This window comes from Streptomyces sp. NPDC002742 (assembly GCF_042888885.1).
Taxonomy (GTDB): domain Bacteria; phylum Actinomycetota; class Actinomycetes; order Streptomycetales; family Streptomycetaceae; genus Streptomyces.
This window is the reverse complement of record NZ_JBIAQF010000005.1, coordinates 1-455,394: the sequence shown is the minus strand read 5'-3', so window position 1 is coordinate 455,394 and position 455,394 is coordinate 1. Positions and strand designations below refer to the sequence as shown.

The window sequence follows — 455,394 nt, the reverse complement described above, 5'->3', positions numbered from 1 at the left end:
TCCGAATGACGCTATTCCATCGGCCGCGTCGTACGACTGCGAGCTCGCGAAATACGTCAAGGACGTGCCGGGCGACACGTCGGACAACATGCTCGCCGCCTACAACGCGGGCGCGTACCGTGTCATAAAGGCGGGTGGGGTTCCGCCTATTCGCGAGACCCAGAACTACGTCAAGGTGATCCGCACTCTGGCCAAGAGCTTTGCCGCGCCGGTGACCCGCGTGGACCCCTCGAGGCAGGCCGCGGCGGCGATCACATACGCGCAGAACAAGCTCGGAACGCCCTATCTGTGGGGCGGCAACGGCACCGCTGACCAGGGCGGACGATTCGACTGCTCGGGTCTGACCAAGGCCTCGTACGACAGTGTCGGGGTGAGTCTGCCGCGGGTCGCCAACGACCAGTACAACGCGGGGCCGCACCCCGGGCGGGAGGAACTCCTGCCCGGGGACCTGGTGTTCTTCTCGGACGACCTCACCAACTCCCGGGCCATCCGGCACGTGGGTATCTATGTGGGCGGCGGATACATGATCGACGCCCCCCGGTCTGGAGCCGTCATCCGTTTCGACCCCGTCGACACGCCCGACTACTTCGGGGCCACCCGGGTGACCGCGGACGGCGCGAAAGCATTGCCCACTTCGGTATGAATCCGCCCTCTGATCTGCGGCGATGTATCTCTCTTCGATAACGTGTGCGTGATCGTTCCGTGGAGGGTGGAACGTAATGGAGGGGACCGTGCGTTCCTTTTGACGTAGAGAACTGATCTACAACCACGGGGGTGGATCGAGCGGCGCGCGAATGGGCGCGGCCGCGGGAAAGACGACGAAGGGGCCGCAGTGCCATGGCTGGACTCGCCGAATCCGGTTCGAACCCCGACGTCGACCTGCTGTACGACATCAATGGCCTGGCCAAGCACGCGCCGCACTGGTTCGACCGGATCATGGAGTTCGTCGGCGAGTGGGGTCTGCTCCTCGCGATGGTCCTGCTGGTCCTGTGGTGCTGGTCGACCGTGCGGCGGCGCGGCGGGGCCGACGCGGCGTCGTCCGTGGCCGGACTCGTCTGGGCGCCGCTCGCGGCCGGTGTCGCTCTTCTCGTGAACGTTCCGATAAGGGACTTCGTGCAGCGTCCGCGCCCCTTCGTCGACCACTCGGGTGTCGACGTCCTCGTGAGCGGCAAGACCGGCTTCTCCTTCGTCAGCGACCACGCGACGATCACCATGGCGATGGGCGTCGGACTCTTCGTCGCCAACCGGAGGTTCGGGCTCGTGGGGATAGGGCTCGCGCTGTTCGAAGGCTTCTGCCGGGTCTACATGGGCGTGCACTACCCGACGGACGTCATCGGCGGGTTCGCCCTCGGCACGGCCGTCGTCCTGCTGCTGTCGCCGCTCGCCATGGCCCTGTTGACCCCGGTCATGAAAGCCGTGGAGACGGCACCGCGCGCGGGACGGCTGGTCCGCGCGCGGTCCGCCGCACCCGCCGGGCAGGAGACCCTGATCCCGGGGGCGTGCGCCGAGCACACGGAGGAACGGGACCTCGCCGCGTAGGGCCCGAACCGCCTGGTGCCGGTGCCGACGCGACCGGGCACCTCGGACGCCGACGCCGACGGCGACGGCGATGCCGACGGCGGCCGGGGCGACTCGGGTTACAGCGCCTGCGGGAACGAGAAGAAGCGGTTCGGGTCGTACTGGTGCTTCAGCGCCGTGAGACGGGTGGCCGCGTCGCCGTAGTACGCCTTGCGCCAGTCGGTCAGCGTCGCGTCGGTGTAGTTCTGGTAGGCCGCACCCGAGGCGTACCGGGCCATCGCGTTGTGGGCGCCGGTCAGCCAGGACTGGGCGGTGGCGCCGGAGGTGCCCGCCCGCCAGGAGACGATGTACTGCGCGAGCATGCGCGAGCGGCGATGTACGAACGCGGTGGACGTGGGCGCGACGCGGTTGACGGCGCCGCCGAGCGCGGTGAGCGCGATGCTGCCCGTGCCGCCCCGGACCGCTGAGATCTGGTTCAGGAGTGTCTGGACGCCTGCCGCCGAGATCGAGCGGTCGAAGAAGTCCGAGCGTGCTCCGTACGTCTCGCGGCCGAGGGCGCCCTGCGGGCTGCGGCCCGGCGTCGAACCCGGCAGGTGGCACTGGGCGTCGGCGGAGAACGACGAGCAGCCCGCGTACACCTCCATCGACTCCTCGTACGAGCGCCTCTTGAGGGAGACGCTGCGCGCGGGGGAGCCGATCCGCTCGGCCAGCCGGTCCACGGCGTTCTGGAGTTCGCCGTAGGTGCCGAGCGAGAAGGCGGCTATGGAGACGGTGGGCGTGCCGCCGGCCGCGTTGGCCAGGTGGCAGGACGACCAGATCTCGTCGGGCTGGCTCGGACCCCACTCCTGCCAGGCCTTCACCACGGCGGCGGCCTTGGCCCACGGCCAGGTCATGTACGCCGAGACACCCTGCGGTGCCGGGTGGGTCCTGAAGCGGAGCTCGGTGACGACGCCGAAGTTGCCGTTGCCGGCACCGCGCAGGGCCCAGAACAGGTCCTTGTTCTCGGTGGCGTTCGCGGTGAGCTGCTTGCCGTCGGCGGTGATCAGCGTCGCCTGGGTGAGGCTGTCGCAGGTCAGTCCGTACGCCCGTGACACGACCCCGTGGCCGCCGCCCAGGGTCAGCCCGGAGACACCCACGGTGGGGCAGGAACCCGCGGGGATGGTGACGCCCTTCGCGGCCAGGGCGCGGTAGACGTCGATCAGTTTGGAACCGGCGCCGACGACCGCCTCGTTGGCCGAGGCGCGGATCTTGTTGAGCTTGGAGACGTCGATGATCAGACGGCCGTCGCCGGAGGACCAACCCGCGTAGGAGTGGCCGCCGTTGCGGATCGACACCTTCACGCCGTGGGCACGGGCGTAGTCCATCGTCGTGCGGATGTCGTCGGCGTGCGCGACATAGGCGACGGCCGCGGGCTTCAGGTTGTCGAAGCGCGTGTTGTACAGCTGGTGGGCGGCAGGCCAGCTGTGGTCGCCGGGGCGGAGCAGGGCGCCGTCGAGCTGATGGGACAGTGCCAGCCAGTTGGCGGCCGCGCGACTGCTCGCGGTCGCCGTGCGGATGCCGGTGGTCGCGGTGCTCGCGGCGTCCGTGCTGCTGGCCGTCGCGGCGGCTTTGCCGTCGCCGCTGTCACTGCCGTTGCAGGCGGACGTCGCCGCCGCCGCGAGGACGGCGGTGGCTCCGCCGATGAACGAACGCCGTTGCATGTGCGCCTCCCGTGGGTTCCGTGGAACGAGACGGGCCCACGGGCCCGGGGGTTCCGCGTGCGCATGTCGCAGAACCGCTACAGCACACCGCATCCCAGCACGCCCGCTCCTGGGCGGGCGCGGCGGGGTGGGGTATGGGGTGGGGAGGGCGGGGGAGGCGGCCGTGGCGCTGCTCCGCCGGGCTAGACGGTCACCGTCATGGTGTGGGCCGCCCCGTCCGTGCGGGCCTGGCTTCTGGCGCGGCGGGCCGGGCCTCGCCAGCCGCAGGTGCAGCGGGCCAGGCAGAAGGGGCCTTGCTCGACCGTGGTGGTGCGGTGGTCGGGGAGAGGGGCCGTCTCGTCCAGATGCTCCACACCCACAACGTTACCCAAGCCAAGTGAACGGATTCCTCTCGCGTGACGGGCGTCCGTACCCGTCGTTAACCGGAAGGACGGGAAGGCCCGGGACGGACCGGCTGGGGGTCGGTGGACGATGGTGGCGCAGCAGCAGGGACGGGCGGCGGTCGTGGCCGCGTTCGTCGCGGCGGGGCTCGTGGTCTGTGGCACCGGATGTTCGGGCGGCGGGGCGACCGCGGCGGGCGTCCGTGCCCGGCCCGGCACCGTCGAGACACTGCGTCAGGCCGTGGCCGCGCTGGAGCGCGCCGGCAGTTCGAAGGCCAGTACGTCGATGGAGATGGCCACCGGTGGGACCCGGGTCACCATCCGCGGGCAGGGCGTGTACGACTTCAGGAAGCAGACGGGGCGGCTGAAGGTGGTGCTGCCGCAGGACCCCGCGGGCGCGGCCGAGCACCGGCCGATCACCGAACTCCTCGCCCCGGGCGCTCTGTTCATGAAGAACCGGGGCGCCGGAGTGCCCGCCGACAAATGGGTCCGCGTCGCGACGGCCGGTCTCACGGACGGGAACCTGGTCACGGGCGGTGCCACCGACCCGTACGCCGCGGCCGAGCTGCTGCGCGGCGCGCGGGCGGTGACGTATGTGGGGAAGACCGAGGTCGCCGGGATCCCGGTACGGCACTATCGCGGGACCGCCGACCTCGACGTCGCCGCGAGGGACGCCTCGGAGGGGCAGCGGCCGGCGCTGAGGGCGGCAGCGAGAGGGTTCGCCACCGCCGAGGTGCCCTTCGACGCCTACCTCGACGACCAGGGGCGACTGCGCAAGGTCCGGCACCGGTTCAGCTTCGTCAACGGTCAGCGGAAGGGCACCGTCGCCGTCGCCTCGACGATTCTGCTGTACGACTTCGGCAGCCCCGCCGCCGTTCGACTGCCGGATTCCTCGGACATCTTCGCCGGGAAGATCGCGGAGTAGTGGATTCCGGAGGGATGGGCAAGAGCATCCGGAGCGGTAGCTTCACAGGAGGGCCGGAAATGGCCCTTCCGTGCCATGCGCGTTGTGTAGGCCGCTCCCTACTCTAGGAAGTCGGTGACGGCAGGAAGAGGTGACGCGCGTGGCTCCGGTCGGCGGTACGGCAGTTCAGGACCACGTGGCCCTCGCCGAGATCGAGCTGTGCGGCGAGCTGATCATCGCGGCCTCGACGGCCCACGAGGACCGGCTCAGCCTGGAGAGCATCGACGCGGTGCTGAATGTGGCCGAAGAGCGTGCCCATGACCAGCGGAGCGCGGAGGACTAGTCCTTTCGGGAGCCGCTGTCTCCCGCCCCTCGCGACTCCCAGGTGCGGAGGACCGGTCCCGCCGGGGGGTGTGGAGGACCGGTCCCGTCGGGGGGCTCCGGAGGGCCGGTGCCTCCGGGAGGTCCTGTGTCTCGTGATCCCGCGACCGTCAGGTGCGGAGCAGGCGGCCGATCGCCTTCGTCGCTTCCTCGACCTTCGCGTCGATCTCGTCGCCGCCCTTGAGGGCCGCGTCCGCGACGCAGTGGCGCAGGTGCTCCTCCAGGAGCTGGAGGGCGAAGGACTGGAGGGCCTTCGTGGAGGCGGACACCTGGGTGAGTATGTCGATGCAGTAGACGTCCTCGTCGACCATCCGCTGGAGGCCGCGGATCTGCCCCTCGATGCGGCGCAGCCGCTTGAGGTGCTCGTCCTTCTGCTCGTGGTAGCCGTGGATGCCGCGGTCGTGGTCGGTCACGATCTCCTGCGCGTCGCCGGAGGGCGCCGTCGCGCCGGCCTCTGTGGTCGTCATCGCGTCCTCCTGCTGGATCCGATCGGCGATCCTGTCTGAAACGCCACTTACATATACCCCTGGTGGGTATATGGTATCGAACTTTGCTGGGTATGGAGCCCTTGCCCGGCGGCGGTACCGGACCCCGTGCTGATCACTGTGCCCGATGGGCGACACTGGGGGACGGCCCATTAGCCGTGGCCGGATGATGCGCCTAGCATCAGCCTGACCGAAACCGAAGCATCCCGAGGACCCCAACGTGCGCTTTCGTCTGACCCCCAGGGAGACGAGCTTCTACGACATGTTCTCCGCATCCGCGGACAACATCGTCACGGGCTCGAAACTCCTGATGGAACTGCTCGGGGCGGACGCTTCCGCTCGGGCCGAGATCGCAGAGCGTATGAGGGCCGCGGAACACGCTGGTGACGACGCGACACACGCGATCTTCCACCAGCTGAACTCCTCCTTCATCACGCCCTTCGACCGCGAGGACATCTACAACCTCGCCTCCTCCCTCGACGACATCATGGACTTCATGGAGGAGGCCGTCGACCTGGTCGTCCTCTACAACGTCGAGGAACTGCCCAAGGGCGTCGAGCAGCAGATCGAGGTGCTGGCCCGGGCCGCGGAGCTGACCGCCGAGGCGATGCCCAACCTGCGGACCATGGACAACCTCACGGAGTACTGGATCGAGGTCAACCGTCTGGAGAACCAGGCGGACCAGATCCACCGCAAGCTGCTGGCCCACCTCTTCAGCGGCAAGTACGACGCCATCGAGGTGCTGAAGCTCAAGCAGATCGTCGATGTGCTGGAGGAAGCGGCCGACGCGTTCGAGCACGTGGCGAACACGGTGGAGACCATCGCCGTCAAGGAGTCCTGACCCGTTCATGGACACCTTTGCTTTGATCGTGACCATTGGGGTCGCGCTCGGTTTCACGTACACCAACGGCTTCCACGACTCGGCGAACGCCATCGCCACCTCCGTGTCCACGCGCGCCCTGACGCCGCGGGCCGCGCTCGCCATGGCGGCGGTGATGAACCTCGCCGGCGCGTTCCTCGGCAGCGGGGTCGCCAAGACCGTCAGTGAGGGGCTGATCCAGACGCCCGAGGGCTCGAAGGGGATGGGCATCCTCTTCGCGGCGCTCATCGGCGCGATCACCTGGAACCTGATCACCTGGTACTTCGGTCTGCCGTCCTCGTCCTCGCACGCACTGTTCGGCGGCATGGTCGGCGCGGCGCTGGCCGGTGGCACGACGGTCTACTGGAGCGGCCTGCTCGACAAGGTCATCATCCCGATGTTCGTCTCGCCGATCGTCGGTCTGCTCGTCGGTTATCTCGTGATGACCGTGATCATGTGGATGTTCCGGCGGTCCAACCCGCACAAGACCAAGCGCGGATTCCGGATCGCGCAGACGGTGTCGGCGGCCGGCATGGCGCTCGGACACGGTCTTCAGGACGCCCAGAAGACGATGGGCATCGTGGTGATGGCGCTCGTCATCGCCGACGTCCAGGGGCCGAACGACCCGATCCCGGTCTGGGTGAAGATCGTCTGCGCGGCGATGCTGTCGCTGGGGACGTACGCGGGTGGCTGGCGCATCATGCGGACGCTCGGGCGGAAGATCATCGAACTCGATCCGCCGCAGGGCTTCGCCGCCGAGACGACCGGTGCGTCGATCATGTTCACCACGGCCTACCTCTTCAAGGCGCCGATCTCCACGACCCACGTCATCACCTCGGCGATCATGGGTGTCGGGGCGACGAAGCGGGTGAACGCGGTGCGGTGGGGCGTCGCCAAGAACATCGTCCTCGGCTGGTTCATCACCATGCCGGCGGCGGCGATCGTGGCGGCGTGCAGCTTCTGGGTCGTGAACCTGGTGTTCCTGTAGGAGCGGGTTCGCTTCCGCGGCGCCTGGTTTTGTCGGGGCCGGTCCTCCGAGAGGGCCGGCCCTTGGTGTTTCCCTGTTTCCGCTCCGCGGGGTGGCGGGCCTGGCTGCACCCGGCCTGTGGGGCGGTGGGCGCCGGCTGTATCCGGCCAGCGCGGGCAGGCGGGTTTTCGGCGGGTTCGGCCCCGAGGGTTTCGCCCCCTCCGCCCCTTCCCTTCCCGACCCCGGGGGCTGCGCCCCCAGACCCCCCTCGGCCTGAACGGCCTCGTCCTCAAGCGCCGGACGGGCTGGATGGTGCCGGGCGCGTGAGATCGCGGGGGCGTACGGCTGCGAGTGGGGGCAGCCCCTGGGCGGATGGCTTCGGGGGTGTCTGCCCCGCCTTCCGGGGACAGGGAACACCGAACGGCACCGCCCCGGAGGCCAGGGGCAGGGAACGGAACGGGTTCGCCCCCGGCCTCCGGGGGCGAGGGGAACGGAACGGGTCCGCCCCTGGAAGCCGGGGGTGGGGGAAACGAACGGGCCCGCCCCCGGGAGCCAGGGGCGGGCCCTTCTCGTCCTCGCGGTGGCACCGCCATGCAGCACCGCGAGGGGTTTTCCGGAGGCGGTCCGGTCAGCCGAAGCGACCGGAGATGTAGTCCTCCGTGGCCTGGACGGACGGGTTGGAGAAGATCCGCTCCGTGTCGTCTATCTCGATGAGGCGGCCGGGCTGGCCGACCGCGGAGAGGTTGAAGAACGCGGTGCGGTCGGAGACGCGGGCGGCCTGCTGCATGTTGTGCGTCACGATGACGATCGTGAAGCGCTCCTTCAGCTCGCCGATCAGGTCCTCGATGGCGAGGGTGGAGATCGGGTCCAGGGCCGAGCAGGGCTCGTCCATGAGGAGGACCTGCGGCTCCACCGCGATCGCCCGCGCGATGCAGAGACGCTGCTGCTGACCGCCGGACAGGCCGGAGCCGGGCTTGTTCAGCCGGTCCTTGACCTCGTTCCAGAGGTTCGCGCCCTTGAGGGACCGCTCGACGACGTCGCTGAGCTCGGACTTCTTGTAGGAGCCGTTCAGCTTCAGGCCCGCCGCCACGTTGTCGAAGATCGACATCGTGGGGAACGGGTTGGGGCGCTGGAAGACCATGCCGATGGTGCGGCGCACGGCGACGGGGTCGATCCCGTTCCCGTAGAGGTCCTCGTCGTCGAGGAGCACCTTGCCCTCGACGCGGCCACCGGGGGTGACCTCGTGCATGCGGTTCAGGGTGCGCAGGAAGGTCGACTTGCCGCAGCCGGAGGGGCCGATGAAGGCCGTCACGGAGCGGGGCTCGACCGTCATCGAGATGTCTTCGATCGCCTTGTGGGCGCTGTAGTAGGCGGTGAGACCGCTTACGTCGATTCGCTTGGCCATGTCAGTCACTGCTTCTTTCGCAAAGGATCGGGTCGCTGATCGGCCGCGTCAGCGGCCCGTCTTGGGGGCCTTCCAGCGTGCGATGGCGCGCGCCCCCATGTTGAGAATCATGACGAACAGGATGAGCACCAGTGCCGCTGCCCAGGCCCGGTCGGTGGCCACATCGGTTCCGGCGCTGTACTGACGGTAGATGTACAGCGGGAGCGAGGCCTGCGGGCCGTCGAACGGGTTGTTGTTGATGAAGTTCGTACCCCACACCAACAGCAGCACAGGAGCGGTCTCGCCGGCGATACGGGCGACCGCGAGCATCACACCCGTGGTGATACCGCCGATGGACGTCGGCAGAACCACCTTGATGATGGTGCGCCACTTCGGGATGCCGAGGGCGAGGGAGGCCTCGCGCAGCTCGTTCGGGACGAGCTTGAGCATCTCCTCGGTGGAGCGGACCACCACGGGCATCATCAGGATCGCCAGGGCCATCGCGCCGGCGAAGCCGGAGTAGCCCATGCCCAGGATCAGGATCCAGAAGCTGAGAACGAACAGACCGGCGACGATCGACGGGATGCCCGTCATGACGTCGACGAAGAAGGTGACCGCGCTCGCGAGCTTGCCGCGTCCGTACTCGACGAGGTAGATCGCGGTGAGGACACCGATCGGCACGGCGATCAGGGTCGCGATGCCCACCTGCTCCAGGGTGCCGAGGAGCGCGTGGTAGATACCGCCACCGGGCTCGTTGTCGGCGACGACACCCATGGAGTGGGTCAGGAAGTACATGTCGAAGGCCTTGGCGCCACGCTTGACGGTCTCCCAGATCAGGGAGGCCAGCGGGATGACGGCGATGACGAAGCAGGCCCACACCACGGTGGTGGCGATGCGGTCCTTGGCCTGGCGGCGGCCCTCGACGCGGGCGGCGATGACGTACGTACCGAGGACGAAGAGGATCGCGGCGATCAGGCCCCACTGGACCTTGCTGTCCAGGCCGGCGCCCAGGCCGATGCCCACGGCCACGGCGACGGCACCCGCGGCGATGGCCCAGGAGGACCACTTGGGGAGGGTGTTGCCGCGCAGCGTGCTGACGTGCTTTCGGGTGACGGGTGCGTTGCTCATGCGTTGGCCCCCGAGTACTCCTTGCGGCGGTTGATGATGTAGCGCGCCGCGCCGTTGACCAGCAGCGTGATGACGAACAGGACGAGACCCGAGGCGATCAGGGCGTCCTGGCCGAACACGGTGGCCTCGTTGAACTTGCTCGCGATGTTCTGCGCGAACGTGCCGCCGCCCGGGTCGAGCAGGCTGGCCTGGATGTCGAAGTTCGGGGAGAGCACGGTGGCGACGGCCATCGTCTCGCCGAGCGCGCGGCCGAGGCCGAGCATCGAGGCGGAGATCACGCCGGAGCGGCCGAAGGGCAGCACCGACATGCGGATGACCTCCCAGCGCGTGGCGCCGAGGGCCAGCGCGGCTTCCTGGTGCATCTGCGGCGCCTGGCGGAAGACCTCACGGCTCACGTTGGTGACGATCGGAAGGATCATGATCGCGAGCAGGAGGCCGACGGTGAGCATCGAGCGGGGCGCTCCGCCCTGCCAGGCGAAGATGCCGGTCCAGCCGAAGTAGTGGTCGAGCCAGCCGAACAGGCCGTTCAGGTGCGGCACGAGGACGATGGCGCCCCAGAGGCCGTACACGATGGACGGGACGGCGGCGAGCAGGTCGATCACGTACGCGATGGGTCCGCCGAGCTTGCGCGGCGCGTAGTGCGTGATGAACAGCGCGATTCCGACCGCGACCGGGACCGCGAGGGCCATGGCGATGATCGCGGAGACCACCGTGCCGAAGGCCAGCACCGCGATGCCGAAGACCGGCGGAATGGTGTTGGTGTTCCACTCGAACGTCGTGAGGAAGTTGCCCTCGTTCTTGCTGAGCGCGAGGGAGGCGCGGTAGGTGAGGAAGACCGCGATGGCGGCCATGATCACCAGGAGGAGGATGCCGGAACCGCGGGACAGCGCGAGGAACACGCGGTCGCCGGGGCGGGTGGCGCCGCGGGCGGCGCGCTTCCGCGTGGCACCCGAAGATCGTGGGGTGGGGGGAGGTGCGTCAGTGTTTGTCGTTATGTCCATCGTGAGTCTCCGGTCTGCGGAGCCGGATCGAGTGGCGGCTCCAGGCGGCGGTGCACCGGACGGTGCGGCCCGCCTCGGCGAGGCGGGCCGCACTCTTGGGTCAGCCCAGGTTCGAGATGGTGGAACGAACCTTGGTGATGATCTCGGCGGGGATCGGGGCGTACTGGGCGGCCGTCAGCTGGTTCTGGCCGTCCTCGCTCGCGATGTAGGTCAGGAAGGACTTGGTGGCGGCCAGGGTGTCGGCCTTGTTGCCCTTCTCGCAGAGGATCTCGTAGGTGACCAGCGTGAGCGGGTACGCGCCCTCGGCGGTCGGCTTGTAGTTGAGCTTCAGGGCCAGGTCGTTGCCGGTGCCGACGACCTTGGCGGTGGAGATCGCCTTGGTGGCGTTCTCGACGGTGGCCTTGACCGGGGCGGCGGCGTCCGTCTTGAGGTCGACGGCCTTGATGCCGTCAGCGGCGTAGGAGAGCTCGAAGTACGAGATCGCGCCGGGGGTCTGCTTCACCTGCTGGGCGAGGCCGGCGGAACCCTGGGCGGACTGGCCGCCCTGCGCCTGCCACGCCTTGCCGCCGGAGTACTTCCAGTCCGCCGGGGCGGTGGCGATGAGGTACTTGGTGAAGTTGTCCGTGGTGCCGGACTCGTCCGAGCGGTGGAACGCCTGGATCTTGGTGCTGGGGAGCGTCGCGGAGGGGTTCAGCTTCTTGATGGCCGCGTCGTCCCACGTCTTGATCTTGCCGTCGAAGATCTTGGCGATCGTCGAGGCGTCCAGAACCAGGTTGTCGACACCGGGGACGTTGTAGCCGACCGCGATGGGGCCACCGACCATGGGCAGGTCGATCGCGGCGTTGCCGCCACAGGCCTTCTTGGCGGCCGCGGCGTCCTCGGGCTTCAGGGCGGAGTCCGAACCGGCGAACGCGGTCTGACCCTGGGTGAACGCCGTGACACCGGCGCCCGAGCCGGTCGGGTTGTAGTTGATCTGAACGTCCTTGCAGGCGGCCGTGTAGGCCTTCACCCAGGCGTCGATCGCGTTCTTCTGAGCGGAGGAACCGGAGGCCTGCAGCTGGCCCTTGGCGTTGTCGCACTTGATGGAGCCGGTGTTGCCGGCCGAGGCCGAGCTGCTGCTGCCGCTGGACGCGCCGGTGTCGTCAGAGCCGCACGCCGTGAGGGCCAGGGCGCCGGAGACGGCGAGAGCACCGAGGGTGAGGGCACGCCGGTTCATGCGCTGAAGCTTCACTTCGGGAGTTCCTTCCAGGAGCCGCCGTCTGAGTGGCGGCGTGCGATGTCTGCGTACTGCGGTCAGTAGCGATGAGGAGGGTTCGCCCTGGGGCGTCCTTCGCACCGTGTAAGGCCGAAATTAAGCAGATCAGGTGAAGGCGCCGAAGGTCGTAAGTGAACGGAGGGTGAACCCCTGAAGGCGGTGCGGTGAGGTCACGGAACGCTCACGTCGAGGACACGGCTGTGTCCCGGCAGAGGGGTCCAAAAGGGAAACTCCAGGTAATCGAACGGGTGCGTTCGCGTTCTGCGGTACCCATGTTCCCGTCATGCCTCATTCGCCTCAGTTTCCTCCTGAGCACCAGCGAAGGGCGCGCTCGTCACGGTGAGTGTCCGTCCGCGGCTGGAACCCGCCGCTCCGCACGCGGCGACGTGCCGCTCCGGATGCCGGGCGGCGCCCTCCTGTACAGGGCCCTCCTGTACAGGGGAACACGTCAGGCGAGACGCAGCGCGTCCAGCAGCGCGTCCACCAGATCGCGGTCGCGGGGCTGGGTGAGGCGATGGCGGGCGGCGGTGGGCGAGAGCCACAGGACGCGGTCGACCTCGTCGTTCGGGGCGAAGCGGCCGGCGGCGGCCTCGGCGGCCCAGTAGCGGACCTCCTTGGGGCGGCCGGCGACGAGATAGCGGAGCGTGGGGAGGACGGCGCCGGGGACGGCGTCGTAGCCCGTCTCCTCCTCCACGAACTTCGATCACGGTCAACAACGTTGCAGGTCAGAGCGTATTCGGGAGCAACACGGCAACATGGAAACCATGGGACGTGCATCTGTGGTCCAGGCGGCGGGCTGCGTGCTGTGGCGCCGTTCGTCTGCTCGTCAGCTGGAACTGGCGTTGGTCTACAGGCCTAGGTGGGCTGACTGGTCCTGGCCCAAGGGAAAGCTGAAGCGGGGAGAGACGCACGAAGAGGCGGCTCATCGTGAAGTGCTGGAAGAGACTGGTCATACGTGCCGTTTGGGGTCGGCGCTCCCTACCGCCTTCTACGTCGACCATCAGAGCCGACTCAAGGAAGTCCGCTACTGGGTAGCTGAGGCGACTGGTGGAGCCTTCGCACCCAACGACGAAGTCAGCGATCTTGTCTGGCTCACGCCGGACGAGGCCCGTGAGCGAGTCACACACGAGAGGGACCGGGACCTGGTCTCAGCCGCGCTCATCGCCATCGTCACGGACGAAGACACGAGGGGGCTGTGATGGGGGAGCAACAGGAACGGCGCTGGGACGGGCCGTCGGCTGTCAGTGAGCACTTTCAGCGTTGCTGCTCCAGGGTGAGGATGGCGGCGGCGATTGACGTCATTCGATTCGGGCTGCATCGCGCCCTGCGGAAGATCCGCCATGACTTCAGTCGTGCGATGCCGCGCTCGACCGGTGCCCGTGCTGCGGACAACGCGCGGTTGACCGTTCGCTGGGTTGGTGTGAGGTCGCGACCGGGCGGGCGTCTGAAGGGTGTCGTCAGCCACGGGCTGGCTCCCATGTAGGCACGGTCGGCGAGGACCGGGACGCCTTGGCGTTCGCAGGTCCGGATGATCCGGTGGGCGCGGGCTGCGGTCAGGTCGTGCGCGCGGCCGGGCGGTGCGGGCGAGATCCACAGCAGTCGCCCCTCCGGGTCGGTCACCACCTGCACGTTCACGCCGTGTCGGCGGTGTTTGGCGGAGTAGTCGGCCCGGCCGTCGCCCAGAGGCGGTCACACTCCGCGAGAGTGCCGTCGAGCAGGACGTAGTCGGGATCGGTCTCGCGCAGCACCTTGAGCAGGCCCGGCGCGCGGTCGGCGAGCAGGCTCATGACCGCGGTGGTGTAGGCGTGAGCGGTGCCCACCGAGATGCCGGAGCCGACGGCGATCTGGGCGAGCGTGTCGTGCTTACGCAGGTACGTCAGACCGACGAGCGCACGTTGGTGCGGCGGGAGTTTGCATCGTCGGTCACCTTCGCGGGTGACGATGAGCATCGTGCCCCATTCGACCAGTGCGTGGGGCAGGTCGAGTGCGGCAGGACAGGGAACCAACGCGGCTCCTGTGCTGGTGGGGTGAGACTTCGAACACCTCCCTCAACGGCATGGGAGCCTCGTGCGTTGCGCATCCCGGTGGCATCCCCGATCGGTGGCCGCGCTGAAAGGCTCACTGACATCAAGTCGCTCCGAAAATTGACCGCTTCACGCTGGCGCAGGCATGACGATCACCGTCCGAGTGGTGAAGACTGGACAGATGCGTCACGATCCCGGCGGACTCCTGTTCATAGCGCTCGGTCTCGTACTTGTCGCCGCCGGCTTCGTCTGGCGGGGACGTGTCCTGCGCCCCCTCTCGGTGAAACGGGCCCAGGCGGCCGTGATCCGGGACCGTTCCAGAAACCTGCTGCGTTCGTCGGACATGGCGATCGCCGAAGCGCGCCGCCGGGCCGCGGGGGGCGAACCGGCCATCGTCACGGTCGGGGACGTGACCAGGGTGGCGTGCCAGCACTACGGACACCTCTTCGTGGAGCGCGAAGAAGCAGCTGCCGCACTCCGCCAGCGCTATGAGGCCGCCGACTGCCGGGTGGACTGTATGACCGACGCTTTCAACTGACTGCCTCCTCAGCGAGTGCTTGAGGCCAGGGGCGCCAAAGCCGTCACCTGATCGGTGGTCACGCTGAAAGGGCTCAATGAGTGCAAGGCCGGCTAGCGAGAGCGCCCGATCCTGGACCTAGGCGGCGTCGGGCTTTGGCGGCGATTCTTGGCCTTGATCATGAGGAGTAGTCTTCTTCTCCTTGCGCCAAGAGACTTGTAGAAGGTCGGGATCAAACGGGGCTTTGTCGCTCCGCTCCTTCGGTACTGGGAGAACTACAACCGAGACGAGAACTTGAGAAATGACTTCCTTTTTCTCGCCCAGTTCCATCTTTTCCCACTTCTTTCGACTCCAGTCGCGTAGTAGATTCCTCTTGGACTCTGCTCGGTGGTGTTCTTGTTCCTCTTCCTGAAGTGTATTGATGTTCCTATTGAAGCGTGTGAGCATGTCGTGTACGTCGCCCCATTCGACGTCTCCGTCTGCGACAGAATCCTTGATTTTCTTGCGCTGAGCGACTAGGCCGTCAAGCTTTTCTTGGCCCCTCCATGGCGCAGTTCGGGGCTTGGTTCCTGAAAAGTGCTTGTCCAGATAAGACAAAACCAGTTCCTCAAGGAACTCGTCTACTGGCGCGACTCGTCGGCCTACGCCCTTGCAATTGGCGTCACCACACCGGTAATAGTCGCCGTACTTGGCGTTCTTTCCGCCCGCCTTATTGCCGCTGAGCTTCGAGTAGCACACCTCGTCAAGGTCATTGATCCGACCGCAACGAAGAATCCCTGAGAAGAGGTATTTTCCTACGCGGGTGTTCTCTCCCCTTGGCGCCCCGGAAGTGGCGGGGTTCACCATCCCTCGGTGAAGGCGGTTCGCGTTAACCCCGGCCATAATCTGCTTCCAGGTCTCATAGCTCACCTGGTCAACGTCGGGCTCTGCGTACTCCCACTTGCCTAGCGTGGGTTCGCCTGTGTCAAGGTTCTTGACGATTTCCCCGCCAAGGATCCGGCCGCCCCACCATGCGGGATTCGTGACGGCACCCTTCACGCCCTGCTCGGACCACTTGCCACCCCGAGCGGTGAGGATTGGGTTCCCGTCCTTGTCCTTTTGCTGGTTGATCCAACCCGTGATGTGACGCCAAGAACGGCCGTCGGCACGCTTCCTGACCATCTGCATCAGGTACGACCACTCTGCGGGGTTCCTCTTCTCGTTGCTCAGGCGGCCCTCTCGCTTCTCCGGTCCAAGCCAGCCGAACCGGCGGGGACCACCGGGAATGGCTCCTTCTTCGGCCCGGTCTTTGGCGTTGCGCGTTGTCCTCTTCCGGATTTTGCGCACCTCGGCCTCGCCCGTTCCGGAGGTCACCAGGTCGGCGATGATCGTTCCGTCATCGTCGGCGAGGTTCAGGTGCGTCTTGTCTTCGATGAACGTTCCTGTCCCGTTCATGACCAGAGCGTCTTGCAGGGCGATGAAGTCGCGCGGGAGTCGCCAGACTCGCTCTCGCTCGACCGCGACACAGCCCATGAGCGGGATGCCGGTCTCTTCCTCGTAGCCGTGGGTGATGTCCTTGACCATCTGGAGAAAGGCGGGCCGGATGATTTCACGCTTGGCGGCCGTGAGGTTGTTGTCCTCGTAGCACACGACGACGGCGCAGTTGTGCAGGGCTGCGTTCCGCGCGTTGTTCTTGTGCTGGCGGCCGACCCCGATGGCGTCACCCTTCAGACGGTCGGCAGAGATGCGCGCCATGGAGGCGATGGGCGTTCTCCCGTCCAGCCACTTCTCGACCGTGCCGCCCTGGTCCAGGTGGGCTTGCAGCTCAGGAGCGACGTAGGACCGAGAGAACGTCTTCGACTGACGTGCAGGGTTCCTGGTATCGATCACCCAACGCAGCGTAGTGCACCGTGATAGCCGATGCTACGATTCGTCGTACTTGGGCCGGTGGACCAGGCAGATCTCCAGTCCGGAGTCGACCGGGGAGCAGCGCCACAGGACGCAGCCCGCCGCCTGGATGGTGTCGTCGGCCATGGGGCCTCCCTCACGGGGTGCGTACGGCTTCCTTCTGCCAGGCCTGCTGGAAGGCGAACCGTGCCGCCTCCACCTCGTGCCGCTGGTCGGCGTGCAGCACACCGAGCGCGTACGCCGTGGCGGGCGCGATGCGCGGGGTGCGGGCCGCCGACGCCGCGGCGGACGCCGCCTCCGACGCGTCCCGGTGCCGGTTGAGCGCCTTGCCCGCGCCGAGCAGGCGTACGTCGACGGGGCACTCCCCCTCGTGCAGCACCTCACTGGCGTAGCGGTGCAGCCGCAGCAGCAGCCGGACCTGGTGCCATGGCGCGTCCTGCGGCTGGGGAGCGGTGTCGGCCGAGAGGCCGTGCACGAGGGCCTCCGCGTTGTAGGGGTGGCCCGCGACGACCAGCGGCAGCGCGCTGACCGCGTCGGTCAGCCGCTCTCGGGCCGCGGCGGCCGGCGGACGCAGATCGGCCGTGTCCGCCCCCGGGGCCAGCGGGACCTCACTGGCGAGCACCGCGACGCTGTCGGCGACGGCGTGGAAGCGGGAGGAACCGAGCGCCTGGAGGGCCGCCGAGTGGGCGCGGGTCCGCGCGAGCGTCAGCTGGCGGTCGAGGAGCGCGCCCGCCTTCGCGGCGCCGACCGTCAGATTGCCCGTCCTGGGGGCCGCGGCCGGGGCCCGTCCGGCCTGGGCGGGCACCGCGGCCGTGCCCGACAGCCGGTTCAGCGCGCCGAGGAGCCGTTCCAGGCGGGCGGCGTAGGCGTGTTCGCGGGCCAAGGTGCCCGACAGCCAGGCCAGTTCGGGGCGCATTCCCTCCGACCAGTCCGCGTCGAGGAGCGGCCGGAAGGTGTGCAGGCTGCCGCTGATGCGGCGGGCGGAGCGGCGCAGGGAGCGCGCCGCGTCGCCGGACTCCCCGGCACCGCCCGCCGCGGTGGCACCGGTCTCCCGGTGCTGGCGCAGCGAGCGGAGGAACTCCGTTGCCTGGGCCCGCAGATAGCCCGCCAGGGCGTCACCGATCGGGGCACCTCCCTCGTCGAGGGGGGCCGCGGCCCTGGGGGCCGTCCCGGCCACGGAGCTGGTGGGGGGATCAAGGTGCTGCTGTGCCACGCCGGCGCCTCCGGGCGTCTATGAGCATCTCCTGGACGTTCCGCAGGGGCTGGCCCTCCGCGTCGGTCGCGTGGCGGATCCACTCGCCGTCGGGGCCGAGGTGCCAGGAGGCCGTGGTGTCGGACATGCCGGTCTCCAGCAGCCGGTTGAGGGCTGCGCGGTGAGCCGGGTCGGTGACCCTGACCAGGGCCTCGATCCGTCGGTCGAGGTTGCGGTGCATCATGTCGGCGCTGCCGATCCACACCTCGGGTTCGCCTCCGTTGCCGAAGGTGAAGACCCGGGAGTGCTCCAGGAAGCGGCCGAGGACGGAACGGACCCGTATGTTGTCGGACAGGCCCGTGACGCCGGGGCGGACGGCGCAGATCCCGCGCACCCATATGTCGACCGGCACACCGGCCTGGGACGCGCGGTACAACGAGTCGATGAGCGCTTCGTCCACCATCGAGTTGACCTTGATGCGGACGAAGGCCGGACGCCCGGCGTTGTGGTGCTGTACTTCCTTGTTGATCCGCGCGATCAGGCCGTCGCGCAGGGACTTGGGCGCGACGAGCAGACGGCGGTAGGTCTCGCGGCGCGAGTAGCCCGAGAGCCGGTTGAAGAGGTCGGAGAGGTCCGCGCCGACCTGCGGGTCGGCGGTGAGCAGTCCGAGGTCCTCGTACAGCCGGGCGGTCTTCGGGTGGTAGTTGCCGGTGCCGACGTGGGAGTAGCGGCGCAGGGTGTCGCCCTCCTGCCGGACCACCAGCGACAGCTTGCAGTGCGTCTTCAGACCGACGAGGCCGTACACCACATGGCAGCCGGACTCCTCCAGCTTCCGGGCCCACTTGATGTTCGCCTGCTCGTCGAAGCGGGCCTTGATCTCGACCAGGACGAGGACCTGCTTGCCGGATTCGGCCGCGTCTATCAGCGCGTCCACGATCGGCGAGTCGCCGGAGGTCCGGTAGAGCGTCTGCTTGATGGCGAGCACGTCCGGGTCGGCCGCGGCCTGCTCCAGGAAGGCCTGCACCGAGGTGGAGAACGAGTCGTACGGGTGGTGCAGCAGGACGTCGCGCTCGCGCAGCGCGGCGAAGATGTCCGGCGGGGACGCCGACTCGACCTCCGCGAGGTCGCGGTGGGTGCCCGCGATGAACTTGGCGTACTTCAGCTCGGGCCGGTCCAGGGCGCCGATGCCGAAGAGGCCCGTGAGGTCCAGGGGACCCGGCAGCGGGTACACCTCGGCCTCGGAGATCTTCAGCTCGCGGACGAGGAGATCGAGGACGTACCGGTCGATGGACTCCTCGACCTCCAGGCGCACCGGCGGCCCGAAGCGGCGCCGCATGAGCTCCTTCTCCAGGGCCTGGAGCAGGTTCTCGGCGTCGTCCTCCTCGACCTCCAGGTCCTCGTTCCGGGTGAGCCGGAAGGTGTGGTGCTCCAGCACCTCCATGCCCGGGAAGAGCTCCTCCAGGTGGGCCGCTATGACGTCCTCGATGGGGACGTAGCGGTTCGGGGAGGCCTCCAGGAAGCGGGAGAGCAGCGGCGGGACCTTGACGCGCGCGAAGTGGCGGTGGCCGCTGACCGGGTTCCGTACGACGACGGCGAGGTTCAGGGACAGGCCCGAGATGTACGGGAAGGGGTGCGCGGGGTCGACCGCCAGCGGGGTCAGGACCGGGAAGATCTGGTGCCGGAAGAGAGTGAACAGGCGCGCCTGCTCCTTCTCGGTGAGCTCGCTCCAGCGGACCAGGTGGATGCCCTCCTCCGCGAGCGCGGGGGCGACGTCCTCCTGGTAGCAGGCGGCGTGCCGGGCCATGAGTTCGCGGGAGCGGGCCCAGATCATCTCCAGGACCTCGCGGGGCTGGAGGCCCGACGCGGACTTGGTGGCGACACCGGTGGCGATGCGGCGCTTCAGGCCGGCCACCCGGACCATGAAGAACTCGTCCAGGTTGCTGGCGAAGATCGCCAGGAAGTTCGCGCGCTCCAGAAGGGGCGTGTTCGGGTCCTCCGCGAGTTCCAGAACGCGCTCGTTGAACGCCAGCCAGCTGCGTTCACGGTCCAGGAACCGGCCTTGCGGCAGCATGATCCCGTCCTGCACCAGGTCCTCGTACTCGTCGAGGTCGGCGTCGAGGTCTGGCTCCAGGTCGGAGACGTTGGCCGCGACGGTGTGCGGACGATGCGCGGCGATGGAGCCGACGGAGGGCTGCGGGTGCTGCACGGGTGCCTGGGCGCTTCGCTGGTTCATGAACCCATTCTTCCGTGCCGAGGGCGAGACCGGCGCGTCGGAGAGGGCGGGCACCAGCGCGCCGATGCGGAAATCCCCGTTCCGCATGGCTGGCGTACGCTCACTCCCCGTAGACGGTGAGGACTCGTTCTCCGGCGAGGGAGAAGGCTCGGGCACGGCAGGCTGCATTCCTCGAGCGTCGCAAGGTCACCTGAATCGATGGTTACGGCGACATGACGTGCGGGCTATCGGGGGGCGGCTCCCGGACGTCTGCACGCCCGGGAGCCGTGTACACACCGCCCTCGACAGGTGCCTGCCCGCTGGGGATACCGCGGGTTACGGAGTGCGGCGGCGCAGCAGGGCGAAGGCGGCGGCCGTCGCGAGCCCCGCGACGGCCAGCAGGAGGCCGCTCTCCACCAGCTGGAGGGGCCAGAAATGGGACTCGGGCTGATAGGTGGCCCAGAAATCGGTCAGCCCGGTCCTCTTCACGCACTCCCCGATGCTGGTGGAACTGCCGGAGCCGACGCAGGCCAGGTCGTTGCCCAGACGTTCGCCGTGGCGCGTGACGGCACCGTGCTCGAGGGCCAGGGAGCCGGTCGGGAGGTGGAGGGCCGTCCGCCCGGTGACCGTCACGGCGGGCCACAGGCTCATCCGGAACTGGTCCAGCACGCTGTGCAGGACGAATGCCGAGGCGACAGCGGCTCCGGCGGCGGGCAGGGCTCTGCGCAGGGCCAGGCCCGCGAGCGCGCCGAGGGCGAGACCGGCGAGGGCGTACGCGACGGCGACCGGGCCGGTGGAGATGAAGACGTTGGTGTTGAACCAGCCGCCGATCAGGTCCCCGTCCTCGGCGCGGCGGGCCCAGGCGCTGAGCAGGACCGCCAGCGCGGTGCCCGCCGTGAGCAGGACCGCCGGTACGGTGAGTTTGGCGACCAGCCAGCGCACCGGGGTGACGGACTGGGTCCAGGCGAGCTGTGCGGTGCCGCTCTCCAGCTCGCGGCCGATCAGGGCGGCAGCCGCCCAGGCCGCGACCGGGTACAGCAGATACGTGACGCCGGTGGCGACCAGGTCGAGGCCATACGTGTGGATCTCGTCCACGGTCGTCGTCTGGAGGCGCGCGCAGTCCGCCGCGACGGCGCCCGGCGAGCCGCAGTTGCCGACGGCCGCGCGGACGTCGGGGCCGATGACGTGCATCCAGGTCAGGACCGCTGCGGCGGCGAGCAGGACGGCGCCCCAGGCGTACAGGGCCGTGCGGTGCAGGCGCAGCACGGTCCAGGTCAGGCCGGACGGGCGACGCGGGGTCGGGGCGCTCATGAGGTGGACGTCCTCCTCAGGACGCCGAAGGCGAGAGCTACGAGGACCGCGGTGGCGCCCAGCAGGACGCCGGTCTCCAGGAGCTGGCGGGGCCAGTAGTCGGGGGAGGGGAGGTACTCGCGGGTGAAGCGGACGACATCGTGCCGGGCGAGACACGCGCGGCTCTCGTAGCAGCCCGGGTCGGGGATCTCCGCACCCGTGGAGGTGATCGCCCGGCTTCGGACGGACAGCTCGGGCTGTTGGTGACTGCCTTGGAAAGGCCAGGAGTTGGCACGGAAAGCGATGACCGCGCTCTGCGCGAGACCGGCGACGGCGAGGGCGGGCAGGGTGCGGCGCAGCACGAGACCGGCGAGAACACCGACCGCCAGACCGAAGAGCGGTGCCGCGACGGTGGCCGGGCCGACGGAGAAGTACAGCGCGCGCGGTCCGATACCGGCCAGCAGGAGGTTGCTGTGGGCGGACCACAGCAACCGGTACAGGACGACCAGCAGGCCCGTGCCCACGGTGATGAGCAGCGCGGGCACCGCCAGTTTGGCGGCGAGCCAGCGGGCCGGAGTGACGGACTGGGTCCAGGCGAGCCGCGCGGTGCCGCTCTCCAGCTCACGGGCGATCAGCGAGCCGCCGGCGAAGACGGCGACGGCGAACGAGCCGATGTTCAGCAGGGAGGCCGGGTCCTGGAAGAGGTCGTTGTAGGCGGTCGAGAAGGGGGAGCCGACGATGCCGACGAAGCCGACGGTCCAGGCGTCCTCCTGCACGCCCGCGTAGCCGAAGGTGTCGAGCAGGTGCTGTGTGTGCGTGGCACCCGGGCCGTACAGCCACAGCAGCAGGCCGGTGGTGAACACCACGTAGGCGGTCCAGATCCACAGTGCGGTGCGGTGCAGCCGCAGGACCGTCCAGACCAGGCCGCGGGGCCGGGGCAGGGCGCGGGCCAGGGGGGACGTCAGGGTGGTGGCGCTCATCGGGTCACCGTCTCGGGGGTCGCGGTCGTGCCGGGCGCGAGCAGCGCCGGGGCGGAGGGGGAGCGCAGATGGGCGAGGATCAGTTCCTCCAGCGAGGGCCGCCCGGTCTGCCATCGGTCGTCCACCGGCCCGTCGTTGCGTATCAGGGCGGTGAGACCGCGGCCGGCGGCGCGGGACTCGACGACGAGGTGCGGGGCGAGGTCGGCGGGGGTGCCGCGGCCGGTCACCACGGTGTGCGCGAGGAGCAGGTCGTCCAGGCCGCCGCCGAGCCGGATGCGTCCGCCGCCCAGGAGCAGCAGGTGATCGCAGGCGTCGGCGAGTTCGGCGACGATGTGCGAGGAGATCAGCACCGTGGTACCGCGCTCGGCGGCGTCCGCCATCAGGGTGCCCAGCAGTTCGTGGCGGGCCAGCGGGTCCAGGTCGGCCATCGGCTCGTCCAGCAGCATCAGGTCGGGCCGCTTGCCCAGCGCGAGGGCGAGTGCCACGCGGGTCCGCTGGCCGCCGGACAGCCTGCGGACCTTGGTCCCCGGGTCGAGCGAGCCCTGTTCCACGATCGCGGCGGCGTACGGGGCGTCCCAGCGGGCCGGGTTGAGTTCGGCGCCCAGGCGCAGAGTCTCGGCGATCGTCAGGTTGGGGTACAGGGGCTTGCTCTGGGAGAGATACGCGATGTCCTCGCGTGCCCCGGCCGGGCTGGTGCCGAACACGGTGAGCGTGCCGGCGGCGGGCCGCAGCAGTCCGGCCGCCGTCGCCAGCAGCGTGGACTTGCCCGCGCCGTTGGGGCCGACGAGGGCGCTGACCCGTCCGGCCGGGAGGCGGAAGGAGCAGTCGTCCAGGGCCGCGGCGGAGCGTCGGCCGTAGCGCACGGTGAGACCGTGCGCCTCGACGGCGACGGCGGATCGGGTGGTGCTGGTGGAACTCACTGGTCCCCCTTCGGGAAGTGTGCGTCCAGTACGGAGCCGAACAGAGCGGCCACGTCTTCGCGGTCTAGGCCCGCCGTGCGGGCGCTCAGGGCCCAGGCGTCGAGTTCCTCGCGCAGGGGCGAGTCCGCCGGGGCGGCGCCGAGCGTTCTGCGGACGAAGGTGCCGAGGCCGCGCCTGGCCTCGACCAGGCCCTCGCGCTCCAGCTCGCGGTAGGCCTTCAGGACGGTGTTCGGATTGATGGCGGTGGCTTCCACGACCTCGCGGGCCGTGGGGAGTTTGTCGCCCGGTTCCAGGAGACCGAGGCGCAGTGCCTGCTTCGTCTGCTGGACGATCTGGACGTAGGTGGCGACGCCGCTGCGCCGGTCGATGCGGTACGCGACCACTCGGACAACCACCCTTTCACTAATTGAGTAGTGAAAGGGTGGTGGAAGAAGTGGGTCGCCGTCAAGTCGCGGACAAGCGGAGGGTGTTGCTCCGGCGGAGGATCCGGCCGCCTGCCAGGCACGCCAGGGTGTTCGGAAGCGGCGTCCGGAAATTTCATCGCCGATGTGTGAACCGATCGGCGGGGCTCGTCCGATGAGGGGATGTGAGGGAAACGAGAAGCGACGGAGAGCTGCTGCGGGCCATCGCAGCGGACGGGGACCGCCGCGCCTTCGAAGAGCTGTACCGGCGGTACGCGCCATGGCTGACCGCGCGGCTGCGCGGCCGGTGCGCCGACGCCGGGATCGTGGACGACATCGTCCAGGAGACATTCCTCGCGGTCTGGCGCGGCACCGCCCGCTACCGCGAGGAGGGCGACCCGGCCGGCTGGCTGTGGCGCATCGGCTCACGGCGGCTGGTCGACACGATGCGCGGCGACGGCGCGCGCGGCCGGCTCCGGCACGCGCTGGCCCGGCTCCGGCACCGCGACGAGGCATCGGCGGAGGAGCGTGTGCTGGCAGGCGTCGAACACGGCGACCTGGCGGGCGCGCTGATCAGACTCTCGCCCGAACTCCGGGCCGTTCTCCAGGCCACGGTGATCGACGGGCTCAGCACCAGGGAAGCGGCCGTCCTGCTCGGTATTCCGCCGGGCACGGTCAAGACGCGGGCACTGCGTGCGCGCAAGCAGTTGCGGGAGGCGTTGGCATGAGCGACGACCGTCGCACTAGCGATGGCACCGACATGAGCGGTGACAGCCGTATGACCTGGCACGTGCCGGAGGAAGACCTCCGGGCCTATGCGCAGGGCGAGTTGGCACCGCCCCGCCTGTGGTCCGCCGACACCCACCTCGCCGCGTGCGCGAGGTGCCGGGAGACGCTGGCCGCCGTCAGCGACCCGATCGCACTCGACGCCGGGTGGGAGCGGCTCGACGCCGAGCTCGACGCCCCACGACCGGGCCCGGTCGAGTGGCTGCTCGTCCGGCTCGGCGTCGCCGACCACACGGCACGGCTGCTGACCGCCGCCCCCGCCCTGCGCCGTTCCTGGCTGGGCGCGATCGTCGCCCTTCTTGTCATGACCGTGGCCGCGGCCGACGCGGTGCGGGCCGGGGCCACGCCCACCCTCTTCCTGGCCCTCGCGCCGCTGCTCCCGCTCGCCGGGGTCGCCGTGTCCTACGGTCCGGCGCTCGACCCGACGTACGAGATGGCGGTCGTCTCCCCCCTGCACGGCTTCCGGCTCCTGATGATCCGCACCGTCGCGGTACTCACCGTGGGCCTGGGGCTCAACGGCCTGGCCACCCTCGCCCTCCCTTCCTACGGACTGCGCGCCCTGACCTGGCTGCTGCCCGCCCTCGCCCTCACCGCGACCGGACTCGCGCTCACCTCCCGGCTCGGCCCCGTGCTCGCCCCCTCCCTGGTCGGCGGCGGCTGGGTCGCCCTGCTGGCCGTGGCGCGGGCGACCACGGAGTCCGACGCCACGCTCGCCCCGTTCACGGCGGCAGGGCAGGGCGTCTCCGGGGCCGTCGCGGTACTGGCCGCCGGACTCCTCTACCTCGCGCGGGACCGGTTCGACGCGTCCCGCCTCCCGCTCACCGACTTCACCGACAGGAACGCCGCATGATCCCCACCGTCTCAGCCTCCGGCCTGACCCTCCGCTTCGGCGGGACGCTCGCGCTCGACGACGTCTCCGTCCGTCTCGGAACGGGAGTCACCGGACTCCTCGGGCCCAACGGAGCCGGAAAGACCACCCTGTTGCGGGTGCTCGCCACCGCCGTGCCCGCAGACCGGGGCTCCTTCACGGTCCTCGGACACGACCCGGGCACCACCGCGGGACGCCTGGACGTGCGCCGCGCGCTGGGCTACCTCCCGCAGACCCCGGGGTTCCACCAGGACTTCTCGGCCTTCGAGTTCGTCGACTACGTGGCGATCCTCAAGGAGCTGACCGACCGCGCCGCCCGGCACCGCGAGGTGCGCCGGGTGCTGGAAGCCGTCAGCCTGTCCGACGTGCGCGGCAAGCGCATCAAACGGCTGTCCGGCGGTATGCGCCAGCGGGTCGCGCTGGCCGCCGCACTCGTCGGCGACCCCGGCTTCCTCGTCCTCGACGAGCCGACCGTCGGCCTCGACCCCGAACAGCGCATGCGCTTCCGGGAGCTGATCGCCCAAGCGGGAGAAGGACGCACCGTCCTGCTCTCCACACACCAGACCGAGGACGTGGCGATGCTCTGCCACCGGGTGATCGTCATGGCCGGCGGCCGCATCCGCTTCGAGGGCACCCCGGCCGAGCTGACCGACCGGGCGGCGGGCCGGGTGTGGAGCAGCACGGAGCGCGACCCGGCCGCCCGAGCCGGATGGCGTACGGGCACGGGAGCCTTCCGCAACGTCGGTGATCCGCCCGAGGGCGCCGAACTCCTCGAACCAACACTGGAGGACGGCTACTTGCTCACTCTCGACGGTGAGATCTCGGAGGTGGCGGCATGAGCGCCATCACGGGCACGATCCCGCAGGCGGCTCCCACGGGGGTGGAGCCGCCTGCCCGGGGCAGAGAATCCCGGGCCGCCGCGATCCTGACCCTCGCCCGCTTCGAAGCACGCGAACTGCTGCTCCAGATCCCGGTCCTGGTCTTCCTCGCGCTGTACGTCGGCTACGCCGGCTGGAGGTTGTTCATCGGGGGCGACGGCATGGACGACTTCCCGGTCCTCCAGGACGCCGACAGGGCCACCCAGCCGACCCCCATGCTGCTGGCCGTCGCCGTGTTCATCTGCGTCAACCGCGCCGTGCTGCGGTCCCGCCGGCAGTCCACCGACCAGCACTTCGACATCCTGCCCATGGATCACTGGCGGCGTACGGTGGCGCACGCGCTGTCCGTCCTGCCCCTCGGCGCCATCACGGCGCTCGTCGTCGGCTTCCAGTACACCTGGGCGGCACTGAAGCCGGGCGCCGTCGGTCACGGCTCACCCGCCGAACTGGTCGTGGGCCCGCTGATGGTCCTGCTCGCCGGTGTCCTGGGCGTCCTGCTCGCCCGGGTGATACCGGTCGGGTTCGTCGCCCCGCCCTTCGTGATCGGCGCGTTCGTCCTCACCACCCTGGTCTCCGCGGCCACCCAGGGAAAGCACTGGGTGAGCTGGCTCGGACCGGTCGTCGTGGAAGAGGGTGCCGACCCCTTCCCCTCCGAACTGCTGGGCCGCCCGGCCGCCTGGCACGCGCTCTATCTGACCGGCCTCGCGGTCCTGCTGCTGTGCCTCGCCGTGCTGATCAGCGGTGGCCGGACCCGGCTGGTCAAGTCGGTGGCCGCGGTCGCCCTCGCCGCGACGGCCGTCGGCGTGGCCGGACAGTCCCCCGCCGAACCGGCCTCGCTGATCGCGGCCCGAGCCAAGGCGTCCGAGACCCCGCAGAAGGTGCAGACCTGCGTCCGGCACGGACGGTCCACATACTGCGCCTTCCCGGAGTGGGCCGACCGCACCGCCGACTGGGCGGACGCCGTCGACCGCGTCCAGTCCCGCGCGGGCGGTTCGGCCGGGGGCGAGCGGCTGACCGTGCGCCAGCGGATCGACGCCCGCTACGGCCTTCAGAGCGATGCCGCGATTCCCCCGTCCACCACGCCGGGCACCGTGACGGTCGGCACGCGCTGGGGCGGCAACCGCCTTCCCGAGTTCGCGGTCGGTGTCGCCTCGGTCCTGGTCGCGGGCGACGAGGACGCCGCCGGCAAGATGTGCGACGCCCGCGTGGTGACCACGATGTGGCTGGCACTGAGCACACAGCCGGACCCGGTCAAGTCCCTCCGCAACGTCCGGCTCGACGACAGCATCAAGGGTTCAGCCATCGCGCTGGCCCCCACGGACCCCATCTCCATGTCCGCTCAACAGACCACCGTGGTGCGCGAGTTGCTTCAGAAGCCGCACTACAGCGTCGCCGCCAAGGTGAAGGCCCACTGGACGGAGCTGACGTCGGCGAAGACGTCCACGGCACGGGTGGCCGAGCTGCTCGGCGTGCCGGCCGGTGGCGAGGGGACGCACGCGGACTCGGGGAGTGGCTCGTGCGAGGAGTAGCGAAGACGCTGGGAGAGACTTCTGCGGGCCCGTCCGCGGAAGCCGCCGGGCCCCCTCCCACGCACATCGTGGCCCGCGCCCTGCTCCGCCCTGTCTGGCGCAGTCTGCCGAGATGGGCCCTGATGACAGGCGCCGTCCTCGGACTGCTGCCGGCCGCCGCCTCTCGGACGGTCTCCGGTCCACCGGATCCATGGCTGTGTCTGAACCTGTTGCGAGCCTCCGCCCTCGCCTTCGCCCTGGGGCTGGCGTTCCTGCTCGACGATCCGGCCCGGCACACCACGGCCACGGTGCCGGTCAGGCGCCCGGTGCGGACCGGGCTGCGGCTGGCGCTCGTCGTGCCGTCCATGGCGGCGTGCTGGGCAGCCGCACTGTTCCTCGAACCAGCCAAGGGCCGCCCCCCGGTGGGCGCGATCACCTTGGAGGCAGCCGCTGTCATGGTGGTCGCGCTGGCCTCCGCGCTCGTCGCCGTGCGGCACTCGGACGCGGGCGAGCCGGGGATCGCGATATCCGCCGGAATCCTGGGCGCGTTCTTCGGCGCCGCGCTGCTGCTCCCCGAACGCTGGGAGCTCTTCGTCGGACCGTCCGACCCGCACTGGGAAGACGCGCACCGGCGCTGGGCGGGCGTCCTGGTGGTGGCGGCGCTGGTGGGAGCCTGCTCCCTGGCCGAACCCCTGCGGCGACGCCGGACAACCGTCCTCGCCCACCGCTGACTTCGGCCCGCGGAGCGGTGCTCGCGCAGCGAGGGCTCAGGATTCCGTTCGGTACATCAGGTCCGTCTCGTGGGTGACGAAGCCGAGACGCTCGTAGACGGTGACCGCCGCCTTGTTGTCGGCATCGACGTAGAGCATCGCGGTGGGCAGGGTCTGCGCGGCGAGGTGGCGCAGGCCGATCGTGGTCAGCGCCTTGCCGAGACCGCCGCCCTGGGCGCCGGGACGCACACCGAGGACGTACACCTCGCCCAGCCCCTCCTCGGCGTGGACCTTGGTCCAGTGGAAGCCGACGAGTTCGTCACCGCGGAAGGCCAGGAAGAAGCCGGCCGGGTCGAACCACGGCTCGGCGGTCCGGTCGTCCAGGTCGCGCTGGGTGAGGGAGCCCTGCTCGGGGTGGTGGGCGAAGGCGGCGGCGTTCACGGCGAGCCAGGCCGCGTCGTCCTGGCCCGGCACGAAGGTCCGGACGGTCACTCCCTCCGGCAGCTTCGGCTCGGGCAGGTCGAGGTTCTCCAACGGGCGGCGCATCTGCCGCAGTTCGCGGAAGAGGGTGAGGCCGAGGACCTGTGCGAGATGGCGGGCGGCGGAGTGCCCGCCGTGAGCCCACACCCGCAGCCGCTTCCCGGACTCGTTGAGCATCGCCGAGCCGAGCGCCCGTCCGTGCCCGTGACCCCGGTGCGCCGGGTGGACGACCAGCTCGGCGGCCGGGGCCTCGACCGGGTCGGTGTCCTCCAGTTGTGCGTAGCCGATCAGTTCGTCGCCGAGGGTCAGCAGCAGATGCCGGACGCCCGCACGGCTCCCGCCCTTCAGCTGAAGCCGCCCCTGCTCGGACACCGCCTGCTGACCGTCGGCCCGAGCGGCCTCCGAGAGCAGCCGGAGCACGTCCTCGGCCTGATCCGGGGAGAGTACGGAGTAGGCCTCGATGGAGCGGGAGAGGGCGAAGGGTGCCGCGTCGTCGCTGGTCATGGATACGAGGGTACGGCTCGGCGAAGGGGGGACAAGGAGTTGGGCGACGTGGACATGGATCGTGGCGGGCAGCGGCGAGCCGGTGAGGAGGGAGCGTGCCTCGGTCGACCGCGGGAGGACCCGAAGGGGGCTCCGGTGAGGTGCCCGACGGGCGGTCGCGACGTGGACGTCGGTCTTCGGTGAGGTGATGGCAATCAGTCCGTAACCATGAACCCCCTTTTGCGCTACGCGCGTTGATTCTAAAGTGCGTGCAAAGCAGCGCCGTCACTCAGCTCGCGCACGGTTTACGCAGTACGTACGACCGCAGGGGCCCGCGCAGCACGCATCAGGTGCCGGGCCCGGCAGTCAGCCCGGCACGCACTACCCGCGGGTCCCGCACGGCGCACGTCACCGGCGGGGTCCCGGCAGCTCGGACAGCACGCACCGCCCGCGGGTCCCGCACAGCACGCGTCCTCCGCGGGTATGGGCGGCCCGCACAGCACGCACCACCTGCTCGGCTCACGCACGGCGCACGTACGGCACACCGCTTTCGCATCTCACCGTTCTCCAGGGGGAACCATGCCGCCCACGATCCGGTACAGACGCACTCACCGCCTCCTCGCGGCCGCCGCCGGTCTCGCCACCGTCGGCGCACTGGCCGCGGCGATGCCCGCGAGCGCGCACCAGGACAAGGGGACACCGCTGCACCACCACGGCAGCGGCCGCTACCAGGACGTCCAGTTGCTGTCCTTCAACGATCTGCACGGCAACCTGGAGCCGCCGGCCGGTTCCTCCGGCCGGGTCACGGAGCTGGAGGCGGACGGCACGACGAAGACCATCGACGCGGGTGGTGTCGAGTACCTGGCCACGCATCTGCGCGACGCCCGCAAGGGCAACAAGTACTCGATCACGGCCGCCGCCGGTGACATGGTCGGTGCCTCCCCGCTGATCTCCGGCCTCTTCCACGACGAGCCGACGATCGAGGCGCTCAACGGCCTCGACCTCGATGTCACTTCGGTCGGCAACCACGAGTTCGACGAGGGGGCCAAGGAGCTGGCCCGGCTCCAGAAGGGCGGCTGCCACCCGACGGACGGCTGCAACGGCGGCAAGAAGTTCACCGGCGCGGACTTCCCCTACCTCGCGGCGAACGTCACCGACGAGAAGACCGGGAAGCCGATCCTCAAGCCCTACTGGGTGTGGAAGAAGAACGGCGTCAAGATCGGCTTCATCGGCGTCACGCTGGAGGGCACGCCGAACATCGTCTCCGCCGACGGCGTCAAGGGACTGAAGTTCGGCGACGAGGTCGAGACGATCAACAAGTACGCCAAGGAGCTCCAGCACCAGGGCGTGAAGTCGATCGTCGCGCTGATCCACGAGGGCGGAGCGCCCGCGTCGACGGCGTACAACTACGACTGCGACAGCCCCGGCGCCGGTGACGGCATCTCCGGGCCGATCGTCGACATCGCCAAGAACGTCACGCCGGCCGTGGACGCGCTGATCACCGGCCACACCCACCAGGCGTACGCGTGCACCATTCCCGACCCGGCGGGCAGGCCCCGCATGGTCACCTCCGCCTCCTCCTTCGGGCGGCTCTACACGGACACGACGCTGACGTACGACCGCTGGACCGGCGACATCGCCCGTACGGCGGTGAAGTCCGCGAACCACGTGGTGACGCGTGATGTGCCCAAGGCCGCCGACATGACGGCGCTGATCACCAAGTGGAAGGCGCTCTCCGCGCCGGTCGCCTCGCGTCCCCTCGGCTACATCGCGGGCGACATCGGCAACACCGGCACCGAGTCCCCGGCCGGCGACCTGATCGCCGACGCTCAGCTCGCGTACGCCAAGTCCGTCGACCCCGGGGCCGACCTCGCGGTGATGAACCCGGGCGGCATCCGCGCCGGACTCACCTACACCGCGACCGGCGGCGAGGGCGACGGGGTGGTCACCTACGGGGAGGCGTACACGGTCCAGCCCTTCGCCAACACCGTGAACCTGGTCGACCTCACCGGCGCCCAGGTGATCACCGCACTCCAGCAGCAGGTCAGCGGTGCCAACGAGGCCGCTCCGAAGATCCTCCAGATCTCCAGGGGCCTCACCTACACGCTCGACCTGACCAAGACCGGCGCGGCGCGTGTCGTCGCCGGTTCGGTCAAGCTCGACGGCACGGCGATCGACCCGGCCGCCACCTACCGCGTCGCGATGAACTCCTTCCTCGCGGGCGGCGGCGACGGCTTCGCGGAACTCGGCAAGGGCACGAACGTCCGCGTCGGCGGCGACGACCTGGCGGCCCTGGGTTCCTACCTGACGGCCAACTCCTCGGCCGCGACGCCGTACCCGGTCCCGGCGGCGGACCGGATCACGGTCGTCCAGTAGACAGTCCAGGCTCCGTGCGCGGGAAATGAACGAGCCCCCATCCGAAGTCGGATGGGGGCTCGTTCGCTCGCGCAGAGCCTACGAAGGCTCGCCCTGCAACCGCATCGCTCGTCCGCTCAGTCGCTCAGTCGCTCAGTCGGTCAGTCGCTCAGGGCATGTCGGGCGGGGCCGTCGGAGCCCCCGGCAGCCGCACGGCCGCGATCGTGCCGCCGCCTTCCGCGGGGTGCAGCGACACCTCGCCGCCGCACTGCTGGACCGTGCGGGCCACGATGGACAGGCCGAGGCCCGAACCCGGCAGGGCCCGCGCGTCCGGGGAGCGCCAGAAGCGGTCGAAGACGTGCGGGAGTTCCTCGGTGGGGATGCCGGGACCGTGGTCGCGCACGGTCAGTTCGCCGTCCTTCAGCCGGACGTCGACCGTGCCGCCCTCGGGGCTGAACTTCACCGCGTTGTCGAGGACGTTCACGATCGCCCGCTCCAGCGCGGAGGGTTCCGCGCGGACGAACCAGGGCTCCAGATCGGCCGTGATCGTCAGCTCCGGTCCGCGCAGCCGGGCCCTGCGCAGGGCCGCTTCCACGGTGTCCTGGAGCGCCACGACCTCCACCCGGTCGGCCGGGTGCCCCGCGTCGGATCGCGACAGCGTCTGCAGGTCGCCGATCAACGCCGCCAGCTCGGTCATCTGCGCCGTCACCGAGGTGAGCAGCGCCTTGCGGTCCGCCGGGGGGATCGGACGGCCGATCTCCTCGCTGCGGGTGAGGAGTTCGATGTTCGTACGCAGGGAGGTCAGCGGCGTCCGCAGCTCGTGCCCGGCGTCGGCGATGAGCTGCTGCTGCAGCTCGCGGGAGCTCGCGAGGGAGGCGGTCATCGAGTTGAAGGAGCGGGAGAGCCGGGCGATCTCGTCGTCGCTCTCCTCGTCCACGGGGATGCGGATGGTCAGGTCCTCGGTACGGGCGACGTGTTCCACGGCGTCGGTGAGCTTGTCGACCGGGCGAAGGCCGGCGCGGGCGACCCAGAGCCCCGCCGCTCCGGCGCCGACCACTCCGATGCCGCCGACGAGGAGGAGTACCAGGGCCAGTTCGTTGAGTGTGGAGTCGGTGCCCTTGAGGGGGACCGCGTACATGGTCGCGGCGTCCGGGACGATCGACGTCGTGCCGTTCTGGTCGCCGATGGTCAGGGGGACCGTCAGAACCCGTACGGGGTTGCCCTTGGTGTCGCTGCCGTCGCGGAAGGTGCCGTGGCCCGCGACCGGGTTCTTGGCGAAGTCGGTGTCGCTGTCGGTGACCTCGATCTTGCCCGGTGAGACGGGGGCGACACAGGACTGACCGTTCGCCGTGACCACCTGGAGGTAGGACTCGAACTGCGCCCGGAACCCCCTGGCGTCGGGCGGCACCTGGCCGGACGGATTGTTCTGGGAACTGTTGTTGCAGTTGGCGATGGTGCTGACGAGTTTCCCGCCCTGCGGACGGGTCGCCGACGACTGCAGTTCGTTGTCCAGCTCCCCGTACAGCTTCCCGCGCACGATGAACCAGCACGTCACCGCCACCGCCGCCACCGCGAACGCCACAGCCGCCGCCACCAGCAGGGCCAGCCGTGACCGCAGGGGCAGCGACCTGAATCTGCGCATCACTCCGCGCCACCGGACCGCAGTACGTACCCCACGCCCCGCACCGTGTGGACCAGGCGCGGCTCGCCGCCCGCCTCCGTCTTGCGGCGCAGGTACATGACGTAGACGTCGAGGGAGTTCGACGAAGGCTCGAAGTCGAAGCCCCAGACGGCCTTCAGGATCTGTTCGCGGGTGAGGACCTGGCGCGGGTGGGCCAGGAACATCTCCAGCAGGGTGTACTCGGTGCGGGTGAGCTCCACCGGGCGCCCCGCCCGGGTGACCTCGCGCGTCGACAGGTCCATGCGCAGGTCGCCGAAGGTCAGCGCGTCGTCCTCGACGACCGCGCCCGCGGACGCCGCGTACGAGCTGCGCCGCAGCAACGCCCGGATGCGGGCGAAGAGTTCGTCGAGCTCGAAGGGCTTGACGAGGTAGTCGTCCGCCCCGGCGTCCAGCCCCGTGACACGGTCACCGACCGTGTCACGGGCCGTCAGCATGAGGATCGGTGTGGTCGTGCCGGCGCCGCGCATCCGGCGGGCCGCGGTGAGGCCGTCCATGCGGGGCATCTGGATGTCGAGGACGACCAGGTCGGGCTGGTAGGCCGTCGCCTTCTCCAGGGCGTCCGCGCCGTCCACCGCGACCTCGGTGTCGTACCCCTCGAAGGCGAGGCTGCGCTTGAGTGCGTCGCGTACGGCCGGCTCGTCGTCGACGATCAGGATGCGCTGGGTGTCACGGTCGCCTTCGGCGGAGCTCATGGGCGTCGGGTTCCTCGGGTGGGATGGGTCGGGATCGGGTGCTTTCAGCCTCGCACGTTCCTGGCTGTCCCGGAATGGATCAGCTTCGTACGGTACGGCGGTGGCCGGAGGTCCGGTGCGGTGCGGGCCGGGAGACGGCGGGCGCCAGTTCCGGGGCGCGCCGTACGGGCGGGTGCAGCTCGCGGGCGACCGTCAGGGCGAGGCCGAGTCCGGCCGGGTCGTCGCCGGGGGCGGTGTGCGGGACGCGCTTGATCGTCATGGCGACCTCCGGGGTCAGCTGTCGGAGCCGCCGGCCCGCAGCGTGGCCAGGTCGGACTTGACGGTGTTGATCGGGATGGCGAAGCCGAGGCCGACGCTGCCCGCGCTCGACGAGGACGACGAGGAGTCCGAAGCGGCCGAGTACATCGCGGAGTTGATGCCGACGATGTTGCCGTTCATGTCGATGAGGGCGCCGCCGGAGTTGCCCGGGTTGAGCGAGGCGTCGGTCTGCAGGGCCTTGTACGTCGTCGTGGAGGAGCCGGTGTCGCCGTTGAACTGGCGGCCGCCGAACTCGAACGGCCACTGGCCGCTGCCGCCGCCCTGCTGTTGCTGCCGGCCCTGGCTCTCGTCGGTGGAGACGGTCACGTCACGGTCGAGGGCGGAGACGATGCCGCTGGTGACGGTGCCGGTCAGGCCCTCGGGGGAGCCGATCGCGACGACCTGGTCACCGACCTGGATGCCGTCGGAGTCGCCGAGCGTGGCGGGCTTCAGACCGGACGGCGCGTTCTCCAGCTTGATCAGCGCGAGGTCCTTCTTGCTGTCGGTGCCGACGACCTTCGCGGTGTACGACTTGCCGTCGCTCAGCTGGACCTTGATCTCGGAGGCGCCCGAGATGACGTGGTTGTTGGTGACGATCTCGCCGCCGGTCGTGATGATCACGCCGGAGCCGGTGGACGAGCCCGCGTTCGAGGTAGCGCCGATCTCGACGATGCTCGGGCTGACCGCCTTGGCGACGCCGGAGACCGTGCCCCGCTGGCTGGTGGGCACCACGCTGGTGCTGGTGCTGCTGCTGGAGGCGACGGTGTCGTTGCCGGTCAGCTCCTGGAAGGCGTACGCGGTGCCGCCGCCGATCGCCGCGGCGACGATGGCCACGGCGGCGAGCAGGGCGAACGGACCCTTGGCGCGTCGCCTGCCGGTGGCGGCCGCGGGGGGCTCCGGGTGGCTGGGAGCCGCCGTGGCGAACGCCGCGGTGGAGCCGACGGGGTCGGGCTCGGGGTAACCGGCGTACGGGCCGGCGCCGTGGCCGCCGTTCCCGCCGCCGCCTCCGTGGCCGGAGCCCGGCCACACGGTGGTGCCCGGCTCGACGTGGACCGGCGCGGCCGGGTCGTACGCCGGCGGTGGGGGCCACTCGGGGTTCGCGGGGGAGGAGTGATGCGACTGCTGCTCGGGGTACGCGGACCCGTGGTCGTCGCCCTGGGGGTACTCGCCGCTGCGGCGGAAGCTGTCGGTCATGAAAAAAGACTGTCCCTCGATCATGAGAGCTCCCTGAGTGGTCCCTGAGAAGCCCGACAGAACCTCGTATGCCCGATATAAAGAAGCTCCCTGCGGGCTCCCTGAGCGCTCTCTGTGCGTTCCTGGTGCGTTCCCGGTGTGCTCGAAAGCGTCCCCGGGGTGCGCGCGAAGGCCGGTGGCCGCGGGCCACCTCGGCAAACAGAGATCCCCGCGCCCCCTCAAGGGGCGCGGGGATCTCCGCTGTCGTTGTGCGGTGCGTGGTCCGTGGTGCCCGCAGACACTGTGCGCTCTGCGCGGTGAGTGGTGAGTGGTGAGTGGGGCGGCGGGGGCGGGCCGCCGGGCCTACTCGCAGCCGCAGGAGTGGCGTACCACCAGGCGCGAGGGGAACAGCTTCAGCCGCTCGCGGCGTGACCCGGGCACCCTCAGCCCGTCGTCCAGTACGAGGTCGACGGCCGCGCGGGCCATCGCGGAGCGGTCCGATGCGATCGTTGTCAGAGGAGGGTCGGTCAGGGCCGCTTCCTTGACGTCGTCGAACCCGGCGACCGCGAGCTGGCCCGGGACGTCGATGCGCAGCTCGCGCGCGGCGCGCAGGACACCGATGGCCTGGTCGTCCGTGGAGCAGAAGATGGCCGGCGGCCGGTGCGGTCCGGCGAGCAGTTCCAGGCCGACCTGGTAGGCGTCGTAGCGGTTGTACGGGGCCTCGAAGACGCGTCCCTCGGTCGGCTTGCCGGCCTCCTGCATGGCGCGCCGCCAGCCCTCGACGTGGTCGGAGACGGGGTCGCCGACGGCCGGCGTCTCGGCCGTACCGCCGAGACAGGCCACGTACTCGTACCCGTGTTCGAGGAGGTGTCGGGTGGCGAGCTGCGCGCCGCCTATGTCGTCGGTGACGACGGCCACGTCGTCGATCGCCTCGGGGCGTTCGTGGAGGAGCACCACACGGGCGTCCCACGCGTCGATCTCGGCGGCCGCGTGGTCGTTCAGCGCGTGGCTGACGAGGATCAGTCCGGAGACCCGCATGCCGAGGAAGGCGCGCAGATAGTGGACCTCGCGCTCGGCGATGTAGTCGGAATTGCCGACCAGGACCATTTTTCCGCGCTCGGCGGCGGCCTGTTCGACCGCGTGCGCCATCTCCCCGAAGAAGGGCTGGCGCGCGTCAGGCACGATCAGTCCTATGAGCTCGGTCTTCCGCGAGGCCATGGCCTGGGCGACCCGGTCGGGCCGGTACCCCAGCTCCTTGATCGCGGCGAGAACGCGCTCGCGCGTGGCCGGGGCGACCGGCCTCGGTCCGTTGTTGATGACATAGCTGACGACGGCGGTGGACGTACCCGCCAGTCGCGCTACATCATCCCTAGTCACCTTGGCCACGCGCGGAGTCTACGCGGATGGACCTACCTCTGGGCAGGGCGTACGGCGGCTTCCTGCGGCGCCCCGGCGGCCTCCGCGGTGGCGGCGCCGTCCAGGTGCGCCGTCTCGTCCGCATCATCCGGCTTTGGCTGGGCCGCCTTGGCCTTCGCCTCGTCCGCGGCGCGGTCCACCTTCTCCGGGGTAACGAATCGATAACCGACGTTCCGGACGGTTCCGATCAGCGACTCGTGCTCGGGTCCGAGCTTCGCGCGCAGTCGCCGTACGTGGACGTCGACCGTCCGCGTGCCGCCGAAGTAGTCGTAGCCCCAGACCTCCTGGAGCAGCTGGGCGCGGGTGAAGACGCGGCCCGGGTGCTGCGCGAGGTACTTCAGGAGCTCGAACTCCTTGAAGGTCAGGTCGAGGACCCGGCCCTTGAGCTTGGCGCTGTACGTCGCCTCGTCCACGGAGAGGTCGCCGTTGCGGATCTCCATCGGGGAGTCGTCGTTGACGATCTGCTGGCGGCCCATCGCGAGCCGCAGGCGTGCCTCCACCTCGGCCGGACCGGCCGTGTCGAGGAGGACGTCGTCGATGCCCCAGTCGGCGGTGACGGCCGCGAGGCCGCCCTCCGTCACGACGAGGATGAGCGGACAGCCGGGTCCCGTGGAGCGCAGCAGCTGGCACAGGCTGCGGACCTGCGGGAGATCACGTCGTCCGTCGATCAGGATGACGTCGGCACCTGGGGTGTCGACGAGAGCTGGGCCTTCCGCCGGAGCCACGCGCACGTTGTGCAGCAGCAGGCCGAGAGCGGGAAGCACCTCCGTCGACGGCTGAAGGGCGTTCGTGAGGAGCAACAGAGAACTCATCGGGCCTCACCCACCTGGGTCGTCCTGCGTTCGTGCACGGTTCGCTCGCCCATAACGTCTGGTTCCTCCTCGGTCCCTGCGAGGACGTTTGCGGCACTGCTCTGTACGTGCGGTTCCCGCGCCCCTGGGATCCGCTGTGCGTCCGGGGCCCGTACACCTGCGGTTTCCCGCTTCGTATACAACGCTTCCGAAAGCACAAAAGGACCCGGGGGCTACTCTGCCCGAGTCCTCATGCCCAGCAGAATAGCCCACATGAGCTCAGGTCCGGCAGGTCAAGTGACGCGATCTTTCAAGAGTCCACACCTTGAGACAACGTCGCACGTCCCTTTGCGGAAGTTTCTGCGCACGGTCGACGGGGTGACGATCGACGCCGCCTACGACCCCGGAACGGAGTCGTCCGGTGACCTTGCGTTCATCGTCGCACACGGATTCACGGGTGATTTCGACCGTCCGCACGTCCGCCGCGCGGCGGACGCCCTCGCCCGGAGCGGGGCGGTGGTCACCTTCTCCTTCCGTGGTCACGGGGGATCGGGCGGCCGTTCGACGGTCGGCGACCGTGAGGTCCACGATCTGGCCGCGGCGGTCGCCTGGGCGCGTGAACTCGGGCACACCCGGATCGTGACGGTCGGCTTCTCGATGGGCGGCTCGGTGGTGCTGCGGCACGCGGCGCTCTACGGGGAGAAGGGCCAGGGGCCCGGTGGTGAGCCGGTGCCCGGCCGGGAGCACGAGGGGCGCACGGAGGCTCGTACGGACGCGGTGGTTTCGGTGAGCGCTCCGGCCCGTTGGTACTACCGGGGCACGGCCCCTATGCGGCGGGTGCACTGGCTGGTAACCCGCCCGGAGGGCCGGATCGTGGGCCGGTTCGGCCTTCGGACCCGGATCCACCACCGCGACTGGGACCCGGTGCCGGCGTCCCCGGTCGAGTGCGTTCCGCACATCGCGCCGACGCCGCTCCTCATCGTCCACGGCGACAGGGACGGCTATTTCCCCCTCGACCACCCGCGCACGCTGGCCGAGGCTTCCGGCGGCCACGCCGAACTGTGGCTGGAGCACGGCATGGGGCACGCCGAGAACGCCGCCGCCGACGACCTGCTCACCCGTATCGGGGACTGGGCCGTCACCCACGCGGGCTAGCCTGACGGGGTTCACGCAAACAGACGCGCGGACACCACACACCAGATCGCTGATTGAGGAACGAGATGGCAAAGGGCACGGTGCGTTACTGGGCCGCCGCCAAGGCCGCGGCAGGCGTCGGCGATGAGCCGTACGACGCGGGCACGCTCGCCGAGGCACTCGACGCGGCCCGCGAACGACACCCCGGCGAACTCGTCCGCGTCCTGCGGCGATGCTCGTTCCTGATCGACGGTGATCCCGTGGGGACCCGCGGGCATGAGACGGTACGGCTGGCCGAGGGCGGCACGGTCGAGGTGCTCCCGCCGTTCGCAGGAGGGTGAGCGAGACGATGAGCAACCAGCCGTACGAGGGTCGCCGTGAGGGGTTCGACCCGTATCAGCAACCGCAGCAACCGCAGCACCAGGAGCCTCAGCAGCAGCCGGAGTGGCCGCAGCACACCCAGCAGTGGGAGGGGCGGACCTGGGAGACGCAGGCGCAGCCGCCGGTTGCCGCCCCCGACACCTCGTATCCGCCTCCGCAGGGGTACCAGACCTACGGCGAGCCCCAGGGGTACGGCGGTGCGGTAGGAGTGCCCCTGCCCCCCGAGGCTCCGGCGCAGCCGTGGACCCCGGGGCACGCGCCGGACGCCGGGGAGGCACCCGACGCCGGCGGTCCGGCCGACCCGTCCCGCCCCGGCGGGACGCTCCCCGAGAGCGTGGGCGATGCCGGCGCCGGGTACGGGCCGGCGACCGTCATCGGGCAGAGCCGGATCACCGACGCCCAGCGCGCCCGCGCCGAGGGACGGTCGCCGATCATCGAGCCGGGGATGCAGCCGGCCGCGCTGACGGCGCTGCTGGCCCTGCTGCTCTCCGGGGCGGCGGCGATCGGGGAGTACGCGCTCGTCGTCCCCCTCGTCCTGCTCCAGGCCGTCACGGCGGCGGGCTGGTTCCGGCTGAACGGGATGTGGCCCGCCCGGCAGGGCATCGCGCTGGCGTTCCTGGGCGCGGTGACCGCCGACGTGGCACTGCTCGCGGCCGGCCGGGAGAACGCGCCCGCCGCGATCCTCGGCACCCTCGGCGTGTGGGTCCTGCTGACCCTCGTGCTGCAGCTGCGCAGTCACGCCGATCCGGACACCCGGATGTACGGCCTGATGGCGACCGTGGTCTCCGCCGCGCTGTCGATCATCGCGGCCGGGCATCTGGCGGCCGAACCGGACGCCGTGACGGTGGGCGCCGCCGCGGTCGCCGTGGCGATCCTGGCCCGCGCGCTGCCGCTGCCCACGGCGGCCTCCGCGGTCGTCGCGCTGCTGGCCGCCGCGGGCGCCGGTATCGCGGTCGGCGGGATGACGGACCTGGGCACGCGGGGCGCCTTCCTGGGCCTCGGCGCGGGTGCCTGCGCGCTGATCGGGCACCGGGTGGCGAGCTACGACTACCCCTCCCGGTTCGTCCACTTCACCGCGGGCGTGGCACTGCCGCTGGCCGCCGCCGCCCCGGCGGTCTACCTGCTGGGCCGCACGCTGGGCTGATCCACCGATCCCGTCGGTCGGATCCGGTCGTTCTCGATCAGGTCAGGTCGTCAAGTCGCGCGGAATCGTCACAGGTGATCGACAACTACCTTCAAGGGCCCCCGATTCGGGGGCCCTTCGGGGTTAGGCTCACGCTCGGCGGCCACTCGGCCGTTCATACGGGGCCGTCCCAGGTGGGGGAACATCGAGCATGCGCGCACTGCGAATAAGCCTGATTCTGTTAGTCGTTCTCGGCGGTCTGTTCGTGCTCGCCGACCGGGTCGCGGTCGGGTTCGCGGAGGACGAGGCGGCCGGCCGGATCAAGAGCACCGAGGGCCTCGCGACCACCCCCGACGTGTCCATCGGTGGTTTTCCCTTCCTCACCCAGGTCGTCGGCGGCGAGCTCGACGACGTGAAGATCGGGATCAAGAGCTACGAGGCGTCGACGGGCGGCACGGGCTCCTCCGCCGGCACCATCCGCATCGACGACCTCAACGCCGAGATGCGAGGCGTCGCCTTCAACGGTGGCTACAGCTCCGCCACGGCCGGCAGCGCCACCGGCAGCGCGTCGATCTCGTACGCCGAACTGCTCAAGGCCGCCAAGTCCAAGTCCGAGCCCGCGCGGGTCGCGCCCGGCTTCACCGCCGAGGTCGTCAGTCTCTCCGACGGCGGCAACGGCAAGATCAAGGTCATGGTCTCGGTGACCGGTCCCGTCAAGGTGCCCCCGGTCTCGGTGCTCAGCTCCGTCACCGTCTCCGGCGACACCGTGAAGGTGCACGCCGACTCGCTGCCCAAGGTGGGCGTGCAGCTCGCCGAGGGCCGGATCCGCTCGGTCACCGACTTCCAGCAGAAGATCGAACAGCTGCCCGGCGGCATCAAGCTCGACAGCGTCCAGGCGGGCCCGGGCGGTGTCGAGATCACGGTGAAGGGTTCGGACGTCAGGCTGGTCGGGTAAAAGGCAGTCCGCCGGGCCGGGTCCGCGGAAGTTCTGCCGGGCCGGGTCCGCGGAAGTTCTGCCCTGCCGGGCCGGCAGAAGGTCCTGCCGGCCCGGCCGGGCGGGTGGGGCCCGACGCCTTGGCGTCGGGCCCCACCCGCGTCAGTGAGTTGTTCCGGACCGGTCCGGCAGGAAGATTCTTCCGGAAGTGTCCGTTGGTAGGCCTCTGCCGGAGGGGCGGCTGTCCGAAAGGCGAGACGGCCCTGTCCGCACCGCAGATGTGCCGTCGAAATGATGACCGATACGGCCCCCCGGAATCCTTGCGGGCCGGGGTTCGACGGCGTTCGTGTATCACCATGCGGACGATCGCGTCTCATCATCCGACACGCCGGTGACATGCCCGCCTGTCCGTCCCTACGATCGGACCCATGAAGCGACAGGCGGACCTCACGAAGCGGCGGGCAGTAGACCTGTGCCGCGTCGCCGCCATGCTCTGTCGCACCTTCTGAGCGGAAGCTTTCCGTCTTCCGCGAGCCGGGCCCCTGGACCTCTCTTGGCCGGGCCACCATTGCGCCGCGCGGCCCTCACCGGCATGCAGCACCGCGCAGCCTCTCCAACGCACCACCCCGCCGCAACTGCCCCGGAGGAGAACGAGCATGAGCCGCAGTGACGTCCTGGTAGACGCCGATTGGGTCCAGGACCACCTGGACGACCCGAACGTGGCCGTCGTCGAGGTCGACGAGGACACGTCGGCGTACGAGAAGAACCACATCAAGAACGCCATCCGGATCGACTGGACCAAGGACCTCCAGGACCCGGTCCGCCGTGACTTCATCGACCAGGAGGGCTTCGAGAAGCTCCTCTCCTCGAAGGGCATCGGCAACGACACGCTGGTCGTCCTCTACGGCGGCAACAACAACTGGTTCGCGTCCTACGCCTACTGGTACTTCAAGCTCTACGGCCACGAGAACGTGAAGCTGCTCGACGGCGGCCGCAAGAAGTGGGAGCTCGACTCCCGCGACCTGGTCGACGGCTCGCAGCTCCCCGAGCGCACCGCCACCGCGTACAAGGCCAAGGCCCAGGACACCTCGATCCGCGCCTTCCGTGACGACGTCGTCGCCGCGATCGGTTCGCAGAACCTGGTCGACGTCCGGTCGCCCGACGAGTTCAGCGGCAAGCTGCTCGCCCCGGCCCACCTGCCGCAGGAGCAGTCGCAGCGTCCGGGCCACGTCCCGAGCGCCCGCAACATCCCGTGGTCGAAGAACGCCAACGACGACGGCACCTTCAAGTCGGACGACGAGCTCAAGGAGCTCTACGCCGGCGAGCAGGTCGACCTCGCCAAGGACACGATCGCCTACTGCCGCATCGGTGAGCGTTCCGCGCTCACCTGGTTCGTGCTGCACGAGCTCCTCGGTGTGCAGAACGTCAAGAACTACGACGGCTCCTGGACCGAGTACGGCTCCCTCGTCGGCGTGCCGATCGAGCTCGGCGCCAACAAGTAACCCTCAAGGCCTGAAGGACGGAATCGAAATATGTGTGGAGCGAAGGCCGGCGGCCCCGACGCCTCGACGATCAAGCCCGGTGAGACCACGATCCAGGGTCAGGTGACCCGCGACGGCCAGCCGGTGACGGGCTACGTCCGGCTGCTGGACTCGACCGGCGAGTTCACGGCGGAGGTCCCCACCTCCGCGACGGGTCAGTTCCGTTTCTACGCGGCCGAGGGCACCTGGACCGTTCGCGCGCTGGTCCCCGGTGGCACCGCCGACCGCACGGTCGTCGCCCAGACGGGCGGCCTCGCCGAGGTCGCGATCGCCGTCTGAACGGCGGACCGCCGTCCCTGACGGCAGTCGACTGAACGGCCGAAGGGCCGCACCCCCGGGGGTTGGACGCTTACCGGATCGGGGTGCGGCCCTTCGGCTTGCCCTGCTGGGCGGCCCGCGGCCTGCGGGCGCCGCCGACACTGAGCCGGACGGGTTGTCCGGGCCTACGCTGGGGGTATGTACGCGCGCAGGCGTCATCTGTACTTCGCCATGATGGGGACGTGCATCGTGCTGTTCGTCCTCGCCTGGGGAGTCGTACGGCTGTGGTCCGTTCCCGCGGCCGTCGGGATGTGTGTGGTGGCCATGGTGATTCCGCCGGTGGCCGCGATGGTGGCCAACCGGCGGGGGCCCGAGGACCGATGGTGGGACGACCCGTCCGGGGACCCGAAGTCCGACGAGTGGTGGGACGAGCTGGACGGCAAGAAGAAGAAACAGCAGTGAAAGCGGCAGAGGCAGAGCGGCAGAGGTAGCGCGGCAGCGGTGAGAACCGCGGCGGTGAAACGGCGGCAGCGGTAGGAGCGGAAAAGCGTCTATGTCGCGTACGAGGTTGTCCACCGTGGTGCTCGACGCGCCCGACGCCCATGAACTGGCCGACTTCTACCGGAGGCTGCTCGGATACGAGGTGCGCGCCGAGGAGCCCGAGTGGGTGCTCATCGGCCCGCCGTTCGGCGGGATCGCGCTCGCCTTCGAGACCGAGCCGCTCTACACACCGCCGGTATGGCCCGCGGGCCCCGGTGACCAGCGGATGATGCTGCATCTCGACATCGAGGTCGACGACCTGGCCGAGGAGACCGTCCGCGCCGTGGAGCAGGGCGCCCGGCTCGCCGACCATCAGCCCCAGGAGGACGTACGGGTGCTGTTCGACCCGGCGGGCCACCCCTTCTGTCTCTGGGTGGACACGCGCGGCCGGCGCAGACGCGGTCAGTAGACCAGCGCCTGCGTCCCGTCCGCCACGGCCTCCTGGACGAACACCTGCGCACCCGCGATCCGTACGCCCTCCAGGACGTCCTTCTCCGTGATGTCGCGCCGGGCCGCGCACTGGGTGCACAGGGTGATGCGGCCGGCCGCCAGGATCGAGTCGATCAGATCGGGCAGCGGTGCCGCGTGCGGCAGCTCGAACTCGGCTGCACGGCCCGGCAGCGCGAACCACGCGGACTCGCCGGTCAGCCAGAGGGAGACCTCCACACCGCTGGCCACGGCCACCGCCGCGACGGTGAACGCCTGTGAGCAGCGCTCCGGGGCATCGGCCCCCGCCGTCACCTTGATCACGAGCTTGTTCGCCATGGCCGCCATGGTATGCCGAATCGTGATCAACGTCCGTGCAACCCCATGCGCGGGCCATGGGTCTCCTGTGCGCGCGGATACGGAATCCACGCTTCACGTTCGTGGGGGGACGTCTTGGTAGCACCCGAAGGATCCGAAACACCGGAAAGACCGAGCGTGCCCGAGGTTGCGCCGATTGCTGATCCCGGTACGGCACCTCGCGATGCCGTACAACCCGCGGAGCCCGTGCCGGCCGAGGAATCCCCGGCACCGGCGCCGGGCCCGGCGCCGGCCGCGGCAACGGCGGAGCCGGAGCAACCTGCGGCGTCCGCCGAGCAGTTGGCTCCCGTGATGTCCGAGTCCGCTGAGGCGGAATCCTCCGCCGAGCCGGATGACGCTCCGTCAGTGCCGCGGGCCCGTCGGCGCGGTCGTACGACTCTGCTCATCGCCACGGCCGCCGTGCTCGGTCTCGTCGCCGGCACCTGCGCCGGATATCTGATCCAGGCCGACCGCGTGCCCACCAAGCTGCCCTCGCTGTCGCAGCCGGTGGTGGCCCAGGCCAAGGGTGACGGTCCCGAGCCGCTGTCCGCAGCCCAGGACCACCGGGTGAAGACGAACGGCGACCTGCGCAAGCTGCTGCTTCCCCGGCCGAAGGGTACGAAGGTGCCCGACTGGGCGCCGGAGCAGGACGGCTGGTTGGACATGGCCGCCTATGCGCACTCGTTGGAGGACTCGGACGTCGCGTTCGGCCGTCTGGCCAAGGCGGAGTTCCGCCGGGCCGCCGGGGTCAGCTGGACCGTGGGCAGCAACGGCAACACCCAGATCCGGCTGGTGCAGTACCGCCAGGAGGAGAACCTCAGCGCCGCGGATCGGGCGAGTGACTGGTACGTGTACGGCTCCAGCGGCGAGTGGCCCCTCCCGGGTGCGAGCGACGGCATGGTCTACCTCTTCAAGCCGGAGAGGGAGGCCGGTTACCTGCCGCTCTACAAGGCTCAGGCGACGGCCTCGCGCGGTGACATCGCCATGGAGATCTGGATCTACGACTCCAAGCCGATCCCGAAGTCGAAGATCATGGACCTGGCCAAGCGGCAGTTGGAGCGGCTGTGAACGAGCAATCCCCGAACCCGGAGACCGCGGAAGCCGTGAAGCCCGGGGAGCCCGCTTCGGCGCCGGCCACGTCGGAGCCGACGGTCCCTGAGCCGACGGTCCCTGCGCCGGCCGACCCCGAAGCGCCGGAAGCGACCCTGCCGGAGTCCGTCGTACCGCAGGCGGTCGCCTCCGAATCCGCTGTGGTCACCGCCGAACCCGCTGTGGTCGCCGCCGGACCGGCTTCCGGAAAGAAGCCCGTCCGGCGTGGCCGTATCGCCGCCATCGCCGGTTCCGTGCTGCTCGTCGGCGCCGTCGTCGCGGGTGGCGCCTGCACCGTGGTGACCGTCCAGGACGCCGACCGTGACGCGGGCGCGCCGACCTGGAAGTTCCCGAAGGCCACGAGCGGCGAGGCCAAGAAGACGAAGGTGGCGCCGTCCTCGCTCGCCGCCATGCTCGTGCCGTACGAGGACACCTGGAGCCGGGGTCCGGACATCTCCCGGTTCGGGTCCGACGCCGCGCTCAGCGGGGGTGAGGCCACCGCCCTGCGCAAGGAGGCGGTCCGCGGCCTGCCCCGCTCCCAGCGGCGGCGGATCGAGAAGGAGATCGACAAGCAGCACACCAAGGGCATGGCCATGCGCAGCTACCTCGACAGCCGCTTCCCCGGCGAAGGCGTCGTCACCGTCAGCATCCAACTGGCGCAGATCGAGGACAAGCAGGCCGTGCGGAACATGTCGACGTTCCAGAACGGGCTGTTCGACGCCCTCAAGGTCTTCCGCTCCGGACCGAAGATCGAGGGCCACAAGAACGCCAAGTGCTTCCTGTCGCCCAAGGAGAAGGAGGAGAAGCTCGACATGATGATCTGCTCCGCCTATCAGGGTGACGTGCTGGTCAGCGCCATCGCGTACGCGGCCAAGCCGATGACCACCGACGGGGTCGCGTACCTGCTCCGTGAGCAGCTCGACCGTATCCAGGAGCCGGGAGAGGCGGTATGACCGAGCAGACGACACCGGCCGAGGACACGACACAGGCCGAGGACACGACACAGGTCAAGCAGGGGGCGCCCGCCGGGCGGGACGAACCGCGCGCCGCCGAGCCGCAGGCCCCCGAACCGCAGCCGGAGCAGTCGGCCGTTGTGGCGGAAGCCGGGACGGACATCGGGACGGAAGCCGGGACGGAGACCGGGGCCGAGGCCGCGATGCCGCCGTCGCCGGTCGTGCCACCCATGGCCGACGAGCCCGAGGTGCCGCTGGCCAAGGTCAAGAAGGACCGTCGGGTGCTGCGCGCCGTCCTGCGCTGGACCGCCGCCACCGTGGTCTTCGCGGCGGTCGGCTCGTCCGTCGCGTACGGCATCACCACGATGGAGCGCACCGACGTACCCGGTCTGGAGACGAAGGCCGACGGGCGCTGGGACTACCCGGCCATCGTCAGGCCACCGCTGCCGTCCGGCAGCCCGGGGCCGTTCGCCAAGTCCAACAAGGGCGGAGTCCACTCCGCCGACCTGCGCAAGCTCCTGCTCCCCGCCCCGAAGGGCGCCGAAGCGGACCCGGCGCTGCGCGGCGAGGACGGCTGGCTGGCGACGAAGTCCTTCTTGGCGCAGTACGCGAAGAAGACGGACCGGGACACCGTCGGCCAGTTGCTGACCGACTACGCCCTGCGGCACATCACCGCACGCGGCTGGACCACCGCCGACGGCACGCACACGCGGATCTATCTGCTCCAGTTCGACACCGCCGCCGTAGCGGAGGACCTGGTCACCAACAAGGTGGCGTACTACGACTCCCCGCAGTACGCCCTGCGCGGGGCCGAACTGACGGAGCGGGACGAGGCGTTCCCGGAGGGGGCCGCGGTCGACCAGATCACCCGGAACGCGTACACGGAGAGCAAGCCGTACGGCGCCGAACAGGTCCGTGAGGCGTACCTGTCGGCCGGTGACGTCATCGCCCTCGTCGTGCAGTCCCGCAAGGGCGCCGCCCGGGAGATCCCCTTCCAGCAGACGGTGGCCCTGCAGAGCCAGCTCCTCGGCTGAGGGCCGCGGCCCGCCAGGGCCGACCTGAAAGAGAGTGCCGGGCCCCAGCCGCGTAAGCTGGGGCCCGGCCTTTGTGTACCTCCCCAGTCCCGGCTGCGCCCGGGCGGGGACCCCGTTCCGCTCACCGAGGAGCACCCCGTGGAGATCTTCTTCGAAACCCTGCTGGCCTTGGTCTGCGTCGGCGTGCTCGCCTTCGCCGGACTGACCGTGAAGAAGCTGTACCAGGGCCAGCGCTGACCCCCATCAAGGAACTGCTCAGCTCATGATCGAGATCCCGTCGGACCTCCACAAGGACCTGGTCCCCCTTGTCTTCCTGCTCGGCGACTGGGCCGGAGTCGGTGTGTACGACTTCCCCGGCTCGGAGAAGTGCAACTTCGGGCAGGAGGTCAGCTTCACGCACGACGGGCGGGACTTCCTGGAGTACCGCTCGCACAGCTGGGTGCTCGACGCGGACGGCGAGAAGGTCCGGCCGCTGGAGTCGGAGGCGGGCTTCTGGCGCGTCGACGCCGACCGCAAGGTCGAGGTCGTGATGACCCGCGACGACGGTGTCGTCGAGATCTGGTACGGAGAGCTGGCCGACAAGAAGCCGCAGATCGACCTGGTCACCGACGCCGTGGCCCGTACGGCCGCGTCCGGTCCCTACAGCGGTGGCAAGCGCCTCTACGGCTATGTGAACAGCGACCTCATGTGGGTCGGTGAGAAGCAGACCCCCGAGGTCGAGCTGCGCCCCTACATGTCCGGGCACCTGAAGAAGGTCGTCACCCCCGAGGACGTCGAGCGCTGGGCGAAGGACCTGCCCGACGACATGCCGGACGACGGGATCGCCTTCTTCAAGTAGACCGCCCGCCGTTCCCGTGCCGCCGTGCGGTTCCCGGGCCACCGTGCCTTTCGTGAGCCGCCGTGCAGTTCATCAGGTCGGCTCGGACGGGAATGGTCCTAGACTTCCAGTGTGGTGAGCATCGACTGGAAGAGCGACCTCAGGCAGCGCGGCTACCGGCTGACGCCGCAGCGCCAGCTTGTCCTCGAAGCAGTGGACACCCTGGAGCACGCGACCCCCGACGACATCCTCGTGGAAGTGAGGAAGACGGCGTCGGGGGTCAACATTTCCACCGTCTACCGGACCCTGGAGCTCCTGGAGGAGCTCGGGCTGGTCAGCCACGCCCATCTGGGGCACGGCGCGCCGACGTACCACCTGGCCGACCGGCACCATCACATCCACCTCGTCTGCCGCGACTGCACGAACGTCATCGAGGCCGATGTCTCCGTCGCCGCCGAGTTCACCGCGAAGCTGCGGGACGCCTTCGGCTTCGAGACGGACATGAAGCACTTCGCCATCTTCGGACGCTGCAAGGACTGCCAGGCCCGGCAGAAGTGAACCCGGAACGGCCTTGTGCGAACACCGGTGGTCATCTGGGATCCACTGTGGCGATCATGCGGTCGACGTCGCAGAAATAAAATCGGCGACCGCGCGGTCGTAGTGTGTATGTCCATGAAGAGCTCCCTCCTGTCCCTGCCCGGCGCCGTTCCAGCCGAGGGCGTGGACGAAGGCGTCGCCGCCCACTACGGCGACCTGTTCCGTGAGCAGCGCGCCCTTGCCGACGGCATCGGCTTCGTGGACCTCTCGCACCGCGGAGTCGTCACCGTCACCGGCGACGACCGGCTGACCTGGCTGCACCTGCTGCTGACCCAGCACGTGACCGACCTGCCGGCGGGCCGCGCCACCGAGGCGCTGATCCTCTCCGCGAACGGCCACATCGAGCACGCGCTGTACCTCGTGGACGACGGCACGACGGTGTGGATGCACACGGAACCCGACACCCAGGAGGCGCTGATCGCCTACCTGGAGTCGATGAAGTTCTTCTACCGCGTCGAAGTCGCCGACCGCACCGCCGACTTCGCGGTGGTCGAGCTCCCGGCCGGTTCGATCGCCGAGGTCCCCGAGGGAGTCGTCGTCCGCGAGACGCCGTACGGCCGTGATCTCTTCCTCCCGCGCGCGGACCTGGAGTCGTACGCCGGGAAGGCCGGCCCCGCGGCCGGACTGCTCGCCCACGAGGCCCTGCGCGTCGAGCAGCACCGGCCCCGCCTCGGCTTCGAGACAGACCACCGCACCATCCCGCACGAACTGGGCTGGATCGGCAGCGCGGTGCACCTCCAGAAGGGCTGCTACCGCGGCCAGGAGACGGTCGCCCGCGTGCAGAACCTGGGCAAGCCCCCGCGCCGCCTGGTCTTCCTCCACCTCGACGGCAGCGAGGTCCTTCTGCCTCCGCACGGTACCGAGCTGCGCCTCGCGACCGAGGACCCCGACGGCCGCAAGATCGGCTTCATCACCACATCCGTACGCCACTACGAACTGGGCCCGATCGCCCTGGCACTCGTGAAGCGCAACGTCCCGCTGGACGCCCCGTTGATGGCGGACACGACGGCTGCGGCGCAGGAGGTCGTGGTCGAGCCGTAGGGCTCAGGTCCGCTGGAGCTCACGTTCCCCGGGCGGGCTCACATCTCCAGGAGGACGGTGAACGGACCGTCGTTCGTCAGGGAGACGCGCATCCGGGCGCCGAAACGGCCCGTGGCCACCGTCGCGCCCAGAGCCCGGAGTTGGGCGACGACCTCGTCGACGAGCGGCTCGGCCACCTCGCCGGGGGCGGCGGCGTTCCAGGTGGGGCGGCGGCCCTTGCGGGCGTCGCCGTACAGCGTGAACTGACTGACGACGAGCAGCGGCGCGTCGATGTCGGAGCAGGACCGCTCGTCGGCCAGCATCCGAACGGACCAGAGTTTGCGGGCGAGTTGGGCCGCCTTCTCCTTGGTGTCCTCGTGGGTGACCCCGACGAGGACGCACAGTCCCTCGCCGCTGATCTCGCCGACCGTCTCACCGTCCACGACGACGCTCGCGCCGTCCACCCTCTGCACCACCGCACGCATGCGGACCATGATGCCGTGTCACGGCGCCGCCGCGCGCGGCGGGCCTTGGCACGCGTTGCGGGCCCTTCGCGTGATTTTCAGCGGTAACCAACCCGCCATCTGGGGCTGATCGGGTCACTCGGTCACATAGCGACCATCTGGGGTGGCACCATGCGGGGTGTTGCGGTGCACCCGCTGGGTGGACCGCGCCGGTCGAGGGGACGGTAGAGGCACATGAGCACATCGAGTACCGGGCAGCAGTCCGGGGCCGTGTCATTGACCCGCACGAGCGCACGGGCGGAAAGGATGACGGCCCGGCCGCCGGTGCAGCGCACCGACAGCGGCCCGTCGGCGGGCGACGCGGCCCGGCCCGGCATCGCCGTGCTCCGGCTGCCCGAACTGCGGACGCTGCGCCGGGACGCCCAGCGGGACGAGGCCGACCTCAGCTATGTCCGGCGGCTGCTCCAGGGGCGTATCGACATCCTGCGCGCGGAACTCGCGCGCCGCGGGGAGCGCCGGATGCCCGGCACGGCCTCCGGACACCGGTCGCCCGTGGACCGGGAGAGGCCGTCCGTCGTCGAGCGGCTCTCGGAGATCCTGACGGACGCGCCAGCCCGGTACCGATCCTCGGCCCGTCACGTGACGGTGGGCACGCCGCACGGCGAGCAGTACCGGGTGCTCGCCGCCGACATGCTCGCGGAGGTGGAGCTGTCGGACCTGGACGCCCGGACGGACGACGAGCTGGTCGCGGGACTCGGCCGCCTCGTCCGCTATGAGCAGCGGGTCTCCCGGCAGCGCCAGCAGCTCCAGCGAACGGCCGACGACTGCAGCGCCGAGATCGCCCGCAGGTACCGTGAAGGCGAAGCACAAGTAGACGACCTGCTCATGTGACGTGGCGGCCCCGGCGATCCCGGGGCCGAGGGGTGCGCCGGAATCCAGGGGCGCGCTTCCGCTCCGCGCGGGCGGGGGCGCGGTCCGGGACACGACCCGGCCGATGCCTTCCGAGCGGGTCCCGTTCGGAAGGCCACCGCCGATGTCCATAGCTCCCAGCACGCCCGAAGGTTCGCCCACCCCTGACGCCGCCCCGGGTATACCGGGCGCAAGCGGTATACCCGGCACCACGAGCACGTCTGGCGACCCCGGCACCATGGCCGCTCCCGCCACCGCCGGCACTCCTGCCACCTCCGGAGCCTCCAGCACCTCCGGAGCCTCCAGCACCTCCGGCGCATCCGGAGCCTCCAGCGCCTCCAGCACCTCCGGCGCATCCGGAGCCTCCAGCGCCTCCAGCACCTCCGGCGCATCCGGAGCCTCCAGCGCCTCCGGAGCCCCCAGCACCTCCGGTTCCTCCGGCACATCCGGAGCCCCCAGCCCTTCCGGCTCCTCTGCCACCTCCGGCTCCTCTGCCACCCCAGCCATCTCTGCCACCCCCGGTGCACCCGGCCCGCACCCGGTCCTCGCCGAGGTCGTGCGTTCCGGCTTCGTCGAGGGCCACCACCGCGGCAGCCTGGTGCTGCTGGCCACGGACGGGACGGTCGAGCTGGCACTGGGCGAGGTGACGGCGCCGGTCTTCCCCCGCTCGTCGAACAAGCCCATGCAGGCCGCGGGCATCCTGCGCGCGGGCCTGGATCTGGCCGGGGAACGCCTCGCCCTCGCCGCCGCGAGCCACTCCGGCGAGATCTTCCACCGTGATCTGGTCCAGAAGATGCTCGTCGAGCACGGACTGTCCGCCGGGCAGCTCCAGTGCCCGGCGGACCTGCCGCTGGACCCCGTCGAGGCCGAGACCTATCTCGCCTCCGGTGCCGTCCGCGACCGGGTCACCATGAACTGCTCCGGCAAGCACACGGCGATGCTGGCGGTGTGCGCGCGGCGCGGCTGGCCCACCGAGTCGTACCTCGATCCCGGGCACCCGCTTCAGCGGCTGATCCACTCCGTGGTCGAGGAGAACGCCGGGGAGAGCGTCAGCGCGGTCGGCACGGACGGCTGCGGGGCGCCCCTGATGGCCATCACCCTCACCGGCCTGGCCCGCGCCTTCCGCTCCTTCGTCCTCGCGGCCCCCGGCTCCGCCGAGCGCCGTGTCGCCGACGCCATGCGCACCCACCCCGAGTACGTCGCCGGCACCCGGCGCCCCGACACCTGGCTGATGCGCGAGATCCCGGGAGCCCTCTCCAAGATGGGCGCCGAGGCCGTCCAGGCGGTCGCGCTGCCCGACGGCCGTGCCCTCGCCTTCAAGATCGACGACGGTGGGGGCCGGGCGCTGGGCCCCGTCCTCGCCCGCGCGCTGGGTCTGCTGGGCGTGGACGCGCCGGTGGTGACGAGGATCGGTGCCGCACCCCTGCTCGGCGGTGGCCGCGAGGTGGGGGAGATCCGAGCGGCTTTCTGAGGTCCGAGGCGCGCGGGCGGAACCCGGGTACGGAGGCGCCCGGCGTCCATCGTGCCGGGGCGGCGCGAGGACGCTTGGGGGCTGAGGGGCGAGGGCGAGGGGGAGTGGCGAGGGGGTCCGGGGTGCCCAGTGCCCCGGGCTCGGGCGAGTCCGCGCCGTCGTCGTCTCTCGATCGAGCCGAAGAAGCTCCGCGAGGGGAGCGCGCTGCCCCAGGCCCCCAGGTGCGACCGCACTGCGCGGCGCAAGGCCGCTACCGGGTACGGCGGAGGCGGAGGCGGGGGAGGGGGCGGGGACGGCCGGGAGAGGCCGCGCGGAAATCCGGGCGACACTCCGTCGGCGTCCGCCTAGCGTGGCCTCATGATCCCGCACGACGCCATCGATGCCATCGACACCATCGACGTACGACCGATCAGCGCTTCCGACATCCCGGACTGGCTGCGCGCGCTGAAAACGGGGTTCCTGCGGCCGCCGGCCGTCTCGGAGCAGGAGGCCGAGGCGCGGGCGCCCGTGCTCGTTCCCCCGAGGACGGTGGGCGCGTTCGACGGTTCCCGCTGTGTGGCGACGTTCAGGTCGTTCCCGCAGGAGCTCACCGTGGTCGGCGGAGCGGCCGTCCCCGCGGACGCGATCTCCAACGTCACCGTCTCCCCCACGCACCGCCGCCGGGGCCTCCTCACCCGCATGATGAAGGCCGACCTGGCGGCGGCGAGGAAGCGGGGCGATGTCGTCGCGACGCTCATCGCCGCCGAGTACCCGATCTACGGCCGCTACGGCTTCGGCCCCGTCACGACGAACACCGAGTGGACCGTCGACGTACCGCGCACCGGGCTGGACCCCCGCCGGTCGGGCCCGGCCGACGGCGGCCGTATCGACCTCGTGGACGCCGAGGACGTCCGCAAGGCGGGCCCCGAGCTGCACGAACGGTTCCGGCGCGGCCGACCCGGCGCGGTGAGCCGCGACACCCGCTGGTGGGAGATCGAAACCGGCCTGCTGCGCTTCGGCGACGAGCCCCGGAAGGAACCGTTCTACGCCGCGTACCGCTCGGCGTCCGGCGAGATCGAGGGCCTGGTCTCCTACGAGTCGGACGACAACTGGAGCGATGCCAACCAGCCCCAGAACACGGCGCAGGTGAACTGGCTGCTCGCGGTGACACCGGCGGCCGAGCGCGCCCTGTGGCAGTACCTCTGCTCGATCGACTGGATCACCCGGGTCAAGACCGGCCGACGCGCCCCCGACGACCTGCTGCCGCACTTCCTGCCGGACCCGCGTGCCGCCCGGATCGCCACCCAGTCGGACTGGCTCTGGGTGCGGATCCTGGATGTCGTACGGGCTCTGGAGGCGCGGACGTACGGGGCCGCCGGGACGCTCGTGCTGGACGTGACGGACGAGAGCGGGCCGGACGGCGGTCGCTATCGGCTGCGGGCCGCGCCGGACGGTACGGCGACCTGCGCACCGACCACCGAGGATGCCCAGCTGTCCCTCTCCATCGCCGACCTGGCGACGCTGTGGCTCGGTGACGAGTCCGCGGTGCGACTGGTGGCGCTGGGCCGGGTCCGGGAACGGCAGGAGGGCGCCGCCTCCGTGGCCGACGCCCTGCTGCGGACGTCCGGGCGACCGTGGTGTCCGGACATCTTCTGAACTGCTGCTGCCGGTTGGGGAGGTTCTCCTTCCACGCGGGTGCCGACGGCGACTGCTGATCCGTTGATCCGTAGCGATTCAGTTGTGGTTGTGGTGGTGCGGGTTGGTGCGGTGGTGCTGGCTGACCGAGCTCCCGGCTCCCCTCCGGAGGGGAGCACGGTCAGCCGGACTGGCGGACGGCGGCGTCCGGTCAGCCGGACTGGGCGAGCAGCATCACGAGGATCACGGCCCCGATGCCGCTGACAGTGGTGTTCCGGGCCTTGAGCCCGACGGTGAGCGCGACGAACGCGATGATGCCCATCGGCCCGTACTCCCACTGGATGAGGTTCTCGAATCCGATGGCCAGGGCGGCGACGGCGAGGGCGACGAGCGGCATGACGGTCCCTCCTTGGGGACGGGGGCGGAACCCCGCTGAGGACCGTCCGCCCCGACCACCCGGCATGGAGATGCGGCTTCGGCGGCCAACCCTCCGGAAGCTTGACCATGTTGTGCAAGTTGGTGACCAACTCATCCTTACTTATCTCCGTGTTGGGACGACTCATAACCACCTATCCGGTAACTGCCCAAAGATGGCGGGAAGTTGTAGTGTTCTGGCTGTGGAGCCGGAGCATGCCGCCGTCAACGGACGGAACAGGTCACCACGGCCGCCGAGGTCACACCGCGAGGTGGCCGACGAGCTGCGCAGCCGGATCAGGTCCGGTCAGCTGCGGGCCGGCCAGCGCATGCCGACCCAGGCCGAGCTGGCCGACGAGTTCGGCGTCGAGCGCGGCGCTGTGCGCCAGGCGCTGCGCATCCTGCAGACGGAGCAGTTGCTCGTCAATGCGTCCAAGGGAAGCCCGGCGACGGTCGCGGACCACCCCGAAAGGGCTCCGGCCGGGCCTGAAGCCCGGCCTCAGTCGACCATGGTGGCGCTCGCTCCACGGATCACGGCGGCCTTCGCGGCCCCGCACGTGGAGATCGACGCCCTGTGCCTGACCGCCGTGTCACTCACCCTCGCCATGGGTGAGCCGTTGCGCGAGATTCACGCGGGGCGCATAGAACCGGCCAAGGTCGACGTCCGCGTGCTGCTTCCCAGCCGGGACATCGACCTCGCGTTCCCCGCGCCGGTCGACGACCTGGACGACGACCGTCCGCGGCGTCACTGGCTCGCCCAGCGGAACGCCCAGGTCCGGGTGTTGCGGCACAGTCTGCTGGCGCTGCGGGCCACGCACGGCATCGACGTGCTGGTCACCTTCCGTGCGCTGCCCTTCACCCCGCCCGTGAAGTTGTACCTGCTCAACGAGGCGGAGGCGCTCTTCGCGTACTACACCCTCACGCGGCGGGGTGAGGAGATCGACCACGAGTACCTGGAGATGTACGACGCCGAGGGCACGCAGTCGATGCTGTTTCCCTTCGGCCAGGGAGCGGGACCGCGGGACACCACGTTCGTGGAGCAGTCCCATCTCTGGTTCAACGCGCTGTGGGAGACCATCAGTTCCGAACTGCTCTTCACGAACTGATGGCGGGCCCCGCGACCAGCAGGGCCAGCACGACAGCCCCGATGGAGCTGCACGTGGGGTTCTTCGCCTTGATTCCTATGGTGAGCAACAGCAGTCCGACGATGCCCGTCGGTCCGTACCGCCATTGAACGAGCTGCTCGAAACCGACGACGAAGACGGCGGAGAGGAGGGTGACGGCGGGCATGGTGGTTCCTCCTGCTTCTTCAGTGACCTGCTCGGGGTGGTGGCTGCCGCGGATGGGCGAGGGGAGGCAAAACTTCCGCCATCTTGGCCAAGTTGGTAACCAACTCTGACTAAGTTGTCCCCACTTGGTGAGTGTCCATAAACAACTTTCGAATAACTCCCCGTAGATGGGGGAGAGTTGTACCGTTTGGTCGTGACTCAGGAGAACGTTGTGGTGAGTGACAGCAGCAGAAGGCTTTCGCCCCAGGAGATCGCCGACATCCTGCGGGAGCGCATCCGCTCCGGCGCGCTGAAGGCGGGCGACCGTCTGCCCACCCAGGCGGAGCTGGCCGACGAGTTCGGCGTCGAGCGCGGCACGGTCCGGCTCGCTCTGCGCGAGCTCCAGGAGGGCGGCCTGCTCAGCAACGTCAGCAAGGGCAGTCCGCCACGGATCGCCGAGGTCGCCCCCACCCGCAACGGACCGCAGCCCACGATGGTGGGTCTTGCCCGGCGTCTCGCCGAGGCGTTCGCCGCACCCCATGTGCGGATCGACGCGGCGTGTCTCACCGCGGAGACGCTGATGGTGGCGCTCAGTGAACCGATCCGCCAGATCCACGACGGCAGGATCCACCCGGAACGCATCGACGTACGGATCATGCTGCCCAGCCGGGAGATCAACCTGGCCTTCCCGATCTCCGTCGACGGCCCGAGCGACGACGATCCGGTCCACAAGCGCTGGCTGGAGCAGCGCAACGCCCAGGGGCACGTCCTGCGCCACAACCTCCAGGCCCTTCGCACCTCCCACGGCATCGACGTCCGGGTGACCTTCCGGGCGCTCCCTTTCACGCCGCCGGTGAAGCTCTACCTGCTCAACGAGTCGGAGGCGCTGATCGCCTACTACATGATCACCAGGCGTGAGGAGACGACCGCGGACGACGGAGTCCTGGACATGTACGACACCATCGGCTCCGCGTCGCTCCTCTTCTCCTTCGAGAAGCGGGCGGGCGGGCGGGACACCGCGTTCGTGGACGAATCCCAGAAGTGGTTCGACGCCCTCTGGGAAACCATCACCACGGACCTGAAACTCTCCTTGTGACTTCTGATACGGCGCAGACTGATGCGGTGGCGACACAGACGGCGAACCTGCGGGACACGATCACCCAAGCACGCTTCGTGCTCTTCGACTTCGACGGGCCGGTCTGCCGGCTGTTCGCGGGACACTCGGCGGAGACGGTGGCCAGGGATCTGGTCGAGTGGCTCGAACTGCAGGGGATGCGTGGGCTGCTGACCCCGGACGAACGCGTACACCCCGACCCGATGGTGGTTCTGCACGCGGTCGACCGGCGGCGTCCGCAGAGTGACCTGGTGGCCGAGCTGGAGGCATGGTTCACCCAGCAGGAACTCAAGGCGGTGGCCAAGGCCTGGCCCACCCCGTACGCCGACGCGGTGATACGGACCTGGAGCGCCGTCGGCGCGCGGCTGGCGATCACCACCAACAACTCCCCGGGCGCGGCGGCTCGTTACCTGGAGACGCGCGGCCTGGCCGAATGCTTCACGCCCAACATCTACGGCCGCACCCAGGATCTGCACCATCTCAAGCCCGATCCGCACTGCCTCAACCGGGCACTGAACGCGCTCGGCGCGGATCCCTCGAAGGCGCTCATGATCGGCGACGCCCCCTCGGACCTGTACGCGGCCGAGCGCGCCGGGGTTCCGTTCCTTGGCTACGCGCGTAACGAGCGCATCGAGAAGCGGCTGCGGGACGCCGGAGCCGAGCACGTGGTGGGGTCGCTGAAGACCGTGTTGCGGGTGCTGTGGGCGGAGTTCTGAAGGTGCGGGGCGAGCCGCAGGGAGAGCGGTGCCGTCCGAGGTCGCCACGGCCGAGTTCACAGCGTTGTATTCGTACCGCGTGATGATGGTGTTCGCCTTGTCCAGGGGTACCCGGCCGTGAGAGCCGGGTGCCTCACCGTCGGGCATGTTCCGGAGGTGGTGCGGGATCCAGTGCGAGCACCCCGGGAGTGTGAACCGCGAGTGAGCCCGCGCAGCGGCGACGCGGGTTGAAGGTGCTGGTCAAACCTGTTCCGCGGGAGCGGGCGGTCATGTGCTCACCTAGCGGATCAGGGCGATGGGCAGGAACTCTTCTGGGATCATGCCCATTCACGGAGGGACAGCGGAGTACCGTTCTCCCCTCTTTTCTCATTGGTTGCGGTCACGCGAGAGAACGGTCAATGTCACTCGAATCGGCTTCCAGGACTCGGCGGCGAGCCGCTGAGCTGAGTGGCGACGCGGGAGTTCTCGAAGGGCCACTCCAGGGCTACCACCATGAGACGTATGTCTTTCCCCTGCCGGGTGAAGCCGGAAAGGCCGAGCCGGGCCGCTGGAAGTGCCGTGAGCCGCGCCCCGGACTGCTGTGGTTCGACCGGCGCTGTTTCGCTTCCGAGGAGCAGGTGCTCCGGGCCCTGGTGGGCCGGATCGAGGGCATCCCCGACCTCATTCAGGCGGGCCCTGCCGGTCTTCAACGGTTCATCGAGGGAAAGACGCTGGGAGCGCTGTACGGATCCGGCACCGGGATCCCTCCGCACCTCTTCGGGCAAGTCGTTTCCCTCTTCGGGCAGTTGGCCCGCGTCAGACCCGATTCCCTCGCCGCGGAACGGACGTGCAAATCCGCGGACCGGGCGCCCGAGGGCGACACCGGGGGCTTTCTGGAGCGGCTCATCCTGTTCACCGAAGAGCAGGTGTACCAGCGGAATCAGGTCGACTTCGGTGACCTGTTCAACGGGCTGGGGCTGGGCGAGGCCTCCTTCGCGAATCTCCGGAGGCATGTGTCGGGACTGACCGAGCGCCCGTTCTGTCTGCTGCACGCCGATCTCCACCGCGAGAACTTCGTGGTCGATGCCGAGCAGCGGCTCTGGACGATCGACTGGGAGCTGGCGATGTTCGGTGATCCGCTCTACGACCTGGCCACGCACCTCTATCTGATGCGGTATCCGAAGGATCAGGAAGACCTGATGGTCGAGCGGTGGTGTGTGGCCGTCGAGGGCGGTGTCACCCCTGGCGGTTCGGCCGGGTGGAAGGACGATCTGCCCAAGCTGCTCGCCTACAAGCGTGCCCAGTCCGTCTTCACCGACGTCATCCGGATGGCCCTGTCTCTCATGGAGCAGCCCACGGTCGACGAGGGTCGCTTCGTGCACGCGGGCGGAAGGATCCAGAAGGTGCTGAGCGCCGCGACGGAACCGCTGGGGATCGAAGTGCCGACCGTGGAGGACGTCAAGGTCTTGCTCGAAAAGTGGTACTACCCTGCGCAGGGACGGCGAGTCGAGGATTCGGCCGGCCTCCGATCCGTCGGCTGAGACCGTCGCGCCTGGACGTGACCCACTCGCGCCCGCCGCCCTGGTGATCCCCGCCCGTCCTCCCCCCCCGGTCTATGCCCCGCACGCGGGGATGCTGGCGATGCGCCATGTCGAGGAGGTGACACTGAAGGCCGGCGGAGCCGTCCTGCGCTACGGCGCGTTCTACGGTCCCGGCGCCACCGACGACCAGGTCGAGCTGGTGCGCAAGCGGCAGTTCCCGCTGGTCGGGCGGGCCACCGGACACAGCTCGTGGATCCATCTCGACGACGCGGCGAGCGCCACCGTCCTGGCTGTGGAGCAGAGGGCGACGGGCGTGTTCAACATCGTCGACGACGACCCGGCCCCGGCCTCCGAGTGGCTGCCCCACCTGGCCTCGTGCGCGGGAGCGAAACGGCCGGTGCGGATTCCCGTGTGGCTGGCGCGGCTGCTGGCCGGGGACCAGGCCGTGGTGATGATGACCGAGGGGCGCGGTTTCTCCAACGCCAAGGCCAAACGGGACCTCGGCTGGCTGCCGCGCCACCCGTCGTGGCGCCAGGGCTTCGCGGAGGCACTGGCGTGACCGGGACCGTGAGCGGGATCGTCGTGCGGCGAGTGGCGTGACACACTTTTGCAAGCAGGTGCTTGCAATAGTTAGCGAGGGTGCGGCAAAGTGGAGGCATGGCATCGCTCAACGTCGGCAACCTCGGTGAGTATCTGCGGGAACAGCGGCGCACCGCGCAGCTGTCGCTGCGGCAGCTCGCCGACGCCGCCGGGGTGTCCAATCCGTATCTGAGCCAGATCGAACGCGGGCTGCGCAAGCCGAGCGCGGAGGTGCTCCAGCAGGTCGCCAAGGCCCTGCGGATCTCCGCGGAGACGCTGTACGTGCGAGCCGGCATCCTCGACGCCGAGCGGGACCGGGACGAGGTGGAGACGCGTGCGGTCATCCTCGCCGATCCCACGCTGAACGAGCGGCAGAAGCAGGTGCTGCTCCAGATCTACGAGTCCTTCCGCAAGGAGAACGGATTCGAGGTCGCGCCGGCGGACGAGACCGCTCGCGGCGTCGAGGCGCCCGGCAGCGGCGCCGACGCACCCGAGGCTCAGGACATACCGGACGCCCAGCCTTCACCGGACACCGCCGTCCGCGGCCCCCGCACGGCCGACGGCAGCGATGCCGATCCGCAGCAGAGCGCGAGTTGACCGCATGCGGATCACCAAAACCCTCAGCTGAATGCGATTACGGGAGGACCATCGTCATGGCCATCACCGACGACATCCGCAAGGCCGCCACGGACCCGACCCCGCTCTACTTCCTCGCCGGCACCGCCGACCTGGCCGTTCAGCAGGCGAAGAAGGTCCCCGGCATCGTGGAGCAGATCCGCGCCGAGGCCCCGGCGCGGATCGACACCGTGAAGAACATCGACCCCAACGCCGTCCAGGAGAAGGCCACCGCCCGCGCCAAGGAGGCGCAGGAAACCCTTCAGACCAAGGTGACGGAGCTCCTCAGCACCCTGGACACCGACCTGAAGAAGCTCGGTGAGTCCGCCCAGGACTTCGCCCTGCGCGGTGTCGGCGTCGCCGCCGAGTACGCCGTCAAGGCCCGGGAGACGTACGAGAAGGTCGCCGAGCACGGCGAGCAGACCGTACGGACCTGGCGCGGCGAGGCCGCCGAGGAGATCGAGGACTTCGCCATCGCCGTCGAGCCGAAGGCAGAGCCGGTCGAGGTCAAGGAAGAGGAGAAGCCCGCGGCCGACGCCGAGGACACTCCCTCCAAGAAGGGTCCGGCGAAGAAGGCCCCGGTGCGCAAGCCGGTCGCCAAGAAGACGACTCCGCCCGCGAAGTAGGCGAGCGGCGGCAACACGACTTCGCCTCACGCGGACGGGCCGGGCACTCTCTGAGTTCCCGGCCCGTTCTCCGGGTACGGTGGCCGTAGAGACGACTCGAACCGGGCGGTGGGCATTGTGCTGATGACGGCATTCGGCGGTCTGATGTGGCTGATCTTCACAGCCATGCTGGTGCTCGCCGTGGTGGCGCTGGTGATGGCCGCGATCGCCCGCGAGGACGCCTACCGAGCCGCCGACAAGCAGAACAAGGTGTTCTGGCTGATCATCCTCGGCATCACCGTGGCGGTGAACCTGCTGGTGCCGATGCTCTTCCTCCAGCTCGCGGGTCTGGTCGCCACGATCGTCTTCTTCGTCGACGTCCGCCCCGCGCTGCGCCAGGTCTCCGGCGGCGGCCGAGGCCGTCGCGGCGGAAGCAGCAGCGACGGCCCTTACGGCCCCTACAACGGCGGCCGGTAGATCGCACGGCTCGACACGGCGGCCGGTAGAGCGCATTTCGCGCTCCGGCGCTCCGGCGGCACGTTGCGCCTGCGGTCTGCGGTCTGCGGTCTGCGGTCTGCGGTCTGCGGTCTGCGGTCAGCGGGAGATATCCCGCGACGCGGCGGCGGACGCTACGGCGTCCTGTCCAGGAGCAGTACCGCCACGTCGTCCGCCAGCTCCCCTCCGTTGAGTTCGCGCGCCTCGTTCACCGCCGCGCGGAGCAGCTCCTCGCCCTGGAGCCCCTGGGCGAGCTGCCGGCGGACCATCTCCACCATGCCGTCCAGGCCCAGGCGTTCGTTGCCCACGCCGGTGTGGCCCTCGATCAGACCGTCGGTGTAGAGCATCAGGCTCCACGCGGCACCCAGTTCCACCTGCATGCGCGGCCAGCGGGCGTTCGGGAGCAGGCCGAGCGCGGGACCGTTGTTCTCGTACGGCAGCAGTTGGGCGGGCCGGCCCGGACGGGCGATCAGCGGCGACGGATGACCGGCGAGGCAGAGCCCGGCGCGGCGGCCGTCCGGCGCGATGTCCACGGTGCACAGCGTCGCGAAGATCTCGTCGTTCTCGCGCTCGTGCTCCAGGACCTGCTGCAGCGTGGACAGGAGCTCGTCACCGCACAGGCCCGCGAACGTCAGCGCGCGCCAGGCGATGCGCAGTTCCACACCGAGCGCCGCCTCGTCGGGCCCGTGCCCGCACACGTCACCGATCATCGCGTGCACCGTGCCGTCGGCCGTGCGCACGGTGTCGTAGAAGTCGCCGCCGAGCAGCGCGCGGGAGCGGCCCGGACGGTAGCGCGCCGCGAAGCGCAGCGGGGAGCCCTCCAGCAGCGGGGTCGGCAGCAGACCGCGTTCCAGGCGGGCGTTCTCCTGGGCCCGCAGCTTGGACTCGGTGAGCCGTCGCTCGGCCTTGTCGGAACGCTTCCTCTCCACCGCGTAGCGGATCGCCCGGCTCAGCAGCCGGCTGTCCAGCTCGTCCCGGAAGAGGTAGTCCTGGGCGCCGACACGCACCGCCTCGGTGCCCCGCTCTGCGTCACCGGACGCGGTGAGCGCGAGGACGGCGTGGCCGGGCGCGAGCCGCAGTACGTGCTTGAGCGTCGCCAGCTCGTCGGCGCTGTCCGCCGCCCGGCCCGGCGAGGGCAGCGCGAGGTCGAGCAGGATGCAGTGGACGTCGTCGGTGAGCAGCCGCTCGGCCTCGGTGAGGTTGCGCGCGGTACGGATCCTGATCGGCTTCCCGGCCGCGTCGAGCATTTCGGGCACGCCGAGCGAACCCGCCGGGTCGTCTTCGATGACCAGGAGAGTCAGCTGGGTGGCGGCGGCGATCGGGGTCGTGGTGAAGGCTTCCGGTGCTGTCCCGGCGGGGCCGCCGGTGGTGTCGCCGGATGGGCCGCCGGGTGAGAACACGGCTTGAGCCTGACCACTCTCCACGGCCGGGATCGCTCTCTGCCGCGGTACGGGTACGGGCATCGTCTGGGTTCCTTCCCTCCCCCCGAGGGCGTGGTGGGCGAAGGACCTCGACCCACCGACGGGGACCATAGCGCCCGCCGGTGCCGCAGCGGAATGGCGGACGGCGCGGCGCCCGGCAAAGGGCCACCGTCATATGCCGCATCCTGTAACGCACTTGGACAGGACGCGGTTTCGCCAGGGATGACGAAGGTCACGTCCCCGTGGTTGCGCGGACGGGGCAACCGTGCTGTGCGTCACGTGCGGTGCGTCACGCGTGCCCTGTCACGTGTGCCCCGTCAGGCGTGACGCCACCGCGAACCGCGGGGCGTCACGCCTGACAGGGCGCCGTGCGCGGAGTTTTACGCGGTGTCCTGCGCGTCCGGCCGTACGACGCCCAGGATCTGCATCGAACCCGCCCCCGTGATCGTCACCGTGCGTCCGGGGCGCGGGGCGTGCACGATCGCGCCGTCCCCTATGTACATCCCGACGTGGCTGGCGTCGTCGAAGTAGATGATCAGGTCGCCGGGGCGCATGTCCTTGACGTCGACGTGCTTGAGCTGCTTCCACTGCTCCTGCGAGGTGCGGGGGATGGGGTGACCGGCGGCCGCCCAGGCCTGTGAGGTGAGCCCCGAGCAGTCGAACGTCTTCGGACCCTCGGCGCCCCATTCGTACGGCTTGCCGATCTGGTCGGTCGCGTACTTCACGGCCTTCCTGCCCTGCTCGGACGCCTCGCTCTTGATGTCGGCGAGGACTCCGGAGCTCAGCCAGGTCGACTGCGCCCGGTACGCGGCCTCCTCCTCCAGCTTCGCCAGCCGCTCCTTCTCCTTCTTCTCCAGCCGGGACTCCAGCTTCTCGGCCTCGGAGATCCGCTGGTTGATCTTCTTCTTGGCCTCGGCCCTGGCCTCGCGGTCGGCCTCCAGCTTCCGCCACTGCGCGGAGGCGTCCTTCGCGTACTGCTGCAGGTCCTGCTGGGTGCGCGCCATCTCGTCCAGCAGCCCCTCGGTGGCGTGCTCGCCCTGGCGCACCACTCCGGCGCCGTCGAGGAACTGCTGCGGGTCGTCGCTCAGCCACAGCCGCGCCTCGGGCGGCAGCCCGCCGCCCCGGTACTGGGCACGGGCAGCGGCGCCCGCGCGGTCCTTCAACGCGTCGAGCTTCTCCCGGCCCTTGACGATCTCCTGGGCCAGACCGACGATCTCGGCGGACTGCTTCGCGGCCTTCTCCTCGGCGGCGTTGTACGCGTCCGTGGCGACCGCCGCGTCGTGGTAAAGCTTGTCGAGTTTCTTGCGGACCGCTTCAAGGTCCTTGTTGCTCACGGGAGTCGGGGTCGCCGTGGGGGTTCTCGTCGGCGCCGGTTTCGGTGCCGGGCTCGCGTAGGCCGTGCCTGGTGACGCCAGTGCCACGCAGGCACATGCGCAGACCAGGACCATGGCCGCCGTGGTCAGGCTCCGCTTGCCGGATCCCATTACTCCGCCCCCAACCTGATTTACCGTCAGTAACATACGGAATGCCTGGGGGATCGTGCCATGTCGGCGCGCAATGCGACAGAGCCGGGCAAGAATCCCTTCCTCTCGCATGCGAGGCGGGCGCGAACTACCTTCCCCCTGGCCCGCTTCGGCATGACGATCTCATCCCCCTGCGTGTGTGACGTGCGACTCACCGAGATCGTTCCCCGCAGGTCACGAACTGGCCGCCTCCCGGCCGCCTGGGCCGATCGGTTCGACGTGATCGGATCGTGCGGCGCCGTCAGCCGCGGGGCGCCAACGCCTCCCAGCGCACCGTCACTTCGCCTTGGCGCCAGCGGGTGATCCCGTCCGTGACCGGCCAGTCGGCCGTCAGGTCGCGGACCGTGCGTATCCAGCGCTGCCTCGCGCCGTACGCGGCGTACGGCGCGGCGGCCGCCCAGGCGCGGTCGAAGTCACGGAGGAAGGTGTGCACGGGCTCGCCCGGCACATTGCGGTGGATGAGGGCCTTCGGAAGCCGCTCGGCCAGATCGGACGGCCGGTCGAGTGAGCCGAGCCGGGTGGCGAAGGTGACCGTGCGCGGGCCTTCCGGGCCGAGGGCGACCCAGACGTGCCGACGGCCGATCTCGTCGCAGGTGCCCTCGACGAGCAGCCCGCCCCGGGAGCCGTGGTCCGCCGGCGCGAGCCGCGCGCGGAGCCGCCGCCAGACCTCGGCGACCTGCTCCTCGTCGTACTGGCGCAGCACGTTCGCCGCCCGGATGAGGTGGGGCCGGCCGGGCACCGGGACCTCGAAGCCGCCGTGCCGGAAGGCCAGGCCCTCGCGTTCGTACGGGAGGGCGGCGGCGACCCGGGCCGGTTCTATCTCGATGCCGAAGACGTGGGTGCGGGGTGCGGCGGTGCGCAGGCGGGTCAGCAGTTCGACCGCCGTCCAGGGCGCGGCACCGTAGCCGAGGTCGACGGCCACCGGCTCCGGTGTCCTGTGGAGTTCGGCGCCGTGCACCGCCGCGATCCAGCGGTCCATGCGGCGCAGGCGGTTGGGATTCGTCGTCCCGCGCGTCACCGTACCCACGACGGGGGTGCTCCCGCTCGAGCGAAGCCGAGAGTGGAGGAGGGACGCTGCGCGGGTTGTCATGCGTACGAGAGTAGGCGGACCCGGCGGAGGCCGGGTGACCCTGTGGACAACCCTGGACACCCCCGCGTCCGACCCCGGATCCGCTGTGGAAAACCCCGAGGGAGGCCCGGGAGGGACCCGCGGAGGCCGGGCGGGCAGGGAGGCAGACGCCCACCGAGGTCGAACGGTTGAGCGATCGATGGTAATGATTCGGCAAAGAGGAAATGGGGCGGACACCTCCGGCGTTCCACCTCCTGGAGGGCGTGACACGTCCTCCGACCGGCATGCCCGCAGCGAGGAGGAACGCCACGTGAGCCAGTACGTCAGCAGGCTCGGGCGTCGCTCCCCGGCGGCACCCTCACGGCTCAGGCTGCACCGCAGGCCCCGTCGCGTGGCGATGCTCTCGGTGCACACCTCGCCCCTGCACCAGCCCGGTACGGGCGACGCGGGAGGGATGAACGTATACATCGTCGAGCTGGCCCAGCGGCTCGCGGCGATCAACATCGAGGTCGAGATCTTCACGCGGGCCACCACCGCGGCACTGCCGCCGAGCGTCGAGCTCGCTCCCGGTGTCCTCGTCCGGCACGTCGACGCGGGGCCCTACGAAGGTCTCGCCAAGGAAGACCTTCCCGCCCAGCTGTGCGCGTTCACCCATGGCGTCATGCAGGCCTGGGCCGGTCACCGCCCGGGCTACTACGACCTCGTGCACTCGCACTACTGGCTCTCCGGCCACGTCGGCTGGCTGGCCGCCGAGCGCTGGGGCGCACCCCTGGTGCACGCGATGCACACCATGGCCAAGGTCAAGAACGCGGCGCTGGCCGAGGGCGACACTCCCGAACCCGCCGCCCGCGTCATCGGCGAGACCCAGATCGTGCGCGCCGCCGACCGCCTCATCGCGAACACCGCGGAGGAGGCCGACGAGCTCGTACGCCACTACGGGGCGCAGGCCGGCAAGGTCGCCGTCGTCCACCCGGGCGTCAACCTCGACCGCTTCCGGCCCGCCGACGGCCGCGCCGCCGCCCGCGCCCGGCTCGGCCTCCCGCAGGACGCCCTGATCCCCCTCTTCGCGGGCCGTATACAGCCCCTGAAGGCCCCCGACGTGCTGCTGCGCGCGGTCGCCGTGCTGCTCGACGAGCGGCCGGAGCTGCGCTCCAGGATCGTCGTCCCCGTGGTGGGCGGTCCGAGCGGCAGCGGGCTCGCCAAGCCCGAAGGGCTCCAGAAGCTGGCCGCGCGGCTGGGCATCGCCGATGTCGTGCGGTTCCGGCCGCCCGTCGGGCAGGACCAGCTCGCGGACTGGTTCCGGGCGGCTTCGGTGCTGGTCATGCCTTCGTACAACGAGTCCTTCGGGCTGGTCGCCATCGAGGCGCAGGCTGCCGGTACGCCGGTGCTGGCGGCGGAGGTCGGCGGCCTGCCGGTGGCCGTGCGCCACCAGGAGACCGGCTTCCTCGTCCCCGGCCACCATCCCGCCGACTACGCGCGCGTGCTGTGCGAATTCGCCGACGACGAGACGCTCGTGGCCCGCATGGGTGCCGCCGCTGCACGGCACGCGGAGCGCTTCGGCTGGGACACCGCGGCGGCGGCGACGGCGGACGTGTACGCGGCGGCGACGCAGGACCACCGACGCCGGGTGCGGGCGCACCACGCCTGACGCCGTCCGTCCCCTCGCGTCACCCCCGAGGCGGGTCGACTGATGCGAGGGTGCCTCGGCACTCGGGTCGGGACGGACCGCGCACACTGCGGAGCGAGAACCGGGCACGCATTGCCCCTCCCGGAACGAACCTACGCCTGCACCCCGTGCGGAGCCGTGTCCCCCAGGGAACCCGGGGGCGAGAACTCCGCGCGCGTGATGCTCGTCCGGGCTGGTCACGACCCGGTTGGTGCCGATCGTGCAAGAGCTGCCGGACCGCAGGTCCGCAGCCATCGTGAGCCGGGAATCCGCGTCCTTCAGGAAGGGGGGAGTCAAGTACGCTCGCCTCATGGCTGACGCAGCGTCGATCATCGAGCGGGTCCTCACGGAGGCGGAGCTCGAGTGGGAGAGCCCCGGGACGGGCTCGTACGTCGTGAAGCTGCCCGGTACCCGCAAGCTCTCGACGACGGTCTCGCTGATCGTCGGCAAGCACTCGCTGTCGCTGAACGCGTTCGTGATCCGCCACCCCGACGAGAATCACGAAGCGGTCCATCGCTGGCTCCTGGAGCGCAATCTCAAGCTCTACGGAGTCGCCTACGCGGTCGACTCCCTCGGTGACGTCTACCTGGTCGGCAAACTGCCGCTGACCGCCGTCACTCCGGAGGAGGTGGACCGTCTCCTCGGGTCCGTCCTCGAAGCGGCCGACGGCTCCTTCAACACGCTCCTGGAGCTCGGTTTCGCCTCCGCGATCCGCAAGGAGTACGCCTGGCGGGTGTCCCGCGGCGAGTCGACGCGCAATCTGGACGCGTTCACGCATCTGACCAAGCGCCCCGTCGACTGACCCTCGCCACCCAGCAATTCGGTAGTGCGATTAGCTTTTGCGTGCCCCCTTCCGCGCCCGGGATCCTCGTGGCATGCTCACCGCCGACGCAGGGCTGAACAACGTTCACATCCATGAAATGTCGCATGAGGGCCGCACGAGGTCGCACCAGAGCCACATGGAAGGGCGGACGGGCATGACCGACAGGAACGGGTACGCGGGGATCACCAGACGGGCGCTGCTCGGCAGCGCCACGGCCGTGGCGGCCGGTGCCGTGACTGGCGCGGTGGCCACGACGGCGGCCGCCTCGCCCGGGGGTACGACGGCAGCGCCGTCACCCGTACGGGGGGCGGCCGTCGCGACATCCGGGGGCGCGCCGGGAACGCTCGTCCGGCAGGGTGAAGTCCCCGCGCTCTGGCGGGAGTTCACCCGTTCCCCGTTCACCCACCCGCAGATCCCGTACGTCGGCCGGTCCGGCGTGCGCCGCGGGGCCGCGCGCTTCCCCCGCCGCCCCGTCGTGGCCGACATCCGTGACCACGGCGCCGTCGCCGACGACGGAACGACGGACTGCGCTCCCGCGATCAACCGTGCCGTCGCCGCTGCCGGAAGGGCCGGCGGTGGCACGGTCACCATCCCTGCCGGGACGTTCCGCATCGACGACCTGATCCGTATCGGTCACTCGAACGTGGTCCTCCGGGGCGCCGGAAGCGGCCGTACGACGCTGTACGCGACCAAGAACCTCACCGAACTCATCGGTGTCTACGGATCCCGTTACGGCGGCGACAAGTCGTCCTGGTCCTGGGCCGGCGGGCTCATCTGGCTCGCCCCCACGGCCCGTTGGGACTCCCTCGTCGCCGCCATCCGGGCGAAGGCATGGCCCTTCGAGGGCTGGACCGGCAACGGACGCGACGCCTGGCGGACCCTCACGACCGTCGAGCCCGCATGCCAGGGATCCTGGACGGTCACCGTCGCGGACGCCTCGAAACTGCGCCCCGGCGATCTCGTCCTTCTCCGCCTCGCCGACGACGCCGACCACACCCTCCTGGAGCACATGTCGGGCGGCGGACCAGGCCCGGAGGCGTACTACTGGGACGACAAGACCAAGCTGACCTCGTACGTCCCGTACGAGTGGCCCGTCCGCGTCGCGCGCGTGCGCGGCCGCCGGGTGACCCTCGAACGCCCCCTCCCGCTCGACGTACGCCCGGAGTGGGACCCGCGGCTGACCACGCACGTCGAGGAGTTGACGGGCTCGGGGGTGGAGGGGCTGACCCTGGAGGCGGTGGAGACACCGCAGTCCCCGCACCTCCTCGACAAGGGCTACAACGGCGTCGTCCTCCAGTGCGCCTACGACTGCTGGGTGGACGACGTCACGGTCCGCCACGTCGACAACGGGTTCGGTCTCGTCGCCGCCTCCGCCTGCACCCTGCGCCGCACGTCGGTCGCCGGACGCGGCTCGCACCACCCGTACTTCTGCCGGGAGGGCTCGCACGACAACCTGATCGAGGACTTCACCGTCGAGGAGCGCACCGTCCCCGCGCCTGCCGGAACCCAGCTGCACGGCATCAACGTCGAGGGCCTGTCCTCGTACAACGTCTGGTCGCGCGGCGACATGCGGATGGGCACGTTCGACTCCCACCGCGGACTGCCCTTCGCGAACGTACGCACCGACATCACCGTGTACAACGACGGCCGGCACGGCGGCGACGCCTCCGCCGGCCCCCTGTTCGGCGCGCGCTTCACCCACTGGAACATCCGGGTCACCAACGGCCGGGCCGGCCTGATGAAGATCGACGGCCTCGCCCCCCGCAGCGCCACCGTCGGCGTCAACGAGGTCACGGAGTTCGACCAGATCGACGTACCCGACTTCACCGGGGACCTGCGTTCCCGACTGGAGCTGTACGGGACGACGGACGTCGTACGGCCGCGCAATCTGTACGAGGCACAGCGCGACCTGTAGACCCCGCCCAGGACTGCGGTCACCGATCCCGGACGGCTCATGACCGTGCGTACCGCCCCGGGGTCACTCCCACCAGCCGCCGGAAGTGGCGGGTGAGATGGGACTGGTCGTAGAAGCCGGTCGCGGCGGCCACCTCGCCCGGTGGCCGTCCGTCGAGGAGCAGCCGGCGGGCGCGGTCCACGCGGCGGGACATCAGGTACTGGTGCGGGGCGATGCCGAACGCGCCGCTGAACGCCCGGACCAGGTGCGCGGGGTGGGCGTGCACGAGCCGTGCGGCCTCGTCGAGGGCGATCCCCTCGACGAGCCGTTGGTCGAGGAGTTCGCGCAGCCGGTGGGCGAGCGGCCGGTCGGCGGGCGAGGGCTCCGTGGCCGACCGGGGGCGCAGCAGACCGCGCAGCCGGTCCGCGATCAGAGTCAGCCTGCTGTCGGCCTCCAGCTCGTCCCCGGGGTGCGCGAGCGCCGTGTGCAACTGGCCGACCCGGCGCCGCAGTACGGGATCCGCCAGGTCGGGGCCGTCCACCGCCGGCCCGATGAGATCGTCGGCCAGGCGCGAGCCGTCGAGGTAGAGGACCCGTTTGCGGAAGCCGTGCTCGGTGGCGGGAGCGCCGTTGTGCGGGATGTGCGGCGGCAGCAGCGACACCGTGTCGTGCGGAGTGCCGTGCTCATGCCGGTCGAGGTCGTAGCGGACGGCGCCGTCGTCGACGATCAGCAGGGTCCAGGCCTCGTGCACGTGCATCGGGTACGCGTACTCGGTGTAGTGCGCGTGGAAGACCTCGACGATGCCCGGGACGCTCGGGCGCCAGGCGGACATCTCGCGCTGGGGGGCCATGCAAAGAACGTACAAGACGACGGCGGGCGCCGGTCGGCATTGTCAGTGCATGAGCAGCGTGAACAGCATGAACGTCTCCGACGACGCACCCGTCCGCTTCGACACGAAGATCGCCGTCGTCCTGCGCGACGACCTGGAGCCCTGGCAGCGGCTCAACGTGACCGCCTTCCTCGTCAGTGGCCTGGGCACGGCCGTCCCCGAGGTGATCGGTGAGCCCTACGAGGATGCCGACGCGGTCGCCTACCTGCCGATGTTCCGCCAGCCCGTCATGGTCTTCGAGGCGTCCAAGGAGACACTGACCGCCGCCCACGGCCGCGCGCTCTCCCGCGCACTGCCGCGGGCTCTCTTCACGTCCGACCTGTTCGCCACGGGCAACGACCGGGACAACCGCGCGGCCGTACGGGCGGTACGGACCGGTGACCTGGACCTGGTCGGTCTCGCGGTCCATGGGCCGCGGAACGCGGTGGACAAGGTGGTGAAGGGGGCGCGGATGCATCCGTGAGGCCGGGGCTCACGAGGGTCCGCGGACACCCCCCCGCCCGGCCCGGGGCTCGGTTCTCAGGCCGGGGCGGACTCCGTGCGGGGTGCCGGGGCGGCCTCGACCGCGGGGCCGCAGCCCACGGCGGCGGGGCCGACCTCGACGACCATCTCGTCCGCGAGGGAAGTCCGAAGGGGTTCACGCACCGACTCGTGCGCGGGCTCCCGAACCGACTCCTCCGCCGGGAGCCGCCGCATGAGCAGCCCGTACCCGAGCCCCGCCGCCGTGCCGACCACCGCGCACAGCCCCCAGAGCCAGGCCGCGCCGAAGCGGTCGATGACGATGCCGGACATCACCGGGGCGACGAGCGAGGCGAGCGCCCACGAGAGCGTGTACATGCCCTGGTAGCGGCCACGGCCGTGGACGGGGGACAGGCGCACGACGAGACCCGTCTGCGTCGGGGCGTTGACGATCTCGGCCAGGGTCCACACGCAGACGGTGAGCGTGAAGACCCCGACCGACCCGGCGAAGGCGGTGAGCCCGAACCCGTACCCGGCGAGCAGCGACGAGATCACGAGCAGCCGCTTGGGGTCCCGGTGCTCGATGAAACGGGTGACCGGGATCTGGAGCGCGACGATCAGTACGCCGTTGACCGCGATGGCCGTGCCGTAGTCGGCCGGGGTGAATCCGGCCCTGCCCATGGCCACCGGAAGTCCGACGGACCCCTGCTGGAAGACGAGGGCGACGAGGAAAGACAGCCCGACGACGCTCATGAACCGTCCGTCGCGAAGTACGGTCCCGAGCCCGACCGCGGGTGCCGTCTCCTTCGCGACCTGCACGGGCCTGGACTCCGGGAGCTTCGCGAAGACGACGAGCGCGCAGACGAGGGTCATGCCGGCCTCGATGAGGAAGCCCGCGAGGTAGCTGAACTCGGCGATGAAGCCGGCCCCCATCGAGGAGACGGCGAAGCCGAGGTTGATGGCCCAGTAGTTGAGGGAGAAGGCGCGGACGCGGTCCTCCGGCCGGACGATGTCGGCCATCATCGCCTGCACGGCGGGCCGCGAGGCGTTGCTGGCCATGCCGACCAGGAAGGCGACGGCGGCGATGGCCACCGGGTCGTGCATGAAGCCGAGCAGCGCGACCGAGGCGGCCGTCGACACCTGCGCGACGAGCAGGGTGGGCCGCCGGCCGAACCGGTCGGTCATCACTCCGGCGGCGAGCGAGGAGACCACGCCGCCGAGGCCGTGCAGGGACGCGACCAGACCGGCGTACGAGGCGGAGTAGCCGCGGTCGAGGGTCAGATACAGCGCCATGAAGGTGGCGACGAAGGCCCCGAGCCGGTTGATGAGTGTGCTGGTCCACAGCCACCAGAACTCGCGGGGGAGCCCTGAGACGGTCTCGCGGACGGCACGTCTCATGACGGCGGCTGGCATGGATCCCCCACGGATGTAAGCGGCTCGGGCGGTGAGCACAACTTACGAGCGGGTTGCCTCGGAGGGCCACTCAATTAACAGATGCCGTCAACTGACGGACGTCCAAGAGGGGCGGGAGCGGCCAGGCGGGGGTTCCCGTGTCCGACTGATGGCCGAGGGCGCGAGCGGTCGCGGGGTTCGATTACGCTCGGAGTCATGGCCGACGCACCGTACAAGCTGATCCTCCTCCGCCACGGCGAGAGCGAATGGAACGCGAAGAACCTGTTCACCGGTTGGGTGGACGTCAACCTCAACGAGAAGGGCGAGAAGGAGGCAGTACGCGGCGGTGAGCTGCTCAAGGACGCCGGTCTGCTGCCCGACGTGGTCCACACCTCGCTCCAGAAGCGCGCGATCCGTACCGCGCAGCTGGCCCTGGAGTCCGCGGACCGCCACTGGATCCCGGTCCACCGCAGCTGGCGCCTGAACGAGCGTCACTACGGCGCCCTCCAGGGCAAGGACAAGGCCCAGACGCTCGCCGAGTTCGGCGAGGAGCAGTTCATGCTCTGGCGCCGCTCGTACGACACCCCGCCGCCGGCGCTCGACCGCGACTCCGAGTACTCCCAGTTCGACGACCCGCGCTACGCGGCGCTGCCGCCGGAGCTGCGCCCGCAGACGGAGTGCCTCAAGGACGTCGTCGTCCGCATGCTCCCGTACTGGTTCGACGGCATCGTCCCCGACCTGCTGACCGGCCGCACGGTCCTGGTCGCGGCTCACGGCAACAGCCTCCGCGCCCTGGTCAAGCACCTCGACGGCATCTCGGACGCCGACATCGCGGGCCTGAACATCCCCACCGGCATCCCCCTCTCCTACGAGCTGGACGCCGACTTCAAGCCCCTCAACCCGGGCGGCACCTACCTCGACCCGGACGCTGCCGCGGCTGCGATCGAGGCGGTCAAGAACCAGGGCAAAAAGAAGTAACTTTCGCGATCATGCCCCTGACCTGCAATTACAGTGCAGGTCAGGGGCCTTCGGTCGTTCTGGGTCCTTGCTGGGCCCTCAAGCGCCGCGTCCAGCCCTCCGCGAGGGCTGGACGGCTTGAGCTCAGCAGCAGCGGACCAAACGCTCAAGCTTGGCTGCGTAGCCGGCATCCCGAAGCCGTCTGCGAATCTTGTCCAGGGTGGGCGTGTCGAGTCAGCGCGTGCCCAAGGCCGCAAGTCATGGGCGGCCTGGGATGGTGCCGGCCATCCCGCCCCCACCTGTGGCGACGCCGCCGCGCGGCTTGGGTGCGGAGAAGGGCGGCACGTCCTGTCGGCACGTTGTTCCGGCTGGCGGGAGGGTGCCGTCGATGAGGTAGCGGCTCTCGTGCGTGTTGACGCAACTGCTGGGGTTGAGCAGTGCCGTGTGCCCGTGCCCGCTGTTGGTGAGCAGGCGGGCGTCGGCCAGTTCTCGGGTCATGGCCTTCGCGGCCGAGTAGGGAGTGGAGGGGTCGTAGGCGGTGCCGACCACCAGGACGGGATGCGCTGTCGGCTTGTTCCACGGTCCGCGATAGGGGTTGGCGGCGACTCCCGGCCAGTCGGTACACACCGCGGTGGCCCAGGTCCAGTGGCGTCCGGTGTCGCCCGCACGGGCGGCGCTGGCCTCCTCCAGGACGTGGTATGCAGCGGGGTCACGCGGGTTGGGGCTGTCGCCGCAGAACACCGCACCGGCCTGTTCCTCGCCCAGGTACGGATTCGGATCCGGGACCGCCGGGGCGGGTGGGAGCGGGAACGGCTCCGGGGCGCGGCCCTGCCACAGGCTCTGCAGTTTGACGGCGAGGTTCGTCCATCCTGGGTGGACGACGTAGAAGCTGCTCACCATGTCACTGACCGTGAGGGCGTAGGTCCACTCGCCCACGGGATGCTCCCGGAGACGCTTCATCAACTGGTGGTACTTGTCCCGGGTCGCTTTCGGGCTGCCGGCGGAGAAGGCGCAGCGGGCGGTGGTGGTGGACCCGCACAGGGTGAGGAACTGGTCCAGGGTCTCTGCCGCGGTGCGGTCCGCGCCCAGGCGCAGCATCGCCGTGGACCGGGGGGCCTTGTCGGACCCGTGGTTCGTCCAGGCCTGCGGATCCCAGTCGCTGTCGAGGACCATGGCGCGGACGTTGCCGGGGAAGAGGTTGGCGTAGGTGGCACCCAGGAACGTGCCGTAGGAGATCCCGTAGTAGGTGAGCTGTGGGTCACCCACCGCCTGCCGGAGATGGTCGAGGTCGCGAGCGGTGTCGGCGGTCGACACATGGCGCAGGAGCTCGGGGTCGCGCTGCTGACAGCGCCGGCCCAGATCCTTGTACGCGGCGAAGTAGGCCGTCCGCTCCTGTTCGCCGACCGGGAAGCCTGCCGGTTTGCTCGCATTCCAGGCGGCGGCTTCCTCGGGGCTCGCGAAGCAGTTCACCGCGGTGCTGTTGCCGATCCCGCGGGGGTCCCAGCTGACGATGTCGAACCGCTCCCGTACCTCCCGCGGGAAGGACTCGTAGTTCTGCGGCATCTGCACTGATCCGGGCCCGCCGGGGCCGCCGGGGTTGAAGAACAGGGTGCCGATGCGCCGTCCGGGACCGGTTGCCTTCCGTTTGACGACTGCCAGTTCGATGGTGCGGCCGCGGGGGGTGCGGTAGTCCAGCGGCACCTTCGCGGTCGCGCAGTCGAACGGGCTGCCCTGAACGCAGGGTCTCCAGTCCAGTTTCGGGGCGGGCACCGAAGGTGTCGGAGCACCGCCGGCGACGGCGGGGTTCGTCCCTATGAACACCGTCGAGCAGGCCACCACCGCGGCGACGACCGCGGCGCAACTCCGACGGCCCGCTGTCGATCCAGATATGTGCATGTCTTGTCCTTTCACGACTGCGCGCGACGCGCCCATGCGCTGGACGTCGGCACGCATATGTGTCAAACAACACCGTGGTCAGGCAAAACGCGCGAGCCATCCGCAGCCGAACGGGAGCCCGCGCACGATAGCGATCCGGCCGGCGCCCCTCTCGGACGCGCCGAACGGCCCGATTTCGGGATCCGCCGGACAGGCCCTGGCGATAGCGACAGATCGGGCCCCGAGTCGAGCCGGGTCGGATCCTGGAACCTCTGTGGAACCTCCGAGGCCAACCGTCAGCGACCGACAGCGACAACCAACGACCGCCCGACGGCAGGTCAGTTGAGGTGATTACCTCGTTGACCAGCCCCAAAAACCGGGCGGTCGAAACCCAGGGCAAGAAGAAGTAACGCGACACCAGCGAGCCCCCGACCTGCCGTTTCTTGGCGGGGCGGGGGCTTTTTGGTGGGGCTGGGCAGTCTCTGGGCCGTCAGGTGCGACGACGCCAGCGGCGGATGCGGATGTCGAAGACGATCAGCAGCGCCACGGGGAAGGCGATCTCGGTCGGGGCGTTGGCCCAGAGGGCGAGCGCACCGCCGGCTGTGCCGATGAGAGCGATCGGCGCGTCACGAGGACAGATGTCGACGGTGACACCTGTGCGTGGGACCATGTGGCCTCCATCTGTGGTCGGTTCCTTGCTAGGGCTTCCGAGCGCGGAAATGGAAACGAATGCCGCCCCTGCACGGGCGGCATTCGCGTGTGATGAGACTTTCGCATAGCGCGGCTTCGCAGACAAACGTGCAGCTAGAAGTGGGCTTCTACTCTCACAGTAGAAAAGTGGAAGATTGCCTGTATCACGGGTGAGGCATTCCATGAGATGAATGAGTCGTTCCATCGGCTGAACGATGAAAATTGCTCCCTAGCAAGCAGGTTGCCCCTGGTCGGGACGGTTCTGTGCTTCCGAGATGCAAGCCTTCACATGCTTGTTTTTAAGGCATCAGCAAGCTTCCTGCCTAGGCAGGAAGCTTGCTTTCTAGGCAGGAAGTAAGCGGCGTGCTCATTTCTAGACCTTGCTCTCCATGAGGCTGCTCAGTTCGGTGGCCTCCAGGCTTCGTATGCGTGCTCGATTGCCTTTCGGGTGCGCTCTCGGCTGGACGGCATGAGGTGCGCGTACACGCGGAGTGTCAGACCCGGGTCTGAGTGGCCCAGGTACTCGGCGAGGGCCTTGATGTTCTCTCCGGCATCCAGGAGCACCGACGCGTAGAAGTGGCGGAGCGCGTGCATGCCGTTCTCGCGGGACTCGGCGTGCGGCTGTCCACGTTCGGGGGCCGGGATCACTCCGGCGCCGGCCAGCGGCCGCTTTCAGGCCTCCTCGTTGAGCGACGTGTGCCAGACATGACCCCCGCGCGGTCCGGTGAAGATCAGCCGCTTGGCCACTGGAGGACCGTCCGCGACCTTCCACGGCAACATGATCTCGACCGGCGGGAACTCCTTCATGTACGCCCGAAGAGCCTCGGCGACCGGCCCGGGGAGCGGCACGTCCCGGAGCTTGCCGCCCTTCGGCGGGGCGAACACGGCCTTGCTGCGGCTCAGCTTGAGCTGCTGGACCACGTGAAGCGTGTCCGACTCCAAGTCGATCGCGTCGACGGCGACGCCGAGGATTTCGCCTTGGCGGAGCCCGCAGCCACCGCCCAGACCGACCATCGCTCGGAAGCGCTCAGGCATGGCGGCGCGAACAGCGAAGACCCGTTCCGGTGTCCACGGCTTGACGCGCTTGGTGTCGACAACCGGCGGCCGGACCGAGCGAGCCGCACACGGATTGCGGGGAAGATGCCCGTCATCCACGGCAGCGCTCAACGCAGCGCGCACGTTGGAGTAGATCGTCCGGGCGTACGAGCCCCGGACGCCGTTCTTCTGAAGCTGCCGCACCCAGTCGCGGATGTGGGCGGGTTGGAACGACCCGAGGGGGCGCGTACCCAGGTACGGGAAGGCGTGGAGTCGAAGCTGCGACTCCATCGAGGCCTGCGTGTTCGGGTCAGCGCCCTGGGTCTCCACCCAGCGTTCGGCGTACTGCTGGAAGGTGATCCGGGCCGCGCGAGGGTCGATGTACTGCCCGCGCGCCATGTCCGCCTCGATGTGGGCGAGCCACTGATCGGCAAGCCGCTTCTGCCGGTCGGGGAAGCTCTTGGCCTTCTCCGTGCCGTCCGGGCCGATGTAGCGCGCCCGGTAGCGAAGCCCGGAGCCGTAGCGATCGCTCTTGACCTTGCGGACCTTGCGGACCTTGCGGACCTTGCCGTCCAGACCCGGGCGCCGATACTGCTCAGCAGCAGGTGAGCCTCGGAATATGCCTCCAGATCACATCAGCTTCCCAAGCCGTGAGTCCGGCCACGCGTACGACCGCCGAACGTGGTGCGAGCACGTCTGACGTGTATGCCGCACACCCCTCACAGGACCCCAGCAGACCCCAGGACAGACGCCGAGTTAGGCTCGCGGCCCTTGGCAGAGATCTGCCATCTACCTTGGGGGTTCGTGGGTATGCCCGTTCTTGTCTCCGTACCGCGCAGAGTGACGAGCGTGGCGTTCGCGGCCGTACTGCTCGCGGGGGGATCGGTTGCCTGCGGAGGGGGCGCCAAGAGCGATTCCGCGGTCGCAGCACCACCCAAGGTGACTCCCGCGGCGGCTGTGGCGAACGCGGGGAAAAACGCCGAAGACATCACGTCGCTCCGCTATCGGATCAGCGGGACCGTACCGGGGAAAGGCCGTCTGGAGGCCGAGGCCTCCATGAACACGCAACCGCTGGCCATGAGTATGAAGATGACCGCTGCGGCCGTCCGGGGCGGGAACGCCCGATTGGAGATCCGGTTCGTCGACAAGGTGATGTACGTCGGCGGGAGTGCGATACGTCCCGAGAAGCTGAACGGCAAGAGCTGGCTCAGCGCTGAGCCGGCCGTGTGGGGACGCGGCGGAGTGGACAACCAGTCCTACGGCGTACTGCCCAGTCAGCTGCAGGTGAGCCCAACCGCGCAGTCCACGCTTCTGACCGGGTCCAAGGACCTGCGGCTGATCGGGACCGAGCCAGTCGACGGTGCAAAGACCACGCACTACAAAGGGACGGTTAACAGAAAGGGCTTGACCGGAGGGCGCCTCGATCAGTTCATACAGCTGGAAGTCTCCGACCCGCTCACCATGGACCTGTGGATAGACGGCGACCACCGCACCAAACAGTTCCGTATGCGGGCCGAGCACAATGACGACCTGGTCGGCACCGGAGACGGGCCGCTCGACCTGACCATCACCTTCCTCGACATCAATCAGCCCGTGGCCATCGAAGCGCCACCGACGAAGGACACCACCCCACTCGCGGCCACCGACGCGCAGGAAGGCTGAGCGGCGCGTGGACCGAGGAAAGCCCCCTGAGACGCTGGCCCGTCTCGGTTTCCGTCTCTTTCAGCCCCGTTCACGACCGTTCAGGCGAGACCCACAACCCTCCTGGCGTAGACGGCCGATCGGCCATGAACCCAGGTGAACGCTCCCGCACACACCCCGCCGTCCCACCAGCACAGTTGGAAAGCGTGCGTCCGCCCCCGCGATAGGGGGTGCGCGGCCGACGCTGGCAGGTCATCTCGTGGCCATCGACGAAGCCCGGCCGTCGGTTAGGTCCCGGACGAGTCTCCGGGCCGCCCCCAGACAGGCCGGGGATGAAGCCATCCCTTCAGAGCTGGAACCCCCGGAAGCCGACCGCGCGCTTGAGACCATAGGCGCAAGCACTGACAACGCACCTGTCGGCGAAGAACCGTTGAGCGGGTGAGTGTCTAACTGCGTGACAACGCAGACGCACAACGGCGGACGCCCACGAACGTCTGCGGACCTCAGAGCAGGTCCAAGGCCCACCGGCTCAAGGCCCAGCTCCCACCCAAGTTGCTTCGGGACGAAGAAGTCTCGTCACCAAGGAGCGGTGGGAGGGGGGCAGTGCGCCGGCGCGACTGGAGTCCCGAGGCGAACCCGGGGACCTTTCAATTCCCGCCCCCCTTGGCCGCCGTGCCCGTCAACGGGGACATCGAACCGGCCCATCGCCAGAAGCTAACATCCACCACTGACAACGTCTTGGCGTCGGCCAGAGCCACCCGCCCAGTCGTGCCAGAACCGTGCCCGCGCCTCCGTCGTCGGTGCCGGGGTTACCGGCCAGCGTCTGGTGCCGGGAGGCGCTGAGACCTGTCTTCGTCCCGTACATCACCGCGACGTAGCCGTTCGCCGAGACGGCCAGGTCACCGTAGCCGTCCCCGTTGAAGTCGGCCGACTTGCCGGTCGCCGGTGCCTTGGAACTCGGCACGGCACCAGCGGGAGCGCCCGTGCCCAGCACGGCCGTGCCCACCGACACGGCCGTCACGGTGGCCAGCACAGCCAGTCATCGAACTCCGCGCATACGTCAGCCCATTCGTCCCGCATCAGCCCATGGACATCTGTCGTTCAGATCAGCGCTACGCCCCAGGAGACCGCCGGAGGGGGCGAACGGATGTACGGCAGGGTGGCATCGGTGGCCTGATGGCGGGTCTGTAGACGATGCGGGTGGGCGAGACCATGATCAGGCTGTGATCGAATCTTCGGGAGTCGCAAGAGTGAGCAGGGCTCTCGACTGGGCAGGGCTGATCCCGTCCGCCCTCCTGCTTGCGACGGGTATCAATGACTACCGAGACGGCGGATCCGTCGGATGGCCGATCGGCGGAGCGCTCCTGGTCCTGGTCAGCCTCTGGAGGGTCTGTCGCGGGTCGGCTCGTCGGAGTGGCAAGCCGACCGCTTCGCTGTAGACGCGCAGCAGCTACGGACCCAATGATGCCTCCGCCCCTGCCCCTGCCCCTGCCTCTGCCGTGCCCGATCGGCCGTACCTGACGGGGAACCACGGTGATTGACGGACAGCACACCTGGAAACGGCCCCTGACCGATTCACTTGAGTTCTAGGAGTCGTTCACGGAGTCGTTCACCCGCGGTGGGTGGGGAATCCGGAAATCGGTATGCCTGTGGCATGTCCATGCGAAAGAGTGTGCGCATGATCCGACCCGCGCGCGCGTTGCTCCCTCTTCTCCTGCTGCCAGTTCTCCTCACAGGATGCGACGCGAACACGAACGGCGGGACAGCCGCCGACAACGCTGACCTGGACGCCGCCGCGCGCGTCTGGGACGTCGAGCCGGAACTCGTCTATGTCACCAAGGTCTCCGGCTACACCGTGTTCCAGCAGTCGGTCGGCGAATACCACGACGAGTTCGCCGCCGCGTATCGGGCCGAGAAGGGTGCCACCAAGTTCGGCCTCTTCGTCGGTCGCGGCACGATGACAGCGGAGAACTGCTCCAAGCAGCCGCTGGGCGAGGTGTCGGACAAGCGGGTCACCTGTGAGCGCGACGGCGACGCCTGGTACCGAAAGGCAGGTGAGAGCCACGAGTACGCGGTGCCGAAGGATGGCGTGGTGGTTCGTCTGATCGCCGACATCGACAAGGTCGACCGCGCCACTCTGCGTAAAGCGGCCGAGGCGGCTCACCGCCCGGACGACGCCGAACTGGCCGCACTGCTGCCGGCCACCGACGGCGCGGACACCTGAGCCGCATCGGGGGACCTGTGCCCACTGCGCGCCGGTTCCAGCGGGTCGCAGTGGGGAACCACGGGGAACGTCCAGCCTGGGCTGTGCTCTGCCCAGGTCTCGGCATGCCTCAGGCGGCCGTTGGCGAGAAGAGCAGACTGTGCACATGCAGCTCCCTGCCGAAGCCGTTGCGTCCACCGCGCTGATCGAGGTCGTGAGGATCTCCGCCCTGCCGACCAAGAAGGGTGCCCCCTATCCCGGCAGGGCGGTCGCCCACTGGACCGGGAGCGAGGCCGTCGGAGCCCTGACTTTGATCGAGAACCTGTCCGGCAGCGAACAGCAGCGCTGCGGCTTCTCACCGGGCTGGAGTGTCCGAGCGTACGAGGACTCTCTCGACCTGGCACTGTTCGAGGCGGCGTTCTGTTTCAGTTGCCACGAGGTCCGCATGCACGGAACGGCAGTGCCGGCCGCGCTGACCACGCAGTTCTTCGACGTGGACGCCCCGTCGGCCCAGGCCCTCCTGCGCCTCTTTCGCGCTGCCACCACATAGTCGGCCGGCCAGGGAGCACTGGTGACCGGCGAGTCGAGAGAGCGTTGCGGTATCTCCGTGGGTCAGTTGTGGATCCGGCACCACGATCGACCGCTGACCCCTACCTCTGGTTGCCCGGTACCTCCCCGCGTTCGCCGAGTGCTCACGTATGTGGTCCGCCTTTGGGGTGTGGCGACGAGACGGTCCTGACGTTCGGCGGTGGCAGTGGAAGCGGCAGTGGCGTCGGCGTCGGCGGCGAATCGGCGACGCCCCGCCGACGGCTGCCCGAGGCACGATACGAACGGCTGCGAGCCGCGCCGGATGAGACCGCGGCCTGTGCGGTGTCGGCCGCATCCGGGGGTCCGCCGCCTCGGGTGGTCGGCGGATCCGTTGGCCGGCCGACCGCCACGAGTCGTCTCCGCATCCCTGGTGACCATCCCAGGCACTCCCTGTTTTCGCAGGTCAACAGGGGTGGGACGGTTCCACCGTTGCAGGTGTGGCGGCAGCCGTTGTCGTGGATCACCGGCGTCCTCGAAGCTCTGGGTGTCGCACCGGCCGAGGCGGAATCACCGCCCGGGGCGAAGACACCTGGCCCTCCTGCCCGATCGGGCAGTCGGGTCGGCCTGTCCTCGAATCGGACGCGGACCAGGTGGCGACAAGTCGGCTGACAAGTCGGCAGGCGCGTTCGGCACAGAAGCCGGAACCGGCCGAGAGCAACCACACACGGACCAGAGAAGGAAGACGCACATGAACAGGAAGTTCCCCACGCACCGTCGCCCGGGCCGCCGCGCGGCCGTCGTCGCCGGCCTCGTCCTGGCTGTCGGACTCGGTGTGTCGACGCAGGTGTCGGCACAGGCGTCCGTCCACACTCCCGCGAAGGCGTCCATCACCGCGGCGAAGTCGGTCAGCGGCACGAACGGCCAAGCGGTGACCCGGGTCGCCGACTTCTACGGCGCGTACGTCGACGCGAAGGGCGACTACGCCGATCCGGACGGCACACTGGCCGCGGCGCTCCGTGCGCACTACCTGACACCCGGCTTCGCCAAGCGGCTGGCGGCCTGGGAGAAGAAGAACGGGGCGGACGGCGTCCTGCGTGCCCAGAACGTCCCGGCGCGGTGGACGGTGACCGACAACGGCGCCGTGGGCAACGGCCATGAGGTCATCGTCACCCTGACCTTCGGCAGCGGGGCGACGGCGCAGAAGACCAAGCTCTTCGTGCTGTTGGAGCGGTACGACCACATCGTCGACGTCGCCACCACGAGCGCCCGCTGACGGCAAAGCCGCTCCGTGAGCTGAATGGCGGTCCGGAGGAGTGGGGGGTGGTCGGCGGACGCCGGCCACCGGTGAGGGGGAAGGGGGTCCTAGCCGCCCGTTCCGGAGGCGGGGCCGGGGAGCGTGGTGCGGAGCCAGTCGGCCAGTGCGGAGAAGTCGTGGTCGGTCAGGCCCACTGACGGGCTGACTCGGTGAAGCAGGAAGTGGGCCTCGTGCTGCGCGGCCACCCAGAGCCGATCCACGGGGCCGATTTCGTCGTCCACCCAGATGAACGGGCGGCCGTCGGCCCACTCCACGAGGGTGCGGGTCTTCCAGTGGAGGCCGCGCGGACCCTCGTCGGGGGAGACCTCGGGCCACTCGACCACCGGCAGCCAGGGCAGTCCGATCCGTGGGCCGACGGATTCGTTCGCCTCGTCCGTCCACGTCGTGGCCCACACCAGGTCGCACCCCAGCGCCATCAGACGCGGGCCCATGGTCGCGTCGAGCCGCCCGAGCAGTGGATTTCCCTGATCAGGGAGCACCTTGGAGTCGGAGTCGGAGCTCCGGTGGCGGGCGGACGACGGGCCGAACGGGACGAGGGGGCCGTCGACGTCGAGGAAGAGGATCGGGCGCTCCACCTTGTGTTCTCGCGTCTCCGCCCGCGCTCCCGCGGCGTGGAGAGCCGCGACCGCCGCCTCGGCGTCCCGCTGGGGCAGGCCCTGAAGGATCACGACCGGAGCCCGGTCCGCGAGAACCTTGCTGCGCCACAGGCTCAGTCCGGTCAGGCGGCGTACGACGTGAGCGGTGTCCAGTCCGCCGGGGCCGGGGCCGGTGAGCAGCACGTCATGGGGTACGTCGTCGCAGACCAGTAAGAAGTACTCCGTCATCGCTCTTCCCACCCTCTCCGGTGCGAAGAATACGAGCCCGGCATTCGTCGTGTCGCCTCGATTCGGGTGCCGGGCAGTCGGTGGCCGGTGGCTCCGTCCGTGGGTGTGCTCGTGGTCGGACGCTAGGTGGTGAAGTGGTGAAGTGGTGAAGTGTGGTGGTGGTCTGACTTGGGCGTTTGCCCACTCGGCTGACCCGGGCGTACGCCCGTCGCCCGCCCGGTGGGAGGGCGGCTGCGGAAACGACGGGGACGCGTGACGTGTCGTCCCCGATCGGGCAGGAAGGTGTCCTGCCCGATCGGCGACCGGGTCGGCCGAGGGCGATGAGTCAGTCGGTCAGGTGCAGGGCGGTACGCGCGTCCGGGCCGTGCCAGCCGGCCGCGGTCCGCCATACGACGTGCACACCGAAGGCCTCTCGAACCGCGTCGAGAGCCCAGTCCTCCGTGGGCGGCTCGGACAGGACCAGGTACCGGGTGTCCGCGGAGAGGGTTTCCACCCGGTCGAGTTCCATGAGGCGGACGGCTCCCGCACGCAGGTGCGTGTAGTCGCAACGGCCGGCGCCGAGCACCTCGTAGCGGACGATGCCGTCCGGGCCCTCCAGGATCGCGTCGCAGGCGCGTGAGTCCGAAGGGCGTAGTCCCGCTCGCAGCAGTGCGGCCCTCAGCTCGAAACGGACGGCCTCGTGCGTGTTGCAGTCCCTGTCGGTCTGCGCCTCGGCGTCCAGTCGGTGCGCGAGTGCCTCGCTCCACGCCGCCCGTCCCTCGGACGGGGCGTGGTCGGATTCCAGGAGAGGGGCGGTGTTCATAGGGTCGTCGTCCTTCTGTTCGTGTGACGTGCGCGGTTCGGTCGGCGAAGCCGTGATCGCCTCGGGTGGTGCGGTTGCGGCTTCGTAGGCGGTGGCCGCTTCGGGTTCGGGTGCCGTGGCGGGCTCGGACGCGGTGTCGGGCTCGGGGCGGAACTCCGGTACGGGCCGCAGCTCTGGCCCCCGGTCTGGCCGCCGGTCTGGCCCCCGCTCCGGCTCCAGTCCCGGATTCGGTTCGGGGGCGATTCGACGGCGGAGTTCGTCCTGAGCCCGGTCGAGAGCGTCGGTCCAGTGACGGAACGCCGGATCGTCCGTCAGGGCGGCTCGCAGGCCGGGAGCGTCCGAGGCGACCGCTTGGCGTGTGCGCTGGGCGAGGTCCGCCAGATCGTTCAGGCGGTCGCGGTCGGCGGAACCCAACAGGCGCCATACGCTCAGCCAGTCGACCCGGTCGCGGCGCAGACACCGGCTGGCCATGCCCCTCAGTTCGGAGAGGAGAGCCGTCGTCTCCGGCGCAGTCGCGCCGTCGCCGTCGGCTATGTCCCGCAGGACGCCGAGCGCGGCCTCGTAACGGGGCGCCATCCGGGCTGAGACGGGTCTGCGGCCGAAGTCGCCGGCCGAGACCAGGCTCAGGCGGCCTTCGTTCCGGGTCACCCAGCCGTCCAGCAGGGAGCCCGTGGTCGGGGTGGGTTCGCCGTGGCGGGGGACGAGGAGGACTGTTCGCTCCGTGGCAGGCGCGAGGACCTTCACCTTCCAGTGCGATCCGGGGCCGGGGCCGAGCACCCGCACCTCGACGGACGCGCCGACCGGCAGTTCATCGGCCGGGGCATCATCGGGACCGGAGCCGTCGGGACCGGAGCCGTCGGGATCGGAGCCGTCGGCGCCGGGCGTTCTTTCCGACGGTGCTGTCGTGGGCATCAGGTGCGAGAGAGCCGAGGTGACCTCACCGTCCGCGTCGTCGACCGTGGTGCCGAGTTCGACCGGCAGCGGTGTCGTGTGGAGGACCGTCAGTGTCTGGGTGCTGCGGGTCAGGGCGACGTACAGCTGACGCAGTCCTGCGGGGCCCCGGTCGGCGATGGTCGCCGGCTCCAGGACCAGCACATGGTCGAACTCCATGCCCTTGGCCTGGGCGGCGGGGAGTACGGACACGGTCCGGAGCATCTCCTCGGTCACGCCGTCCGCGAGGTCGACGCGTCGGCGGACCTCCTCCAGCCAGTCCGAGTCGTCGGGAACGACGACCGCGATCGACCTCGGGGACCGCCCGTCATCGGTTCCCACGAGTCGTGCCGTACGGTTCGCCGCGTCGTCCAGCAGTTCCCAGGGAGTTGTGGATACGAGCCGCACCGCATCGTCGCCGGCCCGTCGCACGGCCGTCGGGTAGGGCAGGGAGGGTGCGACGGCCCGCGCCAGAGGCGCCACGAACTCCATGATCTCCGCGGGCACGCGGTAGCTGGTGTTCAGCTCGGCCACCCGCCAGTCGCCCTGGGCGGACAGGATGCCGCCCAACCGGTCCCAGGCGGTGTAGGAATGCGGTCCGGTGGCCTGGGCCAGGTCTCCGAGCACGGTCATCGAGCCGGTCGGACACCGTCTCCGCAGGGACCTCGCCTGCATCGGGGTGAGGTCCTGCGCCTCGTCGACCACGATGTGCCGGTACCTCTGCGGGCTCTCGCCTGCGATGAGGAAACGCAACTCCTCAAGACACACCAAGTCGTCGATGGTCCAGGGCTCTTCGGCGGCGCTCTGGGCCTTCGGCCTCTGGACAGAAGCCTGTTCGCCGTCGTCGAGGATCCCGGAGGCACACTCACCCAGTCTGGTGGGCGAGTTGAGCAGACCGCGCAGTGCTTCCTCGGGGCTCAGTGCGGGCCAGACCCGGTCGACGAGGGTCGTGACCTGCCGATTGCGCTCCAGATCGCGGCGTACGGTCGCGTCCCTGCTGCGGCTCGGGGCGACCCGGACGAGTTCCCCCAGCAGTCGGTCCACCAGCAGCGTTCGGAACCGGTCCCTGCGCGCCCGGTAGCCTTCGGGTCCCTCCCGGGCGTCCTGGAGAAGACCGAGCACCTCCGAGCGCGGCAGACGCAGGGAAGTGCCGCCCACGACGACCACGAAGGCCGGTTCGTCCTGGGCGTGGGAGGGGGCGGAGACGACGGTGTCGACGGCTTCGGGCCGGCACTCGCCCTCCACACGCCTGCGCAGTACGGCCGCCATCCGCTCGTCGGACTTCACCAGCCGTGCCGCGGTGGAGTCCGCGCCCTGGATCCGCCCTTCCCAGAGGCGGGCCAGTTGTACGGCGGTGACGTTGCGGGTGCCGAGGGTCGGCAGTACGCGCCCCACGTATTCCAGGAAGTTCTGATGCGGCCCGACGACCAGGATGTCCTGTGCGCGGAAGTGGTCGTTGTTGACGAGCCAGGTCACTCGATGCAGACCGACCGCTGACTTTCCGGTGCCGGGTCCGCCCTGGATGACGAGGATGTCCGCGGGTGAACCGGTGACCAGCGCCATCTGGTCGCGTCTGATCGTCTCCACGATGTCGCGCATCCGGCCGCTGCGGGACCTGCGCAACTCCCGCAGGAGGAACTCGTCGACCGGTTGCGGTCTTTGACGCCGTCGGCCGACGGCAGGCCGTGGCGACGGGACGGTACGCGGCCGTCCGATGTCGTCTCCGGTGGGCGGGGCGGTGGTGCTTTCCGGTTTCTCCGGGGTTTCCTCCGCATCGAGGGCTTCAAGAGCCTCGGGCGCTTCAGAGGCTTCGAGCGGGGCGGGCTCCTCCTCGAAAGCCGGTGGCGAGGCGGTCTCCTGCCCGGCTCCCGGCGAGCCGGTGTGCGGTCCCGCGACTGGGGCGATCTCGTCCAGGAAGTCCTCGACCGTACGCTCGGCGCAGCGTAACCGGCGCCGCAGCAGCACTTCACCCGGCGTCTCCGGGCGGGCGTTGTGCCAGCTCACGGCGATCGGGTTCGTCCAGGAGACCACCACCTGATCGCGGGTCTCGGTGTCGAAGACATGGCGTCGCCCGACGTAGAACGTCTCCGGCTCGGCGTCGACCGGTTCCTGGATGTCGACGCGGCTGATGACCAGGGCCTCGCCCCCGAGACCGCCGTACTCCTCCGCCGTGCTCTCGGCCTTCTTGCGGACCGCTATGCCGTCCTTGCCGCTCGCGGAAGCCGTGGCCGCCGACGGCGACGTCATCTCCGCGAGCCGGGCCTCGTAGCAGTCGTAGGCGCGGTCGACGGCCTTCTGCTCGATGGCGATGACCGCGTCCCGTGGTGTCGTGCTCACGTGTGTCCCCTCCTGGCAACGCCCCTCGCGCTGCCGCGGGCCAAGGCCCGCCTCCCCTGTCCCAGAGGTAGCAGAGTTCGACGGTCAGACCACGGTCAATCGGACAACAGCCCCATAATCGCGGCGACTTCGGTCAGCTCCGAGCACATCCGGTCCTCTGGCGGACCCGATGAGGAACACACGGTGTTCCGGGTGCGGCTCGGTGGTCCCTCCGTGTCGGAGACCGCTTACACGGAAGGCGCGCACTACGGCCAACTCGTCGAGGATTCAGACGAGGTCAGGAGTTTCGCGCTGGCCTACGATCGGCTGCGGGCGGCGGCCCTGCCCCCGCTCATGTCGCTCGACATGATCCGGTCCACGATGGAGGGCAACTACCGTGGAGCGAATGTCCCGTCCCGATCTGAACGGCGTCGCCTGGCGCAAGAGCAGCTACAGCAATCAGGCGGGGGGCGACTGCGTGGAGGTGGCCGACCGGTTCCGAGGGGCCGTCGTCCCGGTCCGTGACAGCAAGGTCCCGTACGGTCCGGCGTTGTGCTTCGAAGCCGCCTCCTGGGCCGCCTTCATAGGCGAGTTGAAGGACGGGCGCCACCGTCCCTGAGGCGGCCGGGCCCTGGCCGCCGTCCGTCTTCCGGGTTCACCGGGCCCTTGTCCGCGAGGGTCCGGCGGGCCGCTGACCTCCTGAAAGAACCGGGGGAAAGAACTACCCGCCCACCCACCCTCCCCGCCGGGAAGCCCGCGTCACTCGTCCGGGTGACCGGCTTGCAGGGGTGGGATGCGGACCGTTACGTTCGCCGCGACAACCGAAAAAAGTACGGCCCCCGGCCGGGACTGCAATCCCGAACGAGGGCCTGACCAACCAGGAAGCAGAACCTTCCCGATGGCTGACCCGCAGTCTAACGCGCGCCTGCGCGCCGACGCCGGAGCTCCGACCTCCGGCGTGATCCACGTACGAACCCGCCTCACGGCCGACTTCACCGTGCTCTCCAACGCCCTCGCCCAGCGACGCGGCAGCGCGATCACGGTCGGCGTCGCTGCGTACATCTCCTCACTGCCCGACGGCTCCCCCGTGAGCATCGCCGCCCTGTGCGGGCACTTCACGGAGGGCGAGATCCTGATCTCGCGGGCCCTCAGAGAACTCGAAGACGCCGGGTACCTGGAGCGCCGCCGCGAACGACTGTCCACCGGGCAGATCCGGACGCGGACGTTTTTCTACGATCTGCCCGGCGGTGATCCGTCGCCCGACGAGCCCCCCGAGCGACCGAAGCCGCGCCGCCCCCGTGAACAGCCCGCCGTAGCAACGGCCATGGCCGCGCCCGCGAACGTGACCGGGACCGTGCGGGAACCGGTGCACGCGTCCCCGCCGCGGGCCGAGGCGGAGACGCCGGCCCCGATCCCGCTCGCCGACGCCGACCCGCAGGCCGTCGCCGTACTCGCCGCTCTGCGCCGGGTCGATCCTCGACTGATCCTCTCCGGGCAGGAGGCGGCACGACTCGCACCGGCCGTCGGGCAGTGGCTCGCGGCGGGCGTGGGAGCAACCCAGATCACCGAGTTGCTCACCGCGAGGCTTCCCGACCGTTTCCTCGTTCGTCCGGCGGGCATTCTCGCCTTCCGCCTGCGCGAGACACCGCTGCCCGCGCCACCGCGCCCGCCGGGGCACTTCGTGGAACGCCCGGTCGTTCTGCCCTTCCAGACCTGCAACGGCTGCGAGCGTGCCTTTCGCGCACCGGAGCCCGGACACTGCCGGGACTGTCGCTCCACGAACGTTCTTCGCGCGGCGGGCTGACGGGGTGGTCGGATGTCGGTCCACCCGCAGGTGGAAGCCTTGATGTGGAACGGTGCGAAACCCGGCGTCAACGATGCGAAACCCGGCGTCAAGAGGAGGTGGGGCATGGTCGACAGGTTCACGGACGGACTTCTGACGCCCACGGAGACCGCCTCCCATCTCGAGATTCCGCAGTCGACCCTCACCTCGTGGCTGAAGGGCAAGGCCGCCGGAACTCCCCTCGTCCACCAGGTGGAGCCGGTACGCAAGGGGCAGCCTTCGATTCCCTTCATCGCGGTGGCCGAGGCTCACGTCCTTCGGTCCCTGCGCTCCCTGGGGCTTCGCATGAGCGAGATCAGGGAGGCCGCCGCCGCCGTACGGGATGCCTTCGACACCCCGTACGGTCTTGTCTCCCAGCGGATCGCGACGGACGGCGTGGACATCTTCATCGAGCACGGCTGGGGAGATCTCCGCAGAGCCCGTGACGGGCAGGTCCCCATCCAGGAAGTCGTCTGCGACTATCTCCGCTACCTGACCTGGGAACCGGGCGACGACTTTCCCTCCAGCCTGCGGCTGAGGCAGTACCCGGACTCCGTCCCCGTCGTGATCGATCCGAGGTTCGGTCACGGCCTCCCCGTGGTGGCCGCCAACCGCGTCTCGGTCCAGGCCATCATCGATCTGTGGGAGGCCGGGGAGTCCGTCCAGGACATCGCGTACGACTACGACATGACACCCGAGCAGGTGGACGCACTCTGCCGAGCAGTGGTGCACCTTGCCGCCTGAGTTCTTCCTCGACCGGAATCTCGGCCGCCGTGTCGCCGAGGGACTGAGAGCCTGCGGGTGGACGGTTCACCGCATCGGAGACGTCTTCCCGGATGACGGGCAGAGCACCCCGGACGAAGAGTGGATCACTCACGGCCTCGACCGGTCCTGGGTCCCGCTCTCGAAGGACGGTCGGATCAAGCCCCGGGACCTGGAGATCCGGCCTGTCCTGGAGCGCGAGGCGGTCTTGTTCTACCTCGACAACCAGCAACTGCGCAGCGGCGAGATGGTCGAGCGGCTCGTCGTCTGCCGGGATGTCATCCACCGGGCCGTCGAGAAAGGCGGTCCGGCGGCCTACGCGGTGCGGCACGACCGCATCGAGCGCACGTGGCCGTCCTGACGGGCGGACCGCGAGCCGGCCGAAGTGATGGACGGAGGGCGAAGGGCCCGGCGGAAGTGAAGGTCCTCGGCAAGGGCGAGGGGCCCCGTCCTGCGACGGGGCCCCTCTGGACGTACGTAAGCGATCAGCCGCACTGGCAGGGATTGCCCGACTGGCAGCCGCAGCCGCAGCCGGAGCCGCAGCCGCAGGCGCCGAACAAAGGGAGACTTTTGATCTCGGCGGGCTGTTGGGTGTCGCGGTCCTGGGTCGGGTCGGGCGTGCTGGGGGATTCGGCCATGGGTCCCTCCTTCAGACACGGAGGCGTCCGGCGCACACCGCGCCGTACAGCCCCTGTCGCCCATGACATGCCCAGTGGGGCGGGCGCATCAACGGCGCACTGAGGCGTCTCACGCTCCCAGGGCGCGAATCCCACGCGGGGCGGGCCAGGATCAGGACACGCCTCCCGCTCCCGCGAGACGGAGAGCCGGGTCCCCGACCATCCCCAGACCGTGAGCGACTGGGCCCGCTGCCCGCTGCCCGCTGCCCGCTGCCTGCTGCCTGCTGTCCGCTGTCCGCTGTCCGCTGTCCGCTGCCCGTTGTCCTCTGCCCGTTGTCCTCTGCCCCGCCCGTCGGCGAGAGTTCGGTTCGTGGTTCGCCCGCCGGGAAGAGCGGGCGGGCCCGGCCGTCCCCGACTGGGAACCGCTGGGCCCGCGGGCTTCGTGCCTCCGGGGAGGGCCGTGGCCGCCGGGGAGAGGCGGGCCGGCCGTAACCCCTTGGTCCGTCCGGGCGCGCCGGGTCCGTCAGGAGACCCCGGCGCGCCCGGAGGAGTGAGGAGCCGGGCTCGTGGTCCCGGCTCGTATGGCGAGAGCCGGGCTCGTGGTCCCGGCCCGTCGACCGACGGCATCAGGTCGGAGAGGCTATGCGCCCTCCACCCCCGTGGCCGGCTGGATGTCCGGCTGGAGTTCGTCGGCGTGCTCGCCGGTGACCAGGTAGACCACGCGCTTGGCGACCGAGACGGCGTGGTCGGCGAAGCGCTCGTAGTAGCGGCCGAGGAGGGTGACGTCGACCGCGGTCTCGATGCCGTGCTGCCACTTGTCGTCCAGCAGGTGCTGGAAGAGCGTGCGGTGCAGCAGGTCCATCTCGTCGTCGTCCTGCTCCAGCTGCATCGCCAGGTCGACGTCCTTGGTGATGATGACCTCGGCGGCCTTGGCCATCAGGCGCTGGGCGAGCTGGCCCATCTCCAGGATCGTGGCGTGCAGGTCGTGCGGGATGGCGCGGTCGGGGAAGCGCAGCCGGGCCAGCTTGGCCACGTGCTGGGCCAGGTCGCCGGAGCGCTCCAGGTCGGCCGACATCCGCAGGGAGGTGACGACGATACGGAGGTCCGTGGCCACCGGCTGCTGGCGGGCCAGCAGGGCTATCGCGCGGGCCTCCAGCTCGTGCTGGAGATCGTCGACCCGCTGGTCGGCAGCGATCACGCTCTCGGCCAGCTTCAGGTCGGAATCGAGGATGGCCGTCGTGGCGCGCCCGATCGCCGACCCGACGAGCCGGGCCATCTCGACCAGGCCGTCGCCGATCGAGTCAAGTTCCTCGTGATACGCGTCACGCATGTGGTTGTCCCTCTCGTACGTCAGCTTTGGGGGGTCCGGGGCCCGGGACCGTGTCGTTCCGGCCGCCACTCGGCCACCGGAGGGACCCGAGAACCCCACGCTCCCACGTTCGGACCCGTACGCGTCCGTTTCCGGCACCCCAAGTGAATCAGTACTGGCTCCTGGGTGAACTCTGGGCGACGAGTGTTCGAGCTCGCACTCGGATGGCTGTGGCCAGGAGCGACGGCATGCCTAACCTGGGTGCATGGACGTGAACGCGGCGGTCGCCGCAGCGGCAGCGATCGCCGGAGTACTCACCGGTGTCATCGCCATGCTGGCGTTCCGCTGGAGCGAGCGCGACCAGAAACGCCCGACCCGTAGCTCTCTGCACACGGACGCGGTCCTTCCGCCCGGTGTGGACACCGTGCTGTCGGTGCTCAGCTCCTCCGCGGTCGTACTCGACGAAGCGGACGCCGTGGTCAAGGCCAGCTCGGCGGCTTACGCCCTCGGACTGGTGCGCGGCGGCAAGCTGGCCGTCGAACCGATGCTCCACATGGCGCGTGACACCCGTCGTGACGGGGAGATACGTCAGGTGGAGCTGGACCTGCCGAGAAGGGGCACGGGGAGGGGTGAGGCCCTCGCCGTTTCGGCGCGCGTGGCCCCCCTGGGATCGCGACTCGTCCTCCTCCTCGTGGAGGACCTGACGGAGGCGCGCCGCATCGAAGCCGTACGGCGGGACTTCGTCGCGAACGTGAGCCATGAGCTCAAGACTCCCGTCGGAGCGCTCTCCCTGCTCTCCGAGGCCGTCATGGACGCCTCGGACGACCCGGAGGCCGTCGAGCGCTTCGCCGGACGCATGCAGATAGAGGCCACCAGGCTCACCAACCTCGTCCAGGAGCTCATCGACCTGTCGAGGGTGCAGAACGACGACCCCCTGGAGGACGCGGAGCCGGTCCGTGTCGACGAACTGGTCGCCGAGGCGATCGACCGCTGCCGCCACCAGGCCGGCACGAAGCAGATCACGATGGCCGCGGGCGGCACCGCCGACCTGAGCCTGTGGGGGAACCGGGGCCAGCTCGCCGCGGCCCTCGGCAACCTCGTCGAGAACGCCGTCAACTACTCGCCCGCCCGCACCCGCGTCGGGATATCCGCCCGCCGGGTGACGGCACCCGGTGGGGAACACATCGAGATCGCCGTGACCGACCAGGGCATCGGCATCTCGGACAAGGACAAGGAGCGCATCTTCGAGCGCTTCTACCGTGTCGATCCGGCCCGCTCCCGCGCCACCGGCGGTACGGGTCTCGGGCTGGCGATCGTCAAGCACGTGGCCGCCTCGCACGGCGGGGAGGTCACGGTGTGGAGCTCCGAGGGTCAGGGCTCCACGTTCACCCTGAGGCTGCCGGAGGCGACCGCGGCCCGCGAGCGCGTGACCGATCACCACCACCACATGCCCGGACTCGACGAAGAGGACGAGAACGGGCAGCCCGACGGGACGACCACCGTCACATCCCCGTATGAACCGCTTCCTGCCCCGGAGGTCCTTCCGTGACCCGTGTGCTCGTCGTCGAGGACGAGGAGTCCTTCTCCGACGCCCTGTCGTACATGCTCCGCAAGGAGGGCTTCGAAGTCGCCATCGCGACCACCGGGCCCGACGGACTCGACGAGTTCGAGCGCAATGGCGCCGACCTCGTCCTCCTCGACCTGATGCTGCCGGGCCTGCCCGGTACCGAGGTCTGCCGCCAGCTGCGTGGCCGCTCCAACGTCCCGGTGATCATGGTCACCGCCAAGGACAGCGAGATCGACAAGGTGGTCGGGCTCGAAATAGGAGCCGACGACTATGTCACCAAGCCCTTCTCCTCCCGGGAGCTGGTCGCCCGTATCCGGGCCGTCCTGCGCCGCCGCGGGGAGCCGGAGGAGGTCGCCCCGGCCGCCCTTGAGGCCGGTCCCGTCCGGATGGACGTCGACCGTCACGTGGTCACCGTCTCGGGGGGCAAGGTCGACCTCCCGCTGAAGGAGTTCGACCTCCTGGAGATGCTGCTGCGCAACGCGGGCCGCGTGCTGACCCGCATGCAGCTCATCGACCGGGTCTGGGGTGCCGACTACGTCGGTGACACCAAGACCCTCGACGTCCACGTCAAGCGCCTGCGCGCGAAGATCGAGCCGGACCCGGGCGCCCCCCGGTACCTGGTGACGGTGCGCGGTCTCGGCTACAAGTTCGAGCCGTAGACCGGCCCCACCTCCGGCCCCACCTCCGGGCGCGTGCCCGGAGTACGGCGCGGAGCGTGAGCTGAGAGCCACGACGAAGGGCGGGACCCCTGGCCAGGGGTCCCGCCCTTCGTCGCACGGCTCGTCGCACTGTCGTGCGGCGGGGTCACTTCACTGCGAGGCGGACGCCGAGGGGGTGGCGTTGGCCGTCGCGCTCGACGACGTGGACGCGGACGGGGAGCCCGTGGCCGATCCGGACGGCGAGGAGGCCGGGGTGGCCGGAGTGGCGGAAGCGGTGGGCGCGGCCGGGATGTCGCTCGGGCCCCACTTGGAGAAGTAGCTCTCGGCCGGCACGACGAAGGCGCTCAGGCTCACGTCACCCGTCTTGCTGAACGCGAAGGTGACCTTCTGCACGCTGCCGTTCAGAACGGTCTGGGAGGGGCTGGACAGCGCCGCGGAGGCGTTGCCCTTGCCGCCGAGGACGATCGAGCCGCCGGCCGGGACGGTCAGCGCGCCCTTGCCGCCGACGGGCGTGATCTTGGCGGTGCCCTCGCCCTCGACGTTGATCGAGTCCAGGGTCTGCGCGGTGGTGCCGTTGTTGAACAGCGTCGCGGAGATCACCGCCGGACCGGTGGCCTTCACGTCGGGCTGGGTGATGACGAGCGCGTTCTGGACCTTGATGTCACCCACGGAGGTGGCCGCGTTGTCCGGCTTGACCTCCAACGTCTGGGCGTCACTGCCTGCACCGCACGCGGCGAGTGAGGCGATCGAGAACGCGATGACGGCGGCGGCGAGAGTGCCGCGTCGAAGGCTGCTGCTCACGGCGGCGGCAACTCCTTGAACGTGGGCGAAGCAGGGCGACCTCTGTGTAAAGCCGCCCTAAGGGTCTGTCAGCGGCCTTAGGTTACCGATCCGTTCCCGCGCGACCGCACCCGACCCTCCCCAAGCCGCCGACTTTGCTCGCCCGAGGGGAAAACGGGGGCGCGCTCCCGGTGGGGCGCCCTCCCCGTGGAGCGGTCCCGAGGGGCATGCTCCCGCGGGCTCCGTTGCGCCGGGTGTGCGCCCCGCTGTTCACGCTCCGCTCCTGCGGCGTGTCGGCTACTTTGATCGCGCCCTCGTCCGTCATTCACATAAGGTCCGCCGACTTAGGCTTGCGCATTTCGTGGAATGAATGCCCGGCTCTCCGGAAAATGGATCACAGGGGCCATCGGGGGTCGATGAGTAGGTGATCATCGAACGTCTTGATCAATTCCGGATTCGTCTCGTACCCGGCTTCGCCCATCGAACGGAGTAGCGGAAGTCGCGCTCTTGGAGCCGGACAAAACGGGATGTTCAGACCCTGGTGGCGAGCCCCGGGTGTCTGTGACGTACGCGTTTCGCGCCGCATGGACAGCGGCTCCGACCTGCGAATACCCTCTTCCGCTCGCCCCTCGCAGCACGTTCCTGTTGCGGTTGTCAAGCCCCGAGATATGCCCTGACCTGCGAAAACGCCATTCAGAAGACGCCGTTTCCGTGTTACTCTGGATAGCCACGGAAGGGGTACCTGTCACATGACGTTCAAGGTTGGCGACACCGTGGTCTATCCCCATCACGGGGCCGCGCTGATCGAGGCCATCGAAACTCGCCAGATCAAAGGCGTGGACAAGACCTACTTGGTGCTGAAGGTCGCCCAGGGTGACCTGACGGTACGTGTGCCAGCGGACAATGCGGAGTTCGTCGGCGTACGTGATGTGGTCGGTCAGGATGGACTGGACCGGGTCTTCGAGGTGCTGCGCGCGCCGTACGCCGAGGAGCCCACGAACTGGTCGCGTCGCTACAAGGCAAATCTGGAGAAGCTCGCCTCCGGCGATGTCATCAAGGTCGCGGAAGTCGTGCGTGACCTGTGGCGTCGTGAGCGCGAGCGCGGACTCTCCGCAGGTGAGAAGCGCATGCTCGCCAAGGCGCGCCAGATTCTGGTGAGCGAGCTCGCCCTCGCGGAGAACACCAACGAGGACAAGGCCGAGGCCCTGCTCGACGAGGTTCTCGCGTCCTGACGCCGGCTCAGTCGCCGAGACGCCGGTCGTCTTGACGTACGCCAAAGCCCGCGCAGCAGCGCAATGAAATGCCGCGGTGCCCGATGACGCAATTGCTGTCGCCGGGCGCTGCGGCATGTTCGTACCCGCGCCCATTCGGTAAAACCGGACGTTCACCCGGCATCGGCTTTTCCGCGGTATACCGGCGTATCCGATACTTGGAGTGCCGACCCGGGCCCTCGACTCGACCGGATGTCACGGAAGGGTCCGGTCAAGGCGTCGCGCCCGGCGCTCCCCCAGCTCTCCGAGCAGGGGGTACCCCCAGGCCATACCCATCCCGGTCGAGCACACAAACCTGACAGGAACCGATGTCTGACGTTTCGCTCCCTTCGCCGCCGGAAGCCCGTACCGCCGCCGTGATTCCGGCCGCCGGACGAGGTGTGCGCCTCGGTCCGGGCGCCCCCAAAGCGCTCCGCGCGCTGAACGGCACGCCCATGCTCATCCACGCCGTCCGCGCGATGGCCGCGTCCCGCGCCGTGTCCCTGGTCGTCGTCGTGGCTCCGCCGGACGGCGCGGCCGAGGTGAAGACGCTGCTCGACGCGCACGCGCTGCCCGACCGCACCGACTTCCTGGTCGTCCCGGGCGGTGACAGCCGCCAGGAGTCCGTGAAGTACGGGCTCGACGCGCTGCCGCCCGGCATCGACATCGTCCTCGTGCACGACGCGGCGCGGCCGCTCGTCCCCGTCGACACCGTGGACGCCGTCATCGAGGCCGTACGTGACGGCGCTCCCGCCGTCGTACCGGCGCTGCCGCTCGCCGACACCGTCAAGGAGGTCGAGCCCGCGGCCGTCGCCGGGGAGCCCGAGCCGGTCGTGGCCACTCCCGAGCGGGCGCGGCTGCGTGCCGTGCAGACCCCCCAGGGCTTCGACCGGGAGACGCTTCTGCGGGCCCACGAGAGCGTCACCGACAACGTGACCGACGACGCGAGCATGGTCGAGCAGCTGGGCGTGCGGGTCGTGGTGGTGCCCGGCCACGAGGAGGCGTTCAAGGTGACGCGCCCGCTGGACCTGGTGCTGGCGGAGGCGGTCCTCGCGCGGCGGAGGCTGAACGATGGGTTCTGAGACATCGGAACGGACGGCCGGGCAGGGCGCCATGGCCCGAAGCGGTCCGGTTCCCGTACTCCCGCTCGTCGGGATCGGCACCGACATCCACGCCTTCGAGGAAGGCCGGGAGCTGTGGTGTGCCGGCCTGAAGTGGGAGGGGGAGGGGCCCGGCCTCGCCGGGCACTCCGACGCGGACGTCGTCGCGCACGCCGCGTGCAACGCGCTCTTCTCGGCGGCGGGCCTCGGTGACCTCGGGGCCCACTTCGGCACCGGGCGCCCGGAATGGTCCGGGGCGTCGGGGGTCGTGCTGCTGACGGAGGCGGCGCGGATCGTCCGCGAGGCGGGCTTCGTCGTCGGCAACGTCGCGGTCCAGGTCGTCGGACCCCGCCCGAAGATCGGCAAGCGGCGGGACGAGGCCCAGAAGATCCTGTCGGACGCGGTGGGGGCACCGGTGTCGGTGTCGGGCGCCACGACGGACGGGCTCGGATTCCCGGGCCGTGACGAGGGACTGATGGCGGTCGCCACGGCACTGGTCGTCCGGGCGGGCTGAGACGGGGGAGGACTCCGTTCGCCCGAAAGGCCCGCCCCGTACGCCGGACGGTTCGGGCCGGGCGAACGGGGCGGGCGGTCCCCCGTATGTCACGAATACGTGGCCTTGCGGGGGAAGGGTCGCGGGGCACTACCCGGGGCCCACTACCCTGGGGTTGTGACCATTCGCCTGTACGACACCAGCGCCCGGCAGATCCGTGATTTCACCCCGCTAGTGCCGGGTTGCGTCTCGATCTACCTGTGTGGCGCGACCGTGCAGGCCGCACCGCACATCGGGCACATCCGCTCGGGCCTCAACTTCGACATCATGCGCCGCTGGTTCGAGTACCGCGGCTATGACGTGACGTTCATCAGGAACGTCACGGACATCGACGACAAGATCATCGCCAAGTCGGCCGACCAGGGCCGCCCCTGGTGGTCCATCGGCTACGAGAACGAGCGCGCCTTCAACGACGGTTACGACGCGCTCGGCTGCCTGCCGCCCACGTACGAACCCCGTGCCACCGGCCACATCCCCGAGATGATCGAGATGATGCGCGGGCTCATCGAGCGCGGGCACGCGTACGCGTCCGACGGGAACGTCTACTTCGACGTGCGGTCGTACGACGGCTATCTCCAGCTCTCCAACCAGGAGCTCGACAACCTCCAGCAGCCCTCCGGGGTGGGCGAGACCGGCAAGCGCGACCCGCGTGACTTCGCCATGTGGAAGTCCGTGAAGCCGGGCGAGCCGAGCTGGGAGACGCCGTGGGGGCGGGGCCGTCCGGGCTGGCACCTGGAGTGCTCGGCCATGGCCCACAAGTACCTGGGCAGCGCCTTCGACATCCACGGCGGCGGGCTCGACCTGATCTTCCCGCACCACGAGAACGAGATCGCCCAGGCCAAGGGCTTCGGGGACGAGTTCGCGAAGTACTGGGTGCACAACGCCTGGGTCACCAAGGCCGGCGAGAAGATGTCGAAGTCCCTCGGGAACTCGGTGCTCGTCTCCAAGATGGTCAAGGAGTGGCGTCCCATCGTGCTGCGCTACTACCTCGGCACCCCGCACTACCGCTCGATGATCGAGTACAGCGAAGAGGCCCTGCGCGAGGCCGAGTCGGCGTTCGCGCGCATCGAGGGCTTCGTGCAGCGGGTGGTCGAGAAGGCGGGGGGCGTCGTCGAGCCGTCCGCCGAGGTGCCGCCGGCCTTCGCCGAGGCGATGGACGACGACCTGGGTGTCCCGCAGGCGCTCGCCATCGTGCACACGACGGTCCGCCAGGGGAACTCCGCCCTGGCCGCCGACGACAAGGAAGCCGCCGTCGCCCGCCTCGCCGAGGTACGGGCCATGCTCGGCGTCCTCGGACTCGACCCGCTCGACCCGCAGTGGGCCGACGAGAGCGACCGCGGCGACGACCTCCACGGCGTCGTCGACACCCTCGTCCGGATGGTTCTCGACCAGCGCGAGGCCGCCCGTACCCGCAAGGACTGGGCCACCGCGGACGCCATCCGCGACCAGCTCAACCAGTCCGGCCTGGTCATCGAGGACGGCCCGCAGGGGCCGCGCTGGACGCTCGGACCGCGCTAGAGCACCCGCTCCGGCGGCCCGGCCGACCCCCTGTCGGCCTTGATCGATTGTGCCGCCCGGACCTCCGGGCGGCACACTTCATATACGTACGCACGCACGCCTCACACAGACAGGTAGGTCATGGCTGCTAACAACCGCCGCATGTCCGGCAAGAAGGGCGCGCAGGTCGGCAGTGGCGGCCAGCGACGCCGGGGCCTGGAAGGCAAGGGCCCGACCCCGCCCGCCGAGATGCGCAAGGGCCACAAGAAGAACCGCATCGCGGGCGCCAAGGCGAAGCAGATCGTCCGTCGTCCCTCCCCCCGCGGAGGCCGCGGTGGCAAGGGCACGTCGGAGATGGTCGTCGGGCGCAACTCCGTCGTCGAGGCGCTGCGCGAGGGCGTGCCGGCGACGATGCTGTTCGTGCAGCAGTTCATCGACAACGACGAGCGGGTCCGCGAGGCGCTCCAGCTCGTCGGTGAGCGCGGCGGCATCCACCTGATGGAGGCCCCGCGCCCCGAGCTCGACCGCATGACCAACGGGCTCAACCACCAGGGTCTCGTCCTCCAGGTTCCGCCGTACGAGTACGCGCACCCCGAGGACCTCGCCGCCGCCGCGTACGACGAGGGCCAGGACCCGCTGATCGTCGCCCTCGACGGCGTGACCGACCCCCGTAACCTCGGTGCGGTCGTCCGTTCCGCCTCCGCCTTCGGCGGCCACGGCGTGGTCGTGCCCGAGCGCCGTGCGGCCGGCATGACCGCCGGTGCCTGGAAGACGTCGGCCGGTGCCGCCGCCCGTACGCCCGTCGCGCGCGCCGCCAACCTGACGCGCGCCCTCGAGTCGTACAAGAAGGCCGGCCTCGTGGTGGTCGGACTCGCCGCGGACGGCGAGGTCGAGGTCGGTGACCTGGAGGCGCTGGGCGGCCCCGTCGTCATCGTCGTCGGCAGTGAGGGCAAGGGTCTGTCCCGACTCGTCGGCGAGACCTGCGACTTCCGGGTGCGGATTCCGATGCCCGGCGGCGCGGAGTCGCTGAACGCCGGTGTGGCGGCGGGAGTCGTGCTGTACGAGGCGGCACGCCGACGCGCCTGAACGGACGTCCGGTCGGTCACCCTCGTGGGTCAATCGGGATGTTCTGAACGATCTTGACGCGGTCCGGACAGTTCGGCGCGGTCAAAGCAGTGTCCTAACCACACGTCACTCGGTTAGATGAGTGTGGACACCAGAACACCCCGCACACCCACGGGGGACCGCTCGTCGGGATTCGACGACGTTCCCGCGCTGAGCATGGTGAAGGTGCCGAGCGATCCGGCGCAGGTCATCGTCAATCATGCGAGCTTCCGCGTCCAGCTGGCGGGCGCCTCGCGGGGCCAGTCCCCGCGCGTCGCACGGCACTTGGGCTCTCCCGGCGACGCGGCGCGGATCCCCGGTGCCGTGTCGGCCCGAGCGGGCGGGGCCGGTCCGGTCGGCGGGGCCCGCCGCCGCGCACCCGTCGTCTGGAGCGGGAAGTCCGCGCCGGACGACACCGGCGCCCACCGCCTGCTCCAGGCCGTGCGGAGCGCGGGCCAGACCCACGGCTCAACCGGGCCGACGGCCGACGCCGGTTCGACCCAGGTCATCCCGCGCATCGGCGAACAGCCGGGCTACGCAGGCGATCTGACCGGCGACACGGTCGAGACGCCCCGCGTCGGCAGCCCGCGTACTCCCGTCGGCGAAGAGCAGCGGCTACTGCCGCGGATGCGCAGCGTGGGCAGCGCCTACGACGAACGGGCCTACGACGAACAGGCCTACGCGGACGCCGACTTCGGGGACTACGGCTTCGAGGGCGACGACTTCGACGAGACGGCGGCCGACGCCCCCGCCAGGCGACGCGGCTCCGACCCGGTCCGGCAGGCCTATCACCCCGGCCGCCGGATGAACCTCGGCGTCGTGCTGCTCCCGCTGCGCGTCTTCCTCGGATTCATCTCCGTCTACGCCGGCATGGGCAAGCTCTGCGACCCCGTCTACTTCGACGGCGGCAAGCGCGGCTCCATGACGAAGTGGCTCAACACGCTGCACCCGTGGGAAGTAGCCGAGCCGCTGCGGCAGTTCGCGCTCCAGCACCCCGTCGGCTCCGGGCTCGTCATCGCCTTCTTCCAGGTCATCGTCGGCGTCGTGACCGTCCTCGGGCTGTGGCAGCGGGTGGCCGCGGGCGTCGGTGCGATGCTGTCGGCGGCGCTCATCGTCACGGTCAGCTGGAAGACGGTTCCCGCGTACGACGCGCCCGACATCATCTACCTCGCCGCCTGGTCCCCGCTGATCATCGCGGGCGCCCCGGTCTACTCCGCAGACGGGCGGCTGGCCAGTGAGGCCTGGCGGACACTCGGGCCGCGCGCCGACATCTGGGACCTGCGCGCACGGGTGCTGCGCCGCGGCGCGCTCCTCATGGCCGTCGTCGTCGGCCTGACGCTGCTCATCGGTTCGCTTCTCGGCGGCGCCGTCCGCGACTCCGGCCGGATCGTCGTCCCCGGGCCCGGCGAGGCCCCGCGCAACGAACTGCCCGGCTCCCCGCTCCCCGAGACGCCCGGCAAGCGGCATCAGAAGGCCACCCCGTCGGCCTCGGTGGCGCCCAGCCGGAGCAGCTCCGCGCCCCCGTCGACGGCGGCCAGTACGCCGGGTGCCGCCCAGGAGACCGGCAGGGCCGGCGGTGGGCAGCCCAGCCAGACCCACGGCAGCGGTCAGGCCCCGCCCCAGCGGTCCTCGCCGGTCGGCCAGGCGCCGAGCACCAGCGCGGGTCCCACCAGCAGCGGCGGCACCTCGACCGGCGGCAGCGGTGGCAGCGGCGGTGGCGCCGGCACCGGCACCGGCGGTACGGGCACCGGGAGCGGCACCTCCACCGGCGGCGGGAGTTCGTCCACCGGCCAGCCGGGCCTGGTGGGTGGCCTGCTGGGCTGACGCCCCCGCCGCATCGCGACGACGACAGGGCCCCGCACGCGGATGTGCGGGGCCCTGTCGTCGCATCGCGCGTGTGCGGCTTGGAGGCGGCGGGAAGCCGCCCTGGCGTGGTGTGCGAAGCCCTGCCGTGGTGCCGTCGCGCCGTGTGCGCGGCTCTGTCGTGATGCCGTGGCGTCGCGCGCGCGGCCCTGTCCGTAGTGCCGTCGCGTTGCCCGCGTTGCCCGCGTTGCGGACGTGGTCCCGTCGCCGCGCCCGTACGGCTCTCGTAAAGCCGGGAGGGACCGGGAGGCCGGTCTCCAACGGCCAGGGCCGGTCTCCAAGGGCTCAGGGCCGTCTCTAACGGCCCAGGGCCGCGAGCTCCTTCGCCGCCTCCGTGAGGTCCTTGGCGGTGTCGATGGCGCGCCAGTAGGCACCCTGCGGGATCGGGAAGCCGGACAGCCGGCGTTCGCGGGCAAGGCGGGGGAAGGTGGTGCGCTCGTGGTCGCCGCGCTCGGGGAGCATGTCGGTGAACTCGGGGGAGAAGACGTAGACGCCCGCGTTGATCTCGAACGTGGAGGGCGGGGCCTCGATGAAGTCCGTGATGTGACCGAAGCCGTCGGTCTTGACCGCGCCCCAAGGGATGCGGGGGCGGGCCAGCGCGAGAGTCGCGACCGCGTCGCGCTCGGCGTGGAAGTCCGCCATGTCGCGCAGCGAGAAACGGGTCCAGATGTCACCGTTCGTCGCGTACCAGGGCAGGTCCGGGTGCGGGAGGTGCGCCGCGGCGTACTTGAGGCCGCCGCCGCGGCCGAGGGGCTCCGTCTCGACGACCGTCGTGACGTTGAGCGGAAGGTCGGCCGAGTCCAGCCACTTCTGCAGGACGTCGGCGAGGTGACCGCAGGAGACGACGACGTCGGTCACGCCCTCCTCGGCGAGCCAGGTCAGCTGGTGGCCGATGATCGGCGTCCCGGTGCCGGGGATCTCGACCATCGGCTTGGGCCGGTCGTCGGTGTAGGGGCGCAGCCGGGAACCCTGGCCGCCGGCCAGGACGACGGCTTGAACGGGGCGCGACGCGGCGTTCGGATCGGTCATGCCCGAACTGTACGTGGCGCCCCGCACGCGGCTTCCTGCGGCAACCGTTCCTTAATCAGCTGTTACCGGGCGGTCCGGAATCGGCTGATTCGCGACGCTGTGGACCGGAAGACGCGCGATGCCGTGGGCGGCCGTGGTGGAGCGGGTCGAAGGCGCCGCCCATGACGCCGGACGTGAAAGGGGAGTGCCCCTCGGAGGGAGTTCTGGTCTCCGAGGGGTGCCGCGCCGGGGACGGGGGCGGTGACCTCAGAAATGGGTGGCCGCGACCCCCGAGGCGAACGCCGTGTCACAGACGGGCCGGGCGAAGGACTGGGCGCGGGTCGGTCCGTACGTACGGACCGCGGCGCGGCCCAGGGCGCGGGCGATGGAGGCGCAGTGCTTCGCGAGCGACGGACGGCCGTTCACCGCCTCCTGGAGGTGGGTGAGAGCCACGCCCGGGTTCTGCTCCTGGAGCTCCAGGAGCAGCTTGTCGCGCAGGACGTCCTGCGGGACGCGGGAGACGGCTCGGGTCGAGACGTCTTCGGAGGACGCGGTGAGCACCGAGCTCGAGGAATTCCCCGACCAGTTGACTCGGGTGACCGCGAGAGTCCCGGAGAGCACCAGGACGACAGGCAGAACGAGGGCGAGGGTGCGGCCGATCCGGCGGGCGGGGCCACGGCCACGCCGGGTCCGTTGGTTAGTGGTGGAGTGCTTCACGCGAGTGAGGGTAGCGCGGGGTGATGATTTGGCGACATTTAGTCACCGGTTCGGGGGACGGGGAAGTGGTGTTTTCTGGGCGCCGCGTTGACGTACGCATATCGAAATGCCCGGTCTGTCGCGGTATTTGTCGACAACGAAGAGGGCCCCGCAGCCTGCTGCGGGGCCCTCTTCGTCAACTTGGGTTGATTCAACCCTTACGGGGTGTGCGTTTCCGCCCGGATGACGCGGACGTCAGTCGGACAGGCGCTCGCCCGTCGAGGTGGAGAACACGTGGATCTCGCCCGGACGCGGCACGACGTGCAGCGTGGCGCCCTTGTCCGGGACCGAGCGGCCGCTGACGCGGACGACGAGGTCCGTCAACTTGTCGTCGACCTTCGCGGAGCCGTAGACGTAGCCGTCGGCGCCGAGCTCCTCGACGACGTTCACCGAGACGGCGAGACCGGCCGGGGCGTCCTCGGTGTCCTTCGACAGCGACTTGGCGGCCTCGCCGTTGTGCTCGACGACATCGAAGTGCTCGGGGCGCACGCCGACGGTGACCGTGCGGTCGCCCTTGTCGGCGGCGGCCGAGAGGGCCTCGCGGTTGACCGGGACGACGCTGTTGCCGAACTTCACGCCACCGTCGGTGATCGGGACCTCGACGAGGTTCATCGCCGGGGAGCCGATGAAGCCGGCGACGAAGAGGTTGGCCGGGCGGTCGTACATGTTGCGCGGCGAGTCGACCTGCTGGAGCAGGCCGTCCTTCAGCACGGCCACGCGGTCGCCCATGGTCATGGCCTCGACCTGGTCGTGGGTGACGTACACCGTGGTGATGCCGAGGCGGCGCTGGAGCGAGGCGATCTGCGTACGGGTGGAGACGCGGAGCTTGGCGTCGAGGTTCGACAGCGGCTCGTCCATGAGGAAGACCTGGGGCTCACGCACGATGGCGCGGCCCATGGCGACACGCTGGCGCTGACCGCCCGAGAGGGCCTTCGGCTTGCGGCCGAGGTACTCGGTGAGGTCGAGGATCTTCGCCGCGTCCTCGACCTTCTGGCGGATGTCGGCCTTGTTGACGCCGGCGATCTTGAGCGCGAAGCCCATGTTGTCGGCGACGGTCATGTGCGGGTAGAGCGCGTAGTTCTGGAACACCATCGCGATGTCCCGGTCCTTGGGCGGCAGGTGCGTGACGTCGCGGTCACCGATGCGGATGGCGCCGGCGTTCACGTCCTCGAGCCCCGCGAGCATGCGGAGCGAGGTGGACTTGCCGCAGCCGGAGGGACCGACGAGGACGAGGAACTCGCCGTCCTCGATGTCGATCTCCAGAGCATCGACGGCGGGCTTCTCGGAACCCGGGTAGATCCGGGTCGCCTTGTCGAACGAGACAGTGGCCATGGTGATGGGCCCCCTTCACCGGCAGGAACGTGCCGGACGATCCGTTGTAAAGGTGGTGATCCACTACGGAAACGCCCATAGTGGTGTAGTCCACATGAGTGAACCGGGTCAGGACGCTACCTGGCGTTCATGTGTTCTGTCAGCACCCGGGCACCGGTGAAGTTCGCGGAAACTCTCGACAGGGCTCCGTCGTGACGTGGGTACACTGCACGGGCACGCCCGCCCCGCGCGCGCGGCACGCCTCCTTAGCTCAGATGGCCAGAGCAACGCACTTGTAATGCGTAGGTCGTCGGTTCGAATCCGACAGGGGGCTCTGTGGAAGCCTCAGGACTCACTCGCCGTGACCTGGGGCTTTTGCTTTTCCGTGATCTCTTCGTGGTCTAAACCACTAGCCTTGTCGATCTTGAAAGTGTGTCGATGGGGCCCAAATGGGGCCCGCGCGGGGGGCGAGACTGGCTTCAGGCCCCGTCAGGCCGCCTCTTCGCCCTGGTCCTTGGACTTCTTCTTCGCCTTCTTCTTGGCCTTCTTCGCGTCCTTCTTCTCCTTCTCCCGGTATGCGGTGAGGAGGTCAAGGGACGCGGACGCAGTCGCGGCGTGCATCTCGGGCAGCACCGTCTGGTAGGTATCGGTCGTCATCCGCATTGAGGAGTGCCCGAGCATTGCCTGTACGGCCTTCGGGGCGACGCCGGCAGCAAGCGCCAGGCTTGCCGCCTCGTGGCGGCCGTCGTGCAGCCGGATCGGCGGCAGTCCGGACAACTGCACCAGTCGGTCCCACCGGTCAGAGAAGAACTGCGGGTGGTACACGGAGCCGTCTTCCTTGGTGAAGACCCGGTTTCCGGAGTTCTTCGCTGCTTTCTCGGCCTCCCACTCGGCGCGCTCGGCGCTCTGCTTCTTCTGCCACGCCTTGAGCAGCATCACCGAGTCTCGGTTCAGCTTGATGTCGCGGACGCTGTCGGCCTTCGGGTCGTCCTCGTGGACCTCGTACGAGATCGACACCAGCTGTTCGCTGATGTGGATGACCTCTTCGTTCAGGTCGATCTCGTCCCAGGTGAGCGCGGCCAGCTCGCCGCGGCGTAGGCCGTGGAAGAGCACCAGGTGCCAGGCGTGGAAATGCCGGTCGCCGACGATGAAGTCCAGGAACTCTGCCGTCTGCTTCAGGGGCCACACCATGACCGGGGACGGCTTCTCGCCAGTCCGCTTCCAGCGGGCCACCCGCGGGGCGGTCCACGCGAGGGCGCGCGGCTTGGTGACCTTCGGCAGGGTGAGGAACTGGGCGTAGTTCTTGGCAATCAGCTCTTCTTTGACGGCGGCGCCCAGAGCGGAGGACAGCGTTGCCTTGATGCTGAGCATCGTGGCCGGGCCGGTGCGCCGCTGCATCTTCTTGCGGGCGGCCTCGTAGTCGTTTCGGGCCTCTGTCCACATTCCTCGCAGGAGGGCTCGCTCTGACTTCTCGTCCGGTGTGGAGCGCGGAGCGTTGCGCCATGCCTGCGACCTGACGTCGGTCTTCGTGCGTAGCTCGTCGACGCGGGCGCGGTGCTCAGCGCGGCGCTCGTTGTCGGCAATGATCCAGTCGAAGATGCCCTGGCAGTGGCGGGCCCGTAGGTCGCGCATCTTCAGAGCGCCGAGGTGGGGGACTAAGTACAGCTCGATGTCCCGCGCGTACTCGTGGGCGGTGGTCCGCTTCAGCTCGGTCTTCTTGCTCTTGATCCAGCGCAGCAGGAACTCCGCGACGGTTTCGTCGGACAGCACGTTCACGCCGGCCTTGGAGGCCCGCCACACCTCCTCGCACTTGGCTGCGGCCTCTTCCTGGGTGCGAAAGCTGCCCTCGCGGGCGCGCTTGCGGTGGCCGTCACCGTCTCGCTCCAGGTCGATTTGGTAATACCACGAGCCGTGAGTGCGCTCTGTGAGTTTGGGGCAGTTCCGCTCCAGGTGGCCGATCTTCCGGGTGCCGTCGTCGTTGAAAATGGGCTTGCCGTCGTCGTCGAACAACGGACCTTTACAGGCGCACCTTTTATACGTCTTTTCCTCGAACACCGTGCCCTGGACCCTTCGCTAGGACGTCACTGTCGGTGCTCATTCTTCCCTAGTGGCCCCTTCGAGGGCTGATTGTTTTGCTTGCTCCGTGTATGGTGAGCGCGGGTTGGCGCGCGGGGAGAAACGCGACAACGAGATGGCAAGGACAGGCATTACGACGGTCCCTGATCAGCGCGGGATGAGCCTTGACGAGGTCTTGGCGCTACCTGCAACAGTCAACGTCGTGACCGCTGCCCGTGCGCTGGGTATCGGCCACAACAAGGCGTACGACTTGATCAAGTCCGGGCAGTTCCCCGTAAGGGTTCTGCCGATAGGCAACACGGTGCGAATCCCCACAGCAGCCCTGTGGGAGGCGCTGGGGGTCAGCTCGCTGCGGGGAGCCCTCGGCGGGCCGTCGAGTTGAAGGTGAGAACGGTGGCATGCCGCGGTTGTACGGGTTCGACAACCAGGCCCTGACGCGCGTTCGCGCGGATGAGCGCCAAGTCGTACGCGAGGCTGTGAGCCGCATCCGGGCCGGGCAATCGCAGGCTGAGGCCGCAGCGTGGATGAACGCTGAGGGACACCGCGGAACCATGGGCGGCGCGTGGACCAGCATGACGCTGGGCCGACTCCTGGACAACCCGGCGATCGCCGGACTGGAGCGCGCCCCTGAAGGTGGAGAGCTGGTCGAGACAGGCCGCGAGGCGCTGATCACCCCGGAGGAGTTCCGGGAGTTGCAGAAGCGCCCTGGCCGGCGTGGCAGCGTTCGCTCAGGCGAGAGCCGCGAGCCGGACAACGAATACCTACTGGCAAGCGGCGTCGCGGTGTGCGGCGAGTGCTCCACGCCGATGACGGGAGGGCGTACCAGCGCGGGCACGCCCTCCTACCGCTGTCAGACCAGCCGCGGAGGGTGCGGCAAAGTCCGCATAACCGCATCCCTGTTGGAAGACCACGTGGCCGAGCATCTTCTGGGTGAGCTGGCCCGCCCCGGATCGCGCGCTGTTCTGGAACAGGCCAGAGAGAGCGCCGAGGCTGAGGCGAAACAGCTGCGCGGGCGACAGGTCGCCCTGGAGGAATCCCGCGCCGAACTGGCCGCACCGTACGCGGCCCATGACCTCTCGCGGGACGCGTTCGTTGCGGCGGACAAACGCATCACCGAGGATCTGAAGGTAGTGCGATCCCGGCTGCGCTTTGTCGAGCAGGCCGCCAATGTGCCGTTGGGCGGGGTGGAGGACTTGGCACGCTGGTGGGAGCACGCGCCGTACAGCTCCAAACGGGCGCTGGTGCTGCTGCTGTTGGAAAAGATCGTTGTGCGTCCGGCGCGTGCCCGAGGGGTGCGCGACGTTGACGACCGGGTTGAGCTGAACTGGCGCGCTGCCGAAGCTGCTTGAGGCTGGACCGGCACCGCGCCGGGCGCTACGGCTTTACGTCGTGATCGGGTGAGGTCGGCCACCAGTAGATGACCTCGTTCATCGTCTCCACGTCGAGAGTCTTGCGCAGATCGCTCATCTGCTCGTTGGCCCAACTTGTGCTGATCCCGCACGCCTTCGCGGCCTGTTTCTGATTCTTGCCCAGGCACAGTTGGCGAAGGACGGCCCGCTGGGTGGGATTGGTATTCAGTGTTCCATCAGGATTGGCGCTGCCCCGGCCGCCGAGCCATGGGTCGGCGCCCTGCCAGAACAGGTCGAACACGGCGGCGATGAAGCCGCACACCAGATGGTCACGGACCAGGACCGCTTCTTCCGACGCGTCTACCTCGCTGTTGTGAACAGGGATGAACGCGGCCTGGGTGTCGTACATGACGATGCGTGGAAACGGCGTGTTGAGGGTGCGGATTTCTCCGCCGGCGGCAGCCATCTCGTGGGCCCAGTCGCCGACGTTGGCGACTCGGCGGACGGAGCTGTGGTAAAGCGTGCGGAGTGCCAGGCCGCGCGCGAGGGCTTGCGGGTCGCGGGTCCTGGAACGAGTTAGGTCGTCGGCTGTTCGCTGGCCGGGCTGGGCAGTTCGGACCACACTGCGAGCGGCGGCCGCCTGCTCGGAGATGCGTGTGTTGATGAGTTTCTTGCCGGTCAGGAGCTCCACCGAGCCGGTCGCGCGAGCTGCGTCGTAGTGATCGCGAAGCTGCAGCAGAAAGTCAGGCAAGGCGCCGACGTAGGCGGTTACTGAAGTCAGTTGCTGGTGTACCAGGTTGACCATATGCGCGTAGGTGTGGCGTGGCTCGACAGCGGCATATACGTCTGCCTCGTACGGGTGCGCGACGGCCAGGCCTACGTCGACAAGTTCTTCCAGGCCGACGGTTGTTGGAGCCAGCTTGTCTCCCGCGAGGATGCGTAAGTAAGTGTCTACGGCCTGAGGAGACAGATCAGGCAGCTTCGGTACTTGTGGCACCTTTCGAACCCCTGACAATGTCCAGTGGGCGAAACCCTGGGTATGGAAGGCTTGATGATCGCACAAAACCGCTACAGGGTGTTCGAATAAGGCGCACTAAATCAACGCGCGTCACCTTTTCGGGCAGGCCATCTGAAGGCTGTGGGACGCACGCCTGCCTGTCGACTCGGATACGAAGGGGAACCTTGCATGGTCGTTCGTCGTATTTTGCGGCTCGTGGCTTCTGGCGCGCTCGTGGCGATTGCTGGCCTGATCGTGGTCTCGATAGCCGAGGCGCCTGCTCAGGTGCGGGTGGTGGCCGAGGGCTCGGCTGATCTTCCGGTGGTAGCGGATCAGGGTCAAGGGGAGAGTGATGCCCTGAATCAGCTCGGAGATAGCTCCTGGTAAGAGGCCGAGGGTAGGCCGGTCAGGCATCTGGGAAGACGGGCCCAGGTCTCTGGTGCGGGGGTCTCTAGTTCTCTTTTGGGGGAAGTGCGGGAATCGGCGAGGGGTGGTGCACGCGAACCGATCGCGTGTGGTGAAAAGAAGGGCGCTCGCCGCCCAGTAGGGGAGGAAGTCACAGTGGCTGTCGATCCGGCACGCATCCGTCGGCGCATGCAAGAGGCCGAGGGATCGAACCGCCGCAGCCTGGGGGTGCGAGAGGCGCGGGTGGCGCTACGGGCGCTGGCCGTGGTCTTGGACGGGGGGCCGCACGAGAAACCAGGCCACGCAGGGGCGGCGCTGGAGCAGGCAAGCTGACCTGAACCCCCATACGTACAGAGGCGGGCGCATCCTTTGGCGCTCGCCTCTACGCATGCTCTGACCTGCGGTAATCGCCCCAAAAATACTTGCCACCACCGCTTGTGCAGCTACAATAAGAGCAGGAGGGGGAGAGGGACCCGCCCCACCCCACCAGGCCTCTTGGAGTGAAGCCGTGACGATCCAGTCCCTGCCCATCAGCGAGATTCACCGCAACGAGCGTCAGCCGCGCGAATACTTCGACCCCGCCGCTCTGCAGGAGCTCGCGGACAGCATCAAGCGGTTTGGCCTCATGCAGCCCATCGAGGTTCGCCCCATGCAGCCCTCCGAGGCCCGGGCGGACGGCGAAGTCCACGTCTACGAGATCGTCGCGGGCGAGCGTCGCTGGCGCGCCCACCAGCTCGCCGAGCTGACGCACATCAACTGCATCGTCTCCGCCGACGACCTGACCGGCCTGGAGCGTTTCAAGAGGTCGGTCGCCGAGAACCTCAACCGCGCCGATATGACGCCGATGGAGGAAGCCAGGGCGTTCCGACGGATCCTCGACGAAGGGGACGGTGTCGAGGCCGGCGTGGTCGCCAAGGAGTTCGGGAAGTCCACGCAGTACGTGAACCTGCGCCTGGCGCTGCTCGCCCTGACCGACGAAGTCCAGCAGCACGTCAACTCGGGCGCGATAGGCACCCAGGCCGCCGTGCAGATCGCGGCCCTGACGCCCGGCAACCAGGCGGCGGTCATGAAGAAGTGGGCCAAGGGTGCCTTCGCGGGCGACAACGAACTGGTGCACTTCGCCTACGCGTTGAAGCAGCAGCAGGGCCAGACCATCGCACTCCTTGTGGAGGACATGACCCCCGAGCAGCGCGAGGAACGGCAGCGCGAGCGCGTCACAGCGCGGAGGAACATCGACAAGATCGAGCAGGTGCTCGGCCTGCTGGAAGACCTCGGCAAGGCTGACCCGATGAAGCTCGCTCTGGCCCTGGAGGGCGAGGTCGGCAAGCGTATGGCGCAGATGGACCGCGTTGCCGACGCGGTAGCCAAGGCTCGGTGGAACCTGCGGCAGGTCAAGGCGCATGCCGAGGCCCGCGAGATCGCCCGCCTGAACCCCGACGCCGAGCACAAGAGCCTCGCGGCGCCGGTCGGGCCGGAGGCGCCGGTGGAGCCGCAGGTCCCGGTCGGGCCGGAGGCTTCGATCAGGCCGAAGCGAGCGGCCTCGGCCAAGCGGAAGGCTCCGGCCAAGCGTGCGGCTTCGACTGCGGTTTGACTGACTCGGCCCGCCCTGCCCGGGGCGGGCCGAGCTTGGCCCCAATTACCGAAGGGAACCCCTGTGAGCGATGCAACCGGCCGCCCTGACTGGACGAGCATGAAACCTGCCGACTTCGGCGCCCGTGCCAAGGAGGGCCAGGATGCGCTGTTCCTCGTCGACGAACCAGACGCCTGTGGCACCGACACCCTGGACGGTTACGGCTTCGGGGCTGTCCTGTGGGTCGACCGGCCTAGCTCCGCCCCGACCGACACCGACCCTCTCGTTGACTAACCGCACCCCGACTGTTGGCCGGCTGGAGCGTAACGACGACCGCAAGGTCACCTGTCTCGATCCCACAAGAGATGTGCCACAACACTCGAACGTGGTACGTTCTGTGCGCTGATCGGGAACGGCTGCAGTCGCGGGACCGGCCCGTCAGTAACGCCGTGGCATGCGGCATCCCCTCACGGTGTCTGGCGGGTGGCAACCCCCCCGCGCCCTGCCCGCCAGACACCGGCTCCGCCCATGCGGAGCCGCAAGGGATGCCGCCCCACGCACCCGCGAAATGGACCCGCTCAGCCACCCGGCCGGGCGGGTCCCCGCGTACCCAGGAGAAGACACATGACTGCGACCTACCGTGCCGACCATGCAGACGACCCCGAGCGGTACGAGCGGCTCATGCGCGAACGCTACGGACCGCTGGACAAGGTCATGGCCGAACGAAGCGGGCCCGGTTCGTCTGCCCGGAGACCGCCGATGGACCGGGCTACCCCCGACCCGGCGGCTGCGGAACACGTCGCTGAGCTCGAAAAGGCAATCTCGCAAGGCCCTGTCGGCCGACTCGGGCCCGCTGCACCCATAGAACAGCGCACCCCGCCAGTTCCCGGGATGACGTGGTGCAACGCGTGCGACGGCTGGTGCACGCAGCAAGGCATCTGCGGCTGCAACGACCGATAGGCGAGAAGCGTTGCGCTACTTCCACGATGGCGTCACCGGGCTTGAGTCCGGTGACCTCATCGCTCCATATGCTCCGAACACAGTCGAGGAACGCGATGTCCTCGACGCGGCCGAGCCGACAGTGCAGCGCCTGGTAGGCGAGCACGCCGAAGCCCTGGCCGCTGCCTACAGAGAACGCAACCACCTCGCCGCGTGGCTCGCTGCCCTCCATCCAAGCGTCATTGCGCCCGCACCCGACGCCGGTGACGGCTGGCATCGGCTGTTCCTGCGTGCCGGGGGCTGGCAGTTCACCTGGCCCGTCGCGCCCGCGGACCTGATGCTCTTCGACCACGTTCAGCGTGTCCCCGCCGGCGACGCCCGCGCTCGTTGGGACGGGCACACCACTGCGCAGAAGTACCTGCGCATTCGCACCCACGCAGCAGTGCTGTGCTTGTCCGACAGCACCAGCACTTGACGTGTGACCAGCGTCGTCGCGGCCCGCGCCAACAGCGGCTCGTGGCAACGCTGTTGCTTCTGCAGACACTCGGCAGCACCGCTACGGTTGGCAGCACAAGCCACCAACGAGACGGCCCCCGGCGGTGAGGACACACCAACCCGGGGGCCTGAGCAGCAGGAGAGTGAACCTCCCATGCCTGATCCGTACCGTACAGCGCCTGCGGCACCCGGCCGCACCAGGCCGACCAGAGTGCTGGTCACCGCCGTATTCCTCGCCGCGGTCGCCGCGTTCGAGTCTGTGGGCTTCCGCATGTCGTACGAGGCACTGCACCGCGTCGCAATCAGCAACGCCGTTCCTCAGCACAGCGCGTGGATGTTCCCTGTCCTCGTCGACGGCGGCATCGTCCTTGGCTCGGTCGGCGTCGTCCGAGCCCTGGCGGGCAACCGCTCCACCAGGCCGTACTGGACGGTCGCGATCGGGTTCACTCTCGTCAGTTGGGGCTTCAACGTCTCCAACGCCCCACGCACCGCTGGGGGGTGGGCGGTGGCCACCGTCGCACCGCTCGCCCAGATGATCGCCCTGGAGATGGGTATGCAAGAGCTGCGCGCACTGCTGCAGCAGCCCGTGACCGCACCACAGCATGCGCCAGCGTCTGCCCCGGCGGCACCGCCAGCAGCAGCACCGGAGGAAGATCTGGCAGTCCAAGAGAACAGCACTGGCCAGCAGCCGGAACAGCAGGTCGACGCCGAGCAGCAGCACCAGCCCGAGCCCGACCAGCAGGACGAGCCCACTGGCGACAGCGGGCAGCAGCGCCAGCAGCGGCATCGGCCCGCGCTGCAGCCGGACACCAGCAGACCATGGGCGGTGCTGTACGAGGAGTGCAGCACCGAGGAGCAGCGGATCGCCCTGACCCGCGAGGCGCTGCCGGAGCGGGCCAAGCTGACAGCGCCCCAGTGGGCCGTCGACATAGGCAAGGGCGAGACGCGGGCCCGGGACCTTTTGCGTGCGGCCCGCAAGCCTGCCGCTGACACGCAGCTGGAGCTGCTGGGCGCCTGATCCTCTAGTGTGGGCGGGCGTAGGGCGCGGGGGCACGCTCCTACACGAAGGACTCCTGCTGTGAGTGCTGCGCCCGCCCGCATCCCCGAGTCGCTGCTGCCGCTGGCCGTGCCGATCGGCGATCTGACCGAGTACTACCGCAACCCGCGCACCGGCGACGTCGATGCCATCGCCGAATCGCTCCGCGTCAACGGCCAGTACAAGGCCATCGTCATCAACCGCGGCACCCACACCGGCCGTCCAAACGAGATCCTGGCAGGCAACCACACCTGGGCCGCAGCCAAGCAGCTCGGCTGGCAGCAGATCGCGGCGACGTTCATCGACGTGACCGACGAGGACGCCGCCCGCATCGTCGTCGTCGATAACCGCACCTCCGACCTCGCCGGGTACGACAGTGATCTGCTGGCCGACATCCTGGAAGAGCTGCCCGACCTCGACGGCACCGGCTACGACCAGAATGCCCTGGACAAGCTGCTCGACAGCCGGGCCCTGCCCGACACGATCGACCTGCCCTCCGACGGCGCGGGAACCGGGTCCATGGCCAAGCTGGAGTACCTGCAGTGGGGCTACCTGCAGTGGTCCACCATCCGCGTGCAGATCACCGCAGCCGAGGTGGAAACCCTCAACGCCATCTACGAGCGGTACCTCACCGAGTCCCGCTCTGACCTCGGCTTCGGCTGGCACCTGCTGCAGGAGGCCCACACCGAGACCGCCGAGGCTCCGGCCGTCGGTGTGGAAGCGGCCTCGGGCCAGGACAGCCCCGCGGACGGCGCCGGCGGAGCCAGCGACGAGGGCCGGGAGGACGAGGACGCATGAGTGCCCCCACCACGACGTTCTACGAGGCGTACCCGCTCAAGAACCTGCGCCCCGCCGACTACAACCCGCGCCACCTGTCCGAGGAAGCCTTCGAGCGGCTGAGGGCATCTATCCGTCGGCACGGCATCGTAAAGCCGGTCATCCTCAACGCTGACGGGACGCTGGTCGCAGGCCACCAGAGAACCAAAGCAATGACCGCGCTCGGAATGACGCACACCCCTGCCGTCATGCTCGGCACCAAGGTCCGCCTGAGTGACGAGATCCAGTTCAACCTCCTGCACAACAGGGTGGAGACCGAGGCGAGCGTTGTGTACGCCCAGCCCGGGTCCTTCGGCGAGTGGTCATGGATCCCGTGGCAGACGATCGAGGTCGCCGAGTCCCGCAACAAGCCGTTCCAGCAGGCGATCTCGTTCATGACCGGCGGACACGGAGCGTGGGGCAGCGTCGTCATCGACGACCAAGGCCGCATTGCCCTCAACGCCGAGTACGCGGTCGTCGCCGCGAAGAACCACTTCGACGTCCTCGCCTGGACCTGCCCATCCCTGGACGCCGCCCAGCTGGTCGCCGACCTCACCGGCGAGTACGGCGTGTATGACTGGACCGGCCTGGAAGAGCAGGCGCCGGTCTACAACCAGCACATCGTGCAGCCCAAGCGGCTGCGCCAATACACCTCGCTGCGCAAGCAGGGGAAGCTGGCGTACAAGAGTGAGGTGTGGGAGAAGCTGGTACTCCCGCGGCTGCGGAAGCGCCCCGACATGCGAGTGGTCGACTTCGGCGCCGGCCACGGCGACTACGCCAAGAAGCTGCGCCCCGAGGGCTACCTCATCGACGACTACGAGCCCTACAGAACCACCCCCGGGAAGTACGCCGTCGACATCAAGGGCGTCGTGTCGATGGTCCGCACCATCGAGACGGGGCTGCGCGAGCACGGCCTGTACGACGTGGTCGTCCTCGACTCGGTCATCAACGCCACCACGTCGCTGGACTACCAGCACTGGGTCCTCACTGCGGTAAATGCGCTGTGCGCGGCCGACGGCACGGTGTGCATCGGCACCCGCAACCTGCTGGCCGAGCAGGCATTCGAGAAGTCGCAGCACTCCACGAGCAGGGAATCCTCACGTCTGACGTTCCTCGACTCCGAGCACGTCGACATGCGGTTCATGCAGGGCAAGTGGATGAGGATCCGTTTCCACACCCCTGAGTCGCTGGCCGAACTCCTGCAGGCGTACTTCGGGGAAGTGACCGTCGCCGGCCGCTCCAACGCAACGCTGCGCGCCGTGTGCAGAAACCCCATCAGGCTTTCCGACCTCGATTATGAGAAAGCCCTCGATGAAGAATTCAATATGCCCTATCCGAACGAATTCAGGCATGGTCGCCATAAGCGGCTCGTGGAAAATTTGGTAAAATTGGTTAAAGAAAGGGAAGTTCCCTAGGTCTCATGCAGAGGGGGGATCCGAGTAATGCAAAAGCCGCCCGTGAGGGTCGGATTAACCACAACCGCGCCATACCTGATCATGTGGTTGGTTGGGGTTCGTAACGTCAACCTCGAAAAGCACTGCCTGGAGTCGTTCGGGGTGCCAGACCGCTACCCGGTCAACCCGCGGGCGCCCCGCCAAAGCGTCACACTGCCGGCGGAGAACCCGCCCCTTGCCTGGTATACGTGTGCCCTCCCTCATCCCTGGGATTGGTCGAGCAACGCGCACCTGGCTTTCGAGTATGCCGAGGGAAACCAATGGGAAGGTCCCGCCCTCGTGCGCGGTCTTCAGGTGACTCTCGAAAACGCCCGCCCTATCTTCGGATGGGGCGAGCAGTCGATACCCGGCTTCGCTGAGAGGCGCGGCCAGTACCTGTACCGAACATGCCGAAACTGGCAGTTCGCCTGGTGGCTGCGCTCGAACCGCGACGCGCCAGACGTTCCGCCCATGCCGCCCGAGCCGCCCGCCGACCACCCGGACCAGCTCACACTCATGTGACGCCCGGAGGCGGGGCGGCAGTGCGCCGCCCCGCTTCCGCGCCCAACTCGCGCGTGAAGGTCGCGACGGCCTGTCCGTCGGTGCCATACGGAATCATGTGGGTGGGGCGCGGGGGCGCAACCGGAAGGATCGCCGCCCCGTGGGACGCCCCGATAAGGCCACCCGCGCCGCCATAACGCAGCGTCGCGCGGACGCCATCGACCTACGCCTTGCCGGCGTGGACTGGCTCACCGTGGGCCGCAAGCTCGCCGCAGACCCCGGCATCAACTCCGACCGGATTGCCTACCCCCAGGGCTACGGCATCGAACGGTACAAAAAGGGTCAAGAGCCGCCCGGTGATGAACAGCTGATAAACGCCGCCTGTAAGGACGTACGGCAGGCTCTGAAGGAGCGCACCACCGAGCAGGACGAGAAGGCCGACGAGCTGCGCGCGGTGGAGAACCTGCGCCTGGACCGCTTGTTCTTCGTCGCCTACCGGCAGGCCGTCAAGGACGGTGACCTGCCTGCCATCGACCGCGCCCTGCGCATCATGGAGCGCCGCGCTCGCATGAACGGCCTCGACAAGCCAGCCAAGACTGAGATCGTCACGCCTCCCAGCTCGGACAGCGAGCTCACCGTCATCGCACTCGACGAGCTCGAAGCCCTCATCGGTATATCGGAGGAGGCCGCGAGTGGCTCGGACGAGTAGTAGCGAGCGTGAAGCCAAGGCGCTGGCCGCCTATCGCAGCAGACCGCCGGCGGTGCGCCGCGCCCTGGCGGCGAAAGCCTCCCCCGAACTGCGTGCCCAACTCGCCCGCATCGAACGCTCCATCGCCATGGATGCGTCGCCGGGGGCGCTCGCTGCAGTCCTCACGGAACGCCGTGAGATGCAGGCTCGCCACCTCCACCTCATAGACCAGGCGTGGATCGACATGGCCGAGGGCCGGGCCGACCGCGTCATGATCACGATGCCGCCGCGTCACGGCAAGTCGCGCCGGGCCTCTCGCTGGGCACCCCTGTGGTACCTGCGCCAGCACCCTGACCGTCGCGTCATGATCGCCTCCTACTCAGGAGACCTCGCCGAGGAACACTCCCGGTGGATCCGCGACGCCATCGAGACATGGGGCGACGAACTCGGCATCCACCTCAACCCGTCCAGCCGCGCGGCAATGCGCTTCGACATCCAAGGCCACCAAGGCGGCCTCGTCGCCGCGGGCATCGGCGGCAGCCTCACCGGTAAGGGCGCCACCATCGCCCTCGTCGACGACCCCGTACAGGACATGGCCTCCGCCGACTCCCCGAACATGCGCCGCAAAACGTGGGAATGGTGGCAGTCGGTGCTCCAGACCCGCCTGGAGCCCGACGGCGCGATCTGCGTCATCCAGACCCGCTGGAACGAAGACGATCTCGCCGGCCGGATCCTCGCCGACGCACAGGCCAACGAGTGGCACGTCATCGACCTGCCCGCGCTCGCCGACTCACCCAACGATCCCCTTGGCCGCGAGTTGGACGAGCCGCTGTGGCCCGAACGCTTCGGCGCCGATCATCATGCCGTCACCCGCCGCCGTGTGGGAGAACGCGTGTGGGCAGCCCTCTACCAGCAAAAGCCGCGCCCCCCAGAGGGCGGCGTATGGCAGCGCGCCTGGATCACGGACCACCGCATCACCACCGTCGAGTTCGGTGGCCTCGATATGGCCCGCATCATCGTCGCCGTCGACCCCGCTGGCGGAGAGTCCGCCGTGGGTGACGAGACCGGGATCATCGGAGCCGCCCGCGGCTTCGACGGCCACCTGTACGTCCTCGAGGACCGTTCCGCATCCATGGGCGCCAACGACTGGGGCCTCACAGCGTGCCGCCTCGCGATGTCCCTCACGGCCGACGCCATCGTGGTGGAGTCCAACTACGGCGGCGACATGGCCCGGCAAGTCCTCTCCCAAGCCTGGGAACAGCTGCGCCGCGACGGCACCACCGGCGGACAGCTGATGCCCCGCGTCCTCGAAGTCACCGCCAAGGTCGGCAAACGCCTACGCGCCGAACCTATCGCCCAGCTGTACGAGCAAGGCCTCATCCACCATGTTGGCGCCCACGTCGCCCTGGAGGACCAGATGGTCACCTGGGTCGTTGGAATGGACTCCCCTGACCGGATGGACGCCGCCGTCCACGGACTGACCGAACTCGCTGACCCTGACCAGCTCGCCGCTGTCGCCGGACACATCCACGACGACCGCCTCGGCGGACGCCGATGACCCCCGGAAACGGCCCCATAAAGCCCAACGGCCCTTCCAGGTGCGGCTGTTACCCTCTTGGCCCATGTTGACCAGGGGGAAAGTCGCCGCCGCAGCAGTCGTGTGCGCGGCCGTCGTCGCCGGCGCGGTCCTGCTGTGGCCCACCTCGGATGAGGCGCCCGCAACGCCCACCTCGGATCAGATCAAAGCCTCCGCGCAGGCCCGCCTGGACGCCTCGCTCAAGGCAGGTCGCGCCGCCAGGGCGAACATCCGGGCCGTGGGCAAGACGCCGAACGGCAAGCAGTGCCAGGCCGCGTGGGACAACCTGTTGGACTCAGAGCAGCGTGACCAGAGGTATGCGATGTGGATGCTCGGGTGCGCCGACACGGCCACTCCGTAGCAGCACGGCTCGCGGTGCACGATGCTCGTGATCGGCTGGACGAAACTCCCAACCGGTGGGGCAGGGTGCCGTAGTAACCTGCGCCCATTGCTCAAACTAGGACGCTGGGGGACAGCACGTGACCGATCGGACCATCGCGCCGGAGGGAATGCCACGGCCTAGCGGCGAGCACGGCCAAGCTCTTCTCGACCTGGTCTGGCAGTACTTCGCCGACTCGCTTTGCTGGCCGACCTTCGACTACGTCGATCGGAAGCTTTATGCGTCCGGTCTGAAGTTCGAGGAGGCCGTGCAACAGTTGTGCCCTGCGCTGCTACGGGGTGTGGACGCTGGCCTGTGGCGGCTTCCGCAGAGTGCGACAGAGCTGTCTCTAACGGTTGCTGGCGCTGCGAACTGCACCAGAAGCGCGTTTCTTATCGACATCTTCCTCACCATGGTGCGCAGAGCAGCATCGATCGAGCCCCATTTTGTGCCCGAGGAGCCTGGTGTGCTGCCCGAGTTGCGGCCCAACGACGTGGAAGATCTGATGCCGGCCCAGGTCGAGTTGCCGAGCATTGTCAATCGGGACTTGGTGGCCAAGCAGGTTTTGTTCACCAGCTACGCGCTCGGGCGGTACGAGCCCTGCTTTCGCGGGGGCAATCACGCTACGGACACCTACGACTGGAAGCTGGCCTTCGATCGGGACATTCGACCGTTCGCTGACGTGCGACAGGTAGATGAGTACTGGCGCATCCGTGAGCAGGTGCTGGGGCCGACGCGGGTTGAGGCCGACAACACGCTCTTCCATAAAAGCCCGGTTCCTGATGTCGCTCCGATGCCGAAGGCCATACCGGACGTCCTGGTCGCGGACGTGGACGCGGCGGAGGCCATGCACGTCACCTGCATGCTGCATCCGCTGATCGCGGATGTCGTGGCCGAGCGGTTCAGCAGCGGCTTCTTCGTCGATGCGGTGGCTCGCGCGTTCCAGGCGGTGGAGCATCGAGTGCAGACGCTGGTCGGTGTCAGCGAGATCGGTGAGAGGCTCATGGGTATTGCCTTTGGTGCTAAGCCGGGTCCTCCGCAACTCACGGTGACCCGGTCCACGGGCAGTTCGCTGGAGAGCGAGCAGAACGGCATGCAGTTCCTCTTCAAGGGCGCGACGGCCGCGCTGCGCAACCCTCGAATGCACGGGCCGGACGCGAAGGATGCCCGTGATGAGGCCGAGGAGATGCTGGTGTTCGCCAGTTTCCTCATGCGGCGTCTCGATATCGAGGACGACAAGCGCAAGGCCGCCGCGGCGGGTCCGTGATCGCACGCCGCATCTAAGCTGGATGCGGGCGCGGGGCCCGGTCGCCTGGAGGGGCACCCGTGAGGCACCTGCGTGAACTGCTCATCGACGCCTGGTCGTGGCTCAACTACAAGCAGGCGATGGCTCACCCCAGCAGGCCGGGCCCCCATGCGTTCCCCGAGCTGAACAACTCGTGGGTACCCGCCGAGGACCTGCGCCGCTTGGCGGCCTACAAGTTCTTGGCCGCCTACGACTCCAACCAGGCCGGGCAGCTCGCCTCCGTCACCGGTGATGACCATCACGGCGTGGAGCGCCGCGAGTTGGGCGATCCGTCCAAGCTGATCGACACCACCCTCAGTTATCTGCTGGGCGCGGAGCAGACCATCGTGGTGCCCGGAGCCGAGCGACCCGACCAGGCAGGCGAGCAGCCGACCCCGGAGGCCAAAGCGGCTGCTGACCTGCAGGACAAGCTGCGCTCCTGGGCGGACAAGGAGTTGCTGCCGCTGCGCATCCAGCAGGCCGAACGGTGCGCGGTGCGTAGCGGCGACGGCGTCTACACCCTGGCGTGGGAGCCGTCCAAGCGGCGCGTGCTGCTGCGCACATACGACCCGGGCTGGTACTTCCCCGAGTGGGACGAGGGTGAGCAGGACGCCCAGGAGTACCCGCAGCGGGTGCACTTCGCGTGGGAGCTGTCCGCCGACCCGGTGCGCGGCCTCAAGGACCGCGTGCGGCGCATCACCTACGAGCTCGGCCCGATTGGGCCCGCCACAGCGCCTGGCCAGACCAGTGACGGCCGTGCAATCCGCGAGCAGGTAGCCGGCGCGGACGGCGACCCTGCGCTGATTGTCGGAGACACCCTCGACGCGCTCACCGGCACAGTGACCCGCACCTACCCGTGGGCGCCGGGCAAACCGTCGTCGACGACGTGCTATCTGACCGACGCCGAATGGCTGCTGGAAGACCTTGGCTCCGCGCACGACGTGTTCAGTCTGCCCGTCAACAAGGCCGCCTACAGGGTGCGCTCCGACGGACAAGTCCTCGACCGGCTCGACCTGATGGTGGACTTCATCCCGGTCGTGCACGTCCCCAACTCGATCCCCGACGTCGGCGAACACTGGGGCAAGCCCACGCTGGCGACCGTTCTGCAGCTGATGGACGAGCTGCAGGCCACCGACACCGACAGCGCGTCCGCGTCGTCGACCACGGGCACACCGATCGTGGCTCTCGCCGGGGCACGGTTGCCCATTGACCGCTCCACCGGCCAGCCGCTGCCGGTGCGCGTGGAGGCAGGGACGGTGTGGCAGCTGTCCGACAACGGCCGCATGGACGCCCTGGACACCTCGGCACAGCTCGCCGAGCTCCGCCAGCGCGTTGACCACCTGCTTGACCGGCTGGCCTCCAACACTCGGCTGACCACGGCCGGGCTTGGCACCCTCGATGTGGCCAAGGTGCCATCCGGGTACGCTCTGCAGCTCGCGCTCGGCCCGCTCGACTCCCTCGTCGGCGGGATGCGCCTGGCCCGCGATCACAAGTACCAGCTGCTGCTACGCCTGGTGCAGCGCCTGCACCAGGCCGGGCAGGAGTGGCCCGCCGGCGAGTCGCTGCCTGCCCGACTGGCGTGGGGTGCGCACACCCCCACCGACCGGACGACCGTCCTCAACGACGTCACCGCAGGCTACGCGGCGAACGTGTTCTCCCTGGAGACCGCGGTCCGCATGCTGCAGGAGGCCGGTTATCCGATCGAGGACGTCGCCGAGGAAATCGAACGCATCCAGAAGCGGGCCTTCGACCAGGCCGCCCGACTCGCCGATGCGACCGGCGACAACTCGGTCGTACGCAAATACCTGGGTCTGTCAGAGGCGGATCCGATACCCACAGTGCCGCTCGCTGCCCCGGCAGCACCTGACCTCTCGCAGTGAACGTTGAGCTTCTCACCGAACATTGAGTGCTGAACTGCGGTCGCGGGCCAGCTTGACCCCGGCTACGGTCGATATTGGACGGCCATGATCCGCTAATGGTCTGGAGGATCACATGGTCGGGGAGACCCTTGGCAAGATCGGCTTCTGGCTCGTACGGAAAGCCTGGTGGGTCCTCTGCGTGATCGTCGTGCTGTTCATCATCAACTTGATCTGGGGACCTGGCTGGCCCGACACCTGGGAGATCCTGGTCGGACGCAAGACCGCCGTAGGCGCTCCGCTTCCCGGATTGTCATGGCCGCTCTCCATCGTCGGATGGGCCGTCGTACCAGCCTTCATCGGTGGAGTAGCGGCTTTCGTCATCGCAGAACAGGCTGGCAAGCGTCGGTCGGGAAAGCCAGCACGTGAAGAGGCCCTCAACATGCGACGGGGTGGGCCGCAATGAATCCCTTCGACGAGATCCGGCCCCTCAAGGTCCTGGCGCTGGGTCCGACCAAAGCCTTTGTCGATCTCATCGTTGCCGTCCACGACGACGATGAGATTGCAGCTGAGCAGTGTTGGCACGAGACCGTCGACCACTTCCTCAGCGTGCCCCCCGACATAGATCAGGTGCCCAGGAAGCATCGCCGAGCATGGGCGGAGGACTGGGCGATGTGGACCATGTGGGCCCCCGCCAAGTTGAGACTCGCCTGGTGCACATGTTGCAAGCGGCGGCGCGGCAGTTCAAGGTGAGTGACATCCTGGGAGGCATGGTGGACAAGACCGCCGAGCAGATGGCGCAAGAGCTGATCACCGAGTCCGCCCCGGTGGCAGTCGACCGGGACGCCTTGAGCCGATTCGCCGCAGACGTTGCGCGTTCCGCCGCAGAGGCACCACCGACTGCACAGGCGGTCAACACCCTCGTCGAGAAGTACAACGCGTCCCTCTCATATGTGCCCGGTACCCCGTGCTGGATCGAACTGGTGGCCGAGGGCCAGCAGGCTGCGTTGGAGTTGTACCGCGACCTCTTCGGCTGGCAGGGCGAGGTCGATCCCACCGAGGCCGACGGCTACGCCATGTGCACGCTCAACGGCAAGCGAGTGGCGGGCATTGCCTCTCCGCCCGATGAGGGAGGTGTGTCTACGCTGCCAACCCCCTGGATCACCTACCTATCGACCAACGACGCAGACGCCACCATGAAGGCGATCGAACAGGCGGGTGGCACGGTGATTCTTCCCGTCATCGACGTCAGCACCGACGGCCGGATGCTGATCGCCTCGGACCCGACGGGGGCGGTATTCGGCGTCTGGCAGCCGCTGGACTTCCTCGGCGCCGAGGTGGTCAACCAGTCCGGCGCGCTGACTTGGAGCGAGCTGCACACCAGTGACATCGAGGCCGCCAAGGCCTTCTACAGCGCCGTCTTCGGCGTCGAGTTCACTCCAGAGGCGGATGGCCAGGACTACTGGACCATCAACGCTGGCGGTAGGACCGTGGGCGGCGCAACAACACTAGAGAACGACCCACTCGCTATGCCTCCGCAGTGGCTCCCGCACTTCGAGGTGGACGATATCGACCAGGTGGTCGACCTGCTAGTGAAACGGGGCGGCACGGTGTTGATGTCGCCAGTCGACACGGCGGTCGGCCGAGTGTCTATGGTCCAGGACCCGCAGGGAGCCACCTTCGCGGTGATCAAGACTGAGCCCGCGTCGTAGAGCCCGGAGGTGACATCCCACATCGTCGGGTGGGCACGCCGCAGGTCAGAACCCTGTTCAGTCCTCGGCGGGCGTACTGACGGGCGAGCCAGCACACGGTAGGAGATGCGACGCCTCCTCTTCCGCCGCTCCGCGCAACGCTCTGGCCAGAGTCCTTAACCATCGGCGAGAAGGGAAGCCGGTCACCAGCCTTCGCTGAGAATCGCTCAGCCTTCGTTGCGAGGGGTCAGCACCCGCGCAGAGTGTGCCGAGGGCGCCCTCTCCACTACATTCGAATGTATGAGCGATAGATCGTATGGCGGCGAGATGGCTCCCGTACCGAGCGACCCAGGCGCGGGGTCGTCTGGTGATGCGGTGGAGGCACGGCCGTGGCGAGAGGGGGACGGTCCCAAGCCGCAGGTGCGGACCTGGCCGCCCACCGATCCGCCCGCTCTGTGGGTGCGTGTCTCGGGCGGGTGGCGGCATGCGTCGGTCACGGCCCGGCTGGACTGGCCGGATGGACGTACGGCGTATCAGGTGCTGCTGGACTCCGACGGGTCGACGTCGGTGTCACATCGCTCGTTCTGGTGGCCCCAGACCGGGCTCAGGGTGGCGCATCGCAGCGCGGAGGAGCCGACGTCGGAGGCGGGTCTGGGCGGCGGTCTGCCGACACCGCCACGCCGGAGGGCAAGGGCGATCCGATCCGGCGGGGCCCGCGTGCATGCCCGGTGACGTGTCCAGGGCTGTGGCTACACTGATCGACGGCGCGGGGGCGCTGCTGCTGGAGGACTGGATCCCGCATGGACAGGCTGCTGCCCAACCCCCGTACGCCCGTCGGCTACCGGCGTGACGGCCGCCCCATCTACCCGATCATGGGCGCAGACCCCACGGATCCGTCCAATCAGCTGCTGCCGACCGCCCCGAACACCGATCCGACTGCGCCGCCAGCGTCCGGACAGCCGGTCGACCAGGACGCGCTGAACCGGCTCCTGGCCCGCGAGAAGCAGCAAGGCGAACGCGCTGCGATCCGCAAGCTCGTCGAACAGTTGGGGTTCGCCAAGACTGACGACCTGACCACGTTCGTGCAGCAGCAGCGCGACGCGCAGGCCGCGCAGCTCTCCGAAATCGAGCGCCGCGAGCAGGCGGCCGCCGAGGCCTCCGCCGCAGCTGCCGCACGCGAGGCCCAGGCCATTGTCCGTGAACGCGCCGCGGTTCGCCGCTCCGTCCTGGTGGCGCTCGGCGCGACCGGCGACGACTTGAAGGACGCGGAACGGCTCCTGGTCGTCGAGGACGACGCCGGCGAGGACACCATCGCCGAGGCCGCTGAAGCCCTGAAGGTGCGCAGGCCCGAGCTGTTCGCCGTCACCGCCCCGGCGCCGCCCGCCGCGCCTGGCGGTTCTCCTGCGGGCGGGCCGCCGCCGCGCGGCGGCACGATGCCCAAGCCTGGCCAGCACGGGGCGGACATGGCCCGCCAGCGCGGCTTCGCGACGGGCAACTGACTTCCCACCGGTGGGCTAAGGCCGGACCTGCGGGGACCACGCCCCCTTCCTCCCGTGGACGACGCCACCAACCGGTGAGTGGACGATCACCCGCTTCGTCGCGTCCGGAGGACTCATGACCGTTCAGCCGGTCTCTTTCACCCAGAACCTGACAGCCGACCGCTCCTGGCTTGCCAGCCTCCACGGCACCGGTGAGATCGACTCCATCACCCTCGACATGTCCACCTTCACGTCCGGCACCCACTACGTGCCCTCGACGGATACGAACATCCCCTACAGCCGGTTCCTGTCCGGCATTCCCGTCGGCAAGATCACCGCCTCGGGCCTGTTCGGCCTCTACTCCACGGGTGCCTCCGACGGGCGGCAGAACCTGGCCGGCTTCGTGTTCGCCGAGGTGCTGTTCGCGCCGTCGCAGACGAAGGTCCCTGCCGCGCTGCTGTGGCACGGCTCGGTGAAGACCGCGAAGCTCCCGGTCGCCGTTGCAGCGGTCGCCCCGTCCGCCATCTGCCAGATCCGGTTCGCGTGAAGGAGCCTCGTCGATGACTGTTCAGGACCTCATCAAGGACGTCACCACGGCGGACCTGACCACGTTCGCCCGCTACATCCCCACCCCCGCCGACTTCCTGCTCACGCAGACCGTGTTCGCCAAGGTGTCGATCCAGGACGTCATGTGGCGGATCAAGCAGACAGGCCGCTACGTCAACGCGGCGAAGTACCGCAGTTTCGACGCGAGCGTGCCGTTCGCTGACCGGCAGGCGTGGCAGACGTCCACGCAGGGCATGCTGCCGTCCCTGGGGCAGAAGCTCATGGTCGGCGAAGTCGAGCTGCTGCTGCAGGAGGCCTCCCGCGGCGCGGACGCGTCCCGCCTGGAGCAGCTGCTGTACGACGACGTGGAACGGCACGTCGAGGCCATCAACTCCCGTCTGGAGCTGGCAGCTGGCGATGTCCTCACCGACGGCAAGTTCTCCCTCTCGGCAGAGAACGGGCTCACCCTCGACGTCGACTTCGGGGTGCCTGCGGCGAACATGCCGACTGTTCCGAAGCTGTGGTCCGACCCGACCGCGGATGCAATAGCGGACGAGCTTGGCTGGATCTCCTACCTCGACAGCATCAGCGCGCCCATGCCCGAGATGGTCATCACCTCGAGGCGCGCATTTTCCTACCTGGCGGCCAACAACGCCTACCGGGCCGCCTACTACGGGTCGGTGAACCCGTCGACGACGCCGACCGCATCACTGACGCCGCAGCAGATCAACGTGGTCCGCGACAACTACGGTCTGCCGCCGATCACCCTGTACAGGGCGCAGGTTCGCGTGGACGGAGTGTCCACGAAGTGCCTGCCGGATGACCGGTGGGTGATGCTGCCGCCGGACCGGGCGAAGTGGGGGCAGACCCTGTACGGCACCACCGCGGAGTCGCTTGTGCTGTCTCGGGGTGGCAACCCGCAGATCACCCGTGAGGACGCTCCCGGCCTGATCGTCACCCGCGGCGGCAAGGATGACCCGGTGCAGATCTGGACCAAGGGCGCGGCCGTGGCCATGCCGGTGCTGTACGGACCGGACTGCCACATCACCGCGAAGGTGCTGTGACATGGGGCAGCGACTGGTAGCGGCGGTGCACGTGCGACACCCGAAGACGAACGACTGGCTGATCCTGCAGCCTGGCGACGAGCCGGACGAGGACCTGGCCGAGGTCATCACCAACCCAGGGGCGTGGGAGCCGGACGAAGAGGACGGCGGGGACGCTGACCCGCCCGCCAGCAACCCCGGCCCCGACTCCGCCTCGAACCTGCATCCCGAGCCGCAGCCGGAGGTGGAGGTGGAGCAAACCAAGCCAGCCCGAGCCCGGACCCGCAAGCAGGCTGGCGAGTAACCCAACCAGGCCCGGCCCGGCACCCCACAGCGGGCGCCGGGCCGCGCCGCATACTCGGAAGGGACACCCCCGTGGACCCTGCAGTCCGCGCCTGGCTCTTGGCGCAGCTCGGCCCTGGCACCGACACCGCTGACCTGCAGACCCGCTACGCACGGCTCGGCACGGCCCGCGCTGTTGCCCTGGAAGTGCTGTCGGAGCGGCGCGCCAAGCTGTTGGCAGATCCTCTCCAGCTGACCGTCAACGGTGTCGTCACGATGGACCAGAGCAACAACCTCACCGGCCTTGAGCGGCAGATCGCCTTCGTCGAGGCCGCGGCCGCGCCAGATGAAGCGGCGGGCGGGGACGCTCTCGTCGTCGCCCCGCTGCAGCGCGCCCATCGCTGGCGGCGGTAGTGGCGTACGAGTTCCCGCCGTTGACCCCCGGTGACGCGGCCACGGTAGCGGCGCGGGTCGCCGCGGTGCTGGACGATGCCTGGCAGCGCCTGGCAGCCCAGCAGACTGCAGTGCTGGCAGCAATTGGTGACGGTGACCGCTCCCGGATGGTCGCCGACCGGCTCGCCCAATTCCAGGCTGCGATCGTCGACTTCCGGCAACGCGTAGATGCGGAGGCCCGAGCGTTCGTCGCCCGGCAGCTGCCGCACCTGTACGAACAGGGCGCGCAGCGTGCCGCCGAATCGCTTGGCGGACGGTTCACATGGACGCTGATCCACACCGATGCCTTGCAGTCGCTGGCCGCCGACTCCTACGCCGACTTCCTCCGCCGCTCCCAGGAGGAGCAGCGGATGGCGGGTGCGTTCTACCGAGCCGTACGGGACGCCGCGCGGCGTGAGGTGCCGCTGCTCGCGGCGGGGAACACCACGGCTATGCAGGCCGCGAAGGCGCTCGCCGATCGACTCGCCGCCGAGCACCAACTCCGTTACGTCATCTACCGCAACGGTGCCCGATACCCGGTGCAGGCGTGGGCGGAGGCCGCGACGCTCACCAAGAGCGCGGTGGCTTACAACGCCGGCACCCTGAACCGGGCCCGCGAGGCGGGCGTCCGACACGTCGAGGTCTTCGACGGCATCGATTGCGGCTGGACCACTCATCAGGACACCGATAAGGCCAGCCGCACAGTGCGGACCGTCGAGGACGCTGCGGAGTGGCCGATCTCCCATCCGCGTTGTCGGCGAGCCTTCGGGCCCCGCCCGGATCTCTAGTGAGCAGCTCGGGCTGCGGACGGGTGAGCGTTACAGGTTCCCCGGCTTCCCTTCCTGCCTCGATGGTTGAAATGCCCTCGGTTCGCCTCGACAGCTGGATTCCAAGCAGCTTCCCCCGAGGGCACCTTGCTGTCTCATGTCTTAAGTGCCGCAACTTCCTGTGCGCGAACGGCCAGGTTCTTGACCGCGCGGGACTTCGCGTGGGGGGCCAGCCGTTTTCTCATGGTTGCGAAGTGATCGTCACCGCGCGCGGATGAGACGAGTTCGTACTCGTCGAGGAATCGCGCCCATGAATCGCACGCGGCATCAAGATGCCCGTAGTCCTGCTGGCGCTGTGCGAGGACCGCATAGGCGTGAACCCGGCCTTGACGTTCTTGAGGCGGCTGGACCTTGATCGACTGCTTCATCACCTTGATGCTGCCGGGCAGGTCACGCTCCTCGTACAGCACATGTGAGACGTGGAACAGGTAGGCGGTCTGGTCGTAACCGCCAATCGCATCCCGTCGGTTATCCGCTTTCGACAACGCGTCTTCCGCCTCTCGGAGACGCGCGTGCGCCTGGCGCCGATCACCAACCATGGACGACGCGTGCGCCTGCTGGCCGCGAAGGAACGCTACGAGGCGTGGGCCAGCAGAGGGTGCGGCCTCAGCCGCTGAATCGGCGAGTTCCAGACTCTTGTGCCCGTAGCCAAGATTCGATGCCTGCAACGACATCCCGCGCAGTGTGCGGCAGTAGGTCACGTGGTCCTGGGCTTCCTGAGCCAGGTTCAGGGCCTTGAGGTAGTACGTCTGCCCCAGTCCGTGAGCCTTCTCGTACATGGCCATCCACCCGGTCAGGTACGTCAGATCAGAGGCAGCAGCCAGCATGCTCGCGTGAACCTTCTCGCTGGCCTGCGCTCGTAGCCAGGGACCCACCGTATTCACCAGGAACGCGGCTGCCATCGGCCTGGCATGGCCGGCGCCGAACTCGTCGAGGATGTCTGCGATCCGCTCGGTCATGGCGCGCACCGATTGGACTTGGGAGTTCCCGATCCGAGTCGTTGCCTTGCCCGGACTGACGGCGTCATCGGCTGCGCTCGCTGCTGCCTCCGTGAACATCGGCACTGTGAGCGCCACCGAGAACAGGGTGGTGGCCAGCAAGCTGCGTCGGGTTGGATCCATGTCTGCCCTTCCGAGGTCCATCAACTCTTCGAGAGTGTCGGGGCCTTCGGACGGCAGGATGGACCGGGCGGACATCAGGCCCGCTTCGTTGTGAGTGACCGGTCGGCCGAGTCGCTCGGACAAAGCTTCTACGATTAGTGCCCTGACCTCGGGCTTTGGCTCGACTCCGGCGATCCACTGGGATGCGTTCGGTTGTGCGTAATGCAGGTCCAGGCCGCGCTGTTGGCCTAAGCGATTCACTGCTCGCGCAAGCTGTCCTTGCTGCATCTGTGCCTGTTTCAGCAGGTCAGCGAGGCGTTTGTTCGGCGTGCGCGGTGATCGAGCCATGGTTCACTCCCGACAGCTTCAACGTGCATGGCGTTTATGTCGTCACCCGTCTCCAACGGTACCTGCGGAGGGTGATTGCGCGGTTACCTCTTCCCAGACATCGATTGATCTCGGCCTTGGGAGACCAGGTGAGCAGCGCGAGCACCAACAGACGTGACGGCGAGAGTCCGGAGTGCAGCAACACAGCTGAGCCGGGCTCTCGCCCTCTGGACACCGCACTGCTCAGCGGCCGCAGGAGAGTATCCGACGGCGTGATCGAGGTGGCTTCCGCCGCGAATGCAGATAGGCAGGTGCTGCGTTCGCCCGCCTCCGAGGCAGACGGCGGACCTGAGGATCGGGGCCTGGCCCTGGATCTCATGCGCTGTATGTGGCGTGCGCGGGAGGCTGACGCATCCGTGCCGCGGACCGATGCCGCAGCAGATGTCGTGGCATCCATGTTCGAGGAGAACACCCACGTTCTGCGCCAGATCATGAAGCAATACGGCTGGCCCGGGTACAAGCTCGTCGGCGAGCGGGCCGCGCAGGCCGCTTGGCATATTGCGCACTACTGTCCGGACATCGGTTTCCAGGCCGAGGCATTGCAGCTGCTGGGGGAAGCGGTTCGCGCGGGAGATGCCGACCCTCAGCATTACGCGCTCCTGGCTGACCGGCTCTGTGCCGTGCGTAGTCAACCGCAGCGTTTTGGTACGCAGTACGTTCCCGACGGCGCAGGCGGGCTTGCGCTATACCCGGTGGTCGAGCCCCGCCGGCTGGACGACCGGCGGTTCGCCTGGGGTCTGGAGCCGCACGCCGAGTGGGACGCCCGGGTCAGAGGCGATGCGGCGCTGGTCGGATTCATCGGGCCGCGCCGCCCCTGACGCACCCTCCCTGATACCGGCCGCTGGGTCACAGCCGTTCCCCCTGGCTCCCCCAAAGAACCAGACAAGTCGGCTGTGCCCCAGCGGCCTTCCACCCCCCTGCATTGAGGACCTCCCTCCATGTCCCTCTTACACACGTCAGGCCGGGGCGTCGTCCTGGCTGAGACAACCCTTAGCTCCTTACGGGGGTACCGCAATGCCCCCAAGTGACATGACCCTGATCGATCAGCCGGAGGCCCGTGACTACGGGCTGCGCACCGCCCTGGAGGACCTGCAGCTCGGCCGGTGGCGCTCAATGCGGGACCTGCTCTGGGCCACCGGTGCCGACCGGGCCCTGCGTACTTCCCGCAGCCAGATCCTGGCCGTCGGCGCCGCGAACAGTGACGCGGTCACGGCCTGGTGGAAGGAAGAGCCCGACAACTCGGATGCGCTGATGATGTGGGCCCGGGTGCAGACGCAGCGTGCCCTCAAGGCAAGTCGCGGCACGGCGACGACGCGGGTCTTGCTGAAGAGCATCGGCGACGCCCGCCGGGCATGCCGGAACGCTGCCCAGACTCTGCCGAACGACCCCGTGCCATGGGTGTGCCGTCTGGCTCTGGCTCAACTGGACGTCGACCGCAGGTACATGCATCGCCCCGAGCACTGGGGTGACCCGCCGGATGCCCTGCTGCCGCCGGGACCGTGGCCGCTGCTGTGGGAGGTCGTCCACCGTGATCCCGACAATCGCGAGGGCTACCATCGCATGCTCCAGTGCTTCCAGGCCCGCGGGCAGGGCGCCTTGGATTTCGCGCGGTGGACGGCGCTGAAGTCGCACGAGGGTTCCGCTCTGCTGGTCCTGCCGTTGTACGCGTTCGTCGAGTCCTACCGGCAGCAGCTTGGCCAGGGTGGGATGTTCCGGCCGCTCGGGTTCTGGACCAGTGACCAGGTCCGCTACTACGCGGACCGCGCGCTGGAGGGCTGGTTCGACCGCATCGTTCCCGAGCCCGATGCCGTCCCCGAGACGTGCTCCGTGCTCGACCTCAATCACTTGGCCTACGTGCTGACCGCCAGCGGGAAGCCAGGGGCTGGCCCTGTGTTCAAGGCAATCGGCCCCTACGCCACCTCAGCGCCGTGGGCCCAGCTGAGCGAGGGGCGGCGCTGGTGGGAGCACGAGTTCACCAACGCCCGCGACTACGCCCTGAAACAGGCCTACCGCAGATGAACAGCCGGGCGCCCCCGCTATGCGGTGACCGCTTCGGCGCCTCCCCGAACCTTCCCCTAACGATCATGAGGATTCCTTCGATGTCTCCGAGAACAGCGTCTCACCGCCACCGCGTGCTCGACGACGATGCGGTCCTGGCCCAGCACGGCTACCCGCAAGAACTGGCCCGCAGAATGGGCACGTTCGGCAACTTCGCCATCTCTATCTCTGTCATCTGCGTGCTGGCCGGATGCATGAGCCTGTTCGGCTTCGGCCTGGCGGCCGGCGGGCCCGCGGTCATGCTGTGGAGCTGGGTCGCGGTCGGCGCGATGGTGCTGCTCTTAGGTCTGTCCCTGGCCGACGTCACTTCCGCCTATCCCACCTCCGGCGGCCTGTACTTCATGGCCGACCGGCTGGGTGGGCCTCTCGCGGGCTGGTTCACGGGCTGGCTCAACCTGATGGGCCTGCTCGGAGCGATAGCCGGGATCGACTACGGAGCTGCCACGTTCGCCGCGGCGTTCGCCAGCCTGCAGTGGGGTGTGGAGCCGACCGACAGCCTCAAGATGATCATATTCGCGGTGATCCTGCTGCTCCATGGCGGCCTGAACGCGCTCGGGGTCCGCGTGGTCAACGTGCTCAACTCCATCTCGGTGTGGTGGCAGATGGGCGGCGTCACGCTGATCGTCGGCGCGTTGTTCCTGGCCCCGGCCGGGCATCAGTCGCCCGAGTGGGTCTTTACTCACTTCAACAACGACACCGGGATCTCCAGCCCGCTTTTGGTGTGCCTCATCGGCTCCCTGCTGGCCGGGTATACCTTCTGCGGCTACGACGCTTCGTCGCACCTGTCCGAGGAGACCCGCCAGGCGCAGTACGCCGCCCCGCGGGGGATCATCCGCTCCATCTACGTCTCGTGGATCGCCGGATTCATCCTGTTGGCCGGGCTCCTGTTCTCCATCCAGGACTACAAGGGCACCCAGTCCAGTGCGACCGGGGTGCCGCCCGCGCAGATCTTCATCGACGTCCTCGGCGTTCCGGGAGCGAAACTCCTGCTGCTCGTCGTCATCGTGGCGATGCTCTTTTGCGGCAACGCGGAGGTCGCTGCGACCGCCCGCATGGTCTTCGCGTTCTCCCGGGACGGCGCGCTCCCGTTCTCCGCGACCTGGCGGCAGGTCAGCAGCCGGACACAGACCCCGGTGAACGGCGTGTGGCTGGCGGTCGGCGTGGCATTCCTCCTGGCCCTGCCGGCTCTGTACTCGCCCGTCGCATACGGCGCGGTCACCGCGATCAACGCGGTCGGGATGACGCCCGCCTACGCCATCCCCGTCTTCCTCGCGCTGCGCGCCGGCAACCGCTACCAGCCCGGCCCGTGGACCCTGGGCCGGTGGCGACGGCCGATCGGCTGGATCGCCGTGACGTACGCGGCGTTCATCACCTTCGTGTTCTGCCTTCCCCAGACCTCGCCGCTGACCGTTCAGTCGATGAACTACGCCGGAATTACCCTGCTGGTCGTCCTGGGCCTGGCCTGGCTGATGTGGCTCACCCGTGGCCGTCATAACTACCGCCTCCCCGCCTCCCGGAACACCGGCCACCACACCGTCCTGTCCCAGGACGTGGTGTGATGGCCGACCCGATCGTCCAGTCCACTGCGCGCTCCGGGAGCCTTTCTCTCGCCGACCTCCGGGACGCTGTGAGGCGCGAGGACATCACCACGGTGCTGCTCGCCGTCCCGGACATGATGGGCAGGCTGAAGGGCAAGCGCCTGAGGGCGGCCCGATTCCTGGAGACGATGGAATCCCAGGAGATGTGCGCGTACGTCCTGGCCACCGACGTCGACATGACCCCCCTGACGGGCTTCGAACTGACCGACTGGGAAGAGGGATACGGCGACATCCGGGTCCTGCCCAACATGGACACCATCCGACGTCTGCCCTACCCCGGCACCGTCCTCATCCACGCCGACGCCGCCCACGCCGACGGCACGTTCGTCGACGTCGCGCCCCGCCGCATGCTGCGCACCCAGCTCGCCCGCATCGCCAGGCTGGGAATGAACGTGCGGGTGGGCCTTGAGAGCGAGTTCGTGCTCTACCGGGGCGGCCAGCGGCACGCGCAGGCGGCGGGGTACCGGGGGCTGAAGCCCGTCGGGCTCCACAACGGGGACTACTCCCTGGACCACCCGCCGGAACTGATGCAGTTCTTCCTCGACCTCGAGGACGCGCTCAGCACCGCCGGTACCCCGGTCGAGGCCGTCAAGACGGAGGGCGCCCGAGGCCAGATCGAGGTGACGTTCCCCTACGGCGAAGCCCTGCGGGCCTGCGACGCATACACCGCCTACAAGCACATCGTGAAGCACCTCACCGAGCAGCACCGCATGACGCCCACCTTCATGGCGGTCCCCGAGACCGGCGTGGGCAGCGGACTGCATATCCATCTGTCCCTCTGGTTCGACGACCGCAACGCCTTCGCCTGCCAGTCCGGCCAGGACCTGCCGGAGACGATGCAGCAGGCCATCGCCGGACTCGTCACCGCGATGCCGCATCTGGGACCGCTGTACGCGCCCACGGTCAACTCCTACAGCCGCTTCCTTCCGCATTCGTTCGCCCCCACCCGATTCTCCTGGGGCTACGACAACCGCGGATGCGCCGTCCGCGTCACCGGCCACGGTGAGGGCGCACACCTGGAGATCCGTCTTCCGCCGGCCAACGCCAACCCCTATCTCGCGCTCTCAGCCTCCCTCGCAGCCATCCACCACGGGCTCACCAACCAGCTCAAGCCCCCGCCACCGTGCGAGGGCGAACCCTACGAGGATTCCGACGCGCTTCCGGTGCCAGGCAGTCTCGCCGAAGCCGTGGCCGACTTCGACGCGAGCTCGCTCGCGCAGGAAGCGTTCGGTGGCGCCGTGGTACGGCACTACGCCCACGCCGCAAGAACAGAGGTCTACGCGCACCGCGGACAGGTCGGTGACGTCGAACTGGAGCGGGGGTTCCTGCGTGACTGATGTCCGCTCGCCCATCGCCCCGATCCCGAGCAAGCCCGTCAGTCTCAGGAGCATCAGCCGCATGGACCGCATCGAAGCGGCCGTGCTGGCCCTCCTGTTCGACCTGACGCAGCAAGCCGCCCGCTTCGGCGCAGGCACGAACCCGTGGGCGCAGCTCGCTGCGTACGACGTCGACGACTTCGCGCTCTTCGCCCGGAACGAGGAGTCGCGGAAGGGTCCCGGACACAGCCAACGGGCTCGCGCGCATCGGCAGGCTCCTTCCATGACGACCTGACCCAGGAGACACCGTGCATATCCCACCGCTTGACCCTGACGAGTTCACCGACCCGGTCGCTGTGATCACCGGAGGTTGGTCCAAGGAGCGCGACCGCGCCCTGCTGTCCGGCTCCACCGTCGCCGACACCCTGACAGACATGGGCATCAAGACGCGTTGCCTCGATCTCGTCAACGCTCGGGACGACCTGATCGACGGCCTGGACGGCGTGGCGACGGCCTTCCTTGCGATCGCCGGCCGTGGAGCGGAAGACGGTCGCCTGCAGGGGCTGCTGGAGACGCTCGGCGTCCACTACACCGGGTCCGGTGTGCTGGCCTCCGCCGTCGGCATGAACAAGATCCACGCGAAGACCCTCGTTACGGCCGCCGGGGTGCGTGTCCCCCAGGGAACCAGAATCGATCCCACGTTCAGCGCCGAGGACGAAGCCTTACGCGTCAGTCAGCTGTTATGCCTGCCGGTGATCGTCAAGCCGGTTGATGAGGGCGGCTCAATTGGGGTGCGGGTGGCCACCACCGGGGAGGCACTCGCTGCTGCGGTCTTGGACGCCGGTACCGGGGAACTGATGGCCGAGGTGTTCCACCCGGGGCGTTCCGTGAGCGTCGGCGTGCTGGAAGGTCCGCCCGGTGTGCTGCACGCGCTGCCGCCGCTGGAGGCCGAGACGCCGAATGGCGTCTACTCGTACGCGGCGAAGCGCGGTACGTCCGCATGCGACTACTACTGTCCGGCCAGGGTCAGCCCCGAGACGCTTCAGTCTCTGCAGCGTCAGGCGGTGGCCGCCCATCGCGCCCTGTGCTGCCACTCCTACTCGCGCTCGGACTTCATCGTCACCGCTGCTGGCGAAGCCATCTGGCTGGAGGTCAACACGCTGCCGGGACTGTCCCGCACGGGGAACCTGGCCCGTATGGCGCTCGCCGACGGCATTACCTACGAGCAGTTGCTCACTCACATCCTGCGCGGCGCGCGCATCGACCGCCGCGCGCACGCGTAGAAGACGAGGCTCCTGCTGTGACGATGACGGTCCACCACGTCCTGCGCGCCGTCGAGAACCTGCGCGGCGTCGCCGTGTACACCCCCCTGGTCAGTTCGGCGACCGTCAACGAGCGGCTTGGCCGCACGGTGTGGGTGAAGGCGGAAAACCAGCAGATGACGGGGAGTTTCAAGATACGCGGTGCGTACAGCGCCCTGGTCATGATGGGTTCCGGCCAGCGGAGCCGGGGGGTCATCTGTGCGTCCTCCGGCAACCACGCCCTGGCCATTGCCCAGGCCGCTCACATGTTTGAGGTCCCGGCCATCGTGGTCGTCCCGGAGGACATTCCTGCCGTGAAGCGGCAGACAATCGAAGCCCTCGGGGCCCGCATCATCACCTACGACCGCCGCACCGGTCGCCGCGACGCCCTGGTCCACACCTTCGCCCACCGGCATGGCATGACCATCGTGCCCTCCGCGGATGACCCATGGGTCATCGCCGGAGCCGGGACGGTCGCCTGGGAAATGATTCAGGAAGTGCCCGACCTGGCGGCGATCCTCGTGCCTGTGGGCGGGGGCGGACTCGCGGCGGGTTCCGCGCTCGCCGCGACCGGCCACACGCAGCTTCGGGTGTTTGGAGTTGAACCGGCCGTCGCCGACGACACCCGCCGCTCTTTCCGAGTCGGGGAGCGCATCTCCATTCCGTCGCCGGTCACCATCGCCGACGGGCTGGGGCACGCCCAGCCCGCCGCCCTCCCCTTCGACATCAACAGGCGTCTCCTCGCCGACGTCGTTACCGTTTCCGAGGAGGCGATTTCGGAGGCGATGGCGTATCTGTGGCGCCACTACAGGCTTGCCGCCGAACCCTCCGGGGCGGTGGCCCTCGCTGGACTTCTCCACGCCTGCGACCGACTCCCCGACGGTCCGGTGGGCGTGGTCCTGTCCGGTGGGAACGTCGACTGGAGCGTCTACCGCCAACTGCTGGACACCGCCATGCCCCGAATGGAGAACCATGCCCCCGCTGTGCTGCACTGACCACCCCGAACCAGGTGTCATCCACGCCCCGGTACCGGTCGTCACCCAGTACGCAACCGCCGATTTGATCGACGCGATCGCCTACGGCGGTCACGATCCGAGAAACGACCCGAACTGGGAGGCCACCGGGGCGCCTTCCCAGTCGGTCTACGCCCGCTGGTGCCGGCACATGTGTGGGATCGCCTGCCTGGAAATGGTGCTCCTGCACCGCGACGGACATGCCCCCAGCCCATTCGAGCTGCTGGCAGGTGCACGCCACTACGGGGCCTACGTCCGGCAGGACAATCACATCAAGGGGCTGATCTACAAGCCGTTCGTCGACTACGCGCGCGACACGCACGGTCTGGACGGCGAGGTACACCCCAGTTTTGACATGCCCGGTCTGGTCGAACAACTCGATGCTGGAAGGCTGGTGATCGCCTCGGTGTCCAAGGAGATCCGCCGCCCCGACCAGGCCCCCGAGCGGCGCGGCGGCCACCTGGTCCTGCTCATCGGTCGCAGCCAGGGCCTGATCGTCTTCCGCAACCCGAGCGGGCACACCCCGCAGGCCCGCGCCGCGGTGATGGACATGGGGGAGTTCGAGCCGTTCTTCGGAGGCCGGGGTATCTCTCTCGATCTACGCCGCACCGTACGACCCAAGCTTGCCCAGGCCGCGGCCGCGCGCCCGGTAGCGTCCCGACCCACCACCTGATCACGGAGAGTCCCCATGCATCCCCTGTCCTTGGCCGCGATCGCCGAGGTTGTCGGCGGACGCCTCGCGGATGTCCTCGACCCGCAGGCCCTCGTCACCGAACCCGCGGTCTTCGACTCCCGCGAAGCGAAACCGGGATCGCTGTTCATCGCGCTCGCCGGCGAGCATGCCGACGGCCACACCTTCGCGGAGGCCGCCGTCAACAAGGGCGCCACCGCGGCCCTGGCCCTGCGCCCGGTCGGGGTCCCCGCAATCGTCGTCGACGATGTCCTCGGCGCGTTCGGTCGCCTTGGCCGCTTCCTCGTCCATAACACCCTCGACCCAGCATCCCGGATCGTGGCGATCACTGGCTCAGCCGGGAAGACGAGCACGAAAGACTTCATCGCTCAAGTCCTGCCCGGCAACGTGGTCGCCACTCCGCAGTCGTTCAACAACGAGATCGGTCTCCCGCTGACCATCACCATGGCCGACGCCTCCACCGACTACCTCGTGTTGGAGATGGGCGCCCGCCGCATCGGGCATATCCGTGACCTCACTCGGATCGCGCAGCCCGACATCAGCGTCGTCACCAACGTCGGAACCGCCCACGTGGGGGAGTTCGGCGGCCGCGAGAACATCGCCCAGGCCAAGGGCGAGATCGTCGAAGCCCTCCCGCCGGGCGGGGCCGCCGTCCTCAATGCTGACGACGCCCTCGTCCTCGGCATGGCGCACCGCACCCGCGGGCGCGTTGTGACGTACGGCCTGGGCGAGCAGGCCACTGTGCGCGCTGCCGATGTCGTCCTCGACACGCACGGGCAGCCCTCCTACATGCTGCACACGCCCGAGGGCAGCGCCCGAGTCCACCTGCAGCTCGTCGGCGAAGTACAGGTCCACAACAGCCTGGCCGCGGCCGCTGTCGGCCGTGAAGCGGGACTCGACGTCGCTCAGATCGCGGAGCTCCTGTCCGCGGCGACGCCCCAGTCGCGCTGGCGGATGGAGACCGCCACCCGGGCCGACGGCGTCACCATCATCAACGACGCCTACAACGCCAACCCGCACTCGATGCGCTCCTCCCTCGACGCGCTCGCCGCCATGACTGGTGGCCGCGACCAGCGTTCGATCGCCGTCCTGGGCCGTATGAACGAGCTCGGCGACGACGCGCGCACCGCGCATGAGGACATCGGACGGCACGCTGCCGCCCTGGGCCTGGACCAGCTCATCGTGGTGGGAGGAGACGAGGCCGGATGGATCCAGCAGGCCGCCAGCAGCGCCGGGGCCCAGGCCGTTCACCTGCCCGACCAGGACACCGCCCTCGAACTGCTGCGCTCCATCCTCCGGTCCGGCGACGTCGTCCTGGTCAAGGCGAGCCGTGGTGTCCAGCTGCAGCAGCTCGCCGACGCGCTGCTGCAACCGGACACTGCAACGGGTGCTTAGACCGTCGCGGCGACCATTTCGGCCAACGCGGCCCGCAGCACCCGGCCCGACTCGACCAGGTCGCCACTGCCCATGAGCACCACCAGATCGCCCGGCCGCGCCTCGCTCGCGGCGCACACCACCGCGTCTGCCCGCTTCGTCTCGACGAACCGGGCAACGCCCCCGACCCGCTCGATGAAGCCGGCCAGAACCCTCAGCGCGCCCTCGTGCACTCGGGCGTTGCCCGTCAGCACCACTTGGTCGCATCCCGCCAGCGCCGTTCCGAACTCAGCGCCGAACGCGTCGAGACGGGACTGGTCCGAGGGCTGGAACACCGTGATCACCCGCTGGCCGGGATCGTCGAGAAGGGTGCACGCGGCCGCGAGGTCTGCGCGCACCTCGTCGGGGTGATGGGCGTAGGAGTCGAAGACCCGCACCCCGGCCACCTCCCCGGCCGGGGTCATCCGCCGCCGCACGCCATCGAAGTACCGCAGCTGCTCGACCGCGAGATCGCAGTCCTGCCCGAGCGTGTGCAGGGCGGCGATCGTTGCGGCGGCGTTCAGCAGCTGGTGAACGCCCGGAACGCGCAGCGCCATGTCGAACTCCAGGCCGCCCGGCCCGTGCAGGACCGCCGTGCTGCGCCCGCCCGCACTGGCCAGGTCCGTCAGCCGCCAGTCCGCAGACGACGAGAGACCGAAGGTCACCAGCCTGGGGCCGTCCCCCGCCATCACCAGGCGGGATACGAGCTCGCGGCAGCCGGGCGAGTCGGCACTGATTACCAGCGTGCCGCCCGGCCGCATCCCGAGGCGCACGCACTCCTCGTACGCGTCGACGTGATCGAGTTCCGAGGCGTAATTCTCCGGGTGATCGTGCGTGATGTTCGTGATCACGGCCACCTGCAGACTCACGCCTATGTGGGTGCGGTCCGACTCGTCGACCTCCGCGACGAACAAGGGCCCCTCCCCCGCGTGGCCGCCGCTGGCCGGACCGTCGAGGTCGGCGCCCACCACGTGCGACGGACTCTGACCCATGCGCCTCAGAGCGAATGCCGCCATACCTGCCGTGGAGGACTTGCCGTGCGTTCCCAGCACACCGACCGCCGTGCGGTCGGCCATCAGTGCATTCAGCACCGCGGAGCGGTGTACCACCGGGATGCCCCGCCGCTGCGCCTCCCCGATCTCCGGATTCTCCTCACCCACGGCATGGGTGAACACGACCGCGGTCGCGTCCGCCGGCACGTGCCCGGCGGCATGCCCAGCGTGCACCCGCACACCCAGCCGGGTCAGCTCCTCCAGTCCTTCCGACGACCTGACATCGCTGCCAGACACGGTGAATCCGCGCTCGGCACACACCTGCGCCACGGGCAGCATGCCCGTGCCGCCGATGCCGACCCAGTGCGCCCGGCGCAGGTCGACCGGATCTCCAGCCGACACGCTCGGTGTGATCTTGGGGACTGCGGTCTCCGCCATGAAACAGCCTCCTCGGGTGCGGCTCGCGCCGCATCAACTAGCAGTCAGCGTCGCCCTGTTGGGCGACACGCAGCCACCGTCCCGCCCAGCACCGAAGACCGTCTACGACCTGCGGTGTTGCGAATGCGTTCGCAACACCGCCACACACCGCTTGCTCCCTCTGGCCCTCGGGTCGGTGCCGCATGAAGCCGCCGAACTACCCACTCGCGCTTGCCCTGGCAACGGCAGGCTGGACCAACAGCGAGACGGCCCGACGCATTAACGCCCGCGCCGAACATGAAGGACACCGCAGTGTCGCCGTCGACCGATCCCGCGTCGGCCGATGGATATACCGTGGCGAGAAACCTCGCCCTCCCGTCCCCGGCCTCCTCGCTGCACTCCTGACCGAACACCTGGGTCAGCCCTACTCTCCCGAGTCGCTCGGTATCGCCCCAATCCGCCGCGTGAGTGTTCCTTTGGATCAAGCCGAGCACCGGGCCCTCACAGCAAACGCCGCAGCCGCGAACATGCCAGTTGAGGACTACGCGTGCTCACTGCTCCGTTCTGCCTTGGCCGCGCAGAAAGACACTCGATGACGCTTCCGAACCCTTGCTGACCGTGGTCGACTGCAGGCGCTCTCTCAGCCGTAATCCGTGTGTCACGATCGTCCGCGACCTCCTCACGTTCGCCAGCACAGTCGAAGCCATCGGCGAATCCGGGGGTACGCCCGTCAGGTCCCGGAAACGGTCCCAACAGGAAACGGCCCAGGGGTCGGCCCGCCGCATCGGGATTCCACACCGAACCCGTCATAACGGGAGCTGTCCGCGACCCTCTCTACGCTCGAACGTATGAGCACTCCGCCGCCCTCCGAAGGGCTTACGCTTGCGCCCGTCGCCACCATCGTCGAGACCCGCATCCTTGTGGACACGGTCGAGATCTTCCGCCCGGGACCGCAAATCCTGAACCCGGACACCGGCGTTTACGAGCCCGGCCCGGACATAGTCCTTTACCAGGGGTCCGGGGCGGTCTTCTCCCAAGGCGGGCCCGGCCTGGTCCTGTCCCTGGAAGGGCAGGCGTACGCCGACGACACCCGCAACCGCTACCGGCTACTGACCCCGCTGGGCGCGCCGCTCGGCTCACGGGACGACCATGTACGGGTCACCGTCGCCACCCAGGACCCTGGCTTACTCAACCGGACGTGGCGGGTCCTAGACATCTCCGACGCGAACTCCCTCGCGGTCGTCCGTACGACGTGGCTGGACGAGTCCACGCAGACGACGGGAGCGTGAGCAGTGGTGGATATTGCGCAGGCCCGCTATGACCTTGAGGCGCTGCTGACTGACACGGTGCGGATCTCCCGCACGGCCGGTCAGCCCGCCCTCGATCCGGTGACGGGGGAGCCCGGCGAGACCCCGACGAGTGTCGTGTACGAGGGGACGGGCGCGGTGCTTTCCTCGCACGGGCAGATCGTGGTTGCCCAAATCCTCGGCTTCGACTGGCTGTCGGAGGGCGCGGCCTGGTACCGGCTAGTGACTCCGACGTCGGCGCCGGTGGCCATGCCCGGCGACCTGGTGGAGGTCATCACTGAGGGGGCGGACGGCCGGACGGGCCGCACCTGGCTGGCCGAGGACGCCACCGAGGCCTCTACGGTGGAGATCTGCCGCACCACCCGGCTCACGGAGCGGATCACCTTCGCACCGTCCGCGATCTGAGGGGGCTGTCCGCGCCGGTCCGTAGGCTGATCTGTATGGATGATCAGCTGCGTCAGGTACGGATCACCGCCGACCAGGCCGCCGGAACGGTGGCTCTCGACGGCCGCGATATCTCCTCCAAGGTCAACGGCTACCAGCTTCGCCAGTACGCCGGGGAGCCGGCGGAGTTGTTGCTGTCCCTGTCACCGCTCGTCAAGGACGAGTTCGACGGACTGGCCCGTGTCGTCGTCGGTGTGCTCCCTGACCCGGGCCCGGCCGCCGCAGGGTTCCTTTCGGCGATCGATGCGGGCGAGCTTGAGCGGCATGCGCTGTCCCGGCACGACCTGATGGACGGCGGACCCAACGAGCTGACCCGGGCCATGCTGCGTCTCCTGCAGGAGTGGGCGTCGGGCAAGTGGCAGCCGGAGGTGACCGATGCCGTCCCCCAGTAGCCCGCACTTCGGCGCGCGTCCCGGCGCGGGCGCCTACAGCAACGCGGCTGAGGTGGCCGCAGCCCTGCAGGGGCGTGCCGAAAGGGTGCTGCCGGAGGCGGTGTCGGTGGTGCGGCACTACGCGATGCTGCTGGAGACCCAGATCAAAGCGAACGCGAGCGGTCGGCCGGGTCCGAATGTGATCACGGGTGACTACCGGCGGTCGTGGACGCACGAGGTGCACGTGAGCGGCGACGTGGTGACTGGGGTTGTTGGCACCAACAAGCCGCAGGCGCGCCGCCTGGAGTATGGATTCATTGGGCCGGACAGTCTGGGCCGCATCTACGACCAGCCGCCTTACCCTCACGTCGGCCCGGCCGTGGAGACGGTTCGCCCCCTGTTCGTTGAAGCCCTGGGCCAGATCGCCGACGGGCAGTGAGGAGGATCAGCAGATGAGCGTGTCGGGGCGGCAGGTGGCGCTCGCCGTGCAGACGATGCTGCAGACGGCTACTGGCCGCTCGTGCGGGTATGGGACTGCTCCCACTTCGACGTCGCAGCCGACGGGGAACACCATCCCGTACAGCGTGCTGTACGAGCTGGGGCAGACCTCCGGCATCGGCCCGTCACTCGGGGACTCCGATGCCGATGCCCGAGTGCTGCTGCAGGTGTCATCGGTTGGCACAACCGCCGAGCAGGCGTCACTGCAGGCAGACAAGGTGCGCCAGGCGTTCCTGGCGCGGGTGCCCGGCAGCGGACTGTTCCTTAACCCGATCAGTGTCGTGGGTGCGACGGTGATCGGCCGGGAGCTGGACCGCGAGGACGGGACCAGTGTCGTCAGCTCCACCTACACTTACGTGCAGCGATTCGTCCTGACGGTCTCGACGCCGAACAGCTGATCGGATCGCACCTCACCGCGGAGGCCCTCTCGCGGACGTCCGGCCACACGGCACGGGCTGACCCCCTGGCTCGCATTTGCGACCTGTTGGGGACGGGCCTCCGTGCATCCGGGGCCGGGGTCCCCGGAGAGCGAGAATTCCCCTTGGGTACCACCCAGCAGCGGTTCATGCGCCGTGGCATCACGAAGATCTACTTCCTGAAGACGATCGCCGCCGCTACGAACGTGCCGATCCGCCCCGAGCTGACGGGCACCAACTCCACTGACCTGTCGGGTGCGATCGCCGACATCGCCGGATGGTCGCTGGCCAACTCCCCGATCGACACCCCGGACATGGGCTCGACCCTCACCACGAACATCCCGGGCGAGGACAAGGCCGACTCTTCCAGCCTCACCTTCTACGAGGACCAGGCGGCGGAGACCATCGAGACCCTTCTGTCGAAGGGCGCCGAGGGCTTCGTCGTCATCCTGCGCAAGGGCGACATCCCGGCGAGCAAGTCCATGGACGTCTTCCCGGTCCGCGTCGCGGGCCGCGCCCCCGCCTACTCGACGGGCTCGGACCCGGCGAAGTTCACCGCCACCTTCGCCATCTCCGGGACGCCGACACTCGACGCCGCCGTTCCGGCTTCCAACTGACCTGGGGGGATGCTGCATGACTACTGTCGTACCGTCGGCCGTCGCTGTCGCCAAGGACGCGCACTGGGCCGCGAAGATGGCCCGGCTGCGGGCCCGGAAGCTGCCCGAGCGCACTCTGTCGTTCTGCGACGACGAAGAGGCAAAGACGGCTGTCACTGATGCGGCCCTGGCGCTCGCGAAAGCTCGCGCCGCGGCGATCACCGAATGCGCTGAGCAGGGAATCCGCGAGGACCAGCGCGACGCGTGGGTGGCCTCCAACCCGCAAGTCCTCGCCGCTGACGGGGTCCTGGACCAGGCGCAGGAGGCACTGGCGGAAGCGACGCTGACTCTGACCTTCCGGGCACTGCCCCGGCCGGTGTGGGAGCAACTGCTGCGCGAGCACGCTCCGAGCGAGGCACAGGCCGACCAGGGCATGGAATACAACGTCGAGTCCTTCCCGGCCGCCGTCATCTCCGCCTGTCACATCGAGCGCGACGAGGCAGGCGAAGAGGTGGAGGGCATGAGCGTTGCCGACGCTCAGGAGCTGCTGGACACCTGGGCGGATGCAGAAGCGAAGGCACTGTTCACCGCAGCCCTGCTCATCAACCAGACACTGCGCGCGGACCTGGGAAAAGGCTGATCTCCGAACCGGGCTTCCGGGCGGAGATGGAACTGTGCCACACCTATGGAATGCCGCACAGTCAGTTCACGGGGGCCGGTGACGGGCGTTGGACGGCGCTGGACCGGGCGAAGGCGCTGGCGTGGCTCGTATACACGCGGGCGGTGTGCTCCGGGTGCGGCACCAGGGCGGGTGAATGGCGGCCGGAACTGGGTGGGGACCGGTTCGCCTATGTCGCCGATGCGAGCACGTGTCCGGGGTGTGAGCTGCTGGCGATGGAGCGGGAGCAGGTACCGGACGGTCCGGAAGGACGCGGGGTCAAGATCGGGCTCAAGCCCAGGCGGGAGCAGTAGGTGAGCGGCAGCGCCTACAACCTGTACGTCAACCTGCAGGCGCAGACGGGCGGGCTGACGGGCGGTCTGAGGCAGTCCGCGACGCAGCTGCGCCAGTTCGACGGGCAGCTGCAGCAGGTCAACCTGACGCTGATGGAGACCGGGTCGGCCACGCAGCGACTGGCCCGGCTGCAGGCGTCCGCGTCGGCTGACGCAGTCCTGGGCCAGGCGCGTGTCACCGCGGCCCTGGAACGCACCGCGGCCGCGCAAAAGGCTGCCGCCGCAGCCGCCGAACGATCCGGTCGCGTCCAAGCCTTGTCCGCGAACCTCGCCGCGAAGGCGGAGAGAGAGCGGGCCGCGGCGGTCGCGGCCGGCGAGCGAACGCTGCGCGCTCAAGCGGTCGCACAGACCATGGCGGCCCGCGCCCAGGCCGCAACCGGGCGGGGCGCGGTCGCTACACAGGCCACCGCGAACGCCGCGGCCGCGGCGGCGACACGGGCCGCGCAGGCGCAGAGCGTGCAGGAGGAACGGGCGGTCGCCGCGCAGTCCGCTGCCTCCCGCGCAGCCGGGGTATCGACGCGGGCGACGCAGGCCCGCCAGGCGGCAGATGCTCGGGCCGTGCAGACGCTGGCCGCCCGTAACGAGGCGGAGGCTGCCGCGTCGGCGCGCGCTGCGGCCAACGCTGCTGCCGTGCGCCAGGCGGAGGCCGCCGCGCTCGCGGAGACCCGCGCGGCCACGCAGGCCCGGGTCGGCGGCTACCTGCGCACCGGACTGGTGCTGTCGGCGGTCCTCGGCGCCGGGGTTGTGGGGGCCGTGGCGCTGGAGAAGCACATGGCGAACGTCATGACGATTTCCCAGCAGATCAACGCGACGACGGTCAGCGGGTTCACCGACAAGATCGTGGATCTGTCGAAGGACATGACGCAGTCCGCGAACCAGCTCGCCGAGGGCCTGTACCAGGTTGTCTCGACGGGTTTCGACGGCTCGGATGCGATGACGATCCTCGGGGTGGCCGCGAAGGGTGCCAGCGCGGGCCTGACGACAACGGAGATCTCTGCGCGGGCCCTGCTGGGTGTGCTGAAGGCGTACGGACTGACAGCCGGGGATGCCAGCGGCGTCATGGACGTGATGTTCCAGACCGTCAACAAGGGCGTCATCAGCTTCGAGGAGTTGGCGCTGCACCTGGGCGACATCGTGCCGATGGCTGCTGCTGCCGGCATCAGCTTCGAGGACCTGGCCTCCGCGTACGCCGCGGTGACCCTCGCGGGCGTTCCTGCGGCGGAGTCGGCGACCGGCCTGAACATGCTGATGACCAGGCTGATGCAGCCGACCCGAGAGCTGAGCGACTTGATGCGCAAGCTCGGCTACGAGTCGGCGGCCTCGGCGGTGCAGCAGGACGGCCTGTACGTCGTCGTGAACAAGGTGGCCAAGGCCACGCACGGCTCCGCTGAGGCGATCACCACCTTGTTCCACGATGTGCGGGCCTCCCGCGCGATGCTGGCCCTGGCCGCCAACGACGGCAAGAACTACGCCGACACCTACCAGGCCATCGCCAACGAGGTGGAGCGGGCCGGGGCTGCGCACAAGGCGTTCGAGATGCAGATCAACACCACCGCTGGCCAGTGGCAGATGTTCGTCAACCGCAGCAAGGCCCTGGGTATCGACCTCGGGCGGGCGCTGCTGCCGGTACTGCAGAGTGTTGGCAACGCCCTGTCGGTGTTCGCTGGCACGATTGCGGACGCGCCGGGCCCGCTGAAGTCGGTCGGCGCTGGCCTGTTGGTGATATCGGCGACCGGGGCGCTCGCCCTGGCCATGATCACGCGGATCACGGCGCAGTGGCAGACATTCCGGCTTGCTCAGGCTGAAGCCTCGGCGGGCGGCGCGGTCATGCCGGCGGTCCTCAAGGGCGCGGGCCTGGCGGTGTCGGGTCTGACGGCGCTGCTGGCGGTGGGAGTGCTCGCCTACTCGGCGTACTCCGCTTCCAAGGAACAGGCCAAGGCGGCAACCGACGACCTCGTGCAGGCTCTGCGCTCCGAGAGGGAGGAGGGGGATCAAGGAGCGGGTCTGCGGGCCCTGACCGAGTCGCTGACCAACTCCGACGATGCCACAAAGCTCAAGAAGGCTGGCATCGACATGGCTTCCGCCTTGGACGCCATCACCTCTGGCGGCCGGAAGCTTGCAGATCTGAAGAAGGAGATCTGGCGGAACGCTTCCTTCTCCACGGTGGACGTGTCGGGTCAGGTGAGCACGACCCTGACCTCCGAGGGGCGAGGCGCGATGGACGCCCTCGACAAGCAGCACCGCATCTGGTCCGGCGCGGTGAAGAAGGAGGCCGAACTCGCTGCCGCGATGGAGATCGTCAACGCCAAGGTGCAGCAGGCGAAGGTCGGCGCGGCGAAGGCATGGACGCTCGATGCTCTGGTGCCCACTGGCAAGGATGGGCTGCCGCAATACACCGATGAGATGAAGGCGATGGCGCAGGCCCTCGGCTCCATCGTCGACCCGGCGAAGGCATGGCAGGCGGCGCAGGACAAGGTGGCCAAGTCCAACAAGAACGCCACCGCGACCCTGCAGGACTATCTGAGAGAGCTGCGCAGCCAGTTGAAGGCGCAGCGCAGTTTCCAGGGCAACCTCAGCAAGCTGGCCGTGGCCGGGTACGGCGACCTCACCGACCACTTCGCCAAACTCGGCGTGTCGTCGGCGCCGATCCTCGACGAGCTCGTGAAGCAGCTCGGCAAGGGCAAGACGAAGGTCGCCGACGAGCTGGAATCGATCATCACCGAGTCGGCGTCCCGCGCGCAGCCCGCGTTCCAGGCAGGACTGGCGCAGCTGCCTGCGATCGCAGCCCGCTACGGCAAGAAGATCGCCAAGCAGTTCGCCGACGCCGCCGAGACCAACGACGCCCGCAAGTTTGGGCGAGTCATGCAGGCGATGGCCGTCTCCGACATGAGCCGCGCCGTGAAAGCGGGCAGCACGGCCGCCCGGACGCAGCTGCGGCGCGGCATGAGCCTGCTGGCACAGGTGGCCGCTGAAAAGGGCGCGGACGCTGCGACCGCACTGCAACAAGCCCTGCTGTCCGGGGACGTGACCACCGCTATGGACCAGATCCGAGCGATCTGGGGGGCGGACCCGCCGATCAGCGAGAAGGACCTGCAGAGCGTTGTGTCCGCGTTCCACACGGCGGGCGGCAAAGCCAAGGGCGAGTGGTCGGCGATGCTGGATCTGATCCAGCAGGTCGCCAAGACGAAAGGCACTGCAGCCGCCTCAGCCCTGACCTCCGCTCTGCTGTCCGGGGACATGGCAGCCGTCCAGGCGCAGTTGGATGCGATCGGCGCGAGCGTGCGGGAGATCCCCGGCACCAAGAACATCTCCGTCAGCGTGGACCCGCCCGCGCCGGTGTCAGTGACCGTGATCCCGCGTATTGGGGCCGGGCCCCTCGCGAACAAGCCGATTCCACAGGCCGATGGCTCCATGCTGTCGTTCTACGCTGGCGGCGGCTTGCGAGAACGGCATGTGGCGCAGGTCGCCCCGCGGGGAGCGTGGCGGGTGTGGGCCGAGCCGGAGACCGGCGGGGAGGCGTACATCCCCCTGGCCACGTCCAAGCGGGCCCGCTCCAAGCAGATCCTCGACCAGGTGGCCCACCGGTTTGGGGCGACCGTCCAGTACCACTCCGACGGCGGCCTCTCGAACTGGTCGTACACACCGGCGGGCGGCATGGACGGCGTGATCTCCCTGTCGTCGATCGCGTCGGACTCGATGAACAAGAACGGCACCGCCCTCGACCTGGGCAAGTTCTCCAAGAACCTGCACAAGTCGGTGGTGGAGGCGCAGCGGTGGCGTAAGGACCTGTCAACGGTTGCCCGCCGCGCCGGCCAGGACGTCGCCGATGCGCTGGAGGCGATGGGCTCCGAGGGCATCAGCCTGACGCACAAGATGGCTACCGGCAGCTCGAAGTACCTCAAGAGCATGTCGGCCGAGTTGAAGAAGCTAGCCGAGGCAGCGAAAGCCTCCCTGTCTGACTACACCAGCCAGCTCGGCGGGGCGACGAAGCAGACGTCCGAGTTCCAGAAGAACCTGGCCAAGCTGGCGGCCGAGGGCTATGGGGACCTGGCGGCCAGGCTGGCTGCGCAGGGCGACCAGGCCGCGCAGGACCTTGCGGCGCAGGCAGTCAAGAGCAAGAAGGGCGCTGCGAAGGCCGACAAGGCGTCGAAGGCCGCGTCGGCGACGCTGTCTGACGAGGACCTGGCCGACCTGCTGACGATCATCGCCGCGGTCAAGACGAACAAGACGGGCATCCACCAGGTCGCCGACGCCACCAAGCTCGGCGAGGACCGCATCATCGAGGTCGCCAACGCGGGCAAGTCCCAGCTGCAGAAAGCCCTCGGTTCTCGGGCTGGCCGACTGCTTGCCGACCTGGGGCGGGCCAACAAGGGACTCTCGTACGCGTCGGGTGGCGTGCTGACGCCAGGCCTGTACGCGACGAGCAACGGCCTGGTGCGGTTCGCCGAGCCCTCCACTGGCGGCGAGGCGTACATCCCGCTCGGGCAGAACAGGCGGCAGCCGGCGACGCAGGTACTCGAGGACGTCGCCCACCGCTTCGGCTACACGCTGACCGCTCAGGGGGTGACCGGGCCCACGCGTGTGGACGCCCATCCGTCCGGCGGGGTGCAGGTCGTGGTGGTGAAGGAGACGAGCAGGCCACTCATCGGACACATGCCGGTGACGGTCACCGCCGGTACGGACGGCCGCGGGGCGGCGCAGGAGATGGGCGCGGAGGTGATGCGCCGTCTTCGGGCCGCGCAGCGGGGAGGCAAGCTGTGACGGCTCTCGGCGACTACCAGCTCGATGTCGGCGGCCTGGTGATCGGGACGGGCACGCTGCTGCCCGCCGGGGAGGTCACTGGCCTGGGTGCTCCCGACCGGCGCACATCCGACGTCGACAACCCCAGCGACGACGGCGGGTTCCCGGGCGTGGACCTGTTCGGCTCGCGCACCGTGTCCATCGAGGCCGGTATCCGCACTCCTGACGATCCGGGCGCGGCCCTCGATCTCCTTGCCCAACTGCAGCAGGTCACCGGAGCCGACAGCATCCGCAAGACGGCGGGGTCGCTGGCCGTACTGCGGGCCAAGTGGCCTGGCCGGGACGTGAAACGCCTGTACGGCAGGTGGCGGCGTGTGGAGGCCGTGTCGATGTCACAGGCCCTGTATGGGTGGATACCGCTCACGCTGGAGTTCGCGGCGACCGATCCGCGCTGGCATGCCGACGCCGCGCAGGGCCTGGTGCTGCCGCTGGACATCTCGAACGACTCGCAGGGGTTCACGGCCCCCGTGGAGGCCCCGATCACCACCGGGGTTTCTGACCCGTCGGAGCGGCCCGGCTGGGTGACCAACGGTGGCGACGTGGCCGCCTGGCCGCAAGTGCGCATCGACGGGCCGGTCACCAATCCGAAGGTGTGGGTGGTGGAGACCGGCCGCTACCTGCAGTTGCAGACGAGTCTCGCCGCGGGGGAGTGGATCGACATCGACACCCGGCCGGGAACCCGCTGGGTGCTGCGCAACGGGTCCGGCAACGCGGCGCCGGCGCTGACCTCGGGGTCCCGCCTGGACCTGTTCCTGATCCCACCGAAGACGAGCGAGATCCGGTGGACCGCCACCGACTACACGAACACCTGCCGCATGACCCTGTCGTGGCGCGACGCCTACACCGCCCTGTGAGGACACCGAGATGACGCTGATTCAGCCCCCGATGATGATCAACGGCGGCAAGCATCCCGCCCGCACCATGCGCATGATGATCCGCGACCTGTCGCGCGGGTCGCAGGGCGTGACCGAGTACAACGACCTGAAAGTCGCGCAGCAGACGACCCCGGGCGCCGGGGTCCAGGTCGGCGACGGCTCCGGGGTGGTGCGCGGCGCCTCCTGGGGGCAGGGCTCCTACACCCAGTACAACGTGGGAACAGCGCCCGTGAACATCGCCCCGACCGGAGCGCAGGGCCGCACCGACATGGTGGTGCTGCGGGTCCTGGACCCCGAGTACGAGGGCAGCCTGGACCCGACCAAGGACGACATCGGCTTCTTCTATGTCGTCTCCAACGTGTCGTCCACGGCGACGCAGCCGCCGGCGGGGATGACCGCGATCCCGCTCGCACGGATCGCCCTTCCCCCGAACTGCGCCACCGTCACCAACGCGATGGTCACCGACCTGCGGACGATCGCCAACCCCCGCCGAACCAGGAAGCTGCAGACCGCCTTCCCCGGTGCGACGCTGAACCGGCTCGTGTACCAGGACAACCAGTGGCACACCTGGCCGACGGCGGCCCGCTGGACCATCGACGTGCCGCCGTGGGCCGTCACCGCGAAGATCGTGACCACCATCGCCGGACTGCGTCTGGACAGCGCAGACGTCTTCGCTCACATGCACCAGGTGTTCGGGGCCACGCAGGGGCAAGACACGGTCATCGACGACGACCAGGGCGCCAATACCCGCCGCAACACCGTCGTGCTCGCCGACAGCCTCACCATCCCCGCGGCGATGCGCGGCACTACCCAGGTCCTGTCGCTGCAGACCTTCATGTCCAAGGCCGAGACCGGGAATCTTGGTGTGGACGGCGGCACCTCCCTCATCACGGACGTGGAGTTCGAAGAGGGCGTGATCTGACGGTGCACTCCTACCGCTACCTGACCTGCGATGCGGTCAGCGGGAGCGTCCTGGCGTGGGATCTGCCGCTGAGCGATGTCACCTACGGTCCGGAACTGAACGGGCCCGGTGGGCTGCAGGCCACGCTGGAGCCGCATCTGGCGCATGTCCTGGGCAGCATGGTCGACCCCGGCAACACGCTGATCTTCGCCGAACGGGACTCCAAGCTGATGTGGGGCGGCCTGATCTGGCGGGCCGAGCCGGAGGGTGGCAAGTATCCGATCGAGGCTGCCGGGTTCGGCTCCTACCTGGCCAAGCGCCATGACCTGCACGGCAACCTCGACGGTCGCGGCCCCTACACGTACGGCGATCCGTGCAAGGTGATCAGGGACGTCTGGGCCTACTGCCAGGAGCAGCCGGACGGCAGCCTGGGTGTGGTCGTCGACTCCGTCACCTCGAAGGCGACGATCGGCACCCCGGAGGAGCCGTACGCGTCCACCTGGTGGGAGTCCCGCGCGTTGGCCGACATCGTCGCCGACGCCATTGCTGTGTTCGGTGGCCCAGAGTGGACCGAGCAGGTTGCGTGGGTGGGTGGACAGCCCGAGCGGCGCGTCCGTCTCGGCTGGCCCCGCCTGGGCACCCGCCGCACGGACGTGTCGTTCACCAGCGGTGTGAACATCGCCGACCTGATACCGGTCACCTACGACGGCGACGCGTACGCGCAAGTCGTCGTCGCTCTCGGATCGGGGGAGGGCCAGGCCAGGCGCCGCGCCACCGATGCCGTACGGGACGGTCGGCTGCGCCTAGAGGACGTACTCGATCTGCCCACCGTCAAAGGACAGGACCAGCTCGCGGCGAAGGCCCGCGCGGGACGGATCGCCCGTCAGAACCGCGGCTCGATCGAACAAGTCGACATCATCGACCACCCCGCCGCCCGCTTCGGCTCGTTCCAGGTCGGCGACGACGTGTGGACGCAGGTCCACGACGAGTGGACCGACTACGACGGTTGGGCGCGGGTGACCGGATGGACGCTCACGCCGGCGCAGGGGGACCAGCAGGAGCGGATGACCGTGGGTCTCGCGCCCGCCGACTCCTTCATCTACGGAGGCTGAACCCCTTTGGCAGACACGCTCGCCGTCCTCGCGGCGAGGATCGCCACCCTGGAGCGTCTGGTGCGTGACCTGTCGCGTACGAGCCGCCTGGCGAACTCCTCGATCGAGAACGGCTCCATCGCGGTCTACGACGACGGCGGCCTGCTGCGCGGCAGCATCGGCATACAGCCGGACGGCACCGTGGCGTTGGCCGCTGTCAACGGACCCACCCCGCCCGTCCCCACCGCCCCCACCACCGCCTCCGTCCGAGGGGGCGTCGCCGTCTCCTGGGACGGGAAGTTCACCAACGGCAGCCAGGCCCCGGCCGACTTCGCCAGTGTGGAGGTCCACTTCTCCACCAGTGCAGACTTCCCCGACGGCGGCTCCTTGTTCGCCGCGTTCTACTCGGCGCAGGGCCAGACGATGACCGTGCCCGCAGGCGGTCCGGTGTGGGTGCGCCTTGTGTGCGTATCGACGTCCGGCAAGGCCTCCGAACCGTCCGCCGCGGCGGGCCCGGCCGGTCCGTCCCCAGTGGTCGCGCAGGAGGTGCTGGCCGGCGTCATCACCGAACTGTCGCTGGCCGACGGAGCAGTCACGCGGGCCAAGATCGAGGCGGAGGCGGTAGATGGTACTGCTCTGGCTGACGGCGCGGTCACCACGCCGAAGCTGGTCGCAGGCGAGATCGACGGCCTCGTGCTCGCCGCCGGGACGGTCACCGCCGACCGGCTCGTCGCCGCAAGCATCACCGCCGCCCAGATCAAGGCCTTGAGCGTCACCGGCGACCGGCTCGTCGCCAACACGGTCACCGCCGACCAGCTGGCCGTCGGGACGATCACCGCAGCGTCGGGTGTGATCTCCTCGATCGACGCCACCGTGATCACTGTCGGGAAGATCAAGGCGACGCAGATCGATGCGACGAACCTGGTGATCTCGGGGGCCAACGTCAACGGCACGGTCACCGCCGCCACCACGGCGACCACCGCCACGACCGCAGGCGCCGCCACCACGGTCACCGGCTCGATCGGCTCCGAAGTGCTCCTGCCGCCCACCCAGATGGGCACTGGGCAGATCCCACAGACCACCACCATCAACGGCGGGTCGATCGTCACCGGCACCCTGGATGCTGCCGCTATCAAGGCCGGGACGATCACCGTGGACCGGCTGGCGGTCGGCCTGGCTGGCCAGGTGGGGCAGAAGTGGTACGACTTCGGCGACGCGGCGTCCAAGTGGCAGAACCTGGGCGGCACGATGACCACAGTCGCCGTCCCGGACTCGCAGTCCGGCGGCAACGTCATGCGGTGCGTCGGCTACGTGCAGGGCGCCTACCGGCCCGATGTGAAGATCCCCTTCGACCCGTCGGTGACGTACCGGGTCGGTTTGCGCATACGGCAGACCGTCGCCAACTCGACTCCCGGGCAAAGCCAGACGCTGTACGCGGGAGTGGCCGGCCTGGCGGGCGACGGCGTGACCTTCGTCAACAACGTCGGGGACAACTCGAAGTCCAGCCAGTTCTACGTGGCGGTCGACAGCGAGGACCTCGTCGTCGGCGCGGACTGGGTCACGTACAACGGCTATCTCAAGGGCACCTCTGCCGCCCCGGTCAGGACAACGGCCCCGAACGCCAATGCGCCTGCCCAACTGCACTCAAAAGTCCGCTACATCACGCCGTTTCTGTACGCCAACTACCAGGGCGGAACCGGCACGGTCGAGATCGACATGTATGCCATCGAGGTCGTCGAGTCCGGCGGGATCACCGCGAGCAACATCAAGGCCGGGGCCATCGACGGCCAGACGATCACCGGAGCAACACTGCAGACCGCCAACAGCGGCAACCGGATCGTCCTCGACGAGGAGACGATCGGCGGGGTACCCACAGGCGTTATCCGGTTCAAGAGCGGCCAGAGCGGCGACACGGACGGTCTGATCACGTCCGAGGTCAACGATGCAGCCACCCAGCTGGCCATCACCGCCCCCAAATCGTCGCTCGTGACCAGCTCGGCGCCGCCGGCCAGCCTGCTGCTGGGCACGGACGCGATGGGCAAGCAGATCATCGAGTTCGACGCGGAGAAGGTCTACCTGACCTCCCCCACCTACGTGGCACTGCCTCTGTGGGACTACCTCGGGCAAGGCGTCATCTTCAACCTGGTCAAGGACTGGACGACCCCGGCACTGGCCACCGGGTACACCGGTAACGGCAACTCCAACGGCACGGTGCAGTACAGGGTGATCAATGTGCTGGGCACGAACTTCGTGCAGTGGCGCGGCGGCCTCAGCATCACCTACAGCAGCGGCGCCATCGCCAACAGCGGCGCCCCGTTCTCCTCCGCTCTGCCGACGGCCGCCCGTCCGTCCTCGAAGTGCTCGCTCTCGGCGGCGTGCTCCGCCGCAGGCTCCAGCACGCTGGCGCTCAAGGTCGACTTCAACACTGACGGCTCGGTCAGCATCATCGGCACGAATACCACCACGATCAATCCGCCGTGGGTGTCGTTCAGCGGCCTCATGTACAGCCTGTGACGAGGGAGAAGACCACACGATGGCACGCCAAGTGACGATTGTCGGTCCGGACGCCTCCGGTTACTCGTGGACGTGCGGCCAGTGCGGCACGACCGGGGCCGCAGCCGAGAGCGACGCGGCGATGGCCGACTTCAACACCCACTGGGACAATGCGGTGATCCCGCCGGTCGACCCGTGGCTCCAGCAGATCCTGGACACCGGCCAAGCCCTGGCGGACTCCTCGCCCGTCCCCCCGCTGGCCGCAGCGTGGGAGCAGGCTGTCTCGTCGATGCCGTCGGCGGTGGCTGTGGCGTGGCGTAACCCAGGGAACATCCATCCTGCAGGCTGACGGGCTGTCTTGTCGCAGCCGTAGACTCCTGGGAGGCGCGGGGCACGCCGAGTTGAGGAGTGCGCGGTGACACAGCCGCCGAGTGCCGAGCCCACCCTGTGGGAGCTGCACCGCGCCATGGCGCAGTTGCGTGAGGACCAGCGCGGCGGGATCGCCCAACTTCGTGTTGACCTGCGTGCAGACCTTGCCGCACTGGCCGGGCGCCTCGACCAGGTCGTCACAGAAGACGTCTACCGGGCCGACCAGCGGACCGTGCTCCAGCGTCTGGAGACCCTGGAGCGCGATCTCACCGCCGCGCAGCGGCAGCGCGAAGAGGACCAGGCTCAGCAGACCACAAACCGCCGCCTGATCATCTCCGCGTTCGTCGCCCCGCTGGTGGTCTACGCACTCCAGCTGTGGCAGGCGTCGCGCGGTGCCAGCCCGTAGGAGGCGGGCCGCACGACGAAGAACAACATCATCGAATCAGGCGCGGGGGAGAAGGCAGTACGCGCCCGATGACAGTAAGAGGAATCGACGTCGCCTCGTACCAGGCGACCGACTATGGCACTCGCGGATTCGACTTCGCGTTCATCAAGATCACCGAGGGCACCACCTACACGAATCCGAAGTGGGTCGCGGAGCGCAAGACCGCCCGTGATGCCGACCTGGTCACCGGCTTCTACCACTTCATCCGGCCTGGCGACGTGACCAAGCAGGCCGACTACTTCCTGTCGAAGATCACACTCCGCACCGGCGACATTCTCGCCCTCGACTGGGAAGACCCGGGGGTGAGTTGCGCCCAGAAGGACGCCTGGATCAGGTACGTCCAGAAGAAGGCGCCCAGCCACCGGGTGATCCTCTACTGCAACTACGACTTCTGGACCAACCGCGAGACGACCTCGTTCGCGGGCGACGGCCTGTGGATCGCCCACTACAACGGCAAGCCCGGCAACCCCGGCATCAAGGCGTCGTGGCGCTTCCACCAGTACACCAGCACCCCGATCGACACGAACGTTGGCAACTTCACGGACAAGGCCGCACTCCGTGCCTGGGCCGGGTCATCGTCCGGCGGGACCGGATCGACGCCCAAGCCGAAACCGTCCAAGCCCGCGTACGTTCCGCCGGCGTTCCCGGCCCGGCTCGCGCCTGGCAAGAGCAGCCCGTCGGCGAAGCCGCTGCAGAAGGCACTGCGCGCCGCCGGGTTCCTGCCCATCAAGGAAGCGGACCTGTCGGACACGTACGGCCCGCGCACACAGGCCGGTGTGGGCCGCTTCTTCGACGCGCACCCGCAGTTCCGCGCCAAGGGCAAGCCGCACGACGTGGCGATCGGGCCGCACGGCTGGGCGTTCCTCTTCGCCCTCGCCTACGGCCGTAAGTGAGAACCCGGTGGATGCCGCAGACGTCATTCGGCGGTTCACGTTCCATCCGGCCGAGACCGCCGAGCGTCGCCAGGCCCACGAGGACATTCGGTCCGGGTGCCTGGAGCTGGCGCTGATGCTGCACGCGGAGCTGCCCGCTGGCGCGGAGAAGCAGGCGGCGATGTTCCGTCTCGAAGAGGCCATGTTCTGGGCGACCGCTGCGCTCGCCCGCCAATCAAGGGAGTGAGAGTGCTCTACAACTATCTGCTGTCGGTGGTGCGGACCTTTGGCCCGGTCGTCGCCGGTTGGCTGATCACCCAGGCGCTGCGCCTGGGCGTGCACCTGGACGGTCCCGAGCTGGTGTCGCTGATGACAGCAGGGTTCGCCATGGCCTACTACACGGTGTTCCGTCTGGCGGAGCTGCACCTCAGCCGCCGCTTCGGGTGGATGCTGGGCTGGGCGGCGCCGCCCGACTACCAGAACCCTCAGGGCTGACCCAGCCCGAGAAACGACCAAGGCTCCCACTGCCCAGTGGGAGCCTTGACCTCTTGGAGGGCTCAAGCCTAACAGCGGCTGAAGACGGGGTCCCTGAGCGCGCCAGTTAGAATCTAAGGGCAGTCCAGTGAGGAGAGGAGCCCGGTGGTGGCGAAGAAGCCGTTCCTGGTCGGCAGGCAGGAGTTCGCCGCCCTGTACGGGGTGCAGCCGACGCAGGTCACGCAGTGGGTGGCGCGAGGTGTTTTGGACTACGACTGTGCGGTGATCGTGTCGGGGTCGCCGTATTGGCTGCTGTCGTTCGTGCGCGGGTTCGGGCAGATGACGCCGCGGCCCAAGGCGCTGAACGAGACGGAGCTGCAGCGGCTCGTGGCCGAGCAGGAGCCCGGGGAGTGGGCGCGCAGCGTGGAGGGTCTGCCTCCGCTGCTGGGTCTGCAGGAGGCGACGGCGCTCTTCGGCCTGTCCAGTCAGCAGAACCTGTCGGCGGTGGTGAGGCAGGGCCGGTTCGCGCCGGCGGATTACCAGCTGTCGGGTTCGCCGCTGTGGCTCCTTGACACACTGATCAAGGCCGCGCCGGAGATCCAGGCGAGGTCCCGCACTGTGGTGTGGGCGGTCGTGCCGCAGGTCGAGGCGGCGCTACGGCAGGGCCGTTACCACGGCCCCGGTTCTGTGATTGCCCCGCGTGGACGTGCCGCAAATGCCGTCTGACCTGCGAAAGTAGCTCGACTCCCCTCCTGGATGGAGCTAGAATAAGAGCGGCGCCATCGAGTGATGGCGCCGCTCTTAATCTTTGGGGGAGCGATGCAAGGCGTTGCGCCTGTGGCCCGGTCGCCGACCGCCGGGTGCGAGTTTCGGGGCGGCATCCTGGTTGATCGCGCCGGATCCTTCGTGAAAGATGTGCCACACCATTGGAATGGTGCTATGGCTCATGGGGGGTCTCGTGCCCGTTCATCAGCAGCAACTGCCCGGCCTGGACGACATCCAGTCCGTCAAGCAGCCCGACGTCGAACCCGGCCAGTCCATCCAGCAGCGGTTCGAGGCGTTCCACGCCCTCAACCCGTGGGTGCTGCGGCACCTGGAAGCACTGACCACCGACTGCATCGCCAAAGGCTTCCGCCGAGTCGGCATCGGGATGCTCTTCGAGCTCCTGCGCTGGCGCTACGGACAGGCCACCCAAGGCGACGCCTTCCGCCTGAACAACAACTTCCGCAGCCGGTACGTGCGGCTCCTGATCGAACGCCACACCGAGTGGGCGCGGCTGTTCGAGACGAGGGCCCTGCGCGCCGCATGAGACCACCAACCTCTTGGAGCAGCCCAGATGGGCATCAAACTGAAGACCCGCAAGCCGACCGGCATCGTGCCGTGGCCCCTCCTCCTCCTGGAGGGGGAGGAGGGGGCCGGGAAGACCTACTCGGCCGCAGAGTTCTCCGCCTCCGACCGCATCGGCCAGATGTACTGGATCGACCTGGCGGAGGGCAGCGCCGACGAGTACGCGGCGATCCCCGGCGCCGACTACGCGATCATCGACCACGACGGCACCTACCGCGACATCCTGGAGCAAATCCGGGCCGTGTACCTCGAAGCCCGCAGGGCCGCCGCCGCCGGCGAGCCGCCCGTGGTGCTGTCCGTCGACTCGGGCACCGCGCTGTGGCGGATGCTCAAGACCTGGACCCACGAACGGGCACGGCGCGGGAACCGCAACGCGAAGGCCCTGCAGGAGGACCCGGACGCCGCGATCGACGTCGGCATGAACCTGTGGAACGACGCCACCGAGCGGTGGCTGGACATCATCCATCTGCTGCAGACGTTCCCCGGCATCGCCATCATCACAGCCCGGGGCAAGCAGATCACCGCCATCGACGACAACGGCAAGCCCGTCACGGACGGACGCGGCCGCGCCCTGAAGGAGTGGAAGGTCCAGGCACAGAAGGACCTGGCGTTCGACGCCTCCGTGTGGGTGCGGATGCGCCGGGGACAGGCCCCGCAGGTCATCAAGGCCCGCTCGCTGCGCCTGCGCGTCGAGGACGGCAAGCCGCTGGACCTGCCCGACTTCACCATCGAGAACCTGGTCTTCACCCGGCTCGGCTGCTCGGTGGAGTCGCAGCCCCGCCAGATGCCCGCTCTGGTCGGCGACCGCGTGCAGGCGTGGCTGGACGAACACGACGTGGTGGAACTGCGTGACGTCGAGAGGCTCCGCGAGCTGTGGTGGGAGGCGGCCGGGGACGACACGGGCCTGATCCGCGCTGAGGTCGTCTCGATCCGCGCCGCGATCGAGCGGAAGGTCGCAGAGGTCGAGAACCCGCCCACGGAGATGGGCCACGGCCCGGCCAGCGACGCCGACCGGCTGCGGGCCGTCGTCGAGCGCAGGGCCGAGGAGGGCGACGACGAGCCTGCCGATGAGGCCGAGCCGGACAAGCGCCCCGTCCGCAAGGCCCCCGCCAAGCGCGCCCCCGCCAAGCGTGCCACCGCCAAGACGACCAGCGCCCAACGCTGACCTGCCCCGCGGGCCGGACCCCAACGGCCTGGCCCGCGCCACATCCCTTGGAGTACCTGATGACTGCTCAGCCTGTGGAATCCATACCGTCGCTGTGGACGGCCGCACACGACGTCGACGCCAGACGGCCGCGTTCTCTGCAACGGCAGCTCGGCGCTTCGGACACGGTGTGCGAGCGCCGCGCCGCCTACATCGTCGCCGGGACTGCCCCGACCAACGACTCCGACAAGCGTGCCGCCATTCTGGGCACGTACATCCATGAGGGCCTGCTCGGCGCGGCGCGCAGCGAGTACGGCTGGCTGGTGGAGCGCGCCGTCGCCGACGATACGATCAAAGGCCATATAGACGTCGTACAGCTCGACGAGGCGACCGCAGCCTGCCTCCCCGTCCGCCACCGTCCGAAGGTTGCAGCCGTCGGCGGGGTGACGGTCGAGGACATCAAGACGAAGTCGACGTTTCTGTGGGACAAGGTGCGCCGCTACGGGCCCAGCGAGGCCGAGCTGCGGCAGGTGTACCTGTACGCCGACCTGCTGCGTACGGCTGGCTTCGAAGACGTGCGCGGGCAGCGGTACCTGGCCAAGTTCGGCCCGTTGGAGGTGGCACGGATCCGCTTCCGATTCGTCAACCGCGACAACGGCGAAGAGCACATCGAGGAGTTCGACTTCGACCCGACGGAGGCCACCCGCGCCCGCTGGTGGGTGCAGCGCGTACGGGAGCTGCGCACCCCCGAGGAGGGGCGCCGGGACTTCGACGGGCCCGGCCTGGACGCCATCTGTGACCACTGCCCGTTCATGACGGCCTGCTGGGGTCTGCCCGAGCAGCCCGGCACGCCCGTGCAGACCATCCTCATCCGCAACGACGCCGACCGTACTCAGACGCTCGCCGACTACGTGCACGGTCACACGCTGGAGACCGAGGGCAAGCGGATCAAGAAGCTCGCCCGCGCGAAGATCGACACCTCCCCGGCGGGCGCATACGGCGCCAACGAGCTGGCGTGGGGCGGCGGGAATCCAACGTGGGCCATCGACGTGGAAGCCATGGTCGACCTCCTCGAAGATGCCGGCATCCCGGTGCCGATGGTGCCCGACGAGGGGCGGATGGTCGCCACCTTAAAGGAAGCGGGCCTGGCTGTTCCGGAGAAGCGGACCGCCAAGACCACGCCCAGGACCATCATCGTGCGGCCCTTCAAGGCCTGATCGGACCGCCGCCGCGCGCCCCGTCGGGCCGCGCGGCGGCATGGCCGTGGAGGGAATCTTCCGTTGTCCATTCACCTGATGGTCGTTGCCGCCTACCTGCCTGAGGACGTGGTGACCCAGGGGCAGAAGCTGGCCCTGATGAAGATCTGCGACTCGGCCGACGATGAGACACGGCTGTCCAGGCCGGGCTTACGCAGACTGCGGGCGTGGGTCGGCGTCGGTGAGAAGCGGTGCACGACCATCGTCACCGAGCTGGTCGCCAAGGGCCTCATAGAGCGCGTGGAGACAGGCAAGGCGGGCCGCCGCGCGGTGTATCGGGTGTTCCCGATGGGCGTGCCGCCGATCCCGTCCAATGACGACTTGGACGCCCGCTTCGCGGCGGCCGACGCGGCGCCGAAGAACCCGCGCAAGGCTCGCACCGGGATTCGCCGAGCGGCGCCGTCCAAGCCCGCGATGACGCACGAGGACATCGACGCGCGGGCGTTGGCCGCAGGCGAAGGTGTGAAGGGGGCAGGGTTCCACGGGTGGAACCCTGATGGGGGCGAGGGCAGGGTTCCACCCGTGGAACCCAGTGGGTTGCACCCATGGAACCCAGTGGGTTCCACCGGTGGAACCCCTTCTCTTCCTTCTTCTTCCTTTGTCCTTCCTTCCCCCCCTACCCCCGCGGCTGTCGCCGCAGGGGAGCGCGGTGGCTGCCCCAAGCATCCTGTCGCTGCTGCGAATTGCCGTGCCTGCGGCACGAACCCTCGCGCCGCTCGCGCGGCGCAGGAGCGTGAGCGGGCGGAGGCAGATCGGGAGACGGAGCAAGGGTGGCTGCGTGGGTTCCAGGCGGACCTCGACGAGGCGCGGCGGGTGAGGCAGGAACGGCCCGAGGACGTCGAGGCAGCCCGGCTGTTGGCCCGTCAGTTGGCCCGCCAGGGGAGGGAGAAGACCCGCAACGGGAACGCGTCCGAAAAAAATCAATCTTGACCCCCATCTGAATGCAGCTAGAATAAGAGGAGTGGGAGAGGGATTGGCCCTCTCCTTCCGATACCGCAAGGAGAACCGCGTGAGCGAGCAGTCGACTGCAGAGGTAGTAACCGCCACCGTTCCGGACGGGAGTTGGAAGCTTCAGGTCACGTACGAAGAAGGCAAGACCATCGCCGAGGTCTCGTCGTTCGGCGTGCCGCTGAGCATTACGACCCTGACCGCTGGGGGCGTCGTCACCGTCGAGGACCCGGCCACTGGCCCGACCGTCCACCGATTCGCCGACACCAGCGAGGCGTACGACGCGACCCAATGTCGCGCCGACATCCGCGACGGTGACGTCCTGGTCGTCGAGCCCGAGCAGGTCATCGGGATTCTCGATGAGGCCTGGCCGTTCGCCGTCACCCAAGCACACGGCGAGTTTCACGCCCTGAAGATCCCCGCCAGTGAGCACAAGGACGGCCGCTACACGGCCAGCGCCGACCTCGCCGGGCGGATTGCCGCCGAGCTTGGTTTCCCTCTCGCCGTCCAGCCCGCTCGTACGGCCTGACCGGCCGACGCCAGCCCAGCCACTCGCCCGGCAGATTTGCCGCACCACCACACCCACATCGCCTCTTGGAGGGACCGAATGGGACACCTGCCCACCCTGCGCCCCGAACACCCGAAGGGTCTCGTCCTTGACTCCGCCCAGCAAGTCACCCCCGTCCTGATCGCCCTCGCCCGCGCCTGGCGCGAGGACCCCGTCGGTACCGGTGCCCTGTTCGCGGACATCGCCGACCGCGACGACCAAGCCCGCGCCGAAGCGCACCTGGACGGCCTCGGCTTCGGAGAGCACGCCAGAGACCAACTCGCGGACCAGCTGCTCGCCGAGCTCGGCGGTGCCAAGTTCCACCTCGGCCGCACGCGCGACCGCCACGCCGTCCATCAGGCCCGCCGGATCGCCGAGGAAGCCCGGCGCGTGGCCGACATCCTCGATGCGCACGCCAACTGGATCACGATCGAGGTCGAGGAGGTCGAGGAGGCCGAGCGGCTGCGCGCTGCCCAAGTCGCAGCCGAATCGGAGTACCTGCGGGCCTGGTTCAGCTGGGCCGACGCCCGCCCGGTCATGGTGGCGGTTGCCGTCCCGGTCCGCTGCGGGCACTGCACCTGCTGGCCGTCCCATGTGAACGGTCTTGCGTGCCACATGGGTTGCGGAGCTCAGGCGACGCCAAAACCGTGAGGCGTTGAGAACGGGGTGGCGGAATACGTTCCGCCACCCTGTTTCGAAATGTGCCACAACTCTGTACCGTTCGAACCACCTCTTGGAGATCGCATGAATATCGCGCCCCTTCCCGACCACGGTCGTGTCAGCCGCCCCGAGTGGCAGGCACTGTGGCAGCAGTACGAGCCGGTCACCACACCGCTACGCGTGGTCGGACTTGCCTGCGACATCGAGACCTGCGGCGGCCAGACCGTCATCAACGTCGACCTGCCCGACGGCACGTACCTGGTCATCGCCGACGACGACGCGCTCCCCGACCGCCTGGAGCAGGTCACCGGCTGGCGCATCACGCGCAGCCACCGCGACAACCCCAACTTCGACGCCCTCGTCTTCGACTCCACCGACGGCGGCGAACACGAGGGGCTCCACGCCGACATCATCTCGCTGCTCGCCGCGGTGGCCCTCTACCTGAAGTCCCTGCCCGACGTGGACACGCAGACGGCCGGAACCAAGATCGGCGAAATCCTGATGGCCTCCGCCCACCGGTTCGCCGTCGCCGTCACCGGCGTCAACTCCCAGCACGCCTCCCAAAGCCAGGTCATCAGCGGCCCCTTCGCCAGCCACTCCGAGACGGTCAAGCAGTACGGCTGGCAGACCCACCTCCTCGAGGAAGGCGACTGGAAGAAGGTCCACGAACAGGGCGGCACCGAATGGCCCCTGACGGTATGGCAGCGCCGTGACGCGGTGCTGCTCGTCTTCGTCACCCGCCTGCTCCTCGTCTGACTCCACCCGCCCGACCTGCCCGGCCCCGCAAGATGCGGGGCCGGGCCGCCCGACTTCTTGGAGCCCACACCTTGTTGACCACTCTTCCCCGCGACATCGAACCGACGTTCAACGACCTGCTCGCCGGGGCCGGCGGGTCCTCCTCCGGCCTGGTGGAGGCCGGATGGCGCGGCAAACTCGCCATGAACCACTGGCAGACCGCCATGGACTCCCACGCCGCCAACCACCCCACCATCGAACACCTGACCGCCGACGTCACCGGCTACCCGATGAGGTTCCTGCCCCCCGCCCTGCTGCTGTGGGCATCGATCATCTGCACCGAGGTCAGTCCGGCCGGCGGCCTTATTCACCCCACCGATCAGCTCGACCTGTTCGACGTCCTCGAACACCTCGACGACGACGAGGCGGAGGACTGGAAGGCGCTTACTCCGGAAGCGTTCGAGAGGACCCGGGCTACAGCCTGGTGCGTCGTGCGGGCCTGCGAGGCCAAGCGGTTCCCGTACGTCGTGATCGAAAACGTCGTCGAATTCGCCCTGTACTGGATCAACTTCAAGTCCTGGGTCAAGGCCATGAGGGAGCAGGGCTACGAGGCACCGCAGATCCTTAGCGCCACCTCCGCACACATCGGCGACGATGACAACCTGCGCGCCCCGCAGTGGCGGGACCGCATTTACATCGTCTTCCGCCTCAAGGGCATGCCCAAGCCAGACCTGCAGCCCCGCCCACTGGCGTTCTGCTTCGAGTGCGGCAAAGACGTCCACGCGAAGCAGGTGTTTTTCGACCTCAGCGTTCGTGTCGGCAAGTACAGGCGCGACTACAGCTACCGCTGCCCCAACAGGCGCTGCCGTCACGCCGAGGTCGAGCCGTACGTGCGCCCGGCCGCTTCCGTCATCAACTGGGACGACCTCGGCCAGCGCATCGGCGACCGCAAGAAACCGTTGGTGGAAACCACTATGGACCGCATCCGCGCTGGCCTGGCCAAATTCCCCCATCAGCCGTCCTCCATCACCGTCAACCACGGCAAGGACGGCACTGACCGGGCATACGCGGTGGCCGAGCGGCCGTTTTCCACCCGCACCATCAAGCAGGGCGACGCGCTGCTCGTGCCGACCGGCGGCAGCTGGAACACCGCGTGCAGCGACATCGCCGAGCCGATGCGTGCTCGGCTGACCCGCGAGAGCGAGGCCCTGGTCACGGTCGACCCAGAGCCGTTCGTGATCACTTACCGGCAGAACGCCAACCCGGCGCTGGCCACCGAGCCGATCACCAGCGTGACCGCCCAGGGCAACCATCACGGCCTGGTCGTCCCCGGCGGGGCCGTCCCGCCAGGGCTGCGCAACACCCTCGTCATCCCCTACCGCAAGGCCACCGTCAAGACGACCGCCGAGCCCGTTCACACGCTGTCCACCCGCGACTCGGCCGCACTCCTGAACACCGCGCCCGCGGTGGAGGGCTGCTACTTCCGGATGCTCAAACCCCGCGAGCAGCTGGAAGCCCAGCGGTTCCACAAGCGGTTCATCTGCATCGGCACCCAGGCCGAGCAGACCATGCAGGCCGGGAACGCCGTGTCAGTCAACGTGGCCCGGCATATCGGCGAGTGCATCAAAGCGGGCCTGTGACTGGCGGGTGGGCCCTTCGCGCGCCCTGCCACCTCCGTGACGGTTTCACCGTCACGGAGGACGACTGGAAAACGAGAGCCGACCTCAAACGACTGTGCGGGCCCCAGCTCCCCACCTGCGGGCCGTGCCCGTTCCGGGCCCTGTGCATCGCCACCGTCAAACCGGCCCAGGCCAAGTTCGACGGCATCGCCGGCGGACGCCTGTGGTGCAACGGCGACGTCATCGACGCCCTCGACGACGTCAGCGACGAGGAGCTGGCCGAGCCGAAACTGCGCGCCTCCTGCGGCACCGAGGCCGGAGCCAAGGACCACACCCGCCACGGCGAAAGTCCCTGCCTCTCCTGCCGCCAAGCGGTCCGCGAGATGACCGCGCGCCGCAAGGAGGAGGCGGAGGCCAACGCCAGAGCCAAGGCCAACGGGCCCGGGCAACTGCAGTTCGAATTCGCCACCACTTGACCCCTCGCCTGCCCGCCCTGGATCGGGGCGGGCAGGCCCGACCATCCCGCATTGGAGAGGACCATGCCCCATCCCGCCACCCCGCGCCCCCTGCGCCAGAGCCTGCAGCCCATGATCGCCGGTGCCGTCCTGGCCAGCTCCCACCCCGGCCTGACCGCCGACAGCATCGAGATTGACCACCTCGGCGTCGCCACCGGCGACGACCCACTCGGCCTGCGCGTGTTCCTGTACTACCCCGGCGACGGCATGTTCCAGCAGTGGGTGCACGCCATCGGCGCCACCGAGTTCGGCGCCCCCCGGCCCACCAGCCGCCCCGGCGAGCTGTCCCACACCGCCACCGGACACGTCGGCCACACCCCCGTCGAGGTCACCTGTCTGATGCAGCGCGACGAGTGGGTGTGGCGCACCAGCACCGAAGGCGACGTCCACAAACGGGACCATGCCAAGGACGGTTCCTGGGCCGTCTGCGGCGACCTGATTGTGGGCGTCGTCGATCCCGGCAACTCACAGCAGCCGCAACCGCATTGCCTCGGGTGCGGGAAACCCGACACCGTCCCGGCAGCCGCGCGGTGATCCGAACCAAGAGCCGCGCCTGCACCGGCAAGCGCCGCCACGAAACCCGCAAAGAAGCTATGGAGCACTGCGACCGGCTGATAGTCAAGGGCGCCGTGCGCTTGGCCGCCTACTCGTGTCGCAACCGCACCTGCGGCGGCTGGCACGTCGGCCATCTGCCCAAGCCCCGCACCTGACAGACCCCCGAACCGGGCCGCGCCCACGGTGATCACCCCTGCGGGCGCGGCCCCACCACTACTCGTGAAGGAGCACAGGCCACCATGGACACTCCCAGCTGCACCCAGCCCGTCCTACTGCGCGACGCCAACGGTGACTTCAGCCAGGTCGCGCCAGCGAGGAGCGACATTGCCGCGGCCACAGACGGCCGCGAGATGTACGGCGTCTGCTGCGCCCTCGCTGAAGCTGCGCGACAGGCCCTCATCCGGTTGTACGGGCATCCGAGCCCGCAGCTCCTGTGGGCGCTGGCCGCACCCGACCCGGCCGAAGGTCCTCAGCACCCGGCACGCAACTTCTCACTGCGATTCATCACCGCCTACGTCAATGGCGACCTGTTGACCTGCCAGGCCCTTCACCAGGCGGCGGCATCCGCGGGTTCCCAAGGTTACGAGCACTTCCTGAAGGCGCTGATCGCCGGCGTCTCCGACCTGACCCGAGTTGCCCTGGAGGAGCGGACTGCCAACAGCGAGACGCCCGCCCAGCACCCGTACTAGCCCCGGCAGCTGGCCCGCGCCCGCAGCGGCCCCCTCGCGGGCGCGGCTTCCATCAACCATGCAAGGAACGGCCCTGACCAGGTGAAACGCGAAAAAGTTTCTTGCCCCACATCAGAAGTGCACGTAGAATAAGAGGAACAGGAAGAGGGGTCGCCCGGTGTCGAAGACGCCAAGAAAGTGCGCCGCGCGGGACGCGGCTGCAAGGTGCAGGGCCGGGCGGTGCTTCGCAACGACGATCGGCCTCTTGGAGGAGCCCGTGATCACCCTGCTGGACCAGTTCGCCACCAACCTCGGCAAAGCCGAAGATGCTGTCCCCGCCCTCGTCGGCGACAGCCTGTACGTCCGCTACGCCAACGACCCGGCCATCCTGAAGATCACCTCTCGGCCCGGGTGCGACGAGGTCAAGATCACTTTCCAGGTCATCCACCCCGAGCGCGGTCCGATCGACGCAACCAGCTTTGTCCTGACCCGCGCGCAGGACTTTACGTTCGCCCTGGAGCAGCTGGAGTCGTACCAGGAGATCTGGTTCGCCTGACCTTGCCCTGCGCCAGCCGCCCACCTGATGGCGGGCGGCTGGCGCTGTCCCTGCAGGACCACGGCCTCTTGGAGGAAGCCATGAACAGCATCGGACGCACCGACCTTCTCGCAGCTCCCTACACCCTCATGACCGGCCAGGTGACCGAACGTTTCGCCGATGTCCTTGAAGGCCCGCACCTGCAGGCCCTGCTTGCGGAGCGTTTCGGCCTCACCGCTGACGCTGCAGGTCAGGCCGCGATCACCGTCGGCCAGGTTTTGACCGTGACCTGGCATGCGGCGGGGTACGGGCAGGAGTTCCGTACGTGGATCGGCTGCATGCCCGACGTGCTCCTGAAGTGCTTCGTGGAGATGGCCGCCCGTGCCGAGCGGGACGAGTTCGCCGCCAGCCACGCGGTGCACATCGGCCGCCAGGTTTTCACCGAACTCGCCCTGCGGCTCCGTCCGTTCTGACCCGCCCGGGGGTCACTGCGATGGCGGCCCTCTTCACCGACTGGGAGATAGCCATGAACAAAACCATTCGCGGCGTTCGCCTCGACGTCGACGGCACCCTCGCCGACGTGCAACTGCCCGCCGGCGACGGCCTGGCGGGGGAGCTGTGCAGGCACATCGGCGGACGGGCTGAGATCGCTCACTACGCCCGCCCCGACGGCACGCGCCGCCTGGCGGTGATCGTCAACGCCGACGAAGCCGTCGGGGGGCTGGAGAACCTGTACGCGACGTCGCTGGTCAGTGGCATCTACGTCAGACAGCTGCCGTACTGTCTGCGCGGGCCGCTTGTCCTGCTGGGGGCGCTGGACGACTCGCGTCACTACACCGACATTCCCGAGAAGCTGCACGCGATCCTGCCGAAGGTCATGGATGCCCTCAAGGTGCGCTACGGCACCACCACCTGACTGACGCGGCCGAGTCCACCGGGGTCCGGCCGGACTGATGTGCCACACCATTCGAACGCCCGTGCCACATCGTCACCCCGGCCGGGCCCCGCACTGCGGGCGCCCGGCCCCTTTCATACCCAAAGGAGCAACACCGTGCCCGACGCCAATCAGCCACATCAGCCCGCCCGCATGATCGAGACCCGGGTCTGCATCGACGACACGCTCGGCCCCTACGACGCCAAGCTCGACCCTGCGGACCGGTGGAACGGCGCGCTCTCCCCGTACTTCACCCTCGACACCGTTCGCCAGCTCGCGGCCCGCACCCAGGAGATGGCCGAGGAGCAGGGTCACGACAGGGTCGACACCATCCACGTAGTCGACGGCGACGCTGGCCGCGAGGGCGAGCCCCGCACGGTCGTCGTCTCGATCCGTCGGTGCTACGTCGACGAATATTGCGAGTCGGACACCGAGATCATCCAGCCCAGCGATGAGGGCCTGTACGGCGTCGGCAGCTGGGAGTGGACCTGGCAATACGTGACCTGGTCGTGTGCCTGCGGCTCCAACACGCCATGGCACGAGGCCTGCTGCAAGGACTGCGGCTTGCCTCGCCCGGAAGTTGCCACCGCACAGGCGGACGGCGCCCTTGGCGCTGTCTCACCCCGCCCAGATGTGCCACACCATTCAATCGAAGAAGGGGATCGGAGTCGCCGTGCCGTAACGAGTACCCGCCTCGACTATCTCGCGGCGAACGGAACCAACGGCAAAGAGCAGCGGATCTTCCTGGCTGACGCCAATGGCCTCAGCGTCAAGGGCAAACCTGGCGCCGTCGAGTTCGAAGAGGTCTACCTGGCCGAGGGCCTCGACGCCCCCGACGCCGACGGCTGGCAGCTGCAGGACGACGTGGAGTTGGGGCTCACTAGCGGTGACGAGCCTGATCACGGTCACCTGTTCTACGACGTTCCGGTGGACGCCGTTCGCCAGCTCATCGATGAGCACGGCGGCGAGGACGCCGGCCAGGATCCCATCGCCTGACATGTCCCTGAGCGCCCCGTCGCCCTGCCGATTTCTGGCCCGGGTGGCGGGGCGCCCTCATGCCCGCACCCCGAAGGAGTAAATCGTGGAGCAGCTCGACCTGTTCGCGGCCGCCGAGGAAACCCCGGTTCCGGCGACCTTCGTTGCCCGTCCCAAGTCGCCTCGCCCGGTCGTAGTCCCCTCGGCGCCTCGACTGCCGTCCGTGCCCAGCCGGGTCGTCGCAGCCGACGACGACACCGGCGCCCTGTTCGCCGATTCTTGCGTCGAACTGCCGTCCGTCCAGACCCTCATTCCCTCACTGCGCCGATTCGCGCCGCTGCTGGTCGGTAACCCGCGCGATACCGGACAGCGCCTTGGCGAAGCTGTCGCGGACACCTGGCACGCCTCCAATTGGAGTGGCTACCGCATTGACATCCCCGTCAGCATCGTCGGCGCCCTGGCGCTGTTCCCCGTCAAGGGCCACAACGAGGACGTCGCCCGCATCATCAGTAACTGCAGCGACTGGGAGCTTTTGCAGGGATACCGTGAAATTTACGGGCGTACATGGCTCCACCGCCCTGACCTTGGAGTCCGCATGGCCCCGTTGATGCGCTGGCTGACCGAGGACGGTGTGGAGGAGAAGGCGTACGCGGTGCGCCGGGTGACCGAGACGGCGCTGCGTTACGGCATTCTGCAGCTGACCGGCGACCCCGACCCTTCCAACCGCTCGGACACCGACGTGATGTCCTGGACGATCACCTCGCTGCGCTCGCAGGGCGCCCGCCAGGGCCTGGGCGAGTACCACACTCCCTCCGAGGTGTGTGACCTGATGGCCGCTGTGACCTGCACCGAGGCGCCCGAGAAGGGCGCCCGGTTCCACGAGCCGGCTGGCGGCACGGGCGGCATGTTCCGTGCCCTGGCGCAGCGACTGCGCCACCTGCTGGCGGACCCGGCCGACTATGAGTGGGCGCTGAACGAACTTGAACCGCTCGCTGCAGCTGGCGCGGCCGTCAATGCGATCGTGTGGGGCCTGGGCCCGAACGTGGTGATCGCTTGCGGCGACACCCTCGCGCATGGCGATCTGCAGGAGCAGGCCCGGCGGGAGCGGAGGGGCCAGTTCGAGGAGCGGGACGAGATCCTCGGCCGCATCGCGGTCGCCCAAGCGGTACTTGAAGCGATAACGCTCACTGATCGGCTCTTTGGCTTAAAGGCTGTCTGACCTGGGATCTTCCTGGAAAAATTCTTGCCCCGCAATCCAATTGCCATTAAAATAAGAGCCCAGGAGGGGTGTGGTCCCACTCCCCGCCACCAGAAAGGAACCGAATGTACGAGACCGGCCAGCGCATCGCCCTTGAAGCCACCACCGACCCTGACACTGACCTCCGCCCTGGCGACGAGGGCACCATCCGCTCCTACAACCCCACCCTCAGACGACTCGGAGTCGACTGGGACAGCGGCTCCAGTCTCTCGATGCTCCTCGACGACGGCGACCGCATCCGCCTCCTCCTTTGATCGCCAGGCCCCGCCCACCGGGCGGGGCCTTCGAACAGCGCCGACTGACCACTTGGAGAAGCCGTGCAACCCGTAGCCCCGACCTTCGACGTTCAGCTCGAACTTCCGGCCCTCGAAGCCACTGCCCGCAAGTGGGCCACCCGCACGCGCGCGCTCGTCAACCGTGCCGTCTGCGACGACCAGGAGCACGCCCTGACCGTCGCCGCAATCCAATTCGACTCCGCCGCTCAATTCCTCGGCCACGGAGACGTCGACAAGGCCCGCGACGCCCTACGCATCGCTGCCAACTACGCCGGCAGTGAGGAAGCCAGCGCCCCCCGCATCGCCGAGGCCGCCAGCACCCTCCTGGCCGCCATCCCGACCTGACCCCCTCCCCCCCCCGCCCACAAGGGGCGGGACCCAAACCACACCAACGACCTCTTGGAGAAGAACGTCGTGCAACTCGCTCCCTCAGCCCTCCACTCCACCGCCGAAACCCTCACCGGCTCCCTCGGTGCTGACAACTGGCAGGTCAATGAGCTGATCATCGACGGCATCGTGAGCCTCGACGGCCCCCACGACCGACGGATCGGCATGCGCCTTCTCGGCGACGGCAGCAGCATCCAACTATGGGCCACCGGCGGCGCCGAGCCAGCTGACCACGAGCCCATCGAGGGCATCGCCCCGCTGCCGTGCAACCACCGCTGGCACACTCCCGTTCATATAGGCCGCCTCGACGCGGACAAGGACCCCGCGGCCGTTCTCTACGCCGCGATCAGTGACCGGCTGTTGCCTGCCTTCGACGCCAAGCCGCTCTACGTCGGCCACCGGCCGTGGGAAGAGGCCTTCGACAGCGCACTATCCCAAGTGCTGGACGAGTCGCCGGGGACGACAGGAACCTCCCTGCGCGACTGCGGACCGGAAGCCCACGTGCGGCCCCACGATGCCGGTCCCGACCTGGAGCATTCAGCCGACGCCGAGCCTGTGCCTGCGCCCGAGGGCACGCCTGAGCCCGAACCGAAAGCCCCCGCCCCGCAGACCGAGGCCAAACCCCAGCCCGAGTCGGAGCCCGCCGGGAAGCGGGTCCGCCGTCCCAAGGCCGCCTCCCCGGCCGCCAGCAGCGACGCCAAGCCGAGCACCACCCGAAAGCGCACGACCGCCAAGCCCGCCACCCCAGCCACTGACAGCGAGCCCAAGCCCCGACCGGCCCGCAAGCGCGCCAGCAAGCCCCCCGCTTCCTGACCGCAACCCAAAGGGCCGCCCACCCATCGGTGGGCGGCCCTACCCATACCCCGACCAGCAACCTGAAAGGGACACACCGCCCATGCCCACGAGCTTCCACCGCCAGCCTGAGCAACACCCTCACACCGTCTACGCCACCGCGCGAGCCGCCCTTGAGTTCCTGGGGGACCAGTGGGGTGCCCTGCCAGGCCCCTGCGGGGCGACCGGACACCTGCACAACGCCGACCACATCCCGTTCACGGTCGGTGTCTGCGAGGCCGGACACCTCTACCTCCGCAACGACGCCCAAGGAGACAGCGTCCACCTGCCCTTCACCTCCACCGACGACCCCACCGCAATCGGCCAGGCCATCGCCAAGGTCATCGGCGACCTGTACTGACTGCCCCCCCGCCCTGCGAAACCCCTCGACCCCAGTCACGTTCCGGGCCGCCCACCACCAGGTGGACGGCCCGCTCCATGCGCGGAGGACAACACATGGCCACCGAGGCCGACGCCAACCAGCCCGAACCCGCATCCACCAACTGCCCCGACTGCGCGGTCAGCCCCGGCAAACTCCACGACGACCGCTGTGACGTCGCACGCTGCGCCATCACCGGCTACCAGCGCCTCGGCTGTACTCACTACGGAACCGCGTGCAACACCCGCTGGACCGGCGAGTGGCCTGGCAGCGCCGAGTGCATCGAATACGGCTTCCTCATCGACCTCGGTCCCGGCGACGAATCCATGCCCGACCTCAACCGCCTCTACATCGAATGCGACTGGGACGTCGACCGGCAGCGCATGGTCCGTCGCTCCAGCTGACAACCCCAGAGCAGGAAGGAAGACCTCGCATGCCCGTCATTCCGCTCGACGGCATCCCGCAGAAGCACATCCCCATCGTCCGCACCGCCACCAAGCAGGGCCTGATAGAGCTGCTGCGCGCCGGCGCCTTCCAAGAAGGGCTGACAGGAAATCAGTATCCCTACCCTCTCAATATCGCCGAGGCGTACAGCACCTTCGGCGGACGCTGCTGGATCCTCGCCCGCCAGATACTCCTGACCGACCACGAAGGCCGCAGCATCCACAACGTGCGCCACGTTTTCACCACCAGCCCGGGACAGGCCTGGTGGTCCTTGCCTGTCCGCCCAGGAGAGCGCGCCTATGAGTTCGAGTTCGCGACCGGTGGGCCCATCGCCGGTAGCGGACGCCCTTACCCGCACCCCGTCCTCCCACGCGAGATCGCCGCCCTCGAAGCCGAACGGTGCGGCCCGTACCGCGACGCGTTCGGCCTATGCACCGGCTGCGGCTTACGCGGCCGCGTCGAGCGTCGCTGCACGGCCGACGACCCGCACCGCTCCCGAGAGTCCCTGCGTTCCCCGTATGCCCAGCCCTGGAAGTGGGTTCCCTGCCCGCACGAGTGCGGCTACGTCGGCCAACCTGAGATCCGGCCGAGCATCTTGTACAGACTGGTCCCACAGATAAGCCCAGGCAGATAGCCTGTGCAGCAGCAGCCCGGACAGGGCTTGCGCTGACGGCCAGAGGCCCTACCCCCGAGCGGGGCAGGGCCTTTTTGCATCGGAAGGCAGATGCGTCGGAGACGCTTTTGCCTACAGGCGCTGAGCTGGAGGCCAACCCGGCCGAGGCCCGAGCCGTCCACCAACTGGGCGTTGCTGGGGCCAAGATGGGGCCGGAAGGAGAGTGAAACCTCGTGAAGGATCACCGTTCCCCGGGAACCTGTTGGCCCGCTGACCTGCACAGATGGTGAAGGCAGGGGTATCCGGGGAACGGTGGGGCAACGATCTGGCGAGCTTGTAATGCGTAGGTCGTCGGTTCGAATCCGACAGGGGGCTCTGTGGAAGCCTCAGGACTCACTCGCCGTGACCTGGGGCTTTTGCTTTTTTTGGGATGTGGACGGTTCCTGACCTCAGCCAGTCGGACCGCTTGTGGTCTCGGTTCTGGTCTCAGTTGGGTGCTGGGAGCCAGTAACGGCGCTTCCCATGCCATCACCTCCATGGAAGGGTTGACGCGCCTTGCGTTCAACCGATCTTGGTGAGGGCGACCACATGGGAAGCGCTGCGGTGGAGAAGAGCCTGCTGTCGGCCTGATGTGGGTGACAGCAGGGTGGTCAGGACTACCTCAATTGATCGCGGATCTTCAGCACCAGCAGGGTGACGGCGATGAACGTGCCTCCCGCGCACTGGGCCGCAACGAGGGCGGCAGCATGAAGTAGCGCGGCTACCACGCCTGCTGCAAAGCCTGTTAAGAGCCCGACCAGCACAGCGATGATGACTACAAGCACTCGGTGTGAGAGCTCATCAGAGGGGGGCGTGGGAGGCGTGGTCACCTGGCACCTCGCCCTGAGCGGGTTATCTCCGCACACCCAAGGCCCCCTCCGCCGTGGCTCTGGCGGGTGACGCGTCGCACGTTAATATCTGTCATGAGGCTTCCTAGTTCAGTTGTGTGGACGACGGTGCTTCGTGAGGGGGGAGTGCTCGAACGATGCTTGCCGGCTAGTCGAGCACTCCCTTTCTCGTCGAGGCGATCTCCCGCAGTAATGGCTAGAAAAGCTCTTGCCGCTTCGCGGGCTCACAGTAGGCTTCGGGACATTTCATGATTCCCTGCTGTCTTTCGCGTTGAGGTGCCGTGATTTGACTCCTTGGCAGTGATTGCGGCTGCCGCCATACTGGCGGCAGGAGCCTGCGAGTACTGAGGATGCCATGGTGCAGAATTTGGGGGAGCGGTGACCGTTTCGGATCCGATGATCGTATGGCGCAAAAGTTCCGCCAGCGGCCCAGGAGGCGATAATTGTGTCGAGGTTTCCTTAGGTGAATGCGTTCTTGTAAGGGACTCTAAAGCCTCCAGTACCGTGCGTCTTTCTGTCAGCCCATCCGCCTGGAATTCTTTTTTGTCCTCGGTTAAGCGGACCCTTTAATGGTTCCCGCTCGTGAGGTGTCGGTTGGGGAGATGAGCGCTATCCTGCTGTATCGCCCCTTCGCCATTCACTGATGGTTTTTGCGTACTCGTTTTCGACCTCCCAAAAAGCCTCAAGATAGTCCTCTACGCTGCGCTGTACGCCGACGATTGCCTTATTGTTGAGGATGACGCTCCCGTCAGGATTTTCGAGGTACACCACCCTTTCCTGCTCGGCCTTGGGGAACTCGAAAATCACATAGGGTGAGCGCAAGAGCGGATATAGTCCGCGCTCGAAGGGCACTACTCCTACGCTCACATGATCGAGCGAGTTGGCCGACTCCAGGTGATCGAGTTGGGCCTCCATCACCTCGGGGTGCCCCACGACTCGCCGCAGGGCTGCCTCGTCGATCAGGAAGCGGAGCTCCGTTTCTGACGATTCGTCGAGCATGCGCTCCTGGCGCTTCATGCGAAGATCCAGAAGCTCGTCTTTCTCTGGCACCACAGACTGCTGGAGGAGGGCGCGCGCGTACCCTTCGGTCTGAAGCAGGCCGGGGATGAAAAGGGCCTCGAAGTTGCGGATTACTGCTGCGGACGCTTCATAGCCAAGGTAGGACTGAAATCCCTCTGACAGAAGAGACCGGTATTCATACCACCACGGCTGCAGTCGGGCCCCATCTGCAGCCTGAAACAACTTATCTGAATCCTCTTTGGAGAGGTTGTAATAGCTCACCAAAGCCCTGAGGTCAGTGGTGGAGATCTTCACCCTCCCCGACTCCAGTCGCATGACTTTCGACAGGGACCACTTCGTCTCTCTCTGGACGTCCATTTGTGAGTACCCCGCCTTCTTGCGTGCGGCTTGAAGCTGCGCACTCAGAAGTTGACGGGAGAACATGGGGTCGACATCGGGCATAGCGATCTCCTTTAGTGCCACAGGTCAGTTGGCAGCCCGTCACCCTGACCGTAGTTAAGAGGACCAGGGTCATAAGGCTACGCGGATTTGTGCTACCTGTCACTATGCCGCACGGCTCTTTGAAGGGATGCCAACTTGAGGGGAGAGTGTCGGGGCAGGAGTGAAAAAACGAAACTTCTGAGGGGTTTCACGAATGAGTGATGCGCAAATTCACTCGTGTGGGTGACGGTGTGATGATGGCGCTGAAGGGTCAGCCCTTAAAGATCGCGACCGATTCTCTGATCGACTTAGGGAGAATTCTCAACATCACCGCTCGACGTCAGCGGCACGCAGTACCCATGATTCTCCTGCCGTCTTGATGGGACGATGCATCTGTGGCCGTGCTTCTGTCGGCGGCGAGGGAAGCAGACTCGTCCTCAGCGTGGACGGGGCCGCCTCACCGCCTGAACACCCTCGGATCCGGTGGCAACTCGCAACGCTGGCGAGATTCGGGTTGGAATCCCGCCAGCGACTCCGTTGAGATCCCGGATCAGGTATCAGCGGATGCGACGGCGACGGCTTGCCCGAGCCTTGTGAGTGCTCGCTGCGCCAGTTTCTGCCCCAGATGCTGCTTCCTCAGGTGGCAGGAAGGTGTCTCCCATGCGGCGCATGGCGTCCTTCGAGAGGTGGGACCGCCCCTTCACGTACCGCCGCGTCTGGCTGATCTGCGTGTGCCGAAGGATCTCCTGGGGGCCGGTTGCAGGATGCTTTGCAGCCACGAGGGCAGAGGGGCCACCACGGGCCCGCACAGGGCTTCGTAGGCTCCGGCCGGGGGGTGCTGCCGACGGCGACGACGTAGCCGCCCCATGCCCGGGTGTCGACCGAATCGGCAACGGTGCCATGGGTGTTGGACATTCGGATGCCGGGCGGGGTGGTGAAGTACAGGTGGGTTCCACCGCTTGCGGTCCGGACCCGGTAGGTGTCGGGGACGGCGTGCCCGGCGCGCTCGCAGAGCGCCCCGAAGGTTGCCGCGCCGTCAGGCGCGTCCGAACTGCCCTTGTGCTCTGGCGTGTCCAGGTCGACGACCAGCAGCCAGGAAGGGCCGGTGGCGATACCGACGTTGAACGGCGCCCGCGACCAGGCGGCGCGGATGCGGTCCGGGTCGGTCGTGGCCTGCTGCTCCCACTTCCGGTGCCCGTTCTCGCACAGCCCGGTGCCGCTGCACGCCCGCTCGCCGTGCAGCGCAGGGACCTTGGGCGGTAGGGCTTCGCGGAGGCGGAGGTGATGGGTGGACCAGTCGATCTCCTCGGCCGCGCGGATCTCCTCCACGGTGGCCTTGCCGCCGCCCTTGCCGTACGCGGCGACGTACGGGCCATCCCGCCATACGCCGTGTCGTCATCCCCGGACGTAGCCGCGATGACGCGGGTGGGCAGGCTGAGGGAAGGTCCAGCCTCCGAGTTCGAAGTAGCGGTGCATGAGCACTGCGAGACTGAACTGTTCCCAGCACAGGCGGATGTCCTTGCGGACGTCGGAGCCGGCCACGTTCTCCATCACGTACGGCTGGCCCGTCGCCTCCAGAGCAGCCCGGGTCGGGGCGATCAGCCGGGGATACGTGCGGCCGATCGCCGCGTTGCGCGCAGCGTTCGTGCCCTTGGTCGGTGCTCCCTCGCCCTGGCACGGGGGTGAGGCGTGGATGAAGTCGAATTCGTGGCCGTGCGCGCGGATGTACTTGATGGCGTCGCCCTGGTGGAAGGCGTCACCGCAGTAGTCCGGCTGCGCCTGGATGTCGAAGCCGCTCGCCCACCAGCCGGGCCTTCATCGTCCTCAGCTGCGGGAGGCCCTCCGCCGCCCAGGCGCGCTGTGCGGCCGGACCTCGACGTCGGTGTCACGGTGCAGCAGTCCGTTCACGAAGCTGCGGCTGTGCCCCAGTTCGTCGGCGATCGCCTGGATGGAAGCACCGGCGGCGTACCGCTCGGCGGCGATCTCCGCCTACCGCTCGCGCTCGGCTCCGAGGACGTACCTGCCGTTGTTCGGGTACGGGATGCTCTCCAACCGAGGCTCCCGGGGCTCGTGTTCGGCTCGTACGGCAATGTTCGCAGAGTGCGTTGCGTTACAGAACAGCGACCATACGGTGCAGGGTACAGGGCGGCTTCCGTCGGGATTTGCTTCGTTGGGAGGTCGACCTTGACGCAAAGCCAGCTGGTGTCACTCAGGTCCCGTCGATAGCGTTGGCACACTCATGAGAACCCTCGCCCCACCGGGAGCCGTCCGTGAACCGCCGCCCCACCCTGCTCGCAGCCGCCGCGCTGACCGCTGTCGCGGCCCTGTCGCTGTCCGCTTGCGGAGGCGGCGGCGACAGCTCCAAGGGCAATGACAAGATCGCAGGGGCGGACACCGGTAACGATTCGTCGGCAGCGGCCTCGCCGACTGCGAGCGTGTCGGACTCGGCTGAGCGCCCGAAGATCGAGTTGCCCTCGGACATCACGTACACCTTCGAGTGGTCCAAGACGGGCGACGCGGACAAGGACGCGGTCATGTCCGACAGCGAGCAGTCCATCAAGGCGGTGGACATGGCCATCGCCAACCAGAACGCGCTCGACAAGGGATACCTCTTCTACTACGAGGGGGAGGCGGCCGCCGGGACACAGGAGTTCATCCAGAACTACGTGGACCACAAGGCCCGGACCACCGGCGCCTACCGCTTCTACGACCCCGTCGTGACGGTCGACAAGGACGGAACCGCGACCCTTGGCTACTGCGAGGACCAGGGCAAGGCGTTCATCAAGTACCTCAAGAGCGGCGAGGTCAAGAAGACCCCGGTCACCAAGAAGAGTTACGTGGTCTATAACACGTCCCTCAAGAAGAACAAGCAAGGTGTCTGGGTGATCCAGAAGATCATCTCTCAGAGCGGGAGCGCCAAGTGCCTGCCCTGAAGCCCCAGTCGACGAAGTTCGCCTTCCTCGTACTCGGGCTGCTCATGCTCGCACCGGGGCAGGCGTTCGCGGACGACACGTTCGACAATCAGACGCAGAACCCGCCTGGAACGAAGGCGAAGGGCGACGCCACCGATGACGGGACACTCTCAGCCACGGCCGGCGCCGTTGTCTACGACCGGTCGAAGAACGGCACCGGCGCGTCCGCTGGCGCGGTGACCTCGACCACCTCCTGGACCCCGCCCGCCTGCTACTACGCACCCAAGTACACCCCGGCCAAGCTGAAGGAGTACCTGCAGTCGATCTGGGAGCAGGAGTCGACGGGGTACCAGTGGGACCGGGAGCAGCGCAACAAGTACGAGAACGGCGGCAAGACCGCCAGCACGTACAAGGACTTCAACAAGGCCAAGACCGGCAAGGGTTATTGGTGGGACACGTACGTCACCCCGGGACGTGAGGGCGACCCGGGTGCACTCGACTGCGACAAGCCCATCTTCTGGGTGGACAAGGGCGAGGCCCCGCCGGCGGACATCCCCCAGGCGATCACGCCGCAGATGCTCGCGCAGCTCGCATACGCCGAGATCCGCGTCCCCTCGACCAAGGTCCAGCTCGCTCCGGAGGGCACCACGAAGGTGAACCTGCCGACGTGGGCGTGGCTGGACGCGGAGAAGTTCAAGCCGGTGTCGGTCACCGCGTCCGTCCCGCTGCTCGGCATCGAGGCGACGACCACCGCCGAGCCGGTGTCGCTGAAGATCGAGCCGGGCACGGCCGACGCCACGACCTTTCCGGCGTCCGGCGCGTGCGAGATCAACAACGGCCGGATCGGTGAGGTGTACGCGAAGGGGAAGGCGGACGAGACTCCGCCGTGCGGTGTGACGTACCTGCGCTCCTCGGGAGACGGTTCGTACAAGCTCAAGGCCACCATCACCTGGAAGATCCACTGGACCGGTACGGCTGTGAACGGCGAACAGTCCCTGCCGGATGGCACGTTCGGCGCTGAGCAGGACGTCGTTGTGCAGGAGATCCAGGCCGTCAACCGGTAGCCAGACACACGGGGGGTAAGTGCACATGTCGTTCCTGAGGTTCTTCTCCGACGACGTGAAGGAGATGGCCCGCACCCTGGAGAGCAGCGGCGGCCGCATGAAGGACGCGTCGAAGGAGATGTCGTGGGTGGACTCCCGCCAGGTCGGCCACACCGGCCTCCAGTCCGCGTGCGACGACTTCGCCGACTCCTGGGACTACGGCTTCGGTCAGCTCTCCAAGCTGACCAAGGGGGTTTCCAAGTTCGCCAACAAGGCTTCTGAGGAGTTCCTCAAACTGGACCAGAAGCTGTACGACGAATTGAAGAAGAAGGCCGCGGAGAAGAAGAAGTGAGCCTGGCCCGCAGCTTTCAGCTGCCTGCGGCCGAGCGGCCGCCGGAACCCTTCAGGTGGCCGCTCGCGGGGGCCACTCCACTCCTGCTGTGGCTAGGCGTGCGAGATGCCTGGTGCGCCTGCGGCGAGTCACGGCAAGACCCACGAGGTAAAGCGCGAAGAATATGAGCCAGATGCCTCCCGCGATGAGTACCCGTTCAACGGTGTAGCCGGGGAAGGCGAGAAAGATGGCCATGACGACCGGAAGGAGGAGGACATTACTCAGGACTCGCGGGTTATACCTGCCGGACGCATCGACGATCATCTGGGAATACAGCAGATCCACTTCAGGCAGAGCACTTGGGTCCGGGGTCAGTCCGCGGCCCGGCCTCATCCCTGGAAGCGCGCCACCGCGTAGCAGGCCGGGGTGATCAGCCATGGTGGAAGCGACTCGCTCGCGGGCGTCGGGAGCGCGCTGGAAGAGGAAATAGGGATTGTTCAAGGCGGCACCACCCGGCATATGTCCCATGTAGCGATAGCCGACCCTCTCCGCAACATACGCGAAGGCCGCAAACTTTTTCATGCCCGGAAAGTAGGGCCTTACCGCAAACTCGCCCTTCTCTTCCGACATGGCCTTCGTCAACTCGTTCAGCAGATGCTGTTCGTCCACGACTGCCTCCTCCTTCGGCCACCAGGAGACGAGGCTACCCGCGGTGGCGTGCATACACCCCGGATAACCTACCGCCTCAACGAGAACGACTTCCGCAAAGGAAGGGATATATCACGCATGGGCGACACGAAGCCGCAAGGAGAAGCCCGATGAGCTCCGACATATATCCGAACCTGGGGTTCGATCCAGCACCGGGCGATCTTGAGTCCGTGAGGGACCTTGCGAAGGCTGTCGGCCGCGTCACTCAGGGCAGCAGCACCGCTCAGACGGAACTGCACAAGATGGGCACCTCCGACGGTGTCTGGGCCGGCAAGTCCGCCGACGCCTTCAAGGACACCTTCTCCGAAGTCCCTCCATACCTGAAGAAGGCCCTGGACTCCCTGGACACGGCACAACGGGCCCTCGCCTCCTGGGAGACACAGCTGGACGGCTTCCAAGCCAGGGCCAGGAGGCTGGAGCAGGAGGCAGCCGAAGCAGCCCGGCGAGTCAACTCCGCCCAGACCTCGGTGGACGAACTGCCCTCCTCCACATCCGGGATGTCGGACAAGGAAAAGGAAAAGCACGAGAAGGACGCCAAGAGCAAGAAGGAATCCCTGGACTCCGCGAACAGCGAGCTCTCCGCGATCCGCAGCCGAGCCCACTCGCTCCACACCGAGCACGAACAGGCCGCAACCGCCATCGCGCGTCAGGTCAAGGGAGCGGCCGACGACGCCCCTCCGGAGCCAGGCTGGTTCGACGAGGCGCTGAACGCCGTCGGCGACCTGCTCGAAGACGCCTGGGACACCATCACGGACCCGAACTTCTGGAAGATGATCGGCGACATCCTGGCAGACGTCGCCATGGTGGTCGGTGTCCTCGCGCTCTTCTTCTCCGGCCTCGGCGTGGCAGCCTTCATCATCGCCGGGCTCGCGCTGGCCTTCCATCTCGCCGCCATGGCCGGTGGCGCAGACGTGACCTGGGAAACACTCGCCTGGGACGCCGTCGGCGTGGTCGCCGGCGGTCTCAGCCTGGCCGGTGGGCGCCTCGTCCAATCCGGCCGCGCTCTGGTCATGGCCGGTCGCGAACTCCGCCTCTCCTCCGGCGTCATGAACGCGCTCAGCAAGGTCAGGCCCGGCAGCCTCCTGAGCGGGCTGAGAGGGATACCCAGCGGGGTCGCCAACTCCGCCCGGGGCCTGGCCATGGCAGGCAAGGGATGGTCCTTCGTCGCGTCGGGGGTTGCGATCGACAAGTCCGCCACCTGGGCCGGCGCCGCCCTGGCGATCGGCTCCAACATGCACAATGGCACCTGGGACCAGGGTCGTTGGACCGACGGAGAGTTCAAGACCGGCGACATTCCGGTGGTCGGGCCGTTCATGGACTACTTCGGTCCGGTCGACGAGGACAAGACCGTGGCCCCAGGCACCTTCCCGTCCACGTTTGACGCACCCACCGCTCTCACCTCCTCCGGCAGCACCTTCACCCAGCATCTCGATCCGTCGCAGATGGGCACGGCCGCATGAGCGTCACCGGACAGGGTGTGACCGGCGATATCGCGAGAAGCGACACAGCACCGTTCCGTTACGCCTTTCACCACCAGGTCCCCGACGAGTTCGTCCGGCTTCCCGAGCCGACGGCCTCCGATGGCTGGCGGCAGGCCATGGCACAGCTGATGCCCGAGTCGGACGAAGAACAGCAGGATGCCGCCAGCGACCGTCTGCGCCGCCAACTGCCGCTCCTGAGCGCCAGGGAGAACGTGGTCCTCACCGCCATGTGCGTAGGCACCGAGGAGGTGGACGGGGACGAGCGCCTGTCCATGGGCCTGCTCGCCGTCACGGTACGGCCGAGTGAACACTCCCCTGCCACCCGGCTCTTCACCGCCGAAGGGATCTACCAGGCCACCGCCCAGAAGCTCTTCTCCGGCGTGGCCGAGGAGAGACTTGAGAAGATTGCCTTCCCGCTCGGCGAAGGACTCCAGGGCCCCCAGGACATGGTGTTGGCGGCCAAACTCCCGTGCGGGCCCGCGGTCATGTCGACATCCCTGCGCACACTCCACCTACCTGCCCTGGATGTCGGACTAGCGATGCCTCCGCTTCCGATGGCCGCGCTGCAACTGGTCGTACCCGCACCGCACGGCTACTGCGTATACGTCACCATCTCCACCCCCTCCGTCTTCCTCCTTGACTCCTACAGCGCTCGTCTCGCGCATATCGGCCGAACTCTCACGTTCGACGATCTCGCTACCGCATATCAGACACAGCAGCCATAGATCGTGTGGGCACTCGGCGACCCTGGTGCAAACGGAAGAGAAGGGGCAAGGCCTCCGCTGTGAGTACTGTTTCCGGCCGTGCACTGACGAGGGGCGCTCGGCCCAACATCACGATGCCGTAGGAGGATGGAGAAGAAGCGGGTGAGCGCCGTCATGGACGCCGGGGCGCGGCAGAGGCGTGCCAGCTACCGCATCCCGCCGCTGGCGATCGGCATCGGCTGCTACGTGCTCGCCGTGATCGCCGCGATGTTCCAGTTCGCGGACGACATCGGCACCGGCCTGGAAATCCTCCTGTGGATCGCCCACGGCGTGCTCCTCGCCGGTCTGATCCGTTGGCTGAGGGCCAGCGGGGAGTCCAGCCTGTCGGCGGCGCTGCTCATCGCGCTCGCCTCCGCGTCGTCCGTGCACGTCGCCGATGTGGCCCGCGACGATTTCACCCTTCACCAGCGGGGCGAGAAGGTCACGGTCACGGTGGTGGAGAAAAGGACCGACCCGCCGCGGGGTCGTGAATCCCGCAACTCGTACTACGTGCTGGAGCGACACGACGGCACCAGGGTCCCGGGACCCGCCATGGAGACACCATCCGATCGCTACGAGGTCGGTGAGGTCGTGACGGTCATCGCAGACCCCGAGGGCGAACTTCGCCCTCAGACCCCGGGTCAGGCGGATGCCACGGGCGACGCGCTCGGTTCCGGAGCGTTCGCCCTCGTTGCGCTCGGCTCCGTCGGCTGGATGACATGGCAGGGGTCGGACGCTGCCAAACGGCGAGCCGAAATGAAGAGCAAGGCACCTTCCTGGTCGCAGAAGATGTTCAAGACCGTCACGCGCAACCACAGCACCCGGGAGGAACAGGAGCAGAAGCTGCGCGAAGCCCTGCGCGCCCTCCCCACCGACCAGCGCGTAGGTCGTCGGTTCGAATCCGACAGGGGGCTCAGCGTTAAGCCCAGCTCAGATCTTGTCTGAGCTGGGCTTTCGCGTTCAGTGGATGCGACGGCGGGCGCGGGAGCGGGCTGCGCGGCGGTCCGCGGTCTCAGTTCTGGTGAAGCCCGGACACCTTGTCATGCGGCCGATTCAGGCCTTGTGGGCTCAGGTGCTCAGGTCCTGACCGTCAGGTACTGCCAGCCGCCCCACGTGCTCACGTTGGTGGTGTCCTTCGAGCTGTGGACGTATTCCGAGCGCACCCGGAATTTCTGGTTGACCGCGTGGGAGAGGCTCAGCTGCGCCGCCACGGCGCTCTTGGAGCCGAGCGTGAAGCAGCCCGAGGTGCTGAGCGTGTGCCAGGCGCCGCTGTAGTACTGCTGGACCTGGAAGTGCACGCACTGGCCGGACTTGTTCGGCGTCACGGTCGTGGTCACCGTCGGCTGCACCGTGTGGTGGTAGACGCGGTAGGTGGTGCCGCTGTACGTGGTGGTCGTGTAATAGCCGCTCAGGGCCTGCGCGACCTTCACCTGGTCGCTCACGGCGCGGGTGGCCGTGGCCGGGGCGTAGCGGTAGTCGCCCGTGTAGGACGCGGTGAACGTCGTGTTGCTGACGAGCTTGTACGTGGCCGTCAGGTTGCCCTTGCTGTCCACGGTGCCGGTCTTGACCAGCGTCTTCTTGCCGCCGGCGGGCGTGGCGTAGAGCGAGACCGTACGGCCGTTGTACGTGGTGCCGAGGTGGGCGGTCACGGTGGCCGTCGCGCCGTACGCGTAGGTCGAGGCGTCGGCGGTCACGGACAGGCTCGTCGTGGCGCGCGAGACCTGGACGGTCGCGGAGGCGGTGGCCGCCCGGTGGTCGGTGTCGCCGGCGTAGCTGACCGTGTAGGCGTTGGCGCCGCCGATGGAGGGAGCGTCCTTGACGGTGATCGTGCCGTCGGCGGCCACGGGGGCCGTCCACGTCACGGGCGTCGTGGTGTGCGCCGCGTCCGTGCGGGTCACGGTGACCGTCTCGCCTCTGTCGTACGGGCCGTCGCCCAGCACGGCGCCGAAGCTCAGCGCGGCGCCGCGCGTGGCGGTCGCGGGGGCCTTCAGCGTGAGGGCCGGGGCGTAGGGGGAGATGGTGGTGCTCACGTCGTTCGAGTCCGGCTGGTGCGTGATGTCACCCCCGAACGACAGGCGGTAGGTGAACCATCCGGCTGTCCCCGGGTCGTCGGCGACCGTGAACCGGCCGGTGGCCGGGTCGAGCGGGGCCGCGGGGAGCTGGGTCGACTGGTGGGTGTCCTCGTTCGTCCGCGTCACCTGGACGGTGTCGCCCTGGGCGAAGGGGCCGCGGGTCAGATCGGTCATGACCGTGCCGGTGAAGGCCACCTTGTGCGGCGTCGCCGAGCTGAACTCCGGGTACGGGATGGAGGTTCCGACCCTGGACACCCACACCTTCAGTGAGGTGGTCGCGGGCCGGTGCGTCGCGTCGCCGGCGTAGGACACCTCGTAGGTGTACCCGCCCTCGTCCTGGCGGGTGTCGGTGATGCCGAACGAGCCGTCCGCGCCGACCGTGGCGTCGGGCAGATCGGTGCCGTCGCGGGTGACCTTCAGCGTGGCGCCGGCCGGCACGAAGCCGTGGCCGCCCACCGTTCCGTTCACCGTGAACCGCTGGGCGGGGATCGCGTACGGCGACGGGGCGTTCAGGGAGAGCGTGGTGTCCGTGAGCTTGGCGTCTCCGAGGACGTCGAGGGCGTAGGACCCGTTGCCCTGGGTGACGGCGTAGAGCGTGCGGCCGTCGGCGCCCCAGGCGAGGCCGTCGGGGGCGACGGTGCCGGCCGGGAAGGCGACGTGGTTCTCGGCGATCTGGTCGGCCGCGTAGAGGTAGGCGCCCGCGCCCGGGCCCGCGGTGGCGCCGAGGGCGATCGTGCCGTCGGAGTCGATGGCGACGGAGTCGGGGGAGGAGCTGACGCCGCCGGTGTAGTACCCGTAGGGCTTGGCGGTGCTGAGGTCCGCCGTGCTGTACACGTACACGGCGGTCGACTGCGGAACGAGCAGTTTCGTGCCGTCCGGGGTGACCTGGACGGGGCCCGTCGCGGCGCCGCCGAGGCCCATGTCGACCTTGAGGGAGGGGGTCCCCGAGGAGACGTCGTAGGTGGCGATGTGGGTCATGGAGGAGTGGGCGTCCTGCGCCGCGTTCACCGCGAGCACCCCGCCGCCCGTGCTGAGGAGGGGTGCGGCCGACCAGTGCGGCATGACGGGCTGCGGGGTCGGCGCGGGGTCGGCGGCGGAGGGGTCCAGCGAGCCGACGGTGCCCTTGCCGTCGTCGGCCGTGTAGCTGTACCAGACCTTGCCGCCGGCCTGGGCGACGGCGACCGGAGCGCTGGCGGTGCCGGTGCCGAAGCGGCCGGTCTCGGTGAGCGTCGCCGTGTCGACGGCGGCGATCGCGTCGCCGTCGGTCAGGGCCGCGTACAGCGTCTTGCCGTCGGCGGACAGCGCGAGGCCGTCAGCGCCCTGCTCGCCGTCGATGGTGGTGACGGGGTTGCCGGACAGGTCCGTCACCACGATGCCGGTTGTGCCGGCGCCCTGGCTGAAGAAGAGGTGCTGGTGAGCGCCGTCGACCACCATGTGGGCGTAGTGCGACAGCGACAGCGGCAGCGCGGCCGCGCTGCCGCCGTCGGCCCAAGCGGCTGGACCGGTGAGGCCGACGGTGGCGGTCGTCAGACCTGCGACGACGGATATCGCCGCCGCGAGCGAGACCTGCTTGAGGCGCATGGGACTCCTGGAGAGCGCGGACAGGCAGCCGTACGACCACGCCTGTCGCTGACAGAACGGCCGACAGGTGGGTGCCGGACACGCGTGAGACCGCTGACCTCTCCTTTTGGTTGTACCGCTGCGTCGTCAGGCTCGGGGCCAGCTAGTCGTTCAGGTGGGCGAGGAGAAGGCCGGGATCCTTGGCGGTGACGTAGGCGGCGCTCAGCACGTAGACGGTGTCGCCGCGCAGGGCGATGGACGTGGGGTTCTGCAGGCCGTCGGCCGCGGTCAGCACGACGGAGTGGCTGCCGTCGGGCTGGACGAGCGCGACCTCACCGGGGCCGTTGAGCGCGGCCAGCAGCCGGTCGCCGTGGCCGGTGAAGGCGAAGTCGTCGATCCCCGGCAGGCCGGTGGCCTCGGTCCGGACCGAACCGGCGCGCCCGTCTCGGAGAATGGGGATGCGCAGGATGGTGCCCTTGTCGAGGTTGGTGGCCCAGACAGCACCGTTGTGGATCTTCAGGCCGTTGGCGCCGAGGAAGCCGGTGGAGGCCAGTTCGGGGGCGGTGGACCAGGCAGTGGGGGCGCCGCCGGTGGTGGGCAGACTCCAGATGGTGCCCAGCACGGAGTCGGTGACGTAAAGGGTGCGGGTGCGGGGGTCCAGCGCCAGGCCGTTGGGCAGGCCGTCGGCGGGCAGCGCGGCGATCCGCTGGGGTTCGCCGCCGGGGCGCAGGCGCCACACGCCGGTGAGGTCGGGGGTGCCGGTGGCGTAGAGGAAGTACAGGGTTCCGTCGTGGGCACGGACGATGCCGACGGTCAGCGGGAAGCCCAGGACCGGGGTGTGGACACCGCCGTCGGCGGGCTTGGGCAGGGTGGCCAGGATCCGGATGTTGCCCTTGGGGGAGACCTCGGCGATCTGGCGGCCCTCGGCGAAGGTGACGTACGCGGCGCCGCCCGGTGCCAGGGCGACGTTCTCCGGCGTCTGGCCCTTGGCCAGGTCGAAGTGCACGGCGATCCGCGGGTTGCTCAGCGGGGCGGAGACGGCCGACGCCGCGGCCGGGCTGAGCGCTGCGGCAGCGGCCGCGACAAGGACGGCCGCCGATACGGCGGGCGCGGAGATCTTCTTGAACATGGTTCCTTCAACGGTTTTCGGGCGTGCGTCGGCAACACGCCGACGCACGCGTGGTGACAGGTGGATTCCGCCCGGGACCCTGCGGCCCCGGGGGCTGATACCGGGCATGGCTGGTCGTCGGCCGTGCCCGGGTGGGACGGGTGCTCGCACGTGCCGGCCGAGCGCCCGGTGGCGTCGCGTGAGGTCAGCCGACGTCGGCCCGTGGCGCCGGTTCGGCCGGGACGGTGTCCTGGGTGATGACCTGGGCGAGCAGGGCCAGCGCGGCCCGTGAGGGCGAGCCCGCCTCTGTGGTGGCGACCACGGTGTTGGGGCCCGGCCCATGGCTCAGGGTCTGCTGAACGACCGTCAGCGGGCCGACCAGCGGGTGCCGCATCTCATAGGCGGCGACGGCACACGCCTTGACCCGATGGTCGGCCCACATCGAGGCGAACTCACCGCTCTTTGCGCTCAGTTCACCCAGCAGCGCGTGCAACGCCGTGTCCTGCGGATGCTGGGCCGCCACCAGGCGCAGATTCCCCACGACCGCCCTGGCCTTGCTCGGCCAGTCCGCGTACAGGTCGCGGGTATGACAGTCGAGGAACACCAGTCTGGCCATGTTGGGACGCCTCGCCGACAGGTCCGGGGTGGCAGGGTCCAGGTGCCCGGCGAACAGCGCGTGACCCAGGCGATTCCACGCCAGCACGTCGCTGCGCCGGCCGAGCACGATCGCGGGAACGTCCGCCAGCACGTCCAGCAACTGAGCCGTCGCCTCCGTCACACGCTCCGGCGCGGGCCGCCGACCCCGGGTACGAGGCCTGTCCACCCGGGCCAGGTCGTGCAGGTACCGCCGCTCGGACTCGTCCAGCCGCAGCGCCCCGGCGATCGCGTCCAGCACCTCGGGCGACGCGCTCAGTGACTGCCCCTGCTCAAGCCGGGTGTAGTAAGAGGCGCTCACACCCGCCAGCAGCGCCAACTCCTCGCGCCGAAGCCCCGGCACACGCCGACGCTCCCCGTAGGTGGGCATCCCGACATCCTCGGGACGCAGCTGGGAGCGCCGAGCCTGCAGGAAGTCCCCGAGCTGCGATTTTCCGGTCATGGATCCGAGTATGGGCCGACTCGAAACGCACAGCCTGCCCCAGTTGTGGATAGGCACCAGCCGGTCTGGCTCCCCGACAGGACTGCTGATGACGTGGGCGTCGCCGGCCCGGCACCACCCCGCACGCAGCCAGGAGGACGCCTTGAGCAGTCCTGGCGACTCCTCCGCCTCGACCCGGTACTGGGCACCACCCGCGGCGACCTCGACGCACTCCGCGACTACATGGCGAACAGCGTCGAAACCACCCTGCTCTCCCTCGCCCGATGGATCGCCGCGCCCACGGGACCCCGTGTTCGATGACCTACTGGCGGACGCTCTCAGTTCGAGGAAGGTCAGCGGTGGAAGCCGGCCTCGGGTCCGACCCGGCGCACGACGGGCGGGCCGCCACGATTCCCAACGGGGCCGTCGTGCGGGTCGGCCCGGGTCACCCGTACCGGATCCCGGGAATCACCGGGCCTCAGCCACGCTTTCCGAGGGCCTCCAGCGCCTCGTCGGTGAGCCGGTACACCGTCCACTCGTCCTGCGGGCGCGCGCCCAGCGACTCGTAGAAGTCGATCGAGGGCCTGTTCCAGTTCAGGACCGACCACTCCAGACGCTGGTAGCCGCGCTCCCGGCAGATCCGCGCGAGCTCGGTGAGCAGTGCCTTGCCGTGACCGGCGCCGCGCGCCGTCGGGCGTACGTACAGGTCCTCCAGGTAGATGCCGTGGACGCCGCGCCAGGTCGAGAAGTTCAGGAACCAGAGCGAGAAGCCGACCGGCTCACCCGTGGCGTCGTCCTGCGCGATGTGCGCGTACGCGGCCGGATTCCTTCCGAACAGGGCCTCGCGCAGCTGCTCCGGCGTCGCCCGAGCCTCCTCCAGGGCTTTCTCGTACTCGGCGAGTTCACGGACCAGGCTGTGGATGACGGGGATGTCGTCGGGGGTCGCGGTGCGGATCATGGGCCGAGACTAGCTCCGGAGGCTCCGCCGGAGGGCTCCGCCGGAAGTTCCCGTGACGCAAGTTCCCGTGACACGGGAGAGCCGTCCGGAATGTCGATCGCGCGGGGGACACCGGCGGCATGGGTGAATCGGACCATGCGCATCGACCGGGTCTTCCACAGGGTGTGGATGTACGTGCGCCGTGCGCCGGGCACGTACATCTGGCTGACCATTCTTTTCATCACGACGGTCGCCCTGCACCACATGTCTCCGGATTTCGAAGAGGACTTCCTGCGGCAGCGCTCGACGAACATCCATGAGCTGTCGAACAACCCGGTGCGGGTGCTGTTCGCCAGCGCGATGTGGATCGACGGCGGCCACTGGGTGCCGTACGCCGTGCTCTACACCGTCTTCCAGGCGCCGACCGAACACTGGCTGGGAACCGCGCGCTGGCTCGGCGTCAACGCGGCCGCGCATGTCCTGTCGACGCTGGTCAGCGAGGGTGCGTTGCTCTGGGCGATCAAGCACGGCGTGGCACCGCACTCCACGGTCGACACGCTCGACGTCGGGGTGAGCTACGCCCTGGCGGGTGTGGTCGGCGTGCTCACCTACCGGATCGCGACGCCCTGGCGGTACGCGTATCTGGTGGTCGTTCTGGCGGTGTACGGGATTCCCTTCATGACCGAGCGCGCCTTCACCGATCTCGGGCATTTCACCTCCGTTCTGATCGGCCTCGCGTGTTATCCGCTGTCCAGAGGGCGCGGAAAAGCATGGAATCCGAAGGAGACAGTGGCGGCTCTCCGGCGTTAGCGTCCCGCCATGAGCAGCTCGGCGAGCAGAACCGTGAACGGCGGCATCTCCTTCTGGTACGCGGACGACGGCCTCCCCGCACCCCGGGAGCCGTTGCCCGGCGACGCGTCCGCCGACGTCGTCGTGGTCGGCGGCGGCTACACGGGACTGTGGACCGCGTACTACCTGAAGAAGGCGGCCCCCTTCCTGCGCGTCACCGTCCTGGAGCAGAAGTTCTGCGGCTACGGCGCCTCGGGGCGCAACGGCGGCTGGCTCTACAACGGCATCGCGGGCCGCGACCGCTACGCGAAGCTGCACGGCCGGGAGGCGGCCGTACGCCTCCAGCAGGCCATGAACGACACCGTGCGCGAGGTCGTCGCGGTGGCCGCCGAAGAGGGCATCGAGGCCGACATCCACCAGGGTGGCGTCCTCGAAGTGGCCTACACGCCGGCCCAGTCGGCCCGGCTCAAGGCCTTCCACGCGCACGAGCTGGCGTACGGCGAGAAGGACCGCGAGCTGTACGGCGCGAAGGAGACCGCCGAGCGGATCCGGGTCGCGGACGCGGTGGGCTCGGCCTGGACCCCGCACGGGGCCCGGCTGCACCCGGTGAAACTGGTCAAGGGCCTGGCCGCGGCCGTCGAGGCGCTCGGCGTCACCATCCACGAGCAGACGCCGGTGACAGAGATCCGCCCGAAGCACGCGGTGACCCCGTACGGCACCGTCCGCGCCCCCTACATCCTGCGCTGCACCGAGGGCTTCACCGCGAACCTCAAGGGCCAGAAGCGCACCTGGCTGCCCATGAACTCCTCCATGATCGCGACGGAGCCGCTGACCGCCGGCCAGTGGGCCGAGATCGGCTGGGAGGGGCGCGAGACGCTCGGCGACATGGCCCACGCGTACATGTACGCCCAGCGCACCGCCGACGGCCGGATCGCGCTCGGCGGCCGCGGGGTCCCGTACCGCTTCGGCTCGCGCACCGACAACGACGGCCGCACCCAGCGGTCCACCATCGACGCCCTGTACGAGATCCTCGTCCGCTTCTTCCCGTCGCTCACCGGCGTCCAGGTGGCCCACGCCTGGTCGGGCGTCCTCGGCGTCCCGCGCGACTGGTGCGCCACGGTCACCCTGGACCGCTCGACGGGCCTCGGCTGGGCCGGCGGCTACGTCGGCTCCGGCGTCGCCACCACCAACCTGGCCGCACGCACCCTGCGCGACCTCGTGCGGCAGGACTCCGGCCAGGCGGGCGCGACCGACCTGACCACTCTGCCCTGGGTGAACCACCGGGTCCGCAAGTGGGAACCGGAGCCCTTCCGCTGGCTCGGCGTCCACGGCATGTACGCGACCTACCGCACGGCCGACCGTCGCGAACTGACCACCCACAGCCCGGAGTCGTCCCGGCTGGCCCGGCTCGCGGACCGGGTCTCGGGACGCCACTGACCCGCTCGGACGGCTCGTGGCGCCGGTTCCGCCGACCGGTTCCGCCGACCGGTCCCGTCGGTCGGTGAGGGAGCCCGCCGGGGACCGGAGCCGCAGTCGTCAGCCCACGGATTCCGGGACCGCCGCGCCCGTGGCCGAGCGGTTCGGGGCCTTGGCCGTGACCATGAGACCCGCCACCAGGCCGGCCAGCAGCAGGATGCCGGTCGCCCACCAGATGGCCACGGTGTAGCCGTGGACGACACCCTCCCGGACGATCAGCGCCTTCTGGGCGGGGTTGTGGAGATGGGCGGCGATGTACGCCGTGCTGGTGGTGGTGGCGATGGTGTTCAGCAGCGCCGTGCCGATCGAACCGCCCACCTGCTGCGAGGTGTTGACCGTCGCGGAGGTCACGCCCGCGTCCTGCGGAGCGACCCCGGCGGTCGCTGTGGCGAAGACCGGCATGAAGACCAGGCCCATGCCGAGACCCATCAGAAGCAGTCCGGGCAGCAACTGGCCCGCGTAGTCGGAGTCGACCGTGAGCTGCGTGAAGATCACCATGCCGCCGGCGGCGAGGACCGCACCCGGGACCATCAGCGTGCGCGGCGCCACACGGGGCAGCAGCCGCGCCGAGATCTGTGTCGAACCGATGATGATCGCGACGGTCAGCGGCAGGAACGCGAGACCGGTCTTCACCGGCGAGTACCCGAGGATGACCTGGAGGTAGTAGGTCATGAACAGGAACATGCCGAACAGGGCGATGACGGCGAGCCCCATCGTCAGGAAGCAGCCGGCGCGGTTGCGGTCCTTGACGATGTGCAGCGGCAGGAGCGGGCTCGGCGCCCTGTTCTGCCACCACACGAACGCGACCAGCAGCGCCACTCCGCCCGCGATGAGGCCCAGCACCAGCGGGTCCGTCCAGCCGCGCGAGTTCGCCTCGCTGACCCCGTAGACGATCGCCACCAGTCCGCCGCAGCCCAGCACCGCGCCGGGCACGTCGAGGTGGACGTTCTTGAAGCCCGGCCGGTCGCGCAGCAGTCCGAACGCGCCGATGACCGCGATGACCGCGATGGGGATGTTGACGTACAGGCACCAGCGCCAGTTCAGGTACTCCGTCAGCAGGCCGCCCACGATGAAGCCGATCGCCGCACCCGAGCCCGCCAGCGCTCCGTAGACACCGAAGGCCTTACCGCGCTCCCTCGGATCGGTGAACGTCGTGGTCAGCAGGGACAGCGCGGACGGCGCGAGCAGGGCGGCGAAGGCACCCTGGAGGGCACGGGCGCCGAAGAGCATGCCGGACGTGGTGGCCGCGCCGCCGATCCCGGACGCGACGGCGAAGCCGATCAGCCCGATGACGAACGTGCGTTTGCGGCCGACCAGGTCGGCGATCCGGCCGCCGAGCAGCAGCAGCCCGCCGAAGGCCAGCGTGTAGGCGGTGATGACCCACTGCCGGTTGCCGTCGGACATGCCGAGATCGTGCTGCGCGGAAGGGAGGGCGATGTTCACGATGGTCGCGTCCAGCACGACCATCAGCTGGGCCAGCGCGATGACCACCAGTGCCCACCAGCGGTGGGGGTCGGGACCCACGGGCGCTTCTGGTTCACCTGTCCGGGTGACACTCATTGGCTCAGAAGACCATGAAACAGGATGAGTCGCATCTTTGGGCGACTCGGCTTCGCGGGACGCGTTCCACGGGCTCGCGGTCATGGTTCCAGCACCACCTTTCCGATCGTGGCCCTGTCCTCCAGGGCCCGGTGCGCCGAGGCCGCCTCGGCGAGGGGGAAGCGGGTGACGGCCGGGACGAGCCGCCCGGCCGCGGCCTCGGCCAGGGCCCGCAGTTCCAGGGTCCGTACGGGGTCCGGTCCGCCGGCCCTCCGCATCATCACGGGACCGGCCACCTGCTCGGACACCCCTTCCACGAGGTAGGGGGAGCCGCCGCGGATGCCCGTGCCGGACCAGCCGAACACGATGTGCCGGCCGCCGGGGCCGAGCAGTCCGACGGCGTCCCGGGCGACGTCGCCGCCGACACCGTCGAGCACGGCCGTCGCCGCCCGCCCGCCGAGGTGCGCTCGGACCTTCTCCGGCCAGCCGGGGTCGGTGTAGTCGACGGCCGGATCGGCGCCGTTCGCACGGGCCCGCGCCACCTTCTCCGGGCCGCCCGCGAGGCCGACCACGGTCGCGCCCGCGTGGTGCGCGTACTGCACGAGGAGCGTGCCGATGCCTCCCGCCGCCGCGGGCACCACGATCACGGAGGACGGGCCGAACTCGGCGAACTGCACGATCCCCATGGCCGTACGGCCGGTCCCGATCATGGCGACGGCCTGGGCGAAGTCGAGGTTCGCGGGAATGTCGTGAAGGCGCTCGACGTCCGTGACGGCCAGCTCGGCGTAGCCTCCGGGGGCGAAGCCGAGGTGGGCGACGACACGTCTGCCGAGCCACAGCGCGGCGACGCCCTCGCCGAGGGACTCGACGGTTCCGGCGACCTCGCGGCCGGGGACGGTCGGCAGGGTGGGCGAGGGGGCCGGGCCGCCCCGCATCCCCTCGCGCAGGGCGGTGTCCAGGAGATGGACGCCCGCGGCGGCCACGGCGATACGGACCTGGCCGGGGCCCGGCTCGGGGTCCTCGGTCCGCTCGTGGACGAGATTCCCGGCGGGACCGAAGGCGTGCAGGCGGATCGCGTACATCGGGTACTCCTCAAGATCTACGAGGTCGGCGCGGCCCGCGAGGTCCACTGGTCGGCGGGACACCGCAGGCCCGAGAGGCCCGAGAGGCCCGAGCGGGCGCTTCGCGAGGTCGCTGGAGTAACCACTGTCCAACCTCAAGCTCGCTTGAGGTCAAGGCGCTCCCGGATGCGCAGGGCCAGTGCCACGGCCTCCATCGCGCTGTTGAAGGACACCTCCGAGAGCACCCCGGGGGCGGCGACCTGGTCGCCCACGAGATAGACACCGTCGCCGCGGTCGATGCGCGGACGGTCCCGCCAGCTGGTGCCGGGCGGGTCGACCGCGCCCGTGCGGCCGTTCGCGACGCTCGCGCGCCGCCAGGTGACCCGCTCGCGCCAGCCCTCGAAGGCCAGGTCGAGCAACCGCTCGGCGCGGGCGACGCCGTGTGCCCCGCTCTCGCCCGGGGCGATCGGGATCTGCCCCTGGAGGAGCTGCTCCCCTGCCGGGGCGAGAGTGCGGTCCCGGGCGGTGAACCGCTCGATCCAGCCCGGCGCGTCCAGGTCGCAGACCGCGAACGCGTCGCCGCGCCGGCTCCGCAGCGCCAGGTCGACGAGGGCGGTACGGCCGCTCGTCCAGGTCAGCGACGCGTCCTTGAGGAGGCGGCGGGCGGCGTCGAGGGAGGTGGCGACGATGACCGGACCCCGGTCCGCGGGGACGGCGTCCACCCGGGACAGCGTCTCCATCCGCACGCCGAGGTTCCAGGCCCGCCCGGCCATCCGGTCGATGACGTTCGCCCAGCCGCCCCGGGGGCAGTTCGCCTCCGTCGGCAGTCTCATGGTCCGGCGCAGCCGCTCCTGCACGAACGCCGCGGACAGCGAACCGGGATCGTGATGGAAGAGGGCCAGTGCGGAGTAGTGCGCGGCGGCCCGCGCGCCCTCCGCTCCGGCCTGCCCGGTCGCCCAGGTCATGAAGTCGACGTCGACGGGAGCCTGCTGGCAGGAGCGGCGCAGCAGCTTGAGCATCGCGAAGGGCGGGGTGCGGCGCAGCGCGCCCTTGTGGCGCAGCCGCAGCCGGGCGGCCTCCAGGGGCGGGATCGGGGCGAGCACCCCGATCAGGTCGCGCTGCTTGAGCCAGGTCCAGTGCGGCCCGGCGCTGTAGAGGGCGTGCGGTCCCTCGTTCGTCCGGTACGGACCCTCGGCGGTCCGAGCCCGCCCGCCGAGGGTGTGGTGCGCTTCGTACACGGTGACCTCGGCACCCGCCTCGGCGGCGGTGATGGCGGCGGTGAGTCCGGCGAAGCCGCCGCCGATGACGGTGATGCGATGCATGGCTGGAGCTCTCCTCTGCTCGGGGTCCTGTGCTTCGGGGCCTGTACCTAGGACGGACCGAGGGCCCCGGAATGTGACATGCGGGGAGTTCTCGCAGGCCGGCGCCGATTGTCAGTGGGGGCGGGCAGGATGGGGGCATGGCGAGGAGAGCGGCGGGCGGGCGCGGCGGCGCGGGCGCGAAGGCGTCGGGGACGGGGCCGAGGGCGGCGCGTCGGCCGGAGGTGCGGCTGCCCGTCCTGGAGCCGCACGACGGCGCGGAGCTGGAGCCGGACGGCGACTACGACGGACTGGATTTCCGGGACGCGGACTTCGCCGGACAGGACGGCGGGGGAGCCCGCTTCATGGACTGCGCGCTGACGGGCTGCGCGCTGGACGAGACGCGGCTGCACCACGCGCGCGTGCTGGACTCGGTCCTGACGGGCATACGGGGCGTGGGCACCGATCTCGCCGAGTCGACGCTGCGTGACGTCGAGCTGATCGACGCCCGCCTCGGCGGAGTGCAGCTGCACGGCTCGGTCCTGGAGCGGGTGGTCGTGCGCGGTGGGAAGATCGACTATCTGAATCTGCGCAGGGCAAGACTGAAGGACGTCGTCTTCGAGAGCTGTGTCCTGGTAGAGCCGGACTTCGGGGGCGCCCGCCTGGAGCGGGTGGAGTTCGTGGACTGCGCCCTGAAGGGGGCGGACCTCACCGAGGCCACCCTCGTGGACGTGGACCTGCGCGCGGCGGCGGAGCTGGACATCGCGCGGGGCGTGGACCGGCTCGCGGGCGCGGTCATCAGCCCGGCCCAGCTCCTGGACCTGGCGCCGGTGCTGGCGGCGGCGCTCGGCGTCAGGGTGGAGGGCTAGGGCTAGGGCTAGGGCTCGTCGGGCCGGCCCGACGGACGCGCGGGCTCAGAGGCGCGGGCTCAGGGGCGCACGGGCTCAGGGGCGCACGGGCTCAGGGGCGCGGGTTCTATGCGCAGCACAACGGACCGTGCCCCCGGCGGTTCACCGTCCTTCACGGGCGAAGGGACCGGGGCGGTCGCCCACCGGCGGCCGACCCAAACGGCTGCCCGGCTCTAGGAGACGCGCGGGAAGCGGGCCTGCAGCGTCCAGATCGCCGGGTTCTCGGCGAGGTCGTCGTGCAGGTCGGTGAGGTCCGCGAGCAGGTCGTGCAGGAAGTCACGGGCCTCGCGGCGGAGCTCGGTGTGGGAGAAGGTCAGCGGCTCCTCGTCGCCCGGCATCCAGTCGGCCTCGATGTCCACCCAGCCGAAGCGGCGCTCGAAGAGCATGCGGTCGGTCGACTCGGTGAAGTCCAGTTCCGCCCGCTGGGGGCGGGAGGCCCGGCTGCCGAGAGGGTCGCGGTCGAGCTGCTCCACGATGTCGCACAGCGCCCACGCGAAGTCGAGCACCGGCACCCAGCCCCAGCCCGTGGCCACCTCGCGGTCCGTCTTGGTGTCGGCGAGGTAGACGTCGCCGCAGAACAGGTCGTGCCGCAGCGCGTGGACGTCCGCGCGGCGGTAGTCGGTCTGCGGGGGGTCAGGGAAGCGGTTGGAGAGGGCGTAGCCGATGTCGAGCACGAGGTGATGGTGTCACGTCGGGGGTGCCCCTTCCCGCCCGGCGGTTTCCGGCCGCTTACGGGTACCGGGCCCGGCGGTCAGGGCTGCTCCGGAGGGTGCGGCCCAGTGGCTCAGGCAGCCCGGGGACGCGGGGCCGCGCTGCCACCGGGCCGACGTCCCGGGGCGGCGGTTTCCGGACGGTTTCGGGGGTGCCCGGCCGGTGGGGGAGGGCTGTCCCGCCTGCGGCGGCGGGACAGCCCTTAGGATCGCGGATGTGCCCCGATCTTCCGTCACCGTCCCCTTTGCCCTGGCCCTCACGCTCGTCGCGGGCCTCACCGCCTGCGGCGGGGACGACGTGCACGGGAAGCCCGGCGCGGCCGGTGTCGGCGATCCGTACTTCCCGAAGATGGGCAACGGCGGGTACGACGTCACGCACTACGGACTGACCCTCTCCTACGACCCGGGGGACAAGCGGCTGAAGGGTACGGCCGAGATCACCGCGCGGGCCCTGACGGACCTCAGCGCCTTCCGTCTCGACCTGTCGGGGCTGAACGTCTCCGACGTCACCGTCGAGGGCCGGAGCGCCCGCTGGAGCCGGGCGGGCCAGGAGCTGACCGTGCGCCCGCGCGCCGACCTCGACAAGGGGGAGACGTTCCGCACGACGGTCCGCTACTCCGGCACCCCCAGGACGATCACCGACCCCGACAACTCCGAGGAGGGCTGGCTGCGCACGGCCGACGGCGCCCTCGCGCTCGGGGAGCCCACGGGGTCGATGGCCTGGTTCCCCGGCAACCACCACCCCGTCGACAAGGCGGCGTACGACATCGGCATCACCGTCCCGGAAGGCCTCCAGGCCGTCTCCAACGGCGAGTTGACGAGCGAGACGACCGCGAAGGGCCGTACGACCTACGCGTGGCACACGGCCGAACCGATGGCGAGCTACGTGGCGACGCTCGCGATCGGCCGGTACGACATCACCCGCTCGACGGCGAAGAACGGACTGCCGGTCTACGTGGCGGTGGACCCGACCCAGAAGCAGGCGAGCGAGAAGGTGCTGGGGCAGATCCCCGAGGTCGTGGACTGGGAGGAGTACAACTTCGGCCCGTACCCCTTCTCCTCCACCGGGGCGATCGTGGACCGCCCCGACGACGCGGGCTACGCCCTGGAGACCCAGACCCGCCCCGTCTTCCCCGGCGCCACCGACACCAAGACCCTGGTCCACGAACTGGCCCACCAGTGGTTCGGCGACTCGGTCACCCCGAAGTCCTGGCGGGACATGTGGCTCAACGAGGGCTTCGCCACTTACGCGGAGTGGCTGTGGCAGGAGGACCACGGCGGCAACTCGGCCGAGAAGATCTTCGACTCCCTCTACAAGGGCGAGTATTACGAACCGGTCGACAGCAGCGAGGTCTGGGCCTTCCCGCCCGCCGACCCGCCCGGTGCCGCGCAGATCTCCGACCCGCCGGTCTACTACCGGGGGGCGATGGTCCTGCAGAAGATCCGCCAACTGGTCGGCGACGACACCTTCTACGACATCGTCCAGGGCTGGGCCGCCGCGCACCGCCACGCGAACGCGGACACGGCCGATTTCACGGCGTACGTCGAGAAGGCCGCGCCGGACAAGGATTTCAGCGGGATCTGGAAGAACTGGCTGTACGGAAAGGGCAAGCCGGCCCACCCCTGAGACGGGAGGGGCCCCGGACGGCGTCCGGGGCCCCTCCCGTCAAGCGGGTACTCAGGATCAGACGCTGACGCCGAAGTCCTGCGCGATACCCGCCAGGCCCGAGGCGTAGCCCTGGCCGACCGCGCGGAACTTCCACTCCGCGCCGTTGCGGTAGAGCTCGCCGAAGACCATGGCGGTCTCGGTGGCCGCGTCCTCGGAGAGGTCGTAGCGGGCGATCTCGGCGCCGCCGGCCTGGTTCACGATGCGGATGTAGGCGTTGCGGACCTGGCCGAAGTTCTGCGTCCGGGTCTCCGCGTCGTAGATGGAGACCGGGAAGACGATCTTCTCGACGTCGGCGGGGAGGCCCGCCAGGTTGACGTTGATCGCCTCGTCGTCGCCGGCGCCCTCGCCCGTCCGGTTGTCACCGGTGTGGACGATGGTCTGGTCCGGGGTCTGCTTGTTGTTGAAGAAGACGAAGTGGGCGTCCGAGTAGACCTTGCCCTGGGGGTTGACCGCGATGGCCGAGGCGTCGAGGTCGAACTCGGTGCCCGTGGTGGTGCGGACATCCCAGCCAAGGCCCACGGTGACGGCGGTCAGGCCCGGAGCCTCCTTGGTGAGCGAGACGTTGCCACCCTTGGACAGGCTTACAGCCATTGTTGGGAGTCCCTTCCCTCGTGACGTACGGGCTTCGTACTGGGGACGAAGCTACCGTCACCTCTATGAACGCCAAGGGGGGTACCCGAGGTTCCGCCTGTCTTTACCTTTTTTACCCAGAACCCACTCTTCACTCCGAGAGACGACGAAAACCGGGTGACGCGGACCGGCCGGGCACGCGACCATGAACACATGTCCGGTCCCTATGTCATCCGCGGCTCCGTCTCCCTGCCCGAGGCCGAGCTCATATGGCGTTTCTCGCGCTCCGGCGGGCCGGGCGGGCAGCACGTCAACACCAGCGACACGCAGGTCGAACTCCGCTTCGACCTCGCGAACACCGAGGCGCTGCCGCCCGTGTGGAAGGACCGCGCCCTCGCGAAGCTGGAGGGACGGCTCGTCGACGGGGTCATCAGCGTCCGCTCCTCCGAACACCGCTCCCAGTGGCGCAACCGCGAGACGGCGGCAGTTCGCCTGGCCTCCCTGCTCGCCGAGGCCACCGCGCCGCCGCCCAAGCCGCGCCGCGCCACCCGCATTCCCCGGGGCATCAACGAACGCCGCCTGCGCGAGAAGAAGCAGCGCTCCGACACCAAGCGCGGTCGCACCGGCCGCGACTGGGGCTGACCCCGGTCCCACTCCCGCCCGGCCGTCATAGCGGCCGGGCTGTCGCGTCTTGGCCCGTCGCCCGGCGGGTCGTTCAGGAGGACGCTTCGGCCGCCTCAGCCCAGTTGCCGGTAGCGGCCCTTGAAGTACGTGAGGGGGCCGCCGTCCGCGCTCGGTACGTGGGCCGTCAGGACGCGGCCGATGACCAGGGTGTGGTCGCCCGCCGGAATCCGCTGCTCGGTGCGGCACTCCAGGGTCGCCAGGGCGCCGCCCACCAGGAGCGCCCCGGAGGCCTCGCCGCGGACGTACGGGATGTCCTCGAAGAGGAGCCGGTCGCTGATGCGGCCCTTCATGGAGAAGCGGCCCGCGATGTGGCGCTGGTTCTCCGAGAGCACGGAGACGCCCCACAGAGGCCGTTCGTCGAGCAGGTCGTCCATCCGGGAGCCCTCGCGCAGGCTGACCAGGACGAGCGGCGGGTCCAGGGAGACGGACATGAACGCGGTCGCGGTCATGCCGACGTCCTCGCCGCCCGGTCCGCCCGGGGCCAGCTCGGGCTCGTGCGCGGTCACCAGGACCACACCCGCGGCCAGCCGGGTCATGGCGGCGCGGAACTCGTCGTTGCTCACCCCCTCAGCATGCACGGACGGGGTGACGGGAAGGGCGGGCGAAGTCGTGAGCACGCCGAAACGCTAGTGTCCGCTCCGGGGGCGGCGCATCGGACCTCGGCCCGAACCTGGACCTAGGTCCCGGGACGGAGAGACGCCCGAAACGGAGCCGGGAACGGAGCAGGAGGCGGCGCGGGGAACGGAACCGGGGCGGGGTGGACCGAAGCGGAGACGGGAACGGCCGTACTCTCGTCCGTACTCATTCGGTGGGCGCAAGAGTGCACAGGTTCTGCACAGTCGTCCAATAATGCATTCGGTAAACGCACACTGAAATGCAGAAACTCCACTCAATTGCTCAGGTTCTGTTGTGACTTGAGTCACAGGAGCCATATTTTGTTGACCCTGTGTACCGAGTGGGGAGCGCGCTGTGATTCAGTGGCGGGGGCGTTACGCAGGAACCTACCGAGCGGTACGGCGTGAAGCGGCTCACGGGAAGCGCCGAGCAGTCAGCACGGAATTCGAAGAGCACCTAGTACGCCGAGAGAACCCTGGAGTTGCTGCGAGGTCTCGAGGGGAGGGCGAATGGAGACCGAGTCGGAGCCCTACGTCCGTCTTGCGACCCTGCGGCAACTGCACCAGGTGATGGCGGACATGAACACCGCCCGCAGCCTGGCCGACACGCTGCAGACCGTCGCCGACGGCGTGGTCACCGGGCTCGGCTACGAGCTGGCCTGCGTCAACCTCGTACGCCCCGACGGCGACCTCGTCGTCGCCGCTCTCGCCGGGAACTCCGCCGCCGAAGCCCTCATCACCGGCCGCGTCGGCTCCCGTGCCTCCTGGGACCGCCGGCTGACCATGGGCGAGTCCTGGGGCGACCTGCGGTTCATACCGCACACCGAGGGCTGGGTCCTCGACGAGGACGACGTGCCGCAGTGGTACACCGACGGTCCCGCGCCCCGCTTCGAGGACGAGTGGCACCCCTCCGACCGCCTCTTCGCGCCGATGTACACCCCGAGCGTCTCCGGCGGCAGCAACAGCGGCGGCCACGGCGAGCTGATCGGCGTCCTGTCCGTGGACCGGCCGCGCAACGGCCGCAGGCCGGGCGCCTGGGGCCGCGAGGCGCTGCAGATGTACGCCTTCCAGGCCGCCATCGCGATTAGCAACGCGCGTCTACGTGCGAATATGCAGCGCGCCCTGGTCCGTCTGGAGCGCGAACAGCAGGCCCTGCGCGCCAGCGAGGAGTCCTTCCGGCAGGCCTTCGAGTACGCCCCCTCCGGCATGGCGATCGCCGAGATGGGCGGCGACCAGCACGGCCGCATCCTGCGCACCAACGACGCCCTGTGCCGGCTCCTCGGCCGGCCCGCCTCCGCGATGCGCCGCTACTCCTTCTCCGACCTCGTGCACCCCGAGGACATCGGCACCCTGCTGCGGACCTCCGCCGAGGGCGGCCGGGCCGAGCTGCGGCTCGGGCGCCGCGACGGCACCTACGTCTGGGTCCATCTGCGCAACTCCGTCGTCGCGGACGCCGCCGACGGTCCCCGCTTCCTGCTCACCCACGTCGAGGACATAGAGGACCGCAAACGCCGTGAGCTCCAGCTCGCGCACCGCGCCTCGCACGACGCCCTCACCGGCCTGCCCAACTCCGCCGAGCTGCGCTCCCGGCTCGGCGCCCGCCTCTGCCGGCCCCCGCAGGCGCTGCCGCCCGGCGCGGTCGCCTCGCTGGACGCGGCGTACGGGCACGGGGACTTCGCGGACGTGTCGTCCGGCGAGTACGACGACAACGGCCACCCCGGCTACGACGGGAACGGGCACGGCTTCGACTTCCGTGCCGGCGCCGAGGCGTTCGACGCCTTCGACCACCACGTGCACACCATCGCCCCGGAGGGCGATACGGACGACGGCGCCAAGGGGCTCGCGGTGCTCTTCTGCGACCTCGACGGCTTCAAGTCGATCAACGACCGGTTCGGGCACAACGCGGGTGACGAGGTTCTCATCGAGGTCGCCCGCCGTCTCACCCACGGGGTCCGGGACGGCGACACGGTGGCCCGGCTCGGCGGCGACGAGTTCGTGGTGCTCGCCGACGGCCTCGGCCGGGCGGACGCGCAGGACCTCGCCGTACGCCTGCGGAACGCGATCATCCCTCCCATCAGGGTCGATGGACGGGCTGTTCGCGTGGGCGCGAGTTTCGGCATCGGATGGGCGCACTGCGGCATGACGGCGGACGAGGTGTTGAAATCCGCTGACGAACGGATGTACGTCGAGAAACGTTCGCGTCCCAAACAGCACAGGCGTGCGGGATAAGACACAGGTCAGTAGGTTGATGCGGTGGATGCCCCCCGTTCGGCCCAGCGAAACCGGGTAGGCTCGCCAATCATTCGTGTACCGCATCAGAACCGCACCCGCTGAGGAGACCAAGGGATGACGCCCGGCAACAACGGCGCGAGCACGCCCGAGGACGACGACCCGTTCGGCTATCTCTACGCCGACGGTCAGGCCAACGGAGCCACGCCGCCCTCTGGAGGCGGCGGCTACGGCTACCCGGGCTCGGTCAACCGGGTGCGGGCGGTCGGCGAGCGCAAGTACGGCCAGCAGACCGCTCAGGGCACCTACGGCCAGCAGACCGCCCCCACGGCCCCGTACGGCCAGGTGCCGCAGCAGGGCGGCTACGGCCAGCCGAACACGCACTACGGAGCACCCGAGACCGTTCCCGGCGGCGCGCAGACGGCGCGGACGCCGATGCCCGGTCACGGTGACGGCGGTGGCCGCGGCCGTGGCCCCAACACCAAGGGCCTCCTCATCGGCGCGATCGCCGTGGTCGCGGCCGTCGTGATCGGCATCGCCGTCGCCATGACCGGCGGCGGGGACGACGACAAGGGTGGCGACCAGGCGGGCTCGACCCCGTCGGCCTCCCAGAGCGCGTCCCCGAGCGAGACGACGACGAAGGCGCCCGGCGCCACCGTGGAGCTCCCCAAGATCGACGCGAAGGCGCTGAACCTGGGCACCGGTTCCGGTGTGACGACGGCGTCCGACGTCCCGGGCGCCAAGGCCGACGGCGGTGTCTACGTCACGGGGTTCAACAACGTCGGCGCGTCCATCACCTGGAGCGTCAGCGGTATCAGCAAGGCCGGCAAGTACACGCTGTCCGTCAACTACGGCGTGCCCGGCAAGGACGCCAACGCCACGCTCACCGTGAACGGCACGGCCCAGGACCGCCCGCTCAACCTGAAGAACTTCGCCAAGGCCCCCGAGGGCGACTACGCGAAGGGGTGGACCAACACGTGGGCGGACATCACCCTCAACAAGGGCACCAACACCATTCAGATCTCCTGCGGGCAGGGCAACCAGTGCGACGCGAACTTCGACCAGCTCTGGTTGGAAGAGGGCTGGAAGTAGGCGGGCCGGCAGCGGCCGGCTGAGGGGCTGAGGGGCGTCACGACAGCGAGGCTGCCGTGACGCCCCTCGGTCATTGAGGCCGGGCGATTCCCCTTCAGTGCTGAAGTGCTGAAGTGCTGAAGTGCTTCAGTCCGGACGATCCGGTCCGGACACGTCTCGCGGGGCGGAGTCACGCCGCCGTCGTGTCCGCCGTCACCGTGATCCGGTCGAGCAGGCTCTCGTACAGCGTGCGGTCGAACTCGCCGGCCGTGGGCGCCGCCACGGTCGCCGCCGACAGGGCGACGGCACGGGCCAGGCGGGCCGGCCAGGGAAGCTTCTCGACCAGGCCCGACAACAGGCCCGCGACGGCCGAGTCGCCCGCGCCGGTCGGGTTGCCGTGGGCGCGTACGGGTGGGGTGGCGCGCCAGTGGCCTTCGGGGGTGTGGGCGAGCAGGCCGTCCGCGCCGAGGGAGGCCACCACCGCGTGGGCGCCGCGCCTGCGGGCGTTGCGGGTGGCCTGGAGCGGCTCGTGGGAGCCGGTGAGTTCGGCGAGTTCGTCGGCGTTCGGCTTGACGATGTCGGGGCGGGCCGCGACCCCTCGGCGCAGCGGCTCACCACTGGTGTCCAGCAGCACCGGCACGGCCAAGGCGCGGGCGGTGCGGACGAGTTGGGCGTAGGCGCCGACCGGGACTCCCGGTGGCAGGCTGCCGCACAGGGCCACCGCCGAGGCGGAACGCAGCAGATGCTCGTACGTCTCCTGGAAGGCCGACCACTCGGCGGGGGTTATCGCCGGACCCGGTTCGTTGAGCTGGGTCGTGTCACCGGTCGTCGTGTCGACCACGGCTATGGTGCGGCGCGTCGACCCCTCCACCGGGACGAGGGCGTCCACCACCCCGGCGGTCCCGGCCAGTTGGTCCCGCACGGTGCGTCCGGTCGCGCCGCCCGTGAAACCGGTGACCGTCACCTCGTGGCCGAGCGCGGCGAGCACCCGCCCCACGTTCAGGCCCTTGCCGCCCGGCCGTTCGGTCACCTCGGACACCCGGTGCGAGCTGTGCGGACGCAACGCCCGCACGCGATAGGTGATGTCGAGAGCGGTGTTCAGTGTGACCGTGAGGATCACCTGGGCCGACCTCCCCCGAAGAGTTCTGTGACATGGGCGCCTGTCGGACGCCCGCCGGTGGTTCCGGAGGCTCGATCATGCCAAACACAACGGCGGTCGGCCCAGTCCCCCCGGGCCAACCGCCGCAAGCAACAAAGGTGTGAATCACCCCAGTCGGGGATCGACCACCCATTCTCCGCCGCGCATCACGCCCTTGAGCGCGAAGTCGGCGTCGAGAACCACGAGGTCCGCGTCCTTGCCCGGCTCCAGGGAGCCCACCCGGTCGTACGCGCCGAGCAGGCGGGCGGGGTTGGCGGAGATGGCCGCCACGACGTCCTCGACCGGCAGTCTGTCGACCGTGACGGCGCGCTGGAAGGCGCGGTCGAGGGTGAGGGTGGAGCCCGCGATCGAACCGCCCTCCACCAGGCGGGCGACGCCGTCCGCGACCTCGACCTCCAGCGGGCCGAGCATGTAGCGGCCGTCGCCGAAGCCGGCCGCGTCCATCGCGTCGGTGATGAACGCGACCCGACCGGAGCCCGCGTGGTGGAACGCCAGCTCCAGCGAGGCGGGGTGCAGATGCGTACCGTCGTTGATCAGCTCGACGGTGATCCGCTCGTCCTCCAGGAGGGCGGCGATGGGGCCCGGCGCGCGGTGTCCGAGCGCCGGCATCGCGTTGAACAGGTGCGTCGCCACGGTCGCGCCCGCGTCGATGGCCGCCTTCGTCTGCTCGTACGACGCGTCGGTGTGCCCGATCGCGGCGATCACCCCGTGTTCGGCGAGCAGGCGTACGGAGTCGAGGCCGCCCGGCAGTTCGGGGGCGAGCGTGACCATGCTGGCCCGGCCGCGCGCCGCGTCGATCAGCTTGCGGACCTCCGCGGGGTCCGGGTCGCGCAGCAGTTCCTCGGAGTGCGCGCCCTTGCGGCACGGCGAGATGAACGGCCCCTCGAAGTGGATGCCCGCGAGGTCGCCCTGTTCGGCCAGTTCGGAGAGCATCCCGGCGCGCTCGGCGAGACCGTGCATGTCACCGGTGACGGTCGAGGCGACGAGGGTCGTGGTGCCGTGCAGCCGGTGGGTGTGGATGCCCCGCAGGACCTCCTCGGCCGTTCCCGAGGTGAAGGAGGCGCCGCCACCGCCGTGGTTGTGGATGTCGACGAAGCCGGGGACCACCCAGTGGCCGGACAGGTCGGTCACGGGCGTGTCCGCGGGGGCTCCCCCAAGGACTCCGGCGCGTCGCGCAGAGGGGTCACCCGCGTCGGCGATCCGCGGACCGTCGATGATCACGCGGCCGTCGTGCACGATCCCGGTGGGCAGTACCACCCGGGCGCCGGCGAGAACCTTGCTAGGGGCCATCGGGTGGTTACCTCCGGGGAGTCGTGGGAGTGGTGTTCAGGAGGTCCCGGGCGAGGAGCCCGGCACCGAGACAGCCGGCGGTGTCCCCGAGGGCCGCGGGGACGATCGACGGAAGCTTCTGGAAGGTGACGCGTCGCTCGACCGCGGCCCGCAGGGGTGTGAACAAGGTTTCCCCCGCCTCGGCGAGCCCGCCACCGATGATCAGCGTGCGCGGGTCCAGGAGGGTGAGCGCGGTGACCAGGCCGTCGGCGAGCGCGTCGACGGCCTCCTGCCACACGGCCCGCGCCCTCGGGTCACCGGACTCGACGGCCTTGGCGCAGTCCGCCGCGTCCGCCTCCGGGTCGCCGGACGCCTCGGCCCAGGCCTGGCTGACGGCCGCCGCGGAGGCGAACCGTTCCAGACAGCCGCGCTGTCCGCAGGGACACGGGGCCCCGCCGGGCCGTACGACGATGTGGCCGATCTCTCCCGCGAAGCCGTGCGCGCCCTCCTCGACGCCGCCGTCGATGCCGATGGCGCCCGCGATGCCGGTGCCCAGCGGGACGAAGAGGAAGCGGTCCGCTCCCTGCCCCGCGCCGATCCGGCCCTCCGCGAGCCCGCCGGTGCGCACGTCGTGCCCGAGCGCGACGGGTATGCCGCCGAGCCGGTCGCCGAGCAGCCGGCGCAGCGGGACATCGCGCCAGCCGAGGTTGGCGGCGTAGACGGCGATGCCGTTCTTGGCGTCGACGATGCCGGGGACGGCGACGCCGGCGGCCAGGGCGCTCTCGCCGAGGTGCTCCTCGCCGTGGGCGCGCAGTTCGGCGGCGAAGTCGAGGATCTCCTCGACGACGGCGTCGGGCCCGCGCTCACGGCCGGTCGCCCGGCGGGCCTGGTACAGCAGCGCGGGGTGCCCGGGGCTGCGCGGCGGCGGCACGTCGGGGCGGCCCGAGGAAGGCTCGGTGTCCACCCCGACCAGGGCGGCCTTCATCCCGGTGCCGCCCACATCGAGGGCGATGACATGTCTCACGGGGGACAGTGTCGCCCTTTACCCCCAGAGAGGTCTAGTCCACTCACGTGGTGTGGACCTTATGTCCGCATTCCGAGACGGATACGGCAGGCGCAGGTCCGGTCCCCGTTCCGGTGGCCGCCCCCGGCGCTTGTCGGTGCCGGGGACTACCGTGCTGTCCATGGAAGAGCTGCCCGCGCGCGAACGGAGCATTCTCGCCCTGGAGCGCCGCGGCTTCCCCGGACCCGGCGCCAAGGAGCGCGCCATACGCGAGCAACTGGGCCTCGCTCCGGTCCGCTACTACCAGCTGCTCAACGCGCTGCTGAACGACCCGAGGGCCCTGGCGCACGACCCGGTGACGGTGAACAGACTGCGCCGGGTGCGGGAGTCGCGCCGGGACGAGCGGTGAGATCGGGGCATTCCGGCCGGCGGGTCCCCCGCTCGGCCATGAGTCAGGGGTGCGCCCGCCCCCACCCGGATAGGGTCGACCCATGGGCAGCCACCCCGAATCCAAGGACTCCTTGCCGGCCCCGGTGACCCCCGCCGGGCGCGAGGCTCTGGAAGCGATCCTCACCCGCCCCACCCGGACGGTCGTCGCACTCGACTTCGACGGAACCCTCGCCCCCATCGTCCCCGACCCCGACCGGGCCCGCGCGCACCCGGGCGCGGTCCCCGCCCTCGCGGCACTCGCCCCCAAGGTCGCCTCCGTCGCCGTGGTGACCGGTCGCCCGGCCGGTGTGGCCGTGCGGCACGGCGGCTTCGCGGGCGTCCCCGGACTGGAGCACCTCGTCGTCCTCGGCCACTACGGCGCCGAGCGCTGGGACGCGGTGAGCGGCACGGTCACCGCCCCCGCCCCGCACCCCGGTGTGGCCGCCGTCCGCGCCGAACTGCCCGGGTTCCTCGACCGCATCGGCGCCTGGCAGGGCACCTGGATCGAGGAGAAGGGCCGTGCGGTCGCCGTGCACACGCGCCGCGCCGAGGACCCCCAGGCGGCCTTCGAGGCGCTCCGGGAGCCGCTGGCCGAACTGGCAGGCCGGCACGGCCTGATCGTCGAGCCGGGCCGCATGGTCCTGGAGCTGCGTCCGCCGGGCGTGGACAAGGGCGTCGCCCTCATGGAGTACGTCCGGGAGACCGGCGCCGAGGCGGTCCTCTACGCGGGTGACGACCTGGGCGACCTGCCCGCCTTCGCCGCCGTCGAAAAGCTCCGCTCCGACGGGGTCCCCGGGCTCCTGGTGTGCAGCGGCAGCTCCGAGGTCGCCGAACTCGCCGAACGGGCCGACCTGGTGGTCGACGGGCCCGCCGGGGTCGTCCGCCTCCTCGCGGCGCTGGCGGCCCACCTCACCTGATCCGGCCGGCGTCCCCTGCGCCGGGGCGGACCGGCCGCAAGCTGGTTCGCCCCCTCCGCCCCTGCCCTTCCCGTGCCCTTCCCGTACCCGGGGCTCCGCCCCGGACCCCGCTCCTCAAACGCCGGAGGGGCTGGATGGCGCCTCCAGCTCGCGCAGCTGGTCCAGGAACCACTGGGCCGGGGGCAGGGCGGTGGCCGCGGCGGCCAGCCGCTTGGTGCGCTCGGCGCGTTCGCCCGGCTGCATGGTCAGTGCCTCGTGCAGCGCCCGCGCCGTACCGATGACGTCGTACGGGTTCACGGAGATCGCGTCCTCGCCCAGTTCCTCGTACGCCCCGGCCTCCCGCGAGAGCACCAGCGCGCAGCCCTCGTCGGAGACGACAGGGACCTCCTTGGCGACGAGGTTCATGCCGTCCCGGATGGGGTTGACGAGGGCGACGTCGGCCAGTCGGTACGCGGCGAGCGAGCGCGCGAAGTCGTCCTTGACGTGCAGCACCACAGGGGTCCAACCCGGCGTCCCGTAACGGGAGTTGATCTCGTCGGCGACCCGCTGCACCTCGGCCGTGTAGTCCCGGTACACCGCGAGGTCCTGCCGCGAGGGATAGGCGAACGCCACGTGGACGACCCGCTCGCGCCACTCCGGGTGCTCGTCGAGGAGCTGCCGGTACGCCAGCATCCCCCGCACGATGTTCTTGGACAGTTCGGTCCGGTCGACACGCACGACGGTCCTGCGGCCCTCGCCGATCTCCTCGCGCAGCGCGGCCATCCGCTCCTCGACGTCCGCCCGGTGCGAGCGCTCGCGCAGGAACTCGGCGTCCGCGCCGAGGCCGTGCACACCGACGCGGGTCCGGCGGGGCGGGCCGCCGTCCAGGTGCTCGACCGCGGGCGCCGCGTCCGAGGGCGGGGTCACGCGGTAGCGCTCGGGGTCGGTCTCGGCCGCGCACCGCATGAACGCGCTCGCCCACCGCCAGGTCAGGAACGCCACCCGGTCCGCGCCGAGCATGCCGTCCAGCAGCTCGGCGCGGATGTCGTCGGGCAGCATCCGGAAGTAGTCCTCGGGCGCCCACGGAGTGTGGGAGAAGTGGCCGATGCGCAGGTCGGGGCGCAGCTCGCGGAGCATCCCCGGCACCAGGCACAGGTGGTAGTCCTGGACCAGCACGGAGGCGCCGTCGGCGGCCTCCTCGGCCAGCGCCTCGGCGAAGGCGCGGTTGTAGGTGCGGTACGAGTCCCACTGGCGCCGGAACTCCGCGTCGAAGACCGGCTCCAGCGGGGTCTGGTACAGCATGTGGTGGACGAACCAGAGCACGGAGTTGGCGATGCCGTTGTACGCGGCGGCGTGCACCTCGGCGTCGATGGCGAGCATTCGTACGCCGTCCTCGCCGACTCCGCGCCGTACGGCCTCCCGGTCGCCGTCGCCGAGGGCGGAGCACACCCATAGGGCGCCCGCGTCCGGCCCGATCGCCGAGAGGCCCGAGACGAGACCGCCGCCGCCGCGCCGGGCGTGCAGCGAGTCGTCCTCCCGTACCTCGTAGGTGATCGGGCCGCGGTTGGACGCGACCAGAATCCGGTGGGCACCGTGCGTTGAAGCCATGCCTCGAAACCTAGCCCCGTGTCGAAACGCTCAAACGTTCCCTTCGGCCGTATGCGAAGCACGGCCGGTCGGGCTGGTCTACGCGGCCCTGCGCCGCTGGTACTCGGAGATTTCGGTCATCGGTGGCCTTTCCTCCGTGTCGACCGAGTACGTGCGCGGCTGGAAACCGTCCCGGCCGCGCTCGAACTGGGTGAGGGCGGGGCGGATCAGATGGCCGCGGGCCAGCCGGAGCTGGGCGGTGCGGTAGATCGCGGCGGCCATCCGGCCCAGCGCCTGGCCGTCCTGGTGGCGGTGTTTGCGCACCCCGACGTCGACCTGGGCGAGGGCGTCCAGGCCCACCAGGTGCAGGGCGTCGACGAGCATGCCCAGTTCGACGCCGTAGCCGACGGGGAACGGGAGCTGTTCGAGCAGCGAGCGGCGGGCCGCGTACTCGCCGCCGAGCGGCTGGACGAAGCCCGCGAGCTGCGGCCAGTGCATGTTCAGCAGGGGGCGGGCCATCAGCTCGGTGACCCGGCCGCCCTGGCCGGTGGCGCCGCCGAGTGGACGGTCGTACATGGCCTTGACCAGATCGACGCCGGGTTCGGTGAGCAGCGGGCCCACGATCCCGGAGACGAAGTCGGAAGAGAACTCCTTGAGGTCCGCGTCGATGAAACAGACGATGTCCCCGCTCGTCACGAGCAGCGACCTCCACAGCACCTCGCCCTTGCCGGGCACGGCCGGGATCCGCGGGAGGATGTCGTCGCGGTGCACGACGCGCGCGCCCGCGGCGGCGGCGACCGCGGAGGTGCGGTCCGTGGAGCCCGAGTCGACGACGACGATCTCGTCGACGAGGGGCACCTGCTGCATCAGGTCGTGGCGGATGATCGCGACGATCTCGCCGACCGTCTCCTCCTCGTTGAGCGCGGGCAGTACGACGCTGACCGTCGAACCGCTGACGCGTTTCGCGGCCATGAGCCTGTGGAGCGGGCGGTCGGTCACGGACCAGGAGCGTGTGCTCAGCCAGCTTTCGACGTCTTTCAGCACGGTCTGCGGCTCCTCACTGTCTGATCACACGCTCTCATCGGCGTGCCCGCTGCGGCCAGCGGCAGATCGATTGCCGTCGTCTCGCGGTTCGGACGACTATCTCAACTGTCCTGGCCTTCGGTTACAGTCTTGAACAACGCGGATGACCATCGCATGTCCTGGATCATCGGCATGTATCGCGTTCAACAGTTCAACAATCAAATACCGCTCATCCAGAGGGGCAGAGGGATACGGCCCGATGAAGCCCCGGCAACCCTCCAGCCGGTCTCGTACCGATCGATGTCGATCGCGTCGCGAGGCTCCCGGCTAGGGAAGGTGCCAAATCCGTCTCACGGCGAAGTGCGTCGTGAGGAAGATGAGGAAAGGGCCTCGCCTCCATGGCTGCGCAGACAGATGCAAGTACCACGAACTCCGCCGACGCGGTGGATCTCGGCCCGGCCGCGGCGCTTTCCTGCCGCGAGTGCGGACACCGCGTCCCACTCGGCCCGGTCTTCGCCTGCGAGGAGTGTTTCGGCCCGCTGGAGATCGCCTACGACTTCTCGGCCTACGAGACCGAAGAGCTCCGTAAGCGCATCGAAGCGGGACCCGCGAACATCTGGCGCTACGCGCCCCTCCTGCCCGTCCCCGCGGACGTGGCGGACAAGCCGAACATCAATCCCGGCTGGACCAAGCTCGTCCAGGCCGACAACCTGGCCCGCGAGCTCGGTGTCGAGGCCGGAAAGCTCTTCGTCAAGGACGACTCCGGCAACCCGACGCACTCCTTCAAGGACCGCGTCGTCGCCCAGGCCATCGAAGCCGCCCGCGCCTTCGGCTTCACCACCCTCTCCTGCTCCTCGACCGGCAACCTCGCCGGCGCCGTGGGCGCCGCGGCGGCCCGCGCCGGCTTCCGCTCCTGCGTGTTCATCCCGCACGACCTGGAGCAGGGCAAGGTCGTCATGGCCGCGGTCTACGGCGGCGAGCTCGTCGGCATCCAGGGCAACTACGACGACGTGAACCGCTTCTGCTCCGAGCTGATCGGCGACCCGGCCGGCGAGGGCTGGGGCTTCGTCAACGTCAACCTGCGGCCGTACTACGCCGAGGGCTCCAAGACGCTGGCCTACGAGATCTGTGAACAGCTCGGCTGGAAGCTGCCGGACCAGCTCGTCGTGCCGATCGCCTCCGGCTCCCAGCTCACGAAGATCGACAAGGGTCTCCAGGAGCTCGTCAAGCTCGGGCTCGTCGAGGACAAGCCGTACAAGATCTTCGGCGCCCAGGCCGAGGGCTGCTCCCCGGTGTCCGTCGCCTACAAGGCCGGTCACGACGTCGTACGGCCGCAGAAGCCGGACACCATCGCCAAGTCGCTCGCCATCGGCAACCCCGCGGACGGGCCGTACGTGCTCGACATCGCCCGGCGCACCGGCGGCGCGGTGGAGGACGTGAACGACGAGCAGATCGTCGACGCGATCAAGCTGCTCGCGCGCACCGAGGGCATCTTCGCGGAGACGGCCGGCGGGGTGACCGTCGGCGTCACCCGCAAGCTGATCGAGAACGGTCTCCTCGACCCGGCCCTCACCACGGTCGTGCTGAACACCGGCGACGGCCTCAAGACCCTGGACGCGGTGGCCTCGGACACCGGACTGACCGCGACCATCCGTCCGAACCTCGACTCCTTCCGAGAGGCTGGCCTCGCATCATGAGCGTCAACGTCCGCATCCCCACCATCCTGCGCACCTACACCGGCGGCGCCGCCGAGGTGACAGCCGAGGGCACGACCCTCGCCGAGGTCATCACCGACCTGGAGAAGAACCACACGGGCATCGCCGCGCGCGTTCTGGACGACCAGGGCAAGCTGCGCCGCTTCGTCAACGTGTACGTCAACGACGACGACGTGAGGTTCGAGCAGGGTCTCGAAACGGCGACCCCGGACGGTGTGGGCGTCTCGATCATTCCGGCCGTCGCCGGAGGCTGATCGTTACCCTCGGTAATGCCGAACACGCTGAGTTCATCGAATTGCCCCCTCCGTGAGAGAAACGGAGGGGGCAATTCTGCATGGTTGAACGCGCTAGGGTTGGGGAAGTCGCTCCGCTTTCGCTGTCGGTTTCATGCCGGGCGCATATGAGTACCCGTTCGGCGGCCGACAAGAAGTAGCCAAACTGCCTCGCCTTTATGGGCCGTTTATGGCATTTACGGGGCCCGACTTGCCCTGAATCATTGCGGGTTCTCCGTATATCATTGATCAGCCATGCCCAGAATTCTCGTCCGATTGACCTGTTGCAGAGGGCAGTTGGACAGATACATTCAGCCGCGGTCGACGCGTTCCGGCGCACACCCCCAACCGTTGGGGGGTGAGGTCTGACCCGGATCCGCGAAGTGTGGATCTGTGCAAGGGCCAGTAATAGGGGAGTTAGGCATGGCTCAGGGCACCGTCAAGTGGTTCAACGCGGAGAAGGGGTACGGCTTCATCGCGGTCGACGGTGGTGCGGACGTCTTCGTGCACTACAGCGCGATTCAGATGGACGGCTACCGCACCCTTGAAGAGGGTCAGCGAGTGGAGTTCGAAATCTCGCAGGGCCAGAAGGGTCCGCAGGCGGACATGGTCAAACTCGCCGTCTAGTCCGGGCGCGAACGGCCACCGACGCACTCACGCCGAGGGGCCCGCATCCCACCAGGGATGCGGGCCCCTCGTGCGTCCCCGACGGCCTCCCCCTCATCTCGTGCGCGCCCGCGCGCCCGCGCGTGCCCCCTGTGCGGGCGCGCACGAGAGGCCGCCTCTGTGACTCGTGCGGAGGCCGCTCGCCGGGCCTGTTTTCGCGAGAGGCGCTTGCGCCCGCCCGTCACCCGACCACCACCCCCCAACGAGCTCGCTTCGCGAGCACACCTTGCACTCGACGGGGTCGAGTGCTAATCATTGGCGTTAGCACTCTCCCAGTGAGAGTGACAGAACTTGGATCGGGCCAGTGAGGCCCGCGGGCCTGTGGGGCAAGGAACCACAAGGCTTGCAGGCCGTCCGTCGCGGGCGCGGGCACGATCCGGAGAAATCCACCCCGTCCGGGAGGACCACTTCACATGGCCAAGATCATCGCGTTCGACGAGGAGGCACGGCGCGGTCTCGAGCGCGGGATGAACCAGCTCGCCGACGCCGTCAAGGTCACCCTCGGCCCCAAGGGCCGTAACGTCGTCCTCGAGAAGAAGTGGGGCGCGCCCACGATCACCAACGATGGTGTTTCCATCGCCAAGGAGATCGAGCTCGAGGACCCGTACGAGAAGATCGGCGCCGAGCTGGTCAAGGAAGTCGCCAAGAAGACGGACGACGTCGCCGGCGACGGTACGACCACGGCGACCGTGCTGGCCCAGGCGCTCGTGCGCGAGGGTCTGCGCAACGTCGCCGCCGGCGCCAACCCGATGGCTCTCAAGCGCGGTATCGAGAAGGCCGTCGAGGCCGTCTCCGGTGCCCTCCTCGAGCAGGCCAAGGATGTCGAGACCAAGGAGCAGATCGCTTCCACGGCCTCCATCTCCGCCGCCGACACCCAGATCGGCGAGCTCATCGCCGAGGCGATGGACAAGGTCGGCAAGGAAGGCGTCATCACCGTCGAGGAGTCCCAGACCTTCGGTCTGGAGCTGGAGCTCACCGAGGGTATGCGCTTCGACAAGGGCTACATCTCGGCGTACTTCGCCACCGACATGGAGCGTATGGAGGCCGTCCTCGACGACCCGTACATCCTGATCGCGAACTCCAAGATCGCGAACGTCAAGGACCTGCTCCCGCTCCTCGAGAAGGTCATGCAGGGCGGCAAGCCGCTGCTGATCATCGCCGAGGACGTCGAGGGCGAGGCCCTGTCGACCCTGGTCGTCAACAAGATCCGTGGCACCTTCAAGTCCGTCGCCGTCAAGGCTCCGGGCTTCGGTGACCGCCGCAAGGCCATGCTCGGCGACATCGCCATCCTCACGGGCGGCGAGGTCATCTCCGAGGAGGTCGGCCTCAAGCTGGAGAACGCGGGTCTGGACCTGCTGGGCCGTGCCCGCAAGGTCGTCATCACCAAGGACGAGACCACGATCGTCGACGGCTCCGGCTCTGCCGACCAGGTCGCCGGCCGGGTCAACCAGATCCGTGCCGAGATCGAGAACTCCGACTCGGACTACGACCGCGAGAAGCTCCAGGAGCGTCTGGCGAAGCTGGCCGGCGGCGTGGCCGTCATCAAGGCCGGTGCCGCCACCGAGGTCGAGCTCAAGGAGCGCAAGCACCGCATCGAGGACGCCGTTCGCAACGCGAAGGCGGCCGTCGAGGAGGGCATCGTCGCCGGTGGTGGCGTGGCCCTGCTCCAGGCTTCCTCGGTCTTCGAGAAGCTCGAGCTCACGGGTGACGAGGCGACCGGCGCCAACGCCGTGCGTCTCGCCCTGGAGGCCCCGCTCAAGCAGATCGCCGTCAACGGTGGTCTCGAGGGTGGCGTCATCGTCGAGAAGGTGCGCAACCTGCCCGTCGGTCACGGCCTGAACGCCGCGACCGGTGAGTACGTCGACATGATCGCCGAAGGCATCATCGACCCGGCGAAGGTGACGCGCTCTGCCCTGCAGAACGCCGCCTCCATCGCCGCGCTGTTCCTGACCACCGAGGCCGTCATCGCCGACAAGCCGGAGAAGGCCTCCGCGGCCGCTCCGGGCGGCATGCCGGGCGGTGACATGGACTTCTGATCGACCCCGGTCGATCATCGTCCTGACGTTCCGAGGGCGGCACTCCCCGCAAGGGGGGTGCCGCCCTCGGGCGTTTCCCGTTCTTCCCGCTCTCCCTTCCCGCTCTCCGCGTGCTCCGCGTTTTCTGCGGGTCCGCCGTGAGCGTGGTCCGGATCACAGCGACAGGTTCCGGCACGACGGAATGCCCTGCCCGGCTGGGCGGTTGACGCTTCAGAGCAGTTGATGCATGTGCACATACCGCACGGGATCTCCTGCCTCGCAGACCACTCGACGTCATACCGACCACCTGTTCGAGGAGCCCCCACGTGACCGCTGACGCCGCGTCCCGCGCAGCCGAGATCCTTTCCCGTCCCGTCTCGATCAACGGCCTGACCGTCCCGAACCGGATCGCCATGGCCCCGATGACCCGGATGTTCTCGCCGGGCGGTGTACCGGGGGAGGACGTCGTCGGCTACTACTCCCGCCGCGCCGCCGCGGGCGTCGGCCTGATCGTCACCGAGGGCACCTACGTCGGCCACGACTCGGCCGGACAGAGCGACGCGGTGCCGCGCTTCCACGGCGAGGACCAGCTCGCCGGCTGGACCAAGGTCGCCGACGCCGTGCACGCGGCGGGCGGCACGATCGTTCCGCAGCTGTGGCACATCGGCATGGTCCGCAAGGCGGGCGAGCCGCCCTTCGCGGACGCCCCGCCGGTCGGCCCCTCCGGCCTCTACAAGGAGGGCGCCGAGGTCACCGGCAAGAGCATGACCCAGCAGGACCTCGACGACGTCATCGAGGCGTTCGCCAAGGCCGCCGCCGACGCTGAGCGCATCGGCTTCGACGGGGTCGAACTGCACGGCGCCCACGGCTACCTGCTCGACCAGTTCCACTGGGCGGGCACCAACCGGCGCGAGGACGCGTACGGCGGCGACCCGGTGGCCCGTACGAAGTTCTCGGCGGAGATCGTCGCCGCGGTGCGCGCCGCGGTCTCGCCCGAGTTCCCCGTCATCTTCCGCTACTCGCAGTGGAAGCAGCAGGCCTACGACGCCCGGATCGCCGAGACCCCAGAGGAGCTGGAGGCGATCCTCACCCCGCTCGCCGCCGCCGGAGTGGACTCCTTCCACGCCTCCACGCGCCGCTACTGGGTGCCCGAGTTCGACGGTTCCGACCTCAACCTGGCCGGCTGGACGAAGAAGCTGACGGGCAAGCCCAGCATCAGCGTCGGCTCGGTCGGCCTGGACGGCGACTTCATCAAGGCCTTCGCGGGCGAGGGTTCCCCGGTCAAGGGCATCGACGACCTCCTCGACCGCATGGAGCGCGACGAGTTCGACCTCGTCGCCGTCGGCCGCGCGCTGCTCCAGGACCCCCAGTGGGCCGCGAAGGTCCTGGCCGGCCGCTTCGACGAGCTGGCCCCGTACGACGCGGCGGCGCTCGGTTCGCTGAGCTGACCCGGCGTGGGGTCCGGACCGACGGGAGCTGTCACGCGCGTGGCCGCTCCCGCCGGTCGGCCATCGCCGCACGCGCGGCGGCGGCGTGGGCGTGGACCGCGGTGGAGGTGAGCGGGCCGGTGAACCGCGGGGCGGTCTCGCCCCGGCACGGCCCGCAGACACCGCCGGGCAGCGCCTCCGGAGGCCCCGGGGTCCCGCACTTCGCGCACTCCAGAGTGCGCAGGGCTCGGCGAGACGGGGTGTCCGGTACTGGTTCCGGCGGGAGTTTGCTGGTCAGACGCTGCCGCACGAGGGCGGCCGGACTGTGGACGGGGACAGGGAGTCCCGCGGTCAGGGCTCGGATCACCTGTTCGTCGGTGGCGCCCCTCACGAACCACTCGGTCAGCAGGGGCGCGAGGTCCGCGCAGTCCCTGGCCGACAGGGACAGGACCGGGGTCGTACGGCCCAGAGCCGCCAGCAGGATGTGGGCGCGGGAGCGGGTGGGGGCGGACCGCCGGTCCGGGGGTTCCTGCGGCACGTCGTCGCGGCTGAAACCCGCCCACCAGCCGTCGTCCCGCGCCGTTCGGGTGAACCACGATCGGGTGACCCAGCGAGAGCTTCCCGAACCGGCCAGATGTTCGCGCCCACGGCGCAAGTGGCCCACCCGGGTCAGGTTGTTGAGCGCGGTACGCAGCGCGCACTGCCCGTACGGCAGCTCCTTGGCCAGCGTTTTCACGGAGATGTCGGCCCCGTCGGGGAGCCGGTCGACATACGCGGCGATCGCCGCCTCCCGCGGCGGGAGGTGTGCGAAGTCGTCGCTCGCGCGGGGGCGTTGCCCCGGTGCGCTGCGCTTGCCGTAGCCGGGATTGGCCATCGGGTGCGGGAAGGCGTGCGCGGAGCGGGGCACGGCACTAAAGTTGGCGTCAGCCATGGGATCGACCTCATTCGTCGGATCTCGTTGGTCAAACCCCCGCAGGTGTTGGCGCACCTGGCGGGGGTTGTTCGTCTTGTGGGCACGCTAGAGCCTGGTGACTGTGCGTGGCAAGTCGGTCGCGAGAAGTCAACTCTCCAGGGTGGGTGGGCGGGTTGGGCCCACCGCCCATTCCTTGTTGAGAGCGCTCGGAGTTCGGTACTTGAGCTTCGGACCTGGGGTTACTGGGCCTTGACCCCTTCGAGGAAGGTCGCCCACACCTGGGCCCGGAACGTGAGCCGGGGCCCGTCGGGGTTCTTGGAGTCCCGGACGGGGACGAGGGTGGGGTGACCGTCGGCGACTTCGAGGCAGTCGCCGCCGTCACCGGCGCTGTACGTCGACTTGCGCCAGCGGGCGACCTCCAGGCAGTTGCCGCCGCTGGCGTCGCTGTAGTCGGACCTGTGCCAGGTGACCGAACTCAGTTCGTACTCATGGGCGTTGTTCTCCATGCTCGTAATCATGCGCCATGGACTCGACCAGGGACAGGGAAGCCCGAGGCGCGAGCGCCGCCGCTTGAATGAGGTTGAAGGTGAGGGTGTGCCGGGCGACCGTGGCCGGGTCGTCCACCAGTTTCCCCATGTCCACCCCCTCGATGAAGCAGAGTGGAGGCGCGTCCATGAACTCCATGAGCTTCAACGAACCGCCCATCGCGGCATGTGTACCGGCGTCGAACGTCAGTACCTGCATGATGATCCGGCGGCGATGCGCCAGGTCCGCCAAATGGCGAAGAGCCTCCGCCATCGTTGCGGCTCCGCCGACCGGTCGGCGGAGCGCGGCCTCGTCCAGAATCACCCACAACAGCGGGGTTGTTGGATTGTCAAGGAGGCGGGCGCGCTCCATGCGGGTCGCCACCAGCTCCTCGATCTCGGTGTCTGGGACTGTCGGCCGGTAGATGCGAAACAGGTCCGCGGCGTACGCCGGGGTCTGCAACAAGCCGGGGATGAGCAGCGGGAGATAGTGCTTGATCGCCGTAGCGATCGCCTCCGCCTCCGCCGCCTCCGCGAAGTGGTCCGGGTACTTGGACCTGGCCAGCGCCCGGCAGTTGCGTGCGAAGAACCCCTTGGTCCCCAGGATCTCGTCTATCTGGACGGCGTATTCAAGCTGCAACCGCCGTGTCCCCGACTCCAGTTGGCCGATGAACGAACCGCTCACGAAGAGTGGTTCGCCCAGTTCGGCCTGGCTGAAGCCGGCGTTCTCGCGGGCGTGCCGCAACTCCGCGCCGATCATGGCGCGTGGTGAGGAGGACGGGTCGAGGTCCTTGGATCCGGGCAAGGCAACTCCCTGTCGAACAGAAGGGGTTGTTGGAGCTCCGTCTCTTCCAGGTTAGAGAGGCGATGGTCACGCTGGGTGGTGAACGTGAACACTCAGCGTGGAAGGTGCGGTGCGATGGAGATGACGTCGAGCAAGCGCGTGCGGCCGACGGAGGAGATCGTCGAGGAGCTGCGGGCGGCGCTCACCGGGGTCGGTGTGGTGCTGCCGTCGCTACGGGTCGATCCGGTGACCGGCGCGAGCGACGAGCCGTTCGCCCTGGTCGCGCTCGGGCGGTGCAACGTGGGCACCGCCCAGAAGCTCACCGCCGTGCTGCGCGCGTGCGGTACCGAGGCGGGCACGGGCGGTGGCGAGGCGTGAGCGCGGAGTACGCCGTCGACGTGCGGGACGGGCGGCTCGGCCAGGTGATGGGGCGCGAGGGCGGCCTCGTACAACTGCGGCCGCCCGGCGGTGGACGTGAGTGGGACTGTCCCGAGGAGGCCCTCGGGGAGGTGCCGCCGGGGCAGGTGCTGCGGGCGCGGGTGCGGCGGCTCAACGCGGAGGGGCGACTGCCGTGACCCCGCGCCGGAGGCGGGCCGGGTCCCCGGATCGCCCCGGCTTCCCGGACCGCTCGCCTAAAGGTTCCCCATCGGCTCGATGTCGACCTTGACCGGCGTGCCCCAGATGCGGAGCACCTCGTAGTCGGTGAACTCGTGGACGAGGCGGTAGGCCATGCCGGGGCGGGGGGTCCGGCGCTCGGCGGCGAGGTAGCGCTCGGCTTCCTGGCGGTCGCGTCGGGGGGTGCCGCAGAGGTGCCACGTCTGGCCGGTCCAGACTTCCGGGAGCCAGCGCTGCTGGGGTTCGGGGCGGTCGCCGCGGATCCCGTAGCGGGTCATCGTGCGGTCGGGGAGCTCGTCCGGGGCGGGCGCCCGGCCGTGCCCGTACGCGTCGTTCACCTCGGTGCGGCGGGCGGTGCGGCGGCGGGTCTCGCAGAGCAGGCAGCGGTCCGGGGCGCTCTCGTCCACCGGGCCGTTCGGATGCTCGGAGCAGCGGGTGGTCGGGGCCGCCGTCGTCACCGTGTCGTCGAGCAGGTCCAGGGCCCGCTTCAGGTCCGCCTTGACCTCGTGCAGCTTGGCGTCGGGGGTGTCGGTGTTCAGGGCGTCACCGTGCTCCCCGAGCAGCCGCAGGGCGCGGCCGAGGGCGGTCAGCTGTGCGTGGTTCATGGTCCCAGCCTCGCACGCGCCACCGACAGCCCGGCCGGGACAGGTCCTAAACGGCGGCCTGTTCCGCCGCCTGTTCCGTCCGGCGGGCCGGTGCCACGCCGCCGAGGCCGAGGAAATAGGTGGCCGCGAACCCGACGGCGTACCCGGTGAGCAGGCCGCCCGCGTAGATCGCGGCGGTCAGGGCGAGGCCCCGGTTGCCGGACAGCAGCGGGAACAGGGCCAGGCCGGAGGGCCCGATGGCCGTCGAGCCGACCCGGTCGCCCAGCATCGAGAAGAAGCCGATGAAGGCGCCGCCCGCCGCTCCGCCCGCGCAGGCCGTGACGAAGGGGCGGCCGAGGGGGAGGGAGACGCCGTAGACCAGGGGTTCGCCGACGCCGAGGAGGCCGGCCGGGAGCGCGGATCTGATGGTCGTACGGAGCGAGGTGTCGTGGCGCAGCCGGACGTACACCGCGAGGGCGGCGCCGACCTGGCCCGCGCCCGCCATGGCCAGGACGGGCAGCAGGACGGTGTAGCCCTGCTGCTCGATGAGCGTGGTGTGGATGGGGATGAGGGCCTGGTGCAGGCCCAGCATCACCAGGGGGAGGAACAGGGCGCCGAGGACGAGCCCGGCGAAGGCGCCCGTGGTGGAGAGCAGCCAGGCGGCGGCCGTGCCGATGGCGGAGGAGAGGGCGCCGGCCGCGTACATCAGCGCGTACAGCGTCACCAGGCCGGTCAGCAGCACGGTGAGGGTGGGGGTGACCAGGACGTCCAGGGTGGGCGGAACCCAGCGGCGGCACCACTTCTCCACGTACGTCCCGAGGAGCGCCGCGGCCAGGGCGCCCAGGACACCGCCCTGGCCGGGGGCGAGCGTCACCCCGAGGACCGTCACCTTGGCGACCCCCGCGTAGACGATGACCGCGGCCACCGCGCCACCCAGGACCGGGGTGCCGCCGAACTCCTTGGCCGTGTTGTAGCCGACGAAGACGGCGATCAGCGCCATGAATCCGGCGGCGATCGCGGTCAGGGCGGGGGTGAGACCCGGCAGTACGCCGAGGTTGACCAGCAGGCCGTTGAGGCCCGCGATCACCCCGCAGCCGATCAGGCCGGGGATCAGCGGCACGAAGACGTCCGCGATCCGCCGCAGGAGCAGCTTGAGGGGGGTGGCGTTGCGGCGGGTCCGGGCGGCCTTCAGCTCGGCGCCGCGAAGGGTGAGCCTGTCGGCCGTGGTGGTTCCGTCGTCGCGAAGGGTGAGCCTGTCGGCCGTGGTGGTTTCGTCGTCGTGCGGGGCGAGCAGGTCGGCCGTGGTCGTCAGGAGCGCCTCGAACTCCGGCGTCACCCGGGCGACCGTGCCGGGGCCCAGCACGATCTGGCACGTGCCGCCGTCCGTGACCAGGCCGAGGACGGCGGGCAGGGCCCGCAGGCCCTCCCCGTCCACCAGGCTCGGGTCCCGCAGTCCCAGCCGGAGCCGGGTCATGCAGTGGGCGACGGTCAGGACGTTCGCGGGGCCGCCCACGAGGGGGAGGATCGCCGCTGCTGTGGTGGAGTCCGGTGTGCGCACCCCCCGAGCGTGCTGGTCAGCCGGACGCCTTCGCCAGCGCGGCGCGCAGATGGCCCTCGGACTCCTCCAGAAGGCGGGCGGCCATCGGCCCGTCCACACCACTGAGGAGGGTCAGGATGGCGTTCTTCACCTCGCCGTCCGTGGCGGCCAGCGCGTGCTCGATCTCCTCGTCGGAGGCGCCGGTGGCGAGCGCGACGATCCGGCGGGAGCGGGCCCGCAGCTTCTCGTTCGAGGCGCGTACGTCGACCATCAGGTTCCCGTACGTCTTGCCGAGCCGGATCATCGTGATCGTCGAGAGCATGTTCAGGACGAGCTTCTGCGCGGTGCCGGACTTCAGGCGGGTGGAGCCGGTGAGCAGTTCGGGGCCGACCACGACCTCGATGCCGTGGTCGGCGGCGGCGGCGAGCGCGCTGCGCTCGTTGCAGGACAGGCCGACCGTCAGCGCGCCCTGCTTCCGGGCGTGCTCGACCGCGCCCACGGCGTACGGGGTGCGGCCCGAGGCGGAGACACCGACCACCGTGTCGTCGGCCGTCACGGCGAGCGCGTCCAGGTCGGCCGCCGCCAGCTCCCGGGAGTCCTCGGCGCCCTCGATCGAGGTGACCATGGCGGTCGGGCCGCCCGCGATCACGCCGACGACCCGGGAGGGGTCGGTGTTGAAGGTGGGCGGGCACTCGGAGGCGTCCAGGACGCCCAGGCGGCCCGCGGTGCCGGCCCCCGCGTAGATGAGGCGTCCGCCGCGGGACATGCGCTCCGCGATGGCGTCGATCGCGGTGGCGATGAGCGGGAGCTGCGCGGCGACGGCCGTCGGCACCGTCGCGTCCTCCCCGTTCATGAGCCGCGCGATCTCCAGTGTGGGCAGCCGGTCGATCTCGGACAGTTCCGGACGGAACGCCTCGGTGGTCAGCGTCTCCAGCTCTGCTCGAAGATCGCCGTGGTCGGGCATGGAGGTCATGGGAGGAGCGGCTCTTTCCGGTGAGGTGTCGTACCGCGCCCGGGAGGCGGGGCGCGGGCCGGGACGACGTGCGGCACCGCTCACGGGCGCGACCAGCCACCCGCGGACCGCGGTCTCCCGGCTGAATCAAGTCCCCGTGCTCTGTCCGCGCGGCGCGGCTACCGTCCGCCGCGCGGGGAGTGGCGGTGCGCCAGGGCCTCGTACGAGGCGGACAGCGCGGGCGCCGCCGTCTCGTAGGTGCGCTGGGCGACCCCCACGAACAGACAGTCCACCACCAGCAGCTGGCTCGTGCGCGACGACATGGCCGCCGGGCGCAGCTCGCTCTCGCGGGCGGTCGAGGTGGTGAGGATGTGGTCGGCGTACTGCGCGACCGGTCCGCCGGGGCGGCCGGTGATCGCCACCGTCGTCGCCCCGTGCTCGAAGGCGACCCGGAGCGGCTCGATGACGTCGCCGGTCGAGCCGGAGTGCGTGATGGCTATCGCCACGTCCTTGGCGCGCAGCTGCACCGCGTTGGTCACCGCGAGGTGCGGGTCGCTGTGCGCGTGCACTATGAGCCCGATCCGCATGAGCTTCTGCAGGAGGTCCTGGGCGACGAGACCGGACGCGCCGACGCCGTAGATGTCGACGCGGCGGGCGGTGGCTATGGCGGCGACGGCATGGCCGAGCTGCACCGTGTCGAGCGCGGCGGCGGTGTCGGCGAGGGTCTGCTGCTCGTCGTACGCGAGCTTCGCCACGACGTCCGCGATCGGGTCGTCGACCGCGATGTCGGCGGTGACGGCGGGGGCCCGGCCCGACTGCTGCTGGGCGGCGAGCCCGGCGAGCGCGAGACGCAGGTCGCGGTATCCGGGATAGCCGAGGAGGCGGGCCGTGCGCACGACCGTGGCCTCGCTGGTGCCGGTGAGCCCGGCGAGTCCGGTGACCGTGAGGGCCGCGCAGCCGGCCGGGTCACCGGCGACGGCCTCGGCGACCCGCTGCATGGAGCGCGTCATCGAGGGGGCGAGCGTGCGTACCTTGGCCGCGAGGGCGGCGGGGGCGGGCGGCGCCTCACCCGCGAAAATTTCCTTCACGTCATGGGTCACATTATGAAAGATATTTTCCTTTGGGGTGGGCGGTCAATAGTGCGCACAATGGGGACATGGACCCCACCGGCAGCCCCCTCGGCCCCCTGGAGCAGGCGTTGCACGCGGCGCGCGCCCGAGTCCTCGCCGACCTGATCGCGGGCCGGGTCGCCGAGGCGGACGTCGTCTCCCTGGTGGAGGACTCGGTGGTGCAGCGCCGCTGGTGGGTCGAGCAGTGGCCGGAGGGTGCCGGATTCGTCGCGGGGCTCGTCGCCCAGGACGTGCAGGACGCGCTCCTGGAGCGGTACGGACGGTGGCCGCTGTGCCCGGTGTGCGCCACCGGTGACCCGCACGCCCTCGACGTGGAGCCCGAGTTGGGGCCCGACCCGCACTGGGTGTGTCACCAGGCGGGCGTGAAGGTCGCCTCCGTGGGCTCCCTGAGCTCGGCGACCGGCGGAAACCCGCCCTCGTGACCGTCTACATCGATCCCCCCACCTGGCCGGGGCACGGCCGCGTGTGGTCGCACCTGATCAGCGATGCCTCGTACGACGAACTCCATTCTTTCGCCGAGGAGTTGGGCGCACCCCCGCGCGCCTTCGAGCGAGACCACTACGACATCCCCTCGCATCGCTACGCCGACGCGGTCGCGGCGGGAGCGGTGGAGGTCAGCAGCCGTGAGGTCGTACGACTGCTGCACGGGGCGGGGCTTCGACGGCGCAAGCGCGCCGGGTGACCACGCGCGGGACGCGGGGCGCCTTCGCGGGACCCCGCCGGGCTGTCGCGCCCGCCCGCACCCTTGTGGCCGCCCGGGGCTGTCGGGTGGGGCCGCTCCCCGGCCGACCGGCCCGGCCCGCCGGGCCCCCGCCGCCTCAGGCCTCGCGCGCGTACAGCCGCAACGACTCGTCCAGGTCGTGCAGTTCGCGGGCCGCCTTCTCCAAGTCCTCGCTCACGCGGGTGAATCCGGCGCGGGCGATCACCCGCTGGGAGGGGGCGTTCTCCCGGTCGATGGCGGCGAACAGAAGCTTCACGTCGTCCTGGGCCAGGGCCTGTTCGGAGAGGGCACGCAGGGCCTCGGTCGCGTAGCCCCGGCCGCGGGCGTCCTCCGCGAGGTCGTAGCCGACCTCGGCGCGCCCCTCCTCGTCGGGGACGCCGTGGAAGCCGATCCCGCCGACCGCCCGCCCGTCCTCGCGCCGAACGAGCACGAACATCCCCCACTCCGGCCGGTGCGCCCCCTCCTCGTACGCGCTGACGATCATCCCCGCGGCGTCCCGCGTGCCCTCGAACGGGCCGCCCTCGATCCACTCGAAGCCGCCCGTGCCGCCCGCCCGCAGATCGGCGGCGGCGGCCGGGGTGACCCCCTGGAGCGTGAGCCGCTCGGTGTCGATGACCAGGTTGTTGTTCCAGCGCCACTCGGTGAGCGGTTCCCGGCCGGGAAGGTCGCCGCGCCCGGTGGCCCACAGGAGTGTGCTCCACGGGGCCTCGGGCTCGGGCCGGACGTGCGGGAAGATCCGGGTGAGGACCCAGGTGCACAGCTCGTCCGGCGGGCTGTACGGCAGACCGAGTCCCTCGGCGATGTCGTGCGTGTGCAGCAGCGCCTCGGCGACCCCCATCGCGGCGAAGCCCTCGCGGTTCGCGCTGCGGAACGGGTACGGATGGAAGGCGCGCACCTCGCGCTGCGTCGTCCGGACGGCGGCGGCCAGCAGTCCGCCGGTCGCCTCGATCACGTCGACGACATCCGCGTTGCCGGTGCCGTCGTCCAGCGTGATCTCGAACGGCACCCAGGCCGTGGTGGGCCGCCCGGCCAACTGCCCGGCGTACGCGATGAGATCACCGGCGATGTGCTCGGCGGTCCGTCGGCAGTCCCACTCCAGCCGCCCCGCCCGTACGCCGTCCCAGTCCCGCCCGGCCGCCGGCCGCAGCAGCGCGGCACAGCTCGCGACGGCTTCCTCCACCCGGTCCCCACCCATGTCTGTCATGCGGCCGAGAATAGGACGGATCACGCTGCGGACGTACGGCATTCTCCACCGGTCCCCGGCTTGCCGTCGCCGATGACGGCGCCGGGCCGGGGACCGGCGGTGTTGCCCAGGTCGGAGGCCGAGGCGGTGGTGGCCCCCGCCGGGGGCGGGGCGATCGGGGCCGGCGTCCGCAACGCCCGGGGCGGTCGTGGACCGGCACTCGGCGGCCCGGCATCCGGGCCGGCGGTAGGTCACGTCCGCGTCAGTGCCGCCAGCTCGTCCCGCATGTTCCGGCGCGCCGGCCGCGCCCATGCGCGCTCCCCGTACGGCGTCCTGAACAGCCTCGGCAGGTCGAGGAGTTGGCGCAGCACGGCCGCCCGGCCCACCCGGAAGGCGTCGTCGGGGACGAACGCGTACTCCTCGCGGACGGCGGCGGTGTAGGCGGCGTACGCGGCCGGGGGCGACGCGAGGATCGCGAGGTCCGCGTCGCACAGGACGGCGCCGTCGGTGTCGTGGTCGGCCGGGTCGTGGGTGACGGTGAGCTGGACGAGCCGGGCGACCTCGGCCGTACGCTCCTGGCCGATCCCCAGCTCGGCCAGCGCGCGTTCGGCGAGCCGGGCCGAGCGCTCCTCGTTCTCCGAGCGGTCCGGGAGGTACACGGCGTCGTGGAACCAGGCCGCCAGGCGCACGGCGGCCGGATCCTCCGCCCGCTCCCCGTGCGCCTCCAGCACGTCGATGTGGTCGAGGACCGCGAGGAGATGGTCGGTGGTGTGGTACCGGCGCCGGGGTTCGGCCCAGCGGTCCAGGAGGTTCGACGCGTAGGGCTCCGGCGCCGGGCCGGACCCGTCGTCGTCACGGGCGGCCAGGACGGTGTCCGCCCAGCGCCTCGTCAGCTCCGCGTGGGCCGGGTGGCGGGTGCTCTCTGCTGCCATGGCGCCATTGTCCCCGCCGTCCGACGGCCGCCGGCGTCGGCTCGGAACCACCGGCGGAGGGGCGCGGTCCATCGGCTTCGGTCCATCGACGAGCTGGAACGCGGTATGACCGAGTCGGGACCCGCGATCGCCCGTACCCGGGGTGCCCTCGACGCGGTCGCGCTCGGCGAGTGGGTCCATGCCGGGGACGCGCGCGAGGCGTTGGGCGAACCGGGGAGCGGATCCGCGGCGACCGCGGCGGACCCGGCGGACGAGGGCCGGCGCACCGGCACGGGGCGGTGGCCCCGAAGGACCGGTCCGCCCATAGAGGCGGACCGGTCCGTCGGTCACTTGAGGTAGACCAGTCCGTCGGTCGTGACCGCGGGCCGTCCGGAGGTGCCGACGACCACGAGCTTCACCGTGTGCTTGGCGGCACCGGTCCAGGTCGTCGCCCAGACGGCGTCGCGGTACTTGGTCGTCGTCGACTTCAGATCCACGGTGGCGGTCTTCTTGCCGTCCACGTAGACGTACACCTGCCCCGAGGTCGCGGCACGCGACATCACCAGGGCCGCCGAGCGGCCGGTGAAGGTCCAGGTCAGCGAGGCGTTCTTCGTGGAGCTGCCGTACGACCTGCCGCCCAGGTAGGAGCTCGACGACTTGGACGTCCAGGTGCCGGACCTGGTGGCCGCGCTCTCCTGGAGGATCACGGGGGTGCCGCTCACCGAGGCCGAGGCGGTGTTGCCGGCCCGGTCGTACGCGGTCATCTTCCAGGCCGTGGCGACACCGGACTTGGCGGTGAGGTCCGAGCTCGTGACCGTCGGGCCGTACGTCTTCGCGACCGGGGCGGTGAGGCGGACCTCCTTCAGCCCGACCGTGTCGGTGGCCTTCCACCTCAGGGTGAGCGGGACGGCCGTGGTGCTCACCGTGCCGGTGCGCAGGGCGAGGTTCGGCTTGGTGGAGAAGACGGGCGGCGTGGTGTCGGCGGGGGTGGCCTTAGTGGTGGGTGAGGGGGTGGCGGCGGGGGTGGTGGCCTTCGTGGTGGGTGAGGGGGTCGCGGCAGGGGTGGTGACGTCCGTGGTGGGCGGGGCGGTTTCGGCGAGGACGGTGACGTCCGCGCTGACCGCGGTCCTGCCGGACTGGTGGACGCCCTGTACGGCGATCCGGTGGGTGCCCGGCGCCAGCTTCACCTCGGCGGAGGTGGCGGTGCCGGCGACGGTGGCCGTGACCTCGCCGTCGACCAGTACGTCGTACTCCTTGACCAGGGCGGCCGGGGTCGAGGCCGACCACTTCACGGTGACGGCGGTGTCGGCGAGGACGGTGGTGCCGGATGCGCCGGAACCGGTGACCGAGTCCAGCGTGAGCCCTTCGACCGCTCCGCCCGCCCAGGCGCGGATCGTGGGCAGCAGGGCGTAGTAGGCGTCGCCCGGGCAGACGGTGTTGTAGCCGTCGCGGTGGCCGTGGATGACGGGGAAGGTCATCCTGGTGCCCGCCGCCCACGTCTGGCGGAAGTAGTTCGGTCCGCTCGCGCCCGCGGTGAGGGTGGTGGTGCCCGTCGGGTCGACGCCGTACTGGCCGAGCTTCCACGCGGCGAGCCGGGCGACCGAGGTCATCGCCTCCTTCGAGGGGGTCACGTCGCTGTAGTCACCGATGATCGCGATGCCCGTGGTCTCGGAGTTGAAGCCGTAGGCGTGCGCACCCATCACGGGCCGGTCGACGCCGCCCTTGCGGCCCTCGTAGATCGTGCCGCACTTGTCGACGAGGAAGTTGTAGCCGATGTCCTTCCAGGTCAGCTGCTCCACGTCGTAGGTGTAGACGGCCCGGATGACGGCCGGGGCCTCGGCGCAGCTGTAGTCGTTGGAGGTGGCGGTGTGGTGCAGCACCACCGCCTTGATCTTCTCGCCCGGCAGATAGCCGGGCTCCTCGGGGCTGATGGACTCGTCCGCGCCCCAGCCCTCACGCGAGGTGATCGGCGGGCGGGGCACGGTGGACGGCGGGGCCGGGGGTACCGACGCCGACGCCGACGCGGTCGGCGTGGCCGAGCCCGACGCGGAGCCGGCCGGGGAAGGGTCGGCGCTCCCGGTGGACGGCTGTGCCTCCGTCTCCGTGGGCGCAGCCGTCGGGTCGGACGAGGGCTCGGAGGTGAGGGACGGGGACGGATCGGGCGAGCCGGTGTCCGTGGGGTCGTCCGTCGTGGGCGGCTCGGCCGGGTCAGCCGGGGCGGTCGGGTCGGTCGGGTCGGCCGGGTCGGTCGGGTCGGCCGGGTCGGTCGGGTCGGCCGGGTCCATCACGAACCCGGCGGGCTCCAGCCGCGAGGCCGTATCGCCGCCGGGGTCGATCATGTCCAGCCGGAGGCCCTCGGGCAGCCGCTGCGACGGCCGGCCGGACATCCGCACCTCGACCCCGTCGGACGGGCCCACCCACGCCGGTGCGGTGCCGCCGCGGGACGCGCCCCGCTCGCCCTCGCCGCTGTCGCCGTCCAGCCGCAGCCACTTCGACCACGCGTGACTCGCCGTGCCCCGGGTCCGGACCTCGATGGCGCCCGCCACCCGCGCGGACGGCTCGGCCCAGGTGATCCCGAGCATGCTGAAGGGCGCGGTATCGCGCCGGTCCAGATGGGCGGACGCGCCGCCGTCGGCCACGGTCAGCGCGGCGGTGGTCGAACTGGTCCGGATCGGCCCGGACTTCCCGTCGTCCCCGGAACCGCCCTCGTTCCCGCCCGTGGCCCCTTGGACGACCAGCGTCCCGGACACCGCCGCGACCGCCAGAACGGCCGCGCCCCACCCACGTCGTCGCACTGCACTGTCCTTTCACGTGACCTTTACATGATCTACACGTCCGAGGAGGGTATATGAGGGTTCAACTATGGCTGGAACGGGGTGGAGTCGGGCGCGCGGGCCGGGGGGGTCCGGGAGGGTTCCGGGAGGGTCCGGGCCGGAAACCGCCGCGCCCTCACCTTCGTTCGTCGTGATCTTGTCGCGCCTCCGCTTCCGCCCGCGTACTGTTGGATTGGACTAGACCTATAGCGGCCCAGGAGAAGAGGTCCGATGAGTGAGCGGAAGAGCGCGGTCCTGGAGGTGATCGCCCTCGGCGTGGAGGACGCGGTCGCCGCTCAGGCCGGCGGTGCGGACCGGCTGGAGCTGGTCACCGACATGGCGGCCGACGGGCTGACCCCGTCGGTGGAGACCTTCGCCGGGATCCGTGCCTCCGTCGACATCGCACTGCGCGTGATGCTGCGCCTGTCGGACGGCTTCGCGGCGGGCGGCGCGAAGGGCGTCGACGCTCTCGTACGGATCGCGGGCGCCATGCGGGACGCGGGCGCGGACGAGTTCGTGCTCGGTTTCCTGGACGAGCACGGTGGCGCCGACCTGGCCGCCGTGGAGCGGATCGTCGCCGAACTGGACGGCTGCCGCTGGACGTTCCACCGCGCGATCGACCGCGCCGCCGACCGCGACGCCCTGCGCAAACAACTCGCGGACCTGCCCGGCCTCGACGCCTATCTGACCGCCGGGTCCCCGACGGGCGTCGACGACGGGCTCTCCGTCCTCGCGGCCGAGTCGTCCCGGCGCGGCGAACCGGGATACGAGCCACGGATCATGGTCGGCGGCGGCCTGCGCCTCGACCATGTGCCGGGGCTGCGCGCCGCGGGCCTCGACGCCTTCCACATCGGTGGCGCCGCACGTCCGGGGGGCTGGGCGGGACCCGTCTCGGCGGCGGCGGTACGGGAGTGGCGGACCGCTCTCGACGCGTAGCGCACCCTCGTCGACGCGCCGGGCGCCGTCCCCGTCCGGGGGGTGGCCGGACGCGGGGGCCCGTGATACCGGCCGTCGCCGGCGGTCCGGTGTCCGCGGTGCCGTCCTCGTCGACGTGCGGCGGCCCCCCCGGCGTGCGGTGGCCGCGCTCCTCGCGCGGCGGGTCCGGTCGTGCCTGGCGTGTCGGTCTCGCGCGGCGGGTCCGGTCCGGCATGGGATGCCGGTTCTGCTCGACTGGTCCGGTCCGGCGCGGTATGCCGGTTCTGCGCGGCTGGCCCGGTCCGGCAGGTCACGGATCCATCTCCGCCACGTAGTTGTTGTGTTGTGAGAGTCACGTGGTGGTCACGCGCCGACCTCGGGCGTGCATATTTGGTCATGCCCCGATCGGCCGGGGCATGACAATCACGCATATGTGCGGGCCGGCGAGAGCGGTGCGGCAGCACAGCAGTATCAGGGGGACGAGGCTCCATGCCATCCATACGCAGCCGCACGCTCGCGGCAGCCGCGGTCGTGACCGCGGCCGTCATGATCACCACCACGGCCTGTGACGGCAAGAAGGGCGACGACGGGGCCTCCGCGCGGCCCTCGTCGTCCACCCAGGCCGGCAAGGGCGCCGACACCGGTCAGGGCGACGGCTCCGTCTCGGTCGGCGGCTACAAACTGCCCGCCGGCATTCCCACCGACCTCAGCGGCGCCGCCCTGGACAAGTGGAGGAACGGGGGGTGGAAGGACTACAGCGACTGGGCGTCCAAGGCGGAGGACTTCGCCAACCCGTACATCAAGGACTTCTGGACGCCGGAGAAGATGGCCGCGGCCAAGGCGAGCATCCCGGTCGCCCAGGCGGGCAGCACCAGTTCGGGCTCGGGCGGCGGCGCCACCTCCTACCTGCCCGACGGCAGGGTGGCCAAGCAGACCGCCGCCAAGGTCAAGGGGACCTACCACCACTACGCGCCGCCGGTCGGCAAGCTGTTCTTCTCCTCGCCCGAGGGCGGCATGGTCTGCTCGGCCGCCGTCGTCACCGACCCGGCGCACCCCGGCAAGTCCAACCTGGTGTGGACCGCGGGCCACTGCGTGCACGCGGGCAAGGGCGGCGGCTGGTACCGCAACATCGCCTTCGTCCCCTCGTACAACAACAACGCGAACCTGGGCAGCCGCCAGATCACCGACCCGCGCGCCAAGGCCGTCTCCCCGTACGGCATCTGGTGGGCCGACTGGGCCACCACCTCCTCCCAGTGGATGAAGGGCGGCGCCCACACGGGCAACGCGGCCTCCGGGTACGACTACGCCGTGCTCCACGTCAAGCCCGAGAGCGGCGGCAAGTCCCTTCAGGAGCGGCTCGGTTCGGCTCTGCCGGTGTGGTTCGGCGCCCCGGCCGCCAACAAGGTCAAGTCCATGAAGGTCCGCGGCTACCCGGCCGAGGCGCCCTACGACGGCTCGAAGATGTACGACTGCCACGGCGCCACCAAGCGGTTCGTGCTCGCGAGCAACGTCCCCGCCCAGTTCATGATCGGCTGCACCATGAACGGCGGCGCGTCCGGCGGTCCCTGGTTCATGAGCCACAACGGCCGGACCTACCTGGTCTCCAACAACTCCCTGAGCGACCGCAAGACGTTCATCACCGGGCCGCGCCTCGGTGAGAACGCCAAGCAGGTCTACCTGGCGACCAGCAGGAAGTTCAATTAGCGCCTCGCGACGAGCGGTTGGCGACCCCCAGCAGTGTGCCGGGGGCCGCGGACCCGCTGCTGACCGGCCCGACCTGGCCAGGTCGGGCCGGGGCGGGGCGGGGCGGGCAAGGTCGGTCGCTCCCCTCCCCTCCCCTCTCCTCCGGTCCAGTCCAGTTCGGTCCGGTCAGGCCAGTTCGGCCGGGAGCGGCGCCGCGTGCGTCACGATCAGGCCCGAGACCGCCCGGGTGAGCGCCACGTACAGGCGGCGCAGGCCGGTGCGCTCGTCCGGCTCGCCGTCGACGACGGCCCGCGGCTCGTCCAGGACCACGTAGTCGTACTCCAGGCCCTTGGCGAGCGAGGCCGGCACCAGGGTCAGCCGGGTCTCGGCCGTCGTCTCCTCGCCCGGACCGAGATACGTCCGCCCGGCCGCCGTCAGCGCCTCGGCGAGCGCGGGGATCCGGGCGTCGGCCGCGATCAGCCCGACCGATCCCTCATGGCCCAGCAACTCCTCCACCGCGCCCAGGACTTCGGCGTCCTCCGTGCTCGCGCGCACCTCGAAGAAGCCCGGGTTCTCCCGCACCGAGGCGACCGGCGCGAGACCGGGCGCGATGTGCGGCAGCAGCCGGGACGCGTAGGTGATGACATCCGTGGGGACGCGGAAACCCGCCGTCAGCTCCTCGACCACCGCGTCCCCCTTGCCCAGATGGCCGAGGGCCTCCTCCCAGCTCCGGGTCGCCCACGGGGTCGTCCCCTGCGCCAGGTCCCCGAGCACGGTCGCCGAACCCGTCGTGCAGCGCCGCCCCACCGCTCGGTACTGCATCGGCGACAGGTCCTGGGCCTCGTCGAGCACCACGTGCCCGAGGGAGTGCGTACGCTGGACCAGATCCGTGGCCTCGTCGATCAGTACGGCGTCGGCGGCCGACCACTTCGCGGCCTTCACGCCGCGCACCGGCTTCGCCCAGAGGATCTCCTTCTGCTCGGCCTCGTCGAGCAGCCCCTCCGCGTGCTCGGCGAGGAACTCCGCGTCGGTCAGCAGCCGGAGCACCAGCTTCGCCGGGTCGACCGCGGGCCAGATCGCCTTGACGGCGGCCTTCACGGCTGTGTTGCGGGCGACGGCGTCCTGCACCCGGTCGTCCGGGGCCTCCCCGGAGCGCTCCATCTGGACCAGCACGGCATGCGCGATCCGCTGCGGAAGGGCCTGGTGGGCGGCGCCGTACCGGATGTCGCGGTCGAGCAATTCCTTGACGATCTCCTCCAGTTCGTACGCCGGGACGCGCCAGCGCCGTGATCCCCGGATCACCATCACCGGCTCGGTGGGGATGCTCACGTGCGAGCGGACGGCCCGGCGCAGCACCTCGGCCATCCGGGCGTCGCCCTTGATCACGGCCGCGGTCGCTTCGTCGCTGCCGCGCACCTCGACATGCGCGACCAGGTCGTCGACGGTCGCCTGCCTGACCTCCAGCTCGCCCAGGGCGGGCAGGACCTGCTCGATGTAGTGCAGGAAGGACTTGTTCGGCCCGATGACCAGGGTGCCGGTGCGGGCCAGTCGCTCCCGGTGCGCGTACAGCAGATACGCGACCCGGTGCAGGCCGACGGCGGTCTTCCCGGTGCCGGGACCTCCCTGCACACAGACCGAACCGGACAGTCCGGACCGTACGATCTCGTCCTGCTCCGGCTGGATGGTCGCCACGATGTCGCGCATCGGACCGACGCGCGGGCGCTCGATCTCCTGCTGGAGCAGCTTGCTGGTGGCCGCGGCCTCGGCCGGGTCGGAGAGGTGCTCGTCCTCGTAGGCCGTGAGGTCGCCGCCGGTGTAGCCGAAGCGGCGGCGCAGCCCGACGTCCATCGGGTCCTTCTTCGAGGCCCGGTAGAACGGCTGCGACACCGGCGCGCGCCAGTCGATGACCATCGGGTCGCCGCCGGCGTCGTGGACATGCCGGCGCCCGATGTAGAAACGCTCGCCCGCCGCGCCCTCCGCCAGGTCGGAGCCGGGAGCGTGCAGATAGTCGAGCCGTCCGAAGAACAGCGGGGTGTGGCTGAGGTCGGCGAGGGCCTTGATCCGCTCGCCGATCTGCCGGTGCAGCACCTCGGCGTTCACCCAGTTCGCGGTGACGTCGCGGATGTCGAGGTTTTCCGCGTCCTCGCGCATCGCTCGGAGCGCCGAACGGGAGTGGGTGAGGTGGGCGCGCTCGCGGGACAGGGGATCGTCGAAGCCGGGCGGGGCGCTGGACGCGCCGTCGGACAGGGTGGACACGGGGAATTGCCTCCGGGGAAACCTGCTGCGGGAAGAGCTGCGGAAGACCTTCGGGAGTGCTTCGGAAGAGCTGCGGAAGTGCTTCGGGAGTGCTTCGGAACTTGTGCAGATCGTGGATCTCTGCGGATTTCGTTGGGAATCTGTCCAGAATCCGTGCGGAATCCGGTGTGACTCCAGGTGCCGTCCGGTTTCCGGCCGGGCGGCGGCACTCCGTGAAGGGAGGCGGGCAAGAGCGAAGATTCTAGGCGACGGGTGGATGCCGGGGCCAACGGGTTTTCCGCTGCCCGACTGCCTTGTCGGGGTCGGGCATCCGGGGACCCTAGGGGTCGGTGTCCGTCGTGGGGCGTACGGCGGGAGGCCCGGAGCCGTACCTGGGGGGTGACGAGGTTCGGTCCGAAGACCGACGCCATTCGGAGGATCGGTGCGCACCATGGAGATATGAGTGCAGCCACTTTCACCCAAGGTCCTGCCCATCCCGGGCCCGTCGCGCGTGGCGCGACGGCCGTCACCTCTGTCCACCACCGTCACCGTCTCGGCGACGCCGTGCGCGCCGTCAAGGTGTTCGCACGCGCGGCCTTCGGGGTGGTCCTGCTCGGCGAGTACGGCGAAGAAGCGGGCGTCCGCCGCCACTGACGCGTACGCCCGCTCCTTTTCCGCGGGTGCCCCGGTATCCCGGGGTACGCGGCCCCGGACGTCCACGCCTCGCGCCGATGTCCTCCAGGCCCCTTGAGGGAGCCTGGCCCGCCGCTGGCCCGCACCCCGCCGTACCCCGGTGACCTGTCCGCGTGTTTCACGTCGCGCGCCGGTTGGCCGCGGGCTCGTCCAGCGCCGGTGGGCCGCACCCCTGCGTACGCCGGTGACCGGCACGGCGCTGGTTGGCCGCGGGCTCGTCCAGCGCCGGTGGGCCGCATCCCGCCGTACGCCGGTGACCTGTTCTCGCGCCCTCGCGCCCTCGCGCCGATGCCCTGCGCGCCCCCTCGGGGCAGCATGGTTCCGCCGCTGGGCCGCACCCCCGCCGTACGCCGCCGCGGCGGGCGGTACGCCGGGAGCACATGGGCGGTCGGCGCAGCCGGCTCACTGCCGCAGCGTGCCGCGCGGGGCCTGTGGACCGGCCGCCTACCGGGGGGGCTACTCCGTGTCGGTCAGGAGTTCGTCCGCGTCCAGGATCCGGTACGCGTAGCCCTGTTCCGCCAGGAAGCGCTGGCGGTGGGCGGCGAAGTCCTGGTCGATCGTGTCGCGGGCGACCACCGAGTAGAAGTGGGCCTGGTGGCCGTCGGCCTTCGGGCGCAGCACGCGGCCCAGGCGCTGGGCCTCCTCCTGGCGGGAGCCGAAGGTGCCCGAGACCTGGATGGCCACCGTGGCCTCCGGCAGGTCGATGGAGAAGTTGGCGACCTTCGACACGACGAGCACGCTGATCTCGCCCTCCCGGAAGGCGTCGAACAGCTTCTCCCGCTGGGCGTTGCTGGTCTCGCCCTTGATGACGGGCGCGTTCAGATGCTCGCCCAGCTCGTCGAGCTGGTCGATGTACTGGCCGATCACGAGGATCTGCTGACCCGCGAACCTGCGGACCAGCGCCTCGGTGACCTTCCGCTTGGTCGCGGTCGTCGCGCAGAAGCGGTACTTCTCCTCCGCCTCGGCGGTGGCGTACGCGATCCGCTCCGAGTCGGTGAGGTTCACCCGCACCTCGACACAGTCGGCGGGCGCGATGTAGCCCTGTGCCTCGATCTCCTTCCAGGGCGCGTCGAACCGCTTGGGCCCGATGAGCGAGAAGACGTCCGACTCGCGCCCGTCCTCGCGTACGAGCGTGGCGGTCAGCCCCAGCCGGCGCCGGGCCTGGAGGTCGGCGGTGAACTTGAAGACGGGAGCGGGCAGCAGATGGACCTCGTCGTAGAGGATGAGGCCCCAGTCGCGGGAGTCGAAGAGTTCGAGGTGCGGGTAGACGCCCTTCCGCCGGGTCGTCAGCACCTGGTAGGTGGCGATCGTGACCGGGCGGATCTCCTTGCGCGTGCCGCTGTACTCGCCGATCTCCTCCTCGGTCAGAGAGGTCCGCTTCACCAGCTCGTGCTTCCACTGCCGGGCGGAGACGGTGTTCGTGACGAGGATGAGGGTGGTCGCCTTGGCCTGCGCCATGGCACCGGCCCCGACGAGCGTCTTGCCCGCGCCGCAGGGCAGCACGACCACACCGGACCCGCCGTGCCAGAAGTTCTCCACGGCCTGGCGCTGGTAGGGCCGCAGCGCCCAGCCGTTCTCGTCGAGTTCGATGGCGTGCGCCTCGCCGTCGACGTACCCGGCGAGGTCCTCGGCCGGCCAGCCCAGCTTCAGCAGGGTCTGCTTGATCTGGCCGCGCTCGGAGGGGTGCACGGCCACGGTGTCGGCGTCGATGCGGTTGCCGACGAGCGGGGCGACGCGCTTGGAGCGCAGCACTTCTTCGAGGACGGGCCGGTCGGTGGTGGTGAGGACGAGTCCGTGGGCCGGATGCTTGCTCAGCGTGAGCCGGCCGTAGCGGTCCATCGTCTCGGCGATGTCCACGAGCAGCGCGTGCGGGACGGGATAACGGCTGAACTCCACCAGCGCGTCCACGACCTGCTCGGCGTCGTGCCCGGCGGCCCGCGCGTTCCACAGGCCGAGCGGCGTCACCCGGTAGGTGTGGATGTGCTCGGGCGCCCGCTCCAGCTCGGCGAAGGGGGCGATGACCCGACGGCAGGCGTCGGCCAGCTCGTGATCGACTTCGAGCAGAAGCGTTTTGTCGGACTGGACGATGAGCGGTCCGTTCACACGCGTCCCTTTCTGCGTGGCGGCACCCGGCGCGGATGCTCGGCCAAACGTCCAGTGTGCCCTATCGGCGGGTGATCACGGCTGGTCGTCGGCCAGCTCCGCGACCCCCGTGACCCGGTGCAGCGGATAGGTGCGGACCTCGTCCGCCGTGTGGTCGTACGCCGTGACGAAGCCGCCCTCGACCCGGATGGGGGCGATGACGCGCTGGCTGGCGGCGCCCTCGGCGTTCACGTAGCCGATCCACACCGCCTCGCCCGTCATGACGGCGGCCTGCATGGTCGCGAGGGTCTCGGCGGAGCTGGTGCGGGGCAGCCCGCCGTCCACGGGACGGCCGGCGGCCGGGTCCTCCTTGCGCGGGGCGGTGGAGGCGAGGTCCCCGGCCCGGATCGCGCGGACCGCGGCGCCGAGGAGGGTGGCGTCCGGGACCGGCGGACCGTCCGGGACGGGCTCCGGGGCGGTGCGCGGCGGGGTGCGGTGGGCGTGCGCCCGGCTGATCAGGACGTCGCCCTCCGCCGACTCGGCGGCCGGCGCGAAACCCATCGACCTGAGGCCGGTGAGCAGGCCCGCCGGATCGGTCTGCCCGGCCAGCACCGTCGGCGCGATCCGCCGCAGCCCGAACTCCTGCGACCGCTTGTCGGCGAGGATCTCGTTGAGCACCGCCTCGTCGTCGCAGCGGACGTACGCCGACGCCGCCCCGATCCGCAGATGACCGTGCCGCCGCGCCATGTCGTCGATCAGGTAGGCCAGCGGCTGCGGGACCGGCGTACGGGAGTGGGCGGCGAGGAAGGCGTGCAGGTCGGACGCCGAACGGCCCGCGTCGAGCGCCCGGCGCACCGAGCCCGGGGTGAAGCGGTAGACCGTGGCCCCGCCCTTGGACTCGACGTCCGCGAGCACCCCGAGGGTGTCGGCCAGCGGGCGTTCCAGGGGACCGGGCGCGACCGCCGTGAGGTCCGCCTGCAGCAGGACGTGGTCGAGCGGCTCGGGCAGCAGCGGAGCCAGGAGCCTGGCGGCTCTGGTCGCCGCCGCGGCCCGCTCGGCGGGGGAGTGCGGCACGGGGGCGGTCACGGGGTGGTGCCGCTTGTGGGCGGGGAGCTTGTCACCCGGGCCGGACGGCTCCGCCCCCTCCGCCCCCTTCGCGCCCGCCGTCGACGGCAGACCCAGCAGTGCCCGCCCCTGCGCGGACAGCGCGCCCCGGCCGGTCACCCCGAGCAGCTCCGACTCGGACAGCGTCCAGTGGGCCAGCCTGGCGCGCAGCTCGTCCGGCGAGGGACGGGCACCGCGCGTGGGCCGTTCCCAGTACAGCCGGGCGAGGAGGGAGTCAGTGGCGGGTGAGGAGCCCTCGGGAAGTTCGGCGAGCAGGGCGAGGACGCGGTGGCGGACCTCGGGCGCCGCGGAACGGTCGAGGCCGGGGCCGAGCGCCGAGAGCGTGCGGTCCTTCGCGTCCCGTCCGCCGACCAGACCGGCGGTGCGGGTCGCCGTGAGCCACGCCGAGGCGAGCCGCGCCCAGCGTTCCGCGGCGGGCAGCTCCAGCCACGCGTCGTAGGCCGGCGTGGCCGCGTACCGCTCCTCCGCCTCACCGTCCGACGCCAGCAGGCCCGCCCCGTAGGCGAGTTCCACCCAGAACGCGGCGACCGGCTCGGAGACGTCCAGCGCCACCGCCGTCCGCTTCAGGTCCCGCATGCTCAGGCCGCCCGCGCGCAGCACCGCGGGACCGCCCTCGTGCCAGTCCTTCAGCAGCTCCTCTACGGTCGCCAGCGTGGTGTACGCCTGGCCGGCCGCGGCGGCGTCCACAACCTGTGGACGGTGGGGCGTCGCGGCCTCGACCGCGGGCGCCACCGGCTCCGTCACCCGGTGCGCGCGTCCCGCCCGCATGTGCAGGGCGACCTCCCGGGGCAGAACGACCGTGCCCGGCCCCGTCGGCAGCAACAGGCCCCGCCCGATCAGCCAGCGCAGATGCGCCGCGGGTTCGGCCGTCACCTGCCCGTACGGCGGCCCCCACACCAGCCGGGACAGCACCTCGATCGCCTCGGCGGGCGCCTCGTCGAGCAGCGCCGACATCCGGCTCCGGTCGCTGAACAGGGCGCTCAGCGACGCCACCGCCGACACGGAGTCATGGGTGGAGGTCAGCCCCGCCGTGGCCACGATCTCCTGGATGCGCCCCGGCGACATGCCCGCCGTGGCCTCGCCGACCGTCGGCCCGAGCCCCGTCGGGGACGGGTGCTGCGGCGACGGCGCGAGCAGTTCCCGCGCCGTCCGCATGAGCCGCAGGCGGTCGTCGCCGCCCCACAGGAGCGCCTGCTCGCGAAGCGTGCCGAGCGCGTGCGGGAAGGCCGCCGTGACCGTGGGGTCGTTGTCGTCGCCCGCCAGCAGCCCGAGCAGTTCGTCGTACGTCGCCGGCTCCCGCGCCACCGCCAGCGCCTCCGCCGTCTGCAGCGTGAAACGGTCCAGACGCTCCAGGGCGCGGACGACCGACGCCCGGGTGCCCGCCCGGGTGGCCAGCTGGGTGAGATCGGTGGGGACGGGGGTGATCAGGTCCGGCCGGGACCGCAGGAGGGCGGACAGCGAGGCGTCGTCCCGCGCGCGGAGGGCTTCCGCCAGGGACCGCGGGGCGGTCGTCTCGGGGCTCATCCTGTCAACGGTAGCGGGTACCGCGCCCCAGGGGCACGGCCCCCGTCCCGTGGGTCGTTCAGCGGCAGCGCGGACGCCCCCGGCCCGCCCGCGTGGGGGGGGGGGGGGCGCCCCCCCCCCGGGCCCCCCCCCCCCCCGCCACGGTTTTGACCACCGTCCGCAGCGGAGCGTTCATCGAGCACACGGCTGCGTTCAAGCGTGCCGGGTGCTGTCTACCGTGCTGTCATGCCGAACCGCAGCCCGTTGGCGGCAAGCCCGCCTGTTCCCGGCGCGTAGGTGGTGACGGGTTGCGCGGTGCCGCCGGTCGCATTCGCCCATGGCATCGCGTACAGGGCGCCATTGGCGCCGGGGCCGTAGGGCATTCCGATGTACAGGTGGGTCGGAGTGCCGTACAGGCTGGTGCCCACGTTCTGCGCGGCACCCGGGGTGCCAGGCATACCGGTGGCGTTACCGGCCTCGATCCACCGGTCGTTGTCGCCCGGCGCGCCGATCAGGGGGAAGACACTTACCGCGCCCGCGTCGGCGATCGTTCCGATGTCCTCGCCCGGCACTCCGACGGCCATCAGCAGGCTGGAGGCGGTGCTGGGCTGCTCGGGTGCCAGGTTGGTGACGGAGACCTGGGCGCCCATGCGGTCACCGGCTTCGGGTGCGCCGGTAATGGCGTCGGGGGTCTGCTCGTAGTCGGCGTCGACCTCTTGAACCACGGGGTTGCGGTCCTTCATCACGCTGACCACGACAACGCGTCCGGCATCCGCCTTGGTGGCGCCTGCGTAGGTGATGTCCTCGCCGGGGACGCCGATGGCGATGTAGGAGCCCTGCAAGGTGAACGGGCCCATGGCGATCGTGCCTTCCGCGGCCGAGACCGCGGCACCGAACTGGTCCCCCGCCTCGGCCTCTCCGGATTCAAGCATCGGGTCCGTCTGACGGACGGACCCCACGTGAGTGGGGACACCGCTGCTGTTCAGGTCGTGGCTCATCACCTCGACCGCGCCCGAGACCACCTCGGCAGCGTTGGGGCCGCTCGGATAGGGAACGACTCCCTCGCCCGGAATGCCCACGACCAGATGTTCGGGTGTTCCAGCGACGGAAGAGCCGAACTTGTCGCCCGCCTCGAGTGTGTCGGCCACGCCTGACTTCCCCTGGATCAGCACTCGATCGGTGGTGCCGCGCAGATAGTAGGCGTCGCCGGCGTCGGTTTTGCCGTCGATGTCCTCACCCGGGACTCCGATGAGGAGGTAGGGCTCTTGGGCGGTGGTGAGGCCGGCGGCGACGGCGGTTCCCATGCGGTCCCCGGTTTCGGGTACCCCGGCCAGGATGTCGCCCGAACCTGTGCCCTCTTCGAGGTGGAGTGTGGCCTTGCCCGCGGCGAGGCCGGCGGGCGATCCGTAGATGACGTCGACGGTGCCGGCGTCGACCGCGGAGCCGATGTCTTCGCGGGAGGTGGCGACCACCAGGTCGGTGCAGCCGTCCTTGTCGTAATCGACGGTGGCCAGCGCGTCACCGAAGTAGTCGTTCGCCTCGGCGTCGCCGGGAACCGCGGGCAGGTCCTGGTTGAGTTCGAGGGTGCCCTTGCCGTCGCCGTAGACGACGCGCACCAGGCCGGCCTTGGCGTCACCGCCGACGGTGGCCTCGGGGTCGGCGATGGCGATGTCCTCGACCCGGTCGCCGTTGAAGTCGGTGATGTTGCCGTGTCCTTGGCCGAGCGCCTTGGCGAGGTCGATGCGCGGTGTAGTGGCGCCGGTATAGGTGATGGGCTTCCCGGTGGTCTTCAGCAGCGACTCAAGGCCCGCGAGGCTCTTCTCGGGAAAAGCCTGCCGCAGTACCGCGAGGGCGCCCGCCACGTGCGGGGCGGCCATGGACGTGCCGCTCTTCGAGGCGTATCCGCCGCCGGGGACGGAGGAGACGATGCTGGTGCCGGGTGCGAAGAGGTCCAGCAGTGGTCCCCGGTTGGTGAACGAGGACAGCTCGTCGTCGTCGGTGGTGGAGCCGACCGCGATGGCGGAGGGGACACAGGCGGGCGCGCTGACCGCGTCGGTGTATCCGTTGTTCCCGGCCGCGATCACGGTGGCGACTCCGGCGGCAAAGAGGCTGTCGATGGCGAATGTGTGGGGGGAGTTGTCACAGGCTGTGGTGTACCGGCCGGTGCCGAGGCTGAGGTTCGCGGCGATGACAGGGGTACCGGATTGCTTCAGCTGCAGGACCTTCTCCAGTCCTGCGAGCTGGGCGCTGGTGAAGCTGCCGACGCACGGCGTTGCCTCGGGGCTGCCGCAGAAGTCCTCGGAGTTGAACTGACTGAAGACCTGGATGGCGACGATGCCGGCACCGGGAGCGACGCCGCGAGCGGGGGCTCCGCTGATGCCCTCCCCGTTGCCTGCGGCGATGCCGGCCACGTGGGTGCCGTGGTCGCATTCGGCGATGGCCGCGCACGGCCCGGTCTCGGAGTCGGCCGAGCCGGTGCCCTCCTGCTCCTCGGTGCCGTTGGGGCACAGGCTGGTGGCGGAGTAGTCAGGATCGATGGGCGAGAAGCACGCCTCGGCGACGATCCGGTCCTTGAGGAAGGGGTGATGGGTGGCAACCCCCGTGTCCAGGACGGCGATTGCGCTGCCCGTACCGGTGAAACCCGCCGCGGCGGGCGAGGTTCCGCCGATGAGGGGGATGCTCTGATCCAGTGAGGGCGGTACCGGAGTGTCCTCGGTGACGCTGACCACACCCGGCTGGGCCGCCAACTTCTCCAGGCCGGCCTCGTCGACCTTCAGGGTGACGACCGGCAGTGTCCTGAAGGACTGCATCATCGTGCCGATGGCAGCCGCGCCGGGCAGATCTGTGCGGCTCTTCGTGACGACGTTGACGCGAACGGTACCGCCACCGGCGGTCTCGTCGTACAGCGGCGCGGCGACGGGGTCGTCCGTCGTTTCCGCCGCTGCGGTGGTGCCGAGTGCTGCGGCGGCGTGGGCAGGAACGGTGCCGATGGTCACGGTCATCACCACGGTGATGACCGCTGCCCATATCGGTCTCTTCACTGTTGCTCCAACGAGGAACGGGCATGGCTCAGCCCGAAGGGAGGTATGTGGAAGGCAGGCGTGGGCGGACCGGATGGCCGATGTTCTGCCACCCGGCCCGCCCATGCTCTGGTGCGTGCTCCGTCAGGTAGTCCTGATGGGGCTCAGTGTGTGGCGTTGGCGCCGTTCTTCGGATTGCCCTTCAGGCCCACGGCCTTGTAGTAGACGTACGCGACGGAGTAGCAGCGCGGCCTCGACAGGATGAAGTAGTGGTTGCAGCTGTACTTCGTCATCGTCGTGTAGAAGGCGTTGTCGACGTTCGACTTCTTGCTGCGGTCGAGGTAGTACTTGTAGCCCTTGTACGTGTTGCCGATCAGGCCGTAGCCGTAGTCGTGCATGTCGCACGCGCTCCGGAAGCTGTAGCCGAGCGGACTGTTGATGTTGGGACCCGGAGTGCTGCAGCCGTCGTTGTTGATGCCCACGACGTAGTTACCGGTCGGCGTCTTCTTCCAGACCGGCTTGTGCCACCCGTAGTGCGCCGCCCATGCCGCGCAACCGCTCTCCAGGTACCACAGCCAGTCCGTCGCGCGGTTGCAGTGGCGAGGGTAGGCCTCCGGGTCGGAGATCTCCCCGTCCGAGAAGTCCGTCGCCGGCGGGGCGGTGGCGGCATCGTTGGTGATGTCCGGCGCACCCGTGATGGGCGACTCGGCGGTCGGCCTCGCGGGGCCGTCCGGCTCGACGTTCGGGGCGGCCGAATCGCCGGGGAACGACAGGTCCCAGTTGCCGTTGGACGGCGAAGTGACGTCGGAGACACGCCCGGTGGAGTCGTAGGCGTAAGAGGAGACCGGCTCGGTGCCCTCGGTCGGGTTCGCCACCGAACGCAGCAGACCTGAGGTGTCGTAGGAGTACCGCGCGAGCGTCTGCGTCGTGGCACCGGTGGTGACGGTGATCTCCTTGACGCGACCCGCGAACTCACCGGGAGTCGAGCTCGTGGCTGTCGTGGCGGTCGAGTACTTGACCACCAGCGACTGCTCGGGGGCTTCCCCGGAGGCAGCCTCCTTGAGGGTGGAGAGCCGGCCCAGGGCGTCGTAGCCGGCGGTGGAGAGGTTGCCTTCGGCCACGTTGCCGACCCCGGTGACGCGCCAGGCGTCGGCGCCCGGAGCGGCCTGCTTCCAGGTGTAGGTGGGGGTCAGGATGTCGATGCCGATGGGAGCGTCGGCGTCGGTGTCGGCGGACTGGTCCGCGTCCGCGGCCGACGCGGCCATGTTGAGGGTCTCGACCACGGTGGAGACCATGGTCCCCGTCGCCTCGTCGAACTTGGTGGTCTCGGTGAGCTTGTCGCCCTCGGTGGTCGCGTACTTCTTGACGCCGCCACCGCTCGGGTAGTCGATGCTGCTCTTCAGGGCGTAGGTGATCGGGACGTTCGAGTTGAGGTCGCTGACGACGACGGAGTTGGCCGTCTCCTCCAGCTTCCGGTTGAGCTGGCCCCCCACGAACTCGGCTTCCCAGCCCGGGCCGAACACACCCATTTCCGGGCGGGACGCGGGTGCGGACTCCGGCCTGGCGACACCGCCCGTCTGGGTGACGGTGTGGCTGCGGCTCATGAGGCCTTCTGCCACGTCTGTTTCGTAGATCTCGAAGGAATTGTCCGCGGTCGAGTACTGGCCGGGACCGACCTGCTGGATTTCACCGTCCGCCGGCGGCGGATCGGCGACTGCGGCCGCTGCGGCGGGCGCCGCGGCGGGCGATGCACCCGCGGGTGCCGCCCCGGCTATTTCCTGTGCGAACAGCAAAGACAAGGATAATGCGGCAAATACGGGCAGCGCGCTTCTGCGCACGAGTCCCCCCTCGTGTTTGAATGTGATTGATCCTTTAAGGAACGGTGCGGACAGTAGATCAAGTCTGATCGTCTGCACAACCCCTTAAAGTGGAGGGTGTTCACCCGTTTTCGTGCGGCAGGACAAACCTGCCGACGACTCTCACCGGTACCCATGGATATGAGTACGCGTACTCATGCGGGATGCGGGGCGACGGCCGGAAACTACGCGCATGACACGTATCCCCGCCGCCGTCGGCGCTTTAGGCCACCCCGGACGCATCCTCGCGACTGCCACTCTCGCCGCCCTGGTGCTCACCGGCTGCGGAGCCGACGAGTCGAGTGGCGGGGGGGCGCGGGGCGGCAGCGCCGGCTCCAAGGCGAGTGCCACATCGCTGTCGCCCGAGCAGGCGGCTTTCGCGGCCATGCTCGACAAGTTCGCGCAGCGGTGTTCCCCGGCGGACGGGGCGGCGTCGGGACCGGCTGACGAGAAGTCGGCCGGTCCGGAAGGGAAGCAAAGCCTCGACCCTGGAGAGGTACCCCCGACCGGCCTGCCGACCGGCCTGGAGTCGGCCGGTCCGGAAGGGAAACAAAGCCTCGACCCTGGAGAGACCCCGCCGGCCGACCCGGTCGTGCCCGACGCCCCGACAGGGCCCGAGGCGGAGTTGAACGCCCGCGACTGGTGCGCGAGCGGACACCATCAACAGCGCATCATCGAAGCCCTGCAGGCTGTCCCGGACCCCACCCCCGCCAAGGTCCGCAAAACCCTGAACGGCCTCGGCTACATCGACGAACGCATCCACGGCCTCGAGCAGGACGGCAAGGCCACGCGCTTCTACCTCGACCTGCGTGAGAACGGCGGCCAACTCTGCGAGGCAGGTCTGGCGATGGGCGCGGAAACGGAGGTGACCGCATGCACGGCCCCCGCCACCGGAGTATTCGAAGTCGAGAAGACGGAGGAGTAACTCCAATGAGGCCGTTTCATCCCTGGAGGCCGTTTTCACCTAATTTACATCGCCGTGCACGCCTCAAGGACGCGTTCGCACCTTTCGCGTATCCGGTCAGTGTGGGGCACAGTGAGGGGAACCGTCGATATGCGCATCCCTTCGAATGAGACAGACTTCAAGGGGTGAGGCTGGCGATACGGTCCTTTGTCGCGCCCTGTCGGTCATGTTGACGCAATGAAGTCCCAGGAGTTGCACTTCGGCGCCGGAATGAATTGCGACCAAATTGACTTCGCCAATGCAAACGATCCCTGAAGGGTCGTTTCTTTCCGATGATTCATCTCTGGACGTTGTTTTCATCCGGGGTGTCGGGTCGCGCCGGGAAATGGTTGCTTCACCGGTGAGGCGGCGGGCCATGAGGTCGGTCATGGCGAGGTGGACAAGGGACTCGGAGCGGGCCGGGAAGGTCTCGTGGCAACGGGCCGGGCGGCGGTGCGGCATCAGCCGTCCGCAGGTCTGCTCCACTGCCCGGCGTCCGGAGGACGTCGTACGGCTGCCCGAGCCCCGGGCGGGTCGCTCCCGGACACGGAAAAGCCGGTACCTTCGTCACCGCGGGGTATCCAACGCACCGGCCCCGGAGGGGACTTCGTGGGGATCGAGAGCGACCAGCTGGTCTTCGACTATCTGAGCCGGGTCGGCGACCTGGCCCAGCAGCGGCAGTTGCCGTCGGGCACCCGGATGCGCCTGGTCTCGGAGCTGCGGGGCGAGATCGACCGCCGCCGGGCGAAGACCACCGTCGACAGCCCCGCCGCCGTCCGCCGCATCCTCGACCGCCTCGGCAGCCCCGAAGAGATCGTCGCGGCGGCCGGACGGGGCACGGACGGCAGCGGCGCCGGAGCCGGTACGCGGACCTGGGCCGCCGTGCCCGCCCAGCGCGCCGCCGCCGAACCGGAGGAGCGCCCCAAGGGACTGCGCCGCGTCGTCCCCCGCCCCCGGCCCGCGCGGGAGCGGTCCGCCGGGAGCGCCGGGGCCGACACGCCCTCCCCGCCCCACCTGGCGAGCGCGCACGAACTGGGCGACAGCCTGACCCGGCCGGACTGGTGGCGCTCGACCGACAGCCCCTTCGGGCTCGGCGACAGCGTGCCGGGGTTCGTCGGCGGGGTGGAGATCCCCGAGCTGCTCAGGCCTCCCCCGGGGGACAAGGACCGCGAAGCCGAGGAGGAGGCGAACCCGGCCAAGGACCCGGTGGCGGCACCGGGCCCCGAGGACGAACCGGCCGCCGAGGCCGCCGCCAGGCGCCGCTTCCCCCGCCGCCTCCCGCGCCTGAGCGGTTACACCAACCCGCTGCTCCTGCTCGCCGCCGCCCTCCTCGTCGCCGGTGCCGTCCTCGGCAACTGGTTCGCGCTCGGCCTCGGCTGGCTGATCGCCTACGGCTCGCGCCGGCTGAGCCCCGCGGAATCGAAGTGGGCCGTCCTCGTCCTGCCGGGCCTGTCCGCCACGGCCGGCGTCGTCTGGCTCTGGGGCCGTACGAACGGCCGCTGGGGCACCCCGATCGCCGAGGGCCACATGAACGACGCGATGGCCCAGACCTGGCCCTGGGTCGTCCGCGGCGCGGCGGTCGCCTCGGCCCTGTACCTGGTCTGGCGCTCCCAGCGCGGACGCTGAAGCCCCGCGCGACCGCTGACGCTCAGGGGGCTGCCGACGCTCAGCGCCGCCGCTGACGCCCGGTGCTCGAAAGGGCAAAGGCATGGACCGGAGCCCCGGAGAATACCTGGGCCGTGCACCCGTTCCCCTGGGCACAATGACCCATATGACTTCCACCGCGCTGACCGTCGGCTTCGACCTCGATATGACCCTGATCGACTCCCGTCCCGGGATCCACGCCTGCTACGAGGCGATGTCGGCGCGGACCGGGACGTACATCGACTCGGATCTCGTGGTCACGCGGCTCGGTCCACCGCTGGAGGAGGAACTCGCCAACTGGTTCCCGGCCGGGGAGGTCCAGGCGATGGCCGACCTCTACCGCGGGATGTACCCCACGCACGCGATCACCGGCACGCTCGCGATGCCCGGCGCGCGCGAGGCCGTCGCGGCGGTGCGCGCGGCGGGCGGTCGCACGGTCGTCGTCACCGCGAAGTGGGAGCCCAACGCCAGGCTGCACCTGGACCACCTGGGCATCGACGCGGACGAACTCGTCGGGAACCTGTGGGCCGAGCAGAAGGCGGTGGCGCTGCGCGAGCACGGCGCGAGCGTCTACGTCGGCGACCACACCGGCGACGTACGCGGCGCGCACACGGCGCGGGCGTACGCCGTGGCGGTGGCGACCGGGCCGTGCGACGCCGAGGAACTGCGCGCGGCGGGAGCGGATGTCGTCCTCGGCGATCTCACGGAGTTCCCGGCGTGGCTGGAGAACCACCGCTGATGGTCCGCCGGGGGCACGCCGAGGGCACGGCGGAGCCGCGACCGGTCCACCGGAACGGCCGCGTCAGGAACGCGTCGGCAACCCCCGCCGTCAGGAACGCGTCGGAAACGGCCGCCGTCAGGAACGGGCGGCGCGGGCCCGGCGGCGTCCCTGCGCGGCGGACTGGAGCACACCCGCGGCGGCCAGCAGGAATCCGATGCCCATGAGCATGCTCAAGCCGAACATGTAGAACGGAAAAGGTTTCGTGCCGAGCAGCAGCGGTGCCACGGTGACCAGTGTGGCCAACGCTCCGATGAAGAACACGATGGCACCGGCACGGATCAGCCGGTCACCGGCTTCGGGGGAATTCGTTTGGGTTTTGTCACGCACCGGACCAGGGTAGTTCCCTGCGCGAAGGAACAATCCAGCGACGTCTTGTCACGAGCCGACGGACCATTAGCCTTGGTACCGGCGGGTCGGCTGACCCGCTCTAGTGCTATCCAGAGGCGTTTTACGGGCAGTTGCCCCCGCGGCCGCCCGAGCCGTTCCAGAGAAGTTTCCGACGAGTACGAGGACGAGGACAGACGTGCCCACCGGCAAAGTCAAGTGGTTCAATTCCGAGAAGGGCTTCGGCTTTCTCTCCCGTGACGACGGCGGCGACGTCTTCGTCCATTCCTCGGTCCTGCCCGCCGGAGTGGACGCCCTCAAGCCCGGCCAGCGTGTCGAGTTCGGCGTCGTCGCCGGTCAGCGCGGCGATCAGGCGCTCTCGGTGACCCTTCTGGAGCCGGCCCCCTCGGTCGCGGCGGCCCAGCGCCGCAAGCCGGACGAACTGGCCTCCATCGTCCAGGACCTGACGACCCTCCTCGAGAACATCACGCCTTCCCTGGAGAAGGGCCGCTACCCCGACAAGGCCTCCGGCAAGAAGATCGCGGGCCTGCTGCGCGCGGTCGCCGACCAGCTCGACGTATGACCAGCCGTGAGCGCCCCCCGGCCAGGGGCTGAGGAGAGTCCGAAGGGTCCGGGAGAGGGATCAGGGGAAGTCCAGCGCGTTCGGGCCGAGGGGCGGCACCAGTCCCTCGGCCGCCGCGCGCGTGAGCAGTCCGCGGACCGCCGCGTATCCGTCCTCGCCCAGACCGGCCGTGAACTCGTTGACGTACAGGCCGATGTGCTGGTCCGCGACGCCCGGGTCCATTTCCTGGGCGTGCTCCAGGACGTAGCCGCGGGAGGCCCCGGGGTCGTCCCAGGCGGCGCGGACCGAGGCGCGGGCGGCGTCGGCGAGCGCCCGGAGCCCCTCCGCACCCAGTGAACGCCTCGCGATGATCGCGCCCAGCGGGATCGGCAGCCCGGTGGTCCGCTCCCAGTACTCGCCCATGTCGGCGAGCTTGTGCAGCCCGTAGTTCTGGTACGTGAAACGCGCCTCGTGGATGACGAGCCCCGCGTCGACCTTCCCGTCCCGCACGGCGGGCATGATCTCGTGGAACGGCATGACCACGATCTCGCCGACCCCGCCCGGAACCGTGTCGGCCGCCCACAGCCGGAACAGCAGATACGCCGTCGACCGCTCGCTCGGCACGGCGACGGTACGACCCGTCAGTGCCCCGGGCTCCCGGCCCCGGCCGAGCGGGGAGGTGCCCCCGGGGCCCGCCTCCCTCGTCAGTACGAGCGGACCGCAGCCCCGGCCCAGCGCGCCGCCGCACGGCAGCAGCGCGTACCTGTCGAGGACGTACGGCAGCACGGCGTACGACACCTTCAGCACGTCGAACTCGCCGCGCTCGGCCATGCCGTTGGTGATGTCGATGTCGGCGAAGGTCACGTCCAGCGCGGGCGCGCCGGGGACCCGGCCGTGCGCCCAGGCGTCGAACACGAAGGTGTCGTTGGGGCAGGGCGAATAGGCGATCCGCAGGGATTCGGCGGATTCAGTGGGTGCGCTCATGCGGGTTCCAACTCTCCAGGACGGGCCCCAGCTTCCCGAAGGCCTCGGTGAGGGCCGCGAGGGCGTCGCCGATGCGCCACGCGGCGCGGTCACGCGGGCCGACGGGATTGGACACCGCGCGGATCTCCAGTACGGGCACGCCGTGCGCGCCGGCCGCCTCGGCGACGCCGAACCCCTCCATCGCCTCGGCGAGGGCCCGCGGATGCCGGGTGCGCAGTTCGGTGGCACGGGTGGCGCTGCCGGTCACGGTCGACACCGTGAGCACCGCTCCGACGCCTCCGCCGGTGACGGCCGCGATCGCTCGTACGAGTGATTCCGGCGGCCGATGGCTGACGGTCCCGAAGCCGAGTTCGGTGACCGGGAGGAAGCCCTCCGGTGTCTGGGCGCCCAGGTCCGCCGCGACGATGTCGTCGGCGATCACGAGCGAACCCACGGGCGCGCCGGGCTGGAAGCCCCCGGAGATGCCCGCGCAGACGACGAGGCCGTAGGGCGCGCCGTCCAGGGCGGCGGCGGTCAGCGCGGCGGAGACGGAGGCGGCGGCGAGGCCGGGACCGACCCCGGCGGCGAGCAGGTCGAGCCCACCGAGCCGGTGGAGCGTCGCCCCCGGAAGCCGTATCTCGTGCGCCGTGCCGGACGAGGCCGCGGCCACCGCTTCCCTCTCCGCGGAGACGGCGGTGGCCACGAGCACCTTCGGCCCGGCGGCGGCGATCAGTTGTCCGAGTCCTTCTTGAACTTGAACGACCACAGGCCGGTGACCGTCTTGTCGCCCTCCTTGACGGAGACGAGCGTCGAGTTGCCGGTCGCGCCGTACTGCTGGTTGAAGAACACGCTGCCCGGAATGGTCAGGTAGGTCTTCTTGGTGCTCTCGGGCAGGAGCTGCTGCCCGTTCATCAGGACCGTCCAGCCCTTGTCGGCGATCTTCGGGTCCACGCCGAACCGCACGGTCGCGTCGGGGTCGACGTCGATGGACTTGATGTCCTTGGACCGCAGGCAGCTCGTCAGGTCCGCGGTCTTCACGGCGTTGCCGTCGTTGTAGCAGTCGGCCTCGGAGCTCACCGACTTCGTTCCGACCGTGACGGTGGCCATCGGTGTCGGCTTGTCACAGGCGGACAGGGCGAGGAGTCCGGCGGAAACGGCGCCGACCGTGGCGACGGCGCGGCGACGGCGCGCAGCGCGTTGTCCATTAGCGGCTCTGCCGCGGGGCAGGGAGGTCATGGCCGAAGGTTATCGGGCGTGCCCACCCGTGCCCCCACGTGGGGTGCGGCGTGCCGTGTGAGGCCCCCGCGCGGCTCAGGAGACGTGCTGCCGGGCCGACCCGCCGCGCCGGGCCACGGAGAGCAGCCCCCGCACGGTCGTCAGCCACCCGACGGCGACGATCCCGGCGGCCACGCAGAGGCCGAGCGAGCCGTTGAGCGGCATCGCGATGCCGATGGCTCCGCCGAGGACCCAGGCCATCTGGAGCAGCGTCTCGGAGCGGGCGAAGGCCGAACTCCGGACGAGTTCGGGGACGTCGCGCTGGATCAGCGCGTCCAGGGACAGCTTGGCGAGCGCCTGCGCGAACCCGGCGACCGCGGCGAGACACGCCACGAACAGGGTGCCGTAGAAGATCGCCGCCGCGATCGCGACGGCCAGCACGAACGCCACCACCACGACGATGATGATCTCCGGAGCGCGCTGTTTCAGCCAGGCTCCGACGGCCGTGCCGAGCGCGTTGCCCACGCCCGCCGAGACGACCACCAGGCCGAGCGAGACCGCCGCGCTCTTGCCGCTGAGCGGCTGCTGGCGCAGCAGGAAGGCGAGGAAGAAGATCAGGAAGCCGGACAGGCAGCGCAGCGAGGCGTTGGCGCCGAGCGCGTGGGTGACCGCCGTTCCCACGGTCCGCAGTCCGGGGCGCGGCGGTTTCTTCAGGTGCGGGCCGTGCAGATGCTCCGCGTCGGCGGCGAGCAGCGCCTTGTCCTCGCCCTTGGCGGAGTCGACCTTGGGGGGCAGCGAGAACGACAGGAACGTGCCCCCGATGAAGATCGTGAAGGCGCCGTAGAGCGGATAGCGGGCCCCCAGCGACTGGAGCACGGCGGCGATCGGCCCTGCCACACCGGTGGCCAGGAGCCCGCCCAGAGTGACCCGGGAATTGGCTTTGACCAGGGAGAACGTGGGTGGCAGGAGGCGGGGTACGACGGCACTGCGGACCACGCCGTACGCCTTGGAGGCGACGAGGACGCCGAGCGCGGCGGGATACAGCTCGAAGGTTCCGCTGACGACGGCTCCCGCCAGCATCAGCGCGAGCATCGCCCTCGCGAGCATCGAGCCCGCCATCGCGGCCCGCCGGCCGTGCGGCAGACGGTCAAGGAGCGGGCCGATCACGGGGGCGAGGAGGGCGAAGGGCGCCATCGTGATGCCGAGGTAGAGGGCGACCCTGCCGCGGGCCTCGTCGGTCGGCACGGAGAAGAACACGGTGGACGCCAGCGCCACCGTGATCATGACGTCGCCCGCGCCGTTCACCGCGTGCAGTTCGATCAGTTTTCCGAGGCCCGACTCGCCCGCTCCGTGCGCGTGGGTCGCCTTGCGGATGCCGCGCGCCGTCCGCGTGACCGGGAAGTGCAGGGCACGTCCCACCGCACGGACGGACCCGGTTACCCGGCCCGATCCGCCACTCCGGTTGCTCCCCTTGGCGCCACCGATACCGGTTGCTCCCTGGGGCGACCTTGCGGATGCCACTCCGTCATAGTGCCCCGAGTTCGGCGTGCGTAGTGCGGTTACCGCGCGTACGGGGGCCGACTGGGGCCGGGATGGATCATTTTCCGGTGGGGCGGGACCGGGAGCGCGGGTGGCAGACTGTCGGTGCGGAGCGCCGGGGACTTCGCCGCGGAGCGGCCGGGTCCGAGTGTCGCGGAGCGGCAAAGATCCCGGCGCGGAGCGCCGAAGACGCCCGCCGGTGTGGGCCCAGCGGCCGGGAGAAGGTAGCGTGCGTAACGCGCCTGCGGCGATTGTTCTCGGCCGCGCGCCTCTCGGCCATCCCGCAGAATGGATGGCGTAGGTGCGCCCGAGTGCGATCGGGCGCGGACGTCGACGCGGCCCACCGGTCCGCTCCGTCCGCACCCCCGCCGGAGGAATGGCGCACCCGTGAGACGGCGTAGGAGAGAAGCGATACCTGTGAGCGCAGCGACAACGCGAAGCCGCACCCCGGACCGTCTGTGCGCCGAGGCGGTCGACCTCGCCCGCGCGGCGGCCGAGGAAGCCGCCCATCCCGGCATCGTCGGCGAGCACCTCGGGCTGGTCTCCGAGGGGGACCGCGTTGTCACGCACTACTTCGAGTGCAAGGAACCCGGGTACCGAGGCTGGCGCTGGGCGTCGACCGTGGCCCGCGCCTCCCGGGCGAAGCTCGTCACCCTGGACGAGACGGTGCTCCTGCCCGGCACGGACGCGCTGCTGGCCCCGGAGTGGGTGCCGTGGAGCGAGCGGCTCCGCCCGGGTGACATGGGCCCCGGCGACCTGCTGCCCACGGACGCCGAGGATCTCCGGCTGGAGCCGGGCTACTCCGGTGAGGACGAGCCCGCGCCGAACTCCGCGGTCTCCGAGGACATGGCCGAGCTGGTGGAGGCGGAGGACGCGGAGGTGACCGCGGGTACGCCCGCGAGCCTGCCGATGGCCCCGCGCCGCGGCTCCATCGCCGCCGTGGCCGAGGAACTGGGGCTCCGCCGGGCCCGGGTGCTCTCCCGGTACGGGCTGCATGTCGCGGCCGACCGCTGGGAGGAGTCGTACGGACCGAAGACGGCGATGGCGCAGGCGGCGCCCGCGTCGTGCGTCAGCTGTGGCTTCCTGAATCGCATCGGGGGATCGCTCGGACAGGCGTTCGGGGTCTGCGCGAACGAGTTCTCGCCGGCGGACGGGCGTGTGGTGTCCCTCGCGTACGGGTGCGGTGGGCACTCCGAGGCCGCGGTCATGCCGACGCCTCCGCGGCCGCCGCTTCCGGTGATCGACGAGACCCAGGTGGACCCGTTCCCGCTGCGTCCGTCCCCCGACTCGGGCTCCGTGCCCGCGACTCCCGACGAGTCCACGGCGGAACTCGGCCACTCGTAGCCTCCGAGACGGCGACGGTCCCGGCCCTCCGGCCCGGTGCTCCTCCGGCCCGGTGGCCCACCCGCGAGGCGGCCGTCCGTGCCGGACGGCAGTCTCCGCTTGGCGGCCCGCCCGCTGTTGGCCGTCCAGGCTTGGCGGCCCAGCTGCCGTGTGGCTGTGCCTGTCTTTCGGCGCGCCTGCCGGACGGCCGTCCCGGCTTGGTGGCCCGCCCGCTGTTGGCTGTCCCGGCTTGGCGGCCCACCCGCCGTGTGGCCGTGCCTGCCTTCGGCCTACTTCCAGGTGGCCTCCCTGCGCAGGGAGGCCACCTCTCCCGACGGGCGGCACCCGTCCCACCTCACCCCGGCACAGCCACAGCCTTCTTTCGCCCCCTCCGCCCCTACCCTTCCCGTACCTGGGGCTCCGCCCCAGACCCCGCTCCTCAAACGCCGGAGGGGCTGGATCTTGCCCCGCTGTCGATTCGCGCGCCGGAGGGGCTGGAGTTCGCCCCGAGGGCGAAGTGGGCGTGGGAGGGGCCGTAGGCCCGTGGGTGGTTGCGGACAGGTTGCGACGCACCCGCAGGGGCCCGGCGGAAGGGGCCACGCACCCACGCGTGGCCCACGACGGGCGGCGGCGGACGGGGGGCGGGCCCGCGGCGGATGGGGCGGCGGCCCACGACGCCCTACGGCGGACGGGGCGGCGACCTGCGATGGCCCACGGCGGACGGGGTGACGGCCTAAGGCGGACGGAGCGGACGGGCGGCCCGCGGCGGACGGGGCGGCGACCTGCGGCGACCCACGGCGGACGGAGCGGCGGCCCACGACGCTCCACGACGGCCCACGGCGGACGGGGCGGCGGCCCACGACGGCCCGTGGCGGACGGGGCGACGGCCCAAGGCGGACGGAGGGACGGGCGGACGGGGCGGCCCGTGGCGGATGGGGGGCGGCCCGCGGGGCCCGTGGCGGACGGCGGGGGCGGAAGTCAAGGAGAGCGCGCGGTACCTTCATGCCGCGACCCGGCGCTGCATTCGCGGTCGCGCCAGGCGAGAGGGAGAGTGAACCCGTGAGTAAGTTCGTGCGGCCGGCTGCCGAGGGTGCGGACCCGTTCGGTACGGCGCGCCTGCGTCGCGGCGTACTGGACGCCTGGGCGACCAGCCCGGCCCGGTTCCGCGAGGACGCCAACGCCGAGGAGGACCTCGTCCTCGGCGGCTACCGCGACCGGCTCGTCGTGGAACTCGCCCAGAACGCCGCCGACGCGTCGGCCCGCGCCGGCACCCCGGGCCGCCTGCGCCTCACCCTGCGCGACGGCGTCCTGGTGGCCGCCAACACCGGTGCCCCCCTCGACGCGGCCGGTGTCGAGTCGCTCGCCACCCTGCGCGCCTCCGCGAAGCGGGACGCGAGCGACACGGCCGTGGGCCGTTTCGGTGTCGGCTTCGCCGCGGTCCTCGCCGTCACGGACGAGCCCGCCGTCGTCGGGCGGCACGGCGGTGTCCGCTGGGCGCTCGCCGAGGCCCGCGATCTCGCCGCCGACACCGCAGGGAACAGCCCCGGCCTCGGTGACGAGATCCGCCGACGGGACGGCCATGTGCCCCTGCTGCGGCTGCCGTTCGCGGCCGAGGGCACCGCCCCGGACCCGTACGACACCGCCGTGATCCTGCCGTTGCGCGACACCGCCGCCGAGGATCTCGCCGAGCGCCTCCTGCGCAACATCGACGACGCCCTCCTGCTGGCCCTTCCCGGCCTGGACGAAGTCGTCGTCGAGATCGGCGACGCGGAGATCCGCACCCTGCACCGCGCCGCCGCCGAGCACGGCGCCGTCATCGACGACTCCCGCGACGGCACGACCCGCTACCGCACGGTCGACCGGCACGGCCCCCTCGACCCCGCCCTGCTCGCCGACCGTCCGGTCGAGGAGCGGCTGCGCCCGCACTGGTCCGTGACCTGGGCCGTCCCGGTCGACGCCGAGGGAGCCCCGGCCCGCCCGCGGACCAGCCCCGTCGTGCACGCGCCGACGCCGAGCGACGAAGCCCTCGGCGTACCCGCGCTCCTGATCGCCTCCCTGCCGCTCGACACCACCCGGCGCCACGCCGCCCCCGGCCCGCTCACCGACTTCCTGGTGGAGCGCGCGGCGGACGCCTACGCCGAACTCCTCGCCGACTGGCGCCCGGTGGACACCGGGATCATCGACCTGGTGCCCGGCCCGCTCGGCAAGGGCGAGCTGGACGGCGCCCTGCGCCAGGCGATCCTGGACCGCCTGCCGCGCACCGCGTTCCTGCCGCCCGCGGCCCCGCCGGAGCGGATGCCGGCCGCCGACACCCCCGAGGACTGGCCCGAGAGCAGCCCCGCCGAGAATCCCACCTCGCTGCGGCCGCGCGACGCCGAGGTGGTGGAGGGCGCGGGCGCCGAGACCGTCCGGGTGCTCGCCGAGGTGCTGCCCAGCCTGCTGCCCGCCGGGCTGGAGCGGCGGGTGGAACTGCGCACGCTGGGCGTCGCCCGGGTTCCGCTCACCGAGGCCGTGGACCGGCTGGCCGGTCTGGAGAAGGACCCGGAGTGGTGGCACCGCCTGTACGACAGCCTGGCCGGGGTCGACCCGGACCGGCTGTCCGGACTGCCGGTGCCGCTGGCCGACGGCCGTACGACCATCGGGCCCCGCCAGATCCTGCTGCCCACCGCCGACGGGTCCCTGGTGGCCCCCGACACCCTCGCCCGGCTCGGCCTCAAGGTCGCGCACCCGGACGCCGCCCACCCGCTACTGGAGAAACTGGGCGCTCTGCCGGCCTCGCCCCGCGCGGTGCTCACCACCCCGCAGGTACGGGCCGCGGTGGCCGCCTCGCTCGACGACGAGGGCGGGGCGTGGGACGAGGACACCCCGGACGCCGAGGAACTGGCGGACACCGTTCTCGCGCTGGTCCGTGACGCCGCCCTCGAACCCGGCGACGAGCCCTGGCTCGGCGCACTCGCGCTGCCGGACGACGAGGGCGAACTCGTGCCCGCCGGTGAACTCGTGCTGCCCGGCAGCCCGTTCGCCCGGATCATGCGCGAGGACGAACTAGCCTTCGTCGACTCCGAGTTGGCCGACCGCTGGGGTGAGCAGCCGCTCGCCGCCTGTGGTGTCCTCGCCGGCTTCGCCCTGGTGCGTGCCACCGACGTCGTACTCGATCCGGACGAACTGGAGCCGCGCGAAGCGGACTTCGCCGAGCCCGACGACGCGGGTCTGCTGGACGCGGTGGACGTGTGGTGCGAGGACGTCCTGGACCGGCTGCCCGATTCGCCGGTGCCGCCCGTCGCCACCGAGATCGTCGCCGTACGGGATCTGGACCTCGTCGACGACGACCGGTGGCCCGAGGCCCTCGCGCTGCTCGCCCAGCCGCCGCTGCGGGACGCCATCACCCAGCAGGTGCGCATTCTGCTGCCGGACGGCACCCACGAGATCGTCCGGCCGTACACGGCCTGGTGGCTGCGCGGACATCCGGTGCTCGACGGACGCCGGCCGGCCGGTCTGCTCGCGGCCGGCGGCGATCCGCTGCTGCGCGGTCTGTACGACGAGGCCGACGCGACGGGCTTCGACGACGAACAGGTGCTGCGGGCGCTCGGCGTCCGTACGTCCGTGGCCGCCCTGCTCGACGAGCCCGGCGGCGCCGCCGAACTGCTCGACCGGCTCGCCGACCCGGACCGTGCGGTCTCCGGCGCCCAACTTCACGCCCTTTACGGCGCGTTGGCCGATCTCGACCCCGAGCGGGTGACGCTGCCGGAGGAGCTGCGGGCCGTCGTGGACGGCGAGGTGCGGGTCGTGGACGCGGCCGACGCGGTGGTCGTGGACTCACCGGACCTGCTGGCGTTCACCGACGGGATGCCGCTGCTGCCGGTACCGCCGGCACGGGCCGCCGAGCTCGCCGAACTGTTCCAGGTGCGGCGGCTCAGCGAGTCCGTCACCGGCGAGGTGACCTCCGAGGGCACCGAGCACGACGTACCGGAGTCCGTACGGGTCCTGCTGGGCCCCGCGACCCCCGCCTCGTACGTCGAGCACGAGGAGCTCGTGGTCGACGGCACCGAACTCGACTGGCGCCGCACCCGCGACGGGGTGCTGCACGCCGCCACCCTGGAGGGCGTCGCCGCCGGACTCGCCTGGTCGGCGGGCCAGTGGCCGCGCCGCTTCGAGGTCGCGGCGCTGCTGGAGGACCCGTCCCGTACCGAGGAACTGGCCAGGGACCGCTGGTTCGACTGATCAGGCCGATCCGGGCGGCGCGAACCTCGAAGGCCGTTCGGCCGGGGATCGGCACGCGGACGACGCGGGCAACGCCGTGAGGAGCTCCGCCCGGCCCCGGGGAACGCCGGGCCTCGGGGACGCCGGGCTTCGGGGACGCCGGGCTTCGGGGACGCCGGGCTTCGGGGACGCCGGGCTTCGGGGACGCCGGGCCCCGGGAACGCCCGGCCTCGGGAACGCCGGGCCTCGGGAACGCCCGGCCTCGGGAATGCCGGGCCTCGGGAACGCCCGGCCTCGGGAATGCCGGGCCCCGGGAACGCCCGGCCTCGGGAACGCCCGGCCTCGGGAACGCCGGGCCCCGGGAACGCCGGGCCCCGGGAACGCCGGGCCCCGGGAACGCCGGGCCAGGGTGTTCCTCTGCGCTTCGTCATCGGCGAGCAATGCCCACCTAAAAACTGCGATCCCCGCACCCCACCCGTACAACCACTCGCACCTCTCACTAATCTCACCCGTGAGTCAACAGACTCACCGATCACTTGGGTCCCGCGCTGACGACGAGCCGTGAGGAACGACCACCGCCGGGACCCCCTTTCTCCACTTGGGGAACCCACATGCGCATACGAGCCACCGTGGCCGCCGTCACCGGCGCCCTGGCCCTTTCCGCTCTCGCCGTGCCGGCCGCGCAGGCCGCAGGCAACCCGGTGTCCGGCGTCACCTTCTCCAACGTCGTGATCAACAGTGGCAAGAACATCGTGGTCGGCGCCTCCGCGCAGGTCACGGTCACCGCGACCTACAAGGTGACGCACCCCTCCGGCCTCAGCGCGAGCTCCATCGAGACCGGCCCGGTGCTCTACCGCGGCACCTCGGTGGCCGCGCCGACCGACATCCTCGGCGGCGACGAGGGCGGCACCTGCACCGTCTCCACCTCGACCGTGTTCAACTGCACGGCCAAGATCCAGTTCCGTCCGGTCCCCGGCGCCGACTACGACGACCTGACCTCCGCCGAGGCCGGCGCCTGGAAGGTCGGCGCGGTCGCCGTCGACGCCACCGGCAACACCCAGAACATCAAGTGGCAGGGCGACCTGGGCGCCAAGAACGTCCAGCGCTACTCCAAGCTGACGGTCAACGCCACCCCGGAGCCGGTCAAGAAGGGCAAGACCATCACGGTCACCGGCGCCCTGACCCGCGCGAGCTGGGACGCCGCCAAGTACTACGGCTACGGCACCCAGTCGGTGGTGCTGCAGTTCCGCAAGGCGGGCAGCAGCACCTACACCACCCTGAAGACGGTCAAGACGGACAGCGCCGGCAACCTGAAGACGACCACGACGGCCACCGTCGACGGCACCTTCCGCTACAGCTTCGCGGGCACCACGACCACCTCGGCCGTCAGCGCCACGGGTGACTACGTCGACGTGCAGTGACACATGAGTTGAGTTGACCGAAGATCCCCGGTCCGGCGGCCGGGGATCTTCGCTGTCCCCGCCCCGCTGCGATTCCCTGGAGCAGCCCCCGCGCGAGGGCCAGTTCCCGCGCGGGAACTGAAGCAGCCCCTACGCGGGAACGTGGCGGTCGACCCACCTCCACAGGAACTCCAGGACGGCCGCCGCCACCACCGAGATCAGCACCGCGACCCACGGCATCGCCTCGCCGACCAGCTTCAGCGCGAAGAAGTGCTGCAGCTTCGGCACCACGAGCACCAGCACGAACGCCCCGCCCATCAAGGCGACGAGGCAGATCCGCCACCAGGTGTAGGGCCGGGCGATGATCGCGAGCACCCACATCGAGACCAGGAAGAGCGTCAGCGTCGCGGCGCTCGTCTCCGCCTCCAGCGAACCGTCTCCCGTGTAGTAGTGGCGCGCGATCAGATACGTCACGAAGGTGGCCACGCCCGCGACGACCCCGCCCGGGATCGAGTACCGCATCACCCGCCGTACGAAGTGGGGCTGGGCGCGCTCCTTGTTGGGGGCGAGGGCGAGGAAGAACGCCGGAATACCGATCGTCAGGGTGGACAGCAGGGTCAAGTGACGTGGCAGGAAGGGGTATTCGACCTGCCAGCACACCACCAGGACGGCCAGCAGGACCGAGTAGACCGTCTTCACCAGGAAGAGTGTGGCGACCCGGGTGATGTTCCCGATGACCCGGCGGCCCTCCCCGACCACCGAGGGCAGGGTCGAGAAGCTGTTGTTGAGCAGCACGATCTGGGCCACCGCGCGGGTCGCCTCGGACCCCGAGCCCATGCTCACCCCGATGTCGGCGTCCTTCAGCGCCAGGACGTCGTTCACGCCGTCGCCGGTCATCGCCACCGTGTGCCCGCTGGACTGCAGGGCGCCGACCATGTCCCGCTTCTGCTGCGGGGTGACCCGCCCGAAGACCGTGCCCTTCTCCAGGGACTCCGCCAATTCCGCCGGCTCGGTGGGCAGCCGGCGCGCGTCCACGACCTCGCCGGTGAGCCCGAGCTTGCCGGCGACCGCGCCCACCGACACCGCGTTGTCGCCGGAGATGACCTTGGCCTTGACGTCCTGGTCGGCGAAGTAGCGCAGGGTGTCGGCCGCGTCCGGGCGCAGCCGCTGTTCCAGGACGACCAGCGCGGCGGGCCGCGCGGCCTCCGCGACGCCGGGGTCCTCCAGGTCCTTGGTGGTCCTCGCGAGCAGCAGGACCCGCAGTCCGGCCTCGTTCAGCCGCTCGGTCTCGGCGAGCGCCGCGTCCCCGGCGGGCAGCAGTACGTCGGGAGCGCCGAGCAGCCAGGTGCTCGACTCGCCGTTGCCCTCGCTGAACCCGGCGCCGCTGTACTTGCGGGCGGAGGAAAAGGGCAGCGACTGGGTGCAGCGCCACTCCTCGCTGTCCGGGTAGGCGGCGATGATCGCCTGGAGCGAGGCGTTCGGCCGGGGATCCGACTCGCCGAGCGCGCCGAGGACCCTGCGCAGATACGACTCGTCCGCGCCCTGGAGCGGCCGTAGCTCGGTGACGTCCATGCCGCCCTCGGTGAGGGTGCCGGTCTTGTCGAGGCAGACGGTGTCGATGCGGGCGAGGCCCTCGATGGCCGGGAGTTCCTGAACCAGGCACTGTTTTCGGCCAAGGCGGATGACGCCGATCGCGAAGGCGACGGAGGTGAGCAGGACCAGCCCCTCGGGGACCATCGGGACGATCCCGCCGACGGTCCGCGCTATGGAGTCCTTGAAGCCGTGCTGCTTCACGACGAGCTGGCTGATGACCAGGCCGATGGCGGTCGGGATCATCATCCACGTCACGTACTTGAGGATCGTGGAGATACCGCTGCGCAGCTCGGAGTGGACCAGCGTGAACCGTGAGGCCTCCTCCGCGAGCTGTGCCGCGTACGCCTCCCGGCCCACCTTGGTCACCGTGAAGGCGCCGGAGCCCGCGACCACGAAGCTGCCCGACATCACCGGGTCATCGACGTGCTTGACCACCGGGTCGGCCTCACCGGTGAGCAGCGACTCGTCGATCTCCAGCCCGTCGGCCTCAGCGCAGGTGCCGTCGACGGCGACCTTGTCGCCGGGACCGATCTCGATGAGATCCCCGAGGACGATCTCCGACGCGCGGACCTCGGCGGCGACCCCGTCCCTGCGGACGGTCGGTTTCACCTCGCCGATGACCGCGAGCGAGTCCAGGGTCTTCTTGGCCCGCCACTCCTGGATGATCCCGATCCCGGTGTTGGCGATGATCACGTAGCCGAACAGGCTGTCCTGGAACGGCGCCACGAACAGCATGATCAGCCAGAGCACGCCGATGATCGCGTTGAACCGGGTGAACACGTTGGCCCGGACGATCTCGCCCACGGAGCGGCTGCTGCGCACGGGGACGTCGTTCACCTCGCCGCGCGCGACCCGCTCGGCCACCGCGGCGGCCGACAACCCCTCGGTCCGCCGGGAGGCGGGTATGGGCACGGGGTGCACGGGATCGAGTTCGGCGCCCGCGTCGATGTGGGTCATGCATTCGACGGTACGTGCGGATATGCGGCTTCACCCGCCGAGTGCGCCAAAGTTCCGACCTGGGGAGGACGGGGCGCGGCGGAGAATGCTCCAGTGGGTGGAGAGGGAGCCCTGTCGCTCCGTCGGGGGCGGCGCCTACTCCGTCACGGGGGCGGCGCCGGAACCGGCGGCGTGGGCGCGCTTGATGGCGGCGTCACGCTTGCGGACGTACCAGATGCCGATCAGTCCGAGGCCCGCGCCGGCCAGGCAGGTCCACAGCCACCACAGGTGTCCGTGGTCGTCGAACCAGCCGTAGAACGGCAGCTGCACCAGGAAGAGGACGAACCAGAGGATCGTGCCGCCCGTGATGGTGGCGACGACGGGGCCCTCCAGGGGCTCCGGCGCCTCGTGCTTGGGGGTCCACTTCGCCATGTGCACAGCTTACGAGGGTCGGCGACCGGTTGTGTTCGCGCCCGGTCTCGCCTTGTGCGGCAAGGGTCTACGCGCGGAGATAGCGATTTCTGACTCATATGTTCATACTGAAACCGTCCGAGTCTGGCCAGTTGTATTCGTAGAAAACACCAACAGATGCCTGGGGGAACCTGTTGGTGAGCGACCACTGACCGGGCTCGATCACGTTCCCCGTCCCCCTGCACGTTTGAGGACCCGCATGTCCACCTCGGCCGCCACCAAGGCCCCCGCCCCGCAGGAGCCGGAGTCCCGGCCCACGCAGAGCGCCCTCGACCGCTACTTCAAGATCTCCGAGCGGGGCTCCAGCCTCCCGCGCGAGATCCGCGGCGGCTTCGCCACCTTCTTCGCGATGGCCTACATCATCGTGCTGAACCCGATCATCCTGGGCAGCGCGAAGGACATGTACGGGCACCACCTCGACAACGGGCAGCTCGTCACCGCTACCGCGCTGACCGCGGCCTTCACCACGCTCCTCATGGGCGTCATCGGCAACGTGCCGATCGCGCTGGCGGCGGGCCTCGGCGTGAACACGGTCGTCGCCCTCCAGCTCGCGCCGCGGATGTCCTGGCCGGACGCCATGGGCATGGTGGTCCTCGCCGGCTTCATCGTGATGCTCCTGGTCGCCACCGGTCTGCGCGAGCGCGTCATGAACGCGGTGCCGCTCGGCCTGCGCAAGGGCATCGCGATCGGCATCGGCCTGTTCATCATGCTGATCGGCCTGGTCGACTCCGGCTTCGTCACCCGCATCCCGGACATCGCCCAGACGACGGTCCCGCTCCAGCTCGGCACCGACGGCCACCTGCACGGCTGGCCGGTCCTGGTCTTCGTCCTCGGCACCCTGCTCACCCTCGCGCTGATCGTGCGCAAGGTGCCCGGCGCGATCCTCATCTCGATCGTCACCATGACGGTCGCCTCGGTGATCATCAATGCCGTCACCACCATCCCGTCCTGGGGCCTGACCACCCCGAAGTGGCCCGGCAACCCGGTCGCCAGCCCGGACTTCGGGCTCATCGGCCAGTTCAGCCTCTTCGGCGGCTTCGGCAAGGTCGGCGTGCTGACCGGCATCCTCTTCGTCTTCACCGTGCTGCTGTCGTGCTTCTTCGACGCGATGGGCACGATCATGGGCATCAGCGACGAGGCCAAGCTGACGGACGCGCAGGGCAACATGCCCGGCATCAACAAGGTCCTCTTCGTCGACGGCATCGCCGTCGCCGCGGGCGGCGCCAGCTCCTCCTCCGCCACCACCTGCTTCGTGGAGTCCACGGCCGGTGTCGGCGAGGGTGCCCGCACGGGCTTCGCGAACGTGGTCACCGGCGCGCTCTTCGCCGTCGCCCTCTTCCTGACCCCCGTCGCCACGATGGTCCCGTCCCAGGCCGCCACCCCCGCGCTGATCGCGGTCGGCTTCCTGATCATGTCCCACTCGGTCAAGGAGATCGACTGGGCGGACTACACGATCGCCATCCCGGCCTTCGTGACGATGATGATGATGCCGTTCACCTACTCGATCACGAACGGCATCGGGATGGGCTTCATCACCTTCGTCGTGCTGCGCCTGGCGGCGGGCCGCGGCCGTGACATCCCGGTCGCCATGTACGTGGTGTCGGCGGTGTTCACCTTCTACTACCTCATGCCGGCCCTCGGCCTGACCTGAGCGGCGTCGGTCGTGCGGGGCCTCACGTGACCTCGCCTTACGTGACCACGCCTCACGTGACCCCGTAGAACTTCTCCGTCTCCTCGACCGCGGTCTGGAACCGCTCGTCGAAGTCGTCGCGAATGAGCGTCCGGACCACATAGTCCTGGACGCTCATTCCGCGTTTCGCGGCATGTTGTCGGAGCCGGTCGAGCAGCTCCCCGTCCATACGCAGGCTGAGCACGCTGGTCCCCATGGAGTCGAGGGTCGCCGCTTCCCGGCCGGAATCGGGTCACTTTCCGGAGCAATCTCACTCATATGAGTGATCCCGAGGATGGATGGCGCGTTTCACGGGCACCCCATTGTTCTTTAGCGAGAGTAATGAGTTACGCTAAAGAACATGCCTGACCTCACCCATGGCGACGACGAGGCCGCCGTGAACGCCTTGCGCTCCGCAGTGATGCGGTTGTCGCGTCGACTCAAGCACCAGCGGGTCGACGAGTCGCTGAGCCCCACCGAGATGTCGGTGCTCGGCACCCTCGCCCGCTGCGGCAGCGCCACGCCCGGCGAGCTCGCCCGCAAGGAACACGTACAGCCGCCGTCGATGACCCGTATCGTCGCGCTGCTCGAAGCCAAGGGGCTCGTCAGGCTGGAGCCGCACCCCGATGACCGGCGCCAGAAGGTCGTGACGCAGACCGACAAGGCGGAGGCGATGCTCGAAGAGAGCCGCCGCAAGCGGAACGCGTTCCTGGCCGGACTGGTCGAGGCCCTCGACGAGGACGAATGGGCCAAGCTCCGCGAAGCCGCCCCCGTTCTGGAAAAGCTCGCGCACATCTGACCGACGGCGGTCCTCCTTCGCTCCCCGATCCCGATCTCGGTCCGGATCACCGGTCACGATTGTGATCGCCGGTCTCGGTCCGGATCACTGATCTCGGTCCAGATCGGCGGTCTCGGTCCGGATCGCTGATCTCGGTCCGGATCGCCGGTCTTGGAGCGATGGAGGGTCCGCCCCTCCCCGCAAGCGCCGACGCCCCCCATGACGCCGACGTCCACGATCGCAATGGAGGAGCCCTTTTGAGTACGGGATCCGGAGCACACTCCGCCCCCGCACCAGCCACCCACGACTCCCCCCGTTCCTCCTCGATGTTCAGCTCGCTGAGGATCCGGAACTACCGTCTGTTCTTCCTGGGCCAGGTCGTCTCCAACACCGGCACCTGGATGCAGCGCATCGCCCAGGACTGGCTGGTGCTGAGCCTGACCGGCTCCTCCGCCGCGGTCGGTATCACCACCGCGCTCCAGTTCCTGCCGATGCTGCTCTTCGGGCTGTACGGCGGTGTCCTCGTCGACCGGCTCCCCAAGCGCCCCACGCTGCTGGTGACCCAGACGGCGATGGCCCTCACCGGCCTCGCGCTCGCCTTCCTCACCCTCTCCGGCCACGTCCAGGTCTGGCACGTCTATCTCGCCGCCTTCGCCGTCGGTATGGCCACCGTCGTCGACAACCCCGCACGCCAGTCCTTCGTCTCCGAGATGGTCGGCCCCGGCCAGCTGCAGAACGCGGTCAGCCTCAACTCGGCCAACTTCCAGTCCGCGCGGCTGGTCGGCCCCGCCGTCGCGGGCCTGCTGATCACCGGCGTCGGCACCGGCTGGGCCTTCCTCCTGAACGGCCTGTCGTTCGTGGCCCCCATGGCGGGACTGCTGCTGATGCGCGCCCGTGAACTGCACGTCGTCGAGCGGGCACCACGCGCCAAGGGACAGCTCCGCGAAGGCCTCCACTACGTCGCGGGCCGCCCCGAACTGATCTGGCCGATCGTCCTCGTCGGCTTCATCGGCACCTTCGGCTTCAACTTCCCCGTCTGGCTGTCGGCGTACGCGGACGACATCTTCCACTCGGGCGCGGGGGCCTACAGCCTCTTCAACACGCTGATGGCGATCGGCTCACTCGCCGGCGCGCTGCTCGCCGCCCGGCGGGGCACGGCCCGGCTGCGCGTACTGATCGCGGCGGCGGTGGCCTTCGGCGCGCTGGAGGTGGTGGCGGCCATGGCCCCCACGCTCTGGCTGTTCGCGCTTCTGATGGTTCCGATCGGCGTCTTCGGGCTGACGGTGAACGTCACCGCGAACACCTCGGTCCAGATGGCCACCGACCCGGCCATGCGCGGCCGCGTCATGGCGCTGTTCATGATGGTCTTCGTGGGCGGCACACCGCTGGGCGCGCCGCTGATCGGCTGGGTCACCGACGTCTACGGGCCCCGGCTGGGCTTCGCGCTCGGCGGACTGGTCTCGATGGCCGCGGCGACGACGATCGGTCTGGTCCTGGTCCGCCTCGGCGGCCTGCGCGTCTCCCTGGGCTGGCACCACGGCCGGCCCCGGATCCGCTTCGTCCCGCGCGCGCGGAGCGAGGAGCGACTGGCCACCACGGTGTGACCAGGCGGTTCGGAGGCGGTCGGTCCGCTCAGGCGGCCGGCCGCCTCACGTGTGCGGAGCCGTGCCTGGCGGAGGCGCAGTGGCGGGTCGTCGGGCCGGGCCGCCTCACGCGCTCGGAGCCGGGCGTTCGAGGACGCCGTTCCCCGCCGCAGGGCAACGGGTCGCCTGTCCGTGTGCTGTCCCCCTCACAAGGCCCCCGACTCACAGGGGACCCCAAGTGGTGGCCTGGTCGAGGAGCCGACGGTGGACGAGCCGGACGACCGGCTCGGTGGGACCGGAGCGGGTGACGACGAGCTTCACCGACGCCGAGGAGCACCAGGGTGGCCTGGGTGACGCGGCGCCATGGCTGGTCGAGAGCCGGCTCGCCGAGCGCGGCGCGCGTCTGAGGACCGGCGCCCCCTGGTCCGACACCGTGATCGTCGACGGCAACCTGATCACGGGCCAGAACCCGCAGTCCAGCGTCACCACCGCCGAGCAGGTCCTCACCGCGCTCAAGGACGCCTGACCTTCCCTGACGACGGGCGGGAACACGGCGCCGTCCGGCCCTCCGCGGTGGCCCGCCGGCCGCGGCGGGTCGGCTGAGCCGGCCGTCTCGTCCGGTGTCTCGTCCGGTGCCGTGTGCTGGTCGCCGTTCCCTGGAAGGCTGGCCCCATGAGACTCTTCGCGGCGGTACTGCCCCCTGTCGACGTGGTGCGTGAACTCGCCCCGGAAGTGGACGCGTTGCAGCGGATGCCGGGAGCCGACGCGCTGCGCTGGACGGGCCGCCCCGGCTGGCACTTCACCCTCGCGTTCTACGGGGAGGTGGCTGAGGACACCGTCCCGGACCTCGCGGAACGGCTGCTGCGGGCCGCCCACCGCACCGCCCCGTTCCCGCTGTCCCTGCGCGGCGGCGGGCACTTCGGCGGGCGCGCCCTGTGGGTGGGGGCGGCGGGGGACCTGGAGACCATGCGGCTGCTGGCCGACCGGGCGGATGCCGCGGGCCGCAAGGCGGGCGTCGAGATGGAGGAGCACCGCCGTTACCGGCCGCATCTGACGGTGGCCCGCAGCCGCGACTCCGCGGACTTCAAGCCCTACGCCGCCGCCCTGGACACCTTCGCGGGCAAGCCCTGGACGGTGGGTGAGCTGTGTCTCGTCCGCAGCAACCTGCCGGTGTCGGGAGTGCCCGGTGAGCAGCCCCGATACGAGACGGTGGTCAGCCGGCCGCTGGGGGCGGGCGACGGGCCGGGCCGGGCGGCCGGTTAACCTCGACGACGTGAACCCGAAGACCCGTAACCGGATCATGGCCGGTGTGCTCGTGCTGATGTTCATCGTCGTGGCCGCGGCGGCGGCGGTCAGGTAACGACCGCCACCGCCGGACACCGCCGGCGGTCGGACAGGGACCGTCACCGCCGGATGCCGGATGCCGGATGCCGGATGCCGGATGCCGGATGGCGGTCGGACGGCGACCGTCACCGCCGGTAGCCGGGCGCGTGGGCCGACTACCAGGCGAACGCCTCGGGGGACGGCCCCGGGCCCGGGAAGATCTCGTCGAGGCCCTCCAGGACCTCCTCCGACAACTCCAGCTCCACCGCGCGCAGCGCCGACTCCAGCTGCTCCGCGGTGCGCGGGCCCACGATGGGGCCGGTGACGCCGGGACGGGTCAGCAGCCAGGCCAGGGCGGCCTCTCCGGGCTCCAGGCCATGCTTCTCCAGCAGATCCTCGTACGACTGGATCTGGGCGCGTACGGCCGTGTTGGCGAGGGCGTCGGCGGACCGGCCGCTCGCCCGTCGGCCGCCCTGGACCTCCTTCTTGATCACACCGCCCAGCAGCCCGCCGTGCAGCGGCGACCAGGGGATGACGCCGAGCCCGTACTCCTGGGCGGCCGGGATGACCTCCATCTCGGCGCGGCGCTCGGCGAGGTTGTAGAGGCACTGCTCGCTGACCAGGCCGATGGTGCCGCCGCGGCGCGCGGCGATCTCGTTGGCCTGGGCGATCTTGTAGCCGGGGAAGTTGCTGGACCCCACGTAGAGGATCTTCCCCTGCCGCACCAGGACGTCGATCGCCTGCCAGATCTCGTCGAACGGCGTCGACCGGTCGACGTGGTGGAACTGGTAGACGTCGATGTGGTCGGTCTGCAGGCGCTTCAGGCTCGCGTCGACCGCCCGCCGGATGTTCAGGGCGGAGAGCTTGTCCTGGTTGGGCCACGGAGCGCCCTCGGCGCCCATGTTCCCGTACACCTTGGTCGCGAGAACCGTCCGCTCACGCCGGTCGCCGCCCTGCGCGAACCAGTTCCCGATGATCGATTCCGTACGGCCCTTGTTCTCGCCCCAGCCGTACACGTTCGCCGTGTCGAAATAGTTGATTCCGGCGTCCAGCGCCGCGTCCATGATGGCGTGGCTGTCGGCCTCGTCGGTCTGCGGCCCGAAGTTCATCGTGCCGAGGACGAGCCGGCTGACCTTGAGCCCCGTGCGTCCGAGCTGTGTGTACTCCATGACTCACCAGCCAACGGCGTGGAGTGCGCTCTATGCAAGAGCGGGCCGGGGTATGCCGCGGAAGCCGGGCGGGCTCCCGCACCGACGCCCGGGGTGCGGGCCCGCGCGCACGGTGACCGGGCGACGCCCCTCCGGCTCAGGCCGGTTGGGGCGTGTACGGCTCGCCCAGGTCCCACGCCTGGTACATCGCCTCCGCGAAACCCTCCGCGATCTTGTGCTCGCCGCTCGCGTTCGGGTGGGTGCCGTCGTACGTGTCGAAGGTGATGTCGTACGAGGGCGGCGGGGACGCGAGCAGCAGCGGGGAGCGCGGCTCGTCGAGGTCGGCGACCGTCTTGGCGAGCAGCTCGTTGAAGGCGGCGACCTCGGCGGCGAACGGGGCGTCGGAGTCGGCGCGGACGTTCGGTATCACCGGGAGCAGGACCATGCGGACACGCGGGTTCGCGGCGCGGGCCTCCGAGACGAAGGAAAGGGCGTTGTCGGCGGTCTGGACGGCGTTCGTGTAGAAGCCGAGGTCGATGAGGCCGAGGGAGACCAGTAGGACGTCGGCGCGCTGGGCGCGGACCGCCTCGCGGATCAGCGGGGCCATGTGCAGCCAGCCCTCGCCCCAGCCGGCCAGGTGGGCGCGGGGGAACTCCGGGTCCGCGTACTCGTACGAGTCGGGGGACTCCGTCGCCTTGTCGTAGAGCGTCTCGCGCGGGCCGACGATCTTGAACGGGCCCCGGTACGTCGCGCGCAGGTGCTGCCACATCCGGTAACGCCATGTGTGTTCGCCCGCGCTACCGATCGTCATGGAGTCGCCGACGGGCATGAACCTGAGCATCCGCTCATCATGGACGATCGGTCCGGGTGCCATGAGCCGTGACGGTGTGAAGCTGGACACGCTGTCGCGGGGCCGCCGTCGTCACCGGCGGTGGCGGCGGCCGCCGGAGCCGGGGGTGTGCGTTCGGGTGGGTGCGGCCGACCTCGACGGGCCGGTGGGATGGCAGGCTTGGGGCCATGCGCCGATCGCCCTCGTTCGTGTCCGGAGCCGCCGCCGGAGCCATTGCCGGAGCCGCCCTCGCCGTCGCCCTGGCGGCGCCCGCTCTCGCCGACGGCGGGGACGGGGGGTTCACCATCAAGGATCCCAGGATCAAGGAGTCCAGCGGCCTCGCCGCCTCGCGCATCCACCCGGGCGTCTACTGGACCCACAACGACAGCGACGACGGGCCCTATCTGTACGCCGTCGACAGCAGGACCGGCCGGACCGTCGCCACGATCACCATGAGCGGGGTCGGCAAGCCCCGCGACGTCGAGGCGATCTCCATCGGCCCCGACGGCGATCTCTACGCCGGCGACATCGGCGACAACCTCGGCGGCAAGTGGGACCACGTGTGGATCTACAAGCTCCCCGAGCCCAAGGTGCTCAAGGACCAGACGATCCGTGCCACCCAGTACGTCGTGAAGTACTCCGACGGCCCCCGCAACGCGGAGGCGCTGATGGTGCATCCCAAGACGGGCCGCGTCTACATCGCCGACAAGAACGAGGACGGCGGCCACCTCTACGAGGGTCCCGCCCAGCTCTCCGCCACCGGCACCAACATCTTCAAGCCCGTCGCCACCGTCGACCTCTGGGTCACCGACGGCGCCTTCTCCCCCGACGGCCGCCAGCTCGCCGTGCGCGGCTATTTCGGCGGTATCGCCTACTCCTGGAACGACGGCCGGATCAAGAAGACGGGCCGCCTGAACGTCCCCCTCCAGGGCCAGGGCGAGTCCATCACCTACACGCCCGACGGATCGAAGCTCATGTACGGCAGCGAGGGCGCGGACAGCCCCGTACAGCCCGAGGACGCGCCCGGTACCGGCGGCTCCGACTCCAAGTCGCCCTCCACGAGCGGCGGTTCCGCCGCCGCAGGGAACGGGAGCGGCGGCGGAATCGGCGGCGGGGTCAAGATCGGCGCCATCGCGGTCGCCGCTCTCCTCGCGGCGGTGTTCGGCCTCAAGAGGCTGCTGCGCCGCGACTGACGATCGCCTCCACGAGTCGAGGGGCGCCCCGCACGTTCGCGCGTGCCGGACGCCCCTCGACTCTTGGACGGAAGGACTACAGCTTCTCGATCACGTAGTCGACGCACCGCGTCAGCGCCTCGACGTCCGCCGGGTCGATCGCCGGGAACATGGCGACGCGCAGCTGGTTGCGGCCGAGCTTGCGGTAGGGCTCGGTGTCGACGATGCCGTTGGCGCGCAGGACCTTGGCGACGGCGGCTGCGTCGATCTCGTCGGCGAAGTCGATCGTGCCGATGACCTGCGAGCGCTTGGCCGCGTCGGTCACGAACGGGGTGGCGTACTTGCTGTCCTCGGCCCAGCGGTACAGGCGGGTCGAGGAGTCCTTCGTCCGGGCCGCCGACCAGGCGAGGCCGCCCTGGCCGTTGATCCACTCCAGCTGCTCGTTGAGCAGGAAGAGAGTGGCGAGGGCCGGGGTGTTGTACGTCTGGTTCTTGCGGGAGTTGTCGATCGCCGTGGGCAGCGAGAAGAACTCCGGGATGTGCCGGCCGGAGGCGTGGATCCGCTCGGCGCGCTCGATCGCCGCCGGGGAGAACACGCCGATCCACAGGCCGCCGTCGGAGGCGAAGGACTTCTGGGGGGCGAAGTAGTAGACGTCCGTCTCGGCGATGTCGACGGGCAGGCCGCCCGCGCCGGAGGTGGCGTCCACCAGGACGAGGGAGCCCTCGTCGGCGCCCGCGACCCGCTTGATCGGGGCGGCGACGCCGGTCGAGGTCTCGTTGTGGGTGAAGGCGTAGACGTCGACGCCCGCTTCGGCGACCGGCTCGGGGTGCGTGCCCGGGTCGGAGGAGACCACGGTGGGCTCGGCGAGCCACGGGGCGAGCTTGGCCGCCTTCGCGAACTTGGAGGAGAACTCGCCGAACGTGAGGTGCTGCGACTTGTTCTCGATCAGGCCGTGCGTCGCGACGTCCCAGAACGCGGTGGAGCCGCCGTTGCCGAGGACGACCTCGTATCCGTCGGGCAGGGAGAACAGCTCGCGCACGCCCTCGCGCACCTTGCCGACCAGGTTCTTGACCGGGGCCTGGCGGTGGGATGTGCCGAGCAGGGAGCTACCGGTCGCGGCCAGCGCGTCCAGTGCCTCCGTCCGCACCTTGGAGGGGCCGGCGCCGAATCGTCCGTCGGCGGGCTTGAGGTCAGCGGGGATCTGGATATCAGCCACGCGGGGGAGCCTAGCCGTTCCGGGAAACCTCGGCGAAACGTCGTCCGTCGGCTGAGACGGGGCGCGTTGACGCGGGTTGACGGCAGCCGTCGCCGGAGGGGCCGGGGCGGGCCCCTCCGGCGAGCTGTCGCTCCGTCAGCTCGCCTCGTCCGGCGATCAGCCGCACGGGTGGCTCACGGGTGCTCACGGGCGGTTTACGGGTGCCTTACGGGTGGATCACGGGCGGCCTACGGGCGGCTCACCTCATTCGGCGGTCAGCCGGACCGGCAGCTCGAACAGGTCGTTCTGCGTCACCACCGGCTTGTTGCGGAGCTCCGACACCGGGACGGCCAGGTCCAGGGACGGGAAGCGCTCGTACAGGGCGGGCAGGGCGACGGCCGCTTCCAGGCGCGACAGGGCCGCTCCGGGGCAGACGTGGGGTCCGTGGCCGAACGAGATGTGCCGGTTCTGGCCGGTGCGGCTGATGTCGAACTCGCCCGCGGTGGGACCGTGGGCGTTCTCGTCGCGGCCGATCGCGCCGTACGACACGATGAGCGCGTCGCCCGCCGGGATCACCTTGTCGCCGACCGGGACGTCCTCCGTCGCGAAACGGATGAGGACGTGGGAGGTCGGGGTGGAGTACCGCAGGGTCTCCTCGACGACCGCGGACCAGTCGGCCTCGCCGGACAGGACGAGCGCGCGCTGGTCGGGGTGGGCGGAGAGGTTGACGACCGCGTTGACGATCAGGGAGATCGTCGTCTCGTGGCCCGCCGCCACCATCAGCTGGAGGGTGGAGACGATCTCCGCGTCGGTGAGGTGGTCGCCGTCCTCGGAGGCCAGGATCAGCGCGCTGGTCAGGTCGTCGCCCGGCTCGGCGCGCTTCGCCGCCACCGTCTCCGCCATGATCCCGGCCAGCTCGGTGAGGGTCGCGATGACCTCGGCGGGCGGGGTCTGCGTCGAGAAGAACTTCTCGAACAGCTCCTTCAGGCGCGGCAGGCGGGACTCCTCGATGCCCATGAGGTCGGCGATGACGTACATGGGCAGCGGGTAGGCGAAGTCGGCCTTCAGGTCGACGACATCCCCGGTGAGGTTGTCGAGCAGACTCTCCGTCAGCTTCGCGATGCGCTCCCGCATCTGCTCCACCCTGCGCGGGGTCAGCGCCTGGGCCACGAGGGTGCGCATCCGCCGGTGGTCCGCGCCGTCCACGGTGAGCATGGAGCGGCCGGGGTTGGCGAGTCCGATCAGCGGCCAGTCGGGGGCGATCTCGCCGCGCTGCCAGGCGCCCCAGACGTTGATGTCCTTCACCAGGCGGGGGTCCGTGAGCAGGGCGCGCGCCTCGGCGTGGTGGGTGACCGCCCACACCGGCACACCGCCGGGCAGTTCGACGGGCGCGAGCGGCCCCGCTGCGCGCAGCGCGGCGCTCTCGCCGTCCAGGTCGGTGACGAAGGGGTCCAGGACCATGCGGGTCTCTTCGGTACCGGTGGTCATGCGGGCGTGCCTCCAAGGGCTGGGGTGGGGGTATTGCGGCTTCCCGGGGCAGGGGACAGCCCCGGGCCCCGGCCGAACCGTGGGCCGACCGGGCGCGACGGTGTCTCAGAGGACAGGCACGGGCGTGAAACGTACGGGCAGTTCGCTCAGGCCCGGCAGCCACGGCGAGGGGCGCCGGGCCAGCGACTCGGCGGGTACGGCCAGGTCGATGTCCGGCAGCCGGTCGAGCACGACCTCGATCCCGGTCCGCGCGATGACCTCGGCGATCTCCTGCGCCGGGAACGGGCAGCGGTGCTCCCCGTGGCCGAAGGAGAAGTGGGCGTTGTTGCCCCCGGTGAGCGCGGAACTGTCGGTGCGGACCTGGGGGTCGGAGTTGGCGCCCTGGAGGCCGAGCAGCAGCAGGTCGCCGGAGCGGATGCGGCGGCCGCCCAGCTGGGTGTCGCGGGCGGCCCAGCGACCTGCGACGTTCTGGGTGGGGGTGTCCTCCCAGAGCACCTCGTTCATGGCCTCGGGGACACTGTGCCGGCCGCCGAACAGCGAGGCCGCGAACCGCTCGTCGGTGAGCATCAGGCGCAAGGAGTTGCCGATCCAGTCGGCGGTCGGCTGGTGGCCGGCGGCCATCATGACCATCAGGTCCTGGACGATCTCCTCGTCGGTGAAGCCCGCGGTGTTCGCGAGCATCCGCGAGACCACGTCCTCGGCCGGGCGCTCCTTGCGGTCGGCGATCAACCGGGCCATGGAGGAGGCGAGATGCTGCTGTCCGGCCAGCGCGCCCTCGCGCCCGTTGACCATGTCGTTCAGGGCGGTCACCAGGCCCGGACCCTGCTCGTCGGCGAAGCCGTAGAGCGTCGCGAGGACCCGTACGGGCAGCAGGGCCGCGTAGTCGCCGACGAGGTCCGTCTCGCCCTTGGAGCAGACCGCGTCGATCAGCTCGTCGGCGAACTTCTCGGCCTGGGAGCGCAGTTCGAAGGGGTCCACGGCTTCGAGGGCGTCGCTGATCATCGCGGCGCGCTCGCGGTGGCGCTCGCCCACGGTGTACAGGATGGAGGGCTGCCTGCGGCCGATCATCGGCAGCAGCGGCCAGTCGTCGGGGATGCGGTCCCACTGGCTCCACAGCTCCGAGTCCCGGCTGAACAGCTGGGGATCGCCCGTCACTTGGTGCAGTTCGCGGTAGCCCAGGACCAGCCACGCCGGGATGTCGCCGTCGAGGACGACCGGCACGACCGAACCGTGGGCGCGCCGCATCTCCCGGTACAGCTCGGCGGGTTCGGTCTGGAACCGTGGCCCGCCGAGGGGGACGGGCGCGGATGCGGTGGTGGGGGTCACAGCGCCAACTCCGGGGATTGAAGGGCGCCTTCCGCGGCTGCGGCGCCGTGACGGGCGTAGCGGGACTGGAGGTGCTCCACCAGCGTGATCAGTACTCGCTTGCTGGACTCCCGGGAGCGGGCGTCGCAGTCGAGCAGCGGAACGTGCGGGTCGAGGTCGAGGGCCTCGCGGATCTGCGCGGGGGTGTGCGGGGGTCCGCCGAAGTCGTTGCAGGCCACGATGAACGGCGTGCCGTGGTGCTCCAGCCGGTCGATGGCGTACCAGGAGTCGTCGATACGCCGGGTGTCGACCAGGACGATCGCTCCGAGCGTTCCGGAGAACAGCCGGTCCCACAGGAACCAGAACCGCTCCTGCCCGGGTGCGCCGAACAGGTACAGGATGTTGTGCGTGTCCAGCGTGATGCGTCCGAAGTCGAAGGCGACGGTGGTCGCGGACTTGCCGCGCACCTCGCTGATGTCGTCGACGGCCTCGCCGGCCTGCGTCATCGTCTCCTCGGTGTTGAGGGGACGGATCTCGCTGACCGAGCGGACCATGGTCGTCTTGCCGACACCGAAGCCGCCCACGATCACGATCTTGAGGCCGTTGTCGGCCGACGCGGACAGGGGCGCACGGGCGTCAGAGGTTACGGAGTCCAACGAGCACCTGCTCCAGGATGTCGGGATCGGGAAGACCGGAAGGAACAGTGGTGTGCGGATGACGGGCGCTGACGCGGCCCGTGGAGAGCAGGTCGGAGAGCAGGACGCGGGTGATCGACACCGGCAGCCTCAGCTCCGCCGCGATCTCCACGACCGCCGTCGGCCGTTCGCACAACCGCAGGATCGCGGCGTGTTCGGACTGCATGCCCGCCGTCGGATCGCACTCGGCGACCACCAGGGTCACCAGGTCGAAGGGGGTGTCGGGACCGGACCGGCTGCGCCCTCCGGTGAGGGTGTACAGCCGGTCGGGCGCGTCGTCCCTGCCAGGACGGCTCATGACGACCGGGGCGGTGAGGTCAGGTGCTCGCCGAGTTGTTCCACGAGTTCGCTCATGTTGTGCCCGACCAGTCCGGCGTCGGCTTCCTCGGAGGTGACGACGGCGAGATGCGCGCCGTCACCGGCCTCCACGATGAACAGCACCCCTCCGTAGAACTCGGCCATGGCCGAGCGCACGCCCCCGCTGCCGTCGCCGAACTCCACGGACGCCCCGTGGGACAGCGACTGGATGCCTGCGGCGATGGCGGCGAGCTGGTCGGCCTGGTCGACCGACAGCTCCGGAGTGCGGCACAGCTTCAGGCCGTCGCGGGAGAGCACGAGTGCGTGCCGGGCGCCCGGGGTGCGCTCAAGGAGGCCCTCGATGAGCCAGGTGAGCTTCTCGTCGGCGGTGATGGTGCCGGTCATGGGGTGGTGTCGCCTTCCGGGAGCGAGTGCGCGGTGGGGGTGGTGGAAGTGGTGGAAGCGGCGTGAGGGGCAACCTGTCCGACGCCTTCGTCGCCGGCGTCGTCCCCGGCCCGTACGGGATACGCGTCCGGGACACGGTCCTCGGCTCGTACGCGGTCCTCGGGGTGCGGGCGGTTCTCGGCCTCTCCGCGGTCCTCGCGTCGTGCGGGGTCCTCGGGCCGCACACGTTCCTCCGCCTGTGGGGGATCTTCGGCCGCTACGGGTTCGGGGGAGTCCGGCGCCGTGCCGCGTACCGCCTGGCGGAAGGTGCCGAAGCGGGCGGCCGACCGGGACTTCGGGTCGTCGCCGGTACGGGGTTCCGCGGTGGCCGGGGGCGTGGCGTGCGAGCGGCTGCGCTCGGCGTGGGCGAGGGTGCGTCCGCGGCGGCGCTTGGGAAGGCCGCCGGTGGACACGGGACCCTGCTCGTGCCTGGGTGAGTCGTGGGTCGGGACGGGGTCCGGGTCGAGGTCGCCGGCCGCGTGGGCGGCGGCGTACGACACGGGGGACGCGGGGGACTCCCGGGGCGACCGGGACTCCTGTGAGCCCTGCGAGCCGTGTGAGATCCGGGGCTCCGACGATTCCTGGCCGTCCGGGGACCGTGGCGCGGAGGTGCGGCCGTCGACCGCTCTCGGGGCCGACGCGGCGGGCTCGGGCCGGGCCGGCAGCGGGGTCGTGCCGTGCGGGGCGTTCGCCGGCGTGAGGAGGTCCTGCGGGATCAGGACGAGAACGCCGGTGCCGCCGCGGGCGGAGGGCCGGAAGGACACCTTCAGGCCGTACTTGCCGGCCAGCCGGCCGACCACCGCGAGGCCGAGGCGGGTGCCGGTGAGTCCGCCGAGATCGGACGCGTTGACGATGCCCCCGGTGACGGCGCGTTCGGCGCGCCGCAGCTGGACGTCGCCCATCACCAGTCCGCTGTCCTCGACGGAGACGATGACACCCGCCGGGACCTCCTCGACGTACACATGCACTTCGGCGGTGGGCGGCGAGAACTTGGCGGCGTTGTCGAGGAGTTCGGCGAGCACGTGCATGACGCCCTCGGCGGCGTGTCCGGCGACGGCGGCCTCGCTGGCGGAGTGGACGCGCACGCGCTGGTAGCCGCCGATGCGGCCCATGGCGCCGCGCAGGATCGACTCCATGACGATCGGGCGGGCCCAGCGGCGACCCGAGCGCGCACTGGTCAGGACGGCGACGGAGTCGGCCAGGCGGCCCGCCTGCGCGGTGCGGTGGTCGAGGTGGAGGAGGTCCGCGAGGACGTCCTCGTCGGAGTGCTTCTCCTCCATGGCCCGCAGGTCGGCGAGCATGCCGGTGGACAGCGCCTGCATGCGTGCGGCCGCGTTGGCGGTCGCCGAGACCGCGGAGGTCCGGTTGCTGTCGGCCTTCCGGGCACGCTCGGAGAGTTCGGCGTTGATCTCCGAGAGTTCGGCGTTGCGCTCGGTGAGCCGGGCGCGGTCGCCGATGAGCAGTTCCCGCTCCTCGGCGAACTCCTCCGCGAGACGGGCGTGTTCGCGTGCGGCGGTCTCGGTCAGCCGGATCCGTTCCTTGGCCGCGGCCTCGGCCGCGCGGGCACGGTCCCGGGCGGCCTCGTCGGCGATCCGGGCCCGTTCCTGGCCGAACTCCTCGGTCAGCCGGGCGCGTTCCTGCATGAGCCGGCCGACGTCCTTGGTCACGTCGTCGAGGCGACGGAGTATCAGGCGCCTGGTCTGTACGGCGCGGGCGGCCACCGTGACGGCCGCGCACAGCAGCACCGCGGCGGCGCCCGTGCCCCAGGCCAGGGGTGTGCGGGCCGGTTCGGGCGCCAACAGGACGGCGGCCACCACCGCGACCGCGGCCGGGACGGCGGCGGCCAGCGTCGCTTGCGCCGTGGCGCGCAGGGTGGGTCGTTCGCCGGACGGCAGGGGCGGGGTCATCAATCGGTCCTCGGTCGTGTTCTTGGGGGGAGAACGTGTCCTCGGTCGTGTCCTCGGTCGGTCCTGGGCGAGAAGCGACACCTGGTGCTCAACTCGCGGTCACTATATGAGAGTTCGTGATTCGATTGGGGAAGCTTCGGGAAGCGGTTTCATGCCCGACTCGGCATATCGGGGCCTTTCGGGTGCGCGGCCGGGCGGCAGGCACCGGTGCCCGGCCGCATGCTGGAGACATGACGGATCTGGGTGGAGGGCCGGAGGGACGGCCGGAGGGACGGCCGGAACAGCCGGAGGGACGTCCTGGGAGGCGAACCCGGGGGCGCCCCGCCGGACCGCTCGGCGGACCACTCGGGGACGTGCCGCAGAGGCCGCCCGAAACGGCGCCGGAAGAGCTCGCCGAGGAGCTGCGGTCCGAGCTGGCGGGAGCCGTGCGCGGAGAGGTCTCCTTCGACGCGACGGCACGGGCGCTGACCACCATGGACGCCTCCAACTACCGGCGCGTACCGCTCGGTGTGGTGGCCCCGCGGGACGCCGACGACGTGCGCGCGGCCCTCGCCGTGTGCCGCGCCCACGGGGTTCCGGTCGTGGCGCGCGGCGGCGGCACCTCGATCGCCGGCCAGGCCACCGGCACCGGCGTGGTCCTGGACTTCACCCGCCACATGAACCGGATCGTCGCGCTCGACCCGGAGGCCCGTACCGCCGTCGTCCAGCCGGGTGTCGTCCTCGACCGTCTGCAGGAGGCCGCCGCCCCGCACGGCCTGCGCTTCGGCCCCGACCCCTCCACCCACAGCCGCTGCACCCTCGGCGGAATGATCGGCAACAACTCCTGCGGATCCCACTCGGTCGCCTGGGGCACCACGGCGGACAGCGTGCGGGAACTGTCGGTCGTCGGCGCCGACGGGGACACGCGCCGCCTCGGCCGGGACTGGCAGGGCGCCCCGGACGGCCTGCGGGCCCTGGTCGAGAGCGAGTTGGCGCTGCTGCGGACCGGCTTCCCGGACCTCCCACGACGGATCTCCGGATACGCCCTCGACGCGCTCCTGCCCGAGCGGGGCGCGGACGTGGCCCGCGCCTTCTGCGGCTCCGAGGGCACCTGGGGCATCCTCACCGAGGCGGTCGTACGACTGGTCGAGGCGCCCCGCGCGCGGGCGCTGGCCGTCCTCGCCTACCCCGACGAGAGCGCCGCGGCGGACGCCGCCGCCGGTCTGCTGCCGCTGGGGCCGCTGACCGTGGAGGGGATGGCCGCCGATCTCGTGCCCGCGAACGCGGGGCTGCCGCGCGGCGGGGCCTGGCTGTTCGTGGAGACGGGCGGCGGATCGCCGGCCGAGGCACGCGCGCACGCCGACACGATCGTGCGGGCGGCGGACGTACAGGACGCCATGGTGGTCACCGACCAGGCGGGGCAGCGGGCGCTGTGGCGGCTGCGGGAGGACGCGAGCGGCACGGCGACCCGGATTCCGGACGCCGGGAGCGGTCCACCGCACGGCCCGGGCCGCGGGCTCGGCGGCGAGGCCTGGCCCGGCTGGGAGGACTGCGCGGTGCCGCCCGCCCGGCTCGGCGCCTACCTGCGGGACTTCCGCGCCCTGCTCGCGGCCCACGGCCTGCGCGGAACGCCGTACGGGCACTTCGGCGACGGCTGCATCCACGTCCGGATCGACTTCGACCTGATCTCCACAGCGGGCGTCGCCCGCTTCCGGCGCTTCTCCGAGGAGGCCGCCCACCTCGTCGTCTCGCACGGCGGCTCCCTGTCCGGCGAGCACGGCGACGGGCAGGCGCGCGCGGAACTGCTGCCGGCGATGTACGGCGCCGAGATGGTCGGCCTCTTCGAACGGGCCAAGGATCTCTGGGACCCGGACGGCCTGCTCAACCCCGGCATGCTCGTCCGCCCGAACCGGCTGGACGAGAACCTGCGGTTCGCGGTCCTGCCGCACCGTCCGGTGGACGTGGAGTTCGGCTATCCGGCGGACGGCGGCGACTTCTCGGCCGCGGTGCGCCGCTGCGTGGGCGTCGCCAAATGCCGTACGGCATCGGTGCCGGGCGGCGCGGACGTCATGTGTCCCTCCTTCCGGGCGACCGGCGAGGAGGAGCACTCCACGCGCGGGCGGGCCCGGCTGCTGCACGAGATGCTCGCCGGAGAGATCGTCACCGACGGATGGCGCTCGACGGAGGTCCGCGACGCGCTGGACCTGTGCCTGTCGTGCAAGGGATGCAGGTCCGACTGCCCGGTCGGCGTCGACATGGCCACGTACAAGGCGGAGTTCCTGCACCACCACTACGCGGGCCGCCGCCGCCCCGCCGCGCACTACGCCCTGGGGCGGCTGCCCTTCTGGCTCTCGGCGGTGACCCGCACCCGCTCGGCACGGCTCGTCAACTCCCTCGCTTCCCTGCGTCCGTTGGCCGCTCTCGCCAAGCACGCGGCCGGGATCGCCCCCGAACGGGAGATCCCGCGGCTGGCGCGGGAGACGTTCAGCCAGTGGTGGTCGGCCCGATTCCGGAACCGGGTGCGGGCGTACGTGCGCCAGAAGCGGCGGACCGGGGCGGACGGTCCCGGTGGGACGGGCGGTCCCGGCGGAACGGGCGGCGGGAGCGGGGAGCGGCGGGACGCGGACGAACTGTTCCCCGGCTTCGGCGGGAGGACGGTCCTCCTGTGGCCCGACACCTTCACCGAACACCTGGAACCCGCCGTAGGACGCGCGGCCGTAAGGGTCCTGGAGGCCGCGGGACTGGCCGTGCTGCTGCCCCCGAGGACGGTGATGCGGCACGGGCCCATCGGCGACGGCGTCACCCGGGGCCCCCTCCGCCTCGGCACACTGCTGCCGCGCCGCCGCCACCGCGTCTGCTGCGGGCTGACGTACGTCTCGACCGGCCAGCTCGACCGTGCCCGCACCGTGCTCCGCCGCACCCTCGACCTCATGGAGCCCTACCTCGCCATGGACGACGTCCCGGTCGTCGTCCTGGAGCCGAGCTGCGCCGCCGCGCTGCGCACGGACCTCCCCGAGCTGCTGCGCGACGACCCGCGCGCGGCGCGGCTGGCGGCGGCCGTGGTGACCTTCGCGGAGGCCCTGGAACGGTATGCGCCGGGTTGGACCCCGCCACGGCTGGACCGGCCGGCCGTCGGCCAGACGCACTGCCACCAGCACGCGGTCCTCGGCGACGCGGCCGAACGCAGGCTGCGTGACGCGGCGGGCCTGACCGGCGCCCTCGCCGGTGGCTGCTGCGGACTCGCGGGCGACTTCGGCTTCGGGAAGGGCCACGAGGAGGTGTCGAGGGCCTGCGCGGAGGAACAGCTCCTCCCGGCGGTACGGGCGGCCGACGACACCGCGGTGATCCTCGCCGACGGTTTCTCCTGCCGCACCCAGCTGGCCCAGCTGGCCGACCGGCGGGGCCGCCACCTGGCGGAGGTACTGGCCGAGGCGCTGGGGGACGGCCCGCGGGGCGGCGGGTCCGCGGGACGGGCGTGAGCACGCAGGCGATTCCACCGGCCCGAGTCCTTCGAGGAGCGGTTCGCATGACCTGCCGCCGCGGGCGGTCGACCGTGACCGGGGAGGCCGGTCGGACAGCACCGTAAGAGCTTTACGCACCTGGTCGAGTCCATTACTCTGGACCGGCAAGTGCAGTAAGATGGACGAATTCGAGTCGATCCCCTGGAAGGCCCCGTGAACCCCCCCAGCGTCGCCCCGTCCTCTCCGGCCTCGGCCGCCCCCGCCCTGGCACCCGTGCCCGCGGCCGGCGTGCCCACAGCGGGTGGTCCCGGTCGGCGCCGCGCCCTCGGGCCCGTGGGCCTGGTTCTCGCCGGAGGCGTCTCGGTGCAGTTCGGCGGGGCTCTCGCGGTGAGCCTGATGCCCAGGGCGGGCGCCCTCGGCGTGGTGACGCTGCGCCTGCTGGTGGCCGCGATCGTGCTGCTGGTGGTCTGTCGGCCCAAGGTGCGAGGGCACTCGCGCGCCGACTGGAACACCGTGGTCGTTTTCGGCCTCGCCATGGCCGCGATGAACGGACTCTTCTACCAGTCGGTCGCCCGCATCCCGCTCGGCCCGGCCGTCACACTCGAAGTGCTCGGCCCGCTCGCCCTCTCCGTCCTCGCCTCCCGCCGCGCCCTCAACGCGGTCTGGGCGGCCCTCGCCCTCGGCGGGGTCTTCCTGCTCGGCGGCGGAGGCTTCAGCAGCCTCGACCCCGCGGGTGTCGCCTTCGCCCTGGGCGCGGGGGCCATGTGGGCGGCGTACATCATCTTCAGCGCGCGTACGGGCAGACGCTTCCCCCAGGCGGACGGGCTCGCCCTGGCCATGGCGGTCGCGGCGGTGGCGTTCCTGCCGCTCGGGATCGTCGAGTCGGGCTCGAAGCTCCTCGTTCCGACGACGGTCGCCCTGGGCGCGGCGGTGGCCGTGCTCTCCTCGGTGCTGCCCTACACCCTCGAACTCGTGGCCCTGCGCCGCCTCCCGGCCTCCACGTTCGCCATCCTCATGAGCCTGGAACCGGCCGTGGCCGCCATCGCCGGATTCCTCGTCCTCGACCAGACGCTTTCCCTCGTCCAGTCCCTCGCCATCGCCCTGGTCGTCGCGGCGAGCATGGGAGCGGTGCGCACCCAGGTGGGACGGAGAAGGGGCAAGGGGCCGGGCGCCGACCGGCCGTCCTGAACCGACGCCCGGGGACACCGGAAACGGCGATGCCGCAGCGGGGCCGACGCCTCCAGCCCGCCGCCAGTACGCAGCAGGGCCGACGGCGATGCCGCCGCCAGTACGCAGCCGGGCCGACGGCCGTGGCTCGCCCGGGCCGCGACCGTCGGCCGGTTCAGGCACTTCCGCCAGGTACTTCCGGCCCCGGCGCTAGCCCCGCGCCCTCCGCGCAACCCCCCGCAGCTTCCGCGCCACGACCCTCGGCACGTCCACCGCGTGGATCTCCATCACCAGCGTTGTCTCCGACGCCTCCTTCACCGGACGGGCGGCGTAGGGGCGGGCGATGTGGAACCAGCGGGTGCGGCCCAGGCCCGTGAGGTGGGGGACGGCGGCGACAGGCGAGGGGGAGGGGCCGGGCAGGTGCAGGGTCACCGTCCAGCGCCCCGGGCGCAGGCCCTTGACCGGGAGCTCCGCCGTGAACCTCCCGGCGGTCCGGTCGAGCGACGCCGGCACCTCGCGGCGGTCGCCCGCGCCGTTCTCCACATGTAAACGCGGCGCCCCGATGTCCTGAGCGTCCTCACCGGCCAGCGTGCCGGCCACCACCAGCGTGCCCTTTCGCGACCTGTGCCACGACGTCCCGGTCACCTGGCAGGGGGTGTCGTCGCGCGGTACCTCCTGGCCGACATCGAGAGAGAGGTTGCCCCATTTGGTCACGTACGGGGTGACGGTGGTGGGATTGCCCGAGGTCGTTGTCATGATCCACTGGGCAGGTGTCCCCTCGGCCTCGGGTTGTTTCAACCGGACCGTACGGCTGACCCCCTGGGCCCGTACGTCGAGGAAGAGGTTCCACCGGCCGCGGCCCAGCGGGGCGCCGGACGCCGCCGTGGACAGGTCGATGTCGGCGACGAAGCCCGCGTCCGCGTAGCGCGCGTCGTCCGGGAGCCCGGCGACGGCGCGCACCTGCGCGGGGACGCGGACCTCCGGGTGGTTCGCGTCGTAGCAGCGCAGCACCAGTTCGGTGGCCACGTCCAAGGAGGCGACGTTCTCGATGTAGGCGTGGCCGGTCAGCCGCAGTACGCCGTCCTCCTGTCTGTCCGCCGACTCGATCCGGTGGCGCACCGGCAGCCGGCCGGTGACGTCGAACGCGCTGTCCGGCACCCCCACCGCCGTGTCGCGGAAGAGCGGATGCTCCCAGTAGACCCGGCCCCCGTCGACGACGTGACCGCGCCCGGCGTCCTCCTTGGCGTTGCGGATGACCGTCATCACTTCATCGAACCGGTCGGCCCGCAGCAGGTGCAGCAGCAGCCGGTCGCGCGGCGCGAGCTTCTCGATGACCGGGTCGGTGACCCAGTTCTCCACCCAGTCGCGGATCTCCGGGTAGATGTGCTCGCGGATCTCCTCTTCGCTCTCCCGGAGCAGCAGCCACCAAAGCGGGCCGCACAGTTCCCATTCGACATGCCGACGCATGATCTGGTCGCGCCGCGGCCCCGGCTCCAGATAGCGGGCCACCGTCTCGAAGCACAGCCGGGTGCCCTGCATCCGGTGGCTCAGGTTCTGCGCGGTGAGGGTGAGGTTGTTTCCGTTCGCGCGGTCGCGGTGGTAATAGCAGTCGTAGTCCGCGACAACGGATACACCATTCGCGTTGAGGTACGCGGCGGCGGTGAACGGCTTGTCCTCGGTGTTGCGGAACGGTGGGAAGCGCAGCTCCAGCCGTTCCAGCAGCGAACGGCGGAAGAGCTTCCAGCAGCCGAGGGTCGAGTATGCGGCCGAGGAGAATATGTCCGTACGCGGCTGGGAGTTCTTGAAGACCGCGGTGGGCACGGCCCGGCCGCCCACCGAGACCATTTTGCCCAGCACGATGTCGGTGTTGTTCTCGTCGGCCATGGCCACCATGCGGCGCAGCGCGTCAGGGCCCAGGTAGTCGTCGGAGTCGAGGAAGAAGACGTAGTCACCGCGGGCGACGTCGAGGGCGACGTTGCGCGGGACGGCCGCGGTGCCCGAGTTCGCCTGGTGGATGACACGCAGTGAGGGGTACAGAGCGGCGAGCCGGTCGAGCTCTTTGCCGGTGCCGTCGGTCGATCCGTCGTTCACAGCGATGATCTCGAGCCGGTCCGGGCCGATGGTCTGCTCGATCGCCGAAGTGATGCAGTCGGTGAGCTCGGGCATGGCGTTGTAGGCGGGGACGATCACGCTGACTCGGAGTTGGTGCATTGATTTCCTCGGGAACTCGGCGACGATGGCACGTACTCGTTGCCACCCGGGCGGTGCCGCCGTCCAATGCCCAGTTTCCGGCTGCGCCGGGCTTCTGGGCGCGGCCGCTTCTGGGCGGCCGCTTCGGGGTGACGTATGCGAAAGGGTTCGTTGAGTACGGAGGCTTAGATGTCCGAGAACCTCAAATGGTTGTGTTCTCAATCTGAGCGATGCACGGCTGATACCGGAATTTCTTGTTCCGGAGGAAGCGGGGAAGTCCGCCGCCGGCGATGAAGGGTCACCCGGACGAGTTCAAGACCGATGCCGTCGCCGCCGAGATCCGGCGCCGCGGCGGCTCGCGCCCCGACGGCGAGGGTGCTGGAGCCCGCCCGGACGCGGTGTCCTGAGAGCTCGCTTCGCCGGAGTGCCCTGAGAGCGAGGCGCGCCGGACCGCCGTCCGGTGGGACGGCGAGTGGGCGACCCATTTAATGCAAGCACGCTTGATTGTTTCTTCGGGCGCTGCCATGCTCCGTGCCACACACCGTCGTGTCCCGAGGGGAGCGCATCGTGTCCGACGCGTCGTCCGTGGTCTCCGTGATCGGCGATCTGCACCGGGAGAGTGAGGAACTCGACCGGTTGGTGGGGGAGTTGAGCGAGAAGCAGTGGGCGCTCGACACGCCCGCCGGGGGCTGGAGCGTCGCCCACCAGATCGCGCATCTCGCCTGGACCGACCGGTCGGCCCTGCTCGCCGTCACCGACGCCGACGCCTTCGCGAAGGAGGTCGAGAAGGCGATCGCCTCACCCGACGGCTTCGTGGACGAGGGCGCGGAGACGGGCGCCGCGCAGCCGCCCGCCCTGCTGCTCGCCGGCTGGCGCGAAGGGCGGAGAGCCCTGGAGACCGCCCTGCGCGCGGCACCCACCGGAACCCGGTTCCCCTGGTACGGCCCGCCCATGTCGGTCGCCTCCATGGCCACCGGGCGCCTGATGGAGACCTGGGCCCACGGACAGGACGTGGCGGACGCGCTGGGCGTGGTGCGCGAACCCACCGACCGGCTGAAGCATGTGGTGCGCATCGGGGTGCGCGCCCGGGACTTCGCCTTCGCCGTGCACGGCCTCACCGCGCCCGCCGAGGAGTTCCGCGTGGAGCTGGAGAGCCCCTCCGGCGAGATGTGGTCCTACGGCCCGGCCGACGCCCTGCAGCGCGTCACCGGCCCGGCCCTCGACTTCTGCCTGCTGGTGACCCAGCGGGCCCACCGCGCCGACCTCGCCGTACGGGCGACGGGCCCCGACGCCGACCGCTGGCTCGGCATCGCCCAGTCATTCGCCGGTCCGCCCGGCGCCGGGCGCGCGCCCAAGGAGACCGACCGGTGACCGCGGGATCCGAGAAGCGCCCCCTGCGCATCGGAAACGCCTCCGGCTTCTACGGCGACCGCTTCGACGCGCTGCGCGAGATGCTCACCGGCGGCCCGCTCGACGTCCTCACCGGCGACTACCTCGCCGAGCTGACGATGCTGATCCTGGGCCGGGACCGGCTGAAGGACCCCGGACGCGGCTACGCCAAGACCTTCCTGCGGCAGCTGGAGGAGTGCCTCGGCCTGGCCCACGAGCGCGGCGTCCGCCTCGTCACCAACGCGGGCGGTCTGAACCCGGCCGGACTCGCCGACGCCGTACGCGAGCTGGCCGGCCGGCTCGGCATCCCGGTCCGCGTCGCCCACGTCGAGGGCGACGACCTCACGCACCGGTACCCCGGCAGTCTCGCCGCGCACGCCTACCTGGGCGGTGCGGGCATCGCCGCCTGTCTGCGCGAGGGCGCGGACATCGTCGTCACCGGGCGAGTCACCGACGCCGCTCTCGTCACCGGGCCCGCCGTCGCCCACTTCGGCTGGGGTCCGGGCGACCACGACCGGCTCGCGGGTGCCGTCGTCGCCGGGCACGTCCTGGAGTGCGGCACCCAGGCGACCGGCGGCAACTACGCCTTCTTCGCCGACCACGACCCCGCGCGGCTGCGCCACCCCGGTTTCCCGCTCGCCGAACTCCACGAGGACGGGTCGAGCGTCATCACCAAGCACGACGGCACGGGCGGCCTCGTCGACATCGGCACCGTCACCGCGCAGCTCCTCTACGAGACACAGGGCGCCCGGTACGCGGGACCCGACGTCACCGCCCGCCTCGACACGGTCGTCCTCACCCAGGAGGGCCCGGACCGGGTACGGATCGAGGGGGTGCGCGGCGAGGCCCCGCCGCCCACCCTCAAGGTCGGCCTCAACAGGCTGGGCGGCTTCCGCAACGAGGTCGTCTTCGTGCTGACCGGCCTCGACATCGAACGCAAGGCGGAGCTCGTACAGGGCCAGCTGGAGGCCGCCTTCGACGTCGCCAAGTCCCGTCCGGCGGAGGTCCGCTGGGACCTCGCCCGCACCGATCACCCCGACGCGCCCACCGAGGAGACCGCGAGCGCCCTGCTCCGGCTCGTCGTGCGCGACCGGGACCAGGCCGCGGTGGGCCGTGCCCTGAGCGGAGCCGCCGTGGAACTGGCGCTGGCGAGCTACCCCGGATTCCATGTGATGGCGCCACCTGGAGCGGGCTCGCCCTATGGGGTCTTCGAGGATGTGTACGTCCCCCATGACGCCGTGGACCACATGGCCGTCCTCCATGACGGACGCCGGATCGCCGTGCCCCCGGCCCAGGACACGCTCGTACTGGAAACGCCCGAAGACCCGCCCCTGCCCGAACCGCTGTCCGCGGGGCCGACCCGGCGGGCGCCGCTCGGGCTGGTCGCGGGGGCGCGCAGCGGGGACAAGGGCGGGAACGCCAACGTCGGCGTCTGGGCGCGCACGGACGACGCCTGGCGGTGGCTGGCCCATCACCTCACGACGGACACGTTCCGGGATCTGCTGCCGGAGACCCGTGATCTGAAGGTCGTCCGGCACGTCCTGCCCGACCTGCGCGCCCTGAACTTCGTGGTCGAGGGCGTCCTCGGTGAGGGCGTCGCCTCCCAGGCCCGGTTCGACCCCCAGGCCAAGGCCCTCGGCGAATGGCTCCGCTCCCGTCACCTCGATATTCCGGAGGTCCTGCTGTGACCGTGCTTTCCTCCGCGCTGGACCTCAGGAGTCCCGAGTACGCGGCCCACCGCGCGACCATGCTCGGCAAGCTCGCGGACCTGGAGGCCGAGCACGCCAAGGCGCTGGCGGGCGGCGGCGAGAAGTACGTCGCCCGGCACCGCAAGCGCGGCAAGCTCCTGGCCCGGGAGCGGATCGAGCTGCTGCTCGACCCCGACACGCCCTTCCTGGAGCTGTCGCCGCTCGCGGCCTGGGGCAGCGACTACGCGGTGGGCGCCTCGCTCGTCACCGGTATCGGCGTGGTCGAGGGGGTCGAGTGCCTGATCACGGCGAACGACCCGACCGTGCGCGGCGGCGCCAGCAACCCCTGGAGCCTGAAGAAGGCGCTGCGGGCGAACGACATCGCGCTCGCCAACCGGCTGCCCTGCATCAGCCTGGTCGAGTCCGGCGGCGCGGATCTCCCGTCACAGAAGGAGATCTTCATCCCCGGGGGCGCGATCTTCCGCGACCTCACCCGGCTGTCGGCGGCCGGGATCCCCACGGTGGCCGTGGTCTTCGGGAACTCGACGGCCGGCGGCGCGTACGTCCCCGGGATGTCCGACCACGTGATCATGGTCAAGGAGAAGGCGAAGGTCTTCCTCGGCGGGCCGCCCCTGGTGAAGATGGCCACGGGCGAGGAGAGCGACGACGAGTCGCTGGGCGGCGCCGAGATGCACGCGCGCGTGTCGGGTCTCGCGGACTACTTCGCCGTCGACGAGCGGGACGCGCTCCGGCAGGCCCGCCGGGTCGTCGCCCGGCTCAACCACCGCAAGGCGTACGGCGATCCGGTTCCGGCCACGCCCCCCAAGTACGACGAGGACGAGCTCCTGGGGATCGTCCCGGGTGACCTCAAGCATCCGTTCGATCCGCGCGAGGTGATCGCCCGTATCGTCGACGGCTCGGACTTCGACGAGTTCAAGCCGCTCTACGGGACGAGCCTGACCACCGGCTGGGCGAGCCTGCACGGCTATCCGGTCGGCATCCTCGCCAACGCCCAGGGCGTGCTGTTCAGCGCCGAGTCCCAGAAGGCCGCCCAGTTCATCCAGCTGGCCAACCAGCGCGACATCCCGCTGCTCTTCCTGCACAACACCACCGGCTACATGGTCGGCAAGGAGTACGAGCAGGGCGGCATCATCAAGCACGGCGCGATGATGATCAACGCGGTGAGCAACTCGCGGGTCCCGCATCTGTCGGTGCTGATGGGCGCCTCCTACGGAGCCGGCCACTACGGGATGTGCGGGCGCGCCTACGACCCGAGGTTCCTGTTCGCGTGGCCCAGCGCCAAGTCGGCCGTGATGGGCCCGCAGCAGCTCGCGGGCGTCCTGTCGATCGTCGCCCGGCAGTCGGCCGCCGCGAAGGGGCACCCGTACGACGACGACGCCGACGCGGCGCTGCGCGCCATGGTGGAGCAGCAGATCGAGTCCGAGTCGCTGCCGATGTTCCTGTCCGGGCGGCTGTACGACGACGGGGTCATCGACCCGCGCGACACCCGCACCGTCCTCGGCCTGTGCCTGTCCGCGATCCACACGGCGCCCTTCGAGGGCGCGCGCGGTGGCTTCGGCGTCTTCCGGATGTGAGGGATCTCGTGATTTCGAGTCTGCTGGTCGCCAACCGGGGCGAGATCGCCTGCCGGGTCTTCCGCACCTGCCGCGAGGCGGGGGTGCGCACCGTCGCGGTGTATTCGGACGCCGACGAGAACGCCCTGCACACGCGGGTCGCGGACGCGGCGGTGCGGCTGCCGGGCGCGACGCCCGCGGAGACGTATCTGCGGGGCGATCTGATCGTGCGGGCCGCGCTCGACGCGGGCGCGGACGCGGTGCACCCGGGGTACGGGTTCCTGTCGGAGAACGCCGGGTTCGCGCGGGCGGTGATCGACGCGGGTCTTGTGTGGGTCGGTCCTTCGCCGGAGGCGATCGAGGCGATGGCCTCCAAGACCCGGGCGAAGAAGCTGATGGGACTCGCGCCCCTGGAGCGCGTCACCGCCGGGGACCTTCCGGTCCTGGTCAAGGCCGCCGCGGGCGGTGGTGGGCGCGGGATGCGGATCGTCCGCGAACTGGAGCACCTGGACGCCGAGTTGGAGGCGGCCCGCGCGGAGGCGCTGAGCGCTTTCGGGGACGGGGAGGTGTTCGTCGAGCCGTACGTGGAGGGCGGCCGGCACGTCGAGGTGCAGATCCTGGCCGACGCGCACGGCACGGTCTGGCCGCTCGGCACCCGGGACTGCTCCCTCCAGCGGCGCCACCAGAAGGTGATCGAGGAGGCTCCCGCTCCCGGGCTCGGGGACGAACTCACGCGCACGCTGTACGAGTTGTCGGTACGCGCCGCCCGCGCCGTGGACTACGTCGGCGCCGGCACGGTCGAGTTCCTGGTCGCCGACGGCACCGCGCACTTCCTGGAGATGAACACCCGCCTCCAGGTCGAACACCCGGTGACGGAAGCGGTGTTCGGGGTCGACCTGGTGGCCCTGCAGCTCCGGGTCGCGGAGGGGGAGCGGCTGGAGAGCGAGCCGCCGCCCGCCCACGGCCACGCGGTGGAGGCCCGGCTGTACGCGGAGGACCCGGCGGGCGCTTGGGCGCCGCAGACGGGAACCCTGCACCGGATCGCCGTCCCGGACGGCGTCCGCCTCGACACCGGGTTCACCGACGGGGACACCGTCTCCGTCCACTACGACCCGATGCTCGCGAAGGTCGTCGCGCACGGCGCCACGCGCGCGGAGGCCGTGCGGAAACTGGCCGGCGCCCTGGAGCGGGCCACGGTCCACGGTCCGGTCACCAACCGGGATCTCCTCGTCCGCTCGCTGCGGCACGAGGAGTTCACCGGGGCCCGGATGGACACGGGCTTCTACGACCGCCACCTTGCCGCGCTGACCGCGCCCGCCCCCGACCCGCACGCCCCGCTGGCCGCCGCCCTGGCCGACGCGCACGGCCGGTCACGGTTCGGCGGCTGGCGGAACCTCGCGTCGCAGCCGCAGACCAAGCGCTACCGGATGCACGGCGAGGAGCACGAGGCCGCCTACCGGCACACGCGCGAGGGTCTCGCGGCCGACGGGGTGCGCGTGGTGCGCGCCGACGCGGGCCGGGTCGTCCTCGAAGTGGCCGGTGTGCGGCGGACGTTCGAGGTCACGCGGTACGCCGACGGTCAGGTCTTCGTGAACGCCACCGCGCTGACCGAACTCCCCCGCTTCCCCGATCCGGCCGCCGACCGGGCCCCGGGGTCGCTGCTCGCGCCGATGCCCGGCACCGTCGTCCGGGTGGCCGAGGGACTGGCCGAGGGAGCCGCCGTGCGGGCCGGAGAGCCCCTGCTGTGGCTGGAGGCGATGAAGATGGAGCACAGGATCTCCGCGCCGACGGCGGGGACGCTCACCGCCCTGCACGCCGTCGTCGGGCAGCAGGTGGAGGTGGGCGCGCTGCTGGCCGTCGTGCGGGAGGAGGCGCCCGGCGAGACGTCGGGGGAGGCCTTGAGGGACGCGTCGGGCGGGGCGCCGGGCGGGGCGTCGGGGGAGGTGCCGGGCGACGACGCCCGGTGAGAGCGCGCCCCGCCGCCGGGGCGCCGGACCGCACCACCGCGCGGTTGTCCGCCGCGCGGGCGCGAACAGCTACGTACAGCCACGAACAGCCGCAATTCCCGTACCGAACCTCCGTACCGAGGAGCCGTCATGAGCCCTGTCACAGAGACCGACGAACACAAGGCGCTCCGCTCCGCGGTCGCCGCTCTCGGCAAGCGTTACGGCCGCGAGTACATGACCAAGACCGTCGCCGAGGGCGGCCACCCCGACGAACTCTGGTCCGAGGCGGGCAAGCTCGGCTACCTCGGGGTGAACCTTCCGGAGGAGTACGGCGGCGGAGGCGGCGGCATCGCGGAACTGTCCATCGTGCTTGAGGAGTTGGGCGCGGCGGGCTGCCCGCTGCTGATGCTCGTCGTCTCGCCCGCCATCTGCGGCACGGTCATCGCCCGCTTCGGCACCGAGGAGCAGAAGCGGCGGTGGCTGCCGGGCCTGTCGGACGGCACCCGCACCATGGCGTTCGGCATCACCGAGCCCGACGCCGGATCCAACTCGCACCGGATCACCACCACGGCCCGCCGCGACGGCACCGACTGGGTCCTGACCGGCCGCAAGGTGTTCATCTCCGGCGTCGACATCGCCGACGCGACGCTGATCGTGGGCCGCACGGAGGACGCCCGCACCGGCAGCCTCAAGCCCTGCCTGTTCATCGTCCCGCGCGACACCGAGGGGTTCGGGCGGCGGCAGATCGACATGGAACTGGCCAGTGCCGAGAAGCAGTTCGAGCTCACGCTGGACGAGGTGCGGCTGCCGGCCGACGCGCTTGTCGGTGGGGGCCCCTCCCACGCTTTCGGCAGTGGGGGAGAGGACGCGGGACTGCTCCAACTGTTCGCCGGGCTCAACCCGGAGCGGGTCATGACGGCCGCGTTCGCGATCGGCATGGGCCGTTTCGCGCTCGCCAGGGCCGTCGAGTACGCGCGCGACCGCACCGTCTGGAAGGCCCCGATCGGCGCCCACCAGGCCATCGCGCACCCGCTCGCGCAGGCCCACATCGAACTCGAACTGGCCCGGCTGATGATGCAGAAGGCCGCGTTCCTGTACGACTCGGGGGACGACATCGCTGCGGGGGAGGCGGCCAACATGGCCAAGTACGCGGCCGGAGAGGCCTGTGTACGGGCCGTCGACCAGGCGGTCCACACCCTCGGCGGCAACGGCCTCACGCGGGAGTTCGGCCTCGCCTCGCTGATTACGGCGGCACGCGTGTCTCGTATCGCACCGGTCAGCAGGGAGATGATTCTCAACTACGTCTCCCACCAGACCCTGGGCCTGCCCAAGTCGTACTGAGCGCTCTAGGAGAAACCGTGTTCCGCAGCGAGTACGCAGATGTACCGGCCGTCGAGGAACCCATCCACGACGCCGTCCTGGGCCGTGCCGCCGAGCGCGGCGAGACACCCGCGCTCGTCGACGGCGTCGACGGCACCACGATCACCTACGGCCAACTCGACCTGTACCACCGGCGGCTGGCCGCCGCGTTCGCCGACGCGGGGCTGGTCAAGGGCGATGTCCTCGCCCTGCACAGCCCCAACACCATCGCCTTCCCGACCGTCTTCTACGGGGCCACGCGCGCGGGGGCGTCGGTCACGACCGTGCACCCGCTCGCCACGCCGGAGGAGTTCGCCAAGCAGCTGAAGGACTCGTCGGCCCGCTGGATCGTGACCGTCTCGCCCCTGCTGGAGGCGGCCCGGCAGGCCGCCGAACTCGCGGGCGGCGTGCAGGAGATCTTCGTCTGCGACCAGGCGCCGGGGCACCGGTCGCTGGCCGAGCTGCTCGGCGGCACCGCGCCCGAACCGCGGGTCGACATCGACCCCGTCCAGGACGTGGCGGCGCTCCCGTACTCCTCGGGCACCACGGGCGTCCCCAAGGGCGTGATGCTCACCCACCGCTCCATAGCCACCAACCTCGCCCAGCTCTCGCCGGCCATGCCGATGAACCCGGGCGACCGCATCCTCGCCGTGCTGCCGTTCTTCCACATCTACGGGCTGACCGCCCTGATGAACGCGCCCCTGCGGCAGGGCGCCACCGTCGTCGTGCTGCCCCGCTTCGACCTGGAAACCTTCCTCGGCGCCATCCAGGAACACCGCATCACCGGCCTGTACGTGGCACCGCCGATCGTCCTGGCCCTCGCAAAGCACCCGGCCGTCGCGGAGTACGACCTGTCGTCCCTGGAGTACATCGTCAGCTCGGCCGCGCCCCTGGACGCCGCGCTGGCGGCCGCCTGTTCGGCCCGGCTGGGACTCCCGCCGGTGAGCCAGGCGTACGGCATGACCGAACTGTCGCCCGGCACGCACGTCGTCCCGCTGGACGCCGAGAACCCGCCCCCGGGCTCGGTCGGCAAGCTCGTCGCGGGCACCGAGATGCGCATCGTCTCCCTCGACGACCCGGACAAGGACCTCGGGGTCGGAGAGCCCGGCGAGATCGTCGTCCGGGGGCCCCAGGTCATGAAGGGCTACCTGGGCCGGCCCGACGCGACCGCCGCGATGATCGACCCCGACGGCTGGCTGCACACCGGCGACGTCGGTCGTGTGGACGAGGACGGCTGGCTGTTCGTCGTGGACCGCGTCAAGGAACTCATCAAGTACAAGGGCTTCCAGGTCGCCCCCGCCGAACTGGAGGCACTGCTGCTCACCCACCCCGGCATCGCCGACGCCGCCGTCATCGGCTCCTACAACGAGGACAACAACGAGGTCCCGCACGCCTTCGTGGTGCGCCAGCCCTCCGCCGAGGGCCTCTCCGGGGGAGAGGTGATGATGTACGTCGCCGAGCGCGTCGCCCCGTACAAGCGGGTCCGTATCGTCACCTTCATCGACGCGATCCCGAGGGCGGTCTCCGGGAAGATCCTGCGCCGCGAACTGCGAGGCCTGTCATGACCGTCGTCCACGCGGCGCACGAGCGCGGCGTCACCACCCTCACCCTGGACTCGCCGGACACCCGCAACGCCCTGTCGGCCGTCCTCGTCGGCGAGCTGGCCGACGCGCTCACCGGCTGCGGCAAGGACGCCGACGTACGCGCGGTCGTCCTGACCCACACCGGGAACACCTTCTGCGCGGGCGCCGACCTGCGCGACCCCCCGCCACCGGAGGCCTTCGTCGGCCTGCTGCGGCGGATCGTCGAGCTGCGCAAGCCCGTCGTGGCCCGGGTGGAGGGACACGTCCGGGCGGGCGGCCTCGGCCTGCTCGGGGCCTGCGACATCGCGGTGGCCGGCCCGGCGGCGAGCTTCGCCTTCACCGAGGTACGGATCGGGGTCGCCCCCGCCGTGATCTCGCTCCCCCTCCTGCCCCGCGCCGACCCCCGCGCCCTCGCCCGCTACTACCTCACCGGCGAACGCTTCGACACCGCCGAGGCGGTCCGCACCGGGCTCCTGACGGCGGCCGGCGACGACGTGGACGCCGTACTCGCGCCCGTTCTGGACGGGCTGCGCCGGGCCGCCCCGGAAGCTCTCGCCGAGACGAAAGCGCTGCTCACGGCTAAGGTGCTGGAGACCTTCGACCGGGACGCGGCCGACCTGACCGCGCTCTCGGCCCGGCTGTTCTCCTCCGGTCAGGCCCGCGAGGGGATGACGGCCTTCCTCGAACGACGGGATCCCGCATGGGTGGTGTGAGCGCGACGGAACACGCGGCACGTACTCCGCACGTCCCCAAACAGGACCGCAGCCGGGCCACCCGGCAGCGGCTCCTGGCCGCCGCCGTGGCCTGCCTCGCCGAACACGGCTGGGCGGGTTCCACCGTCTCCGTCGTCGCCGAGCGTGCCGGGGTGTCCCGGGGCGCCGCCCAGCACCACTTCCCCACCCGCGAGGACCTCTTCACGGCGGCGGTCGAGTACGTCGCCGAGGAACGCTCCACCGCCCTGCGCGACCTCTTCCCCGACGGCCCCGCCGACCGGCGTGTCGTCGTCGCGGCCCTCGTCGGCCTGTACACCGGGCCGCTGTTCCGCGCCGCCCTGCACCTGTGGGTCGCGGCCTCCAACGAGGACCAACTCCGTTCACGGGTGACCGAGCTCGAAGCCCGCGTCGGCCGCGAGAGCCACCGCATCGCGGTGGACCTGCTGGGCGCGGACGAGTCCCGGCCCGGAGTGCGCGAGACGGTGCAGGGCCTCCTCGACATGGCGCGCGGCCTCGGCCTCGCGAACCTGCTCACCGACGACGCCGCGCGCCGGGAGCGGGTCGTCGCGCAATGGGGGACGGTCGTGGAGGAGGCGCTGGGCTGAGCCCGCCGCGGTGGTCCGTGGTCCATGCCGCCCCCACCCGCCGGTCAGGGGCTGAGACGCTCGATCCGCCAGCTGCCGTCGGGCTCGGCCGCGTAGCGGAGCCGGTCGTGGAGCCGGTTCTCACGGCCCTGCCAGAACTCCACCGTCCGCGGGGCGATCCGGAAACCGCCCCAGTGCGGCGGCACCGGCACCTGCTCGCCCTCCGGATAGCGGGCGCTCAGCTCGGCGTACGAGACCTCCAGCTCGGTCCGCGAGGAGATGACCGTGGACTGCGTGCTCGCCCAGGCGCCGAGCTGTGAGCCGTGCGGGCGGGTGCGGAAGTACGCGGCGGTCTCGTCCCGGCCGGTGCGCCGCGCCGTCCCGGTGACGATCACCTGGCGGGCCATCGGGTGCCATGGGAAGAGCAGCGAGATGTACGGGTTGCCGGCCAGCTCCTCGGCCTTGCGCGAGTCGTAGTTGGTGTAGAAGACGAAGCCCTGTTCGTCGTACTGCTTGAGCAGCACCGTGCGCGAGCTGGGCCGGCCCTCGGCGTCCGCCGTGGAGACGACCATCGCGTTCGGCTCGTGCACGAATCCGTGCACCGCCGCCTGCGCCGCCTGCTTGAACCAGCGGGAGAACTGCTCCATGGGGTGCGCGGCGAGATCGTCCTCGTCCAGGCCCTCGGCGCGGTAATGGGCCCGCATGGCGGCAGGGTCGGCGGCGATCTCCTCGTCCGCCGCCTCGGCGGCCTCGGCCGCGCGCCGGATGAGGGGCTCGGTCGTGGATTCGTCAGGGAAACGATCGTTCACGCGGTCATCCTGCCGTATCCGGGCCGCTCCCGAGGGTGGGTGTGCTTCATCACGCAGTGGCACTCAGTGCCGCGTACTCTCCCCAAAGGTGGCACTCGGAGATATCGTGCTGGTGCCGTTCCGGTTGGAGGACCAGCCGAACGGGGCATCACCGGGGTGTCCGCTTTCGGACCGCGAGTCGGCGGAGACTGATCGAAGAGCATTCGGGAGTCTTCGTATACGACCGTGGAGCCGGTGCGCGGGCCGCACATTGTCGACCGTCGCCCGGACAAGGGCACAGGGGCACGCACACCCCCACAACACCATCCGTCGTACACATCACGAGGAGCCGCCTGATGTCCGACTTCGTACCCGGACTCGAAGGAGTCGTCGCGTTCGAGACGGAGATCGCCGAACCGGATAAGGAGGGCGGCGCTCTCCGGTACCGGGGCGTCGACATCGAGGACCTCGTCGGCCATGTCTCCTTCGGCAACGTGTGGGGACTTCTCGTCGACGGCGCCTTCAACCCCGGCCTGCCGCCCGCCGAGCCGTTCCCGATCCCCGTCCACTCCGGCGACATCCGTGTCGACGTGCAGTCCGCGCTCGCCATGCTCGCCCCCGTCTGGGGCCTCAAACCCCTCCTCGACATCGACGAGCGGCAGGCCCGCCACGACCTCGCCCGCGCCGCCGTCATGGCCCTGTCGTACGTCGCCCAGTCCGCCCGCGGCCAGGGCCTGCCGATGGTCCCGCAGAACGAGATCGACAAGGCCCACTCCGTCGTCGAGCGGTTCATGATCCGCTGGCGGGGCGAGCCCGACCCCAAGCACGTCGCCGCCGTCGACGCCTACTGGACCTCGGCCGCCGAGCACGGCATGAACGCCTCCACCTTCACCGCGCGCGTGATCGCCTCCACGGGCGCGGACGTCGCCGCCGCGCTCTCCGGCGCCGTGGGAGCCATGTCGGGCCCGCTGCACGGCGGCGCCCCCTCCCGTGTCCTCGGCATGATCGAGGAGATCGAGCGCACCGGGGACGCCGACGCCTACGTCCGGCACGCCCTCGACAAGGGCGAACGCCTGATGGGCTTCGGCCACCGCGTGTACCGCGCCGAGGACCCTCGCGCGCGGGTGCTGCGCCGCACCGCGCGTGAACTGGGCGCCCCCCGCTTCGAGATCGCCGAGGCCCTGGAGAAGGCCGCCCTCGCCGAGCTCCACGCCCGCCGCCCGGACCGTGTCCTCGCGACGAACGTCGAGTTCTGGGCGGCCATCGTCCTCGACTTCGCCGAGGTCCCGGCGCACATGTTCACGTCCATGTTCACGTGCGCCCGCACCGCGGGCTGGTCGGCGCACATCCTGGAGCAGAAGCGCACGGGCCGCCTGGTGCGCCCGTCCGCCCACTACGTGGGCCCCGGCTCCCGGGGCCCCCAGGAGATCGAGGGATACGGGGACATCGCGCGCTGACCGCGCCCACCGGCCCGTGTCCGCCGCCGGTCATCACGCGGGAGCGAGCAGCTCCGTGTGGTGGCGGGCGGCGACGAGAGGGTGCGCCCGCAGCTTGCCCTTCAGTTCGTTGAAGCCGTACTCGGCGAAGAGCGGGTTCGACGGATCGTCGGTGACGCCGGGCGCGGCCGAGGCGTGCGGGAAGGGCAGCGGCTCGATCCGGGCGTCGAGGCGCGGGTTGTAGAAGAAGGGGACCGAGAACCGCTCGGTGGCCCCGGCCGGGCTCACCACCCGGTGGTTGGTCGCCACGAGATACCCGTTGGTCGCGACCTCCAGGAGCTCGCCCAGGTTGACCACGAAGGCGCCCGGCAGCGGCGGCACGTCGTGGAAGAGGCCGTCCTCGCGCTGCACCTGAAGGCCGCCGACCTGATCCTGGAGCAGCAGCGTCAGGAACCCGTAGTCCTTGTGGGCGCCCACGCCCTGGTCGGCGCCGTCCCGCGCGCTCCCCGGATACCGCACCAGCTTCAGATGGGGATGCGCCCGCTCGCCGAAGACCGGGTCGTAGAAGCCGGCGGGCGCCCCGATGGCGGTGAGCAGCTCACGCAGCAGCCGCGCGGCGACCGCGCTCAGCCGTTCGATCCAGGCCAGCGCCGCCGTCCGCAGCTCCGGCAGCGCGGCCGGCCACTGGTTCGGCCCCTGGAGCCACCAGTACGCGGGCTCACCGGGACCGGGTGTCCGCGCGGGCCGCTCGGCCCCTATGTCGAGCTGGTCCCGCCAGTCCCGGCTGCCGCCGGTCCGCTCGTCACCCGTCCGGGTGTACCCGCGGAAGTGCGGCGAGCCGATGTTGTCGATGGCCAGCCGGTCGGCCTCGGGGAGCGCGAAGAACCGGTGCATGGCCCGCAGCAGCGCGCCGGTCTCGGTCTCGCTCACCCCGTGCCCGATGAGCTGGAAGAACCCCACGTCGTGGGCGGCGCTGTGCAACTGCCCGTGCAGCAGCGCCCGTGCCTGCGGGCCGCGGTCGGCCGCGGAGAGATCGATGATCGGGAGCTGCTGGTACGAGGGGATGTGCCGCCCGTTCCGGGCAGGCGTGGAAGACGTGTTCGTCGTCATGAGATGCGTCCGCGGGGTGTACGGGTGCCCGGGCGGCCGCCAGGGGTGGGGCGGGGGCCACGGGTGCCGGGTGAGGGAAGCGGTGCGAAGGGGGCCGGTCAGGCAGAGCGCCGACAGCCCATGCTCGTGACGCGCACGTAGTCCACGTGGCGGCGTCGAACGAGCATCGGAGGCATGGCGACAGCGTACCGCCGCCCCCGCGATCCGCCTGTGACCTGGATCACTCACGCCGGGGATCCGCCCGTCGAACGCGAACGACCCGCGAGCTCGGGTCCCTCCGCCTGGCGGCGACGGGGCCGGCCGGACGCACCGGCGAGCTCGCGGGTCGGGTGACTGCGTTGGATTGGGCCGGCTGCATGCACATCGCACATGCTGGTCCGGCGCCGAACCGAGTCCGACAACGGGCCGCTAGCCCGCAGCCACCTCGTATGTCCGGGTTTCCGTCATTAGCCGAACCACCTCCTCTCCTACGTGGGCAGCACTCTAGGAAGACATCCGAGGAGCCTCAAGCGATTTATGGAGAAGTTCCGGACGGAGGCTCCTGGGGCGGGCGGGGCGGGATTCCGGCGTACAACGATTTCTTCCCATCTTCGGGGAACGAGGTGTGGGCTGGGTCACGTTCGAGTTGAATGGTGACGAGTGAGTGAACTGTCGCGTCGTACACGCGGACGCAGCCTGCAGGGGGTCCAGGTGAGTGCTTCCCGGCGTAGTGGGACCACCGACGAGCTGGGGCCGGACGAGCCCGAGCGGGACGGCTCGGATCTGCTTGCCGCGCTCCTGGACGGAATGGACGCGGCTCTGTGCGCCTTCGACGCCGACGGGGTCCTCACGCACTGGAACCGCGAGGCCGAGCGCATTCTCGGGTGGACGGCGGCCGAGGCCGTGGGGCGGCGTGGATTCGCCGGCTGGGCCGTGCGGACCGCGGACGCCGAGGAGGTCGAGGCCCGGCTGATGTCCGCCATGGAGGCACCCGGCCGCCAGGTGCACGAGTTCGCGCTCCTCACCAAGGACGGCGGCCGGGTGCTCGTCCGCACCCAGTCCGCGGCCGTCCGCGGCCCGGAGGGCAAGCCCGCCGGGGTGTACTGCGCCTTCAGCGAGGTGCACACGCAGATCGACCTGGAGCGGTCCATAGCCCTGAGCGAGGCGCTCTTCGAGGACGCGAGCTGGGGCGTGGTGCTGGTCGACGCCGATCTGCGGCCCGCCGTGGTCAACGCGCACGCCGCGCAGGCCCTCGGGACCGGCCGCACCTCCGTCCTCGGCCGTCCCCTGGGTGAACTGCTCTCCCAGGGCGTCGAGGAGCTGGAGAGCGCCCTCACCCACGTCCTGTCCGAAGGCGCGCCGCCGGCACCCGCTGAGATGTGGGTGAGCGTGCGCACGGCGGAGGGCGAGAAGCGGCGCTGCTGGCTCAGCGGCTTCCTGCGGCTCGCCTCGCCGCTCGCGGAGGAACCCGTACCGCTCGGCGTCGGCTGGCTCTTCCAGGACGTGACCGAGGCCAAGCGGACCGAGCAGGAGGCGGCGCTGCTGCGCTTCCGGGCCAACCAGCTGCATCGCGCCGCGCGGGCCGCGGCCGAGTGCGAGGACCCGGGCGAGGCCGCCGCCGTCCACCTCGACTTCGCCCTCGCGGGCTTCGCCGACCACGCCCTGGTCGACCGGGTGGCCGGGGGCCCGCTCGCGGACGGGGAGGGGCCCGTGCGGCTCGTCCGGACCGTCGCCACGCCCGCCGGGTCGCCCGGACCGAGCCTCGTCACCGGGAAGGCCGGACTGCCCCTGCGCTACGGGGAGGGGCACCCCGCGCTCCAGTGCGTGGAACGCGCCGGGTCGGTACGGGCCGACGCGGCCGCGGCCGCCCCCGAACAGGCGCGCGAGTGGGCGCTCGCCCGGCAGTGGCCGCGGGACTCCGTGCACGCCCTGTGCGCGGTGCTGCGCAGCCGCGGGCGGACGCTGGGAGTCGTGACGTTCCTGCGGAGCGCGGGCCGCAACCGGTTCGAGCGCGCGGACACGATGTACGCGGAGGACGTGGCCGTAAGGATCGCGATGGCCCTGGACCTGGAGGAGCTGGCGGGGAAGGACTGAGGTCGCTTCAAGGGCCGGTCCGAGGACGATCAAGAGCCGGTCGAGAGGACGCTTGCAGAGCCGACCCGAGGACGCCTCCGGAGCCTCCTCGGCGCCGCGTCGGCCGGCGCTCCGTCCCAGGGGCCCCGTGTGCCTCCCGGCGGCGGTGCAACTTCCGGCCGGCGCCGGTGGGGGTCTTGTGAGCGCCGGTGGAGCACCCGGCCGGGGCCGGTGGAGCGTCCCGTCGGCGCCGGTGGAGCACCCGGCCGGGGCCGGTGGAGCGTCCCGTCGGCGCCGGAGGAGCACCCGGCCGGGGCCGGTGGAGCGTCCCGTCGGCGCCGGAGGAGCACCCGGCCGGGGCCGGTGGAGCGTCCCGTCGGCGCCGGTGGAGCACCCGGTCAGCGCCGGTAGAAGATCCGGTCTCCGTACTCCGTCATGACCCGTCCGTTCCACTCGTGGCCGCCGTCGACGTTGCCCGAGCGGAGCAGGGGCGGTTCGACGCCGCGGTCCGCGAGGGCGCCGGCTGCGGTGGCCATCACGGCCTGGAGCAGGGCCGAGGTGACGACGGTCGAGGCGGGGGCGAAGGGCGCCTCGATGGAGTCCAGGGTGAGTTCCGCGTCGCCGACCGGGATCCGGGAGTCGAGGACGAGGTCGCAGTGGTCCTTGAGGTAGGTGCCCGACACGTGCCGGGACTTCGTCTCGGTGGCATAGGCGACGGAGGTGACGCCGATGACCTTGACCCCCAGGGCGCGGGCGTTCATGGCCATCTCCACGGGGAGCGCGTTGCGCCCGGAGAGCGAGATGATCACCAGCAGGTCGCCGGAACGCAGCGGGCTGGAGTCGAGGACCGCGCTCGCCAGACCGTCGACCCGCTCCAGGGCGGATCCCAGCGTCGCGGGCATGACGTCGACGCCCACCACTCCCGGCACGGCGAGCAGGTTCATCAGGGCGAGGCCGCCCGCGCGGTAGACGATGTCCTGCGCGGCGAGCGAGGAGTGCCCCGCGCCGAAGGCGAAGAGCCGGCCGCCGTCGACGACCGTGTCGGCGATCAGGGTCCCGGCCGCCTCGATCTCCCCGGCGTCCTCGTCCCGTACCCGCCGCAGCAGGCCGATCGCGGCGTCGAAGAACTGCCCGGCCAGCTTGCTGTCGCTCATCGGCGAAGCCCCTTAGAAGTCACGTCGGCGTGGACGTCTCGTCGGCGTCGGATCGGTGCGGGGCGGGTGCACGGCTGAACCGGTCGCCCCGGTGCGGACGTACTCCCGTCGTGTCGCGGATCACGTTGCGGTCTGGACCACTGCCCTGTCAATACGTCCCTCGGGGGCGTCGCCGAGCACGGCGGCCGGGGGGTGTGCGTTCGGGCGGGGGTGCCCCGCCCGAACGGATTCCAGGGCAATCGGCATCAAGCGGTTTCAACGGCGAGGCACGGTTGTCAGTGCTATGCGTCAGAATTGAGTTCAGGGCCAGCGCACACGCCGGTGGGCCATCGAGTCTCCGGCAGAGCTAATCGAGGGGCACGAATGTCCGGACTGATCGACACCACGGAGATGTATCTCCGCACCATCCTCGAGCTGGAGGAGGAAGGCGTTGTCCCCATGCGCGCCCGGATCGCGGAGCGGCTCGACCAGAGTGGCCCGACCGTGAGCCAGACGGTGGCGAGGATGGAGCGCGACGGTCTGGTGGCGGTGGCAAGCGACCGGCATCTGGAGCTCACGGACGAGGGCCGGCGGCTGGCCACGCGCGTCATGCGCAAGCACCGCCTCGCCGAGTGCCTGCTCGTCGACGTGATCGGCCTGGAATGGGAGCAGGTGCACGCGGAGGCCTGCCGCTGGGAGCACGTGATGAGCGAGGCGGTGGAGCGGCGCGTGCTGGAGCTGCTGCGCCACCCGACCGAGTCCCCGTACGGAAACCCGATCCCGGGCCTGGAGGAGCTGGGCGAGAAGGACGGAGCGGACCCGTTCCTGGACGAGGGCATGGTGTCGCTGGCCGAGCTGGACCCCGGTCTGGACGGCAAGACCGTGGTCGTACGGCGGATCGGTGAGCCGATCCAGACGGACGCGCAGTTGATGTACACGCTGCGGCGGGCGGGCGTGCAGCCCGGCTCCGTGGTCAGCGTGACCGAGTCGGCCGGCGGGGTCCTCGTGGGCAGCGGCGGTGAGGCAGCGGAGCTGGAGGCCGACGTCGCCTCCCATGTGTTCGTCGCCAAGCGCTGACACCGTCCGCGGGCGTACCGGTGGCCACGCCACCGCTGACCCCGCCTCCGGGGGCATTCGTCCGGAGGCGGCGCTTCCGGTGGCAGCCGCTTCCGGTCGCCGGGATTCCGGTACCTGTGCTTCCGTTGATGGCAGCACCGGTAGCCGTACTTCCGGAAGGTGCACTTCCGGAGGTCAGGCTTCCGGTTCCGGGCTTTTCTCCGTCCGCGCTTCCGGTACCCGCGAGGGGCAGCTCCCGGACACCGGCTCGGGGGTCGGCGGTCGCTGACCTCGGCGTCGGCGTCCGGGAGTACGCCGGACATCGTGGGGCGCACGCGGTCCGCCGCACGCCGGGCCTGTCAACTGCCGTGACAGCAGGGGCGGTTGTGATGGTTTCGCGACCTGGTCGATACGAAGATTCAGTGTGCGGAATCGCAGCGCCCGGACCGTTTGCGTGCGAGGCTGTCGCATGAGGCATATGACCTGAGGGCTCTTGACCGTGTCCGAGAGCGATGGTGCGCGGTCGGGGAGGGGGCGTAAGGATGTGCCGCAGATGTGGAGAGGGCCCCGGCGCCAACTGGCGCCGGGGCCTGTCCTCCCCTGTGCTGACCCGGAGCCCCGAGCTCCCAGGGTCATTCCCCTCGGACCGTCTTCCCCGAGCGGTCCGCCTCCCGCAGAAGATCTCCCCGCGGGGGCGGCGGTCAATCCTTGCGGGTGGTCACTCGAACGAGGGGTGTTGCGGCCGGAAAGGCCAGTTTCGAAACCCCATTCGATAACGTGGCGATGTGGCTGGAGTACACATAGGGACACCGGGCAACACGGCAGGAACAGCGGCAGGAAGCGGTACGAGTGGACCGGCCGGCACGTGCGGGAGCGGGCCGGTCCGAGCGAGCCAGGGGGGTGCCATTACCGATGGTGCGGCGCATCGACGTGACAGGAGCGGGCGGTGTGCGCCTGGCTGCCTGGGAGTTCGCCGATCCCCCCAAGAGCGACCCGCCGAGGTCCTCCGAGGCGCCCGGCGTGCTGTTATTGCACGGCCTGATGGGCCGCGCCTCGCACTGGGCGTCCACCGCCCGCTGGCTCTCCGAGCGGCACCGCGCGATCGCCCTCGACCAGCGAGGACACGGCCAGAGCGACAAGGCCCCGGAGGCCGAGTACACCCGTGAGGCCTACGTCGAGGACGCCGAAGCCGTCCTCGACCAGCTCGGTCTCGGACCGGCCGTCCTCATCGGCCACGCGATGGGCGCGCTGACCGGCTGGCAGCTCGCCGCCAAGCGCCCCGATCTCGTCCGCGCCCTGATCATCTGCGACATGCGGGCCTCGGCACTGGGTGCCGCCTCGCAGCGCGAGTGGGAGGACTGGTTCAAGGCCTGGCCCGTCCCTTTCGCCACCCTCGCCGACGTACGGAAGTGGTTCGGTGAGGACGACCCCTGGGTGGAGCGCCGCAACCCCTCCCGCGGCGAGTTCTACGCCGAGGTGATGCACGAGTCCTCCGACGGCTGGCGCCCGGTCTTCGAGCCGGAACAGATGCTCAAGTCCCGCCAGACATGGGTGTACGACGCCCACTGGGAGGAGCTCGCCCAGGTCCAGTGCCCCGCTCTGGTCGTACGCGGCCTCGACGGCGAGCTCGGCCGGGCCGAGTCCCAGGAGATGGTCCGGGTCCTCCCGCGTGGCCAGTACGCGGAGGTCGCCGACGCCGGCCACCTCATGCACTACGACCAGCCGGAGGCCTGGCGCGCCGCGATCGAGCCGTTCCTGGACGGCGTGCTCACCGGCTGAAGCGGGTGCGCTCGCACTCCGGCTCTCACCCCTTGCTGACCGCCGCCAGGATCTCCGGCAGCCGCCGGGCCGTCCGGGGTGCCGCCAGCCGGAGCCCCAGCAGCGTGATCAGCGCCCCGTAGACGGACCCCACGGGCAGCAGCAGCCAGGTCCAACGGTCCCCGTCCGCGCTCACGTTCAGCCAGATCGTGAGGACGATGACGGGGGCGGCGAGCAGCGCGGCCGAGACCATGCCGCCGAAGATGGCGATCCAGGCGAGGCCGGCCTGGCCGGGGGCCACGTTCTTGTAGCCCTCCTGAGGGATGGAGTACGGGAAGCGGGCCGAGGACCACGCGCCGGTCGCCAGCATCGCGCCGAGCAGCGCGAAGGACAGGCCGAGCACCTCGGGCAGCTTCCTCCACTCGTGGAGCAGCCCGGTCGTCAGGGCGGTCACGAGCGTCGCGTACGGCAGGGTGATCAGCAGCAGGGCCAGCGCCCGCCCGCGCAGTTCGACGTACGCGTCGCGGGTCGAGGAGATCGTCAGCGCGACCATCCAGAACGCGGACGTGTCCTGCCCGAACTGGTTGTACATCTGGATCCCGAGCATCCCCGCCGCGAAGCACGCGAAGTAGACGGAGCCGGTGCCCTGGAGCGCGTTGAACACCGGCACGATCAGCCCGATGGCCAGCGAGGTCACCCACGCCGCCTTGGTCTTCGGGTCGCGCCACACGTACCGCAGGCTGCGCTCCATGACGGTGCCGGTGCGTCCGGCCGGCAGCAGCCGCGCGAACCCCGACGAGCCGCGCTCCCGGCCCACGGGCTCCGCGGCCCGGAGCGTGGACCCGTCGGGCGAGGTCATCAGCCGCGTCAGGTGACGGGACCAGAGCGCCAGCAGCCCCGCCAGGGCGGCCGCGCACAGCGCGAGCTGGACGATCCCGGCCCCGTACGATCCGCCGCTCACCGAGTCCACCGCGCCGATCGCCGACGCCGGCGGGATCCAGCGCAGGACGTCCGTGACCGGGTCCAGCTTAGACAGGCCGCCCGCCGAACCGAGCCGCTGCGCGCCGAAGTTGACCAGCTGGGCGCCGACCGCGACGACCAGTCCGCTGAGCACCGCCAGGTCGCGGCCCTTGCGGCTGGACAGCAGCCGGATGTTGGCGGCCGCGACGGCCCGCGCGAGGGCCACACAGACCAGCAGGGCGAGCACGAGGGCGACCACCGCCGTCGCGTACGCCGCCGCCCCGTGCGCGACCGAGACCACCGAACCGAGCAGCAGACAGAAGGTGAAGAGCGGTCCGACGCCGACCAGCGAGGCGGCCAGCAGCGCCCGGACGAGCGGCCGCGGCCGCAGTGGCAGCATCACCAGCCGCGTCGGATCGAGCGTCTCGTCGCCGCTCGGGAAGAACAGCGGCATCACGGCCCAGCCGAGCGCCAGGATCGCCACCAGCAGGACGCCCACGGCGGTGGCGTGCGCGTTGCCGCGCAGCGCGATCAGGCCGAGCAGCTGCAGCACGGCGAAGAGCAGTACGAGCACCGTGGACACGATGAACGCGGCCCGCCGCCCGGCCGACTGCCGCAGGCCGTTGCGCAGGAGCGACAGCTTCAGACGTACGACGACGGGGGTGATCGACGCGGCGGAGACGCCGGTGAGGGCGCTCACCGGGGAGCCCCGCCACCCAGCCAGTCCAGGTCGGCCGTGGTGCCGCGGCCTTGCGCGCCGACCAGCTCCAGGAAGGCCCGCTGGAGAGAGGGCGCGCTGCCGCGCACGTCGGCCAGCGGGCCGTGCGCGCGGATGCGTCCGGCGACCATCACGGCGACCCAGTCGCACAGCGACTCGACCAGCTCCATCACATGGGAGGAGAAGACGACGGTGGCGCCGGACGCGGTGTACCGCTCCAGGACGCCCCGGATGGTCTGCGCCGAGACCGGGTCGACGCCCTCGAACGGCTCGTCGAGGAAGAGGACTTCGGGGTTGTGGAGGAGGGCGCAGGCCAGACCGATCTTCTTGCGCATGCCGGTCGAGTAGTCGACGACGAGTTTGTGCTGCGCGCCCGCGAGGTCGAGGACGTCGAGGAGCTGGGCGGCGCGCTTGTCGACCTCGGCGCCGGGCAGTCCCCGCAACCGGCCGGTGTACCCGAGCAGTTCGCGCCCGGAGAGCCGCTCGAAGAGCCGGAGTCCCTCGGGCAGCACGCCGATCCGCGCCTTCACCTCCACCGGGTCGCGCCACACGTCGTGGCCGACGACCTCGACGGTGCCCTGATCGGGCCTGAGCAGCCCGGTCACCATCGACAGCGTGGTGGTCTTTCCCGCCCCGTTCGGTCCCACGAGCCCGATGAACTGTCCCGCGGGAAGCTCCAGATCGATCCCGGCCACGGCGACCTGCCCCCCGAACCGCTTCCAGAGCCCCCGCACACGTACGGCGGGCACGCCGCCGTCCTTCGCTCCCTCGCTCATACAGGCACCCTAAGCGCCTACGGCCGTCCGTCACCCGTCCCTGCCGGTCTCTTGCCGATCTCCGTGGACCTCTGTCGGCCTCGGTGGACCTCTGTCGACCTCAGCCGATCTCCCGCGGACCGCTACGGACTCCCGCGGACTCCAGCGGCCCCCGCGGACGGGGCCTCTACCGATCCCGTCCGCAGGCGTAGGCCAGCGGCGAGATCAGTTCCTCCGCGTCCGGCAGCCAGCGGTTCGCGGGCGTCGGCGGGCAGGCCCACTGCACGGCACCCCGGGAGCCGAACCGGGTCGGCGGCGCGGCCACATAGGCGCCCTCGCCGAGCGTGACGAGGTCGAGCGAGGCGGGCGGCCAGCCCAGCGCCCGTACCAGATCGGGGACCTTCGCCGCGGCGCCCGGCAGCACGAAGAAGTGCATGCGCCGGTCCGGTGTGCAGGTCACGGGACCGAGGGTGAGCTCCATCCGCTCCATGCGGGCGAGCGCCAGGAACCCGGCCGACTCGGGCACGTCGATCGCGTCGAACGTACGCCCCGTGGGGAGCAGGATCGACGCCGTCGGCCGTATCGACCAGAGCCGGCGCGCGACGGTCGCACTGCCCGTCGCCTGCGTCGCCCAGTCCTCCCGCGCCGGATGCGCCCCGGGCACGGCACAGACGGGTTCGCCGCAAGAACAGAGCTGCACCCCGCCGGCCGCTTCCAGCCAAGTGCCGGGGAACACGTCCCAGTGGCGTTCCTCGGCGTAGCGCACGGCGGCTTCCCGCAGCGATTCGCCACGCTGCTGGGGGATCTGTGCGGACTCGGTGCCTGCGATGGTCTCTTCCACGTCGATCTCAACTCCCGCGTCCACCTCGGGTTACGGGGGACACACGCGCGGGGGAGGAGCATCGATTCCCCGCCTGGGGCGCATGGATGCACGTGTGGGGGCGCGCAGGGGGAACGGCAGCCGGTAGTGGGTAATCAGGGATGGGGTCGGGCAACCGCCCTTACCCCGGCAATCCTCACATGTCCCGCATCTTCGGCATGTCTGCGGGGCATTGATCTTCCTGGCCGGCTTCATTCGGTGGTCGGCCGGTGAGGACACGTCAACTCGGTGCGTGGGCAGGCACCGCAGCCACAGGGGGTACGCCATGGCCGCAAGGCCTCTCATCGCCAGGCAGCCGAACGAACGACTGCAGGCGCTCATCCAGGAAGCGGGCTGCTCGAACGCCGGGCTGGCCCGCCGGGTCAACATGTGCGGAGCGGAGCACGGACTCGATCTGCGCTACGACAAGACGTCCGTCGCGCGCTGGCTGCGCGGCCAGCAGCCGCGGGGACGGGCTCCGGCGATCATCGCCGAGGCGCTCGGCCGCAAGCTCGGCAGGACGGTCACGATCGACGAGATCGGCATGGCCAACGGGAAGAACCTGGCGTCGGGCGTCGGTCTCCAGTTCTCGCCGACCATACTGGGCGCCATCGAGCAGGTCTGCGAGCTGTGGCGCAGCGACGTGGGGCGACGGGACTTCCTCTCCGGGTCGTCCGTCGCCGCCTCCGCGCTCGTCGAGCCGAGCCGCGACTGGCTGATCTCGTCGCCGGACTCGCAGGTCGCCCGCTCGGCGGGCCCGCGCGTCGGGCTCTCGGACGTGGCGGCGGTCCGCGCGATGACCCAGGCCCTCGTCCAGCTCGACCACCAGTACGGCAGCGGCCATGTGCGCCCTGTCGTCGTGCACTACCTGAACAGTGTGGTCTCCGGGCTGCTCGCCGGTTCCTACCGGGAGGCGGTCGGACGCGAACTGTTCGCCGCCGTGTCCCGGTTGACGGAACTCGCCGGCTACATGGCCATCGACACCGGTCAACCCGGGCTCGCCCAGCGCTACTACATCCAGGCGCTGCGGCTCGCCCAGGCGGCCGGCGACCGCGGGTACGGCGGATACGTCCTGGCCGCGTCCATGAGCCACCTGGCCGCCCAGCTCGGCAACCCGCGCGAGATCGCGCAGTTGGCGCGCGCGGCCCAGGAGGGGGCGCGCGGGCGGGTGACACCGCGGGCGGAGTCGATGTTCCACGCCGCCGAGGCGCGCGGGCACGCGCTGATGGGCGACGCGCGCGCCGCGCAGGTGGCGTCCGGGCGGGCCGTCACGGCGCTGGAGAACGCCGACGAGGCCTCCGGGGACGACCCGACGTGGATCGCGCACTTCGACGAGGCTTATCTGGCCGACGAGTTGGCCCACTGCCACCGGGACCTCGGCCAGGCCGAGGCCGCCGCGCGGTGCGCCGAGGAGTCCCTGGCCGGCCATCCCGAGTCGCGTGCCCGCCGCCGGGCCATCGGCTACGTCCTGCTCGCCACGGCACAGGTCCAGCAGCGTGAGGTGGAGCAGGCCTGCCACACCGGTCTGCGGGCCGTCGAACTCCTCGGCACCCTCCGTTCCAACCGCGGCGCCGAGTACCTGGAGGACCTGCAGCAGCGCCTGGAGCCCTTCCAGGACGAGGCCGTGGTACGGGAGTTCGGGGCGCGCATGGAGTTGCAGGCGGCGGCGTGAACGCACGCGTGGGGCGCATGGGTTGAGTCGTGGCGCCGCTCGGCGTGGACGGAGCGGGTGCGTCCCGCTGGGGGCGCACGCCGCGTGCGCCCCCAGCGGGACGCACCCCGTGCGCTCCGTGGGCGCGTGCGCTCCGGCACGGGTGTCCGAGTGGGCGTTCGGGTGGCGGTTTGGTGTGGGGACTTGGGGAGCCGTCAGGGGGCGGCGGCGCGATCGCCCGGGTTCCGGAGCGGGTGTGATCATTTCTCTGCCGCGCCTTCGGGTCCCCTCGAATGAACATATTGCCCGTAGGGGCGTGAACGCCGGGAAAACGTGGGCGCTGTGAGCGAGGGGGGTGAAATACAGCGCATTCGGGGGCGGTTTCGTTACCCGTGTCACAACGTGCGCGGGTCACCGCAGGTGCTGCGTAGCACGGGGTTGTGGGGACCCGGTAGCGTGAGCCGATGATTCCGAAGGTCCCCCATTCGTAGGAGTCCCGGTGACGCAGAGTGGACAGGGCGAGGAGCCCTCGGCGCGGCCCGCGCGCGAAGGCATCGTGCTGCCCTCCGACGGTAGCGAGCCGCTGCTGCCGGGTACGACGGGTGACCGTGTGGCCCCGGTGAGCACCTCCGCCTGGGGTGGGCAGTGGGGTCCCGACCAGTCGGCCGCCCCGGCCCCGCAGCCCGCCGACGGCTGGGGTGCGCCGGTGAACGCCACCCAGTCGTGGGAGGCCTCCGCACACTCCGAGCCCCAGGGCTGGCCGGGGTCTGATCAGCACGGCGCACAGCAGGCGCAGGGCTTCGCCCCGCAGGGCTCCGGCTCCGGACCGCTCCCGCCCGAGACCGCGCAGCCCTCGTCGTACGGCGCCCAGAACGGCTATGCGCCGGGGGCGCACGGCTCGCACGCGGCAGCCGGATACGACGGCTACGGCAACTACGGGGCCCAGGAGCAGGGCGGCCACGCGGGGCAGGGTGTGTCGATGCCGGCCGGCGGCGAAGACGGGGCGACTCAGTACATCCCGTACATACCGGCCGCCCCGGGTGGTGACGAGGGGGCGACGCAGTTCATACCGCCGGTCGGACCGGGCGCGCTGCCGCCGGAGGTCCGGCCCGAGGCGACGCAGTACCTCGGGCAGACGCCGCAGGGCGGCCCCGGCGCCGGATCACCGCTGCCCGCCGGCTCGGACGCCGACGCCACGCAGTACATCCCGCCCGTGCCCGCACAGCCGTCCGGGTCCTACGGGATGCCCGCCGGCGCTCCGGAGGAGCGGCAGCCCCCGGCGGAGTTCGACAGTCTCTTCCGCAGTGAGCCGGAGGCGGCCGGGGCGACGCAGATGCTGCCGCGTATCGACGCGGCCGCACCCCAGGCCCCGCACGGCGCGGGCGACATGTACGGCGGGCAGTCCGCGCCGGGCGCGCCCGGTGGCCGGGCCGCCTCACGGCGTGGTGGCCCGTCCGACGGCGACGGAGCGGGCGGCGGTGGCCGCAGTCGCTCACGCGTCCCGGTGATCGCGGCCGTCGGCATCGGCATCATCGTGCTCGGTGTCGGCGCGGGCGCCCTGCTCAGTGGTGGCGGAGGCGGTGGCGACGACGACACCGGCAAGACGGTGGCGGCGACCTCGCCCGCCACGCAGGGTTCGGCGGCGGCCGCAGGCGACCCGGTGAAGGCGCAGGCCGTCGAGCTGGACAAGGTTCTCGCGGACAGCACCAGCAGCCGTGACTCGGTGATCGGCGCCGTGGCGGACGTGAAGGCGTGCAACAACCTCGACCAGGCAGCCGGTGATCTGCGGGACGCGGCCAAGCAGCGCGGCGAGCTGGTCACCCGGCTCTCCTCGCTCGCGGTCGACAAGCTGCCGAACCACGACGAGCTGGCCGCCGCCCTCACCAACGGCTGGAAGGCCTCCGCGGCGGCCGACAACCACTACGCGGCCTGGGCCGACCAGGTCAACAACGACAAGAAGGGCTGCCACAAGGGCCACGCCCGCAGCACCGGGCAGACCAGGGCGGGCGACGCCGCCAGCGGCACGGCCTCCACGCAGAAGGAGAAGGCCGCGAGGCTCTGGAACTCCATCGCGTCCAAGTACGGACTGACGCAGCGGACCCGCACTCAGCTGTGACCGGCGCTCAGTTGTGATCCACACGAAAGCCCGGCTCCCTCGCTGAACGGCGAGGAGCCGGGCTTTGTCGTGGGTGCTGTTCTGCTTCCGGACGGCCCGGACGGCCCGGACGGCCCGGACGGCCCGGACGGCCCGGACGGCCCGGACGGCCCGGACGGCCCGGACGGTCGGGGCGGTAGGTGCCCGCCCCGGCCGTGGGCGGGTCCGCCCGCGATGTCCGTCCGGCTAGAGCGCGTTCGCCAGCGTCTTCGCCATGTTGATGAACCCCTGCCGCTGTGAGGTCAGTTGACCGTCGTGAATGACCTGGAAGGTCACATTGGCGTTGACGAGGCGCGGGAAGTCACCGGCCCCGATCAGGTCCGCGAAGCGCCAGCGGAGCGTCGGTGTGAGCCCGCCCGTGTTCACCTTGAGACCGTTGTCGAGCTCGCGCCGGATGGTGAGCGACGAGATCTCGCCCGCGCCGAGGGCCTCAAGAACCTTCTTCAGCACGGTGTAGGCGATCCAGGTGGTCTGCACTCCGGCGTCGGCGGGATCGATCCGGTTGTCGCCGAAGGCCTGCTCCTTGATCACGCTGCGCATGGGGTTCCAGCGCGCGTCGTCCGCTGTCGGGTACCAGCCGGTGACGTACGAACCCTCGTAGGGGCCCGACTTGCCGCCGGTGGCGTCGATCTGCGACTGGTCGATGTTGCCGATGACGGTACCGGTGCGCACCTTCGGGTATGCCGTGCTGTCGCGCCGGAAGGAGTCCATGAAGGTGTCCGTGTGGTCACCGAGCGCGGGGACCACACAGCCTCGCTCGGTCGAGTCGGAGGAGGCGTGCTGAAGCGCCTGCCTCGTCGGCTGGGAGTACTCCGTGGCGTCCTCGGCCGCCCGCTGATCGGCGGCCTCCGAGTGGCCCAGCGCCTTCAGTCCGGCGTCGAGCAGTACCGGCAGCTCGTCACCGGCGATGGTGTCGGGGCGGATGAGCGAGACAGGACCGCAGTTCTTGCCGAGCTGCTCGCCGAGGCCCGCCAGCAGCGCGGGCTGGCCGCCGTTGACGGGGTAGGAGATGGGACTGGTGAACTCGTCGTCGGTGACGCCGAAGCCCCCGATGTAGGGGATGCCCGCGCTTTCCAGCGGTGCGAGGAACGAGCGGCTGTGCTGGCTGTAGGAACCCACGACCGCGACTACCTTCTCGTCGGCCGCCCGCTCGGCGCAGTGCGCGGCGGCGACCGAGTCGTTCTGGTCGTTGCAGGTGAGGACCTCCAGCTGGCGGCCGTTGATGCCGCCATGGGCGTTGACCCAGCGCGCGTACGCCTTGGCCAGCGCCGGCATTCCGGGCTTGTTCGTTGCGTTGGTCTCCTCCGGCGCCCAGGTCATTACCTTGACGGGGCCATCCCCGGAGCCCCCCGTGGCACCAGGGATGACCCCGCATCCGACGGCAACCGACGCGCACGCGATCAGCGCGCTCGCGTACAGCAGCTTGGCCTTGCGGGGCCGGGGCGAAAGGGGGGAGGTGGTGCGAGTACGTCGCCTACCGGTCATGCACATGCACGATTCCCCCACACGAAAAACCGTTGTGTGACCTGTGGTCGACGCCGGGTGACTTAGAGGTGAATTACAGGGGTCGATGAACGGATTTTCACAGGGAACGTACGATCGGTGACCGTGCAAGACTCGGAGAACTCTTCCCGTCGCGGGCGTCGCTCATCCACCATGGGCGGCATGCCACTGAACGACATGCCTTGGTGGCGCTGGCGCAGCAATGTGCGCTCCGCGCTGCACATGCTTTCCGACCCCGCCTTCCAGCGAGACGTCTGGCTCGCCGGTGTCGACGGGTACGGCGACGTCACCGACGCCGTGTACCGGCTGGTCGAGGACACCTGGCTGGACAACTGGTCGGCCGAGAAATACGTCGGCACGATCTTCCGGGACTCCCAGGAGGCGGCCCTCGTGGACAGTGCCGTCCTGCGGGTCCTGCGGATCATGCACCAGGTCGGACCGGACGCGCCCGTCTCCGCCTATCTCGACCACCAGGCATGGCCGGACGCCTTGCAGGCCGCGCGCGCCGCGCACGTACGGCTGGCGTCGAGCGACGGCGAGGACCCGGACGCGCCCCCGCGCACCCTGGAGGTCCTGCGCATCCTGACGCGGTCGGCCTAGCGGTTCCAGCGGAGGGCCGGCTCGGGGTCCGGCCCCCTTACCGGCCCGGCTCCCGGGCCCGTCACCGCCGACCCGGCGTTCGGGACAGCCCTCGGTCCGGCGGTGACCGGAGGACGTCCGGACGCGCTCGTGGAGTGCTTCCGGGACCTCGGGGACGGAGAGCCGCTCACAGGGCGTGCGCGCGGGGTGGCCGGCCGCGCGGCCGGGGCGTCCGCGTGGCGGGACGGCACTCCGCCGCGAGCGCCTGGTATGGGACCCTGTCCCGCATGAATGAGCCGTCCGTCCGCGGGAGCGCGCCCGCCTCCGAGCAGTACGTCCTGACTCTCTCCTGCCCCGACAAGCAGGGCATCGTGCACGCCGTGTCGAGCTACTTGTTCATGACCGGCTGCAACATCGAGGACAGTCAGCAGTTCGGCGACCACGACACGGGCCTGTTCTTCATGCGCGTCCACTTCTCCGCCGAATCCCCGGTGACTGTGGAGAAACTGCGTGCGAGTTTCACAGCGATCGGCGACGCCTTCCACATGGAATGGCAGATCCACCGGGCCGAGGACCGGATGCGGGTCGTCCTCATGGTCAGCAAGTTCGGCCACTGCCTGAACGACCTGCTCTTCCGCGCGCGGATCGGTGCGCTGCCCGTCGACATCGCCGCGGTGGTCTCCAACCACACGGACTTCGCCGAGCTCGTCGGGTCGTACGACCTGCCCTTCCACCACATCGCGGTCACGAAGGACACCAAGGCCGAGGCCGAGGCGCAGCTGCTGGAGCTGGTGCGCGAGAAGGGCGTCGAGCTGGTCGTCCTCGCCCGCTACATGCAGGTTCTCTCGGACGACCTGTGCAAGCAGCTCAGCGGCCGGATCATCAACATCCATCACTCCTTCCTGCCGAGCTTCAAGGGCGCCAAGCCGTACCACCAGGCGCACGCCCGAGGGGTCAAGCTCATCGGCGCCACCGCGCACTACGTGACCGCCGACCTCGACGAGGGCCCGATCATCGAGCAGGAGGTCGAGCGGGTCGGCCACGACGTCACCCCCGACCAGCTGGTCGCGATCGGCCGTGACGTGGAGTGCCAGGCGCTGGCGCGCGCGGTGAAGTGGCACGCGGAACGCCGCATCCTGCTGAACGGGCGCCGGACGGTCATCTTCGCCTGACCGCCTGACCGCCTGACCGCCTGACCGCCTGACCGCCTGACCGCGGACGGCGCATGGGCGTACGGGCGTACGGGTAAGGGTGTACGGGCATATCGGCGCGGAAGTGTCGGGCCGGCGTGGCCTCGCAGCCGTGGCGGGGCTACATTCGGCTCAGTGACGCCGCCGCGAGCAGCACGTCCCTGATGGCCTCGCGGTCGCCGTCCTGTCCGGCGGCCGCCTCCTCCGGGGACACATGGCCCGCGGCCAGGCGGCAGAACTCCACCCCGTCCAGCGCGACATGGGCCACCTCGCGCTCGGCGGAACCGACGGCGCCGGGCGAGTCGAGCGGGATGAGCCACTCGCCGCCTCCGGAGCCCTCGATCTCCAGGCGCAGGCTGCGCCCCGGAGCGCCCGCCGCGACGAGATGCCGGGCGGCCGGGGCCGAGAGCCCGGCCCGGCGCCGCTCGGCGAGCGAGACGGGCAGCATCCGCGCGGCCAGGTCGATCATCCGGTGGAGGTGCCGGGGAGCGGGCGGTTCGTACGGGTAGTCCACGGCGTCGGCGATGTCCCCCGCGTGCACCCAGCACTCGAAGGCCCGGTCCAGCATCGAGTCCCTGAGCGGCAGTTCGAAACCGCCGTACGCCACGGTGAGCCGCCCAGAGCCCTTACCGTCCCCGGCCTCGCCCGCGTGGGACGGGCCTCCCTCCACGAACGACACCGTCCGGACGATGCTGTGGCTCTGCTCCCGCCAGGGCCCGCGCACGGACCGGGTGGGCGGGACGGGCGAGGCGCGCCAGTACGCCTCGGTACGGTCCTGCGGTGTCGGCCGCTCCGCGTCGGCCTTGCCGAGCGGGTCGTCAAGACCCAGCGCGACGGCGACCAGTCCGTCGACGGTCAGCAGATGGGCGATGACCCCGGCGACCGACGTACGACGGCTCACCGGCCCGTCGCCCTCGAACCAGCGCAGCCGCACGGGAGCGTGCCATTCCGACCCGCCGATGTCCTGGAGCAGGGCGTCGAGGCGGGCGGTCTCCGCGTCGTACGGAGCGGCCCATTCGGGTACCGGGATGCGCGGGGGGCGCCGGTCCAGGCAGCTCGTCAGGACTCGGGTGCGCAGCGTCGGGTTCAGGTCGAGGCTCTCCGCCGGGTGCAGCAGTCCGACCGCCTCGCGAAGCCGCAGCGCCTCTTCCGCGCACGAGCCGCAGTGCCCGAGGTGCTCCTCGACGGCCGTCGTCTCGTCCGCCGAGCAGGCGGCCAGTGCCCATGCGCCCAGCAGCGACTTCAGGACACGGTGTTCGAGGACGAGCGGCGCCGGGCCGGGGGCGGTGGCCGGTCCGGGCAGCGGCGGTCCGGTGTCCTCCACCGAGGCGCGTGGCGCCGGTATGCGCGGGGGCGTACCCGGCCGCGGCTCGGCGTCACCGCCGCTGCCCACGTCTTCGTGCCCGTCCCCGTGCATGCCGCTGTACCCGTCCTCGTCCTCGTGCGCGCCTTCGTACCCGTCCTCCCGCGCGTCCTCGTGCCGGTCCTCGTTCCCGTTCACGTCCTCGTCCATGGATCCACGCACGCCCTCGCGCCCGTCCTCGTCGTCGTCGAACGACTCGAACCGGCCCGTTCCCTCGCTCACCGGGCACCCCCGTGTTCCGGCGGTACGCCGGTGGGCCCGGTGTCGTGGGCGGTGGACAGGAGCTGGAGGCCGAGGCGGAGCCTGCGGCGGGCCTCGTCCTCGGTGACGCCGAGGTCGGCGGCGGCCTGGCGGTAGTCACGGCGCTGGAAGTATGCGAGCTCCAGGGCCGCCCGCAGCGGGGTCGGCATGGACGTGACGATGTAGTCCGCGCGGGCGGCGACCGACGCGCTGCGCACCTTGCGCTCCAGCTCCTCGGCGGTGCCGTCGCCGCCCTGGGCGAGCGCGGCGGTCTCGGTGGCGCGCAGGCGCTGCACGGCGAGGCGGTGGGTCAGTGTGGCGACCCAGGAGCGCAGGGGGCCCTGCTTGGGGTCGTACGCGTCGGGGTTCTCCCAGACATGGGTGAAGACCTCGCGGGTGATCCCGTCGGCGGCACGCTCGTCTCCGAGCACGCGATGGGCGAGACCGTGCACGAGCGACGCGAATCGGTCGTAGAGCTCACCGAGCGCGGCCGCCTCCCCGCGCGAGAGCCGCTGCTGCATCTTGCGGTCCCAGCGGGGCGGTGCGTCCTGCGTCGCCATTCGGCCCCCTCACCCCTGGTCGTGCCCGGCGCCCGTTCGTGTGTCCGTGTACCCGTGTGTCCGTGTGTCCGTGTGTCTTGTGTCCGGCAGGTGTCCCGGCCATGTCCCCTGCCGCAGCCCGGTCATGCGGTGCCGTTGTCCAGCGTGTGCGCAACTGCTGTCTTGAATGTAGTCGGCACGTCCGACAACGCACGCCCCTTTGCGTCAATGTGCGCCCCTGGGCAGGCGATGGATGGTAGAAGCGCGCCACTTCGACCCCTGGATCTGACCGCAACTGGTCGTACGCGACCGAAAAGGAACCCTCGTGAAGCATTTTCGACCGTAGACAGGCGTTTCTTCCTGGCGGGATCCGTGTTTCATGGAACTACGGCGGGGCAGCCGCGCTGGAAGGAAGCGTACGGAGTGCTTCCGTTTCTGCTGGGCGAGGCGAGCGAGAGGCGTGGCGGTGACGCTCAAGGTGACCCACGTGACCGACGCGGCCGATGTGGCCGACGGTGCGGGCGCGGGGAGAGGGAGCACGGGTGGTTCCGGCGCCGTCGGCGGCCAGGAGGGCGAGTGGGCCGTGCTGCGGGTGTCGGGCGAGCTCGACCTCGTGACGTCGCCGGAGCTGCGACAGAGCGTGCACGACGTGGTGGCCGCGGGCCGGCACAGCATCGTCCTGGACCTTTCCGAGGTCGTGTTCTGCGACTCCAGCGGTGTCGGCGTCCTGATCGCCGCCCGTCGGCTCATGCGCTCCTGCCGAGGGCGTCTGCGGCTGATCCTGCCCGCCCGGGGCGCGGCCGACGGCTCCCACGTCAACCGTGTCCTCGGGGCCCTCGGAGTGCGCCGTCTCTTCGACGTGTACCCGGACGTCGACGCGGCCGTCGACGAGGAGTCCCGCCCACTGTCGGCCTGACCGGCCTGCCACCGGCCATTCCGTCCGGTCGCCCGCACCCGCCCCGAAAGCGTGCCCCAGCCCAGCCCAGCCCTGCCCCAGCCCAGCCCTGCCCTGGCCCGCCTGATCCGCGCCCTGTCCTGGAGCCTGTTCTCGTCCGCCCCCGCCCCCGCCTCGCCTCGCCCGGAGTGACGTTCCCTGCTCACTGAGCGACGTACCGACACGCCGTTGTTCCAGAATTTTTGCGGTCTTGGTACAACCGTCGTTTTCCGGCCCCGGGGCGGCCCCGGCGTCGTACGCTCCGTCCCAGATGAAGTGCAGTCCGGCCCAGGCCGGCTGAGAAGTGAGGCGGTCCGAACAGCATGGTCAGTACCGAGTACGAGCGCAGGATCGCCGCCCGGTTCGCCGGCCTCGACCAGGACGGCAACGGCTACATCGACCGGGAGGACTTCAACGCCGCGACCAAGGCGCTTCTTGCCGAGTTCGGTACGCCGGCCCGGTCGGACAAGGGCCAGGCCCTGTACATCGGAGCCGAGGCGTTCTGGCAGGGCATGGCGGGGATAGCGGACCGGGACGGCGATCAGCGGATCACCCGCGAGGAGTTCGTGAGCGGCGCCGTGAAGCGGCTGCGCGACAACCCCGACCGGTTCGCCGAGATCGCCCGCCCCTTCCTGCACGCGGCCCTCGCGGTGGCGGACACCGACGGGGACGGCGCGGCCACGGTCGAGGAGACCGCGCGGGTCCTCAGGGCACTCGGAGTGGGCGACGACCTCGCCCCCTCCGCGGCCGCTGCCCTGGACGCGGACGCCGACGGACGGATCGGCGAGACGGAGGTCGTGAGCGCGTTCGCCCGCTACTTCACTGTGCCGGAGTAGCCCAGCGCTTCACTGCGCCGGAGCGCGCGGCGCTCCACGGTGCCGGAGCAGGCCGGCCGGTCCGCCAGGGTCGGCCGCCCGCCCCGGCCGACGCCGTGGGGTCAGCCCGGCGGCCGGGGCCTCACCCCGAAAAGCGTTCCCTGAGCCGGTACTTGAGTACCTTCCGCAGTGCCTCGTTGCGCGGAAGGGCGTCCACGACCTCCAGTTGCTCCGGCAGCTTGTGCACGGACAGGCCTTCCCCGCGCAGATACGAGGTCACCGCGGCCAGTGTCAGCTCCGCCGCTCCCGGCGGTTGTTCGACCACCGCGCAGACGCGCTCCCCGCGCTCGGCGTCGGGCAGGCCGATCACGGCGGCGTCCCCGACCGCCGGGTGCCGGTGCAGCAGGTCCTCGATCTCCTTCGCGGAGATGTTCTCGCCCTTGCGGATGATGATGTCCTTCACCCGGCCGGTGAGAACGAGGTGACCGGTTCCGGTCAGATGCCCGACGTCCCCGGTGATCAGGAACCCGTCCCCGTCGAACGCCTCCGCCGTCTGCTCCGGGTCCAGATACCCCTGGCACACGGCCTCCCCCCGGAGCCGTACGTCCCCGTCGACGCCGCACGGCCGGGAGGCTCCCGCGGAGTCCACGATCCGTATCTCCATGCCCCGCGGGGGCCTGCCCTCGGTGGTCGCGAGATTCTCCACCGTGTCGTCCGGCGCGCCCATCGTGATCATCGGGACCTCGGTCATCCCGTATCCGTGGGTGAGCTGCACGCCCATCTCCCGGACGACCGAGTGGTAGACCTCGGGCGGCTTCGGGGCTCCGCCGCCCGCGAGCAGCCGCAGCGTGGGAATGACCGGCTCGCCGGGCTGTTTGCGCTGTTCGGCGAGGAACATCGAGTAGAACGCGGTCGACCCGCCCGCCACCGTCACGCCGTGCCTGCGGTAGTCCTCCAGGGCGGCGGGCAGCGCGAAGTGCTCGAACATCACGGCCGGGAAGCCGTACAGCAGCAGCATCACCGTGTAGTCGGGCCCGGCGATGTGCGCGTAGGGGAAGGCCATCGAGCCCACGTCGTCGGCGGACAGCCGCAGCGCGTGGGCGAGGCACGATCCGCCCGCGATCAGTGAACGGTCGGTGTGCAGCACGCCCTTGGGGTCGGAGGTGGTGCCCGAGGTCCAGTAGATCCAGCGGACGGACGTGCCGTCGGCGGGCGGGGCGGGCAGGACGGCCGGATCCCCGTCCGGCAGTGCCTCGTACGCCTCGAAGACGTTCTTCGCGCCGAGCCCGCGCGCCATCGCGATGTGGTCGAAGCCGCGCCACTCGCCCGGCACGGCGAAGTACTCCGCCTTCGACTCCCGCAGCGCGAAGCCGACTTCACGGTCCCGGTAGAAGGGGATGACCGGCGACTGCACGGCTCCGATGCGGGCCAGCGCGAACGACAGCAGGGCGGTCTCGATCCGGGTGGGGAGCTGCCAGGCGACCACCGTGCCGGGGCGCACGCCCTTGTCGTGGAGGCCCGCCGCCACCCGCTCGGAGCGGTCGCGCAGCTCGCCGAAGGTCAGGGAGCGATCGCCCTGGAGCAGGACGGGCCGGTCGGGGGTGAGGTCGGCACGGCGGGCGACCAGTTCCCACAGCGTGCGCGCGGAACTCAGGGCGTGTGCGGTGTCGTTCACGTCAACCCCCTGTGGTCGTTCACGTCAACCCCCTGTGGTCGTGCACTTCGACGTCCGAAGCTGACGGGCAGTCAGATCGTGCGCAGAGCGTAGGGCTCGTCGCCTTGTCGGTCCATAGGTGCGGAGCTAGCCTGCTCCTGAACAGATATCTGACGACCCATCAGATGTGTCGTGGGGGAACCCGCGGACGGACCCGTACGCAGGCGGAGGGGACCATGACCGAACTGCCCCGCATCATCAGCGTCGACGACCATGTGATCGAGCCCGCGCACCTCTTCGAGACCTGGCTGCCGCGAAAGCACCGGGAGCGCGGTCCGCGGCCGCTCACCGCCGGGATCGGCGAACTCGCCTACGTCGCGGGCAAGTACCAGATCACCATGGACCCGGACGGTCCGCCGACCGACTGGTGGATCTACGAGGACCTCAAGTTCCCGTACAAGCGCAACATCGCCGCCGTCGGCTTCGACCGCGACGAGATGACACTGGAGGGCATCACCCGCGCCGAGATGCGGCCCGGCTGCTGGGACCCCGCCGAGCGCCTCAAGGACATGGACCTCAACCATGTCGAGGCCAGTCTCTGCTTCCCCACCTTCCCGCGCTTCTGCGGCCAGACCTTCGCCGAGGCGCACGACAAGGAAGTCGCCCTGGCCTGTGTGCGGGCGTACAACGACTGGATGGTCGAGGAGTGGTGCGGCGACAGCGGCGGACGGCTCATCCCGCTGTGCCTGATCCCCCTGTGGGACATCGACCTCGCGGTCGCCGAGATCCGCCGCAACGCCGCCCGGGGCGTCAAGGCCGTCACCTTCTCCGAGATCCCCACCTACCTGGGGCTGCCCTCCATCCACTCCGGCCACTGGGACCCGTTCTTCGCGGTCTGCCAGGAGACCGGCACCGTCGTGAACATGCACATCGGCTCGTCCTCGCAGATGCCCGCCGCGTCCCCCGACGCGCCCCCCGCCGTCCAGGCCTCGCTGTCCTTCAACAACGCGATGGCCTCCATGATGGACTTCCTGTTCAGCGGCGTCCTGGTGAAGTTCCCGCGCCTCAAACTGGCCTACTCCGAAGGCCAGATGGGCTGGATCCCGTACGCCCTGGAGCGCGCCGACGACGTCTGGTCCGAGCACCGCGCCTGGGGCGGGGTCAGGGACCTGATCCCGGAGCCCCCGTCGACGTACTACTACCGGCAGATCTTCTGCTGCTTCTTCCGCGACAAGCACGGCGTGGCGTCCCTGGACGTCGTGGGCCGCGACAACGCCACCTTCGAGACCGACTACCCGCACGTCGACTCGACCTTCCCGCACACCAAGGAGGTCGCCCTCGACCATGTGAAGGGCCTCGACGACGAGACGATCCACAAGCTGATGCGCGGCAACGCCATCCGCATGCTGGATCTGGACCTGTAGTGGACCTGACGTACACGCCCGAGGAGGACGAGTTCCGCGCGCGCCTGCGGAGCTGGCTCACCTCGGTCCTTCCGACGCTGCCGCCGAAACCTTCCCCCCGCGACTGGCCCGCGCGACGGGCGTACGACCTCGGCTGGCAGCGCAGGCTGTACGACGCCGGGTACGCGGGCCTGCACTGGCCCGTCGACGCCGGCGGCCGGGGGGCCACGCCGACCCAGCACCTCATCTACCTGGAGGAGACGGAGAAGGCGGGCGCTCCCTATGTGGGGGCCAACTTCGTCGGGCTGCTGCACGCCGGGCCGACCGTCGCCTCCGAGGGGAGCGCGGAGCAGCGGGCGCGCTGGCTGCCGCCCGTGCTGCGCGGCGAGGAGGTCTGGTGCCAGGGTTTCAGCGAACCGGACGCGGGCTCGGACCTCGCGGCGCTGCGCACGCGCGCGTGGCGGGACGGCGACGACTACGTGGTGAGCGGGTCCAAGGTCTGGACCTCCCACGCCGAGGTCGCCGACTGGTGCGAGCTGCTGGTGCGGACGGACCCCGCCGCCCGCAAGCACCGGGGCATCACCTGGCTCGCGATGCCCATGGACGCGCCGGGGATCACCGTACGGCCGCTGCGGACGCTCGCGGGTTCCACCGAGTTCGCGGAGGTCTTCCTCGACGAGGTGCGCGTCCCGGTCGCCAACCGGGTCGGCGCCGAGAACGACGGCTGGCGCGTGACCATGGTGACGCTGTCCTACGAGCGCGGCACCGCCTTCGTGGGCGAAGTGGTCGCCTGCCGGCGCGTCCTGGCCGAGGTCGCGCGCGAGGCGCGGAAGAACGGCAGCTGGGACGACGCCGTGCTGCGCCGCCGCCTCGGCCGGCTGAACGCCGAGTTCCGCGCGCTGTGGCGGCTCACCCAGTGGAACGTCAGCGAGGCGCAGGGAACCGGTGGAGTGCCCGGTGTCGGCGGTTCGGTCTTCAAACTGAGCTATTCGCACGCCCGCCAGGAGCTGTTCGACGCCGCCGCCGAGGTCCTCGGCCCCGAGGCCCTGGACCTGGGACGGGAGTGGACCCTGGACCGGCTGTCGTCACTGTCGTACACCATCGCGGCCGGCACCTCGCAGATCCAGCGGAACATCGTGGCCGAGCGGATCCTCGGCCTTCCCAAGGGGAGGTGAGTTCGAAAAGTGGACTTCCGGCTCACGGATGATCAAAGAGCCTTGCGGCAGGGGATCAGGGAGCTGCTGGAGGGCCGGTTCGGACGGGAGGCGCTGCGCGCGGCCGTCGACCGCGCGGACGGGAGGGGCGGGACGGCGGACGGGAAGCGGACGGCGGAGGACGCCCTTGTCCTCGACCGGGATCTGTGGCGCGAGCTCGGTGCGGCGGGGTTCTTCGCGCTGTGCCTGCCCGAGGCCGAGGGCGGCGTCGGGCAGGGCCTCCCGGAGGCCGTGCTCGCCTTCGAGGAGGCGGGGCGGGTCCTGCTGCCGGGCCCGCTGATCGCCACGCATCTCGCCGCGGGCGCCGTGCCGGGGGCGGCCACCGGAGAGGCGGTCGTCACGTCCGTCGGCGGAGGGCTCGTGGAATGGCTGGACGAGTCCGACGTCGTCCGCGGGAACGCCGGCGGAGCCGAGCCGCTGGCCTCGGTGGACCCGCTGACCCCCCTGCACCGGCTGCCCGCCGTCACCGGCCGGGTGCCCGGGGGCGGTGAACTCCGGGCGCACCGGCCCCCGGACACGCTTCTCGCGTCGCTCCTCACCGCCGCCGAGCAGCTCGGAAGTGCCGCCCGGACCTGCGGGACGGCCGTGCAACACGCCCGGACGCGCGAGCAGTTCGGGCAGCCGATCGGGGCCTTCCAGGCTGTGCAGCAGCTGTGCGCGGGCATGCTCGTACGGGTCGAGGTGGCCCGCGCGGCCGTCTACGCCGCCTCGGTCACCGCCGACCCGGTGGACATCGCGGCGGCCCGCCTGCTCGCGGACGAGGCAGCGGTGCGCGGCGCCCGCGACTGTCTCCAGGTGCATGGCGGCATGGGCTTCACCTGGGAGTCCGACGTCCATCTGCACCTGAAGAGGGCGTGGATACGGACGCACCGTGCGGGTGGAGCCACGCAGAGCGAGGAGGAGTTGGCGGAGGACCTGGTGGCCGGGGCGGCGTAGTGGGCCGCTGCCCCGGGATGCCACGGGAGGAACGCGGGCGGATGTCGCGGATCGTGGCGGAACGGAATCACGGAGCGTTGAGACCGGGTTGTGTCCTAGGCGTGACTTGTCACGGCCTGGAGTCGGCGCCGGGCTCCGGTACCTTGTGTGGGATGCGAGTGGTTCTGAGGCTGAGCCATCCCGGTGTTGCCCCCGAGGCCGCGCCGACCCCGGCGATGCGCGCCGCTCGCGAGGCAGGGCGGACCCCCGTACCTGCTTGTTCGACTCCCCGTGGCGAGCGTCGCACAGTATGCCGCACGCGTACTCCTTCGCGCTGGAATATGCCCGAAGCGCTTGTTGGGGTGACTGTACGTCAACCATGCTGTCTCGCAAGGGAATCACGTTCCGTGATCCTTGTTCTGGCCATGCAGAAAATGGCTACGATCGTGGCCCTTGTGAGGCGCGAGGCGATGTGTCCGCCGGTTCGGATGGTGTGAGCGGTGCAGGTGCTTCAAGTGCAGCTGGAGATCCGGCCCGACCCCGCAGAGGTGGGGCGAGCCCGGCAGTGGGCCCGTTCGAGGCTCGCGGGGTCCGGGATAGAAGCCGATGAACCACTCGCCGAGACGCTGATCCTGCTCGTCTCCGAGCTTGTCACGAACGCCGTGGTGCACACCGGGTGTCCGGCCGTGCTGCGCCTGTGTCTGCCGGGCGGTGCCGGGGCCGCCACCGTGCGCCTCGAAGTGGCCGACTCCAGCACCCGGCCGCCGATGCCCCGGCACGCCGACGGCGACGAGACCAACGGCCGCGGCCTGGAACTTGTCGACGGCCTCGCGGACCGCTGGGGCTGGAATCCGGAGGGGGCCGGCAAACGCATCTGGTGCGAGCTGGACCGCTGCGCCTCAGGTGTTTCGCCGGATGCCCCGTACTCGGCCGACGGCTTCGCGTACGAGGCGGTCTAGCGGCGGTACGCGGTCCGGTGGTCCGGTGGTCCGGTGGTCCGGCGGCCATTTGCCGGGCGGCTCTTCCTCCGCTCCTCCGTGCGCGGCGGCGTGAGGCGGTCCGTGTCGTCGAGGTGATTCGGCCTCTCCCGTGACCATGTCGTGCGGTCCGGTCCAGACCGGTCGCCGAGGCGCTCCCGCCTTCCTCGCGCGCATGTCGTGCGCGCGGTCCCCGCTTTCGCGCGTGTGTCGTGCGACGCGGTCCCCCTTTCACGCGTGTGACGCGCCGATGCCTTCAGCCTTCCGCGGCGCGACGCGGCCGAGTTCCGGGCCGCGCGGTTCGCCGGTGCCTCCCGGTTTCCGTGCGGCAGGTCGAGGACGGCGGGCGTGCGGTTTTGTGCATGTATGCACGAAAGCTCTGTACACGGACGCGGTAGTGGCCGAATGCGCCGGGTCGTGCTTCCGTACGCGCTGTCGCAAACAGTGTGTAACGCCATAAATCCCCGATCGGGTGTTGACGTGGCGTGTCCGTTTGATCACGCTTGTGTTCAGCGATTCGCCGCGAGGGGACGGCGAGGGTTCCGGTGACGGGGGCCCTCGGCGAGTGCGGGTCGTGATTCGGCGTCGGCTCCCCCGCGGCCAGGGGGCAGGGCGGGTACGCCGGAGGCGGATGGCGGCGCGCGGTGCGGTGCCCGGGGTGAGGTCGGGGGACCTCCCGGCCGGGCGCAGTCGAGAGTGGGGGAGGCGCGCCGCCAGCCGGCCCTCGCTGAACGGATCCCTAGAGAAGCGCCACGGGCGCTACGGGTGTGCCGGTCCCGCCGACGAAGGGTTCCGGCATCGCCGACAGCAGGAAGTCGTAGCGGCCTTCTTGTCCACAGGCTGTGGACAACTCTTCGAGATTCCAGTTCTGGCCCTGCATCATCCCCATTTCGACCAGATCGAGCGCGTGCACGGGCAGCCACAGGTCCTCTATCTCGGGCGGGAAGATCTCGAACGTCAGGGTGTCGTTGGCGACCGCCGCGACATCGCGCGCGTGGAACCACTCCGGGGTGCGCACCGAAAGTCCCGGCGACGGATACCCGTAACCGTGTTTGTCGCCCGCCAGGTACACCTGGATCTGCCCTGTCCGTACGAGCACGATGTCGCCCGCCCGTACCCGCGTGCCCGCCAACTCCTCGGCCGTCTCCAGGTCTTCGGGGGTGACCGCGTGCCCGCCCGCGAGCCGGTGTTCGCCGCGCGCCCGCGCCACGTCGAGCAGGACACCGCGCGAGACGATGTGACGCGGTTTGTCGATCCCGCCGAACTCGGCGCCGCCGTGCGGGGTGACGGTGGAGGCGGGGCGGCCGTTGTAGAGCTTGCCGGAGTGCGAGACATGGGTCAGCGCGTCCCAGTGGGTGGCCGCCTGGAGGCCCATGGTCACGGCGTCGTCGCTGCACGCCACCGTGCCGGGGCCGAAGATCTCCTGGTTGATCTGCACCATCGCGTGCAGCGGATTGACCCGCCCCGGGATCATCCCGGTCTGTACGCCGTCCTGTCGCAGGGGCAGTGCGAGCGGCACGCGGCGCCCGGTCCGCACGGTCGCGGCGGCCTCCCGTACCACCTCGTCGGTGATGAGGTTCAGCGTTCCGATCTCGTCGTCGGCCCCCCAGCGCCCCCAGTTGTTCACGCGCTTGGCGATCTCGTGGAACTCCGGATGGAGCGTCGTCGGCGACATGAGTCCTCCCCGGGGCTTGTCTCCAGGTATCTGACGGGTCGTAGAATCCGAGTTGAATCTAACGGACCGTCAGAAACTGCGGGAAGGGGCCGGGCGTGGGGAACTTCTTGGCGGGCAAGGTCATCGCCGTCACGGGCGCGGGACGGGGGATAGGCCGGGCGGTCGCCCTCGCCGCGGCGGCCGAGGGCGCGCGCGTCGTCGTGAACGACTACGGCGTGTCCGTCGAGGGCGCCGAGCCCACGAGTTCGGTCGCCGACACCGTCGTCAAGGAGATCGAGGCGGCCGGCGGGGAAGCGGTCGCGGTGGCCGACGACATCTCGACGATGGCGGGCGGGCAGCACGTCGTCGACACCGCCCTCGCGTCGTACGGGCGGATCGACGGCGTCGTGTGCGTGGCCGGGATCCTGCGCGAACGGATGCTCTTCAACATGTCCGAGCAGGAGTGGGACCCGGTGGTCGCCACCCACCTCAAGGGCACGTTCACGCTCTTCCGGGCCGCCTCGGCGGTGATGCGCAAGCAGGGCTCGGGCACGCTGATCGGTTTCACCAGCGGCAACCACCAGGGATCGGTCGCGCAGGCCAACTACAGCGCGGCGAAGGGCGGAATCATCTCGCTGGTGCGCAGCGCGGCCCTCGGACTGCACAAGTACGGGGTCACCGCGAACGCGGTCGCGCCCGTCGCCCGTACCCGCATGTCGGCGAACGTACCCATGGAGCTGAAGGAGATCGGCGAACCGGAGGACGTGGCCGCCCTCGTGGTCTACCTGCTGTCGGACCGGGCCCGCGAGGAACACATCACCGGGCAGGTCTACACGATCGCCGGACCCAAGATCGCCGTATGGGCCCAGCCCCGCGAACTGCGCGCCGGATACGCCGAGGGCACCTGGACCCCGGAGAAGATCGCCGACTTCCTCCCCGGGACCGTCGGTGTCGATCCGATGCCGCTGCTGGAACGACTGGAGGCGATGGCGCGGGCGGCGGCGGAGAAGACGCGCCCCAACGCGTGAGGCCGTCACGCGACGCCGATGCGCCACGCCGTCACGCGAGTCCGTCGCACGGGTCCGTCGCATGGGTCCGTGTCGTGAGGTCCGTCCGGCTTCGCCTCGTGAGGTCCGTGTCACGAGGTCCGACTCGTGACCTCGTCTCGTGAGTCCGTCGTCGGGTCCGGTGGGAGGAGAGCGCGTGGATTTCGCATTCGGTCCGCAGGACGAGGTCTTCCGGCGCGAGGCGCGGGCCTGGCTGCGGGAGCACCTGGCCGGCACGCCCGCGCGCCGCGACTGGGAGCGGGAGCTCGGGCAGGGCGGCTGGATCGGACTCGGCTGGGACGAGGACGGGTACGGGAACCGGCGGGCGGACCTGACCCGGCAGGTCGTGTGGGCCGAGGAGTACGCGCGTTCGAAGGCGCCCGCCCGGTCCGGGCACATCGGCGAGAACCTGCTGGCTCCGACACTCATCGCGCACGGGACACCCGAGCAGAAGCACCGCTTCCTGCCGCCGATCGCCCAGGGCCGGGAGCTGTGGTGCCAGGGGTACAGCGAACCCGGGGCGGGCTCGGACCTCGCGGGCATCCGGACGACCGCCGTACGGGATCCGGGTGCCGCTCCCTCGGAGACGCTCCGGGTCACGGGGCAGAAGATCTGGACCTCGCTCGCGCACGAGGCGGACTGGTGCTTCGTGCTCGCCCGTACGGAGCCGGGGTCGACCCGCCACCACGGTCTGTCCTTCCTGCTCGTTCCGATGGACCAGCCGGGCCGCGTCGAGGTCCGTCCGATCCGCCAGTTGACCGGCACGAGCGAGTTCAACGAGGTGTTCTTCGACGGGGCGGTGGCGCGGGCGGAGCATGTGGTCGGTGGTGAGGGGAACGGCTGGCGGGTCGCCATGAGCCTGCTCGGATTCGAGCGCGGGGTCTCCACGCTCGCCCAGCAGATCGGATTCGCCGAGGAGTTGGGGCGCGTGCTGCGGACGGCCGTCGCGACGGGAGCGGCCACGGATCCCGTGCTGCGCGACCGGCTGGTGCGGCTGTGGGCCGAGTTGCTCACCATGCGCTGGAACGCCCTGCGCACACTCGGCAGTTCACAGGGTCCGGCGGCCGCTGGTGCGCCGAGCGTGGCGAAGCTGCTGTGGGGCGGCTGGCATCGGCGGCTCGGTGAGCTGGCGGTGCAGGCGCGGGGGGCCGGCGCGGCGGTGGGCCCGGCGGACTGGTCGGCCGGGCTGCCGTACGAACTGGACGCCGCACAGCGTCTGTTCCTCTTCAGCCGGGCCGACACGATCTACGGAGGCTCGGACGAGATCCAGCGCACGATCATCGCCGAGCGCACGCTCGGTCTGCCGAGGGAACCCCGGGGCTAGCCGCGACCCGTCCCGGTACGGCTCAAGAAGCACCCGGGGCGCCCGGAACGGCTCGGGGCGGCCCGGTACGGATCAGCAACTGCCCGGCACGGTCCGGGAAACAGCCCGGGGTGGCCCGGGAAGAAGGAGCTGGCGCGATGCGAGGCGTGATTTTCGACGGGAAGCGGACCCAGGTCGTGGACGATCTGGAGATACGGGACCCGGGGCCCGGCGAGGTCCGGGTGGCGATCTCCGCGGCGGGGCTCTGCCACAGCGATCTCTCCGTGGTGGACGGGACCATTCCCTTCCCCGTTCCCGTGGTCCTCGGCCATGAGGGCGCAGGCGTGGTCGAAGCCGTGGGCGCCGGTGTCACCCATGTCGAGCCGGGCGACCATGTGGCCCTGTCCACGCTCGCCAACTGCGGGACCTGCGCCGAGTGCGACCGCGGGCGGCCCACGATGTGCCGCAAGGCGATAGGCATGCCGCAGCGGCCGTTCGCGCGGTCCGGGGAGCCGCTCTACCAGTTCGCCTCCAACTCGGCCTTCGCGGAACACACGGTCGTGAAGGCGGTGCAGGCGGTCCGCATTCCGAAGGACATCCCGCTGACGTCCGCCGCGCTGATCGGCTGCGGGGTCCTCACGGGCGTCGGAGCGGTACTGAACCGGGCCCGGGTCGACCGGGGCGACACCGTCCTCGTCATCGGCACCGGCGGCATCGGCCTCAACGTCATCCAGGGCGCGCGGCTCGCCGGCGCCCTGCGGATCGTCGCCGTCGACTCCAATCCGGCCAAGGAGGCCGTGGCCCGCCAGTTCGGCGCGACGCACTTCCTCACCTCGACCGACGGGGTGAAGGACATCCTCCCCACCGGTGCCCAGCACGCCTTCGAATGTGTCGGACGCGTCGAGCTCATCCGCCAGGCGATCGACGCGCTCGACAGGCACGGCCAGGCGATCCTGCTCGGCGTCCCCCCGGCGACGGCCGAGGCGTCCTTCCTCGTCTCCTCGATGTACCTCGACAAGTCCATCCTCGGCTGCCGCTACGGCTCGTCCCGCCCCCAGCGGGACATCGCCCTGTACGCCGAGCTGTACCGCGAGGGCCGGTTGCTCCTGGACGAACTGGTGACGGCGACGTACCCGGTCGAGGAGTTCGAGAGGGCGGCCGAGGACGCGCACGCGGGGAAGGTGGCGAGGGCGGTGCTGACGTTCTAGACGGGCTGTCGGGGCGTCATGCCTGTTCGGACATGCGGGAGTTCGCGCCACGGGTCCCGTCGGGTGCGTCGGCTCCGTCGGTTCCGGTGCCCGACCTGAAGGTGCGCCGGTAGGTGGTAGGGGTGACGCCGAGGGTCGTCTGGAGGTGCTGGCGCATCGACTGGGCCGTGCCGAAGCCGGCGTCGCGGGCCACGTGGTCGATGGACAGGTCGCTGGACTCCAGGAGATGGCGGGCGTGTTCGACGCGCTGGCGGGTGAGCCACTGGCCTGGGCTGACGCCGACCTCCTCGCGGAAGCGCCGGGTGAAGGTCCGTACGGACATGGACTCCTGTTCGGCCATGTCGCGCAACTGGATCGGCTCGTGGAGGCGGCCGAGCGCCCAGGCGCGGGCGGCGGTCGTGCCGGCCGACTGCGCCTCCGGCACCGGACGCCGGATGTACTGCGCCTGCCCGCCGTCGCGGTGCGGCGGTACGACGGTGCGACGGGCCACCTCGTTGGCGACGGCGGCCCCGTGGTCGCGGCGTACGAGATGCAGGCACAGGTCGATCCCGGCCGCGACGCCCGCGGAGGTGAGGACATCGCCGTCGTCGATGAAGAGCACGTCCGCGTCGACCTGGATCCGCGGGAAGAGCCGCTGGAAGTGCTCGGCGTGCATCCAGTGCGTGGTGGCCGGGCGGCCGTCGAGATATCCGGCGGCGGCGAGGACGTAGCTGCCGGTGCAGATGGAGACGAGGCGGGTGCCGGGGCGGAGATGCGCGAGGGCGGCGGTCAGCTCGGGGGTCAGTACGCCTTCCTGCTGGACGGGGCCGAGTTCGTACGAGGCCGGAACGACGACGGTGTCGGCGGTGGCCAGCGCCTCGGGCCCGTTGGCGACGAGGACGGCGAAGTCGGCGTCCGTCTGGACGGGGCCGGGCGGCCGTACCGAGCAGGTGACGACCTCGTACAGCGACCGCCCGTCGGCGTCCCGTGCCATGCCGAAGATGCGCTGCGGAATGCCCAGCTCGAAAGGGAGCAGCCCGTCGAGGGCGAGGACGACGACGCGGTGCGGACGGAACGAACCCGAAGTGGCCATGGCCCGATCCTAGCGAATGCTGTCCTTCGGGCCAGTGGTTCGGTGAGGGGCGTTCCCCGAAGATCTGTGACGTGACCCAGACAAGCGAAGCCGCCCCGGCCCCCGAGGACTCCCGGGCCACCCGACCTACCCGACCCGCCGTCCGGCACCGCATCCACCGCGCCTGGTTCGTCGCCGCCGTCACCTTCGTGACGATCATCGGCGCGGCCGCCTTCCGGTCGCTGCCCGGACTGCTGATCGACCCGCTGCACCAGGAGTTCCACTGGTCGCGCGGCACGATCAGCGCGGCGGTCTCGCTCAACCTCGCGCTGTACGGACTCACGGCGCCGTTCGCGGCGGCGCTCATGGACCGCTTCGGCATCCGGCGCGTGGTGGCGGTCGCCCTGACCGTGATCGCGGTCGGCTCCGGACTGACCGTGTGGATGACCGCGGCCTGGCAACTGCTGCTCTGCTGGGGCCTGTTGGTGGGCCTGGGCTCCGGTTCGATGGCGCTCGCCTTCGCGGCGACGGTCACCAACCGCTGGTTCACCGAGCGCAAGGGTCTGGTGACGGGCATCCTGACGGCCGCCTCGGCCTCGGGCCAGCTGATCTTCCTGCCGCTGCTGTCCTGGATCGTCACGGAGCACAGCTGGCGGCCGGCCGCGGTGACCGTGTCCCTCGCGGCCCTCGCGGTCGTCCCCTTCGTCTGGCTGCTGCTGCGCGACCACCCGGCCGACGTGGGCCAGAAGCCGTACGGGGCGACGGAGTTCGTGCCGAAGCCCGAGCCGGTGCGGGGCGCCGCCCGGCGCGCGGTGAACGTGCTGCTCTCCGCCGTCCGCACAGGCCCGTTCTGGCTGCTGGCCGGGTCGTTCGCGATCTGCGGTGCCTCGACGAACGGCCTGGTCCAGACGCACTTCGTGCCCGCGGCCCACGACCACGACATGCCCGTCACGGCGGCGGCCTCGCTCCTCGCGGTCATCGGTGTCTTCGACGTGGTCGGCACCGTCGCCTCGGGCTGGTTCACCGACCGCTTCGAGCCGCGCCGCCTGCTGGCCGTGTACTACGCCCTGCGCGGCATCTCGCTGCTGTTCCTCCCGATGCTGCTCCACCCGACCGTGCACCCGCCGATGATCCTTTTCATCGTCTTCTACGGCCTCGACTGGGTCGCCACCGTGCCGCCCACCCTGGCCCTGTGCCGTGAGCAGTACGGGGAGGACAGCGCCATCGTCTTCGGCTGGGTCCTCGCCTCCCACCAGGTCGGCGCCGCCCTCGTCGCCTTCCTCGGCGGAGTCGCCCGCGACCGGCTCGGCTCGTACGACGTGGTCTGGTACGCCTCGGGCGCCCTGTGCGCGGCGGCCACGCTGATGGTGCTGGTGATCCGGCGCCGCCGGCCGACGGCCCCGCTCACGGCGACGGTGTCGCCCGCGGCGGCCTGAGGTTCTCTCGTCAGGTCAGGAACCGGCCCTTGTGGAAGAGCAGCGGCGGCACGTCCTCGTCGCCGTCGCCGCTCGTGCCCAGCGCGTCCACCCGGCCCACCACGATCAGGTGGTCCCCGCCCGTGTGGACCGCGTGGATCGTGCAGTCGATCCAGGCCGCGGTGCCCGCCAGGCGGGGGGAGCCGGAGACCGGAGCGGCGTCGTGGACCACCCCGGCGAACTTGTCCGTGCCGCTCACCGCGAAGCCGCGGCACAGGTCACCCTGGTGCGCGCCGAGGACATTGACGCAGAAGACCCCGGCGCGGGCGATGCGCGGCCAGGTCGTCGACGTACGGCCGACCATGAAGCAGATCAGCGGAGGATCGAGGGAGAGCGAGGCGAACGACTGGCAGGCGAAGCCGGCCGGGCCCGCCGGAGCCTCGGCGCTCGTGGCCGGCGCCGTCACCACGGTCACGCCGGTCGCGAAGTGCCCCAGTACATGCCGGAATCGGGCCGGGTCGACCGGCGCCCGCTCGTCCTCGCCCACCGCGCGCAGATCCGGGCGCGGCAACGTCTCGACAGGCGGCCCCGTGACGGTGGGGGCCCCGGCCGACCTGAGGTAGCGGACGGCGGCGGCGGCCATCCCTGCGTGTCCCATCACGTCTTCCATTGAAGCTGACGGCGTATCAGATAGGAAGGGGTGGGCGGGGCCGGGAGGACGGTCGGGCTCGCGCTTGGCGCGGGCCGGTAGGGCTCGCTCTTCGCGCGGGCCGGTCGGGCACTGTCCGGCCGACGCTGTTCTGCGCTGTCCGGCCGATCCGCTCGACGGCGGCTACGAGGGTCGCGGTCCGGCTGAGTCCGCTCGGTGCCGCTACGGGGCCGCGGTCCGGCCGATCCGCTCAGCGGCCCTCGTAGCGCGGGCTGCGCCGTTCCACGAAGCTCGACACACCCTCGGTGGCGTCCGCCGTCGTCATGTTGATCTCCTGCGCCGCCGCCTCCGCCGCGAAGGCGCTCCCCCGGTCGGTGTCGAGGGAGGCGTTGACCAGCTGTTTGGTGAGGGCGAGTGCGCGGGTCGGCCCGGCGGCGAGCCGCTCGGACCACTCGCGCGCCGTCTTCTCCAACTCCTTTGGCGGTACGACCCTGTTGACGAGCCCGATCCGCTCCGCGTCCGCGGCGCTCAGCGCGTCGCCGAAGAACATCAGTTCCTTGGCCCGCTGGGGACCCACGAGCCGGGTCAGCAGATAGGCTCCGCCGCCGTCGGGAACGAGACCGCGCCGCGCGAACACCTCGATGAACCGGGCCGGTTCGGCGGCGAGGACGAGGTCGCAGGCGAACGCGAGATGCGCGCCGATGCCGGCCGCCGTGCCGTTGACCGCCGCGATGACCGGCTTCTCGCAGTCGAGAACAGCGGCGATCAGGCGCTGCGCGCCCAGCCGGACGATGCGGGCGACATCGCCGGGCACCCGCTCCCCGGCGGGTGGACCGCCCCGCAGGTCCGCTCCGGCGCAGAACCCGCGGCCGGTCGCCGTGATGACCACGGCCCGCACCCCGGGGTCGGCGGAGGCCGCCGCCAGCAACGCGATCACACGCTCCCGCTGGTCCCAGGTGAGTGCGTTCATCGCCTCGGGCCGGTCGAGGGTGATCCACGAGACGGCGTTGTCAGTGGCGTGACGTATCAATGAGTCGAGGGACTTTTCGGCTGATAGATGAGATTCGGGAGCTTCACGGGACGTAAGGGGGGAGTCGGTCATGGAGGTGCTCCGTTTCGTAAGGGGGTTGCGGGCGGGTCTGCCGAGCGGTGGGCGCGGTCGGGTCGGCGCGTGCGGGCGAGTGGGAAGAACGCGCCGGGGAGCCGGTGTCCGGTGGTGGGCCGGCGTGCGGGATCGTCCCGTGGCCGTGGCCGTGGCCGCAGCTGAAGCCGCAGTGGGGGGCGGAGCCCGAGCCGGAGCCCGAGCTGGAGCCCGAGCCCGAGCCGGAGCCCGAGCCGGAGTGGGGGTTGGCGTCCGATCCGGCTCAGCGACACATCACCAGTGCGTCCAGGGCCACGGCTCCCTGCCCGCGGGGCAGCACCATCAGCGGATTGATGTCCAGCTCCGAGATCTCGTCCCCGAGTTCGAGCGCCATGCGCTGGACCCGGACCACGACCTCGACCAGCGCGTCCACGTCCACCGGCGGAGCCCCGCGCACGCCGTCGAGGAGCGCCCGCCCCCGCAGCTCGGACAGCATGGCCCGCGCCTGGTCGTCCCCGAACGGCGGCACGCGTACGGCGGCGTCGCGCAGCACCTCGACGAGGACCCCGCCGAGTCCTACGGTCACGGTCGGCCCGAAGAGCTGGTCGTGCGTGACGCCGACGACCATCTCGACGCCACGTTCGACCATCTGGCACACGAGGACGCCGTCGAGGGAGATGCCCTCGTAGCGGGCGATGTCGGTCAGCTCGCGGTAGGCGTCGCGGACCTGGCTGGCGGAGGTCAACCCGATCTTGACCAGGCCGAGTTCCGTCTTGTGGGCGATCTGCGCGCCGGAGGCCTTCATCACCACCGGGTAGCCGACCTGGCTCGCCGCCCGTACGGCCGCCGCCGCGCTCGTCACCAACTGCTCGCGCGGTACGCGGATCCCGTACGCCCGCAGCAGCTGCTTGGCCGCGTGCTCGCTCAGCTGCTGACCCTGGCGCATCAGGGCCTGTGCCTTGCGGAAGGACGGCGACGGGGTGCGCGGTGCCTCGTCGAAGGGCGAGCGGTAGGAGGCGGTGAACCGCGCGTGGCCGAGGTGCGCGCGGACGGCGGTGATGCAGTTGGCGAACGTACGGAAGGTGGCGACCCGGGAGGACCCGAGCAGCGTCTCGCGGTAGGCCGCCTCCGTGCCGACCGGCGATCCCCACACCACGCACACCAGCTTGTCCGTCTGTTCCGCCGCGTCCACCAGGTCCTGCGCCAGTTTGTCGCTCATGGGCGGGAAGGGCCCGGTGATCGGGCAGATCAGTACGCCGACGGCGGGGTCGGCGAGGATCGCGTCGATGATTTTCCGGCCGCGCCAGTCGCCGACCGGATGGCCACCGTTGTCGATCGGGTTGGCGACGTTGAGGTAGTCGGGTATCCAGGTGTGCAGCTCGGCCTGTTTGGCGTCGGAGAGGACCGGCAGGTCAAGACCCGCCTCGCTCGCCAGGTCCGCGAAGTGCGCGCCCGTGCCGCCGGATATCGAATAGACGACGACCCCGTCGGCCTGCGGTGCGCGGGCCCGCGCCAGCAGGGCCGCGGTGTCCTGGAGTTCGTCGAGTCCGTCGACGCGGATCACGCCGTACTGCCGCATCGCCGCGTCCACCACCGTGTCGGCGCCGGTCAGCTTGCCGGTGTGGGAAGCGGCGGTGCGGGCGCCGGTCTCGGTGCGGCCGACCTTGACGGCGACGACGGGCACACCGCGCCGGGCGGCGCGGTCGGCGGCGAGCAGGAAGGAGCGGCCGTCCTTGAGCCCCTCGACGTAGCAGGCGATGGCGCCGACCTCGGGCCGTTCGGAGAAGTAGGAGATGAAGTCGGCGGTCTCCAGGTCGGCCTCGTTGCCGGTGGGTGCCCAGTGGGAGAGGCGGACGCCCAGTTGCTGCATCGCGAAGACGGGCCGTCCCTGGTGGCCGGACTGGGTGATGAGGGCGACCGCGGGGCCGTCGAGGTCGTCGCGGAAGTTCTCGAAGGCGTTGAGGTTGGTGTTGGGGCCGAGCAGCCGCAGACCGGAGCGGCGCACGGCGGCGGCGAGCCGGGTCTGCGCGGCGGCGCCCTCGGCCCCGGTCTCGGCGAAGCCGGACGCGAAGGCGACCGCGAACTTCACCTTGGCCTCGGCCAGTTCCTCGATCACCGGAAGGGGGTCACCGACGAGGAGTACGGCCAGATCCACCTGCTCCGGCAGGTCCGCGACGGACGGAAGGCACGGCAGGCCGAAGACGGACCGACGGGTGGGATGGACCGGGTGCAGCCGGGCGCCGACCCGCTCGGCCCAGCCGATCAGCTGCCGGGTGATCCCGGTGTTCGGCCGCCCATCGGCGTCCGAGGCGCCGATCACGGCCACGGACTCGGGACGGAAGAAGCGGTCGAGATCGGGCGCGGCGGCGTACAGCGGGCGACCGCTGACGTCCAGGTCGTCGACCTCGGCCGGCCGGCCGTGCACGACCGGTGAGGGCTGCTCGCCGCAGGCGATGACCCTGGCCCGGCGGGAGTCGGTGGTGAGGGTGCCGTGGGTTGATCCAAGCATCGGTCCGCCCGCTCCTGTGTGGCAGTCAACTTTTAACTGACGCAGTGTCAGATTACTTAACTGACGCCGTGTCAGGAACCGTTGTGCAGGGGTGGGCTTCTGTTAGGTACCCGGCGGGGGGTCTGGCCTACCGCGGGTCTACCGCGTCTGCCGCGTCTACCGCGGTCCCGTCCGGTGGGTGGTCGGGGCCGCGCCGGTACATCCGCCCGCATCCGAACGGATCCCACCGGTGTCGCGAAGTGGGCGTGGGTGCCGATCCGTCCGGCCTGCGGGCATTTGATGTACCGGCACGTCCCCTCCCGCGCGCTCCCGGGTGCGGGTGCATCGTGGTGGCCGTTCCAGCCCCGGCCGGGGCAAGATTCAGCCCCGTTGGTTCGTTTTTCGGGTGCGGGGAAGTCTCGGCCCCCGGCCACTTTTCGGGCGGGGGGGGAAGTCTTCGGGCAGGGGGAAGTCTCAGCCCCCGGCCCGCTTTTCGGGTGCGGGGGAGTCTCAGCCCCGGCTCGCTTTTCGGGTGGGGGAAGGCTTCAGCCTCTCCGGTGTTTGAGGAGCGGGGTCTGGGGCGGAGCCCAGGGGCGATGGGGTCCCCCCTGGTCGAGCGAAGCCGAGACCTTGGGGAGGGTAGGGGGGAAGGGGCGAAAAACCGTCGGTGCCTCAGCGGGCGGGCTGGGGGGTGGTCGTGTGGCGGGATACCGCCTTCGCGATCTTCTCGGCGTCGAGGGCGAGTTCGCGGAACATGCCGCTGATGGGGTTGGTGAAGCCGGTGAAGTACAGGCCGGGCGCGTTCTTCGGGGTGTGGCCGCCGTGCACGACCGGGTGCCCGCGACCGTCGAGCACGTCCAGGTGTCCGACCATGCCTTCCAGGGCTCGCAGGTATCCCGTCGCGGCGATCACCACGTCGGGGTCGATCCGGCTCCCGTCGGCGAGGACGGCCTTGTCGTCCTCGAACCCCTCCACCGCGGCCACGATCTCGACCTTCCCCTTGCGGACGGCGTTGATGAGTCCGACGTCCTGGACGGGGATGGAGCCCTCGTTGACGCGGGAGTAGAGCCCGGTGCCGGGGCGGGGCAGACCCTGCGCCGCGAGGTCGGGCACGCTCAGCTTCGCCATCGGCCCGGCCAGCCTGTCCACGAGGCGTACCGGCAGCCGCCGTACGAGAATGCCCGTGAACTGCGCGGCCCAGCCGGCCGTCGAGCGGCGCACGATGTGCGGCGCGGTGCGCACGGACAGCCGTACGCGAGAGGCGCCGCCCTCGACCAGGTCCACGGCGATCTCGGCACCCGTGTTGCCGACGCCGACGACGAGGACGTCGCGGCCCTTGTAGGGGGCGGGGTTGCGGTACGCGCCGGCGTGCAGCAACTCGCCGGTGTAGGCGTCGCGGCCGGGCCAGTCGGGGACGCGCGGGGTGTGGTTGTAGCCGGTCGCGACGACCACCGCGCTGCCGGTCAGCTCGCGGCCGCCGGTGGCGTGCAGCAGCCAGCCGTCGCCGCCCGGGGCGGGCTCGATGCGCGAGACCTCCACGCCTGTGACGATCTCCAGCTTGTGGTGCTCGGCGTACTTCTCCAGATAGCGCACCACGTTGTCGCGCGACACCCATCGCCCGAAGGAGCGTGGCATCGACAGTCCGGGCAGCGCGGACAGCCGCCGGGTGGTGTGCAGGTGCAGCCGGTCGTAGTGGCCCCGCCAGGACGCGCCGACCTGGTCCGACTTCTCGAGCACGACAGCTCGTACGCCCCGGGCGCGCAGTGCGTACGCCGCCGCGAGCCCTCCGGGGCCACCCCCGATCACATACACGGGGCGGTCCTCGTGGGACGGCACCGTGCGGGGGGTCGTGGAAGCAGTCGAGTCGGCCATAGCGCGAGCGTAATCACGACTTTGCTTGATAGGTCTCGGTCAAGACCGGAATCGGTTGCGAACTGGTCACGACTGTGGGAGGGGTGCGTGCGACTGGTGGCGTAGATCACTTCAGCGTGGTGGAGGTGTGCGAAAAGCGCACTGTTGTCGCAGGTGGGCGCCGGGGCGTACGTCTTTCGCGGGAGGGGCGGGACCGGCTCCGCGCACCCTCTGTGGGCGGAAGTGGAAGCGGGAGCGGGGGTGGGGGAAGTGGGGGTGGGGGCGGGAGCGGGAGCGGGGGTGGAGGGGAAGCGGGAGTGGGCGTGGGAGCGGGTCGGTGTGGCGTCGGTGGCGCACTCGTCGCCGGTGGGTGCCGGCCTCTTGCGCGAGCGCTCCGGGCGGTCGAAACTGACGTTCCGTCAGATTCGACGCTCTGCGGGAGGTTCGGCCATGGACACGATCTGGCTCGGCGGGGCGGAATGGCTGGCCGTGCTTCGTATCGGGCTCGGGCTGTGGTGGCTGGAGAGCTGGCGGCACAAGGACAAGAAGGGCTGGTTCGAGCGCGGGACCGGGATCGCGTGGGCGGCGGACATCGCGTCCAAGCACCGGTGGAACGCCGTGCGGTCCGGTTTCGACGTGGTCGTCGCACCGCGCCCGCGGACGATTGCGTACGTCGTCGTGTACGCGGAGCTGGCACTCGGTCTCGGGCTGGTGGCCGGAATGCTGACACCCGTCGCCCTGGTCGCGGGCCTGCTCCTCAACGTCCTCTACTTCACGCTCATGATCCATGACTGGGCGGAACAGGGGCAGAACGCGATGATGGCCCTGGTCTCGGCCGTCGGCCTGTTCGCGATGTCCTGGCAGACGTGGTCCCTGGACAACGCCCTGGGCCTTTTCCGGTGAGCGGGGCCGTACGGGGCGGGGGAGCGGCCGGCCCGGCGCGTTCCGCGGGGGCGACGGGTTCCCCGGGGGCGGTGGATTCCGCCAGTGCTACGGGTTCCGCCAGTGTTGCGGGTCCCGCCAGTGTTACGGGTTCCGCGGGAGTGGTGGGCTCCGGTGGCGGGTTCGATGTGCCCGAGGTGGACGCCTTCACCCGGCCGTACTGGGACGCGGCGGCCGAGGGGCGCCTGCTGATCCGGAACTGCTCGGCCTGCGCCCGCGTTCACCACTACCCCCGGGAGTTCTGTCCGCACTGCTGGAGCGAGGACGTGAGCTGGCGCCCCGCGAGTGGACGCGCCACGCTCTACACCTGGTCCGTCGTCCACCGCAACGATCTGCCGCCGTTCGGTGAGCGCGTGCCCTACGTCGCCGCCGTCGTCGACCTGGCGGAGGGGCCCCGGATGATGACCGAGGTGGTCGGGTGTGAGGAGGCGGCGCTGCGGATCGGGATGAAACTGGAGGTGGCGTTCCGGGCGGGCGTCCCGGTGTTCCGCCCCGTGTCCCGCCCCGGAGTGTGACGCTGACGCTGTCCTGGCGGAGGCCGACTCTGCCCGAGGCGGTCCGATCCTGTCCGGTCCGGCTCCGTCCGAGGCGGTCCGATCCTGTCCGGTCCGACCTTGTCCGGTTCGATGCCGTCCGGTGCGGTCGAAGGCTGACCACCTCCCCGTGCGGTAGCTGACGCTGTCCGGTGCGGAAGCCGGGTTGCCGCGGGGTTCTTCCGGAGTCAGGACCGTTCAAGGAGTGACCTGTGAGCGTGAACGGGTTTGAATGGCTGGATGTCCGACGTCCATGAACAGTTCGCCGTCCATCCCTTCCCCGAGCTGGCAGGCCTCGGCCTGCGGCTGCGTCCCTGGGACCCGGAGTCCGACGCCGATGCCTCGGCATGTCTGCGCGGGTTCACCGATCCCGAGTTCCAGCGCTGGAACACCCCGCTCGGGTACGTCCGGGACATCGACTCCGCCCGTGAGGCGCTCGGGAAGCGCGTCGCCGCCGCGACGCGCGGCACCGGGGTCTCCTTCTGCATCACCGATGCCGAGAGCGGTGAGACGCTGGGCCACATCGGCGTCAACGAGATCGACCACGTGATGGGCTGCGCCCGCGTCGGCTACTGGGTCCTCCCGGAGTCCCGCGGCCGCCGGGTCGCCACCCACGCCCTCACCCTCGCGGCCCGCTACGCCTTCGTCGACCTCGCCCTGCACCGCCTCGAGCTCGGCCACGCGGTGGGCCACGAGGCGTCCTGCCGCGTCGCCGAGCGTTGTGGATTCCGGTACGAGGGAACTCTGCGCGGCGCCATGTTCGAGGCGGGCCGCCGAGACGCGTTCCGCGACATCCACCTGCACGGACGGCTGGCGACGGATCCGGAACCCGCGTCGGCCCGCTAGCGGACGAGGCCGGCGTCCGCCGAAAAATCGGAGGCACGGCGCGGTGGTCGCACGGGACCATCGGACATGACCTCCTCGGTGGCGTACGACTGGCAGCTCACCCGTGACCTCGACGCGTTTCTCGGCAGGACCGGAGACTTTCTCCGGTCGCGGCCCGCGCAGCACACCGTCGCGCTGACCGTGACGGACCGGCTGCGAAGGCGAGGGACGGGGCAGTTCGGAGAGCGCGCTCCGGTCTTCGGAGCCCTGGAGCGGGGCGGGGCCGTCCGGGCGGCCTTCTTCCGTACGCCGCCGTACCCGTTCAACCTCACGCCGCTCGACGAGCGGGGCGCGGACACGCTCGCCGCGCTGCTCGCGGACGCGGAGATCGAGGTGCCCGGTGTCACCGCCGACACGGAGACCGCGGCGGCCTTCGCGGCGGCCTGGCAGCGGCGTACCGGAGCGACGGCCGCGCCGCTGCGGAGCGAGCGGCTGTACCGGCTCGGCGACCTGACGGTGCCCGAGCCCGCGCCGCCCGGCCGGGCCAGGGTCGCGGGCGAGGCCGACCGGGAGCTGCTCGTCCGCTGGTACACGGAGTTCGCCGAGGCGATCGGCGAAGGCGCGCACCGCAACGCCGACGCCTGGGCCGACGACCGGATCTCCTACGGCGGCATCACCTTCTGGGAAACCCCGGACGGTACCCCCGTCGCCATGGCGGGCGCGACACCCCCGATCGCCGGACAGGTCCGCGTCGCCCCCGTCTACACCCCGGCCCACCTGCGCGGCCGTGGTTACGCCGGTGCCGTCACCACCGAGGTGAGCCGCGCCGCGGTCGCCGCCGGCCTCCAGGAGGTGCTGCTCTTCACCGACCTCGCCAATCCGACCAGCAACGGCCTGTACCAGCGCATCGGCTACCGCCCCGTCTCGGACTTCGCGACGTACGACTTCACGTGACCGTTACGGTGCCCCTCGGCGTCACGGCCACAGCAGCTCCGTGTCCCAGCCGATCTCCGTGCGGCGGTAGACGAGCCGGGCGTGGCGCCGGCGGGCGTCACCCTGGAAGAACTCCACCTCGTCCGGACGGAGGCGGTAGAGGGTCCAGGTGGGGGCGGGGGAGTGCGGGGCGCGCTCGGCCCGTTCCCAGGCCGCGTCCGACGCCCGGTCCAACTCCGCCCGGGAAGGCAGGACTTCGCTCTGGTGGCCCACCAGAGCGGCTGCCAGCGCCCCCGTGGACCGGGCGTGCAGGTCCTCCTGGCTCTCCTCGGACGGCGCGACGGTCACGGGACCGCGGATCCGGATCTGGCGTCCCTGCGTGGGCCAGTAGAAGCCGAGAGCGGCGTACGGTCGCGCGGCCAGCTGTCGTCCCTTGCGGCTCGTCACATGCGAGGCGAACGCCCAGCCCCGGTCGTCCGCGCCGTGCAGCATCACCGTCCGGACGTCGGGCAGCCCGTCCTCGCCGGCCGTCGCGAGCGACACCGTGTGCGGCTCGGTCTGCCCGGCCGCCACGGCATCCGCGAACCACCGGGCGAACAGGGCCAGCGGGTCAGCAGGTGCCTCCTCCGGTGCGAAGCCGGGCAGCTCCGTGTCCCACACCCGCAGCGATCTCAGCAGTTCATGAAGATCCGGTTCCATGGCTCCGAGTATCACTCGGGACGGCGCGACGCCAGCGTGCGACGCCGTCCGCCGCCGCCTTCACGCTCCCCTTCGCGCCGCCAGTGGCCCACCATCGCGCCTCCGCGGCGCCCACCCCGCGCCCACCCCCGCGCTCGTACCTCACCCGCGTACCTCACCCGCGTACCTCACCCGCGCACCTCGCCCCGCACCCCCGCACCTCACCCCCGCCCCAGCACCACCGTCCCCGACGAGCAGAACCAGCCCCCCGTCCCGGACGCCACCGCCAGTTCGGGCAGTGTGCCGTCGGGACGCCGTACCTGCCGTTGCTCGGGGACCTCGCCGCGCAGCTGCCGCACGGCCTCCACGAGCAGGAACAGGCCGCGCATCCCCGGGTGTTGGGCGGACAGCCCGCCTCCGTCGGTGTTCACCGGCAGTTCCCCGTCCACCAGCAGCCGCCCCTTCGCGGCGTCCACGAAGGCGCCGCCCTCGCCCTTGGCGCAGAAGCCGAGATCCTCCAGGGTCACGAGGGTCATGTAGGTGAAGGCGTCGTAGATCTCGGCGAAGTCGATCTCGGCCGGGCGGACTCCCGCGCGTTCGAAGGCGAGCCGGCCGCTCACCGCGGCCGGGGAGACGGTGAAGTCGGCCCACTCGGACATGGTGGTGTGGGAGACGTGCTCGCCGGTGCCGAGCACCCACACCGGGGCCGTACGGCAGTCGCGTACGTACTCCTCGGCGGCCAGCAGCACCGCCGCGCCGCCGTCGGAGCGGACGCAGCAGTGCAGTTTGGTGAAGGGGTCCGCGATCATCGGCCCCGACAGGACCTCGTCGACGGTGACCGGGGCGCGGAACATCGCCTCCGGGTTGTGGGCCGCGTTCGCCCGGGTCTGGACGGCGACCGAGGCGAGCTGTTCGAGAGTGGTGCCGTACGTGTGCATGTGGCGGCGCGCGGCCATCGCGTACTTGGCGATGAGGGTGTGGCCGTACGGGACCTCGAACTGGAGCGGGCCCCGGGCGCCGAAGGACAGGTTGCCGGTACGGCGGCCCGCCCTGATGTCGGCGCGGGCGGTGGATCCGTAGACGAGCAGGACGACGTCGGCGTGGCCCGCCGCGATGGCGTCGGCCGCGTGGGCCGCCATCACCTCCCAGGTGGAACCCCCGACGGAGGTCGAGTCGACCCACGTGGGCCGCAGTCCCAGGTATTCGGCCACTTCGACGGGTGCGAGAGTGCCGAGGCCCGCCGAGGCGAAGCCGTCGATCACCGAGCGGTGCAGGCCGGAGTCGGCCAGCGCGCGGCGCGCGGCCTGGGCGTGCAGCGCGTACGGGGTCGCCTCGTCCACACGGCCGCAGTCGGACAGGGCTGCGCCGACGACGGCGACCTTTCGACGGCCGTGGCCCGGGGTGGCGTGAGTCATAAATCTGACGGTACATCAGATAACCGTTCTGCCGGGAGGTGGTCGCACCCCTGTGCATCTGTAACCCCCCGCCCTAACATGACGGCCCGTCAGATCAGGGGGTCCGGGGATCCGATGCCTGCCAGCCCCTGCTGGCCCGCGGCCGGTCGTCCTGTTTCCCCGCCGCCCGGCCGTCTCGCTGTCCAGCCGTTCCGCTGCCCGACGAGGGAGGAGCCCGCCCATGGATGCCCATCTCACCGCGGAGCAGGAGGAAATCCGCCGTACGCTGCGGGAGTTGCTGGTGAAACGGTGCGGCCCGGAGGAACTGAGGGCCGCCGAAGCGACCCTCGCCGGTCATGACCCGGCGCTCTGGGAGGCCCTCGCGCGGCAGCTCGGGCTGCCCGGACTGGCTCTCCCGGAGGTGTACGGCGGTGTCGGCTGCTCGGTGACCGAACTCGCCCTTGCCTGCGAGGAGTCGGGCCGCGCTCTCGCCCCCTCGCCGCTGCTGGCCACCGCCGTCCTCGCGGCCCCGCTGATCCTGGCGCTCGGTACCGAGGCCCAGCGCGCGGCCCTGTTGCCGCCGCTGGCCTCGGGCACGCTGACCGGCGCCCTCGCGATACCGGGCGCGGGCCTGGCCACCGCCCTCGGACTGGTCGGCGACAATCACGGCGACTGGGCCGGTGGTGGACGTGCCGGAGGCGTCCAGGCGCGCCGGGCGGAGGGTGCGTGGAGGCTCTACGGGCAGGCGGCGCAGGTGCTCGACGGACACAGCGCCGGGCTGCTGGTGGTGGCCGCGCACACCGGCGGGTTCGCGCGGGCGCGGACGCTGCTGTTCCTGGTGAGGGCCGACGCCGACGGGCTCGTACGCGCGCGGCAGACGTCCTTGGACCCGACACGGCCACAGGCCCGGCTCGAACTACGGGATGTGCAGGCCGAGTTGCTGGGCGACGAGCAGGCCGACGTGCTAGCCGCGCTGGCCGCCGTCGGGGACACCGCCGCGGCCGTCCTCGCGGTGGAGGCGGTGGGCGCCGCCGACCGCGCACTGGAACGCACCGTCGAATACGTGCGCCGACGTGAGCAGTTCGGGCGGGCGATCGGCTCCTTCCAGGCGGTCAAGCACCGTCTCGCGGATGTGTACGTGGGCGTGCAGTCGGCGCGCTCGGCGGCGTACTACGCGGCGTGGGCCACCGGGACGGGCGGCGAACGGGTGGGCGGGCTCGCGCTGGCCCAGGCGCTGGAGTCGCTGCGCACCGCCGCCTCCGAGGGCATCCAGCTGCACGGCGGCATCGGCTTCACCTGGGAGCACGACGCCCATCTCTACTTCAAGCGCGCGTCCGGCGACGAACTGCTCTTCGGGCCCGTCCATCGGCTGCGCGCGCACGCCGCCGACGTCGCGCGTCTCTTCGACGGCGGAGAGGTGACGGTCTGATGGCGGCGGCCAGGCGTTCGCGTACGGGGAGCGGTGCAGGGACTGGTGCCGGTACGGGGGCCGGGACCGGTGCGGGGACTGGTGGCGGTACGGGGGCCGGGACCGGTGCGGGGACTGGTGGCGGTACGGGGGCCGGGACCGGTGCGGGGACTGGTGGCGGTACGGGGGCCGGCACGGGAGCCGGCGTCGGTGAGAGGGCGGGTGCGCGGACCGGAGCGAGAAGGATGCCTGGTGTGCGGCTGGTGCAGAGGGTGTCCTCCACCCGGACCTTCGCCAGAGTGGCCCCTCACCTCATCCCGGCCCTCGACCGCGCCGTTCACCGGCTCACGCGCGGCAAGGTGCTGCTCAGCGCCCAGATGCTGCCGGGGATCGTCCTCACCGCGCGCGGCGCCAAGAGCGGCGTGGAACGCCGCACCCCACTGGCCTGCATGCCGGAGGGCTACGCGTCGGGTGCGGTGCCGGGTGCCGTACCGGGCGGCGCACCGGGTGCCGGCTCGGGTGAGGAGACGGGGACGGTGACGGGCGTCGACGCCAGTCAGGGAGCGGGGACCGTGTCGGGTGAGGCGGCGGAGGCCGGCTGGATCCTCATCGGGTCCAACTTCGGCCGTACGGACCACCCCGCCTGGACCGCGAACCTGCTCGCCCACCCCGACGCCGTCGTCAACTGGAAGGGCGAGGACATTCCCGTGACCGCCAGACTCCTGACGGGGGAGGAACGGGCCGCTGTCTGGAGGACGGCGCTGGCGTTCTGGCCGCCGTACGCCACCTACCAGGCCCGGGTGGACCGGGAGATACGGCTCTTCAGGATCGTGCGCCGACCGGTGCCCGCCGACACCGCGGAATCCGAGGCCCGGCCCGGTTGAACGAACGGTCGGGCCCAGTTGAAGGAACGGTCCGACCCGGCTGAAGAAACGGCCCGGCGGCCTCTAAGCACCAGGAGACGAGGACGACCCGGTTCCGGGCGGCCGGTCCTCCGCGCCGTACAGCGCAGCGGGCGGCAGTCCACCGGAAGGTTCCTCCGGAATGAACTGCCGCCCGCATGACAGGAACTGGGGCGTTCAGGTGCGGGAATCTACTTCGTGGGCTTCTTCCCGGTCACGCCCAGATACACCAACAGCGCGAGGTTCGGCTTGAGTTCGGCCTGCTTGACGCCCCAGCTCTGGAAGCCCTTCTGGTGCGAGGCGACCGCGGCGAGCATGGCGACGAGGGATCCGGCCATCGCGGCCGGGTTCACGTCCTTGTCGACCTTGCCTTTGGCCTGGAGCTCGGTGACCGAGTCCGTAAGGGAGTTGTTCACGGAGTTCAGGATCTTCATGCGGATCTTGTAGAACCGCTTGTCGCCCTCGGCGGCGCCGAGATCGACGACTCGAAGGATCGCGTCGTTCCTCCGCCAGAACTCCAGGAAGCCGTCGACGAGTTCCTGCGCGGTCTGCCAGCCGGCCTTGCCGACCCAGGAACGCCCTTCGAGCAACTGGGTCAAGCCCGCGCCCTCGGTGGCCATTTGCTCGGCAATCTCCAGGACGGCGCCTTCGACGTCCGGGAAGTACTGATAGAAGGTGGCCGGTGAAGTGCCTGCCTTCCGGGCGACGTCAATGACTTTGACATCCCGGTAGGGCGAGGAGCTGAGCATCTCGCTGAGGCAGTCGAGCAGCTTCTGCCGGGTCGCCTGCCCACGCCGTCCGGCCACGCGGCCGTCGACGGTACGCACTTGTCCTGTCATGCCGTCAGCTTACCGAGGGGTGATCGGAGCGCGATTCGGCCGACTGCAAATGGGGTGCGGCCGTACACCGCGGGGGTTCGGCGGGGCTTCAACGGGGGGTTCACCAGGGACTCCGAGGGGTTCTCCGCGATTCCCGGAGGGTGCGGGCGAACCCACGCGAAACCCCGGCGACGGTTCGCGCGTTCCGGTGCGGACGCCGATGGACGCCGATGGACGCCGATGGACGCCGATGGACGCCGATGGACGCCGCCGGTGGGCGCCGGTGGGCGCCGACGGACGCCAACCGTCCGCCCGTGGACGGGTCGGGCCTTCTCGCGCGAAGCCCACGGTGGCGCGCAAAAGCCCTCCGCGGATGGCCCCGGTGGTGCGCAGAGGGCTTCCACGGATGGCCCCGGTGGCGCGCCGTCTCCCGTGCCGATGCCCCGCGATCGGTTCGCGGGCTCCTGTGCGGACCTCCTGCGACCGGTTCGAGTGTTCTCGGGCGGTACCCGGGCGGTACCCGGGTCTCCCGGCCGGCGCCCGGGGAAAGCCGCCCGCTTCCCCGAGCGGCCCCGGAAGGGCGCTCGCCTTCCTGCCCGGCCTCCCGGGGAAGCGGGCTCGCCTTTCTGCCCGTCCCCGGGAAGGCGCGCTCGTGTTCCCGCCCGTCCCCGGGAAGGCTGCCCGTGCCCCCGCCAGGGCTCCCCGGAAATGGCGCACATGTTCCCGGGCGGGCCCCTGAGCAGGGGCGGGGCGTCACCGGAGCAGGTGCGCACGCTCTGCGGGATGCGGAAAGGGCCGTTAGCTTGGCCGCATGGCCGAATCCGCCGTTGTCGCCGAGTTCTCCGAGGGCGTGCCCTGCTGGGTCGACGCACAGCTCCCCGACGTCGAGGCGGGCAAGCGCTTCTACGGCGAGCTCTTCGGCTGGACGTTCCCCGAGGAGTCCGGCCGGGCGGGCTGGGCGGGGTTGGACGGCGAGCCGGTCGCGGCGCTGACGCCCAAGAGCGACGGGCGGATGCCCACCGTGTGGACGGTGTACTTCGCGACGCCGGACGCCGCGGCGCTCACCCGGCGCATCGCGGAGGCGGGCGGCCAGATCATCACCGCTCCCACCAAGGCCGGAGCGTCGGGCGGGCTGGGCACGGCCGCCCTCGCCACCGACCCGGAGGGTGCCGTCTTCGGCCTGTGGCAGCCCGGCTCCCACGCGGGCTTCGCCAAGCACCATGAGCGGCGCACGTTCTGCTGGGCAGAGCTGTACGCGCGCGACACCGCGACAGTCGACCGCTTCTACGGCGCCCTGTTCCACGACGCGCTGTTCGGGCCCGACGCGACCCCCGATTTCGGCCGCGTGCCCGTATCGGGTGTCTTTCCGGCCGAGATGCCTCCCCATTTCCTCGTCCACTTCGGAGTCGAGGACTGCGAGGAAACACTCGGGACGGTGAACCGGCTCGGCGGCCGTGTCCAGGTGACACCCTTCGACACGTCGTACGGGCGGGTGGCCGTCGTCACGGACAATCAGGGTGCGTCGTTCGCGGTACTTGAACGCTGAAGGTGCTTCGGCCGGCCTTGACGCCGCTTCAGCGGTGACGATGATTCGACGTTGAAGCTACTTCGACGGCGCAGATCGAAACGCTTCTGCGCTCTGGGGCGCAGCACTTCGAAGTGAGGGACAGCACTTCCGGGGTGCGAGGCGGGGTACTTCTGGGGTGAGGAGCGCATTTCGGCCCTGAACCGTCGCGGCCCGGCGGCCGTACTTCTGCCGGGGCGGTTGTTTTGTCACGAGACACCCCGATCCGCCCCCGGGTTCGCAACAGGCGGCTCGGCCAGGAAGAATCGGGGTGCGTGCCGCCATGGCGGTGCGGTGGTGAGACGCTGCACTGGGCCGCGTTCATACGTGGATGACGCGACCCGTACGGGGAGGTGGCAGGCAAGTGGTGGATCAGCTGACGCAGCACGATCCGCGCCGGATCGGGCCGTTCGAGGTGCTCGGACGGCTGGGTGCCGGCGGCATGGGGCTGGTCTATCTCGCGCGCTCGGCTTCCGGCCGACGCGTGGCGATCAAGACGGTCAGGACGGAGCTCGCCGAGGACCAGTTGTTCCGGGTCCGCTTCTCGCGTGAGGTCGAGGCGGCCCGCGCCGTGTCGGGCTTCTACACGGCGGCCGTGGTCGACGCCGACGCCCGCGCCGCGGTGCCGTGGCTGGCCACCGCCTACGTGCCCGCGCCCTCGCTCGAAGAAATAGTGAATGAGTGCGGGCCGCTCCCGGCCCAGGCCGTGCGCTGGCTGGCGGCGGGCGTCGCGGAGGCGCTGCAGTCCATCCACGGCGCGGGACTCGTCCACCGCGACCTGAAGCCCTCGAACGTCCTCGTGGTCGAGGACGGGCCGCGCGTGATCGACTTCGGTATCGCGTCCGGTGTCTCGAACACCCGCCTGACCATGACCAATGTCGCCGTCGGCACCCCCGCCTACATGTCGCCCGAGCAGGCGAAGGACTCGCGCAGCGTCACCGGCGCGAGCGACGTCTTCTCGCTCGGCTCGATGCTCGTCTTCGCCGCCACCGGACACGCCCCCTTCCACGGCGCCAACCCCGTGGAGACGGTCTTCATGCTGCTCCGCGAGGGCCCGGACCTCGAAGGCCTGCCCGATGAGCTGCGCCCGCTCATCGAGTCCTGCATGCAGATGGACGCCACGGCCCGCCCCAACCCCGCCGACCTCCAGGCCCAGCTCGCACCCCACCTCTTCGGCTCCGGATCCGACGACAGCGGTACGGCGTCGGCGTGGCTGCCCGAGCGGGCGGTGGGCCTGATCGAGACGCGCCGCGGCGGCCGTCCGCCGGTCAAGCCGCCGGCCGGGGGGAGCGGACGCAGTGGCGGGGGGCGCGCGGTGGTGCCTCCGCCTCCTTCGCACGCCCCGGTGCCCGTGGGGGCACCCGACACCGGCCCCGTGCGCCTCGCGGGTGCCCCGGTGCCCATCGGCCCCGGCCCGCGGGTTCTGGACGCCCGCGCGGCGGCCGTGAAGGCGCCGCCCCCGGAGGCCGGGCTCGCGGCGTCCTGGTCCCGGCCGCGCATCGGCGTGAACGGCGCCGAACCGGCGCCCGTGCCCACCGTGGCGCCCCCGGTGCCCGATTCGTCGACCGGCTGGCGCCCCTGGCGTTTCCGTATGTCGAACGACGTCTGGGGCACTCCCTCGGTCGCCGACGACCTCGTCTACGTCACCTCCTTCGAAGTCCACGCCCTCGACGTCGCGACCGGCCGCCGCCGTTTCAAGACCCGTGACGTGGCGTGGTCGATGGCCGTGGCGGACGGCCGTATCCACGCGTCCGACGGGCCGACGCTGTTCGCGCTCGAAGCCAGGCAGGGCGCGGATCTCTGGCGCCTGTCCACCGACGCCTGGGTCTACTCCCTTCAGGCCGACCGCGGAACGGTCGTCACCGGCACACGCGGTGGCGGCATCCAGGCCTGGGAGGCCTCGAACGGCCAGAAGCTCTGGGAGATCAGCGGCGGCCAGACGGACTTCGAGTCCCCGGAGGCCGGTCCGGCCATCCACGACGGCACGGTGTACGTCTGGAAGGACGCGCGGCTGTGCGCGCTGGAGGCCCGTACGGGAGAGGAACGCTGGTCGTACCCGATCGGCGACGCGGCCTCCTGCGGCGGCGTACCGGTCCGCATGACCCACGCGCCGGACGGCTACGTCTACATCTCCGCCGGTACCCGCGTCCTCGCCATCGACGTGGCCGGCGGTCATGTCCGCTGGCACTTCGAGGCCCCGGCCGTCTTCCTCTGCCCGCCGACCTTCGCTCCGGGTCCGGCGGTGACGGGGGGCGGCGTCTACCTCGCCGACTACCTCGGCACGGTGTACGCCCTCGACGCGACCGACGGCCGCGACCGCTGGCGCATCGCCACCGAGTCCCGCGCCTCGACCGAGCCGGTCCTCGTCGCCGCCGGACACGTCCATGTGGGCAGCGGCAAGGGCCTGTACACCCTGGACGCCGTCACCGGCACCCCGAAGTGGCGCTTCCAGGCCGGGGGCGACCTGGTCGGCGCCCCGGCGGTGGCCGAGGGCCGTATCCACTTCGGCTCCACGGACCATCTCCTGTACACCCTGAAGGCCGACGACGGGCGCCTGCGCTGGAAGCTGGCCACCGGCGGCGAGATCACCGGGGCGCCCGTGGTCAAGGACGGTGTCGTGTACGCGTGCAGCAAGGACCGCTGCGTGTACGCGCTGGACGCGGAGAAGGGCACCGGGACGGCCCGCACGACGTGAGACGGCTCGGCCCGGGACCTCTGCGACGGCCGCCGTACCGGGCACGGAAGGATCTTCGGACGGCGGCCGTCGTTCGCGCGCGCGGCCTGCGGAAGCCGCGCCGGCTGCCGACGCTACGCCCGGCGTGACCAACCCGCCACACGGAGCGACGGTCTGTCCGTGGAAGGGGCTGGTCCGTTCGAGGGTCAGTTCGGTTCCGGGGCCTTCTCTCCCGATCGGACGTCCGGTTCCGGGACTCGTGCGGTCCGCCGACCGCCCTCCGTCCGGCGATTCCTAGCGCAGCTTGAACCCCGGCCGCCGCGCCCGGAACAGTCCCGCCTGCCGCTCGACCGGCAGGTTGCCGAGGGAGACGAGGTGCGGGGCGTGCGCGAGGGCCGCCGCACGGGTCGCCTCCTGTGCCAGCCACAGCGCCCGTACGGTCCCCTGGACGGCGTCGGCCGGGTAGGACGCGATGACCGCCGCGCAGTCGACGGCCGCCGCCAACGCCCGTCCCGGCGAGGTGAGTTCGGACACCAGCCCCACCTCGTACGCCCGCCGCGCGGAGATCCGTTCGGCGGTTCCCATCAGCGCCATCCGTGCCACCTCCCCGAACGGCATCCGCTGCGCGAGGTAGACGGACTCGTAGGCGCTGACCATCCCGTACGTCGTGTGCGGGTCGAAGAAGGTCGCATCCTCGTCGGCCACGACGAACTCCGACTCGCCCAGCAGGTAGAAGGCGCCGCCGCAGGCGATCCCGTTCACGGCGGCGATCACCGGCTTCCACAGGTCGTTCGCTTTCGGGCCGATCGCCGCGAGCGGATCGTCCACCATGTAGGGGGAGTTGGGCTGCGGCACCTCGACGCCCCGGTCGATCCCGGTGCAGAAGGCCCGCCGTCCGGCACCGGTGACGACGAGCGCCCGTACGGTGTCGTCGAACCGGAACTCGCGCCAGGCGGCCACGAGTTCGGCGGCGGTCCCGAGGTCGATGGCGTTGAGCCGGTCGGGCCGGTCGAGCGTGAGGACGGCTACACCGGCGTCCTTGTCGACGCTCACCGCGAGCCCGCCACCCCCTGCCCCGCTTCCCGCCTCGCCCGTACGTCCCGCGCCCTCGCCCGTATGTCCCGCGCCCTCGCCCGTACGGCCTTCGCCCGCACCCGTACGTCCCGCGCCCGCATCCGTACGGCCCTCATCCGGGCCTTGCCCACCAGCCTGTGCCACGCTCCCGTCCACACCCCTGCTCCCGTCCACACCCCCGCTCGCGTCCCTGCCCTCATCCCGGTCCGTGCCCTCGTCCGCGCTCACGCCCGCTCCAGGACCCAGCGCGGGACGGTGACGCCGTTCACCTCGGTGAAGACCGCCTGCACCCGGGCGCCGATCCGAATCCGCTCCGGCGGAACGGAGTCGAGAGGCGCGTCCGGCCCGCTCACCAGATTCCCGACCAGCCGAATCCGTGGCGCGTCGGCGAGCTCCACCACGATCGCGTTGTACGGGGCCTGTGCCGCGTAGGCGGGAAGGAGCGGCGGGTGCGGGACGACGTACGACCAGATCCGGCCCCGCCCGCTCATCCTTCTCCACTCGTTCGCGAAGGAGTGGCAGTGCGGGCAGCAGGGGCGGGGCGGGAAGCGGAGTTCGCCGCAGTCGGCGCAGGCCTGGACTCGCAGTTCACCCAGGGCGGTGAACCGCCAGAAGGGCGCGCCGTCGTCGTCGAGGACGGGAGACAGAAGGGACTCGTTCATCTCGTTCGGCCCGGTACTCCCGGTGCTCACGGCACTCCCGGCACTCCCGGCACTCCCGGCGCTCACGGCGGTCTCGGCGCTCACGGCGGTCTCGGTCGTCTCAGTCATCTCGGCTCCTCAGCTCCTCAGCAGGAGTGCGGAGGTGGGGACCCCTTCCCCCGCTGTGACCAGGCAGGTCGCCGCCCCCGGTACCTGTGCCGTACTCGTGCCCCGCAACTGCTTCACGCCCTCGTTGATGAGGTTGAAGCCGTGCACATAGGCCTCGCTGAGCCCGCCGCCCCCGGTGTTGACGGGAAGCCGTCCGCCGATCTCCAGCGCGCCGCCCTCCGTGAAGGCCGCGCCCTCGCCCCGCCCGCAGAAGCCGTATCCCTCCAGCGAGAGGGGGATGAGGGGCGTGAACGCGTCGTAGATCTGCGCCACGTCCACGTCCTCCGGCGTGAAATCGGCGTGTTTCCACAGGTGCCGGGCGGCGGTCCAGGCGGGTCCGGTGAGCGGGTCGTCGTTCCAGTAGTTGACCATGCCGTGGTGCTGGGCGGGCAGGCCCTGGGCGGCGGAGTGGACGTACACGGGACGCTGCCGGCAGTCGCGGGCCCGCTCGGCGGAGACGATCACGCACGCCAGCGCGCCGTCCGTCTCCAGGCAGTTGTCGAAGAGGCACAGGGGCTCGCTGATCCAGCGGGAGGTCATGTACATCTCGCGGGTCAGCGGGCGTTCGTACATCATCGCGGCCGGATTCTGGTTGGCGCGGTTGCGGCAGGCCAGCGCCACGTTGAAGAGATGGTCGCGGGTCGCCCCGTACTCGTGCATGTACCGGCGGGCGAGCATCCCGATCTCGTCGGCGGGCCGCAGCAGCCCGAAGGGCCGGGTCCACTGTGCCGGGGTGGGGAGTTGGACGGCCGTGTTCTTCCAGGGGCGTGGCCCGCTGCCCCGTTTGCGCGAGCGCCAGGCCACGCCCACCGTCGCCTGACCGGTGGTGACGGCGGCGGCGAGATGCGCGACGGTGGCGCAGGAACCGCCGCCTCCGTAACCGGCCTTGCTGAAGAAGGTGAGGTCACCGAGCCCGACGGCCTTGGCGACCTCCACCTCGTCCGTCTCCTCCATGGTGTAGGAGGCGAGAGCGTCGACCTCGGCGGGCGCGATGCCCGCGTCGTCGAGGGCGGCGAGGATCGCGCGGCAGGCCAAGGCCTTCTCGGACTCGGGGAGTCGCTTGGCGAAGGGGGTCTGTCCGATTCCGACGACGGCTGTGGCGTCCTTGATCCCTGGCATGGGTGACCTCCGCACACGGTCCCGGCTGCTGACAGGCCGTCAGGCTACAGCTAATCTGACGGTCAGTCAGCTAGTGGTGCTCGGGCGGGAGGTGCGCGATGCGCGGTGACCTGGAGTGGGGCGACGTCCCCGGGCTGGTGCGTTCGGCGGCTACCCGTTTCGCGGACCGTGAGGCGGTCGTCGAGGGCCGGACACGCATCTCCTACGAGGAGTTGGGCGCCCGCGTGGAGCGTGCGGCGGCGGCCTGCATGGCGAGCGGGGTACGCGTCGGCGACCGCGTGGCCATCTGGGCCCCGAACACCCTCGACTGGATCGTCTCCGCCCTCGGCGCGGTGTCCGCGGGCGCGGTCCTCGTTCCCCTCAACACCCGCTTCAAGGGCGCCGAGGCGGCGTACGTACTGGCCAGAAGCCGGGCCAGGCTGCTGTTCGTGACGGGAACGTTCCTCGGCACGTCGTACGTGGCATCGCTGCGCCGGGCGGCGGGGGAGCCCCCGGGAGCAGGCGTCGGCGCCGGTACCGCCGCCGGCACCGCCGTCGGAACCGGCCCGCTCCCCGGCCTCCCGCACCTGGAACGGGTGGTGGTCCTCGCGGACGACGCCCCCGCCGACTTCCGCACCTGGAAGGACTTCCTGGCGGACGGGGAGGGCGTGGGACGGGACGACGTACGCCGTCGGGGCGCGGCCGTGTCCGGTGCCTCCGCCTCGGACATCATCTTCACCTCGGGCACCACGGGCCGCCCGAAGGGGGCCCTGATCACCCACGCGCAGACGCTGCGCGGCTACGGGATCTGGAGCGACCTCGCCGGTCTGCGCGAGGGCGACCGCTATCTGATCGTGAACCCCTTCTTCCACACCTTCGGCTACAAGGCCGGGATCATCGCCTGTCTGATGCGCGGGGCGACGATGATCCCGCAGCCGGTGTTCGACGTGGACACGGTGCTCGCGAACGTGGCCGCCGAACGCGTCTCCGTCCTCCCCGGCCCGCCCACCCTCCACCAGTCCCTCCTCGACCACCCCTCCCGCGACGCCTACGACCTCTCCGCGCTGCGGCTGGTGGTGACAGGTGCCGCGGTGGTCCCGCTGCGCCTCGTCGAGCGGCTGCGCACGGAACTCGGCGTGGACACGGTCCTGACGGCGTACGGGCTCTCCGAGGCGAGCGGCATCGTCACGATGTGCCGCCGGGAGGACCCTCCGGCGGTGATCGCCTCGACCTCCGGCCGGGCGATCCCGGACACCGAGGTACGGGTGGTGGACTCCGCGGGAACCACGGCGGCCCCCGGCTCTCCCGGCGAGGTCCTGGTCCGCGGCTTCAACGTGATGAGCGGCTACTTCGAGGACCCCGAGGCCACGGCGGCGGTCCTGTCCGAGGAGGGCTGGCTGCGCACCGGCGACGTGGGCGTCCTCGACGCCGAGGGCAACCTCCGCATCACCGACCGCATCAAGGACATGTTCATCGTCGGCGGCTTCAACGCCTACCCCGCGGAGATCGAGCAGCTCCTCGGCCTGCACCCCGACGTCGCCGACGTGGCGGTCGTCGGCGTACCGGACAGCCGGCTGGGCGAGGTGGGCAAGGCCTACGTCGTCCGCCGCCCGCACTCGGTCCTCACGGCCGACGACCTCATCGCCTGGTCCCGCCGCGAGATGGCGAACTACAAGGTCCCGAGGACGGTGGAGTTCGTACGGGAACTGCCGCGCAACGCGAGCGGGAAGGTGGTGAAGGGGGAGCTGCGGGCGCGGTGAAGTTGGTATGGCAATTGGTATGGCAACCAAGAAGTACACCGTCACGCTGCCGGAGGAGCTCGCCGAGGAGATCCGGAGCGAGGTGGGGCCGGGGGGCTTCAGCGCGTATGTCAGTCAGGCCATAGAGCGCCAGCGGGAGCGGGAGCGGGACCGGCTCGGGGAGCTGGTGGTTTGGATGCAGGAGGAGGGCGAGCCCCTCGCGGAGGAGGAGCTGGCGGCGGCCGAGGCCGAGCGGCGCGAGCTCGACCGCTGCTTCACCGAGCGTGATGCCGCGTCCGGCGCGGGCGGAGCCGGCCTGCCGGTGGCGGGTTGATGAGCACCGACATCTATGTGCTGGACGGCGAGGCCCTGTCCCGGGCGGCGCTGCGCGAACGGCGGATGACCGCCCGGCTCGCGGACGCCCACCGGGCCGGAATCGGTGTCGTGACCAGTTCCATGACCCTGATCGAGGCCTACGACGGCCAGGTGAAGCGGTCGGCCTGGTCCTGGGCGATGTCCCGTATCGTCGTCGAACCCGTGACGCGGGAGATCGCCGAAGCCGCGATCGCGCTGCTGGCGGAGAGCGGACTGCACGGCCACAAGTACGCCGTCGACGCGGCCCTGGTGGCCGTCGCCGAGCGGCAGCGCGGCAACGTGGTCCTCTACACGTCGGACGAGGACGGCCTGAAGAAGCTGTGCGGGCCCAGGGTGGCGGTCCGGGGGCTGTAGGCCGGCGTCCCGCCGCCGCACCACCTCCGGCACACCAGGTGCGTACCGCCCCCGGACACACGGCGACCGCGGCGGCTCCCCCTCCGCGCCGCCGCGGCCGATCCCCGTCGTGATGTGGTCAGTTGGCAGGTTCCGTCGTGGCGTGCTGGTCCAGCGGCTTGATCGCACCGCCGGTCGCGTGCTGGTCCAGCGCGATGAGCTCCTCGTCCGTGGCGTGCTGGTCCAGCACGACGGCCTCCTCGCCGGTGGCGTGCTGGTCCTGCGGCTTGACGACAGGGTCCTTGTTCGTGTCGCTCATAGCGGTCAACTCCCCATTCTCGTTCCAGGCAAGAGGCTTGGAGCCCGCCCGGCAACTCCCCCGATGGACGCCGGACGGCTCCCGATCAGCCGCTCAGACTAGCCTCACGGCCTTGTCGTCGATCCGCCTGCCCCCAATGCGACGGGACGACAGGAGTGAGCATGTCGGGTGGCGATAAACGTTCGATGAACGAGCTGAGGCTCCGTCAAACGGTGGTCGGGGTCAGCAGGCCGCGCACCTCGTCCGCCTCGGGAGAACCCAGCTCCTCGTGGATCCCCAGAGCCTCTCTCCAGCAGACCTGGGCGCGCCCGGTCTGCCCGATCCCACTGAGCGCGCGGCCGAGGACCGTGAGCACCAGTCCGCGCCGCCACTCCCCGCCGATACCCCGCAGCACGGTGAGTGCCATCTCCGCGTTCGCCGCGGCCTGGGCCGGGCGCCGGGCGGCGAGATCGACCTCGGCGAGCCGGAAGAGGGTCATGCCCTCCCAGAGCCGCTGGCGGCTGTCCCGGAAGGTCTCCAGGGCCTCTACGAGGCTCTCGGCCGCCGAGCCGAGGTCGCCGCTGCTGGTGAGCGCCAGGCCCAGGGCGTAGCGCCCGTTCGCGCCCCGGAGCGCGTTCCCCGTGGAGTCGTAGATGTCGATGCCCTGCCGTGCGAGGGTGACCGCGCTGTCTATCCGCCCCACCGCCAGGTGGATGCGGGACAGGTTGCACAGCGCGCTGGCCTCACCCGGCCGGTTCTTGTTGCTGCGGAAGTTCTCGATGGCCGAGTTCAGGTGCTGCTCGCCGTCGGCGTGCCTGCCCTGGTAAATGGCGACGATGCCCCGGGTGTTCGGGGCCCAGCACCTCGCGACCGGGTCGTCCGCCTCCTGCGCCATGCGAGTGGCTTCGACGGCGGCCGCGTCGGCCTGGTCGAATCGTCCCGCCACCATGTGAACGTCGGTGAGCGTCGTCAGCGCACGTCCTGCGGCTCGGGCGTCCCCGAGGGCGCGGGCACGTTCGAGCGCGGCGTTCGCGGCGACCTCGTACTCGCGCGAGTTCGCTCCCGACTCTGCGAGGTCCTTGGCCGCCCAGAGAAGGTCGACGGCCCTGCGGAGCCGGCTGTCCGACACGGACTGGCGGACGCACGAGAGGAGGGCGTTCGCCTCGGCGTACAGCCAGTCGTGCGCCGGGTGCCTGTCGTCGAACGACAGCCCCGGAAACTCGGTCGGCTCCAGATGGTCCACCAGCCGGTCCCCGGGCCGTTCGATCGCGTACACCCCGGCCGCCGTGCTCAGGTAGAAGTCCAGCAGCCGCGACAGGGCCGCGGCCCGCTCGCTGGGGGGCTGTTCGTCACGTTCGGCGCAGGAGCGCGCGTAGAGGCGTACGAGGTCGTGGTAGCGGTAGCGGCCGGGGGCCGCCGACTCCAGCAGGGAGGTGTCGACGAGGGACTCCAGGAGGTCCTCGGTGGCCTCGGCCGGGAGGTCGAGCACCGCCGCCGCGGCCGCGAGCGAGATGTCCGGGCCGTCGGCGAGGCCCAGCAGGCGGAAGGCGCGGGCCTGGGCCGGTTCCAGCTGGCCGTAGCCGAGTTCGAAGGTGGCCTTGACGGCCAGGTCGCCGGCCTGGAGCTCGTCCAGCCTGCGGCGCTCGTCGCCGAGCTTCGCCGCGAGCACCGACACCGTCCAGGTGCGGCGGGCGGCGAGCCGGGACGCCGCGATACGGATGGCCAGGGGCAGGAAGCCGCACGCCGCGACCACGTCGAGGGCGGCCTCCCGCTCGGAGGCGACCCGCTCCTGGCCCACGATCTTCGTGAAGAGCTGCAGTGCCTCCTCGGGCGACATCACGTCGAGGTCCACCAGATGGGCGCCCGCCAGGTCGACCATCCGTATGCGCGAGGTCACCAGGGCGGCGCAGCCCTCGGTGCCGGGCAGCAGCGGTCGCACCTGGGCGGCGTCGCGGGCGTTGTCCAGCAGGACGAGCACGCGGCGGCCGTCGAGGACGGAGCGGTAGAGGGCCGAGCGTTCCTCAAGCGAGTCCGGGATCGCCGAGTCCGCCGTTCCGAGGGCCCGCAGGAAGGCGCCGAGGACCGTCTCCGGCTCGGCCGCCCGCGATCCGGCGCCCTGGAGGTCGACGTACAACTGCCCGTCGGGGAAGGCCCCGCGGGACTGGTGGGCGACGTGCACCGCGAGCGTGGTCTTGCCCACGCCTCCGATGCCCGCCAGTGCCGAGACGGCCATGACCCTGCCGTCCTCGGAGGATGCCGAGGCGAGGACGTCGCTGAGTTCCTGCACGAAGGACATCCGGCCGGTGAAGTCCGTGACGGTCGCCGGGAGCTGAGCCGGGCGGACGAGGACGGCGGCGGGCTCCGCCTTCGGGGCGGAGGGCTCCGCGAGGCCCGGGTCCGCCTGGAGTATGCGCTGCTGTAGTTCCTTCAGACCCTGCCGCGGGTCCACGCCCAGCTCGTCGGCGAGCAGCCGCCGGGTGTCCGCGTACACGGCGAGGGCCTCGGCCTGGCGGCCGGAGCGGTACAGCGCCAGCATCAGGAGTTCACGCAGGCGTTCGCGCAGCGGGTGCGCCGCGGTGAGTGCCGTCAGTTCGGAGATCGCCTCCGCGTGGTAACCCTGCTCCAGATCCATGTCGAGCCGGGATTCGAGGAGTTGCAGGCGCCATTCCTCCAGGCGGGCCCGCTGCGTCTCGGCGTAGGGGCCCGGGATGCTCGCGAGCGGTTCGCCGTCCCACAGGGCGAGGGCGTCCCGGAGCAGGTCGCGGGCGCGTGACAGGTCACCCGAGCCGCGCGCCTTCTCGGCGTCGGCGGCGAGCTCCTGCGCGCGTACGTGGTCGAGCGCCCCTTCGCGCAGGGAGCGGATCGCGTAGCCGCCGGACTCGCTCACCAGGACCTCGGCGCCGAGCGTCTTGCGCAGGCGGGAGGCGTACGTCCGCAGGGCGGCCAGTGCCTGGGAGGGGGGCTCGTCGCCCCACAGGGCGTCGATGAGCTCGGATGCCGTGGCCGTACGCCCGTCGCGCAGCAGCAGCGCGGCCAGCAGGGCGCGTTGCTGCGGGGACCCGGCCGGCAGCGGGTCTTCCCCGAGCCAGGCGCGCACCGGGCCGAGCACGCTGAAGCGCAACGCCGCGGGCTCCTCGGAGCCCGGGTGCCACTGCTTCGGTACTCGCGGCACACCGTCCATCGCTGTCCCCCTGCCGAACTGTCAGTACAACGAGGCCAGTTTGCCTTGTTCATGGCGGATGCGTCAGCCGTGCGAGACGGCGATCACAGGGCGCCGCCCGTTAGGTCACACGGTCCTCACACGGACTCCTCACGCTTCCACGGGAATTCGTCCCTCCGTCGCCCTCGACCGCACGGCCGGCGGAGGACCGCCCGAGAGCCGACAGAGAGCTGACGGGTCGTCAGATCAGCGCTACCGTGACCGGTATGGAGACCACGGAAACCGCGCAGAGCCCCTCGGCGGACGCCGGGACCGGCTTCCCGATGATCATCTCGGTGGACGACCACACGGTCGAACCCCCCGGCGTCTGGCGGGACCGGCTGCCCGCGAAGTACCAGGACACAGGCCCCCGCATCGTCCGCGCGCCCCTGAAGGAGATGACCTTCCTGGGCGGGAGGTTCGCCCCCGTGATGGGCGCTCCGGGCGACGACGGTCCCGTCGGGGACTGGTGGGTCTACGAAGACCTGCACCGCCCCCTCACCCGCCTCGACACGGCGGTCGGCTACGACCGCGACGAGATCAGGCTCGAAGTGATCACGTACGAGCAGATGCGTCCCGGCTCGTACGACGTGCCGCGGCGGCTGGCCGACATGGACGTCAACCACGTCCAGTCCGCCCTCTGTTTCCCCACCTTCCCCCGTTTCTGCGGGCAGACGTTCACCGAGGCGGCCGACCGCGACCTGGGTCTTCTCGCCGTGCGGGCCTACAACGACTGGATGGTGGAGGAGTGGTGCGGGTCCAAGGCCCGGGGGCGCCTGATACCGCTGACGCTCGTGCCGCTGTGGGACGCCCGGCTCGCGGCGGAAGAGGTGCGGCGCAACGCCGCCCGTGGCGTCCGCGCGGTCGCCTTCTCCGAGATCCCGCCGCACCTCGGGCTCCCGTCCGTGCACACCGACGACTGGGATCCCTTCCTCGCCGCGTGCGACGAGACGGGCACCGTCATCGCCATGCACATCGGCTCCAGCAGCAGGATGCCGTCGACCTCCGCCGACGCGCCGCCCGCGGTCGGCTCCACCATCACCTTCGCCAACTGCTGCTTCTCGATGGTCGACTGGCTGATGAGCGGCAAGTTCGAGCGTTTCCCGAACCTGAGGGTGATGTACGCGGAGGGCCAGATCGGCTGGATCCCTTACATCCTCGAACGCGCCGACGTGGTGTGGGAGGAGAACCGCGGCTGGGGCGGGGTCGCCGACAAGGTCCACCGGCCGCCGTCCGAACTCTTCGCCGACCACGTGTACGGCTGCTTCTTCGACGACGCGTTCGGGCTGAGGAACCTCGACGCGATCGGCGTCGGCAACGTCCTCTACGAGACCGACTACCCGCACTCCGACTCGACCTGGCCGAAGTCCCGTGAGGTCGGCGAGGCCCAGATGGGCCACCTGGACGCCGAGACGGTCGACCGGATCGTCCGGCGCAACGCGATCGACCTGCTGGGACTGACGGCGGACGGCCTCTGGGCGGGCTGAACGCCCCGCCGGCCGGTCGGCGGGGCCGGACGCCCTCGCCGGACCGGCGTCGGCGAACACCGCCGGCGGTGACTCGCCGCCGCGCGCTCCGACGGACCGCACGGCCGATACCCGCCCGCCTCTTGTCTGACGATGTGTCAGCAATGACTATGGGCAGCGCAGTCCAGAGAAATGACGGACCGTCAGACGAGAGGTGCGGGCCCATGCAGGTACTGCCCGAAGGCCGACTGGCGTACGGGATGCAGCTCCCGGTCCAGTCGCAGAGCACCATCTACGCCGAGCCGTGGGAGGCGGACGCGGGCCCCGGTGACCTCGTCGAGATCGCCCGCGCCGCCGACCGTGCCGGATTCGCCTATGTCGCGAGCTGCGACCACGTCGCCGTCCCGCGCCGGCTCGCGGGCGCGATGAGCACCGTCTGGTACGACCCGGTCGCCACGCTCGCCTACCTCGCGGGCGTGACCGAGCGCGTACGCCTGCTCAGCCATGTCGCGATCGTCGGGCTCAGGCATCCGCTCGTCACGGCCAAGCAGTACGCGACCCTCGACCATCTCTCGGGCGGCCGTCTGGTCCTCGGGGTGGGCGCGGGCCACGTGCAGGAGGAGTTCGAGGCGCTCGGGGCCGACTTCGCGCGCCGGGGTGCCGTCCTCGACGAGACGATCGACGCGCTGCGCGCCGCGCTCGGGCCGGACGAGTTCCCCGTCCACCACGGCAAGACGTACGACTTCGAAGGGCTCGGACAGCGGCCGAGGCCCGCCCAGGAGCGGGTGCCCGTGTGGGTGGGCGGGTCCTCGCCCGCCGCCGTGCGCCGGGCCGCGCTGCGCGGCGACGGCTGGCTGCCGCAGGGCGATCCGCGCGACCGGCTGCCGGGCCAGATCGCCCGGCTCACGGGCCTGCGCGCCGAGGCCGGCATCGAGGAACCCCTCACGATCGGCGCCATCACCGAGCCGCTGTACGTGGGCGATCCCGGCTGGGAGGTCGGGCGGCGCACGCTGAGCGGGCCGCCCGAGGCGCTGGCCGAGTCGCTGCGGGAGTACGGCGCGATGGGGGTGCATCAGATACAGGTGCGGTTCCGCAGCCGGAACCGCGCAGAACTCCTCGACCAGATAACGGCGTTCGGCGCGGACGTCGCGCCCCACCTCGACTAGGGAGTCAGCGCATGGGCAAGCTGGACGGGCGGGTCGTCCTCATCACCGGGGCGGCGCGCGGGCAGGGCGAGCAGGAGGCGCGGCTCTTCGTGGAGGAGGGCGCGCGGGTGGTCGTCGCGGACGTGCTCGACGACCAGGGGGAGGAGCTCGCCAAGGAGATCGGCGCGCACTACGTCCACCTGGACGTGAGCCAGGAGGACGACTGGGCCGCCGTGGTCCGGTCCGCGCGGGCGGCGTACGGGCGGATCGACGGGCTGGTCAACAACGCCGGAATCCTGCGATTCAACGAACTGGTCGACACCCCGCTGGCCGAGTTCATGCGGATCGTGCAGGTCAACCAGGTCGGGGTGTTCCTCGGGATCAAGACCCTCGCGCCCGAGCTCGCGGCCGCGGGCGGCGGCACGATCGTGAACACGGCCTCGTACACGGGGCTCACGGGCATGGCCTGCGTCGGCGCGTACGCGGCGACCAAGCACGCCATCGTCGGCCTCACACGGGTGGCGGCGCTCGAACTCGCGGCGAAGGGGATCCGCGTCAACGCCGTCTGCCCGGGGGCCGTCGACACGGCGATGAGCAACCCGGCGCAGCTCGACCCGGGCGCGGACACCGAGGAGGCCTCGCAGGCGCTCGACGAGCTCTACCGCAAGCTGGTGCCGCTCGGCCGGATCGGACGCCCGGAGGAAGTGGCCCGGCTGGCCCTGTTCCTGACCGGCGACGACTCCTCGTACATCACCGGGCAGCCGTTCGTCATCGACGGCGGCTGGCTCGCGGGCGTGAGTGTCCTCTGACGACGCCTCCCTGACGGCGTATCAGCTATTGACGGTCCATGCGCGCGGTGGAACAGTCGGCTCAAAGAATCTGACGGTGCGTCAGATGACTGGATGGGGACGGTGAACCTCCTTGGAATTCGGGCTCTTTGTACAGGGATACGTGGGCAAGCGGGCCGAGACCGACCCGCTCGCGGAGCACAAGGCGCTGATGGAGGAGACCGAGTACGTCATCCAGGCGGACAAGTCCGGCTTCAAGTACGCCTGGGCGTCCGAACACCACTTCCTGGAGGAGTACTCGCACCTCTCGGCCAACGACGTCTACCTCGGCTATCTGGCACACGCCACCGACCGCATCCACCTCGGCTCCGGCATCTTCAACCCGCTCGCCCAGGTCAACCACCCGGTGAAGGTCGCCGAGAAGGTCGCCATGCTCGACCATCTCACCGAGAACCGCTTCGAGTTCGGCTCCGGCCGCGGCGCGGGATCGCACGAGATCCTCGGCTTCCTCCCCGGCATCACCGACATGAACTTCACCAAGGAGATCTGGGAGGAGACCATCGCCGAGTTCCCGAAGATGTGGCTCCAGGACGAGTACGTCGGGTTCCAGGGCAAGCACTGGTCGCTCCCGCCGCGCAAGATCCTGCCCAAGCCGTACGGGAAGTCGCACCCCGCGATGTGGTACGCCGCCGGATCGCCGCCCTCGTACTCCATGGCCGCCCGCAAGGGCCTCGGGGTGCTCGGCTTCAGCGTGCAGAAGGTCTCCGACATGGAGTGGGTCCTGGAGCAGTACAAGACCGCCGTCGTGAACGCCGAACCCATCGGGGACTTCGTCAACGACAACGTGATGGTGACCACGACCGCCGTCTGCGCGCCCACCCACGACGAGGCGATCCGGATCGCCGTCGCCGGCGGGCTGCACTACCTGCCCTCCCTCGTCTTCCGCTACCACGACACGTTCCCGCGCCCCGAGGGCTTCCCCGTCTGGCCCGAGACGCTCCCCGAGTACAACGCCGAGTTCGTCGAACTCCTCATCGAGGAAGAGCTGCTGATCTGCGGAGACCCCGGCGAGGTGCTCACCCAGTGCAAGCGATGGGAGCAGGCCGGCGCCGACCAGCTCAGCTTCGGACTGCCCGTCGGGGTCCCCAAGGAGGAGACCCTCCAGACGATCCGGCTGATCGGCGAGCACGTCATTCCGAAGATCGACACGGACCCGGTGCACCGCACGACCCGGTTCCGCCAAGCCGTCTAGGGGGTACCTCCGCGATGCTCGACCACCTGATCAAGGGCGCGACCGTCGTGGACGGCACGGGCGCGCCCGCGTACACCGCGGACGTGGGGATGCGGGACGGCCGTATCGCCGTGATCGGAACCGTCGCCGAGCCGTCCCGGACGAGCGAGGACGCGCACGGACTCGTCCTCGCCCCCGGCTTCGTGGACCCGCACACGCACTACGACGCCCAGCTCTTCTGGGACCCCTACGCCACCCCCTCCCTCAACCACGGCGTCACCACGGTCGCGGGCGGCAACTGCGGGTTCACGCTGGCCCCGCTGAACCCCGCGCGCCCCGAGGACGCCGACTACACCCGCCGCATGCTGTCCAAGGTCGAGGGCATGTCCCTGGTCGCCCTGGAGGAGGGCGCGCCCTGGACCTGGCACAGCTTCGGGGACTACCTCGACGCCCTCGAAGGCCGGATCGCCGTCAACGCGGGCTTCATGGCGGGACATTGCGCGCTGCGCCGGTACGTGATGGGCCCCGAAGCGGTGGGTGGACAGCCGACGCGGGAGCAACTCGACGCCATGCTGCGGCTGTTCCACGAGGCCATGGACGCCGGAGCCTGGGGTCTGTCCACCACCCAGTCCTCCACCCACTCCGACGGAGACGGCCGGCCGGTCGCCTCCCGGCACGCCGAACCGGCCGAACTGCTCGCCCTCGCACAGGCCGTGGGGGAGCACGAGGGAACCCAGATCGAGGCGATCGTGGCCGGCTGCCTCGACCAGTTCAGCGACGCCGAGATCGATCTGTTCGTCGAGATGAGCGCGGCGGCGGGCCGCCCGCTCAACTGGAACGTCCTGACGATCGACGCCGCCGTCCCCGAACGCGTCCCGCGCCAGCTGGAGGCGAGCGAACGCGCCCGCAAGTCCGGCGGCCGCGTCGTCGCGCTCACCATGCCGATCCTCACCCCGATGAACATGTCGCTCGGCACCTTCTGCGCCCTGAACCTGATCCCGGGCTGGGGACCGGTCCTCGGGCTGCCCGTCCCCGAGCGCGTCGCGAGGCTCCGTGACCCCGGGGTGCGCGCCGAGATGCTGCGCCGGGCGCAGAGCAGGGAGGCGGGCGTCTTCCGGCGGCTCGCCGACTTCGGCCGGTACGTCATCGGCGACACCTACAGCGCCGCGAACGAGGGCCTGACCGGGCGCGTGGTGCGTGACATCGCCGCCGAGCGCGGCCAGGAGCCCTTCGCCTGCCTGGTGGAGATCTGCGCGGCCGACGAACTGCGGACGGTCCTGTGGCCCATGCCCACCGACAACGACCCGGACTCCTGGGCGCTGCGCGCCGAGACCTGGCAGCACCAGGACGTCCTGCTCGGCGGCTCCGACGCGGGCGCCCATCTGGACCGCATGTGCGGAGCCCCGTACACCACCCGCTTTCTCGGCGACTGTCTGCGCGGGCGCCGGCTCGCCTCCCTGGAACAGGCGGTGAAGATGCTGACGGACGATCCCGCGCGCCTCTTCGGGCTGCGCGACCGAGGACGCGTCGAGGTGGGTTTCCACGCGGACCTGGTGCTCTTCGACCCGGAGCGGATCGACGCCGGCAAGGCCACCCTGGTGCACGACCTGCCGGGTGACAGTCCGCGCCTCGACTCCCGGGCGATCGGGGTGAGAGCCGTGTGGGTCAACGGGGTCGAGTCGATCCGGGACGACGTCGTGACCGGCGCCGTGCCGGGGAAGGTGCTGCGGTCGGGCCGCGACACCCGGACGGTGAGCACCCGGTGACCGGCGACGGCGGGAAGGCTCCCGGGCCGGCCGAGCAGCGGCTGTTCATCGGCGGATCGTGGGTGCCGCCGGACAACGGGTTCTACGAGGTGATCGACCCGGCGACCGAGGAGGTCGTCGGACTCGCCCCCGAGGCCTCACGGGCCCAGGTGCACGCGGCCGCGGCGGCGGCCCGCGAGGCATTCGGGCCCTGGTCGGGCACGCCCGCCGAGGAGCGGGCCGCCGTCCTCGCGCGGGCGGCGGACCTCATCCAGCGCGACTTCGTGCCGTACGCCGCCCTCGCGCAGGCGGAGAGCGGAGCCACCACCGGGACGGCGCGCGGCATGCAGGTCGGGGTCGGGGTGGCCCGCTTCCGGCGCTACGCGCGGCCCGAGCCCGTCGAGACCCCGCTGCCGCCGCAGATCAACGAGGCGGGCCCGTTCGGCGGGGCGGCCGTGATGGGCGCGCTCGCCGTGCGTCAGCCCGTCGGCGTGGTCACCTGCGTCACCTCGTACAACAACCCGTGGGCCAACCCGGCCGGCAAGATCGCCCCCGCCCTCGCGATGGGCAACACGGTGGTGGTGAAACCGGCCCCGCAGGACCCGCTGTCCGTGTACCGGATGGCGGAGGCGCTTCAGGCGGCGGGTGCGCCGCCGGGCGTGGTCAACGTGGTCAGCGGCTCGACGGCGGAGTCCGGCGAGGCCGCGGTCGACTCCCCGGACGTCGACATGGTCAGCTTCACCGGCTCGACGGCGGTCGGGCAGCGGATCGCCGAGGTGTGCGGGCGCGGCATGAAGCGACAGCTGATGGAACTGGGCGGCAAGGGCGCGGCGATCGTCTTCGACGACGCGGATCTGGGCTCGGCGGTGTCGGGCATCGGCACCACCTTCTCCTTCTACAGCGGACAGATCTGCACGGCGCCGACGCGAGTGCTGGTCCAGCGGGGCGTGCACGACCTGCTGGTCCGGCAACTGGCGTCCTACGCCGGTCACTTGAAGGTGGGCGACCCACGGGAACAGGGCACGGTGGTCGGCCCGGTCATCTCGGCGGCCCACCGCGACCGCGTCGAGTCCTACGTCGAACTCGGCCGCAAGGAAGGCGCACGGGTGGTGACGGGCGGCGAACGCCCCTCCCTGCCCCACGGGTTCTATGTCTCCCCCACCCTTCTCGCCGACTGCACACCGGACATGAGGGTCGTCCGGGAGGAGATCTTCGGCCCGGTCGTCGTCGTCCTGCCCTTCGACGACGAGGAGGAGGCGATCGCCCTCGCCAACGACTCCGACTACGGCCTGATCGACTACGTCTGGTCCGGGGACGTGGCCCGCGCCTTCCGTGTCGCCCGCCGGCTCCGCGCGGGCGGCGTCGGCGTCAACACCGTCGGCCGCAACATGGAGGCCCCCTTCGGCGGCTTCAAGAAGAGCGGCGTCGGCCGGGACGTGGGTTCGTACGCCCTGCACGCGTACAGCGAGGTGCAGGCGATCGTGTGGCCCGGGTGAGGTGTTCCGCGGCGTTCTAGGTGTTCGCCGGCCCGAGGAGGCGCAGGACCGCGAGAACCCGGCGGTGGTCGGCGTCCGCCCTGGGCAGGTCGAGCTTGGTGAAGATGCTGTTGATGTGCTTGGCGACCGCGCTCTCGCTCACGACGAGTTCGGCCGCGATCCCGGAGTTGGACCGGCCGCCCGCCATCAGCTCCAGCACCTCGCGCTCACGCGGCGTCAGGCGGTCGAGGGGATCGCTGTGGCGTCGCATCAGCAGCTGTGCGACGACCTGCGGGTCCAACGCGGTACCTCCGGCCGCCACCCTGCGTGCCGACTCCGCGAACTCCTCGACGTCGGCGATCCGCTGCTTGAGCAGGTAACCGACGCCGGACGTGTTGGCGGCGAGGAGATCGACCGCGTACCGCTCCTCCACGTACTGCGACAGCAACAGCACGGAGGTGTCCGGCCACTGCCGGCGGATCACGAGAGCGGCTCGTACCCCCTCGTCGGTGAAACCGGGCGGCATCCGGACGTCGATCACGGCGATGTCCGGCCGGTGCTCTTCGACCGCCGACAGCAGCCCCGCCGCGTCGGCGGCCTCGGCGCACACCTCGAAGCCGGCCATCTCCAGTACCTTGACCACCCCGACCCGCAGCAGGACGGAATCCTCGGCGATCACGGCGCGCACGGCAGCTCCACGGTGACGACGGTCGGGCCCCCGAGGGGGCTGCGGCAGGAGAACGTGCCGTCGACGGACGCGACGCGCTTGGCGAGCCCGGTGAGCCCGGTGCCCGAGGCACCCGAAGGATCCGCGCCCCCCACGCCGTCGTCCGTGATGGCGATCAACAGTCTCCCTCTCGTCTGCTCGACGGTCACGTCGGCCCTGGAAGCCTGGGCGTGCTTGACCACGTTCGTCAGGGTCTCGGAGACCACGAAGTACGCGACCGCCTCGACGGTGGGCGACGGGCGCCGCCGCAGGCTCACCGACAGACGCACCGGTACGGGCAGGCGCGCGGCGACGCCGGAGAGGGCGGCGTCGAGCCCGCGGTCCTCCAGGACCGCCGGGTGCAGGCCGCGCACCAGGTCGTTCAGCTCGGAGATGGCCTCCTTCGCCTCGCGGTGCGCCTCGTCGATCACCTTGCGGGCCTCCTCCGGCAGGTCGCCGAGGGTGGCCTTGGCGAGGCCGAGGTTGACGGCGAGCGCCACCAGGCGTTGCTGCGCGCCGTCATGCAGATCGCGCTCGATCCGCCGCCGCTCGGCGTCGGCCGCGTCGACCACGCCGGCGCGACTCTCGGCGAGGTCCGCCACCCGCCGGGTCAGTTCCTCCTCGCGGCTGGGCCCGAGCAGCGTGTTCGCGGCGCGGGTGTCGACGCGGGCGAGCGCCTTCGCCAGCCAGGCGCCCGCGTAGAGCAGGGCGACACCGGCGGCCGTGACATACACAGCCTTCACCGCGTAGCCCGCGTTCTCCGCCCGCCACTGCCACGGGGTCACCCACAGCCACACGTAGATCGAGGCCGCGGCGCCTCCCACCGCCCAGAGCATCAGCACCGCCAGACCGCCGAGCGCGCACAGCGGGCCCGCGAGCAGGTGGTAGCGCAACTGGCGGCGCCCCGGAGCCGAGCGCAGCCACTGCCGTATGCCGGGCCGTCCGGGCCGCTCCGCCAGACCCGCGGGCGCGGGCACGACCACGCCGAGCCGCTCGCGGAAACGGGCCCGTTGCACCCGGGTGAGCAGCGGACCGGAGAGCACCACGGCGGCCGACGGCACCACGACGGCCACCGTCACGGCCCACAGCGCCGCCGGCACGAAGTAGATCCATGGCAGCGCCAGGACCAGCAGCACTCCGAACTGGATCGCGATGCCGACGCAGTGGAACGCGATGGCGCGCCCCGCGTCCCCGAACGGCCGCCGCAGGAACCCCGGCTGCCACGTCTTGAAGTGCATGCCCCGAACAGTAGAACCGCTGGTCGCCGCCAGGCCATGACGTTTCTGCCCGGGGCCGGGGTGCACTTTTCTTCACCTCAAGTCGGGGTATCCGGGTGACTGACGACGCCTGGGTGCGCGGCGGAGGCTGGAGGCCGTCAAGGGAGAGCACGCGGGAAGGGGAGCGAGCGCATGCGGCAACTGGCCTCACACGTGGAGGAGTTCGCAGCCGAAGGCGGCGATGGCGCGGAGGGCTCTCCGCGGCACGGTCATACCGGGCCGGACCCGTCGGCCCCCTCGGACCTGTCGGACGACCTGTCGAACCCGTCGGAGCGGGATGCCGCCGGGGCTGGGCCGGATTCGCGGCTGGTCGGCCGGGCCGGGTGGCTGCTGGTCGTGTGCGGGCTCGTTCTGCTGCCCTGGCTGTACGTGCTGGCGACCGGGCTGCCGGACACCGCGAGCGCGGCACACCGGCCGGTCACCTGGGTGGGCCTCGACGCGCTGGAGGCGGCCGGCCTGATCGCCACCGGCGTCCTCGCCGCCCGCGGCGACCGACGGCACTCCTTGGCGGCCACCACGACCGCCACGCTGCTCGTGATCGACGCCTGGTTCGACACCACGACCGCGGCGGCGGGGAGCGACCTCGCCGCCGCGGCGACGATGGCGCTCTGTGCCGAGCTGCCGCTGGCCGCGCTGTGCGCGTGGCTGGCGGTCCGGGCGATGGGACAGCGGGTATAGGGCCCACACCCCGTACCGGATCCGAATCGACGATCCGCCTCGACTCGCGATCACCCTGCACGCGTACAGCGAGGTGCAGGCGATCGTGTGGCAGGGGTGAGCGTTTCGGTTCGGCGGTCCCCAGTGCTGTGGCCGCACCCGGCCCCGTCCTCACCAACGGGGCCGGGTGCGGTCACAGCACTAGAGGTCGAATACGGCTCGGAGGCCGATCTCGACGGCCTCCATGACCCGTTCGTCGACCGGGCCCAGGTCGTCGGTGAAGCGCGGGGCCGCGAGGGTGCGGAACTCGCCGAGTACGACGGTGCCCGAGGAGGGGGCGCCGACCGGGATGTCGACAAGGGTCGCTTCACGTACCTGCTGGGGGTAGACGAGTACGCAGGTGGCCGTCTTGTTCTGCGCGTTGAGGGCGTCGGAGGAGATCACCAGGACGTGCGCGGGAGCTCCGGCGAACGACAGCTCGTAGACGTGGCCGCGCTTCACCTGCCCGCCACCCGCGCCCAGCGCTCCAGCGTGTCGTCCTCGCTCTCGGCGGGCTCCGCAGCGGTGATCACTATGCCCGCCTCGGCTCGCATCCGCGCGGACTTCTCCAGCTCCTCGGCGAGCATCTGCCGACGCAGTATCCGCGCGGTGTAGGCGGAGGCGTTCCCCTTGGCCTTCACGAAGGCGGCCACTTCGTCGGGCAGGCTCATCGTCATGTTGACCGTCATGCCGACATCGTACGTCGAATGTGATGGCGGGTACGGGGAGTGCGTCGGCGGGAACGTCCTGACCGGAATCCGGGTCGAGCATCGGTGTGGGTAGCACTGATAACGCATTGGCGTTAGCGTTGCTCTCGCCGGATGGTGAACACCACTACCCCGCCACATGCCGCATTGAGGAGCATCGCCATGACCGAGCACTCCAGCACGTCGGAAACGCTCCGCCGAGTGGCCGTCGTCACCGGCGGATCCCGCGGCATCGGCCGCGAGAGCGCCGAGCGGCTGGCCCGTGAGGGATACGCCGTCGTCGTGAACTACGCGGGCAACGCCGCCGAGGCCGACAAGGCCGTCGCGGCGATCGGTGAGGCGGGCGGGCAGGCCGTCGCCTTCCGCGCCGACGTCGCCGAGGAGGCGGAGGTCGCCGCCCTCTTCGACACGGCCGAGAAGACCTTCGGCGGCGTCGACGTCGTCGTCCACGCGGCCGGCGTCATGACCCTGGCCCCGCTCGTCGAACTCGACCTCGACGCCCTGGACCGGATGCACCGCACCAACATCCGCGGCACGTTCGTCGTCGACCAGCAGGCCGCACGCAGGCTGCGCGCGGGCGGCGCGATCATCAACTTCTCCAGCTCCGTGCTGGCCCTCGCCATCCCCGGCTACACCGCGTACGCCGCCACCAAGGGCGCCGTCGAGGCCATGACCATGATCCTCGCCCGCGAGATGCGCGGCCGGGACATCACCGTCAACGCCGTGGCCCCCGGACCGACCGCCACCGCCCTCTTCCTGGACGGCAAGGACGAGGAGACCATCGCGCGGATGGCCGCCCAGCCGCCCCTGGAGCGCCTCGGCACCCCCGAGGACATCGCCTCGGTCGTCGCCTTCCTCGCGGGCCCCGCGGGCCGCTGGGTCAACGGCCAGGTCCTGCGCGCCAACGGCGGCATCGCCTGACCCCGTTCTCTCCGTCCGCCACCCCGAAGACGTCAGGAACTCCGCGTTGAGCGACAGCACGAACCCCGGCAAGGCCGACCCCGTCACCGGCGCCCCCGCGAACACCAGGGCGCGCATCCTCGCCGTGGCCGCCGAACTGGTCGCGCGGTCACCGGACGGCGACGTCTCGACCCGGGCCGTGTGCGAGGCCGCCGGGGTCGGCGCCCCCGCGCTCTACCGCCACTTCGGGGACAAGGAAGGCCTGCTGTCGGCCGTCGTCGACCACGGGTGGGAGCGCTACCTGGCGGCCAAGCGGGAACGGCACCCCGGCACGGACCCGGTCCAGGACCTGCGCGAGGGCTGGGACGGCCACACCGAGTTCGCCCTGAGGAACCCGAACCTCTACCGCCTGATGAACTCCCCGGCGATGCGCACCCCGCCGGCCGCAGCCCTGGAGTCCCACCGGATCCTCACCGCCGACCTGCGCCGGGCCGCCGAACAGGGCAAGCTGCGGCTCGCTCCCGAACTCGCCGCGCAGATGATCATGTCCTCCAACGTCGGGGTCTGCCTGATGCTGGTCTCCCGCCCGGCGACGTTCACGGACGAGACTTTGTCGCGCCGGGTACGGGACGCGGTGCACGCCGTGGTGTTCACCCCGGAGGCGACCGCTCCCGAGGCGCGGACGGCCGGCTCCGAGACTTCCGCTGTTCCGGCGACCGCGACCCGACTCGGCGCTCTGCTCCGGCAGAACCCGAACCCCGTCTTCACCTCTGCCGAGACGGCCCTGCTCACCGAATGGCTGGACCGCCTGTCCAGCACGGGCTGAGGCCCCGGTCGGGGTCGGTCACTTCGACATGATGAAGTCCAGGGCAGCACCGGAAGCGGTCGTCCAGTAGGTGACGAGCCGGCTGTGTCCGCGTACAGCGCGCTGACGGGCATGGGGACGTCGATCGGGTTGCCCGCGGTGCTGCCGGGCTTGTTGCCCTGGAGGGTGAGGGTGATGCTCTTCGCCTCGTACTCGTTCGTGGTGCCGCTGCTGACGAGCAGAGCGGCGTGGGTCGCGACGTGGGCTCGTACGCCCTGCGCGCCTACAGCGACGCAGGCGCGATCGTGTGGCTGGGGCGAGGTGCGGAGGCCGGGGCGTCCGGCGCTGTGACCGGAACGAGGCGCCGGGGCGGCGGACGGAGCCGCCGGAAGAGCGGAAGTCGCAGCGGATCGTGCGCCAGGTGTCGAGTTCTGTTGAGCGGTGGACGCCTGTGCGAGGATGCGGGACATGGTCGGCTACGCGGTGAGTTTCCTGCTTGGCCTGGGGGTGAGCGGGCTCTGCTTGATGGTGCGCCGACGCCGGCGCACCGCAGTCGAACTGCCCGCAGCGTTAGAGGAGTCGGTGACTGCCTTCGGGGAGGAGGTGGCCGCCTTGGAGCTCGGTGTCAGTGGCCCGGACGCCACCCCCGTCGTTCTGAACGAGTACCGGGCGGCGCTGGACGCGTACGGCCGGGCCAGCGCGGCGCGTACGGAACACGACGCGCTGACAGCCCTGCATGACGGTCGCGCGGCCATGATCCGTCTCGGCGCCCGGCGACATGGCCGGCCCGTCCCGATCGACGCCCTCCCTCCCGCCGCCGGCCCCGGCCGTCCGCGGCCGCTCACCGGCACCGGCGAACGCCATGTGTCCACCGGTTACGGCGACGGCAGGACCGAGGTGCTCATCGACAGGCCCGAGCCCGGCCGTCCGGCCCTGCTGGAGATCAATGCCACAGGCGGGGGCAGTATCGACGTCAAAGCCATGACACGCACCGAGGATCTGACCCACACCGACGGGGATCTGATCCGGATCTCCGGCGAGTACCACGGCCGTCGTTACCTGCCCGTGGACCCCACCCACCTGCTCGTCACCACCAACTACAGCCGCGACGACCGTCGTTGGTCGATCCGGGTCGCCCCGCTGTCGGCCGCGACCGCACTCGCCTCCGAACACCGCGGCCACGGTGACGAAGTGCTCCACTACAACGGCGGCCCAGCGGTGCTCACTGTCCAGCTCCAGGCCCACTGTCCCTGGGAAGTCCGCTACGTGTGCGGCCGGTGCCTGCTGTCCTGGCCCGACTGCGATTGCAGCCCTCCCGCATGGCCCATGAACATCCCTGATGACGACCGGGCCGCTCTCGCGTTCGGCTGGGGCGCCGGGCATTACACGCTGCGTTTGCCCCGTCCCGGCTTCCTGGTCATCCAAAATGAACGCGGCGGCGACTCCTGGTACCTCACCACCCAGCCGGTGGACATCCCGCCGCCCACCTTGCTCGGGCGACTTGGTCGACTCGGGCGACTCGGGCGGCGCCGCTGACCCGGCGCGGCCGGAGCGGCGCCGCCGACGTCCGGCCCGGACGTCCCGGTCGGGGTCCGTCACTTCGACATGATGAAGTCCAGGGCGTAGCCGGAAGCGGTCGTCCAGTAGGTGACGAGCTGACCGTCGTCCGCGTAGAGCGTGCTGACGGGCATGGGGACGTCGATCGGCTTGCCCGCGCTGCTGCCGGGTGTGCTGCCCTGGAGGGTGAGGGTGATGCTCTTGGCCTCGTACTCGTCCCTTGCGCCGCCGCTGACGAGCAGAGCGGCGTACGCCTCCTGGCCCGGGGCGAGGGTGACGGGCACGCCCGGGTCCGGGTCGCTGTCCTTGATCACGGGCGTGTTCCGGGTACCGTCACCGAGCCGCACGAGGGGGTAGCGGTAGACGTTGCACTTCTTGGTGCCGGCGTTCTGGACGGTGAGGACGAGGTGCCTGGCGTCCCTCTCCTTCACCGCGGACACCCCGAGCTCCTTCTGGGAGCACGCGGCGATCGTCTCCTTGCCGCCGCCGGTGCTGCCACCGCCCGCGGTGCCACCACTGCTGCCCGTGCCGCCGGTGCTACCGGTGCTGCCACCGCTGCCCGTGCCGCCGGCGCTGCTCGTGCCGCCACCGCTGCCCGTGCTGCTGCCACCGCTCCCGGCCCCACTGCCACCCGTGTTGCCCGAAGCAGCGGCCGGCTTCGCCGAAGCGGTCGCACTCGGTTTCGCCGAAGCGGTCCCACTCGGCTGGGTCGAGGGCTTGGAGCTGCCCGAACCTTCGGCCGAGCCCTGCCCGCACGCCGTGGTCGCGAGCAGCGCCGCGGCCGCCGCGGCCCCGAGGGCGTAGGACTTCCAGCCCCTGGGGCTCGTGTGGTTCCTGCGGGCAGGCGTGTTCATGGTGTCCCCGTTTCTTTCTGATCCCTATGGAGGTCGCATGCGCCGGCGGTCGGGCATCCCACCTTGGGCATCTGCCCGTCCTGGGTGCATCAGGACATGCGTGTCCCCTGTGGACGGGCGGGCCAGGGTGTTGTGGCGCTGCCGAGCGGACGACTCGCTCAGCCGGTGCGACAACCACAGCATGGGATTCCTCGTGGGCCCGGGGCAACAGAAGCCCCCCAACCTGGGACGGTGGAACCATCCCACCCCTGATGACCTGCGGAAACGCAGAAGCCTGGGATGGCTCCGGGATGCGGAAACCTCCAGGGCGTGCGCCCGGGTGCGCGGGGCCGCGTTGTCACCGGCCGCCCCTCACCCCCGCAGGTCCACCCGCACCGTCATCAGACCCGTCCCGATCAGCCGTACCGCCGTGCTGTTGCCCCGGGGCAGGGTGTGCAGCCGGGCCATCGGGTCGTCGTCCGGGAGGAGGTGCGCCGTGCCCTCGTGCCAGCGGCCGCGGATCCGCACCCGCACCTGCGGGTCCGCCTGGATGTTGCGTATGTACTGCGACCGTTCCCCGAACTCCGAGACCAGCCAGAAGGCGTCACCGACGCGGCGGCCGCCGAGCGGGGTGCGCCGGGGCAGGCCGGAGAGACGGCCGGTGGTCTCCAGGAGCGTCTGGAACGGCATCCGGCGCGCGATCGGGTTGACGACGTGCCGCTGGAAGGTGGTCGTGGTGCGGAACCTGAGGTCGGTGAGGCGGGCCATGGTCCGTGGGGCTCCTGTCCGGGCTGGTGTGTGGCACAAGAGAGTTGTTTCAATGGTCCCCGATATCGCGCGACAGGAGCAGGTGGCTGCGGATGCGGGTTGTGACCTGGAACCTCTGGTGGCGGTTCGGTCCCTGGGAGGAGCGGCAGAAAGCCATCCTGGCCGTGCTGCGCGAGCTGCGGCCCGACGTCGTCGGGTTGCAGGAGGTGTGGGAGTGCGGCGGCCACAACCTCGCCGGGTGGCTCGCGGACGAGCTCGGAATGCACTGGACCTGGGCTGCTTCCGACGCCTCGGACCGCTGGCAGCGGCGGATCGGGGACCCCACGGTCGACGTCGGCAACGCGGTCCTGAGCCGCTGGCCGGTGGTGGCGCAGGAGGTGCTGCGGCTGCCCGCCCCCGACGAGCTGTACGACGGACGGCTCGCCCTGCACGCCCGCCTGGCCACGCCCACCCACGAGGTGCCCTTCTTCACCACCCACCTCACCTCGGCCGTCCACGCCTCGGGCGTACGCCGCGAACAGGTCACCGCCCTCGCCGAGTTCGTCGCCGCGCACCGGGGCGATACCGACTTCCCCCCGGTCGTCACGGGCGACTTCAACGCCTGGCCGGACTCCGACGAGATCCGCCTGTTCGGGGGATACAAGACGTCCCCCGTGGTTCCCGGACAGGTATTCCTCGACGCCTGGGAGTACGCCGACCCGACGGCACCCTGGGCCACCTGGGACCCGGCGAACGCCCACGTCGGCCCGCACAGCCCCGCCGCACGCATCGACTACGTCCACGTCGGCCCGCCCGGCCCCGGCGGCCTCGGGCACGTCCGGTCCGTACGGAGGGCCGGGGACGGGCCGGCAGGCGGGGTGTGGCCCTCGGACCACACGGCCGTCGTGGCCGACCTGTCCCTCCCTCCGGGCGGTCAGGACACGCCTTGAGGTCCTTCAGCAGCGGTTGTTCTTGAGCGCTCGGAGAAGGGCGTCGAAGGCGGCCGGGGTGGTCGAGAGTATGGAGTGGGCGGGGTCGGCGCTCTCGGTCAGGTGGACCGTTTCTGCGGCACCGGAAGCGGCCACGTGGAGGCAGGCGTCGCCTTCCTGGCAATGGGAGGACTTCTGCCAGGTGCCGGCAACGTGGAGGCAGGCCTCGCCCTGGGCGCAGTAGGACGACTTCTGCCAGGCCGTGGTGGGCATTTCGAGTCCCTTCACAGATGCTGGGCGATGGTGTGGATGAGGTCCTGCGAGTCCACCTGGCTGAGCGATACGGACTCCATGCGGTCGATAAGGAGCCGGTACTGGGCCAGTTGGGCTTCGGAATCGACGAACACCGGTCCGTGGGCCTGGTCCAGTTGGGCTGTGTCGAGGGCTGGTACGGGGCCGCACATGAAGTACACCGACTGGCCCGAGCCGGGGTAGGAGCCTGCGTCGAACGGAATGACCCGGATCGACACGTGGTCGTGGTCGCTCACCTTGAGGAGGTGCCCAAGCTGGGTGCGCGTCACGTCCCGGCCGCCGAATTTCATGCGCAGGGCCGCTTCGTGAATCACTGCCCGGTAGGGGGCGGCGTGGTCACGGTACAGCGCGGCCTGACGCTTCGCCCGGAAGGAGACCCGGTGCTCGATCTCCGGAGGGGACATCTCGGGACGGCCTGCCGATAGATCTCGCGCGCGTGGTCGACGGTCTGGAGCAGGCCGGGGATGTGCATGCTGTGGGCGGCGTGGAGCCTCGTGCCGTGGTGTTCGATCTCGGCGAGGTCGAGCAGCTTGGGCGGCAGGATGTCGCGGTACTCCTCCCACCAGCCGCGCTTGCGTTCGCCGATCATGGCGACCAGGGACTCGACCAGCGTCGGCTCCGTGCAGGAGTACGTACGTGCCATCACCCGGACGCGGTCCGCGCTCACCCCGAAGCGGGCCACTTCGATATTGCTCAGCTGTCCGGAGCTGGTGCCCAGTAAGGCGGCTGCCTGTGTGGTGGTCATCCCGGCGCGCTCGCGCAGCTTGCGCAGCTCGACACCGAGCCGTGTGCGCCGGGCGGTTGGCGCAGACCTGCCTGCCATCTCCCAACTCTCCCTGTCGTACGCCAGGTTGGTGTGTCACCCGGACGAGTGGAACGTCCTAAAGGAATCCGGTCATCGGGTGAAAACAATCCTTGCGTAGCCCTACGCTGGTTGTCAGGCGCCCTCGCCCAGAAGAACCCCGTTCGACGGAGCGGCCAGGTCACTGGGCACCGGAAGCGAAGAGTCAAACCCCTCTCGTGATCGGAGACTTCCGATGGCCACCGTATCGCCGCCCTGGGCCTACACCCTCCAACTCCCGCACGATCCCCGCGCCCCCGGTATCGCCCGAGCCACCCTCCGGACCGTCCTCGCCGCGCACGGCCTCACCGAACTCGCCCCCACCGCCGAACTCCTGGCCTCCGAACTGCTCACCAACGCCCACCTGCACACCCGGGGTCCGTACGCCCTCCGCGTCCTCTCGACCGAGCCGGACCGGCTGACGGTCGCCGTCTGGGACACCGACCCGAGAGTCCCGCCCGGCTACGGGCAGCCCCATGCCACCGTCCCCCTGGCGGACGCCGAACACGGCCGCGGCCTGCACCTCGTACGTGCCTGCGCCGACGCGTGGGGGGTGTCCGTGCTGCGCGAGATGGGCGCGTCGAGAGGCGGGAAACTGCTGTGGGCGGAGTGCCGGGGCGGGGCGGGCGCCCGGTGACCGCGCCGGTCTCGCTTTCCCGGCATTGCGTGCGATGTCCGTCCCCCTCGGGCGGCGCCATACTGACAGGTGTAGCCATGCCCGTTCATCAGGAGCAGACCATGAGCGCACAGCCTGAGCACGGCCGGGGAACGACGCCCCTGCCGGAGATCCGGACCGTGGACGACCTGCGCAGGGTGCTCAGCCGCTACGGTTTTCCAGGTGACCGGGAGCGGTTCGAGAAGGAGCTGGCTGCTGCCATAGGGGCATCGCCGACCAACGATCTCGAAGGCGCGGCCGCCGTGGTCAGGGCCTACCGTCACAGGGTCCAGATCAGGAATTCCCCGGAGATCATGGCCGCCCTCGAAGAAGCGCGTGCGGGAGGCAGCGGTACATGAACGAAATCCCGCTGGAGGAGGCCGAGCCCGCCAAGAAGGCGCTCACCGGCCTCACGGAGGGGGAGCGGGAGGCCGTCCGGGAGGCACTGGCGGCCATCGGACGGGACCCGGCGGTAGGCCGCGAGATCCCCGGCTGGCGCCCTCCCTCCGTGGAGTACACGTACACCACGCCGCTGGCCCGGGACTCGGCCGAAGCGATCACCGTCGTCTACACGCACACTCCTGGGCTGGGAGTGACCGTCGTGTACTACTTCCGAGATCCTCTGGTGGTGGACTGAACGGCACGAATGCCACTCACGGCCGTCGGCTCCGCCAGACGGTTTCGTTTGGATCACTGGGACGTTGATCTGGGTGTGTCGCTGTGACGTGCGGTGGCCGCAAGCAGACCCGCACGCACCGACAGGACCGCTTCGACACCCGCGCAGACGGATGTGCACCGGCCGGCATCCCCGGACCATCCGCACATCGAACTGATGCCGTGAGCCATTGCGGAAGTCCTCCGCGCCGACGCGTGGGGCGTGTCCGTCCTGCGCGAGATGGGCGCGTCGAGGGGCGGGAAGCTGCTGTGGGCGGAGTGCGGGGGCGGGGCGGGGTCCCGATAAACCGAAGAGAAGGCGGCAGACCGGTGTCCGGCCGGTTAATGGCAGAGAAATCAAGGTCGGCTACGAGAACTGAGTGGAATTCCGCTACAACCCCCGCCCGGGGTGCGGTGTCCAAACGTGTGAACCAGAAACAACAGCAGCCCCGTACATAGGTGCGGGCGCACGACTCGATCACCGAGCGCTGCCCGCTGACTGCCGTGACGACGGTGGCATCGGTGACGGCGAATTCATCGGCGCTTTCTTCGTCGGGCCTGAACATCACTGATTCCGCGAAGGGTTATTTCCGCATGCGCACGTTACGGACCATCGCCTCCACAGCCGCTCTCGCTCTCGCCCTCGGCGGAGGCCTGTTCTCCGCGTCCACCGCCCAGGCGGCCACGGCGAGTTCGGCCTCCATCCGTGCCTCCGGCGGCGCGCTCTGGTACTCAGCCGGCGCCGGACAGGCCAACAACCTGAGGGTCACCGCGAAGTATGTCGACCTCGACCCCTCGTCGTACGGTGAGAACGTCATCCTCACCTTCCGCGACAAGTTCGACATCACGATCCCCACGAACGTGTGCAGATACCCGTCGGCGACCAACCACAAGGTCGCCGAGTGCACGGTGGACGCCGACGACTCGGACCGATACGGCGCCGACCTCGGTGACGGCAATGACGGCGCGACGGTCACCGGCGCGTTGGCCACGATCTACGGCGGCAAGGGCAACGACGTCATCATGGGCGACTCCGCCGCCGTGCTCTTCGGGAACGACGGCAACGACCGCATCGACGGCGGTGGGGGCCTGTACGGCGAGGGCTCGTTCGGCGGGGCGGGCAACGACACGATGACCAACTGCGGCACCGGGTGCAGCGGCGGTCCGGGCAACGACAGTCTCACCGGCAACGCCTCGGGGCAGGACTCGAACGGCTTGTTCGGGGAGGACGGCAACGACGTCATCCACGGCGGCGCCGGTACCGACGTCGTCGACGGCGGCAAGGGCGACGACAAGATCTACGGCGGCAGCGGCAACGACAAGATCTCCGGTGGCAAGGGCGACGACAAGCTGTACGGCGACAGCGGCGACGACATGATCTACGGAAACACCGGCAACGACCTGCTGCACGGCGGCACGGGCACGGACAAGCTCTCCGGCGGGCCGGGAACCGACAAGGTCTACCAGAACTAGAAACCAGAGCCAGAGCCAGAGCCCGAACCAGAACCAGCCCCAGATCAACGAGAACTCAGGGCCGCCAGGGGTGGGCGTGAGGGAGCACGGTCTCCCTCACGCTCTCTCCCTCACGCCCCCTTGGGCTACGACCCCAGGAAGATCGGGTTCGTGAACGCCGCCAGTGCCCCCGGTACCGGCCCCGCCGCCGTCTCGTGGCGCAGCTCCGCGCGGACGTACGCCGCGTAGGACGCCGTCGTACGCCACTCCACCGTGCCGGAGCCCGCGACCGGCAGGGGGTCGCTGGTGAACAGCAGGCCCTGGTCGGTGACGAAGCGGACCGTGCAGCGCGGGGCGCCGGTGACCTCCAGACGGACGGTGACCGGGGTGTCCGGAGCGACCCTCAGCCGCTCCCCGATGCCCGCGTGTTCGCCCTTCGCGCCGGACACCGAGAAGGAGAGGGAGACCAGCTTCGACTCGGCGACGTAGGAGCGGCCCGCGCGGATGCCCTCCTGGACGGCCTCGCGGGTCAGGTCGTCGGCGAGGACGACCGTCTGCGGGCTGCCGACCGGGTCGGGGGAGCGGTGCGCGTCGCTGTTGCCCATCGCCGGGAGCCAGTCGTGGCCCCCGCGCACGGAGGCGACCAGCATGTTGTCCCAGTCGGCGAGGGCGACCTCGTCGTCGGGGGTGTACGGGCCGTTCCACACCTCGACCGCGTCCGCCTCGCCGAAGCCGAACTTCCAGCCGCAGCCGACGCAGGTGGCGTGCGGATGCGCGGGCACAACGAGCCCGCCGGCGCCGCGGATACGGCGCGCGAACCGGCCGAACCGGTTGTCGCGGGCCCGGTAGCGCCAGTCGACGAAGGTGCCGGGGTCCGTGCCGAGCGCCAGCACGTGCCCGTTGCGCGTGGTGACCTCCTCACCCAGCATGATCAGCAGATCGTCGCCCGCCTGGTCCGCCCAGTACGGGTGCGAGGAATGCGTGTTGTGGTCCGAGGAGTTGATGAAGTCCAGGCCCGCGGCCCGCGCCAGTTCCGCGATCTCGGCGGGGGTGCGCCGGCCGTCCGAGTACCAGGAGTGCAGATGGCAGTCGCCGCGGTACCAGGCACGGCCGCGGCCCTTGGCGCGCGAGGGCGGGTACACCGGCTCCGGGGTCGCGGCCCCCTTGCCGTACGTCAGCGTGATGGTGACCTCGTACGCCAGTCCCTGCGGCGCCACCGTGTACGGGCCGAGCGCGATGTGCCAGGTGCCGGGGCGGACCGGGCCGCGGATGTAGCCGGGGGTCGCGTCGTCGGAGCGGATGGAGAACTCCGTGCGCGCGCCGCCCGACCAGCCTCTGAAGCCCCGGCCGCCCAGCTCGGTGCCGTGCTCGTCGAAGATGCCGATGTCCAGGGCGTTGCCCGCCGTGCCGGCCGGGACCGACGGCCTCTCGTAGGTGTAGGAGACCTTGATCTCCGCGACCCCGGCCGGTACTTCGACCGGGAGATACACGAAGTCGGGGGAGCCGGTGGGGAGGGTGCCGCGCACCGTCCTCGTCTCCTGGTTGTCCGCCGCTTCCGCGTCCGCACCGCTGGGGAAGGTCACGCTCCCCAACGTAAGCGCGGCCGCCGCTCCCGTCACGAACAGAGCGCGTCTGCCTATGCCGTGGTCGTCCTCACACATACTGCTGCTCCCCAGGATGTCGGGCGTGACAGTGACATGAGTGATGCGAAGTGTCGTTTACCACTGTGGGAGCAGGTTGTGAACAGAGGTGCACGCCAGGGGAATCGGCGGCTTTCGGGGAGACCGACAGATACCGCGCGGTCCGAATGGGGCAGGGCGGCCGATACCTGATCACCTCGACCGTATGCTCGAAGGATGACGACCTCCGCTACGGGCGCGACTCCCGGATCCGGGCCGACGGCGAATTCCATGCGGCGCGCGCTGAGGCGCGCGCGGGACGGCGTCGCGCTCGACGTGACCGAGGCGGCCGTGCTGCTCCAGGCCCGCGGCGCGGACCTCGACGACCTGAGCGCCTCCGCCGCGCGGGTGCGGGACGCGGGCCTGGACGCGGCCGGCCGGCCCGGTGTCATCACGTACTCCAAGAGCGTCTTCGTCCCGCTGACCCGGCTGTGCCGCGACAAGTGCCACTACTGCACCTTCGTCACCGTCCCCGGCAAGCTCCGCCGCGCCGGTCACGGGATGTTCATGTCCCCGGACGAGGTCCTCGACATCGCCCGCCGGGGCGCCGAACTCGGCTGCAAGGAAGCCCTGATCACCCTCGGCGACAAGCCGGAGGACCGCTGGCCCGAGGCCCGCGAATGGCTGGACGCGCACGGCTACGACGACACGATCGCGTACGTACGGGCCATCTCGATCCGCATCCTGGAGGAGACGGGCCTGCTGCCGCACCTCAACCCGGGTGTCATGTCGTGGACCGACTTCCAGCGGCTGAAGCCGGTCGCCCCGTCGATGGGCATGATGCTGGAGACCACCGCGACCCGCCTGTGGTCCGAGCCCGGCGGCCCGCACCACGGCTCCCCGGACAAGGAGCCCGCCGTACGGCTGCGGGTCCTGGAGGACGCCGGCCGCTCCTCCGTCCCCTTCACCAGCGGACTGCTCATCGGCATCGGCGAGACCTACGAGGAGCGCGCCGACTCCCTGTTCGCGCTGCGCCGCGTCTCCCGCGCCTACCACGGCATCCAGGAACTGATCATCCAGAACTTCCGCGCCAAGCCGGACACCGCGATGCGCGGGATGCCGGACGCGGAACTGGACGAGCTGATCGCCACCGTCGCCGTCGCCCGGCACATCATGGGCCCGGCCGCCTGCCTCCAGGCGCCGCCCAACCTGGTCGACAGCGAGTACGGACGGCTGATCGGCGCGGGGATCGACGACTGGGGCGGGGTCTCGCCGCTGACCATCGACCACGTGAACCCGGAGCGCCCCTGGCCGCAGATCGAGCTGCTGCGCGAGCGGTCGGCCGAGGCGGGCTTCGAACTCCGTGAACGCCTGTGTGTCTACCCGGAGTTCGTGCAACGCGGCGAACCCTGGCTGGACCCCCGCCTGCTGCCGCACGTACGGGCCCTGGCGGACCCGGAGACCGGCCTCGCGCTCCCGGACGCGGTGGTGGAGGGCCACCCCTGGCAGGAGCCCGAGGAGGCCTTCACGTCCTCCGGGCGCACCGATCTGCACCGCACCATCGACACCGAGGGCCGCACCGGCGACCGCCGCGACGACTTCGACGCGGTGTACGGCGACTGGGAGGCCCTGCGCGAGGCCGCGGCCCCCGGGATGGTGCCGTCCCGGATCGACACGGACGTACGGGCCGCACTGGCGACCGCGGCCGACGACCCGACGAAGCTGACCGACGACGAGGCCCTCGCGCTGCTGCACGCCGACGGACCGGCGCTGGACGCCCTCTGCCGGATCGCCGACGACGTCCGCAGGGCGGCGGTCGGCGACGACGTCACGTACATCGTCACCCGCAACATCAACTTCACCAACGTCTGTTACACCGGCTGCCGTTTCTGCGCCTTCGCCCAGCGCCGCACCGACGCCGACGCCTACACGCTCTCCCTGGACCAGGTCGCGGACCGCGCCGCCCAGGCCTGGGACCTCGGCGCGGTCGAGGTCTGCATGCAGGGCGGCATCCACCCGGACCTGCCCGGCACCGCGTACTTCGACATCGCCAAGGCGGTGAAGGAACGCGTCCCCGGCATGCACGTCCACGCCTTCTCCCCGATGGAGGTCGTGAACGGCGCCACCCGCACCGGCCTGTCCATCCGCGAGTGGCTGACGGCCGCCAAGGAGGCGGGCCTGGACACCATCCCCGGCACCGCCGCGGAGATCCTGGACGACGAGGTGCGCTGGGTCCTGACGAAGGGCAAACTGCCCGCGGCGACCTGGATCGAGGTCGTCACGACGGCCCACGAACTCGGCATCCGCTCCTCCTCCACCATGATGTACGGCCATGTCGACCAGCCCCGCCACTGGCTCGGCCACTTCCGCACGCTCTCCCGCATCCAGCAACAGACCGGCGGCTTCACGGAGTTCGTGACCCTCCCCTTCATCCACACCAACGCCCCCGTCTACCTGGCCGGCATCGCCCGCCCCGGCCCGACGACCCGCGACAACCGGGCGGTCATGGCGATGGCCCGCCTCCTGCTGCACCCGCACATCCCCAACATCCAGACCAGCTGGGTCAAACTGGGCACCGAGGGCGCCGCCGAAATGCTCCGCTCGGGCGCCAACGACGTCGGTGGCACCCTGATGGAAGAGACGATCTCCCGCATGGCGGGCTCCAGTTACGGCTCCTACAAGTCGGTCAAGGACCTGATCGCGGTAGCCGAGGCGGCGGGCCGCCCGGCCAGACCCCGCACCACGGTGTACGGCGAGGTCCCGGAGGAGCGGCAGCGGACGGCGGCGGCCTCGGACGGACACCTGCCGGAGCTGCTGCCGGTGCTGGACTGACCGGAGCTGCTGCCGGTGCTGGACTGAAGGGAAGCCCTGCTCCGATCTCCCCGCGGCCCGCCGGAACCCAGGTTCCTGCGGGCCGTCCGGCTTCGGCCGGCCCCGTGTCCCGTCGGACGAGTTGGGCCAGACTGGAGAGGCCGGTCCGGGCGGACGGGCGGTGTACCCGGGAGGGAAGGGCCATGGCGCGGGGGCGACCGTCGATGCAGGAACTGATCGAGGGGCGGCGACGGCACGGGTTCGTCGGACGGGGTGCCGAACGAGCCACGTTTCGCGCCAACTTCGAGCTGCCTCCCGAGGACGAACGGCACCGGTTCCTGTTCCACGTCCACGGCAACGCCGGTGTCGGCAAGACGTTCCTCGTCCGCGAGATGGAACAACTGGCACGTGAACGCGGCGCGTTGACGGTCTACGTCGACGAGAGCGTCGGCAGTCTGCCCGAGGCCATGGCGGCGATGAGCCGTCAGTTCGCCGGGCAGGGACACCGGTTCAAGGAGCTGGACCGTCTGCTGGTGGCGTACCACGAGCGGCGGCACGAGGCGGAGGCCGCCGTCCTCGCCCCGCGGGAGCCCGAGCGGAGCGGCCCCTCGGCGGGCAGCCTGACAGTGGCGCGGGCCGGCCTGGTGGGGCTGGGGATGGTGCCCGGGGTCGGCGCTCTCGCCGGAGCCCTGGACCCCGCCCAACTGGCCCAGGGCGCGGACAGGTTGCGAGCAGGACTCAGCGCCCGCCTGCGCAACCAGGAGGACGTGCAACTGGTCCTGTCGCCGCAGGGCGTGCTCACCCCGGTCCTCGTAGGGGAGCTCTCCGAGGCGGCGTCCGCCGTACCGTGGACGGTCCTGTTCTTCGACACGTACGAGCGGACCGGACCGTTCCTCGACCCATGGCTCCATGCGGTGATGACGACCCTCGAACACGGCAGGCTGCCCGGCACGGTCATCGTGGTCACGGCCGGACAGCGTCCCTTCGACACCCTCCGATGGGGCGGTTTCACCGACTTCGTCACCGACCTGCCCCTCGGGCCGTTCACGGAGACCGAGGCGCGAGGCCTCCTCGCGGACAAGGGGGTCGTGTCGGAGCCCGTGGTCGAGGAGGTGCTGCGCCTCACGGGCGGACTGCCCCTGCTGGTCTCGACCCTGGCCGAGCAGCGCCCGGCGGACCCCGAAGACGTCGGTGACCCCTCGGCCACGGCCGTCGAACGCTTCCTGAAGTGGGAACCGGACCCGGTCCGCCGGGCGGTGGCCCTCGCGTGCGCCCTTCCCCGGCGCCTCGACCTGGATGTGTTCCGGGCTGCCGTGGACTGCGCCGACGAGGACGCCGACGCCCTGTTCGGCTGGCTGCGCGGGCTGCCGTTCGTGGACGGCCGCGGCGACCGGGTCCGGTACCACGACCTGGTCCGTGAGCCGATGCTCCGGTTGCAGCGGCGCCACTCGCCACGCGGCTGGACCGAACGGCACGAGAGGCTCGCGGAGGTCTTCGCCCGCTGGCGTGCCGAGGCGGGGAACGGCCTGATCGCTCCCGACGAGGTGTGGAGGCACGAGCCGTGGCGGCTGCTGTTGCTGGAGGAGTCGTACCACCGGCTGTGCGCCCGGCCGCTCGCCGCGCTGGGTGACGCCCTGCGCGACATGGTCGAGGCCTGCCGCGTCGATCACGTCGTCGGGCGCGGCTGGGCCAGGTTGCTCCAGGAGGCCGGAGACGCGGCGGCCGACCCGGTCATGCGCGACCTGGGCCGGGGACTGACCGAGGCCCTCGCGGACGACGAGAACGGAGTGGCCAGGGCGATGGACCTGCTGCTGGCCCGCCCCGCACTGCACGGCCCGGGGCGGGCCCTGGCGCACGGGGTGCGGGCCAGGGAACTGCGGAACGTCGGGGAGTACGAGCGGGCCCTGGCCGAGTACGACCGGGCGATCGAGATCGATCCGGACGAGGCGCGCGTGCACCACGGCCGTGGCTTCACCCACCAGCTGCTCGGTGACTACCCGGCGGCGCTGGCCGCTTTCGACCGGGCGGACGAACTGCGGCCCGACACGGGGTGGATCATCGCGGAGCGTGCGGAGACGCATCGCCTGGCGAGAAGCTTCGAGGAAGCGATCGCGGACTTCGACCGAGCCGTCGCCCTCGACCCCACGAACGCCGACGCGCTGGCCTCCCGGGCGGCGTGCCGGCACGCCCTCGACCAGTTCGAGGCGGCCGGCTCCGACTTCGACCGGGCGCTGAGCATCGACGGGACCGACCTGTGGACACTCGTCCGCAGGGCCCGGCTGCGCCGTGACACGGACGAGTGGGACAAGGCGTTCGCCGACCTGGACCGGGCGGCCGGCCTCGAGCCCGACTCCGCCTGGGTCGCCTCGGAACGGGGCGACGCCTACCGGCTCGCGGGCCGCTTCGAGGAGGCCGTCGTCGAACTCGGCCGGGCCATCGGCCTCAGGCCCGACTACGCCTCGGCCCTGGCGGGCCGCGGGGTGTCCCACCACGAACTGGGCCACAGCGCGCAAGCGCTGGCCGACCTCGACCGCGCCGTCGCGTTGGAGCCGGACTACTCCTGGGCCCTGGTGATGAGGGCGCGGGTGAGGCGTCGGCTGGAGGACCTGCCCGGCGCGTACGAGGACCTGCGGCGCGCGCTCGCGGCGAGTCCGGAATCCGACTGGATCGAGATCGAGCTGGGCAACGCCCACCGGCTCGACGGCCGACACCAGGAGGCGATCTCCGTCTTCCGGCAGGTACTGGACCGGGAACCCGACAACGCCTCGGCGCTCGGCTGCCTGGGGGCGGCCTACCGCGATCTCAAGGCCCACGCGGAGGCGCTGGGCTGGCTCGACCGGGCCCTGGCCGCCGACCCGGACTACGCCTACGCGTACGACCAGCGAGCGCGCGTCTTCCTGGCGACCGGGCGGACCGAGCGGGCGCTGGCCGACTGGGAGCGCCGGATCGCCCTGGGCGGGGACGTGGACGCGGCACGCTACGAAGTCGTGGACACGCTGATCCACTGCGGCCGACGGGACGAGGCGATGGCCCGGCTGTCCGAGGCGGACCCGGCGCCGGGCCCGGACGACGCGCTCGTCCTGGACCGCGACCACCTGCGCGTCGAGGCCTTCCGGTACACCGGGCAGTGGGCGCGGGCCCGTCACCTCGCCGAGCGCCTTCGCGCGAAGGACGCGGTACCGGGCACCTTCCAGCTGGCGATGACCGAACTACGGTCCCGGGGCCCGGAGGCCGCGGACCCCCTGTGGCGTGAACTGGCACGGCTCCTGGGCACGGAGGAACTGGACGGGACCACACGCCTGCAGGGCCGGTGCATCGTCGGCTGGGGTCTTGCGGACTGGGCCGACGCCGACCGGGGGCTGGCCGAAGTCCTGGCCGCGGACCTCGACTGGGACGACCTGGCGGTCCTCGCGGACATCCTCGCCGAACTCCTGCTCAGCCCCGCCACCGACCACGCCCGCCTCGCCCCGCGCCTGGCGACGGTCACGGCGGCCCGCGACGCCGTCCGGGCGCGCTGCACGGACTGACCGGCGAGCTGGGGCGGGGCCCTGATCGACTGCCGGGCCGGACCACGCTCTCTGCCGAACGCCGCCCACCCCCGACCACTTGGGATCAGGGGAATCACATCCTGTATATGGATCCGCAACCTCAACCGACCGTTCCTGTTCGATTACAGTGCTGAGCTGTCGATGTACGGATGGTGCAGCAGGAGGTCTCGGTGGGTGCGACAGCCGGTGCCGTCTGGGGCCGTGGGGAGCAACAGGACTTCCGCAGCCGGGTCCGCGGGACACTGCTCGGCGCGGCCGTCGGCGACGCCCTGGGCGCCCCGCTCGGCGGCCTCTCCCTGGACGCGATCCGGGAGGCGTACGGCGCGGAGGGCCTCCTCGACCTGGCCCCCGCGTACGGCCGGCGCGGAGCCGTCACCCACCTCACCCAGCTCACCCTCTTCAGCGTCGACGGGCTCGTCCGAGCCCAGGTGCGCCGCGACACCGGCGCCTGGCATCCGCCGTCCGACGTGCACCGCGCCTACCGGCGGTGGGCGGCCACCCAGAGCGACTGGGGGCCCGACGAACGCCGCAAGGACGACGGCTGGCTGGCCCGCGAGGAGTGGCTCTACGCCCGCCGCGACCCGGCCACGACCTGTCTGCTCGGCCTCGCCGACGAGATCATGGGCACGCTGGACGCGCCGAAGAACCCCGGCGAGCCGGGGCCCGAGGCCGCCGCCCGCTCCGCGCCCTTCGGACTGCTCGTCGGCTGGGAGCCACAGCTGGTGATGCAGCTCGCCGTCGAGTGCGCGGCGCAGACCCACGGCCACCCCTCGGCCTACCTGACGGCGGGCGCGTACGCCGTGATCGTGCACGCGCTCGCCCGCGGCGAGAACCCCGACGCGGCCGTGCGGCAGGCCCTCGCACTCCTCGCGACCCGCCCAGGGCACCGGCTGGTCGCCGACGCGCTCCAGCACGCGCTGGAGGCCGTAGGGCAGGGGATGCCCTCGTCGGCACGGGTCGAGGAACTCGCCGGGGACGGCTCCGCCGCGGGGGCGCTCGCCGTCGCGGTGTACTGCGCTCTCGTCGGTGAGGACGTCCGGCACGGTCTGTGCCTCGCGGTGAACCACGGCGGGCCCTCCGCCGTCACCGGCGCCCTCACCGGCGGTCTGCTGGGCGCCCTGCACGGCGAGACGGCCCTCCCGCCGGCCTGGCTGGCCGAACTGGAGGGCCGTCCCACGGTGCTGGTCCTCGCGGACGACTTCGCGATGGAGATGACCCAGGGGCCCGCCCTGCACGGGCCCGCCGACTCGTCCCCGGGCTGGCTCGCCCGCTACCCGCGCGCCTGAGCAGTCCCGACCGTCCCGACCGCCCCGACCCCGATCCGTAGGCCCTGGCCGTACGGTCCGATCCGACGGTCCGATCCGTACGCCCTGGCCGTACGGTCCCGTCCCTCCCGTCCCTCCCGTCCTTCCCGTCCCTGCCCGGCCGTCTAGTCCGTGACCGGAGTGCCCACCACCTCGTCCGGTGCCCCCGCCGGGGCCGGGACCGACGCGCCGGCCGATCCGTCGTCGTCCGTGTTGATCATTTCGATGATCGCGTCCCGCTCCGGGGTGTCCTCGGGCTTCAGGAAGCCGATGAGGATGTACAGGACGAGGGAGATGGCCATCGGGACGGAGACCTGGTACTCCAGCTTCACGTCCGTGCGCTGGGAGAAGTCCAGGTTGTAGTTGACGAGGAAGAAGGCGAGCAGACCGCAGGCCCAGCTCGTCAGCGCCGCCGTCGGACCGGACTTACGGAACGGCCGCAGCAGGCCCAGGATGAACGGGATCGCGATCGGCCCCATGAGCCCCGCCACCCACTTGATGACGATGGTGATGATGTCCTTGAACGTGGGGGAGTTGACCTGGGTCGCCACCGCCATGGAGAAGCCGAGGAAGGCGACGGTGGTGACGCGGGCCGCGATGAGCCCCGCCCGGGTGTCCCAGGCACGCGCGGTCCTGGAGAGCACCGGCGCCACGTCCCGGGTGAACACGGCCGCGATGGCGTTCGCGTCCGAGGAGCACATGGCCATCGTGTGCGAGAAGAACCCGACGACGACCAGGCCCAGCAGCCCGTGCGGCAGCAGCTGGTCGGCCATCAGGCCGTACGCGTCCGAGCCGTCCGGCTTCTGCGCCGTGACGAGGAGCGGCGACAGCCACATCGGGATGAACAGGATGACCGGCCACACGAACCACAGCCCGGCGGACAGGAACGCCGACCGCGTGGCCTCCTTGGCGTTCTTGGTGGCCATGTAGCGCTGGGCCTGGTTCCACATGCCGCCGTTGTACTCGAACAGCTTGATGAACAGGTACGCGATGAAGAACACCGTCAGATACGGGCCCGCGAACCCGTCCGCGTGACCGTGCAGCTTCGGCGAGTCCAGGGCCTTGGAGAGACCGCCCTGGTCGGAGATCTTGTTCAGCGCGATGACCAGCATCGACAGGCCGGCCAGCAACTGGATGACGAACTGGCCGAGTTCGGTCAGCGCGTCCGCCCACAGCCCGCCGATCGTGCAGTACACCGCCGTGATGCCGCCGGTGATGATGATGCCCTGGGTGAGCGTGACGCCGGTGAAGACGCTGAGCAGGGTGGCGATGGCCGCCCACTTCGCGCCCACGTCCACGATCTTCAGCAGGATGCCGGACCACGCCAGCGCCTGCTGCGTCTGCACGTTGTAGCGGTCCTTGAGGTATTCCAGGGGTGAGGCCACGTGCAGCCGCGAGCGCAGCCGGTTGAGCCGGGGCGCGAAGGCCTTGGCGCCGATGGCGACACCGATGGCGATGGGCAGTGCCCAGGTGACGTACGAGGTGATGCCGTAGGTGTACGCGATGCCGGCGTAGCCGGTGAACATCACCGCGCTGTAGCCCGACATGTGGTGCGAGATGCCGGACAGCCACCACGGCATCTTGCCGCCCGCGGTGAAGAAGTCGCTGACATCGTCCACACGCTTGTGGGACCAGACCCCGATCGCGGTCATCACACCGAAATACGCGACCAGGACGGCCCAGTCGAGACCGTTCATGTGCCCCCTCCAGGGGTCCGCCTTGTGAACCTGCAGATACCGGACGGCACTTCGCCAGTACGCGTGGGTCCCCCCGCTCGAACGAAGCCGAGAGCTCGGGGGAGGGCGGCGCCCCCGTGCGGGAGCGGGGACTTGGGGGATTGAACCGCTGGTCCGACCGGCCGGTCAAGACCTCGCGCGGTCACAGATATGAACACAGATCAGAAAGCAGAACGATTTTGCTTCTACTTTACCTGTCGGGCGGTTGTCGCGCTCGTGACGTGGACCACACCATGAGCGGGCACTTCGTCAGACCCAGACCAGCGACGACAAGCCGACAGCCGTACGGGATGCGGGTCCCGTGCGCCTGGGAAAGGGGCCGCTCCGGCCGTACCGCCTACCGCATCAGTTCGCCCGCGTTCACGAGCAGGGACTGCCCCGTGATCGCCCGCGCCCGGTCGGACGCCAGGAACACCGCGGCGTCCGCGACATCCCCGTCCGTGGCCAGCTCGGGCAGGGCCATCCGCTCGGTGAGCCGCTTCAGGACGTCCGCCTCGGGCACCTGCTCGGTGTACGCCGTGAACTGCACGTACGCCTCGACGGGAGGGCCCCACATCCAGCCGGGCAGCACGGTGTTGACCCGGATCCGGTGCGGCCCGAGCTCCCGCGCCAGGGAGTACATCGCGCTCGTCAGCGCCCCCTTCGAGGCCGCGTACGCCGCCTGCCGCACCTGGCTCGGCGCGGCGACCGACGACTGCGTGCCGATGATGACGACCGAACCGCCGCGCTCCTTCAGCGCGGGCAGGCAGGCACGGGTCATCCGCAGCGTGCCGAGCAGGTTCACGTCGATGACCGACTGCCAGGTCGCGAAGTCGGCGTCCTCCAGACCGCCGAAGTAGCTGTCCCAGGCGGCGACATGGACCACCGCGTCGATCCGCCCGAACCGCTCGACCGCGAGCCCCGCCAGCGCCTCGCACTGACCCTCGTCGGTGATGTCCGTCGCGCGGAACGCCGTGTGCGCGCCGTCCGGGTCCAGCTCGGCCGCCGACTTGGCCAGATTGGCCTCCGTCCGCGCCCCGAGCACCGCGTCGCCCCCGTCGCGCACGACGGCCGCCGCGACCTGATGGCCGAGCCCGGCCCCGACACCCGAGACGACGACGGTCTTCCCCGCGAGCAGTGACATCTGCGGCCTCCCCGGCTCTGGCGCATTGTCTGACGGAGCGTCAGAGTATGGGCGTCCGGGAGAGAAGGCCAGTCACACGCACGGTGTGAATCAGTTCGCGTAGATGGGGCAGATGTGGGCCGGGTTGAAAGGGGCGCGCCCCTTGCCGGACGGCATGACATGAATGGCCGTGAAGATCTCGCCGATCAATGCGCGGCGTTGCTCGAAGCCTCCGTCCCTCCACTCGGCGGCGTAGTCGCGTGGCCGAGTCGCGTCTGTGGCCATCTCGTGCTCAGCGGCTCTCCTTTCCAGAAGGTCGAGTTCGGCGTTCATGACGGCGATCGTCTGGCAGTAGTCGTCCGGGCGCAGGTCCGAGAACGATTCGTCGCCTGTGGCCCATGCGGTGATGAGGGTCTGCTTGCGCACACGGATCGCCGAAATCCGAGTCGCCGCGTCCTGCAGCGCTTCAGGAAGCGCGGCGCTGGCGTCAGGTGCAGTCCGCTTGCCCTCCCACCTGGTGACCAGTTTCTCCAGATGCTGATCCACTGGCTCCGCGCGGCGGCTGACCTTGCCGCATGCGTTGCGGACTCGGCCTGGGCAGTAGTAGATGACGTGCCCACGCTGCGCGACCCGTTTGGCGCTCATCGGGGCCTTGCAGATCCCGCATCGCAAGTACCCCGTGAACAGGTACTTGCGATGGTTGAGCCCCTCGAGGTTGTGGGGGATTCCCTTCTCGACGCTGAGCATCCTGCGGTGGTCCAGCTCGAGCTGTGTGTCCGCCCATAGCTTTCGGGGGATGACCGGGTCCCACTTGCCGACTACAGGAAGACCGTCCTGCCCGACGAGTACGCGTCCCCAGCCATCCCGCTGGCGCTGATTTTCGGTGCGATGCTTCCCCTCATACGAGACGAAGCCGCAGTATCGGGGGTTGGTCAGGATTGCCTTCACGGTTGGTTGAGCTCATTTCCTGCCTCGCGGTGAGGGAATTCTGTCGCGGTTGAGTTCGCGGGCGATACCCGTGATGCTGGCGCCTTCCGTGAACCGCTCGTAGATGCGCTGGGCCACACGGGCACGGTCGGGCCGAAGAGTGCCGTCCGAGTTCCACGCGTACGGCGTCCTACCCGTGAGTTCACCCGCTGTCGCGTCCGCCAGATGGTTCCGCGCGACGCGTCGCGACGTGTCCTGCGACGATTTGAGCGCCATGATGCACAGCATTCGCGCCATGTGCCTGTCCGCGTCAGAGATGAGATTGAGCTCGCCTGTGACGCCTACCGTGGGGCGTTTTGTGAACTCGATGACGTCGATCAGATCTTCGAGATCTCTCGGCTGTCGGGCCAGTCGATCAGTGTCGTAGAACACCACCCCGTCGATATGTCCCGACAGGAGATCGCCGAGCATACGCCTGAACTCGGGGCGGACAACGACCCAGTCGGCTGAGCCGTCCGCTCGCACCGTCCGTGTCTTCTTGAAGGCGCTGGTGTCGTTCTCCCGGTAGATCTCGGCGAATGGTGACCAGTGTTGGGCGATGCGCCTCGCCTCGGCGTCGTCGAACTGGAGGGTGAGGCTCTTCTCGTCGCCTTGGCGGTCGCGAGAGGTGCGGAGGTAGCAGCCGGGCCGCTGTGGAACGTGAGCGCGCAGCGAGTCGTCCACGGCGAGTGCGACCGAGGTCCGGTTGCGTACGCGCTCCGGGATTGTCACTCCGTCCCATGACGCAACGTCGGCCCCTTCCGTCGCTGTGGCATTGAAGGTGGTCATGTGCCCTCCCGAAGTGGTGCGATGCGCCCCTGAACGTAATTCCTTCAAAGGAATGTTTCGTCGCATTGAGCCCATATCGCCTGTTTGAGCGACTTGCCGTACGCCCGTTCCCACCGTTTGGTGTCTGACGTATCGTCAGAAATGGCTTGAGGGTGACTTCGGGAGAGGTGGGTAGTGCGCATGCAGGACAGTGGACGCGAAGAGACCTATCCGGATCTGTACGGCAAGCTGGCGTCGGTCGGGCCCTACGGTGTGGATGTCGGGCACGCGTTGATCACGATGGTCGAACCCGATCCTGGGCACGAACGCGCTTACCACAGATGGTATGAAGATGATCATTTCATCGCGGGAGCCATGGCCATGCCCTGGATGTACTCGGGGCGACGCTGGGTGGCCACGCGGGATCTGCAACTCCTGCGGTATCCAAGCGAGTCGGCGGTGGCCCAGCCTGTCACGGACGGCTGTTATGTCACGGTCTACTGGCTGACCTCAGGCCGCTATGAGGAACACATGCGGTGGACCGTCGGGATCAACAAGCGGCTCAACCGCGACGGGCGCGTCTTTCATCGACGCACCCACGTCTTCACGGCCTTCCAGGACCACGAAGCCACCGTCTACCGCGACGGCGCCGCGGGCCCCCGCGACTTCCACGCCCTCGACCACCCCTACGCGGGCCTCGTGGTCGAGGTCGTCGACGCCGAATCGGCCGCCCAGCGCGCCGAGTTGCTGGAATGGCTGCGCTCCCGCCACCTCCCCGAGCGCCTGGCCGGCTCGCCCGCCGCGCTCGTCACGCTCTTCCGGCCCACCCCGCTCCCCGGCGACCGGATGACCTACGTCAAGCAGGTCGAGGGCGTGGATACCCGGCTGACCCTGCTGTGGTTCCTGCAGGCGGATCCGCGCGAGTGCTGGGAGGCGTACTTCACCGGCCTGGACGAGGCCGTGGCCGAATCAGGCCTGGGGCGAGTGGAGTTGGTGGCCCCGTTCATCCCCACGGTGCCGGGGACGGACACGTACGTGGACCGGCTGCGCTAGAAGGGCGCCCTTCGTCCCGGAGGCGAACCGAGCCAAAAAAGAGGGGCCGAGCCCCCTCGGCCAGGACGGCGGGCCGGTCGAGAGGGCTCTGTCGGTGGAGCGTATGAAGTTGTGTCGGGTCATGGTGGGGTCAGACGAGGTCGGAGGACCCTCGGCTCACCTCGGCCACGAAGGTGTTCCACGCGTCCGCGGGAAAGGCGAGCGTGGGCCCGGCGGGGACCTTGGAGTCCCGTACGGCCATCGCCGAGAGGGCCGGGGACTTGACCTCGACGCAGGCGCCGTTCCCGGTGGAGTAGGAAGACTTGGTCCACGTGTCGGTGGCGCCCTGCTGAATTGCCATGATCGCTCCAGAAAGCAGTCGTTCTTCGGTGAGTTGCCACCACCGAAACGCCGGCGCGCTGTCACCGGACTGCGGATCCGTCAGGAAACCCGCGGTCCGGATCGCGCCAACGTTGTTGCTCGGTGGCGTGATCGACGCTACTCGCCAACATCGGCTGACGAAGCGACTATTCACTCGACCGGATGGCATATTCCATGGGGGTCTTCCGTCCCAGGGCGGCGACAGTGTAAGGTCCGGCCGCTCATCGGCGGGGCGCCCTCGCGAGGCCGCCCCCGGCCGCCGTTCAGCGCGCGTATTCCTTCGCGATGTCCGCGATGAACTGGCGCGACTGCTCCACGTTCAGGGCCTGAGCCCGCAGGTGTTCGTACATCACGCTGTACTTCTGGACGTCGTTCGCCTTCTCCAGGTACAGGTCGCTGGTCACGCCCTCGATGTAGACGACGCTGGAGTCGGCCGCGTCGGGGAACTCCAGGATCGCGTACTGGCCGTTGAGACCCGGGTGAGCGCCCATGTCGAAGGGGATCACCTGCACGGTGACGTGCGGCAGTTGGGACTGCTCGACGAGGTACTCCAGCTGCTCGCGCATCAGGGATCGGTTGCCGACGGCGCGGCGCAGCGCGGACTCGTCGAGGACGGTCCACAGTCGCAGCGGGTTGTCCGGGGCGGAGATTCGTTCCTGCCGCTTCAGTCGCACCTGCACGCGCTTGTCGATGTCCGCGGGCGCGGTCTCCGGCAGCGCCCCCGCGATCAGGGCCTCGGCGTACTGCCGGGTCTGCAGCAGACCCGGGACGACCTGCGGGTCGTACACGCGCAGGCTCGCCGCGTCGGTCTCCAGGCCGATGTAGACGCTGTACGGGATGTCGCCGAAGGAGTGCCACCAGCCCTGCTGGCGGGAGTCCTTGGCCATCTGCATCAGCGAGTCGACGATCCGGTGGTCCTCGACCTCGTAGACCCCGCACAGATCGCGGACGTCGCGCTGGCTGATGCTGCGCCTGCCGTTCTCCAGGCGGCTGATCTTCGACTGCGAGACCAGCAGGCGCTCGGCGACCTCTTCGGCCGTCATGCCCTTGAGTTCACGGAGCCGGCGCAGCTCCTGGCCCAGCCGGCGCCGCCGGACGGTGGGATTGACACTTGACGCCACGGGACGTGCACCTCCGGCTGCGGGCCTGTACTTTGCGTATCTGCTGTTGAGCAGATTGCCACCAAGGTGCTTTCTACCGCTGGGAAACTGCGTATATGCGCCGGGTGGGCGCAAGTTCGCGGATTCGGCGTGTATACGCGCCGTTCGCCCCCCTCGGGGACCCGCGAACTCCCGTAGGAGATACGGGAGATCGTCGAGGATCGTCGAGGACGCCCCGGTCGGCCGAGAAGGCGAACGGGTCCCCTTGGGGACGGGTCCTCCCCTGGAGACGGGTTCTCCCCGGATGCGGCCACGCGGGGCGGCGGGACCGTGTCGTCGTCCGGACGTACGGTCTCAGCCACCCCGCGCGAACCAGCGGCTCCCGAACCGGATCATGGGGACTGCGGTGCGGCGCTCGATGTCGTGCGGCGGTGCCGGTGGTACTGGCGGTGCGGGTGCTGTGGGAACTGCGTGTGCTGCGGTACTGCCGGCGTTGCGGTGGTGCGGGTCGCCGTGGGGCTGCGGCTCAGTGCACCACGGCGCGCGCCATCGATCCATGACGCGGTTGCATCGGAACACCGCGCGCGGTCTCCGGTGCGGACCTGACTCCGGCGGTGGCCGGACGGCCTGCCGGTGCCGGGCTGCGGCGTGGCTGTGCGGCCACACCGTTCTGAACGTCCATCACGGCGTGTGCCACGAGGCCGCCCATGGGGTCGTGCCTGATCAGGTCCCGCAGCCGGGAGCGGGACGAACGTCCCTCGTTCCCCGGATACAGGTGCTTGCCGAGACCGACCGCATGGGCCAGCGCGGCGAGCGCCGCGGTCCGCGGGTCCGGCGGGACGCCGGTGCGGATCGCGTTGTCCAGCCGGGTTCTGATCTCCCGGCTGATATCCGTGTCCGTCGCTTGGTAGCGAGTCGTCGGAAGCACCCCGCACATCTGGCCCGCCACGGCATGAACCATGCCGCACCGCTCCAGATGCGAAAGGTAGGTCTGGCGAAGCCCCAGGCGGGGTCCGCCGATCCAGTTGACCGCGCGTACGGGTGCTCCGCGTCGGCGAAGCAGTTCCAACGCACAGTCCAGTGTTGGATCTCCGGTCGGCCGTGGCACCACCACGGCGATACGATCCCCGTCTGGGGCTATCCGTCCGGCCAGCGCCAGCTCCACTAGCTGTGCTCCGGCCAGACCGAGGTCGAGCGACTGCGGCTGCGCGGTGGTACCCGTGGCCGGGTCCAACGCCAGCAGCAGAAGCTCCTCCGGAATTGTTCTGCGGCTCTTGCCCATCCATGCCTCCCCGCGTGGATGAATGACAGGGTGACCCCTCTCACATTGGTCTGTCGAGGGCGCGTGACCGGAATATGGGGGAACCGGCAGGTATGTCGTTCTCGTCTACCGCAGGGGTCAAGCCCTCACAGCAGGACACTGGTACATGGTTCGGACAGCGGTGTCCGGGCGGCGGTTCAAGGGTTTGACGGTTCGTTTTCGGCGCGCGGAGGGCGTGCGCCGCATGGAGGAGGCATCGGTGGCGGGCGAGTCCCCCGACAGGTCGAAGCAGCACGAGTCGTCGGCGTCGTCGGCAGAAGCGACGCCGGTGACCCCGGCGTCGGTCCCGAGTCCGGCGCGCTCGGTCGCGCCGGCGTCGACGTCGACCCAGAGCTCGGCTCCGGCCGACCCCCGAATGGCGATGGCCCGTGAAAGGGCCGCCACGGTACGGGTGGATCAGGCGACGGCGGTGTTCTCCACGAAGGCGCTGTCGGCGGAGTCGCCCCGCACGGCGGACGTCTCCCGCACGGCGGAGCCGGAGCGGGCCTCCGAGTCCGCCGACGCCGCGGGTGCGGCCGGCGGCGGCAGGGTCGAGGGCGACACCCGGCTGCGCGCGGCGGTGGCCGCGTGGGTCGCCGGATCGGACGAGCCCGCTCCGGCGGACGCGACCGACGGCGACGCCGGATCCGGGGACGGCGCCGCCGACGACGCCGGAGACTCCGGGGACGCCGACGGGACCGACGCCGGATCCGAGGGCGATGACGGCGCCTTGAACGGCGCCGAAGACGCCGAAGACGCCGACGGGTCCGACGCGGACACGGACGGCGCGGAGCCCGGCGACGACCCGGGCGAGCCCGCGACGTCCCGGAGGGCCGACGGCACGTCCGATGAGTCCGACGAGTCCGACGAGTCCGACGAGTCCGACGAGTCCGACGTGGCGTTCGACACGGGCGAGGAGGCCGCCGCCGATCTCGACCTCGACATCGATATCGACACCGCCGAGGAGCCCGAGGCCGACCAGCAGCGGGAAGACGCCTCCGGCGAGGCTCTCGCCGCGGACGAGCCCGCGGACGAGCCCGCGGACGAGTCGGCCCCGACGTCCGCTCTGGACGCCGCCCTGGCGTCCCGAGCCGCCGCCGAGGCCGCCGCCGAGACCGCCTCCAAGGCCGTGCCCGAGGCGGCGGACGAGCCCGAGCCGACGGTCGAGGGCGAGGGCCGGACCGACCCCGAGGACGAGCCCGGGGCCGCGCCGGACGACGAGCGCGAGGACGGGCCCGCAGCCCCCTTCGCGCGAGCTGCCGTACCCGCGACCGATGATCTGCCCGAGTCCGCCGCGGACAAGCCCGAGGCCGCGTCCCAGGGCCGCCAGAGCGACTCGGATTCAGGCTCCGGCTCCGGCTCCGGTGACGAGAACGCGGACGCGGACGCGGAGACCGACGCGACCCCGGCAACGGGAACCGACGCGACCCCTGAAGCGGAGTCCGCGACACCTGACGCCGGATCCGCCCCCGAGGCCCCCGTCGATCAGCCCACCGCCATCTTCAAGGCCCCTCGGCCTCCGGCCGTGGACCAGCCCACCACCATGCTCAAGCTGGGCGGCGCCACCCGGCGCCCGGCAGCCGGGAAGCCCGGGTCCGGGCCGACGGACGCCACCGCCGAGCCCGCCGCCAAGGCCACCGACCGGCCCGCCGCCAAGGCCACCGACCGGCCCGAAGCCAAAGCCACCGACCGGCCCGAAGCCAAAGCCACCGAGCGGCCCGGCACCGACCGGCCCGCCGCCAAGGCCACCGAGCGGCCCGCCGCCAAGGCCACCGACCGGGGGGCCGCGCCCGCCGCCGATCCCGAGCGCACCAGCAGGTTCGTCGCGCTCAAGCCGCTCGACGAGCCCGGCGCCCCGGCGTGGCCGAAGGCCGCGCCCGCCCGGGGCACCGCCGACAGGCCCGCCCCGGGTACCGCAGACAGGCCCGCTGCGGCCACCGCGGCGATCCAGCAGGTCGGCCCCGAGCGCACCACACAGCTGCCGCTCCCGCCGAAGCCCCCGCTGGACCTGCTGGCCGAGCTGACGAACACGCCGCCGCCGCCGCAGACCCCGGTCCGGACGCTCGTACGGCGGGTCAAGATCTGGACGCCGCTGGTCCTGCTGCTCGTGGTGATCTTTGCAGTCGCGCAGGCCTTCCGTCCGCTGCCGACGCCGAGTCTCGCGCTCAGCGCCGACCAGACGTACACCTTCGGCGGCAGCACCCTCGACCTGCCCTGGCCCGGTCAGGGCCAGTCCGCGATCGAGGTCGACGGTGTCGGCAGCCTCGGCACCGACGGCAAGCAGACCCCCGCCCCCGTCGCGAGCGTCGCCAAGATCATGACGGCGTACGTGATCCTTCAGGAGCACCCGCTGAAGGGGAACGAGGAGGGCGAGAAGATCACCGTCGACCAGCAGGCCGAGGACGAGTCGAAGCTGCCGGACGAGTCGAAGGCATTGATGACGAAGGGCCAGCAGTTCACCGAGCGCCAGATGCTCCAGATGCTGATGATCCCCTCGGGCAACAACGTGGCGCGGCTGCTGAGCCGCTGGGACTCCGACGCCAAGAGCTTCGTCGCCAAGATGAACGCCGCGGCCAAGGACCTCGGCATGACGAACACGACGTACACGGACCCGAGCGGTCTGCAGAAGACGACGGTCAGCACGGCCACCGACCAGGTAAAGCTGGCCAAGAAGGTCATGAAGAACGACGTGTTCCGCAGCATCGTCGGGATGGCCAAGGCGGACATCCCGGGGCTGCCCGGCACGATCTACAACAACAACGACCTGCTGGTCCAGCAGGTCGGCGTGATCGGTCTGAAGACCGGTTCGTCGACGCCCGCCGGCGGCAACCTGGTGTGGGCCGCGACCAAGGTCGTGGACGGCAAGACGCAGACGATCTACGGCGCGGTGATGAACCAGAACGCCGGCACCGGCAAGCTCTGGGACAGCCTCCAGCTGGCGATCACGAACAGCCAGAAACTGATCGACAAGGTCCAGAAGAGCCTGATCACCGCCACCGTGGTGAAGAAGGGCCAGGTCGTCGGGTACGTGGACGACCAGCTCGGCGTCCGGACCCCGGTCGTCGCCACCAAGAACATGACGGCGGTCGGCTGGCCCGGTCTGAAGACCGGGCTGAGGATCGGCGAGGGCGGGACGGCGGTCCCGCACACCGGCAAGGCGGGCACGGTCGTCGGCGAGCTGAAGGTCGGCGACGGTTCCAGCGACGCCGTGACGATCCCCGTCGCGCTCCGGTCCGACCTCGCCGAGCCCGGCCTCGGCGCGAAGCTGACCCGCGTCGGCTGAGCGGACACGCACACCGATGACGTACGCGCGCACGCATCGGTGACGTACGGCGGGGAGCGGCACCCGCACCGCACTCCGCCGGACGGCGGCCCACTCGGGCGCCGTACGGCGGAGTGCGTGCTAGCGTCGCGCTAATCGGGGCTGCTCGCGAGCCGCGGGTCCCGGCCCAGAATGGACAACGGGACACGGGGAGTACCTTGCAGTGGCGACAGCGGAGCCGACACACGCCGACGACGCCGATCCGGGCCGGGGAACGGGCCCGCGAATACCGCTGCACGGCAGCACCCGCGAGGCGGTCCGTGACGTAGGCACAGACACGGCCGGAGGCGGCGGGGACGCCGATGGCCCCGGCGGGACCGAGCCGCTCGCACCGGGCGGCGCAACGCCGAAGGACCTCTTCCGCCGCTACCCCGTCCTTTTCTTCACCGCCCTCGCCGGCGTGCTCCACATTGTGTGGTTCTTCACGTTCGCGAACAGCGGCGGTGACCTGGCCGCGCAGGACGCGTGGGCGGAGTTCGTCGGCCGGCACCCGGACTCGGCGTACAACCTCGCCTGGTACGGCGGAATGCACCCGGTCTCGTACAGCGTGGTCTCGCCGTATCTGATGTCGGTGCTCGGCGTCCGGACGACGATGATGATCGCCGGGACGCTCTCGGCGGGTCTGCTGACGATGATCCTCATCCGCAGCCGAGCCGTCCGGAACCCGGTGGCCGCGACGTCCGCGGGTGTCTTCGCACTGTTCTGCAACGCCATCTCGGGCCGGGTGACCTACGGCCTCGGCACGATGTTCGCGCTCGGCGCGGTCGCCGTCGTCTTCTGCTGGCCCCACCGCTGGCGCTACAAACGCTGGGCGAAGGCCCTGTGCGCGGCGCCGCTCGCCGCGCTCGCGACGGCCGCCTCGCCGGTCGCCGGACTGTTCGTGGGCCTGCTGGCGGCGGCCCTGTTCCTCCAGAAGCGCCGCCCCGGCGCCTACGCCCTCGGCATCGCGCCGACGGTCGTGGTCGCGCTCTCGGCCCTGCTTTTCCCCTTCTCGGGCACCCAGCCGATGACCTTCTTCTCGGTCATCCTGCCGTTCGCGTGCGCCGTCTCGGTCTACTTCCTGGTTCCCAAGGAGTGGACGACGGTACGGATCACGGCGGCGGTGTACGGCCTCGGCGTACTCCTCGTCTGGCTGATCAGTTCCCAGATCGGTACGAACATCTCCCGTCTGGCGATGCTGTTCGCGGGCGTCGCCCTGATCGCCGCGCTGCCGTTCACCGTGCCGAAGTCGCGCAAGTGGTACGCCGTCGTCGTCGCCTTCGTCGGATTCAACGGATGGATCGGCTTCAAGACGGTCGACGACATCGTGCACACCACCCCGGCGGCTTCCTGGGCGCGCGAGCTGGCCCCGCTCGTCAACCAGCTCCAGTCGGTGGACGCAGAGAAGGGCCGCGTCGAGGTGGTCCCCGCCCGCTCGCACCGCGAGGCGTCCGCCCTGGCCCCCTACGTGAACCTCGCCCGCGGCTGGAACCGTCAGGCCGACATGGAGCGCAACCCGCTCTTCTACGACGACACGCTCAACTCGGCGAACTACCACGAGTGGCTGCAGCGCTGGGCCATCCACTACGTCGTGCTGCCCAAGGGCGAACCGGACGGCGACGGCGGCCAGCGCGAACGTGAGCTCGTCCAGCGGGGCATGCCGTACCTCCGGCAGATCTGGGGCGACGCCAACTGGCAGCTCTTCACCGTCACCGACCCCACCCCGCTCGCCGAGCCGCACGCCGTCGTCGACCTGGCCGAGCAGGGCGAGCTGACCATCGAGGTGAAGGAGGCGGGCCGCATCCTCATCCGTATCCCGTACTCGCCGTGGCTGAGCATCGTCGGCGCGGACGGCAAGAGCCTGAAGCCGCCGCAGGAGACGAAGGCGTCGAAGGGCCGCGAGGACGGCACCCCGAAGACGTACGACAACCTCAACGGCTGTCTGACGCCGACCGAGGAGACCGCGGCGGGCGACACGTGGACGGAGCTGCTGGCCCCGAGGCCGGGCACCTACCGGCTCGCGGCGCCGTACCAGCTCCCGCGGGGGACGCCGTGCCCGGAGGAGCTGCGCTGAGCCCGTGCCGCCGGTGCCGTGGCAGGCACTAGAACCGCTCGAACGGCCCGCAGTACGACAGACCGGCGTCCTGCGGGCGCTGGTCGCGGAAGAACCGGACGAGCAGGTCGCAGAAGTCCTCGGGCCGCTGGAGATGGGCCAGATGGCCGCACTCCGCGATCGTGGTGAAGTAGGCGCCCGGCAGGTCCGCCGCCACGGAGCGGACCCGGTCGGGCGTGGTGAGCGTGTCGTGCTCGCCGGTGAACACGAGATACGGGACGGCGGGCACGGGCGCCCGCCGGTACCACTCGTGGGCCAGCAGCCGCCGGTTCCGCTCGACCGTCACGGCGACGTCGCGCGGGGTCTGTGCCGCGAACTGCTGGTACATCAGCCGGGTCAGCGCGGCGTGCTTGCGTACGGTGCGGTCACCGGGCGGCGGTACGAAGCACCGTACGAACTCCTCGGCGGTCTCCTCGACGCGCCCCTCCTCCAGGAGCCGTACCCATCCCACGAGCGCCTCGGCGAACCACCCCGGAATGTGGTCCGACATCCCCTGCACGACGACCCGGCGCAGCAGCTCCGGACACCGCTGGGCGAGCCGGAGCCCGACGGCCCCGCCGTAGCACCCGGCGTAGAGGTTCACCGGGCCGAGCCCGAGTTCGCGCAGCATGTGTCCCGCGCACTCGGCGAGGAAGTCGATCCCGTGCTCGGCGGGCAGGAAGTCCGCGTCCCCGAACCCGGGCAGATCCACCGTGACGACGGTCCCGAGTTCTCCGAGCCACCGCTCGTGCCGCATCCACGAGTACCGCGTCTGGTCCGACCCGCCGAGCACGAGGAGCGGCTCCGTGACGGGAGGGCCGTGCCGGGCGACCCGGACGGTGTACGCGTAGCCCTCCCACGAGAGCCGGTGCTCCGCCACTTCCGTGGATGCCCCGGCTACCGGCGCCGGGGCGGGAACGTTGACCGAGGAAGCGACAGAAGGCACAGCGAACTCCCGAGAGGGGACGAGACCACCGAAACTCCCACTCGTACACGGCTGCCAGGTGCGGCGCCCGCAATGTCACACGAAGGTGGGCGCTGCGCCACGCAAAGGTAGGCGCGGCGTGGCGCTGCGACCGCACCGCACGTCACCGCACGTCACGTCACTTCACGGGGAACGCCACATCGCACACCGCGTCGTCGGGCCCCGAGGCGTCCCAGTCGGCGAAGTAGATCTCCCGGCACGGGCCGTCGACGGACAGTCCCCGCTCGGTGACCCAGCTCTCGACCGCCTCGAAGGCGGCGAGGATCTGCGGGTGGGCGACCTGGGCCTTGCTGATGCGGGCACAGGCGATGCGCCGGGCCGGCTCGATCCGGACCTCGGCCCCGGTGGCCCGCCCCTGTCGCTCCGCCCAGGCCCGTGCCGCGGCCTCGTCGGCGACCGGCACGCACGTCTCCGCGGGGCCGTCGCTCTCCACGCTGACCTCCGCGTGGTAGACGACGAAGGGTGGCCCCGTGATACCTCCGGCCTCGCGGGCGCCCTCCTCCAGCCGCCCCAGCGAGCCGGGGATCCACACCGGCAGCTCGGGCGCCAGCACGTGCCGCTTCTCGGTCAGCACGACCTGCTCGGGCACCTCGGCGGTCTCGACGACGAACTTCTCGTACATCTCGGAACTCCTCCCGGAAAGACGTCCACGGAGGTAGTCGGCGAGCGCCCGCTGCGAGGCGAACCGCGCCTCGGCGCCGTCCCAGTACGCGGCGAGCAGCGCGGCCGCTTCGCCGCCGCCCGCCTCCACCACGTCCGCGATCCGCGCCAGCGGCATGTCCAGCTGGCGCAGCAGCGCGACGAGCCGGGCCCGTTCGGTCTGCTCTGCGCGGTAGTAGCGGTAGCCGCTGACCTCGTCGACGTAGGCCGGGGGCAGCAGCCCCAGCCGGTCGTACAGCCGCAGGGCCTTCGCCGAGAGCCGCGCCCGCGAGGCGAACGCGCCGATGGTGAGCAGGTCCTTGTCCACCCTGTCATCCTCCGTCACCGGGCGCCTTCCGCCCGGTGACAGGGATACTCACCCTTGCCCCAGGGACAAGGTCAACCGCAGGGCTCAGCCGATGGCTTTCTCGGTCGTGGGGACGAGCTCAGCCGATGGCTTTCTCGGTCGTGGAGACGAGCTCAGCCGATGGCCTTCTCGACCGCGGAGACCAGCTCGGCGGACTCCGGCTCGGTCTGCGGGGAGAAGCGGCCGACGACCGTGCCGTCCCGCCCGATCAGGAACTTCTCGAAGTTCCAGCGGATGTCGCCGCTGTGCCCCTCGGCGTCGGCGGTGCCCACCAGGCGCTCGTACAGCCCGTGCCGCGCGTCGCCGTTCACCTCGACCTTCTCGGTCATCGGGAAGGTCACGCCGTAGGTCGCGGAGCAGAACTCGGCGATCTCCTCGGAGCTGCCGGGCTCCTGGCCGAGGAACTGGTTGCAGGGCACGCCGAGGACGGTGAAGCCCTGGTCGGCGTAACGGGCGTGGAGCTGCTCAAGACCGGCGTACTGCGGGGTCAGACCGCACTTGGAGGCCACGTTCACGATGAGGACGGCCTTGCCCGCGTACTGGGACAGATCGGCGGAGCCCCCCTGGAGGGCCCCGATCTCGACGGCGAGCACAGAGTTGTCAGTAGTCATAAGCGGATGCTAACTCCGGTAGGTGACGGGTCCGCCGGTCCCGCCGGTCCGTCCGTCCCGCTGCGCTGTGACAAGCACCTCACCGGCGGCCGTCCGCGAGTACAGCACCGACCGTCCCGCCCGCCGCCGCTCCACGAGCCGCGCGTCCAGCAGCACCCGCAGATGCCGTCCGCGCGCCGAGCCGGGCCGGCGCGCTGTTCGCCTTCGCGGCGCTCGGCATGTTCGCCGGGGACGTGACGACCGGCCGCCTGCTGCCGTCCCGGGTGCGCGCCCGCCTCGGCATCCCGTTCCTGCTGCTCCTCGCGACGCCGTACCTGCTCTTCGCCCTCCGTCCGAGCGTGACCGTGGCGGCCGTCCCCGTCGCCGTCGCCTCGATCGGCTTCGGATCGAGCCTGATCCAGCAGGAACGTCTGCTGGCCCTGATCCCCGACGAGCTCAGCGGTCACGCGCTCGGGCTCCACACGGCGGGCATGCTCACGATGCGGGGCGTGAGCGCGGCACTGGCGGGCGGGATCGCCCAACTCGCCTCGCCCGGAACGGCGATGACGGTCATGGCCGCCGCCTCGGTCGCCGTGACGCTGACCCTGGCTCCATCGCCGCTCCGCCGCCGTACGGCGGCCCCGGGTCGCCAACACCCGGAGTCGTCCGCCCCAAGAGAGCGACAATCCGAGGTGAACTCCACCTGAACCGGCAAAGGTTGTACGAAAGCGGCCACAACCACCCGTCCTCCGCCGGTGTCGAACGGGTTGCCTGGGCGCGCATCCGGCGCCCAGAGCTCCGTCACTTCCGGAGCCGCAGGCCGGCAGGCCGGCAGGCCGCCGGGGCACCGGGCCGCAGAACCTCACCGAGGGGGAACCATGTTCACTCGCCATACCGTCACCCTGCCGAAAGCGCTGGCGCTCGCCGCGGTCACGGTCGTCGTGTCAGCGACGGTCGCCGTCCCGACGGCGGCAGGCGCCGCGACCTCCAGGAGCGCCACGGCGGTCTCCACCGGCCAGAAGCTCTACTACACGGCGGCCGCCGGCCAGACGAACCACCTGAAGATCACCTGGGCGCTCGGCGCGACCGACCCCGACTCCCAACTGGCCGACTACATCTACACGTTCGACGACACGGTGAAGATCTCCCTGGGCGCGGGCTGTGTCCGTCCCCCTTCGGGCGACAGCACCATCGCGGTCTGCACGGTCACCGAACCCGACACCTCGGCCTCCGACCTCGAAACCCTGATCGTCAGCCTCGGCGACGGCAACGACACCGCGACGGTCGACCCCGACAACAACGGGTACTCCAGCATCTACGGCGGGACGGGCAACGACACCCTCGTCGGCTACGGCCGTGACGTCCTCTACGGCCAGGACGGCAACGACCACCTGTCCGGGGGCGGCGGCGTCTACGGCGAGGGCGCGTTCGGCGGCGCGGGCAACGACACCCTCACCTCCTGCGGCTACACCTGCCACGGCGGCGCGGGCAACGACGTTCTGCGCGGTGGCGACGCCGAGTACGACCCGCAGAACGCCGACTACGACAACAGTCTGTACGGCGACGACGGCAACGACACGATCTACGGCAACGCGGGCGCCGACCTCATCCAGGGCGGCCGAGGCAACGACAGCCTGCACGGCGGCACCGGCGCCGACAAGATCTACGGCAACAGCGGCAACGACCTCCTGCACGGAGACGCCGGCGCGGACGTACTCTCCGGCGGTCCGGGGAACGACCGGGTGTACCAGAACTGAGGAGGGCGGGGGCCGGTCACGGTGTCCTCGGGGAGGCCTCCTTCGGGGGGCCTCCCTGGATCCGGCGTCCGCCGGCGAAGCCGAGGTCGAGGTCAAGTCGACGGCGGCAATGGCGGCGGCAACGACGGTGGCAATGACGGTGGCAATGACGGTGGCAATGACGGTGGTGGGTCCGATGGGGGCCGGGCCGATCGGAGCCGTCGGCGATACGGCCTCTCGCGCACCCACAGCGGCCCGGTGACTCCGCCGCCGACGGCCATGTACGCCGTCGGCGGCCCGTCGTTCAGCAGGCCCCGCGAGGCGATGGAGGTGACGGTGAGCAGCCGTCCGCAGCCGCCACTACGAGATCACCGGCAGTGGCCCGCTGGTGTGCAAGCTCACGTTTCGCAACCGTGGAACCATCCCAGCCGTATTGACGTGCAGGCATGGGGAGTGCCCTGGTGTGCCGTCCCGGATCGGGACATGACCGCACAGGCCGACGGATGGATGCGAGTACGGACCACATGGGTGAAATCCACTATGAGACAGCGGAGTTGGCGTCACTGCTGACGCGTCTGAAGGAACGTACAGACCGCAGCTACGCGGCGCTGGCCCGTCGGCTGGGCATGAATGCCTCGACGCTCCACCGCTACTGCGCCGGAGAGGCGGTCCCCCTGGACTTCGCCGGGATCGAGCGGTTCGCCGCCCTCTGCGGAGCCTCCACCGAGGAACGCGTGGAGTTGCACCGCCGGTGGATCCTGGCAGTCGCGGCACGGCAACGACCACGCCCATCCGATGCCGGACGGGCACCGACGCCCCACGACACCACGAGCAGCGCGGCATTGACCGTATCCGCGAACCACAGCAGCCCGGCGGACGAGGAACCCGAGCCGACCTCGCGGGCCGCCCCGCGCCCCGAGCCGACCTCGCGGGCCGCCCCGCGCCCCGAGCCGACCTCGCGGGCCGCCCCGCGCCCCGAGCCGACCTCGTCGGCCGCCCCGCTCCCGGGGCCGACCTCGGGGGCCAACCCGCTCCCGGGTCCGATCCCGCCGGCCGACCGGCAGCCCCACTCCGGGCGCCCCCGACGACGGCCCGTGCGATCGATAGCGCTGGCGGCCTCGCTCGCCGTCGCGCTAGCCGGCCTCACCACATCCGCTGCCGGACCCCCCTCCGATGGCGGTGAGTTGCCGGCCTCCGCCCATTCCACACCGAAACCCTCCGGGGCTGCCACGCACAGCCGCGGCGGCCCGAAGAAGAACCAAGTGAGCGTCGGCACGGTCCATCCGTCGGCCTCTGCCCGCACCACACCGAAACCCTCCGCGCCTGCCGCGCACCGCGGCGGCGGCCCGAAGCAGAACCGGGCGAGCGACGGCACGGTCCCACCGCTCGCCCCGCTCACCTGGACGGCCGACTCCCATGTCTGGCAACTCGAATGCGACCATGAATACGTCATCGCCAAGCAACCGCAGCAGGTCCCGCCACCGCCGACGCCGGGGGACGCCGCGGCGTGGGCCGCGTCCCAGCGCGCGGTGCACGGGCGCACCACCGATCTGCGGATCTCGGTGCAGGGACGAGGCTCCGCCTCCGTAGTCCTGGAGGCACTGCATGTGCGCGTGGTCAACCGCACCACCCCCGCCGCCGGCCGGGGCATCGCCTACTCCATGTACGAAGGCTGCGGCGCCGTTCTCACTCCCCGCTACTTCTCCGTGAACCTCGACGAGCGCCGACCCCTGGCCCGGTCGATGCCCGGCGACGATTCGGACAGGCCGATCCCCGCGCTGGATTTCCCCTACCGGGTGTCCCTGCAGGAGCCGGAGGTGCTGCAGGTCTCCGCGCGCACCGAGTCCTGCACCTGTGACTGGTACCTCGACCTCGAATGGTCCTCACAGGGCCGGACCGGAACGGTGCGCATCGACGACCACGGCCGCCCGTTCCGCACCACCAGCATCAAGGGGCTACCGCTCTACTGGTACCGCAACCCCGCCGGCTGGGTCCCCATGACCGCCGCCTACGACGAGGCGGAAACCGGCGACTGACGAAGCGACAGACCGCCCAGCCCGTCCGGTATCAGGACTGCCCGGCGTCTCGGGGACGGGCCTCCGGCACGGATTCGACAGGTGGCCACAGGTGGCCACAGGTGGCGACAGGCCCTGCTGCTCCCGGGCGACTCGAACGAGGCAGGCTTCTCGTCGGGCGACATGGAAGTGGCGGTGGTCGGTGACACCTCGTGTGTCAGGGCTGATCTCGTCGCAGCTGTACGTGCGTCCCCGCGCCGTGCGCGTCCGTGACGTCGACGGTGATGCTCCGCCACTCCTCGGCGTCTTCCTCCGGGACTTCCCCCACCTGGTACTCGGCCTCCGCCAGGAGCTCCTCGGTCACCCGTACGCCTGTCAGCCGCTCTGCCAGCGCCAGGACCGCTGCCTTCCTGTCGACATCGGGATCTTCGTCCCCCGACGGGTTGAGGCCGACCTCCGTCATCAGGCCGTTCAGCTCATCGGGAGTGCTGCCGGTCCTGTTCGAGGGCCACTCGAAAGTCGTCCGCAACTCGCCGTCTTCGTACCAGTGGAAGAAGTGCATGGGCTTCCCGCCGTTGCTCGAATGCGAGACAGCACGCGTCCCCGCGGAGAGTGCCTCCATGGGGCGCGTTCCCAGATCGCCTCCGAACTCCAGAGCGAGAGTCCAGTCCCCTCCCTCGCCCTGCGCGGTGAACGCTCCCGCGAGGAAGGCTTCGGGCCACTCCTCGTACCCGTCCAAGAACTCCTGCTCTGCTGCGATGAACCCACTGAGGCCCTGACACACGCCTCGCGGCTCGGCCCCCACGATCCGGAACAACTCCGAGGGCGAGACTCCCCGGACCAGCGTCAGGGTGTACCCGACCTCCAATCCGTAGGCGAACAGCGAGGACGAGGAACGTATCCAGCCGTAATCGGCTGCGGTCGCGAGAGTCATGCGGCCCATCCTGCCAACGCCCACTGACACTTGGGCCGCGCTGTTTCCGAACGCCCAGGGGCGTCCTTCGGACCGGGTGACGGCGCCTGACCCTCTGACGTCGCCCGACACCTCTGCCGACGGTTGACCGGGATCTCGTGGACGATCTCGCAGTGGGCCGCGGGCGCAACGTTGCCTGCCGTCTCCCGGGGGCGCCCCTGGTGCACAGCGTGGCTGACCGCTCGTCCGACAGCCCCGCCTTACGCGGATCTCATCCGCTCCCGCGGGTCCTTGGAACTCCCTCCCTGCAGGCGTCGTGCCAGGAAGTTGCCGGAGGACGGCAGAGTTCAGCGAGTTGTTGCTGCCGGGGAGTGCCCGGTCTGCGGCGACAACCGAATGGCTACCGTTGCCTGGGCGGTCTTCGGCGATCAGCGCTGGGACGCGGGTCGTGATGAGCGGCGGTCTGTGGCGAGTACGGGGGTGACCATGGTCTACCTGGTGATGACTGCGATAGCGGTCGTGTGCATCGTGGCGGCCGCGGCAGTCGTGCTGGTGCGCCGCGATCGGCGCCGGATGGCTGCCAGTCCAGAAGCGCGGCGAATCGAAACGGCGGCGACGAGAGGCCTTCGTGATGCGCGCCGGCAGGCTCACGCCTATGAGCATTTCAGCGATGCCAGTGGCAGCATCAGTGCCCTGCGGGATCGTGACTCCCGTTCGTAAGGCCATCAACGTGCCACCCTCCCCCTCACCTCTCCCACCACCTCCTGCCGGACGTGAAACGTCACCTCGACGGCTTCGCGGGGGCTGGCCGTGACGGTCGCGTCTTCCTCGGTCCGCAGGATGGTCGGCTGCGGCGGAGCGACTTCCGGGATGACTGGATCAGAGCGCGGGCCAAGGCGCACATCACGGCAGACGTGCACTTCCACGATCCCCGACACACGGGAAACAGACTCGCCGCGGCCGGCGCGAGCTGCGCGAGCTGCGCGAGCTGATGACCAGGATGGGCCACAGCACGCCGCGGGCGGCACTGATCTATCAGCACGTGGTGAGCGGTCGGGACCGTGAGATCGCTGATCGGCTCGGCTCGATGATCCGCAAGACGCGGGGTGATGCGGACTCCGAGCGATACGGTGCTGTCATGTCACGATCAGGCGAAACCGGATCAGAGTTGTCTCCCGTCACCGCGGACGACGTCGACCTTGCTGTGCGGCTCGCCGTGGGCGTCCTTCGGGAGGCACCCGCGGCGGGGTGGGGCGGTAAGGCCGGTTCGCTGGAGTGGGACTGCTGGGAGACCGTCGAGCACCTCGCCGACGATCTGTTCTACTACGCCGTGCAGATGGGGCCGCAGAGCCCGCCGCTGGACACCCATGTGCCTTTCGCGTTGAGCCGGAAGAGGCCGGACGGACCCGCGAACTTCCTTTTCGTGGACCGTGATGCGGGTCCGGCCGGCCTGGTGCAGGCGCTGGAGGCGAGCGGCGCGCTGCTGGTCGCCATGGTGCGCACCACGCCGCCCAGGGTCCGCGCCCACCACGCCGCCGGAGTGTCGGACCCCGAGGGCTTCGCGGCGATGGGGGTGGTGGAGGCGCTGGTACACATGCACGATCTGGCGGAAGGCTTCGGGCTTGCCTGGACCCCGCCCTCCGCTCTCTGCTCGCGCGTGCTCGCCCGCCTGTTTCCAGAGGCTCCGGGCGGCGCGGATCCCTGGCCCACCCTGCTGTGGGCCACCGGGCGCGCCGAACTGCCGGGGCACCCTCGTGTCACTACGTGGCGCTGGGACAGCACACCCCGGTCATAGGAGCGGATCGGCTTCAGTCTCCGCCACGCGGATGATCGTGCCCTTACCGCGGCGAGAGCGCACCGGGCCACCAGTCCCGACCAGCAATCCGGCGAACCCATGCGGTCACGGCACTGGCGGACCTTGTGGCACGAGTGTGGCACGGCCGTGATCATGAGAAAGGGCCAGTTCGAGAGGATCAAGCCTCTGAACTGGCCCTTAGTTGTGTGCCCCCGGCAGGATTCGAACCTGCGACACCCGCTTTAGGAGAGCGGTGCTCTATCCCCTGAGCTACGAAGGCGGGGATCTGTCGGAAAGCGTGTCTGAAAGTCTGCCGGGATGGGCGGACCGCTCAGGCTTGCTTGGCGACAGGTCGTGATGGCAGCCCGTGAGGGCGTAGCCACCGCGGTCAGTGTAGCGGGTGGCGCCTGATCCGAGGGCGGAGAGATGTGCGCACCGGCTCAGGCGGCGAGCGCGTGGGTGATCTTGGCTCGGGCGACGGAGTTGCTCAGCCAGGCGTAGCCGATGTAGATCAGCCGGGCCGCGTCTGCCCCGTAGGCAGGGACTCTCTTGTGGGGGTAGCTCTGGTCGAAGCGGGAGTGCTGGAACTCGCTGTCCTGGCGGAATCCCTTGAGGCGGCGGCCGGCATGGGTGTCTGGCGATATCTGCCGCAGGTGCTCGGTGCGGTTGAAGTGTTGCCGCCTGGTCGAGGGGGCGATCTCCTGGTCCTCCGGGGTCTCGTCGACTCGGATGCGCAGGGTGTGGTTCTTCATCTGACAGGGGATGGTCAGCCGGTGGTAGAAGCGGGTCCGCTTCGAATCGCGGCTCTCCAGTTCTTCCGGCGGGGCGCGGTTGCGCCCCACGCAGGCCACTTGGGTGGAGTCGAAAACCGGCCATACTTTGCCGGACGGGCACAGGCCGCACTCCACCTCCTGGGCACAGGAAGCGCACAGAAAATCCATGCGCCGCCGGGTGACCGGGACCCCGACCGCGGACCGTTGGGCGGCAGGAGGTTTCACGCCAGCGCCCTCACGGGCGTATCGAATCTCTGTGCGGATCCTGGTATGTCTGCATAAGGTGGCGCCGCGTATGACGCGGAACCTGACCCGTTCCGCGTTCGCGCACGTCATTCAGCGACCGGGGGAACACTGTCGCTCACGGGGATGAGTTGCGTCGCCATGCCGTCGTACCGGCGCGGCGCATGTATCGATGCGGTTGGTCCAGCGTGCTCCTGAGCACCCCTCAGGAGCAGCTCGCCGCTCTCCGCTGTTCGGCCGCTCCTCGGGCTCGTACCCCCCAGTGAACGCAGAAAGGGATGCCTTCTTGCACCCCAGACCATGGTTCCGGCTGCCCGCAGCACGAAGATCGCGAAAGCTCACCTCCGCCGTCACCTCGGCAGCCGCGCTGGCCGTTCTGGCCGCTCTCGCGGTGCAGCCCGGCTCGATCAGGCCGAACACCGAGCCGGTGGCCGACTCCTACCCCTGGTACGACGACACCGCCGCCGAGCAACTGCGCCAGGACCAGTGCCTGATGGCCGACGTACTGCGCCTGGGCGGCCCGTTGATGGCCGCGACCGCGCAGGACGGCCTCAACCAGACGCCGGACAAGCTCCACGTCCTGGCCGACCGCAAGAACTGGGAACGGACACCGCTTGCCGTCGCGTACAACAACGACCGCGACGCGGCGGGCAAGGAGATGGACGCACTCTCCGCTCAGCGCGACGGGTGGAAGAAACCTCTGGACGGTCTTGCGACGCCCGGCGGATTCACCGACACCGACTTCCACTGGCCGCCCGACGGCGACAAGAGCTTCTACTCCCAGACCGGTCTGTCCGCCTGGGTCGCCGACCGGTTCTGGAAGACCGACTCCGACTTCTACGACGACGCCACCCCGAAGGCCGACGACAAGACCCTCAAGGCCGTCGACCAGGTGGGCGACCCCCTCTACGGGAAGGACCCCGATCCCACCGGGACGACGCAGGCGGAGTGGAATCGCGCGCTCGCCGAGCGCAGCGCCTTTGAGTGGATGCACGGGGGGCCCGCGACGAACGCCGGCGCGGACGACTCCCGTCTCTTCCTGTCCTCCGGTGGCTTCCCGCACAGCGCGCCGCAGCCGGGCACGCCGGAGTACCGCATCGCCGTCGAGGACGTGAAGTCCCGCTTCGCCGCGTGTGGTTGGCGGGATCCGGTCGACCCGGACGGCGTGCTGGGTGACATCACCTCCACGGCGGCCGGCGAGTGGCAGCAGGAGGTCGCTTCGCAGGCCGCTCAGCGCAACCAGATCCTGGGCGCGAACAAGGACGCGGTCAACGCCCTTTCCAAGGGTGCGAAGGCTTTGAGTGACATGCTGGGCCAGTCCTGGGACGCCGACCGTCTCACCCGGTGGCAGGACTACTGGATGCCGGGCGGTCTGGGCTGGGTGGGCGACAGCCCCACCGTCATCGAGGTGCACGCCGCGAAGGACAAGTGCCTCGACGTCCAGGGCGGCAAGAAGGACAACGGCACACCGGTCCAGGTCTATACGTGCAACGGCTCCGCGGCGCAGAAGTGGGTGCTGTTGGGCAGCGAGGACAAGCTGCACCTGCAGAACGTCAACTCGCTCAAGTGCATGGACGTGGCCGGGAACAACACGGCGAACGGCACGACAATCCAGATCTCGTCGTGCAAGGACTCCACGTCGCAGACCTGGGCGTCCGAACTGCGCGGCGCCACCAGCCTGAAGAGTGTCGGTACGGGCAAATGCCTGGACCTGCACACCTTCGACAACGGCAACGACGCCAAGCTCTACACCTGCAACGACACCCCTGCGCAGCAGTTCGACATCAAGCCGTCCGGCCACAACGGCACCGGACAGCTGGACTACCCGGACAAGGCGCAGTTCACCAAGGCGACGGCGGGTATCGCCGCCGCGCAGGCCGCCGCGAAGAAGCAACTGGCTGTCCTGAAGGCGCAGCTCGCTGCCGCGCAGAAGGCCTCGACCACCTCGGACACGGCGGTCCAGGCCGCCTACGGCATCGCCGACACCAGCGGCGCGCCGCGTGGCCGCGGTCTGCTGGTCGGGCAGCAGAAGGACCAGGTCACGCAGGGTGCCGCCGCCGCGCTGACGGCGCTGGAGAAGGCCGGTGAGACCGCCGAGGCGGCCACCCGCGCCTCCGCCGGGGACAGCGCGACCATCGCGCAGCGGGCGCTGGCGCAGGCCGCCCAGTCGAAGGCGGAGTTCCGCAAGAAGGCCGCTGAGACGGCCGAGCTGCAGGCGAAGGCCGCCGCCGACGCCGCGAAGGCGCACCGGGACAACGCCAAGAAGGACAAGGAGACCGCGCAGGCCAAGCTCACCGACGCGCTGACGGCCGAGGGCGACGCCAAGGCGGACGCCGCCGACGCGCACGCCAAGCGGCTGGCGGCGGAGGCCGAGGAGAAGACGGCCAAGGCGCAGAAGGAGACGGCCGCCGTCAAGCGGTCCGAGGCTGCCGAGCACCGCAAGAACGCCGAGTCCGAGGCGACGAAGGCGAAGGACGCCAAGGACAAGGCGGAAGCCTCCGAGAAGACCGCCGGGGACCGGCGCGACGACGCGGTCAAGGCGAAGGACCACGCCAAGTCCCTGCGCGACGACGCCTGGGACGCCGAGCAGAAGGCCGACGCGACCCGCGCCAAGGCCGACGCCAAGGAGGCGTACGCCGACTCCCTGGACGCCGGTGACGCGGCGACCGCCGCCCGCGCCGCCGCGAACGACGCCGACAAGGCGGCCGACGACGCCGAAACGGCAGCGACCAAGGCGCGCTCCGAGGCCGACGCCGCCACCCGGGCGGCAGCCGACGCGGACGCCGCGGCCACCCGCGCCGAGGCCGCCGCCAAAAGCGCCCGCTCCGACTCCGACGCCGCCCAGGCCGACAAACTGAAGGCAGACGCCGCCGTCAAGACCGCCACCAGCGCGGTCGCCGACGCCATCAAGGCCTCCCAGGACGCCTCCACCGAGGCCAAGGACGCGGTCAAACTCGCCGACGAAGCCGAACAGCACGCCAAGGACGCCAAAACCCAGGCCAATGGTGCCAACACGGAGGCGGCCAAGGCACTCGCAGCCGCAGCGAAGGCCGCCGGCTACGCCCACGTCACCGCCCAGGCCGCAGTCGACGCCGGCGCAGCCGCCAAACAGGTCGCCGACCCGGCCAACGACGCCATCCAGCTCGGCTCCGCCTACGCCGACACCGACTCCGCCGCCGGCCTGGTCGTCCTGACCGGACAGGGCTCGAAGACGATCGCCGACCAGCAGCAGGCCGTCGCCGACGCCCACGCCACCAACGCCGCGGCCGAGGCCCGGGCGGCCAAGAACCTCGCCGACCAGGCCAAGGGCGACTCCAAGGAGGCCTACCAGCACGCGGCCAACGCCGCCGGATACGCGTCGGACGCCCGCACGTACGCGAAGGACGCCCTCGGCTACGCCGCCGACGCAGCCAAGGCCGCAGCGGCAGCCTCAGCCTCCCTGGCCCGCACCATCGACTACGACAACCAGGCCACCACCGACGCCTCCGCCGCCGACAAGGCGGCCGGCAACGCCGAGGGCTACGCCAAGGACGCCCGCGACAGCGCCGACGCCGCCGAACTCGACGCCGCAGCCGCCCGCACCGCCGCCACCCAGGCCGAACAGGACGCCAAGGACGCCCGAGCCGCCGCCACCCGCGCCGACACCGCCGCCACCGAAGCCGAACAGGCCGCCAAAGACGCCGACAAATACGCCAAGGAAGCCCAAGAAGCAGCCGACAGAGCCGAGAAGGCGGAGAAGGCCAAGCAGATCAACACCGGAACCGTCCCTGACGGGAACGGCGGCACGATCGGCAAGATGTTCTACGTCGTCGACCACGTCCAGAAGGTCGGCGAGCCGGAGGTCACCAAGAAGTCGGACGGCTGCGACGGCTTCATCGACAAGCTCTTCTACAACGGCGACTGCACGATCACCGTGAAGATCCGGTACATCCAGTTCCTCGACCTCTACATGTGCACCGCGGAGGACCTGGATCCGCAGAAGTACAAATGCCCCTCCGAAGCGACGCTGTACCTGGGCAAGACCCAGACCAAGGAACAGTCGCAGACGGTCACGCGCACCATCACGATGGAGGAGTACCAGAGGGGCGTCGACCCCGTCGACATCCTCTTCGGCAGCTGGATCAAGTGCGCCGAGAAATTCAGCTCCGGTTTCCAGTCCGGCAGCTGGACCGGATGCGCCTGGGCGGGCCTGGACGTCGCGAGCCTGTTCGCGGGCAAGATCCTCGCGCCCCTCGCCAAGGCGTTGCGCGCCGTGGACGCCTCACTCGCCACCGGCGTCGGCATCCGGGACGCGTTCAACGCCCTGAGGGCCCTGGACGAGCTCGACCCGGCGGCCCTCAACCGCATCGAGAAGACGGCCAGCCTCTACGAGGATATCGCCGCCTCCTGCCGGGTCGACAGCTTCCCCGGCAGGACACGGGTGCTGATGGCGGACGGCAGCCTCAAGGCGATCAGTACGGTGCGGCCCGGCGACCGGGTGCTGGCCGCTGATCCGGAGAGCGGCGCGCAGCGTCCTCAGGCGATCAGCGCCACCTTCGCGCACGACACGGACCACTTGGTGCGGATCGTCCTCGCCGGCGGCAGCAGCATCACCAGCACCCCTGGTCACCGTGTCTATGTCGTCGGTCTCGGCTGGACCCACGTGAACGAGTTGCACCAGGGCGACCGGCTGCGCTCACCCGACGGTGAGACGCACTCCGTCACCGCTCTGCGGGACCTGACCGATACGGCACCGCGCCAGGTGTACGACCTGACCGTCGACGGACTGCACACGTTCTACGTGCGCTCCGAAGGGCAGCACGCCGCTGACCTGCTGGTCCACAACTGCGTGAACCTCGCCGATGAGACGGCCTACCCGGAATCGGGGGCGCACACGCTCTCGAAGCACGTCGACCGGAACGCCAGGCAGGCTATTGCCGACGCTCAGGCGAACGAGCGCAACGGCTTGGCCCCGATCAGCACGGTGTGGACCAACGCCGAGATCGCCCAGCAGGCCGTCGACCGGGTCGTCTCCCAGTACTTCTTCCCCAACGGCACGCGGAGGGCGGACAGTTTCAAGGCGCTGGACAACTTCCTGAACAAGCGGGGACAGTGGCGCGACAAGGCCGAGTTCCCGATCACAGGCAAGTGGGATAAGTACGCTTCGCTGGGCACCGTGTACAAGGCGAGCGGCCCCGCGGAGGCCGCGGGCAACGAGGTTCGGGTGGTCCTCAAGCGACTGCCGGGCAAGAAGAAGCACGAAGGCTTCATCGTGTACACGTCGTATCCGTTGCCCAAGTGACAGGCGCCCCGACGGGCACCGAGGCACATGACATGAACGGCTGACCGACATCCACCCCGGGTGGGCCCGCCCCGAATGGGACGGGCCCACCCGACGACGTTCTCTAGGAGCAGGACACCACCATGGCGAGACAGCGTGAGCAGTACGGCCGGTTCTACGAGGGCGACTTCGGCCTCAGCGCACTCGCCGGCAAACTGTCGGCGGCGACAGGCTCCCCCGACGAGGCACGGTCACTGCGCCTCGCGTCCGAAGTGGCCGCCGTCTGCGAGGGCGAGGGCGCGGTCGAACTGGGCGTGGACGCGCGCTGTCTCCTGGACTCCCCTCTGCCCGACGAGGTCATCCGCACAGCGTGGCTCGCGGCCACGCACGGGCGCTTCGATCCCGCTGCGTACGAGTCGGGCGTCCGAGGCTGGCTGCACCGCCTCGCGGAACAATGGCCGGGCCTCGGGCGGGAGCGGGCTCCCGGACACTGGCTCGCCCGGCCGAGCATCACGGAGGACGAACTGCGCGAGGCAGTTGTCGCGGAGATCCGCGCATCGGCGGGCTCGCTGGACCGCGCCGTCGCCGGGACCGGCCCCGCCGCCCTGTCACCCGGCACGGTCGCGGAATCCCTGGAGGCGATCGTCCGAGAAGGCGACGGCGACCTCGGGCTCAGGCTCCTCCTGCGCGTGCTGAAGGCATACGGCGTACCGGTCGGCAAGGAGCAGTACGACCGTCTCATGGCGTTGGACACCGCGCTCGGCTGGCCCGGGCCCCTGGTGTACGACGGCCTCGACGTCCTGTGGCCTCCCATCGACACCGCGCGCCGCGACGCCTCGGGCGACTTCGGTCTCTCGGCACTCGCGCCCTGGTTCGAAGGAGCCTGGCAGGAGGACCCCCCGCGCGAACGTGTCCGACAGGCCGCGGCCGCCGACGACAGTGCCCAGACTCCGGGCTCGGCGGCGGCCCTGCTGCTCGCCGACGCCCGCCGCCTGCGCGACTCCTCGCTGTCCTCCGAGACGATCAGTGTGCTCTGGCTGTCCGTCTCGGGCCGGGGCTACAACATCGACCTCCTCGGCATCGACGCGCGGGACTGGCTCCGGCAGATCGAGGACGTGTGCGAAGAGCGCCTGAGTGACGTCGCCCCCGAGTACCGCCACGCCCCACCACCTGTCCGGACTGATCTCCGGGACGCCGTACTGCGGGTGGTGCGGGAAGCGAAACCGCTCCTGCCGGAGGTGGAGATCAGCCCGCACTGGGAAGCGATTCCCGGCGAGAGGGCCCGGCACGCCATCGGGGAAGTCGTCACCGACGTGGACGCGGACCTCGGATTCCGTCTGTTGCTGCGGTTGCTCGCCGTGGCGTCCGTGCCTCTCTCCCAGGAGCAGTACAGTCACTACCAGGAACTCGGCAGCCGGTTCGGCTATGGCGAGCACCACGTCACCGGGGAGCTGTGGCAGTCCGTGGAACACGCCTGACCGGCGGGCGGTCCGCGCCCACATGACGCACCCCCACCCCGTTCGAACTCCGTTGACAACGTCACGGCTGAGCGCGGCGGAGAAGATCCCGTCGGATTCGCCTTCGAAGGCGAAGACCGCAGCGTCATCTGGACCACTCGCCCGCAGTCGTAGGCGGATGCTGAGACAGCCTCAACGAGTGGCGCCCCGCCATCACACGCCATCGGGGCGCTGCTCGGCGGAGGGCGGCGGGACCCAGACCTACGCGGTGCTCGCCGTGCTCTAGGAGGCACGGTTCTTGGAGGAGGCCAGGGTACGGGCGGCGGCATCGATTGTGCTCGCCTCTGCACTCAGGCACCCGAATAGGGCCCGGTCAGGGACTTCCGTCAGTGTCCCCGAGACATTCGGCCTCATGCCGACCCCGAAGGGGGGCAGCTGAGGTGACTCGGAGTGCTCGGGGCCAGGAAGGGTGCTACATGAAGTGAGGAGACGGAACGCGATGCCACGTTTCACGGAATTCGATTTCGGTGTGTCGACGGTGATGGGTCTCTTCCATCAAGACTGGATCTACGACGGGGACACGGCTGCCGACGTCGTCGCCAAGCAGCTCTCGGCGTTGGTCGACGACGAGGAGGTCCTGGCGATACGCCGCGACGCGCGGACTCTCGGCAACCTGCCTTCGCCGACGCTGGAGGTGTTGTGGGAGGCCGGATCGCAGTACTTTCCGGCCTTCGAGCGCGTGGGGGGAGGAGCCGAGTGGACGCGGACGGTCGTCGCCCTGTGCGACGCGCGACTCTCGGAGAGCTCGGATGTACCCCCGCTCGCGGGGGCGGACGTCGAGGACGGCGTGGACTGCCTCGACGCGGTCGTAGCCGAGATCGAGGCCACGCAGTTCCTGGAGGCCGAGGTACGCGCGGCGCTCACCGACTGCGCGAACCGCTGCACCCCGGAGGTGGCGTTCCGAGTGCTGCTGAGAGTAATGAGATGCGCCTCTGATCACCCCACGCTGTCCCCCGAGCAGTACACGAGGCTGGAGGCCATCGGAGCGGACCTCCGGTACGGCGAGTTCGTCGTGGACTCCGTCAGGTACCTGGCCGAACAGCAATAGCGGCACGGACGGCGTTCCTCTCCAGGACCACATCGGAGAGGAACGCCGTCCCGGGACGTACTCGTCCACAACTGCCTGAACCTGGTGATGGACGAGAGGCACCATGCCGACCCTGAAGGGGGCAGCTGAAGCAACTCGGGGTGCTCGGGGCGAGGGCAGGCCTCGGGACAAGAGGGTGATCCGGGTGGGGAGTCCTGGTGTTTTTCGCTCACGACGGGCGGTCCGCCGGCCGGTCGGTGCGCACAAGCCGGCGCGTTTTGAAAACCAGGGTGGGCCGTTTGGTGGCTGCCCGCGCTAAGGCGCTGACCTGGGCCTCAAGGGTTTTCGACGCATCCCACGAAGGCGACGAAGGCGCGAAGGCGGGGATCTGTCGGAAAGCGTGTCTGAAAGTCTGCCGAGATCGGCGGACCGCTCAGGCTTGCTTGGCGACAGGTCGTGATGGCAGCCCGTGAGGGCGCAGCCACCGCGGTCGGTGTAGCGGGTGGTGCTTGATCCGAGGGCGGAGGGATGTGCGCACCGGCTCAGGCGGCGAGCGCGTGGGTGATCTTGGCTCGGGCGCGGGATGAGCGTGGTGGTCCGGGTGAGCAGGCTGGTTCTGGGGCGGGTGGGCGGTCATGTCGTCGGGAGGTCGGACAGGGCCGGGCGGGTCAGGTGGAGCATGCGGGTCAGCCACTGGTCTCCTGTTTCGCCCGGGGAGTGGGGCGCGAGGTGGGGGCCGGAAGCGCGTTGCGGGTGGGGGAGCGGCGGGAGGCTGGGGGAGGCAGGGTCGGTGGGGAGACGGGGCAGGGTCGTGGTGCCGGTGATCATGGACAGCATCAGGACGGCGGCCGCGCGGACATCGACGTCGGGGAGCAGTGAACCGTCGCTCCGTGCACGGCTCAGGGTTCTGTGCAGGGCGCCGAGCCAGTTGAGGTGACAGTGGAGTGACGGGTCGCCGGGGGTCCTGATCTCCTGGGTCAGCCGCGCGCCCGCGCGGACGATCATGTCGGTTTCCAGGAGCCCTACGAGGGTGTGGGCCATGGCGGTGGCGATCTCGAAGGCGGGGGTCTCGCGCCGCGCCACTTTCACGAGTGCGGCGCCCGACGTGACGCAGGCCTCCGCCTGTACGGCGCGGGCGAGATCGGACTTGGCCGCGAAGTGGAAGAACAGGGCGCCCTTGGTCACCTGCGCGCGCTCGCTGATCGCGGACAGGGTGGCACGTTCGTACCCGGCCTGGTCGAACACGGTCGACGCGGCCCGGATCAGGTTGCGCCTGGTTCGCTCGGACCTCTCCTGCTTCACCACGACGCGACCACCCGGACGCTCCTTGTCGTTCGGCTGCTGTTCGTCCTGCCGCAAGCGACGCTAGGAACCTGCTTTTGGATCTGTCAACGGGGCCGGGTCGCGCAGATCATCTTCACGCCATGGCGGTAATTCCCCTACGGGAAGCGATTGTTGGAGGAGCGGAGGAGCGGAGGAGGGGCCGGGTGGCCGGGTCCAAGGAGCGGCGAGGTCGCTCGGGCGTCCTGCGCTCGGTGGCTCCGGCGTTTCTCTCAGCTCAACTGCACTCGGCCGAAGCGGCCCGCGATGTGCAGGTCCGCCTCGATGCGGGTCGCCGTCGCGTGGAGTTCGGGCAGTACGTCACTGACGCACGCCTCGGCGGTACGGCGACTGCTGTGCATGGCGACGTTCACCGCGGCCACGGCCCGTCCGCCGCGGTCGCGCACGGGGACGGCGATGGACCGCAGTCCCTGCTCCAACTCCTCCTCGACCATGGCGTATCCAGCCTTCCGCACCCGGTCCAGTTCTGCCCTGAACCGATCCGGATCCGTGATGGTCCGCGGGGTCGATGAGGTCAAAGGGGTCGGTGGGGTCAGTGGGTGCAACCGCTCCGGCAGTCCGCCGGTCAGTACCTCCGTCACGCGAGCCTCCGGGAGATCGGCCAGGATCACTCGGCCCAGAGAGGTGGCGTACGCGGGCAGCCGGGTGCCGACGGTGACGTTGACGTTCATGATGCGGCGGGTGGAGACGCGCCCGGTGTACTGGATCTCGTCGCCGGTCAGCACCGCGAGCGACACCGAGTCCTGCAGTCGCCGGGAGAGTTCGGCCAGATGCGGGGCCGCGATCTCGGGAAGCGAGGTCCGTGAGAGTGGCGGGAAGCCGAGGCCCAGGACGCGCGGGGTGAGCCGGAAGACGCGGTCGTGCGTGGTGACGTATCCGAGGTGTTCCAGCGTGATCAGGGCGCGGCGGGCGGTCGCGCGGGCGAGTCCGGTCGCCTGCGCGACCGCGGTGAGGGTCAGTTCGGCCCGGCCCTCACCGAAGGCGGTGATCACGGTCAGTCCGCGGGCCAGTGATTCGACGAACTCGCGCCCCAGTTCCTGCTTGGAGGCGCTTGTCCAGTCGGCGAGTCCGGAAGGGGAAGGAGGCGTGACGTTCCCCGCCGCCCACGCGTCGACTCGTGCGCCGCTCTTCCCGGGCGGCGTGGTCCGCTCCGGCGTCGGCTCCCGGTCCAGGGCCAACGCCCGTTCCATCTCGGCCACTGCCGTCCGCAGGCGCGGCAGCAGCGTGTCCCGTAGGCCGGCGGCGCTGTGCCGGCTCGTGTGGCTCACCACGTTCACCACGCAGGCGATCCGCCCCGCCTCCCGTACGGGCATCGACACGGCGACAAGGCCCGGTTCGATCAGCTGGTCGTCCAACGCCCAGCCCAACCCGCCCGCTTCTACCGCCCGCTGTTCGAAGTCATCCCCTACGGTGGGGAGTTGGGCGGCCGGGCGTGTGGTGACGTCCGTGCTCCCCTCGTACGGTCTGCTCCGTGCCGGTACGGCGGGGAAGCCGCGGTCCTCCGGGTCCGCCGTGCGGCGCTCCCGCCATTGTGTCCACTCCTGTTCGCTCCATTCGGAAGCGAACAGGGGGCCCGGGGCGGTGCGTTCGGCGGGGAGCAGGTCGCCGATGCGGAAGCTCAGGGACATCGCGCGGCGCCGGGTCGCCTGATGGATGAAGCGGACGCCGTCCCGGTCGCCGACGGCCAGGGACACGGACTCGTCGAGTTCGTCGGCGAGCGCGTCCGCGTGTGCGTCCAGGAGACGGGGCAGGCGGAGTGCGGCGAGGTAGGCGTTGCCGAGTTCCATAAGGCGGGGGGCCAGTACGGCGTCCCGCCCGTCGAGGCGTACGTATCCCATGCGGGCGAGGGTCGCCGTGATCCGGTCGACGGTGGACCGCGCCAGCCCGGTGGCCCGTTCGAGTCCGCTCAGACTGGACATCCCGTCCGCCTCGGTGAGCCGTCGGATTACGGCGATGCCACGGATGAGCGGCGTGACCGCCTCGTCGGGCACCTCGGCCCCCGCGGTGCCCTCGGCCCCCGCGGTGCCGGCAGTCCGCATGGTGCCGGCAGTCCCCACAGCCCGCGCAGTTCCGGCAGTCCCCGCAGCCCCGGGCCCGGAGACGGTCGTCCCGGCCCCTTGGTCTGCCGCGGCCCCTTGGCCCGCCCCGGATTCGGTGGCCGGCACTGCCTTGCCCGACCCCGTTGCGGGCCCGGCCTGCGAGGGCTTGCCGTTCGGGGGCGTGACGTTCGACGACTTGATGTTCGACGGTGTGGGGCTCGACGACATAGGGCTCGATGGCATGGGCTCTCCGATGCGGCTCTCAGAAGAGTCACCGTTTGGCGCGTCTCAGATGAGCCACCGTGTGGCGGATCTCAGAAGAGCCACGGTAGTGCTTGCCCGGCTGCGGATGCGGGTCGGCCGTTTCCCGGCACGGGCGCCGGCCTGCCGCGCGAGCCCCTGCCAGTCCGGTTGTCCGTCCGGTTGTCCGTCCGATTGACTGTCCGGTTTCGTATGGCTTCCGATGAGCCTGCCTGCCTGCCTGCCTGCCTGCCTGCCTGCCTGCCTGCCTGCCTGCCTGCCTGGCTGGCTGGGTGGCTGCCTGCCGGTCGCCCGGCGGATCGTCCGGCGGTCAGCGGCGCGTCACGTACACCCGATACTTCCCCGCTGCGTCCGCCGACGCGACCTGGACGGTGAGCCCGGCCTTCGCGTCCTTGAAGGTCTCACCGGGGGAGAAGGGCGCGTCGGAGAGTTCGGCCTGGACGTTCGGGGAACGGGTGCAGCCGCCGCTGTCGCGGTGGGAGTCGTACACCGTGACGGGTCCGTTCCCGGTGTCGACGTCCGCGTCGACCTTGTAGACGAGGACGCCGGGATGGCAGACCGCGGAGTCGTTGCCCGCACGGGTGCGCAGTTCCAGGACGTACCCGCTCCGGGCGCTGGTGGGTATGACGACCAGCTTGGCGCCGCCGCGCAGGGCCAGCGGGGTCAGCCTGTACTCGCTGGTGCCGCGCGCCGCCGCGCAGCTGACCTGGGAGGCGTCGAGCCAGCCGAGTTTCCACTTGTGCCAGCCCAGGAGGTCGTTGTCTGCCCCCCAGTCCTCGCTCATGATGTCCCAGTGCCCGACCGCGCCGCCGCCGTCCTGGGTGTACAGGTCGGGCAGGCCGAAGGTGTGGCCGTTCTCGTGCGGAAGTACCCGGTATCCGGTGTCGGAGTAGGAGCCCGAGCCGTCGTCCTGGCGGCTGTAGACGAAGGACGCGTTGGCGACCGGGACGCCGTCGGCGACCGGTGCCTCGGCGTTGCCGGCGAAGGTCACGGACAGCACGGTGTCCAGCGCGGAGGGCCCGGCATTCGGAGTGACCAGGACGTTCAGGATGTCGTACGAGCGGAAGTCGACCTCGGGATCGGCCGCGGTCACGATGTCCTGGACCAGTTCGCGGTACCCGGGGTCGAACGGCGCGCCGCGTTCTATGCCGTACGCCTTGAAGGACTTGGGCATACGCAGCCAGTGCCGGACGGGGGCTTCGGGGCGGTAGTCGAGGCGGCCGTAGGAGGCTGTGCGGAACCATTCCTGCGTCTTCGGGAAGAACTCGTCGTACCGGTCGAGAGCGCTGCCCTTGCCGGGCGCGTCGGAGAAGTCGACCATCAGGGTCAGGGCCCGGAGCGTGCCGGTGGAGCGGGCGTAACCGGGTGGGGTCGGGATGCCTTCCCCCATCTGGACACCGGACGGGCCGTTGATCATGCAGGGGCCGAGCGCCGTGGAGCGAGCCAGCGCGGTGGAGCCCGCCGTGGCGGAGCCGACCGTCAGGTGTCCGCTGCCGGCGGAGGTACTGACCGCCAGCGTCAGCACGGTCACCGTGACGAGCGCGGCCGCACGGCGCGGGCGTATCCGGCGGCTGGACGGCTGCATGCGGGGGCCCTTCGCTCCACGGCAGCCACCGGTCTCCGACTGCACTCTCTCGATCACCCTGAGTCGCCGACGCGCCGGGCGCGCGCTGGATGGGCCCGATCGGGTTCATCTCCGGGAGGGCCTGAAACGGTTTCCTCCCGGGAGGGCACAGCGGGGTCGCGAGGCCTCCCTGGAAGCCGGCGGGAGGCCGACCGGACGGGAGGCGGGGAGGGCGAACGGGAGCCGAGGAAGGCCGGGTTGGAAGCGGGGGAGGGTCGGCGAGGGGCGGGGAAAGTCGGGGGCGGTCGGGTGGATCCGGGGTGCGGCCGACCGCCCGGAGACGCGCCGGGCCACCGGCGGAAGGCTCCCCGACCGAGGTGTGACGCAGGTCACACATTTCTCTTCCGGGTCGGGAAATAACCGGGGATCGTTTCCCCGTTTAGCCATACGTCCGAGCGAAACGGGGAGCCAATCCCCGGATCGCACTCAAGCTTCGAGATGCTTCGAGGAGTACGCCGTGGAGACCGCAACCCCCGTGCAGCGTCGAGTGGCCCGGCCCCGTGCCGATGCCCTGCGCAACCGGGAGCGGATCGTCGCCGCCGCCCGCGAGATGTTCGTCGAGTTCGGCGCCGAGGTGCCGTTCGACGAGATCGCCCGCCGGGCCGGTGTCGGCAACGCCACGCTGTACCGCAACTTCCCCGACCGCGACGCCCTCGCCCGCGAGGTCGTGTGCTCGGTGATGGACCGCACCTCGGAGTGGGTCGAGGAGGCGCTCGCGGCGAGCGGCGACGCCTTCGAGTCGCTGAGCGGCTTCGTGCACTTCGCCGCCGATGAGCGGATCGGTGCCCTGTGCCCGATGCTCTCCGAGAACTTCGACCAGAACCATCCCGACCTGGTCGCCGCGCGCGACCGGATCACCGATCTGCTCCAGCAACTGATGGCCCGCGCCCGCGAGGCCGGTCAGCTGCGCCCCGACGTCGAGCTGGGCGATGTGATGATCGCGGTCAGTCAGCTCACCAGGCCGCTGCCCGGCACCGCGTGCCAGGGCATCGACCGCTTCGTGCACCGTCATCTGCAGCTGCTCCTGGACGGTATGCGGGCTCCGGCCCGCTCCGAACTGCCCGGAGTGGCCGCCAACCTGGAGGAACTGCGACGAGCGTGACCGATACGTGAGGTGCCATGGCCGATCGGTCGACGATCGATCGACGGCCGGTGAGCGACCGGTGACCGACCCGTCGGTTGCCGTCACCTCGGCAGGCAGGCAGGCAGGCAGGCCGGCAGACAGACAGACAGACAGACAAACAAACAGGCCGGCCGGTCGGCTGACAGATGGCTGGAGCGATCGGGCCATCGAGGACCGATGAGCCCGGCACCCAGCGACGGTCAGAACTCGTAACCGTCTCGTACTCGTACTCGTACTCGTGCTCGACAACCACTCATAACTCGTACGGCTGCTACAGCCCGTACACATCACGCGCGAGGCGTGCTCGTCATCAGGGACGAGTCGTGCCGAGGCGCTCCCGGCCGTCACCGTCGACGAGCCGTCCCCTTTCACTGAGTTTTTCGCTACGAAGTCCCGGAGTGGGTACCCCCATGTCTGAAACAGGAACCGTCAAGGCCGTCCCGGACCCAGCGTCCGACGCGCACAGCAACCGCTGGAAGGCGCTCGTCTTCATCGCGCTCGCCCAGCTGATGGTGGTGCTCGACGCCACCATCGTGAACATCGCCCTTCCCTCCGCCCAGCAGGACCTGGGTATTTCGGACGGCAACCGCCAGTGGGTCGTCACGGCCTATGCCCTCGCCTTCGGCGGTCTGCTCCTCTTCGGCGGCCGTATCGCCGACCTGTGGGGCCGCAAGCGGGCGTTCGTCGTGGGTCTGGTCGGCTTCGCCGCGGCCTCCGCGCTCGGCGGTGCCGCGCAGAGCGGCGGGATGATGTTCGGCGCCCGCGCCCTTCAGGGTGTGTTCGGCGCGCTGCTGGCGCCCGCGGCCCTTTCGCTGCTCGCCGTCATGTTCACCGACGCCAAGGAGCGCGCCAAGGCCTTCGGCATCTACGGGGCGATCGCCGGTGGCGGTGGCGCCGTCGGCTTCATCCTCGGCGGTGTCCTCACCGAGTACCTGAACTGGCGCTGGACCTTCTTCGTCAACATCCCGTTCGCGATCGTCGCGGCCGCGGGCGCCTACTTCGTCATCCGTGAGCCCAAGGGCGGCCGCAACCGTTCACCGCTCGACATCCCCGGTGTGGTCCTGTCCACGCTCGGTCTGGTCTCCCTCGTCTACGGGTTCACCCGCGCCGCGTCCGACGGCTGGGGCGACTCCGTGACGGTCGGCATGTTCGTGGCCTCGGCTCTTCTGCTGGCCGCGTTCGTCTTCACCGAGTCCAGGGTCAAGGCCCCGCTGCTGCCCCTGCGTGTCGTCACCGAGCGCAACCGCGGCGGTGTCTACCTCTCCCTCGGTCTCGCGATCATCGCGATGTTCGGCACCTTCCTCTTCCTCACGTACTACCTGCAGATCGTGAAGGGCTACTCGCCGATCTCGACCGGCTTCGCCTTCCTGCCGATGATCGCGGGCATGATCACGGGCTCCACGCAGATCGGTGCCCGGCTGATGACCCGCGTCGCGCCGCGGCTGCTGATGGGCCCCGGCTTCCTGGTCGCCGCGCTCGGCATGCTGCTGCTCGCGCAGCTGGAGATCGGCTCGTCGTACGTCTCCCTGGTGATGCCGGCGATGCTGCTGCTCGGCCTCGGCATGGGTACGGCGTTCATGCCGGCCATGTCGCTGTCCACGCACGGCATCGAGCCGCGTGACGCCGGTGTCGCCTCCGCGATGGTCAACACCTCGCAGCAGGTCGGCGGCGCGATCGGTACGGCCCTGCTGAACACGATCGCGGCCTCCGCGACCACCGCCTACATCAAGGACCACATGGCGGGCGCCGGCACCAAGGCGCAGCAGCAGCTCGTCCAGGCGGAGGGCATGGTCCACGGTTACAGCAACGCGATCTGGTTCGCCGTCGGCATCCTCGTGGCCGCCGCCGGAATCGCCTTCACCCTCATCAACACCGGCCGTCCGGACACCTCCGTGGTCGCCGGCTCGGGCGAGGGCGCGGAGGACGAGCTGAAGGTGCCGGTCATCGCGCACTGACCCCGCGACCGACCGTCTCGCACTCCGGTACTTCCGTAGCCGCACTCCGGTGCTTCGCGTACGGACGAGGGTGGGGACGCCTTGTCCGTACGACTCCCGGTGACTGCCCCGGTTCCACGCACGACGGAGCCGGGGCAGTCCCCTGTCCGGACCCGGGAACCCCGCCATCCCGCCACCCCGCCGCCGGCCGCCGAACGGCCGGCAACCCTTAGCGCAACCAGGGCAGATCAGCGCCCGCGTCCTTCGGCTGGAGCCCCTCGGCGATGATCCGCATGGCCTCGCCGAAGGCCTTCTGCTGGTCCGCGCCGAGCCGGTCGAACAGGGCCTGGCGTACGGCGGCCACATGGCCCGGCGCCGTGCGCCGCAGGACCTCGTAGCCGTCGTCGGTCAGGACCGCGAACTGCCCCCGCTTGTCGGACGGGCATTCCTCGCGGCGCACCCAGCCGCTCTTCTCCAGGCGGGCGATGGCGTGCGAGAGCCGGGAACGGGTGATCTTCGCGTTCATGGCCAGTTCGGTCATCCGCAGTCGGCGGCGCGGTGCGTCGGCCAGTTGCACGAGCAGTCCGTAGTAGATGTGCGGCATGCCCGCGTCGCGCTGGAGCTGGCGGTCGAGGTGGTCCTCCAGGAGGGTCGTGGCGTGCATGTACGCGCGCCAGATGCGCTGTTCCTCGTCGGTGAGCCAGCGCGGCTCTTCAGCGGGAGCGGGTGCCGTGTTCATGTACTCCACTCTACGAGCCCCTTCTTGAAACTTAAACAAAGGCGCCGTAGTCTCGATAAAGAACTTGAGACTTTAAGCAACTCCTTCAAAGGCGGAGCACTACCGCCGTACGATCGAACTCTCTGGAGGGAGCCGCCATGTCCGCCGCCACCGAGGAGCGCCCCGCGCAGGAGCGCATGCCCGCCCTCTATCTCAGTCATGGTGCCCCGCCGCTCGCCGACGACCCGGTCTGGCCCGGCCAGCTCGCCGCCTGGTCGGCCGGCCTGCCCCGCCCCAGGGCGATCCTCATGGTCTCCGCCCACTGGGAGGAGGCCCCGCTGGCCCTCGGCGCGACCGAGGCGGTCCCCCTCGTCTACGACTTCTGGGGCTTCCCCGAGCACTACTACCAGGTGACGTACGCCGCCCCCGGCGCTCCGCGGCTCGCCGAGTCCGTACGGAAGCTGCTGCGTGCGCCCGGTACGCCGGTGCAGGACATCCCGGACCGCGGGCTCGACCACGGCGCGTACGTCCCCCTGGTGGAGATGTTCCCCGAGGCCGACATCCCGGTGCTCCAGATCTCCATGCCGACGCTCGACCCGGTCCGGCTGTTCGAGATCGGCCGGAAGCTGGCGCCGCTGCGCGACGAGGGGGTGCTGATCGTCGGCTCCGGCTTCTTCACCCACAACCTCGCGGCCCTGCGGCACACCGGCGCGGGAGTGCCCGCATGGTCGAGCGAGTTCGACGACTGGGGACACCGCGCGCTGGAGGCCGGTGACGTGGACGCGCTGTTCGACTTCGAGCGGAAGTCCCCCGCGGGCCGTCTCGCCCACCCCCGTACCGAGCACTTCGCCCCGCTCTTCGTGACCATGGGCGCGGCCGACGCCTCCGGCGAGCTGGACGGGCAGCGGTCCGTGATCGACGGATTCTGGCTGGGCATGGCGAAGCGGTCGGTGCAGTTCGGCTGAGTGCCGGCCTATCGGCGGGCGAGTTCCTTCTCGTACCAGGCGACGTCCCAGTAGCGGCCGAATTTGCGGCCGACCTCCCGGTAGGTGCCGACGTGCTGGAACCCGAAGCGTTCGTGCAGACGCACGGACGCTTCGTTGGGCAGCGCGATGCCCGCGTAGGCGCGGTGGAGGTCCTCGGTGGCGAGCGCCGCGAAGAGGGCTTCGTAGAGGAGCGTGCCGACGCCGCGGCGGGCGGCGTCCGGGGCGACGTAGACCGTCAGCTCGACGGAGGTCGCGTAGGCGGGCTTCGCGCGAAAAGCGCTGGAAGTGGCGTACCCAAGAATCGCCCGTGATTCCGTGTCCGTGGCAACCATCAGGCGGTGCGGTCCGTCTTCAGGGTGGGAGAGCAGCCACGGACGACGTTCTTCCGGCGTGAAGACGCCGGTGTCGAATGTGATGGGCGTCTCACGTACGTAGTGGTTGTAGAGGTCCGTGAGTGCGCCGAGGTCGGCTGCGGCTCCCGGCCTGACCTGCACATCTGTACGTTCTGACGGCATCAGCCCTCCCGTGTGGTGCGACAGGGTACTGCATGATCAGAAAAATCAAGGTGCGGGTTGGGAATTCTGTCCTGATTCCAGTCGTTGTTTCCATCAGATGCCGGGCACCCGGGAGGGTGAGGCCCGATGTCCAGGACCACCCGCAAGCCCACCACGCAAGGGAGCACGCATGGCAACCCGTGCCGTCGCCCGTCGTAAGTCCGCCACCGGCGGGACCGCCGACGCGGCACGCAGTGTTCGCGCCGGAGGCGGCGAAATCGCCGACCGCGACCTGGTCGGCATGTATCTCGACGAGATCGCGCGAACACCGCTGCTCGACGCCGCCAAGGAAGTCGAGTTGTCCCAGGTCATCGAGGCGGGTGTGTTCGCGCGGCAGATCCTCGACGGCGAGGCGGAGGCCAAGGCGGACGCGTCCCGTGAGGAGCTGGAGGCGCTGTTCGCCGACAGTGAGCGCGCGAAGGACGTATTCATCCGCTCGAACCTCCGGTTGGTCGTGGCCGTGGCGCGCCGTTACCCGCGCAGCGGCCTGCCCCTGCTCGACCTGATCCAGGAGGGGAACGCCGGCCTGGTGCGCGCGGTCGAGAAGTTCGATTACCGCAAGGGCTTCAAGTTCTCGACGTACGCCACCTGGTGGATCCGGCAGGCCATCACCCGTTCCATCGCAGACCAGTCGCGCACGATCCGGCTGCCCGTCCACCTGGTCGAGGAACTGGGCAGGATCCGTCGCGTGCAGCGCGAGTTCAACCGTGAGAACGGGCGGGAGCCCGAGCACAAGGAGATAGCCGCCGAGCTCGGTTCGACGCCGGAGCGCGTGGGCGACGTGCTGGACTGGGCCCGCGACCCGGTCTCGCTGAACATGGCGGTGGACGACGAGGGCGAGACCCAGTTCGGCGACCTGCTGGAGGACACCTCGGCCGTGTCGCCCGAGCAGTCGGTTCTCACGCTGCTGCGCAGCGAGGAGCTGGACGACCTGATCGGTCACCTCGACCAGCGCACGGCCTCCATCATCAAGATGCGGTACGGCATCGAGGACGGCCGGGAGCGGACGCTCACGGAGGTCGGCAAGGAGCACGGGCTCACGCGCGAGCGCATCCGTCAGATCGAGAAGCACGCCCTGCTCGAACTGAAGAAGCTGGCGCGTGACACGGGATTCGACGCGGCGGCGTAACGACGGAGGGGCGCGCGGAGCGTACGGGGAGTGCCGGGTGAGCGGGTGGGTGGGCCGTACGGGTTCATTCACCGTGAGGGCGTGAGACCCGCCCCGCCCGGTCCGCGCACGGGCACGCCCGCCACGTTGGCCACAAGTCGACCAGACATGGCCATGTAAGGCCGCTTCAACCTGCTGGGCTCTGGGAACAAGACTTCAGGGTCCACGCATCAGGGTCCCGTCCGGGCGGAGGTACACCGCCCCAAGAACCGAGTCCCGACGCACACCCCCCCCCGCGCCGGGACTCTCCCAGAGCCGAGCTTCGGCGCCTCCCCCCCCCTGGCGCCGAAGCTCGGCTCCACTCTTGTTCCGGGGGTGAGCCGAGGGTTCGAACCGGGCAGGGCGGGCCCACTGAAGCCGCCAGGGGTTTGGGCAGGATGAGACGGGCCACCCCGAACCTGAACCCCGGGGTGACCCGGATGGCAGATTCTGCCACAGCGGCATAACCTGCCGTGCCTGACCGGCCCCGGGGCGTCACCAGCGCCGGACCCGGTCCGTCGGCCGCTGACCCCGGTTTGCTGATCCTGGTTTGCCGGCCCCGGTCCGCCGGCCTCGGTCCGCCGACTCCGGACCGCCGGCTCCGGACCGCGTCACCGACCGCCAAGAGCCATCAGCCCGCGGAAGCGCTCCCCGCCCGGCTCAGCCGCGCACCCAAGTCCCTCACGTATTCCACGAGTTCTCTCGGTTCGCGCACCGTGAACTCGCTGCCCACCATCGCGATCCGCACCGCCAGCCACTCCACCGGGTCACTGGAGGAAGCCCGCAGGCGGCAGCTGTGCTCGTCGATCGGCTCGGGAGTGCCGACCCACACGGGAACGCGCGCCGCGACGAAGTCGGCCGGTGCGGCGAAGGTGACGTCGAACGCGTACGTCTCCTGACGCCGGTGGATCGACTGCCGCAGGAATTCGGCGGCGTTCCCGGTCGGCAGTTCGCGGGGCGCGAACCGGGCGCCCGTCGCGAAGGGCTCGGTCACCCGGTCGACGCGGAAGGTCCGCCAGTCCTCGCGGTCGAGGTCGTACGCGACGAGGTACCAGCGACGTCCGGTGGAGACCAGCCGGTACGGCTCGGTCAGCCGACGCGACGGTGTTCCGTCCCCCGAGCGGTACGCGAACCGCAGCCGCTCCCGTCCCTCGATGCTCGACGCCATCACGATCAGCGTCTCGGGCGCGATGCTCGCCCCGTCTCCGCTGGTCAGGGGTGTGGTCGCGGCCTGGAGCGTGGACACGCGACGGCGCAGCCGGGACGGCAGCACCTGCTCCAGTTTGGCGAGGGCCCGCACCGAGGCCTCGTCCACGCCCGCGACCGCGTGCCCGGCGCCGGCCCGCAGGCCCACAGCGATGGCCACGGCCTCCTCGTCGTCGAGGACGAGCGGTGGCATCGCCTTGCCCGCCACCAGCCGGTAACCGCCGTCCGATCCCTTGGTCGCCTGCACCGGATAGCCCAGCTCGCGGAGCCGGTCGATGTCGCGGCGGACCGTGCGACGGGACACCCCGAGGCGCTCGGACAGCTCGCCGCCGGGCCACTCGCGGGGCGTCTGCAGGAGGGAGAGGAGCTGGAGAAGCCTCGCCGGTGTATCGGTCGTCATGGTTTCCAGGGTGCCGGACAACTAGGACATGATCTGACCTAATCGGGCCCTAGGTTTACCGCATGACCTCCACCGACACCTCTGAGACAGCTCTCAGCAGCCCGGCACCCGGCGCGGCGGCCGACCGACGGCGCTGGTTCGCCCTCGCCATCGTGATGACCGCGGCCTTCATGGACCTGGTCGACGTCACGATCGTCAACATCGCGATCCCGTCGATCAAGCGGGACGCGGGCGCCACGTTCAGCCAGATCCAGTGGATCACCGCGGGCTATGCGCTGGCCTTCGCCGCGGGACTCATCACCGGCGGGCGGCTCGGTGACATCCACGGCCGCAAGCGGCTCTTCCTCCTCGGCGTAGGCGGCTTCACGGTGGCGTCGGCGCTGTGCGGCTTCGCGGCGAACCCGGAGATGCTCGTCGCCTCGCGCATTCTGCAGGGCGCCATGGCCGCGATGATGGTGCCGCAGGTGCTGTCGATCGTGCACGCCACCTTCCCGGCCCACGAGCGCGGCAAGGTCTTCGGCCTCTTCGGCGCGATCGTCGGCCTGGGCGCCGTCTCGGGCCCGCTCCTCGGCGCACTGCTCACCGAGTGGAACCTGTTCGGCCTGGAGTGGCGGCCGATCTTCCTCATCAACCTGCCGGTCGGCATCGTCGCGCTGATCCTGGGCCGCCGCTTCATCAGCGAGTCCAAGGCCCCGCGGGCCCTCAAGCTCGACCTCGTCGGTGTCACCCTCGTCACCCTCGGCCTGCTGATGCTGCTCTACCCGCTGACCCGCGGCCGTGAGCTGCACTGGCCGCTGTGGGGGTACGCGTCGATGGCCGGCTCCCTCGTCGTCTTCGCGGCGCTGGTGGCGTACGAGAGGCGCAAGTCGGCGCGGGACGGTTCGCCGCTGGTCGAGCTGTCGCTGTTCAAGGTGAAGAGCTTCGCGGCGGGCATCGCCGTGCAGACGGTCTTCGGCGTCGCGCTCGGCATCTTCTTCCTGGTCTGGACGCTGTACATGCAGATCGGACTGGGCTGGAGCGCCCTGCGGGCGGGGCTGACCGGAGTACCGTTCTCGATCGCCGTCTCGGCCGCTGCGGGCATGTCCGTGCAGCTGCTGGTTCCGCGCTTCGGGCGCAAGGTGCTCCAGGCGGGCGCCCTGCTCATGGCGCTCGGAGTCCTGCTCTACATCTGGGAGTCCGACCGGTACGGCATGTCCATCGCCTCCTGGCAGATGGCCCTTCCGCTGGTGGTCATGGGCGCGGGGATGGGCTTCATCGTCGCCCCGCTGACGGACGCGGTGCTCTCGGAGGTCCCGCGCGAGCACGCGGGATCGGCGTCGGGACTGATCAACACCGTTCAGCAGATGGGCAACGCGCTCGGCCTCGGCCTGGTCTCGGTCGTCTTCTTCGGTGAGATCAGCGACCGGCTGACTCTCGCCCAGGTGGGCCCGGCCTTCGCGAACGCCTTCGAACACGCGCTGGGCTGGGTCGCCGCCGTGCTGACCGTCATCTTCCTGCTGATGTTCGCGCTGCCGAAGCGGCCGGCGCAGCACGTGGAGGGCTCGGAGGGCGCTGACGACGAGACGGACGCTCAGGACCGGTTCCAGGACCGGAAGGCGGAACTCGTCGGCTGAGTCCCGTCCAGGTCCGCCACCACGGTGCGAGGTGGAAGTCTGAGAGCCTGAAGTGACCCCGGTAATCAGGTGCCGGGGTCACTTCAGGCTCTACGGGTGTGGCACGGTTTCACGGGTGCGCGCCTCGGCCGGACGTCAGCCCAGTCGGGCAGCGCGCCGTTCCATCGCGTCCCGCGCCGCGTCCTCGGTCGCGTACACCTCGCACATGTGCCGCCGGTCCGGCGTCGCCGTGTGCTCGACCTCCCACAGGGAGATCTCCTGCCCGTCGCGCAGCAGGAACGCGTGCTCGTAGAGCGAGAAGCACAGCCCCGCCTGACCGGCACGGCAGGGGCGCCCGAAGGCCTGCGTGATCTGGTGCGCGAACGCCTCCCGGAGCAGGAGCGCCGTGAGGTCGGCGTCCGGCCGGTCCGGATTCTCCGCGCGCCGCAGGAGCCGGCGCGCGTGATCGGCGGAGTCGTCGGGCACGTAGGTGTGACGCGGCTCGGGAATCGCCGACAACTGCACGAACACGGGCAGCTCGAAGTCCGGCGCGTCCGGTGGGAGGGGGAGCCGGGCCGTGGCGGCGCGCAACTCCTCCTCGTCGACGTAGACCTCGTGCTGTGCTTCGCGACCGGTCGCCGTGTTGTGCACGAGTTCCCACAGCGTGACGGCGGATCCGTCGGCGAGCAGCCACGTGTGCCGGTACGTCTCCCGGTGCAGCCCCGCGCTGTGGTGCGCGGAGTGCAGCGAGCTGTCGTGCGCCAGCGCGCAGTCGAGTCGCCGTATCGCCTCGTCGGGCAGCTCGAACGAGTTCAGGGCGCGGCCCAGAAGTCGTGCGAGATGCTCCTCCGGAGACTCGGGCGACTCGGGTGGTTCGTACGCTGCTGTCTCGTACGGAACGCTCAAGGTTTCTCCCGGCGTTGCTGCATGTCACCTTGTGGGTGCATACCGTAGCCCCTCGGTCGGACATCATGTCCGCGAACCGAGAAAACGTACGGACGGAAAACGGGCGGGCCGCGCGGCAAGTTCCCACGCCGCTCGCAAGGGCGTCAAAAGGGCCTCGTCAGACGGCACTTCCCGCGGTTCGCGTGCTCCACGAAAGGTTCAAGCCGTTGAGCCCACTGTCCGGCACGACGGCCTTGCCGGAACAGTTCCCGACCGCTATGGCTTCCCCGACGAGCCAGCTGTGATCCGCCCCGGTACGTGGAGAGAACGCGAGCGGCGACTCAACCGGTTCCCGTAGCCCCGAGCCGATCACCACCACCCGAGCCGGACGTCCTCACCCGAGACGGATCGCCGCCACCCAGTCGAACACCATCACGTGGGGGACCCGGGGTGATCGCCCAACTGGCTTTCTCCGTAGAGCTCTTCGTACGACGGCCAAGCCCCGCCCGGCCCGTCCACCGACTCCGCGGCACGCACGGCGCGCACGATCGCGCGGGTCACCAGGTCCGCGCCCGCCGCGAGGATCTCGTTGAGCGCCAGAGGGTTCTCCGCGGCGAGCGGCCGGGCGCCCGTGGCCAGCGCGAACACGGTGTCCCCGTCGTTCAGCAGATGCACCGGCCGCACGGCGCGCGCGATCCCGTCGTGCGTCGTACCGGCGAGCTTCTGCGCCTGCGCCCGTGTCAGAGCGGCGTCGGTCGCCACGACAGCGAGCGTGGTGTTCAACGGGGGCGGCGCGTTCCTCGCGGCGGCCTCCGCGAGCCGCCGCCGGGCGGACTCGCGCACCGCGGCGGACGGGCACACGGTCCGTCCTCGCGCCAACTCTCCGTACAGCGCACCCGTTTCCGGCTCCACCACCGAGCCCGCCGCGTTGGCCACCACCAGAGCGGCCACCGTGATCCCGGACTCCAGCACGGCGCTCGCACTCCCGACCCCGCCCTTGAGCTGCCCGACCACCGCCCCGGTACCGGCACCCACACCTCCCTCGCGCACCGGCGCGCGCAGCGCGCTCGCGTCGGCCGCCTCGACCGCGGCACGTCCGGTGGCAGCGTCCGGCCGTGAGCGGAAGTCGCCGCCACGCCCGAGATCGAAGACACAGGCGGCGGGCACGACGGGCACGACGTGCGCGGGGTCCGGCCCCACGCGTACTCCGCGACCCCGCTCCTCCAGCCACGCCATCACGCCCGACGCCGAGTCCAGCCCGAAGGCGCTGCCGCCGGTCAGCACGACCGCCTCGATCCTCTGCACGAGGTTGCGCGGATCGAGCGCGTCCGTCTCCTTGGTGCCGGGCCCGCCGCCGCGCACGTCCACGGCGGCGATCACACCTCCCTCGGGAGCGAGCACCACCGTCGTCCCCGTGAGCCAACCGTCCCCGGTGCGCGTCGTGTGTCCCACCCGAAGGCCCACGACATCTGTCAGAGCGTCAACTGTCATGCGCCCAGTGTTCCCCGGCTTCGGACCCGGTCACCGGCAGCCCGACGGCCCGGGGCGCGCGCCGCGCCCAGGAGTACGCGCCCGACTCCGACGACGCGCCGCCCTCTCCTCATGCGCGCCGTGCCCCTTTCCCCACGCACGCCCTGCTTTTATCTCCTCACGCGCGCCGTGCTCCTCTCCTCACGCACGCCCTGCTTCTTTCTCCCCACGCACGCCCTGCTCCTCTCCCTATGCACGCCCTGCTTCTATCTCCCCGCGTACCCCCGGTTCGGGGCCTTCCCGCGCACCCCCGGTTCGGCCGGTCCGGCCTTCCCACGGCACCCCTGCTCGTCTCTTTACGCGCTCCTTGGCGCGCCACCCGCCGTTTCCCGCGTCACCATCCGCGCCGTCATCACCACCCCGACGGCTACGGCCAGAGCCGAGACGAGGCCCGCGGCGAGGACCGCCCAGTCGCCCAGGAAGGTGCACAGGATGACGAGCAGCGCGGTGCTCGGCAGAACGAGCTGCTGGGCGATGCCGACCTTGAAATGGCGGGAGTGCAGCGCCCAGACGGAGAGGAAGTACAAGGCGGTCGGCAGTGTCACCGCGGCGGACGCGGAGAGCGCCGAGATGTGCGCGGTGCCGATCGTCTGCTCCACCGCGACCTCCAGACCCGCGCCGATCGCGGCAGCCGACGCGAAGATCAGATAGTGGCCGTATCCCCACAGGAAGGCCTGCCCGTTGGACCGCAGATGCCCGTGGATGGGCACCACGAAGTAGATCCACCAGGCGGAGAACACGATCAGCAGCCCACCTGCGGCGATGGGCAGTAGCTCGCCCAGCGCGTCGTGCTCGTCGACGGCCGACTTCACGGCGACCGTGGCGGCGGCGATCGTCTCGCCCAGCACGATGATCGTGAACAGTCCGTACCGCTCGGAGATGTGGCGCGGATGCCAGGACGTGGTGAAGTCCTTCTCCGCGAACAATGGGACGCACAGCTCGGCGACGGCCACCACGAGGAACACCCACGGGCGGCTCGCCTCCGGGGCGAACAGCAGACCGAGCCAGCCGACCTGGCACAGCAGTACACCGCTCGCGTACCGCAGTGCCATGGTTCTCTCGGCTCCGTCGGTGGACCGTGCCACCCGCAGCCATTGCGCGATCATCGCGAAGCGCATGATCGCGTAGCCGAGCCAGACCACCAGGAAGTCGTGGCTCCCGAAGGCTTTCGACACCCCGGCCGCGAGCACCAGGACGCCGGCGATCTGCACCAGAGTGACAACCCGGTAGAGAACGTCGTCATTGTCGTAGGCCGACGCGAACCAGCTGAAGTTCATCCAGGCCCACCAGATGGCGAAGAAGATCATCGCGTAGTCGAGGATGCCCTCACCCGCGTGCCCCTCCGTCACGGCGTGCACCAGTTGGGTGCCCGCCTGGGCGATGGCCACCACGAAACACAGGTCGAACAGGAGCTCCAGCGGCGAGGCGACCCGGTGCTCCTCGTCACGGCCGCGTGCGGTCATTCTGCGCAGCGGGCGGTGGCCTGAGGGTCGTGGTGTCGCGGCGGGCTCCGGAGTGGAACGGGACGTCATGCGGCCAAGCACAGCAGAAAAGTCCCGGAAATTCTTGTGAATGCGTTCACAAGCGGGCCTGGGGTCGAATGCTCGACGGGATGCCAGGTCGGAGGCGTCACGGAGATCCGGATCGGCTGGGCCGGAGGACTCTTGGGGCCGCTCGACACGAGCCTGTGCCGGGTCTCGGGTCAGGGCCTCGTGCGGCCCACCCGCTCCTGGTGGTCGCGCGTCCGGCGTGACGGCGACGGGCCCGGGCGGGGCGGGGTGGGCCGCCACCCCCGCGGCGTACCCTGGGACCATGAGTCCCGCCCCCGCCCCCGAACCGCGCGATCCGAAGCCGGCGCTGGTCTTCGACGATCCGTTGAGCAGGCAGTCCTCGGACGATACGGACCGTGGGTGGGGTGAGCGGGCCGACAGCACCGGTGACAGTGCCGCCGACCTGAAGCGCTTCCTCGACGAGAAGCCGCCCCACCACATCTGAGTCCGGTACATCTGAGTCCGGCACTCGGCTTTGTGGCTCCCGGATTCCAGGTCCCTGAGTTCGAGGCTCCCCGATTCCCGGAGACCGGTCTCCTGAGGCCTGGATTCCAGGCTCGCGTTCTCCGGGCGCCCGGGGTCCAGGCTCCCGGCCTCGTGACGCCTGGATTCCCGGCCCTCGGTCTCCTGGGGCAGGCGCCCCCCGAGTTCCCGGGCGCGGGGCCACGGTTTCGCCGTCAGTACTCGCGGCGTCCCGGACCCCGCTGGGCGACCAGCGCGTCGCGGATCTCCTTCAGCACCTCCAGCTCGGACACCTCGATGACCTCGTGCGCGCCTTCCTTCGCCTTCTGGCGAGCCGCCTGCCGGGCCAGGAACTTGGCCATCGGCAGCACCATCAGGAAGTAGACGACGGCCGCGGTGATCACGAAGCTGAGCGTGGCGCCCAGCACCGAGCCCCACATGATGCGGATCCCGTGGGCGGTCGTCCCGCTGCCGTTGCAGGGGTCCTTCAGGCAGGAGCTGTAGTTGTCGAGATTCTTCGTACCGACAGCACCGACCAGAGGGTTGATGATCCCCTTCACCACGGAGTTGACGATGTTGGTGAAGGCCGCGCCGATGACCACGGCGACGGCCAGGTCGATGACGTTGCCACGCATCAGGAAGGCTTTGAAGCCCTCCCACACGCTGGGCTGCTTGTTTACGCTCACTAGGAGGCCCCTCCGCACAGGTTGTGGAACAAACAGCTCCGCAACCTACGGCAGGGCCTGTCTGGCCAGTCCAACTGGGTCGCTTGAACGAGGGACTTGACACAGTTTCGTCACTCATCGCAGCGTCACCGCCAGCCGGGATGTGGTGCCGGCACCGGCCAGCCGTGCGGCCGTCGTGCGCGGGACGGAGAGGACGACCAGGGCTCCGGCGTCGGTGGTTCCGGCGTCCGGAACGCCGGTGACCCGCGCCCCGGCCGCGACCACCCGGGCCTCACCGCCATTGTCCGCGGCGACCACGTCGACCCGGTCGCCGGGACGCAACAGGCTCACCGTGGCGCCGTCCGCGATGCGGACCGGCGCCCTCACCGTCTCGACGGCGTCCGGCCCGCGGACAGGCGCGGAAGCGTTGGTGGAGGCGGACGCGGCGGGGGGTGCGGACCTCGGATGCCCGCGCGCCCGCTCGGCGTCGCCCGGCCCGGCTGCCACGAGGGCGGCCGCCGTCATTGCCAGACCGGCGGCGACCGCCCGCCTCCTGTGGCGCGCGAGGAGCCGCAGCCGACACCGCCCGCCCCGCACGTGGAGGGGCGCGAACTGCGGCACCTCGCAAGTCGGAGGCGCGTCCGCGCCGGGCGGGCGGATGAGTTGAGGGAGCTGTGCCATGGGGACCACCACCTGCGACGAGGGATCGGCTTGCGATCCCACGATGAGGTCTCGCGGCGGAGCCCGCTGGAGTCCGTGGATCACCTGGGGATTGTGGACAACTCCCTCACCCGAACGGGAGGTTCCGCCCGCGTTCCGGCCCGAGGGGGTTGCCCGTCGCGACGGTGGGCCCGGCGCGACGACGAGGGTCACGGCGACGACGAGGGTGACCGCGACGACGAGGGTGACCGCGATGGTGAGGGTGACCGCGATGGTGAGGTCACGGCGGCGGCGGGAACCACGGCGACCGCCCCGCGACCCGACCCTGGCCACTTGGCACCTGCCCTCGCGACCTGCCACCCGCGACCTGTAACCCGCGACCTTGCACCTGCCACCTGCCACCTGCCACCGGGGTCGGACCGGCCAGGACGGGAGTCCGGTCAGGGCTGGGAGGGGCCGCGGCGACGGTCGTTACGGCAGCTCGAAGCCGGGATCCATCCCGCCCAGCGCGGTCGTGCACAAGCAGTCCCGCGTTCCGTTCGCCGGCAGTCCGGCGACCGCGTCGAAGAGCACCCCCCGCAGCCGGTCGACATTTGCCGCGAACACCTTCAGCACCTCGTCGTGCGAGACGCCCTCGCCGGTCCCGGCCCCCGCGTCGAGGTCGGTGACAAGCGTCAACGACGTGTAGCAGAGCTCCAGTTCACGAGCGAGCGCGGCCTCGGGGTGCCCGGTCATGCCGACCACCGACCAGCCCTGCGCCTGGTGCCAGAGCGATTCGGCCCGGGTGGAGAACCGCGGCCCCTCTATGACCACGAGCGTCCCGCCGTCCACGGGTTCCCAGTCCCGGCCGCGCGCCGCTTCCAGGGCGACCTCCCGTCCGACGGGGCAGTACGGGTCGGCCAGCGACACGTGCACCACGTTCGGTACCGAGCCGTCCGGCAGCGGCAGCCCGTCGAAGTAGGACTGCGGCCGTGACTTCGTCCGGTCCACGAACTGGTCCGGAACGAGCAGGGTTCCGGGCCCGTGCTCCGGCCGCAGTCCGCCGACGGCACAGGGGCCGAGGATCTGGCGGGCGCCGACGGAACGCAGCGCCCACAGGTTGGCCCGGTAGTTGATGCGGTGCGGCGGCAGATGGTGGCCGCGGCCGTGGCGCGGGAGGAAAGCGACCCGCCGGCCGGCGATCTCGCCGAGGAACAGGGAGTCGCTGGGCGGCCCGTAGGGGGTGTCCACCTGCAGCTCGGTCACGTCGTCGAGGAAGGAGTAGAAGCCCGAGCCGCCGATGACGCCGATCTCGGCCACGGCCGTCGACTGCTTCCCGGCCGGGGTCTGTGGGTTCTCCGTGTTCGCCATGAACGGCACCCTAGCCGGGACGGGGGAACGCCGAAGACCCCGTCGTCTACGACGACGGGGTCACGTGGAAACGAGCCTTGTGGGGCTTCACCAAGACGGCTGGGCGGGGGCAGGAGCCCCGGCGGCCCGCGACGGCCCTATGCGGCGGAGCTGCTCGACGAGCCGGCGCCCGAGGACTTCGAGTCCGAGGACGACGACGTGGACGTGGATGTCGACGACGAGGACTTCGAGTCCGAGGACGTGGACGTCGACGGCTTCGACGCCGGCGAGCTGCTCGACGAGGACCCGCGGCTGTCATTGCGGTAGAAGCCGGAGCCCTTGAAGACAATGCCGACGGCCGAGAACACCTTCTTCAGGCGGCCGCTGCAGTCGGGGCATTCGGTCAGGGCGTCATCGGTGAACTTCTGCACCGCCTCGAGGCCCTCGCCGCACTCGGTGCACTGGTACTGGTAGGTCGGCACTTGTCTTCCTCCTGGCACTCTCACTCAGTGAGTGCTAACGACGGTCCATACTGACGTATTCCGCGAGATCAGTCCACTGTCACCGGCACGCGGTGACCGACGCCACGTGCGACGGCACGGCTCGGGGCCTGTGTGGCGAGGCGTGAACGCAGTGCCACCAGAGTCCCCAGAGCCAGTGCCGTACCGGCCATCGGCACCAGGAATCCGGCGCCGCCCCAGAGCCTGTCCTCCAGTTGTCCGGCGACCGTGACGGCCGCGGCCTGGCCCAGCGCGACGGCGCCGGTGAGCCAGGTGAAGGCCTCGGTGCGAGCGCCCTGCGGAACCAGGCTCTCGACCAGGGTGTAGCCGGTGATCAGGGTCGGGGCGATGCACATACCGACCACGAGACCGAGGCCGGCGAGCACGATCACCGAGTTCGCCGCCCACAGTCCGGAGGCGGCCAGCGCGAGAGCGGCGTACCCGAGGACGAGCCGCCGCTGCGGGGCCACCCTCCAGGCGATGGCGCCGCAGACGATGCCCGAGAGCATGTTGCCCGCCGCGAAGACGCCGTACAGCACGCCGTTCAGGCCGGGCTCGCCGATCGACTCGCTGTAAGCGGCCAGCGAGACCTGCATGCCGCCGAAGACGGAGCCGATGCCCAGGAAGGTCACGATCAGAACGCGTACGCCGGGGATCCGCAGTGCGGAACCGTGCTCCACGCGCGCGTGGCCGGCGACGGCGACAGAGGGTTGTGTGCTCTTCTGCGCAGCGAACAGCAGACCGCCGATCAGAGTCAGCGAAGCCTCGGTCAGCAGGCCCGCGGCGGGGTCGAGGGCCGTGCACAGCGCGGTGGCGAGCAGCGGCCCGAAGACGAAGGTCAGCTCGTCCGTGACGGACTCGAAGGCCGCCGCGGTCGACATCAGGGGCGAGCCCTGAAGCTTCACGCCCCAGCGGGCCCGCACCATGGGGCCGACCTGCGGCACCGAGGCGCCGGTCGGCACGGCCGCCGCGAAAAGCGCCCACAAGGGGGCGCCCCCCAGCGCGAGCGCGGTCAGGGAGAAGCCGGCGACGGCGTGCACGAGGACGCCGGGCAGCAGGACGGCCCGCTGTCCGTGCCGGTCGGCCAGACGTCCGGTGAAGGGAGCGAACAGTGCCATGGAGACACCGGTGACGGCGGCGACCGCGCCGGCCGCCCCGTACGAGCCGGTGGTGTGCTGCACGAGCAGCACGATGGAGATCGTCAGCATGGCGAACGGCTGGCGGGCGGCGAAGCCGGGGAGCAGGAACGTCCAGGCGCCGCGCGTGCGCAGCAGCTGTCCGTATCCAGGACGGGAGGTGACCGTGGATGCCACGGCCCGTGCCTTTCTGCCGCCTGGTAGCGCGCCCGTGCGGGGGGCGCCGAGAGCTGTCCTCTTGCGCGGATCTGCGGTAGATACCGGCGCCTCCTGCGGGAGGACGTCACGGCCGCCATACGGTCGCGCCAGCTCTGCGTCAGGCAGAGTTGGTTCGATCAAGGTGTGCCTTCATCGTACAGGGGGCGGGTGCCGCCAGGCCTGTGAAAATGAGCACCACGGGATCGTGCGCCTGTGAATGCCTCTCGTTGTCTTTGAGGCCCGTTTCGGGGTTCCGTAGGAAGCCCGTCCGGTGTCCCGCTGGAAGCCGTCCGGCGCGGCCTCAAAGACCTGTGCGGTGCCTCGTCCGGTGTTCCGCCCCACCGTCTCCCTCGCCGGTGCCCAGCCAGTCGGCGAGTTTGCCGCCCTGGCCCACCGCGCGCAGCCGTCTCTCGGCCGCGTCCCGGACCGGGTCGGTCGCCACCACCAGCAGTTCGTCGCCGAGCCGCAGCACCGTCGTGGGCATCGGTACGAAGGACTTCGCGTCGCGGACGACGAGGGTGACCGCCGCACCCGGCGGCAGCCGCAGCTCGCCCACCTCGACACCGTGCATACGCGACCCCTTGGGGATCGCGACGGACAGCAGATGGCCGCGCAACCGCTCCAGGGGAGCCGATTCGATGCCCAGGTCGGCGGCTCCGGGGGACTCCCCGAGGCGGAGCTTGCGGGCCAGCCAGGGCAGGGTCGGGCCCTGGATGAGGGTGTAGACGACGACCAGGACGAAGACGATGTTGAAGATCCGCTCGCTCTCCGCGATGCCGCTCACCATCGGGATCGTCGCCAGGATGATGGGTACGGCGCCGCGCAGTCCCGCCCAGGACAACAATGCCTGTTCCTGCCAGGGGATGCGGAAAGGCAGCAGGCTCGCGACGACGCTCAGCGGCCGGGCCACCATGGTCAGCACCAGGCCTATGACCAGCGCGGGCACGATGTCGTCGCCCATCTCGTGCGGGGTCACCAGTAGGCCGAGCAGCACGAACATGCCGATCTGGGCGATCCAGCCGAGGCCCTCGGCGAAGCCGCGCGTGGCGGGCCAGTGGGGCAGCTTCGCGTTGCCGAGCAGCATGGAGGCGAGGTAGACCGCGAGGAAGCCGCTGCCGTGAGCGAGCGCGCCGGCCGCGTAGGCCACGACCGCGATGGCCATCACGGCGATCGGATAGAGGCCGGAGGCCGGCAGTGCCACGTGCCGCAGGGCGTACGCGCCGAGCCAGCCGACCGCGAGACCGATGGCGGCGCCGATGGCCAGCTCCAGCGCTATCTCGCCGATCAGCGCGTACCAGTGCTCCACGGGTCCCGCGGTGGAGAACGCGACGACGAGGATGACCACCGGGGCGTCGTTGAAGCCCGATTCGGCTTCCAGGATGCCCGTCACGCGCGCGGGGAGGGGGATCTTGCGCAGGACCGAGAAGACCGCCGCGGCGTCCGTCGACGAGACGACCGCCCCGATGATGAGCGCCTGACGCCACTCCAGGCCGATCAGGTAGTGCGCGGCCGCCGCCGTGACGCCGACGCTCACCGCGACGCCCACCACCGCCAGCGAGGAGGCCGCCGGCAGGGCCGGTCTGATCTCCTTCCACTTCGTGCTGAGACCGCCTTCGGCCAGGATCACGACCAGGGCCGCGTATCCGATGACCTGGGTCAGCTCGGCGTTGCTGAAGTGGACGTCGCCGACTCCGTCCTGGCCGATCGCGACACCGATCCCCAGGTACACGAGCAGCGTGGGGAGCCCGCTGCGTGAGGAGATCCGGACCGCCGCGACCGCGATGAGCAGGACGAGCGAGCACACGAGCAGGAGCTGGTTGAGGTGGTGGACAGTCAGGGGCTGTTCCTTTCTCGCCGATCCGGTCCCGCCGCGGGCGGCCCCCGGATCTGAGCACCGGAAGCCGGCCACTTCAGTGCAAGTACTTCGTTACCTTACCTAACTCTTGACGCTTTCTTGACGTTCCCGGAGGCAAGATCGAACGGTCGTGCTTCCCGGTTTCCTACTCCGCGTCAAGGCGCGGTTGGCCCTGCGCCTATGGTTGCCCCAGCACTCCAGGACCGCCTGCCGCTCGCGTTAGGACAGCAAGGACAGCGATGCCCCCCAACACCACCGCCTCTTCCGGCCAGCAGCCCGGCAAGTCCGGCAGGAAGAAGGGGCGCAAAGCCCGACTGTTCTTGATTGTCCTGGTTCTCGCCGTCATCGGAGGCATCGCCTTCGGCGGGTACTGGGGCATCAGCACGGTGCGTGCCTCCTTCCCGCAGACCACGGGCTCCATCCGGCTCGACGGCCTGTCGGGGCCGGTGACCGTGCAGCGCGACGGCAACGGGATCCCGCAGATCTACGCCTCCTCCGACGACGACCTGTTCATGGCCCAGGGCTTCGTCCAGGCGCAGGACCGGTTCTACGAGATGGACGTGCGCCGCCACATGACCTCGGGCAGGCTGTCCGAGATGTTCGGCGAGGGCCAGGTCAAGAACGACGAGTTCCTGCGCACGCTGGGCTGGGACCGGGTCGCGAAGAAGGAGTACGACACCAAGCTGTCGGCCTCCACGAAGAAGTACCTCCAGTCGTACGCCAAGGGAGTCAACGCCTACCTGAAGGGCAAGAGCGGCGAGGACATCTCCCTGGAGTACGCGGCCCTCGGTTTCACCAACGACTACAAGCCGACCCGGTGGACCCCGGTCGACTCGGTGGCCTGGCTCAAGGCGATGGCCTGGGACCTGCGCGGCAACATGCAGGAAGAGATCGACCGCTCCCTGATGACGAGCCGGCTCGGCCCGCAGGACATCGCCGACCTCTACCCGGAGTACCCCTACAGCCGGAACAAGACGATCGTCCGGACCGGCGCGTACGACAGTGTCACCGGGACGTACAGCCGGACCGGCACCGCTTCGACGTCCGCGGCGGGCACGGGGCTCACGGGCAATACCGCGGCACCCACCGGGTTCCAGAGCCAGCTCTCGGGGCTCTACAAGGTCCTCGACGGCCTGCCCACCGCCGTCGGCGTGAACGGCAACGGCATCGGCTCCAACTCCTGGGTCGTCGCGGGAAGCCACACCATCACCGGCAAGCCGCTGCTGGCCAACGACCCGCACCTGTCGGCGTCGCTGCCGTCGGTCTGGTACCAGATGGGCCTGCACTGCACCGCCGTCTCCGCCGAGTGCCAGTACGACGTCTCCGGCTACACCTTCGCGGGCATGCCCGGCGTGGTCATCGGCCACAACGCGGACATGGCCTGGGGCATGACCAACTCCGGGGTCGACGTCACGGACCTCTACCTGGAGAAGATCACCGGCGAGGGCTACGAGTACGACGGCAAGGTGCTGCCCTTCACGACGCGCAAGGAGACGATCAAGGTCGCCGGCGGCGCCTCCAAGACGATCGTCGTCCGGCAGACGGACGACGGAATGCCGCTGCTCTCCGACCGTGACGACGAACTGGTCCAGGTCGGCAAGAAGGCCACCGTCGACGCCGGGGCGCCCGACCGCGGCGACGGCTACGCGATAGCGCTGCGCTGGACCGCGCTGGACCCGGGCAACACCATGGACGCCGTCTTCGAGATGGACAAGGCGTCGAACTGGACCGAGTTCCGCAAGGCGGCCGCGTCCTTCGAGGTGCCGTCCCAGAACCTGGTCTACGCCGACGGCGCCGGCAACATCGGCTACCAGCTGCCCGGCAAGATCCCCACGCGCGCCAAGGGCGACGACGGCTCGCTCCCGTCGCCCGGCTGGGACTCCAAGTACCGGTGGACCGGCTACATCAAGCAGTCCGCCCTGCCCTACGAGTACAACCCCCAGCGCGGCTACATCGTGACCGCCAACCAGGCGGTCGTCGCACCGGACAAGTACCCGTACACGCTCACCACGGACTGGGGCTACGGCACCCGCAGCCAGCGGATCACCGACCTGATCGAGTCGAAGACCAAGGGCGGCGCCAAGATCTCGACCGATGACATGCGCCAGATGCAGCTCGACAACAGCAGCGAGATCGCCAAGCTGATCGTGCCCAAGCTGCTCGCGATCAACGTGGCCGACAAGGACGTCCGCGACGCGCAGAAGCTCCTGGAGGGCTGGGACTACACCCAGGACTCGGACTCCGCCGCCGCCGCGTACTTCAACGCCACCTGGCGCAACATCCTCAAGCTCGCCTTCGGCAACAAGCTGCCCAAGGAGCTGCGGGTCAAGGGCCAGTGCCTGTGGGTCGACCGGGTCGACAGCACCGGTCCCGCGGACGAGGGCCAGAAGGTGCGCGAGTGCGGCGAGCGCGACGCGGACCAGGCGCAGCCGGACGGCGGCGACCGCTGGTTCGAGGTCGTCCGCAAGATCATCGACGACGAGAACAACGACTGGTGGAAGTCGCCCAAGCCGCGTAGGACGAGCGTGACGGGCAAGGACAATCCGATCGACACCCGGGACGAGCTGTTCGGCCAGGCCATGACGGACGCCCGCTGGGAGCTGACCGCCAAGCTCGGGAAGGACATCGACACCTGGAGCTGGGGCCGGCTGCACCGCCTGTTCCTGAAGAACCAGACCCTCGGTACCGAAGGCCCCCGCTTCCTGCAGTACATGCTCAACCGGGGCCCCTGGAACCTCAGCGGCGGCGAGGCGACGGTCAACGCGACCGGCTGGAACGCGGCGGGCGGCTACGGAGTGGTCTGGGTCCCCTCGATGCGGATGGTCGTCAACCTCCAGGACCTCGACAAGTCCAAGTGGATAAACCTCTCGGGCGCCTCGGGGCACGCTTACAGCGCCCACTACACCGACCAGACGGAGAAGTGGGCCAAGGGTGAACTCCTGCCGTGGGCCTTCAGCAAGAAGGCCGTCGACAAGAAGACCGCCGACACCCTGGAACTGAAACCGTGACGCCGGCGCGGGCGTCGAGGTCCTGACGCCCTGAAGCCGGTGCCTGACGAAAGTGGCCCTCCACGCGTGCGTGGAGGGCCACTTCGCGTCCGCCGTCCGCCCGTTCGAAGTCCGCCCGTTCTTCGTCCCGTCGGTCCCGTCGCTGCTCAGCGGAACCGGCGTACACCGGAGGGGGTCACCACCGCGTGGACGGGCCGGTCGTGCGTCTCCTCCGGGACCCGGTCGACGACTTCGGTGTCATACAGGAGCACGACCAGCGCGGGATCGGCGCCCGACCGCTCCAGGCGGACCAGTACACGGTCGTACGAGCCTCCGCCGCGCCCCAGCCGCATCCCGCGCGCGTCGACGGCGAGACCGGGCAGCAGAACGACGTCGGCGTCCTGGACGGCCGCCGGCCCCAGCCGCTCGCCGGCGGGCTCCAAGAGGGTCATTTTCCCGCCGCGTCGGACCGGGTCGAGGGAGTCCGCTCCGGTGAACGCGCCCCAGTCCAGATCGTTGTCCGCCATCAGGACGGGCAGGAGGACGCGCACTCCGCGGGCGCGGAGCGCGTCCAGGAGCGCGAGGGTGCCCGGTTCACTCCCCACGGAGACGTAGGCCGCCACCGTGCGGGCGTGCGCCAGTTCGGGCAGCTCCAGGGCGCGGGCGGCGAGCGCGGCGGCGGCCTCCCGCACGTCATCGGCCGTCAACCCGCTTCTCACCGACAGGAATCCTCGCCGCAACATTCGCTTGTCAGGCTCTGGTTCACGTCGGACGCGGCTCACAGGTGACTCCATGGTTCTCTCAGTCCGCTCATATGATGGCGAATTGGCCGGGGCCACAGATTCTGCACATAGCCGCCGGTTATGGTTGCGGACATGACTGAGTCACACCCCAGGATCAGCAAGGCTGTCATCCCCGCGGCAGGCCTCGGCACCCGGTTCCTGCCGGCCACCAAGGCCACTCCCAAGGAGATGCTGCCGGT

At 70.3% G+C, this 455,394-nt stretch carries 406 protein-coding genes, 2 tRNA genes, 12 pseudogenes and 1 riboswitch (1 of these 421 only partly in view); of the genes and pseudogenes, 253 read left to right on the top strand and 167 right to left on the bottom strand.

From position 1 onward, the window contains the following. Positions 1-643, top strand: partial view of an NlpC/P60 family protein gene (locus ACFYW8_RS11560; protein ID WP_389071022.1) — the 3' portion only. It extends 359 nt beyond the left edge of the window; only the last 643 of its 1,002 coding nucleotides appear in the window; its start codon lies off the left edge, out of view; the stop codon is at positions 641-643. Between the two features lie 194 nt (positions 644-837). After that, complete coding sequence (locus ACFYW8_RS11555; RefSeq protein WP_389071018.1) at positions 838-1,539, top strand: phosphatase PAP2 family protein; 702 nt, start codon at positions 838-840, stop codon at positions 1,537-1,539. A gap of 98 nt (positions 1,540-1,637) precedes the next feature. On the opposite strand, the gene ACFYW8_RS11550 is transcribed toward ACFYW8_RS11555, so the two are convergent. Together ACFYW8_RS11550 and ACFYW8_RS11545 are read right to left on the bottom strand one after the other, a co-directional pair. Next, positions 1,638-3,218: an FAD-binding oxidoreductase gene (locus ACFYW8_RS11550; RefSeq protein ID WP_389071015.1), complete on the bottom strand. Its 1,581-nt coding sequence runs from the start codon at positions 3,216-3,218 to the stop codon at positions 1,638-1,640. Positions 3,219-3,400: 182 nt separating this feature from the next. Continuing rightward, positions 3,401-3,571, bottom strand: a complete 171-nt coding sequence (locus ACFYW8_RS11545) for a hypothetical protein (RefSeq protein ID WP_365879274.1) — start codon at positions 3,569-3,571, stop codon at positions 3,401-3,403. 118 nt (positions 3,572-3,689) lie between these two features. Between ACFYW8_RS11545 and ACFYW8_RS11540 the strand changes: the two genes are divergently transcribed. Both ACFYW8_RS11540 and ACFYW8_RS11535 read left to right on the top strand, forming a co-directional pair. Then, complete coding sequence (locus ACFYW8_RS11540; protein ID WP_389071009.1) at positions 3,690-4,523, top strand: hypothetical protein; 834 nt, start codon at positions 3,690-3,692, stop codon at positions 4,521-4,523. A 130-nt stretch (positions 4,524-4,653) separates the two neighbouring features. After that, complete coding sequence (locus ACFYW8_RS11535; protein WP_365879111.1) at positions 4,654-4,845, top strand: hypothetical protein; 192 nt, start codon at positions 4,654-4,656, stop codon at positions 4,843-4,845. Positions 4,846-4,993: 148 nt separating this feature from the next. On the opposite strand, the gene ACFYW8_RS11530 is transcribed toward ACFYW8_RS11535, so the two are convergent. Further along, the gene (locus ACFYW8_RS11530; RefSeq protein ID WP_365879113.1) at positions 4,994-5,350 is read right to left on the bottom strand and encodes a metal-sensitive transcriptional regulator; all 357 of its coding nucleotides are present in this window, start codon (positions 5,348-5,350) and stop codon (positions 4,994-4,996) included. A 238-nt stretch (positions 5,351-5,588) separates the two neighbouring features. Between ACFYW8_RS11530 and ACFYW8_RS11525 the strand changes: the two genes are divergently transcribed. Both ACFYW8_RS11525 and ACFYW8_RS11520 read left to right on the top strand, forming a co-directional pair. Beyond that, positions 5,589-6,209, top strand: a complete 621-nt coding sequence (locus tag ACFYW8_RS11525; protein WP_355841050.1) for a DUF47 family protein — start codon at positions 5,589-5,591, stop codon at positions 6,207-6,209. Between the two features lie 7 nt (positions 6,210-6,216). Next, a complete protein-coding gene (locus ACFYW8_RS11520; protein WP_389070997.1) occupies positions 6,217-7,215 on the top strand; it encodes an anion permease in 999 nt (332 codons plus the stop codon). Between the two features lie 607 nt (positions 7,216-7,822). Here ACFYW8_RS11520 and pstB read toward each other — a convergent pair. The 5 genes and pseudogenes from pstB to ACFYW8_RS11495 all read right to left on the bottom strand — a co-directional run. Next, positions 7,823-8,599: a phosphate ABC transporter ATP-binding protein PstB gene (pstB, locus tag ACFYW8_RS11515; protein WP_261702108.1), complete on the bottom strand. Its 777-nt coding sequence runs from the start codon at positions 8,597-8,599 to the stop codon at positions 7,823-7,825. 48 nt (positions 8,600-8,647) lie between these two features. Next, positions 8,648-9,706: a phosphate ABC transporter permease PstA gene (gene pstA, locus ACFYW8_RS11510; protein ID WP_389070990.1), complete on the bottom strand. Its 1,059-nt coding sequence runs from the start codon at positions 9,704-9,706 to the stop codon at positions 8,648-8,650. After that, positions 9,703-10,707 (bottom strand): phosphate ABC transporter permease subunit PstC, encoded by a 1,005-nt coding sequence (gene pstC, locus ACFYW8_RS11505; RefSeq protein WP_389070986.1) that lies wholly within the window; start codon positions 10,705-10,707, stop codon positions 9,703-9,705. The genes pstA and pstC overlap by 4 nt, the downstream gene beginning before the upstream one ends. Before the next feature lie 100 nt (positions 10,708-10,807). Further along, complete coding sequence (gene pstS / locus ACFYW8_RS11500) at positions 10,808-11,923, bottom strand: phosphate ABC transporter substrate-binding protein PstS (RefSeq protein ID WP_389070981.1); 1,116 nt, start codon at positions 11,921-11,923, stop codon at positions 10,808-10,810. A 487-nt stretch (positions 11,924-12,410) separates the two neighbouring features. Continuing rightward, positions 12,411-12,656 (bottom strand): annotated as a pseudogene (locus tag ACFYW8_RS11495) (DNA mismatch repair protein MutT); the annotation flags it as partial. 70 nt (positions 12,657-12,726) lie between these two features. Here ACFYW8_RS11495 and ACFYW8_RS11490 point away from each other — a divergent pair. Beyond that, complete coding sequence (locus tag ACFYW8_RS11490; RefSeq protein WP_389070976.1) at positions 12,727-13,161, top strand: NUDIX hydrolase; 435 nt, start codon at positions 12,727-12,729, stop codon at positions 13,159-13,161. Between the two features lie 55 nt (positions 13,162-13,216). On the opposite strand, the pseudogene ACFYW8_RS11485 reads toward ACFYW8_RS11490, so the two are convergent. Continuing rightward, positions 13,217-13,968 (bottom strand): annotated as a pseudogene (locus ACFYW8_RS11485) (transposase family protein). Positions 13,969-14,152: 184 nt separating this feature from the next. Between ACFYW8_RS11485 and ACFYW8_RS11480 the strand changes: the two are divergent. Continuing rightward, positions 14,153-14,524, top strand: coding sequence for a hypothetical protein (locus tag ACFYW8_RS11480; RefSeq protein WP_389070973.1), 372 nt, complete (start codon positions 14,153-14,155; stop codon positions 14,522-14,524). Between the two features lie 117 nt (positions 14,525-14,641). Here ACFYW8_RS11480 and ACFYW8_RS11475 read toward each other — a convergent pair whose 3' ends face one another. The 8 genes and pseudogenes from ACFYW8_RS11475 to ACFYW8_RS11440 form a co-directional block, all read right to left on the bottom strand. Beyond that, positions 14,642-16,372: a recombinase family protein gene (locus ACFYW8_RS11475; protein WP_389070969.1), complete on the bottom strand. Its 1,731-nt coding sequence runs from the start codon at positions 16,370-16,372 to the stop codon at positions 14,642-14,644. 39 nt (positions 16,373-16,411) lie between these two features. Further along, positions 16,412-16,516 (bottom strand): annotated as a pseudogene (locus tag ACFYW8_RS11470) (DNA mismatch repair protein MutT); the annotation flags it as partial. 10 nt (positions 16,517-16,526) lie between these two features. Then, the gene (locus tag ACFYW8_RS11465; protein WP_389070965.1) at positions 16,527-17,603 is read right to left on the bottom strand and encodes a CHAD domain-containing protein; all 1,077 of its coding nucleotides are present in this window, start codon (positions 17,601-17,603) and stop codon (positions 16,527-16,529) included. Further along, positions 17,584-19,815 carry an RNA degradosome polyphosphate kinase gene (locus tag ACFYW8_RS11460; RefSeq protein ID WP_389070960.1) on the bottom strand — a complete coding sequence of 744 codons (2,232 nt, stop codon included), beginning with the start codon at positions 19,813-19,815 and terminating at the stop codon, positions 17,584-17,586. The genes ACFYW8_RS11465 and ACFYW8_RS11460 overlap by 20 nt, the downstream gene beginning before the upstream one ends. A gap of 315 nt (positions 19,816-20,130) precedes the next feature. Next, positions 20,131-21,105 carry a hypothetical protein gene (locus ACFYW8_RS11455; RefSeq protein WP_389070955.1) on the bottom strand — a complete coding sequence of 325 codons (975 nt, stop codon included), beginning with the start codon at positions 21,103-21,105 and terminating at the stop codon, positions 20,131-20,133. Beyond that, positions 21,102-22,064, bottom strand: a complete 963-nt coding sequence (locus ACFYW8_RS11450) for a hypothetical protein (RefSeq protein WP_389070950.1) — start codon at positions 22,062-22,064, stop codon at positions 21,102-21,104. The genes ACFYW8_RS11455 and ACFYW8_RS11450 overlap by 4 nt, the downstream gene beginning before the upstream one ends. Continuing rightward, positions 22,061-22,984, bottom strand: a complete 924-nt coding sequence (locus ACFYW8_RS11445; protein ID WP_389070946.1) for an ABC transporter ATP-binding protein — start codon at positions 22,982-22,984, stop codon at positions 22,061-22,063. The genes ACFYW8_RS11450 and ACFYW8_RS11445 overlap by 4 nt, the downstream gene beginning before the upstream one ends. Next, complete coding sequence (locus ACFYW8_RS11440) at positions 22,981-23,367, bottom strand: GntR family transcriptional regulator (RefSeq protein ID WP_389070941.1); 387 nt, start codon at positions 23,365-23,367, stop codon at positions 22,981-22,983. The genes ACFYW8_RS11445 and ACFYW8_RS11440 overlap by 4 nt, the downstream gene beginning before the upstream one ends. Positions 23,368-23,570: 203 nt before the next feature. On the opposite strand from ACFYW8_RS11440, the gene ACFYW8_RS11435 reads away from it, so the two are divergent. From ACFYW8_RS11435 to ACFYW8_RS11415, 5 genes are all read left to right on the top strand, one after another. Beyond that, entirely contained in the window at positions 23,571-24,113 is a 543-nt protein-coding gene (locus tag ACFYW8_RS11435) for an RNA polymerase sigma factor (RefSeq protein ID WP_389070937.1), read from the top strand. A 50-nt stretch (positions 24,114-24,163) separates the two neighbouring features. Then, positions 24,164-25,021, top strand: a complete 858-nt coding sequence (locus ACFYW8_RS11430) for a zf-HC2 domain-containing protein (RefSeq protein ID WP_389071167.1) — start codon at positions 24,164-24,166, stop codon at positions 25,019-25,021. Beyond that, the gene (locus tag ACFYW8_RS11425) at positions 25,018-25,878 is read left to right on the top strand and encodes an ABC transporter ATP-binding protein (RefSeq protein ID WP_389070934.1); all 861 of its coding nucleotides are present in this window, start codon (positions 25,018-25,020) and stop codon (positions 25,876-25,878) included. Before ACFYW8_RS11430 ends, ACFYW8_RS11425 begins: the two co-directional genes overlap by 4 nt. Beyond that, positions 25,875-27,446 carry an ABC transporter permease gene (locus tag ACFYW8_RS11420; RefSeq protein WP_389070931.1) on the top strand — a complete coding sequence of 524 codons (1,572 nt, stop codon included), beginning with the start codon at positions 25,875-25,877 and terminating at the stop codon, positions 27,444-27,446. The genes ACFYW8_RS11425 and ACFYW8_RS11420 overlap by 4 nt, the downstream gene beginning before the upstream one ends. Before the next feature lie 122 nt (positions 27,447-27,568). After that, positions 27,569-28,156, top strand: a complete 588-nt coding sequence (locus tag ACFYW8_RS11415; protein ID WP_389070928.1) for an ABC transporter — start codon at positions 27,569-27,571, stop codon at positions 28,154-28,156. A gap of 36 nt (positions 28,157-28,192) precedes the next feature. On the opposite strand, the gene mshD is transcribed toward ACFYW8_RS11415, so the two are convergent. Then, positions 28,193-29,119, bottom strand: a complete 927-nt coding sequence (gene mshD / locus ACFYW8_RS11410) for a mycothiol synthase (protein WP_389070923.1) — start codon at positions 29,117-29,119, stop codon at positions 28,193-28,195. 558 nt (positions 29,120-29,677) lie between these two features. On the opposite strand from mshD, the gene ACFYW8_RS11405 reads away from it, so the two are divergent. Then, positions 29,678-31,474 carry a bifunctional metallophosphatase/5'-nucleotidase gene (locus ACFYW8_RS11405; protein WP_389070919.1) on the top strand — a complete coding sequence of 599 codons (1,797 nt, stop codon included), beginning with the start codon at positions 29,678-29,680 and terminating at the stop codon, positions 31,472-31,474. A 148-nt stretch (positions 31,475-31,622) separates the two neighbouring features. Here the strand turns inward: ACFYW8_RS11405 and ACFYW8_RS11400 are convergent, their stop codons facing one another. The 6 genes from ACFYW8_RS11400 to ACFYW8_RS11375 form a co-directional block, all read right to left on the bottom strand. Further along, complete coding sequence (locus ACFYW8_RS11400) at positions 31,623-33,095, bottom strand: ATP-binding protein (protein WP_389070915.1); 1,473 nt, start codon at positions 33,093-33,095, stop codon at positions 31,623-31,625. Further along, positions 33,095-33,826 (bottom strand): response regulator transcription factor, encoded by a 732-nt coding sequence (locus ACFYW8_RS11395; protein WP_365879151.1) that lies wholly within the window; start codon positions 33,824-33,826, stop codon positions 33,095-33,097. Before ACFYW8_RS11395 ends, ACFYW8_RS11400 begins: the two co-directional genes overlap by 1 nt. A 79-nt stretch (positions 33,827-33,905) precedes the next feature. Continuing rightward, complete coding sequence (locus ACFYW8_RS11390) at positions 33,906-34,085, bottom strand: hypothetical protein (RefSeq protein WP_365879153.1); 180 nt, start codon at positions 34,083-34,085, stop codon at positions 33,906-33,908. Between the two features lie 14 nt (positions 34,086-34,099). Continuing rightward, the gene (locus ACFYW8_RS11385) at positions 34,100-35,317 is read right to left on the bottom strand and encodes a S1C family serine protease (RefSeq protein WP_389070908.1); all 1,218 of its coding nucleotides are present in this window, start codon (positions 35,315-35,317) and stop codon (positions 34,100-34,102) included. A gap of 342 nt (positions 35,318-35,659) precedes the next feature. Continuing rightward, the gene (locus tag ACFYW8_RS11380) at positions 35,660-36,682 is read right to left on the bottom strand and encodes a LacI family DNA-binding transcriptional regulator (RefSeq protein ID WP_261702089.1); all 1,023 of its coding nucleotides are present in this window, start codon (positions 36,680-36,682) and stop codon (positions 35,660-35,662) included. Positions 36,683-36,705: 23 nt separating this feature from the next. After that, the gene (locus ACFYW8_RS11375; protein ID WP_389070902.1) at positions 36,706-37,524 is read right to left on the bottom strand and encodes a response regulator transcription factor; all 819 of its coding nucleotides are present in this window, start codon (positions 37,522-37,524) and stop codon (positions 36,706-36,708) included. A 252-nt stretch (positions 37,525-37,776) separates the two neighbouring features. Here ACFYW8_RS11375 and ACFYW8_RS11370 point away from each other — a divergent pair, with 252 nt between their 5' ends. From ACFYW8_RS11370 to ACFYW8_RS11330, 9 genes are all read left to right on the top strand, one after another. Then, complete coding sequence (locus ACFYW8_RS11370) at positions 37,777-38,658, top strand: alpha/beta hydrolase (RefSeq protein ID WP_389070899.1); 882 nt, start codon at positions 37,777-37,779, stop codon at positions 38,656-38,658. A 65-nt stretch (positions 38,659-38,723) separates the two neighbouring features. Then, complete coding sequence (locus tag ACFYW8_RS11365) at positions 38,724-38,978, top strand: MoaD/ThiS family protein (RefSeq protein WP_365879162.1); 255 nt, start codon at positions 38,724-38,726, stop codon at positions 38,976-38,978. Positions 38,979-38,986: 8 nt separating this feature from the next. Then, on the top strand, positions 38,987-40,162 hold the full coding sequence (locus tag ACFYW8_RS11360; protein ID WP_389070893.1) for a hypothetical protein: 1,176 nt from the start codon (positions 38,987-38,989) through the stop codon (positions 40,160-40,162). 190 nt (positions 40,163-40,352) lie between these two features. Beyond that, positions 40,353-41,096, top strand: coding sequence for a DUF2993 domain-containing protein (locus ACFYW8_RS11355; RefSeq protein WP_389070889.1), 744 nt, complete (start codon positions 40,353-40,355; stop codon positions 41,094-41,096). A 407-nt stretch (positions 41,097-41,503) separates the two neighbouring features. Further along, complete coding sequence (locus tag ACFYW8_RS11350) at positions 41,504-41,584, top strand: putative leader peptide (RefSeq protein WP_350310325.1); 81 nt, start codon at positions 41,504-41,506, stop codon at positions 41,582-41,584. A 147-nt stretch (positions 41,585-41,731) separates the two neighbouring features. Beyond that, entirely contained in the window at positions 41,732-42,577 is an 846-nt protein-coding gene (locus ACFYW8_RS11345) for a sulfurtransferase (protein WP_389070885.1), read from the top strand. A gap of 30 nt (positions 42,578-42,607) precedes the next feature. After that, positions 42,608-42,895: a DUF1416 domain-containing protein gene (locus ACFYW8_RS11340; protein WP_365879169.1), complete on the top strand. Its 288-nt coding sequence runs from the start codon at positions 42,608-42,610 to the stop codon at positions 42,893-42,895. Positions 42,896-43,072: 177 nt separating this feature from the next. Continuing rightward, positions 43,073-43,336, top strand: a complete 264-nt coding sequence (locus tag ACFYW8_RS11335) for a DUF3099 domain-containing protein (RefSeq protein WP_365879171.1) — start codon at positions 43,073-43,075, stop codon at positions 43,334-43,336. 91 nt (positions 43,337-43,427) lie between these two features. Next, on the top strand, positions 43,428-43,823 hold the full coding sequence (locus ACFYW8_RS11330; protein ID WP_365879173.1) for a VOC family protein: 396 nt from the start codon (positions 43,428-43,430) through the stop codon (positions 43,821-43,823). Here the strand turns inward: ACFYW8_RS11330 and ACFYW8_RS11325 are convergent. After that, the gene (locus ACFYW8_RS11325; RefSeq protein ID WP_389070874.1) at positions 43,817-44,179 is read right to left on the bottom strand and encodes a DsrE family protein; all 363 of its coding nucleotides are present in this window, start codon (positions 44,177-44,179) and stop codon (positions 43,817-43,819) included. The genes ACFYW8_RS11330 and ACFYW8_RS11325 overlap by 7 nt on opposite strands. 330 nt (positions 44,180-44,509) lie before the next feature. On the opposite strand from ACFYW8_RS11325, the gene ACFYW8_RS11320 reads away from it, so the two are divergent. From ACFYW8_RS11320 to ACFYW8_RS11295, 6 genes are all read left to right on the top strand, one after another. Beyond that, a complete protein-coding gene (locus ACFYW8_RS11320) occupies positions 44,510-45,265 on the top strand; it encodes a hypothetical protein (protein ID WP_389070869.1) in 756 nt (251 codons plus the stop codon). After that, positions 45,262-46,239: a hypothetical protein gene (locus tag ACFYW8_RS11315; protein WP_389070866.1), complete on the top strand. Its 978-nt coding sequence runs from the start codon at positions 45,262-45,264 to the stop codon at positions 46,237-46,239. Before ACFYW8_RS11320 ends, ACFYW8_RS11315 begins: the two co-directional genes overlap by 4 nt. After that, entirely contained in the window at positions 46,236-47,273 is a 1,038-nt protein-coding gene (locus tag ACFYW8_RS11310; RefSeq protein WP_389070862.1) for a hypothetical protein, read from the top strand. Before ACFYW8_RS11315 ends, ACFYW8_RS11310 begins: the two co-directional genes overlap by 4 nt. A 262-nt stretch (positions 47,274-47,535) precedes the next feature. Continuing rightward, positions 47,536-48,111 carry an FABP family protein gene (locus tag ACFYW8_RS11305; protein WP_389070857.1) on the top strand — a complete coding sequence of 192 codons (576 nt, stop codon included), beginning with the start codon at positions 47,536-47,538 and terminating at the stop codon, positions 48,109-48,111. Between the two features lie 111 nt (positions 48,112-48,222). Further along, a complete protein-coding gene (locus ACFYW8_RS11300) occupies positions 48,223-48,648 on the top strand; it encodes a Fur family transcriptional regulator (protein WP_389070852.1) in 426 nt (141 codons plus the stop codon). Between the two features lie 114 nt (positions 48,649-48,762). After that, positions 48,763-49,728 carry a YgfZ/GcvT domain-containing protein gene (locus ACFYW8_RS11295; protein ID WP_389070849.1) on the top strand — a complete coding sequence of 322 codons (966 nt, stop codon included), beginning with the start codon at positions 48,763-48,765 and terminating at the stop codon, positions 49,726-49,728. Positions 49,729-49,766: 38 nt separating this feature from the next. Here the strand turns inward: ACFYW8_RS11295 and dtd are convergent, their stop codons facing one another. Then, a complete protein-coding gene (gene dtd / locus ACFYW8_RS11290) occupies positions 49,767-50,192 on the bottom strand; it encodes a D-aminoacyl-tRNA deacylase (RefSeq protein ID WP_365879189.1) in 426 nt (141 codons plus the stop codon). Positions 50,193-50,405: 213 nt separating this feature from the next. Here dtd and ACFYW8_RS11285 point away from each other — a divergent pair, with 213 nt between their 5' ends. From ACFYW8_RS11285 to ACFYW8_RS11275, 3 genes are all read left to right on the top strand, one after another. Continuing rightward, on the top strand, positions 50,406-51,062 hold the full coding sequence (locus ACFYW8_RS11285) for a hypothetical protein (RefSeq protein WP_389070844.1): 657 nt from the start codon (positions 50,406-50,408) through the stop codon (positions 51,060-51,062). Between the two features lie 523 nt (positions 51,063-51,585). Then, positions 51,586-52,551, top strand: coding sequence for an asparaginase (locus tag ACFYW8_RS11280; protein WP_389071160.1), 966 nt, complete (start codon positions 51,586-51,588; stop codon positions 52,549-52,551). Between the two features lie 357 nt (positions 52,552-52,908). After that, positions 52,909-54,186: a GNAT family N-acetyltransferase gene (locus ACFYW8_RS11275; RefSeq protein ID WP_389070840.1), complete on the top strand. Its 1,278-nt coding sequence runs from the start codon at positions 52,909-52,911 to the stop codon at positions 54,184-54,186. A 190-nt stretch (positions 54,187-54,376) separates the two neighbouring features. On the opposite strand, the gene ACFYW8_RS11270 is transcribed toward ACFYW8_RS11275, so the two are convergent. Then, a complete protein-coding gene (locus tag ACFYW8_RS11270) occupies positions 54,377-54,562 on the bottom strand; it encodes a hypothetical protein (RefSeq protein WP_365879195.1) in 186 nt (61 codons plus the stop codon). A gap of 193 nt (positions 54,563-54,755) precedes the next feature. Here ACFYW8_RS11270 and ACFYW8_RS11265 point away from each other — a divergent pair, with 193 nt between their 5' ends. Beyond that, positions 54,756-55,685: a winged helix-turn-helix domain-containing protein gene (locus ACFYW8_RS11265; RefSeq protein ID WP_389070835.1), complete on the top strand. Its 930-nt coding sequence runs from the start codon at positions 54,756-54,758 to the stop codon at positions 55,683-55,685. Here ACFYW8_RS11265 and ACFYW8_RS11260 read toward each other — a convergent pair. Further along, positions 55,675-55,869, bottom strand: coding sequence for a hypothetical protein (locus ACFYW8_RS11260; protein ID WP_389070831.1), 195 nt, complete (start codon positions 55,867-55,869; stop codon positions 55,675-55,677). The genes ACFYW8_RS11265 and ACFYW8_RS11260 overlap by 11 nt on opposite strands. A gap of 186 nt (positions 55,870-56,055) precedes the next feature. Between ACFYW8_RS11260 and ACFYW8_RS11255 the strand changes: the two genes are divergently transcribed. From ACFYW8_RS11255 to ACFYW8_RS11225, 7 genes are all read left to right on the top strand, one after another. Further along, positions 56,056-56,943: a GntR family transcriptional regulator gene (locus tag ACFYW8_RS11255; protein WP_389070826.1), complete on the top strand. Its 888-nt coding sequence runs from the start codon at positions 56,056-56,058 to the stop codon at positions 56,941-56,943. Then, positions 56,889-57,677: an HAD family hydrolase gene (locus ACFYW8_RS11250; protein WP_389070823.1), complete on the top strand. Its 789-nt coding sequence runs from the start codon at positions 56,889-56,891 to the stop codon at positions 57,675-57,677. Before ACFYW8_RS11255 ends, ACFYW8_RS11250 begins: the two co-directional genes overlap by 55 nt. A 398-nt stretch (positions 57,678-58,075) precedes the next feature. Continuing rightward, positions 58,076-59,197: a phosphotransferase gene (locus ACFYW8_RS11245; RefSeq protein ID WP_389070820.1), complete on the top strand. Its 1,122-nt coding sequence runs from the start codon at positions 58,076-58,078 to the stop codon at positions 59,195-59,197. A gap of 100 nt (positions 59,198-59,297) precedes the next feature. After that, positions 59,298-59,756, top strand: a complete 459-nt coding sequence (locus tag ACFYW8_RS11240) for an NAD-dependent epimerase/dehydratase family protein (protein WP_389070815.1) — start codon at positions 59,298-59,300, stop codon at positions 59,754-59,756. A 98-nt stretch (positions 59,757-59,854) separates the two neighbouring features. Next, a complete protein-coding gene (locus ACFYW8_RS11235) occupies positions 59,855-60,373 on the top strand; it encodes a helix-turn-helix domain-containing protein (protein WP_389070812.1) in 519 nt (172 codons plus the stop codon). A 56-nt stretch (positions 60,374-60,429) separates the two neighbouring features. Then, on the top strand, positions 60,430-61,017 hold the full coding sequence (locus tag ACFYW8_RS11230) for a hypothetical protein (protein WP_365879210.1): 588 nt from the start codon (positions 60,430-60,432) through the stop codon (positions 61,015-61,017). Positions 61,018-61,134: 117 nt separating this feature from the next. Then, on the top strand, positions 61,135-61,473 hold the full coding sequence (locus ACFYW8_RS11225; protein ID WP_389071156.1) for a DUF2516 family protein: 339 nt from the start codon (positions 61,135-61,137) through the stop codon (positions 61,471-61,473). A 152-nt stretch (positions 61,474-61,625) separates the two neighbouring features. On the opposite strand, the gene ACFYW8_RS11220 is transcribed toward ACFYW8_RS11225, so the two are convergent. The 3 genes from ACFYW8_RS11220 to ACFYW8_RS11210 form a co-directional block, all read right to left on the bottom strand. After that, positions 61,626-62,954 (bottom strand): SpoIIE family protein phosphatase, encoded by a 1,329-nt coding sequence (locus ACFYW8_RS11220; RefSeq protein ID WP_365879212.1) that lies wholly within the window; start codon positions 62,952-62,954, stop codon positions 61,626-61,628. Between the two features lie 338 nt (positions 62,955-63,292). Next, complete coding sequence (locus tag ACFYW8_RS11215) at positions 63,293-64,396, bottom strand: NlpC/P60 family protein (RefSeq protein ID WP_365879214.1); 1,104 nt, start codon at positions 64,394-64,396, stop codon at positions 63,293-63,295. A 280-nt stretch (positions 64,397-64,676) separates the two neighbouring features. After that, a complete protein-coding gene (locus ACFYW8_RS11210) occupies positions 64,677-65,462 on the bottom strand; it encodes a class I SAM-dependent methyltransferase (protein ID WP_389070802.1) in 786 nt (261 codons plus the stop codon). Positions 65,463-65,814: 352 nt separating this feature from the next. Between ACFYW8_RS11210 and mshA the strand changes: the two genes are divergently transcribed. From mshA to ACFYW8_RS11195, 3 genes are all read left to right on the top strand, one after another. Further along, positions 65,815-67,152 (top strand): D-inositol-3-phosphate glycosyltransferase, encoded by a 1,338-nt coding sequence (gene mshA / locus ACFYW8_RS11205; RefSeq protein ID WP_389070798.1) that lies wholly within the window; start codon positions 65,815-65,817, stop codon positions 67,150-67,152. A gap of 328 nt (positions 67,153-67,480) precedes the next feature. Next, positions 67,481-67,972 (top strand): YbjN domain-containing protein, encoded by a 492-nt coding sequence (locus ACFYW8_RS11200; protein WP_389070794.1) that lies wholly within the window; start codon positions 67,481-67,483, stop codon positions 67,970-67,972. Between the two features lie 175 nt (positions 67,973-68,147). After that, positions 68,148-69,908 carry a glycosyl hydrolase family 28-related protein gene (locus tag ACFYW8_RS11195; protein ID WP_389070790.1) on the top strand — a complete coding sequence of 587 codons (1,761 nt, stop codon included), beginning with the start codon at positions 68,148-68,150 and terminating at the stop codon, positions 69,906-69,908. A 37-nt stretch (positions 69,909-69,945) separates the two neighbouring features. On the opposite strand, the gene ACFYW8_RS11190 is transcribed toward ACFYW8_RS11195, so the two are convergent. Then, positions 69,946-70,737: an AraC family transcriptional regulator gene (locus ACFYW8_RS11190; RefSeq protein WP_365879224.1), complete on the bottom strand. Its 792-nt coding sequence runs from the start codon at positions 70,735-70,737 to the stop codon at positions 69,946-69,948. Between the two features lie 49 nt (positions 70,738-70,786). Between ACFYW8_RS11190 and ACFYW8_RS11185 the strand changes: the two genes are divergently transcribed. Then, entirely contained in the window at positions 70,787-71,239 is a 453-nt protein-coding gene (locus ACFYW8_RS11185) for a DUF2000 family protein (protein WP_389070786.1), read from the top strand. Positions 71,240-71,295: 56 nt separating this feature from the next. On the opposite strand, the gene ACFYW8_RS11180 is transcribed toward ACFYW8_RS11185, so the two are convergent. Next, complete coding sequence (locus ACFYW8_RS11180) at positions 71,296-72,648, bottom strand: MDR family MFS transporter (RefSeq protein ID WP_389070781.1); 1,353 nt, start codon at positions 72,646-72,648, stop codon at positions 71,296-71,298. 195 nt (positions 72,649-72,843) lie between these two features. On the opposite strand from ACFYW8_RS11180, the gene ACFYW8_RS11175 reads away from it, so the two are divergent. Beyond that, on the top strand, positions 72,844-73,605 hold the full coding sequence (locus tag ACFYW8_RS11175) for a phosphoglyceromutase (RefSeq protein ID WP_365879230.1): 762 nt from the start codon (positions 72,844-72,846) through the stop codon (positions 73,603-73,605). 237 nt (positions 73,606-73,842) lie between these two features. Here the strand turns inward: ACFYW8_RS11175 and ACFYW8_RS11170 are convergent, their stop codons facing one another. The 3 genes and pseudogenes from ACFYW8_RS11170 to ACFYW8_RS11160 form a co-directional block, all read right to left on the bottom strand. Continuing rightward, positions 73,843-75,480, bottom strand: coding sequence for an alpha/beta hydrolase (locus tag ACFYW8_RS11170; protein WP_389070776.1), 1,638 nt, complete (start codon positions 75,478-75,480; stop codon positions 73,843-73,845). A gap of 469 nt (positions 75,481-75,949) precedes the next feature. After that, complete coding sequence (locus ACFYW8_RS11165; RefSeq protein WP_389070773.1) at positions 75,950-76,129, bottom strand: hypothetical protein; 180 nt, start codon at positions 76,127-76,129, stop codon at positions 75,950-75,952. A gap of 419 nt (positions 76,130-76,548) precedes the next feature. After that, a pseudogene (locus ACFYW8_RS11160) lies at positions 76,549-77,760 on the bottom strand (tyrosine-type recombinase/integrase). Positions 77,761-77,994: 234 nt separating this feature from the next. Between ACFYW8_RS11160 and ACFYW8_RS11155 the strand changes: the two are divergent. After that, a complete protein-coding gene (locus tag ACFYW8_RS11155) occupies positions 77,995-78,846 on the top strand; it encodes a hypothetical protein (RefSeq protein ID WP_389070769.1) in 852 nt (283 codons plus the stop codon). A gap of 658 nt (positions 78,847-79,504) precedes the next feature. Here the strand turns inward: ACFYW8_RS11155 and ACFYW8_RS11150 are convergent. Continuing rightward, positions 79,505-79,858 carry a hypothetical protein gene (locus ACFYW8_RS11150; RefSeq protein WP_389070764.1) on the bottom strand — a complete coding sequence of 118 codons (354 nt, stop codon included), beginning with the start codon at positions 79,856-79,858 and terminating at the stop codon, positions 79,505-79,507. Between the two features lie 645 nt (positions 79,859-80,503). Here ACFYW8_RS11150 and ACFYW8_RS11145 point away from each other — a divergent pair. From ACFYW8_RS11145 to ACFYW8_RS11135, 3 genes are all read left to right on the top strand, one after another. Next, entirely contained in the window at positions 80,504-81,049 is a 546-nt protein-coding gene (locus tag ACFYW8_RS11145) for a hypothetical protein (RefSeq protein ID WP_389070758.1), read from the top strand. Positions 81,050-81,194: 145 nt separating this feature from the next. Next, positions 81,195-81,578: a hypothetical protein gene (locus tag ACFYW8_RS11140; protein WP_389070755.1), complete on the top strand. Its 384-nt coding sequence runs from the start codon at positions 81,195-81,197 to the stop codon at positions 81,576-81,578. 726 nt (positions 81,579-82,304) lie between these two features. After that, the gene (locus ACFYW8_RS11135) at positions 82,305-82,829 is read left to right on the top strand and encodes a hypothetical protein (RefSeq protein WP_389070750.1); all 525 of its coding nucleotides are present in this window, start codon (positions 82,305-82,307) and stop codon (positions 82,827-82,829) included. A gap of 89 nt (positions 82,830-82,918) precedes the next feature. On the opposite strand, the gene ACFYW8_RS11130 is transcribed toward ACFYW8_RS11135, so the two are convergent. The 3 genes and pseudogenes from ACFYW8_RS11130 to ACFYW8_RS11120 all read right to left on the bottom strand — a co-directional run bounded on the left by ACFYW8_RS11130 (position 82,919) and on the right by ACFYW8_RS11120 (position 87,764). Then, positions 82,919-83,446: an HAD domain-containing protein gene (locus tag ACFYW8_RS11130; RefSeq protein WP_389071151.1), complete on the bottom strand. Its 528-nt coding sequence runs from the start codon at positions 83,444-83,446 to the stop codon at positions 82,919-82,921. 27 nt (positions 83,447-83,473) lie between these two features. Next, positions 83,474-83,695 (bottom strand): annotated as a pseudogene (locus ACFYW8_RS11125) (ribosomal protein L7/L12); the annotation flags it as partial. A 325-nt stretch (positions 83,696-84,020) separates the two neighbouring features. Beyond that, positions 84,021-87,764 carry an ATP-dependent DNA helicase gene (locus ACFYW8_RS11120; RefSeq protein WP_389070745.1) on the bottom strand — a complete coding sequence of 1,248 codons (3,744 nt, stop codon included), beginning with the start codon at positions 87,762-87,764 and terminating at the stop codon, positions 84,021-84,023. On the opposite strand from ACFYW8_RS11120, the gene ACFYW8_RS11115 reads away from it, so the two are divergent. The 5 genes from ACFYW8_RS11115 to ACFYW8_RS11095 all read left to right on the top strand — a co-directional run bounded on the left by ACFYW8_RS11115 (position 87,765) and on the right by ACFYW8_RS11095 (position 90,688). Continuing rightward, the gene (locus tag ACFYW8_RS11115; protein WP_389070741.1) at positions 87,765-88,268 is read left to right on the top strand and encodes a Scr1 family TA system antitoxin-like transcriptional regulator; all 504 of its coding nucleotides are present in this window, start codon (positions 87,765-87,767) and stop codon (positions 88,266-88,268) included. After that, positions 88,222-88,362: a DUF397 domain-containing protein gene (locus ACFYW8_RS11110; RefSeq protein ID WP_389070736.1), complete on the top strand. Its 141-nt coding sequence runs from the start codon at positions 88,222-88,224 to the stop codon at positions 88,360-88,362. The genes ACFYW8_RS11115 and ACFYW8_RS11110 overlap by 47 nt, the downstream gene beginning before the upstream one ends. Before the next feature lie 279 nt (positions 88,363-88,641). Continuing rightward, complete coding sequence (locus ACFYW8_RS11105) at positions 88,642-89,547, top strand: hypothetical protein (protein ID WP_389070731.1); 906 nt, start codon at positions 88,642-88,644, stop codon at positions 89,545-89,547. 105 nt (positions 89,548-89,652) lie between these two features. Then, positions 89,653-90,309, top strand: coding sequence for a DUF433 domain-containing protein (locus ACFYW8_RS11100; protein WP_389070727.1), 657 nt, complete (start codon positions 89,653-89,655; stop codon positions 90,307-90,309). After that, positions 90,299-90,688: a toxin-antitoxin system, toxin component, PIN family protein gene (locus ACFYW8_RS11095; RefSeq protein ID WP_389070722.1), complete on the top strand. Its 390-nt coding sequence runs from the start codon at positions 90,299-90,301 to the stop codon at positions 90,686-90,688. Before ACFYW8_RS11100 ends, ACFYW8_RS11095 begins: the two co-directional genes overlap by 11 nt. Before the next feature lie 124 nt (positions 90,689-90,812). Here the strand turns inward: ACFYW8_RS11095 and ACFYW8_RS11090 are convergent, their stop codons facing one another. Both ACFYW8_RS11090 and phoU read right to left on the bottom strand, forming a co-directional pair. Then, a complete protein-coding gene (locus tag ACFYW8_RS11090) occupies positions 90,813-90,965 on the bottom strand; it encodes a hypothetical protein (RefSeq protein ID WP_167455652.1) in 153 nt (50 codons plus the stop codon). Positions 90,966-91,584: 619 nt separating this feature from the next. Beyond that, the gene (phoU, locus tag ACFYW8_RS11085) at positions 91,585-92,274 is read right to left on the bottom strand and encodes a phosphate signaling complex protein PhoU (protein ID WP_365871367.1); all 690 of its coding nucleotides are present in this window, start codon (positions 92,272-92,274) and stop codon (positions 91,585-91,587) included. Positions 92,275-92,518: 244 nt separating this feature from the next. On the opposite strand from phoU, the gene ACFYW8_RS11080 reads away from it, so the two are divergent. After that, complete coding sequence (locus tag ACFYW8_RS11080; RefSeq protein ID WP_365871369.1) at positions 92,519-93,802, top strand: ATP-binding protein; 1,284 nt, start codon at positions 92,519-92,521, stop codon at positions 93,800-93,802. Continuing rightward, positions 93,799-94,479: a response regulator transcription factor gene (locus ACFYW8_RS11075; RefSeq protein ID WP_037622332.1), complete on the top strand. Its 681-nt coding sequence runs from the start codon at positions 93,799-93,801 to the stop codon at positions 94,477-94,479. Before ACFYW8_RS11080 ends, ACFYW8_RS11075 begins: the two co-directional genes overlap by 4 nt. A 150-nt stretch (positions 94,480-94,629) precedes the next feature. On the opposite strand, the gene ACFYW8_RS11070 is transcribed toward ACFYW8_RS11075, so the two are convergent. Continuing rightward, positions 94,630-95,280: a DUF461 domain-containing protein gene (locus ACFYW8_RS11070; protein ID WP_389070712.1), complete on the bottom strand. Its 651-nt coding sequence runs from the start codon at positions 95,278-95,280 to the stop codon at positions 94,630-94,632. Between the two features lie 728 nt (positions 95,281-96,008). Here ACFYW8_RS11070 and ACFYW8_RS11065 point away from each other — a divergent pair. The 6 genes from ACFYW8_RS11065 (at position 96,009) to ACFYW8_RS11040 (ending at position 102,587) form a co-directional block, all read left to right on the top strand. Beyond that, the gene (locus ACFYW8_RS11065) at positions 96,009-96,491 is read left to right on the top strand and encodes a CarD family transcriptional regulator (RefSeq protein WP_003953493.1); all 483 of its coding nucleotides are present in this window, start codon (positions 96,009-96,011) and stop codon (positions 96,489-96,491) included. 347 nt (positions 96,492-96,838) lie between these two features. Then, the gene (gene ispD / locus ACFYW8_RS11060) at positions 96,839-97,591 is read left to right on the top strand and encodes a 2-C-methyl-D-erythritol 4-phosphate cytidylyltransferase (protein ID WP_365871374.1); all 753 of its coding nucleotides are present in this window, start codon (positions 96,839-96,841) and stop codon (positions 97,589-97,591) included. Beyond that, positions 97,581-98,123 carry a 2-C-methyl-D-erythritol 2,4-cyclodiphosphate synthase gene (gene ispF, locus ACFYW8_RS11055; RefSeq protein WP_389070707.1) on the top strand — a complete coding sequence of 181 codons (543 nt, stop codon included), beginning with the start codon at positions 97,581-97,583 and terminating at the stop codon, positions 98,121-98,123. The genes ispD and ispF overlap by 11 nt, the downstream gene beginning before the upstream one ends. A 156-nt stretch (positions 98,124-98,279) precedes the next feature. Beyond that, on the top strand, positions 98,280-99,680 hold the full coding sequence (cysS, locus tag ACFYW8_RS11050; RefSeq protein ID WP_389070703.1) for a cysteine--tRNA ligase: 1,401 nt from the start codon (positions 98,280-98,282) through the stop codon (positions 99,678-99,680). A 120-nt stretch (positions 99,681-99,800) separates the two neighbouring features. Continuing rightward, positions 99,801-100,745, top strand: a complete 945-nt coding sequence (gene rlmB, locus ACFYW8_RS11045) for a 23S rRNA (guanosine(2251)-2'-O)-methyltransferase RlmB (protein WP_389070698.1) — start codon at positions 99,801-99,803, stop codon at positions 100,743-100,745. A gap of 117 nt (positions 100,746-100,862) precedes the next feature. Beyond that, positions 100,863-102,587, top strand: coding sequence for a DoxX family protein (locus ACFYW8_RS11040; protein WP_389070694.1), 1,725 nt, complete (start codon positions 100,863-100,865; stop codon positions 102,585-102,587). 336 nt (positions 102,588-102,923) lie between these two features. Here ACFYW8_RS11040 and ACFYW8_RS11035 read toward each other — a convergent pair whose 3' ends face one another. From ACFYW8_RS11035 to ACFYW8_RS11025, 3 genes are all read right to left on the bottom strand, one after another. Beyond that, positions 102,924-103,655, bottom strand: coding sequence for a nucleotidyltransferase family protein (locus ACFYW8_RS11035; RefSeq protein ID WP_261702030.1), 732 nt, complete (start codon positions 103,653-103,655; stop codon positions 102,924-102,926). A 246-nt stretch (positions 103,656-103,901) separates the two neighbouring features. Next, entirely contained in the window at positions 103,902-104,351 is a 450-nt protein-coding gene (locus ACFYW8_RS11030) for a hypothetical protein (protein WP_365871383.1), read from the bottom strand. Between the two features lie 234 nt (positions 104,352-104,585). Continuing rightward, positions 104,586-105,722 carry a sn-glycerol-3-phosphate ABC transporter ATP-binding protein UgpC gene (locus ACFYW8_RS11025; RefSeq protein ID WP_365871385.1) on the bottom strand — a complete coding sequence of 379 codons (1,137 nt, stop codon included), beginning with the start codon at positions 105,720-105,722 and terminating at the stop codon, positions 104,586-104,588. A 239-nt stretch (positions 105,723-105,961) separates the two neighbouring features. Between ACFYW8_RS11025 and ACFYW8_RS11020 the strand changes: the two genes are divergently transcribed. Beyond that, a tRNA-Thr gene (locus ACFYW8_RS11020) sits at positions 105,962-106,035 on the top strand. A 155-nt stretch (positions 106,036-106,190) separates the two neighbouring features. Here ACFYW8_RS11020 and ACFYW8_RS11015 read toward each other — a convergent pair. Next, complete coding sequence (locus ACFYW8_RS11015) at positions 106,191-107,711, bottom strand: site-specific integrase (RefSeq protein ID WP_389070684.1); 1,521 nt, start codon at positions 107,709-107,711, stop codon at positions 106,191-106,193. Between the two features lie 268 nt (positions 107,712-107,979). Here ACFYW8_RS11015 and ACFYW8_RS11010 point away from each other — a divergent pair, with 268 nt between their 5' ends. Then, a complete protein-coding gene (locus ACFYW8_RS11010) occupies positions 107,980-108,159 on the top strand; it encodes a helix-turn-helix domain-containing protein (RefSeq protein WP_389070681.1) in 180 nt (59 codons plus the stop codon). 16 nt (positions 108,160-108,175) lie between these two features. After that, complete coding sequence (locus ACFYW8_RS11005) at positions 108,176-109,126, top strand: recombinase family protein (protein ID WP_389070677.1); 951 nt, start codon at positions 108,176-108,178, stop codon at positions 109,124-109,126. 25 nt (positions 109,127-109,151) lie between these two features. On the opposite strand, the gene ACFYW8_RS11000 is transcribed toward ACFYW8_RS11005, so the two are convergent. Continuing rightward, positions 109,152-110,123, bottom strand: a complete 972-nt coding sequence (locus ACFYW8_RS11000; RefSeq protein WP_389070671.1) for a hypothetical protein — start codon at positions 110,121-110,123, stop codon at positions 109,152-109,154. Positions 110,124-111,036: 913 nt separating this feature from the next. Here ACFYW8_RS11000 and ACFYW8_RS10995 point away from each other — a divergent pair. The 19 genes from ACFYW8_RS10995 to ACFYW8_RS10905 all read left to right on the top strand — a co-directional run bounded on the left by ACFYW8_RS10995 (position 111,037) and on the right by ACFYW8_RS10905 (position 129,362). Further along, positions 111,037-112,119 carry a ParB/RepB/Spo0J family partition protein gene (locus tag ACFYW8_RS10995; RefSeq protein ID WP_389070667.1) on the top strand — a complete coding sequence of 361 codons (1,083 nt, stop codon included), beginning with the start codon at positions 111,037-111,039 and terminating at the stop codon, positions 112,117-112,119. Between the two features lie 63 nt (positions 112,120-112,182). Continuing rightward, positions 112,183-112,392, top strand: coding sequence for a hypothetical protein (locus ACFYW8_RS10990; protein ID WP_389070664.1), 210 nt, complete (start codon positions 112,183-112,185; stop codon positions 112,390-112,392). Between the two features lie 676 nt (positions 112,393-113,068). After that, a complete protein-coding gene (locus tag ACFYW8_RS10985; RefSeq protein ID WP_389070662.1) occupies positions 113,069-113,512 on the top strand; it encodes a hypothetical protein in 444 nt (147 codons plus the stop codon). A 174-nt stretch (positions 113,513-113,686) separates the two neighbouring features. After that, positions 113,687-114,550 carry a DUF2637 domain-containing protein gene (locus ACFYW8_RS10980; protein ID WP_389070659.1) on the top strand — a complete coding sequence of 288 codons (864 nt, stop codon included), beginning with the start codon at positions 113,687-113,689 and terminating at the stop codon, positions 114,548-114,550. 60 nt (positions 114,551-114,610) lie between these two features. Beyond that, on the top strand, positions 114,611-115,366 hold the full coding sequence (locus tag ACFYW8_RS10975; RefSeq protein ID WP_389070654.1) for a ParB N-terminal domain-containing protein: 756 nt from the start codon (positions 114,611-114,613) through the stop codon (positions 115,364-115,366). Further along, entirely contained in the window at positions 115,363-116,799 is a 1,437-nt protein-coding gene (locus ACFYW8_RS10970; protein WP_389070651.1) for a ParB N-terminal domain-containing protein, read from the top strand. Before ACFYW8_RS10975 ends, ACFYW8_RS10970 begins: the two co-directional genes overlap by 4 nt. 679 nt (positions 116,800-117,478) lie before the next feature. After that, positions 117,479-118,027, top strand: coding sequence for a hypothetical protein (locus ACFYW8_RS10965; RefSeq protein WP_389070648.1), 549 nt, complete (start codon positions 117,479-117,481; stop codon positions 118,025-118,027). Beyond that, entirely contained in the window at positions 118,011-119,564 is a 1,554-nt protein-coding gene (locus ACFYW8_RS10960; protein WP_389070644.1) for a terminase large subunit domain-containing protein, read from the top strand. The genes ACFYW8_RS10965 and ACFYW8_RS10960 overlap by 17 nt, the downstream gene beginning before the upstream one ends. A gap of 64 nt (positions 119,565-119,628) precedes the next feature. Next, a complete protein-coding gene (locus ACFYW8_RS10955) occupies positions 119,629-119,943 on the top strand; it encodes a hypothetical protein (RefSeq protein WP_389070640.1) in 315 nt (104 codons plus the stop codon). 118 nt (positions 119,944-120,061) lie between these two features. Then, entirely contained in the window at positions 120,062-121,228 is a 1,167-nt protein-coding gene (locus tag ACFYW8_RS10950; protein ID WP_389070636.1) for a TIGR02391 family protein, read from the top strand. A 59-nt stretch (positions 121,229-121,287) separates the two neighbouring features. After that, positions 121,288-123,126 (top strand): hypothetical protein, encoded by a 1,839-nt coding sequence (locus ACFYW8_RS10945; protein ID WP_389070632.1) that lies wholly within the window; start codon positions 121,288-121,290, stop codon positions 123,124-123,126. Positions 123,127-123,238: 112 nt separating this feature from the next. Next, the gene (locus tag ACFYW8_RS10940) at positions 123,239-123,568 is read left to right on the top strand and encodes a DUF6313 family protein (protein ID WP_389070629.1); all 330 of its coding nucleotides are present in this window, start codon (positions 123,239-123,241) and stop codon (positions 123,566-123,568) included. A gap of 253 nt (positions 123,569-123,821) precedes the next feature. Next, the gene (locus ACFYW8_RS10935; protein WP_389071146.1) at positions 123,822-124,814 is read left to right on the top strand and encodes a VOC family protein; all 993 of its coding nucleotides are present in this window, start codon (positions 123,822-123,824) and stop codon (positions 124,812-124,814) included. A 779-nt stretch (positions 124,815-125,593) separates the two neighbouring features. Continuing rightward, positions 125,594-126,292, top strand: coding sequence for a hypothetical protein (locus ACFYW8_RS10930; protein WP_389070625.1), 699 nt, complete (start codon positions 125,594-125,596; stop codon positions 126,290-126,292). 115 nt (positions 126,293-126,407) lie between these two features. Further along, complete coding sequence (locus ACFYW8_RS10925; RefSeq protein WP_389070622.1) at positions 126,408-126,818, top strand: head decoration protein; 411 nt, start codon at positions 126,408-126,410, stop codon at positions 126,816-126,818. Between the two features lie 13 nt (positions 126,819-126,831). Continuing rightward, positions 126,832-127,881 (top strand): major capsid protein, encoded by a 1,050-nt coding sequence (locus ACFYW8_RS10920; RefSeq protein ID WP_389070618.1) that lies wholly within the window; start codon positions 126,832-126,834, stop codon positions 127,879-127,881. Between the two features lies 1 nt (position 127,882). Beyond that, on the top strand, positions 127,883-128,164 hold the full coding sequence (locus tag ACFYW8_RS10915; protein ID WP_389070614.1) for a hypothetical protein: 282 nt from the start codon (positions 127,883-127,885) through the stop codon (positions 128,162-128,164). A 71-nt stretch (positions 128,165-128,235) separates the two neighbouring features. After that, positions 128,236-128,556, top strand: a complete 321-nt coding sequence (locus ACFYW8_RS10910; RefSeq protein WP_389070609.1) for a hypothetical protein — start codon at positions 128,236-128,238, stop codon at positions 128,554-128,556. A gap of 65 nt (positions 128,557-128,621) precedes the next feature. Beyond that, positions 128,622-129,362: a hypothetical protein gene (locus tag ACFYW8_RS10905; protein WP_389070606.1), complete on the top strand. Its 741-nt coding sequence runs from the start codon at positions 128,622-128,624 to the stop codon at positions 129,360-129,362. Between the two features lie 134 nt (positions 129,363-129,496). Here ACFYW8_RS10905 and ACFYW8_RS10900 read toward each other — a convergent pair whose 3' ends face one another. Further along, positions 129,497-130,849 carry a hypothetical protein gene (locus tag ACFYW8_RS10900; protein WP_389070602.1) on the bottom strand — a complete coding sequence of 451 codons (1,353 nt, stop codon included), beginning with the start codon at positions 130,847-130,849 and terminating at the stop codon, positions 129,497-129,499. Positions 130,850-131,100: 251 nt separating this feature from the next. Here ACFYW8_RS10900 and ACFYW8_RS10895 point away from each other — a divergent pair, with 251 nt between their 5' ends. From ACFYW8_RS10895 to murF, 9 genes are all read left to right on the top strand, one after another. After that, positions 131,101-131,706: a DUF6624 domain-containing protein gene (locus tag ACFYW8_RS10895; RefSeq protein WP_389070599.1), complete on the top strand. Its 606-nt coding sequence runs from the start codon at positions 131,101-131,103 to the stop codon at positions 131,704-131,706. Positions 131,707-131,917: 211 nt separating this feature from the next. Then, the gene (locus tag ACFYW8_RS10890) at positions 131,918-132,907 is read left to right on the top strand and encodes a hypothetical protein (RefSeq protein WP_389070596.1); all 990 of its coding nucleotides are present in this window, start codon (positions 131,918-131,920) and stop codon (positions 132,905-132,907) included. 65 nt (positions 132,908-132,972) lie between these two features. Beyond that, the gene (locus tag ACFYW8_RS10885; RefSeq protein ID WP_389070593.1) at positions 132,973-134,505 is read left to right on the top strand and encodes an amino acid permease; all 1,533 of its coding nucleotides are present in this window, start codon (positions 132,973-132,975) and stop codon (positions 134,503-134,505) included. Next, positions 134,505-135,881 (top strand): glutamine synthetase family protein, encoded by a 1,377-nt coding sequence (locus ACFYW8_RS10880; RefSeq protein WP_389070590.1) that lies wholly within the window; start codon positions 134,505-134,507, stop codon positions 135,879-135,881. Before ACFYW8_RS10885 ends, ACFYW8_RS10880 begins: the two co-directional genes overlap by 1 nt. Before the next feature lie 61 nt (positions 135,882-135,942). After that, positions 135,943-136,155 carry a hypothetical protein gene (locus ACFYW8_RS10875; protein WP_389070587.1) on the top strand — a complete coding sequence of 71 codons (213 nt, stop codon included), beginning with the start codon at positions 135,943-135,945 and terminating at the stop codon, positions 136,153-136,155. A 13-nt stretch (positions 136,156-136,168) separates the two neighbouring features. Beyond that, positions 136,169-137,143: a D-alanine--D-alanine ligase gene (locus ACFYW8_RS10870; protein WP_389070584.1), complete on the top strand. Its 975-nt coding sequence runs from the start codon at positions 136,169-136,171 to the stop codon at positions 137,141-137,143. A gap of 74 nt (positions 137,144-137,217) precedes the next feature. Then, positions 137,218-138,156 carry a threonine/serine dehydratase gene (locus ACFYW8_RS10865; protein ID WP_389070581.1) on the top strand — a complete coding sequence of 313 codons (939 nt, stop codon included), beginning with the start codon at positions 137,218-137,220 and terminating at the stop codon, positions 138,154-138,156. After that, positions 138,134-138,847, top strand: a complete 714-nt coding sequence (locus tag ACFYW8_RS10860; RefSeq protein WP_389070577.1) for a C39 family peptidase — start codon at positions 138,134-138,136, stop codon at positions 138,845-138,847. Before ACFYW8_RS10865 ends, ACFYW8_RS10860 begins: the two co-directional genes overlap by 23 nt. 15 nt (positions 138,848-138,862) lie before the next feature. After that, complete coding sequence (gene murF, locus ACFYW8_RS10855) at positions 138,863-140,260, top strand: UDP-N-acetylmuramoyl-tripeptide--D-alanyl-D-alanine ligase (protein ID WP_389070572.1); 1,398 nt, start codon at positions 138,863-138,865, stop codon at positions 140,258-140,260. Here the strand turns inward: murF and murC are convergent. Then, a complete protein-coding gene (murC, locus tag ACFYW8_RS10850) occupies positions 140,257-141,708 on the bottom strand; it encodes a UDP-N-acetylmuramate--L-alanine ligase (RefSeq protein ID WP_389070567.1) in 1,452 nt (483 codons plus the stop codon). The two genes, murF and murC, sit on opposite strands and share 4 nt — an antisense overlap. A gap of 827 nt (positions 141,709-142,535) precedes the next feature. On the opposite strand from murC, the gene ACFYW8_RS10845 reads away from it, so the two are divergent. The 42 genes from ACFYW8_RS10845 (at position 142,536) to ACFYW8_RS10640 (ending at position 176,732) form a co-directional block, all read left to right on the top strand. Further along, positions 142,536-142,976 (top strand): DUF6093 family protein, encoded by a 441-nt coding sequence (locus ACFYW8_RS10845; RefSeq protein ID WP_389070562.1) that lies wholly within the window; start codon positions 142,536-142,538, stop codon positions 142,974-142,976. Between the two features lie 6 nt (positions 142,977-142,982). After that, a complete protein-coding gene (locus ACFYW8_RS10840; RefSeq protein ID WP_389070558.1) occupies positions 142,983-143,399 on the top strand; it encodes a DUF6093 family protein in 417 nt (138 codons plus the stop codon). A gap of 35 nt (positions 143,400-143,434) precedes the next feature. Further along, positions 143,435-143,830, top strand: coding sequence for a hypothetical protein (locus ACFYW8_RS10835; RefSeq protein WP_389070555.1), 396 nt, complete (start codon positions 143,435-143,437; stop codon positions 143,828-143,830). After that, complete coding sequence (locus ACFYW8_RS10830; RefSeq protein WP_389070551.1) at positions 143,814-144,248, top strand: HK97 gp10 family phage protein; 435 nt, start codon at positions 143,814-143,816, stop codon at positions 144,246-144,248. Before ACFYW8_RS10835 ends, ACFYW8_RS10830 begins: the two co-directional genes overlap by 17 nt. Positions 144,249-144,261: 13 nt before the next feature. Next, positions 144,262-144,705 carry a hypothetical protein gene (locus ACFYW8_RS10825; protein WP_389070547.1) on the top strand — a complete coding sequence of 148 codons (444 nt, stop codon included), beginning with the start codon at positions 144,262-144,264 and terminating at the stop codon, positions 144,703-144,705. 143 nt (positions 144,706-144,848) lie between these two features. Next, the gene (locus ACFYW8_RS10820; protein ID WP_389070544.1) at positions 144,849-145,340 is read left to right on the top strand and encodes a hypothetical protein; all 492 of its coding nucleotides are present in this window, start codon (positions 144,849-144,851) and stop codon (positions 145,338-145,340) included. Positions 145,341-145,356: 16 nt separating this feature from the next. After that, positions 145,357-145,959, top strand: a complete 603-nt coding sequence (locus ACFYW8_RS10815; protein ID WP_389070539.1) for a hypothetical protein — start codon at positions 145,357-145,359, stop codon at positions 145,957-145,959. 50 nt (positions 145,960-146,009) lie between these two features. Continuing rightward, positions 146,010-146,291 carry a hypothetical protein gene (locus tag ACFYW8_RS10810; RefSeq protein ID WP_389070535.1) on the top strand — a complete coding sequence of 94 codons (282 nt, stop codon included), beginning with the start codon at positions 146,010-146,012 and terminating at the stop codon, positions 146,289-146,291. Further along, complete coding sequence (locus tag ACFYW8_RS10805; protein ID WP_389070531.1) at positions 146,292-151,091, top strand: phage tail tape measure protein; 4,800 nt, start codon at positions 146,292-146,294, stop codon at positions 151,089-151,091. It abuts the gene before it with no gap. Further along, positions 151,088-151,984 (top strand): phage distal tail protein, encoded by an 897-nt coding sequence (locus tag ACFYW8_RS10800; protein WP_389070528.1) that lies wholly within the window; start codon positions 151,088-151,090, stop codon positions 151,982-151,984. The genes ACFYW8_RS10805 and ACFYW8_RS10800 overlap by 4 nt, the downstream gene beginning before the upstream one ends. Positions 151,985-151,994: 10 nt before the next feature. After that, a complete protein-coding gene (locus ACFYW8_RS10795; RefSeq protein WP_389070525.1) occupies positions 151,995-152,927 on the top strand; it encodes a hypothetical protein in 933 nt (310 codons plus the stop codon). Between the two features lie 2 nt (positions 152,928-152,929). Continuing rightward, entirely contained in the window at positions 152,930-154,018 is a 1,089-nt protein-coding gene (locus ACFYW8_RS10790) for a hypothetical protein (RefSeq protein WP_389070521.1), read from the top strand. Between the two features lie 6 nt (positions 154,019-154,024). Continuing rightward, positions 154,025-156,511, top strand: coding sequence for a hypothetical protein (locus tag ACFYW8_RS10785; protein ID WP_389070518.1), 2,487 nt, complete (start codon positions 154,025-154,027; stop codon positions 156,509-156,511). A 31-nt stretch (positions 156,512-156,542) separates the two neighbouring features. Continuing rightward, on the top strand, positions 156,543-156,839 hold the full coding sequence (locus tag ACFYW8_RS10780; protein WP_389070514.1) for a hypothetical protein: 297 nt from the start codon (positions 156,543-156,545) through the stop codon (positions 156,837-156,839). 66 nt (positions 156,840-156,905) lie between these two features. After that, the gene (locus ACFYW8_RS10775) at positions 156,906-157,265 is read left to right on the top strand and encodes a hypothetical protein (protein WP_389070512.1); all 360 of its coding nucleotides are present in this window, start codon (positions 156,906-156,908) and stop codon (positions 157,263-157,265) included. Positions 157,266-157,333: 68 nt separating this feature from the next. Further along, entirely contained in the window at positions 157,334-158,197 is an 864-nt protein-coding gene (locus ACFYW8_RS10770; RefSeq protein ID WP_389070509.1) for a glycoside hydrolase family 25 protein, read from the top strand. A gap of 7 nt (positions 158,198-158,204) precedes the next feature. Then, positions 158,205-158,423, top strand: a complete 219-nt coding sequence (locus ACFYW8_RS10765; protein WP_389070504.1) for a hypothetical protein — start codon at positions 158,205-158,207, stop codon at positions 158,421-158,423. A 2-nt stretch (positions 158,424-158,425) separates the two neighbouring features. Next, positions 158,426-158,671 carry a hypothetical protein gene (locus ACFYW8_RS10760; RefSeq protein ID WP_355213445.1) on the top strand — a complete coding sequence of 82 codons (246 nt, stop codon included), beginning with the start codon at positions 158,426-158,428 and terminating at the stop codon, positions 158,669-158,671. Between the two features lie 147 nt (positions 158,672-158,818). Next, positions 158,819-159,376, top strand: coding sequence for a hypothetical protein (locus ACFYW8_RS10755; RefSeq protein WP_389070499.1), 558 nt, complete (start codon positions 158,819-158,821; stop codon positions 159,374-159,376). A 232-nt stretch (positions 159,377-159,608) separates the two neighbouring features. Next, a complete protein-coding gene (locus ACFYW8_RS10750; RefSeq protein WP_389070496.1) occupies positions 159,609-159,959 on the top strand; it encodes a hypothetical protein in 351 nt (116 codons plus the stop codon). 27 nt (positions 159,960-159,986) lie between these two features. Beyond that, complete coding sequence (locus ACFYW8_RS10745; RefSeq protein WP_389070492.1) at positions 159,987-161,162, top strand: AAA family ATPase; 1,176 nt, start codon at positions 159,987-159,989, stop codon at positions 161,160-161,162. Positions 161,163-161,221: 59 nt separating this feature from the next. Then, positions 161,222-162,358, top strand: coding sequence for a hypothetical protein (locus ACFYW8_RS10740; RefSeq protein WP_389070487.1), 1,137 nt, complete (start codon positions 161,222-161,224; stop codon positions 162,356-162,358). Between the two features lie 63 nt (positions 162,359-162,421). Further along, positions 162,422-163,327, top strand: coding sequence for a hypothetical protein (locus ACFYW8_RS10735; protein WP_389070482.1), 906 nt, complete (start codon positions 162,422-162,424; stop codon positions 163,325-163,327). A gap of 79 nt (positions 163,328-163,406) precedes the next feature. Further along, positions 163,407-163,874 (top strand): hypothetical protein, encoded by a 468-nt coding sequence (locus ACFYW8_RS10730; protein WP_389070477.1) that lies wholly within the window; start codon positions 163,407-163,409, stop codon positions 163,872-163,874. Between the two features lie 78 nt (positions 163,875-163,952). Next, on the top strand, positions 163,953-164,543 hold the full coding sequence (locus tag ACFYW8_RS10725) for a hypothetical protein (protein WP_389070473.1): 591 nt from the start codon (positions 163,953-163,955) through the stop codon (positions 164,541-164,543). Between the two features lie 93 nt (positions 164,544-164,636). Beyond that, positions 164,637-165,308, top strand: a complete 672-nt coding sequence (locus tag ACFYW8_RS10720; RefSeq protein WP_389070469.1) for a hypothetical protein — start codon at positions 164,637-164,639, stop codon at positions 165,306-165,308. A gap of 74 nt (positions 165,309-165,382) precedes the next feature. After that, positions 165,383-166,927 (top strand): DNA cytosine methyltransferase, encoded by a 1,545-nt coding sequence (locus ACFYW8_RS10715; RefSeq protein WP_389070465.1) that lies wholly within the window; start codon positions 165,383-165,385, stop codon positions 166,925-166,927. Then, complete coding sequence (locus ACFYW8_RS10710) at positions 166,924-167,382, top strand: hypothetical protein (RefSeq protein WP_389070461.1); 459 nt, start codon at positions 166,924-166,926, stop codon at positions 167,380-167,382. Before ACFYW8_RS10715 ends, ACFYW8_RS10710 begins: the two co-directional genes overlap by 4 nt. Before the next feature lie 63 nt (positions 167,383-167,445). Further along, positions 167,446-167,955, top strand: a complete 510-nt coding sequence (locus ACFYW8_RS10705; protein WP_389070456.1) for a hypothetical protein — start codon at positions 167,446-167,448, stop codon at positions 167,953-167,955. Positions 167,956-168,215: 260 nt separating this feature from the next. Further along, on the top strand, positions 168,216-168,665 hold the full coding sequence (locus tag ACFYW8_RS10700; RefSeq protein WP_389070451.1) for a hypothetical protein: 450 nt from the start codon (positions 168,216-168,218) through the stop codon (positions 168,663-168,665). A 244-nt stretch (positions 168,666-168,909) separates the two neighbouring features. Beyond that, a complete protein-coding gene (locus tag ACFYW8_RS10695; protein WP_389070448.1) occupies positions 168,910-169,200 on the top strand; it encodes a hypothetical protein in 291 nt (96 codons plus the stop codon). 80 nt (positions 169,201-169,280) lie between these two features. Then, positions 169,281-169,652 carry a hypothetical protein gene (locus ACFYW8_RS10690; RefSeq protein ID WP_389070443.1) on the top strand — a complete coding sequence of 124 codons (372 nt, stop codon included), beginning with the start codon at positions 169,281-169,283 and terminating at the stop codon, positions 169,650-169,652. A gap of 20 nt (positions 169,653-169,672) precedes the next feature. Further along, the gene (locus ACFYW8_RS10685) at positions 169,673-170,095 is read left to right on the top strand and encodes a hypothetical protein (protein WP_389070438.1); all 423 of its coding nucleotides are present in this window, start codon (positions 169,673-169,675) and stop codon (positions 170,093-170,095) included. A 135-nt stretch (positions 170,096-170,230) separates the two neighbouring features. Next, complete coding sequence (locus ACFYW8_RS10680; protein ID WP_389070433.1) at positions 170,231-171,109, top strand: hypothetical protein; 879 nt, start codon at positions 170,231-170,233, stop codon at positions 171,107-171,109. Between the two features lie 85 nt (positions 171,110-171,194). Continuing rightward, complete coding sequence (locus ACFYW8_RS10675; RefSeq protein WP_389070430.1) at positions 171,195-172,307, top strand: N-6 DNA methylase; 1,113 nt, start codon at positions 171,195-171,197, stop codon at positions 172,305-172,307. Positions 172,308-172,411: 104 nt separating this feature from the next. Next, positions 172,412-172,600, top strand: a complete 189-nt coding sequence (locus ACFYW8_RS10670; RefSeq protein WP_389070427.1) for a DUF4314 domain-containing protein — start codon at positions 172,412-172,414, stop codon at positions 172,598-172,600. 63 nt (positions 172,601-172,663) lie between these two features. Further along, positions 172,664-172,966 carry a hypothetical protein gene (locus tag ACFYW8_RS10665; RefSeq protein WP_389070423.1) on the top strand — a complete coding sequence of 101 codons (303 nt, stop codon included), beginning with the start codon at positions 172,664-172,666 and terminating at the stop codon, positions 172,964-172,966. 54 nt (positions 172,967-173,020) lie between these two features. Then, positions 173,021-173,821 (top strand): hypothetical protein, encoded by an 801-nt coding sequence (locus ACFYW8_RS10660; protein WP_389070419.1) that lies wholly within the window; start codon positions 173,021-173,023, stop codon positions 173,819-173,821. 82 nt (positions 173,822-173,903) lie between these two features. Further along, entirely contained in the window at positions 173,904-174,200 is a 297-nt protein-coding gene (locus ACFYW8_RS10655; protein WP_389070415.1) for a hypothetical protein, read from the top strand. A 95-nt stretch (positions 174,201-174,295) separates the two neighbouring features. Beyond that, a complete protein-coding gene (locus ACFYW8_RS10650; protein ID WP_389070410.1) occupies positions 174,296-174,622 on the top strand; it encodes a hypothetical protein in 327 nt (108 codons plus the stop codon). 29 nt (positions 174,623-174,651) lie between these two features. Beyond that, positions 174,652-175,296, top strand: a complete 645-nt coding sequence (locus ACFYW8_RS10645) for a hypothetical protein (RefSeq protein ID WP_389070405.1) — start codon at positions 174,652-174,654, stop codon at positions 175,294-175,296. Positions 175,297-176,558: 1,262 nt separating this feature from the next. Further along, positions 176,559-176,732: a DUF397 domain-containing protein gene (locus ACFYW8_RS10640; protein ID WP_389071141.1), complete on the top strand. Its 174-nt coding sequence runs from the start codon at positions 176,559-176,561 to the stop codon at positions 176,730-176,732. 39 nt (positions 176,733-176,771) lie between these two features. On the opposite strand, the gene ACFYW8_RS10635 is transcribed toward ACFYW8_RS10640, so the two are convergent. From ACFYW8_RS10635 to ACFYW8_RS10615, 5 genes and pseudogenes are all read right to left on the bottom strand, one after another. Next, a complete protein-coding gene (locus tag ACFYW8_RS10635) occupies positions 176,772-177,623 on the bottom strand; it encodes a helix-turn-helix domain-containing protein (RefSeq protein WP_389070401.1) in 852 nt (283 codons plus the stop codon). A 536-nt stretch (positions 177,624-178,159) separates the two neighbouring features. After that, positions 178,160-178,348, bottom strand: a pseudogene (locus tag ACFYW8_RS10630) (integrase); the annotation flags it as partial. Beyond that, a pseudogene (locus tag ACFYW8_RS10625) lies at positions 178,348-178,904 on the bottom strand (bifunctional DNA primase/polymerase); the annotation flags it as partial. The pseudogenes ACFYW8_RS10625 and ACFYW8_RS10630, both read right to left, overlap by 1 nt. Before the next feature lie 93 nt (positions 178,905-178,997). Beyond that, positions 178,998-179,153 (bottom strand): hypothetical protein, encoded by a 156-nt coding sequence (locus ACFYW8_RS10620; RefSeq protein WP_389070397.1) that lies wholly within the window; start codon positions 179,151-179,153, stop codon positions 178,998-179,000. Positions 179,154-179,426: 273 nt separating this feature from the next. Next, complete coding sequence (locus ACFYW8_RS10615; protein ID WP_389071136.1) at positions 179,427-179,585, bottom strand: helix-turn-helix domain-containing protein; 159 nt, start codon at positions 179,583-179,585, stop codon at positions 179,427-179,429. Between the two features lie 287 nt (positions 179,586-179,872). On the opposite strand from ACFYW8_RS10615, the gene ACFYW8_RS10610 reads away from it, so the two are divergent. Genes ACFYW8_RS10610 through ACFYW8_RS10600 form a run of 3 tightly spaced genes read left to right on the top strand, consistent with a single transcriptional unit; the run spans position 179,873 to position 181,909 of the window. Next, positions 179,873-180,535, top strand: a complete 663-nt coding sequence (locus tag ACFYW8_RS10610) for a hypothetical protein (protein ID WP_389070392.1) — start codon at positions 179,873-179,875, stop codon at positions 180,533-180,535. A gap of 44 nt (positions 180,536-180,579) precedes the next feature. Continuing rightward, positions 180,580-181,578 (top strand): hypothetical protein, encoded by a 999-nt coding sequence (locus ACFYW8_RS10605; protein ID WP_389071132.1) that lies wholly within the window; start codon positions 180,580-180,582, stop codon positions 181,576-181,578. A 25-nt stretch (positions 181,579-181,603) separates the two neighbouring features. Beyond that, entirely contained in the window at positions 181,604-181,909 is a 306-nt protein-coding gene (locus ACFYW8_RS10600) for a hypothetical protein (RefSeq protein WP_389070388.1), read from the top strand. A 51-nt stretch (positions 181,910-181,960) separates the two neighbouring features. Here the strand turns inward: ACFYW8_RS10600 and ACFYW8_RS10595 are convergent, their stop codons facing one another. Next, positions 181,961-182,557, bottom strand: a complete 597-nt coding sequence (locus tag ACFYW8_RS10595; RefSeq protein ID WP_389070383.1) for a hypothetical protein — start codon at positions 182,555-182,557, stop codon at positions 181,961-181,963. Positions 182,558-182,706: 149 nt separating this feature from the next. Here ACFYW8_RS10595 and ACFYW8_RS10590 point away from each other — a divergent pair, with 149 nt between their 5' ends. From ACFYW8_RS10590 to ACFYW8_RS10580, 3 genes are all read left to right on the top strand, one after another. Then, positions 182,707-184,056 (top strand): putative T7SS-secreted protein, encoded by a 1,350-nt coding sequence (locus ACFYW8_RS10590; protein WP_389070378.1) that lies wholly within the window; start codon positions 182,707-182,709, stop codon positions 184,054-184,056. Continuing rightward, a complete protein-coding gene (locus tag ACFYW8_RS10585; protein ID WP_389070375.1) occupies positions 184,053-184,802 on the top strand; it encodes a hypothetical protein in 750 nt (249 codons plus the stop codon). The genes ACFYW8_RS10590 and ACFYW8_RS10585 overlap by 4 nt, the downstream gene beginning before the upstream one ends. A 126-nt stretch (positions 184,803-184,928) precedes the next feature. Beyond that, positions 184,929-185,765 (top strand): hypothetical protein, encoded by an 837-nt coding sequence (locus ACFYW8_RS10580; RefSeq protein WP_389070371.1) that lies wholly within the window; start codon positions 184,929-184,931, stop codon positions 185,763-185,765. A gap of 131 nt (positions 185,766-185,896) precedes the next feature. On the opposite strand, the gene ACFYW8_RS10575 is transcribed toward ACFYW8_RS10580, so the two are convergent. The 3 genes from ACFYW8_RS10575 to ACFYW8_RS10565 all read right to left on the bottom strand — a co-directional run bounded on the left by ACFYW8_RS10575 (position 185,897) and on the right by ACFYW8_RS10565 (position 190,656). Further along, the gene (locus ACFYW8_RS10575) at positions 185,897-188,473 is read right to left on the bottom strand and encodes a hypothetical protein (protein WP_389070367.1); all 2,577 of its coding nucleotides are present in this window, start codon (positions 188,471-188,473) and stop codon (positions 185,897-185,899) included. A gap of 142 nt (positions 188,474-188,615) precedes the next feature. After that, positions 188,616-189,581, bottom strand: a complete 966-nt coding sequence (locus tag ACFYW8_RS10570) for a hypothetical protein (protein ID WP_389070362.1) — start codon at positions 189,579-189,581, stop codon at positions 188,616-188,618. 184 nt (positions 189,582-189,765) lie between these two features. Next, positions 189,766-190,656: a helix-turn-helix domain-containing protein gene (locus ACFYW8_RS10565; RefSeq protein WP_389070357.1), complete on the bottom strand. Its 891-nt coding sequence runs from the start codon at positions 190,654-190,656 to the stop codon at positions 189,766-189,768. A gap of 93 nt (positions 190,657-190,749) precedes the next feature. Between ACFYW8_RS10565 and ACFYW8_RS10560 the strand changes: the two genes are divergently transcribed. Beyond that, positions 190,750-190,956 carry a hypothetical protein gene (locus ACFYW8_RS10560; RefSeq protein ID WP_389070352.1) on the top strand — a complete coding sequence of 69 codons (207 nt, stop codon included), beginning with the start codon at positions 190,750-190,752 and terminating at the stop codon, positions 190,954-190,956. Positions 190,957-191,113: 157 nt separating this feature from the next. On the opposite strand, the gene ACFYW8_RS10555 is transcribed toward ACFYW8_RS10560, so the two are convergent. Further along, positions 191,114-191,593, bottom strand: coding sequence for a GNAT family N-acetyltransferase (locus ACFYW8_RS10555; protein ID WP_365871395.1), 480 nt, complete (start codon positions 191,591-191,593; stop codon positions 191,114-191,116). Positions 191,594-191,728: 135 nt separating this feature from the next. Here ACFYW8_RS10555 and ACFYW8_RS10550 point away from each other — a divergent pair, with 135 nt between their 5' ends. Continuing rightward, a complete protein-coding gene (locus ACFYW8_RS10550; protein ID WP_389070346.1) occupies positions 191,729-192,382 on the top strand; it encodes a rhomboid-like protein in 654 nt (217 codons plus the stop codon). Between the two features lie 9 nt (positions 192,383-192,391). Beyond that, positions 192,392-193,798 carry an NAD(P)/FAD-dependent oxidoreductase gene (locus tag ACFYW8_RS10545; RefSeq protein ID WP_389070342.1) on the top strand — a complete coding sequence of 469 codons (1,407 nt, stop codon included), beginning with the start codon at positions 192,392-192,394 and terminating at the stop codon, positions 193,796-193,798. A gap of 99 nt (positions 193,799-193,897) precedes the next feature. On the opposite strand, the gene ACFYW8_RS10540 is transcribed toward ACFYW8_RS10545, so the two are convergent. The 3 genes from ACFYW8_RS10540 to ACFYW8_RS10530 form a co-directional block, all read right to left on the bottom strand. Then, positions 193,898-195,397 (bottom strand): MFS transporter, encoded by a 1,500-nt coding sequence (locus ACFYW8_RS10540; RefSeq protein WP_389070337.1) that lies wholly within the window; start codon positions 195,395-195,397, stop codon positions 193,898-193,900. Positions 195,398-195,477: 80 nt separating this feature from the next. After that, on the bottom strand, positions 195,478-196,458 hold the full coding sequence (locus tag ACFYW8_RS10535; RefSeq protein ID WP_365871403.1) for a zinc-binding dehydrogenase: 981 nt from the start codon (positions 196,456-196,458) through the stop codon (positions 195,478-195,480). 134 nt (positions 196,459-196,592) lie between these two features. Then, complete coding sequence (locus ACFYW8_RS10530) at positions 196,593-197,759, bottom strand: NAD(P)-binding protein (RefSeq protein ID WP_389070331.1); 1,167 nt, start codon at positions 197,757-197,759, stop codon at positions 196,593-196,595. A gap of 137 nt (positions 197,760-197,896) precedes the next feature. On the opposite strand from ACFYW8_RS10530, the gene ACFYW8_RS10525 reads away from it, so the two are divergent. Continuing rightward, the gene (locus ACFYW8_RS10525) at positions 197,897-198,604 is read left to right on the top strand and encodes a pentapeptide repeat-containing protein (RefSeq protein ID WP_365871407.1); all 708 of its coding nucleotides are present in this window, start codon (positions 197,897-197,899) and stop codon (positions 198,602-198,604) included. Positions 198,605-198,816: 212 nt separating this feature from the next. On the opposite strand, the gene ACFYW8_RS10520 is transcribed toward ACFYW8_RS10525, so the two are convergent. After that, positions 198,817-199,317, bottom strand: coding sequence for a hypothetical protein (locus ACFYW8_RS10520; protein WP_365871409.1), 501 nt, complete (start codon positions 199,315-199,317; stop codon positions 198,817-198,819). Positions 199,318-199,570: 253 nt separating this feature from the next. Here ACFYW8_RS10520 and ACFYW8_RS10515 point away from each other — a divergent pair, with 253 nt between their 5' ends. Beyond that, complete coding sequence (locus ACFYW8_RS10515; protein WP_389070322.1) at positions 199,571-200,980, top strand: M1 family metallopeptidase; 1,410 nt, start codon at positions 199,571-199,573, stop codon at positions 200,978-200,980. A 57-nt stretch (positions 200,981-201,037) separates the two neighbouring features. Here ACFYW8_RS10515 and ACFYW8_RS10510 read toward each other — a convergent pair whose 3' ends face one another. Then, positions 201,038-201,613 (bottom strand): TerD family protein, encoded by a 576-nt coding sequence (locus ACFYW8_RS10510; protein ID WP_328451147.1) that lies wholly within the window; start codon positions 201,611-201,613, stop codon positions 201,038-201,040. 192 nt (positions 201,614-201,805) lie between these two features. On the opposite strand from ACFYW8_RS10510, the gene arfB reads away from it, so the two are divergent. After that, positions 201,806-202,234, top strand: coding sequence for an alternative ribosome rescue aminoacyl-tRNA hydrolase ArfB (gene arfB / locus ACFYW8_RS10505; RefSeq protein ID WP_389070316.1), 429 nt, complete (start codon positions 201,806-201,808; stop codon positions 202,232-202,234). A 95-nt stretch (positions 202,235-202,329) separates the two neighbouring features. Here arfB and ACFYW8_RS10500 read toward each other — a convergent pair whose 3' ends face one another. Continuing rightward, positions 202,330-202,839, bottom strand: coding sequence for a flavin reductase family protein (locus tag ACFYW8_RS10500; RefSeq protein ID WP_389070313.1), 510 nt, complete (start codon positions 202,837-202,839; stop codon positions 202,330-202,332). A 561-nt stretch (positions 202,840-203,400) separates the two neighbouring features. On the opposite strand from ACFYW8_RS10500, the gene cdgB reads away from it, so the two are divergent. Then, positions 203,401-205,119, top strand: a complete 1,719-nt coding sequence (cdgB, locus tag ACFYW8_RS10495) for a diguanylate cyclase CdgB (protein ID WP_389070308.1) — start codon at positions 203,401-203,403, stop codon at positions 205,117-205,119. A 117-nt stretch (positions 205,120-205,236) separates the two neighbouring features. Next, a complete protein-coding gene (locus ACFYW8_RS10490) occupies positions 205,237-206,211 on the top strand; it encodes a CBM35 domain-containing protein (RefSeq protein ID WP_389070303.1) in 975 nt (324 codons plus the stop codon). Positions 206,212-206,380: 169 nt separating this feature from the next. Here ACFYW8_RS10490 and ACFYW8_RS10485 read toward each other — a convergent pair whose 3' ends face one another. The 3 genes from ACFYW8_RS10485 to ACFYW8_RS10475 form a co-directional block, all read right to left on the bottom strand. Further along, the gene (locus ACFYW8_RS10485) at positions 206,381-207,310 is read right to left on the bottom strand and encodes a 1-phosphofructokinase family hexose kinase (protein ID WP_365871419.1); all 930 of its coding nucleotides are present in this window, start codon (positions 207,308-207,310) and stop codon (positions 206,381-206,383) included. A 144-nt stretch (positions 207,311-207,454) separates the two neighbouring features. Then, positions 207,455-208,639, bottom strand: a complete 1,185-nt coding sequence (gene nagA / locus ACFYW8_RS10480) for an N-acetylglucosamine-6-phosphate deacetylase (protein ID WP_365871421.1) — start codon at positions 208,637-208,639, stop codon at positions 207,455-207,457. Between the two features lie 7 nt (positions 208,640-208,646). Then, entirely contained in the window at positions 208,647-209,642 is a 996-nt protein-coding gene (locus ACFYW8_RS10475; protein WP_365871423.1) for an ROK family protein, read from the bottom strand. Positions 209,643-209,802: 160 nt separating this feature from the next. Between ACFYW8_RS10475 and ACFYW8_RS10470 the strand changes: the two genes are divergently transcribed. Together ACFYW8_RS10470 and otsB are read left to right on the top strand one after the other, a co-directional pair. Further along, complete coding sequence (locus tag ACFYW8_RS10470; RefSeq protein ID WP_261701885.1) at positions 209,803-210,030, top strand: DUF3263 domain-containing protein; 228 nt, start codon at positions 209,803-209,805, stop codon at positions 210,028-210,030. An 82-nt stretch (positions 210,031-210,112) separates the two neighbouring features. Beyond that, entirely contained in the window at positions 210,113-210,967 is an 855-nt protein-coding gene (otsB, locus tag ACFYW8_RS10465) for a trehalose-phosphatase (protein ID WP_389070291.1), read from the top strand. A gap of 114 nt (positions 210,968-211,081) precedes the next feature. Here the strand turns inward: otsB and ACFYW8_RS10460 are convergent, their stop codons facing one another. Both ACFYW8_RS10460 and ACFYW8_RS10455 read right to left on the bottom strand, forming a co-directional pair. Next, entirely contained in the window at positions 211,082-212,554 is a 1,473-nt protein-coding gene (locus ACFYW8_RS10460; protein WP_389070286.1) for a trehalose-6-phosphate synthase, read from the bottom strand. A gap of 78 nt (positions 212,555-212,632) precedes the next feature. Next, positions 212,633-213,577 carry a glucosyl-3-phosphoglycerate synthase gene (locus ACFYW8_RS10455; protein ID WP_389070282.1) on the bottom strand — a complete coding sequence of 315 codons (945 nt, stop codon included), beginning with the start codon at positions 213,575-213,577 and terminating at the stop codon, positions 212,633-212,635. 205 nt (positions 213,578-213,782) lie between these two features. After that, positions 213,783-213,939, top strand: a riboswitch (SAM riboswitch). 15 nt (positions 213,940-213,954) lie between these two features. Between ACFYW8_RS10455 and thrC the strand changes: the two genes are divergently transcribed. From thrC to ACFYW8_RS10430, 5 genes are all read left to right on the top strand, one after another. Continuing rightward, positions 213,955-215,253 carry a threonine synthase gene (gene thrC / locus ACFYW8_RS10450; RefSeq protein ID WP_389070278.1) on the top strand — a complete coding sequence of 433 codons (1,299 nt, stop codon included), beginning with the start codon at positions 213,955-213,957 and terminating at the stop codon, positions 215,251-215,253. Next, a complete protein-coding gene (locus ACFYW8_RS10445; RefSeq protein ID WP_261701880.1) occupies positions 215,250-215,525 on the top strand; it encodes a MoaD/ThiS family protein in 276 nt (91 codons plus the stop codon). Before thrC ends, ACFYW8_RS10445 begins: the two co-directional genes overlap by 4 nt. A 441-nt stretch (positions 215,526-215,966) precedes the next feature. Next, a complete protein-coding gene (locus ACFYW8_RS10440) occupies positions 215,967-216,170 on the top strand; it encodes a cold-shock protein (RefSeq protein WP_005315736.1) in 204 nt (67 codons plus the stop codon). A 452-nt stretch (positions 216,171-216,622) separates the two neighbouring features. After that, on the top strand, positions 216,623-218,245 hold the full coding sequence (gene groL, locus ACFYW8_RS10435) for a chaperonin GroEL (RefSeq protein WP_355766807.1): 1,623 nt from the start codon (positions 216,623-216,625) through the stop codon (positions 218,243-218,245). Positions 218,246-218,550: 305 nt separating this feature from the next. After that, on the top strand, positions 218,551-219,672 hold the full coding sequence (locus ACFYW8_RS10430) for an NADH:flavin oxidoreductase (protein ID WP_365871438.1): 1,122 nt from the start codon (positions 218,551-218,553) through the stop codon (positions 219,670-219,672). A 31-nt stretch (positions 219,673-219,703) separates the two neighbouring features. On the opposite strand, the gene ACFYW8_RS10425 is transcribed toward ACFYW8_RS10430, so the two are convergent. The 3 genes from ACFYW8_RS10425 to ACFYW8_RS10415 form a co-directional block, all read right to left on the bottom strand. Further along, positions 219,704-220,582, bottom strand: a complete 879-nt coding sequence (locus ACFYW8_RS10425; RefSeq protein WP_389070264.1) for a hypothetical protein — start codon at positions 220,580-220,582, stop codon at positions 219,704-219,706. 221 nt (positions 220,583-220,803) lie between these two features. Then, positions 220,804-221,070, bottom strand: a complete 267-nt coding sequence (locus ACFYW8_RS10420; protein WP_389070259.1) for a DUF397 domain-containing protein — start codon at positions 221,068-221,070, stop codon at positions 220,804-220,806. Beyond that, on the bottom strand, positions 221,051-221,893 hold the full coding sequence (locus ACFYW8_RS10415; protein WP_389070255.1) for a helix-turn-helix domain-containing protein: 843 nt from the start codon (positions 221,891-221,893) through the stop codon (positions 221,051-221,053). The genes ACFYW8_RS10420 and ACFYW8_RS10415 overlap by 20 nt, the downstream gene beginning before the upstream one ends. 114 nt (positions 221,894-222,007) lie before the next feature. On the opposite strand from ACFYW8_RS10415, the gene ACFYW8_RS10410 reads away from it, so the two are divergent. Together ACFYW8_RS10410 and ACFYW8_RS10405 are read left to right on the top strand one after the other, a co-directional pair. Next, on the top strand, positions 222,008-222,250 hold the full coding sequence (locus ACFYW8_RS10410; protein WP_389070251.1) for a hypothetical protein: 243 nt from the start codon (positions 222,008-222,010) through the stop codon (positions 222,248-222,250). Further along, positions 222,247-222,447 (top strand): hypothetical protein, encoded by a 201-nt coding sequence (locus tag ACFYW8_RS10405; RefSeq protein ID WP_365871805.1) that lies wholly within the window; start codon positions 222,247-222,249, stop codon positions 222,445-222,447. Before ACFYW8_RS10410 ends, ACFYW8_RS10405 begins: the two co-directional genes overlap by 4 nt. Positions 222,448-222,504: 57 nt before the next feature. Here the strand turns inward: ACFYW8_RS10405 and ACFYW8_RS10400 are convergent, their stop codons facing one another. The 4 genes from ACFYW8_RS10400 to ACFYW8_RS10385 all read right to left on the bottom strand — a co-directional run bounded on the left by ACFYW8_RS10400 (position 222,505) and on the right by ACFYW8_RS10385 (position 226,660). After that, positions 222,505-223,092 carry a hypothetical protein gene (locus ACFYW8_RS10400; RefSeq protein ID WP_365871448.1) on the bottom strand — a complete coding sequence of 196 codons (588 nt, stop codon included), beginning with the start codon at positions 223,090-223,092 and terminating at the stop codon, positions 222,505-222,507. Between the two features lie 46 nt (positions 223,093-223,138). After that, positions 223,139-224,629 carry a PTS transporter subunit EIIC gene (locus ACFYW8_RS10395; RefSeq protein ID WP_389070241.1) on the bottom strand — a complete coding sequence of 497 codons (1,491 nt, stop codon included), beginning with the start codon at positions 224,627-224,629 and terminating at the stop codon, positions 223,139-223,141. 16 nt (positions 224,630-224,645) lie between these two features. Continuing rightward, positions 224,646-225,581 carry an N-acetylmuramic acid 6-phosphate etherase gene (gene murQ, locus ACFYW8_RS10390; RefSeq protein ID WP_389070237.1) on the bottom strand — a complete coding sequence of 312 codons (936 nt, stop codon included), beginning with the start codon at positions 225,579-225,581 and terminating at the stop codon, positions 224,646-224,648. Between the two features lie 158 nt (positions 225,582-225,739). Beyond that, positions 225,740-226,660 carry a MurR/RpiR family transcriptional regulator gene (locus tag ACFYW8_RS10385; protein ID WP_365871454.1) on the bottom strand — a complete coding sequence of 307 codons (921 nt, stop codon included), beginning with the start codon at positions 226,658-226,660 and terminating at the stop codon, positions 225,740-225,742. A gap of 56 nt (positions 226,661-226,716) precedes the next feature. On the opposite strand from ACFYW8_RS10385, the gene ACFYW8_RS10380 reads away from it, so the two are divergent. After that, a complete protein-coding gene (locus ACFYW8_RS10380) occupies positions 226,717-227,112 on the top strand; it encodes a hypothetical protein (protein ID WP_389070231.1) in 396 nt (131 codons plus the stop codon). Continuing rightward, a complete protein-coding gene (locus tag ACFYW8_RS10375) occupies positions 227,109-227,372 on the top strand; it encodes a DUF4031 domain-containing protein (protein ID WP_365871458.1) in 264 nt (87 codons plus the stop codon). Before ACFYW8_RS10380 ends, ACFYW8_RS10375 begins: the two co-directional genes overlap by 4 nt. 136 nt (positions 227,373-227,508) lie before the next feature. Here ACFYW8_RS10375 and ACFYW8_RS10370 read toward each other — a convergent pair whose 3' ends face one another. Further along, entirely contained in the window at positions 227,509-228,615 is a 1,107-nt protein-coding gene (locus ACFYW8_RS10370) for a GNAT family N-acetyltransferase (protein ID WP_389070227.1), read from the bottom strand. 230 nt (positions 228,616-228,845) lie between these two features. Then, complete coding sequence (locus tag ACFYW8_RS10365; RefSeq protein WP_389070222.1) at positions 228,846-229,526, bottom strand: hypothetical protein; 681 nt, start codon at positions 229,524-229,526, stop codon at positions 228,846-228,848. A gap of 105 nt (positions 229,527-229,631) precedes the next feature. Between ACFYW8_RS10365 and ACFYW8_RS10360 the strand changes: the two genes are divergently transcribed. After that, complete coding sequence (locus tag ACFYW8_RS10360) at positions 229,632-229,865, top strand: hypothetical protein (protein WP_389071178.1); 234 nt, start codon at positions 229,632-229,634, stop codon at positions 229,863-229,865. Here ACFYW8_RS10360 and ACFYW8_RS10355 read toward each other — a convergent pair. Further along, the gene (locus ACFYW8_RS10355; protein ID WP_389070218.1) at positions 229,853-232,300 is read right to left on the bottom strand and encodes an N-acetylmuramoyl-L-alanine amidase; all 2,448 of its coding nucleotides are present in this window, start codon (positions 232,298-232,300) and stop codon (positions 229,853-229,855) included. The genes ACFYW8_RS10360 and ACFYW8_RS10355 overlap by 13 nt on opposite strands. A 249-nt stretch (positions 232,301-232,549) precedes the next feature. On the opposite strand from ACFYW8_RS10355, the gene ACFYW8_RS10350 reads away from it, so the two are divergent. Continuing rightward, positions 232,550-233,254, top strand: a complete 705-nt coding sequence (locus ACFYW8_RS10350) for a copper homeostasis protein CutC (protein ID WP_389070213.1) — start codon at positions 232,550-232,552, stop codon at positions 233,252-233,254. Positions 233,255-233,722: 468 nt separating this feature from the next. Next, entirely contained in the window at positions 233,723-234,937 is a 1,215-nt protein-coding gene (locus ACFYW8_RS10345) for a trypsin-like serine peptidase (RefSeq protein WP_389070208.1), read from the top strand. Between the two features lie 165 nt (positions 234,938-235,102). On the opposite strand, the gene ACFYW8_RS10340 is transcribed toward ACFYW8_RS10345, so the two are convergent. Beyond that, entirely contained in the window at positions 235,103-237,172 is a 2,070-nt protein-coding gene (locus tag ACFYW8_RS10340) for a HelD family protein (protein ID WP_389070205.1), read from the bottom strand. Between the two features lie 438 nt (positions 237,173-237,610). Between ACFYW8_RS10340 and ACFYW8_RS10335 the strand changes: the two genes are divergently transcribed. Next, positions 237,611-237,805 carry a hypothetical protein gene (locus tag ACFYW8_RS10335; RefSeq protein ID WP_355841351.1) on the top strand — a complete coding sequence of 65 codons (195 nt, stop codon included), beginning with the start codon at positions 237,611-237,613 and terminating at the stop codon, positions 237,803-237,805. Positions 237,806-238,300: 495 nt separating this feature from the next. Here ACFYW8_RS10335 and ACFYW8_RS10330 read toward each other — a convergent pair whose 3' ends face one another. From ACFYW8_RS10330 to ACFYW8_RS10315, 4 genes are all read right to left on the bottom strand, one after another. Continuing rightward, positions 238,301-239,947 carry a DNA repair helicase XPB gene (locus ACFYW8_RS10330; protein WP_389070199.1) on the bottom strand — a complete coding sequence of 549 codons (1,647 nt, stop codon included), beginning with the start codon at positions 239,945-239,947 and terminating at the stop codon, positions 238,301-238,303. A 75-nt stretch (positions 239,948-240,022) separates the two neighbouring features. Continuing rightward, on the bottom strand, positions 240,023-242,575 hold the full coding sequence (locus ACFYW8_RS10325; RefSeq protein WP_389070194.1) for a helicase-associated domain-containing protein: 2,553 nt from the start codon (positions 242,573-242,575) through the stop codon (positions 240,023-240,025). Positions 242,576-242,787: 212 nt separating this feature from the next. Continuing rightward, entirely contained in the window at positions 242,788-245,595 is a 2,808-nt protein-coding gene (locus tag ACFYW8_RS10320; RefSeq protein ID WP_389070190.1) for a S8 family serine peptidase, read from the bottom strand. Between the two features lie 143 nt (positions 245,596-245,738). After that, complete coding sequence (locus ACFYW8_RS10315; RefSeq protein ID WP_389070185.1) at positions 245,739-247,367, bottom strand: phospholipase A2; 1,629 nt, start codon at positions 247,365-247,367, stop codon at positions 245,739-245,741. A 256-nt stretch (positions 247,368-247,623) separates the two neighbouring features. Here ACFYW8_RS10315 and ACFYW8_RS10310 point away from each other — a divergent pair, with 256 nt between their 5' ends. The 3 genes from ACFYW8_RS10310 (at position 247,624) to ACFYW8_RS10300 (ending at position 250,756) form a co-directional block, all read left to right on the top strand. After that, positions 247,624-248,355 carry a hypothetical protein gene (locus ACFYW8_RS10310; protein ID WP_389070182.1) on the top strand — a complete coding sequence of 244 codons (732 nt, stop codon included), beginning with the start codon at positions 247,624-247,626 and terminating at the stop codon, positions 248,353-248,355. A 627-nt stretch (positions 248,356-248,982) separates the two neighbouring features. Then, on the top strand, positions 248,983-249,999 hold the full coding sequence (locus ACFYW8_RS10305; RefSeq protein WP_389070178.1) for a hypothetical protein: 1,017 nt from the start codon (positions 248,983-248,985) through the stop codon (positions 249,997-249,999). Positions 250,000-250,144: 145 nt separating this feature from the next. Then, entirely contained in the window at positions 250,145-250,756 is a 612-nt protein-coding gene (locus ACFYW8_RS10300; protein WP_389070174.1) for an HAD family hydrolase, read from the top strand. Positions 250,757-250,873: 117 nt separating this feature from the next. Here ACFYW8_RS10300 and ACFYW8_RS10295 read toward each other — a convergent pair whose 3' ends face one another. Further along, on the bottom strand, positions 250,874-251,125 hold the full coding sequence (locus tag ACFYW8_RS10295) for a hypothetical protein (RefSeq protein ID WP_365871480.1): 252 nt from the start codon (positions 251,123-251,125) through the stop codon (positions 250,874-250,876). 196 nt (positions 251,126-251,321) lie between these two features. Here ACFYW8_RS10295 and ACFYW8_RS10290 point away from each other — a divergent pair, with 196 nt between their 5' ends. Next, positions 251,322-251,705, top strand: a complete 384-nt coding sequence (locus ACFYW8_RS10290; RefSeq protein ID WP_328554862.1) for a cold-shock protein — start codon at positions 251,322-251,324, stop codon at positions 251,703-251,705. A 60-nt stretch (positions 251,706-251,765) separates the two neighbouring features. Here ACFYW8_RS10290 and ACFYW8_RS10285 read toward each other — a convergent pair whose 3' ends face one another. The 4 genes from ACFYW8_RS10285 to ACFYW8_RS10270 form a co-directional block, all read right to left on the bottom strand. Then, the gene (locus ACFYW8_RS10285; RefSeq protein WP_389070166.1) at positions 251,766-252,668 is read right to left on the bottom strand and encodes a 1,4-dihydroxy-6-naphthoate synthase; all 903 of its coding nucleotides are present in this window, start codon (positions 252,666-252,668) and stop codon (positions 251,766-251,768) included. Next, a complete protein-coding gene (locus ACFYW8_RS10280) occupies positions 252,652-253,350 on the bottom strand; it encodes a futalosine hydrolase (protein ID WP_389071128.1) in 699 nt (232 codons plus the stop codon). The genes ACFYW8_RS10285 and ACFYW8_RS10280 overlap by 17 nt, the downstream gene beginning before the upstream one ends. 26 nt (positions 253,351-253,376) lie before the next feature. Beyond that, positions 253,377-253,883: a DUF2771 domain-containing protein gene (locus ACFYW8_RS10275; RefSeq protein WP_365871486.1), complete on the bottom strand. Its 507-nt coding sequence runs from the start codon at positions 253,881-253,883 to the stop codon at positions 253,377-253,379. 75 nt (positions 253,884-253,958) lie between these two features. After that, positions 253,959-255,383, bottom strand: a complete 1,425-nt coding sequence (locus ACFYW8_RS10270) for an MFS transporter (protein ID WP_389070159.1) — start codon at positions 255,381-255,383, stop codon at positions 253,959-253,961. 435 nt (positions 255,384-255,818) lie between these two features. On the opposite strand from ACFYW8_RS10270, the gene ACFYW8_RS10265 reads away from it, so the two are divergent. The 3 genes from ACFYW8_RS10265 (at position 255,819) to ACFYW8_RS10255 (ending at position 262,345) form a co-directional block, all read left to right on the top strand. Continuing rightward, positions 255,819-256,745: a DUF3027 domain-containing protein gene (locus ACFYW8_RS10265; protein WP_365871490.1), complete on the top strand. Its 927-nt coding sequence runs from the start codon at positions 255,819-255,821 to the stop codon at positions 256,743-256,745. 1,038 nt (positions 256,746-257,783) lie between these two features. After that, positions 257,784-260,945, top strand: a complete 3,162-nt coding sequence (locus ACFYW8_RS10260; RefSeq protein ID WP_389070154.1) for a sacsin N-terminal ATP-binding-like domain-containing protein — start codon at positions 257,784-257,786, stop codon at positions 260,943-260,945. Positions 260,946-261,535: 590 nt separating this feature from the next. Then, on the top strand, positions 261,536-262,345 hold the full coding sequence (locus ACFYW8_RS10255; RefSeq protein ID WP_389070150.1) for a hypothetical protein: 810 nt from the start codon (positions 261,536-261,538) through the stop codon (positions 262,343-262,345). Positions 262,346-262,474: 129 nt separating this feature from the next. On the opposite strand, the gene ACFYW8_RS10250 is transcribed toward ACFYW8_RS10255, so the two are convergent. Then, positions 262,475-264,874, bottom strand: coding sequence for a cation-translocating P-type ATPase (locus ACFYW8_RS10250; protein WP_389070146.1), 2,400 nt, complete (start codon positions 264,872-264,874; stop codon positions 262,475-262,477). A 135-nt stretch (positions 264,875-265,009) separates the two neighbouring features. Beyond that, positions 265,010-265,285, bottom strand: coding sequence for a DUF2530 domain-containing protein (locus ACFYW8_RS10245; protein ID WP_365871498.1), 276 nt, complete (start codon positions 265,283-265,285; stop codon positions 265,010-265,012). Between the two features lie 238 nt (positions 265,286-265,523). On the opposite strand from ACFYW8_RS10245, the gene ACFYW8_RS10240 reads away from it, so the two are divergent. Further along, a complete protein-coding gene (locus ACFYW8_RS10240) occupies positions 265,524-266,975 on the top strand; it encodes an NCS2 family permease (RefSeq protein ID WP_365871500.1) in 1,452 nt (483 codons plus the stop codon). Positions 266,976-267,027: 52 nt separating this feature from the next. Here ACFYW8_RS10240 and ACFYW8_RS10235 read toward each other — a convergent pair whose 3' ends face one another. Beyond that, positions 267,028-267,210, bottom strand: a complete 183-nt coding sequence (locus ACFYW8_RS10235) for a BrnA antitoxin family protein (RefSeq protein ID WP_261701844.1) — start codon at positions 267,208-267,210, stop codon at positions 267,028-267,030. A gap of 144 nt (positions 267,211-267,354) precedes the next feature. Here ACFYW8_RS10235 and ACFYW8_RS10230 point away from each other — a divergent pair, with 144 nt between their 5' ends. The 4 genes from ACFYW8_RS10230 (at position 267,355) to thpR (ending at position 270,617) form a co-directional block, all read left to right on the top strand. Beyond that, entirely contained in the window at positions 267,355-267,792 is a 438-nt protein-coding gene (locus ACFYW8_RS10230) for a MarR family transcriptional regulator (protein ID WP_362392952.1), read from the top strand. Between the two features lie 305 nt (positions 267,793-268,097). Further along, on the top strand, positions 268,098-269,375 hold the full coding sequence (locus tag ACFYW8_RS10225) for an MFS transporter (RefSeq protein WP_365871783.1): 1,278 nt from the start codon (positions 268,098-268,100) through the stop codon (positions 269,373-269,375). Positions 269,376-269,658: 283 nt separating this feature from the next. Then, a complete protein-coding gene (locus tag ACFYW8_RS10220; protein ID WP_389070134.1) occupies positions 269,659-269,880 on the top strand; it encodes a hypothetical protein in 222 nt (73 codons plus the stop codon). Between the two features lie 146 nt (positions 269,881-270,026). Next, a complete protein-coding gene (gene thpR, locus ACFYW8_RS10215; RefSeq protein WP_389070129.1) occupies positions 270,027-270,617 on the top strand; it encodes an RNA 2',3'-cyclic phosphodiesterase in 591 nt (196 codons plus the stop codon). A 236-nt stretch (positions 270,618-270,853) separates the two neighbouring features. Here thpR and ACFYW8_RS10210 read toward each other — a convergent pair whose 3' ends face one another. Further along, positions 270,854-271,846 carry an aldo/keto reductase gene (locus ACFYW8_RS10210; protein WP_365871509.1) on the bottom strand — a complete coding sequence of 331 codons (993 nt, stop codon included), beginning with the start codon at positions 271,844-271,846 and terminating at the stop codon, positions 270,854-270,856. Positions 271,847-271,982: 136 nt separating this feature from the next. Further along, entirely contained in the window at positions 271,983-272,666 is a 684-nt protein-coding gene (locus ACFYW8_RS10205) for an SGNH/GDSL hydrolase family protein (protein WP_365871785.1), read from the bottom strand. Positions 272,667-272,842: 176 nt separating this feature from the next. Between ACFYW8_RS10205 and ACFYW8_RS10200 the strand changes: the two genes are divergently transcribed. Next, positions 272,843-273,847, top strand: a complete 1,005-nt coding sequence (locus ACFYW8_RS10200; RefSeq protein ID WP_389070119.1) for a WD40 repeat domain-containing protein — start codon at positions 272,843-272,845, stop codon at positions 273,845-273,847. A 76-nt stretch (positions 273,848-273,923) separates the two neighbouring features. Here the strand turns inward: ACFYW8_RS10200 and serC are convergent, their stop codons facing one another. From serC to ACFYW8_RS10165, 7 genes are all read right to left on the bottom strand, one after another. Next, the gene (serC, locus tag ACFYW8_RS10195; protein ID WP_389070114.1) at positions 273,924-275,042 is read right to left on the bottom strand and encodes a phosphoserine transaminase; all 1,119 of its coding nucleotides are present in this window, start codon (positions 275,040-275,042) and stop codon (positions 273,924-273,926) included. Between the two features lie 243 nt (positions 275,043-275,285). Further along, on the bottom strand, positions 275,286-276,509 hold the full coding sequence (locus tag ACFYW8_RS10190) for a cytochrome P450 (protein ID WP_389070109.1): 1,224 nt from the start codon (positions 276,507-276,509) through the stop codon (positions 275,286-275,288). Between the two features lie 105 nt (positions 276,510-276,614). Continuing rightward, a complete protein-coding gene (locus ACFYW8_RS10185) occupies positions 276,615-277,835 on the bottom strand; it encodes a cytochrome P450 (protein WP_389070104.1) in 1,221 nt (406 codons plus the stop codon). Continuing rightward, positions 277,832-278,470 carry an ATP/GTP-binding protein gene (locus ACFYW8_RS10180; RefSeq protein ID WP_389070099.1) on the bottom strand — a complete coding sequence of 213 codons (639 nt, stop codon included), beginning with the start codon at positions 278,468-278,470 and terminating at the stop codon, positions 277,832-277,834. Before ACFYW8_RS10180 ends, ACFYW8_RS10185 begins: the two co-directional genes overlap by 4 nt. Next, positions 278,451-278,807 carry a DUF742 domain-containing protein gene (locus ACFYW8_RS10175; protein WP_365871516.1) on the bottom strand — a complete coding sequence of 119 codons (357 nt, stop codon included), beginning with the start codon at positions 278,805-278,807 and terminating at the stop codon, positions 278,451-278,453. Before ACFYW8_RS10175 ends, ACFYW8_RS10180 begins: the two co-directional genes overlap by 20 nt. Then, entirely contained in the window at positions 278,804-279,211 is a 408-nt protein-coding gene (locus ACFYW8_RS10170; RefSeq protein WP_365871518.1) for a roadblock/LC7 domain-containing protein, read from the bottom strand. The genes ACFYW8_RS10175 and ACFYW8_RS10170 overlap by 4 nt, the downstream gene beginning before the upstream one ends. Beyond that, on the bottom strand, positions 279,208-281,157 hold the full coding sequence (locus ACFYW8_RS10165; RefSeq protein WP_389070090.1) for an ATP-binding protein: 1,950 nt from the start codon (positions 281,155-281,157) through the stop codon (positions 279,208-279,210). The genes ACFYW8_RS10170 and ACFYW8_RS10165 overlap by 4 nt, the downstream gene beginning before the upstream one ends. Positions 281,158-281,630: 473 nt before the next feature. Between ACFYW8_RS10165 and ACFYW8_RS10160 the strand changes: the two genes are divergently transcribed. Together ACFYW8_RS10160 and ACFYW8_RS10155 are read left to right on the top strand one after the other, a co-directional pair. Beyond that, positions 281,631-284,615 carry an FAD-binding and (Fe-S)-binding domain-containing protein gene (locus tag ACFYW8_RS10160; protein WP_389071122.1) on the top strand — a complete coding sequence of 995 codons (2,985 nt, stop codon included), beginning with the start codon at positions 281,631-281,633 and terminating at the stop codon, positions 284,613-284,615. A 195-nt stretch (positions 284,616-284,810) separates the two neighbouring features. Continuing rightward, the gene (locus tag ACFYW8_RS10155; protein WP_389070086.1) at positions 284,811-285,785 is read left to right on the top strand and encodes a DMT family transporter; all 975 of its coding nucleotides are present in this window, start codon (positions 284,811-284,813) and stop codon (positions 285,783-285,785) included. Positions 285,786-285,974: 189 nt separating this feature from the next. Here the strand turns inward: ACFYW8_RS10155 and ACFYW8_RS10150 are convergent, their stop codons facing one another. After that, positions 285,975-287,975 (bottom strand): glycosyltransferase family 2 protein, encoded by a 2,001-nt coding sequence (locus ACFYW8_RS10150; protein ID WP_389070082.1) that lies wholly within the window; start codon positions 287,973-287,975, stop codon positions 285,975-285,977. Positions 287,976-288,521: 546 nt separating this feature from the next. On the opposite strand from ACFYW8_RS10150, the gene ACFYW8_RS10145 reads away from it, so the two are divergent. The 8 genes from ACFYW8_RS10145 to ACFYW8_RS10110 all read left to right on the top strand — a co-directional run bounded on the left by ACFYW8_RS10145 (position 288,522) and on the right by ACFYW8_RS10110 (position 298,811). Next, a complete protein-coding gene (locus tag ACFYW8_RS10145; RefSeq protein ID WP_389070079.1) occupies positions 288,522-289,325 on the top strand; it encodes a TIGR03084 family metal-binding protein in 804 nt (267 codons plus the stop codon). Then, positions 289,322-291,031, top strand: a complete 1,710-nt coding sequence (locus ACFYW8_RS10140; protein ID WP_389070075.1) for an acyclic terpene utilization AtuA family protein — start codon at positions 289,322-289,324, stop codon at positions 291,029-291,031. The genes ACFYW8_RS10145 and ACFYW8_RS10140 overlap by 4 nt, the downstream gene beginning before the upstream one ends. After that, entirely contained in the window at positions 291,028-292,626 is a 1,599-nt protein-coding gene (locus tag ACFYW8_RS10135; RefSeq protein ID WP_389070070.1) for an acyl-CoA carboxylase subunit beta, read from the top strand. The genes ACFYW8_RS10140 and ACFYW8_RS10135 overlap by 4 nt, the downstream gene beginning before the upstream one ends. An 8-nt stretch (positions 292,627-292,634) precedes the next feature. Then, on the top strand, positions 292,635-294,572 hold the full coding sequence (locus ACFYW8_RS10130) for a biotin carboxylase N-terminal domain-containing protein (protein ID WP_389070067.1): 1,938 nt from the start codon (positions 292,635-292,637) through the stop codon (positions 294,570-294,572). A 129-nt stretch (positions 294,573-294,701) separates the two neighbouring features. Continuing rightward, the gene (locus ACFYW8_RS10125; protein WP_389070064.1) at positions 294,702-295,892 is read left to right on the top strand and encodes an acyl-CoA dehydrogenase family protein; all 1,191 of its coding nucleotides are present in this window, start codon (positions 294,702-294,704) and stop codon (positions 295,890-295,892) included. A 17-nt stretch (positions 295,893-295,909) separates the two neighbouring features. Beyond that, entirely contained in the window at positions 295,910-297,475 is a 1,566-nt protein-coding gene (locus ACFYW8_RS10120; protein WP_389070059.1) for a 4-coumarate--CoA ligase family protein, read from the top strand. Next, positions 297,472-298,206 carry an enoyl-CoA hydratase family protein gene (locus ACFYW8_RS10115; protein WP_365871536.1) on the top strand — a complete coding sequence of 245 codons (735 nt, stop codon included), beginning with the start codon at positions 297,472-297,474 and terminating at the stop codon, positions 298,204-298,206. Before ACFYW8_RS10120 ends, ACFYW8_RS10115 begins: the two co-directional genes overlap by 4 nt. Further along, the gene (locus ACFYW8_RS10110) at positions 298,194-298,811 is read left to right on the top strand and encodes a TetR/AcrR family transcriptional regulator (protein WP_365871538.1); all 618 of its coding nucleotides are present in this window, start codon (positions 298,194-298,196) and stop codon (positions 298,809-298,811) included. Before ACFYW8_RS10115 ends, ACFYW8_RS10110 begins: the two co-directional genes overlap by 13 nt. A 44-nt stretch (positions 298,812-298,855) precedes the next feature. Here the strand turns inward: ACFYW8_RS10110 and pdxH are convergent, their stop codons facing one another. Continuing rightward, positions 298,856-299,494: a pyridoxamine 5'-phosphate oxidase gene (gene pdxH / locus ACFYW8_RS10105; protein ID WP_389071117.1), complete on the bottom strand. Its 639-nt coding sequence runs from the start codon at positions 299,492-299,494 to the stop codon at positions 298,856-298,858. Positions 299,495-299,934: 440 nt separating this feature from the next. Between pdxH and ACFYW8_RS10100 the strand changes: the two genes are divergently transcribed. After that, on the top strand, positions 299,935-301,035 hold the full coding sequence (locus tag ACFYW8_RS10100) for a citrate synthase 2 (protein ID WP_365871540.1): 1,101 nt from the start codon (positions 299,935-299,937) through the stop codon (positions 301,033-301,035). Between the two features lie 33 nt (positions 301,036-301,068). On the opposite strand, the gene ACFYW8_RS10095 is transcribed toward ACFYW8_RS10100, so the two are convergent. After that, entirely contained in the window at positions 301,069-302,124 is a 1,056-nt protein-coding gene (locus tag ACFYW8_RS10095; protein WP_389070050.1) for an isopenicillin N synthase family dioxygenase, read from the bottom strand. A 690-nt stretch (positions 302,125-302,814) separates the two neighbouring features. Between ACFYW8_RS10095 and ACFYW8_RS10090 the strand changes: the two genes are divergently transcribed. Beyond that, entirely contained in the window at positions 302,815-304,197 is a 1,383-nt protein-coding gene (locus tag ACFYW8_RS10090; protein ID WP_389070046.1) for a PAS domain-containing protein, read from the top strand. 377 nt (positions 304,198-304,574) lie between these two features. Here ACFYW8_RS10090 and ACFYW8_RS10085 read toward each other — a convergent pair whose 3' ends face one another. Further along, on the bottom strand, positions 304,575-305,330 hold the full coding sequence (locus ACFYW8_RS10085) for an SIS domain-containing protein (RefSeq protein WP_365871545.1): 756 nt from the start codon (positions 305,328-305,330) through the stop codon (positions 304,575-304,577). A 363-nt stretch (positions 305,331-305,693) separates the two neighbouring features. Between ACFYW8_RS10085 and ACFYW8_RS10080 the strand changes: the two genes are divergently transcribed. Both ACFYW8_RS10080 and ACFYW8_RS10075 read left to right on the top strand, forming a co-directional pair. Next, a complete protein-coding gene (locus ACFYW8_RS10080) occupies positions 305,694-306,386 on the top strand; it encodes a metal-dependent transcriptional regulator (protein ID WP_261701816.1) in 693 nt (230 codons plus the stop codon). A gap of 891 nt (positions 306,387-307,277) precedes the next feature. Further along, a complete protein-coding gene (locus tag ACFYW8_RS10075) occupies positions 307,278-308,144 on the top strand; it encodes an alpha/beta fold hydrolase (RefSeq protein WP_389070038.1) in 867 nt (288 codons plus the stop codon). A 25-nt stretch (positions 308,145-308,169) separates the two neighbouring features. Here ACFYW8_RS10075 and ACFYW8_RS10070 read toward each other — a convergent pair whose 3' ends face one another. From ACFYW8_RS10070 to ACFYW8_RS10060, 3 genes are all read right to left on the bottom strand, one after another. Beyond that, positions 308,170-309,783 (bottom strand): transporter, encoded by a 1,614-nt coding sequence (locus ACFYW8_RS10070; RefSeq protein WP_389070034.1) that lies wholly within the window; start codon positions 309,781-309,783, stop codon positions 308,170-308,172. Further along, positions 309,780-310,577 (bottom strand): ABC transporter ATP-binding protein, encoded by a 798-nt coding sequence (locus ACFYW8_RS10065; RefSeq protein ID WP_389070030.1) that lies wholly within the window; start codon positions 310,575-310,577, stop codon positions 309,780-309,782. Before ACFYW8_RS10065 ends, ACFYW8_RS10070 begins: the two co-directional genes overlap by 4 nt. Before the next feature lie 166 nt (positions 310,578-310,743). Further along, positions 310,744-311,397, bottom strand: a complete 654-nt coding sequence (locus ACFYW8_RS10060) for a bifunctional DNA primase/polymerase (RefSeq protein ID WP_365871554.1) — start codon at positions 311,395-311,397, stop codon at positions 310,744-310,746. A 304-nt stretch (positions 311,398-311,701) separates the two neighbouring features. Here ACFYW8_RS10060 and ACFYW8_RS10055 point away from each other — a divergent pair, with 304 nt between their 5' ends. Together ACFYW8_RS10055 and ACFYW8_RS10050 are read left to right on the top strand one after the other, a co-directional pair. Beyond that, positions 311,702-313,087: a transcriptional regulator gene (locus ACFYW8_RS10055; protein ID WP_365871556.1), complete on the top strand. Its 1,386-nt coding sequence runs from the start codon at positions 311,702-311,704 to the stop codon at positions 313,085-313,087. A 478-nt stretch (positions 313,088-313,565) separates the two neighbouring features. Next, on the top strand, positions 313,566-315,182 hold the full coding sequence (locus ACFYW8_RS10050; RefSeq protein WP_389070022.1) for a hypothetical protein: 1,617 nt from the start codon (positions 313,566-313,568) through the stop codon (positions 315,180-315,182). A 225-nt stretch (positions 315,183-315,407) separates the two neighbouring features. Here the strand turns inward: ACFYW8_RS10050 and ACFYW8_RS10045 are convergent, their stop codons facing one another. Then, positions 315,408-316,706 (bottom strand): ABC transporter substrate-binding protein, encoded by a 1,299-nt coding sequence (locus tag ACFYW8_RS10045; protein WP_389070018.1) that lies wholly within the window; start codon positions 316,704-316,706, stop codon positions 315,408-315,410. 117 nt (positions 316,707-316,823) lie between these two features. On the opposite strand from ACFYW8_RS10045, the gene ACFYW8_RS10040 reads away from it, so the two are divergent. Both ACFYW8_RS10040 and purU read left to right on the top strand, forming a co-directional pair. Continuing rightward, complete coding sequence (locus ACFYW8_RS10040) at positions 316,824-317,324, top strand: hypothetical protein (protein WP_351859976.1); 501 nt, start codon at positions 316,824-316,826, stop codon at positions 317,322-317,324. 266 nt (positions 317,325-317,590) lie between these two features. Continuing rightward, a complete protein-coding gene (gene purU, locus ACFYW8_RS10035) occupies positions 317,591-318,475 on the top strand; it encodes a formyltetrahydrofolate deformylase (RefSeq protein ID WP_365871562.1) in 885 nt (294 codons plus the stop codon). A gap of 139 nt (positions 318,476-318,614) precedes the next feature. Here purU and ACFYW8_RS10030 read toward each other — a convergent pair whose 3' ends face one another. Together ACFYW8_RS10030 and ACFYW8_RS10025 are read right to left on the bottom strand one after the other, a co-directional pair. Next, on the bottom strand, positions 318,615-319,910 hold the full coding sequence (locus ACFYW8_RS10030; RefSeq protein ID WP_389071113.1) for a zf-HC2 domain-containing protein: 1,296 nt from the start codon (positions 319,908-319,910) through the stop codon (positions 318,615-318,617). Positions 319,911-320,074: 164 nt separating this feature from the next. Then, positions 320,075-320,656 (bottom strand): sigma-70 family RNA polymerase sigma factor, encoded by a 582-nt coding sequence (locus tag ACFYW8_RS10025; RefSeq protein ID WP_365871564.1) that lies wholly within the window; start codon positions 320,654-320,656, stop codon positions 320,075-320,077. Between the two features lie 484 nt (positions 320,657-321,140). On the opposite strand from ACFYW8_RS10025, the gene ACFYW8_RS10020 reads away from it, so the two are divergent. Then, positions 321,141-321,551: an STAS domain-containing protein gene (locus ACFYW8_RS10020; protein ID WP_389071108.1), complete on the top strand. Its 411-nt coding sequence runs from the start codon at positions 321,141-321,143 to the stop codon at positions 321,549-321,551. A gap of 341 nt (positions 321,552-321,892) precedes the next feature. Beyond that, entirely contained in the window at positions 321,893-322,405 is a 513-nt protein-coding gene (locus ACFYW8_RS10015) for an EF-hand domain-containing protein (protein ID WP_389070006.1), read from the top strand. A 121-nt stretch (positions 322,406-322,526) separates the two neighbouring features. Here the strand turns inward: ACFYW8_RS10015 and ACFYW8_RS10010 are convergent, their stop codons facing one another. Then, positions 322,527-324,059, bottom strand: coding sequence for a class I adenylate-forming enzyme family protein (locus ACFYW8_RS10010; RefSeq protein WP_389070002.1), 1,533 nt, complete (start codon positions 324,057-324,059; stop codon positions 322,527-322,529). 215 nt (positions 324,060-324,274) lie between these two features. Between ACFYW8_RS10010 and ACFYW8_RS10005 the strand changes: the two genes are divergently transcribed. The 4 genes from ACFYW8_RS10005 (at position 324,275) to ACFYW8_RS09990 (ending at position 328,529) form a co-directional block, all read left to right on the top strand. After that, the gene (locus ACFYW8_RS10005) at positions 324,275-325,462 is read left to right on the top strand and encodes an amidohydrolase family protein (protein ID WP_389069998.1); all 1,188 of its coding nucleotides are present in this window, start codon (positions 324,275-324,277) and stop codon (positions 325,460-325,462) included. Beyond that, positions 325,462-326,616 carry an acyl-CoA dehydrogenase family protein gene (locus tag ACFYW8_RS10000; protein ID WP_389069994.1) on the top strand — a complete coding sequence of 385 codons (1,155 nt, stop codon included), beginning with the start codon at positions 325,462-325,464 and terminating at the stop codon, positions 326,614-326,616. The genes ACFYW8_RS10005 and ACFYW8_RS10000 overlap by 1 nt, the downstream gene beginning before the upstream one ends. Before the next feature lie 9 nt (positions 326,617-326,625). Further along, the gene (locus ACFYW8_RS09995; protein ID WP_389069989.1) at positions 326,626-327,591 is read left to right on the top strand and encodes an acyl-CoA dehydrogenase family protein; all 966 of its coding nucleotides are present in this window, start codon (positions 326,626-326,628) and stop codon (positions 327,589-327,591) included. Positions 327,592-328,070: 479 nt separating this feature from the next. Further along, positions 328,071-328,529 carry an ATP-binding protein gene (locus ACFYW8_RS09990; protein ID WP_365871578.1) on the top strand — a complete coding sequence of 153 codons (459 nt, stop codon included), beginning with the start codon at positions 328,071-328,073 and terminating at the stop codon, positions 328,527-328,529. A gap of 757 nt (positions 328,530-329,286) precedes the next feature. On the opposite strand, the gene ACFYW8_RS09985 is transcribed toward ACFYW8_RS09990, so the two are convergent. Next, positions 329,287-330,222 (bottom strand): cyclase family protein, encoded by a 936-nt coding sequence (locus ACFYW8_RS09985; RefSeq protein ID WP_389069982.1) that lies wholly within the window; start codon positions 330,220-330,222, stop codon positions 329,287-329,289. A 95-nt stretch (positions 330,223-330,317) separates the two neighbouring features. Here ACFYW8_RS09985 and ACFYW8_RS09980 point away from each other — a divergent pair, with 95 nt between their 5' ends. From ACFYW8_RS09980 to ACFYW8_RS09970, 3 genes are all read left to right on the top strand, one after another. Then, a complete protein-coding gene (locus ACFYW8_RS09980; protein ID WP_389069978.1) occupies positions 330,318-331,229 on the top strand; it encodes an SDR family oxidoreductase in 912 nt (303 codons plus the stop codon). A gap of 175 nt (positions 331,230-331,404) precedes the next feature. Then, positions 331,405-332,571: an acyl-CoA dehydrogenase family protein gene (locus tag ACFYW8_RS09975; RefSeq protein WP_389069973.1), complete on the top strand. Its 1,167-nt coding sequence runs from the start codon at positions 331,405-331,407 to the stop codon at positions 332,569-332,571. Positions 332,572-332,708: 137 nt separating this feature from the next. Next, positions 332,709-333,758: a Zn-dependent alcohol dehydrogenase gene (locus ACFYW8_RS09970; protein ID WP_389069968.1), complete on the top strand. Its 1,050-nt coding sequence runs from the start codon at positions 332,709-332,711 to the stop codon at positions 333,756-333,758. Between the two features lie 16 nt (positions 333,759-333,774). On the opposite strand, the gene ACFYW8_RS09965 is transcribed toward ACFYW8_RS09970, so the two are convergent. Continuing rightward, complete coding sequence (locus tag ACFYW8_RS09965; RefSeq protein ID WP_389069965.1) at positions 333,775-334,830, bottom strand: GlxA family transcriptional regulator; 1,056 nt, start codon at positions 334,828-334,830, stop codon at positions 333,775-333,777. A 71-nt stretch (positions 334,831-334,901) separates the two neighbouring features. Here ACFYW8_RS09965 and ACFYW8_RS09960 point away from each other — a divergent pair, with 71 nt between their 5' ends. Next, positions 334,902-336,245, top strand: a complete 1,344-nt coding sequence (locus ACFYW8_RS09960) for an MFS transporter (protein WP_389069961.1) — start codon at positions 334,902-334,904, stop codon at positions 336,243-336,245. A 10-nt stretch (positions 336,246-336,255) separates the two neighbouring features. Here ACFYW8_RS09960 and ACFYW8_RS09955 read toward each other — a convergent pair whose 3' ends face one another. From ACFYW8_RS09955 to ACFYW8_RS09940, 4 genes are all read right to left on the bottom strand, one after another. Beyond that, positions 336,256-336,882, bottom strand: coding sequence for a flavin reductase family protein (locus ACFYW8_RS09955; protein ID WP_389069956.1), 627 nt, complete (start codon positions 336,880-336,882; stop codon positions 336,256-336,258). A 241-nt stretch (positions 336,883-337,123) separates the two neighbouring features. Continuing rightward, a complete protein-coding gene (locus tag ACFYW8_RS09950) occupies positions 337,124-337,975 on the bottom strand; it encodes an enoyl-CoA hydratase/isomerase family protein (RefSeq protein WP_389069953.1) in 852 nt (283 codons plus the stop codon). Positions 337,976-338,237: 262 nt separating this feature from the next. Further along, positions 338,238-340,463, bottom strand: a complete 2,226-nt coding sequence (locus tag ACFYW8_RS09945; protein ID WP_389069949.1) for an acetate--CoA ligase family protein — start codon at positions 340,461-340,463, stop codon at positions 338,238-338,240. Positions 340,464-341,114: 651 nt separating this feature from the next. Next, positions 341,115-342,314, bottom strand: coding sequence for a flavin-containing monooxygenase (locus ACFYW8_RS09940; protein ID WP_389069945.1), 1,200 nt, complete (start codon positions 342,312-342,314; stop codon positions 341,115-341,117). 429 nt (positions 342,315-342,743) lie between these two features. Between ACFYW8_RS09940 and ACFYW8_RS09935 the strand changes: the two genes are divergently transcribed. The 4 genes from ACFYW8_RS09935 to ACFYW8_RS09920 all read left to right on the top strand — a co-directional run bounded on the left by ACFYW8_RS09935 (position 342,744) and on the right by ACFYW8_RS09920 (position 345,547). Continuing rightward, positions 342,744-343,196 carry a DoxX family protein gene (locus ACFYW8_RS09935; RefSeq protein WP_365871599.1) on the top strand — a complete coding sequence of 151 codons (453 nt, stop codon included), beginning with the start codon at positions 342,744-342,746 and terminating at the stop codon, positions 343,194-343,196. 167 nt (positions 343,197-343,363) lie between these two features. Then, positions 343,364-343,750: a Zn-ribbon domain-containing OB-fold protein gene (locus ACFYW8_RS09930; protein ID WP_389069939.1), complete on the top strand. Its 387-nt coding sequence runs from the start codon at positions 343,364-343,366 to the stop codon at positions 343,748-343,750. 258 nt (positions 343,751-344,008) lie between these two features. Further along, positions 344,009-344,614, top strand: coding sequence for a GNAT family N-acetyltransferase (locus ACFYW8_RS09925; RefSeq protein WP_389069935.1), 606 nt, complete (start codon positions 344,009-344,011; stop codon positions 344,612-344,614). A 66-nt stretch (positions 344,615-344,680) separates the two neighbouring features. Then, positions 344,681-345,547 carry a GNAT family N-acetyltransferase gene (locus ACFYW8_RS09920; RefSeq protein ID WP_389069931.1) on the top strand — a complete coding sequence of 289 codons (867 nt, stop codon included), beginning with the start codon at positions 344,681-344,683 and terminating at the stop codon, positions 345,545-345,547. Positions 345,548-345,568: 21 nt separating this feature from the next. Here the strand turns inward: ACFYW8_RS09920 and ACFYW8_RS09915 are convergent, their stop codons facing one another. Further along, positions 345,569-346,225, bottom strand: a complete 657-nt coding sequence (locus ACFYW8_RS09915) for a pyridoxal 5'-phosphate synthase (RefSeq protein WP_365871607.1) — start codon at positions 346,223-346,225, stop codon at positions 345,569-345,571. Positions 346,226-346,425: 200 nt separating this feature from the next. Continuing rightward, positions 346,426-347,619 (bottom strand): acetyl-CoA acetyltransferase, encoded by a 1,194-nt coding sequence (locus ACFYW8_RS09910; protein WP_389069925.1) that lies wholly within the window; start codon positions 347,617-347,619, stop codon positions 346,426-346,428. Positions 347,620-347,839: 220 nt separating this feature from the next. Here ACFYW8_RS09910 and ACFYW8_RS09905 point away from each other — a divergent pair, with 220 nt between their 5' ends. Together ACFYW8_RS09905 and ACFYW8_RS09900 are read left to right on the top strand one after the other, a co-directional pair. After that, a complete protein-coding gene (locus ACFYW8_RS09905; protein ID WP_389069921.1) occupies positions 347,840-349,027 on the top strand; it encodes an acyl-CoA dehydrogenase family protein in 1,188 nt (395 codons plus the stop codon). Positions 349,028-349,251: 224 nt separating this feature from the next. Beyond that, a complete protein-coding gene (locus ACFYW8_RS09900) occupies positions 349,252-349,890 on the top strand; it encodes a nitroreductase/quinone reductase family protein (RefSeq protein WP_389069917.1) in 639 nt (212 codons plus the stop codon). Between the two features lie 209 nt (positions 349,891-350,099). Here ACFYW8_RS09900 and ACFYW8_RS09895 read toward each other — a convergent pair whose 3' ends face one another. Continuing rightward, entirely contained in the window at positions 350,100-350,747 is a 648-nt protein-coding gene (locus tag ACFYW8_RS09895) for a TetR family transcriptional regulator (protein WP_365871615.1), read from the bottom strand. Between the two features lie 790 nt (positions 350,748-351,537). Between ACFYW8_RS09895 and ACFYW8_RS09890 the strand changes: the two genes are divergently transcribed. Both ACFYW8_RS09890 and ACFYW8_RS09885 read left to right on the top strand, forming a co-directional pair. Beyond that, positions 351,538-352,272 carry a VOC family protein gene (locus ACFYW8_RS09890; protein WP_389069911.1) on the top strand — a complete coding sequence of 245 codons (735 nt, stop codon included), beginning with the start codon at positions 351,538-351,540 and terminating at the stop codon, positions 352,270-352,272. A 382-nt stretch (positions 352,273-352,654) separates the two neighbouring features. After that, entirely contained in the window at positions 352,655-354,985 is a 2,331-nt protein-coding gene (locus ACFYW8_RS09885) for a PQQ-binding-like beta-propeller repeat protein (RefSeq protein ID WP_389069907.1), read from the top strand. A 273-nt stretch (positions 354,986-355,258) separates the two neighbouring features. Here the strand turns inward: ACFYW8_RS09885 and ACFYW8_RS09880 are convergent, their stop codons facing one another. The 3 genes from ACFYW8_RS09880 to ACFYW8_RS09870 all read right to left on the bottom strand — a co-directional run bounded on the left by ACFYW8_RS09880 (position 355,259) and on the right by ACFYW8_RS09870 (position 357,966). After that, positions 355,259-356,017 (bottom strand): enoyl-CoA hydratase/isomerase family protein, encoded by a 759-nt coding sequence (locus ACFYW8_RS09880; RefSeq protein ID WP_389071103.1) that lies wholly within the window; start codon positions 356,015-356,017, stop codon positions 355,259-355,261. Between the two features lie 245 nt (positions 356,018-356,262). Next, complete coding sequence (locus ACFYW8_RS09875) at positions 356,263-356,700, bottom strand: Zn-ribbon domain-containing OB-fold protein (protein WP_389071098.1); 438 nt, start codon at positions 356,698-356,700, stop codon at positions 356,263-356,265. Between the two features lie 117 nt (positions 356,701-356,817). Next, positions 356,818-357,966, bottom strand: a complete 1,149-nt coding sequence (locus ACFYW8_RS09870; protein ID WP_389069902.1) for a lipid-transfer protein — start codon at positions 357,964-357,966, stop codon at positions 356,818-356,820. Positions 357,967-358,064: 98 nt separating this feature from the next. Between ACFYW8_RS09870 and ACFYW8_RS09865 the strand changes: the two genes are divergently transcribed. From ACFYW8_RS09865 to ACFYW8_RS09855, 3 genes are read left to right on the top strand one after another with little or no spacing between them, the layout of a single operon-like run. Continuing rightward, a complete protein-coding gene (locus ACFYW8_RS09865) occupies positions 358,065-359,705 on the top strand; it encodes a fatty acid--CoA ligase family protein (protein ID WP_389069898.1) in 1,641 nt (546 codons plus the stop codon). Between the two features lie 19 nt (positions 359,706-359,724). Further along, positions 359,725-360,018 (top strand): hypothetical protein, encoded by a 294-nt coding sequence (locus ACFYW8_RS09860; protein WP_389069894.1) that lies wholly within the window; start codon positions 359,725-359,727, stop codon positions 360,016-360,018. Next, positions 360,018-360,413, top strand: a complete 396-nt coding sequence (locus ACFYW8_RS09855; RefSeq protein ID WP_389069890.1) for a PIN domain-containing protein — start codon at positions 360,018-360,020, stop codon at positions 360,411-360,413. The genes ACFYW8_RS09860 and ACFYW8_RS09855 overlap by 1 nt, the downstream gene beginning before the upstream one ends. Positions 360,414-360,531: 118 nt before the next feature. Here ACFYW8_RS09855 and ACFYW8_RS09850 read toward each other — a convergent pair whose 3' ends face one another. Together ACFYW8_RS09850 and ACFYW8_RS09845 are read right to left on the bottom strand one after the other, a co-directional pair. Beyond that, a complete protein-coding gene (locus ACFYW8_RS09850; RefSeq protein ID WP_365871629.1) occupies positions 360,532-360,711 on the bottom strand; it encodes a hypothetical protein in 180 nt (59 codons plus the stop codon). A 205-nt stretch (positions 360,712-360,916) separates the two neighbouring features. Next, positions 360,917-363,871 (bottom strand): BTAD domain-containing putative transcriptional regulator, encoded by a 2,955-nt coding sequence (locus ACFYW8_RS09845; RefSeq protein WP_389069885.1) that lies wholly within the window; start codon positions 363,869-363,871, stop codon positions 360,917-360,919. Between the two features lie 245 nt (positions 363,872-364,116). On the opposite strand from ACFYW8_RS09845, the gene ACFYW8_RS09840 reads away from it, so the two are divergent. The 6 genes from ACFYW8_RS09840 to ACFYW8_RS09815 all read left to right on the top strand — a co-directional run bounded on the left by ACFYW8_RS09840 (position 364,117) and on the right by ACFYW8_RS09815 (position 371,760). Next, positions 364,117-365,376: an amidohydrolase family protein gene (locus ACFYW8_RS09840; RefSeq protein ID WP_389069882.1), complete on the top strand. Its 1,260-nt coding sequence runs from the start codon at positions 364,117-364,119 to the stop codon at positions 365,374-365,376. 203 nt (positions 365,377-365,579) lie between these two features. Further along, complete coding sequence (locus ACFYW8_RS09835; protein ID WP_389069877.1) at positions 365,580-366,521, top strand: LLM class F420-dependent oxidoreductase; 942 nt, start codon at positions 365,580-365,582, stop codon at positions 366,519-366,521. Positions 366,522-366,532: 11 nt separating this feature from the next. Next, on the top strand, positions 366,533-367,309 hold the full coding sequence (locus ACFYW8_RS09830) for an SDR family NAD(P)-dependent oxidoreductase (RefSeq protein WP_389069873.1): 777 nt from the start codon (positions 366,533-366,535) through the stop codon (positions 367,307-367,309). Positions 367,310-367,421: 112 nt separating this feature from the next. After that, a complete protein-coding gene (locus ACFYW8_RS09825) occupies positions 367,422-368,540 on the top strand; it encodes an LLM class flavin-dependent oxidoreductase (protein WP_365871639.1) in 1,119 nt (372 codons plus the stop codon). Between the two features lie 14 nt (positions 368,541-368,554). Further along, complete coding sequence (locus ACFYW8_RS09820) at positions 368,555-370,285, top strand: amidohydrolase family protein (protein WP_389069867.1); 1,731 nt, start codon at positions 368,555-368,557, stop codon at positions 370,283-370,285. Further along, entirely contained in the window at positions 370,282-371,760 is a 1,479-nt protein-coding gene (locus tag ACFYW8_RS09815) for an aldehyde dehydrogenase family protein (RefSeq protein WP_389069862.1), read from the top strand. The genes ACFYW8_RS09820 and ACFYW8_RS09815 overlap by 4 nt, the downstream gene beginning before the upstream one ends. 16 nt (positions 371,761-371,776) lie before the next feature. Here ACFYW8_RS09815 and ACFYW8_RS09810 read toward each other — a convergent pair whose 3' ends face one another. Together ACFYW8_RS09810 and ACFYW8_RS09805 are read right to left on the bottom strand one after the other, a co-directional pair. Then, positions 371,777-372,427, bottom strand: a complete 651-nt coding sequence (locus ACFYW8_RS09810; RefSeq protein WP_389069858.1) for a response regulator — start codon at positions 372,425-372,427, stop codon at positions 371,777-371,779. Beyond that, positions 372,415-373,683 (bottom strand): histidine kinase, encoded by a 1,269-nt coding sequence (locus ACFYW8_RS09805; RefSeq protein WP_389069854.1) that lies wholly within the window; start codon positions 373,681-373,683, stop codon positions 372,415-372,417. The genes ACFYW8_RS09810 and ACFYW8_RS09805 overlap by 13 nt, the downstream gene beginning before the upstream one ends. A gap of 171 nt (positions 373,684-373,854) precedes the next feature. Between ACFYW8_RS09805 and ACFYW8_RS09800 the strand changes: the two genes are divergently transcribed. Further along, a complete protein-coding gene (locus tag ACFYW8_RS09800) occupies positions 373,855-374,400 on the top strand; it encodes a hypothetical protein (protein ID WP_389069850.1) in 546 nt (181 codons plus the stop codon). Positions 374,401-374,580: 180 nt separating this feature from the next. On the opposite strand, the gene ACFYW8_RS09795 is transcribed toward ACFYW8_RS09800, so the two are convergent. Together ACFYW8_RS09795 and ACFYW8_RS09790 are read right to left on the bottom strand one after the other, a co-directional pair. Then, positions 374,581-374,880, bottom strand: a complete 300-nt coding sequence (locus tag ACFYW8_RS09795) for a type II toxin-antitoxin system PemK/MazF family toxin (RefSeq protein WP_389069845.1) — start codon at positions 374,878-374,880, stop codon at positions 374,581-374,583. Next, positions 374,877-375,107 (bottom strand): hypothetical protein, encoded by a 231-nt coding sequence (locus ACFYW8_RS09790; protein ID WP_365871651.1) that lies wholly within the window; start codon positions 375,105-375,107, stop codon positions 374,877-374,879. Before ACFYW8_RS09790 ends, ACFYW8_RS09795 begins: the two co-directional genes overlap by 4 nt. Positions 375,108-375,287: 180 nt before the next feature. Here ACFYW8_RS09790 and ACFYW8_RS09785 point away from each other — a divergent pair, with 180 nt between their 5' ends. The 3 genes from ACFYW8_RS09785 to ACFYW8_RS09775 all read left to right on the top strand — a co-directional run bounded on the left by ACFYW8_RS09785 (position 375,288) and on the right by ACFYW8_RS09775 (position 378,366). Further along, positions 375,288-376,046: an SDR family oxidoreductase gene (locus ACFYW8_RS09785; protein ID WP_389069841.1), complete on the top strand. Its 759-nt coding sequence runs from the start codon at positions 375,288-375,290 to the stop codon at positions 376,044-376,046. Between the two features lie 124 nt (positions 376,047-376,170). Beyond that, entirely contained in the window at positions 376,171-376,851 is a 681-nt protein-coding gene (locus tag ACFYW8_RS09780) for a TetR/AcrR family transcriptional regulator (RefSeq protein WP_389071093.1), read from the top strand. Between the two features lie 561 nt (positions 376,852-377,412). Continuing rightward, positions 377,413-378,366 (top strand): hypothetical protein, encoded by a 954-nt coding sequence (locus ACFYW8_RS09775; protein ID WP_389069837.1) that lies wholly within the window; start codon positions 377,413-377,415, stop codon positions 378,364-378,366. Between the two features lie 59 nt (positions 378,367-378,425). Here ACFYW8_RS09775 and ACFYW8_RS09770 read toward each other — a convergent pair whose 3' ends face one another. Then, on the bottom strand, positions 378,426-379,241 hold the full coding sequence (locus tag ACFYW8_RS09770; RefSeq protein ID WP_389069832.1) for a DUF4232 domain-containing protein: 816 nt from the start codon (positions 379,239-379,241) through the stop codon (positions 378,426-378,428). Positions 379,242-379,592: 351 nt separating this feature from the next. After that, positions 379,593-379,988 (bottom strand): nitroreductase/quinone reductase family protein, encoded by a 396-nt coding sequence (locus ACFYW8_RS09765; RefSeq protein WP_365871659.1) that lies wholly within the window; start codon positions 379,986-379,988, stop codon positions 379,593-379,595. 92 nt (positions 379,989-380,080) lie between these two features. Between ACFYW8_RS09765 and ACFYW8_RS09760 the strand changes: the two genes are divergently transcribed. Next, the gene (locus ACFYW8_RS09760; protein WP_389069826.1) at positions 380,081-380,917 is read left to right on the top strand and encodes an endonuclease/exonuclease/phosphatase family protein; all 837 of its coding nucleotides are present in this window, start codon (positions 380,081-380,083) and stop codon (positions 380,915-380,917) included. Between the two features lie 6 nt (positions 380,918-380,923). Here ACFYW8_RS09760 and ACFYW8_RS09755 read toward each other — a convergent pair whose 3' ends face one another. After that, positions 380,924-381,169: a DUF397 domain-containing protein gene (locus ACFYW8_RS09755; RefSeq protein WP_389069821.1), complete on the bottom strand. Its 246-nt coding sequence runs from the start codon at positions 381,167-381,169 to the stop codon at positions 380,924-380,926. Positions 381,170-381,180: 11 nt separating this feature from the next. Beyond that, positions 381,181-382,031 (bottom strand): annotated as a pseudogene (locus ACFYW8_RS09750) (helix-turn-helix domain-containing protein). Between the two features lie 214 nt (positions 382,032-382,245). On the opposite strand from ACFYW8_RS09750, the gene ACFYW8_RS09745 reads away from it, so the two are divergent. From ACFYW8_RS09745 to ACFYW8_RS09730, 4 genes are all read left to right on the top strand, one after another. Beyond that, positions 382,246-382,686, top strand: coding sequence for an ATP-binding protein (locus tag ACFYW8_RS09745; RefSeq protein WP_389069817.1), 441 nt, complete (start codon positions 382,246-382,248; stop codon positions 382,684-382,686). Positions 382,687-382,787: 101 nt separating this feature from the next. After that, the gene (locus tag ACFYW8_RS09740) at positions 382,788-383,063 is read left to right on the top strand and encodes a hypothetical protein (RefSeq protein ID WP_389069812.1); all 276 of its coding nucleotides are present in this window, start codon (positions 382,788-382,790) and stop codon (positions 383,061-383,063) included. Continuing rightward, positions 383,060-383,341 carry a hypothetical protein gene (locus tag ACFYW8_RS09735; protein ID WP_389069807.1) on the top strand — a complete coding sequence of 94 codons (282 nt, stop codon included), beginning with the start codon at positions 383,060-383,062 and terminating at the stop codon, positions 383,339-383,341. The genes ACFYW8_RS09740 and ACFYW8_RS09735 overlap by 4 nt, the downstream gene beginning before the upstream one ends. Before the next feature lie 611 nt (positions 383,342-383,952). Beyond that, entirely contained in the window at positions 383,953-384,831 is an 879-nt protein-coding gene (locus ACFYW8_RS09730) for a calcium-binding protein (RefSeq protein ID WP_389069802.1), read from the top strand. Positions 384,832-384,956: 125 nt separating this feature from the next. Here the strand turns inward: ACFYW8_RS09730 and ACFYW8_RS09725 are convergent, their stop codons facing one another. Beyond that, positions 384,957-386,471: a CehA/McbA family metallohydrolase gene (locus ACFYW8_RS09725; protein ID WP_389069798.1), complete on the bottom strand. Its 1,515-nt coding sequence runs from the start codon at positions 386,469-386,471 to the stop codon at positions 384,957-384,959. Between the two features lie 195 nt (positions 386,472-386,666). Here ACFYW8_RS09725 and ACFYW8_RS09720 point away from each other — a divergent pair, with 195 nt between their 5' ends. The 3 genes from ACFYW8_RS09720 (at position 386,667) to ACFYW8_RS09710 (ending at position 394,074) form a co-directional block, all read left to right on the top strand. After that, positions 386,667-389,261, top strand: a complete 2,595-nt coding sequence (locus tag ACFYW8_RS09720; RefSeq protein WP_365871679.1) for a bifunctional FO biosynthesis protein CofGH — start codon at positions 386,667-386,669, stop codon at positions 389,259-389,261. A 182-nt stretch (positions 389,262-389,443) separates the two neighbouring features. Next, positions 389,444-392,767 (top strand): tetratricopeptide repeat protein, encoded by a 3,324-nt coding sequence (locus tag ACFYW8_RS09715; protein ID WP_389069791.1) that lies wholly within the window; start codon positions 389,444-389,446, stop codon positions 392,765-392,767. A 191-nt stretch (positions 392,768-392,958) separates the two neighbouring features. After that, entirely contained in the window at positions 392,959-394,074 is a 1,116-nt protein-coding gene (locus tag ACFYW8_RS09710) for an ADP-ribosylglycohydrolase family protein (RefSeq protein WP_365871801.1), read from the top strand. Positions 394,075-394,217: 143 nt separating this feature from the next. Here ACFYW8_RS09710 and ACFYW8_RS09705 read toward each other — a convergent pair whose 3' ends face one another. From ACFYW8_RS09705 to ACFYW8_RS09690, 4 genes and pseudogenes are all read right to left on the bottom strand, one after another. Further along, entirely contained in the window at positions 394,218-395,789 is a 1,572-nt protein-coding gene (locus ACFYW8_RS09705; protein WP_365871683.1) for a sodium:solute symporter family protein, read from the bottom strand. A gap of 376 nt (positions 395,790-396,165) precedes the next feature. After that, positions 396,166-396,951, bottom strand: coding sequence for an SDR family oxidoreductase (locus ACFYW8_RS09700; protein WP_365871685.1), 786 nt, complete (start codon positions 396,949-396,951; stop codon positions 396,166-396,168). Positions 396,952-397,041: 90 nt separating this feature from the next. Continuing rightward, positions 397,042-397,677 carry a zinc ribbon domain-containing protein gene (locus ACFYW8_RS09695; protein WP_389071086.1) on the bottom strand — a complete coding sequence of 212 codons (636 nt, stop codon included), beginning with the start codon at positions 397,675-397,677 and terminating at the stop codon, positions 397,042-397,044. Between the two features lie 18 nt (positions 397,678-397,695). Further along, positions 397,696-398,685 (bottom strand): annotated as a pseudogene (locus tag ACFYW8_RS09690) (recombinase family protein); the annotation flags it as partial. Positions 398,686-398,865: 180 nt separating this feature from the next. Between ACFYW8_RS09690 and ACFYW8_RS09685 the strand changes: the two are divergent. Beyond that, positions 398,866-399,717 (top strand): hypothetical protein, encoded by an 852-nt coding sequence (locus ACFYW8_RS09685; protein ID WP_389069783.1) that lies wholly within the window; start codon positions 398,866-398,868, stop codon positions 399,715-399,717. A 130-nt stretch (positions 399,718-399,847) separates the two neighbouring features. Here ACFYW8_RS09685 and ACFYW8_RS09680 read toward each other — a convergent pair whose 3' ends face one another. The 3 genes from ACFYW8_RS09680 to ACFYW8_RS09670 form a co-directional block, all read right to left on the bottom strand. Next, complete coding sequence (locus ACFYW8_RS09680; protein WP_389069779.1) at positions 399,848-400,057, bottom strand: DUF397 domain-containing protein; 210 nt, start codon at positions 400,055-400,057, stop codon at positions 399,848-399,850. Between the two features lie 283 nt (positions 400,058-400,340). Beyond that, positions 400,341-401,198: a helix-turn-helix transcriptional regulator gene (locus tag ACFYW8_RS09675; RefSeq protein ID WP_365871691.1), complete on the bottom strand. Its 858-nt coding sequence runs from the start codon at positions 401,196-401,198 to the stop codon at positions 400,341-400,343. Between the two features lie 505 nt (positions 401,199-401,703). Beyond that, positions 401,704-402,459: a GPP34 family phosphoprotein gene (locus ACFYW8_RS09670; RefSeq protein WP_365871693.1), complete on the bottom strand. Its 756-nt coding sequence runs from the start codon at positions 402,457-402,459 to the stop codon at positions 401,704-401,706. A gap of 223 nt (positions 402,460-402,682) precedes the next feature. Between ACFYW8_RS09670 and ACFYW8_RS09665 the strand changes: the two genes are divergently transcribed. Both ACFYW8_RS09665 and ACFYW8_RS09660 read left to right on the top strand, forming a co-directional pair. Beyond that, a complete protein-coding gene (locus ACFYW8_RS09665) occupies positions 402,683-405,760 on the top strand; it encodes a D-alanyl-D-alanine carboxypeptidase (protein WP_389069770.1) in 3,078 nt (1,025 codons plus the stop codon). Positions 405,761-405,962: 202 nt separating this feature from the next. Continuing rightward, a complete protein-coding gene (locus ACFYW8_RS09660; RefSeq protein WP_365871697.1) occupies positions 405,963-407,852 on the top strand; it encodes an MFS transporter in 1,890 nt (629 codons plus the stop codon). A gap of 28 nt (positions 407,853-407,880) precedes the next feature. Here the strand turns inward: ACFYW8_RS09660 and ACFYW8_RS09655 are convergent, their stop codons facing one another. The 4 genes and pseudogenes from ACFYW8_RS09655 to ACFYW8_RS09640 form a co-directional block, all read right to left on the bottom strand. Next, the gene (locus tag ACFYW8_RS09655) at positions 407,881-408,816 is read right to left on the bottom strand and encodes an alpha/beta fold hydrolase (protein WP_389069763.1); all 936 of its coding nucleotides are present in this window, start codon (positions 408,814-408,816) and stop codon (positions 407,881-407,883) included. Between the two features lie 157 nt (positions 408,817-408,973). Continuing rightward, complete coding sequence (locus tag ACFYW8_RS09650) at positions 408,974-409,840, bottom strand: MerR family transcriptional regulator (RefSeq protein ID WP_365871701.1); 867 nt, start codon at positions 409,838-409,840, stop codon at positions 408,974-408,976. Positions 409,841-409,974: 134 nt separating this feature from the next. Beyond that, entirely contained in the window at positions 409,975-410,472 is a 498-nt protein-coding gene (locus tag ACFYW8_RS09645) for a glutathione peroxidase (protein ID WP_365871703.1), read from the bottom strand. Between the two features lie 9 nt (positions 410,473-410,481). Further along, positions 410,482-410,643, bottom strand: a pseudogene (locus ACFYW8_RS09640) (transcriptional regulator); the annotation flags it as partial. Positions 410,644-410,648: 5 nt separating this feature from the next. On the opposite strand from ACFYW8_RS09640, the pseudogene ACFYW8_RS09635 reads away from it, so the two are divergent. From ACFYW8_RS09635 to ACFYW8_RS09625, 3 genes and pseudogenes are all read left to right on the top strand, one after another. After that, positions 410,649-411,158: pseudogene (locus ACFYW8_RS09635) on the top strand (MFS transporter); the annotation flags it as partial. A 171-nt stretch (positions 411,159-411,329) separates the two neighbouring features. Beyond that, on the top strand, positions 411,330-412,208 hold the full coding sequence (locus ACFYW8_RS09630) for a calcium-binding protein (protein WP_389069754.1): 879 nt from the start codon (positions 411,330-411,332) through the stop codon (positions 412,206-412,208). Positions 412,209-412,711: 503 nt separating this feature from the next. Further along, positions 412,712-414,223, top strand: a complete 1,512-nt coding sequence (locus ACFYW8_RS09625) for a helix-turn-helix domain-containing protein (RefSeq protein ID WP_389069750.1) — start codon at positions 412,712-412,714, stop codon at positions 414,221-414,223. A 196-nt stretch (positions 414,224-414,419) separates the two neighbouring features. On the opposite strand, the gene ACFYW8_RS09620 is transcribed toward ACFYW8_RS09625, so the two are convergent. Then, a complete protein-coding gene (locus ACFYW8_RS09620) occupies positions 414,420-415,136 on the bottom strand; it encodes a DUF6461 domain-containing protein (protein ID WP_389069747.1) in 717 nt (238 codons plus the stop codon). Positions 415,137-415,601: 465 nt separating this feature from the next. On the opposite strand from ACFYW8_RS09620, the gene ACFYW8_RS09615 reads away from it, so the two are divergent. Together ACFYW8_RS09615 and ACFYW8_RS09610 are read left to right on the top strand one after the other, a co-directional pair. Further along, positions 415,602-415,835: a hypothetical protein gene (locus tag ACFYW8_RS09615; protein WP_389069743.1), complete on the top strand. Its 234-nt coding sequence runs from the start codon at positions 415,602-415,604 to the stop codon at positions 415,833-415,835. A gap of 418 nt (positions 415,836-416,253) precedes the next feature. Further along, on the top strand, positions 416,254-416,910 hold the full coding sequence (locus tag ACFYW8_RS09610) for a hypothetical protein (RefSeq protein ID WP_389069739.1): 657 nt from the start codon (positions 416,254-416,256) through the stop codon (positions 416,908-416,910). A 207-nt stretch (positions 416,911-417,117) separates the two neighbouring features. On the opposite strand, the gene ACFYW8_RS09605 is transcribed toward ACFYW8_RS09610, so the two are convergent. Further along, positions 417,118-417,190 (bottom strand) — tRNA-Arg (locus ACFYW8_RS09605). 160 nt (positions 417,191-417,350) lie between these two features. Continuing rightward, a complete protein-coding gene (locus ACFYW8_RS09600) occupies positions 417,351-417,752 on the bottom strand; it encodes a hypothetical protein (protein WP_389069736.1) in 402 nt (133 codons plus the stop codon). 460 nt (positions 417,753-418,212) lie between these two features. Here ACFYW8_RS09600 and ACFYW8_RS09595 point away from each other — a divergent pair, with 460 nt between their 5' ends. The 3 genes from ACFYW8_RS09595 to ACFYW8_RS09585 all read left to right on the top strand — a co-directional run bounded on the left by ACFYW8_RS09595 (position 418,213) and on the right by ACFYW8_RS09585 (position 425,751). Then, positions 418,213-423,207, top strand: a complete 4,995-nt coding sequence (locus ACFYW8_RS09595) for an RICIN domain-containing protein (protein WP_389069731.1) — start codon at positions 418,213-418,215, stop codon at positions 423,205-423,207. A gap of 122 nt (positions 423,208-423,329) precedes the next feature. Beyond that, complete coding sequence (locus ACFYW8_RS09590) at positions 423,330-424,664, top strand: hypothetical protein (protein ID WP_389069727.1); 1,335 nt, start codon at positions 423,330-423,332, stop codon at positions 424,662-424,664. A 478-nt stretch (positions 424,665-425,142) separates the two neighbouring features. After that, a complete protein-coding gene (locus ACFYW8_RS09585; protein ID WP_389069723.1) occupies positions 425,143-425,751 on the top strand; it encodes a hypothetical protein in 609 nt (202 codons plus the stop codon). A gap of 612 nt (positions 425,752-426,363) precedes the next feature. On the opposite strand, the gene ACFYW8_RS09580 is transcribed toward ACFYW8_RS09585, so the two are convergent. The 3 genes from ACFYW8_RS09580 to ACFYW8_RS09570 all read right to left on the bottom strand — a co-directional run bounded on the left by ACFYW8_RS09580 (position 426,364) and on the right by ACFYW8_RS09570 (position 430,956). Continuing rightward, a complete protein-coding gene (locus tag ACFYW8_RS09580; RefSeq protein WP_389069720.1) occupies positions 426,364-427,089 on the bottom strand; it encodes a ScbR family autoregulator-binding transcription factor in 726 nt (241 codons plus the stop codon). A 194-nt stretch (positions 427,090-427,283) separates the two neighbouring features. After that, a complete protein-coding gene (locus ACFYW8_RS09575) occupies positions 427,284-429,110 on the bottom strand; it encodes an IclR family transcriptional regulator C-terminal domain-containing protein (protein WP_389069715.1) in 1,827 nt (608 codons plus the stop codon). Positions 429,111-429,681: 571 nt separating this feature from the next. Further along, positions 429,682-430,956: a M6 family metalloprotease domain-containing protein gene (locus tag ACFYW8_RS09570; protein ID WP_365871737.1), complete on the bottom strand. Its 1,275-nt coding sequence runs from the start codon at positions 430,954-430,956 to the stop codon at positions 429,682-429,684. 496 nt (positions 430,957-431,452) lie between these two features. Between ACFYW8_RS09570 and ACFYW8_RS09565 the strand changes: the two genes are divergently transcribed. Both ACFYW8_RS09565 and ACFYW8_RS09560 read left to right on the top strand, forming a co-directional pair. Then, entirely contained in the window at positions 431,453-432,097 is a 645-nt protein-coding gene (locus ACFYW8_RS09565) for a helix-turn-helix domain-containing protein (protein WP_365871739.1), read from the top strand. Between the two features lie 431 nt (positions 432,098-432,528). Beyond that, positions 432,529-434,073 (top strand): MFS transporter, encoded by a 1,545-nt coding sequence (locus ACFYW8_RS09560; protein ID WP_389069708.1) that lies wholly within the window; start codon positions 432,529-432,531, stop codon positions 434,071-434,073. Between the two features lie 208 nt (positions 434,074-434,281). On the opposite strand, the gene ACFYW8_RS09555 is transcribed toward ACFYW8_RS09560, so the two are convergent. Beyond that, positions 434,282-434,791 carry a MarR family winged helix-turn-helix transcriptional regulator gene (locus ACFYW8_RS09555; protein WP_389069704.1) on the bottom strand — a complete coding sequence of 170 codons (510 nt, stop codon included), beginning with the start codon at positions 434,789-434,791 and terminating at the stop codon, positions 434,282-434,284. A 137-nt stretch (positions 434,792-434,928) separates the two neighbouring features. On the opposite strand from ACFYW8_RS09555, the gene ACFYW8_RS09550 reads away from it, so the two are divergent. Further along, entirely contained in the window at positions 434,929-435,735 is an 807-nt protein-coding gene (locus tag ACFYW8_RS09550; RefSeq protein WP_389069701.1) for a dioxygenase, read from the top strand. Between the two features lie 8 nt (positions 435,736-435,743). On the opposite strand, the gene ACFYW8_RS09545 is transcribed toward ACFYW8_RS09550, so the two are convergent. Then, positions 435,744-436,271 (bottom strand): GNAT family N-acetyltransferase, encoded by a 528-nt coding sequence (locus ACFYW8_RS09545; protein WP_389069698.1) that lies wholly within the window; start codon positions 436,269-436,271, stop codon positions 435,744-435,746. 169 nt (positions 436,272-436,440) lie between these two features. On the opposite strand from ACFYW8_RS09545, the gene ACFYW8_RS09540 reads away from it, so the two are divergent. Then, positions 436,441-437,439, top strand: coding sequence for a sigma-70 family RNA polymerase sigma factor (locus ACFYW8_RS09540; protein ID WP_365871749.1), 999 nt, complete (start codon positions 436,441-436,443; stop codon positions 437,437-437,439). 649 nt (positions 437,440-438,088) lie between these two features. Here the strand turns inward: ACFYW8_RS09540 and ACFYW8_RS09535 are convergent. Beyond that, positions 438,089-439,063 (bottom strand): helix-turn-helix transcriptional regulator, encoded by a 975-nt coding sequence (locus ACFYW8_RS09535; protein WP_389069692.1) that lies wholly within the window; start codon positions 439,061-439,063, stop codon positions 438,089-438,091. Positions 439,064-439,125: 62 nt separating this feature from the next. Between ACFYW8_RS09535 and ACFYW8_RS09530 the strand changes: the two genes are divergently transcribed. Beyond that, positions 439,126-440,676: an MFS transporter gene (locus ACFYW8_RS09530; RefSeq protein ID WP_389069688.1), complete on the top strand. Its 1,551-nt coding sequence runs from the start codon at positions 439,126-439,128 to the stop codon at positions 440,674-440,676. 135 nt (positions 440,677-440,811) lie between these two features. Here ACFYW8_RS09530 and ACFYW8_RS09525 read toward each other — a convergent pair whose 3' ends face one another. The 3 genes from ACFYW8_RS09525 to ACFYW8_RS09515 form a co-directional block, all read right to left on the bottom strand. Then, positions 440,812-441,561 carry a DUF6227 family protein gene (locus ACFYW8_RS09525; protein ID WP_365871755.1) on the bottom strand — a complete coding sequence of 250 codons (750 nt, stop codon included), beginning with the start codon at positions 441,559-441,561 and terminating at the stop codon, positions 440,812-440,814. Positions 441,562-441,972: 411 nt separating this feature from the next. Further along, the gene (locus ACFYW8_RS09520) at positions 441,973-443,031 is read right to left on the bottom strand and encodes a P1 family peptidase (protein ID WP_389069683.1); all 1,059 of its coding nucleotides are present in this window, start codon (positions 443,029-443,031) and stop codon (positions 441,973-441,975) included. Positions 443,032-443,366: 335 nt separating this feature from the next. Then, on the bottom strand, positions 443,367-444,602 hold the full coding sequence (locus ACFYW8_RS09515) for a low temperature requirement protein A (protein WP_389069680.1): 1,236 nt from the start codon (positions 444,600-444,602) through the stop codon (positions 443,367-443,369). Positions 444,603-444,882: 280 nt separating this feature from the next. Between ACFYW8_RS09515 and ACFYW8_RS09510 the strand changes: the two genes are divergently transcribed. After that, the gene (locus ACFYW8_RS09510) at positions 444,883-445,065 is read left to right on the top strand and encodes a hypothetical protein (RefSeq protein ID WP_365871761.1); all 183 of its coding nucleotides are present in this window, start codon (positions 444,883-444,885) and stop codon (positions 445,063-445,065) included. Between the two features lie 232 nt (positions 445,066-445,297). Here the strand turns inward: ACFYW8_RS09510 and mscL are convergent, their stop codons facing one another. From mscL to ACFYW8_RS09480, 6 genes are all read right to left on the bottom strand, one after another. After that, positions 445,298-445,768 carry a large conductance mechanosensitive channel protein MscL gene (mscL, locus tag ACFYW8_RS09505; RefSeq protein WP_365871763.1) on the bottom strand — a complete coding sequence of 157 codons (471 nt, stop codon included), beginning with the start codon at positions 445,766-445,768 and terminating at the stop codon, positions 445,298-445,300. 114 nt (positions 445,769-445,882) lie between these two features. Continuing rightward, complete coding sequence (locus ACFYW8_RS09500; RefSeq protein ID WP_389069671.1) at positions 445,883-446,740, bottom strand: hypothetical protein; 858 nt, start codon at positions 446,738-446,740, stop codon at positions 445,883-445,885. A 138-nt stretch (positions 446,741-446,878) separates the two neighbouring features. Beyond that, positions 446,879-447,757 (bottom strand): S-methyl-5'-thioadenosine phosphorylase, encoded by an 879-nt coding sequence (locus ACFYW8_RS09495; RefSeq protein ID WP_389069667.1) that lies wholly within the window; start codon positions 447,755-447,757, stop codon positions 446,879-446,881. A 137-nt stretch (positions 447,758-447,894) separates the two neighbouring features. Then, complete coding sequence (locus ACFYW8_RS09490) at positions 447,895-448,218, bottom strand: FmdB family zinc ribbon protein (protein WP_365871769.1); 324 nt, start codon at positions 448,216-448,218, stop codon at positions 447,895-447,897. Between the two features lie 68 nt (positions 448,219-448,286). Next, positions 448,287-449,549 carry an MFS transporter gene (locus tag ACFYW8_RS09485; protein ID WP_389069663.1) on the bottom strand — a complete coding sequence of 421 codons (1,263 nt, stop codon included), beginning with the start codon at positions 449,547-449,549 and terminating at the stop codon, positions 448,287-448,289. A gap of 322 nt (positions 449,550-449,871) precedes the next feature. After that, on the bottom strand, positions 449,872-451,380 hold the full coding sequence (locus ACFYW8_RS09480) for a potassium/proton antiporter (RefSeq protein WP_389071082.1): 1,509 nt from the start codon (positions 451,378-451,380) through the stop codon (positions 449,872-449,874). 284 nt (positions 451,381-451,664) lie between these two features. Between ACFYW8_RS09480 and ACFYW8_RS09475 the strand changes: the two genes are divergently transcribed. Continuing rightward, on the top strand, positions 451,665-454,433 hold the full coding sequence (locus ACFYW8_RS09475) for a penicillin acylase family protein (protein WP_389069660.1): 2,769 nt from the start codon (positions 451,665-451,667) through the stop codon (positions 454,431-454,433). Positions 454,434-454,579: 146 nt separating this feature from the next. Here ACFYW8_RS09475 and ACFYW8_RS09470 read toward each other — a convergent pair whose 3' ends face one another. Further along, complete coding sequence (locus ACFYW8_RS09470) at positions 454,580-455,206, bottom strand: 5-formyltetrahydrofolate cyclo-ligase (protein WP_389069657.1); 627 nt, start codon at positions 455,204-455,206, stop codon at positions 454,580-454,582. 81 nt (positions 455,207-455,287) lie between these two features. On the opposite strand from ACFYW8_RS09470, the pseudogene ACFYW8_RS09465 reads away from it, so the two are divergent. Beyond that, positions 455,288-455,394, top strand: a pseudogene (locus ACFYW8_RS09465) (UTP--glucose-1-phosphate uridylyltransferase); the annotation flags it as partial.

What these genes read in the sequence shown, in the direction of transcription:
- ACFYW8_RS10725 (WP_389070473.1), top strand. Translation starts at nt 163,953, where the DNA reads ATGGGACACCTGCCCACCCTGCGCCCCGAACACCCGAAGGGTCTCGTC.
- ACFYW8_RS10210 (WP_365871509.1), bottom strand. Translation starts at nt 271,846, where the DNA reads ATGGAGTACACACAGCTCGGACGCACGGGGCTCAAGGTCAGCCGGCTC.
- ACFYW8_RS09765 (WP_365871659.1), bottom strand. Translation starts at nt 379,988, where the DNA reads ATGGCCCGCCTCACCGACCTCAGGTTCCGCACCACGACCACCTTCCAG.
- ACFYW8_RS11065 (WP_003953493.1), top strand. Translation starts at nt 96,009, where the DNA reads ATGACGTTCAAGGTTGGCGACACCGTGGTCTATCCCCATCACGGGGCC.
- ACFYW8_RS10360 (WP_389071178.1), top strand. Translation starts at nt 229,632, where the DNA reads ATGACCGAGTCGGGACCCGCGATCGCCCGTACCCGGGGTGCCCTCGAC.
- groL (WP_355766807.1), top strand. Translation starts at nt 216,623, where the DNA reads ATGGCCAAGATCATCGCGTTCGACGAGGAGGCACGGCGCGGTCTCGAG.
- ACFYW8_RS09550 (WP_389069701.1), top strand. Translation starts at nt 434,929, where the DNA reads ATGTCCGCCGCCACCGAGGAGCGCCCCGCGCAGGAGCGCATGCCCGCC.
- ACFYW8_RS09865 (WP_389069898.1), top strand. Translation starts at nt 358,065, where the DNA reads ATGCGCGGTGACCTGGAGTGGGGCGACGTCCCCGGGCTGGTGCGTTCG.
- ACFYW8_RS10540 (WP_389070337.1), bottom strand. Translation starts at nt 195,397, where the DNA reads ATGAGTGTCACCCGGACAGGTGAACCAGAAGCGCCCGTGGGTCCCGAC.
- ACFYW8_RS10025 (WP_365871564.1), bottom strand. Translation starts at nt 320,656, where the DNA reads ATGGCGACGCAGGACGCACCGCCCCGCTGGGACCGCAAGATGCAGCAG.
- ACFYW8_RS10565 (WP_389070357.1), bottom strand. Translation starts at nt 190,656, where the DNA reads ATGACCGGAAAATCGCAGCTCGGGGACTTCCTGCAGGCTCGGCGCTCC.
- ACFYW8_RS10915 (WP_389070614.1), top strand. Translation starts at nt 127,883, where the DNA reads ATGGGGCAGCGACTGGTAGCGGCGGTGCACGTGCGACACCCGAAGACG.
- ACFYW8_RS09800 (WP_389069850.1), top strand. Translation starts at nt 373,855, where the DNA reads ATGCGGCAACTGGCCTCACACGTGGAGGAGTTCGCAGCCGAAGGCGGC.
- cdgB (WP_389070308.1), top strand. Translation starts at nt 203,401, where the DNA reads ATGGAGACCGAGTCGGAGCCCTACGTCCGTCTTGCGACCCTGCGGCAA.
- purU (WP_365871562.1), top strand. Translation starts at nt 317,591, where the DNA reads ATGAATGAGCCGTCCGTCCGCGGGAGCGCGCCCGCCTCCGAGCAGTAC.
- ACFYW8_RS09785 (WP_389069841.1), top strand. Translation starts at nt 375,288, where the DNA reads ATGACCGAGCACTCCAGCACGTCGGAAACGCTCCGCCGAGTGGCCGTC.
- ACFYW8_RS10150 (WP_389070082.1), bottom strand. Translation starts at nt 287,975, where the DNA reads ATGCACCAACTCCGAGTCAGCGTGATCGTCCCCGCCTACAACGCCATG.
- ACFYW8_RS10970 (WP_389070651.1), top strand. Translation starts at nt 115,363, where the DNA reads ATGAGTGCCCCCACCACGACGTTCTACGAGGCGTACCCGCTCAAGAAC.
- ACFYW8_RS11175 (WP_365879230.1), top strand. Translation starts at nt 72,844, where the DNA reads ATGGCCGACGCACCGTACAAGCTGATCCTCCTCCGCCACGGCGAGAGC.
- ACFYW8_RS11235 (WP_389070812.1), top strand. Translation starts at nt 59,855, where the DNA reads ATGGCATCGCTCAACGTCGGCAACCTCGGTGAGTATCTGCGGGAACAG.
- ACFYW8_RS10685 (WP_389070438.1), top strand. Translation starts at nt 169,673, where the DNA reads ATGGCGGCCCTCTTCACCGACTGGGAGATAGCCATGAACAAAACCATT.
- ACFYW8_RS09670 (WP_365871693.1), bottom strand. Translation starts at nt 402,459, where the DNA reads ATGGGCAAGAGCCGCAGAACAATTCCGGAGGAGCTTCTGCTGCTGGCG.
- ACFYW8_RS10230 (WP_362392952.1), top strand. Translation starts at nt 267,355, where the DNA reads ATGCCTGACCTCACCCATGGCGACGACGAGGCCGCCGTGAACGCCTTG.
- ACFYW8_RS11325 (WP_389070874.1), bottom strand. Translation starts at nt 44,179, where the DNA reads ATGGCGAACAAGCTCGTGATCAAGGTGACGGCGGGGGCCGATGCCCCG.
- ACFYW8_RS11520 (WP_389070997.1), top strand. Translation starts at nt 6,217, where the DNA reads ATGGACACCTTTGCTTTGATCGTGACCATTGGGGTCGCGCTCGGTTTC.
- ACFYW8_RS11165 (WP_389070773.1), bottom strand. Translation starts at nt 76,129, where the DNA reads ATGGTCCCACGCACAGGTGTCACCGTCGACATCTGTCCTCGTGACGCG.
- ACFYW8_RS10875 (WP_389070587.1), top strand. Translation starts at nt 135,943, where the DNA reads ATGGACCGCATCGAAGCGGCCGTGCTGGCCCTCCTGTTCGACCTGACG.
- ACFYW8_RS10740 (WP_389070487.1), top strand. Translation starts at nt 161,222, where the DNA reads ATGACTGCTCAGCCTGTGGAATCCATACCGTCGCTGTGGACGGCCGCA.
- ACFYW8_RS09910 (WP_389069925.1), bottom strand. Translation starts at nt 347,619, where the DNA reads ATGACTCACGCCACCCCGGGCCACGGCCGTCGAAAGGTCGCCGTCGTC.
- ACFYW8_RS10240 (WP_365871500.1), top strand. Translation starts at nt 265,524, where the DNA reads ATGTCCACCTCGGCCGCCACCAAGGCCCCCGCCCCGCAGGAGCCGGAG.
- thpR (WP_389070129.1), top strand. Translation starts at nt 270,027, where the DNA reads ATGAGACTCTTCGCGGCGGTACTGCCCCCTGTCGACGTGGTGCGTGAA.
- ACFYW8_RS09845 (WP_389069885.1), bottom strand. Translation starts at nt 363,871, where the DNA reads ATGGACGGTGTGCCGCGAGTACCGAAGCAGTGGCACCCGGGCTCCGAG.
- ACFYW8_RS11270 (WP_365879195.1), bottom strand. Translation starts at nt 54,562, where the DNA reads ATGCCGCTCGTCGCCCTCGCCGTCGCCGCCCTGGCCATCGGATTCGAG.
- ACFYW8_RS11200 (WP_389070794.1), top strand. Translation starts at nt 67,481, where the DNA reads ATGGCTGACGCAGCGTCGATCATCGAGCGGGTCCTCACGGAGGCGGAG.
- ACFYW8_RS09875 (WP_389071098.1), bottom strand. Translation starts at nt 356,700, where the DNA reads ATGAACGAGTCCCTTCTGTCTCCCGTCCTCGACGACGACGGCGCGCCC.
- ACFYW8_RS10935 (WP_389071146.1), top strand. Translation starts at nt 123,822, where the DNA reads ATGTTGCAAGCGGCGGCGCGGCAGTTCAAGGTGAGTGACATCCTGGGA.
- ACFYW8_RS09940 (WP_389069945.1), bottom strand. Translation starts at nt 342,314, where the DNA reads ATGGCCGACTCGACTGCTTCCACGACCCCCCGCACGGTGCCGTCCCAC.
- ACFYW8_RS10535 (WP_365871403.1), bottom strand. Translation starts at nt 196,458, where the DNA reads ATGTACGCGATCCGCCTGCACGCCTTCGGTCCCGCCGGGAATCTCGTC.
- ACFYW8_RS09540 (WP_365871749.1), top strand. Translation starts at nt 436,441, where the DNA reads ATGGCAACCCGTGCCGTCGCCCGTCGTAAGTCCGCCACCGGCGGGACC.
- ACFYW8_RS11460 (WP_389070960.1), bottom strand. Translation starts at nt 19,815, where the DNA reads ATGAACCAGCGAAGCGCCCAGGCACCCGTGCAGCACCCGCAGCCCTCC.
- ACFYW8_RS11135 (WP_389070750.1), top strand. Translation starts at nt 82,305, where the DNA reads ATGAACAGGAAGTTCCCCACGCACCGTCGCCCGGGCCGCCGCGCGGCC.
- ACFYW8_RS10810 (WP_389070535.1), top strand. Translation starts at nt 146,010, where the DNA reads ATGCCGCACAGTCAGTTCACGGGGGCCGGTGACGGGCGTTGGACGGCG.
- ACFYW8_RS10425 (WP_389070264.1), bottom strand. Translation starts at nt 220,582, where the DNA reads ATGGCTGACGCCAACTTTAGTGCCGTGCCCCGCTCCGCGCACGCCTTC.
- ACFYW8_RS10815 (WP_389070539.1), top strand. Translation starts at nt 145,357, where the DNA reads ATGACTACTGTCGTACCGTCGGCCGTCGCTGTCGCCAAGGACGCGCAC.
- ACFYW8_RS11275 (WP_389070840.1), top strand. Translation starts at nt 52,909, where the DNA reads ATGATCCCGCACGACGCCATCGATGCCATCGACACCATCGACGTACGA.
- ACFYW8_RS10045 (WP_389070018.1), bottom strand. Translation starts at nt 316,706, where the DNA reads ATGACCGGTAGGCGACGTACTCGCACCACCTCCCCCCTTTCGCCCCGG.
- ACFYW8_RS09585 (WP_389069723.1), top strand. Translation starts at nt 425,143, where the DNA reads ATGCCACGTTTCACGGAATTCGATTTCGGTGTGTCGACGGTGATGGGT.
- ACFYW8_RS11185 (WP_389070786.1), top strand. Translation starts at nt 70,787, where the DNA reads ATGAGCAGCGTGAACAGCATGAACGTCTCCGACGACGCACCCGTCCGC.
- ACFYW8_RS11385 (WP_389070908.1), bottom strand. Translation starts at nt 35,317, where the DNA reads ATGACCGACAGCTTCCGCCGCAGCGGCGAGTACCCCCAGGGCGACGAC.
- ACFYW8_RS09855 (WP_389069890.1), top strand. Translation starts at nt 360,018, where the DNA reads ATGAGCACCGACATCTATGTGCTGGACGGCGAGGCCCTGTCCCGGGCG.
- ACFYW8_RS10620 (WP_389070397.1), bottom strand. Translation starts at nt 179,153, where the DNA reads ATGGAGAACGTGGCCGGCTCCGACGTCCGCAAGGACATCCGCCTGTGC.
- rlmB (WP_389070698.1), top strand. Translation starts at nt 99,801, where the DNA reads ATGGCTGCTAACAACCGCCGCATGTCCGGCAAGAAGGGCGCGCAGGTC.
- ACFYW8_RS10585 (WP_389070375.1), top strand. Translation starts at nt 184,053, where the DNA reads ATGAGCGTCACCGGACAGGGTGTGACCGGCGATATCGCGAGAAGCGAC.
- ACFYW8_RS09555 (WP_389069704.1), bottom strand. Translation starts at nt 434,791, where the DNA reads ATGAACACGGCACCCGCTCCCGCTGAAGAGCCGCGCTGGCTCACCGAC.
- ACFYW8_RS10365 (WP_389070222.1), bottom strand. Translation starts at nt 229,526, where the DNA reads ATGGCAGCAGAGAGCACCCGCCACCCGGCCCACGCGGAGCTGACGAGG.
- phoU (WP_365871367.1), bottom strand. Translation starts at nt 92,274, where the DNA reads ATGCGTGACGCGTATCACGAGGAACTTGACTCGATCGGCGACGGCCTG.
- ACFYW8_RS11330 (WP_365879173.1), top strand. Translation starts at nt 43,428, where the DNA reads ATGTCGCGTACGAGGTTGTCCACCGTGGTGCTCGACGCGCCCGACGCC.
- ACFYW8_RS09870 (WP_389069902.1), bottom strand. Translation starts at nt 357,966, where the DNA reads ATGCCAGGGATCAAGGACGCCACAGCCGTCGTCGGAATCGGACAGACC.
- ACFYW8_RS11265 (WP_389070835.1), top strand. Translation starts at nt 54,756, where the DNA reads ATGGCGGGAAGTTGTAGTGTTCTGGCTGTGGAGCCGGAGCATGCCGCC.
- ACFYW8_RS10115 (WP_365871536.1), top strand. Translation starts at nt 297,472, where the DNA reads ATGACCGTCGTCCACGCGGCGCACGAGCGCGGCGTCACCACCCTCACC.
- ACFYW8_RS10310 (WP_389070182.1), top strand. Translation starts at nt 247,624, where the DNA reads ATGACACGTATCCCCGCCGCCGTCGGCGCTTTAGGCCACCCCGGACGC.
- ACFYW8_RS09495 (WP_389069667.1), bottom strand. Translation starts at nt 447,757, where the DNA reads ATGGCGAACACGGAGAACCCACAGACCCCGGCCGGGAAGCAGTCGACG.
- ACFYW8_RS10700 (WP_389070451.1), top strand. Translation starts at nt 168,216, where the DNA reads ATGGACACTCCCAGCTGCACCCAGCCCGTCCTACTGCGCGACGCCAAC.
- ACFYW8_RS10770 (WP_389070509.1), top strand. Translation starts at nt 157,334, where the DNA reads ATGACAGTAAGAGGAATCGACGTCGCCTCGTACCAGGCGACCGACTAT.
- ACFYW8_RS10065 (WP_389070030.1), bottom strand. Translation starts at nt 310,577, where the DNA reads ATGAGCGAGGGAGCGAAGGACGGCGGCGTGCCCGCCGTACGTGTGCGG.
- ACFYW8_RS11080 (WP_365871369.1), top strand. Translation starts at nt 92,519, where the DNA reads ATGGACGTGAACGCGGCGGTCGCCGCAGCGGCAGCGATCGCCGGAGTA.
- otsB (WP_389070291.1), top strand. Translation starts at nt 210,113, where the DNA reads ATGGGCAGCCACCCCGAATCCAAGGACTCCTTGCCGGCCCCGGTGACC.
- ACFYW8_RS10845 (WP_389070562.1), top strand. Translation starts at nt 142,536, where the DNA reads ATGAGCACTCCGCCGCCCTCCGAAGGGCTTACGCTTGCGCCCGTCGCC.
- ACFYW8_RS09850 (WP_365871629.1), bottom strand. Translation starts at nt 360,711, where the DNA reads ATGAGCGACACGAACAAGGACCCTGTCGTCAAGCCGCAGGACCAGCAC.
- pstC (WP_389070986.1), bottom strand. Translation starts at nt 10,707, where the DNA reads ATGGACATAACGACAAACACTGACGCACCTCCCCCCACCCCACGATCT.
- ACFYW8_RS11140 (WP_389070755.1), top strand. Translation starts at nt 81,195, where the DNA reads ATGCAGCTCCCTGCCGAAGCCGTTGCGTCCACCGCGCTGATCGAGGTC.
- ACFYW8_RS09645 (WP_365871703.1), bottom strand. Translation starts at nt 410,472, where the DNA reads ATGACTACTGACAACTCTGTGCTCGCCGTCGAGATCGGGGCCCTCCAG.
- ACFYW8_RS09535 (WP_389069692.1), bottom strand. Translation starts at nt 439,063, where the DNA reads ATGACGACCGATACACCGGCGAGGCTTCTCCAGCTCCTCTCCCTCCTG.
- ACFYW8_RS11105 (WP_389070731.1), top strand. Translation starts at nt 88,642, where the DNA reads ATGGCTGACCCGCAGTCTAACGCGCGCCTGCGCGCCGACGCCGGAGCT.
- ACFYW8_RS10545 (WP_389070342.1), top strand. Translation starts at nt 192,392, where the DNA reads ATGAGCAGCTCGGCGAGCAGAACCGTGAACGGCGGCATCTCCTTCTGG.
- ACFYW8_RS10235 (WP_261701844.1), bottom strand. Translation starts at nt 267,210, where the DNA reads ATGGGGACCAGCGTGCTCAGCCTGCGTATGGACGGGGAGCTGCTCGAC.
- ACFYW8_RS11530 (WP_365879113.1), bottom strand. Translation starts at nt 5,350, where the DNA reads ATGACGACCACAGAGGCCGGCGCGACGGCGCCCTCCGGCGACGCGCAG.
- pstS (WP_389070981.1), bottom strand. Translation starts at nt 11,923, where the DNA reads ATGAACCGGCGTGCCCTCACCCTCGGTGCTCTCGCCGTCTCCGGCGCC.
- ACFYW8_RS09790 (WP_365871651.1), bottom strand. Translation starts at nt 375,107, where the DNA reads ATGACGGTCAACATGACGATGAGCCTGCCCGACGAAGTGGCCGCCTTC.
- ACFYW8_RS09630 (WP_389069754.1), top strand. Translation starts at nt 411,330, where the DNA reads ATGTTCACTCGCCATACCGTCACCCTGCCGAAAGCGCTGGCGCTCGCC.
- ACFYW8_RS10955 (WP_389070640.1), top strand. Translation starts at nt 119,629, where the DNA reads ATGTTGACCAGGGGGAAAGTCGCCGCCGCAGCAGTCGTGTGCGCGGCC.
- ACFYW8_RS10300 (WP_389070174.1), top strand. Translation starts at nt 250,145, where the DNA reads ATGACTTCCACCGCGCTGACCGTCGGCTTCGACCTCGATATGACCCTG.
- ACFYW8_RS11355 (WP_389070889.1), top strand. Translation starts at nt 40,353, where the DNA reads ATGCGCGCACTGCGAATAAGCCTGATTCTGTTAGTCGTTCTCGGCGGT.
- ACFYW8_RS09620 (WP_389069747.1), bottom strand. Translation starts at nt 415,136, where the DNA reads ATGACTCTCGCGACCGCAGCCGATTACGGCTGGATACGTTCCTCGTCC.
- ACFYW8_RS09935 (WP_365871599.1), top strand. Translation starts at nt 342,744, where the DNA reads ATGGACACGATCTGGCTCGGCGGGGCGGAATGGCTGGCCGTGCTTCGT.
- ACFYW8_RS09730 (WP_389069802.1), top strand. Translation starts at nt 383,953, where the DNA reads ATGCGCACGTTACGGACCATCGCCTCCACAGCCGCTCTCGCTCTCGCC.
- ACFYW8_RS11310 (WP_389070862.1), top strand. Translation starts at nt 46,236, where the DNA reads ATGACCGAGCAGACGACACCGGCCGAGGACACGACACAGGCCGAGGAC.
- ACFYW8_RS10205 (WP_365871785.1), bottom strand. Translation starts at nt 272,666, where the DNA reads ATGCTCAGGTTCATGCCCGTCGGCGACTCCATGACGATCGGTAGCGCG.
- ACFYW8_RS09830 (WP_389069873.1), top strand. Translation starts at nt 366,533, where the DNA reads ATGGGCAAGCTGGACGGGCGGGTCGTCCTCATCACCGGGGCGGCGCGC.
- ACFYW8_RS09970 (WP_389069968.1), top strand. Translation starts at nt 332,709, where the DNA reads ATGCGAGGCGTGATTTTCGACGGGAAGCGGACCCAGGTCGTGGACGAT.
- ACFYW8_RS11350 (WP_350310325.1), top strand. Translation starts at nt 41,504, where the DNA reads ATGAAGCGACAGGCGGACCTCACGAAGCGGCGGGCAGTAGACCTGTGC.
- ACFYW8_RS10655 (WP_389070415.1), top strand. Translation starts at nt 173,904, where the DNA reads ATGCCCACGAGCTTCCACCGCCAGCCTGAGCAACACCCTCACACCGTC.
- arfB (WP_389070316.1), top strand. Translation starts at nt 201,806, where the DNA reads ATGTCCGGTCCCTATGTCATCCGCGGCTCCGTCTCCCTGCCCGAGGCC.
- ACFYW8_RS10590 (WP_389070378.1), top strand. Translation starts at nt 182,707, where the DNA reads ATGAGCTCCGACATATATCCGAACCTGGGGTTCGATCCAGCACCGGGC.
- ACFYW8_RS09860 (WP_389069894.1), top strand. Translation starts at nt 359,725, where the DNA reads ATGGCAACCAAGAAGTACACCGTCACGCTGCCGGAGGAGCTCGCCGAG.
- ACFYW8_RS11555 (WP_389071018.1), top strand. Translation starts at nt 838, where the DNA reads ATGGCTGGACTCGCCGAATCCGGTTCGAACCCCGACGTCGACCTGCTG.
- murC (WP_389070567.1), bottom strand. Translation starts at nt 141,708, where the DNA reads ATGGCGGAGACCGCAGTCCCCAAGATCACACCGAGCGTGTCGGCTGGA.
- ACFYW8_RS09755 (WP_389069821.1), bottom strand. Translation starts at nt 381,169, where the DNA reads ATGCCCACCACGGCCTGGCAGAAGTCGTCCTACTGCGCCCAGGGCGAG.
- ACFYW8_RS09470 (WP_389069657.1), bottom strand. Translation starts at nt 455,206, where the DNA reads ATGGAGTCACCTGTGAGCCGCGTCCGACGTGAACCAGAGCCTGACAAG.
- ACFYW8_RS11245 (WP_389070820.1), top strand. Translation starts at nt 58,076, where the DNA reads ATGTCACTCGAATCGGCTTCCAGGACTCGGCGGCGAGCCGCTGAGCTG.
- thrC (WP_389070278.1), top strand. Translation starts at nt 213,955, where the DNA reads ATGGCTGCGCAGACAGATGCAAGTACCACGAACTCCGCCGACGCGGTG.
- ACFYW8_RS10255 (WP_389070150.1), top strand. Translation starts at nt 261,536, where the DNA reads ATGCGCATACGAGCCACCGTGGCCGCCGTCACCGGCGCCCTGGCCCTT.
- ACFYW8_RS11190 (WP_365879224.1), bottom strand. Translation starts at nt 70,737, where the DNA reads ATGGCCCCCCAGCGCGAGATGTCCGCCTGGCGCCCGAGCGTCCCGGGC.
- ACFYW8_RS09570 (WP_365871737.1), bottom strand. Translation starts at nt 430,956, where the DNA reads ATGCAGCCGTCCAGCCGCCGGATACGCCCGCGCCGTGCGGCCGCGCTC.
- ACFYW8_RS09560 (WP_389069708.1), top strand. Translation starts at nt 432,529, where the DNA reads ATGTCTGAAACAGGAACCGTCAAGGCCGTCCCGGACCCAGCGTCCGAC.
- ACFYW8_RS09725 (WP_389069798.1), bottom strand. Translation starts at nt 386,471, where the DNA reads ATGTGTGAGGACGACCACGGCATAGGCAGACGCGCTCTGTTCGTGACG.
- ACFYW8_RS10335 (WP_355841351.1), top strand. Translation starts at nt 237,611, where the DNA reads ATGAGTGCAGCCACTTTCACCCAAGGTCCTGCCCATCCCGGGCCCGTC.
- ACFYW8_RS10555 (WP_365871395.1), bottom strand. Translation starts at nt 191,593, where the DNA reads ATGATCCGCACCGCGACCCCCGACGACATCCCCGTCATCCACAGCCTG.
- ACFYW8_RS09680 (WP_389069779.1), bottom strand. Translation starts at nt 400,057, where the DNA reads ATGGCAATTCAGCAGGGCGCCACCGACACGTGGACCAAGTCTTCCTAC.
- ACFYW8_RS11025 (WP_365871385.1), bottom strand. Translation starts at nt 105,722, where the DNA reads ATGGCCACTGTCTCGTTCGACAAGGCGACCCGGATCTACCCGGGTTCC.
- ACFYW8_RS10170 (WP_365871518.1), bottom strand. Translation starts at nt 279,211, where the DNA reads ATGACCGGCACCATCACCGCCGACGAGAAGCTCACCTGGCTCATCGAG.
- ACFYW8_RS10420 (WP_389070259.1), bottom strand. Translation starts at nt 221,070, where the DNA reads ATGGAGAACAACGCCCATGAGTACGAACTGAGTTCGGTCACCTGGCAC.
- ACFYW8_RS09545 (WP_389069698.1), bottom strand. Translation starts at nt 436,271, where the DNA reads ATGCCGTCAGAACGTACAGATGTGCAGGTCAGGCCGGGAGCCGCAGCC.
- ACFYW8_RS09720 (WP_365871679.1), top strand. Translation starts at nt 386,667, where the DNA reads ATGACGACCTCCGCTACGGGCGCGACTCCCGGATCCGGGCCGACGGCG.
- ACFYW8_RS09475 (WP_389069660.1), top strand. Translation starts at nt 451,665, where the DNA reads ATGCCCCCCAACACCACCGCCTCTTCCGGCCAGCAGCCCGGCAAGTCC.
- ACFYW8_RS09760 (WP_389069826.1), top strand. Translation starts at nt 380,081, where the DNA reads ATGCGGGTTGTGACCTGGAACCTCTGGTGGCGGTTCGGTCCCTGGGAG.
- ACFYW8_RS09955 (WP_389069956.1), bottom strand. Translation starts at nt 336,882, where the DNA reads ATGGGACACGCAGGGATGGCCGCCGCCGCCGTCCGCTACCTCAGGTCG.
- ACFYW8_RS11455 (WP_389070955.1), bottom strand. Translation starts at nt 21,105, where the DNA reads ATGAGCGCCCCGACCCCGCGTCGCCCGTCCGGCCTGACCTGGACCGTG.
- ACFYW8_RS10005 (WP_389069998.1), top strand. Translation starts at nt 324,275, where the DNA reads ATGACCGAACTGCCCCGCATCATCAGCGTCGACGACCATGTGATCGAG.
- ACFYW8_RS09895 (WP_365871615.1), bottom strand. Translation starts at nt 350,747, where the DNA reads ATGACAGGACAAGTGCGTACCGTCGACGGCCGCGTGGCCGGACGGCGT.
- ACFYW8_RS10165 (WP_389070090.1), bottom strand. Translation starts at nt 281,157, where the DNA reads ATGACCCCGCCCCTGCCGTCCGGCGAACGACCCACCCTGCGCGCCACG.
- ACFYW8_RS09950 (WP_389069953.1), bottom strand. Translation starts at nt 337,975, where the DNA reads ATGACCGACTCCCCCCTTACGTCCCGTGAAGCTCCCGAATCTCATCTA.
- ACFYW8_RS10370 (WP_389070227.1), bottom strand. Translation starts at nt 228,615, where the DNA reads ATGACAGACATGGGTGGGGACCGGGTGGAGGAAGCCGTCGCGAGCTGT.
- ACFYW8_RS11215 (WP_365879214.1), bottom strand. Translation starts at nt 64,396, where the DNA reads ATGGGATCCGGCAAGCGGAGCCTGACCACGGCGGCCATGGTCCTGGTC.
- mshD (WP_389070923.1), bottom strand. Translation starts at nt 29,119, where the DNA reads ATGACCAGCGACGACGCGGCACCCTTCGCCCTCTCCCGCTCCATCGAG.
- ACFYW8_RS09625 (WP_389069750.1), top strand. Translation starts at nt 412,712, where the DNA reads ATGGGTGAAATCCACTATGAGACAGCGGAGTTGGCGTCACTGCTGACG.
- ACFYW8_RS10110 (WP_365871538.1), top strand. Translation starts at nt 298,194, where the DNA reads ATGGGTGGTGTGAGCGCGACGGAACACGCGGCACGTACTCCGCACGTC.
- ACFYW8_RS09665 (WP_389069770.1), top strand. Translation starts at nt 402,683, where the DNA reads ATGGAGGAGGCATCGGTGGCGGGCGAGTCCCCCGACAGGTCGAAGCAG.
- ACFYW8_RS11100 (WP_389070727.1), top strand. Translation starts at nt 89,653, where the DNA reads ATGGTCGACAGGTTCACGGACGGACTTCTGACGCCCACGGAGACCGCC.
- ACFYW8_RS11320 (WP_389070869.1), top strand. Translation starts at nt 44,510, where the DNA reads ATGTCCGAGTCCGCTGAGGCGGAATCCTCCGCCGAGCCGGATGACGCT.
- ACFYW8_RS11285 (WP_389070844.1), top strand. Translation starts at nt 50,406, where the DNA reads ATGAGCACATCGAGTACCGGGCAGCAGTCCGGGGCCGTGTCATTGACC.
- pstA (WP_389070990.1), bottom strand. Translation starts at nt 9,706, where the DNA reads ATGAGCAACGCACCCGTCACCCGAAAGCACGTCAGCACGCTGCGCGGC.
- ACFYW8_RS10160 (WP_389071122.1), top strand. Translation starts at nt 281,631, where the DNA reads ATGGACGCCTCCAACTACCGGCGCGTACCGCTCGGTGTGGTGGCCCCG.
- ACFYW8_RS10670 (WP_389070427.1), top strand. Translation starts at nt 172,412, where the DNA reads ATGTACGAGACCGGCCAGCGCATCGCCCTTGAAGCCACCACCGACCCT.
- ACFYW8_RS11375 (WP_389070902.1), bottom strand. Translation starts at nt 37,524, where the DNA reads ATGAGTTCTCTGTTGCTCCTCACGAACGCCCTTCAGCCGTCGACGGAG.
- ACFYW8_RS10080 (WP_261701816.1), top strand. Translation starts at nt 305,694, where the DNA reads ATGTCCGGACTGATCGACACCACGGAGATGTATCTCCGCACCATCCTC.
- ACFYW8_RS09700 (WP_365871685.1), bottom strand. Translation starts at nt 396,951, where the DNA reads ATGTCACTGCTCGCGGGGAAGACCGTCGTCGTCTCGGGTGTCGGGGCC.
- ACFYW8_RS10890 (WP_389070596.1), top strand. Translation starts at nt 131,918, where the DNA reads ATGACCCTGATCGATCAGCCGGAGGCCCGTGACTACGGGCTGCGCACC.
- ACFYW8_RS10460 (WP_389070286.1), bottom strand. Translation starts at nt 212,554, where the DNA reads ATGGCTTCAACGCACGGTGCCCACCGGATTCTGGTCGCGTCCAACCGC.
- ACFYW8_RS09610 (WP_389069739.1), top strand. Translation starts at nt 416,254, where the DNA reads ATGTCACGATCAGGCGAAACCGGATCAGAGTTGTCTCCCGTCACCGCG.
- ACFYW8_RS09520 (WP_389069683.1), bottom strand. Translation starts at nt 443,031, where the DNA reads ATGACAGTTGACGCTCTGACAGATGTCGTGGGCCTTCGGGTGGGACAC.
- ACFYW8_RS10175 (WP_365871516.1), bottom strand. Translation starts at nt 278,807, where the DNA reads ATGAGCCGTCCTGGCAGGGACGACGCGCCCGACCGGCTGTACACCCTC.
- ACFYW8_RS11425 (WP_389070934.1), top strand. Translation starts at nt 25,018, where the DNA reads ATGATCCCCACCGTCTCAGCCTCCGGCCTGACCCTCCGCTTCGGCGGG.
- ACFYW8_RS10940 (WP_389070629.1), top strand. Translation starts at nt 123,239, where the DNA reads ATGGTCGGGGAGACCCTTGGCAAGATCGGCTTCTGGCTCGTACGGAAA.
- ACFYW8_RS11365 (WP_365879162.1), top strand. Translation starts at nt 38,724, where the DNA reads ATGGCAAAGGGCACGGTGCGTTACTGGGCCGCCGCCAAGGCCGCGGCA.
- ACFYW8_RS09745 (WP_389069817.1), top strand. Translation starts at nt 382,246, where the DNA reads ATGGCCACCGTATCGCCGCCCTGGGCCTACACCCTCCAACTCCCGCAC.
- ACFYW8_RS09805 (WP_389069854.1), bottom strand. Translation starts at nt 373,683, where the DNA reads ATGCACTTCAAGACGTGGCAGCCGGGGTTCCTGCGGCGGCCGTTCGGG.
- ACFYW8_RS10100 (WP_365871540.1), top strand. Translation starts at nt 299,935, where the DNA reads ATGTCCGACTTCGTACCCGGACTCGAAGGAGTCGTCGCGTTCGAGACG.
- pdxH (WP_389071117.1), bottom strand. Translation starts at nt 299,494, where the DNA reads ATGCGGGCCCATTACCGCGCCGAGGGCCTGGACGAGGACGATCTCGCC.
- ACFYW8_RS11335 (WP_365879171.1), top strand. Translation starts at nt 43,073, where the DNA reads ATGTACGCGCGCAGGCGTCATCTGTACTTCGCCATGATGGGGACGTGC.
- ACFYW8_RS10860 (WP_389070577.1), top strand. Translation starts at nt 138,134, where the DNA reads ATGCCCCCGCTGTGCTGCACTGACCACCCCGAACCAGGTGTCATCCAC.
- ACFYW8_RS10880 (WP_389070590.1), top strand. Translation starts at nt 134,505, where the DNA reads ATGGCCGACCCGATCGTCCAGTCCACTGCGCGCTCCGGGAGCCTTTCT.
- ACFYW8_RS09965 (WP_389069965.1), bottom strand. Translation starts at nt 334,830, where the DNA reads ATGGCCACTTCGGGTTCGTTCCGTCCGCACCGCGTCGTCGTCCTCGCC.
- ACFYW8_RS10190 (WP_389070109.1), bottom strand. Translation starts at nt 276,509, where the DNA reads ATGACCACCGGTACCGAAGAGACCCGCATGGTCCTGGACCCCTTCGTC.
- ACFYW8_RS10245 (WP_365871498.1), bottom strand. Translation starts at nt 265,285, where the DNA reads ATGGCGAAGTGGACCCCCAAGCACGAGGCGCCGGAGCCCCTGGAGGGC.
- ACFYW8_RS09575 (WP_389069715.1), bottom strand. Translation starts at nt 429,110, where the DNA reads ATGCGGACTGCCGGCACCGCGGGGGCCGAGGGCACCGCGGGGGCCGAG.
- ACFYW8_RS09890 (WP_389069911.1), top strand. Translation starts at nt 351,538, where the DNA reads ATGGCCGAATCCGCCGTTGTCGCCGAGTTCTCCGAGGGCGTGCCCTGC.
- ACFYW8_RS10930 (WP_389070625.1), top strand. Translation starts at nt 125,594, where the DNA reads ATGGACAGGCTGCTGCCCAACCCCCGTACGCCCGTCGGCTACCGGCGT.
- ACFYW8_RS10600 (WP_389070388.1), top strand. Translation starts at nt 181,604, where the DNA reads ATGTCGTTCCTGAGGTTCTTCTCCGACGACGTGAAGGAGATGGCCCGC.
- ACFYW8_RS10075 (WP_389070038.1), top strand. Translation starts at nt 307,278, where the DNA reads ATGGTGCGGCGCATCGACGTGACAGGAGCGGGCGGTGTGCGCCTGGCT.
- dtd (WP_365879189.1), bottom strand. Translation starts at nt 50,192, where the DNA reads ATGCGTGCGGTGGTGCAGAGGGTGGACGGCGCGAGCGTCGTCGTGGAC.
- ACFYW8_RS10530 (WP_389070331.1), bottom strand. Translation starts at nt 197,759, where the DNA reads ATGCATCGCATCACCGTCATCGGCGGCGGCTTCGCCGGACTCACCGCC.
- ACFYW8_RS11145 (WP_389070758.1), top strand. Translation starts at nt 80,504, where the DNA reads ATGATCCGACCCGCGCGCGCGTTGCTCCCTCTTCTCCTGCTGCCAGTT.
- ACFYW8_RS10575 (WP_389070367.1), bottom strand. Translation starts at nt 188,473, where the DNA reads ATGCGCCTCAAGCAGGTCTCGCTCGCGGCGGCGATATCCGTCGTCGCA.
- ACFYW8_RS11035 (WP_261702030.1), bottom strand. Translation starts at nt 103,655, where the DNA reads ATGACCGATCCGAACGCCGCGTCGCGCCCCGTTCAAGCCGTCGTCCTG.
- ACFYW8_RS09900 (WP_389069917.1), top strand. Translation starts at nt 349,252, where the DNA reads ATGCCTGGTGTGCGGCTGGTGCAGAGGGTGTCCTCCACCCGGACCTTC.
- ACFYW8_RS11090 (WP_167455652.1), bottom strand. Translation starts at nt 90,965, where the DNA reads ATGGCCGAATCCCCCAGCACGCCCGACCCGACCCAGGACCGCGACACC.
- ACFYW8_RS09695 (WP_389071086.1), bottom strand. Translation starts at nt 397,677, where the DNA reads ATGCTCAGCGTCGAGAAGGGAATCCCCCACAACCTCGAGGGGCTCAAC.
- ACFYW8_RS11005 (WP_389070677.1), top strand. Translation starts at nt 108,176, where the DNA reads ATGCCGCGGTTGTACGGGTTCGACAACCAGGCCCTGACGCGCGTTCGC.
- ACFYW8_RS11340 (WP_365879169.1), top strand. Translation starts at nt 42,608, where the DNA reads ATGTGTGGAGCGAAGGCCGGCGGCCCCGACGCCTCGACGATCAAGCCC.
- ACFYW8_RS10410 (WP_389070251.1), top strand. Translation starts at nt 222,008, where the DNA reads ATGGAGATGACGTCGAGCAAGCGCGTGCGGCCGACGGAGGAGATCGTC.
- ACFYW8_RS10225 (WP_365871783.1), top strand. Translation starts at nt 268,098, where the DNA reads ATGTTCAGCTCGCTGAGGATCCGGAACTACCGTCTGTTCTTCCTGGGC.
- ACFYW8_RS10720 (WP_389070469.1), top strand. Translation starts at nt 164,637, where the DNA reads ATGAATATCGCGCCCCTTCCCGACCACGGTCGTGTCAGCCGCCCCGAG.
- ACFYW8_RS11260 (WP_389070831.1), bottom strand. Translation starts at nt 55,869, where the DNA reads ATGCCCGCCGTCACCCTCCTCTCCGCCGTCTTCGTCGTCGGTTTCGAG.
- ACFYW8_RS10325 (WP_389070194.1), bottom strand. Translation starts at nt 242,575, where the DNA reads ATGAGCCCCGAGACGACCGCCCCGCGGTCCCTGGCGGAAGCCCTCCGC.
- ACFYW8_RS10095 (WP_389070050.1), bottom strand. Translation starts at nt 302,124, where the DNA reads ATGACGACGAACACGTCTTCCACGCCTGCCCGGAACGGGCGGCACATC.
- ACFYW8_RS11240 (WP_389070815.1), top strand. Translation starts at nt 59,298, where the DNA reads ATGCGCCATGTCGAGGAGGTGACACTGAAGGCCGGCGGAGCCGTCCTG.
- ACFYW8_RS10640 (WP_389071141.1), top strand. Translation starts at nt 176,559, where the DNA reads ATGATCGTATGGCGCAAAAGTTCCGCCAGCGGCCCAGGAGGCGATAAT.
- ACFYW8_RS11390 (WP_365879153.1), bottom strand. Translation starts at nt 34,085, where the DNA reads ATGACGATCAAGCGCGTCCCGCACACCGCCCCCGGCGACGACCCGGCC.
- ACFYW8_RS11155 (WP_389070769.1), top strand. Translation starts at nt 77,995, where the DNA reads ATGCCCGTTCTTGTCTCCGTACCGCGCAGAGTGACGAGCGTGGCGTTC.
- ACFYW8_RS11450 (WP_389070950.1), bottom strand. Translation starts at nt 22,064, where the DNA reads ATGAGCGCCACCACCCTGACGTCCCCCCTGGCCCGCGCCCTGCCCCGG.
- ACFYW8_RS10030 (WP_389071113.1), bottom strand. Translation starts at nt 319,910, where the DNA reads ATGCACGGGGACGGGCACGAAGACGTGGGCAGCGGCGGTGACGCCGAG.
- ACFYW8_RS09920 (WP_389069931.1), top strand. Translation starts at nt 344,681, where the DNA reads ATGACCTCCTCGGTGGCGTACGACTGGCAGCTCACCCGTGACCTCGAC.
- ACFYW8_RS10445 (WP_261701880.1), top strand. Translation starts at nt 215,250, where the DNA reads ATGAGCGTCAACGTCCGCATCCCCACCATCCTGCGCACCTACACCGGC.
- ACFYW8_RS10525 (WP_365871407.1), top strand. Translation starts at nt 197,897, where the DNA reads ATGGCGAGGAGAGCGGCGGGCGGGCGCGGCGGCGCGGGCGCGAAGGCG.
- murF (WP_389070572.1), top strand. Translation starts at nt 138,863, where the DNA reads ATGCATCCCCTGTCCTTGGCCGCGATCGCCGAGGTTGTCGGCGGACGC.
- ACFYW8_RS09615 (WP_389069743.1), top strand. Translation starts at nt 415,602, where the DNA reads ATGGTCTACCTGGTGATGACTGCGATAGCGGTCGTGTGCATCGTGGCG.
- ACFYW8_RS11540 (WP_389071009.1), top strand. Translation starts at nt 3,690, where the DNA reads ATGGTGGCGCAGCAGCAGGGACGGGCGGCGGTCGTGGCCGCGTTCGTC.
- ACFYW8_RS09705 (WP_365871683.1), bottom strand. Translation starts at nt 395,789, where the DNA reads ATGAACGGTCTCGACTGGGCCGTCCTGGTCGCGTATTTCGGTGTGATG.
- ACFYW8_RS11345 (WP_389070885.1), top strand. Translation starts at nt 41,732, where the DNA reads ATGAGCCGCAGTGACGTCCTGGTAGACGCCGATTGGGTCCAGGACCAC.
- ACFYW8_RS10490 (WP_389070303.1), top strand. Translation starts at nt 205,237, where the DNA reads ATGACGCCCGGCAACAACGGCGCGAGCACGCCCGAGGACGACGACCCG.
- ACFYW8_RS11040 (WP_389070694.1), top strand. Translation starts at nt 100,863, where the DNA reads ATGAGTGTGGACACCAGAACACCCCGCACACCCACGGGGGACCGCTCG.
- ACFYW8_RS10250 (WP_389070146.1), bottom strand. Translation starts at nt 264,874, where the DNA reads ATGACCCACATCGACGCGGGCGCCGAACTCGATCCCGTGCACCCCGTG.
- ACFYW8_RS09510 (WP_365871761.1), top strand. Translation starts at nt 444,883, where the DNA reads ATGAGTCCCGCCCCCGCCCCCGAACCGCGCGATCCGAAGCCGGCGCTG.
- ACFYW8_RS10275 (WP_365871486.1), bottom strand. Translation starts at nt 253,883, where the DNA reads ATGACCTCCCTGCCCCGCGGCAGAGCCGCTAATGGACAACGCGCTGCG.
- ACFYW8_RS09835 (WP_389069877.1), top strand. Translation starts at nt 365,580, where the DNA reads ATGCAGGTACTGCCCGAAGGCCGACTGGCGTACGGGATGCAGCTCCCG.
- ACFYW8_RS10690 (WP_389070443.1), top strand. Translation starts at nt 169,281, where the DNA reads ATGAACAGCATCGGACGCACCGACCTTCTCGCAGCTCCCTACACCCTC.
- ACFYW8_RS09945 (WP_389069949.1), bottom strand. Translation starts at nt 340,463, where the DNA reads ATGCTTGGATCAACCCACGGCACCCTCACCACCGACTCCCGCCGGGCC.
- ACFYW8_RS10055 (WP_365871556.1), top strand. Translation starts at nt 311,702, where the DNA reads ATGGCCGCAAGGCCTCTCATCGCCAGGCAGCCGAACGAACGACTGCAG.
- ACFYW8_RS10580 (WP_389070371.1), top strand. Translation starts at nt 184,929, where the DNA reads ATGGAGAAGAAGCGGGTGAGCGCCGTCATGGACGCCGGGGCGCGGCAG.
- ACFYW8_RS10830 (WP_389070551.1), top strand. Translation starts at nt 143,814, where the DNA reads ATGCCGTCCCCCAGTAGCCCGCACTTCGGCGCGCGTCCCGGCGCGGGC.
- ACFYW8_RS10285 (WP_389070166.1), bottom strand. Translation starts at nt 252,668, where the DNA reads ATGAGCGCACCCACTGAATCCGCCGAATCCCTGCGGATCGCCTATTCG.
- ACFYW8_RS11400 (WP_389070915.1), bottom strand. Translation starts at nt 33,095, where the DNA reads ATGCGCAGATTCAGGTCGCTGCCCCTGCGGTCACGGCTGGCCCTGCTG.
- ACFYW8_RS10825 (WP_389070547.1), top strand. Translation starts at nt 144,262, where the DNA reads ATGAGCGTGTCGGGGCGGCAGGTGGCGCTCGCCGTGCAGACGATGCTG.
- ACFYW8_RS11430 (WP_389071167.1), top strand. Translation starts at nt 24,164, where the DNA reads ATGACCTGGCACGTGCCGGAGGAAGACCTCCGGGCCTATGCGCAGGGC.
- ACFYW8_RS10345 (WP_389070208.1), top strand. Translation starts at nt 233,723, where the DNA reads ATGCCATCCATACGCAGCCGCACGCTCGCGGCAGCCGCGGTCGTGACC.
- ACFYW8_RS09770 (WP_389069832.1), bottom strand. Translation starts at nt 379,241, where the DNA reads ATGAACACGCCTGCCCGCAGGAACCACACGAGCCCCAGGGGCTGGAAG.
- ACFYW8_RS11405 (WP_389070919.1), top strand. Translation starts at nt 29,678, where the DNA reads ATGCCGCCCACGATCCGGTACAGACGCACTCACCGCCTCCTCGCGGCC.
- ACFYW8_RS10900 (WP_389070602.1), bottom strand. Translation starts at nt 130,849, where the DNA reads ATGGCTCGATCACCGCGCACGCCGAACAAACGCCTCGCTGACCTGCTG.
- ACFYW8_RS10925 (WP_389070622.1), top strand. Translation starts at nt 126,408, where the DNA reads ATGACCGTTCAGCCGGTCTCTTTCACCCAGAACCTGACAGCCGACCGC.
- ACFYW8_RS09530 (WP_389069688.1), top strand. Translation starts at nt 439,126, where the DNA reads ATGACCTCCACCGACACCTCTGAGACAGCTCTCAGCAGCCCGGCACCC.
- ACFYW8_RS09740 (WP_389069812.1), top strand. Translation starts at nt 382,788, where the DNA reads ATGAGCGCACAGCCTGAGCACGGCCGGGGAACGACGCCCCTGCCGGAG.
- ACFYW8_RS09715 (WP_389069791.1), top strand. Translation starts at nt 389,444, where the DNA reads ATGGCGCGGGGGCGACCGTCGATGCAGGAACTGATCGAGGGGCGGCGA.
- ACFYW8_RS10510 (WP_328451147.1), bottom strand. Translation starts at nt 201,613, where the DNA reads ATGGCTGTAAGCCTGTCCAAGGGTGGCAACGTCTCGCTCACCAAGGAG.
- ACFYW8_RS10650 (WP_389070410.1), top strand. Translation starts at nt 174,296, where the DNA reads ATGGCCACCGAGGCCGACGCCAACCAGCCCGAACCCGCATCCACCAAC.
- ACFYW8_RS11170 (WP_389070776.1), bottom strand. Translation starts at nt 75,480, where the DNA reads ATGCACATATCTGGATCGACAGCGGGCCGTCGGAGTTGCGCCGCGGTC.
- ACFYW8_RS09820 (WP_389069867.1), top strand. Translation starts at nt 368,555, where the DNA reads ATGCTCGACCACCTGATCAAGGGCGCGACCGTCGTGGACGGCACGGGC.
- ACFYW8_RS09915 (WP_365871607.1), bottom strand. Translation starts at nt 346,225, where the DNA reads ATGGAACCGGATCTTCATGAACTGCTGAGATCGCTGCGGGTGTGGGAC.
- ACFYW8_RS09735 (WP_389069807.1), top strand. Translation starts at nt 383,060, where the DNA reads ATGAACGAAATCCCGCTGGAGGAGGCCGAGCCCGCCAAGAAGGCGCTC.
- ACFYW8_RS10980 (WP_389070659.1), top strand. Translation starts at nt 113,687, where the DNA reads ATGCCTGATCCGTACCGTACAGCGCCTGCGGCACCCGGCCGCACCAGG.
- ACFYW8_RS10645 (WP_389070405.1), top strand. Translation starts at nt 174,652, where the DNA reads ATGCCCGTCATTCCGCTCGACGGCATCCCGCAGAAGCACATCCCCATC.
- ACFYW8_RS10015 (WP_389070006.1), top strand. Translation starts at nt 321,893, where the DNA reads ATGGTCAGTACCGAGTACGAGCGCAGGATCGCCGCCCGGTTCGCCGGC.
- ACFYW8_RS10745 (WP_389070492.1), top strand. Translation starts at nt 159,987, where the DNA reads ATGGGCATCAAACTGAAGACCCGCAAGCCGACCGGCATCGTGCCGTGG.
- ACFYW8_RS11305 (WP_389070857.1), top strand. Translation starts at nt 47,536, where the DNA reads ATGATCGAGATCCCGTCGGACCTCCACAAGGACCTGGTCCCCCTTGTC.
- ACFYW8_RS09685 (WP_389069783.1), top strand. Translation starts at nt 398,866, where the DNA reads ATGCAGGACAGTGGACGCGAAGAGACCTATCCGGATCTGTACGGCAAG.
- ACFYW8_RS10085 (WP_365871545.1), bottom strand. Translation starts at nt 305,330, where the DNA reads ATGAGCGACAGCAAGCTGGCCGGGCAGTTCTTCGACGCCGCGATCGGC.
- ACFYW8_RS10605 (WP_389071132.1), top strand. Translation starts at nt 180,580, where the DNA reads ATGCTCGCACCGGGGCAGGCGTTCGCGGACGACACGTTCGACAATCAG.
- ACFYW8_RS10570 (WP_389070362.1), bottom strand. Translation starts at nt 189,581, where the DNA reads ATGTTCAAGAAGATCTCCGCGCCCGCCGTATCGGCGGCCGTCCTTGTC.
- pstB (WP_261702108.1), bottom strand. Translation starts at nt 8,599, where the DNA reads ATGGCCAAGCGAATCGACGTAAGCGGTCTCACCGCCTACTACAGCGCC.
- ACFYW8_RS09515 (WP_389069680.1), bottom strand. Translation starts at nt 444,602, where the DNA reads ATGACGTCCCGTTCCACTCCGGAGCCCGCCGCGACACCACGACCCTCA.
- ACFYW8_RS10470 (WP_261701885.1), top strand. Translation starts at nt 209,803, where the DNA reads ATGGAAGAGCTGCCCGCGCGCGAACGGAGCATTCTCGCCCTGGAGCGC.
- ACFYW8_RS11490 (WP_389070976.1), top strand. Translation starts at nt 12,727, where the DNA reads ATGGGACGTGCATCTGTGGTCCAGGCGGCGGGCTGCGTGCTGTGGCGC.
- ACFYW8_RS11195 (WP_389070790.1), top strand. Translation starts at nt 68,148, where the DNA reads ATGACCGACAGGAACGGGTACGCGGGGATCACCAGACGGGCGCTGCTC.
- ACFYW8_RS09925 (WP_389069935.1), top strand. Translation starts at nt 344,009, where the DNA reads ATGTCCGACGTCCATGAACAGTTCGCCGTCCATCCCTTCCCCGAGCTG.
- ispF (WP_389070707.1), top strand. Translation starts at nt 97,581, where the DNA reads ATGGGTTCTGAGACATCGGAACGGACGGCCGGGCAGGGCGCCATGGCC.
- ACFYW8_RS11415 (WP_389070928.1), top strand. Translation starts at nt 27,569, where the DNA reads ATGACAGGCGCCGTCCTCGGACTGCTGCCGGCCGCCGCCTCTCGGACG.
- ACFYW8_RS09840 (WP_389069882.1), top strand. Translation starts at nt 364,117, where the DNA reads ATGGAGACCACGGAAACCGCGCAGAGCCCCTCGGCGGACGCCGGGACC.
- ACFYW8_RS11220 (WP_365879212.1), bottom strand. Translation starts at nt 62,954, where the DNA reads ATGCCCGTACCCGTACCGCGGCAGAGAGCGATCCCGGCCGTGGAGAGT.
- ACFYW8_RS10200 (WP_389070119.1), top strand. Translation starts at nt 272,843, where the DNA reads ATGCGCCGATCGCCCTCGTTCGTGTCCGGAGCCGCCGCCGGAGCCATT.
- ACFYW8_RS10705 (WP_389070456.1), top strand. Translation starts at nt 167,446, where the DNA reads ATGCCCCATCCCGCCACCCCGCGCCCCCTGCGCCAGAGCCTGCAGCCC.
- nagA (WP_365871421.1), bottom strand. Translation starts at nt 208,639, where the DNA reads ATGGCCCCTAGCAAGGTTCTCGCCGGCGCCCGGGTGGTACTGCCCACC.
- ACFYW8_RS10350 (WP_389070213.1), top strand. Translation starts at nt 232,550, where the DNA reads ATGAGTGAGCGGAAGAGCGCGGTCCTGGAGGTGATCGCCCTCGGCGTG.
- ACFYW8_RS10795 (WP_389070525.1), top strand. Translation starts at nt 151,995, where the DNA reads ATGACGCTGATTCAGCCCCCGATGATGATCAACGGCGGCAAGCATCCC.
- ACFYW8_RS10550 (WP_389070346.1), top strand. Translation starts at nt 191,729, where the DNA reads ATGCGCATCGACCGGGTCTTCCACAGGGTGTGGATGTACGTGCGCCGT.
- ACFYW8_RS10400 (WP_365871448.1), bottom strand. Translation starts at nt 223,092, where the DNA reads ATGAACCACGCACAGCTGACCGCCCTCGGCCGCGCCCTGCGGCTGCTC.
- ACFYW8_RS10920 (WP_389070618.1), top strand. Translation starts at nt 126,832, where the DNA reads ATGACTGTTCAGGACCTCATCAAGGACGTCACCACGGCGGACCTGACC.
- ACFYW8_RS11230 (WP_365879210.1), top strand. Translation starts at nt 60,430, where the DNA reads ATGGCCATCACCGACGACATCCGCAAGGCCGCCACGGACCCGACCCCG.
- ispD (WP_365871374.1), top strand. Translation starts at nt 96,839, where the DNA reads ATGTCTGACGTTTCGCTCCCTTCGCCGCCGGAAGCCCGTACCGCCGCC.
- ACFYW8_RS09905 (WP_389069921.1), top strand. Translation starts at nt 347,840, where the DNA reads ATGGATGCCCATCTCACCGCGGAGCAGGAGGAAATCCGCCGTACGCTG.
- murQ (WP_389070237.1), bottom strand. Translation starts at nt 225,581, where the DNA reads ATGACCTCCATGCCCGACCACGGCGATCTTCGAGCAGAGCTGGAGACG.
- ACFYW8_RS11370 (WP_389070899.1), top strand. Translation starts at nt 37,777, where the DNA reads ATGAGCTCAGGTCCGGCAGGTCAAGTGACGCGATCTTTCAAGAGTCCA.
- ACFYW8_RS11180 (WP_389070781.1), bottom strand. Translation starts at nt 72,648, where the DNA reads ATGCCAGCCGCCGTCATGAGACGTGCCGTCCGCGAGACCGTCTCAGGG.
- ACFYW8_RS11420 (WP_389070931.1), top strand. Translation starts at nt 25,875, where the DNA reads ATGAGCGCCATCACGGGCACGATCCCGCAGGCGGCTCCCACGGGGGTG.
- ACFYW8_RS11295 (WP_389070849.1), top strand. Translation starts at nt 48,763, where the DNA reads ATGAAGAGCTCCCTCCTGTCCCTGCCCGGCGCCGTTCCAGCCGAGGGC.
- ACFYW8_RS10125 (WP_389070064.1), top strand. Translation starts at nt 294,702, where the DNA reads ATGAGCCCTGTCACAGAGACCGACGAACACAAGGCGCTCCGCTCCGCG.
- ACFYW8_RS11550 (WP_389071015.1), bottom strand. Translation starts at nt 3,218, where the DNA reads ATGCAACGGCGTTCGTTCATCGGCGGAGCCACCGCCGTCCTCGCGGCG.
- ACFYW8_RS11360 (WP_389070893.1), top strand. Translation starts at nt 38,987, where the DNA reads ATGAGCAACCAGCCGTACGAGGGTCGCCGTGAGGGGTTCGACCCGTAT.
- ACFYW8_RS10440 (WP_005315736.1), top strand. Translation starts at nt 215,967, where the DNA reads ATGGCTCAGGGCACCGTCAAGTGGTTCAACGCGGAGAAGGGGTACGGC.
- ACFYW8_RS10835 (WP_389070555.1), top strand. Translation starts at nt 143,435, where the DNA reads ATGGATGATCAGCTGCGTCAGGTACGGATCACCGCCGACCAGGCCGCC.
- ACFYW8_RS09985 (WP_389069982.1), bottom strand. Translation starts at nt 330,222, where the DNA reads ATGTCGCCGACGACGCTCCATCCGGAGTTCCACGAGATCGCCAAGCGC.
- ACFYW8_RS09590 (WP_389069727.1), top strand. Translation starts at nt 423,330, where the DNA reads ATGGCGAGACAGCGTGAGCAGTACGGCCGGTTCTACGAGGGCGACTTC.
- ACFYW8_RS10380 (WP_389070231.1), top strand. Translation starts at nt 226,717, where the DNA reads ATGGACCCCACCGGCAGCCCCCTCGGCCCCCTGGAGCAGGCGTTGCAC.
- ACFYW8_RS10635 (WP_389070401.1), bottom strand. Translation starts at nt 177,623, where the DNA reads ATGCCCGATGTCGACCCCATGTTCTCCCGTCAACTTCTGAGTGCGCAG.
- ACFYW8_RS10885 (WP_389070593.1), top strand. Translation starts at nt 132,973, where the DNA reads ATGAGGATTCCTTCGATGTCTCCGAGAACAGCGTCTCACCGCCACCGC.
- ACFYW8_RS11395 (WP_365879151.1), bottom strand. Translation starts at nt 33,826, where the DNA reads ATGAGCTCCGCCGAAGGCGACCGTGACACCCAGCGCATCCTGATCGTC.